This window comes from Cellulosimicrobium sp. E-16 (assembly GCF_049913115.1).
In the GTDB taxonomy this organism is placed as follows: domain Bacteria; phylum Actinomycetota; class Actinomycetes; order Actinomycetales; family Cellulomonadaceae; genus Cellulosimicrobium.
Window position 1 is genome coordinate 1,938,736 of record NZ_CP183974.1, and the last position, 454,729, is coordinate 2,393,464.

At 74.2% G+C, this 454,729-nt stretch carries 422 protein-coding genes, 7 tRNA genes, 3 rRNA genes, 3 pseudogenes and 3 riboswitches (2 of these 438 running past the window's edge); of the genes and pseudogenes, 285 read left to right on the forward strand and 150 right to left on the reverse strand.

Annotated features, from left to right (window positions below; translation table 11 throughout):
* The 4 genes from ACN9MS_RS08500 to ACN9MS_RS08515 all read left to right on the forward strand — a co-directional run.
* Positions 1-1,796, forward strand: the 3' portion of a protein-coding gene (locus tag ACN9MS_RS08500; RefSeq protein WP_426311523.1) for a polyribonucleotide nucleotidyltransferase. It extends 430 nt beyond the left edge of the window; only the last 1,796 of its 2,226 coding nucleotides appear in the window; the start codon falls outside the window, past its left edge; it ends in the stop codon at positions 1,794-1,796.
* A 1-nt stretch (position 1,797) separates the two neighbouring features.
* Entirely contained in the window at positions 1,798-3,129 is a 1,332-nt protein-coding gene (locus ACN9MS_RS08505; protein WP_426311524.1) for a M16 family metallopeptidase, read from the forward strand.
* Between the two features lie 238 nt (positions 3,130-3,367).
* Positions 3,368-4,090 carry a 4-hydroxy-tetrahydrodipicolinate reductase gene (gene dapB / locus ACN9MS_RS08510; RefSeq protein ID WP_426311864.1) on the forward strand — a complete coding sequence of 241 codons (723 nt, stop codon included), beginning with the start codon at positions 3,368-3,370 and terminating at the stop codon, positions 4,088-4,090.
* Positions 4,091-4,155: 65 nt separating this feature from the next.
* A complete protein-coding gene (locus ACN9MS_RS08515) occupies positions 4,156-4,608 on the forward strand; it encodes a hypothetical protein (RefSeq protein WP_426311865.1) in 453 nt (150 codons plus the stop codon).
* Positions 4,609-4,681: 73 nt separating this feature from the next.
* Here ACN9MS_RS08515 and ACN9MS_RS08520 read toward each other — a convergent pair whose 3' ends face one another.
* From ACN9MS_RS08520 to ACN9MS_RS08545, 6 genes are all read right to left on the reverse strand, one after another.
* Positions 4,682-5,140 (reverse strand): hypothetical protein, encoded by a 459-nt coding sequence (locus tag ACN9MS_RS08520; RefSeq protein ID WP_426311525.1) that lies wholly within the window; start codon positions 5,138-5,140, stop codon positions 4,682-4,684.
* 79 nt (positions 5,141-5,219) lie between these two features.
* Positions 5,220-5,729, reverse strand: a complete 510-nt coding sequence (locus ACN9MS_RS08525) for a GNAT family N-acetyltransferase (RefSeq protein ID WP_426311526.1) — start codon at positions 5,727-5,729, stop codon at positions 5,220-5,222.
* A 42-nt stretch (positions 5,730-5,771) separates the two neighbouring features.
* On the reverse strand, positions 5,772-6,092 hold the full coding sequence (locus ACN9MS_RS08530; protein ID WP_264031477.1) for an AzlD domain-containing protein: 321 nt from the start codon (positions 6,090-6,092) through the stop codon (positions 5,772-5,774).
* Positions 6,089-6,913, reverse strand: a complete 825-nt coding sequence (locus ACN9MS_RS08535; protein ID WP_426311527.1) for an AzlC family ABC transporter permease — start codon at positions 6,911-6,913, stop codon at positions 6,089-6,091. Before ACN9MS_RS08535 ends, ACN9MS_RS08530 begins: the two co-directional genes overlap by 4 nt.
* Positions 6,910-7,569, reverse strand: coding sequence for a TIGR00645 family protein (locus ACN9MS_RS08540; RefSeq protein WP_378232459.1), 660 nt, complete (start codon positions 7,567-7,569; stop codon positions 6,910-6,912). The genes ACN9MS_RS08535 and ACN9MS_RS08540 overlap by 4 nt, the downstream gene beginning before the upstream one ends.
* Positions 7,570-7,675: 106 nt before the next feature.
* Positions 7,676-9,160 carry an NAD-dependent succinate-semialdehyde dehydrogenase gene (locus ACN9MS_RS08545; RefSeq protein ID WP_426311528.1) on the reverse strand — a complete coding sequence of 495 codons (1,485 nt, stop codon included), beginning with the start codon at positions 9,158-9,160 and terminating at the stop codon, positions 7,676-7,678.
* 111 nt (positions 9,161-9,271) lie between these two features.
* Between ACN9MS_RS08545 and dapA the strand changes: the two genes are divergently transcribed.
* Positions 9,272-10,216: a 4-hydroxy-tetrahydrodipicolinate synthase gene (dapA, locus tag ACN9MS_RS08550; protein WP_426311529.1), complete on the forward strand. Its 945-nt coding sequence runs from the start codon at positions 9,272-9,274 to the stop codon at positions 10,214-10,216.
* A gap of 50 nt (positions 10,217-10,266) precedes the next feature.
* Positions 10,267-11,952, forward strand: coding sequence for a ribonuclease J (locus ACN9MS_RS08555; RefSeq protein ID WP_047234710.1), 1,686 nt, complete (start codon positions 10,267-10,269; stop codon positions 11,950-11,952).
* 121 nt (positions 11,953-12,073) lie between these two features.
* On the opposite strand, the gene ACN9MS_RS08560 is transcribed toward ACN9MS_RS08555, so the two are convergent.
* Positions 12,074-12,661, reverse strand: coding sequence for a TetR/AcrR family transcriptional regulator (locus ACN9MS_RS08560; protein ID WP_426311530.1), 588 nt, complete (start codon positions 12,659-12,661; stop codon positions 12,074-12,076).
* A gap of 109 nt (positions 12,662-12,770) precedes the next feature.
* Here ACN9MS_RS08560 and ACN9MS_RS08565 point away from each other — a divergent pair, with 109 nt between their 5' ends.
* Both ACN9MS_RS08565 and ACN9MS_RS08570 read left to right on the forward strand, forming a co-directional pair.
* On the forward strand, positions 12,771-13,181 hold the full coding sequence (locus ACN9MS_RS08565; RefSeq protein ID WP_426311531.1) for a hypothetical protein: 411 nt from the start codon (positions 12,771-12,773) through the stop codon (positions 13,179-13,181).
* A 79-nt stretch (positions 13,182-13,260) separates the two neighbouring features.
* Positions 13,261-13,626 (forward strand): Imm51 family immunity protein, encoded by a 366-nt coding sequence (locus tag ACN9MS_RS08570; RefSeq protein WP_426311532.1) that lies wholly within the window; start codon positions 13,261-13,263, stop codon positions 13,624-13,626.
* Between the two features lie 70 nt (positions 13,627-13,696).
* Here the strand turns inward: ACN9MS_RS08570 and ACN9MS_RS08575 are convergent, their stop codons facing one another.
* Positions 13,697-14,620, reverse strand: a complete 924-nt coding sequence (locus ACN9MS_RS08575) for an MBL fold metallo-hydrolase (protein WP_426311533.1) — start codon at positions 14,618-14,620, stop codon at positions 13,697-13,699.
* Positions 14,621-14,764: 144 nt separating this feature from the next.
* Between ACN9MS_RS08575 and ACN9MS_RS08580 the strand changes: the two genes are divergently transcribed.
* The 4 genes from ACN9MS_RS08580 to ACN9MS_RS08595 all read left to right on the forward strand — a co-directional run bounded on the left by ACN9MS_RS08580 (position 14,765) and on the right by ACN9MS_RS08595 (position 19,588).
* Entirely contained in the window at positions 14,765-17,599 is a 2,835-nt protein-coding gene (locus ACN9MS_RS08580) for a DNA translocase FtsK 4TM domain-containing protein (RefSeq protein WP_426311534.1), read from the forward strand.
* A 107-nt stretch (positions 17,600-17,706) separates the two neighbouring features.
* Entirely contained in the window at positions 17,707-18,336 is a 630-nt protein-coding gene (gene pgsA / locus ACN9MS_RS08585; RefSeq protein WP_426311535.1) for a CDP-diacylglycerol--glycerol-3-phosphate 3-phosphatidyltransferase, read from the forward strand.
* Between the two features lie 5 nt (positions 18,337-18,341).
* A complete protein-coding gene (locus ACN9MS_RS08590; RefSeq protein ID WP_426311536.1) occupies positions 18,342-18,887 on the forward strand; it encodes a CinA family protein in 546 nt (181 codons plus the stop codon).
* 359 nt (positions 18,888-19,246) lie between these two features.
* On the forward strand, positions 19,247-19,588 hold the full coding sequence (locus tag ACN9MS_RS08595) for a helix-turn-helix domain-containing protein (protein ID WP_047234712.1): 342 nt from the start codon (positions 19,247-19,249) through the stop codon (positions 19,586-19,588).
* A gap of 53 nt (positions 19,589-19,641) precedes the next feature.
* Here the strand turns inward: ACN9MS_RS08595 and ACN9MS_RS08600 are convergent, their stop codons facing one another.
* Together ACN9MS_RS08600 and ACN9MS_RS08605 are read right to left on the reverse strand one after the other, a co-directional pair.
* Positions 19,642-20,481 carry a DNA-formamidopyrimidine glycosylase family protein gene (locus tag ACN9MS_RS08600; protein WP_426311537.1) on the reverse strand — a complete coding sequence of 280 codons (840 nt, stop codon included), beginning with the start codon at positions 20,479-20,481 and terminating at the stop codon, positions 19,642-19,644.
* 65 nt (positions 20,482-20,546) lie between these two features.
* Complete coding sequence (locus ACN9MS_RS08605) at positions 20,547-25,670, reverse strand: Lhr family helicase (protein WP_426311538.1); 5,124 nt, start codon at positions 25,668-25,670, stop codon at positions 20,547-20,549.
* A 96-nt stretch (positions 25,671-25,766) separates the two neighbouring features.
* On the opposite strand from ACN9MS_RS08605, the gene ACN9MS_RS08610 reads away from it, so the two are divergent.
* The 5 genes from ACN9MS_RS08610 to ACN9MS_RS08630 all read left to right on the forward strand — a co-directional run bounded on the left by ACN9MS_RS08610 (position 25,767) and on the right by ACN9MS_RS08630 (position 31,013).
* Positions 25,767-26,000, forward strand: a complete 234-nt coding sequence (locus ACN9MS_RS08610; protein ID WP_378232473.1) for a DUF3046 domain-containing protein — start codon at positions 25,767-25,769, stop codon at positions 25,998-26,000.
* Positions 26,001-26,069: 69 nt separating this feature from the next.
* Positions 26,070-28,259, forward strand: coding sequence for an alkaline phosphatase family protein (locus ACN9MS_RS08615; RefSeq protein ID WP_426311539.1), 2,190 nt, complete (start codon positions 26,070-26,072; stop codon positions 28,257-28,259).
* On the forward strand, positions 28,256-29,059 hold the full coding sequence (locus ACN9MS_RS08620) for an MBL fold metallo-hydrolase (protein WP_426311540.1): 804 nt from the start codon (positions 28,256-28,258) through the stop codon (positions 29,057-29,059). Before ACN9MS_RS08615 ends, ACN9MS_RS08620 begins: the two co-directional genes overlap by 4 nt.
* Positions 29,060-29,268: 209 nt before the next feature.
* Positions 29,269-30,387: a recombinase RecA gene (gene recA / locus ACN9MS_RS08625; protein WP_426311541.1), complete on the forward strand. Its 1,119-nt coding sequence runs from the start codon at positions 29,269-29,271 to the stop codon at positions 30,385-30,387.
* Between the two features lie 104 nt (positions 30,388-30,491).
* Positions 30,492-31,013, forward strand: a complete 522-nt coding sequence (locus ACN9MS_RS08630) for a regulatory protein RecX (protein WP_426311542.1) — start codon at positions 30,492-30,494, stop codon at positions 31,011-31,013.
* A gap of 5 nt (positions 31,014-31,018) precedes the next feature.
* Here ACN9MS_RS08630 and ACN9MS_RS08635 read toward each other — a convergent pair whose 3' ends face one another.
* The 4 genes from ACN9MS_RS08635 to ACN9MS_RS08650 form a co-directional block, all read right to left on the reverse strand.
* On the reverse strand, positions 31,019-31,921 hold the full coding sequence (locus ACN9MS_RS08635) for an amino acid ABC transporter permease (protein ID WP_426311543.1): 903 nt from the start codon (positions 31,919-31,921) through the stop codon (positions 31,019-31,021).
* Positions 31,918-32,607 carry an amino acid ABC transporter permease gene (locus tag ACN9MS_RS08640; RefSeq protein WP_378214886.1) on the reverse strand — a complete coding sequence of 230 codons (690 nt, stop codon included), beginning with the start codon at positions 32,605-32,607 and terminating at the stop codon, positions 31,918-31,920. Before ACN9MS_RS08640 ends, ACN9MS_RS08635 begins: the two co-directional genes overlap by 4 nt.
* A 99-nt stretch (positions 32,608-32,706) precedes the next feature.
* Entirely contained in the window at positions 32,707-33,582 is an 876-nt protein-coding gene (locus ACN9MS_RS08645; protein WP_378232480.1) for a glutamate ABC transporter substrate-binding protein, read from the reverse strand.
* A gap of 103 nt (positions 33,583-33,685) precedes the next feature.
* The gene (locus ACN9MS_RS08650) at positions 33,686-34,504 is read right to left on the reverse strand and encodes an amino acid ABC transporter ATP-binding protein (protein ID WP_082141369.1); all 819 of its coding nucleotides are present in this window, start codon (positions 34,502-34,504) and stop codon (positions 33,686-33,688) included.
* A gap of 102 nt (positions 34,505-34,606) precedes the next feature.
* Between ACN9MS_RS08650 and miaB the strand changes: the two genes are divergently transcribed.
* Positions 34,607-36,277 (forward strand): tRNA (N6-isopentenyl adenosine(37)-C2)-methylthiotransferase MiaB, encoded by a 1,671-nt coding sequence (gene miaB / locus ACN9MS_RS08655; protein ID WP_426311544.1) that lies wholly within the window; start codon positions 34,607-34,609, stop codon positions 36,275-36,277.
* 50 nt (positions 36,278-36,327) lie between these two features.
* On the opposite strand, the gene ACN9MS_RS08660 is transcribed toward miaB, so the two are convergent.
* Positions 36,328-36,840 (reverse strand): YbjN domain-containing protein, encoded by a 513-nt coding sequence (locus ACN9MS_RS08660; protein WP_052877713.1) that lies wholly within the window; start codon positions 36,838-36,840, stop codon positions 36,328-36,330.
* Positions 36,837-37,433 carry a YbjN domain-containing protein gene (locus tag ACN9MS_RS08665; protein WP_378232484.1) on the reverse strand — a complete coding sequence of 199 codons (597 nt, stop codon included), beginning with the start codon at positions 37,431-37,433 and terminating at the stop codon, positions 36,837-36,839. Before ACN9MS_RS08665 ends, ACN9MS_RS08660 begins: the two co-directional genes overlap by 4 nt.
* 225 nt (positions 37,434-37,658) lie before the next feature.
* Between ACN9MS_RS08665 and ACN9MS_RS08670 the strand changes: the two genes are divergently transcribed.
* Positions 37,659-38,276, forward strand: coding sequence for a hypothetical protein (locus tag ACN9MS_RS08670; RefSeq protein WP_426311545.1), 618 nt, complete (start codon positions 37,659-37,661; stop codon positions 38,274-38,276).
* Here the strand turns inward: ACN9MS_RS08670 and ACN9MS_RS08675 are convergent.
* The 3 genes from ACN9MS_RS08675 to ACN9MS_RS08685 all read right to left on the reverse strand — a co-directional run bounded on the left by ACN9MS_RS08675 (position 38,266) and on the right by ACN9MS_RS08685 (position 42,791).
* A complete protein-coding gene (locus ACN9MS_RS08675; RefSeq protein ID WP_426311546.1) occupies positions 38,266-38,808 on the reverse strand; it encodes a hypothetical protein in 543 nt (180 codons plus the stop codon). The genes ACN9MS_RS08670 and ACN9MS_RS08675 overlap by 11 nt on opposite strands.
* Before the next feature lie 1,518 nt (positions 38,809-40,326).
* Entirely contained in the window at positions 40,327-42,294 is a 1,968-nt protein-coding gene (locus ACN9MS_RS08680) for an HSP90 family protein (protein ID WP_426311547.1), read from the reverse strand.
* On the reverse strand, positions 42,291-42,791 hold the full coding sequence (locus ACN9MS_RS08685) for a YbjN domain-containing protein (protein ID WP_426311548.1): 501 nt from the start codon (positions 42,789-42,791) through the stop codon (positions 42,291-42,293). The genes ACN9MS_RS08680 and ACN9MS_RS08685 overlap by 4 nt, the downstream gene beginning before the upstream one ends.
* Positions 42,792-42,923: 132 nt before the next feature.
* Here ACN9MS_RS08685 and miaA point away from each other — a divergent pair, with 132 nt between their 5' ends.
* Together miaA and dapF are read left to right on the forward strand one after the other, a co-directional pair.
* Complete coding sequence (gene miaA, locus ACN9MS_RS08690) at positions 42,924-43,979, forward strand: tRNA (adenosine(37)-N6)-dimethylallyltransferase MiaA (RefSeq protein WP_426311549.1); 1,056 nt, start codon at positions 42,924-42,926, stop codon at positions 43,977-43,979.
* Complete coding sequence (gene dapF / locus ACN9MS_RS08695; RefSeq protein ID WP_426311550.1) at positions 43,976-45,028, forward strand: diaminopimelate epimerase; 1,053 nt, start codon at positions 43,976-43,978, stop codon at positions 45,026-45,028. Before miaA ends, dapF begins: the two co-directional genes overlap by 4 nt.
* A 34-nt stretch (positions 45,029-45,062) precedes the next feature.
* On the opposite strand, the gene ACN9MS_RS08700 is transcribed toward dapF, so the two are convergent.
* On the reverse strand, positions 45,063-45,752 hold the full coding sequence (locus ACN9MS_RS08700; protein WP_426311551.1) for a class I SAM-dependent methyltransferase: 690 nt from the start codon (positions 45,750-45,752) through the stop codon (positions 45,063-45,065).
* 157 nt (positions 45,753-45,909) lie between these two features.
* On the opposite strand from ACN9MS_RS08700, the gene hflX reads away from it, so the two are divergent.
* The 3 genes from hflX to ACN9MS_RS08715 all read left to right on the forward strand — a co-directional run bounded on the left by hflX (position 45,910) and on the right by ACN9MS_RS08715 (position 50,763).
* Positions 45,910-47,457, forward strand: coding sequence for a GTPase HflX (gene hflX, locus ACN9MS_RS08705; protein WP_426311552.1), 1,548 nt, complete (start codon positions 45,910-45,912; stop codon positions 47,455-47,457).
* A 134-nt stretch (positions 47,458-47,591) separates the two neighbouring features.
* Positions 47,592-49,703, forward strand: a complete 2,112-nt coding sequence (locus ACN9MS_RS08710; protein ID WP_426311553.1) for an ATP-dependent DNA helicase — start codon at positions 47,592-47,594, stop codon at positions 49,701-49,703.
* A 49-nt stretch (positions 49,704-49,752) separates the two neighbouring features.
* Complete coding sequence (locus ACN9MS_RS08715; protein WP_426311554.1) at positions 49,753-50,763, forward strand: L-lactate dehydrogenase; 1,011 nt, start codon at positions 49,753-49,755, stop codon at positions 50,761-50,763.
* Positions 50,764-50,874: 111 nt separating this feature from the next.
* On the opposite strand, the gene lexA is transcribed toward ACN9MS_RS08715, so the two are convergent.
* Entirely contained in the window at positions 50,875-51,609 is a 735-nt protein-coding gene (gene lexA / locus ACN9MS_RS08720; RefSeq protein ID WP_426311555.1) for a transcriptional repressor LexA, read from the reverse strand.
* A gap of 332 nt (positions 51,610-51,941) precedes the next feature.
* Between lexA and ACN9MS_RS08725 the strand changes: the two genes are divergently transcribed.
* Positions 51,942-52,310 (forward strand): LysM peptidoglycan-binding domain-containing protein, encoded by a 369-nt coding sequence (locus tag ACN9MS_RS08725; RefSeq protein WP_426311556.1) that lies wholly within the window; start codon positions 51,942-51,944, stop codon positions 52,308-52,310.
* Between the two features lie 419 nt (positions 52,311-52,729).
* Positions 52,730-53,257 (forward strand): transcriptional regulator NrdR, encoded by a 528-nt coding sequence (gene nrdR, locus ACN9MS_RS08730; RefSeq protein WP_426311557.1) that lies wholly within the window; start codon positions 52,730-52,732, stop codon positions 53,255-53,257.
* A gap of 60 nt (positions 53,258-53,317) precedes the next feature.
* Here the strand turns inward: nrdR and ACN9MS_RS08735 are convergent, their stop codons facing one another.
* Positions 53,318-54,409 (reverse strand): aldo/keto reductase, encoded by a 1,092-nt coding sequence (locus ACN9MS_RS08735; protein WP_426311558.1) that lies wholly within the window; start codon positions 54,407-54,409, stop codon positions 53,318-53,320.
* A gap of 102 nt (positions 54,410-54,511) precedes the next feature.
* Here ACN9MS_RS08735 and ACN9MS_RS08740 point away from each other — a divergent pair, with 102 nt between their 5' ends.
* The gene (locus tag ACN9MS_RS08740; RefSeq protein WP_426311559.1) at positions 54,512-54,769 is read left to right on the forward strand and encodes a DUF5302 domain-containing protein; all 258 of its coding nucleotides are present in this window, start codon (positions 54,512-54,514) and stop codon (positions 54,767-54,769) included.
* A 58-nt stretch (positions 54,770-54,827) separates the two neighbouring features.
* Here the strand turns inward: ACN9MS_RS08740 and ACN9MS_RS08745 are convergent, their stop codons facing one another.
* The 3 genes from ACN9MS_RS08745 to ACN9MS_RS08755 form a co-directional block, all read right to left on the reverse strand.
* Positions 54,828-55,247, reverse strand: a complete 420-nt coding sequence (locus ACN9MS_RS08745) for a pyridoxamine 5'-phosphate oxidase family protein (RefSeq protein ID WP_426311560.1) — start codon at positions 55,245-55,247, stop codon at positions 54,828-54,830.
* Between the two features lie 118 nt (positions 55,248-55,365).
* Positions 55,366-56,565: a phosphoglycerate dehydrogenase gene (serA, locus tag ACN9MS_RS08750; RefSeq protein WP_426311561.1), complete on the reverse strand. Its 1,200-nt coding sequence runs from the start codon at positions 56,563-56,565 to the stop codon at positions 55,366-55,368.
* Between the two features lie 96 nt (positions 56,566-56,661).
* Positions 56,662-58,956 (reverse strand): HelD family protein, encoded by a 2,295-nt coding sequence (locus tag ACN9MS_RS08755; protein ID WP_426311562.1) that lies wholly within the window; start codon positions 58,954-58,956, stop codon positions 56,662-56,664.
* 181 nt (positions 58,957-59,137) lie between these two features.
* Here ACN9MS_RS08755 and ACN9MS_RS08760 point away from each other — a divergent pair, with 181 nt between their 5' ends.
* From ACN9MS_RS08760 to ACN9MS_RS08780, 5 genes are all read left to right on the forward strand, one after another.
* The gene (locus ACN9MS_RS08760) at positions 59,138-60,469 is read left to right on the forward strand and encodes a PP2C family protein-serine/threonine phosphatase (protein WP_426311563.1); all 1,332 of its coding nucleotides are present in this window, start codon (positions 59,138-59,140) and stop codon (positions 60,467-60,469) included.
* 8 nt (positions 60,470-60,477) lie between these two features.
* Positions 60,478-62,103 (forward strand): sensor histidine kinase, encoded by a 1,626-nt coding sequence (locus ACN9MS_RS08765; RefSeq protein WP_426311564.1) that lies wholly within the window; start codon positions 60,478-60,480, stop codon positions 62,101-62,103.
* Between the two features lie 51 nt (positions 62,104-62,154).
* The gene (locus ACN9MS_RS08770; RefSeq protein WP_047233762.1) at positions 62,155-62,595 is read left to right on the forward strand and encodes a response regulator; all 441 of its coding nucleotides are present in this window, start codon (positions 62,155-62,157) and stop codon (positions 62,593-62,595) included.
* Between the two features lie 150 nt (positions 62,596-62,745).
* On the forward strand, positions 62,746-63,672 hold the full coding sequence (locus ACN9MS_RS08775; protein WP_426311565.1) for a proteasome assembly chaperone family protein: 927 nt from the start codon (positions 62,746-62,748) through the stop codon (positions 63,670-63,672).
* A 320-nt stretch (positions 63,673-63,992) separates the two neighbouring features.
* Positions 63,993-64,196: a cold-shock protein gene (locus tag ACN9MS_RS08780; RefSeq protein ID WP_034655075.1), complete on the forward strand. Its 204-nt coding sequence runs from the start codon at positions 63,993-63,995 to the stop codon at positions 64,194-64,196.
* Between the two features lie 85 nt (positions 64,197-64,281).
* Here the strand turns inward: ACN9MS_RS08780 and ACN9MS_RS08785 are convergent, their stop codons facing one another.
* Complete coding sequence (locus ACN9MS_RS08785) at positions 64,282-65,241, reverse strand: spermidine synthase (RefSeq protein WP_426311566.1); 960 nt, start codon at positions 65,239-65,241, stop codon at positions 64,282-64,284.
* Between the two features lie 79 nt (positions 65,242-65,320).
* On the opposite strand from ACN9MS_RS08785, the gene ACN9MS_RS08790 reads away from it, so the two are divergent.
* The 3 genes from ACN9MS_RS08790 to ACN9MS_RS08800 are packed head-to-tail and all read left to right on the forward strand — an operon-like array spanning position 65,321 to position 67,493.
* The gene (locus tag ACN9MS_RS08790; protein ID WP_426311567.1) at positions 65,321-65,764 is read left to right on the forward strand and encodes an SAV_6107 family HEPN domain-containing protein; all 444 of its coding nucleotides are present in this window, start codon (positions 65,321-65,323) and stop codon (positions 65,762-65,764) included.
* 39 nt (positions 65,765-65,803) lie between these two features.
* The gene (locus tag ACN9MS_RS08795; protein ID WP_426311568.1) at positions 65,804-67,060 is read left to right on the forward strand and encodes a DNA polymerase IV; all 1,257 of its coding nucleotides are present in this window, start codon (positions 65,804-65,806) and stop codon (positions 67,058-67,060) included.
* Positions 67,061-67,097: 37 nt separating this feature from the next.
* Complete coding sequence (locus ACN9MS_RS08800; protein WP_047233786.1) at positions 67,098-67,493, forward strand: DUF3040 domain-containing protein; 396 nt, start codon at positions 67,098-67,100, stop codon at positions 67,491-67,493.
* Here ACN9MS_RS08800 and ACN9MS_RS08805 read toward each other — a convergent pair.
* The 3 genes from ACN9MS_RS08805 to ACN9MS_RS08815 are packed head-to-tail and all read right to left on the reverse strand — an operon-like array spanning position 67,441 to position 72,087.
* Positions 67,441-69,741 carry a transglutaminaseTgpA domain-containing protein gene (locus tag ACN9MS_RS08805; RefSeq protein WP_426311569.1) on the reverse strand — a complete coding sequence of 767 codons (2,301 nt, stop codon included), beginning with the start codon at positions 69,739-69,741 and terminating at the stop codon, positions 67,441-67,443. The genes ACN9MS_RS08800 and ACN9MS_RS08805 overlap by 53 nt on opposite strands.
* Positions 69,738-71,078 (reverse strand): DUF58 domain-containing protein, encoded by a 1,341-nt coding sequence (locus ACN9MS_RS08810; protein ID WP_378232514.1) that lies wholly within the window; start codon positions 71,076-71,078, stop codon positions 69,738-69,740. The genes ACN9MS_RS08805 and ACN9MS_RS08810 overlap by 4 nt, the downstream gene beginning before the upstream one ends.
* Position 71,079: 1 nt before the next feature.
* A complete protein-coding gene (locus tag ACN9MS_RS08815; protein WP_426311866.1) occupies positions 71,080-72,087 on the reverse strand; it encodes an AAA family ATPase in 1,008 nt (335 codons plus the stop codon).
* A 372-nt stretch (positions 72,088-72,459) separates the two neighbouring features.
* Between ACN9MS_RS08815 and mraZ the strand changes: the two genes are divergently transcribed.
* From mraZ to ACN9MS_RS08935, 24 genes are all read left to right on the forward strand, one after another.
* Positions 72,460-72,894 (forward strand): division/cell wall cluster transcriptional repressor MraZ, encoded by a 435-nt coding sequence (gene mraZ / locus ACN9MS_RS08820; RefSeq protein WP_031316739.1) that lies wholly within the window; start codon positions 72,460-72,462, stop codon positions 72,892-72,894.
* A 170-nt stretch (positions 72,895-73,064) separates the two neighbouring features.
* Complete coding sequence (gene rsmH / locus ACN9MS_RS08825) at positions 73,065-74,099, forward strand: 16S rRNA (cytosine(1402)-N(4))-methyltransferase RsmH (protein WP_426311570.1); 1,035 nt, start codon at positions 73,065-73,067, stop codon at positions 74,097-74,099.
* On the forward strand, positions 74,096-74,545 hold the full coding sequence (locus ACN9MS_RS08830; protein ID WP_378232516.1) for a hypothetical protein: 450 nt from the start codon (positions 74,096-74,098) through the stop codon (positions 74,543-74,545). The genes rsmH and ACN9MS_RS08830 overlap by 4 nt, the downstream gene beginning before the upstream one ends.
* A gap of 233 nt (positions 74,546-74,778) precedes the next feature.
* Entirely contained in the window at positions 74,779-76,548 is a 1,770-nt protein-coding gene (locus ACN9MS_RS08835) for a peptidoglycan D,D-transpeptidase FtsI family protein (RefSeq protein ID WP_426311571.1), read from the forward strand.
* A gap of 154 nt (positions 76,549-76,702) precedes the next feature.
* The gene (locus tag ACN9MS_RS08840; protein ID WP_426311572.1) at positions 76,703-78,370 is read left to right on the forward strand and encodes a UDP-N-acetylmuramoyl-L-alanyl-D-glutamate--2,6-diaminopimelate ligase; all 1,668 of its coding nucleotides are present in this window, start codon (positions 76,703-76,705) and stop codon (positions 78,368-78,370) included.
* Positions 78,367-79,815 carry a UDP-N-acetylmuramoyl-tripeptide--D-alanyl-D-alanine ligase gene (locus tag ACN9MS_RS08845; protein ID WP_426311573.1) on the forward strand — a complete coding sequence of 483 codons (1,449 nt, stop codon included), beginning with the start codon at positions 78,367-78,369 and terminating at the stop codon, positions 79,813-79,815. The genes ACN9MS_RS08840 and ACN9MS_RS08845 overlap by 4 nt, the downstream gene beginning before the upstream one ends.
* Positions 79,812-80,894, forward strand: a complete 1,083-nt coding sequence (mraY, locus tag ACN9MS_RS08850) for a phospho-N-acetylmuramoyl-pentapeptide-transferase (RefSeq protein ID WP_426311574.1) — start codon at positions 79,812-79,814, stop codon at positions 80,892-80,894. The genes ACN9MS_RS08845 and mraY overlap by 4 nt, the downstream gene beginning before the upstream one ends.
* The gene (gene murD, locus ACN9MS_RS08855) at positions 80,894-82,342 is read left to right on the forward strand and encodes a UDP-N-acetylmuramoyl-L-alanine--D-glutamate ligase (protein ID WP_426311575.1); all 1,449 of its coding nucleotides are present in this window, start codon (positions 80,894-80,896) and stop codon (positions 82,340-82,342) included. Before mraY ends, murD begins: the two co-directional genes overlap by 1 nt.
* A gap of 12 nt (positions 82,343-82,354) precedes the next feature.
* A complete protein-coding gene (locus ACN9MS_RS08860; protein ID WP_426311576.1) occupies positions 82,355-83,707 on the forward strand; it encodes an FtsW/RodA/SpoVE family cell cycle protein in 1,353 nt (450 codons plus the stop codon).
* A gap of 97 nt (positions 83,708-83,804) precedes the next feature.
* The gene (gene murG, locus ACN9MS_RS08865) at positions 83,805-84,956 is read left to right on the forward strand and encodes an undecaprenyldiphospho-muramoylpentapeptide beta-N-acetylglucosaminyltransferase (protein WP_426311577.1); all 1,152 of its coding nucleotides are present in this window, start codon (positions 83,805-83,807) and stop codon (positions 84,954-84,956) included.
* Complete coding sequence (gene murC / locus ACN9MS_RS08870) at positions 84,953-86,431, forward strand: UDP-N-acetylmuramate--L-alanine ligase (protein WP_426311578.1); 1,479 nt, start codon at positions 84,953-84,955, stop codon at positions 86,429-86,431. The genes murG and murC overlap by 4 nt, the downstream gene beginning before the upstream one ends.
* A 329-nt stretch (positions 86,432-86,760) precedes the next feature.
* Positions 86,761-87,486: a cell division protein FtsQ/DivIB gene (locus ACN9MS_RS08875; protein ID WP_426311579.1), complete on the forward strand. Its 726-nt coding sequence runs from the start codon at positions 86,761-86,763 to the stop codon at positions 87,484-87,486.
* Positions 87,487-87,647: 161 nt separating this feature from the next.
* Positions 87,648-88,991: a cell division protein FtsZ gene (gene ftsZ, locus ACN9MS_RS08880; RefSeq protein WP_426311580.1), complete on the forward strand. Its 1,344-nt coding sequence runs from the start codon at positions 87,648-87,650 to the stop codon at positions 88,989-88,991.
* Positions 88,992-89,018: 27 nt separating this feature from the next.
* Positions 89,019-89,831, forward strand: a complete 813-nt coding sequence (gene pgeF, locus ACN9MS_RS08885) for a peptidoglycan editing factor PgeF (RefSeq protein WP_426311581.1) — start codon at positions 89,019-89,021, stop codon at positions 89,829-89,831.
* A 140-nt stretch (positions 89,832-89,971) separates the two neighbouring features.
* Positions 89,972-90,457: a cell division protein SepF gene (locus ACN9MS_RS08890; protein WP_047234000.1), complete on the forward strand. Its 486-nt coding sequence runs from the start codon at positions 89,972-89,974 to the stop codon at positions 90,455-90,457.
* A 154-nt stretch (positions 90,458-90,611) separates the two neighbouring features.
* Positions 90,612-90,902, forward strand: coding sequence for a YggT family protein (locus ACN9MS_RS08895; protein WP_426311582.1), 291 nt, complete (start codon positions 90,612-90,614; stop codon positions 90,900-90,902).
* A 226-nt stretch (positions 90,903-91,128) separates the two neighbouring features.
* Positions 91,129-91,797: a DivIVA domain-containing protein gene (locus ACN9MS_RS08900; RefSeq protein ID WP_154798860.1), complete on the forward strand. Its 669-nt coding sequence runs from the start codon at positions 91,129-91,131 to the stop codon at positions 91,795-91,797.
* 135 nt (positions 91,798-91,932) lie between these two features.
* Complete coding sequence (locus ACN9MS_RS08905) at positions 91,933-92,394, forward strand: TraR/DksA family transcriptional regulator (protein ID WP_141389696.1); 462 nt, start codon at positions 91,933-91,935, stop codon at positions 92,392-92,394.
* A gap of 69 nt (positions 92,395-92,463) precedes the next feature.
* Positions 92,464-93,141: a signal peptidase II gene (locus ACN9MS_RS08910; protein WP_426311583.1), complete on the forward strand. Its 678-nt coding sequence runs from the start codon at positions 92,464-92,466 to the stop codon at positions 93,139-93,141.
* The gene (locus tag ACN9MS_RS08915; protein WP_426311584.1) at positions 93,138-94,070 is read left to right on the forward strand and encodes an RluA family pseudouridine synthase; all 933 of its coding nucleotides are present in this window, start codon (positions 93,138-93,140) and stop codon (positions 94,068-94,070) included. Before ACN9MS_RS08910 ends, ACN9MS_RS08915 begins: the two co-directional genes overlap by 4 nt.
* Positions 94,067-94,588, forward strand: a complete 522-nt coding sequence (locus ACN9MS_RS08920; RefSeq protein ID WP_426311585.1) for a GNAT family N-acetyltransferase — start codon at positions 94,067-94,069, stop codon at positions 94,586-94,588. The genes ACN9MS_RS08915 and ACN9MS_RS08920 overlap by 4 nt, the downstream gene beginning before the upstream one ends.
* Before the next feature lie 121 nt (positions 94,589-94,709).
* Positions 94,710-98,249, forward strand: a complete 3,540-nt coding sequence (gene dnaE, locus ACN9MS_RS08925) for a DNA polymerase III subunit alpha (protein WP_426311586.1) — start codon at positions 94,710-94,712, stop codon at positions 98,247-98,249.
* 5 nt (positions 98,250-98,254) lie between these two features.
* Positions 98,255-98,770: an NUDIX domain-containing protein gene (locus ACN9MS_RS08930; RefSeq protein WP_426311587.1), complete on the forward strand. Its 516-nt coding sequence runs from the start codon at positions 98,255-98,257 to the stop codon at positions 98,768-98,770.
* Positions 98,771-98,855: 85 nt separating this feature from the next.
* Positions 98,856-99,260 (forward strand): pyridoxamine 5'-phosphate oxidase family protein, encoded by a 405-nt coding sequence (locus tag ACN9MS_RS08935; protein ID WP_426311588.1) that lies wholly within the window; start codon positions 98,856-98,858, stop codon positions 99,258-99,260.
* A gap of 9 nt (positions 99,261-99,269) precedes the next feature.
* On the opposite strand, the gene ACN9MS_RS08940 is transcribed toward ACN9MS_RS08935, so the two are convergent.
* Positions 99,270-99,506, reverse strand: coding sequence for an RNA-binding S4 domain-containing protein (locus ACN9MS_RS08940; protein ID WP_426311589.1), 237 nt, complete (start codon positions 99,504-99,506; stop codon positions 99,270-99,272).
* Between the two features lie 119 nt (positions 99,507-99,625).
* On the opposite strand from ACN9MS_RS08940, the gene hisD reads away from it, so the two are divergent.
* Together hisD and ACN9MS_RS08950 are read left to right on the forward strand one after the other, a co-directional pair.
* Positions 99,626-100,951 carry a histidinol dehydrogenase gene (gene hisD, locus ACN9MS_RS08945; RefSeq protein ID WP_426311590.1) on the forward strand — a complete coding sequence of 442 codons (1,326 nt, stop codon included), beginning with the start codon at positions 99,626-99,628 and terminating at the stop codon, positions 100,949-100,951.
* Between the two features lie 5 nt (positions 100,952-100,956).
* A complete protein-coding gene (locus tag ACN9MS_RS08950; RefSeq protein ID WP_426311591.1) occupies positions 100,957-101,427 on the forward strand; it encodes a GNAT family N-acetyltransferase in 471 nt (156 codons plus the stop codon).
* 16 nt (positions 101,428-101,443) lie between these two features.
* Here the strand turns inward: ACN9MS_RS08950 and ACN9MS_RS08955 are convergent, their stop codons facing one another.
* The 3 genes from ACN9MS_RS08955 to ACN9MS_RS08965 all read right to left on the reverse strand — a co-directional run bounded on the left by ACN9MS_RS08955 (position 101,444) and on the right by ACN9MS_RS08965 (position 105,617).
* Positions 101,444-103,693 (reverse strand): RecQ family ATP-dependent DNA helicase, encoded by a 2,250-nt coding sequence (locus ACN9MS_RS08955; protein ID WP_426311867.1) that lies wholly within the window; start codon positions 103,691-103,693, stop codon positions 101,444-101,446.
* 342 nt (positions 103,694-104,035) lie between these two features.
* The gene (gene adhP, locus ACN9MS_RS08960; protein ID WP_426311592.1) at positions 104,036-105,067 is read right to left on the reverse strand and encodes an alcohol dehydrogenase AdhP; all 1,032 of its coding nucleotides are present in this window, start codon (positions 105,065-105,067) and stop codon (positions 104,036-104,038) included.
* A 118-nt stretch (positions 105,068-105,185) separates the two neighbouring features.
* Positions 105,186-105,617, reverse strand: a complete 432-nt coding sequence (locus ACN9MS_RS08965) for a hypothetical protein (protein WP_426311593.1) — start codon at positions 105,615-105,617, stop codon at positions 105,186-105,188.
* A gap of 146 nt (positions 105,618-105,763) precedes the next feature.
* Between ACN9MS_RS08965 and ACN9MS_RS08970 the strand changes: the two genes are divergently transcribed.
* The 7 genes from ACN9MS_RS08970 to ACN9MS_RS09000 all read left to right on the forward strand — a co-directional run bounded on the left by ACN9MS_RS08970 (position 105,764) and on the right by ACN9MS_RS09000 (position 110,964).
* A complete protein-coding gene (locus tag ACN9MS_RS08970; RefSeq protein ID WP_426311594.1) occupies positions 105,764-106,333 on the forward strand; it encodes a Rieske (2Fe-2S) protein in 570 nt (189 codons plus the stop codon).
* A 104-nt stretch (positions 106,334-106,437) separates the two neighbouring features.
* Positions 106,438-107,601, forward strand: coding sequence for a histidinol-phosphate transaminase (locus ACN9MS_RS08975; protein WP_426311595.1), 1,164 nt, complete (start codon positions 106,438-106,440; stop codon positions 107,599-107,601).
* Positions 107,598-108,197 (forward strand): imidazoleglycerol-phosphate dehydratase HisB, encoded by a 600-nt coding sequence (gene hisB, locus ACN9MS_RS08980; protein ID WP_074810064.1) that lies wholly within the window; start codon positions 107,598-107,600, stop codon positions 108,195-108,197. The genes ACN9MS_RS08975 and hisB overlap by 4 nt, the downstream gene beginning before the upstream one ends.
* Complete coding sequence (locus ACN9MS_RS08985) at positions 108,194-108,706, forward strand: hypothetical protein (protein WP_378232547.1); 513 nt, start codon at positions 108,194-108,196, stop codon at positions 108,704-108,706. Before hisB ends, ACN9MS_RS08985 begins: the two co-directional genes overlap by 4 nt.
* Positions 108,703-109,410, forward strand: a complete 708-nt coding sequence (gene hisH / locus ACN9MS_RS08990) for an imidazole glycerol phosphate synthase subunit HisH (RefSeq protein ID WP_426311596.1) — start codon at positions 108,703-108,705, stop codon at positions 109,408-109,410. Before ACN9MS_RS08985 ends, hisH begins: the two co-directional genes overlap by 4 nt.
* 85 nt (positions 109,411-109,495) lie before the next feature.
* A complete protein-coding gene (priA, locus tag ACN9MS_RS08995; RefSeq protein WP_378232549.1) occupies positions 109,496-110,227 on the forward strand; it encodes a bifunctional 1-(5-phosphoribosyl)-5-((5-phosphoribosylamino)methylideneamino)imidazole-4-carboxamide isomerase/phosphoribosylanthranilate isomerase PriA in 732 nt (243 codons plus the stop codon).
* The gene (locus tag ACN9MS_RS09000; protein ID WP_378232550.1) at positions 110,224-110,964 is read left to right on the forward strand and encodes an SseB family protein; all 741 of its coding nucleotides are present in this window, start codon (positions 110,224-110,226) and stop codon (positions 110,962-110,964) included. The genes priA and ACN9MS_RS09000 overlap by 4 nt, the downstream gene beginning before the upstream one ends.
* Positions 110,965-110,989: 25 nt before the next feature.
* Here the strand turns inward: ACN9MS_RS09000 and ACN9MS_RS09005 are convergent, their stop codons facing one another.
* The 6 genes from ACN9MS_RS09005 to ACN9MS_RS09030 form a co-directional block, all read right to left on the reverse strand.
* Positions 110,990-111,517 (reverse strand): hypothetical protein, encoded by a 528-nt coding sequence (locus tag ACN9MS_RS09005; RefSeq protein WP_426311597.1) that lies wholly within the window; start codon positions 111,515-111,517, stop codon positions 110,990-110,992.
* Positions 111,518-111,608: 91 nt separating this feature from the next.
* Complete coding sequence (locus tag ACN9MS_RS09010; protein ID WP_426311598.1) at positions 111,609-112,394, reverse strand: S1C family serine protease; 786 nt, start codon at positions 112,392-112,394, stop codon at positions 111,609-111,611.
* The gene (locus tag ACN9MS_RS09015; protein WP_426311599.1) at positions 112,391-112,873 is read right to left on the reverse strand and encodes a hypothetical protein; all 483 of its coding nucleotides are present in this window, start codon (positions 112,871-112,873) and stop codon (positions 112,391-112,393) included. Before ACN9MS_RS09015 ends, ACN9MS_RS09010 begins: the two co-directional genes overlap by 4 nt.
* A gap of 365 nt (positions 112,874-113,238) precedes the next feature.
* The gene (locus tag ACN9MS_RS09020; protein WP_371861946.1) at positions 113,239-113,610 is read right to left on the reverse strand and encodes a DUF1844 domain-containing protein; all 372 of its coding nucleotides are present in this window, start codon (positions 113,608-113,610) and stop codon (positions 113,239-113,241) included.
* A gap of 130 nt (positions 113,611-113,740) precedes the next feature.
* Positions 113,741-115,255, reverse strand: coding sequence for a catalase (locus ACN9MS_RS09025; protein ID WP_426311600.1), 1,515 nt, complete (start codon positions 115,253-115,255; stop codon positions 113,741-113,743).
* Positions 115,256-115,370: 115 nt separating this feature from the next.
* Positions 115,371-115,835 (reverse strand): Fur family transcriptional regulator, encoded by a 465-nt coding sequence (locus tag ACN9MS_RS09030; protein WP_426311601.1) that lies wholly within the window; start codon positions 115,833-115,835, stop codon positions 115,371-115,373.
* A 428-nt stretch (positions 115,836-116,263) separates the two neighbouring features.
* On the opposite strand from ACN9MS_RS09030, the gene infC reads away from it, so the two are divergent.
* The 10 genes from infC (at position 116,264) to thiD (ending at position 126,660) form a co-directional block, all read left to right on the forward strand.
* A complete protein-coding gene (gene infC, locus ACN9MS_RS09035; RefSeq protein WP_426311868.1) occupies positions 116,264-117,268 on the forward strand; it encodes a translation initiation factor IF-3 in 1,005 nt (334 codons plus the stop codon).
* 109 nt (positions 117,269-117,377) lie between these two features.
* Positions 117,378-117,572, forward strand: coding sequence for a 50S ribosomal protein L35 (gene rpmI / locus ACN9MS_RS09040; protein ID WP_047233980.1), 195 nt, complete (start codon positions 117,378-117,380; stop codon positions 117,570-117,572).
* Positions 117,573-117,639: 67 nt separating this feature from the next.
* Positions 117,640-118,026 carry a 50S ribosomal protein L20 gene (rplT, locus tag ACN9MS_RS09045; RefSeq protein ID WP_024840664.1) on the forward strand — a complete coding sequence of 129 codons (387 nt, stop codon included), beginning with the start codon at positions 117,640-117,642 and terminating at the stop codon, positions 118,024-118,026.
* A gap of 56 nt (positions 118,027-118,082) precedes the next feature.
* Positions 118,083-118,979 (forward strand): TrmH family RNA methyltransferase, encoded by an 897-nt coding sequence (locus ACN9MS_RS09050; protein WP_426311869.1) that lies wholly within the window; start codon positions 118,083-118,085, stop codon positions 118,977-118,979.
* Complete coding sequence (thpR, locus tag ACN9MS_RS09055) at positions 118,976-119,635, forward strand: RNA 2',3'-cyclic phosphodiesterase (RefSeq protein ID WP_426311602.1); 660 nt, start codon at positions 118,976-118,978, stop codon at positions 119,633-119,635. Before ACN9MS_RS09050 ends, thpR begins: the two co-directional genes overlap by 4 nt.
* Positions 119,636-119,982: 347 nt before the next feature.
* On the forward strand, positions 119,983-121,107 hold the full coding sequence (pheS, locus tag ACN9MS_RS09060; RefSeq protein WP_426311603.1) for a phenylalanine--tRNA ligase subunit alpha: 1,125 nt from the start codon (positions 119,983-119,985) through the stop codon (positions 121,105-121,107).
* Positions 121,107-123,728: a phenylalanine--tRNA ligase subunit beta gene (gene pheT, locus ACN9MS_RS09065; protein ID WP_426311604.1), complete on the forward strand. Its 2,622-nt coding sequence runs from the start codon at positions 121,107-121,109 to the stop codon at positions 123,726-123,728. Before pheS ends, pheT begins: the two co-directional genes overlap by 1 nt.
* Positions 123,725-124,600, forward strand: coding sequence for an SDR family oxidoreductase (locus ACN9MS_RS09070; RefSeq protein ID WP_426311605.1), 876 nt, complete (start codon positions 123,725-123,727; stop codon positions 124,598-124,600). The genes pheT and ACN9MS_RS09070 overlap by 4 nt, the downstream gene beginning before the upstream one ends.
* 246 nt (positions 124,601-124,846) lie before the next feature.
* Positions 124,847-125,521: a YceI family protein gene (locus ACN9MS_RS09075; RefSeq protein ID WP_426311606.1), complete on the forward strand. Its 675-nt coding sequence runs from the start codon at positions 124,847-124,849 to the stop codon at positions 125,519-125,521.
* Positions 125,522-125,604: 83 nt separating this feature from the next.
* A riboswitch (TPP riboswitch) is annotated at positions 125,605-125,699 on the forward strand.
* Positions 125,692-126,660, forward strand: coding sequence for a bifunctional hydroxymethylpyrimidine kinase/phosphomethylpyrimidine kinase (gene thiD / locus ACN9MS_RS09080; RefSeq protein WP_426311607.1), 969 nt, complete (start codon positions 125,692-125,694; stop codon positions 126,658-126,660). It overlaps the preceding riboswitch by 8 nt.
* Positions 126,661-126,694: 34 nt before the next feature.
* On the opposite strand, the gene ACN9MS_RS09085 is transcribed toward thiD, so the two are convergent.
* The 4 genes from ACN9MS_RS09085 to ACN9MS_RS09100 are packed head-to-tail and all read right to left on the reverse strand — an operon-like array spanning position 126,695 to position 129,446.
* Complete coding sequence (locus ACN9MS_RS09085) at positions 126,695-126,976, reverse strand: hypothetical protein (protein ID WP_426311608.1); 282 nt, start codon at positions 126,974-126,976, stop codon at positions 126,695-126,697.
* Positions 126,973-128,001, reverse strand: a complete 1,029-nt coding sequence (locus ACN9MS_RS09090) for a quinone oxidoreductase family protein (RefSeq protein ID WP_426311609.1) — start codon at positions 127,999-128,001, stop codon at positions 126,973-126,975. Before ACN9MS_RS09090 ends, ACN9MS_RS09085 begins: the two co-directional genes overlap by 4 nt.
* A 9-nt stretch (positions 128,002-128,010) precedes the next feature.
* The gene (locus tag ACN9MS_RS09095; RefSeq protein ID WP_426311610.1) at positions 128,011-128,739 is read right to left on the reverse strand and encodes an ATP-binding cassette domain-containing protein; all 729 of its coding nucleotides are present in this window, start codon (positions 128,737-128,739) and stop codon (positions 128,011-128,013) included.
* Positions 128,736-129,446: a FadR/GntR family transcriptional regulator gene (locus ACN9MS_RS09100; RefSeq protein WP_426311611.1), complete on the reverse strand. Its 711-nt coding sequence runs from the start codon at positions 129,444-129,446 to the stop codon at positions 128,736-128,738. The genes ACN9MS_RS09095 and ACN9MS_RS09100 overlap by 4 nt, the downstream gene beginning before the upstream one ends.
* 181 nt (positions 129,447-129,627) lie before the next feature.
* Here ACN9MS_RS09100 and ACN9MS_RS09105 point away from each other — a divergent pair, with 181 nt between their 5' ends.
* From ACN9MS_RS09105 to ACN9MS_RS09245, 29 genes are all read left to right on the forward strand, one after another.
* The gene (locus tag ACN9MS_RS09105) at positions 129,628-131,427 is read left to right on the forward strand and encodes a 2-isopropylmalate synthase (protein ID WP_426311612.1); all 1,800 of its coding nucleotides are present in this window, start codon (positions 129,628-129,630) and stop codon (positions 131,425-131,427) included.
* A gap of 319 nt (positions 131,428-131,746) precedes the next feature.
* Complete coding sequence (gene argC / locus ACN9MS_RS09110; RefSeq protein ID WP_426311613.1) at positions 131,747-132,841, forward strand: N-acetyl-gamma-glutamyl-phosphate reductase; 1,095 nt, start codon at positions 131,747-131,749, stop codon at positions 132,839-132,841.
* Positions 132,838-134,049, forward strand: a complete 1,212-nt coding sequence (gene argJ, locus ACN9MS_RS09115; protein ID WP_426311614.1) for a bifunctional glutamate N-acetyltransferase/amino-acid acetyltransferase ArgJ — start codon at positions 132,838-132,840, stop codon at positions 134,047-134,049. The genes argC and argJ overlap by 4 nt, the downstream gene beginning before the upstream one ends.
* Entirely contained in the window at positions 134,046-135,032 is a 987-nt protein-coding gene (argB, locus tag ACN9MS_RS09120; protein ID WP_426311615.1) for an acetylglutamate kinase, read from the forward strand. The genes argJ and argB overlap by 4 nt, the downstream gene beginning before the upstream one ends.
* A gap of 50 nt (positions 135,033-135,082) precedes the next feature.
* A complete protein-coding gene (locus ACN9MS_RS09125) occupies positions 135,083-136,393 on the forward strand; it encodes an acetylornithine transaminase (RefSeq protein ID WP_426311870.1) in 1,311 nt (436 codons plus the stop codon).
* A complete protein-coding gene (gene argF / locus ACN9MS_RS09130) occupies positions 136,393-137,328 on the forward strand; it encodes an ornithine carbamoyltransferase (protein WP_426311616.1) in 936 nt (311 codons plus the stop codon). Before ACN9MS_RS09125 ends, argF begins: the two co-directional genes overlap by 1 nt.
* Positions 137,325-137,861: an arginine repressor gene (locus ACN9MS_RS09135; RefSeq protein WP_043655538.1), complete on the forward strand. Its 537-nt coding sequence runs from the start codon at positions 137,325-137,327 to the stop codon at positions 137,859-137,861. The genes argF and ACN9MS_RS09135 overlap by 4 nt, the downstream gene beginning before the upstream one ends.
* An 86-nt stretch (positions 137,862-137,947) precedes the next feature.
* Positions 137,948-139,177: an argininosuccinate synthase gene (locus ACN9MS_RS09140; RefSeq protein ID WP_400557353.1), complete on the forward strand. Its 1,230-nt coding sequence runs from the start codon at positions 137,948-137,950 to the stop codon at positions 139,175-139,177.
* Positions 139,174-140,661: an argininosuccinate lyase gene (argH, locus tag ACN9MS_RS09145; RefSeq protein ID WP_426311617.1), complete on the forward strand. Its 1,488-nt coding sequence runs from the start codon at positions 139,174-139,176 to the stop codon at positions 140,659-140,661. The genes ACN9MS_RS09140 and argH overlap by 4 nt, the downstream gene beginning before the upstream one ends.
* 40 nt (positions 140,662-140,701) lie before the next feature.
* Positions 140,702-141,367 carry a uridine kinase family protein gene (locus ACN9MS_RS09150; protein WP_426311618.1) on the forward strand — a complete coding sequence of 222 codons (666 nt, stop codon included), beginning with the start codon at positions 140,702-140,704 and terminating at the stop codon, positions 141,365-141,367.
* 25 nt (positions 141,368-141,392) lie between these two features.
* The gene (locus tag ACN9MS_RS09155) at positions 141,393-142,088 is read left to right on the forward strand and encodes a DNA-3-methyladenine glycosylase (RefSeq protein WP_426311619.1); all 696 of its coding nucleotides are present in this window, start codon (positions 141,393-141,395) and stop codon (positions 142,086-142,088) included.
* Positions 142,089-142,263: 175 nt separating this feature from the next.
* On the forward strand, positions 142,264-143,535 hold the full coding sequence (tyrS, locus tag ACN9MS_RS09160) for a tyrosine--tRNA ligase (RefSeq protein ID WP_426311620.1): 1,272 nt from the start codon (positions 142,264-142,266) through the stop codon (positions 143,533-143,535).
* 679 nt (positions 143,536-144,214) lie between these two features.
* A 16S ribosomal RNA gene (locus ACN9MS_RS09165) occupies positions 144,215-145,736 on the forward strand.
* A 458-nt stretch (positions 145,737-146,194) separates the two neighbouring features.
* Positions 146,195-149,301 (forward strand): 23S ribosomal RNA (locus ACN9MS_RS09170).
* 95 nt (positions 149,302-149,396) lie between these two features.
* Positions 149,397-149,513 (forward strand): 5S ribosomal RNA (gene rrf / locus ACN9MS_RS09175).
* Together the 16S, 23S and 5S rRNA genes form the textbook arrangement of a ribosomal RNA operon.
* A gap of 972 nt (positions 149,514-150,485) precedes the next feature.
* On the forward strand, positions 150,486-151,298 hold the full coding sequence (locus ACN9MS_RS09180; protein ID WP_426311621.1) for a hypothetical protein: 813 nt from the start codon (positions 150,486-150,488) through the stop codon (positions 151,296-151,298).
* Positions 151,295-152,317, forward strand: coding sequence for an HAD-IIA family hydrolase (locus ACN9MS_RS09185; protein WP_426311622.1), 1,023 nt, complete (start codon positions 151,295-151,297; stop codon positions 152,315-152,317). Before ACN9MS_RS09180 ends, ACN9MS_RS09185 begins: the two co-directional genes overlap by 4 nt.
* Before the next feature lie 143 nt (positions 152,318-152,460).
* A complete protein-coding gene (locus ACN9MS_RS09190) occupies positions 152,461-152,700 on the forward strand; it encodes a hypothetical protein (RefSeq protein ID WP_426311623.1) in 240 nt (79 codons plus the stop codon).
* A gap of 2 nt (positions 152,701-152,702) precedes the next feature.
* Entirely contained in the window at positions 152,703-153,680 is a 978-nt protein-coding gene (locus ACN9MS_RS09195) for a TlyA family RNA methyltransferase (RefSeq protein WP_426311624.1), read from the forward strand.
* Entirely contained in the window at positions 153,677-154,663 is a 987-nt protein-coding gene (locus ACN9MS_RS09200) for an NAD kinase (RefSeq protein WP_426311625.1), read from the forward strand. Before ACN9MS_RS09195 ends, ACN9MS_RS09200 begins: the two co-directional genes overlap by 4 nt.
* 2 nt (positions 154,664-154,665) lie before the next feature.
* Complete coding sequence (gene recN, locus ACN9MS_RS09205) at positions 154,666-156,402, forward strand: DNA repair protein RecN (RefSeq protein WP_426311626.1); 1,737 nt, start codon at positions 154,666-154,668, stop codon at positions 156,400-156,402.
* Positions 156,403-156,408: 6 nt separating this feature from the next.
* Positions 156,409-157,596: a putative cytokinetic ring protein SteA gene (gene steA, locus ACN9MS_RS09210; RefSeq protein ID WP_426311627.1), complete on the forward strand. Its 1,188-nt coding sequence runs from the start codon at positions 156,409-156,411 to the stop codon at positions 157,594-157,596.
* A gap of 107 nt (positions 157,597-157,703) precedes the next feature.
* Entirely contained in the window at positions 157,704-158,798 is a 1,095-nt protein-coding gene (locus ACN9MS_RS09215; protein WP_426311628.1) for a copper transporter, read from the forward strand.
* A gap of 1 nt (position 158,799) precedes the next feature.
* Entirely contained in the window at positions 158,800-159,639 is an 840-nt protein-coding gene (locus tag ACN9MS_RS09220) for a hypothetical protein (RefSeq protein WP_426311629.1), read from the forward strand.
* Positions 159,636-161,279 carry a murein biosynthesis integral membrane protein MurJ gene (gene murJ, locus ACN9MS_RS09225; RefSeq protein ID WP_426311630.1) on the forward strand — a complete coding sequence of 548 codons (1,644 nt, stop codon included), beginning with the start codon at positions 159,636-159,638 and terminating at the stop codon, positions 161,277-161,279. The genes ACN9MS_RS09220 and murJ overlap by 4 nt, the downstream gene beginning before the upstream one ends.
* Positions 161,280-161,378: 99 nt before the next feature.
* Positions 161,379-163,052 carry a CTP synthase gene (locus ACN9MS_RS09230; protein WP_426311871.1) on the forward strand — a complete coding sequence of 558 codons (1,674 nt, stop codon included), beginning with the start codon at positions 161,379-161,381 and terminating at the stop codon, positions 163,050-163,052.
* The gene (locus tag ACN9MS_RS09235) at positions 163,053-163,709 is read left to right on the forward strand and encodes an NUDIX domain-containing protein (RefSeq protein ID WP_426311631.1); all 657 of its coding nucleotides are present in this window, start codon (positions 163,053-163,055) and stop codon (positions 163,707-163,709) included.
* Between the two features lie 48 nt (positions 163,710-163,757).
* A complete protein-coding gene (locus ACN9MS_RS09240; protein WP_426311632.1) occupies positions 163,758-164,645 on the forward strand; it encodes a formylglycine-generating enzyme family protein in 888 nt (295 codons plus the stop codon).
* An 11-nt stretch (positions 164,646-164,656) separates the two neighbouring features.
* Entirely contained in the window at positions 164,657-168,082 is a 3,426-nt protein-coding gene (locus tag ACN9MS_RS09245) for an AfsR/SARP family transcriptional regulator (RefSeq protein WP_426311633.1), read from the forward strand.
* Between the two features lie 119 nt (positions 168,083-168,201).
* On the opposite strand, the gene ACN9MS_RS09250 is transcribed toward ACN9MS_RS09245, so the two are convergent.
* Positions 168,202-169,074: an ABC transporter permease gene (locus ACN9MS_RS09250; protein WP_426311634.1), complete on the reverse strand. Its 873-nt coding sequence runs from the start codon at positions 169,072-169,074 to the stop codon at positions 168,202-168,204.
* The gene (locus ACN9MS_RS09255) at positions 169,071-170,132 is read right to left on the reverse strand and encodes an ATP-binding cassette domain-containing protein (RefSeq protein WP_426311635.1); all 1,062 of its coding nucleotides are present in this window, start codon (positions 170,130-170,132) and stop codon (positions 169,071-169,073) included. The genes ACN9MS_RS09250 and ACN9MS_RS09255 overlap by 4 nt, the downstream gene beginning before the upstream one ends.
* A gap of 692 nt (positions 170,133-170,824) precedes the next feature.
* On the opposite strand from ACN9MS_RS09255, the gene ACN9MS_RS09260 reads away from it, so the two are divergent.
* Positions 170,825-171,799 carry a patatin-like phospholipase family protein gene (locus ACN9MS_RS09260; protein WP_426311636.1) on the forward strand — a complete coding sequence of 325 codons (975 nt, stop codon included), beginning with the start codon at positions 170,825-170,827 and terminating at the stop codon, positions 171,797-171,799.
* Between the two features lie 52 nt (positions 171,800-171,851).
* On the opposite strand, the gene ACN9MS_RS09265 is transcribed toward ACN9MS_RS09260, so the two are convergent.
* The 3 genes from ACN9MS_RS09265 to ACN9MS_RS09275 form a co-directional block, all read right to left on the reverse strand.
* Entirely contained in the window at positions 171,852-172,817 is a 966-nt protein-coding gene (locus tag ACN9MS_RS09265; RefSeq protein ID WP_426311637.1) for a COX15/CtaA family protein, read from the reverse strand.
* A gap of 65 nt (positions 172,818-172,882) precedes the next feature.
* The gene (locus tag ACN9MS_RS09270; protein ID WP_426311638.1) at positions 172,883-173,695 is read right to left on the reverse strand and encodes an ABC transporter permease; all 813 of its coding nucleotides are present in this window, start codon (positions 173,693-173,695) and stop codon (positions 172,883-172,885) included.
* Positions 173,692-174,654 carry an ABC transporter ATP-binding protein gene (locus ACN9MS_RS09275; RefSeq protein WP_426311639.1) on the reverse strand — a complete coding sequence of 321 codons (963 nt, stop codon included), beginning with the start codon at positions 174,652-174,654 and terminating at the stop codon, positions 173,692-173,694. Before ACN9MS_RS09275 ends, ACN9MS_RS09270 begins: the two co-directional genes overlap by 4 nt.
* 233 nt (positions 174,655-174,887) lie before the next feature.
* Here ACN9MS_RS09275 and ACN9MS_RS09280 point away from each other — a divergent pair, with 233 nt between their 5' ends.
* The 15 genes from ACN9MS_RS09280 to ACN9MS_RS09350 all read left to right on the forward strand — a co-directional run bounded on the left by ACN9MS_RS09280 (position 174,888) and on the right by ACN9MS_RS09350 (position 190,048).
* On the forward strand, positions 174,888-175,724 hold the full coding sequence (locus ACN9MS_RS09280) for a helix-turn-helix transcriptional regulator (protein WP_426311640.1): 837 nt from the start codon (positions 174,888-174,890) through the stop codon (positions 175,722-175,724).
* A 102-nt stretch (positions 175,725-175,826) separates the two neighbouring features.
* Positions 175,827-177,287, forward strand: coding sequence for a Fe-S cluster assembly protein SufB (gene sufB, locus ACN9MS_RS09285; protein ID WP_378232780.1), 1,461 nt, complete (start codon positions 175,827-175,829; stop codon positions 177,285-177,287).
* A 1-nt stretch (position 177,288) separates the two neighbouring features.
* Positions 177,289-178,542 (forward strand): Fe-S cluster assembly protein SufD, encoded by a 1,254-nt coding sequence (gene sufD, locus ACN9MS_RS09290; RefSeq protein ID WP_426311641.1) that lies wholly within the window; start codon positions 177,289-177,291, stop codon positions 178,540-178,542.
* Positions 178,539-178,883, forward strand: a complete 345-nt coding sequence (locus ACN9MS_RS09295; protein ID WP_047234320.1) for a non-heme iron oxygenase ferredoxin subunit — start codon at positions 178,539-178,541, stop codon at positions 178,881-178,883. Before sufD ends, ACN9MS_RS09295 begins: the two co-directional genes overlap by 4 nt.
* A gap of 67 nt (positions 178,884-178,950) precedes the next feature.
* Positions 178,951-179,733, forward strand: coding sequence for a Fe-S cluster assembly ATPase SufC (gene sufC / locus ACN9MS_RS09300; protein ID WP_053370945.1), 783 nt, complete (start codon positions 178,951-178,953; stop codon positions 179,731-179,733).
* A gap of 29 nt (positions 179,734-179,762) precedes the next feature.
* Positions 179,763-181,058, forward strand: a complete 1,296-nt coding sequence (locus ACN9MS_RS09305) for a cysteine desulfurase (RefSeq protein ID WP_426311642.1) — start codon at positions 179,763-179,765, stop codon at positions 181,056-181,058.
* Positions 181,059-181,069: 11 nt separating this feature from the next.
* The gene (gene sufU, locus ACN9MS_RS09310) at positions 181,070-181,594 is read left to right on the forward strand and encodes a Fe-S cluster assembly sulfur transfer protein SufU (RefSeq protein WP_313663954.1); all 525 of its coding nucleotides are present in this window, start codon (positions 181,070-181,072) and stop codon (positions 181,592-181,594) included.
* Positions 181,591-181,944: a metal-sulfur cluster assembly factor gene (locus ACN9MS_RS09315; protein WP_313663953.1), complete on the forward strand. Its 354-nt coding sequence runs from the start codon at positions 181,591-181,593 to the stop codon at positions 181,942-181,944. Before sufU ends, ACN9MS_RS09315 begins: the two co-directional genes overlap by 4 nt.
* A 208-nt stretch (positions 181,945-182,152) precedes the next feature.
* On the forward strand, positions 182,153-183,604 hold the full coding sequence (locus tag ACN9MS_RS09320; RefSeq protein ID WP_426311643.1) for a helix-turn-helix domain-containing protein: 1,452 nt from the start codon (positions 182,153-182,155) through the stop codon (positions 183,602-183,604).
* 372 nt (positions 183,605-183,976) lie between these two features.
* Complete coding sequence (gene nirB, locus ACN9MS_RS09325; protein ID WP_426311872.1) at positions 183,977-186,532, forward strand: nitrite reductase large subunit NirB; 2,556 nt, start codon at positions 183,977-183,979, stop codon at positions 186,530-186,532.
* Positions 186,529-186,915, forward strand: coding sequence for a nitrite reductase (NAD(P)H) small subunit (locus ACN9MS_RS09330; RefSeq protein WP_426311644.1), 387 nt, complete (start codon positions 186,529-186,531; stop codon positions 186,913-186,915). Before nirB ends, ACN9MS_RS09330 begins: the two co-directional genes overlap by 4 nt.
* A gap of 149 nt (positions 186,916-187,064) precedes the next feature.
* On the forward strand, positions 187,065-188,294 hold the full coding sequence (locus tag ACN9MS_RS09335) for a glycosyltransferase (protein ID WP_426311645.1): 1,230 nt from the start codon (positions 187,065-187,067) through the stop codon (positions 188,292-188,294).
* Complete coding sequence (locus ACN9MS_RS09340; RefSeq protein ID WP_426311646.1) at positions 188,284-188,958, forward strand: lysophospholipid acyltransferase family protein; 675 nt, start codon at positions 188,284-188,286, stop codon at positions 188,956-188,958. Before ACN9MS_RS09335 ends, ACN9MS_RS09340 begins: the two co-directional genes overlap by 11 nt.
* 71 nt (positions 188,959-189,029) lie before the next feature.
* Complete coding sequence (locus ACN9MS_RS09345) at positions 189,030-189,737, forward strand: lysoplasmalogenase (protein WP_426311647.1); 708 nt, start codon at positions 189,030-189,032, stop codon at positions 189,735-189,737.
* A complete protein-coding gene (locus ACN9MS_RS09350; protein ID WP_426311648.1) occupies positions 189,722-190,048 on the forward strand; it encodes a hypothetical protein in 327 nt (108 codons plus the stop codon). Before ACN9MS_RS09345 ends, ACN9MS_RS09350 begins: the two co-directional genes overlap by 16 nt.
* A 3-nt stretch (positions 190,049-190,051) precedes the next feature.
* Here the strand turns inward: ACN9MS_RS09350 and ACN9MS_RS09355 are convergent, their stop codons facing one another.
* The 10 genes and pseudogenes from ACN9MS_RS09355 to ACN9MS_RS09400 all read right to left on the reverse strand — a co-directional run bounded on the left by ACN9MS_RS09355 (position 190,052) and on the right by ACN9MS_RS09400 (position 196,958).
* Positions 190,052-190,621 carry a DapH/DapD/GlmU-related protein gene (locus ACN9MS_RS09355; protein ID WP_426311649.1) on the reverse strand — a complete coding sequence of 190 codons (570 nt, stop codon included), beginning with the start codon at positions 190,619-190,621 and terminating at the stop codon, positions 190,052-190,054.
* 9 nt (positions 190,622-190,630) lie between these two features.
* On the reverse strand, positions 190,631-191,509 hold the full coding sequence (locus ACN9MS_RS09360) for a helix-turn-helix transcriptional regulator (RefSeq protein ID WP_154798818.1): 879 nt from the start codon (positions 191,507-191,509) through the stop codon (positions 190,631-190,633).
* 83 nt (positions 191,510-191,592) lie between these two features.
* On the reverse strand, positions 191,593-192,000 hold the full coding sequence (locus ACN9MS_RS09365) for a (R)-mandelonitrile lyase (RefSeq protein ID WP_426311650.1): 408 nt from the start codon (positions 191,998-192,000) through the stop codon (positions 191,593-191,595).
* Between the two features lie 25 nt (positions 192,001-192,025).
* Positions 192,026-192,496 (reverse strand): zinc-binding dehydrogenase, encoded by a 471-nt coding sequence (locus ACN9MS_RS09370; RefSeq protein WP_426311873.1) that lies wholly within the window; start codon positions 192,494-192,496, stop codon positions 192,026-192,028.
* Between the two features lie 12 nt (positions 192,497-192,508).
* Positions 192,509-192,616 (reverse strand): annotated as a pseudogene (locus ACN9MS_RS09375) (IMP dehydrogenase); the annotation flags it as partial.
* 105 nt (positions 192,617-192,721) lie between these two features.
* Positions 192,722-193,111, reverse strand: a pseudogene (locus ACN9MS_RS09380) (alcohol dehydrogenase catalytic domain-containing protein); the annotation flags it as partial.
* A 123-nt stretch (positions 193,112-193,234) separates the two neighbouring features.
* Positions 193,235-193,660 carry a type II toxin-antitoxin system VapC family toxin gene (locus tag ACN9MS_RS09385; RefSeq protein ID WP_426311651.1) on the reverse strand — a complete coding sequence of 142 codons (426 nt, stop codon included), beginning with the start codon at positions 193,658-193,660 and terminating at the stop codon, positions 193,235-193,237.
* Positions 193,657-193,884 carry a FitA-like ribbon-helix-helix domain-containing protein gene (locus tag ACN9MS_RS09390; RefSeq protein ID WP_426311652.1) on the reverse strand — a complete coding sequence of 76 codons (228 nt, stop codon included), beginning with the start codon at positions 193,882-193,884 and terminating at the stop codon, positions 193,657-193,659. Before ACN9MS_RS09390 ends, ACN9MS_RS09385 begins: the two co-directional genes overlap by 4 nt.
* 30 nt (positions 193,885-193,914) lie before the next feature.
* Positions 193,915-194,499, reverse strand: a complete 585-nt coding sequence (locus tag ACN9MS_RS09395; RefSeq protein WP_426311653.1) for an endonuclease V — start codon at positions 194,497-194,499, stop codon at positions 193,915-193,917.
* Between the two features lie 8 nt (positions 194,500-194,507).
* Positions 194,508-196,958 (reverse strand): DNA gyrase/topoisomerase IV subunit A, encoded by a 2,451-nt coding sequence (locus ACN9MS_RS09400; protein WP_426311654.1) that lies wholly within the window; start codon positions 196,956-196,958, stop codon positions 194,508-194,510.
* Between the two features lie 214 nt (positions 196,959-197,172).
* Here ACN9MS_RS09400 and ACN9MS_RS09405 point away from each other — a divergent pair, with 214 nt between their 5' ends.
* The 4 genes from ACN9MS_RS09405 to ACN9MS_RS09420 all read left to right on the forward strand — a co-directional run bounded on the left by ACN9MS_RS09405 (position 197,173) and on the right by ACN9MS_RS09420 (position 202,574).
* A complete protein-coding gene (locus tag ACN9MS_RS09405; protein WP_426311655.1) occupies positions 197,173-199,974 on the forward strand; it encodes a GNAT family N-acetyltransferase in 2,802 nt (933 codons plus the stop codon).
* A 71-nt stretch (positions 199,975-200,045) separates the two neighbouring features.
* A complete protein-coding gene (locus tag ACN9MS_RS09410) occupies positions 200,046-200,639 on the forward strand; it encodes a DUF5998 family protein (protein WP_047234333.1) in 594 nt (197 codons plus the stop codon).
* Positions 200,636-201,832: an alkaline phosphatase family protein gene (locus ACN9MS_RS09415; protein ID WP_426311656.1), complete on the forward strand. Its 1,197-nt coding sequence runs from the start codon at positions 200,636-200,638 to the stop codon at positions 201,830-201,832. The genes ACN9MS_RS09410 and ACN9MS_RS09415 overlap by 4 nt, the downstream gene beginning before the upstream one ends.
* A 100-nt stretch (positions 201,833-201,932) precedes the next feature.
* Positions 201,933-202,574 (forward strand): thymidine kinase, encoded by a 642-nt coding sequence (locus ACN9MS_RS09420; protein WP_426311657.1) that lies wholly within the window; start codon positions 201,933-201,935, stop codon positions 202,572-202,574.
* 42 nt (positions 202,575-202,616) lie between these two features.
* Here ACN9MS_RS09420 and sepH read toward each other — a convergent pair whose 3' ends face one another.
* Positions 202,617-203,759, reverse strand: coding sequence for a septation protein SepH (gene sepH, locus ACN9MS_RS09425; RefSeq protein ID WP_426311658.1), 1,143 nt, complete (start codon positions 203,757-203,759; stop codon positions 202,617-202,619).
* A 252-nt stretch (positions 203,760-204,011) separates the two neighbouring features.
* Between sepH and ACN9MS_RS09430 the strand changes: the two genes are divergently transcribed.
* The 3 genes from ACN9MS_RS09430 (at position 204,012) to ACN9MS_RS09440 (ending at position 206,142) form a co-directional block, all read left to right on the forward strand.
* Positions 204,012-204,665: a trimeric intracellular cation channel family protein gene (locus ACN9MS_RS09430; RefSeq protein ID WP_255318895.1), complete on the forward strand. Its 654-nt coding sequence runs from the start codon at positions 204,012-204,014 to the stop codon at positions 204,663-204,665.
* 3 nt (positions 204,666-204,668) lie between these two features.
* Positions 204,669-205,520 carry an inositol monophosphatase family protein gene (locus ACN9MS_RS09435; protein ID WP_426311659.1) on the forward strand — a complete coding sequence of 284 codons (852 nt, stop codon included), beginning with the start codon at positions 204,669-204,671 and terminating at the stop codon, positions 205,518-205,520.
* A gap of 322 nt (positions 205,521-205,842) precedes the next feature.
* Positions 205,843-206,142: a DUF4193 domain-containing protein gene (locus ACN9MS_RS09440; RefSeq protein ID WP_047234722.1), complete on the forward strand. Its 300-nt coding sequence runs from the start codon at positions 205,843-205,845 to the stop codon at positions 206,140-206,142.
* Between the two features lie 121 nt (positions 206,143-206,263).
* Here ACN9MS_RS09440 and ACN9MS_RS09445 read toward each other — a convergent pair whose 3' ends face one another.
* Positions 206,264-206,779 carry a DUF3093 domain-containing protein gene (locus tag ACN9MS_RS09445; RefSeq protein WP_426311660.1) on the reverse strand — a complete coding sequence of 172 codons (516 nt, stop codon included), beginning with the start codon at positions 206,777-206,779 and terminating at the stop codon, positions 206,264-206,266.
* A 76-nt stretch (positions 206,780-206,855) separates the two neighbouring features.
* Between ACN9MS_RS09445 and dut the strand changes: the two genes are divergently transcribed.
* The 4 genes from dut (at position 206,856) to ACN9MS_RS09465 (ending at position 209,653) form a co-directional block, all read left to right on the forward strand.
* Entirely contained in the window at positions 206,856-207,332 is a 477-nt protein-coding gene (gene dut, locus ACN9MS_RS09450; RefSeq protein WP_426311661.1) for a dUTP diphosphatase, read from the forward strand.
* A gap of 161 nt (positions 207,333-207,493) precedes the next feature.
* The gene (locus ACN9MS_RS09455) at positions 207,494-208,234 is read left to right on the forward strand and encodes a DUF3710 domain-containing protein (protein ID WP_426311662.1); all 741 of its coding nucleotides are present in this window, start codon (positions 207,494-207,496) and stop codon (positions 208,232-208,234) included.
* A 1-nt stretch (position 208,235) separates the two neighbouring features.
* A complete protein-coding gene (locus ACN9MS_RS09460) occupies positions 208,236-208,610 on the forward strand; it encodes an OB-fold nucleic acid binding domain-containing protein (RefSeq protein WP_087471902.1) in 375 nt (124 codons plus the stop codon).
* A 116-nt stretch (positions 208,611-208,726) separates the two neighbouring features.
* A complete protein-coding gene (locus tag ACN9MS_RS09465; RefSeq protein ID WP_426311663.1) occupies positions 208,727-209,653 on the forward strand; it encodes a DUF3159 domain-containing protein in 927 nt (308 codons plus the stop codon).
* A 26-nt stretch (positions 209,654-209,679) separates the two neighbouring features.
* On the opposite strand, the gene ACN9MS_RS09470 is transcribed toward ACN9MS_RS09465, so the two are convergent.
* Both ACN9MS_RS09470 and ACN9MS_RS09475 read right to left on the reverse strand, forming a co-directional pair.
* Entirely contained in the window at positions 209,680-210,408 is a 729-nt protein-coding gene (locus ACN9MS_RS09470; RefSeq protein WP_426311664.1) for a potassium channel family protein, read from the reverse strand.
* A complete protein-coding gene (locus ACN9MS_RS09475; protein ID WP_378232795.1) occupies positions 210,408-211,061 on the reverse strand; it encodes a potassium channel family protein in 654 nt (217 codons plus the stop codon). Before ACN9MS_RS09475 ends, ACN9MS_RS09470 begins: the two co-directional genes overlap by 1 nt.
* A 94-nt stretch (positions 211,062-211,155) precedes the next feature.
* Between ACN9MS_RS09475 and ACN9MS_RS09480 the strand changes: the two genes are divergently transcribed.
* From ACN9MS_RS09480 to ACN9MS_RS09500, 5 genes are all read left to right on the forward strand, one after another.
* Positions 211,156-213,159: an APC family permease gene (locus ACN9MS_RS09480; RefSeq protein WP_426311665.1), complete on the forward strand. Its 2,004-nt coding sequence runs from the start codon at positions 211,156-211,158 to the stop codon at positions 213,157-213,159.
* A gap of 113 nt (positions 213,160-213,272) precedes the next feature.
* On the forward strand, positions 213,273-214,664 hold the full coding sequence (locus ACN9MS_RS09485) for a class I SAM-dependent RNA methyltransferase (protein ID WP_426311666.1): 1,392 nt from the start codon (positions 213,273-213,275) through the stop codon (positions 214,662-214,664).
* A gap of 91 nt (positions 214,665-214,755) precedes the next feature.
* Positions 214,756-214,989, forward strand: coding sequence for a hypothetical protein (locus ACN9MS_RS09490; protein ID WP_426311667.1), 234 nt, complete (start codon positions 214,756-214,758; stop codon positions 214,987-214,989).
* A gap of 241 nt (positions 214,990-215,230) precedes the next feature.
* Complete coding sequence (gene acnA / locus ACN9MS_RS09495) at positions 215,231-217,984, forward strand: aconitate hydratase AcnA (RefSeq protein WP_426311668.1); 2,754 nt, start codon at positions 215,231-215,233, stop codon at positions 217,982-217,984.
* A 215-nt stretch (positions 217,985-218,199) separates the two neighbouring features.
* A complete protein-coding gene (locus ACN9MS_RS09500) occupies positions 218,200-218,661 on the forward strand; it encodes a DUF1801 domain-containing protein (protein WP_426311669.1) in 462 nt (153 codons plus the stop codon).
* 18 nt (positions 218,662-218,679) lie between these two features.
* Here ACN9MS_RS09500 and ACN9MS_RS09505 read toward each other — a convergent pair whose 3' ends face one another.
* Together ACN9MS_RS09505 and ACN9MS_RS09510 are read right to left on the reverse strand one after the other, a co-directional pair.
* Positions 218,680-219,279 carry an NUDIX hydrolase gene (locus ACN9MS_RS09505; RefSeq protein ID WP_426311670.1) on the reverse strand — a complete coding sequence of 200 codons (600 nt, stop codon included), beginning with the start codon at positions 219,277-219,279 and terminating at the stop codon, positions 218,680-218,682.
* Between the two features lie 105 nt (positions 219,280-219,384).
* Positions 219,385-220,836 carry a GuaB1 family IMP dehydrogenase-related protein gene (locus tag ACN9MS_RS09510; protein WP_426311671.1) on the reverse strand — a complete coding sequence of 484 codons (1,452 nt, stop codon included), beginning with the start codon at positions 220,834-220,836 and terminating at the stop codon, positions 219,385-219,387.
* A 203-nt stretch (positions 220,837-221,039) separates the two neighbouring features.
* Here ACN9MS_RS09510 and dxs point away from each other — a divergent pair, with 203 nt between their 5' ends.
* On the forward strand, positions 221,040-222,953 hold the full coding sequence (gene dxs, locus ACN9MS_RS09515; protein ID WP_426311672.1) for a 1-deoxy-D-xylulose-5-phosphate synthase: 1,914 nt from the start codon (positions 221,040-221,042) through the stop codon (positions 222,951-222,953).
* A gap of 106 nt (positions 222,954-223,059) precedes the next feature.
* Complete coding sequence (locus ACN9MS_RS09520) at positions 223,060-223,719, forward strand: HAD family hydrolase (protein ID WP_426311673.1); 660 nt, start codon at positions 223,060-223,062, stop codon at positions 223,717-223,719.
* Between the two features lie 52 nt (positions 223,720-223,771).
* Here ACN9MS_RS09520 and ACN9MS_RS09525 read toward each other — a convergent pair whose 3' ends face one another.
* On the reverse strand, positions 223,772-224,869 hold the full coding sequence (locus tag ACN9MS_RS09525; RefSeq protein WP_426311674.1) for a carboxylate-amine ligase: 1,098 nt from the start codon (positions 224,867-224,869) through the stop codon (positions 223,772-223,774).
* A gap of 376 nt (positions 224,870-225,245) precedes the next feature.
* Here ACN9MS_RS09525 and pflB point away from each other — a divergent pair, with 376 nt between their 5' ends.
* From pflB to ACN9MS_RS09550, 5 genes are all read left to right on the forward strand, one after another.
* The gene (gene pflB / locus ACN9MS_RS09530) at positions 225,246-227,558 is read left to right on the forward strand and encodes a formate C-acetyltransferase (RefSeq protein ID WP_426311675.1); all 2,313 of its coding nucleotides are present in this window, start codon (positions 225,246-225,248) and stop codon (positions 227,556-227,558) included.
* A 21-nt stretch (positions 227,559-227,579) separates the two neighbouring features.
* Complete coding sequence (gene pflA, locus ACN9MS_RS09535) at positions 227,580-228,581, forward strand: pyruvate formate-lyase-activating protein (RefSeq protein ID WP_426311676.1); 1,002 nt, start codon at positions 227,580-227,582, stop codon at positions 228,579-228,581.
* A 131-nt stretch (positions 228,582-228,712) separates the two neighbouring features.
* Positions 228,713-229,345 (forward strand): GrpB family protein, encoded by a 633-nt coding sequence (locus ACN9MS_RS09540; RefSeq protein ID WP_426311677.1) that lies wholly within the window; start codon positions 228,713-228,715, stop codon positions 229,343-229,345.
* Positions 229,342-231,561 carry a DEAD/DEAH box helicase gene (locus ACN9MS_RS09545; RefSeq protein WP_426311678.1) on the forward strand — a complete coding sequence of 740 codons (2,220 nt, stop codon included), beginning with the start codon at positions 229,342-229,344 and terminating at the stop codon, positions 231,559-231,561. The genes ACN9MS_RS09540 and ACN9MS_RS09545 overlap by 4 nt, the downstream gene beginning before the upstream one ends.
* 61 nt (positions 231,562-231,622) lie before the next feature.
* Positions 231,623-232,378, forward strand: a complete 756-nt coding sequence (locus ACN9MS_RS09550; RefSeq protein ID WP_426311679.1) for a PIG-L deacetylase family protein — start codon at positions 231,623-231,625, stop codon at positions 232,376-232,378.
* 1 nt (position 232,379) lies between these two features.
* On the opposite strand, the gene ACN9MS_RS09555 is transcribed toward ACN9MS_RS09550, so the two are convergent.
* The 6 genes from ACN9MS_RS09555 to ACN9MS_RS09580 form a co-directional block, all read right to left on the reverse strand.
* The gene (locus tag ACN9MS_RS09555) at positions 232,380-232,952 is read right to left on the reverse strand and encodes a hypothetical protein (protein ID WP_426311680.1); all 573 of its coding nucleotides are present in this window, start codon (positions 232,950-232,952) and stop codon (positions 232,380-232,382) included.
* 116 nt (positions 232,953-233,068) lie between these two features.
* The gene (locus ACN9MS_RS09560) at positions 233,069-235,237 is read right to left on the reverse strand and encodes a 3-hydroxyacyl-CoA dehydrogenase NAD-binding domain-containing protein (RefSeq protein ID WP_426311681.1); all 2,169 of its coding nucleotides are present in this window, start codon (positions 235,235-235,237) and stop codon (positions 233,069-233,071) included.
* Positions 235,238-235,239: 2 nt separating this feature from the next.
* Entirely contained in the window at positions 235,240-236,523 is a 1,284-nt protein-coding gene (locus ACN9MS_RS09565) for a thiolase family protein (RefSeq protein WP_426311682.1), read from the reverse strand.
* Between the two features lie 193 nt (positions 236,524-236,716).
* Positions 236,717-237,778: a lipid II:glycine glycyltransferase FemX gene (locus ACN9MS_RS09570; protein WP_426311683.1), complete on the reverse strand. Its 1,062-nt coding sequence runs from the start codon at positions 237,776-237,778 to the stop codon at positions 236,717-236,719.
* A gap of 21 nt (positions 237,779-237,799) precedes the next feature.
* On the reverse strand, positions 237,800-239,074 hold the full coding sequence (locus ACN9MS_RS09575; RefSeq protein WP_426311684.1) for an HRDC domain-containing protein: 1,275 nt from the start codon (positions 239,072-239,074) through the stop codon (positions 237,800-237,802).
* Entirely contained in the window at positions 239,071-239,694 is a 624-nt protein-coding gene (locus ACN9MS_RS09580; protein WP_426311685.1) for a DUF3000 domain-containing protein, read from the reverse strand. Before ACN9MS_RS09580 ends, ACN9MS_RS09575 begins: the two co-directional genes overlap by 4 nt.
* Positions 239,695-239,955: 261 nt before the next feature.
* Here ACN9MS_RS09580 and gndA point away from each other — a divergent pair, with 261 nt between their 5' ends.
* Both gndA and ACN9MS_RS09590 read left to right on the forward strand, forming a co-directional pair.
* Positions 239,956-241,392 (forward strand): NADP-dependent phosphogluconate dehydrogenase, encoded by a 1,437-nt coding sequence (gene gndA, locus ACN9MS_RS09585; RefSeq protein WP_087471924.1) that lies wholly within the window; start codon positions 239,956-239,958, stop codon positions 241,390-241,392.
* 193 nt (positions 241,393-241,585) lie between these two features.
* The gene (locus tag ACN9MS_RS09590; RefSeq protein WP_426311686.1) at positions 241,586-242,755 is read left to right on the forward strand and encodes a DegT/DnrJ/EryC1/StrS family aminotransferase; all 1,170 of its coding nucleotides are present in this window, start codon (positions 241,586-241,588) and stop codon (positions 242,753-242,755) included.
* Between the two features lie 102 nt (positions 242,756-242,857).
* On the opposite strand, the gene ACN9MS_RS09595 is transcribed toward ACN9MS_RS09590, so the two are convergent.
* From ACN9MS_RS09595 to ACN9MS_RS09605, 3 genes are read right to left on the reverse strand one after another with little or no spacing between them, the layout of a single operon-like run.
* Positions 242,858-244,090: a hypothetical protein gene (locus ACN9MS_RS09595; protein WP_426311687.1), complete on the reverse strand. Its 1,233-nt coding sequence runs from the start codon at positions 244,088-244,090 to the stop codon at positions 242,858-242,860.
* Positions 244,091-244,138: 48 nt separating this feature from the next.
* Positions 244,139-244,825 carry an HAD family hydrolase gene (locus ACN9MS_RS09600; RefSeq protein WP_426311688.1) on the reverse strand — a complete coding sequence of 229 codons (687 nt, stop codon included), beginning with the start codon at positions 244,823-244,825 and terminating at the stop codon, positions 244,139-244,141.
* Between the two features lie 5 nt (positions 244,826-244,830).
* The gene (locus ACN9MS_RS09605; RefSeq protein ID WP_426311689.1) at positions 244,831-245,418 is read right to left on the reverse strand and encodes a GNAT family N-acetyltransferase; all 588 of its coding nucleotides are present in this window, start codon (positions 245,416-245,418) and stop codon (positions 244,831-244,833) included.
* A gap of 72 nt (positions 245,419-245,490) precedes the next feature.
* Between ACN9MS_RS09605 and ACN9MS_RS09610 the strand changes: the two genes are divergently transcribed.
* Entirely contained in the window at positions 245,491-246,231 is a 741-nt protein-coding gene (locus ACN9MS_RS09610) for an aspartate/glutamate racemase family protein (RefSeq protein ID WP_426311690.1), read from the forward strand.
* 31 nt (positions 246,232-246,262) lie between these two features.
* On the opposite strand, the gene ACN9MS_RS09615 is transcribed toward ACN9MS_RS09610, so the two are convergent.
* Together ACN9MS_RS09615 and ACN9MS_RS09620 are read right to left on the reverse strand one after the other, a co-directional pair.
* Entirely contained in the window at positions 246,263-246,748 is a 486-nt protein-coding gene (locus tag ACN9MS_RS09615; protein ID WP_426311691.1) for a hypothetical protein, read from the reverse strand.
* Between the two features lie 5 nt (positions 246,749-246,753).
* Positions 246,754-247,635, reverse strand: a complete 882-nt coding sequence (locus tag ACN9MS_RS09620) for a dihydrofolate reductase family protein (RefSeq protein ID WP_426311692.1) — start codon at positions 247,633-247,635, stop codon at positions 246,754-246,756.
* A 37-nt stretch (positions 247,636-247,672) separates the two neighbouring features.
* Here ACN9MS_RS09620 and zapE point away from each other — a divergent pair, with 37 nt between their 5' ends.
* Complete coding sequence (gene zapE, locus ACN9MS_RS09625) at positions 247,673-248,800, forward strand: cell division protein ZapE (protein WP_426311693.1); 1,128 nt, start codon at positions 247,673-247,675, stop codon at positions 248,798-248,800.
* Positions 248,801-248,830: 30 nt separating this feature from the next.
* Here zapE and ACN9MS_RS09630 read toward each other — a convergent pair whose 3' ends face one another.
* The 4 genes from ACN9MS_RS09630 to glgX form a co-directional block, all read right to left on the reverse strand.
* The gene (locus ACN9MS_RS09630; RefSeq protein WP_426311694.1) at positions 248,831-249,763 is read right to left on the reverse strand and encodes a PPK2 family polyphosphate kinase; all 933 of its coding nucleotides are present in this window, start codon (positions 249,761-249,763) and stop codon (positions 248,831-248,833) included.
* A gap of 14 nt (positions 249,764-249,777) precedes the next feature.
* Positions 249,778-251,607 carry a malto-oligosyltrehalose trehalohydrolase gene (treZ, locus tag ACN9MS_RS09635; RefSeq protein WP_426311695.1) on the reverse strand — a complete coding sequence of 610 codons (1,830 nt, stop codon included), beginning with the start codon at positions 251,605-251,607 and terminating at the stop codon, positions 249,778-249,780.
* A gap of 77 nt (positions 251,608-251,684) precedes the next feature.
* Positions 251,685-254,339 carry a malto-oligosyltrehalose synthase gene (gene treY / locus ACN9MS_RS09640; RefSeq protein ID WP_426311696.1) on the reverse strand — a complete coding sequence of 885 codons (2,655 nt, stop codon included), beginning with the start codon at positions 254,337-254,339 and terminating at the stop codon, positions 251,685-251,687.
* Positions 254,336-256,531 (reverse strand): glycogen debranching protein GlgX, encoded by a 2,196-nt coding sequence (glgX, locus tag ACN9MS_RS09645; RefSeq protein WP_426311697.1) that lies wholly within the window; start codon positions 256,529-256,531, stop codon positions 254,336-254,338. The genes treY and glgX overlap by 4 nt, the downstream gene beginning before the upstream one ends.
* Before the next feature lie 207 nt (positions 256,532-256,738).
* Here glgX and ACN9MS_RS09650 point away from each other — a divergent pair, with 207 nt between their 5' ends.
* Positions 256,739-256,954, forward strand: coding sequence for a hypothetical protein (locus ACN9MS_RS09650; protein ID WP_087471935.1), 216 nt, complete (start codon positions 256,739-256,741; stop codon positions 256,952-256,954).
* Between the two features lie 3 nt (positions 256,955-256,957).
* Here ACN9MS_RS09650 and ACN9MS_RS09655 read toward each other — a convergent pair whose 3' ends face one another.
* The 9 genes from ACN9MS_RS09655 to ACN9MS_RS09695 form a co-directional block, all read right to left on the reverse strand.
* Positions 256,958-257,275 carry a hypothetical protein gene (locus tag ACN9MS_RS09655; protein WP_426311698.1) on the reverse strand — a complete coding sequence of 106 codons (318 nt, stop codon included), beginning with the start codon at positions 257,273-257,275 and terminating at the stop codon, positions 256,958-256,960.
* 75 nt (positions 257,276-257,350) lie between these two features.
* Positions 257,351-257,674 carry a DUF2277 domain-containing protein gene (locus ACN9MS_RS09660; RefSeq protein WP_378216815.1) on the reverse strand — a complete coding sequence of 108 codons (324 nt, stop codon included), beginning with the start codon at positions 257,672-257,674 and terminating at the stop codon, positions 257,351-257,353.
* 52 nt (positions 257,675-257,726) lie between these two features.
* The gene (locus ACN9MS_RS09665) at positions 257,727-258,617 is read right to left on the reverse strand and encodes a hypothetical protein (protein WP_426311699.1); all 891 of its coding nucleotides are present in this window, start codon (positions 258,615-258,617) and stop codon (positions 257,727-257,729) included.
* A 58-nt stretch (positions 258,618-258,675) separates the two neighbouring features.
* Positions 258,676-258,750, reverse strand: a tRNA-Val gene (locus ACN9MS_RS09670).
* A gap of 23 nt (positions 258,751-258,773) precedes the next feature.
* A tRNA-Cys gene (locus ACN9MS_RS09675) sits at positions 258,774-258,844 on the reverse strand.
* A 56-nt stretch (positions 258,845-258,900) separates the two neighbouring features.
* Positions 258,901-258,973: transfer RNA gene (locus ACN9MS_RS09680), tRNA-Gly, on the reverse strand.
* A 156-nt stretch (positions 258,974-259,129) separates the two neighbouring features.
* Positions 259,130-259,201 (reverse strand) — tRNA-Val (locus ACN9MS_RS09685).
* Positions 259,202-259,222: 21 nt separating this feature from the next.
* Positions 259,223-259,293: transfer RNA gene (locus ACN9MS_RS09690), tRNA-Cys, on the reverse strand.
* Between the two features lie 48 nt (positions 259,294-259,341).
* Positions 259,342-259,414: transfer RNA gene (locus ACN9MS_RS09695), tRNA-Gly, on the reverse strand.
* Positions 259,415-259,658: 244 nt separating this feature from the next.
* Between ACN9MS_RS09695 and ACN9MS_RS09700 the strand changes: the two genes are divergently transcribed.
* The 7 genes from ACN9MS_RS09700 (at position 259,659) to ACN9MS_RS09730 (ending at position 263,015) form a co-directional block, all read left to right on the forward strand.
* Entirely contained in the window at positions 259,659-260,693 is a 1,035-nt protein-coding gene (locus ACN9MS_RS09700) for a chorismate-binding protein (protein WP_426311874.1), read from the forward strand.
* Positions 260,690-261,610: an aminotransferase class IV gene (locus ACN9MS_RS09705; RefSeq protein WP_426311700.1), complete on the forward strand. Its 921-nt coding sequence runs from the start codon at positions 260,690-260,692 to the stop codon at positions 261,608-261,610. The genes ACN9MS_RS09700 and ACN9MS_RS09705 overlap by 4 nt, the downstream gene beginning before the upstream one ends.
* Before the next feature lie 54 nt (positions 261,611-261,664).
* A tRNA-Val gene (locus tag ACN9MS_RS09710) sits at positions 261,665-261,736 on the forward strand.
* Between the two features lie 318 nt (positions 261,737-262,054).
* Complete coding sequence (locus ACN9MS_RS09715) at positions 262,055-262,192, forward strand: hypothetical protein (RefSeq protein WP_426311701.1); 138 nt, start codon at positions 262,055-262,057, stop codon at positions 262,190-262,192.
* Positions 262,186-262,503: a hypothetical protein gene (locus ACN9MS_RS09720; RefSeq protein ID WP_426311702.1), complete on the forward strand. Its 318-nt coding sequence runs from the start codon at positions 262,186-262,188 to the stop codon at positions 262,501-262,503. Before ACN9MS_RS09715 ends, ACN9MS_RS09720 begins: the two co-directional genes overlap by 7 nt.
* Positions 262,504-262,536: 33 nt before the next feature.
* Complete coding sequence (locus tag ACN9MS_RS09725) at positions 262,537-262,737, forward strand: hypothetical protein (RefSeq protein WP_426311703.1); 201 nt, start codon at positions 262,537-262,539, stop codon at positions 262,735-262,737.
* A 20-nt stretch (positions 262,738-262,757) separates the two neighbouring features.
* The gene (locus ACN9MS_RS09730; protein ID WP_426311704.1) at positions 262,758-263,015 is read left to right on the forward strand and encodes a hypothetical protein; all 258 of its coding nucleotides are present in this window, start codon (positions 262,758-262,760) and stop codon (positions 263,013-263,015) included.
* 45 nt (positions 263,016-263,060) lie between these two features.
* On the opposite strand, the gene ACN9MS_RS09735 is transcribed toward ACN9MS_RS09730, so the two are convergent.
* The 3 genes from ACN9MS_RS09735 to ACN9MS_RS09745 all read right to left on the reverse strand — a co-directional run bounded on the left by ACN9MS_RS09735 (position 263,061) and on the right by ACN9MS_RS09745 (position 266,298).
* Positions 263,061-263,651 (reverse strand): NYN domain-containing protein, encoded by a 591-nt coding sequence (locus ACN9MS_RS09735; protein ID WP_426311705.1) that lies wholly within the window; start codon positions 263,649-263,651, stop codon positions 263,061-263,063.
* 641 nt (positions 263,652-264,292) lie between these two features.
* Positions 264,293-265,633 (reverse strand): NUMOD4 domain-containing protein, encoded by a 1,341-nt coding sequence (locus tag ACN9MS_RS09740; protein WP_426311706.1) that lies wholly within the window; start codon positions 265,631-265,633, stop codon positions 264,293-264,295.
* A gap of 320 nt (positions 265,634-265,953) precedes the next feature.
* Positions 265,954-266,298 (reverse strand): terminase, encoded by a 345-nt coding sequence (locus ACN9MS_RS09745; RefSeq protein ID WP_426311707.1) that lies wholly within the window; start codon positions 266,296-266,298, stop codon positions 265,954-265,956.
* A gap of 274 nt (positions 266,299-266,572) precedes the next feature.
* Here ACN9MS_RS09745 and ACN9MS_RS09750 point away from each other — a divergent pair, with 274 nt between their 5' ends.
* Entirely contained in the window at positions 266,573-267,103 is a 531-nt protein-coding gene (locus ACN9MS_RS09750; RefSeq protein WP_426311708.1) for a hypothetical protein, read from the forward strand.
* Positions 267,104-267,284: 181 nt separating this feature from the next.
* Here ACN9MS_RS09750 and ACN9MS_RS09755 read toward each other — a convergent pair whose 3' ends face one another.
* From ACN9MS_RS09755 to ACN9MS_RS09780, 6 genes are all read right to left on the reverse strand, one after another.
* Positions 267,285-267,476 (reverse strand): hypothetical protein, encoded by a 192-nt coding sequence (locus tag ACN9MS_RS09755; protein WP_426311709.1) that lies wholly within the window; start codon positions 267,474-267,476, stop codon positions 267,285-267,287.
* 25 nt (positions 267,477-267,501) lie between these two features.
* Positions 267,502-268,152: a hypothetical protein gene (locus ACN9MS_RS09760; protein ID WP_426311710.1), complete on the reverse strand. Its 651-nt coding sequence runs from the start codon at positions 268,150-268,152 to the stop codon at positions 267,502-267,504.
* Between the two features lie 339 nt (positions 268,153-268,491).
* Positions 268,492-269,598, reverse strand: coding sequence for an AAA family ATPase (locus ACN9MS_RS09765; RefSeq protein WP_426311711.1), 1,107 nt, complete (start codon positions 269,596-269,598; stop codon positions 268,492-268,494).
* Positions 269,595-270,029 carry a hypothetical protein gene (locus tag ACN9MS_RS09770; RefSeq protein WP_426311712.1) on the reverse strand — a complete coding sequence of 145 codons (435 nt, stop codon included), beginning with the start codon at positions 270,027-270,029 and terminating at the stop codon, positions 269,595-269,597. Before ACN9MS_RS09770 ends, ACN9MS_RS09765 begins: the two co-directional genes overlap by 4 nt.
* 322 nt (positions 270,030-270,351) lie before the next feature.
* Entirely contained in the window at positions 270,352-270,561 is a 210-nt protein-coding gene (locus ACN9MS_RS09775) for a helix-turn-helix domain-containing protein (protein WP_426311713.1), read from the reverse strand.
* 278 nt (positions 270,562-270,839) lie between these two features.
* A complete protein-coding gene (locus ACN9MS_RS09780) occupies positions 270,840-271,952 on the reverse strand; it encodes a tyrosine-type recombinase/integrase (protein WP_426311714.1) in 1,113 nt (370 codons plus the stop codon).
* 459 nt (positions 271,953-272,411) lie between these two features.
* On the opposite strand from ACN9MS_RS09780, the gene ACN9MS_RS09785 reads away from it, so the two are divergent.
* The 3 genes from ACN9MS_RS09785 (at position 272,412) to ACN9MS_RS09795 (ending at position 273,550) form a co-directional block, all read left to right on the forward strand.
* Positions 272,412-272,849, forward strand: a complete 438-nt coding sequence (locus ACN9MS_RS09785) for a TrmH family RNA methyltransferase (protein WP_426311715.1) — start codon at positions 272,412-272,414, stop codon at positions 272,847-272,849.
* Between the two features lie 80 nt (positions 272,850-272,929).
* Entirely contained in the window at positions 272,930-273,196 is a 267-nt protein-coding gene (locus tag ACN9MS_RS09790) for a helix-turn-helix domain-containing protein (RefSeq protein ID WP_426311716.1), read from the forward strand.
* 168 nt (positions 273,197-273,364) lie between these two features.
* A complete protein-coding gene (locus ACN9MS_RS09795) occupies positions 273,365-273,550 on the forward strand; it encodes a hypothetical protein (protein WP_426311717.1) in 186 nt (61 codons plus the stop codon).
* Between the two features lie 47 nt (positions 273,551-273,597).
* On the opposite strand, the gene ACN9MS_RS09800 is transcribed toward ACN9MS_RS09795, so the two are convergent.
* Positions 273,598-274,143, reverse strand: coding sequence for a low molecular weight phosphatase family protein (locus ACN9MS_RS09800; protein ID WP_426311718.1), 546 nt, complete (start codon positions 274,141-274,143; stop codon positions 273,598-273,600).
* A gap of 243 nt (positions 274,144-274,386) precedes the next feature.
* On the opposite strand from ACN9MS_RS09800, the gene ACN9MS_RS09805 reads away from it, so the two are divergent.
* From ACN9MS_RS09805 to ACN9MS_RS09845, 9 genes are all read left to right on the forward strand, one after another.
* Positions 274,387-276,147, forward strand: a complete 1,761-nt coding sequence (locus ACN9MS_RS09805; RefSeq protein ID WP_426311719.1) for a DUF4012 domain-containing protein — start codon at positions 274,387-274,389, stop codon at positions 276,145-276,147.
* Between the two features lie 91 nt (positions 276,148-276,238).
* A complete protein-coding gene (locus ACN9MS_RS09810; protein ID WP_426311720.1) occupies positions 276,239-276,796 on the forward strand; it encodes a peptidase in 558 nt (185 codons plus the stop codon).
* 183 nt (positions 276,797-276,979) lie between these two features.
* Positions 276,980-278,503, forward strand: coding sequence for a sugar transferase (locus ACN9MS_RS09815; protein WP_426311721.1), 1,524 nt, complete (start codon positions 276,980-276,982; stop codon positions 278,501-278,503).
* Positions 278,487-279,617 carry a glycosyltransferase gene (locus ACN9MS_RS09820; RefSeq protein ID WP_426311722.1) on the forward strand — a complete coding sequence of 377 codons (1,131 nt, stop codon included), beginning with the start codon at positions 278,487-278,489 and terminating at the stop codon, positions 279,615-279,617. The genes ACN9MS_RS09815 and ACN9MS_RS09820 overlap by 17 nt, the downstream gene beginning before the upstream one ends.
* Positions 279,614-280,717 (forward strand): glycosyltransferase family 4 protein, encoded by a 1,104-nt coding sequence (locus ACN9MS_RS09825; RefSeq protein ID WP_426311723.1) that lies wholly within the window; start codon positions 279,614-279,616, stop codon positions 280,715-280,717. Before ACN9MS_RS09820 ends, ACN9MS_RS09825 begins: the two co-directional genes overlap by 4 nt.
* Positions 280,714-281,655, forward strand: a complete 942-nt coding sequence (locus tag ACN9MS_RS09830) for a polysaccharide pyruvyl transferase family protein (RefSeq protein WP_426311724.1) — start codon at positions 280,714-280,716, stop codon at positions 281,653-281,655. Before ACN9MS_RS09825 ends, ACN9MS_RS09830 begins: the two co-directional genes overlap by 4 nt.
* Positions 281,652-281,996 carry a hypothetical protein gene (locus ACN9MS_RS09835; RefSeq protein WP_426311725.1) on the forward strand — a complete coding sequence of 115 codons (345 nt, stop codon included), beginning with the start codon at positions 281,652-281,654 and terminating at the stop codon, positions 281,994-281,996. The genes ACN9MS_RS09830 and ACN9MS_RS09835 overlap by 4 nt, the downstream gene beginning before the upstream one ends.
* The gene (locus ACN9MS_RS09840) at positions 281,993-283,219 is read left to right on the forward strand and encodes a hypothetical protein (protein WP_426311726.1); all 1,227 of its coding nucleotides are present in this window, start codon (positions 281,993-281,995) and stop codon (positions 283,217-283,219) included. Before ACN9MS_RS09835 ends, ACN9MS_RS09840 begins: the two co-directional genes overlap by 4 nt.
* Positions 283,220-283,471: 252 nt before the next feature.
* Complete coding sequence (locus ACN9MS_RS09845; RefSeq protein WP_426311727.1) at positions 283,472-284,863, forward strand: O-antigen ligase family protein; 1,392 nt, start codon at positions 283,472-283,474, stop codon at positions 284,861-284,863.
* On the opposite strand, the gene ACN9MS_RS09850 is transcribed toward ACN9MS_RS09845, so the two are convergent.
* Positions 284,829-285,962 carry a glycosyltransferase gene (locus tag ACN9MS_RS09850; protein WP_426311728.1) on the reverse strand — a complete coding sequence of 378 codons (1,134 nt, stop codon included), beginning with the start codon at positions 285,960-285,962 and terminating at the stop codon, positions 284,829-284,831. The two genes, ACN9MS_RS09845 and ACN9MS_RS09850, sit on opposite strands and share 35 nt — an antisense overlap.
* 1 nt (position 285,963) lies before the next feature.
* Positions 285,964-286,530, reverse strand: coding sequence for an acetyltransferase (locus tag ACN9MS_RS09855; RefSeq protein WP_426311729.1), 567 nt, complete (start codon positions 286,528-286,530; stop codon positions 285,964-285,966).
* A 43-nt stretch (positions 286,531-286,573) separates the two neighbouring features.
* Here ACN9MS_RS09855 and ACN9MS_RS09860 point away from each other — a divergent pair, with 43 nt between their 5' ends.
* From ACN9MS_RS09860 to ACN9MS_RS09900, 9 genes are all read left to right on the forward strand, one after another.
* Entirely contained in the window at positions 286,574-287,911 is a 1,338-nt protein-coding gene (locus ACN9MS_RS09860; protein ID WP_426311730.1) for a glycosyltransferase, read from the forward strand.
* A 39-nt stretch (positions 287,912-287,950) separates the two neighbouring features.
* Positions 287,951-288,979, forward strand: a complete 1,029-nt coding sequence (gmd, locus tag ACN9MS_RS09865) for a GDP-mannose 4,6-dehydratase (RefSeq protein WP_426311731.1) — start codon at positions 287,951-287,953, stop codon at positions 288,977-288,979.
* Entirely contained in the window at positions 288,976-289,965 is a 990-nt protein-coding gene (locus ACN9MS_RS09870) for a GDP-L-fucose synthase family protein (RefSeq protein ID WP_426311732.1), read from the forward strand. The genes gmd and ACN9MS_RS09870 overlap by 4 nt, the downstream gene beginning before the upstream one ends.
* A 109-nt stretch (positions 289,966-290,074) precedes the next feature.
* Complete coding sequence (locus ACN9MS_RS09875) at positions 290,075-291,646, forward strand: polysaccharide biosynthesis tyrosine autokinase (RefSeq protein ID WP_426311733.1); 1,572 nt, start codon at positions 290,075-290,077, stop codon at positions 291,644-291,646.
* 83 nt (positions 291,647-291,729) lie between these two features.
* Positions 291,730-293,046: a UDP-glucose dehydrogenase family protein gene (locus ACN9MS_RS09880; RefSeq protein ID WP_426311734.1), complete on the forward strand. Its 1,317-nt coding sequence runs from the start codon at positions 291,730-291,732 to the stop codon at positions 293,044-293,046.
* 52 nt (positions 293,047-293,098) lie between these two features.
* The gene (locus ACN9MS_RS09885; RefSeq protein WP_426311735.1) at positions 293,099-293,581 is read left to right on the forward strand and encodes a CAP domain-containing protein; all 483 of its coding nucleotides are present in this window, start codon (positions 293,099-293,101) and stop codon (positions 293,579-293,581) included.
* 63 nt (positions 293,582-293,644) lie between these two features.
* Positions 293,645-294,787 (forward strand): ABC transporter permease, encoded by a 1,143-nt coding sequence (locus ACN9MS_RS09890; RefSeq protein ID WP_426311736.1) that lies wholly within the window; start codon positions 293,645-293,647, stop codon positions 294,785-294,787.
* Positions 294,784-296,577 (forward strand): ATP-binding cassette domain-containing protein, encoded by a 1,794-nt coding sequence (locus ACN9MS_RS09895; RefSeq protein ID WP_426311737.1) that lies wholly within the window; start codon positions 294,784-294,786, stop codon positions 296,575-296,577. Before ACN9MS_RS09890 ends, ACN9MS_RS09895 begins: the two co-directional genes overlap by 4 nt.
* Positions 296,574-297,236, forward strand: a complete 663-nt coding sequence (locus tag ACN9MS_RS09900; protein ID WP_426311738.1) for a TetR family transcriptional regulator — start codon at positions 296,574-296,576, stop codon at positions 297,234-297,236. The genes ACN9MS_RS09895 and ACN9MS_RS09900 overlap by 4 nt, the downstream gene beginning before the upstream one ends.
* Positions 297,237-297,329: 93 nt before the next feature.
* Here ACN9MS_RS09900 and ACN9MS_RS09905 read toward each other — a convergent pair whose 3' ends face one another.
* Genes ACN9MS_RS09905 through ACN9MS_RS09915 form a run of 3 tightly spaced genes read right to left on the reverse strand, consistent with a single transcriptional unit; the run spans position 297,330 to position 299,255 of the window.
* Positions 297,330-298,418: a hypothetical protein gene (locus ACN9MS_RS09905; RefSeq protein ID WP_426311739.1), complete on the reverse strand. Its 1,089-nt coding sequence runs from the start codon at positions 298,416-298,418 to the stop codon at positions 297,330-297,332.
* The gene (locus ACN9MS_RS09910; protein WP_426311740.1) at positions 298,415-298,819 is read right to left on the reverse strand and encodes a hypothetical protein; all 405 of its coding nucleotides are present in this window, start codon (positions 298,817-298,819) and stop codon (positions 298,415-298,417) included. The genes ACN9MS_RS09905 and ACN9MS_RS09910 overlap by 4 nt, the downstream gene beginning before the upstream one ends.
* Complete coding sequence (locus ACN9MS_RS09915; RefSeq protein ID WP_426311741.1) at positions 298,812-299,255, reverse strand: hypothetical protein; 444 nt, start codon at positions 299,253-299,255, stop codon at positions 298,812-298,814. The genes ACN9MS_RS09910 and ACN9MS_RS09915 overlap by 8 nt, the downstream gene beginning before the upstream one ends.
* A gap of 169 nt (positions 299,256-299,424) precedes the next feature.
* On the opposite strand from ACN9MS_RS09915, the gene ACN9MS_RS09920 reads away from it, so the two are divergent.
* The 9 genes from ACN9MS_RS09920 to ACN9MS_RS09960 all read left to right on the forward strand — a co-directional run bounded on the left by ACN9MS_RS09920 (position 299,425) and on the right by ACN9MS_RS09960 (position 307,654).
* Positions 299,425-299,604 (forward strand): hypothetical protein, encoded by a 180-nt coding sequence (locus tag ACN9MS_RS09920; protein ID WP_141388065.1) that lies wholly within the window; start codon positions 299,425-299,427, stop codon positions 299,602-299,604.
* A gap of 131 nt (positions 299,605-299,735) precedes the next feature.
* Positions 299,736-301,763, forward strand: coding sequence for a threonine--tRNA ligase (gene thrS / locus ACN9MS_RS09925; RefSeq protein ID WP_426311742.1), 2,028 nt, complete (start codon positions 299,736-299,738; stop codon positions 301,761-301,763).
* 6 nt (positions 301,764-301,769) lie between these two features.
* On the forward strand, positions 301,770-302,420 hold the full coding sequence (locus tag ACN9MS_RS09930) for an HIT family protein (protein ID WP_426311743.1): 651 nt from the start codon (positions 301,770-301,772) through the stop codon (positions 302,418-302,420).
* The gene (gene pgsA / locus ACN9MS_RS09935; protein ID WP_426311744.1) at positions 302,420-303,082 is read left to right on the forward strand and encodes a phosphatidylinositol phosphate synthase; all 663 of its coding nucleotides are present in this window, start codon (positions 302,420-302,422) and stop codon (positions 303,080-303,082) included. Before ACN9MS_RS09930 ends, pgsA (ACN9MS_RS09935) begins: the two co-directional genes overlap by 1 nt.
* Complete coding sequence (locus tag ACN9MS_RS09940; RefSeq protein ID WP_426311745.1) at positions 303,082-304,056, forward strand: phosphatidylinositol mannoside acyltransferase; 975 nt, start codon at positions 303,082-303,084, stop codon at positions 304,054-304,056. The genes pgsA (ACN9MS_RS09935) and ACN9MS_RS09940 overlap by 1 nt, the downstream gene beginning before the upstream one ends.
* Before the next feature lie 2 nt (positions 304,057-304,058).
* Positions 304,059-305,264 carry a glycosyltransferase family 4 protein gene (locus ACN9MS_RS09945; protein WP_197088863.1) on the forward strand — a complete coding sequence of 402 codons (1,206 nt, stop codon included), beginning with the start codon at positions 304,059-304,061 and terminating at the stop codon, positions 305,262-305,264.
* On the forward strand, positions 305,261-305,911 hold the full coding sequence (locus tag ACN9MS_RS09950; protein ID WP_426311746.1) for a hypothetical protein: 651 nt from the start codon (positions 305,261-305,263) through the stop codon (positions 305,909-305,911). The genes ACN9MS_RS09945 and ACN9MS_RS09950 overlap by 4 nt, the downstream gene beginning before the upstream one ends.
* Positions 305,912-306,182: 271 nt before the next feature.
* Positions 306,183-307,031, forward strand: coding sequence for a pyridoxal 5'-phosphate synthase lyase subunit PdxS (gene pdxS, locus ACN9MS_RS09955; RefSeq protein WP_426311875.1), 849 nt, complete (start codon positions 306,183-306,185; stop codon positions 307,029-307,031).
* A gap of 59 nt (positions 307,032-307,090) precedes the next feature.
* Complete coding sequence (locus ACN9MS_RS09960) at positions 307,091-307,654, forward strand: NUDIX hydrolase (RefSeq protein ID WP_426311747.1); 564 nt, start codon at positions 307,091-307,093, stop codon at positions 307,652-307,654.
* A gap of 41 nt (positions 307,655-307,695) precedes the next feature.
* Here ACN9MS_RS09960 and ACN9MS_RS09965 read toward each other — a convergent pair whose 3' ends face one another.
* On the reverse strand, positions 307,696-308,385 hold the full coding sequence (locus ACN9MS_RS09965; RefSeq protein WP_426311748.1) for a hypothetical protein: 690 nt from the start codon (positions 308,383-308,385) through the stop codon (positions 307,696-307,698).
* Between the two features lie 63 nt (positions 308,386-308,448).
* Between ACN9MS_RS09965 and pdxT the strand changes: the two genes are divergently transcribed.
* From pdxT to ACN9MS_RS10020, 11 genes are all read left to right on the forward strand, one after another.
* Entirely contained in the window at positions 308,449-309,099 is a 651-nt protein-coding gene (gene pdxT / locus ACN9MS_RS09970) for a pyridoxal 5'-phosphate synthase glutaminase subunit PdxT (RefSeq protein ID WP_426311749.1), read from the forward strand.
* A 6-nt stretch (positions 309,100-309,105) separates the two neighbouring features.
* Positions 309,106-309,867, forward strand: coding sequence for a YebC/PmpR family DNA-binding transcriptional regulator (locus ACN9MS_RS09975; RefSeq protein ID WP_426311750.1), 762 nt, complete (start codon positions 309,106-309,108; stop codon positions 309,865-309,867).
* A 212-nt stretch (positions 309,868-310,079) separates the two neighbouring features.
* The gene (ruvC, locus tag ACN9MS_RS09980) at positions 310,080-310,649 is read left to right on the forward strand and encodes a crossover junction endodeoxyribonuclease RuvC (protein ID WP_378232665.1); all 570 of its coding nucleotides are present in this window, start codon (positions 310,080-310,082) and stop codon (positions 310,647-310,649) included.
* A 153-nt stretch (positions 310,650-310,802) separates the two neighbouring features.
* Entirely contained in the window at positions 310,803-311,441 is a 639-nt protein-coding gene (gene ruvA, locus ACN9MS_RS09985) for a Holliday junction branch migration protein RuvA (protein WP_426311751.1), read from the forward strand.
* Between the two features lie 2 nt (positions 311,442-311,443).
* Complete coding sequence (ruvB, locus tag ACN9MS_RS09990; RefSeq protein ID WP_064316064.1) at positions 311,444-312,520, forward strand: Holliday junction branch migration DNA helicase RuvB; 1,077 nt, start codon at positions 311,444-311,446, stop codon at positions 312,518-312,520.
* 186 nt (positions 312,521-312,706) lie between these two features.
* Complete coding sequence (gene yajC / locus ACN9MS_RS09995) at positions 312,707-313,159, forward strand: preprotein translocase subunit YajC (RefSeq protein WP_426311753.1); 453 nt, start codon at positions 312,707-312,709, stop codon at positions 313,157-313,159.
* An 81-nt stretch (positions 313,160-313,240) separates the two neighbouring features.
* Complete coding sequence (gene secD / locus ACN9MS_RS10000; protein ID WP_426311755.1) at positions 313,241-315,229, forward strand: protein translocase subunit SecD; 1,989 nt, start codon at positions 313,241-313,243, stop codon at positions 315,227-315,229.
* A complete protein-coding gene (gene secF / locus ACN9MS_RS10005) occupies positions 315,229-316,344 on the forward strand; it encodes a protein translocase subunit SecF (protein WP_426311756.1) in 1,116 nt (371 codons plus the stop codon). The genes secD and secF overlap by 1 nt, the downstream gene beginning before the upstream one ends.
* The gene (locus tag ACN9MS_RS10010) at positions 316,341-316,946 is read left to right on the forward strand and encodes an adenine phosphoribosyltransferase (protein ID WP_426311757.1); all 606 of its coding nucleotides are present in this window, start codon (positions 316,341-316,343) and stop codon (positions 316,944-316,946) included. The genes secF and ACN9MS_RS10010 overlap by 4 nt, the downstream gene beginning before the upstream one ends.
* Before the next feature lie 74 nt (positions 316,947-317,020).
* The gene (locus ACN9MS_RS10015) at positions 317,021-319,366 is read left to right on the forward strand and encodes a RelA/SpoT family protein (RefSeq protein ID WP_141388097.1); all 2,346 of its coding nucleotides are present in this window, start codon (positions 317,021-317,023) and stop codon (positions 319,364-319,366) included.
* Positions 319,367-319,456: 90 nt separating this feature from the next.
* Positions 319,457-320,563, forward strand: a complete 1,107-nt coding sequence (locus tag ACN9MS_RS10020) for an ATP-dependent DNA ligase (RefSeq protein WP_426311758.1) — start codon at positions 319,457-319,459, stop codon at positions 320,561-320,563.
* Between the two features lie 42 nt (positions 320,564-320,605).
* On the opposite strand, the gene ligD is transcribed toward ACN9MS_RS10020, so the two are convergent.
* The 4 genes from ligD to ACN9MS_RS10040 all read right to left on the reverse strand — a co-directional run bounded on the left by ligD (position 320,606) and on the right by ACN9MS_RS10040 (position 325,145).
* The gene (ligD, locus tag ACN9MS_RS10025) at positions 320,606-321,682 is read right to left on the reverse strand and encodes a non-homologous end-joining DNA ligase (protein ID WP_426311759.1); all 1,077 of its coding nucleotides are present in this window, start codon (positions 321,680-321,682) and stop codon (positions 320,606-320,608) included.
* 10 nt (positions 321,683-321,692) lie between these two features.
* Positions 321,693-322,331: a hypothetical protein gene (locus tag ACN9MS_RS10030; protein WP_426311760.1), complete on the reverse strand. Its 639-nt coding sequence runs from the start codon at positions 322,329-322,331 to the stop codon at positions 321,693-321,695.
* Between the two features lie 106 nt (positions 322,332-322,437).
* Entirely contained in the window at positions 322,438-324,390 is a 1,953-nt protein-coding gene (locus ACN9MS_RS10035; protein ID WP_426311762.1) for a DUF349 domain-containing protein, read from the reverse strand.
* The gene (locus tag ACN9MS_RS10040; protein WP_426311763.1) at positions 324,387-325,145 is read right to left on the reverse strand and encodes a peptidylprolyl isomerase; all 759 of its coding nucleotides are present in this window, start codon (positions 325,143-325,145) and stop codon (positions 324,387-324,389) included. The genes ACN9MS_RS10035 and ACN9MS_RS10040 overlap by 4 nt, the downstream gene beginning before the upstream one ends.
* 211 nt (positions 325,146-325,356) lie before the next feature.
* Between ACN9MS_RS10040 and ACN9MS_RS10045 the strand changes: the two genes are divergently transcribed.
* The 3 genes from ACN9MS_RS10045 (at position 325,357) to ACN9MS_RS10055 (ending at position 328,314) form a co-directional block, all read left to right on the forward strand.
* Positions 325,357-326,142, forward strand: a complete 786-nt coding sequence (locus ACN9MS_RS10045; RefSeq protein WP_426311764.1) for an MBL fold metallo-hydrolase — start codon at positions 325,357-325,359, stop codon at positions 326,140-326,142.
* A 73-nt stretch (positions 326,143-326,215) separates the two neighbouring features.
* The gene (gene hisS, locus ACN9MS_RS10050; RefSeq protein WP_426311765.1) at positions 326,216-327,604 is read left to right on the forward strand and encodes a histidine--tRNA ligase; all 1,389 of its coding nucleotides are present in this window, start codon (positions 326,216-326,218) and stop codon (positions 327,602-327,604) included.
* Between the two features lie 41 nt (positions 327,605-327,645).
* Positions 327,646-328,314 carry a M23 family metallopeptidase gene (locus tag ACN9MS_RS10055; RefSeq protein WP_426311766.1) on the forward strand — a complete coding sequence of 223 codons (669 nt, stop codon included), beginning with the start codon at positions 327,646-327,648 and terminating at the stop codon, positions 328,312-328,314.
* A 33-nt stretch (positions 328,315-328,347) separates the two neighbouring features.
* Here ACN9MS_RS10055 and ACN9MS_RS10060 read toward each other — a convergent pair whose 3' ends face one another.
* From ACN9MS_RS10060 to ACN9MS_RS10070, 3 genes are read right to left on the reverse strand one after another with little or no spacing between them, the layout of a single operon-like run.
* Entirely contained in the window at positions 328,348-329,136 is a 789-nt protein-coding gene (locus ACN9MS_RS10060) for an energy-coupling factor transporter transmembrane component T family protein (protein ID WP_426311767.1), read from the reverse strand.
* Positions 329,133-330,905, reverse strand: coding sequence for an ABC transporter ATP-binding protein (locus ACN9MS_RS10065; RefSeq protein ID WP_426311768.1), 1,773 nt, complete (start codon positions 330,903-330,905; stop codon positions 329,133-329,135). Before ACN9MS_RS10065 ends, ACN9MS_RS10060 begins: the two co-directional genes overlap by 4 nt.
* 46 nt (positions 330,906-330,951) lie before the next feature.
* Complete coding sequence (locus ACN9MS_RS10070) at positions 330,952-331,659, reverse strand: ECF transporter S component (RefSeq protein ID WP_426311769.1); 708 nt, start codon at positions 331,657-331,659, stop codon at positions 330,952-330,954.
* Between the two features lie 109 nt (positions 331,660-331,768).
* Positions 331,769-331,888, reverse strand: a riboswitch (TPP riboswitch).
* Positions 331,889-331,976: 88 nt separating this feature from the next.
* On the opposite strand from ACN9MS_RS10070, the gene ACN9MS_RS10075 reads away from it, so the two are divergent.
* Both ACN9MS_RS10075 and ACN9MS_RS10080 read left to right on the forward strand, forming a co-directional pair.
* Positions 331,977-332,417, forward strand: coding sequence for a hypothetical protein (locus ACN9MS_RS10075; protein WP_426311770.1), 441 nt, complete (start codon positions 331,977-331,979; stop codon positions 332,415-332,417).
* Positions 332,418-332,548: 131 nt separating this feature from the next.
* Positions 332,549-334,210 (forward strand): Rv2578c family radical SAM protein, encoded by a 1,662-nt coding sequence (locus ACN9MS_RS10080; RefSeq protein WP_426311771.1) that lies wholly within the window; start codon positions 332,549-332,551, stop codon positions 334,208-334,210.
* Between the two features lie 91 nt (positions 334,211-334,301).
* Here the strand turns inward: ACN9MS_RS10080 and ACN9MS_RS10085 are convergent, their stop codons facing one another.
* A complete protein-coding gene (locus ACN9MS_RS10085; protein ID WP_426311772.1) occupies positions 334,302-334,616 on the reverse strand; it encodes a hypothetical protein in 315 nt (104 codons plus the stop codon).
* 35 nt (positions 334,617-334,651) lie between these two features.
* Positions 334,652-335,125, reverse strand: coding sequence for a PPOX class F420-dependent oxidoreductase (locus ACN9MS_RS10090; RefSeq protein WP_426311773.1), 474 nt, complete (start codon positions 335,123-335,125; stop codon positions 334,652-334,654).
* Between the two features lie 226 nt (positions 335,126-335,351).
* Here ACN9MS_RS10090 and aspS point away from each other — a divergent pair, with 226 nt between their 5' ends.
* The 5 genes from aspS (at position 335,352) to ACN9MS_RS10115 (ending at position 342,010) form a co-directional block, all read left to right on the forward strand.
* Positions 335,352-337,142 carry an aspartate--tRNA ligase gene (aspS, locus tag ACN9MS_RS10095; RefSeq protein ID WP_426311774.1) on the forward strand — a complete coding sequence of 597 codons (1,791 nt, stop codon included), beginning with the start codon at positions 335,352-335,354 and terminating at the stop codon, positions 337,140-337,142.
* 110 nt (positions 337,143-337,252) lie between these two features.
* Positions 337,253-338,911: an ATP-binding protein gene (locus tag ACN9MS_RS10100; RefSeq protein ID WP_426311775.1), complete on the forward strand. Its 1,659-nt coding sequence runs from the start codon at positions 337,253-337,255 to the stop codon at positions 338,909-338,911.
* Positions 338,908-340,065, forward strand: a complete 1,158-nt coding sequence (locus tag ACN9MS_RS10105; RefSeq protein WP_426311776.1) for a hypothetical protein — start codon at positions 338,908-338,910, stop codon at positions 340,063-340,065. Before ACN9MS_RS10100 ends, ACN9MS_RS10105 begins: the two co-directional genes overlap by 4 nt.
* Before the next feature lie 101 nt (positions 340,066-340,166).
* Positions 340,167-341,627, forward strand: coding sequence for a glycosyltransferase family 2 protein (locus ACN9MS_RS10110; protein WP_426311777.1), 1,461 nt, complete (start codon positions 340,167-340,169; stop codon positions 341,625-341,627).
* Complete coding sequence (locus ACN9MS_RS10115; RefSeq protein ID WP_426311778.1) at positions 341,624-342,010, forward strand: hypothetical protein; 387 nt, start codon at positions 341,624-341,626, stop codon at positions 342,008-342,010. The genes ACN9MS_RS10110 and ACN9MS_RS10115 overlap by 4 nt, the downstream gene beginning before the upstream one ends.
* Here the strand turns inward: ACN9MS_RS10115 and ACN9MS_RS10120 are convergent.
* A complete protein-coding gene (locus ACN9MS_RS10120; RefSeq protein ID WP_426311779.1) occupies positions 341,986-342,741 on the reverse strand; it encodes a response regulator transcription factor in 756 nt (251 codons plus the stop codon). The two genes, ACN9MS_RS10115 and ACN9MS_RS10120, sit on opposite strands and share 25 nt — an antisense overlap.
* Before the next feature lie 78 nt (positions 342,742-342,819).
* A complete protein-coding gene (locus tag ACN9MS_RS10125) occupies positions 342,820-345,078 on the reverse strand; it encodes an MMPL family transporter (protein WP_426311780.1) in 2,259 nt (752 codons plus the stop codon).
* A 114-nt stretch (positions 345,079-345,192) separates the two neighbouring features.
* On the opposite strand from ACN9MS_RS10125, the gene ACN9MS_RS10130 reads away from it, so the two are divergent.
* The 8 genes from ACN9MS_RS10130 (at position 345,193) to ACN9MS_RS10165 (ending at position 353,810) form a co-directional block, all read left to right on the forward strand.
* The gene (locus tag ACN9MS_RS10130) at positions 345,193-346,665 is read left to right on the forward strand and encodes a replication-associated recombination protein A (protein WP_426311781.1); all 1,473 of its coding nucleotides are present in this window, start codon (positions 345,193-345,195) and stop codon (positions 346,663-346,665) included.
* Positions 346,666-346,861: 196 nt separating this feature from the next.
* Positions 346,862-347,488: a 30S ribosomal protein S4 gene (gene rpsD, locus ACN9MS_RS10135; protein ID WP_047234514.1), complete on the forward strand. Its 627-nt coding sequence runs from the start codon at positions 346,862-346,864 to the stop codon at positions 347,486-347,488.
* 249 nt (positions 347,489-347,737) lie between these two features.
* Complete coding sequence (locus ACN9MS_RS10140; RefSeq protein ID WP_378232630.1) at positions 347,738-348,133, forward strand: DUF948 domain-containing protein; 396 nt, start codon at positions 347,738-347,740, stop codon at positions 348,131-348,133.
* The gene (locus ACN9MS_RS10145; RefSeq protein WP_253049333.1) at positions 348,133-348,492 is read left to right on the forward strand and encodes a hypothetical protein; all 360 of its coding nucleotides are present in this window, start codon (positions 348,133-348,135) and stop codon (positions 348,490-348,492) included. Before ACN9MS_RS10140 ends, ACN9MS_RS10145 begins: the two co-directional genes overlap by 1 nt.
* 71 nt (positions 348,493-348,563) lie before the next feature.
* Positions 348,564-351,251: an alanine--tRNA ligase gene (alaS, locus tag ACN9MS_RS10150; RefSeq protein ID WP_426311782.1), complete on the forward strand. Its 2,688-nt coding sequence runs from the start codon at positions 348,564-348,566 to the stop codon at positions 351,249-351,251.
* A 14-nt stretch (positions 351,252-351,265) separates the two neighbouring features.
* Positions 351,266-351,784, forward strand: a complete 519-nt coding sequence (ruvX, locus tag ACN9MS_RS10155; RefSeq protein ID WP_426311876.1) for a Holliday junction resolvase RuvX — start codon at positions 351,266-351,268, stop codon at positions 351,782-351,784.
* Complete coding sequence (mltG, locus tag ACN9MS_RS10160; RefSeq protein WP_426311783.1) at positions 351,781-352,935, forward strand: endolytic transglycosylase MltG; 1,155 nt, start codon at positions 351,781-351,783, stop codon at positions 352,933-352,935. The genes ruvX and mltG overlap by 4 nt, the downstream gene beginning before the upstream one ends.
* Positions 352,932-353,810 carry a shikimate dehydrogenase gene (locus ACN9MS_RS10165; protein ID WP_426311784.1) on the forward strand — a complete coding sequence of 293 codons (879 nt, stop codon included), beginning with the start codon at positions 352,932-352,934 and terminating at the stop codon, positions 353,808-353,810. Before mltG ends, ACN9MS_RS10165 begins: the two co-directional genes overlap by 4 nt.
* A gap of 53 nt (positions 353,811-353,863) precedes the next feature.
* On the opposite strand, the gene ACN9MS_RS10170 is transcribed toward ACN9MS_RS10165, so the two are convergent.
* Entirely contained in the window at positions 353,864-354,559 is a 696-nt protein-coding gene (locus ACN9MS_RS10170; protein WP_426311785.1) for a prepilin peptidase, read from the reverse strand.
* Between the two features lie 178 nt (positions 354,560-354,737).
* Between ACN9MS_RS10170 and aroC the strand changes: the two genes are divergently transcribed.
* The 3 genes from aroC (at position 354,738) to aroB (ending at position 357,747) form a co-directional block, all read left to right on the forward strand.
* Positions 354,738-355,955: a chorismate synthase gene (aroC, locus tag ACN9MS_RS10175; protein ID WP_426311786.1), complete on the forward strand. Its 1,218-nt coding sequence runs from the start codon at positions 354,738-354,740 to the stop codon at positions 355,953-355,955.
* Positions 355,955-356,557, forward strand: coding sequence for a shikimate kinase (locus tag ACN9MS_RS10180; RefSeq protein WP_426311787.1), 603 nt, complete (start codon positions 355,955-355,957; stop codon positions 356,555-356,557). Before aroC ends, ACN9MS_RS10180 begins: the two co-directional genes overlap by 1 nt.
* A 65-nt stretch (positions 356,558-356,622) precedes the next feature.
* The gene (aroB, locus tag ACN9MS_RS10185) at positions 356,623-357,747 is read left to right on the forward strand and encodes a 3-dehydroquinate synthase (protein WP_426311877.1); all 1,125 of its coding nucleotides are present in this window, start codon (positions 356,623-356,625) and stop codon (positions 357,745-357,747) included.
* 40 nt (positions 357,748-357,787) lie between these two features.
* On the opposite strand, the gene ACN9MS_RS10190 is transcribed toward aroB, so the two are convergent.
* Together ACN9MS_RS10190 and ACN9MS_RS10195 are read right to left on the reverse strand one after the other, a co-directional pair.
* On the reverse strand, positions 357,788-358,573 hold the full coding sequence (locus ACN9MS_RS10190) for a glycerophosphodiester phosphodiesterase family protein (protein ID WP_426311788.1): 786 nt from the start codon (positions 358,571-358,573) through the stop codon (positions 357,788-357,790).
* On the reverse strand, positions 358,570-358,716 hold the full coding sequence (locus tag ACN9MS_RS10195; RefSeq protein WP_426308529.1) for a hypothetical protein: 147 nt from the start codon (positions 358,714-358,716) through the stop codon (positions 358,570-358,572). The genes ACN9MS_RS10190 and ACN9MS_RS10195 overlap by 4 nt, the downstream gene beginning before the upstream one ends.
* Before the next feature lie 119 nt (positions 358,717-358,835).
* Between ACN9MS_RS10195 and ACN9MS_RS10200 the strand changes: the two genes are divergently transcribed.
* The 25 genes from ACN9MS_RS10200 to ACN9MS_RS10320 all read left to right on the forward strand — a co-directional run bounded on the left by ACN9MS_RS10200 (position 358,836) and on the right by ACN9MS_RS10320 (position 384,375).
* Complete coding sequence (locus tag ACN9MS_RS10200; RefSeq protein WP_426308530.1) at positions 358,836-359,282, forward strand: type II 3-dehydroquinate dehydratase; 447 nt, start codon at positions 358,836-358,838, stop codon at positions 359,280-359,282.
* Positions 359,283-359,377: 95 nt separating this feature from the next.
* Complete coding sequence (locus tag ACN9MS_RS10205) at positions 359,378-360,028, forward strand: hypothetical protein (RefSeq protein WP_426308531.1); 651 nt, start codon at positions 359,378-359,380, stop codon at positions 360,026-360,028.
* Complete coding sequence (locus ACN9MS_RS10210) at positions 360,025-360,516, forward strand: hypothetical protein (protein ID WP_426308532.1); 492 nt, start codon at positions 360,025-360,027, stop codon at positions 360,514-360,516. Before ACN9MS_RS10205 ends, ACN9MS_RS10210 begins: the two co-directional genes overlap by 4 nt.
* A gap of 110 nt (positions 360,517-360,626) precedes the next feature.
* Positions 360,627-361,190: an elongation factor P gene (gene efp, locus ACN9MS_RS10215; protein ID WP_047234234.1), complete on the forward strand. Its 564-nt coding sequence runs from the start codon at positions 360,627-360,629 to the stop codon at positions 361,188-361,190.
* Between the two features lie 48 nt (positions 361,191-361,238).
* A complete protein-coding gene (nusB, locus tag ACN9MS_RS10220) occupies positions 361,239-361,658 on the forward strand; it encodes a transcription antitermination factor NusB (RefSeq protein ID WP_087472016.1) in 420 nt (139 codons plus the stop codon).
* A 185-nt stretch (positions 361,659-361,843) separates the two neighbouring features.
* Positions 361,844-362,506 (forward strand): bifunctional pyr operon transcriptional regulator/uracil phosphoribosyltransferase PyrR, encoded by a 663-nt coding sequence (pyrR, locus tag ACN9MS_RS10225; protein ID WP_426308533.1) that lies wholly within the window; start codon positions 361,844-361,846, stop codon positions 362,504-362,506.
* Positions 362,503-363,597 carry an aspartate carbamoyltransferase catalytic subunit gene (locus ACN9MS_RS10230; RefSeq protein WP_426308534.1) on the forward strand — a complete coding sequence of 365 codons (1,095 nt, stop codon included), beginning with the start codon at positions 362,503-362,505 and terminating at the stop codon, positions 363,595-363,597. The genes pyrR and ACN9MS_RS10230 overlap by 4 nt, the downstream gene beginning before the upstream one ends.
* The gene (locus ACN9MS_RS10235; protein WP_426308535.1) at positions 363,594-364,958 is read left to right on the forward strand and encodes a dihydroorotase; all 1,365 of its coding nucleotides are present in this window, start codon (positions 363,594-363,596) and stop codon (positions 364,956-364,958) included. Before ACN9MS_RS10230 ends, ACN9MS_RS10235 begins: the two co-directional genes overlap by 4 nt.
* Positions 364,955-365,659 carry a hypothetical protein gene (locus tag ACN9MS_RS10240; protein WP_426308536.1) on the forward strand — a complete coding sequence of 235 codons (705 nt, stop codon included), beginning with the start codon at positions 364,955-364,957 and terminating at the stop codon, positions 365,657-365,659. The genes ACN9MS_RS10235 and ACN9MS_RS10240 overlap by 4 nt, the downstream gene beginning before the upstream one ends.
* The gene (gene carA, locus ACN9MS_RS10245; RefSeq protein ID WP_426308537.1) at positions 365,656-366,915 is read left to right on the forward strand and encodes a glutamine-hydrolyzing carbamoyl-phosphate synthase small subunit; all 1,260 of its coding nucleotides are present in this window, start codon (positions 365,656-365,658) and stop codon (positions 366,913-366,915) included. Before ACN9MS_RS10240 ends, carA begins: the two co-directional genes overlap by 4 nt.
* A gap of 2 nt (positions 366,916-366,917) precedes the next feature.
* On the forward strand, positions 366,918-370,280 hold the full coding sequence (carB, locus tag ACN9MS_RS10250) for a carbamoyl-phosphate synthase large subunit (RefSeq protein ID WP_426308538.1): 3,363 nt from the start codon (positions 366,918-366,920) through the stop codon (positions 370,278-370,280).
* Entirely contained in the window at positions 370,277-371,146 is an 870-nt protein-coding gene (gene pyrF, locus ACN9MS_RS10255; protein ID WP_426308539.1) for an orotidine-5'-phosphate decarboxylase, read from the forward strand. The genes carB and pyrF overlap by 4 nt, the downstream gene beginning before the upstream one ends.
* 129 nt (positions 371,147-371,275) lie before the next feature.
* The gene (locus ACN9MS_RS10260; RefSeq protein ID WP_426308540.1) at positions 371,276-372,172 is read left to right on the forward strand and encodes a tyrosine-protein phosphatase; all 897 of its coding nucleotides are present in this window, start codon (positions 371,276-371,278) and stop codon (positions 372,170-372,172) included.
* A 222-nt stretch (positions 372,173-372,394) separates the two neighbouring features.
* Positions 372,395-372,706 (forward strand): integration host factor, actinobacterial type, encoded by a 312-nt coding sequence (gene mihF / locus ACN9MS_RS10265; RefSeq protein ID WP_021482878.1) that lies wholly within the window; start codon positions 372,395-372,397, stop codon positions 372,704-372,706.
* 61 nt (positions 372,707-372,767) lie between these two features.
* Complete coding sequence (gene gmk / locus ACN9MS_RS10270) at positions 372,768-373,430, forward strand: guanylate kinase (RefSeq protein WP_426308541.1); 663 nt, start codon at positions 372,768-372,770, stop codon at positions 373,428-373,430.
* A gap of 174 nt (positions 373,431-373,604) precedes the next feature.
* The gene (gene rpoZ / locus ACN9MS_RS10275) at positions 373,605-373,883 is read left to right on the forward strand and encodes a DNA-directed RNA polymerase subunit omega (protein ID WP_047234226.1); all 279 of its coding nucleotides are present in this window, start codon (positions 373,605-373,607) and stop codon (positions 373,881-373,883) included.
* Between the two features lie 107 nt (positions 373,884-373,990).
* Complete coding sequence (gene coaBC, locus ACN9MS_RS10280) at positions 373,991-375,277, forward strand: bifunctional phosphopantothenoylcysteine decarboxylase/phosphopantothenate--cysteine ligase CoaBC (protein ID WP_426308542.1); 1,287 nt, start codon at positions 373,991-373,993, stop codon at positions 375,275-375,277.
* A 63-nt stretch (positions 375,278-375,340) separates the two neighbouring features.
* Entirely contained in the window at positions 375,341-376,537 is a 1,197-nt protein-coding gene (gene metK / locus ACN9MS_RS10285; protein ID WP_426308543.1) for a methionine adenosyltransferase, read from the forward strand.
* 55 nt (positions 376,538-376,592) lie between these two features.
* The gene (locus ACN9MS_RS10290; protein ID WP_426308544.1) at positions 376,593-378,947 is read left to right on the forward strand and encodes a primosomal protein N'; all 2,355 of its coding nucleotides are present in this window, start codon (positions 376,593-376,595) and stop codon (positions 378,945-378,947) included.
* Positions 378,944-379,618, forward strand: a complete 675-nt coding sequence (locus ACN9MS_RS10295) for an HAD family hydrolase (RefSeq protein WP_426308545.1) — start codon at positions 378,944-378,946, stop codon at positions 379,616-379,618. Before ACN9MS_RS10290 ends, ACN9MS_RS10295 begins: the two co-directional genes overlap by 4 nt.
* Positions 379,615-379,998 (forward strand): hypothetical protein, encoded by a 384-nt coding sequence (locus tag ACN9MS_RS10300; protein ID WP_426308546.1) that lies wholly within the window; start codon positions 379,615-379,617, stop codon positions 379,996-379,998. The genes ACN9MS_RS10295 and ACN9MS_RS10300 overlap by 4 nt, the downstream gene beginning before the upstream one ends.
* 81 nt (positions 379,999-380,079) lie before the next feature.
* A complete protein-coding gene (gene fmt / locus ACN9MS_RS10305) occupies positions 380,080-381,033 on the forward strand; it encodes a methionyl-tRNA formyltransferase (RefSeq protein WP_426308547.1) in 954 nt (317 codons plus the stop codon).
* On the forward strand, positions 381,030-382,733 hold the full coding sequence (locus tag ACN9MS_RS10310; protein WP_426308548.1) for an RsmB/NOP family class I SAM-dependent RNA methyltransferase: 1,704 nt from the start codon (positions 381,030-381,032) through the stop codon (positions 382,731-382,733). Before fmt ends, ACN9MS_RS10310 begins: the two co-directional genes overlap by 4 nt.
* A gap of 131 nt (positions 382,734-382,864) precedes the next feature.
* Positions 382,865-383,092, forward strand: a complete 228-nt coding sequence (locus ACN9MS_RS10315; protein WP_237842640.1) for a helix-turn-helix domain-containing protein — start codon at positions 382,865-382,867, stop codon at positions 383,090-383,092.
* Positions 383,089-384,375 carry a type II toxin-antitoxin system HipA family toxin gene (locus ACN9MS_RS10320; RefSeq protein ID WP_426308549.1) on the forward strand — a complete coding sequence of 429 codons (1,287 nt, stop codon included), beginning with the start codon at positions 383,089-383,091 and terminating at the stop codon, positions 384,373-384,375. The genes ACN9MS_RS10315 and ACN9MS_RS10320 overlap by 4 nt, the downstream gene beginning before the upstream one ends.
* 106 nt (positions 384,376-384,481) lie before the next feature.
* On the opposite strand, the gene ACN9MS_RS10325 is transcribed toward ACN9MS_RS10320, so the two are convergent.
* Positions 384,482-385,081 (reverse strand): GNAT family N-acetyltransferase, encoded by a 600-nt coding sequence (locus tag ACN9MS_RS10325; protein ID WP_426308550.1) that lies wholly within the window; start codon positions 385,079-385,081, stop codon positions 384,482-384,484.
* A 54-nt stretch (positions 385,082-385,135) separates the two neighbouring features.
* Here ACN9MS_RS10325 and rpe point away from each other — a divergent pair, with 54 nt between their 5' ends.
* From rpe to ACN9MS_RS10370, 9 genes are all read left to right on the forward strand, one after another.
* Positions 385,136-385,804, forward strand: a complete 669-nt coding sequence (gene rpe / locus ACN9MS_RS10330; RefSeq protein WP_277515456.1) for a ribulose-phosphate 3-epimerase — start codon at positions 385,136-385,138, stop codon at positions 385,802-385,804.
* A gap of 216 nt (positions 385,805-386,020) precedes the next feature.
* Positions 386,021-386,144, forward strand: a riboswitch (FMN riboswitch).
* Between the two features lie 160 nt (positions 386,145-386,304).
* Positions 386,305-387,429, forward strand: a complete 1,125-nt coding sequence (gene ribD / locus ACN9MS_RS10335) for a bifunctional diaminohydroxyphosphoribosylaminopyrimidine deaminase/5-amino-6-(5-phosphoribosylamino)uracil reductase RibD (protein WP_426308551.1) — start codon at positions 386,305-386,307, stop codon at positions 387,427-387,429.
* A complete protein-coding gene (locus ACN9MS_RS10340; RefSeq protein ID WP_426308552.1) occupies positions 387,429-388,052 on the forward strand; it encodes a riboflavin synthase in 624 nt (207 codons plus the stop codon). Before ribD ends, ACN9MS_RS10340 begins: the two co-directional genes overlap by 1 nt.
* Positions 388,053-388,099: 47 nt before the next feature.
* On the forward strand, positions 388,100-389,461 hold the full coding sequence (gene ribB, locus ACN9MS_RS10345; RefSeq protein WP_426308553.1) for a 3,4-dihydroxy-2-butanone-4-phosphate synthase: 1,362 nt from the start codon (positions 388,100-388,102) through the stop codon (positions 389,459-389,461).
* A complete protein-coding gene (gene ribH / locus ACN9MS_RS10350; RefSeq protein ID WP_205204177.1) occupies positions 389,458-389,925 on the forward strand; it encodes a 6,7-dimethyl-8-ribityllumazine synthase in 468 nt (155 codons plus the stop codon). Before ribB ends, ribH begins: the two co-directional genes overlap by 4 nt.
* A gap of 251 nt (positions 389,926-390,176) precedes the next feature.
* The gene (locus tag ACN9MS_RS10355) at positions 390,177-391,205 is read left to right on the forward strand and encodes a Fic family protein (RefSeq protein WP_426308554.1); all 1,029 of its coding nucleotides are present in this window, start codon (positions 390,177-390,179) and stop codon (positions 391,203-391,205) included.
* Between the two features lie 62 nt (positions 391,206-391,267).
* A complete protein-coding gene (locus ACN9MS_RS10360) occupies positions 391,268-391,531 on the forward strand; it encodes a phosphoribosyl-ATP diphosphatase (protein ID WP_024839663.1) in 264 nt (87 codons plus the stop codon).
* A gap of 107 nt (positions 391,532-391,638) precedes the next feature.
* A complete protein-coding gene (gene hisG / locus ACN9MS_RS10365; protein WP_378218280.1) occupies positions 391,639-392,493 on the forward strand; it encodes an ATP phosphoribosyltransferase in 855 nt (284 codons plus the stop codon).
* Between the two features lie 60 nt (positions 392,494-392,553).
* Positions 392,554-393,048: a PH domain-containing protein gene (locus tag ACN9MS_RS10370; RefSeq protein ID WP_426308555.1), complete on the forward strand. Its 495-nt coding sequence runs from the start codon at positions 392,554-392,556 to the stop codon at positions 393,046-393,048.
* Between the two features lie 96 nt (positions 393,049-393,144).
* Here the strand turns inward: ACN9MS_RS10370 and ACN9MS_RS10375 are convergent, their stop codons facing one another.
* Positions 393,145-395,058: a DEAD/DEAH box helicase gene (locus ACN9MS_RS10375; RefSeq protein WP_426308556.1), complete on the reverse strand. Its 1,914-nt coding sequence runs from the start codon at positions 395,056-395,058 to the stop codon at positions 393,145-393,147.
* 399 nt (positions 395,059-395,457) lie between these two features.
* On the opposite strand from ACN9MS_RS10375, the gene ACN9MS_RS10380 reads away from it, so the two are divergent.
* The 11 genes from ACN9MS_RS10380 (at position 395,458) to ACN9MS_RS10430 (ending at position 406,308) form a co-directional block, all read left to right on the forward strand.
* Positions 395,458-396,075, forward strand: a complete 618-nt coding sequence (locus ACN9MS_RS10380) for a CDP-alcohol phosphatidyltransferase family protein (RefSeq protein WP_426311878.1) — start codon at positions 395,458-395,460, stop codon at positions 396,073-396,075.
* The gene (locus ACN9MS_RS10385; RefSeq protein ID WP_426308557.1) at positions 396,072-397,043 is read left to right on the forward strand and encodes a DUF881 domain-containing protein; all 972 of its coding nucleotides are present in this window, start codon (positions 396,072-396,074) and stop codon (positions 397,041-397,043) included. Before ACN9MS_RS10380 ends, ACN9MS_RS10385 begins: the two co-directional genes overlap by 4 nt.
* Positions 397,040-397,372 carry a small basic family protein gene (locus ACN9MS_RS10390; RefSeq protein WP_021483549.1) on the forward strand — a complete coding sequence of 111 codons (333 nt, stop codon included), beginning with the start codon at positions 397,040-397,042 and terminating at the stop codon, positions 397,370-397,372. Before ACN9MS_RS10385 ends, ACN9MS_RS10390 begins: the two co-directional genes overlap by 4 nt.
* 2 nt (positions 397,373-397,374) lie before the next feature.
* Positions 397,375-398,721, forward strand: a complete 1,347-nt coding sequence (locus tag ACN9MS_RS10395; RefSeq protein WP_426308558.1) for a DUF881 domain-containing protein — start codon at positions 397,375-397,377, stop codon at positions 398,719-398,721.
* A 176-nt stretch (positions 398,722-398,897) separates the two neighbouring features.
* The gene (locus tag ACN9MS_RS10400; RefSeq protein WP_047234767.1) at positions 398,898-399,380 is read left to right on the forward strand and encodes an FHA domain-containing protein; all 483 of its coding nucleotides are present in this window, start codon (positions 398,898-398,900) and stop codon (positions 399,378-399,380) included.
* On the forward strand, positions 399,377-400,138 hold the full coding sequence (locus ACN9MS_RS10405) for a MerR family transcriptional regulator (protein ID WP_378233173.1): 762 nt from the start codon (positions 399,377-399,379) through the stop codon (positions 400,136-400,138). Before ACN9MS_RS10400 ends, ACN9MS_RS10405 begins: the two co-directional genes overlap by 4 nt.
* Positions 400,139-400,227: 89 nt before the next feature.
* Positions 400,228-400,719 (forward strand): bifunctional nuclease family protein, encoded by a 492-nt coding sequence (locus tag ACN9MS_RS10410; RefSeq protein WP_021482354.1) that lies wholly within the window; start codon positions 400,228-400,230, stop codon positions 400,717-400,719.
* Positions 400,720-400,931: 212 nt separating this feature from the next.
* Positions 400,932-401,522: a MerR family transcriptional regulator gene (locus tag ACN9MS_RS10415; RefSeq protein ID WP_426308559.1), complete on the forward strand. Its 591-nt coding sequence runs from the start codon at positions 400,932-400,934 to the stop codon at positions 401,520-401,522.
* A 206-nt stretch (positions 401,523-401,728) separates the two neighbouring features.
* A complete protein-coding gene (locus ACN9MS_RS10420; RefSeq protein ID WP_426308560.1) occupies positions 401,729-405,127 on the forward strand; it encodes a pyruvate carboxylase in 3,399 nt (1,132 codons plus the stop codon).
* Between the two features lie 78 nt (positions 405,128-405,205).
* Positions 405,206-406,048, forward strand: coding sequence for an MBL fold metallo-hydrolase (locus ACN9MS_RS10425; RefSeq protein ID WP_426308561.1), 843 nt, complete (start codon positions 405,206-405,208; stop codon positions 406,046-406,048).
* On the forward strand, positions 406,045-406,308 hold the full coding sequence (locus ACN9MS_RS10430) for a DUF2510 domain-containing protein (RefSeq protein ID WP_426308562.1): 264 nt from the start codon (positions 406,045-406,047) through the stop codon (positions 406,306-406,308). The genes ACN9MS_RS10425 and ACN9MS_RS10430 overlap by 4 nt, the downstream gene beginning before the upstream one ends.
* Before the next feature lie 61 nt (positions 406,309-406,369).
* Here ACN9MS_RS10430 and ACN9MS_RS10435 read toward each other — a convergent pair whose 3' ends face one another.
* The 6 genes from ACN9MS_RS10435 to ACN9MS_RS10460 all read right to left on the reverse strand — a co-directional run bounded on the left by ACN9MS_RS10435 (position 406,370) and on the right by ACN9MS_RS10460 (position 412,188).
* A complete protein-coding gene (locus ACN9MS_RS10435; RefSeq protein WP_426308563.1) occupies positions 406,370-407,623 on the reverse strand; it encodes a phospholipase D-like domain-containing protein in 1,254 nt (417 codons plus the stop codon).
* 102 nt (positions 407,624-407,725) lie between these two features.
* Complete coding sequence (locus ACN9MS_RS10440; protein ID WP_426308564.1) at positions 407,726-407,995, reverse strand: DUF7218 family protein; 270 nt, start codon at positions 407,993-407,995, stop codon at positions 407,726-407,728.
* Between the two features lie 128 nt (positions 407,996-408,123).
* Positions 408,124-409,581, reverse strand: a complete 1,458-nt coding sequence (locus tag ACN9MS_RS10445) for a PQQ-binding-like beta-propeller repeat protein (RefSeq protein ID WP_426308565.1) — start codon at positions 409,579-409,581, stop codon at positions 408,124-408,126.
* 33 nt (positions 409,582-409,614) lie between these two features.
* Positions 409,615-410,676: a tyrosine-type recombinase/integrase gene (locus ACN9MS_RS10450; RefSeq protein ID WP_426308566.1), complete on the reverse strand. Its 1,062-nt coding sequence runs from the start codon at positions 410,674-410,676 to the stop codon at positions 409,615-409,617.
* A 112-nt stretch (positions 410,677-410,788) separates the two neighbouring features.
* Positions 410,789-411,493: a histidine phosphatase family protein gene (locus ACN9MS_RS10455; RefSeq protein WP_426308567.1), complete on the reverse strand. Its 705-nt coding sequence runs from the start codon at positions 411,491-411,493 to the stop codon at positions 410,789-410,791.
* A gap of 188 nt (positions 411,494-411,681) precedes the next feature.
* Positions 411,682-412,188 carry a hypothetical protein gene (locus tag ACN9MS_RS10460; protein ID WP_426308568.1) on the reverse strand — a complete coding sequence of 169 codons (507 nt, stop codon included), beginning with the start codon at positions 412,186-412,188 and terminating at the stop codon, positions 411,682-411,684.
* Between the two features lie 270 nt (positions 412,189-412,458).
* On the opposite strand from ACN9MS_RS10460, the gene ACN9MS_RS10465 reads away from it, so the two are divergent.
* Together ACN9MS_RS10465 and ACN9MS_RS10470 are read left to right on the forward strand one after the other, a co-directional pair.
* The gene (locus ACN9MS_RS10465; RefSeq protein WP_426308569.1) at positions 412,459-413,523 is read left to right on the forward strand and encodes a tyrosine-type recombinase/integrase; all 1,065 of its coding nucleotides are present in this window, start codon (positions 412,459-412,461) and stop codon (positions 413,521-413,523) included.
* Entirely contained in the window at positions 413,516-413,845 is a 330-nt protein-coding gene (locus ACN9MS_RS10470; protein WP_426308570.1) for a helix-turn-helix domain-containing protein, read from the forward strand. The genes ACN9MS_RS10465 and ACN9MS_RS10470 overlap by 8 nt, the downstream gene beginning before the upstream one ends.
* Before the next feature lie 492 nt (positions 413,846-414,337).
* Here the strand turns inward: ACN9MS_RS10470 and ACN9MS_RS10475 are convergent, their stop codons facing one another.
* From ACN9MS_RS10475 to ACN9MS_RS10485, 3 genes are all read right to left on the reverse strand, one after another.
* Positions 414,338-414,922, reverse strand: a complete 585-nt coding sequence (locus ACN9MS_RS10475) for a hypothetical protein (RefSeq protein WP_426308571.1) — start codon at positions 414,920-414,922, stop codon at positions 414,338-414,340.
* Positions 414,923-414,931: 9 nt separating this feature from the next.
* Entirely contained in the window at positions 414,932-415,531 is a 600-nt protein-coding gene (locus ACN9MS_RS10480) for a recombinase family protein (protein WP_426308572.1), read from the reverse strand.
* 557 nt (positions 415,532-416,088) lie between these two features.
* Positions 416,089-417,384: an IS30 family transposase gene (locus ACN9MS_RS10485; protein ID WP_426308573.1), complete on the reverse strand. Its 1,296-nt coding sequence runs from the start codon at positions 417,382-417,384 to the stop codon at positions 416,089-416,091.
* A gap of 182 nt (positions 417,385-417,566) precedes the next feature.
* Here ACN9MS_RS10485 and ACN9MS_RS10490 point away from each other — a divergent pair, with 182 nt between their 5' ends.
* On the forward strand, positions 417,567-418,154 hold the full coding sequence (locus ACN9MS_RS10490) for a recombinase family protein (protein ID WP_426308574.1): 588 nt from the start codon (positions 417,567-417,569) through the stop codon (positions 418,152-418,154).
* Positions 418,155-418,336: 182 nt separating this feature from the next.
* A complete protein-coding gene (locus tag ACN9MS_RS10495) occupies positions 418,337-418,759 on the forward strand; it encodes a hypothetical protein (protein WP_426308575.1) in 423 nt (140 codons plus the stop codon).
* A 46-nt stretch (positions 418,760-418,805) separates the two neighbouring features.
* Here the strand turns inward: ACN9MS_RS10495 and ACN9MS_RS10500 are convergent, their stop codons facing one another.
* Positions 418,806-419,330, reverse strand: a complete 525-nt coding sequence (locus ACN9MS_RS10500) for a putative immunity protein (protein WP_426308576.1) — start codon at positions 419,328-419,330, stop codon at positions 418,806-418,808.
* Positions 419,331-419,594: 264 nt separating this feature from the next.
* Here ACN9MS_RS10500 and ACN9MS_RS10505 point away from each other — a divergent pair, with 264 nt between their 5' ends.
* Positions 419,595-420,353, forward strand: a complete 759-nt coding sequence (locus ACN9MS_RS10505) for a DinB family protein (RefSeq protein ID WP_426308577.1) — start codon at positions 419,595-419,597, stop codon at positions 420,351-420,353.
* A gap of 23 nt (positions 420,354-420,376) precedes the next feature.
* Here ACN9MS_RS10505 and ACN9MS_RS10510 read toward each other — a convergent pair whose 3' ends face one another.
* Positions 420,377-420,853, reverse strand: coding sequence for a hypothetical protein (locus ACN9MS_RS10510; RefSeq protein ID WP_426308578.1), 477 nt, complete (start codon positions 420,851-420,853; stop codon positions 420,377-420,379).
* 12 nt (positions 420,854-420,865) lie between these two features.
* Positions 420,866-421,651, reverse strand: coding sequence for a class I SAM-dependent DNA methyltransferase (locus ACN9MS_RS10515; protein ID WP_426308579.1), 786 nt, complete (start codon positions 421,649-421,651; stop codon positions 420,866-420,868).
* A 101-nt stretch (positions 421,652-421,752) separates the two neighbouring features.
* On the opposite strand from ACN9MS_RS10515, the gene ACN9MS_RS10520 reads away from it, so the two are divergent.
* Positions 421,753-422,193 carry a pyridoxamine 5'-phosphate oxidase family protein gene (locus ACN9MS_RS10520; RefSeq protein WP_426308580.1) on the forward strand — a complete coding sequence of 147 codons (441 nt, stop codon included), beginning with the start codon at positions 421,753-421,755 and terminating at the stop codon, positions 422,191-422,193.
* Positions 422,194-422,220: 27 nt separating this feature from the next.
* On the opposite strand, the gene ACN9MS_RS10525 is transcribed toward ACN9MS_RS10520, so the two are convergent.
* From ACN9MS_RS10525 to ACN9MS_RS10535, 3 genes are all read right to left on the reverse strand, one after another.
* The gene (locus ACN9MS_RS10525) at positions 422,221-422,970 is read right to left on the reverse strand and encodes a hypothetical protein (protein ID WP_426308581.1); all 750 of its coding nucleotides are present in this window, start codon (positions 422,968-422,970) and stop codon (positions 422,221-422,223) included.
* A 151-nt stretch (positions 422,971-423,121) separates the two neighbouring features.
* Positions 423,122-423,760, reverse strand: a complete 639-nt coding sequence (locus tag ACN9MS_RS10530; protein WP_426308582.1) for an FMN reductase — start codon at positions 423,758-423,760, stop codon at positions 423,122-423,124.
* Between the two features lie 171 nt (positions 423,761-423,931).
* Positions 423,932-425,119, reverse strand: coding sequence for an LLM class flavin-dependent oxidoreductase (locus tag ACN9MS_RS10535; RefSeq protein ID WP_087472056.1), 1,188 nt, complete (start codon positions 425,117-425,119; stop codon positions 423,932-423,934).
* Between the two features lie 365 nt (positions 425,120-425,484).
* On the opposite strand from ACN9MS_RS10535, the gene ACN9MS_RS10540 reads away from it, so the two are divergent.
* On the forward strand, positions 425,485-425,829 hold the full coding sequence (locus tag ACN9MS_RS10540) for an RNA polymerase-binding protein RbpA (RefSeq protein ID WP_021483180.1): 345 nt from the start codon (positions 425,485-425,487) through the stop codon (positions 425,827-425,829).
* Between the two features lie 110 nt (positions 425,830-425,939).
* Entirely contained in the window at positions 425,940-426,743 is an 804-nt protein-coding gene (locus tag ACN9MS_RS10545) for an inositol monophosphatase family protein (RefSeq protein ID WP_426308583.1), read from the forward strand.
* 40 nt (positions 426,744-426,783) lie between these two features.
* Here ACN9MS_RS10545 and ACN9MS_RS10550 read toward each other — a convergent pair whose 3' ends face one another.
* The 10 genes from ACN9MS_RS10550 to ACN9MS_RS10595 form a co-directional block, all read right to left on the reverse strand.
* Positions 426,784-427,590, reverse strand: a complete 807-nt coding sequence (locus ACN9MS_RS10550; RefSeq protein ID WP_426308584.1) for a polyprenol monophosphomannose synthase — start codon at positions 427,588-427,590, stop codon at positions 426,784-426,786.
* Complete coding sequence (gene lnt / locus ACN9MS_RS10555; protein ID WP_426308585.1) at positions 427,587-429,329, reverse strand: apolipoprotein N-acyltransferase; 1,743 nt, start codon at positions 429,327-429,329, stop codon at positions 427,587-427,589. The genes ACN9MS_RS10550 and lnt overlap by 4 nt, the downstream gene beginning before the upstream one ends.
* A 276-nt stretch (positions 429,330-429,605) precedes the next feature.
* Positions 429,606-431,246 (reverse strand): amidohydrolase, encoded by a 1,641-nt coding sequence (locus ACN9MS_RS10560; protein WP_426308586.1) that lies wholly within the window; start codon positions 431,244-431,246, stop codon positions 429,606-429,608.
* 126 nt (positions 431,247-431,372) lie between these two features.
* Positions 431,373-434,363 carry a DEAD/DEAH box helicase gene (locus ACN9MS_RS10565; RefSeq protein WP_426308587.1) on the reverse strand — a complete coding sequence of 997 codons (2,991 nt, stop codon included), beginning with the start codon at positions 434,361-434,363 and terminating at the stop codon, positions 431,373-431,375.
* 117 nt (positions 434,364-434,480) lie between these two features.
* Positions 434,481-435,593, reverse strand: a complete 1,113-nt coding sequence (locus ACN9MS_RS10570; protein ID WP_426308588.1) for a diacylglycerol/lipid kinase family protein — start codon at positions 435,591-435,593, stop codon at positions 434,481-434,483.
* Between the two features lie 43 nt (positions 435,594-435,636).
* Positions 435,637-436,380, reverse strand: a complete 744-nt coding sequence (tatC, locus tag ACN9MS_RS10575) for a twin-arginine translocase subunit TatC (protein ID WP_053370848.1) — start codon at positions 436,378-436,380, stop codon at positions 435,637-435,639.
* 36 nt (positions 436,381-436,416) lie between these two features.
* Positions 436,417-436,683: a Sec-independent protein translocase subunit TatA gene (gene tatA / locus ACN9MS_RS10580; RefSeq protein ID WP_426308589.1), complete on the reverse strand. Its 267-nt coding sequence runs from the start codon at positions 436,681-436,683 to the stop codon at positions 436,417-436,419.
* 57 nt (positions 436,684-436,740) lie between these two features.
* Positions 436,741-437,067, reverse strand: coding sequence for a hypothetical protein (locus ACN9MS_RS10585; protein ID WP_426308590.1), 327 nt, complete (start codon positions 437,065-437,067; stop codon positions 436,741-436,743).
* Between the two features lie 10 nt (positions 437,068-437,077).
* Positions 437,078-438,091 carry a helix-turn-helix transcriptional regulator gene (locus ACN9MS_RS10590; RefSeq protein ID WP_426308591.1) on the reverse strand — a complete coding sequence of 338 codons (1,014 nt, stop codon included), beginning with the start codon at positions 438,089-438,091 and terminating at the stop codon, positions 437,078-437,080.
* On the reverse strand, positions 438,084-439,190 hold the full coding sequence (locus ACN9MS_RS10595) for a helix-turn-helix transcriptional regulator (protein WP_426308592.1): 1,107 nt from the start codon (positions 439,188-439,190) through the stop codon (positions 438,084-438,086). Before ACN9MS_RS10595 ends, ACN9MS_RS10590 begins: the two co-directional genes overlap by 8 nt.
* Before the next feature lie 35 nt (positions 439,191-439,225).
* Here ACN9MS_RS10595 and ACN9MS_RS10600 point away from each other — a divergent pair, with 35 nt between their 5' ends.
* The 10 genes from ACN9MS_RS10600 to ACN9MS_RS10645 all read left to right on the forward strand — a co-directional run bounded on the left by ACN9MS_RS10600 (position 439,226) and on the right by ACN9MS_RS10645 (position 448,989).
* Complete coding sequence (locus ACN9MS_RS10600; protein WP_426308593.1) at positions 439,226-440,395, forward strand: DUF3866 family protein; 1,170 nt, start codon at positions 439,226-439,228, stop codon at positions 440,393-440,395.
* On the forward strand, positions 440,392-441,198 hold the full coding sequence (locus ACN9MS_RS10605) for a DUF4129 domain-containing protein (RefSeq protein WP_426308594.1): 807 nt from the start codon (positions 440,392-440,394) through the stop codon (positions 441,196-441,198). The genes ACN9MS_RS10600 and ACN9MS_RS10605 overlap by 4 nt, the downstream gene beginning before the upstream one ends.
* Positions 441,195-441,749 carry a hypothetical protein gene (locus tag ACN9MS_RS10610; RefSeq protein WP_426308595.1) on the forward strand — a complete coding sequence of 185 codons (555 nt, stop codon included), beginning with the start codon at positions 441,195-441,197 and terminating at the stop codon, positions 441,747-441,749. The genes ACN9MS_RS10605 and ACN9MS_RS10610 overlap by 4 nt, the downstream gene beginning before the upstream one ends.
* Positions 441,746-442,753 (forward strand): AAA family ATPase, encoded by a 1,008-nt coding sequence (locus ACN9MS_RS10615; RefSeq protein ID WP_426308596.1) that lies wholly within the window; start codon positions 441,746-441,748, stop codon positions 442,751-442,753. The genes ACN9MS_RS10610 and ACN9MS_RS10615 overlap by 4 nt, the downstream gene beginning before the upstream one ends.
* Positions 442,750-444,105: a DUF58 domain-containing protein gene (locus tag ACN9MS_RS10620; RefSeq protein WP_426308597.1), complete on the forward strand. Its 1,356-nt coding sequence runs from the start codon at positions 442,750-442,752 to the stop codon at positions 444,103-444,105. The genes ACN9MS_RS10615 and ACN9MS_RS10620 overlap by 4 nt, the downstream gene beginning before the upstream one ends.
* Positions 444,102-444,656 carry a hypothetical protein gene (locus ACN9MS_RS10625; RefSeq protein WP_426308598.1) on the forward strand — a complete coding sequence of 185 codons (555 nt, stop codon included), beginning with the start codon at positions 444,102-444,104 and terminating at the stop codon, positions 444,654-444,656. Before ACN9MS_RS10620 ends, ACN9MS_RS10625 begins: the two co-directional genes overlap by 4 nt.
* A 103-nt stretch (positions 444,657-444,759) precedes the next feature.
* Entirely contained in the window at positions 444,760-445,338 is a 579-nt protein-coding gene (locus tag ACN9MS_RS10630) for a Dps family protein (protein ID WP_378233213.1), read from the forward strand.
* A 177-nt stretch (positions 445,339-445,515) separates the two neighbouring features.
* Positions 445,516-446,004, forward strand: a complete 489-nt coding sequence (locus ACN9MS_RS10635) for a VOC family protein (RefSeq protein WP_426308599.1) — start codon at positions 445,516-445,518, stop codon at positions 446,002-446,004.
* Between the two features lie 735 nt (positions 446,005-446,739).
* Positions 446,740-448,188 carry an argininosuccinate synthase gene (argG, locus tag ACN9MS_RS10640; RefSeq protein ID WP_426308600.1) on the forward strand — a complete coding sequence of 483 codons (1,449 nt, stop codon included), beginning with the start codon at positions 446,740-446,742 and terminating at the stop codon, positions 448,186-448,188.
* A gap of 144 nt (positions 448,189-448,332) precedes the next feature.
* Entirely contained in the window at positions 448,333-448,989 is a 657-nt protein-coding gene (locus ACN9MS_RS10645; RefSeq protein WP_426308601.1) for a YigZ family protein, read from the forward strand.
* 173 nt (positions 448,990-449,162) lie between these two features.
* Here the strand turns inward: ACN9MS_RS10645 and ACN9MS_RS10650 are convergent, their stop codons facing one another.
* Together ACN9MS_RS10650 and ACN9MS_RS10655 are read right to left on the reverse strand one after the other, a co-directional pair.
* A complete protein-coding gene (locus ACN9MS_RS10650) occupies positions 449,163-449,963 on the reverse strand; it encodes a hypothetical protein (RefSeq protein WP_426308602.1) in 801 nt (266 codons plus the stop codon).
* Positions 449,964-450,007: 44 nt separating this feature from the next.
* A complete protein-coding gene (locus ACN9MS_RS10655; protein WP_426308603.1) occupies positions 450,008-451,429 on the reverse strand; it encodes a UTP--glucose-1-phosphate uridylyltransferase in 1,422 nt (473 codons plus the stop codon).
* A gap of 94 nt (positions 451,430-451,523) precedes the next feature.
* Between ACN9MS_RS10655 and ACN9MS_RS10660 the strand changes: the two are divergent.
* Positions 451,524-453,061, forward strand: a pseudogene (locus ACN9MS_RS10660) (lipase maturation factor family protein).
* 37 nt (positions 453,062-453,098) lie between these two features.
* On the opposite strand, the gene ACN9MS_RS10665 reads toward ACN9MS_RS10660, so the two are convergent.
* Together ACN9MS_RS10665 and ACN9MS_RS10670 are read right to left on the reverse strand one after the other, a co-directional pair.
* Positions 453,099-453,719 carry an L-threonylcarbamoyladenylate synthase gene (locus tag ACN9MS_RS10665; RefSeq protein ID WP_426308604.1) on the reverse strand — a complete coding sequence of 207 codons (621 nt, stop codon included), beginning with the start codon at positions 453,717-453,719 and terminating at the stop codon, positions 453,099-453,101.
* Positions 453,720-453,785: 66 nt separating this feature from the next.
* A protein-coding gene (locus ACN9MS_RS10670; RefSeq protein ID WP_426308605.1) for a threonine ammonia-lyase crosses the window boundary here: on the reverse strand, positions 453,786-454,729 show its 3' portion. Its footprint extends 37 nt past the window's final position; only the last 944 of its 981 coding nucleotides appear in the window; the start codon falls outside the window, past its right edge; its stop codon occupies positions 453,786-453,788.

The following is a 454,729-nucleotide window of genomic DNA, read 5'->3' on the forward strand; positions in this document are numbered from 1 at the left end:
CGTCGACCCAGATCTCCGGCCTGCCGTTCTCCGGCCCGGTCGGCGCGGTCCGCATCGCGCTGGTCGACGGCCAGTGGGTCGCGTTCCCCAAGTACTCCGACAAGGAGCGCGCGGTCTTCGACATGGTCGTGGCCGGCCGCGTCGTCGGCGACGACGTCGCGATCGCGATGATCGAGGCCGAGGCGACCGACGGCGCCTGGGGCCTCGTCAAGGACGAGGGCGTGGCCGCCCCGACCGAGGAGGTCGTCGCGGAGGGCATCGAGGCGGCCAAGCCGTTCATCAAGGCGCTGTGCGACGCGCAGTCGGCGCTCGCGGCGCAGGCGGCGAAGCCCGTCAAGGAGTACCCGGTCTTCCTGGACTACCAGGACGACGCGTTCGCCGCGGTCGAGGCCGAGGTCGCGACGGACCTGCGCGAGGCGCTCGCCATCGCGGACAAGCAGGACCGTGAGAACCGTCTCGACGAGATCAAGAACGAGATGGTGGGCAAGCTCCAGGCCGGGTTCGACGGCCGCGAGAAGGAGCTCTCCGCCGCGTACCGCTCGCTCCAGAAGAAGCTCGTGCGCCAGCGCGTGCTCACCGACGGCGTGCGGATCGACGGCCGGGGCCTCGCGGACATCCGTACCCTGTCGGCCGAGGTCGAGGTGCTGCCGCGCGTGCACGGCTCCGCGCTCTTCGAGCGTGGCGAGACCCAGATCATGGGCGTCACGACGCTGAACATGCTCCGCATGGAGCAGCAGATCGACTCGCTCGGTCCGGAGACGCGCAAGCGCTACATGCACAACTACAACTTCCCGCCGTACTCGACCGGCGAGACCGGCCGTGTCGGCAGCCCGAAGCGCCGCGAGATCGGTCACGGCGCGCTCGCCGAGCGTGCGCTCGTGCCGGTGCTGCCGAGCCGCGAGGAGTTCCCCTACGCGATCCGCCAGGTGTCCGAGGCCCTCGGCTCCAACGGCTCGACGTCCATGGGCTCCGTGTGCGCCTCGACGCTCTCGCTCCTCAATGCGGGCGTGCCGCTGCGCGCCCCCGTCGCGGGCATCGCGATGGGCCTCATCTCCGACACGGTCGACGGTGAGACCCGTTACGCGGCGCTCACCGACATCCTCGGGGCCGAGGACGCGTTCGGCGACATGGACTTCAAGGTCGCCGGCACCCGCGAGTTCGTCACGGCCATCCAGCTCGACACCAAGCTCGACGGCATCCCCGCCTCGGTGCTCGCCGGTGCGCTGACCCAGGCGCGCGACGCGCGCCTGACGATCCTCGACGTGCTCGCCGAGGCCATCGACGTGCCCGACGAGATGTCCCCGAACGCCCCGCGCGTCATCTCCGTGAAGGTGCCGGTCGACAAGATCGGCGAGGTCATCGGCCCCAAGGGCAAGATGATCAACCAGATCCAGGAGGAGACGGGCGCGGACATCTCCATCGAGGACGACGGCACCGTGTACATCGGCGCCGTCGACGGCCCGTCGGCCGAGGCCGCCCGCGCGGCGATCAACGCGATCGCCAACCCGCACGTCCCGGAGATCGGCGAGCGCTTCGTCGGCACGGTCGTCAAGACGACGTCGTTCGGCGCGTTCATCTCGCTCTCCCCGGGCAAGGACGGTCTGCTGCACATCAGCCAGATCCGCAAGCTCGTGGGCGGCAAGCGCGTCGAGAACGTCGAGGACGTGCTGTCCATCGGCCAGAAGGTCCAGGTCGAGATCGGCGAGATCGACCCGCGCGGCAAGCTCTCGCTGCACGCCGTGGTCGAGGAGGAGGCTCCGGCCGACGCTCCCGCGACCGAGGGCGCGGACGCCTGACGTGCCCTGGGACCTCCCGCTCGTCCCGGCGGGTGACGCCGGGGCCGAGCTGACCGCCGGGCAGGACGGCGCGACGATCCGTCGGTCCGTCCTGCCCGGCGGGGTCCGCGTGCTCACCGAGTCCATGCCGGGCCTGCGCTCGGCGACGATGGGCGCGTGGGTCGGCGTCGGCTCGCGCGACGAGACCGACGGCCACTTCGGCTCGACGCACTTCCTCGAGCACCTGCTGTTCAAGGGCACCGCGCGCCGCTCGGCGATGGACATCGCCGAGGCGTTCGACGCCGTCGGCGGCGAGGCCAACGCCGCGACCGGCAAGGAGCACACGTGCTACTACGCGCGCGTGCTCGACGCCGACCTGCCCATGGCGGTCGACGTCATCGCCGACATGGTGACGTCGGCACGCCTGGACCCCGACGAGCTCGAGACCGAGCGCGGCGTGATCCTCGAAGAGCTCGCCATGAACGACGACGACCCCTCGGACGTCGTGCACGAGGAGTTCGCGTCCGCAGTGCTCGGCGGGCACGCGCTCGGCCGCCCCATCGGCGGCACCCCGGACACGATCAACGCGGTCCCGCGCGACGCCGTCTGGGAGCACTACCGCTGGCACTACCGCCCCGAGACGCTCGTCGTCGCGGCGGCGGGCGGCGTCGACCACGACACGCTGGTCGCCCAGGTGGGCCAGGCGCTGCACGACGGCGGATGGTCGCTCGACGCGGGCAGCGCGCCGCGCGCGCGGCGCGACCCGGCCGACCCCGCCCTCGCGGGCGTCGGGACGGCGGGCGTCGAGCTGTCGGTGCACCGGGCCGTGGAGCAGGCGAACGTCGTCATCGGCGGCACGGGCCTGTCCGCGACCGACGACCGCCGGTTCACGCTCTCCGTGCTCAGCGCGGTGCTGGGCGGCGGTATGAGCTCGCGCCTGTTCCAGGAGATCCGCGAGAAGCGCGGCCTCGCGTACTCGACGTACTCGTTCGCGTCCGGCCACGGTGGCATCGGCACCTTCGGCCTCTACGCCGGGTGCGCGCCGTCGAAGGTCGACGAGGTCACGGCCCTGCTCCACGCGGAGCTCGACCGCCTCTCGGACGACGGCATCACCGGCGCGGAGCTCGACCGCAGCATCGGTCAGCTCTCCGGCGGCATGGTGCTCGGGCTCGAGGACTCCGGCTCGCGCATGAGCCGGCTCGGCAAGGCCGAGCTCGTCTACGGCGAGCTCCTGAGCGTCGAGGAGTCGCTCGACGCGGTCCGCTCGGTCACGGCCGACGACGTGCAGAAGCTGGCCGGCGAGCTCGCCTCGCGGCCGCGGTCCGTCGTGCGCGTCGGACCGTTCGGCGCCTGACCCCGCCTCCCACGGCCTCTCGCGGCGGCCGTCCTCCTCGCGGAGGGCGGCCGCCGTCGTGCTGTGGGCAGACCCACTGCCCGGTGGGGCGGACGTGGCGCCGGTCGCCCCGCGCACCGGCGATAGGGTGACGGGCGTGAGCGAGCAGAGCATCCCCGCGCCCGATCCCGCCCCGACCGCCCCCGGCAGGGAGCCCGGTCGCCCGCTGCGGGTCGCCGTCCTGGGCGCCGCCGGGCGCATGGGCGCGACCGTCTGCGCCGCCGTCGACGGCGCGGCGGACCTCGAGCTCGTCGCGCGCCTCGACGCGGGCGACGAGGTCGCGGCCGCGACGCTCGGCGGCGCGGACGTCGCCGTCGACTTCACCGTCCCGTCCGCGACCGAGGCGAACGTCCACGCGCTGATCGACGCGGGCGTGCACGCCGTCGTCGGGACCACGGGCTGGACGGAGGAGAGCCGCGGGCGCGTCGTCGCGCACCTCGGCCGCGCCGCCGCGGCCGGCGTACCCGGGCTCGGCGTGCTCATCGCGCCCAACTTCGGCCTGTCCGCCGTCCTCGCGATGACGTTCGCCGCCAAGGCCGCGCGGTACTTCGAGTCGGCCGAGGTGATCGAGCTCCACCACCCGGACAAGGTCGACGCGCCGTCCGGCACCGCGCGGCACACCGCGGCGGCGATCGCCGCGGCACGCGCCGACGCGGGCGTCGCGCCGAGCCCCGACGCGACGGAGACCGGCTGGGAAGCGCGCGGAGCGGACGTCGACGGCGTGCGCGTGCACGCGGTGCGCCTGCGCGGCCTCGTCGCGCACGAGGAGATCCTGTTCGGCAACGCGGGCGAGCAGCTCGTCATCCGGCAGGACTCGTTCGACCGCGTCTCGTTCATGCCGGGCGTCCTGCTCGCCGTCCGCGAGGTCGTCGGCCGACCGGGGCTGACCGTCGGGCTCGAGAACGTGCTGGACCTGTCGTGAGCGCGCCCGACGGTCCCGTCCGCCCCGAGGACGACGGCCGCGGCGTCGGGGGGCGGGCGCGCGCCGTGCGTCCCTGGAAGGCGATCCTCGGCGCGGTCCTCGTCACGCTCCTGCTCGCGCTGTACGTGTGGCAGGTGGCCGGCCGCGCGGCCGCGCTCATCGGCACGGGCGAGCCGGTCGCGATGGTGATCGGTGCGGGCGTGCTCGTCCTGCCCCTGCTCGTGGTGGGCCTGGTCGGCCGTGAGTTCCTGCTCGCCGGCACCGTGCAGCGCATGGCCGACGACCTCGCCGCCCAGGGCCGGCTGCCGGTCGACGACCTCCCGCGCTCGCCCGGCGGGCGCATCGACCGGGACGCCGCCGACGTGGCGTTCGGCCCCTACCGCGACGCGGTCGACGCCGACCCCCAGAGCTGGGAGGCGTGGTACCACCTGGCGTTCGCGTACGACGCGGCGCGCGACCGCAGGCGTGCGCGCGAGGCGCTGCGCAAGGCCGCGTCGCTCTACCGTTCCCGTCGCTGACCGAGGTGCTCCACCCCGCACGACGTAGCTCGCCTCGAGGACGACCTCACGCCCGGTGGAACACCTCGGCCCGTCAGAGGCTGGTCCAGCAGTAGAGCCGGTGGCCCGCGTCGTCGGCGCGGACGCACAGCTCGGCGAGCCGTCGCAGCGCGTCGGCGAGGTCGGCGGGGTCCGACCCCTCGAGCTCCTCGGTGGCGGCCCAGCGGACCGCGACGGCGTCGAGGGCGTTCGGGGTCGTCGCGGCGAGCGCGGTCACGAGCTCGTCGGTGACCGCCACGACCCACGGCCCTTCGTCGCCGGCGGTCGCGACGAGCGAGCCGTGCCGGGGGTCGGTCTTGGCCTCGGCGTACGGTCTGTCGGTGAGCAGGCCCGCGAGCGTGCCCAGCACGACGAACGGGTCGATGCCCTTGAGCTCGACCGTGGGGAACACCGGCTGGTTCGTCAGCGGGTCGGGGCTGCTGGGGCCCGTACGCGCCGCGCTCCCGGCCTGCGCGTCGTCGGGTGCGGAGAAGTAGTCGGTGAGGATGCCCATGGCGGTCGATCCTCGCAGGTCACGCGTGCGAACGGGTCACGAGGGTGTCACGGCTGCGTGACGAACGGTCGCGCGAGACTCAGATCTCGGCAGCCCAGCGGCGTTCGACGACGTCGCGCACCCCGGTCGCGAGCGTCCGGGTCCGCCCGTCGGGCCCGAGCCCGGCCCCCGCGAGGAACGTCTCGCGCGCCGTGTCGCCGTCGAGCACCCACGTGACGACCTCCTCCGCGCCGTCCCGGCGCAGCCGGTCGACCGCGGCGGAGAGCAGTCGCGACCCGTGCCCGCCGCGCTGGTGCCGCGGCTCGACCTCGAGCGCGAGGACCTGCCCGGGCGCCACGGCGGCGAACCCGACGACGTCGGCGCCCACGCACGCGACGAGCACGCCGAACCCCGGTCCGGGCGGGGACGAGATCGCGGCGGCCCACTGCTCGCGCATCCGCACGGTGTCGAGCGCGTCGAGCACGTCCGCCCCGAGGATCTCCGCGTGGGACGAGCGCCAGGCCCCGACCTGGATCGCGGTCATCGCGACGTCGTCTCCGGGCACGGCGGGGCGGACGGAGACGTCGGCGGTCTCGCGGAAGAGGCTCACGGGGTCACCCTACGAGACGTGGGCCACGCCTCGGGCCGACGGTCAGCCCCAGCCCAGGGCGCGCAGGCCGGCGGCCGTGGCCGCGGCGAGGACCACGACGACGATGAACGGGGCGCGCAGCGCGAGGGCGACGGCCGCCACGCCGAGCGCGGGCAGGCGCGCGTCGACGACCAGGGCCTGACCGTCGCCGACCGTCTGCACCGCGACGAGCGCGGCGAGGAGCGCGGCGGTCACGAGCGCCGCCGTGCGCGCGACGCGCTCGTCGGCGAGCCAGTGCTCGGGCACGAGGTGCCCGGCGAGCTTGAGCGCGAAGCACACGGCGGACGCGACCAGCACGACGACCCAGACGGTCGCTGACGTCACGACGACTCCTTCCCGGGGTGCCCGTCGGCGGACGGTGCCGACGAACCGCTCGACGTGCCGCGCCGGCGCCGCGCGTCCACCTGCCCGATGACGATCGCGACGGCGGCCGCGGCGAGCACCGGGACGCCGCCCGGCGCGACCGGGATGAGCAGGACCGCGACGAGGACGGCCGCCGCCGCGGTGAGCTGCATCGCGCGCGCCGCGAGGCGGGGCCACAGGAGGGCCAGGAACGCGGCCGCCGCGGCGGCGTCGAGCCCCCACGCGCGCGGGTCGCCGAGCGCGTCGCCGGCGAGCGCCCCGACCAGCGTCATGGCGTTCCACAGCACGAAGATGCCGACGCCGGTCCACCAGAACCCCGCCCGGACGGCGCGGCGCGAGCGCTGGGCGGTCGCGACCGCGGTCGACTCGTCGATCGTGAACTGCGCCGCGACGACCTTGTGCCACGAGCGCAGCGCGAGCAGCGGGCCGAGCTGCGCCCCGTACAGGGCGTTGCGGACCCCGAGGAAGCCCGCGGTGGCGATCGCGGCGGTCGGCGCGCCACCCGCGCCGACCACGCCGATGAGCGCGAACTGCGACCCGCCCGAGAACATGAGCAGGCTCAGCGCCATGGTCTGCGCCACGTCGAGCCCTGCGACCACCGACAGCGCCCCGAACGAGATGCCGTACAGCCCCGTCGCGACGGACACCGAGACGGCCTGGCGGACCGCGGCGCGGACCTCGTCCTCGACCGCGTGCTCGACGGCGTCCTCCACCTCGGCGTCGAGCGACGCGGGGGCGTCGGGCTCGGCGTCGGGGCGCGGGACATCGTCGGGCCGGCTCATGCGTGCGGGTCGGCCGGGCCCTCGCCCGCCGCGGCGGCGTTGGCGGCGCGCTGGTGCGCGGTGAGGGACATGCGGTCGATCGCCGCGAGCGCGAGGGCCGAGACGACGAACGCGAGGTGGATGATCACCTGCCACATCATGACGTCGCCCGTGATCCGGCCCGTGGACGACTCGATGAAAGTGCGCAGCAGGTGGATCGAGGAGATCCCGATGATCGACATCGCGAGCTTGGTCTTGAGCACGTTCGCGTTGACGTGGCTCAGCCACTCGGGCTGGTCCGGGTGGCCGTCGAGCCGGATGCGCGACACGAACGTCTCGTAACCGCCGACGATGACCATGATGAGCAGGTTGGAGATCATGACGACGTCGACGAGCCCGAGGACGGCGAGCATGATCTCCTCGGCGCCGAACGCGTGCGAGACCATCTCGTGCGTCGCGGGGTCCTCGACAGTGTGCTCGCCGGTGAACCCGCCGACGATGAGGTGCCACAGCTCCTTGAGGAACTGCCAGACGTAGACGACCTGGGCCACGATGAGGCCGAAGTAGAGCGGTGCCTGGAGCCAGCGGGACGCGAAGATCATGTACCCGACGGTCGTGACGCGGGCGCTGGGCGAGGGGACGTTCGGGCTGATGGTCGACGCGGGCGACGAGGGCACGGGCGTGGGCTCTCCGGGAGTCGGTGGCAGGGGAGCGTCAGGCTACCAACGCCGGGTGACGGCCCGACGAGGCCGATCACGCCCGCAGCACCACGAGCGGCGGGCGTCAGAGCGCGACGTAGACCGTCTCGAGGTACTCCTCGAGGCCCGCCTCGCCGCCCTCGCGACCGAGGCCGGACTGCTTCACCCCGCCGAACGGTGCGCTCGCGTCGGACACCAGGCCGCGGTTGATGCCGATCATCCCGGCCTCGACCTCCTCGGACACGCGCACGGCGCGGTCGAGCGACGTGGTGTACGCGTAGGCGGCGAGCCCGTACTCGGTGGCGTTCGCGAGCGCGAGGCCCTCGTCGTCGTCGCCGAACGCGACCACGGGCGCCACGGGCCCGAAGATCTCCTCGGTGACGACGCGCGCGTCGGGGTCGACGCCGGACAGGACCGTCGGCCCGTAGAAGTACCCCGTGGTCCGCGGCCGGTCGGCGCCCGTGAGCACCTGGGCGCCGCCGTCGGACGCCGCGTCGACGAGCTCGGCGACCTTGTCCACGGCCTTCGCCTCGATGAGCGGGCCGACCTGCGTCCCGTCCTGCGCGCCCGGGCCGACGCGCAGGCCCTCGAACGCGGCGGCGAGCCGCTGGGCGAACTCGCGCGCGACGGCGTCGTGGACGAGGAAGCGGTTGGCGGCGACGCACGACTGGCCCGCGTTGCGCAGCTTCGCGACGAGCGCGCCCTCGACGGCGGCGTCGAGGTCGGCGTCGGCGAACACGAGGAACGGCGCGTTGCCGCCGAGCTCCATCGAGGTGCGCAGCACCTGGGGCGCGGACTTCTCGAGGAGCGTGCGCCCGACGGCCGTCGAGCCCGTGAACGACAGCTTGCGCAGGCGCTCGTCGGCGAGGAGGGGCCCGGTGACGTCCGCGGCGCGCGAGGACGGGACGACGTTGACGACGCCGGTCGGCAGCCCGCGGTCGGCGAGCTCGGACCGGATGACCTCGGCCACGAGCGCCGTCGTGAGCGGCGTGAGTCGCGCCGGCTTGATCACGACGGTGCAGCCGGCCGCGAGCGCCGGGCCGATCTTGCGCGTCGCCATCGCGATGGGGAAGTTCCACGGCGTGACGAGCAGGGCGGGGCCCACGGGCCGGCGGAAGACGAGCTGCCGGTTGCCCCCGGCCGGTGCCGTGCGGGCGAGGCCCTCGGCCCGCACCGCCTGCTCGGCGTACCAGCGCAGGAAGTCGGCGCCGTAGAGCACCTCGGCGCGCGCCTCCGCGAGCGGCTTGCCGCACTCGGCGGTGATGAGCGCGGCGACGTCGTCGGCCCGAGCGACGACCCGGTCGTAGACGGCGCGCAGCACCTCGCCGCGCTCCCGCGGGGGCGTCGCGCGCCACGCGGGCGCCGCCCGGTGCGCGGCGTCGAGGGCGCGCAGGGCGTCGGCGGGGCTCGCGTCGGCGACGTCGAAGAGCGACTCCTCGGTCGCCGGGTCCTCGACCTCGAACGTGCGACCGCCCTGGGCGGGGCCCCAGTGGCCGTCGACGAGCAACCCTGTGGGCACGTGCGCGACGAGCGCGGGGGAGAGGTTCGACGTCGAGGCGGGGCGGGACATGCTCCGAGTATCGCCCTCGGGGTCGCGGGGGCGCACCCGGGCGGTGGTCGGGCACGGCCCCGGGCCTGGACGGGCGCGGTGCGGGGACGCGCCGCACGGTAGTTTGTGCACATGGTCCTTCCCGCCACCCCCGCGCGCCCGTTCGGTGCCGTCCTCACCGCCATGGTCACCCCGATGACGCCCGACGGCGCCGTCGACCTCGCGGCGGCGGCCCGGCTCGCGAAGCGCCTGGTGGACGACGGGAACGACGGCCTGGTGCTGAGCGGCACGACGGGCGAGTCGCCCACGACGCACGCGCCGGAGAAGCTGGACCTCGTGCGCGTCGTCGTGGACGCGGTCGGCGACCGCGCGGCGGTCGTCGCCGGTGCCGGGTCCAACGACACCGACCACGCCCTGCGCATGGCGGAGCAGGCGGCCGAGGCAGGGGCCGACGGGCTCCTCGTCGTCTCGCCCTACTACTCGCGCCCCAGCCAGGAGGGCGTGTACCGGCACGTGACGGCGATCGCCGACGCGACCGACCTGCCCGTGATGCTGTACGACGTCCCCGGACGCACGGGCGTGCGGATCGCGCCCGCGACGTACGCGCGGCTCGCGGCGCACGACCGGGTCGTCGCGAGCAAGGACGCGACGGGCGACGTGTACGCCGCTGCCAAGCTCGCCGCCGCGACCGGTCTCGCGTTCTACAGCGGCGACGACGGCCTGCTGCTGCCGTTCCTCGCGCACGGCGCGGCCGGCATCGTCTCCGTCTCAGGGCACGCGGTGGCCGGGCCGTTCGCCGAGGTCGTGCGCCACTTCGACGCGGGCGACCACGCGGGCGCGCTCGAGGTCTTCCTCACCACGACGCCCGTCATCGACGCGCTCAACGGTGCGGGCTTCCAGGCCGTGATGGCCAAGGCCGCCGTCGAGCTGCTCGGCGTCACCGACAACCGCTTCCTGCGCCTGCCGAACGTCGCGGCGACCGAGGACGACGTCGCGCTCGTGCGCGACGCCCTGGTCGCCGCGGGCGTGCTCGCCGGCGCGACCACCGCGGCGGGCGCCGCCGCACCCACGAACTAGCGAGGGCAGGAGCCCTCGAAACCCCCGGCTCAGCCACGACAGGAGGCCCCGTGAGCCATCCCCACCCCGAACTCTCCCTGCCTCCCGAGCTCCCCACCGGAGGGCTGCGCATCGTCGCCCTCGGCGGGCTCGGGGAGGTCGGCCGCAACATGGCCGTCCTCGAGTACGACGGGCGTCTGCTCGTCATCGACTGCGGCGTCCTCTTCCCCGAGGACAACCAGCCCGGCGTCGACCTCATCCTCCCGGACTTCGACTACATCGCGGACCGGCTGGACGACATCGAGGCGATCGTCCTCACGCACGGCCACGAGGACCACATCGGGGCCGTCCCGTACCTGCTGCGCCTGCGCCGCGACATCCCGCTCGTCGGGTCGCAGCTCACGCTCGCGTTCGTCGAGGCGAAGCTCAAGGAGCACCGCATCTCGCCCGTGACCCTCGCGGTCAAGGAGGGGCAGGTCGAGCAGCTCGGCGTGTTCCGCTGCGAGTTCGTCGCGGTCAACCACTCGATCCCCGACGCGCTCGCGGTCGCCGTGACGACCGGCGCCGGGACCGTGCTGCACACGGGCGACTTCAAGATGGACCAGCTCCCGCTCGACGGGCGCATCACCGACCTGCGGGCGTTCGCACGCCTCGGCGAGCAGGGCGTCGACCTGTTCATGGTCGACTCGACCAACGCCGAGGTGCCCGGCTTCGTCACCCCCGAGGTCGAGATCGGCCCGGTGCTCGACAACGTCTTCGCCGCCTCCGAGAAGCGAATCATCGTCGCGTCGTTCTCCTCGCACGTGCACCGCGTGCAGCAGGTCCTCAACGCCGCGCACCACCACGGTCGCCGCGTCGCGCTCGTCGGGCGCTCGATGGTCCGCAACATGACCATCGCGGCCGAGCTCGGGTACCTCCACGTGCCCGAGGGCGTGCTCATCGACCTCAAGAAGGTCGACTCCCTGCGCGACGACGAGATCGTGCTCATGTGCACCGGTTCCCAGGGCGAGCCCATGGCGGCGCTGTCACGCATGGCCAACGGCGACCACAAGGTCCAGGTCGGCCACGGCGACACGGTGATCCTCGCGTCGTCGCTCATCCCGGGCAACGAGAACGCCGTCTTCCGGATCATCAACGGGCTCACGCGTCTCGGCGCGAGGGTCGTGCACGGCGGCAACGCCAAGGTGCACGTGTCCGGGCACGCGAGCGCGGGCGAGCTCCTCTACTGCTACAACGTGCTCAAGCCCAAGAACGTCATGCCCGTGCACGGCGAGGTCCGCCACCTCGTCGCCAACGGGGCGCTCGCGGTCCGCACGGGCGTGCCCGCCGACCGGGTCGTGCTCGCCGAGGACGGCGTCGTCGTCGACCTCGTCGACGGCAAGGCGTCGGTCGTCGGTGCGGTCCCGTGCGGCTACGTGTACGTCGACGGGTCGAGCGTCGGCGAGATCACCGACGCCGAGCTCAAGGACCGCCGCATCCTCGGCGAGGAGGGCTTCGTGTCCGTCTTCGCCGTCGTGGACTCCGCGACCGGCAAGGTGCTCGCCGGGCCGCAGATCCTCGCGCGCGGGTTCGCCGAGGACGACAAGGTGTTCCAGGACATCCAGCCGGAGGTCGTCAAGGCGCTCGAGGACGCGATCGCCGGCGGCGCGACCGACACGCACCAGCTCCAGCAGGTCATGCGCCGCGTCATCGGGCGGTGGGTCTCCAACCGCCTGCGGCGCCGCCCGATGATCGTCCCGGTGGTCGTCGAGGCCTGACGCGCGACGTCGGACGCGCCGGAGGCCCCCCTCGGGGCGTCGGCGGCGCGAGAGGTGAGAAGTGGCCCCTGCCGTCGGTCTGGCAGGGGCCACTTCTCCGTCTCGGGACCGGACTGACCCGCTACGTCCCGCTGCGCCGGACCAGCCCGGGGCCGACGGCGGCGAGCGTCGCGCCGTAGCGGGCGGCACGATCCGCGTCGCCGCCGGGGACGAGGCCCGCGAGCTCGAGCGAGACCAGGCCGTGCACGAGGCCCCACAGGCCGAGCGCGACGTCGTCGGCGGCCGTCGCGTCCGGCACGAGCCGTGCGACCGCGTCGCGCAGCACCTGGAACGTCGCCTCCTCGACGGCACGCGGGCGGTCCGCGCCGGGCCGGACCCCGCGCGCGAACATCACGGCGTAGAAGTGCGGGTCCGCGAGGGCGAACCCCCGGTAGGCGCCGCCGAGCGCGGCGAGGTCGGCACCCGGGTCGTCGGTCCGCTCGACGGCCGCCAGGTGGGCCGCGAACCGCCGGAAGCCCTCCGCCGACACGGCGGCCACGAGCTCGTCGCGGCTGCCGAAGAGCGCGTACACGGCCGACGGGCTCGTCCCCGCGGCCGTCGCCACCGAGCGGACCGTCACGGCACCCTCGCCGTGCTCGGAGATGGCGCGGGACGCCACGTCGAGCAGGCGGTCGCGCAGGGCGTCGTCGTGCAGTCGAGGTCGTGCCACGCGACGAGTCTAGAGGGCTTGACACGGGTTTGCGAACGCTGTTCTATAACAGTGTTCGTAAACCCGCGGCGTGCCGTGCGCCGAGTGTCCCGCCAGCTCAGGAGGTCCCGTGCTCGAGCTCACCGACGCCGCCCGCATCACCGCGGGCGTCGTCCTCCTCACGGTCGTCGGCATCGAGTCCGGCGGCGCGTTCCTCGTCAAGGTCGTCACGCGGCGCGTGCCGGCGACCGGCTTCCAGACGTCGTTCTTCCGTGCGGGACACGCCCACGCGGGCGTTCTCGTGATCCTGGGACTCCTGTGCCTGCTGCTCACGGAGGCCACCGACCTCGCCGGCTTCTGGCGGTGGCTCGCCGCCACCGGGGTGCTCGTCGCCGCGATCCTGCTGCCCGCCGGGTTCTTCCTCTCCGCCGTGGGCGCGGGGCGCGAGGCGCCGAACCGGGCCGTCGTGCTGCTCCCGGCCGGCGGCGTGGTCCTCGCGGCGGGCGTCGTGACGCTCTCGATCGGGCTCTTCCTCGGGTGACGACGGCACGGCCCGGGCTCGGTCGGCGTCCCCGGAGGTCCGCCGCGGCGTCGTGGGTGGTCGCCGCTACGGTTCCCGCATGACGAACGCCGAAGACTTCGCCCCGCTCGACCCCGTCCACCTCGTGACCCAGGCGCAGGGGTGGAGCATCATCTACTCGCCCGGCGGTCCGGAGTGGCACCAGCACAAGGGCGCCCTCGAGCGGCACGGCATCGAGGGTTCCGGGTACGACTTCTCCGGCGCGCTCCGGGCCACGCTGACCGACCACGAGCCGAGCGTCCTGGACGCGGTCGGGTTCGACCCCGAGGGCGGCATGGTGAGCGTCTACGGGTCGGACCTCGGCGCGCTGCACACCGCGGCACGGCACCTGCACCGCCTGGTCACCGACGAGCAGGCCCTCGACGCGGCGCTCGCCCGGTCCGTGGAGCTCGGGCTCGACGACTGAGCCCGGGCGGCCTGCGTCGGTCGCGCGCCGGGTCGCGGCTCGCACCGTCCGTGGGAGGGGCGGGGCGGCTTCAGCGCGAGCGCAGCGCCTCGAGCTGCGCGTCGTGCCACTCGGCGACGTAGCCCGCGAGCCGGCGGTCGTCGGGCACGGTCCCGCCGCGGAGAGCGGCGCCCAGCGCGTCGAGGTACGCACGGTCGGCCGCGAACCGTGCGGAGACCGCGGCACGGCCGACGGCGGGGCTCCCGTGACCCGGGACGAGCGCGTCCACGCCGCGCGCGGCGAGCTCGAGCGCGTCGAGCGCACCCCGGTAGACGGCGACGGGGTCGCGGGCGTCGGTGTCGACGAGCGGTACCTCGACGTCGGAGAGCATGTCGCCCGCCACGAGCACGCTCCCGTCCGGCGTGCGCACCACGAGCGCGGCATGGCCCGGCGCGTGGGCGTCGTGCTCGACGACGGTCACCGACCTCGGGCCGGTCGGTGCGGCGCCGGGCCAGGGGACACGGCGTGCGCCGCGGGGGAGCGGGGTCAGCGCGCCCACGAGCGCGGGGTCGTGGCCGGGCGCGGCGGCCTCGGTCGACGTGAGGACCGCGGTCCGCCGCCGCTGCGTCGCCTCGGCGGTGCGTTCCGTCGCCCAGCGGGGCGCGTCGCCGAGCCTGGGCGACCACAGCACGTGGTCCCAGTGCGGGTGCGTCGCGAACCCGGCGGTCACGCGCCAGCCGCGCGCCCGGACCGCGGCGGCGAGCCCCTCGACCTCGGCGACCGTCACGGCCGGGTCCACGACCAGCGCCCGGCCGTCCGGAGCGGTGACGACGGTCGACGTCGTCGTCCAGATCTCCGCCGTCGCGACCCAGACCCCGGGGACCACCTCGACGAGGTCGCGCTCTCGCGGCACGGTGGTGGCCCCGCGCGGGGCGACGGGGTCCGGGTCGGCTGGTGGTTCGCTCGGTCCACCGCTCGGTGCGTCGCTGCGCTCGACGTGCGTCGGGTCGTGCACGGTTCCTCCGGTCCTCGTCGCTCCCGGGTCGTCGATCAGGGGTCGTCGCCCGTGGGGTGGTGGGCCGCGCTGCTCCAGCCCGCCCGGGACACGCGCCGCCGGGTCCGCGTCCGTGTCGTCCCCCGCAGGTAGGTTAGGACCACTATGGCGACCCGCACGTCCCCTCAGGCACGTCGGACCGCGAGCAACCGCACGCCAGCGCCCCGCACCTCGGCGCGCGGCGGTTCGTCCTCGGCCCGCGGCACGTCGCGCTCCGGCACCGGTCGGGGGCGGTCCACGTCGGCCGGCACGCGCCGGCCCGCCCGGCGCCCGGCGTCGGGGCCGCCGTGGCCCGTCCGCGCGGTGCGGGCGGTCTGGCTCGGCGCCGCGCACGGCCTCGGGGCGCTCGTGCGCACCATCGGAAAGGGAGCAAGAGAGCTGGACCCGGCACACCGGCGCGACGGCGTCGCGTTCTTCCTCATCGCCCTCGCGGTCGTCGTCGCGGCCCGCGAGTGGTGGGGCATCCAGGGCACCTTCGGCCTGGTCGTCCACGGCGTCGTCGCCGGCACCTTCGGGCTCGCGGGCGTCGCGGTGCCCGTCCTGCTGCTCTGGCTCGCCGTGCGCATCATGCGCCATCCCGAGCGCGCCCAGGCGAACTCGCGCGTCGCCATCGGGCTCACCCTCATCGTCGTGTCGGTGTGCTCGCTCGTGCACATCTCCGAGGACCTCCCGGCGCCGCGCGACGGCTTCGAGGCGGTGCAGGACGCGGGCGGCATCGTCGGCTACCTCGCCGCGACGCCCGTGACCACCGGGCTCACGCCCTGGTTCGCCGTCCCCATCTTCCTGCTGCTCGGCTTCTTCGGGCTCCTCGTCGTCACCGCGACCCCGGTGCACCGGATCCCGAGCCGGCTGCGCGGCCTCTACGACGTGCTCACGGGCAACCACCGCGCTGACGACGAGGAGCTGGACGCCGACGGGCTCGCGCTCGCGGAGGGCGTCTCGCGCCACGACGGCACGGACGTGCCGGCGGGTCGTCGCCCGCGCAAGCCCCGGAAGACCAAGGCGCAGCGGGCGGCGGAGGCCGCCGAGATCGAGAAGCCCGAGGGCGGGTTCTCCGGCGACGAGGCGTTCGAGACGGCGGCGTTCCTCGACTACGAGGAGGACGCCCCTCGCGGCCGGGGCAAGAAGCGCCGCGGGGACGACCCGGCGCCCGGCACCGCGCCCACCGAGGCCGTGCCGGCCGTCGGGCAGGGCACCGCGCAGGACACCGCGGCCGCCGCGATGGGCGCCGTCGCGCCCGCCCCCGGCGACGGCGCGGGCAGCGTGCCGCCGCCCCCGCCCAGCAGCCCCCTGCCGCGCGGCGTGCAGCCGATGCTCGAGGGCGACACCGTCTACCTCCTGCCCAACGAGGACTCCCTCGTCAAGGGTGCGCCGCACAAGGTGCGCTCCGCCGCGAACGACCGCGTCGTCGAGGCGCTGACCCAGACGTTCGAGCAGTTCGAGGTCGACGCGAAGGTCACCGGCTTCACGCGCGGCCCGACGGTCACGCGCTACGAGGTCGAGGTCGGCCCCAAGGTCAAGGTCGAGCGCATCACGTCGCTCTCGAACAACATCGCCTACGCGGTGGCGAGCGCGGACGTGCGCATCCTCGCGCCGATCCCCGGCAAGTCGGCGATCGGCATCGAGATCCCCAACACCGACCGCGAGACGGTCGTGCTCGGCGACGTGCTCCGCTCGTCGGCCGCGCGCCGGACCGAGCACCCCATGGTCATGGGTGTGGGCAAGGACGTCGAGGGCGGCTACGTCGTCGCGAACCTCGCCAAGATGCCGCACATCCTCGTCGCGGGCGCGACGGGCGCCGGCAAGTCGAGCTTCATCAACTCCATGATCACGTCGATCCTCATGCGCTCGACGCCCGAGCAGGTGCGCCTGGTGCTCGTGGACCCCAAGCGCGTCGAGCTGACGATCTACGAGGGCATCCCGCACCTGATCACGCCGATCATCACCAACCCGAAGAAGGCCGCCGAGGCCCTCGACTGGGTCGTGCGGGAGATGGACGCCCGGTACGACGACCTCGCCGCGTTCGGGTACAAGCACATCGACGACTTCAACGCCGCCGTGCGCTCGGGCAAGGTCAAGCCGCTGCCGGGCTCCGAGCGCAAGATCGCGCCGTACCCCTACCTGCTCGTGGTCGTCGACGAGCTCGCGGACCTCATGATGGTCGCCCCGCGCGACGTCGAGGCGTCGATCCAGCGCATCACGCAGCTCGCGCGCGCCGCGGGCATCCACCTCGTGCTCGCGACGCAGCGACCGTCGGTCGACGTCGTCACCGGCCTCATCAAGGCCAACGTGCCGTCGCGGCTCGCGTTCGCGACCTCCTCGCTCGCGGACTCGCGCGTCGTGCTCGACCAGCCGGGCGCCGAGAAGCTCATCGGCCAGGGTGACGCGCTGTTCCTCCCGATGGGCGCCGCGAAGCCCATGCGCGTCCAGGGGGCGTGGGTCTCCGAGTCCGAGGTGCACTCCGTCGTCGAGCACGTCAAGGGCCAGCTCAAGCCGGTCTACCGCGAGGACGTCACGCAGACCGCGGCGAAGAAGCAGGTCGACGAGGACATCGGCGACGACCTCGACCTGCTTCTCCAGGCGACCGAGCTCGTCGTGACCTCGCAGTTCGGCTCGACGTCGATGCTCCAGCGCAAGCTGCGCGTCGGTTTCGCCAAGGCGGGTCGCCTCATGGACCTCCTCGAGTCGCGCGAGATCGTCGGGCCGTCCGAGGGGTCCAAGGCGCGCGAGGTGCTCGTGACGCCGGAGGAGCTGCCGTCGGCGCTCGCGCTGATCCGTGGCGAGCCGGCGCAGGACGTCTTCGACGGCCAGGCGCCCGCGCCCGCCGCGGCGCCGGGAGGCGGCGCGGGGCACGACTACGGCGAGGGCACCGAGGGGCACATGCCGCCGGTCGCGACGGACTACCACGACGGTGCCGACGTGGAGTCGGGCTGGCGCTGAGCGCGCACCGCGTGCCCACCGGACCCGCGCGGTACCGGCACGGCGTCGCGCGGCCGCGGCGGCGGACGAGGGTCGGGGCACCCCTGGGGACCCCCTAGGCTGGTCACGTGGTCACCGCCGTCCCCTCGCCGTGGAACTCCGCGAACCTCGTCACCATGGCGAGGATCCTGCTCGTCCCGTTCTTCGCGTGGGCGCTCCTCGTCGATGGCGGGGAGTCCGTCACCTGGCGGCTCGTCGCGACGGGCATCTTCGTGCTGGCCGCGACGTCGGACCGGCTCGACGGCTACCTGGCGCGCAAGTACGACCTCGTCACGGACCTCGGCAAGCTCTTGGACCCGATCGCGGACAAGCTGCTCGTCGGCACCGCGCTCGTCCTGCTCACGTGGCCGCTCGGCGAGCTGCCGTGGTGGGTGCCCGTGGTCGTGCTCGCGCGCGAGCTCGGCGTCACGCTCCTGCGGTTCGCGGTCCTCAAGTACGCGGTCATGCCCGCGTCGCGCGGCGGCAAGCTCAAGACGGTGCTCCAGACCGTCGCGATCACGCTCTTCCTCCTGCCCCTGTCGCACCTGCCGGGGTGGATCGGCGTCGTGGCCTGGGTCGTGCTCGCCGCGGCGATCCTCGTCACCGTCGTGACGGGGCTCGAGTACGCCTACCAGGGCTGGAGGCTGCGGCGCGACGCGATCCGCGCGGCCCGCCTCGCCGAGCGCGGAGCGACGCCGGACGGCGCGTCGGCATCGTGACCGGGGTGGCGCGCGACGCCGTGGGGGCGGGGGCCTCGGCCGCGCGACCGGACGTCGTCGGCCTCCTCGCGACGCTCGAGGCGCGGGGGTGGACGCTCGCGACGGCCGAGTCGCTCACCGGGGGACTGCTCTCCGCGACGATCGTCGACGTCCCCGGGGCCTCGCGCGTGCTCCGCGGCGCGGTCGTCGCCTACGCGACGGACGTCAAGCAGTCCGTGCTCGGGGTCGACGGCGGCCTCCTCGCCGCCCACGGTGCCGTCCACCCGGACGTCGCGCGACAGATGGCGGAACGGGTGCGGGAGGTGCTCGGTGCGGACGTCGGGGTCGCGACCACGGGCGTCGCGGGACCGGACCCGCAGGACGGCCAGCCACCGGGCACGGTGTTCGTCGCGGCGAGCGGTCCGCGCGGGACGCGCGTGCGGCGGCTGCACCTTGCCGGCGAGCGCGCGACCGTCCGCGCCGGGACGGTCGCGGCGGCGATCGACCTCGCCCGTGCGGTGGTCGACGGACCCGCCGCGGACGAGGGCAGGCCGGGTGAAATCGGCAGGTGATCTGCGGTCGCCCGGTCCGGGCGGACGCCCTCGCCGCTGCTGCGCGTGGAGAGGTCGTGAACGTGCCGCGGGGGGTTCGCCGGGCAGGCAGCCGCGGGAACAAGGCCCCACGTCGGGACGTTGCACAGCACGTGATCGCCAACAGGACCGTCAACCGACCGGTGGGCCGCACGGACAACGCGCCGACGGCCGGTCCGGCACGCCGCACCGGAGACGTGAGCGGACCGCGGGCGGGGTACGGTAGGACGACCCCGTCACGCGGGGCAGGGAACAGGAAGACCGGCACGAGCAGTTCGCGCACCCAGGTGGGGGCCTCACCGGCACCCGGGGGCGCACGGGACACGGAAGGGGGTCGCCAGATGATTGTTCTTCGACGAGAGATCGGGGACGTGCTGCGAGACGCTCGCCAGCGACAGGGGCGCACCCTGCGAGAGGTGTCCTCCGCCGCACGGGTCTCGCTGGGCTACCTCAGCGAGGTCGAGCGCGGTCAGAAGGAAGCGTCGTCGGAGCTCCTCGGCTCGATCTGCGAGGCGCTCGACATCCCGATGTCGTTGGTGCTGCGCGAGGTCAGCGACCGTGTCGCCGTCGCCGAGGGTCTGCTCATCCCGGACACCATCCCGGCCGACTTCGCGACCGCGGTGCTCGGACGGCAGAACCCCGAGGGCACGGCACGACGAGAGGACCTGCAGCCCGTCGGCTGACGGTCCACACCGGGGCCGCTCGGGGAGCGGGTGCGGGGCAGCGACGCCCGCGCTCACCCGCTCGCGGGCGGCGCCTGGCACGAGGGACACCAGAAGACCGGACGGTCGTACGGCGGCTCGTTCGCCGTGCCTTCGACGACAGGCGTGCCGCACACGTGGCACGCCTTTCGTGTGCGCCCGTGCACGTGGCGCACGACGCCTGCGCGCGGGTCGAACCCGTGCCGCACGGTGCGCTGCATGAGCGCGCGGGCGGTGAGGAGAACTCCCTCGAGGTCCTCGACGTCGCGCACGGGCGTCCACGGGTAGACGCGCTCGGCGAAGAGCGACTCGGCCGTGTAGATCGTGCCGATCCCCGCGACGAGGTGCTGGTCGAGAAGAGCCTCCGCGACGGGGACGCCGGTCGCGGCCCGCTCCGGCCGGTGCCGGGGGCCGCTCCCGCCCGTCGCGTCGTCGGCCCGCATGCGCGCGACCGCCTCGGGCAGGCCGGTCTCCGGGAAGTCGTCGCCGAGCACGTCAGGCCCGAGGGGCCCGACGATCACCGGCTCGTCCGCGGTGCGCAGCACGTGCAGCATGCCGATCCGGTTCCCGACCGCCGTCCACCACTCGTTCGCGAGCACCACGCGGACGTTCGGCTCGGCTCCGCGCGCGTCCCGCGCACCCGTGCGCGCGATGCGCCACGACCCCTCCATGCGCAGGTGGGTGTGCAGCGACCGGCCGTCGTCGAGGCGCGTGAAGAGGTGCTTGCCGTACGCCACGTTCTCGACGACCGTCCGGCCGGTCAGGACGACCTCGGCGGCGCTCGGCCAGCGCAGCTCCGCTCGCACGAGGATCCGGCCGGCGAGGGCCTCGTCGAGCCGCGCAGACACGAGGCGCAGGATGTCACCCTCGGGCACGGCCGCACCCCCCGGCGGTCGCGTGGGGACGGCGGCGCGCGCGTCCCGTGCCCTCCGCCGCCACCTCAGGCCGCCCGCAGCCCGCGCGGCGTCGCGCGGAACCCGGCGTCGAGGAGGGCGCGCACCGCGTCGTCGGCGGACGTGGCCGTCGTGCCCGCGCCGGCCAGCGCCTCGACGCCGTCCACCCGCTGCACGACGACCTTGCCGAGCCTCCCCGCGCGGACCGCCCGGACGAGCTCGGCGCTCGCCTCCGCGAGCCGCGGGCCGTCGACGAACGACAGGACGGACCGGCCCCCGCGCTCGACGTACAGCGCGAGGTCGCCGTCGCTCAGCACGACGACGGCCCCGGCCTTGCGCCCGGGGCGGTGGCCGCGCGACGTGTCGGTACCGGTCGTCGCGCGGTCCGACGGCGTTGCGCCGCCGCCGGCGTGCGACGCGACGGTCGTGGTGGTCGCCGCACCCGGCCCGACGGCGGACGGTCGCGACGGCCACGGCAGCGCCGCGCCGAACGGGTTGGCGGGGTCGGTCGCGGCGAGGAGGACGGCTCCCGGGCGCGGCCCGCCGCGCCCGCGCCGGGTGTCGCCGAGCACCGGGTTGCCGAGCACCGGGTCGCCGAGCATCGGGTCGCCAGGAACGGGGGCAGCACCGTCACCGGGTGCCCGGCTGAGCTCGCGGGCCGCGGCCGCCTCGAGGGCGCGCTCGCGGTCCTGCCCGTCCGTCCGGAGCTGGTCGACCGCGCCCGGGAGAGCGAACTGCGAGCCGCCGAGGTGCTCGACGAAGTACCCGCGCCGCGCGGCCCCGGTCGCCTCCAGCTCGCTGAGCACCCGGTACACCGCGCGGAACGATCCCGCCACGCCCTCGGCGGGCGCGACGGCGCGTGTGAGCACGCCGTGACGGTCGAGCAGGACGCGCGCGAGCGCGTGCGCCCGGCGGGTCGGGTCGGCCTCGCGCGCGGGCAGGGCCGACCAGCGGCCGGCGCCCCCGCGCAGGGTGGTGTCAGGGGAGACCGGGGGACGCAGCCCGGCGAACCGCCCGCGCCCGACCGGACGGGCACGGGCCGGCGCCCGGGGGGCGCGGTGCGCGCCGCCCCCGGCACCGAGCCGGGCACGCAGCGAGCCCAGGCCGTCGTTCGTCACGTGGCCGGACCACACGAGGTCCCACAGCGCCTCGAGCGTCGGGCCGACGTCGGCGCCTGCCCGCTCCGCGAGCCGCGGGAGGAAGTAGCCGCCCGAGCCGTCGAGCAGGTCGAGGAGGGTCGCGTGCAGCCCCGCCTCGGGCGCCGGTCCGGGGTCGGGAAGCGTGAGCGGCGCCCACTCCGCGAGATGCAGGCTGACGAGCCCGTCACCGCCACCGGACCCCGGGAGGGCCGCGTGGCCGCACCAGACGACCTCTCCGGTCGTCGTCAGCTCGTCGAGCATCATCGGGGTGTAGTCCGTGACGCGGGTCGGCAGGACGAGCGTCTCGAGGGCCGACGCGGGCACGGCCGCTCCCGAGAGCTGCTCGACGACCCGCAGCAGGCCGTCCGGCCCGCGCAGCGATCCCAGCCCCTGCCACCGCGGCAGGAAGACGCCGAGGGTCTCCGCGGGGACCGGCTCGACCGCCGCGCGCAGCGCCGCGAGCGAGCGGCGTCGCAGCACGCGCAGCACCTCCGCGTCGCACCAGTCGTCCCCGGTGCCGCCGATCGACTCGGGCCGCAGGCGTCCCCGGACGACGAGCCGTGCCGCCTCGAGCCGTTCGAGCGTCTGCGCCACGACGGCGACGCCGAGGCCGAGGCGGGTCGCGAGGTCGCTCGCGGTGAACGGGCCGTGCGTGCGCGCGTGGCGGCGCACGAGGTCGCCCAGCGGGTCGGGGACGGGCTCGGTGAACACCTCGGGGATGCCGACGGGCAGCGCGACGCCGAGCGCGTCGCGCAGGCGGCCGGCGTCCTCCACGACCGCCCACTGCTGCGCACGCTCGGGCGCGACTCCCGCCAGCCGCACGGGCATGATGCGGCGCGCGGCCTCGAGCTCGCGGAGCCAGTCGGCCGCGGCGTCGCGCACGTCCTCGCGCGTGCGGGCCGCGACCTCGGCGCCCGTGAGGGGCCCCAGCCGGCGCAGCACGTCCCACACGTCCTCGGCGTGCCGGGCCTGCCGCTCGGGCGCGAGCGCGCCGAGCTCGGCCTCGGTCCGCTCGATCTGCGCGGGGTCGAGCAGGTCGGCGAGCTGTGCCGCGACGCCGTCGCCGCCCAGCAGCTCCGCGAGGAGCGTCGGGTCGAGGGACAGCGCCGCGGCGCGCCGCTCGGCGAGCGGTGCGTCGCCGTCGTACAGGAACTGCGCCGTGTACCCGAAGAGGAGTGACTGCGCGAAGGGCGAGGGCGTGGGCGTCGTGACCTCGACGAGGCGCACGCGCCCCGCCGCGAGGTCGCGCATGAGGTCGGTGAGCGCCGCGACGTCGAAGTCGTCCTGCAGGCACTCGCGGGCCGCCTCGAGCACGATCGGGAACTCGGGGTACTCCGACGCGACCGACAGGAGCTGGGCCGAGCGCTGGCGCTGCTGCCACAGCGGCTGGCGCCGGTCCGGGCGGCGCCGGGGGAGCAGGAGGGCGCGCGCCGCCGCCTCGCGGAACCGCGACGCGAACATCACCGACCCGCCGAGCTCGTCGCGCACCGCGTCGAGCACGTCGTCCGGGTCGAGCAGCAGGTCCTCCACGCCGACCACGGGCGCGTCCCCGCCGAGCCCGCCCGAGCCGTCGGTCGCTCCCTCGAGCCACGAGTCGCCGGTGTCCGGGAGCCGCAGCACGATGCCGTCGTCGGCGTGCATCGCGGCGGCGTCGACCCCGTACCGCTCGCGCAGCCGCGCGGCGAGCACGAGCGCCCACGGTGCGTGGACCTTGGCCCCGTACGGCGAGTGCACGACGACGCGCCAGTCGCCGAGCTCGTCGCGGAACCGTTCGACGACGACCGTCCGGTCGTCGGGCACGCGCCCGGTCGCGTCGCGCTGCTCACGGAGGTACGCGAGGAGGTTGTCGCTCGCCCAGGCGTCGAGCCCGGCGGCGCGCAGCCGGTCGGCCGCGGCGTCGTGGTCGCCGGCAGCGAGCGCGTCGGTCTCGCGCACCCAGGCGCCGAGCGCCCGGCCGAGCTCGGCGGGGCGCCCGGGGGAGTCGCCCTTCCAGAAGGGCAGGCGCCCGGGGATGCCCGGCGCCGGCGTGACCAGCACGCGGTCCGGCGTGATGTCCTCGATGCGCCACGTGCTCGACCCGAGCGTGAACGTGTCGCCGACGCGGGACTCGTAGACCATCTCCTCGTCGAGCTCGCCGACGCGCTTGCCGCCGCGTGGGGCGCGCCCGCCCGCCGTGTCGGGATCGCCCGCCACACCTCCGGTCGCGGCGTCCGTGGCGAGGAAGACGCCGTACATCCCGCGGTCGGGGATGGTCCCGCCGCTCGTCGCCGCGAGCCGCAGCGCGCCCGGTCGTCCCGTGAGCCGGCCCGACGCGCGGTCCCACACGATGCGCGCGCGCAGCTCGCCGAAGTCCTCGCTCGGATACCGCCCCGCGAGCATGTCGAGCACCGCGTGCAGCGAGGCGTCGCCCAGGTGGGCGTAGGGCGCGCTGCGCCGCACCACGGTGGTGAGCTCCGCGACCGTCCACTCGTCGACCGCGACCATGGCCACGACCTGCTGCGCGAGCACGTCGAGCGGGTTCGCGAGCACGTGGAGCTCCTCGATGCCGCCGGTGCGCATGCGCTCGGCGACGACCGCGGAGGGCACGAGGTCACCCCGGTGCGTGGGGAACACGACGCCGTGCGACACGGCCCCCACCTGGTGCCCCGCGCGCCCGATGCGCTGGAGCCCGGAGGCGACCGACGGTGGGGCGCCGACCTGCACGACGAGGTCGACCGCGCCCATGTCGATGCCGAGCTCGAGGCTCGACGTCGCGACGACCGCGGGCAGGCGCCCGTCCTTGAGCTCGGTCTCCGTGCGCGTGCGCTCCGCGCGGCTCATGGAGCCGTGGTGCGCGCGCGCGATGACGGGCTCGACGCCGGAGCTCGCGCCCGACTGCGCCTGCACCTGCGCGGCGGTGATCGTGCCCGGGTCGAGGACGTCCTCGCCCTGGCGCTCCGCCCAGACCTCGTTCATGCGCGCCGTGAGTCGCTCGGCCCCGCGGCGGGAGTTCGTGAACACGAGGGTCGAGCGGTGGTCGGCGACGAGGTCGACGACCCGCTCCTCGACGTGCGGCCACACCGACGGGCGCTGCGGCCGGACGTCCGGCGCGCCGGTCGGGCGGGACGTCGCGGGTCCGGACAGGTCGCGCTCGCCCGGCGGCAGGGGCGGCAGCGCGCCCTCGTCCGCCACCCCGCGAGCCGCGCCCCGCCCCCCGGCCACCTCCGTGCCCGGGCGCGCGCCGGCGTCGGGCACCAGTGCGGCCGTGCCGAGGTCCGCGAGGTCGGGGACGGGCACCACGACGTCGACCTCGATGCGCTTGCTCGCGGGGGGCTGCACGACGACCACCTCGCGGCCCGCCTCCGCCTCCGGTCGGTGGCCGCCGAGGAACGTCGCGACGGCCTCGACGGGACGGACCGTCGCCGAGAGCCCGATGCGCTGCGCGGGCGGGCGGTCCTGCGCCTCGAGGAGGGCGTCGAGACGTTCGAGCGACACCGCGAGGTGCGCGCCGCGCTTGGTCCCCGCCACGGCGTGGATCTCGTCGACGATCACGGTCTCGACGCCCGCGAGCCCCGCGCGCGCCTGCGAGGTCAGCACGAGGAACAGCGACTCGGGCGTCGTGATGAGGATGTCCGGCGGGTGCGTCGCGAGGCGGCGGCGCTCGCTCGTGGGCGTGTCGCCCGTGCGGGTGCCGACGACGACGTCCGGCACCTCGAGCCCGAGCCGCACCGCCGCCTGGCGGATGCCTGCGAGCGGGGACCGCAGGTTGCGCTCGACGTCCGCGGCGAGCGCCTTGAGCGGCGAGACGTACACGACGCGGCAGCGCTGCTCGCGCGCGACCTCGCCGGCCGCGGGCGCGCTCATGATCCGGTCGAGCGACCAGAGGAACGCCGCGAGCGTCTTGCCCGACCCGGTCGGCGCCACGACGAGCGCGTGCCGGTCGCTCGACACCGCGTCCCACGCGCCGGCCTGCGCCGCGGTCGGGGCGTCGAACGCGCCCGAGAACCAGGCGCGCGTGGGCGCGGCGAAGCGCGCGAGCGGGTCCGTGGTCACGGGCCCATTCTCGCCGCGACCACCCACACGCGCCGCGCAGCGGTCGGGGCCGGGTGGGGGGACGGGACGGCCGTCCGTCCGTGGGAGGCTGGTCCCGTGCGCTACCGCGAGTTCTCCGAGCTGGTCGACGAGGTGTTCGGCGCGTCCCTGGGACGCGCCTACGTCCGCGAGCAGGTGCTGTCCGTGCTCGACGACCGGACCGCCGCCCAGGCGCTCGAGGACGGTGTCGAGCCACGCGTCGTCTGGCACGCCCTGTGCGACGCGCTCGATGTGCCCGACGCGCGGCGCTGGGGCCAGGACGACCACCGCCAGGCCCCGCCGCGCCGCTGACCCGGCCGGCGCCGGCCGACCAGGGACGGCCGAGGGGCGCGACGGGCCGCGCGCCGCGATGATGGCCGCATGAGCGCTCCCGCCCGAGGCCGTGCCACGGTCCGCGTGACCGCGGCCGACGTGCGCGGAGCCGTCTGGTCGCTCGTCTCGACGACCGTCGGCCTCGGGCTCGCGATCTGGTTCGTCCCCGGGGTCGAGGTCACCAACCCGTGGTCGCTCGTCCTCGCGGCGCTCGCGGTCGGGCTGGGCGACGTGCTCCTGCGCCCCGTGCTCCGGCGCCTGGCGCACCGGTTCGGCGTGGTCGGCGCGCTCGTGTCCGGCGTGGTGGCACAGCTCGCGGTCGCGTGGGCGGCGCTCACGTACCTGCCGGGTTTCCGGAGCGGCTCGTGGGTGGACGTGCTCGCGGTGCTCGTGCTCGCGGCCGTCCTCATGGCGCTCGGGCGCTGGGTGGTCGGGGCGAGCGACAACGAGTACGTGCTCGGCGACCTGCTCCGGCGGGCGCGCCGGCAGGCCGGCGTGCCGCGACGCGACGCGCGGACGGCGGGCGCGGCCGAGCGCCCGGCGGGCCTGCTCGTCGTCCTGCTCGACGGCGTCGCGCGCCCCACGCTCGACTACGCGCTCCAGGCAGGGCTCGCCCCGACGCTCGCGCGCTGGCTGGGCAGCGGGAGCCACCACCTCACGACGTGGTGGGCGCGCGTGCCCGCGACGACGCCCGCCTCCACGATCGGCCTCCTGCACGGCTCGACGGAGCACGTGCCCGCGTTCCGCTGGTGGTCGCGCGCGCTCGGGCGGCTCGTCGTGACCAACCGCCCCGCCGACGCGGCGGCCGTCGAGGCGCGCACGAGCGACGGCTCCGGGCTCCTCGCGGGCGGGGGAGTCGCCGTCTCCACGATGTTCTCCGGAGACGCGGCGACGAGCCTGCTCGTCATGAGCCGGGCGCGCGAGGGGCTCGGGCCCGGCCAGATGTTCGTGCACTTCTTCGCGAGCCCGTTCGTGCTCGTGCGCGCGGTCGTCGTCGCGCTCGGGGAGCTCCTCAAGGAGCTCTACCAGGGCTGGCAGCAGGCCGTGCGGGGCGTCGAGCCCCGGGTGTCGCGCCTCGGCTGGTACCCGGTGCTGCGCGCGGTGACGAACGTCGTGCTGCGCGACCTCAACACGACGCTCGTCGCGGAGCAGCTCGTGCGCGGGGCGCCGGTGGTGTGCGTCGACCTCGTCGACTACGACGAGATCGCCCACCACGCCGGGCCGCTGCGCCCTGAGTCGCTGCGCGCGCTGGAGGGCCTCGACCGGGTCGTCGGGCTCTGGGAGCAGGTCGCCGCCGTCGCGCCCCGCCGCTACGACGTCGTCGTGCTGTCCGACCACGGGCAGTCGCTCGGCTCCACGTTCGAGCAGGTCCAGGGCCGGTCCTTCCTCGACGAGGTCCGGCGCCTCATGGCCCCCGAGCCCGGCCCGCGCGCCGGGGCGCGCCGCGGCGAGGAGGACACCCGGGCCGAGGGACGCCGTCGGGCCACCTCTCCGGACAGCGAGGCGTGGGGCCCGGCCAACACCGCCCTCAACGCGCTGCGCCCCGGGGTGTCGGGCGAGGCCGACGGTGCTCGTGGGGGCCAGGGGCGCATGATGGTCGGTCCGGACCGGAGCGAGCTGCGCACCCGCGCCGCGGACGCCGCGCTGCCCGAGCTGCCCGAGGTCGCCGTCGTGGGGTCGGGCAACCTCGGCATGGTCTGGTTCCCGCGCGAGCCGCTCCGGCTCACGGGCGACGACGTCCGCGAGCGGTGGCCGGGGCTGCTCCCGGGTCTCGTCGCGAACCCGGCCGTCGGCGTCGTCGTCGAGCGCGGGGCGGGCGGGGAGGTGCGGGCGCACGGGCGCGGCGGCTCGCGCGACCTGCGGTCCGGGGAGGTTGTGGGTGACGACCCGCTCGCGGGCTACGGGTCGCGCGCCGCGGCGGACCTGCTGCGCGTGGCGGTGCTCGAGGACGCGGGCGACCTCGTGCTCGTCTCGCGCGTGGACGAGGTCGGGATGGTGCACGCGTTCGAAGGGCTGGTGGGGTCGCACGGCGGCCTCGGCGGGGCTCAGAACGAGGCCGTCCTGCTGCACCCCGCGCACCTCGGGCTGCCCGACGACGAGCTCGAGGACGTGGACGGCACGCCGATGCTCGTCGGCGCGGAGGCGGTGCACCGCCGGCTCGTCGCGTGGCTCGCCGACCTCGGCGTGCGACCGCCCGTCCCCGCCGAGGGAGCACCGGGGCGGGGGAACGGCCCGTGAGCGTGCGCGTGACGTGGCTCGGCCACTCGAGCGTCGTCCTCGACGTGCGGTCCGGACCCGCGGAGGCGCCGGCCGTGCGCCTCGTCACCGACCCGCTCCTGCACCGGCACGCGGGGATGCTGCGGCGGCGCGGGGAGCGGCCTGTCGCGGTGTGGCAGGGCAGCGACGCCGTGCTGCTGTCCCACCTGCACCACGACCACGCGGAGCTGCGCTCGCTGCGCCTCCTCGGCGACGTGCCCGTGCTCACGGCCCCCGCGAACGCGCGGTGGCTGCGCGCCAAGGGTCTGCGCGGGGTCGGTCTCGACGACGCGTGGCACGCGGTCGGGCCGGAGACGTCGGGGGTCGAGGTGCGCCTCGTGGCGGCGGTGCACGGACACCGGCCGATGCCGCACCGGCCCAACGCGGCGAACGGGCACCTCGTGCGGACGGACGGCCCGGGCGGGGTGCGGGTGTGGGCGGTCGGGGACACCGAGCACCACCCGGACATGGTCCACCTGCCGGCGCTGGCGGGCGGTCCGGTGGACGTCGCGCTCGTGCCGGTCGGCGGGTGGGGCCCGCGCCTGTCGGGCGGGCACCTCGGCCCCGCGCAGGCGGCACGGGTGTGCGCCGAGGTGGGCGTCGGCGTCGCGATCCCCGTGCACTGGGGCACGCTCCACGCACCGGGCGGGCGGCACCTCCCGCGCGGCTGGATGGACCACGCGGGGGCGGCGTTCGAGGCGGCCGCGCAGCGCGAGGCGCCGGGGACGCACGTCGTGGTCCTGCGCCCGGGGGAGTCGTGGTCGTCGTCCGACGACGCGTGAGCGGCGCGCGGGTGACACGCCGGGAGACGTTCCGGGATCGAACACGTGTTCGGCTAGAGTTGTGCACAGGGCCCGTCGCGGCGGGCCCAGGACGCCGGTCCGGCACGACGATCCACAGGCTCGAGGGGTCGCCGGCGCCGCGTGTCGGTGGCTGCCCGTAGCGTCGGGCCACAACGAACAGATGAACGTCGAACCGAAGGTGGACTGACATGCCCGCACCCGCAGACCGCGAGAAGGCGCTCGAGGCAGCCCTCGCCCAGATCGACCGGAGCTTCGGCAAGGGCTCCGTGATGCGCCTCGGCGAGGAGGGCCGCGCACCCGTCGAGGTCATCCCCACGGGTTCCATCGCGCTCGACATCGCGCTCGGCATCGGCGGCCTGCCGCGCGGGCGCGTCATCGAGGTGTACGGCCCGGAGTCCTCCGGCAAGACGACCGTCGCGCTGCACGCCGTCGCGAGCGCGCAGCGTGCGGGCGGCATCGCCGCGTTCATCGACGCCGAGCACGCTCTCGACCCGGAGTACGCCAAGAAGCTCGGCGTGGACACGGACGCGCTCCTGGTCTCCCAGCCGGACACCGGTGAGCAGGCGCTCGAGATCACGGACATGCTCATCCGCTCCGGCGCGCTCGACATCATCGTCATCGACTCCGTCGCGGCACTCGTGCCCAAGGCGGAGATCGAGGGCGAGATGGGCGACAGCCACGTCGGTCTCCAGGCCCGCCTCATGTCGCAGGCGCTGCGCAAGATCACGGGCGCGCTCAGCGCGTCCGGGACCACCGCGATCTTCATCAACCAGCTCCGCGAGAAGATCGGCGTGTTCTTCGGCTCGCCCGAGACGACGACCGGTGGCAAGGCGCTGAAGTTCTACGCCTCCGTCCGCCTGGACATCCGTCGCATCGAGACCCTCAAGGAAGGCACCGACGCGGTCGGCAACCGGACCCGCGTCAAGGTCGTCAAGAACAAGATGGCCCCGCCCTTCAAGCAGGCCGAGTTCGACATCCTCTACGGCGTCGGCATCTCGCGCGAGGGTGGCCTCATCGACATGGGCGTGGAGCACGGGTTCGTGCGCAAGTCCGGGTCGTGGTTCACCTACGGCGGCGACCAGCTCGGTCAGGGCAAGGAGAACGCGCGCTCGTTCCTGCGCGACAACCCGGACCTCGCCAACGAGCTGGAGAAGAAGATCAAGGAGAAGCTCGGCGTCGGGGCCAAGATCGATGCTCCGGCCGACCCGGCCGCGGGCGTGACGGTCCCGGCCGACGCCGCTCCGGCCGCGCCCGCCGCGACCAAGGCCCCGGCCGCGGCCGCCAAGGGGAAGAAGTCGCCGTTCTGATCGAGGAGCGGGACGGGGACGAGAGCATCGAGCCCTCTGACCCGCCGGAGGGGGTCGACGGGCGCCGCACCGGCCGCAAGGCCGGGCGGCGCCCGCGCCCGACCTTGCACGAGCTCGTGGAGCGCGGCGAGATCAGCGACGCCGACCTCGCCGAGCGCGCTCGGGAGACGGTGCTGCGCATCCTCACGGCCGCGCCGAAGAGCCGCGCGGAGCTCGCGCAGTCGCTCGCGCGCAAGGGCTACCCCGAGCACGTCGTGCTGCCGATCCTCGACCGGTTCGAGGAGGTCGGTCTCGTCGACGACGCGCAGTACGCCGAGATGATCGTCCGCACCCGGCACGCCGAGCGCGGGCTGTCACGCCGCGCGATCTCGACCGAGCTCCGGCGGCGCGGCATCGACGGCGAGGTCGGCGCCGTGGCGCTCGAGCAGGTCGACGACGACTCCGAGGCCGACGCTGCCCTGGAGCTCGCCCGCACGCGCCTCGCCCGCACGCGCGGCCTCGACCGCGAGGTGCGGGTGCGCCGGACCGTCGGGGCGCTCGCCCGCAAGGGCTACAGTCCGTCGCTGGCCTTCGAGATCGTCCAGCGCGAGCTCGACGCCGAGGCGGCGGGCACAGCGCTTGGCTGAGGGCGTCAGCGGGCGACGGAGACGGCGGGGGCGTCCTCGGTCGGCCCGCCCGCGACGACCGTGGGGTTCCCGATGCCCGGACCGGCGGCCGTCGCCCCCGCGGTGCGACCGCTGAGGAAGTGGGAGAGCCAGCGCGCCACGAGGGTCAGCAGCCAGTTGATGACGATGAAGATCACCGCGGCGAGCACGAGCGACTGCAGGATGTTGCCGTTGCCCACGCCGTAGAGCTGCGCGGCCCGCAGGAGCTCGTTGTACGTGATGATCTGCCCGAGCGCGGAGTCCTTGAGGACGACGACAAGCTGCGAGACGAGCGCAGGGAGCATCGCGATGAGCGCCTGGGGGAGCTGGACCGAGCGCAGCGTCTGACCCTGGGTGAGCCCGATCGCGAGCCCGGCCTCGCCCTGGCCCTTCGGGAGGTTCCCGACGCCGGAGCGCACGAGCTCGGCGATGACGGAGCCGTTGTAGAGCACGAGCGCGAAGACCACGGCGAGGAACGGGGCGTCGTCGACGTTGTTGAAGCCCAGGAGCAGCCAGAAGAAGATCATCATGAGCAGCACGGGCACGGCCCGGAAGAACTCGACGACGATCCCGCACACGGTCCGCACCGTGCGCAGGTGCGACAGCCGGCCGGTGCCGAACAGGAGCCCGAACGCGAGCGCGCCGACGATGCCGAACGCGGCGGCGCGCAGCGTGTTCTGCAGACCGGGGATGAAGTAGTACTGCCACGCGTCGGCGGTGAACAGCGACGACCACAGCTCGGGGGCGAGCTGGCCCTTGTTGCCGAGCGCCACGAGCACGAGCGCGGCGATCCCGAGGACGACGATCGCGCCGACGATGTTGCCCAGCAGGATCGCGCGGCGCGCGCGAGGGCCGGGGGCGTCGAAGAGGACGGACTGCTGGGTGCTCATCGGCGGACCGCCAGTCGGTTGGAGAGGGACGTGGTGAGCAGGCCGATGGGGATGACGAGGATGACGTAGCCGATCGCGAACGTCAGGAAGATCCCGTAGATGTAGTTCGAGTTGAACTCGATCATGGTCTTCATGAGGCTCGAGGTCTCGGTCGTCACGCTCGCCGCCGCCGCGACGGTGGAGTTCTTCAGCAGCGCGATCAGCGTGTTGCCAAGGGGCGCGACGGCGCCGCGGAACGCCTGCGGGAGGATGATGAGGCGCGCGGCCGGCAGGAACGACAGCCCGATCGCCCGCGCCGCCTCCGCCTGGCCGATCGGCACCGTGTTGACGCCCGACCGGATCGACTCGCACACGAACGCGGCGTGGTAGATCGCCAGGCCCACGACGGCGAGCCGGAAGAAGTTCGCCGCGAAGTCGGGGGCGAGCGTGACGTTGAGCTGTCCCCACAGGCCCAGCACCATGAACGTCATGATGATCGTGAGCGGGGTGTTGCGGAACACGTTGACGTACGCGGTCCCCGCCCAGCGCAGGCTCGGCACGGGGGAGATCCGCATGAGCGCGAGCGCCGTGCCGAGCACGAGCGAGAGGATCGCGGCCCAGAACGTCAGCTGGATGTTGACCCAGAACGCGCCGAGCACGTCGTACTCGCGGGCGAGCGCCCAGGTCTGCGACAGGTAGTCACCCACGTTTGGTGGTCCTCCGGGAGGGTACGTGCCGGGCCGGGTCGACGGCCCGGCGGCCGGGGGAGCGGCGCGCCGACGCGCGGCTCCCCCGACCGTGGACGGTCAGGCGCAGGGGTCGACCGTCGGCGGGTTCTCGCTGGCGTTCGGCGTGTACCCGGTGCCCTCGGTGTTCTTGGTGACGAACTCCTCCCAGGAGCCGTCCTCGATCATCTTCTCGATCGCGGCGTTGACGTCCTCGCAGACGTCGTTGTCCTGCGGGAGCCCGACGCCGTAGCGCTCGGTCGAGAACGGCGCCCCGACGACCTTGACCTTGCCGGCGTTGGCGGGCTGGGCGGCGAGGCCCGCGAGGATGATGTCGTCGGTCGTGACGGCGTCGACCTGGCCCGCGGTGAGCGCGGTGACGCACTCGGCGTACCCGGGGCGCTCGAGGAGCTGCACGCCCGCGGCGTACTCGTCCTTGATGCGCTGCGCGGACGTCGAGCCCGTGACGGAGCACAGGTTCTTGCCCTCGAGCGACTCCGGCCCGGTGATGTCCGTGTTGTCCTCGGCGACGAGCAGGTCCTGCCCGGCCACGAAGTACGGCCCGGCGAACGCGACCGTCTCCTTGCGCGTGTCGGTGATGGAGTAGGTCGCGAAGATCATGTCGACCTGACCGGTCTGGAGCATCGTCTCGCGCTGGGCGGACGGCGCCTCGACCCACTCGATCTGGTCCTCGCCGTAGCCGAGCTCGCCTGCCACGTAGGTGGCGACGTCGACGTCGAAGCCCGTGTAGGTGGAGCCGTCCTGGTAGCCGAGCCCCGGCTGGTCGAACTTGATGCCGATCTTGATCGAGCCCTCGGCGCCACCGCCCGTGTCGCCCGAGTCGGTGGCTCCGTCGGTCGCGGTGTCCTCGCCGCCGACCTCGCCGCCGCCGCACGCCGCGAGCGTGAGCGCGGTGAGAGCGGCCAGCACGGCAGCACCTGCGTGTCGTGTGCGCATCGTTCCTACCCTTCGTGAGTGGTGGCCGCCCGCCGAAGGTGTGCCTCGACGGTCGACCGGGTTCTGGGGCTGTCGGGCCGGGCCCGTAGGTGCCCGGCGGGCTTCAGTGGGTGAGGATCTTCGAGAGGAAGTCCTTGGCTCGGTCGCTCTTGGGCGCCGTGAAGAACTCCTCGGGGTGGGCCTCCTCGACGATCTGGCCGTCGGCCATGAAGACGACCCGGTTCGCGGCCTTGCGGGCGAAGCCCATCTCGTGCGTGACGACGATCATCGTCATGCCCTCCTTGGCGAGGGCGACCATGACGTCGAGGACCTCGTTGATCATCTCGGGGTCGAGCGCGGAGGTGGGCTCGTCGAAGAGCATGACCTTGGGCTGCATCGCGAGCGCGCGGGCGATGGCGACGCGCTGCTGCTGCCCGCCGGAGAGCTGGGCGGGCATCTTCTGCGCCTGGTTCATCACGCCGACACGGTCGAGCAGCGCGAGCGCGCGGTCCTTCGCGACCTTCCCCTTCTCGCGCCGCACCTTGACGGGGCCGAGCGTGACGTTGTCGAGGATCGTCTTGTGGGCGAAGAGGTTGAAGGACTGGAAGACCATGCCGACGTCGGAACGCAGCCGGGCGAGCTCCTTGCCCTCCTCGGGCAAGGGCTGCCCGTCGACGCGGATCTCCCCGGAGTCGATCGTCTCCAGCCGGTTGATCGCGCGGCACAGCGTCGACTTGCCGGAGCCTGACGGGCCGATGACGACGAGCACCTCGCCGCGCCGGACCGTGAGGTTGATGTCCCGCAGCACGTGCAGGTCCCCGAAGTGCTTGTTGACGTCGCGCAGCTCGACGAGCGGCTCACCGAGGACCTGCTCGGCGGGGAGGGGCTGAGCGTCCTGCGCGCTGCGCTGCGCGTCGGACGGCGAAGAGGTTTCGTCGGCCATTCCTGGACACTATGTCCCTTCTGTTGCACGGTGCCACCTCATCCGGCAACAGTCGGGCAACAGTTCAGTAACACGGCACCCGGCGCCGTACCCTGGACGGTGATGTCCACGATCGCCCCCGCCCCCGTCCCGGCCGCACTCGCACCCCGTGCCACCCCCGGTGCGCCGGTCGACGACGCGCACCCGCGCACCTACGTCGTCCGCACGCTCGGCTGCCAGATGAACGTCCACGACTCCGAGCACATGGCGGGGATGCTCGAGCAGGCGGGGTACACGCGCGCGAGCGCGGACGACGAGGCCGCGAACCGCGCCGACGTCGTCGTGATCAACACGTGCGCGGTGCGGGAGAACGCCGCGACGCGCCTCTACGGGAACCTCGGCCAGCTCGCCTCGGTCAAGGCGGCCCGGCCCGGCATGCAGATCGCCGTCGGCGGGTGCCTCGCCCAGAAGGACCGCGGCACGATCGTCGAGAAGGCGCCGTGGGTCGACGTCGTGTTCGGCACGCACAACCTCGACGCGCTGCCCGTGCTGCTCGAGCGCGCGCGCCACAACGAGGCGGCCCAGGTGGAGATCGCCGAGTCGCTCCAGGTCTTCCCCTCCACGCTCCCGACCAAGCGCGAGTCCGTCTTCGCCGGCTGGGTGTCGATCAGCGTCGGCTGCAACAACACGTGCACGTTCTGCATCGTGCCGCACCTGCGCGGCAAGGAGCGCGACCGCCGTCCGGGCGAGGTGCTCGCCGAGGTCGGGGCGCTCGTCGAGGCCGGAGCCATCGAGGTCACCCTGCTGGGGCAGAACGTCAACAGCTACGGCGTGGAGTTCGGCGACCGCGGCGCGTTCGCCAAGCTCCTGCGCGCGTGCGGGACGATCGACGGCCTCGAGCGCGTGCGCTTCACGTCGCCGCACCCCGCCGCGTTCACCGACGACGTCATCGCGGCCATGGCCGAGACGCCGAACGTCATGCCCCAGCTCCACATGCCGCTCCAGTCGGGCTCCGACCGGGTCCTGCGCGCCATGCGGCGCTCCTACCGCTCCGAGCGCTTCCTCGGCATCCTCGACCGCGTGCGTGCCGTCATGCCCGACGCCGCGATCACAACCGACATCATCGTCGGGTTCCCCGGCGAGACCGAGGAGGACTTCGCGGAGACGATGCGCGTCGTCGAGGCCTCCCGCTTCTCCTCGGCCTTCATGTTCCAGTACTCCCCCCGCCCCGGGACGCCCGCCGCGACGATGGACGGCCAGCTCCCCAAGGAGGTCGTGCAGGAGCGCTTCGAACGGCTCCAGGCGCTCCAGGAGCGCATCGCCGGCGAGGAGTCGGCCCGGCAGGTCGGCCGGACGATCGACGTCCTCGTGGGCGAGGGCGCGGGGCGCAAGGACGGCGCGACGCACCGTGTGACCGGCCGCGCCCCCGACAACCGCCTCGTGCACCTGGCGCTCCCCGCGGACGTCGTGGCCGGGGTGCCCGACGGCGCCGCGTCCGCCGCCGCGGGAGCGCCCGGGTCCGTCGACCCGCGCCTCGCGGACGACCTCGACGCCCGCCTGCCGCGGCCCGGCGACGTCGTCACGGTCGAGGTCACGCGCTCCGCGCCGCACCACCTCATCGCCGACTCGGCGCTCGCGGGCGGCACGTTCGCGGTGCGTCGCACCCGCTCCGGCGACGCGTGGGCGAAGCGCGAGCGCGCCCGCCTCGGCGGTGGCGACGACGACCACGGGCACGGGCACGGCGGCGCCCCGTCCGGCCCCGTCGTCCTGGGCCTCCCCACGCTCCGCGCCTGAACGGCGAGGTCGAAGAACGAGGGGTGGAGCCGAGCAGCCCCCCTGGGGCGTCAGTCGTCCAGGGTTCCCGGGGGCAGCTGCGCGCCGATGGCGTGGAAGAGCTGCACGGCGGTCCCGAGACCGCACGAGACGGTCTGCGCGAGCTGGTCGTCCGTCGCGCCGTGCTCGAGGTCCACGGAGACCTCGGCGTAGAGCGCGAGCCGACCCGCCTCCTCGCGGACGTAGACCTTGGGCCAGATGCGCTCGCGGTTCCAGTCGTTGACGGCCTGGAGGGTCACGAGCCGTGACTCGAGGGGGAGCGACGTCGACCAGCGGCCCCGGACCTGGAGGATCTCGGAACGGTCGCCGAGCAGCAGGAACCAGAACCGGTGCCCGTCCCACGTCCCGGTGATGTCGCCGTCGTCGTCCACGCGGAAGTGGTACCCGCGCCGCGTGAGGTGGTCGCCGATGCGCGCCATCGACAGCGCGCGCGGCAGCTCCTCCTCGCGCGGGAGCGAGTCGGGCGCCTTCGGGCGGCGGTTGCCGAACAGGCGCGTGAACCAGTTGGTGCGGGCCTGCGTCATGGCGCCTGCCTCGCGGGGTCGGGGTAGAACTCGTCGAGCGCGTCGAAGAACATCGACCCGGTGCTCAGCCCGCACTGGAGGAGCTGGTCGAGCTGGTCGTCCGTCACCCCGTGCTCGAGGTCCACGGTCACCTCGGTGAAGACCTGGATCATCCCGTTGTCGCGCACGCGCGTGTAGGTCTTGGGCCAGATCCGGTCCGCGTTCCACTCGTTGCAGAACTCGAGGATCTCCTCCAGCCGCTCGAGCGCGAGGTCGCGGTTCCACTGGCCCCGGACCTGGAGGATCTCGTCGCCGTGGCCGAAGAGCAGGAAGTAGAAGAGCCGACCGTGCCAGAGCCCGCCCACGTCGCCGTCGGAGTCGACGAAGTAGCTGTAGCCGCTGTCCGTGATCCACTCGACGACCCGGGAGAGCGCCAGGGGGGTGGGGGGACGCAGCACGTCGGTCGCGACCTGTCCCAGCTCTCGCGCCAGGAGGTCCTCGACCTGCGACTGGAGCTCGTCCCCGGCACGGCCGGGCGCCGCCCCGCCGTCCGGAGCCTCGCCGGGATCACCGTCCCGCCGGTCGTCGTCGTCCCGCGCCCCGAAGAACCTCACTCACCCACCGTACTCGCGCGCGCCCCCGGACGTCGCATCGCGGACCTCGTCCGTGGCCGCCCGTGACATCGCGCCCGGGTCGTGCAGGTCGCTGCGCGCGACGTCGGCACGGCACTGTCCCGCCGCATTGCCGCGTGCACTCGGTGTGGTGCCGTCGGCTCCTGCCGTCCGTCGCCGGCGTCCGGGATGACCCGACGTCCTGCCGACGACGGCTACGGTGGGCCCGTGACCGTCCGCGCCGTCGTCCTGCCCGGTACCCCGCTGCTCGTCCCCGGCGCCGCGGGCGACACCACGGTGCTCGGCGACACGCGCGCCGCGGCGCTCGCGGCGCTGGGCCGACTCGTGGACGGTGTCCGGCCCGCGCAGGGCGACGGGACCGCGCCCGTGGTCGTCGTCGCGCCGGGAGCCGCGCCGACGCGGGGTCCGGCGCGGGCGTCGCTCGCGGCGGCGGGCGTCGCGGACGCCTGGCTCGACACCACGTGGGCCGTCGCGACACGTCCGGGCTCGCGGGACTGCCCGGTGGCGGGGACGGCCGCGTCGGTGGGGCTCCTCGCGCTGGCCGGTGCGGGCTGGACGGGCCCCGTCGACGTCGTCGAGCTCGACGACGCCGACGCGCCCACCGCACACGCGCTCGGCGCGAGCCTCGCCCGGCAGGACGCGCGCCTCGTCGTCGTGCACGACCCGCGGAGCGCGGCGCCGGACGCGGTGCTCGCCGGGTTCGGCGCCGCGCCCGACGCCGGGCACCGTCACGTCGCGACGGGGGAGCACGAGCAGCGCCGCTACGAGGTGCGCTGGTACGACGTCGGCCCCGTCTCCCCGGCCGGGGGGTCCGTCAGCCGCTGAGCCCCGCGCCGACGGCCGCTGCGTCCTGCTCGCGACCGAGGCGACGCAGGGTCGCGACGAGCTCGTTCGCGACCAGCGTCCGTGCGTCGCGGTCGTGGACGATCGCGAAGCCCTCCATCGCGGACTCGAGGAGGTCGACGGCCTCCGCGTCGGCACCGGCCTCGCAGCGGGAGCGCCCCGCGAGCCAGAACGCGTGGGCCGCGTCCCCGACCTGCCCCGAGCGCGCGAACTCCTCCGCCACGGCCTCGGCGAGCGTGGCGGCCGCGTCGAGCTCTCCCGCGGTCGCCAGCAGGCGAGCTCGGGTGTCCCGCAGGTCGCGGCGCTCCTGCTCGTCGGCCGCCGCGTCCCGCTCGACGAGGTCGGCAGCACGCGGGACCTGCTCGGCGACGGCGGAACCCGCCGCGTCGAGGTCGTCCAGCGTGCGCTGGAGCTGCGCGAGCGCTCCGGTCACGTCGCCGCGCCCGGCCTCCAGCCGGGCGTACGCACGGACGACGGGGCCGACGAACCGGGGTGCGACCCCGCCCGCGCGCACCAGCGCGAGGGCGTGCGCGAACGCCGGGGCGGCGCCCTCGTCGTCTCCCTCGACCGCGGCGAGCCTGGGCCGCCTCGGCGAGCGCGAACCCGGCCCGGTCGAGGTGGCCCGCCGACTCCAGCAGCGCCGACGCGCGCCGCAGGAGCTGCGCCGCGCGCACCGGGTCCTCGTCCGCGACGTCGTCGGCGAGCCGGAGCAGCCCGTCGGCGTCGACGGGATCGGCCGTGACGTCCCCGGGGTGCTCGGTGCCGTGCTCGGTGCCGTGCTCACTATGGGAGGCCGCGCTGCCGAGGTCCGTGCCCGTCGCGCCGCCGGGGGGCGGCGGGGTCGCGCCGGCCGGCGAGGACGTCGCCGTGTCGTCCGCCGCGCCTGCGCCGCCCACGGCCGGGCCGGTCGGGGCTCCCGCCGGGGGCTCGGGCACGGCCGAGAGGACCGAGAGGTCGACGGGCAGCGAGCGCGACCCGTGGCTCCACGCGGCGCGCAGGCGCTCGGACGCGGCGGGCGTGCCGTTGCGGGCGTCGAACGCACCTGCGAGCTCGGCCGCCTCGCGGCGGGCCCAGTCGTCGAGCTCCGCGACCGTCGTCGCGGGCACGTCGCGCAGGGCGAGCGGCGCGTCCGCGTGCTCGGCCCGCAGTGCGCCTGTCGCGACGCTCACGCTCGTGAGGAAGCCGAGGCGGTCGCCCGGCGAGTCGGTCTCGGTGAGGAACGCCTGGTGCTCGCCGAGCAGGCGCAGCGCGCGCGACGCGTTGCCCGTGCGCGCGAGGAACTCGACGTGCCGGCCCTTCGGGCCCGTCATCGACACACCGGTGTCGAGGTGTCGCAGGCCGCGCCGGTGCGTGCGGGCGGCGGCCTCGGCGTCGCCGACCTCCACGTACGCGAGCTGGAGGTGGGAGAGCATGTCACCGGGCTCGGTGGCGCACGAGGGCGACCCCTGGAGCACCTGCTCGAGGAGCCGGATTCCCTCTTCGTGGCGCCCCGTCTCGAAGAGGTACGCGGCGCGGTCGCCCGGCTCGCACGCCTCGCACTGGGAGTACTCGTCCCGCGGGGTCGCGACCCACGCGCGATACGCGTCCTCGACGTCCGCGCCGCCCCGCTCGCGGGCCCACTCGAAGCGCTCCAGCTCGACGGCGTTCGTCCCGTTCCCCGCGAGCGCGTAGCGCCGCGCCATGTCGTCGAGCGTGCGCTCGATCTGCGCGGCGGGAACCGTGGGGAACTCCATGAGGTGCCCGACCATCCACTTGAACGACCAGAAGAGCGAGTGCGCGTCCTCGGCGTCGAAGTGCTCGGGGTGCTCGTCCCACCAGCGGAGCATCTTGGTGAACGGCAGGTAGGCCTTGCTGACCTCGCCGCCCCAGACGAACGACTCGACGAGGACGAAGAGCGCGTACGCGCGCGCCCCGTCCGGCCCCTCGGCCTCGACGCGCTCGACCTCGGCCGCGGCGGCCGTGGAGCGGGCGAGGCCGTAGGGCATGCGGCGGACGTCGTACAGCGCGGCGTTCACCTGGTCCACGGACCGGGTCATCGGGTCTCCTCGTCGGTGTTCTGGTCGGTGTGCTGGTCGGGACGGGAGGTCGCGAGGGCGCGGGCCAGCAGGAGCGACAGCGAGTCGTTCATGAGCGCGGCCTCGACGGGCTGGAGTGCCTTGCCCGACGCCAGCACCGCGGTCACGTACAGGGACCGGGCACCCGCGGCACGGACCTCCGCGTCGGGGCTCGCGAGCAGGTCGCGCACCGTGCCGTTCGCGTCGTTGAGGACCAGCCGACGGGGGCGGGCCGGGCCGCTGAGACCCGCGAGGATCTCGCCCCACAGGTCGTCCGTCTCGGCCACGCGCGCCGCCTCGCGCGCGTGGTCGCCGTCGCGGTCGTGCAGCAGCATCGCGGGCAGGGCGTCCGGCTCGTACCGGCGCAGCACCACGTCGCAGTCCTGCTCGGCGAGCGCGGCGTCGACCGACGCGAGCGCGTCCGCGACCTCGAGCTCGCGCAGCGGCTCGACCTCGGCGAGGACGTGCGCGACGTCGGTGGCGGAGACCGGCGACAGCCTCCACTGCGGGAACCGCGCCGCGACGCGCTCGAGCAGGTCTGCGTCGTAGACGTACCCGCCGTTGACGACCGCCAGGCCCTGGGCGGCCGCGACCGGGGCGATGCGGCGGAACTCCTCGACGCTCGAGGAGTAGAGCAGGCGGCCCTCCGGGTGAGCCTCCGCCAGGTCGGCGAGCGTCCCCGTCCCGGCGGTCGTCTCGAACGGCAGCACGCGCGCCGCGACGTCGAGCATCTCGTCGTCGGTGAGCGCGAGGGCCCGGACCGCGAGGTGGTGGGTCTCCAGGAACCGCCGCGCGAGGACGGTGTCCGCCGCGAGCGTCTCGAGCAGCCACCGGCGGACCTGCGCGCCGAGCGCGTCGCGGGTCGCGAGCAGGACCTCGTCCTCGTACAGGCCCTCGCGCGACGCGGTCGGACGCAGCACGGACGTGTCGAGGACGCACCGGACGAAGAACGCCCACGGGGGCAGCAGGTCGTCGACCGCGCTGCCGAGCAGCATGCGCTTGAGGTAGACCCGGTGCCGCGCCGTGGTCGTCGGCGCGACCGCGGCCGGGAGCACGTACGCCACGCCGGACAGGCCCGCGAGGGGCAGGTCGAGGTCGATCCGGGCGAGCGGGCGGAAGCCCAGCGTCCGCTCGGCGTAGCCCGTCAGGGCCGCGTCGCGCGCGGCGGGCGTCGGGTGCGCGGCCCGCCAGGGGAGCTCGTCGCCGCTCAGCCGGCGCAGCACGACTCGGGCGTCCGCCCCGTCCGCGGTCTCGCCGTCGAGACGAGTCTCGACGAGCAGCTCGACGGGCAGGAGCGAGCCGAAGTCCTGCGCGAGCGCGACCACCGTCTCCGGTGCGAGCCAGTGCTCGGTGTCCCGGCGCGGGCGCAGCCGCACGACGCTCCCCGGCTCCGCGGGCGCGTCCGGGTCGTCCGGGCCCAGCTCGACGAGCTCGTACCGCCCGTCCGCCCGGCCGCGCCAGCGGACCGGGGCCGCCCGTCCTCCCGAGGGCGACGGGCGGGCGGAGCGCGACACGAGCTCGATCTCGTCGGCGACCATGAACGCCGAGAGCAGCCCGATGCCGAACTGGCCCAGGAACTCCTCGCGCCCCGAGCCCAGCTCGACGTCGCGCTTGGAGCTGCGCCCGATGGTCGCGAGCAGCTCCTGCGCCTCGACGCGGGTCAGGCCGACGCCTGAGTCGTGCACCTCGAGACCGCCGTCCGGGAGCGGGCGCAGCAGGATACGGCTCGGGGCCTCCGGGCCCTCCAGGGCGACCCGCGCCGTGATCGCGTCGACCCCGTTCTGCAACAGCTCGCGCAGGTACACGCGCGGGCTGGAGTAGAGGTGCCGGGCGAGGAGGTCCACGACGCCCCGCAGGTCGACCTGGAACGCCGCCGTCGCCTCCCCGCCCGGGGCCGTGCCGTGCGGGTCGCCCCCGCCGTCGGTGCGCTCGTGCGCCGCGCTCACCGCGCCTCGACGTCGGCGGTGCCGTCGATGACCACGCCCTGCGCCGCCGTGTCGGGGAAGCGCTCGTCGAGCGCGTCGAAGAACTGGAGGCCCGTGAAGAGGCCGCACTCGACGAGCTGACCGAGCTGGTCGTCCGCCGCGCCGAACTCGAGGTCGGTCGCGACCTCGGTGTACACGGCGACCTGGTCGTCCTCGACCCGCGTGTAGACCTTGGGCCAGATCTTGTCGCGGTTGAACTCGTTGGCGACGAGCACGACCTGCGCCTCCGCCGTGGCGGGCAGCGTCCGGTTCCACCGGCCGCGGACCTGGAGGATCTCCTGCTTCTCGCCCATGAGGAAGAAGAAGAACACCTTGCCGTCCCAGTTGCCGCCGAGGTCCCCGTCGGAGTCGACGAAGTACTTCCAGTCGCGGCTCTTGAGGAACGCCTCGACCCGCTCGCGCGTCAGCGGCGCGTTCTGGCTCGTCGGGGCGGCGTCCGGCTTGGTGAAGAAACCCATGTGCTCGAGTCCTTTGTCGTCTGTACGTGGTCGGTGGAGGGCCCGCGAGCAGGCGGGCCGTCCACCGGACACACTACGCATCCCCGCCCACACGGCCCCGGCCCGGCGGGCCCGGCCGGTACCGTTGCGCGGGTGAAAACCGAGCACGACCCGACCGGCGCGCAGGACGGGGACGACCAGCACGACCGCCGCGTCGTCGTGGCCGTCGTGGGCCCGACCGCCACGGGCAAGTCGGACCTCGCCCTCGACCTGGCCGAGCGGTTGTCCGTCCCCGGGGTGCCGGCGGAGGTCGTCAACGCCGACGCCTACCAGCTCTACCGCGGCATGGACGTCGGCACCGCGAAGGTCCCCGTCGACGAGCGTCGCGGCGTGCGTCACCACCTGCTCGACGTGATCGACCCCGTCGAGGACGCGTCGGTCGCGCGCTACCAGGCCGAGGCCCGGCGCGTGCTCGACGAGATCGCCGCGCGCGGGGCGCGCGCCGTCGTCGTGGGAGGGTCCGGCCTGTACGTGCGCGCGCTCCTCGACGACATGCGGTTTCCCGGTACGGACCCCGCGGTGCGCGCGGTGCTCGAGGCACGCGCCGAGGCCGAGGGGACGCGCGTGCTGCACGACGAGCTGGCGCGGCGCGACCCCGCGGCCGCCGCGAGCATCGGCCCCGCCAACACGCGGCGGGTCGTCCGCGCGCTGGAGGTCATGGAGCTCACGGGCGAGCCCTTCACGGCGAACCTCCCGCGGCAGGCCTACGTGCGTCCGACCGTCCAGGTCGGTCTCGACTGCGACCGCGATGTCCTCGACGCGCGCGTGGCCGGACGCGTCGAGCGCATGTGGGCGCAGGGGCTCGTCGACGAGGTGCGCCGCGTGGAGGCGCAGGGCATGGGCCGGACGGCGCGCCGCGCCGTCGGGTACGCCGAGGTCCTGGCCGCGCTCCACGGCGAGACGACCGAGGACGCGGCGCGCGAGGCGGTCACCGCCAACACGCGACGCCTCGCCCGGAAGCAGATGGGCTGGTTCGGACGCGACCCGCGCGTGCACTGGCTCGACGCGCAGTCCCCGACCCGTGTCGAGGACGCGCTCGCGCTCGTGGCCCGGGGCGACGAGCGCGCGGACGCCGTCGCTCGGGGCGAGGTCCCCGAGCCGGACGAAGCGGACGGCGACGCCCCGGTGCGCCGTAGTCTGGGCTCATGACGCGCACCCGCTTCACCAAGGGACACGGGACCCGCAACGACTTCGTGCTGCTCGCGGACACGAAGGGCGAGCTCGACCTCACGCCGGAGCTCGTGCGCGCGCTCGCGGACCGCCGTGGCGGGATCGGTGGCGACGGCGTCATCCGCCTCGTGCCGACCGCGCTCGTGCCCGAGTCGCGCGAGGTCCTCGCCGAGGACCCCCACGCCATCTGGTTCATGGACTACCGCAACGCCGACGGATCGGTCGCCGAGATGTGCGGCAACGGCGTGCGCGTGTTCGCCGCGTTCGCCGAGCGACTCGGGCTCGTGAGCTTCGCGGGCGGGACCGAGGTGCCCGTCGGGACGCGCGCGGGCGTCAAGCGCGTGCGCAAGGAGGCCGACGGCTGGTTCGCGGTCGACATGGGCCGCTGGTTCCTGCCCGGCGGCCGTCCCGCGCTGCACGACGGCTACGACGCGACGGTGGTCGTGCGCGGCTGGGAGGTCCCGCGCCCCGCGCTGAGCGTCGACCTCGGCAACCCCCACACCGTGCTCGCCGTCGCGCGCGAGGACCTGCTCGACCGCGCCGACCTCACCGAGGCGCCCGTCGTCGAGCCGCACCCGGCGCACGGGACGAACGTCGAGCTCGTGGTGCCGCTCGGCGAGACGACGGCCGACGACGGCACGCTCGTCGGGCGCGTCCGCATGCGCGTCCACGAGCGCGGGGTCGGGGAGACGCCGTCGTGCGGCACCGGCGCGTGCGCCGCGGCGCTCGCGGTCCGCGTCTGGGGCGGCCCGGACGCGCCGGACACCTGGCTCGTCGACGTCCCGGGCGGGACCGTCCGCGTGAGGGCGCTCGAGGGAGACCGGGTCGAGCTCGCGGGGCCCGCCGAGCTCGTGTACGCGGGCGAGGTCGACCTCGCGTCGTTCCTGCCCGCCCCCTCCGTGACGGGGACCGAGGACGCCGACGACACGGTGCCCGAGAGCGACGACGGGTCGGAGAGCGCCCCACGCGTCGACACCGACGAGGTCGTCCCTGACGGGACGCCGGAGGCGGAGCGCACCGCGGTCTGACGGACGGCCGCCACGGGCGGTGCGGCGGTCCGGCTCAGCCCGGCGCCACGACCTCCAGGACCCGGAAGCCCTTCGCGCTCGCGGCGCGCTCGACGACCGCGCCCGGCAGGAGCGGCGGCAGCGCCTCGCCCAGCCAGCGCTGGAGCGAGTCCGACCCGAGGTTGCGCTGCACGACGAGGTGCGCGCTCGCGCCCCGCGCGAGGCGCGGGAGCCAGTGCAGCAGCATCGCGTGGAGGACGTCCTTGCCGACCCGGATCGGCGGGTTGGACCACAGCGCGGCGAACGCGACGTCGTCGGGAACGTCGTCGGGGACGACGGCACGGACGTTCGTCAGGCCCAGCCGCTCCGCGTTGCGACGCACGAGGTCGAGCGCGCGCTCGTTGACGTCGACGGCCCACACGGTCGCGTCGGGAGCCTCGAGCGCCATGGTCAGCGCGACGGGGCCCCAGCCGCAGCCGAGGTCGAGGACGTGCGCCGGGCCGCCGCCGGCCCGCGCCGTCACGACCTCGTCGAGCGACGGGGTGGTGCGGAGCAGGACCTGCGTGCCAAGGTCGAGGCGACCGGGGGAGAAGACGCCGGACGCGACCTCGACCTCCACGTCCCGGCCGGCCAGGCGCACGGAGATCGTGCGGCGCTCGGCGGCGGACGCCGGCTTCGCGGTGAAGTAGTGGTCGTGCGAGCCGTCCTGCGCGGGGTCGGCGGCGGGGTCCTGGTCCTCGGTCACGTCGGCCGATCCTACGCGGCAGGCTCCCGGACGACGGCGACCGGGCCCGTCCAGCCGGGCCTCACCCGCTTATCCGCTGGCCCCGGGACGATTTCCCGTGCCACGCTTGTTCTCCTACCACGGCGCAGGAGCGCCGCTCCCTGACGAAAGGCGGCACATGACCCAGAGCCCAGCGACTCCCACCCCGGCTCAGGACGAGCCGACCGGCGCGACGCGGGACATCGCGAGCGACGTCGTGGCGCGGGTGCTCGCTCGGGCCGGGACGGCGCGCGCCGAGGGCGGCACGGTCCACGCACGGCACGACGGCGAGCAGCTCGAGCTCGAGGAGCGCAGCGCGCTGCGCCGCGTCGTCGGTCTGTCGACCGAGCTCGAGGACGTCACCGAGGTCGAGTACCGGCAGCTGCGCCTCGAGAAGGTCGTGCTCGTCGGGCTGTGGAGCCCCGGCTCCGACCCGCGCGAGGACGGCGCGCCCTCGTCCGCGCAGGAGGCCGAGATCTCGCTGCGCGAGCTCGCGGCCCTCGCCGAGACGGCAGGCTCCCAGGTGCTCGACGGCGTGATCCAGCGCCGCGCGAAGCCCGACCCGGGCACGTACCTCGGCTCCGGCAAGGCGGCGGAGCTCGCCGACGTCGTCGCCGCCAGCGGCGCGGACACCGTCGTGATCGACGGCGAGCTCGCGCCCTCCCAGCGGCGTGCGCTCGAGGACATCGTCAAGGTCAAGGTGATCGACCGGACCGCGCTGATCCTCGACATCTTCGCCCAGCACGCGAAGTCCAGGGAGGGCAAGGCCCAGGTCGAGCTCGCCCAGCTCGAGTACCTCCTCCCGCGCCTGCGCGGGTGGGGCGAGTCGATGTCCCGGCAGGCCGGCGGTCAGGTCGGCGGCGCCGGCGCGGGCATGGGGTCGCGAGGTCCCGGTGAGACGAAGATCGAGCTGGACCGCCGCCGCATCCGCAACCGCATGGCGAAGCTGCGCCGCGAGATCCAGGCGATGGCCCCGGGCCGGGAGACCAAGCGCGCGTCGCGCAAGCGGCACGCGATCCCGTCCGTCGCGATCGCCGGGTACACGAACGCGGGCAAGTCGAGCCTGCTCAACGCCATCACGGGAGCGGGCGTGCTCGTCGAGAACGCGCTGTTCGCGACCCTCGACCCGACGGTGCGCCGCACGCGTACCGAGGACGGTCGCGTCTACACGCTCGCCGACACCGTCGGGTTCGTGCGGGCGTTGCCGCACCAGCTCGTCGAGGCGTTCCGCTCGACGCTCGAGGAGGTCGGCGACGCCGACCTGCTGCTCCACGTGGTGGACGCGTCGCACCCCGACCCTGAGGGCCAGATCGCGGCGGTCCGGCACGTCCTGGCCGACATCCCGGGCGTGGAGGACGTGCCCGAGGTGATCGTCCTCAACAAGGCGGACCTCGCGGACCCGGAGACGATCGCGCGGATCCGGCTGCGCGAGCGGCGCACGGTGGTGGTCTCGGCGCACACGGGCGAGGGGATCGAGCACCTGCGCGAGCTCATCGCGCACGAGCTGCCCCGTCCCGACGTCGAGATCGACGTCGTCGTGCCCTACCACCGTGGCGACCTCGTGCACCGCGTGCACACCGAGGGCGAGATCGACCACGAGGAGCACACGCCCGAGGGCACGCTCCTGCGCGGGCGCGTCGCCCAGGCGCTCGCGACCGAGCTCGTCGGGGCCTCGACCCAGGGCTGAGCGCGTCGCGCCGGGAGACCCGGCCCGGCGTCCTCCACGACCCCGCACGGCGCGCGCCGTGCGGGGTCGCGCCGTGCCCGGGCCGCCGTCCACAGGGCCGCCGCCCCGTGGGCGCCCGACCGTAGACTCGGCGGGTGCCCCCCTCCACACGACCCGCCCCCGACCGCGTCGACGCCGAGGGGCCGGGCACGACGGCCGGCACCTCGAGTGGTGACGTGCCCGACGTCGACGCGCTGCTCGACGTCGCCGTCACGCGCCTCGGCGGCGCGCGACGCGACGGCCAGCACGCGATGGCGCGCGCGGTCACCGAGGCGATCGAGGCGTCGGAGCACCTCGTCGTCCAGGCGGGCACGGGCACCGGAAAGTCGCTCGGGTACCTCGTGCCGGCCGTACGGCACGCCGTCGCGACCGACGAGCGGGTGATCGTCTCGACCGCGACCCTCGCGCTCCAGCGCCAGGTCATCACGCGCGACCTGCCGCTCGTCGCCGACGCGGTGGCCGACCGTCTCCCGCGCCCCGCGACCATCGCGCTCCTCAAGGGGTGGCACAACTACCTGTGCGTCCACAAGGTCGCGGGCGGGTACCCGGCCGACGAGCCGACGCTCTTCGACCTGCCGGGCGAGTCCGCGGGCGCCGCCGACCACCCCGCCGCGCGGGGCGGGACCAGCGCAGCCGCGCTGGGCGAGCAGGTCGTGCGTCTGCGGGAGTGGGCCGACGAGACGTCGACCGGTGACCGGGACGACTTGGTGCCCGGCGTGAGCGACAAGGCGTGGCGCCAGGTCTCCGTCACCGCGCTCGAGTGCCTCGGGCAGCGGTGCCCGATGCTCGCCGAGTGCTTCCCCGAGAAGGCGCGCGCGACGGCCCGCGAGGCCGACGTCGTCGTGACCAACCACGCGATGCTCGGCATCGCCGCGATGGGGTCGCCCGGCGTGCTGCCCGAGCACGACGTGCTCGTCGTCGACGAGGCGCACGAGCTCGCGGACCGCGTGACGGCGGCCGCGACGGTCGACCTGTCGGTGCCGGCGATCGAGAGCGCGGCGCGCCTCGCGCGCCGGCACGGCGGCGTCACGACGGACGCGCTCGACGCGGCGTCGGCGGCGTTCGGGACGGTCGTCGGTGCGCTGCCCGCCGAGCGGTTCCCGGACGGGCTGCCCGACGGCGCGCGGTCGGCCGTCGCGGCGGTGCGCGACGCCGCGCGCGAGGTCCTCTCGACCCTCAAGCCGGAGACCGGGGTGACCAAGCCCGCCCAGCCGGACTCCGGGCTGAAGATGGCCCAGTCGACCATGCTCCAGCTCTTCGAGGTCGCCGAGCGCATGGCCGCCGACCCGACCGGGCACGACGTGCTCTGGTGCTCGCGGCCCGGCGAGGGCGGCTGGTCGGCCGACCGGTTCGGCGAGGGCGCGAGCCGCCTGCACGCCGCCCCGCTGGGCGTCGCCGGCCTCATCCGCACGCACCTGCTCGCCGAGCGGACCGGGGTGTTCACGTCCGCGACGCTCGCGCTCGGAGGAAGCTTCGACGCCGTGGCGCGCACCTTCGGCCTCGGGAGCGATGGCGAGGGCGGTGACGCCGACGCGCCGCGGTGGGGCGGGCTCGACGTCGGCAGCCCGTTCGACTACGCGCGGCAGGGCATCCTCTACGTCGCCAAGCGCCTGCCCACGCCGGGCCGCGAGGCGTCCACGGAGCACCAGCTCGACGAGATCGCCGCGCTCGTGGAGGCCGCGGGCGGGCGCACGCTCGGCCTGTTCTCGTCACGCCGCGCCGCGGTCGCTGCGGCGGAGGCGATGCGCGAGCGGCTCGACGTGCCGATCCTGTGCCAGGGCGACGACCAGCTCCCGACGCTCGTGCGCGAGTTCGCCGACGACCCGGCGACGTGCCTGTTCGGCACCCTGTCGCTGTGGCAGGGAGTCGACGTCCCAGGGCCGTCGTGCCAGCTCGTGCTCATCGACCGCATCCCGTTCCCGCGCCCGGACGACCCGGTCAAGTCGGCTAGGGCCCGTGCGGTCGAGGCCGCGGGCGGCAACGGGTTCATGCAGGTCTCCGCGACGCACGCCGCGCTCCTGCTGGCGCAGGGCGCCGGTCGGCTCGTGCGGTCCACTGCGGACCGGGGCGTGGTCGCGGTCCTCGACCCGCGCCTCGTGACCGCGCGCTACGGCTCGTTCCTCGCGCGCTCGATGCCGGGGTTCTGGCAGACGACCGACCGCGACGTCGCTACCGCTGCGCTGCGGCGCCTCGCCGCCCTAGGCTGAGTCCTTTCCCGGAGCATCAGGGATCCCACCGAACTCTCACGGAGGCGAGATGACGACGAGCACGTCCCCGCACGGCACCGGCGACGCGACCGCGGGCGGTCCAGGAGGGGCCGCACGGACCACCAAGCTGGCGATCGTCGGCGCGGGTGCCGTCGGGTCGACGCTGGCGTACGCGGCCCTCATGCGCGGGGCCGCGCGCACGGTGGCGCTCCTGGACGTGAACCGGGCGAAGGTCGAGGCGGAGGTGCTCGACCTCCAGCACGGCATCCAGTTCATGCCGATGGCCCGGGTCGAGGGCTCGGACGACGTCGCGGTGTGCGCCGGGGCGGACGTGGTCGTCGTGACGGCCGGGGCGAAGCAGAAGCCGGGCCAGACGCGGCTCGACCTCGCCGAGGGCACGATCGGCCTCATGCGGACGATCCTGCCCGGGCTGGTGGAGGTCGCCCCGGACGCGGTCTACGTCATGGTGACCAACCCCGTCGACATCGTCACGTACGCGGCGCTCAAGTTCTCGGGGCTGCCGCCGACGCAGCTCTTCGGCAGCGGGACGGTGCTCGACTCGTCGCGCCTGCGCTTCCTCGTGGCCCAGCACTGCGGCGTCGCGGTGCAGAACGTCCACGCGTACATCGCGGGCGAGCACGGCGACAGCGAGATCCCGCTGTGGAGCTCGGCGACCATCGGCGGCGTGCCGCTCCTCGAGTGGCCCGGCCTCGGCGGGCGGGGGCCCTTGACGGGGGAGGTCCGTGACGACATCGCGCGCGAGGTGGTGCAGTCGGCCTACCGGATCATCGAGGGCAAGGGCGCGACCAACTACGCAGTCGGGCTCGCGGGCACGCGCATCATCGAGGCCGTGCTCGACGACGAGCACCGCATCCTGCCGGTCTCGACGCTCCTCGACGGCGCGTACGGGCTCGACGACGTGTGCCTCTCGCTTCCGACGCTGGTCGACCGCCGGGGCGCCGCCGAGCGGGTCGAGGTCCCGCTGGCCGACGCGGAGCTCGCCGGCCTGCGCTCGTCCGCCGAGTCGCTGCGCGCCGTCGCCCGCCGCTTCGGTCTCTGACCGACCGGGGCTCGTCGCGTCGGTCTCTGACCGACCGGGCCCGCGCACCGCGAGAGCCGGGTGGTCGACGACCACCCGGCTCTCGGCGTGCTGAGGGGAGGACCCTGTCGCTCAGAGGCTGCGCAGGACGGAGACGACGCGCCCGAGGACCTGGGCGTCGTCGCCCGGGATCGGGTCGTACGCGGCGTTGTGCGGCATGAGCCACACGTGGCCGTCCGCGCGACGCAGGGACTTCACCGTGGCCTCGCCGTCGATCATCGCCGCGACGATCTCGCCGTTCTCCGCGACCGGCTGGCGGCGCACGACGACCCAGTCTCCGTCGCAGATCGCGGCGTCGATCATCGAGTCGCCCTGGACCCGCAGGAGGAAGAGCTCGCCCTCGCCGACGAGCTGGCGGGGCAGCGGGAAGACGTCCTCGACGACCTGCTCCGCGAGGATCGGCCCGCCAGCGGCGATGCGTCCGACGACCGGGACGTACGACGGCGCGGGGTGCGCCTCGTCGTACGTGGGCTGGGGCGCGGCGCCCGCCGCCCCGAGCGGGGTCGCGCGGCGCGCGTCGTCCGGCTGGACGACCTCGATCGCGCGGGGACGGTTCGGGTCGCGGCGCAGGAAGCCCTTGCGCTCGAGCGTCGTGAGCTGGTGCTTCACGGACGACGGGCTCGTCAGGCCCACGGCCTCGCCGATCTCTCGCATGCTCGGCGGGTAGCCACGCTGCTCGACGCATGCGCGGATGGTCTCGAGCACGAGGCGCTGCCGCGGCGTGAGCCCGTCACCCCCTGCCGACCCGTCCGGGAGCTCGCGCACCTCGGCGAGCCCCCGTGCCCTGTCCGTGCCTCGTGCCGCCATGGTCGCTCCGCCTTCGTCCGTCGCGGCCGCCGACGCCTCCCGGCCTGCGGCCTCCCCTCCCCGGGACGTGCGCCCCGGGACCTCGGTCGTTCCTCCAGGTCCGAGCGGACATGTCCGGCGAACCGACCTGACCCCAGGCTAGGGGAGGTTGCGACACGAATCAAACACCTGTTCGAGCATGTCTCGACTCTGTCGGTCGTTCGTGATAGACCTTCGTACAGATGTTCTACGTACACGTGTTCGATCAACCTGGTCGGCGCGCAGACGAAGGGCTCGCGGCGTCCGATCGACCGGGGAAGGCGATCGGGCCCGCGAGCCGGGACGGAGCAGGCATGGATGCGATGGCGATCTCGACGATCGGGCCGCTCGGCCCCTCGGGCGGAGTTGCGGCGCCGGGGCGCGCGGGAGAGCGACCACTGCGGCTCACGCGGCGGGGTCGCGTGGTCCTCGTGCTCCTCGCGGCCGTGGTGCTGCTGCTCGCCGCGCGCGTGGGCGTCGCCGTCGCGAGTGGACCAGGTGAGCCTGTGGAGGTCCGGGTCCACGTCGTGGCCGCGGGGGAGACGCTGTGGGAGCTCGCGCAGGGCGTAGCGGCTCCGGGCGAGGATCTCCGGGACGTCGTGAGCGGGCTCGCCGAGCTCAACGGGCTCTCGTCGTCCGGCCTCCAGGCCGGGCAGAAGATCCTTCTCCCGGCATCGGCGTAGGAGCCGCGCCGTCCGTCGTCGTCGGCGGGCCCGACTCCGGTGTGGCGCAGGACACGGCAGGAAACCCTCGTGTGTCGGGGTGCAGGGGTTGCATCCCTGATTAGGCCCACCTAAGTTAGTCTCACCTCACAACGCCGGCTGGGGGGCTGGGCGGACGAGGCGAGGAGCACGCGGTCCACCGCGACTCCTGTGCACGTCGCCGCGCGTGAGGCGAGTCACGCGCGTGATGGGGACGGGGGCGTCCCGACGGGGGCGGTCGACCACGACCGCCCCCGTTCTGCTGTCCACGGGCGGCCTCCTGCGCGCGGTCGTCCCACCCTCCGCGGGCCCCGAGGTCGGAGGCGTGTTGCACCGCCCTGCCGCGACGGCATACGTTCGTCGCGCCGACCCGTCGGCGCGAACCCGCGGAGGAGCCTGCCATGCACTGCCCGTTCTGCCGCCACGCGGACTCCCGCGTCGTCGACTCGCGCACCTCGGACGACGGCGCGTCGATCCGTCGGCGTCGTCAGTGCCCCGAGTGCAACCGCCGCTTCACGACGATCGAGACCGCGAGCCTGTCCGTGGTCAAGCGCTCGGGCGTCACGGAGCCCTTCTCGCGCGAGAAGATCGTCAACGGCGTGCGCAAGGCCTGCCAGGGGCGCCCCGTCAACGAGGACGACCTCGCGGTGCTCGCGCAGCGCGTGGAGGAGACGATCCGGGCGAGCGGCAGCGCCGAGCTCGACGCGTACGAGATCGGGCTCGCGATCCTCGGGCCGCTGCGTGAGCTCGACGAGGTCGCCTACCTGCGCTTCGCGAGCGTCTACCAGGCGTTCGACTCGCTCGAGGACTTCGAGAGCGCGATCACCTCGCTCCGGGTCGAGCGCGAGGAGCGCGAGTCGGCGGCGCAGGCCGAGGGCACGGACGACGCCGCCGCGGACGCGAGCGAGGAGCCCGCGCCGCAGGCCTGAGGCGGCGACACCGCGCTCCGTCTTTCGTCCCCGCGTCGCCATCGGACCGCGCCTGCGGTGCTACAGGTCGCTGGACCGCGACGCCCAGATGTTGATGCCCGTGTCCGCGGGCAGCGCGTCGACGGCCGCGAGCTCCTCGGCGGAGAGACCTGGCGCGTCGAGCGCGGCGAGGTTCTCGTCGAGCTGGCGCGTCGAGCTCGCGCCGAGCAGGACCGAGGTGACGCGCTCGTCCCGCATCGCCCAGAGGATCGCCGTCGTGGCGAGGCTGCGTCCGTGGGCACGGGCGAGGCCGTCGAGCCGGCGCACGTGGTCGAGGTTCGCGTCCGAGAGGAACGCCGGGCGCAGCGGTCCGCCGCGGGCCGCTCGGGAGTCGTCCGGGACCCCGCGCAGGTACCGGTCGGTGAGCATCCCCTGGGCGAGCGGCGAGAAGGCCACGACGCCCAGGCCCTCGGCCCCGGCGACGTCGAGCACGGACGCGCCCGCGGGATCGTGCGGGTCGGGCTCCTCGACCCACCGGTTGAGCATCGAGTACGACACCTGGGTCACGACGAGGTCGACCCCGAGCCGCTCCGCGACACGCAGGGCCTCCCGGGTGCGGCGCGCCGAGTAGGAGGAGATGCCTGCGTACCGCGCGCGTCCCGAGCGGACCGCGGTGGCGAGCGCGCCGACGGTCTCCTCGAGCGGCGTCGTCGGGTCGAAGCGATGGGAGTAGAAGATGTCGACGTGGTCGAGCCCGAGCCTGCGCAGCGACGCGTCGAGGGAGGAGAGCAGGTACTTGCGGGAGCCGCCCTCGCCGTAAGGACCGGGCCCCATGCGGTAGCCGGCCTTGGTCGTCACGACGAGCTCGTCGCGGACCCGCCGCAGCTCGCGCGCGAGCAGGCGCCCCAGCGACTCCTCCGCCGCTCCGCCCGGTGGGCCGTAGTTGTTCGCGAGGTCGAGGTGGGTCACCCCGCGGTCGACCGCGTGCAGCACGATCTCGCGCTGGGTCGCCCGAGGGTCGGCGTCGCCGAAGTTCTGCCACAGCCCCAGCGAGACGGTCGGTAGCGCGAGCCCGGAACGACCGAGACGGCGGTGCGGCAGCGAGGCGCGGTCCGTGGGCGACGGCGGCGCGGCCGGTCGGGCGGCGGGAGCGGGGGAGGCGTCGGGCGGCACGGTGCCGACGCTACCCGACGCCGTCCGACGGCCGCCGGGGAGCCAGCGGGCCGGGGGACAAATCAGGTGGCGTCCGGCGACAGGGTGCGGGAGGCTGACGAGGTGCCCGCACCGTCGGGCCGACCGCAGTGCACGACCGAGTTCCCCACCGACGAGGAGACCGCCATGGCGTCCGACCAGCAGCGATCCGCTGCAGAGACCGCACCGACCGACGAGGCCAAGGCGAAGTTCCGGGAGGCGCTCGACCGGAAGAACGCGGCGCGCCACCGGACGGCCGACGGGGAGACCAACACCGGGTCGGTCCACGGCTCCGAGACCGTCGGCCCGGTCCAGCGCACGTTCCGCCGCAAGTCCGGCTGACCTGCGTCCCGTCGTCCGGTCGTCCCGCGCGGGGCGGCCGGACGACGCGTGTCCGGGGTCAGTCCTCCGAGCGGGCGAAGCGACGTCCCGTGAGCTCGCGGGCCTCGACCACGACCCACTCCTCGGTCGGCACGTCGACCGTGGGGACCAGCGGGTCCGCACCGTCCTGGACGGCGTCCACCTCGTGCTCGCTCCGGACCCGGTGGGCGGTCCCGCGGGCGACGACGCTCCATGCCCCGTCGTCGTCGACGTGGTCCCACTCGAGCGCGACGCGCTCGTTGGTCGCGAGGGTCGCGAGCTTGGTCCCCGGCACGGTGCGGAACGCGAGCGTGCGCTCGTGCGCCCGCACGGTGACGGGGTAGATGTCCGGCTCGCCCCGCACGCTCACGGCGAGGCGTGCGACGTGGGTCCCCTCCACGAGCTCCCACGACGCGTCGGCGTCGAGGATCTGCGGCCCGTCGTGCGTGTATCCGGTCATGCCTCATCGTGGCACCGACGCGGACGGGGCGCTCAGCGGCGAAGGTCACGCCGCCCGAGGACCTTCGCCGCGTGCGCCGGGCGACCGGCGCACGCGGCGAGATCGCTCGCGGTGGGCGTCAGTCCAGGACGCGCAGGGCGATCGTCTGCTCCATCGCCGCCAGCGCGTCGATCACGGCGGGCTCGACGCGCGAGCCGACGTCGGTGACGACGTAGCCGATCTCGCCACGGGTGGCGAGCAGCTGGCCCTCGATGTTCGTACCGTGCTCCGCGAGCGTCGCGTTGACGGCCGCGAGGACGCCCGGCGTGTTCCGGTGCAGGTGCGTGATGCGCGTGATCCCGGTGGTCTGCTCGAGCGCGAGGTTCGGCACGTTGACGCTGAGCGTCGTCGACCCCGTCGTGAGGTAGTCGCGCAGCTTGGCCGACACGAACTGGCCGATCGCCTCCTGCGCCTCCTCCGTCGAGCCGCCGATGTGCGGGGTGAGGATGACGTTCGGCAGGCCGCGCAGCTCGGAGTCGAACGCGTCGCCCTTGCGCTTGGGCTCGTGCGGAAACACGTCGACCGCCGCGCCGGCCACACGGCCCTCGACGATCGCCTCGCGCAGCGCGCCGTAGTCCACGACGAACCCGCGCGACAGGTTGAGGAAGATCGAGCCCTGGCGCATGCGGGCGAACTGCTTGGCGCCGAACAGCCCGGCGTTGCCCTGGCGGCCGTCGACGTGCAGCGTGACGACGTCCGCCTGCTCGAGCAGCTCGTCGAGCGTGTCCATGCGGCGCGCGTTGCCGAGCGCGAGCTTCTCCGCCGTGTCGTAGAAGACCACGGACATGCCGAGGTTCTCCGCCACGACCGAGAGCTGGGTGCCGATGTTGCCGTAGCCCACGATGCCGAGCGTGCGGCCCCGGACCTCGTGCGCGCCCTCCGCCGACTTGTCCCAGCGGCCCTCGTGCAGCGCGCGGTCGCGCTCGGTGAGGCGGCGCGTGAGCGCGATGATCTCGGCGAGCGCGAGCTCGACCACGGAGCGCGTGTTCTGGAACGGGGCGTTGAACACGGCGACGCCCTGCGTCGCGGCGGAGCGCAGGTCGATCTGGTTCGTGCCGATGCAGAACGCGCCGAGCGCCACCAGGTCGGGGGCGTTCTCGAGCACGTTCGCGGTGACGTTCGTCTTGGACCGGATGCCGAGCAGGTGGACCCCGTCGAGGGCCTCGATCAGCTCGGACTCGTCGAGGGCGCCGGTGCGGACGGTGACGTCGATCCCCGCCGCCTCGAGGTTCGAGGCAGCGAGAGGGTGCAGGTTTTCAAGGAGGAGGGCGCGTAGCACGCTCCCATGGTGCGCCCGGTCCGCGGTCCGGACCAAACGGGTCTTGACCTTCGGGACGAGGTGAACGTCCGACCCGCGCGGCCCGGACCCGCCGCGTCACGGGGCGACGCGCGCACCGCCGTCCGCGTCCGTGCTCACCGGGGTGGTCGTCTGGGCGCTCGTTCGCGTCTCGGCACCCGGTCCGGTGCCGGCGACGCCCGCGGGGAGCGCGCGAGCGTGCACCACGACCAGGCGCTGGGTCGGGCGGGTCATGGCGACGTAGAGGTCCGACGCGCCTGACGGGCCGGTCGCGATGTCGGAGGGCTCCACGAGCACGACGGCGTCGAACTCCAGCCCCTTCACCTGGACCGGGTCGAGCACCGCGACCGGGGCGTCCGGACCGGCGTCCTCGAGGCCGAGAGCGACGCCCAGCTCCGCGACGGCCGGCGCGGCGGCGACGACGGCGACGCGCCCCGACTCCGCGGCGACGAACTCCGCGCGGGCGGCCTCGGCCTCGGCCCGGACCAGGGCGGCGAGGTCGTCGGGCGCCGCCTCGACGACGCGCAGCGCGTCCTCCACGTCGCGCGCGGACGTCAGCGGCGAGACCGGCAGGCCGGCGGCGAGGGCTGCGCGGCGTGCGGCGTCGGCCACGGAGGCCGGGGTGCGGTAGTTGACGGTCAGCTCGGCGAGGCGCCACGCGTCGCGGAACACCGGGTCGAGCATGCCCTTCCACGAGCGCGCGCCCGCGAGCGACGACGTCTGCGCGACGTCGCCGACGACGGTGAACGAGCGCGTCGGGCACCGGCGCACGAGCATGCGCCACGCCATCGCCGAGAGCTCCTGCGCCTCGTCGACCACGACGTGACCGTACGTCCACGTGCGGTCCTGCGCGGCGCGCTCGGCGGTCGTGAGGCGCGGGCCGCTCGCGGAGAAGCGCTCGGCCAGCACGTCCGCGCCGACGATCCCGCCGCCGGCGCCCGACGACTCGAGCACCTGCCGCGCGTACTCCAGGTCCTGCGCGCGCTGCGCCGCGCGTGCGGCGGCCTCGGCCCGCTCGGCCTGGTCGTCCTCGCCGAGCAGCTCGGCGGCCTCGTCGAGGAGCGGGACGTCCGCAGGAGTCCACGGCGATCCCTTCGGCCGTTCCAGCAGGTGCCGGTCGGCCGGCGTGAGCTCGGGCGCCGCCTCGGCGAGCCGGTGCGGCTTGGTCCAGAGGTCCTCGACGAGGCGCTCCGGCGTGAGGGGCAGCCACGCGAGGTTGAGCGCGACGCGCACGTCGCGGTGGGAGCGCAGGTCCTCGAGGGCGAGCGCGCGGTCCTCGCCGACGAGCGGCTCGCCGAGCTGGCGGCCGTACTGGTCGACGAGCCGCGAGAGCATCTCGCGGACGAACGTCACGCGCGCGAGGTTGTGAGGCTTGTGGGTCCGCCGGGCCTTGGCGATCGCGTCGCGGACGTCGCGGCGCCGGATCAGCAGGTCGTGGCCGTCGAGGCGCACCGGGACGTCCGCCGCGGGCACGCGCTCGCGCGCGCGCACCGCGCGTCGCACCGCCCGGGCCATGACGGCCCGGCCCTTGACGCGGGCGACGCGGGGGTCCTCCGCGCCGTCGGCGACGACGCCGGGGAGGAGGTCGGCGATCGTCGTGCTGACGACCCCGGTCTCGCCGAGCGACGGCAGCACCTGGTCGATGTAGCGCAGGAACGAGTGGCTCGGACCGACGAGGAGGACGCCCGAGCGCTCCAGCACCCTCCGGTGCGCGTAGAGAAGGTACGCGGCGCGGTGCAGGGCGACGGCCGTCTTGCCCGTGCCCGGGCCGCCCTGGACGACGAGCGCGCCGGCCAGCCCGGACCGGATGATCGTGTCCTGCTCGGACTGGATCGTCGCGACGATGTCGCCCATGCGCCCGGTGCGGCCCGCCGCCATCGCGGCGAGGAGCGCGCCCTCGCCCGAGAGCGTCGTCCCGGTCACGGCCTCGGGCGCGTCCAGGTCCAGGAGCTCGTCCTCGAGGCCTGTCACGTCCCGCCCGCGCGTCACCAGGTGGCGCCGTCGGACGACGCCGTCGGGGTGGGCCGCCGTCGCGCGGTAGAACGACTGCGCCGCGGGCGCTCGCCAGTCGGTGAGGAGGCTCGTGTGCTCGGCGTCGGTCAGGCCGATGCGCCCGACGTAGCGGCGCGTGCCGTCGTCGAGGTCGAGCCGGCCGAACGCGAGCCGGTCCTCGACCGCGTCGAGCTGTGCGACGCGGTCCTCGTACAGCGTCGCGAACGCGTCGCGCTCGCTCCGGTTCTGCGGCGAGCCGGACGGTCCGGACCGACGGACGCCGTCGAGCCGCGCGCGGGCGGCGGCACGCAGCTCGTCGAGGCGCGCGTAGAGGGTGTCCACGACCTCCTGCTCGAGCCGGAGCTCGTCGTTGCGTCCCACGCTGTCCCTTCCCTCGGCCGGGCGTCGCGCCCGAGCACCCGCCCGTGACACGGCCGTCCATTATGGCCCACGGGCGCCCGGCCCCGGACCGGTCGTCGGCGCGTCCCGCACCCGTGACCGGGCCTGACGCGCGGCTGACGCTAGGATCGTGGGCCATGGCGACCAGAGGGGAGCGGGCGTCGTGACCGGGACCGACCGTCAGGTCCCCGCGCGACCCTCTGCGCGGGGCGACGAGGCCGGCGCGCGTGACCAGGCGCTGTCCGAGCGCGCGGTCCTCGCCCCGACGGACGAGCTGCGCATCCTCCTCGTCGAGGACGACGACGGGGACGCGGTCCTCGTCGAGGAGCTGCTGTCGGACGGCAACCTCACGGTCGAGCTCCACCGCGCCACGACGCTCGACGCCGCGCTCGAGATGCTCGTCTCGCGGCCCGTCGACTGCGTCCTGCTGGACCTCGGGCTGCCCGACTCCGTCGGGCTGTCGGCGGTCGAGCGCGTGCGGACCGGCACCCACCCGCCCGCCCTGGTGGTCCTCACCGGGCACTCGGGCATCGACCTCGGCGTCCAGGCCGTCGCGGCCGGCGCCGACGACTACCTGGTGAAGGGGGAGGTCGACGGCGACCTCCTGGGCCGGTCGGTGCGCTACGCCGTGCAGCGGCGCATGTCCGTCGAGCAGCAGCGCGCGCTGTACCGCAGCGAGGTACGGGCGGCCGAGACCGCTCGGCTGGAGCGCGCGCTCCTGCCCACGCCGCTCGTCCAGGACGACCGGCTCGACGTCATGGTGGGCTACGTCCCCGGCGGCAACGGGCTGCTCGGCGGAGACTTCTTCGACGCGGTCGAGCGCCCCGACGGGACGGTGCTGTGCGTCATCGGCGACGTCGCGGGCCACGGTCCCGACGAGGCCGCGCTGGGCGCGACGCTGCGCACGGCCTGGCGCACCATCGTGCTCTCCGACACCCAGCCGGAGGGCATCCTCCCGCTCCTGGAGCGCGTCCTGGTGCCCGAGCGCGCGCGCCCCGAGGTCTTCGTCACGCTCTGCCAGGTCGTGGTCTCCGCGGACCGCCGACGCGCGGAGGTCTACCTCGCGGGGCACCTCGCGCCGCTCCTGCTGCGCGACACCGCGACCGAGATCACGCCCACGGCGCGCGGCCGCGCGCTCGGGGTCCCCGTCCAGGGAGGGTGGACGTCGCAGTCCGTCGACCTCGGGGAGCGCTGGGCGCTCATGCTCTACACGGACGGGCTCGTCGAGGCGACGGTCGCCGGGCCGGGGACCTCGGCGGGGCCCCGCGCCCGCCCCGAGCGCGTCGGCGTCGACGGCCTGCGCAGTGCGGTCGACCGCGCGCTCGAGCAGGGCGTCGAGGGGGTCGTGGAGCGCGTCTTCCGCCGCGTGCGCGACCTGCACGGCGGCCCGCTGGCGGACGACGCCGCGCTCCTCGTGCTCGGCTGGGGCGGGGACGAGGGCACCCCCGGCGAGCGCACGGCGACCCTCGCGGACTCGGACGAGTGGGCCCGGTGACGCCGACGGTGAGCGAGACGACCGGCACGGGGCACGCGGGGCGCCGGCGCGCCCCCACCCTGCGCCGCCGGCTCGGGTGGGCGCTCGTCGTCGCGGGCGTGATCCTGCTCGGCGTGCTCGCGACGTCGGCCATCGCCCTCTCGCGCGTGCTGACCATCCAGGACGAGGTCACCGGGCCGTTCTTCGACGCGGTGACCGAGGCGGACGCCGCGTACGTGGGCCTGCTCGACGCCGAGGTGGCGGTGCGCGCGTACGTCGCGACCGGCGACGACACGGCGCTCGAGGCCTACACCCGAGCGGTCGGGACGGACGCCGAGGGCGTCGTCCCGGACCCCGCGCTCGTGGACCTGCTCGGGCTCGACGAGGAGCAGACGGCGACGCTCGCCCAGGCCGACGCGTCGGTGCGCACCTGGGTCACCGACTACGCCGAGCCCGCGATCGCGACCACCGAGGACGACGGCCCGGGGCGGGTGCGTGCCGTGGACCAGGCGCACGGGGCCGAGCTGTTCGCCGACGCACGGGCCGACACCGCCCGGTACGTCGACGCGATCCGCGCCGAGCGCGTCGAGCGGCTCGACACGCTCGACCGCTGGAGCCGGGCCCTCTTCGGGAGCGTCCTCGTCCTCGTCGGCTCGGCGCTCGCGGTCGGGATCATCCTCTGGGTGTGCCTCAAGCGCTGGGTCACCGAGCCGATGGCCGAGCTCGCGCACCGTGTGCGGCTCGTGAGCTCGGGGAGCCTCGACGAGCCGGTCGTGACCTCCGGCCCGGCGGAGATCGCGGACCTCGCCCAGGACGTCGAGCACATGCGCGTCGAGCTCGTGAACCAGGTCGCCGAGATCAAGGCGTCGCACGAGGACGCCGCCCGCTCGCACGAGCTCCTCGCGGAGCAGGCGCGCGAGCTCGAGCGGTCCAACCGCGACCTCGAGCAGTTCGCCTACGTCGCGTCCCACGACCTCCAGGAGCCGCTGCGCAAGGTCGCGAGCTTCACGCAGCTCCTCAAGAAGCGGTACGGCGGCGAGCTCGACGACCGCGCGGACCAGTACATCGACTTCGCGGTCGACGGCGCCAAGCGCATGCAGCGGCTCATCCAGGACCTGCTCGGCTTCTCGCGGGTCGGCCGGACGGGCAACGAGCGCGTCGACGTGGACCTCGAGCGGGAGCTCGAGGGCGTGCTCGAGGACCTGTCCGAGAAGATCGGGGAGACGGGGGCGAGCATCACGCACGACCCGCTGCCCGTCGTCGTCGGCGAGCGGGCGCTCCTGCACCAGCTCCTGGCCAACCTCGTCGGCAACGCGCTGAAGTTCCGCGACCCCGACCGGCCGCCGGTCGTGCACGTGGGCGTGCTCGCACGCGACACCCACTGGGAGATCTCCGTCGAGGACAACGGGATCGGGATCGACCCGCAGTACGCGGAGCGCGTGTTCGTCATCTTCCAGCGCCTGCACGCCAAGGACGTGTACGAGGGCACCGGGATCGGCCTCGCGCTGTGCAAGCGCATCGTCGAGTACCACGGTGGCCGGATCTGGATCGAGCCGCGCGAGGGCGGGACGACGATCCGCTTCACGCTCGCCCACGCGTACGTGCACGCGCAGGTCGGCTACGCTCGCTCCGACCACGACGGCGCGGAGCAGTGATCCCCGAGTGATCCCTGCCCGCGCGCGCCACGACGACGAGGAGAGCCCCGCATGAGCCACGGCAGCAAGCCGATCGACGTCCTCCTGGTGGAGGACGACCCCGGCGACGTGCTCATGACGCGCGAGGCGTTCGAGGACCACAAGGTCACCAACCGCCTCTCGGTGGTCTCCGACGGGGTGAGCGCGCTCCAGTTCCTGCGCAAGGAGGGCGAGCACGAGGGCGCCCCGACGCCGGACCTGATCCTGCTCGACCTCAACCTGCCCCGGATGGACGGGCGCGAGGTCCTCGCCGAGCTCAAGGCGGACGAGGCGCTGCGCAAGATCCCGGTCGTCGTGCTGACGACGTCGGAGGCCGAGGAGGACGTCGTGCGCAGCTACTCGCTGCACGCCAACGCCTACGTCACCAAGCCGGTCGACTTCGACCGCTTCATCGACGTGGTGCGCCAGATCGACGACTTCTTCGTCTCCGTGGTGCGGTTGCCCGGTCGCTGACCCGGCGCGGGCCCGGTCCGGCGACCCGCCGCCGGGCCCGAGCCATTCTCGCCGGGTCGGGAAGAACCGCGGGACGAGCCGTGTTGTCCTCGTCAGGCCCGTCGCGCGCCGTCGGCAGCGCACGGGCGAAGGACGTCACGAGGAGGATGCATGCTGGACCCTCGCGGGATCTACGAGCTCGACGAGCAGGCCGTGGCACGCCTGTGGCCCACGCCGCCCGAGCCGGGCGCGGGGCCCGTGCTGCTCCACGCCGTCGCGGGGTTCGTCGACGCGGGCAGCGCGGGCGAGGTCGCGGTCGACCACCTGCTGGGGATCGGCGAGGTCACCCGTGTGGTGACGTTCGACGTCGACCAGCTCCTGGACTACCGCTCCAAGCGCGCCACGATGACCTTCAGCACGGACCGCTGGTCCGACTACGACGAGCCGCACCTGGTGATCGACCACGTGCGCGACGCCGAGGGGACGGGGTTCCTGCTGCTGCACGGCGCCGAGCCCGACGTGCAGTGGGAGCGCGTGGTCGCGGCGGTGCGCGACGTCGTCGAGCGCCTGGGCGTGTCGCTCACGGTCGGCTTCCACGGCATCCCGATGGGGATCCCGCACACGCGGCCCCTGTCGGTCACCGCCCACGCGACGCGCCCGGAGCTGCTGGGGGAGCACACGTCGTGGTTCGGCACGGTGAAGGTCCCGGCCAGCCTGGCGGCCCTGCTGGAGCTGCGGCTCGGCCGGGCGGAGCACGACGCGCTCGGCGTCACCGTGCACGTGCCGCACTATCTGGCGCAGTCGTCGTACCCGCCGGCGGCGGTGGTCGCGCTCGAGCACGTGCAGCGCGTCACCGGTCTGGAGCTCGCGACGAGCGGGCTCGCGGAGGCGGTGCAGGACGCGAAGACCGAGGTCGAGCGGCAGGTGCGCGACTCCGAGGAGGTCGCCGCGGTGGTGCGCGCCCTCGAGGAGCAGTACGACGCGTTCGCGCGCTCCGTCGGGCGCACGAGCCTGCTCGCGGAGTCCGCGCCGATCCCGACGGCCGAGGAGCTCGGTGCCGAGTTCGAGCGCTTCCTCGCCCAGCAGTCGGGCGACTGAGCCGCGTCGACCCGGCTCGCCCCGGTCCGCGGACCGGGGTGGAATGTGCCGAAAAATCATCACGAGAGGTGGCGAGTTCCATGGCGGACCGGACGTGGTCCGTGCCACACTGTCACTCGTTGCAGTGACGTACTTGCGCACGACCCGGTGCAGGGCCGGTACGTGGGTCCGCCCGGCGGGGTGGTCCGGCGTCGGGCCTGTCGGCCGCACACGGCCGGGGCGCCGGCGAAGGACGTGGGACATGGCATTGCGGCGCACGGGGGTGGACGAAGGGTCCGCTCGCTGATGTCCCCGGATGGACAGAAGGTCAGAGGAAGAGCATGGCGCAGGGTTCTGTGAAGTGGTTCAACGCCGAGAAGGGCTACGGCTTCATCGCGCAGGACGGCGGCGGTGCCGACGTCTTCGTGCACTACTCGGCGATCGAGTCGAACGGGTACCGCACGCTCGACGAGGCGCAGCGGGTCGAGTTCGAGATCACCCAGGGGCCGAAGGGCCCGCAGGCGGAGAAGGTCCGTCCGCTCTGACGTCGACGACGTCTGGCGGCCGGGCCACCCGGTCGTCGCAGCAGTGCAGGAGCCGCGCCCCCTCGGGCGCGGCTCCTGTCGCGTCTCACGACCCGTCCGCCGCGGTGCCGCCGGTCCGCGCCTCCTCGGGGTCGTCGAGCACCGGCGCGGTGCCCACGAACGCGCGGAGCTCGTCGCCCGTGACGACGCGCGCCGGGACGGCGAGCGAGCGGACGGCACGCGCCAGCGTCGTGCTGGCCAGGCTCGGCGCACCCGACCCGGCACGGACCGCGGCCAGCACGACGTTGCCGTACCGCCGGCCCTTGAGCTGCGCGGGCTCCGCGATCGCCGCGACCCTGCCTTCCGCTGCGGACGTCTCCCCGAACGCGGCCGCGAGGGTCGCGGCCTCGCGGCGCGCCGTCGTGAGCGGCGGACGGTCGGCGCAGTTCACCAGGTAGACGCCGCCCGGGCGCAGGACGCGGTGCACCTCGACCGCCATGCCGAAGGTCGCGAGGTGGTCGGGCGTGCGGTCGCCGTCGAACACGTCGCGCACGACGACGTCGTACGAGGCGTCGGGCAGGCTCGCCACCGCGCGCCGTGCGTCGTCGGGACGCAGCCGAAGGCGCGGTGCCCGGGGCAGGTCGAACCACGTGCGCACCAGCTCGAGCAGGCGGGCGTCGAGGTCGACCCCGAGCTGGCTCGAGCCAGGCCGGTTGTGCTCGACCCAGCGGGGCAGGCTGCACCCCGCCGCGCCGAGGTGCAGCGCGCGCAGCGGCCCGGGCGAGAGCTCCTCCACGACGGCCGCCATCTGCTGCATGTACTCGAACGCGAGCGTCCCGGGGTCGTCGAGGTCGAGGTACGAGCTCGGGACGCCGTTGACGTAGAGCGTGACGGCCGACGGGAGGTCCGGGTCGCGCTCGACGTGCGCGGTCCCCGTCGACGTCGGCACGGGCCCGGTCGGGAGCTCCGGCACGACGGTCCCGCCGCGGCCCCCGCTGCCCCGCCGCCGGGACGGTGTGGGTGGTGCGGAGGACCCTGAGGAACGTCGGGTGGTGCGGCGAGCCATGTGCTCACCGTACGGGCTGGAGGGCGCCCGACGTTGACAGAATCGAACAGGTGTTCGATAGTGGAGGAGGAGGTGCGCGATGTCGAACGAAGCAGGCGCGAGGGGGACCGTCGCCGTCCCCGCCGAGGTCCGTCGGCTGCTGGAGCGCGCCGACGCGGAGCTCGTCTCGGCGGCGCTCGCGCAGGACGCGGGCGAGCGGTTCGTGCACGCCCATCTCGGTGCCCTGCGCGCCGCAGCGGCGGTCGTCGCGCTGCGTGCCCGGCCGGTGCGTCGCGGACGGGCCCGGTCGGTGTGGGACCAGCTCGCGGACGCCGAGGCGTCGCTCGCCGCGTGGTCCGGCTACTTCGCGAGCGGGGCGCGCGTCCGCGCCGCCGTCGACGCGGGTCGGTTCGACGCCGTGGACCCGCGCCGGGCCGACGAGCTCATGGCGTGCGCCGAGGACTTCCGCGACGAGGTCGCGATGCTCGTCGACCCGGATGCCGGGTTCGTCCGGCTCCCCGGTCTGCGGACGGTGGCGTCGTGACCCTGGCGTGCCCTGCGCCGAGCGCCCGGTGAGGCGGCGATGAGCCGCGGGCCGCGCGCGGTCGTCCGCCGTGACTGGGGTGACGACGAGGAGGGGTGCTCCATCCTCCACGTCGACATGGACGCGTTCTTCGCGTCCGTCGAGCTCGCCCGACGTCCCCAGCTCGTGGGGCGCCCGGTCATCGTCGGCGGCGCGGAACGAGGCGTCGTCCTCGCGGCGACCTACGAGGCGCGGGCCTTCGGCGTCCACTCGGCGATGCCGATGGTGACCGCGCGCCGGCTGTGCCCGCAGGCGATCGTCGTCCCGCCGGACCACACGCGCTACTACGAGGTCTCCCGCGCGGTCATGGCGGCGATCGGCGAGATCACCGCGCTCGTGGAGCAGGTGAGCGTCGACGAGGCCTTCCTCGACGTGAGCGGGGCGCGGCGGCGCCTCGGGCCTCCGACGCGGATCGCGGCCGAGCTCCGGCGTCGCGTGCGGGCCGAGCACGGCATCACCTGCTCGGTCGGGATCGCGACGAACAAGTTCGTCGCCAAGCTGGCCTCGACGCACGCCAAGCCCGACGGCGTCCTCCTCGTTCCGGCGGCCGCCACCGTCCCGTTCCTGCGCACGCTGCCCGTCGGCGCGCTGTGGGGCGTGGGGGAGCGGACCGAGAGCGCGCTCGCGCAGTGGGGCATCCGCACGGTCGCGGAGCTCGCCGACACGGACGTGGCGTCGCTCCAGACGGCGGTCGGCAAGGTCGCGGGAGCGCACCTGCACGACCTCGCGTGGGGGCGCGACCCCCGGCCGGTCCAGCCGGAGCGGTCGGAGCGGAGCATCGGTGCCGAGACGACGTTCGCACACGACCTGCGCGACCTCTCGGCGGTCCAGGCGCGCGTGCTCGAGCTCGCGGACCGGTGCGCCGGCCGGCTGCGCCACCAGGATCTCGTCGCGCGCACCGTGAGCGTGAAGGTCCGGACGAGCGACTTCCGCACGGTGACCCGCGCGCGGACCCTCGGCGCCCCGACGGACGTCGCCCGCGAGATCTACCTCGTGGCGCGCGAGCTCGTCGCGGGCGTCGACCTGCGAGGTCTCGCCGTCCGGCTCGTGGGGGTCCGCGCCGAGGGCCTCGAACCCCGTGCGGAGGCCGTCGTGCAGCCCACGCTCGAGGAAGCGGTCGAGGAGACGAGCGCGACACGGCGTCGGGTCGAGGAGGCCGTCGACGCGGTCCGAGGGCGGTTCGGGGTGAGATCCATCGCCATGGGGCCCGCGAGGGCCCGCTCGACTACCACCCCCGCGGATGTCGATCTATCCTGAGGGTGACACACGACCACCGTGGAGAAACGGGGTGCTCATGCCTCTGTCTGAGTACGAGCAGCGGGTCTTGGAGCAGATGGAGCGCGCGCTCACCTCGGACGACCCGCGGTTGGCGAACACGCTCCAGGCGCCACGACGACGTTCGGCGCTGCGCTATGTCCTGGCTGGAGTCGGCGTCGTCGGCGGCCTCCTCCTCCTCGTGCTGGGTGCTGCGCTCTCGCAGACCTGGCTCGGGGTGATCGGCTTCGTCCTCATGTTCGGGGGCGTCGTCCTGGTCTTCCAGTCTCCGCGCTCGTCGCGCAAGGGACCGGTGGGGACCGTCGAGGCGGACGGCACCGTCCGCCCGGCCGCGCCGAGCAAGCCGGCCCGCAAGCCGTTCCTCAGCCGACTGGAAGAGCGCTGGGACCGTCGGCGCGAGCAGGACGGTCGCTGAGCGACTCCTCGACAGCGTCGACCGCCGCGTCGACGAGCTCCTGGAGCCGGTCCGGGCGGGCGACCGTCCGCGGCTCCGGGGCGTAGCGCTCGGCCTCGAGCGCCGACGCCAGCCCGGCGACCGCCTCGGCGACGTCCTCGTCCCGCGGGTGCTGCCCGCGACGAGCATGCAGCGCCGCGACGACCGCCGCGGGGACGCGCCGGGGTGTCGTCGACGTCGGCCACCGGACCTCGAGCGCCCCGAGCCGGTCGGTGAGCTCGGCCCACGCGTCCTCGGCGTCCCGCAGGCTCTGCGTCTCGGACCGTCGACGCAGCGCGAGCCACAGCACCCCGCCGAGGGCGATCGCGACGAGGAGCGCGACGCCCACGACGAGCAGCCAGGGTGCGCCGTCGTCCTGAGCGCCGCCGATCGTCCCGCCCGTGCCGGGCGTGGTGGGCACGGGGCTCGCGGGCGCGGAGGGAGCCGCGGTCGTCGCGCCCGGCGTCGGTACGTTGCCCGGGTCTCCCGGGCCCCCCGGCGTCACGGCCACGGGTGTCGCCCACCGCGGGGTCGGGCCCGTCTGCTGGGCCGGGGTCGGCTCGAACCGTACCCAGCCCTGCCCGGGGAACCAGAGCTCCGGCCAGGCGTGGGAGTCGCGGCCCGTGACCTGGAAGCTCGAGTCGTCGACGCGTTCGCCGGGCAGGAACCCGACGCCGAGACGTGCGGGGATGCCGAGGGTCCGCGCCATCATCGTCATCGAGGTCGCGAACTGGACGCAGTAGCCCGTCCGGTCCTGGAGGAAGTCCCAGACGGCGTCGCCGGACTCGCCCGGCGGTACCTCGGTCGAGTAGGTGAACTGCGAGACGTCGCGGAAGTAGGTCTGCAGGGCGAGCGCCTGGTCGTAGCGCGTCGGCGCCCCGTCGACCACGGCGGCGGCCAGGTCACGGATGTCCTGCTCGTGCTCGGTCGCGGGCACGTCGAGGTAGTTGGGGTCGTCCGGGTCCGCGCCCGTCGCCCCGCGCAGCGACGCCGCGTCGAGCGGGCGGGAGAAGACCGCGAGCTCGTACGCGGTGCCCGCGCCGGTGGGCTGGTCCCCGAGCACCTCGTCGCGGACGTCGTCGTACGACCAGTCGCCGTCGATGTCCACGGAGCGGGGCTCGGTCGGGACGGGGAGCTTGGTGTCCCGCAGCGACTCGAGCGTGACGCGCACGGACGTGGGCTCCTCGACGCCGGCCGGGTCGGTGGGCCACAGCACCTGGTCCGCGCTCTCGATCGGGGTGCCGTCGCGGTCCGCGCCGCGCCGCCAGTTCGTGCCGTCGAAGCCCGTGAGGGTGAACACGCGCAGCGGACCGACCTCGTCCGCGTCGGTCCGGTAGCGCAGCACGACCTCACCCGAGCGCTCCGCGAGGTCGCGCCGCATGTCGAGGTCGTCGGAGAGCCGCACCGTCTGACCGGTCGAGGAGAACAGGCGCGACCACGACGCGGACGCGACCTCGGGGAGCGAGGCGCTCGCCGAGCCGAGGCCCAGGGCGACGACCGCGACGGCGACCGCCACGACGAGCGCGCCGGCGGCCCGCAGACCGCCGGTCGCACGGTCCTCCGCGCGGCGCGCGGACGTGCCGCGTCGCACGGGGCGGTGCGGGTTGTCGACCGCGAGGAGCAGGACGAGCGCGGCCACGGTCACGACGAACGCCAGGGGCGGGACCTCGCCCATGATCACGAGCCCCGGGATCCACAGGGCGAGGAGCGGCAGCGCGACCCCCGCGCTCAGGCGGAGCCCGCCCGCCATGAGGTCGGCGACGAGGAAGACGACGACCGCACCCCCGACCGCCAGGAGCGCGATCGGCAGGCTCGGGTCGATCGGGGCGACCTCCGCGAGCGTGAGGTCCCGCGCGGTGGAGAGCCGGGACAGGACCCGGTCGACGTTGGAGAGGCCGATGAGGAGGGAGAAGCGGTCGGTCGGGCCCCCGTAGAGCCCCAGCAGGGCCCAGAGGCCGACGACGAGACCCGCGAGCGAGGGGAGCAGCGCGGCCGGAGGCGCGAGGGCCTCGCCCCGCGCCGCGTGGCCCCGCTCGAGGGCGTAGCGCGAGATCCCTGTCACGAGCGCGAGGACCGCGACGGTGCGCACCGCGGTGCCGGTCCAACCACCCGGCCCGATGACGCTCCCGAGCGCGTAGGTCGACGCGACGACGGCGACGGCGACGAGCCCGCTCGTCGCGAGCACGCGGAAGCCGACGGGGGTCGAGGTGTCCGGTCGGGACGTGGTCATCGCGAGCCCTCCACGAGCAGGGTCCAGGCGTGCTCCAGGGACGCCGACGGGTCGACGAGCGCCGCGTGCCACCCGGTGGACCGCAGGGCGGCCACGGTCTCGAGCGCGTCGGCGTGCTCGGGCGCCCAGGGCCGTGCGCTCACCACGAGCGCGCGGTGCAGGCCGTCCCCGGCCATGGCCGCGACCGTGTGCCGTGCGACGGAGCCGAGCGGGCCGAGCACCGCGACGGTGATCTCGCCCGGGCGCCGGTCCCGCCGCAGCGCCTCGGAGGTCGCGACGACGGAGCGGTCGGCGTCGGCGACCACGTGGTGCCCGTGGAGGTCGACGGTGGCGTCCAGGAGGTCGGCCGGCCCCTCGCCCGAGCGGTTGACGCGGAAGCCCGTGCCCGACACGACCGGCGCGAGCGACGTCGGGACGAGGCGGACGGGGTGCCCGGCCTGGAGGAGGGACACACCGATCGACGCCGCGCACTCGACCGCCCACTCGCCGTCGGCGAGGGCGCGCGGGCTCGAGGCGGCGAGCTCCGGGTGGGGCAGGAGCCCGCGGTCCAGGAGGACGCTGACGGGCGGCAGGCCAGCGCTCTCGTCCGCGCGGACCATGAGCTGGCCGTGGCGGGCCGCGCTGGCCCAGTGCACGCGCCGCGGGTCGTCGCCGGCGACGTAGTCGCGCAGCACCGAGTCGTCGCTCGACGCGAGCCGGGCACCCGACGCGGAGCGCTCGTGCTCGCCGAACGCGCGCGACCCGCGGACGGGCAGCTCGACGGTGCGCGGCCACACCGCGACGGCGGTCGGGTCGCCGAGCTCCTGGGTCGCGCTGACCAGGCCGAAGAGGTCGACCCGCGTCGTGAGGAGCGGGCCGAGCGGCCACCGGCCGCGGCGGAGCGGTCGCAGGCGGTAGCGGACCGCGATGTGGTCGCCCACCGTCGCGACCTGTGCCCGCAGGGAGCCCTGGTCGCACAGCTCGTGCGCCGCCTGCTCGCTGATCCGCAGGCGGGCGAGCGTCGTGGCCGTGGACGACGTCGCCCGCGTGGCCGCGACCGTGAGGCGCGCCGTCGTGAACTGCCCGCGCACGGCGGGGTTCGGCTGGACGCGGCGCGTCACGTGCAGGGCGCCACGACCGCGGTCGATCCGGCGGACGGCCATCCAGCACCAGGCGGCGCCGACGGCGAGCGCCCCCGCGACGCCGAGCCCGACGAGGTCGGGCAGGCCGAGCGTCACGCCCAGGACGGCGAGCGCGGCACCGGCGACGAGCACCGCCGTGCCGCGGCGGGTCAGGCGCGCGCTGGCGAGGCTCCTGCCCCTGCCGCGGAGCCGCGCGAGGAACGACGGGGCGCGCACGTCAACGTCGCTCGGTCGCGTCCAGGGCGGGGATCGGCGTCTGCGCCACGATCGACGCGACGACGGCCTCGGCGTCCTGGCCCGAGAGCCGGGCCTCGGTCGTGATGACGAGCCGGTGCGCGAGCACGGGGACCGCGAGGTACTGCACGTCGTCGGGGAGCACGTGGTCGCGACCCGCCATGGCCGCGAGGGACTTCGCCGCGCGCAGGAGCTGGAGCGTCGTCCGGGGCGACGCCCCGAGACGCAGGCCGGGGTGCTCGCGCGTCGCCGTGACGAGGGCGAGCACGTACCTCTTGACGGCGGTCGACGCGTAGACGGCGCGCGCGACCCCGGCGAACCGCAGGACGGCCGCGCCGGTGGTCACGGGGCGGAGGTGGGCCAGCGGGTTGTCCGACTCCTGCCGGTCGAGCATCCGGAGCTCGGCGTCGACGTCGGGGTAGCCGACCGTCAGCCGCGCCATGAAGCGGTCGCGCTGCGCCTCCGGCAAGGGGTAGGTGCCCTCCATCTCGACGGGGTTCTGCGTCGCGACGACGAGGAAGGGGTTCGGCAGCGGGTGGGAGGTCCCGTCGACCGTCGTCTGCCCCTCCTCCATGCACTCGAGGAGCGCCGACTGCGTCTTGGGCGAGGCGCGGTTGATCTCGTCGCCGATGACGATGTTGGAGAAGACCGGGCCCGGACGGAACTCGAACTCGTGGTTCGCCGCACGGTAGATGTTGACGCCGGTGAGGTCGCTCGGCAGGAGGTCCGGCGTGAACTGGATGCGCCCGACCTTGCAGTCGATCGTGCGGGCCAGCGCCTTGGCGAGCGTCGTCTTGCCGACGCCTGGGACGTCCTCGATGAGGAGGTGGCCCTGGGCGAGGAGGACGGCGACGGTGACGGTCACGAGGTCGGGACGGCCCGTGACGACGGACTCGATGCCGGAGCGGATCCGGCCCGTGGTCTCGACCAGCTCGTCGAGGCCGGCGAGGGCGGCGCCCCCGGGCTCGTCGGAGGGCGCGACAGGGGCGATGTCGGGGAGCACGGAGACCTCCGTCGTCGGTGGCGCAGTGCCGCGGACCAGGGAGACCGCGGGTGGGAAGAGCCTAGTGGACCACCGGCTCTGCGCCGAGCGCCGGCGCGAGGGCCGGACGCCGCCCGGGCCGCCCGGCTGCTGCGCGCGCCCGCCCCCGGACCGGCGTCGCGACGCGCCATGGGGAGTGCTCCCCTCCACCGGGCTCCACCCCGCGTGACCTGCGGAGATCCTGCGAAGGCGGGTGAAAGCCCCGGGATTCACCGAGAGCGGTGGAGGGAAGTGGAGTACCGTGGAGGAGAAGGGAGCAGGAGGGGAGGTGCCAGGTGCATGTCCGGCTTCGTGGACGACGTGCTCGGCGGTTCCTCCGGCCTGCTCCTGGGCACCTTCACGCCACGTCTGGACGACAAGGGGAGGCTCATCCTCCCCGCGAAGTTCCGGTCGCGGCTCGCACCGGGTCTCGTCATGACGCGGGGGCAGGAGCGCTGTCTGTTCCTGCTGCCGATGGACGAGTTCCGGCGCATGTACGACCAGATCCGGCAGGCGCCGGTGACGAGCAAGCAGGCCCGGGACTACCTGCGCGTCTTCCTGTCGGGGGCGAGCGACGAGATCCCGGACAAGCAGGGACGCGTCTCGATCCCCGCGCCCTTGCGGGCGTACGCGGGGCTCGATCGCGACGTCGCCGTGATCGGTGCCGGCACGCGGGTCGAGATCTGGGACGCGCAGGCCTGGGAGACGTACCTCGCGGAGCAGGAGTCGGCGTACTCCGACACCGCGGAGGAGGTGTTCCCTGACCTGCGCTTCTAGAGCACGACCCACGGCTCCCGCACGGTGAGGCCTCCTCCCGCCCGGTCTGACGCACTTCCCCGGCGCCAGAAAGGACGCGGAGGGAGACCTGACCGTACGGGGACCGGCCGGACGAGGCGCACCACCGGACGGCACGGCCCGGCCACGACCAGCACGGAGAGGAGACGGACATGACGAGCACCCCCGACGACGCCGCCGAGCGGCACGTCCCGGTCCTCCTCCAGCGGTGCGTCGACCTCCTCGCCCCCGCGCTCGTGGAGCCCGGCGCCGTCCTCGTCGACTGCACGCTCGGCATGGGCGGGCACACCGAGGCCGTCCTGGAGCAGGTCCCGACGGCGCGCGTCGTCGGCATCGACCGTGACCCCGAGGCCATCGCCCGCGCGTCGCGCCGCCTCGAGCGGTTCGGCGACCGGTTCCGCGCGGTGCACGCCGTGTACGACGAGATCGACGAGGTCGTGACCGACGTCGTCGGCGGGCCGGTCCAGGGCGTGCTCATGGACCTCGGGGTGTCCTCGTTGCAGATCGACGAGGCCGACCGCGGGTTCTCCTACGCGCACGACGCGCCGCTCGACATGCGCATGGACCCGACGACCGGCCCGACCGCCGCCGACGTCCTCAACACCTACGACGAGCGCGCGCTCACCCGGATCCTGCGCGACTACGGCGAGGAGCGGTTCGCCCAGCGCGTCGCCCGCGCGATCGTCCGACGCCGCGAGCAGCGCCCGTGGGAGCGCAGCGCGGAGCTCGTCGAGGTCGTGCGCGGCGCGATCCCCGCAGCGACGCGCACGACGGGCGGGAACCCGGCCAAGCGGACGTTCCAGGCGCTGCGGATCGAGGTGAACGGGGAGCTCGAGGTCCTCGGGCGCGCCGTCCCGGCCGCCGTGGACGTGCTCGCCGTGGGCGGGCGCCTCGTCGTCGAGTCGTACCACTCGCTCGAGGACCGCATCGTCAAGCGCGTGCTGGCCGCGGGGGCGACGATCAGCGCGCCGCCCGGGCTGCCCGTCGTGCCGGAGGAGGACCAGCCCTACCTGCGGCTCCTCACCCGGGGCGCGGAGGAGGCGTCGGCCGTCGAGCGGGAGTCCAACCCGCGCTCGGCGTCCGTGCGGCTCCGCGCCGCCGAGCGCACCCGGCCCACGCCGCCGCACCGCCGCCCGACGCACCGACCGACCGACCGACCGCACGACCCGGGGGAGAGGACACGATGAGCGCACAGAGGTCGACCGCCGCCCGCCCGCTCCCGCGCACGGCGCGCCCGACGCCCGCCCCGCGCCCGTCGCTCACGGCGCTGCCGGGCGGCGCGTCCGAGCGCGCGCTCCGCTCACGTCTCGAGCTCGTCCGGGCGCCGCTCCAGGCGCGGTCCAAGATCCCGTTCCTCGTCGTCTGCATGTCGATCCTCGGTGCCGCGCTCCTGTGTGCTCTCCTGGTGAACACGACGATGGCGCGCAACTCCTACGAGATGTCGGAGCTGCGCCGGGAGGAGAGCCGCGTGGCCCAGGACACGCAGAGCCTGCAGGCGCAGGTCGACGCCCAGAAGACCTCGCTGCCGGACACCGCGGCCTCCCTCGGCATGGTCCCCGCAGAGGACCCGGCGATGGTCCGGCTGTCCGACGGCACGGTCCTCGGGGGTGCGCAGGAGGAGGCCGGGCAGTGACGGGTGAGACCGGAGCCGGACGCGACCGTCGGTCGCGACCCGCGGCGAGCACGCAGCGGTCCCGCACCGCCCCCACGGCCTCCCGGCCCTCGCCGGGAGGCCGTGGTGCTTCCGGCGACGGGCGCAGGACCGCGGGTACGAGCACGCGCGTCGCGGCGACCGCCCGCCCGTCGAGGACCACCGCCTCCCGGACGCCGCGGGACGGCGGCCGCCCGCCGGCCCGCCCCGCGCGGGTGCCGCGCGAGCCGGGCCGCCCCGAGCGGCGCCAGCGCTGGCTCATCGTCGTCGCCGGCGTGGTCACGGCGGTCTTCGTGGGCCAGCTCGTCAACGTCCAGGTGCTGCGCGGGCCGGCGCTCGCGGCGGACGCGCGCGACGACCGCACGCGCAGCTCGACCCTCCTGGCCCACCGTGGCGACATCACCGACGCCGACGGCGTGGTGCTCGCGACGTCCGTGGACCGGTACACGGTCGCGGCGGACCCGAAGACGATCGCCGAGTTCGAGCCCCGGAGCGCCGACCTCGTCGACGGGGAGCCGCTCGAGGAGGGTGGCGCCGTGGGCGTGGCCAAGCTGCTCGCCCCGATCCTCGGAAAGTCCTCCCCGGAGCTCGCCGCGCAGCTCAACGGGACGTCGCGGTACGTCGTCCTGGCCAAGGACGTCACGCCCGAGGTGCAGCGCCAGATCGCGGACCTCCAGCTCTCCGCCTACGTGCGCACCACCATGACGAGCGAGCGGACGTACCCGGCGGGCACGGTCGCGGGCAACCTCGTGGGGTTCGTCAACGAGGAGCAGGCGGGCGGCGGCGGCGTCGAGGCGTCCTACGACGACGTCCTCGCGGGCGTCTCCGGGTCGCGCGAGTGCGAGGCCGGGCTGGGCGGGCAGGTCATCCCGACCGGCCGGTGCGACGTCGTGGACGCGGTGCCCGGACGGAACGTGCAGCTCACGGTCTCGCGCGACGTGCAGTGGAAGGCGCAGGACTCGGTGGACCGCGCGGTGAGCGAGACCGGGGCGGAGTACGCGATCGCCGTGGTGCAGGACACGCGCACGGGCGCGATCCTCGCGCTCGCGGACTCGGGGACGGTGAACCCGAACGACCGCACCACGGACGCCGTCGCCCGGCCGAGCCGTGCCGTGTCGAACGTCTTCGACCCCGGGTCGACGGGCAAGGTCGTCACGATGGCCGCCGCGATCGAGGGCGGCTACGCGGACGCCGGCACCCAGTTCGAGGTCCCCGACCGCTACACCACGCCCAACGGGCAGACGTTCAAGGACTCGCACGACCACCCGGTGCAGCGACTCACCCTCGCCGGGGTCCTCGCCGAGTCCTCGAACACCGGGACCGTCCAGGTCGGGGAGAAGATCCCGAAGCAGGTGCGCTACGACTACTTGCACAAGTTCGGTTTCGGGCAGAAGTCCGGGCTCGGCCTGCCGGGCGAGTCCGCCGGGATCCTGCACCCCGCCGACGCGTGGGACGGGCGCACCGAGTACGCCGTGCTGTTCGGCCAGAGCGTGTCGGTGAACGCCATCCAGGCGACGAGCGTCTTCTCGACGATCGCCAACGGAGGCGTCCGGGCGACGCCGAGCATCGTCGCGGGCACGACGGACGAGCGCGGTGACCTCGTGCCCGCGGATCCCCCCGCACCGGTGCGTGTCGTCTCGCAGGAGACCGCGGACACGGTGCTGCACATGATGGAGTCGGTGGTCGAGGAGGGCACGGGGTCGAGCGCGGCGGTGCCCGGCTACCGCGTCGCGGGCAAGACCGGGACCGCGGAGGCCGCCGGGGACGACGGCCGGTTGTCGGGGATCATGGCGTCGTTCATCGGCGTGGCCCCCGCGGACGACCCCCGGTACACGGTGTCGGTGTTCCTCAAGAACCCCCACTCGTCGATCTACGGCGGCGTCGTCGCGGCGCCCGTGTTCAGCGAGATCATGGGTTTCACGCTCGAGCACGAGGGCGTGCAGCCGAGCACGGAGGCGTACGTGCCGCTCCCGACGACGTGGTGAACCTCACCCCGTCGGCCGACCTCGCGCCACGAGGCCGTCGCGTCGTCCGTGACGGTGACGGTGTCGGTGAAGGTCCGGTGAAGCGTGCACCGCTGCGGTGGCCGGGGCACGACGCCTTGCGAGGGTGGCGGCCCCGGCACGGTAGGTTCTACACGTGACATCCCCGATCGACCGCCTTCGTCCTGCCGCGACCACCCGTCGGTCGGTCGAGGACCTGGCAGCACGGTTCGGTCTCGACGTCCGCGCAGGTGGCGGGCCCGGCGGCTCGTCCGCACCGGGCGGCGTCGAGGTGTGGTCGGTCGCCTCCGACGACCGGACGGCGGACGCGGGCGACCTCTTCGTCGCCCTTCCCGGCGCCCGTGCGCACGGGGCGCGCTTCGCGCCCGCCGCGGTCGCGCGCGGGGCGCACGCCGTCCTCACGGACGAGCAGGGCGCGGCGCTCGTGGCCGAGGCGGGCGTCGAGGTCCCGGTGCTCGTCGCCGCGGATCCCCGCGCGCTGCTCGGCCCGGTGGCCGCGTGGGTCTACGGCAGCCCCGCACAGGACCTCACGACGTTCGGCGTGACCGGCACGAACGGCAAGACCACCACCACCTACCTGGTCGACCACGCGCTGCGAGCGCTCGGCTGGAAGGGCGGGCTCATCGGCACGGTCGAGATGCGGTCGGGCGACCGCGTCCTGCCGAGCCGGCTCACGACGCCCGAGGCCGCCGACCTCCAGGCGCTGCTCGCGGCGATGCGGGAGGACGCCGTGCGCACCCTCGCGATGGAGGTCTCGTCGCACGCGCTGGCGCTGCACCGGGTCGACGGGCTCGTGTTCGACGTCGTGGGCTTCACCAACCTCAGCCAGGACCACCTCGACTTCCACGGCGACCTCCAGGAGTACTTCGAGGCGAAGGCGCTCCTGTTCACGCCCGAGCACGCCCGCCGCGGCGTCGTCGTCGTCGACGACGCGTGGGGCGAGCGCATGGTCGCGACCGCGCGCATCCCCGTGGCGACGCTGCGCGTCGGCGCGCGGAGCCCGGAGGACCAGCAGCCCGACGCGGACTGGACCGTGCACGACGTCGATCCCTCGGCAGCGGGCGGCTCCGCGTTCACGCTGCGGCACCGCGACGGCCGGAGCGTGCGCACGACGACGGCCCTGCCGGGCGCGTTCAACGTCGCCAACGCGGCCCTCGCCCTCGCGCTCGTGCTCGAGGCGGGGACCGACGCGCGCGACGTGGAGGCGGCGCTCGAGGCGGCGGGCGGGCTCGCCCCGGCGGTACCCGGGCGCATGGAGCTCGTCTCGCGCCCGCCCCACCGCCCGCGCGTGGTCGTGGACTTCGCCCACAACCCGGACGCGCTGGCGCTCGCCCTCGACGCGCTGCGCCCCACGACGCCCGGCCGTCTGGTCGTCGTGTTCGGCGCCACGGGCGACCGCGACCGCGGCAAGCGGCCCACGATGGGCGGCGTCGCGGTCGAGGGGGCCGACGTCGTCGTCGTGACGGACGACGACCCGCACGGCGAGGACCCGGCCGCGATCCGCGCGGAGGTGCTGCCGGGCGCGCACGCCGCGCGCGAGGCGGCGGCTGCCGCGCCCGAGCCGCGCGACGTCGTCGTGCTCGAGGTGGCGCCGCGCGCCCGGGCGATCCGTGAGGCGATCGCCGCCGCCGGCCCCGAGGACACGGTGCTCGTCGCGGGCCGCGGCCACGAGGTGTGGCAGGAGATCGCCGGCGTCGACCACCCACTGGACGACCGTGTCGAGGCGCGCGCCGCGCTCGAGGAGCGGGACACGGCCCGCGCACCCCACGACACCCCCGACGACCTGAAGGAGCACCACGCATGATCGAGCTCACTGCGGCGCAGGTGGCCGCAGCGACCGGCGGACGGCTGTCCGCCGACCCGGAGGTGCGGGTCGGGGGGCCCGTCGTCGTCGACTCGCGCCGGGTCGCGCCGGGATCGCTCTTCGTCGCGCTGCCCGGCGAGCACGTCGACGGGCACGACTTCGCGGCCGGGGCCGTCGCCGCCGGCGCGACCCTGGTCCTCGCCGCGCGCGAGCTCGACGTGCCCTGCGTCGTCGTCGACGACGTGCAGACGGCGCTCGGCGAGCTCGCGCGCCACGTGCTCGCCACGCTGCGCGAGGGCGGCGACCTGCGCGTCGTGGGCGTCACGGGCTCGGTCGGCAAGACCACGACGAAGGACCTGCTCGGTCAGCTCCTGCGGCCCGAGGGCGCCACGGTCGTCCCGCGCGGCTCGTTCAACAACGAGATCGGGCTCCCGCTCACGGTGCTCGAGGCCGACGAGTCCACGCGGTTCCTCGTCCTGGAGATGGGCGCGAGCGGCGTCGGGCACCTCACGTACCTGACGCGGATCGCACCCCCCGACGTCTCGGTCGTCCTCGTCGTGGGCAGTGCCCACCTCGGGGAGTTCGGCGGCATCGAGGCCGTGGCCTGTGCCAAGTCCGAGCTCGTCGCGGGGCTCGCGCCGGGCGGGGTCGCGGTGCTCAACGCCGACGACCTCCGGGTCGCGGCGATGGCCGACGTCGCGCCGGGCGAGGTCGTGACGTTCGGGACGATCCCTGCGTCCGACGTGCGCGCGGAGGACCTCGGGATCGACCGCACCGGCCGTGCGTCCTTCACGCTGCGCGTGCGTCCGGGCGCTTCCGGGGACGCGCAGCCGACCGAGGAGACGCACGCGCGCGTGACCCTCGGCCTCGTGGGGGAGCACCACGTGACGAACGCCCTCGCCGCCGCGACGGCGGCGCTGCGCCTCGGCCTCGCGCTGCCGGACGTCGCCGCGCGGCTCTCCGACGCCCGCGCGCTCAGCCCGCACCGGATGCAGGTCACCGAGCGGCCCGACGGCGTGACGGTGATCGACGACTCGTACAACGCCAACCCCGACTCCATGCGGGCGGCGCTCAAGGCGCTGGCCGTGATGGCGGGTCGCGACCGGCGCTCCGTCGCCGTGCTCGGGGAGATGCTGGAGCTCGGCGAGGACTCGCGCGTCGCTCACGACGACCTCGGCCGGCTCGTGGTCCGATTGAACGTCAAGCTGCTCGTCGTGGTCGGCGAGGGCGCCGGCGGCATCCACGACGGCGCGACCCAGGAGGGGTCGTGGGGCGACGAGACCCGGTTCGTCCCGGACGTGGAGGCGGCGTCCGCGCTGCTGCGCGACGAGCTGCGGGAAGGGGACGTCGTGCTCGTGAAGGCCTCGAACGGGTCCGGGCTGTGGCGGCTCGGCGACGAGCTGGCCGCGGCCGGTGCGGACGCGCCGGGAGGTGACCGCGCATGATCGCGATCATCGTCGCGGCGGGCGTCTCCCTGCTCGTCGCCCTCTTCGGGACGCCGCTGTTCATCCGGTTCCTCGTCCACCGCAACTACGGGCAGTTCGTCCGCCAGGACGGCCCGACGGCGCACTTCACCAAGCGCGGGACGCCCACCATGGGCGGGGTCGTCATCATCGGCGCGACGCTGCTCGGCTGGGCGATGTCGTACGTCGTCTCGGGGCGGTTCCCGAGCGTGTCCTCCCTGCTCGTGCTGTTCCTCATGACCGGGCTCGGGATCGTCGGGTTCCTCGACGACTTCACGAAGATCCGCAAGCAGCGCAGCCTCGGGCTCACGGCGCGCGCCAAGATCGTCGGGCAGGGGGCCGTCGGCATCGCCTTCGCGGTGCTCGCGCTCCAGTTCCCCAACGAGCACAACCGGACGCCCGCGTCCACGCGCATCTCCTTCCTGCGCGACACGAACCTCGACCTCGCGTTCGCGGGCGCGACGGTCGGCCTGATCCTGTTCGTGATCTGGGCGAACTTCCTCATCACGGCGTGGTCGAACGCGGTGAACCTCACCGACGGCCTCGACGGCCTCGCGACGGGCGTCTCGCTCATCGTGTTCGGCTCGTACGTCCTCGTGGGCATCTGGCAGCTCAACCAGACGTGCCAGCGGCTCGCCTCGGCAGGCCCGAGCTGTTACGAGACGCGAGACCCGCAGGACCTCGCGATCGTGGCGGCGGCGATCGTCGGCGCGTGCTTCGGCTTCCTGTGGTGGAACGCGAGCCCGGCGAAGATCTTCATGGGCGACACCGGCTCGCTCGCCCTCGGCGGCGCGCTCGCCGGCCTGTCGATCCTCACCCGGACCGAGTTCCTCGCGCTGATCATCGGCGGCCTCTTCGTCATCATCGTGCTCTCCGACGTCATCCAGATCGGCTTCTTCAAGATGACCGGACGGCGCGTGTTCAAGATGGCCCCGCTGCACCACCACTTCGAGCTGTCGGGTTGGGGCGAGGTCACGATCGTCATCCGCTTCTGGCTCATCGCCGGGCTGTTCGCCGCGCTCGGCATCGGCATCTTCTACGCCGAGTGGGTGGTCGGCTAGTGGCACGCGACCGTCACGACCTCGCGGTCCCGCTCGAGGAGGCGCGCGTGGTCGTCGCCGGCCTGGGCGTCTCCGGCCGGGCCGCCGCCGCCGCCCTCGCGCCCCGGGCCGCCGCCGTCGTCACGCTCGACGACCGCGCCGAGGACGCCCACCTGCGCGACGCGGACGACGTCGACCTCGCGGCGACCGACCTCGTCGTCGTCTCGCCCGGCTGGCCGCCGTCCCACCCGCTGCTCGTCGCGGCGGGTGAGCGGGGCGTGCCGGTGTGGAGCGAGGTCGAGCTCGCGTGGCGGCTGCGCATGGACGGACCCTCCGGGCGCCCCGCGCCGTGGCTCGCCGTGACCGGGACGAACGGCAAGACGACGACCGTCGAGATGCTCGAGACGATCCTGCGGACCGCGGGGCTGCGCGTCGCGGCGGTGGGCAACGTCGGCACGCCGGTCGTCGAGGCTGCGCTCGATCCGACGCTCGACGTGCTCGCCGTGGAGCTCTCGAGCTTCCAGCTCCACTTCACGCACACGACGTCGCCCGAGGCGGGTGCGGTGCTCAACGTCGCCCCGGACCACCTCGACTGGCACGGCGGGATCGACGCGTACGCCGCGGACAAGGGCCGGGTCTTCGAGGACGCGCGGGCCGCGTGCGTCTACAACGCCGCGGACCGGCGGACGGAGGCGCTGGTGCGGGAGGCCGACGTGGTCGAGGGCGCGCGCGCCGTCGGCTTCACGCTCGGCGCCCCGGCCCGCGGCCAGCTCGGCGTCATCGAGGACGTGCTCGTGGACCGCGCGTTCCACGCTCCTGCGGACGCGCCCGACCGGCACACCCACGCCGCCGAGCTCGCGACGCTGGGCGACCTCGCCCACCTGGCCGGTGCCGACGGCGTCGTGCCCGCGCACGTGGTGGCCAACGCCCTCGCCGCGGCCGCCCTGGCCCGGGCGCACGGCGTGCCCGCCGTGGCCGTGCGCGACGGCCTGCGCGCCTTCCGGACGGGCTCGCACCGCATCGAGCAGGTCGCGTCGGTCGACGGCGTGGCCTACGTCGACGACTCCAAGGCGACGAACGCGCACGCGGCCTCCGCGTCGCTCGCGTCGTTCGCGCCCGGGACGGTCGTGTGGGTCGCGGGCGGTCTCGCCAAGGGTGCCTCGTTCGACGAGCTCGTCGCCGCGCGCGCCGACCGGTTGCGGGCCGTGGTGCTCATCGGCGTCGACGCGGAGCCGTTCTCGGCTGCGCTCGCCCGACACGCGCCCGATATCCCGGTCGTCCGCGTCGATCCTGGCGACACTGGGACCGTGATGCCCCGTGCCGTCGACTCCGCCCGCCGCCTCGCGCAGGCCGGCGACACCGTGCTGCTCGCCCCGGCCGGTGCGTCGATGGACCAGTTCCGCTCGTACGCCGCGCGTGGCGACGCGTTCGCCGACGCGGCGCGCGCGCTGCGCCCCGACCACGGGTAGGCCGGTCCGGCCATGACACAGACCGCGAACGGACGAGGGGCGCCGTCGGCGCGCACGACCCCTCGCACGGGCGCGGGCCGCACCGCGACGCGGGGCCGGACGAAGGCCCCGACGGGCCGCGAGGCGAGGCCGCGCACGACCACCGCTCCGACCGAGCGGCCCTGGCTCGGGCAGTGGAACAGCACCGTGACGAGCTACTACCTCCTCGTCGGCGCGACCGCGCTGCTGACGATCATCGGGCTCGTCATGGTGTTCTCGAGCTCGGCCGTCACCCAGATCGCGGCGGGCAAGTCACCGTTCGGCGCGTTCGTCGAGCAGGCGCGGTTCGCGCTCATGGGCCTCCCCGTCCTGCTGATCGCCACGCGCGTCCCCGTCCGCTGGTACAAGCGCCTGGCCTGGCCCGGCCTGGTCGTCGCCGTCGGCCTGCTCGCCGCCGTCGTGGTGTTCGGCGACGCGACCGGTGGCAACCAGAACTGGCTGCCGATCGGAGGGTTCCGGTTCCAGCCCTCCGAGCTCGCGAAGCTCGCGCTCGCGCTCTGGCTCGGGGTGGTCCTCGGCCGCAAGCAGCGGCTGCTCGGCGAGTGGCGGCACGTCCTCGTGCCCGCCGTGCCGGGGGCGCTCGCGGTCGTCGGCCTCGTCCTCGCCGGCCACGACCTCGGCACGGCGCTCGTCATCATGATGCTCGCGGCCGGTGCGTTCGTCGTGTCCGGGGCGAGCGCGCGCCTGCTCGGGCTGGGGGCGGCGGTCGCGGCGTTCGCCGTGGGCTACGGGTTGATCTACCTCCAGGAGGGCGGCGACCGTCTCGGCCGGATCGCGTCGGCGTACGGGGAGTGCACGGACCCGCTCGGCGAGTGCTACCAGTCCCTGCACGGGCAGTGGGCGCTGGGCACCGGGGGGCTGACGGGCGTGGGGCTCGGCGCGAGCCGGGAGAAGTGGCTGTACCTGCCCGAGGCGCACAACGACTTCATCTTCGCCGTGATCGGCGAGGAGCTCGGGCTCTTCGGGACGCTGCTCGTCCTCGGTCTGTTCGTGGTCCTCGGACTGGCGATGAGCAGGATCGTGCGACGCCACCCGGACCCGTTCGTCAAGATCGTCACGGCGGCCATCGGCTGCTGGATCGTCGGGCAGGCCTTCATCAACATCGGCGTCGTGATCGGGCTCCTGCCCGTGATCGGCGTCCCGCTGCCGCTCGTCTCCTCGGGAGGCACGGCGCTGGTGACGACCATGGCCGCCCTCGGCGTCGTGATCTCGTTCGCGCGCACCGAGCCCGGTGCGGCCGAGGCGCTGGCGGCACGGGGGAGCGTCGTGCGGCGCTCGCTCGCGGTCGTCGGCCGGGCGGCCCGGCCCCGGCGCCGGGCGCGATGACCCCGCCCGGGGACCGGGCGACGCCCGGCCCCGCGGCCCACAGCTTCAGACCACAGCCAGGACGCGGCACCCGCCGCAGGAAAGGACGACGAGGTACGTGACGACGATCGGTTCGGTGGTGCTCGCAGGCGGCGGGACGGCGGGGCACGTGAACCCGCTCCTGGCGGTGGCGGACGAGCTGCGGGCGCGTGAGCCCGGCGTGGTGGTGACCGCGCTCGGGGTCGCGGGCGGGCTGGAGGACGACCTCGTGCCCGCGCGCGGCTACCCGCTGCGGCACGTGCCGCGCGTCCCGCTCCCGCGACGGCCGAGCGCCGAGTGGGTGAACCTCCCGGGACGGCTCAAGTCGGCGGTCGACGCCGCGGGCGCCGTGATCGACGAGACGGGCGCACGCGTCGTCGTGGGCTTCGGCGGCTACGTGTCGACCCCCGCCTACCTCGCCGCGCGCCGTCGTGACGTCCCGGTGGTGATCCACGAGCAGAACGCGCGGCCCGGGCTCGCCAACCGGCTCGGCGCCCGGTGGGCCGCCCGCGTCGGCGTGACGTTCGAGGGCACGCCGCTCAAGGGCGGCGTGGTGACCGGCCTGCCGCTGCGTCGGGAGATCCAGGACCTCGTGGCCGCCCGTGCGGCCGACGCCGGGGCCGTGCGTGCGGACGCCGCGGCGCGGCTCGGGCTCGACCCGGGTCGGCGCACGCTCGTCGTCACGGGCGGGTCGCTCGGGGCGCAGAGCCTCAACGAGGCCGTCTCCGGGGCGGCCGACGTGCTCCTCGGCGCGGGTGCGCAGGTGCTCCACCTGACGGGCAGGGGCAAGGACGCCGCGGTCCGCGACGCGGCCGCGGCGGCCGTCGCCTCCCGTCCCGGTGCGCGGTACGACGTGCGCGAGTACCTCGCCGAGATGCAGCTCGCGCTCGCCGTCGCGGACCTGGTCGTGTGCCGCGCGGGCGCCGGGACCGTGGGCGAGCTCGCGGCCCTGGGCATCCCCGCCGTGTACGTCCCCCTGCCGATCGGCAACGGCGAGCAGCGGCTCAACGCCGGCCCGGTGGTCGCCGCGGGCGGCGGCCTGCTCGTCGACGACGCGCAGCTCGACGCGGCCTGGGTCGCGCGCGAGGTCCCGACGTTGCTCGGCGACCCGGGGCGCCTCGACGCGATGGCGCGCGCGGCCGCGGGCGCGGGGGTGCGCGACGGCGCGGCGCGCGTCGCCGACCTCGTCGCCGAGGCGGTCGCCGCCGGCCGGACCGGGGCGCGCTCGTGACGACCCGAGGTGCCGCCGCCCCGGTCCCGCTCGAGGAGCTCGGCACCGTCCACCTCGTCGGGGTCGGCGGCGCCGGCATGTCGGTGGTCGCGCGGCTCCTCGCCGCCCACGGCGTCCGGGTGCAGGGCTCGGACGCGCGCGAGAGCGAGACGCTCGGCGCGCTCCGGGCCGACGGCGTGCAGGTCTGGGCGGGCCACGACGCCGCCCACGTCGCGGACGCCGACACCGTGGTGGTCTCGAGCGCGGTCCGCGAGTCGAACCCGGAGCTCGCCGCCGCGCGTGCCGCGGGACTGCGCGTGCTGCACCGGTCGCAGGCGCTCGCGTCGCTCATGGTGCGCGGCCGCTCGGTCGCGGTCGCGGGCGCGCACGGCAAGACGACGACGTCCGCGATGATCGCGACGGTCCTGCGCGGTGCGGGACTCGACCCGTCGTTCGCGATCGGGGGCACGGTGCTCACCGCGGACGGTCCCGTCGCCGGGGGCCACCTCGGGTCGGACGTCCTCGTGGCCGAGGCGGACGAGTCCGACGGCTCGTTCCTCAACTACGCGCCCGACGTCGCCGTCGTGACGAACGTCGAGCCGGACCACCTCGACCACTACGGATCGCGCGCGGCGTTCGAGCAGGCGTTCGTCGACTTCGCGGCACGGATCGTCCCGGGCGGGACGCTCGTCGCGTGCGCAGACGACCCGGGGGCCCGGGCGCTCGCGGCCGCCCATGCCGAGGGCGGGGGCGCGGTCGTGACGTACGGCGTGTCCGTTGACGCGGACGTGCGCGTGTCGGACGTGCGTCCGACCGCCGACGACGGCCGTGCGGGTGTGCGGGCGTCGCTCACAGGGGCCGTCGGCACCGCGGCGCTCGACGGGCTGGAGCTCCGGCTGCGCGTCCCCGGCCACCACAACGCGCTCAACGCCACGGCCGCGGTCGCGACGGCGGTCGTGCTCGGCGTGGACGCGTCGGCAGCGGTCGCCGCAGCGCACGGCTTCCTCGGCACGGGGCGCCGGTTCGAGGCGCGCGGGGAGGCCGGCGGGGTGCGCGTCGTCGACGACTACGCGCACCACCCGACGGAGGTCGCGGCGCTGCTGGCCGCCGCGCGACCCGTCGCCGCGGGCGGCCGGGTGCTCGTGCTCTTCCAGCCGCACCTGTACTCGCGCACCGCGGCGTTCGCGCGCGAGTTCGCTGAGGCGCTGGGCGCCGCGGACGAGGTCGTGGTCACGGGGGTCTACGCGGCGCGGGAGGACCCCGACCCCGAGGTGGGCGCGCACACGATCACCGACCTGATGGAGGCCCCCGACGTCGTGGTGGCGGCCGTGGAGGACCGGGTCGAGGCCGCGCACCGCGTCGCGGACGCCGCGCGGCCGGGCGACCTCGTCCTCACGGTCGGCGCCGGCGACGTGACGGAGCTGGGGGCGGTCGTCCTCGCGCGGATCGCCGAGCGGGCCGCGGGCGCCGGGGCCTCCGGAGGGGGCGAGGCCTGATGCGCCCGCCGCCCCGGCCCCGACCCGCCGCACCCCGACCGGACCGGTCGGTCGCGGGGGAGCGCGCCGCGTGGCCGCCGGCCCCGGGGTCGTCGCGGTCAGGGGCGTCGACGCCGGGTCCCCGGGCCCCGGCCGAGGAGACGCCCACGCGACCGGTCCGGCGGGTGGCCGCGACCGGACGCGAGCTCGTGCCGTCGGCCGCCGAGCGTCCCGGAGCGGACCGGACGACGCGCCCGCGGAGCGGCGGGGGGCGGGGGAACGGCGGCACCAGGACGCCGACCGCGCCGCGCGGGACACCGACGGCTCCGGTCGGCGTCGTGTCGCACGGGATGACCGAGCGCCTGGCCGAGCGCGACGCGATGCGCAAGCACCGGGTGCGCACCCGCGTGCTGGGGTGGACGGCGGGCGTCCTGGTCGTGGCCGGGCTCGTGTGGGTCGCGTTCTTCTCCTCGGTGCTCGGGCTGGACCCGGAGGACGTGACGATCTCGGGGGAGGGCACGGTGATCGACCCGGCCCAGGTCGAGACCGCCGTCGCGGAGTCCGCCGGGGTGCCGCTGCCGCGGCTGGACACGGTTGCGCTGCGCGAGCGGGTCCTGGCCCTCAACGGCGTCCGCGACGTCGAGATCCGCCGTGCCTGGCCCACGGGGCTGAGCGTGCTGCTCGAGTCGCGCGAGCCCGTGGTCGCCGTCCCGGTGGACGGCGGGTTCGCGCTGCTCGACGCCGACGGCGTCCAGGTCCGGACCGACCCCGCTGTCCCCGAGGGTCTCCCGGAGATCGACGCCCCCCTCGACGAGCGCGGGGCGAAGGCGCTCGACGCGGCGCTCGTGCTCCTCAACGCCCTGCCGGCGGATCTCCACGCGCAGGTCGCCGAGGTCTCGGCCCCGACGCGCGACGCGGTCCGGATGACGCTCCGGGACGGCGTCGTGGTGGAGTGGGGGAGCTCGGAGGAGGCGGCGCTCAAGGTGCGCGTCCTCCAGACGCTGCGGGCGGTCCCGGAGAACGCGGGCGTCACGCTCTACGACGTCTCGGCGCCCACGATGCCGGTGACGCGATGAGCAGCACGGAGGCGCCGCGGACGGCGAATCCCGACACGCGCGAGGCGGTCGTTGATGATGGGCACGTCGACACCTACGGTCGACCCATGAACGACCTGACATAACTATAACCCTCTAGTTGAGGGTGAAGGTTCAGGGCTGACCGATCGAGAGGCATTGACGTGGCAACTCCGCAGAACTACCTAGCAGTGATCAAGGTGGTCGGCATCGGCGGTGGGGGCGTGAACGCCGTCAACCGGATGATCGAGGTCGGCCTCAAGGGCGTCGAGTTCATCGCCATCAACACGGACGCGCAGGCGCTCCTCATGTCGGACGCCGACGTCAAGCTCGACGTCGGCCGCGAGCTGACGCGTGGGCTGGGCGCCGGCGCGGACCCCGAGGTCGGCAAGAAGGCCGCCGAGGACCACGCCGAGGAGATCGAGGACGTGCTGCGCGGCGCGGACATGGTCTTCGTCACCGCGGGCGAGGGCGGCGGCACCGGCACGGGCGGCGCGCCCGTCGTCGCGCGGATCGCGCGCTCGCTCGGCGCGCTCACCGTCGGTGTCGTGACCCGGCCGTTCACCTTCGAGGGTCGTCGCCGCTCCGTCCAGGCGGACCAGGGCATCGAGAACCTCCGCAACGAGGTCGACACCCTCATCGTCATCCCCAACGACCGCCTCCTGTCGATGTCCGACCGCAACGTCAGCGCGCTCCAGGCGTTCCACCAGGCCGACCAGGTGCTGCTCTCCGGTGTGCAGGGCATCACGGACCTCATCACGACGCCGGGCCTCATCAACCTCGACTTCGCCGACGTGAAGTCGGTGATGCAGGGGGCCGGCAGCGCCCTCATGGGCATCGGCAACGCGCGCGGCGACGACCGCGCGGTCCAGGCCGCCGAGATGGCGATCTCGTCGCCGCTGCTGGAGGCCAGCATCGACGGCGCCCACGGCGTGCTCCTGTCGATCCAGGGCGGCTCCGACCTCGGGCTCTTCGAGATCAACGAGGCGGCGCGCCTGGTCCACGAGGCCGCCCACACGGAGGCGAACATCATCTTCGGAGCCGTGATCGACGACGCCCTGGGCGACGAGGTGCGCGTCACCGTCATCGCCGCGGGCTTCGACGGCGGGGCGCCGCAGGTCCGCGGCGACGCCCGCGCGCTCGGCCAGGTGGCCGGGGCGCAGCGCCCGGCGACGAGCGCGATCCCTGTCGTCCCGGCGGCGCGCCCGGTGCCGCCCGCACCGGCGCCGACGACGGGCGCGCACACGCTGCCCCGCCCCGTGGTGCCGATCCAGCCGGAGAGCGACGACGTGCCCGTCACCCTCGACGGCGGCTCGGGCCCGGTCCCGGTCCAGCCGACGCCCGCCCCGACGTTCACGGTGGTCGGCTCGGGCGACGCGGCGAACCAGAACGCCGACGCGGTGCCGGGCGGCCAGAACGCGGGCGTCGAGGTGCCGCCGCGGATCTTCGACGAGGAGCCCGCGCGCCGCAAGGTCGAGGAGCTCGACGTCCCCGACTTCCTCAAGTGACCCGGTGCTGACCCAGGGCCCGACCCGATGAGCACCCGACCCGCGTCCGACGGGAGGGGTGGTGTCCTCGACGCCGCCCCTCCCGTCGTGCTCGAGGTGGATCTCGGTCCCGGCGTGCGCGCCGGGTTCACGACCCGCACGGGTGGTGTCTCACCGGAACCGTGGGACTCGCTCAACCTCGGCCTCAACGTGACCGACGACGCGACGCGCGTCCGGAGCAACCGTGCGCGCGCCGCCCTGTGGCTCGGGGCCCCGGTCGCCTTCTCCTCCCAGGTGCACGGCACGGACGTCGTGCGGCTCGGCTCGCCGCCCCGGGACGCGGACGGTGCGCCCGTCGACTCGGTGGGCGAGGCCGACGCGATCGTCGCGACCGCACCGGGCGTGGGGCTCGGCGTGCTCGTGGCGGACTGCGTGCCTGTGCTCCTCGCGGACGCCGACGCGGGTGTCGTCGGGGTCGCGCACGCCGGCCGACGAGGGCTCGCGCACGGCGTCGTCCCCGCGGTCCTCGAGGCGATGCGCGCGGCGGGCGCCCGGACCGGGAACGTCCGGGCCGCCGTCGGGCCGAGCGCGTGCGGCCGGTGCTACGAGGTCCCCGCCACGATGCGCGACGACGTCGCGCTCGCGCGGCCGGCCACGCGGTCCACGACGTCGTGGGGGACCCCCGCGCTCGACCTGCCGGCGGGCGTGGTCGCCGACCTCGTCGCCGCCGGGGTCGAGGACGTCGTGCACGTCGACGCGTGCACGATCGAGGACGACCGGTTCTTCTCGCACCGGCGCGCCGCGCGCGCCGGGACGACGACCGGTCGCTTCGCCGGGCTGGTGACGTTCTCCGCCACGTGACCGTCCCGGTCTCGACCTCCGGGTGAGGTTGAGGGCCCCGGGCGTGTCGTCCGCGGATCGTCCGACGCCCTCGGTTAGCGTGAACGCACCGGTCCGACGGCCGGTGGACCGACGGATCGATCGAGGACGGAGCAAGGCCCATGGCGGGAGCGCTGCGCAAGACCATGCTGTATCTGGGCCTCGCTGATGATCGCGGCGAGGACGAGCAGGACGAGTACGTCGACGAGCTCGACGAGACGGGGGCGGACGTGTCGCACGACTACCAGGCCCAGGTGACGCCGCTGCACCGCGCGCTCGGACCGCGCGAGGTGCCGCAGACGAGCATGTCGGCCGCCGAGCTGCGCAGGATCACGACGGTGCACCCGCGCTCGTACAACGACGCGCGCGTGATCGGGGAGGCGTTCCGCGGTGGCACGCCCGTGATCATGAACCTGTCGGACATGGACGACGCGGACGCGAAGCGCCTGGTCGACTTCTCCGCGGGTCTGATCTTCGGGCTCCACGGCGCCATCGAGCGCGTCACCAACAAGGTGTTCCTGCTCTCGCCCGAGCACGTGGAGATCACCGGTGAGGAGCAGGCCGCCGCGCCGGCTCCCGGGCGCGCCGGGTTCTACAACCAGAGCTGACGACGTGCGGGGCGCGTCGCGCCCGCCGAGCACGCGCCCCGCGCACGGCAGGAGGGACGGACGTGGTGACACGTCCGTCCCTCTTCTGCTGTGCGCACGGGGAGGCGCGTGTCCCGTGCCCGGTCGCGGGACGTACGTCTGGCACAGTTGACCCGTGATCTGGGACCTCATCACAGGGATCGTCGGATTCCTGCTCTGGCTCTACCTGCTGCTGCTCATCGGTCGGCTCGTGTTCGACTGGGTGCAGTTCTTCGCGCGCGACTGGCGGCCACGAGGCGTCGTCCTCGTGATCGCCGAGGTGATCTACTCGGCGACCGACCCGCCCCTGCGTGCGCTGCGCCGTCTCATCCCGCCGCTCTCGCTGGGTCAGGTGCGCCTCGACCTGGCGTTCATCATCCTCTTCTTCGCGGTGACGATCGCTGCGCAGATCGTCTCGTCGCTCTGAGACGCACGTCACGCGCGCCGGGCGCGCGCCACGCCGACCGTGGTTCGCTACGTCCGGTTCGCCCCGACCGTGACCGGCCCGATGCCGGACCGTCACGTCATCCACACGGGCGCGCGGCGCGCGAACGCACGGCCGCTCCCGCCCCCCACGGGCAATCTCCGCTACTTTGGACTCTGGTGATCGCGAGGTCGCCCGGACCGACACGCAAACGCTATGAGGTGAACCGATGGCACTGCTCACTGCAGAGGACATCCTGAACAAGAAGTTCTCGGCGACGAAGTTCCGCGAGGGCTACGACGTCGAAGAGGTCGACGACTTCTTGGACGAGGTGGTGAGGACCCTCAACTCCGTGCAGGAGGAGAACGAGGACCTCAAGTCGAAGCTCGCTGCCGCGGAGCGTCGTATCGCCGAGCTCAGCCGGGCCGACGCGTCCAGCGCTGCGGTGCAGCCCGCCGTCGTCGAGACGCCCAAGGCGCCCGAGCCGGAGCCCGCTCCGGTCGCGCCGATCTCGCAGGCCGTCGTCGCGAAGAACGGCGCCGAGCCCGAGTCGGCGACCGGCATGCTCCAGCTCGCCCAGAAGCTGCACGACGACTACGTGCGCTCGGGCCAGGAGGAGGGCGACCGGCTCATCGCGGAGGCGAAGGAGGAGGGCACGCGCATCGTGCGCGAGGCCGAGGAGACCTCGCACCGCACGCTGTCGCAGCTCGAGCAGGAGCGCTCGCTCCTGGAGCGCAAGATCGACGAGCTCCGCATCTTCGAGCGCGACTACCGCACGCGCCTCAAGAGCTACCTCCAGAACCTGCTGGGCGACCTGGACAACCGGGGCAGCGCCCTCCCGCCGCGCAGCAACGTCGGCGGGGCGAGCCGCACGAGCGACCTCGCTCCCGGCATCTAGCACCTGCGTCGAACGTCCGGCAGCGGCCGGTACGCCTCGCACCTGCGTCTTTCCCGCCTCGGCGGACCGGCGTGGTGTGTTGTGCGTACCGGCCGCTGCGTCTACTCTCGCGTGACTCGAACTTGGAGGGGCGACATGACCAAGCTCACCACCGCGGCCCGAACGGCCGTGCGCGACCGATTCCCGAACCTCGCGAAGGACGTCAAGTCCTTCCCCGTGCGCGACGGGGAGGAGCCCTGGACCCTGCGGGAGGTCGAGGAGCTCGCCTCCGAGCTCCTCTCGGAGAAGGAGCGCCTGGAGGGGGAGCTCGCCTCCGCCGACGAGGAGCTCTCGAACCTGCTGCGACACTCCGGCGACGGGGCGGGCGACGACCAGGCCGACTCCGGCTCGAGCGCCCTGGAGCGGGAGCAGGAGCTGACCCTGGTCAACAACGTGCGCGACCTCCTCGCGCAGACGTCGCACGCCCTGGACCGCATCGCGGCGGGCACGTACGCGACGTGCGAGGAGACGGGACTGCCGATCGGCAAGGCGCGCCTCCAGGCGTTCCCGCGGGCCAACCTCTCCGTCGAGGCGAAGCAGCGCGCCGAGCGCCGCTGAGGTCCGTCCGACCGTCGGGCGGGCAGGGGGCGCGCCGAGGCCGGGGTCGACGTGGCAGACTTGCCGCCGATGTCCACCTCCGCGCGCCCCGAGCCCACCGAACCCGCTGACGCCGTCGCCGGCACCGATCCCGGCACCGCGTCCGGCACCGACACCAGCACGGCACGCCCCGGTCCGCGGCGCGTGCTGGTGGTCTGGACCGTCGTCCTCGCCGCCCTCGTCCTGGTGCTCGACCAGCTCACCAAGTGGTGGGCCGAGTCCAGCCTGACGCTCGGCGACGACACGATCCCGCTCCTGGGCTCCCTCCTGGGGCTCCGGCTCATCTACAACCCCGGTGCGGCGCTCTCGATCGCGACGGGGATGACCTGGCTCCTGACGATCGTCGTCGTCGCCGTGGTGGTCGTCATCGTGCGCATGGTGAGCCGGATCGGCTCGCGCGCCTGGGCGGTCGCGCTCGGGCTGCTGCTCGGCGGTGCGCTGGGGAACCTCGTGGACCGGTTCTTCCGCGAGCCCGGCTTCGCGCGCGGCCACGTGGTCGACTTCATCGCCTACGCGAACTGGTTCGTCGGCAACGTCGCGGACATCGCGATCGTCGCCGCCGCGGTGATGATCGCCGTGCTCTCGGTGCTCGGCATCGGGCTGGACGGGACGCGCCACGGGAGTGACGCGACTCCGGAGGCGGACGCCGAGCCAGCGGCCGAGCCTGGCCCGACGACAGCGCGCGCCGAGGGCGAGGAGGAGCGGTGAGCCTCCGCTCCCTCCCGGTCCCGGACGGTCTCGCCGGCGAGCGGGTCGACGCCGGCCTGTCCCGCCTCCTCGGCCTCTCCCGGACCCGCGCGGCGGAGCTCGCGGCGGGCGGTGCCGTCCGCCTCGACGGCCGGGAGGTCGGCAAGTCCGACCGGCTCGTCCCGGGGGCGTGGCTCGAGGTCGACGTGCCCGACGCCGCACCGGCGGCGGTCGAGGTCGTCGCCGAGCCCGTGCCAGGCATGGGCATCGTCTACGACGACGACGACGTCGTGGTCGTCGACAAGCCCGTCGGCGTGGCCGCGCACCCGTCGCCCGGCTGGACCGGCCCGACCGTCGTCGGCGCGCTCGCCGCGGCGGGCTACCGGATCTCCACGTCCGGCGCCGCCGAGCGCCAGGGCATCGTGCACCGCCTCGACGTCGGCACGTCGGGCCTCATGGTCGTCGCGAAGAGCGAGGTCGCGTACACGGCTCTCAAGCGCGCCTTCAAGGAGCGCACGGTCGAGAAGGTCTACCACGCGCTCGTCCAGGGACACCCGGAGCCGACGACCGGGACCATCGACGCGCCCATCGGGCGCCACCCGAGCGCCGACTGGAAGTTCGCGGTGACCGCGGAGGGCAAGCCCTCGGTCACGCACTACGAGGTCCTCGAGATGCTGCCCGCGGCCTCGCTCGTCGAGGTGCACCTCGAGACGGGGCGCACGCACCAGATCCGCGTCCACTTCTCGGCGCTGCGCCACCCGTGCGTCGGCGACCTCACCTACGGCGCCGACCCCGTGCTGGCCTCTCGCGTCTCCCTGACCCGCCAGTGGCTCCACGCCGTCCGCCTCGGGTTCGAGCACCCGACGACGGGGCAGTGGCTCGAGCTGACGAGCGAGTACCCCGAGGACCTCGCGCACGCGCTCGAGGTCCTGCGGGGGGCGTACGCGTGAGCGCCGCCGTCCCCGGTGCGGGCACGGGCCGGCTCGTCGTCGAGCGCGTGGTCGACGACGCCGGTCTCGCCGCCGCGCACGCGCTGCGGCTCGCCGTGTTCGTCGACGAGCAGGGCGTGCCCGTCGAGGAGGAGATCGACGACCTCGACACCGCGGCGACGACGACGCACGTCCTGGTGCGCGACCGCCGGCAGGACGGCGCGGTCGTCGGCACGGGACGCCTGCTCACGGACCCGGCGCACCCGGGCGAGGTCCACGTCGGCCGGGTGGCGGTGGCCGCGTCCGCGCGCGGCACGGGCGCGGGCGCCGCGGTGATGCGCGCCCTGGAGGAGATCGCGCTCGCCGAGCACGCGGCGTCGGGCCTCGACGGGCGCCGCGCGGTGCGCGTCCTGCTGTCCGCCCAGGTCCAGGCGATCGGGTTCTACGAGCGCCTCGGCTACGTGGTGTCCGGTCCCGTCTACCTCGACGCGGGGATCGACCACCGCGACGCCGCGAAGACCCTCACGACCGACGCCTGAGGCGCTCGCGGACGCGGACTCAGAGTCGCCTCCGGGCCGGCGACGACGACTGTGCGACGTGGCACACCGGAGACCGCCGAGGGTGCCTGGATGCGTGGGTGGGGCGACTTAGGATCGGTGCATGCCGACCGCCGCAGAGGACTTCGTCCACCTCCACGTCCACACCGAGTACTCGATGCTGGACGGCGCGGCGCGGATCGGGGACCTGTTCGACGAGGTCGAGCGGCTGGGCCAGAAGGCGATCGCGACGACGGACCACGGGTACGTGTTCGGGGCGTTCGAGTTCTGGTCCCGCGCGCAGGCCAAGGGCATCAAGCCGATCATCGGCGTCGAGGCGTACATCACGCCGGGCACGAGCCGGTTCGACCAGACGCGCGTGCGGTTCGGGCAGCAGGGGCAGGAGTCCGACGACGTCTCGGCGCGCGGTGCGTACACGCACATGACGCTCCTCGCCAAGGACAACGAGGGGCTGCACAACCTGTTCCGGGCGTCGTCGCTGGCCTCGCTGGACGGGCAGATGGGCAAGTGGCCCCGCATGGACCGCGACCTGCTCCAGACCTACGGCAAGGGCCTGATCGCGACGAGCGGCTGCCCGTCGGGGGAGATCCAGACGCGCCTGCGGCTCGGCCAGTGGGACGAGGCGGTCCGGACGGCGGGCGAGCTCCAGGACGTCTTCGGGCGCGAGAACTTCTACGTCGAGCTCATGGACCACGGTCTCGACATCGAGACCCGGGTCACGCAGGACCTGCTGCGGCTCGCGGAGACGATCGGCGCGCGGCTCGTCGCGACGAACGACCTGCACTACGTGCGCGAGGACGACGCGTCGAGCCAGGAGGCCCTGCTCGCGATCAACTCGGGCTCGACGCTCGACGACCCCGACCGGTTCAAGTTCGACGGGACCGGCTACTACGTGAAGTCGGCGGCGGAGATGCGTCGCGTTTTCGCGGAGCTGCCCGAGGCGTGCGACAACACGCTGCTCATCGCCGAGCAGTGCGAGGTGTCGTTCGACACGAAGGCGAACTACATGCCGCGGTTCCCCGTCCCCGACGGCGAGGACGAGACGAGCTGGTTCGTCAAGGAGATCGAGCGCGGGCTGCACCGCAGGTACCCGAACGGGATCCCCGACGCGTCGCGCAAGCAGGCGCAGTACGAGACCGAGGTCATCATCCAGATGGGCTTCCCGGGGTACTTCCTCGTGGTCGCCGACTTCATCAACTGGGCCAAGGAGCAGGGCATCCGCGTCGGGCCGGGCCGTGGCTCGGCGGCCGGGTCGATGGCCTCCTACCTCATGGGGATCACCGAGCTCGACCCGCTCGAGCACGGCCTGATCTTCGAGCGGTTCCTCAACCCCGAGCGCGTGTCGATGCCCGACGTCGACGTCGACTTCGACGAGCGTCGGCGCGGGGAGGTCATCCGGTACGTCACGGAGAAGTACGGGGACGACCGCGTCGCCCAGATCGTCACCTACGGCACGATCAAGGCCAAGCAGGCCCTCAAGGACTCGGCGCGCCTCCTGGGTTTCCCCTTCGCGATGGGCGAGAAGCTCACCAAGGCGATGCCCCCCGCCGTCATGGGCAAGGACATCCCGCTGTCCGGGATCTTCGACCCGAAGCACGATCGCTACCCCGAGGCGGCGGAGTTCCGCCAGCTCCACGACACGGACCCCGAGGCGCAGCGCGTCGTCGAGCTCGCGCGCGGCATCGAGGGCCTGAAGCGGCAGTGGGGCGTGCACGCCGCGGGCGTCATCATGTCGAGCGACCCGCTCATCGACATCATCCCGATCATGCGCCGCCCGCAGGACGGCGCCGTCATCACGCAGTTCGACTACCCGACGTCCGAGGGCCTCGGGCTCATCAAGATGGACTTCCTCGGGCTGCGCAACCTGACGATCCTCGACGACGCGCTCGAGAACATCGAGATGAACGGCAAGGACCCGATCGAGATCGAGTCGTTGACGCTCGACGACAAGGCGTCCTACGACCTCCTGGCGCGCGGCGACACGCTGGGGGTGTTCCAGCTCGACGGCGGGCCGATGCGCGCGCTGCTGCGCCAGATGAAGCCGGACAAGTTCGACGACCTCTCGGCCGTCATCGCGCTGTACCGCCCGGGCCCCATGGGCATGAACTCGCACACGAACTACGCGCTGCGCAAGAACGGCCTCCAGAAGATCGAGCCGATCCACCCGGAGCTCGAGCAGCCGCTCGCGGAGATCCTCGACGAGACCTACGGGCTCATCGTCTACCAGGAGCAGGTGCAGCGCGCCGCGCAGATCCTCGCCGGGTACTCGCTCGGCCAGGCCGACCTGCTGCGTCGTGCGATGGGCAAGAAGAAGAAGGAGATCCTCGACAAGGAGTTCGTGCCCTTCCAGGCCGGCTGCCGGGAGCGCGGGTACTCCGACGGCGCGATCCAGGCCGTCTGGGACACCCTGGTCCCGTTCGCGGGCTACGCGTTCAACAAGGCGCACTCGGCGGGGTACGGCCTGGTCGCGTACTGGACGGCGTTCCTCAAGGCGAACTACCCGACCGAGTACATGGCGGCGCTCCTCCAGAGCGTGCGGGACGACAAGGACAAGCTCGCCCTGTACCTCAACGAGTGCCGGCGCATGCACATCACGGTGCTCCCGCCCGACGTGAACGACTCGGCGGCGAAGTTCACGGCCGTGGGCAACGACATCCGCTTCGGCCTCACGGGCGTGCGCAACGTCGGCGCGAACGTCGTCGACGCGATCATCCGGACGCGCGAGGAGAAGGGCGCGTTCACGTCGTTCACCGACTTTCTCGACAAGGTGCCGGCGGTCGTCTGCAACAAGCGCACCATCGAGTCGCTCATCAAGGCGGGCGCGTTCGACTCGCTCGGCCAGGCGCGGCGCGCGCTGCTCGTCGTGCACGAGCAGGCCGTCGACTCGGTCATCAGCGTCAAGCGCAAGGAGGCGGAGGGGCAGTTCGACCTGTTCGCCGACTTCGGCGGGGGCGACGACGAGGACGGGCTGTCGTTCTCGGTCGACGTGCCGGACCTGCCGGACTGGGACAAGAAGCAGCGGCTCGCGTTCGAGCGCGAGATGCTCGGCCTCTACGTGTCCGACCACCCGCTCTCGGGGCTGGAGCACGTGCTCACGCGGGCGGCGGACACCGGCATCGCGAACCTGCTCGCCGACGAGGGGCGCCCGGACGGGTCGACCGTCGTGATCGCGGGCCTGGTGACGTCGCTCCAGCGCAAGATGAGCAAGAACGGCAACCCGTGGGCGGCGGTGACCATCGAGGACCTCGAGGGCGCCGTGGAGGTCATGTTCTTCGGGGAGACGTACCTCGCCTACTCCACGATCCTCGCCGAGGACCAGGTGGTCGTGCTGCGCGGTCGCGTCCGGCGTCGCGACGACACGATGCAGCTCCAGGCCATGGAGGTGTCGCTGCCGGACATCACCGTGGGCGCGGAGTCGCCGCTCGCCGTCAAGGTGTCCCACACGCGCTGCGTGGAGCCGATCATCGTCCGCCTGCGGGAGGTGCTGGCGACCCATCCCGGGTCGGCGGAGGTCCACGTCCAGGTGCTGGAGCCGGGCAAGACGACGATCGTGCGCGCGGGTGACGGGCTGCGCGTCGAGAAGTCTCCGGCGCTGTTCGGCGACCTCAAGGCCCTGCTCGGGCCGTCGTGCCTGGTCGGCTGACCCGGATGACGGAGGAGGTCGTCGGCGGTGCCGCCAGCGCGTCGTGGGACGACGGCTCGGCGTCGCACCGGTTCCGGGTCGTGCCCGCGGCGTACGTGCTGCTGCGTCGCGGCGACGAGGTGCTGCTCCAGCTCCGGCGGGGCACGGGCTACCGGGACGGGTTCTGGGCCGCTGCGGCGGCCGGGCACGTCGAGCCCGGGGAGTCGGTCGTGGCGGCCGCGGCGCGCGAGGCGCGCGAGGAGCTGGGCGTCGAGATCGCGCCCGCGCACCTGCGGCCCCTCACCGTGCTGCACCGTGGCGTGCCCGGAGGACCGGCGCTCGAGCAGCGCGCCGACTTCTTCTTCACGGCCGACGCCTGGGACGGCGACGCGGTGCTCCAGGAGCGGGACAAGGCGGCCGACCTGCGGTGGTTCGCGCTCGACGACCTTCCGGACCCTGTCGTCCCGCACGAGCTCCACGTCCTGCGGGCACTGCGAGAGGGCGCGGTGCCGCCGATCATGACCTTCGGGTTCGACACCTGACACCGGCGCCCGGCCGCGCACGCACCGGGCGTCCGGTGACCGGGCGCCCGCGGCGCCCGGCGACGGAACCCGTAGGCTCGACGCCGTGATCCGCCTGAACCCCGAACAGCTCGTCTTCGTCACCGAGCGCCACCTGGCGACGCTCACCACGCTCCGCGCCGACGGCACGCCGCACGTCGTCCCCGTCGCCTTCACGTGGGACGCCGGCGCGGGCGTGCTGCGCATCACGACCAACCGTGCCTCGGTCAAGGCCCGCAACGCGCGCCTCCCGGGGGCGGACGGCGGGGCGCCCCGTGCGGCGGTGTGCCAGGTCGAGGGCGGCCGGTGGATCACGCTCGAGGGCACGATCGAGGTCGTCGAGGACGCGGCCGAGGTGGCGGACGCCGTCGTGCGGTACGGCCGTCGCTACCGGGCGCTCTCCCCGAACCCCGAGCGTGTCGTGCTGCGGCTCACGCCCGACAAGGTCATGGCCTCGACCTACATGGCCTGAGGGGTCCGCTCAGGCGACGGTCGCGCTCTCGGTCCCCTGCGGGTGGTCGACCGAGACGACGTCGCCGCGGTGCAGCTGGCGACCGCGGCGCATGTCGACCTCGCCGTTGACGCGGACCTCGCCCTCGGTGACGAGCTCGCGGGCCTCGGCACCGGACTCGGCGAGGCCGGCGAGCTTGAGGAACTGCCCGAGGCGGATGACGTCGTCGGAGATCTCGACCGGGCGGGCGTCGTGAGGGGCGTTCATGCCGCCCATTCTCCCCGCCCCTGCGGGGTGGGCGCGACGCGGCGTGCCGGGACCCAAGCCGGCCGACCGGTGGGCGAAACGCCTCGTCGCGGGATCGCCCTGGCTCCTAGACTCGACCCATGATCACCCGCATCGATCTTCGAGGACGTTCCCTGTCCGCCCGCGAGCTCGTCGAGACCCTGCCGCGCGCAGAGCTCGGCGTCGAGGACGCGGCGCATCGGGTCGCCCCGATCGTCGAGGCGGTCCGCGCGCGCGGCGCGGAGGCGCTGCGCGAGTACGCCGAGCGGTTCGACGGCGTGCGGCCGGAGCACCTGCGCGTCCCCGGCGACGCGCTCGCCGACGCGCTCGCGCGCCTCGACCCGGACGTCCGGGCGGGACTGGAGGAGGCGATCCGTCGGGTGCGGCTGGTGCACGCCGCCCAGCGCCCGCAGGACTTCACGGTGGAGATCGGGCCCGGCGCGCAGGTCCGCCAGCGCTGGGTGCCCGTGCGCCGCGTCGGGCTCTACGCGCCCGGCGGCCTCGCGGTCTACCCGTCCTCCGTGGTGATGAACGTCGTCGCGGCCCAGGAGGCGGGCGTCCGCAGCCTCGCGGTCGCGTCGCCGCCCCAGAAGGAGAACGGCGGCCTGCCGCACCCGACGATCCTCGCGGCGTGCGCGCTGCTCGGGGTCGACGAGGTCTACGCGGTGGGCGGCGCGCAGGCCGTGGCGATGTTCGCGTACGGCGCGGCGGGCAGCGAGCCGCAGGACGGGGACGTGCTCTGCGAGCCGGTCGACGTCGTGACCGGACCAGGGAACGTCTACGTGGCCGCGGCGAAGCGGCTCGTCCGTGGCGTCGTCGGGATCGACGCCGAGGCGGGTCCCACGGAGATCGCGATCCTCGCCGACGGCACCGCCGACCCGGGGCACGTCGCGGCCGACCTCATCAGCCAGGCCGAGCACGACCCGCTCGCGGCGGCCGTCCTCGTCACGCCGTCCGTCGAGCTCGCCGCCGCGGTCGAGGCGCGCCTCGCGGACCTCGTGACGGCCACGAAGCACGCGGCACGCGTCGCGCAGTCGCTCGCCGGTCCGCAGTCCGCGATCGTGCTCGTGGACGATCTCGAGCAGGGTCTCCAGGTGGTCGACGCCTACGGCGCGGAGCACCTCGAGATCCAGGCGGAGGGTGCCGCGGCGCTCGCGGAGCGCGTGACGAGCGCGGGCGCGATCTTCGTCGGCCCGTGGTCGCCCGTCTCGCTCGGCGACTACATGGCCGGATCGAACCACGTGCTCCCGACCGGCGGCTGCGCGCACTTCTCGAGCGGTCTCGGGGTGCACAGCTACGTCAAGGCGGTCCAGGTCATCGAGTACGACCGCGAAGCCCTCGAGGAGCTGGCGGACCGGATCGTCGCCGTCGCGAACGACGAGGACCTCCCCGCGCACGGCGAGGCGGTGCGGGCGCGGTTCCTGTGACGGTCGTGCGCGAGGATCGTGCGCCGGTGCGGCGCGCGGTCTCGCGCGACGCCGACGACCTCGTCACCCTGCGCGTCCACCTCATGCGCGCGATGGGGGAGGCGGACGCCGACGACCGTGCCTGGCAGCACCGGGCGAGGGAGTGGTTCGCCTGGATGCTCGGCACCGACGACGTCGTGGCCTTCGTCGTCGACGGACCGGGTCAGGTCGTGGCATGCGCGCTCGCCGAGCTGCACCGGTCGGTGCCGTCGGCGCGGAACCCGCACGGCACGTCGGCGCACCTGTCGAACGTCTGCACGGTCCCCGGAGAGCGAGGTCAGGGCTACGCGCGTGCGTGCGTCGTCGCGGCCCTCGACTGGGCGCGCGCGAGCGGGGCCGACTCGGTCTCCCTGCACGCCACGGCCGACGGCGAGTCGCTGTACCGCGCGCTGGGCTTCGTCGACACGACGTACACGGAGCTGCGCCTCCGGTGGTGACTCGGCCCCCGCCGCCTCAGCGCACGCCGAGGACGAACGGGTGCACGGCTGCCGCGCCCGCCTGGCGTAGCAGGCGCGCCGCGACCGTGAGCGTCCAGCCCGACTCGGTGTAGTCGTCGACGAGGAGCACGCGCCGACCGGCCAGCCCGGCCCGTGCGGCGTCCGACAGCTCGAGCTGCAACCGGCCGGCGACGCCCGCGAGGCGTGTCGCGGAGTTCACGTCGTGCCGCCCCGGCTCCTCGCGCCCCGGGACGGGGCCGACGGCGCCGATGAGCGGCATGCCGAGATAGCTCGCGAGCCCGTTCGCGAGGTGGAAGGTGAGGCGCGGGCGGGTCGCGGAACGCACCGCGACGACACCGTCGACCAGCAGTCGCCGCTCCGGTCCGCTCGCCGCACCGTCCTCGCCGGCGTCCGTCGCAGGCTCGGTCTGCGCGGCGGTCTCGTACAGCTCCGGCCACTCGTCGAGCACCCGTGCGGCCGCGCGCCGGAGCGCGACGGGCGTGTCGCCGTCGGGCGTCGCGGGGGCGAAGAGCTCGCGCAGCGGGGCGGACCAGCCGAGCCCGTCGAGCCGCGCGACGGCACGCCCGGTCTCCGCGAGCTCGTTGGCGCCGAGACGACCGTGCAGGTCCAGCCCCAGGCGGTCCATGCCGCTCGGCCACTGGCGGCGCGCGACGACCTCGACCCCGGGACGGTCCATGTCGGCGCGCGCGGCGGCGACGGCCTCGGCGTCGGGCAGCGCGGGCAGCGTCACGCCGCCGCACGTGTCGCAGCGCCCGCACCGCCACCCGTCCTCGAGCTCCGGGTCGTCGAGCGCGGCGCGCAGGAACGCCATGCGGCACCCGTCCGTCGCCTCGTAGTCGAGCATCGCCTGCTGCTCGGCCGTGCGCGTCGCGTCGACCCGCTCGTAGCGCTCCGCGTCGTAGGTCCACGGCTCGCCCGTGGCCTCCCAGCCGCCCTTGACACGCCGGACGGCGCCGTCGACGTCGAGGACCTTGAGCATGCCCTCGAGGCGCGACCGCTTGAGGTCCACCTGCGTCTCGAGCTGCGCGACGGACTGCGTGCCGCCCGAGCCCAGCGCGTCGAGCGTCGTGCGGACCTGGGCCTGCGGCGGGAACGCGGTCGACGCGAACCACTCCCAGATGCGCCGGTCCTCCTCGCCGGGCAGCAGCACGACGACGGCGGAGTCGACGCCACGACCCGCGCGCCCGACCTGCTGGTAGTAGGCGATGGGGGAGCTCGGCGCGCCGAGGTGCACGACGAACGCGAGGTCGGGCTTGTCGAAGCCCATCCCGAGCGCCGAGGTCGCCACGAGCGCCTTCACCCGGTTCTCCTTGAGATCCTCCTCCAGGCGCTCGCGCTCGGCCGGGTCCGTCTGGCCCGTGTACGACGCGACGGCGAGACCTGCGGCGCGGAGCTGGCTCGCGACCTGCTCGGCCGCGGAGACGGTGAGGCAGTAGACGATGCCCGAGCCGTCGACGTCCTGGAGCGCCTCGACGAGCCACGCGACGCGCGTCGGCTGGTCGGGCAGCCGCAGGACGGCGAGGTGGAGCGACTCGCGGTCGAGCCCGCCGCGCAGCACGAGCACGTCCTCGTGCCCGGCCTCGCCGTCGGTGCCGCCGGCGGCGTGCGCCGCGGTCACCCCGAGCTGCTCGGCGACGTCCGCGGTCACGCGCGCGTTCGCCGTCGCGGTCGTCGCGAGCACGGGGATGCCGGGCGGCAGGTCGGCGAGCAGCGTGCGGATGCGCCGGTAGTCCGGACGGAAGTCGTGGCCCCAGTCCGAGATGCAGTGCGCCTCGTCGATGACGACGAGGCCGGCGTCGGCCGCGAGGCGAGGGAGCACCTCGTCGCGGAAGCCGGGGTTGTTGAGCCGCTCGGGCGAGCAGAGCAGCACGTCGACCTCACCGGCCGCGATCGCCCGGTGGACGTCGTCCCACTCCGTGACGTTGGCCGAGTTGATGGTCACGGCCTTGATCCCCGCCCGGGCCGCGGCCGAGATCTGGTCGCGCATGAGCGCGAGGAGCGGGGAGACGATGACGGTCGGCCCGGCACCGCGGTCGCGCAGCAGACGCGTGGCCACGAAGTACACCGCGGACTTGCCCCACCCGGTGCGCTGCACGACGAGCGCGCGGCGCCGGAACGCCACGAGGGCCTCGATCGCGCGCCACTGGTCCTCGCGCAGCGCCGCGTCGTCGCGCCCGACGAGCGCGCGCAGCGCGGTCTCGGCGTCCTCGCGCAGCGACTGCCCGTCGAGCAGGCCGCGCAGCATGGCGAGCTTGGCCCGCTTGGCGGCCTCCCCGCCGTCGGGCGCCGCGGCGGGGGCGCCACCGTCGACCGGGGTCGCGGCGCGCGGCGCGGCGACCGCGGGCTGCTCCGTCTCCGGCGCGGGCCCCGACGGCGCGCCTCCGGCCCACGGGTCGCCGGACGGGTCGGCGGGCTCGTCGAGCGGCGGCTCGTCGGCCGGGTCGAAGGGCAGGTCGGCGTACGGGTCGGTGGGGCTCACCCGCACGATCGTAGGCGCACCCGCCGACCCTCGGGTCGTCGTGCACAGGCCGCTGCCCGCGAACCCCGGGGCAGGGTCGCGGGCTGCGAGAGTCGAGGGCGCCGGGCGTCAGGAGCGCATGTCCATGACCACGCGCCCGTCGATCCTGCCCTCCTCCATCTCCGAGAAGATCGCGTTGATGTCGGCGAGCGGGCGCACCGTGTACGTCGGGCTGATCTTCCCGCGGGCGAAGAAGTCGAGCGCCTCCGCCATGTCCTTGCGCGTCCCGACGATCGACCCGCGCACGGTCAGCCCGAAGAGCACGGTCGTGAAGATGTCGAGGGGGAACTTCTCCGGCGGGAGCCCGACGAGCGAGACCGTGCCGCCGCGGCGCAGCGCACCCACGGCCTGGGGGAACGCGTGCGCGTTGACGGCGGTGACGAGCGCGCCGTGCACGCCGCCGCCCGTCTGCTCCTGGATCTCGGCCGCGGCGTCGGGCGACGTGGCGGCGTTGACCGTGACCTCCGCGCCGTGCTTGCGCGCCAGGGCGAGCTTCTCGTCGTCCACGTCCACCGCGGCGACGCGGCGGCCCATCGCGACCGCGTACTGCACCGCGATGTGCCCGAGGCCGCCGATCCCGGAGATCAGCACCCACTCACCGGGCTGCGTGTCGGTCACCTTGAGCCCCTTGTAGACGGTGACCCCGGCGCAGAGGATCGGGCCGACGGCGGACAGGTCGACCCCGTCCGGGACCACCGGGCAGTAGCGCGAGTCGACGAGCATGTACTGGCCGAACGAGCCGTCGACGGAGTAGCCGCCGTTCTTCTGGTTCGGGCACAGGGTCTCCCACCCCGTCTCGCAGTACTCGCACTCGCCGCACGCGCTCCACAGCCACGCGTTGCCGACCGTGTCGCCGACCTGGACGCGCGTCACCTGGTCACCGACGGCGACGACCGTGCCGACGCCCTCGTGGCCGGGCACGAACGGCGGTGCGGGCTTGACGGGCCAGTCGCCGTGCGCGGCGTGCAGGTCCGTGTGGCACACGCCGGTGTAGTCGACCTTGACGAGGGCCTCGTGCGGCCCGGGGGTGGGGACCTCGAGCTCGTCGACGCTCAGCGGGTCTGCGAAGGAGTGGACGACGGCGGCACGCATGGTGGGCATGACGATCACCTCGGTTGCTCGGGGAGAGTGGCGGCCGGACCGTGCCGGCGGTCCTGCCTCGTCCTCGACGCTACGCGCGCCGGGGAGGGTCGGCGCGGTGAGCGGCGGGATCGACGACTCAGGGCCGTGCGGCTCGTGACCTTCGCCTCTCCACGACGAGGGCGAGCGTCCCGGCGACCACGACGACCCACTCGCTCACCGCGGCGAGGACCTGCTGCGTCCCGCCGACGGTCTCGTTCACGCCGAAGAAGCCCACGGTCGTCGACAGGTAGAACGCGGCGAGGGTCAGCGCCCCGAAGCCGACCGCGCCGAGCAGCGGCAGCCAGTGTCGCCACACGAGGACGAGGAGGCCGAGGACGAGCCCCGCGACGGCGTTGAGCGCGAAGAGCGGGCCGACGACGTCGATGTCGCGGTACCCCTCGACGAACAGGACCAGGTGCACGTCGGCGGAGAGCAGCAGCCCGGCGGCGGTCAGCCCGCGCAGGACCCACGCACCGAGCGCGCGGCCCTCGCGCACGGGTGGTGTCGGCGGCACCGTGGTCTCGGACATCGTCGTCTCCTCCGCCTCGCGCGGTCGGGGCGCGTGCTCCCGTACCCCGGTGCTTCAATGGAACCGCCGACGGCGACATCCCGCGCGCCGGGCGGCCCGGGCGGGTCGAGGCCCGTCCGTCTACGCCCCGCGCAAGGAGGCCGGACATGGACGCACCGCACCCCGCCGTCTCCCCGGGCGATGCACCCGACACCCGCGGCGCCACGCCCAGCGCCCCCCTCGACGCCACCCGCACCCGGCGCCCCGGCCCGGTCCTGCGCGTCCCGCGCGGGGCGACGCCGACGCGGCGGGTCGTCCTCGCCGGGTCGGGAGCGGGCGCCGCGCTCGCGCTGCTCGCGGCGTGCGGCGGTGGCCCCGCGGGGACGCAGGACGACGGGACGACCGGCGGTGGGGGTTCCGGGGGCGACGGGCCCGACGTCGGTCCCGGTCAGGCGCTCGCGAGCGTCGACGACGTCCCGGTCGGCGGGGCGCTCGCGGTCACCGTGGACGGCGCCCCGCTGCTGGTCACGCAGCCCGAGGAGGGGACGTTCGCGGCCTTCAGCGCGATCTGCACCCACCAGGGGTGCACGGTCGCGCCCGGGGACGGCGAGCTCCTCTGCCCGTGCCACGCCTCCCGCTACGACCTCGCGACCGGCGCCGTGCTCGGCGGGCCCGCGCCGTCGCCCCTGCCCGAGGTGCCCGTGACGGTCGACGGCGGCGAGGTCACCTCGGCCTGACGCGGCGGCCCGGGCCCGAGCGCCCCGGGTGTGGCGTCAGGCGCCGCTGCCCGCGTGCCGGACGTCACCGACGCCGGTGCGCGCGCGGTTCGTAGACTGTCCGGGTGACCCCACCCTCCGTCGCGGGACGGCCCCTGCTCCCGCTGCGCCCCGAGCTCGCCGGCGTCGAGCCGTACGGCGCGCCGCAGCTCGACGTCCCGGTCCTGCTCAACGTCAACGAGAACCCGCACGCGCCGAGCGAGGCCGTCGTCGCGACGATCACGCAGGCCGTGCGCGACGCCGCCGCGGGCCTCAACCGCTACCCCGACCGCGACTTCCTCGGCCTGCGCGCCGACCTCGCGGCGTACCTCGGCACGGAGTCCGGCGTCGTGCTCGAGGCCGAGCAGCTCTGGGCCGCCAACGGGTCGAACGAGATCATGCTCCACGTGCTCCAGGCGTTCGGCGGCCCGGGACGCACCGCCGTCTCCTTCGCCCCGACGTACTCGATGTACCCGGAGTACGCGCGCGACACCCACACCGCGTGGGTCGTCGGGCGCCGCGCCGAGGACTTCACGCTCGACCCCGAGCACGCGCGCGAGGTGGTCGCGCGCGAGCAGCCCTCCGTCGTCCTGCTCGCGAGCCCCAACAACCCGACCGGCACCGCGCTGCCCGCCACGACCGTCGAGGCGGTCTGCGAGGCGGCGCTCGCGGTCCGGGTCCCGCTCCCCGACGGGCAGGAGGCGCCCGCCGTCGTGGTGGTCGACGAGGCGTACGGCGAGTTCCGCCGCGCCGGCACGCCCTCCGCGCTCGAGCTGCTCGACCGGTTCCCGAACCTCGCGGTGACGCGCACGATGTCCAAGGCGTTCGCGCTCGCGGGCGCCCGGGTGGGCTACCTCGCGGCGTCGCGCAACCTCGTCGACGCGCTCCGGGTCGTCCGCCTCCCGTACCACCTGTCGGCCGTGACCCAGGCCGTCGCGCGTGCGGCCCTCGCGCACTCGGGCGAGCTGCTCGCGCAGGTCTCGGAGCTGCGCGCGCGCCGCGACGAGACCGTCGCGTGGCTGCGCTCGCTCCGCCACGCGGACGGGCGCCCGCTCGACGTCGCCGACTCGGACGCCAACTTCGTCCTGTTCGGCACGTTCGAGGACCGGCACGCGGTCTGGTCGGCGATGTTGGAGCGGGGCGTGCTCATCCGGGAGACTGGTCCCGACGGCTGGCTGCGGGTGTCGATCGGCACCGGCGAGGAGATGCGGGCCTTCCGACAGGCCCTCGTGGAGGTGGCAGGACTGTGAAGCGCACCGCGCGCATCGAGCGCGCGACGTCCGAGTCGAGCGTGCTCGTCGAGCTCGACCTCGACGGGTCGGGGGTCACCGAGATCTCGACGACCGTCCCGTTCTACGACCACATGCTGACGGCGCTGGGCAAGCACTCGCTCATCGACCTCAAGGTGGTCGCGACGGGGGACACCCACATCGACGCGCACCACACGGTGGAGGACGTCGCGATCACGATCGGCGAGGCGCTGCGCGTCGCGCTCGGCGACAAGGTGGGCATCGGGCGCTTCGGCGACGCGACGGTCCCGCTCGACGAGGCGCTCGCGCTCGCCGTCGTCGACGTGTCCGGGCGCCCCTACCTCGTGCACTCGGGCGAGCCGGAGGGCCAGGAGTACCACCTCATCGGCGGACACTTCACGGGCTCCCTGACGCGCCACGTGCTCGAGTCGATCGCGCACCACGCGGGCATCTGCATCCACGTGCGCGTCCTCGCGGGCCGCGACCCGCACCACATCGTCGAGGCGCAGTTCAAGGCGCTCGCCCGCGCGCTGCGCGCCGCGGTGGCCCCCGACCCGCGCGTCGAGGGCGTCCCGTCCACGAAGGGGGCACTGTGAGCACGCACGGCGACGACGCGCTGGACGGCGTCGAGATCCCGGACGACCTCTCGTCCCTCACGGGTCCCGCGGCGCCCGACCTCGTCGCGCTCATCACGCAGATCGCCGGGGCCGAGCCCCTCGCCGCCGCGTGCTCGCTCGCGCAGGTCGAGGCGGACGTCGTGCCGACCGACGTGGGCGCCGTCGCGGTCCTGCGCGACACGGGCGGCGACGCCCCCGCGCACGCCGCCGCCGCGCTGACCACCCTGGTCAAGGGCGTCCCGCTCGTGCTCGTCGTGCGCAGCGGCGAGCAGCTCACCATGACGCGCTGGGCCGACGGCGCCGTGGGCGACCAGCTCGCCCCGGGCCTCGTGCTCGGCGGCGCGCCGGAGGCGCTCGAGGACCTGCTCACCGGCACGACGACGCTCGCCGACCTGGACGGCGTCGTCGCGAGCTCGTCCATCTCGCGCTGGAAGGCGATGCGCCTGCTCACGTCGGCCGCGCGCCGCGCTCGGAAGGACGGCGCATGACCGTGCCCACCGCTCCGGGCGTCTCCCCTCAGGCGGTCACGGAGCCGACGGCGTCGACTGCGCGCCGCCCGTCCGTCGTCGTGCTCGACTACGGCTTCGGCAATGTCCGGTCGGCCGTGCGCGCGCTCGAGCGCGTCGGCGCGGACGTCGAGCTCACCGCGGACCGCGCGCGCGCCCAGGACGCGGACGGCCTCGTCGTCCCGGGCGTCGGCGCGTTCGCCGCGGTCATGGCGGGCCTGCGCGGCGTCCGCGGCGACGAGCTCGTCGGACGCCGCCTCGCCGGCGGCCGCCCCGTGCTCGGCATCTGCGTGGGCATGCAGGTCATGTTCGACCAGGGCGACGAGCACGGCACCCTGACCGACGGGCTGGGGGAGTGGGCCGGCCTCGTGGATCGGCTCGAGGCGGACGTCGTGCCGCACATGGGCTGGGACACGGTGGACGTCCCCGAGGGCAGCGTCCTGTTCCGCGGCGTCGAGGATGAGCGCTTCTACTTCGTCCACTCCTACGCGGCCCGGTCCTTCACGACAGGCCAGGACCTGCCTGCGGACTCACCGATCCGGCGACCGCTCGTCACGTGGTCCGACCACGGCGGCCGGTTCGTCGCGGCCGTCGAGAACGGGCCGCTGTCCGCCACGCAGTTCCACCCCGAGAAGTCGGGCGACGCCGGCGCGACCCTGCTCGAGAACTGGGTCCGCTCGCTCTGACCGACCCGGACGCCGGGTCCCCGCACACCCGGCGCACACCCGCTGCGGCGCACGCGACGCGCCACCGACACCGATGGAGAACCCCGTGACCGACCGCCTCGTGCTGCTCCCCGCCGTCGACGTCGCCGACGGCCAGGCCGTCCGCCTCGTCCAGGGCGAGGCCGGCTCCGAGACCTCGTACGGCGACCCGCTCGCCGCCGCGCTCGACTGGCAGTCGGGCGGTGCGGAGTGGATCCACCTCGTGGACCTCGACGCCGCGTTCGGCCGAGGCTCCAACGCGGAGCTGCTCGCCGACGTCGTCGCGCGCCTCGACGTCCAGGTCGAGCTCTCCGGCGGGATCCGCGACGACGCGTCGCTCGAGCGCGCGCTCGCCACCGGCGCGCGGCGCGTCAACCTCGGCACCGCGGCGCTCGAGAACCCCGAGTGGACGGCCAAGGTCATCGCGGAGCACGGCGACGCGATCGCCGTCGGCCTCGACGTGCGCGGCACCACGCTGGCCGCGCGCGGGTGGACGCAGGAGGGCGGTGATCTCTGGGAGGTCCTCGACCGCCTCGAGGCGGCCGGGTGCGCGCGCTACGTCGTCACGGACGTGACCAAGGACGGCACGCTGCGCGGCCCGAACATCGACCTCCTGCGCGACGTCGCGGCGCGCACGGACGCGCCGGTCGTCGCGTCGGGCGGCATCTCGAGCCTCGCCGACCTCGAGGCGCTGCGCTCGCTCGTCCCGGCGGGCGTCGAGGGCGCGATCGTGGGCAAGGCCCTCTATGCGGGCGCGTTCACGCTGCCCCAGGCGCTCGACGTCGCGGGCCGGCCGTGACGGTGGGCCCGGACTCACCGGGGAAGGCGCTCCCGCCGTCGTCCGGGTTCGCGGGCGACGACGGGTCGGCCGACCCGGCGCTGGCCGCGCTGCTCGCCGCCTACGCCGCGGGGTCGGCCCCGCTGGCCGACGTCGTCGCGCGGCTCGGTGAGACGCGCGTGCTCGTCCCGATCCTCGCCGAGCTCGAGAGCGCGGGCGAGGGCGAGCACGGGCATACGGTCGACAAGGAGGCCTCCGCCGGGGTCGTCGCGATCGAGGCGCCGGACGGGCGCCGCGCGCTCCCGGTGTTCACGTCGGTCGCGGCGATGTCCGCGTGGCGCGCGAGCGCGCGCCCCGTCCCCGTCGACGCTCGTCGCGCGGCGCTGTCCGCCGTGAGCGAGGACTGGTCGCTGCTCGTCCTCGACCCGGGCGGCCCCGTGACGGCGCTCGTGCCGCGACCTGCCGTGTGGGCGCTCGCGCAGGGCAAGGAATGGTCGCCAGCGGTCGTCGACGGGACCGTCGTCCCCGAGGTGGTCGCGGCGGTCCAGGGCGCTCTCGCCGGGATCCCGCACGTCGCGCGGGTCTGGGCGGAGCCGGGACGGCGCGCTGAGGTGGCCGTCGTGCTGCGCATCGACGCAGGGCTGGACCGGGCGGGGCTCGACGCCGTGCTCGGTCAGGTCAACGCCGCGCTCGCGACGGACGCCGTCGTGTCGGAGCGCGTCGACGGGCTCGAGCTGCGCGTCGGCCGCGCCGACTGACCGGTCCCGCCGCGTGCCGGGTGGCTCAGCGGCGGCGCAGGCGGCTCAGACCCCACGCGAGCGCGGCCGAGAACGCGACGACCGCGCCGAGGGCCTGCCCGCCGAGGATCACGCGGTTGAGGTCGAGCGCGGGCTGCCAGCGCACGCCCTCGTCGTCGACGACGTAGACGCCCTTGGCGACGACGCGGACCCCGAAGCCGCCACCGCCGCCCGAGCCCTCGCCGCCCGCCTCGCCGCCGGCGTTGCCCGACCCGGGGTCGGACGAACCGCCTGCGTCGGGTGCCGTCGACGCCGGCTCTGCCTCCGGAGCGGGGGCCGCGGCCGCCCCGACGCGGCGGCGCCAGTCGGCGGCCCCCTTGCCGGAGAGCTCTCCCGCACCGGAACCCCAGCCCGAGCCGGTGCCGCCCCAGACGGTCGCGACGGGGATGACGAGCGTGCCGTCTCGCTCGTAGGACTCTCCGAAGACGCGACGCACGGTGAGCGTGTCGCGTGCTGCGTGGGTGATGTGCGCCGGGTCGACGGGGGGCGTGTCCGAGCTCGCGTGTGTGCTCATGGCAGGAAGGGTAGACCCGGGGTCAAGGGTGCGCGCGGGGGCGCCTCGGCGGATCGCGTCGGGGACCCGCGACCTGCCGCAGCAGGACCGGTCAGGCGTCGCACTCCGGGAGGGCGGTGAACGCCGACTCGTCGCCGAGCATCGTCTGGAGCGTGCTCACCGGGACGAGCAGCGACTTGTCGGTCGACGTCTTGGCGTAGACGACGCCGATCACCTCGCCGGCGTCGTTGAGCGCGGCGGACCCGGAGCTCCCCGGCTCGACCGGGGCGTCGGTGACGAGCACCTCGCCGAGGTTCTCGTGCAGCGGGTCCGTCGTCGTCCCGATGACGGAGCCCTGCGTCACCGTGAGCCGGCCGCCCTCGGGGTAGCCCACGACCGTCACCGGGTCGCCCGGCGCCGGGTCGGCCGCCGCGAGGGTCGGTGCCGACGGGAGGTCCTCCGACGTCCGGACGATCGCGAGGTCCGCGAGGCCGGCCACGCTCGCGGTCTGGGCCGCGATGTCGCGGCCGTCGTAGGTGAGGAGCTGCAACGAGCGCGACGAGTCGACCACGTGCTTGTTGGTGATGAGCGTGCGCGAGTCCACGGCGAACCCCGAGCCGGTCGACAGCCCGTCGCAGCGCACGTTGCGGATGCGCACGGCCATGCGTCGGACGGCGTCGAAGCCGTCGGGCGAGAGGTTCTCGGACCCCGCCGGGTCGTCGGGCGCGACGAGGGACGGGACGACCGAGTCCGGTACGGGCTCGGGGAGCTCCGGCAGGACGCCGCACGCCGCGAGCGGGCCGGCGAGCAGGGCCACGGAGACGAGCGGCGCGACGACGCGCCCCACGGTGCGCCGAGCCATGCCCTCGGCGGTCGGCCCGGTTCGGCGCCGCGTCATCCGGCGAGCTCCTGCTGGAGCTGGGCGTTCGCGTCCGTGGCCTCCTGGCACAGCAGGTCGACCTGGTCGGCGAACCGCTCCAGGTCGGCGGGGTCGTACGCGTCACGGTTGTTGAGGTAGCCGATGAGCTGTGTCTGCGCCGTCGTGCACTGGCCGAGCGCGGCCGCGACCTTGCCCGCCGCCTCGGAGACCCGGCTCTGGTAGTCGAGGTACTGCTGGGACGCCTCGTTCTCGTCGCCGAGCTGCGCCTTCTCGTTGGCGAGGTCGCTGATGCGGTCCTGCGCGGCGGTGAGCTGGGTGCGCGCGGACTCGAGCTCCGCGTTCGCGCCGTCGAGCTCGGTCTGGAGCCGGGCGACGTCCTCGCCCAGGCCCCGGGCCTCGCCCTCCCAGTCCGCGCTGGACTCCTGCCAGCGCGTCGTGGTGACCCACAGGTAGGCACCGACCCCCAGGGCGGCCGCGAGGAGGACGGACAGCACCACGATCGCCACCACGGCGCCGCGGCGGCGGCGCGGCGGCGCCGCCGTGCTCCCGACGGCGGACGGTACCTCGTCCGGTCCGGGTGCACCGGTGCCCGGAGCGCCCCCGCTCCGGGGGACGGTGGCCCCGGGGACCGCGCCCGCCCCGAAGGCGCCGGGCGCCGCGCTCGAGGCCGCGTTCGAGGCCGGCCCACGGGGCGCCGCGGAGGCCGGGGCGAACGACGGCGGTCCACCAGCCGACGAGGGTGCGCCCGGGACCGTGGGCGGCGTCGTCCCCCGCGGGACGCTCTCCGGCCGGGTCGGCGACGGCGGCGGACCCGGCGGCGGCTCGGAGGACGCGCCGTGCGGCGGCGGCACCGGGGGAGTGCTCAACTCACGGCGCCCGTGTACTTCTCGCCCGGCCCCTCGCCCGGGGCGTCGGGGTAGACCGACGCCTCGCGGAACGCGAGCTGGAGCGAGCGCAGCCCGTCGCGGAGCGACCGGGCGTGCTGGTTGCCGATGTCGGGAGCGCTGGCCGTCACGAGCGCGGCGAGAGCGTTGATGAGCTTGCGCGCCTCGTCGAGGTCCAGGTGGCCCTGCTCCTGCGCGTCCTCCGCCAGACCGCACTTGACGGCCGCGGCGCTCATGAGGTGGACGGCCGCGGACGTGATGACCTCCACGGCGGCGACGTCGGCGATGTCGCGCACGGCGTCGGCGGCGGGGTCGGGCACGGCGGCGTTCTCGGTACTCATGGCGACCATCTTTCCATCCGGCGGCGGGGGAGCACGCCCCCCGTGATGGACGTGCCGCGACGACGCCGGCCGCCGCCCCCGTAGGGGACGACGGCCGGCGAGGCGGGGTGGCGGCCCGTGACCGCCCCGGACCCGAGACTCAGACGCGCACGGGCTCCGCCGCGGTGCCGGGCTGGCCGCCCTCGACCGGGGCGCCTGTGGCGGCGAGCGCCTCGCGCAGCGCGCCGCCGAGGCTCGCGTCGACGTTCGTCCAGTACGCGATCGCCCGCTCGCGGATCTCGTCGCTGCGCACGGCGCCGACGTGCCCGGTGATCGTCGCGAGGAAGCGGTCCCGCGCGGCGTCGTCGAAGACCTCGCGGTAGAGGGTGCCGGCCTGGCCGAAGTCGTCGTCCTCCGGGTGCAGCGTCGCGGCGGTGCGCGTCAGCTCGCCGTCGGCCTCCCAGCCGGCCGACTCCGCGGCGCGGGCCGGGTCGGCGTGGGCGCCGCCCTGGCTGTTGGGCGCGTAGACCGGCGTGGTCGCCGAGGAGAACGAGTAGCGCATGGCGCCGTCCTTGGCGTACGAGTGGCCGCCCTCGCTCGCCGCGTGCGGAGCGTTCACCGGGAGCTGCGCGTGGTTGGTGCCCACGCGGTACCGGTGCGCGTCGGCGTAGGAGAAGATGCGCGCGAGCAGCATCTTGTCGGGGCTCGTCGCGATGCCCGGCACGAAGTTGCTCGGCGCGAACGTGGCCTGCTCGATCTCGGCGAAGTAGTTCTCGGGGTTGCGGTTGAGCTCCATCACGCCCACCTCGACCAGCGGGTAGTCGGCGTGCGGCCAGACCTTGGTCAGGTCGAACGGGTTGAACCGGTAGGCCTTCGCGTCCTCGTACGGCATGACCTGGACGGAGAGCGTCCAGCGCGGGAAGTCGCCCGCCGCGACGTGCTCGTACAGGTCGCGGATGTGGTGGTCGGAGTCCGACCCGGCGAGCTGCGACGCCTCGTCGGCGGAGAGGTTGTCGATGCCCTGCTGGGTCTTGAAGTGGTACTTGACCCAGAAGCGCTCGCCGGCCGCGTTGATCCACTGGTACGTGTGCGAGCCGAACCCGTCCATGTGGCGCCAGCTCGACGGCAGGCCGCGGTCGCCCATGAGCCAGGTGACCTGGTGCGCCGACTCGGGGGACAGGCTCCAGAAGTCCCACTGCATGTCGTTGTCGCGCAGGTTCGAGCCGGGCAGGCGCTTCTGCGAGCGGATGAAGTCGGGGAACTTGATGCCGTCGCGCAGGAAGAACACGGGCGTGTTGTTGCCGACGAGGTCGTAGTTGCCCTCGGTCGTGTAGAACTTCAGCGCGAAGCCGCGCGGGTCGCGCCACGTGTCGGGGGAGCCCTGCTCGCCGGCGACGGAGGAGAAGCGCGCGAGCATCTCGGTGGTCGTGCCGGGCTGGAAGAGCGCGGCGCGCGTGAAGGCGCTGACGTCGTTCGTCACGGTGAACGTCCCGAAGGCCCCGCCGCCCTTGGCGTGCACGACGCGCTCGGGGACGCGCTCCCGGTTGAACTGGGCGAGCTTCTCGACGAGATAGTGGTCGTGCAGGACGATCGGGCCGTCGGCGCCGACGGTCTGGGCGTGCGCGTCCGAGGCGACGGGTGCGCCGGCGTTCGTGGTGGTGAAGGGGGCGGTCATGGGTCTCCTTCCGTGGGCCGCGATCGCGACCCGTTGGGTGTTCACATACCGGGATCTTCGTGAGAAAACGGGCGCTCTCCAGGTGCGTGGGGCACGGGGAGCGGGGTAGGGGTGGTCAGTCCGCGCAGTCGGGGCAGAGGCCCCAGAACGTCACCTCGGCGGTGTCGATCTGGAACCCCGACGTGCTGGAGGGGGTCAGGCAGGGCGCGTGGCCGACCGTGCAGTCCACGTCGGCGACGGCGCCGCAGCCCCGGCAGACCACGTGGTGGTGGTTGTCGCCGAGGCGGCGCTCGTAGCGCGCCGGGTGGCCCGCGGGCTCGATCCTGCGGACCAGCCCCTTGCCGGTGAGCGTGTGCAGGACGTCGTAGACCGCCTGGACCGAGACGGAGCCGAGCGACGCGCGCGCCGCCCGCAGGACGTCGTCGGCGTCGGCGTGCTGCTGGAGCTCGACCGCGTCGAGCACGGCGAGCCGGGCCGCGGTGACGCGCAGGCCGTGCTCGCGCAGCTCGCCCTCGTGGCGGGCGCGTCGTGGCCCGTCGTCGAGGCTCGTCCCCACGCCGGGCGCCGCTCCTGTCGTCATGGCACCACTCTAACCACGTAGACTGGAAGAGTTCCAATGATGGAGGCGATCCGGAGTTCGGCTCCCGGCCGCGTGCGAGGCCCCGCCCCGCCTCTGCTATCCTTGATGGCTGACCGACTCGTGCGCGTCTCCTCGTCCGGTTTCCGGGCGGCGGGAGGGGTACGAGTGCGCAAGTGGATCTCATCCCACCCGGGTCTCGACCGCCGACGAACGTCGCGACAGAGGCCGGGTCCTGGTCCGGGACGCACCCTTCGGGGACGTCCCGACGTGGTCGTCGCCCGGTGCGACGGCCCGACCTGATGGCCTCCGCCCTGCGCTCAGGGACGGAGGCCTTCTTCGTCCCGGGTGGTCTACCGACGACTTCCTAGGAGCATCACATCAGCGAGCCTCGCATCAACGATCGGATCCGCGTCCCCGAGGTCCGACTCATCGGTCCCGGCGGGGAGCAGGTCGGCGTCGTCCGCACCGAGGTTGCCCTGAGCCTTGCCCAGGACGCGGACCTCGACCTCGTCGAGGTCGCCCCGGACGCCCGGCCCCCCGTCGCCAAGCTCATGGACTTCGGCAAGTTCAAGTACGAGTCCGACATGAAGGCGCGTGAGGCGCGGCGCAACCAGGCGAACACGGTCCTCAAGGAGATCCGCTTCCGCCTGAAGATCGACCCGCACGACTACGGCACCAAGAAGGGCCACGTCGAGCGCTTCCTCGCCGCCGGCGACAAGGTCAAGGTCATGATCATGTTCCGCGGGCGCGAGCAGTCCCGCCCCGAGATGGGTGTGCGTCTGCTCCAGCGCCTCGCGGACGACGTCGCGGAGCTCGGCTTCGTGGAGTCGATGCCGAAGCAGGACGGCCGCAACATGACCATGGTGCTCGGCCCGGTGAAGAAGAAGGCCGACGCCAAGAGCGAGCAGCGCAAGCGGGCGCAGGAGGCCGAGCCCCGGCTGACGAAGTCCGCCCAGCGCGCCGCGGCACGCACGGTCGACGGCCCGGAGGGCGAGGACGTCGACGCGCCCGAGATCGTCGAGGCCACCGAGGCTCCGGCCGTGGAGTCCACCCCGGCCTCCGCCGAGGCGGCCGTGCCGGTCGAGGTGCCGGTCGAGGAGGCACCCGTCGAGGCTCCGGTCGAGGAGGCGCCCGCGCCGAAGGCTGCTCCGGCGCCGAAGGCGGCACCCGCGCCGAAGGCCGCACCCGCGCCCAAGGCTGCCGCCCCGCGCTCGGCGCCCGCGCCGCGTCCGGCCACGGCACCGCGTCCCGCCACCCGACCGGCGGCGGACTCGAAGCCCGCCGCGCCGCGCCCGGCCACCCCCCGTCCGGCACCGGCGGCTCCGTCCGCGCCGGCGTCCAGCGCCAAGCCGGCGGCCCCCAAGCCTGCCGCGCCCAAGCCGAGCGCTCCGCGCCCGGCGCCCAAGCCGGCACCGCGAGGCAAGGCCGGCTGACGGCCGGCAGCACAGACCGACCCTGCTCGGGGTCCGGGCCCACCGGCCAGGACCCGAACACGTCGGCCGCCGCGAGGCGGCTGACCGGACACAAGGAGAGACGGCAGTCATGCCGAAGAACAAGACGCACTCGGGTGCCAAGAAGCGCTTCCGCATCACGGGTACCGGCAAGGTCATGCGCGAGCAGGCCAACGCTCGACACCTGCTCGAGCACAAGGCCACCAAGCGCAAGCGCCGCCTCGCCCAGGACCAGGTGGTCTCGCCCGCCGACGTCAAGACCATCAAGAAGCTGCTCGGCAAGTGACCCGGCAGGTGGCGGAACCCGCCACCGACCGGCTCACCCCTGAGCCCCGAACTGCAAGGAGCATCACGTGGCACGCGTGAAGCGGGCGGTCAACGCCCAGAAGAAGCGCCGTACGACCCTCGAGCGCGCCAGCGGCTACCGCGGCCAGCGCTCGCGCCTCTACCGCAAGGCGAAGGAGCAGGTCACCCACTCCCTCGTCTACTCGTACCGCGACCGCAAGGCGCGCAAGGGCGACTTCCGCAAGCTGTGGATCCAGCGCATCAACGCGGCGTCCCGCGCGCAGGGCCTGACGTACAACCGCCTCATCCAGGGCCTCAAGGCCGCGGGTGTCGAGGTCGACCGTCGCCTGCTCGCCGAGCTCGCGGTCAACGACGTGGCCGCGTTCAACGCGCTCGTCCAGGTCGCCAAGGACGCGCTCCCCGAGGACGTCAACGCGCCGAAGGCCGCAGCCTGACCAGCGCCCCTCGCGCCACGGACGCCCGGACGGCGCACGGCCCGCTCGACCCCACGCTGACGAACCCTCGCAGCGACCGGGTCAAGGCGGTCCGTGCGCTGGCCGGGCGTCCGGCGCGTTCCCGGCACGGACAGCTCCTCGTCGAGGGGCCGCAGGGCGTGCGCGAGGCCGTGCGGCTCGCGCCCGACCGGGTCCGCGACGTCTACGTGACGCCGGCGGCGGGCCAGCGCCACTCCGAGATCGTCGACGGCGCCCGGGCGGCCGGGCTGCACGTCCACGTCGTGACGGCCGAGGTGCTGACCGCGATGAGCGCCGACGCGCAGGGCGTCCTCGCCGTCGTCCGCGCGCACGAGCCGACGCTCGGGGATGTCGTGGCCACGCTCGCCGGCCCCGGCCGTGAGCGGCCCGCCCTCGTCGCGGTGCTGGCGACGGTGCGCGACCCGGGGAACGCCGGGACCGTGATCCGGGCCGCCGACGCGGCCGGCGCGGACGCGGTCGTGCTCGCGGGCGAGAGCGTGGACGTGCACAACCCCAAGGTCGTCCGCTCCACCGCGGGCTCGTTGTTCCACCTGCCCGTCGTCACGGGGGTGAGCCTCGCGGACGCGGTGGCCGCGCTGCGCGACGCCGGGCTCACCGTGCTCGCCGCCGACGGTGCGGGCGACCTGGACCTGGACGACCTGCTCGACGTGGCCGGTCCCGCGGGCGCGGGGAGCACCGCGGACGGGCGGCGCGCGGTCGACCTCGCGGCCCCCACCGCGTGGGTCTTCGGGAACGAGGCCTGGGGCCTGCCCGAGCAGGACCGGGCGCTCGCCGACGCGGTCGTGCGCGTCCCGATCCGTGGGCTCGCCGAGTCGCTCAACCTCGCGACCGCCGCGACGGTGTGCCTCTACGCCTCCAGCCGGGCGCACCGGCCAGTCCGGCGTCCGGCAGCGGGCGGAGGGGCCGGCGCGTGAGCCTGTTCGCCGCGCTCCGACCGAACGCCCCCGCGCTCGACCACCTCGCGCTCGCGCTCTCGGGTGCGCAGGCCCAGGAGGCGCGTCGGCCCGACGGCGCCCCGCTGGTGCGCTGGACCCCGCCCGAGCTCTGGCACGTGACCGTCTCGTTCTTCGGGTCGGTCCCGGACGGGTCGGTGCCCGACCTCGCTGCTGCGCTCGCCCCGGTCGCGCGCGAGACCCCGTCGCTGTCGTTGCGCCTGCGGGGCGCGGGCGTCTTCGACCGGCGCGTGCTGTGGGTCGGCGTCGGGGGCCCGGACGCCGACGCGCTCCCCGGTCTCAGCGTGGCCGTGGCCGGGGCCGCCGGCGAGGTCGGCGTGCGCGTCGACCGACGACCGCGGCAGCGCGCCCACCTGACCGTGGCGCGCGCCGCCGCCGGGGCCCGGCAGGCTCGACGTCGTGCGCACGCGCGACGCTCCGGGGGAGGCGGCGCGGACGACCTCACCACCGGCGACCCGCTCGCCGGTCCGGCCGCGGCGCTGTCCGTCTACGCGGGCCCCGACTGGACCGCGCACGAGCTCCTGCTGCTCGAGTCGACGTCCGGCGACGCGTCGGGCCGGCGGGTGTACTGCACGGTCGAGACCTTCCCGCTGGCGGGGGCGGCCGCGCGCGGCTGACGACCGCGGCGTGGGGAGGACGGCGAGAGCCGACCACCGGACGGGCAGCGCCCGGCACCCGCACGACGGCTGTGCGAGGATGGCGGCCATGAGCATGCACGATGGTCGTCGATTTCCCGGGCCCGTCACGGGCCCGCGCGACTGACGCGTGCACACCTCCCGCCCGAGGCGGGACGGACCGGGCCGGGACGGGCGCCCTAGAATGACCGCGACGCGCGCACGAGCGCGCGCCCGTGCGCGCCCCGTGCGCCGCGCCCCGCGAGGCGGCAGCCGTCCAGGCCACCCTTGAGGTTCCTGCCCTGGTCGTCGCCCGCTCCCGCAGTCCCGCCCTCGCCAGGAAGGCACGCATGTCCAGCCCTGACGCCGACGTCGTCACCCCCGTCACGGGGGACGGCGGCCCGGACACCCCGACCGCTCCCTCCCCGCTCGACGCCGACGCGCTCCAGCGCGCGCTCGACGCCGCCCTCGCCGCGATCGCCGGGGCCGGCGACCTCGACGCGCTCAAGCTCGTGCGTACCGAGCACACGGGGGACCGCAGCGCCCTCGCGCTCGCGAACCGCCAGATCGGCTCGCTCGCGCCCGCCGACAAGAAGACCGCCGGCCAGCTCCTCGGCCCGCTCCGCGGCCGCGTGAACCAGGCGCTCGCCGCGCGCCAGGCCGAGCTCGAGGCCGAGCGCGACGAGCGCGTGCTCGTCGAGGAGGCGGTGGACGTCACGCTCCCGGTCGACCGCGTGCCGTCGGGTGCGCGGCACCCGTTGGAGACGCTCCAGGAGCGCGTGGCCGACTTCTTCGTCGGCCTCGGCTGGGAGATCGCGGAGGGCCCCGAGGTCGAGGCGGAGTGGTTCAACTTCGACGCGCTGAACTTCGGCGTCGACCACCCGGCGCGGCAGATGCAGGACACGTTCTACGTGGCCGGTACCGGCGGCTCCGAGGGTGCTGCGGCGCCGTCGAACCTCGTGCTGCGCACCCACACGTCACCCGTGCAGGCGCGCTCGCTGCTCGAGCGCGGCGTGCCGCTGTACGTCGCGTGCCCGGGCAAGACGTTCCGCACCGACGCGCTCGACGCGACCCACACGCCCGTCTTCCACCAGGTCGAGGGCCTGGCGATCGACGAGGGCCTCACCATGGCGAACCTGCTGGGGACGCTCGACGCGTTCGCGCGCGCCATGTTCGGCCCCGAGGCGCGCACGCGCCTGCGCCCGAGCTACTTCCCGTTCACCGAGCCGAGCGCCGAGATGGACCTGTGGTTCCCGCAGAAGAAGGGCGGGCCCGGCTGGATCGAGTGGGGCGGCTGCGGCATGGTCAACCCGAACGTGCTGCGGGCTGTCGGCGTCGACCCCGACGTGTACTCGGGCTTCGCGTTCGGCATGGGCATCGAGCGCACGCTCATGCTGCGTCACGGGATCGCGGACATGCACGACATGGTGGAGGGCGACGCGCGCTTCTCCGCCCAGTTCGGAACGGAGATCTGATGCCCTACGTCGCCATCGACTGGCTGGGCGACCACGTCGAGCTGCCGGCGGGGCTCACCGCCGAGCGGCTCGCCGCCGACCTCGTCCGCGTCGGCCTGGAGGAGGAGGCGATCCACGGCGCGGCCGTGACGGGTCCCCTCGTCGTCGGGCGCGTCCTGGAGATGACGCCCGAGCCGCAGAAGAACGGCAAGACGATCAACTGGTGCCTGGTCGACGTCGGTCCGGAGCACAACGTCGCCGAGATCAAGGGCGTGGACGCCGCCGACCTGCCGGCGGGCGGTGCGCGCGGCATCGTGTGCGGCGCGCACAACTTCGCCCCGGGCGACCTCGTGGTCGTCGCGCTGCCGGGCTCCGTCCTGCCGGGACCGTTCGCCATCGCGAGCCGCAAGACGTACGGGCACGTGTCCGACGGCATGATCTGCTCGCAGCGCGAGCTCGGGCTCGGCGAGGACCACGACGGCATCATCGTGCTGCCGCGGCTCGGGTACGCGGCCGAGGACCTGACCCCGGGGCAGGACGCGGTCGCGCTGCTCGGGCTCGGCGACGAGGTGCTCGAGATCAACGTGACGCCCGACCGCGGGTACGCGTTCTCCTACCGCGGCGTCGCGCGCGAGTACTCGCACTCGACGGGTGCGCGCTTCACCGACCCCGGTCTGCCCGGCTCGCTGCCCGCGCCGCCCCCGGCCGCGACGCCCGACGGCTTCCCCGTCGAGGTCGACGACGCGACGCCGGTCCACGGCGTCGTCGGGTGCGACCGCTTCGTCACGCGCGTCGTGCGCGGGATCGACCCCGCCGCGCAGACGCCCGCGTGGATGCAGCGCCGCCTCACGGCGTCGGGCATGCGGCCGATCTCGCTCGCGGTCGACGTGACGAACTACGTCATGCTCGACCTCGGGCAGCCGCTGCACGCGTACGACCTCGAGAAGGTCGCGGCCCCCGTCGTAGTGCGGCGCGCCGCCCCGGGCGAGCGGCTCACGACGCTCGACGACGTGGACCGCGCGCTCGACCCGGAGGACCTGCTCATCACCGACAGCCCCGACGGCGCGCGCGGCGCGCGCGTGCTCGGGCTCGCGGGCGTCATGGGCGGCGCCTCGTCGGAGGTCGGGCCCGAGACGACGGCGGTGCTCGTCGAGGCCGCCCACTTCGACCCCGTGACGGTCGCGCGCACGTCGCGCCGCCACAAGCTGTCGAGCGAGGCCGCGAAGCGGTTCGAGCGCGGGGTAGACCCGCTGCTGCCCGCGGTCGCGGCGCAGCGCGTCGTCGACCTGCTCGTCGAGCTGGGCGGCGGGACCGCGGACCCGGCCGTCAGCGACCTCGACCGCGTGACCACGCCCACCCCGATCCGCCTGCCCGTCGGCGAGGCCGAGCGCCTCGTCGGCGTGCCGTACACGCTCGAGCAGGTCGTCGGGACGCTCGGGGCGATCGGCTGCACGGTCGACGCGGACGACGCGGACGCCACGGGCGTGCTCGTGGTCACCCCGCCGTCCTGGCGCCCCGACCTCACGGAGCCGGCCGAGCTCGTGGAGGAGGTCGCGCGCCTCGTCGGCTACGACGAGATCCCCTCCCTCCTGCCCGCCGCTCCCGGGGGCCGGGGTCTCACGCGCGAGCAGCGCGTGCGTCGGTCGGTCGCGCGCGCGCTCGCCGAGGACGGCTTCGTCGAGACGCTGAGCTACCCGTTCGTCGGCACCGCGGAGCTCGACGCGCTGCGCCTGCCCGCGGACGACGCGCGCCGCCGTGCGCTGCGCCTGCTCAACCCGCTCGCCGACGACCGCCCGCTGATGCGCGCGGACCTGCTGAGCACGCTGCTGGAGACCACGCGCCGCAACGTCGGTCGGGGGCTGGGCGACGTCGCGCTCTTCGAGATCGGCCTCGTCACGCACCCGCGGCCCGACGCGCCCGCCGCGCCCGCGCTGCCGGGCGGGGTCCGGCCGAGCGACGACGAGCTCGCGGCGATCGACGCCGCGCTGCCGTCGCAGCCGCGCCACGTGGCCGGCGTCCTCGTCGGGCGCCGTGAGCGTGCCGGCTGGTGGGGTCCGGGTCGCCCGGCCGACTGGACGGACGCGCTCGGCGCGGCCCGCCTCGTCGCCGAGCGCGTCGGGCTGCGGGTCGGCACGGACGTGCGCGTCGTGGCCGACACGGCCCGCGCGCCGTTCCACCCGGGACGCTGCGCGCGCCTCGAGCTCGCGGACGGGACCGTCGTCGGGCACGCGGGCGAGCTGCACCCCAAGGTCGTCGAGAACCTGGGGCTGCCCGCGCGCGCGGTCGCGTTCGAGGTCGACCTCACCGCGCTCGTGGCGGGCTCGTCCGACGCGCCGGTGCAGGCGACGCCCGTCTCGGGCTTCCCCGCGGCCAAGGAGGACCTCGCGTTCGTGGTGGACGCCGACGTGACCGCGCAGGCGCTGCGCGACGCGATCGTCGACGGTGCCGGCGACCTGGTCGAGGAGGTCGCGCTCTTCGACGTCTTCACCGGCGAGCAGGTCGGCGCCGGGCGCAAGTCGCTCGCGTTCTCGCTGCGGCTGCGCGCCGCGGACCGCACGCTCACCGCCGACGACGTCGCGCGCGTCCGCGAGGGTGCCGTGACCGTGGCGCGCGAGCGCGTCGGCGCGGAGCTGCGGGCGTGAGCGCGGAGAGCACGGTGGCCGTCGCTCCCGCGCGGACGGCGCTCGTCACCGGCGCGTCGCGCGGCATCGGCCGCGCGATCGCCGTCGGTCTCGCCGCGGCCGGCCTCGACGTCGCGCTCCTCGCGCGCGACGCCGACCGGCTCGCGGGCGTGGCCGGGGAGATCGCGACGCTCGGGAGCGGTGCCGGGCGTGCGGTCGTCGTGGCGGCGGACGTCACCGACGCCGAGGCCGTCGCGGCCGCCGTCGCCGCGGCGGAGTCCGCGCTCGGGGGCGTCGACCTCCTCGTCAACAACGCGGGTCGGGTCGACGCCGAGGTGCCGCTCTGGGAAGCCGACCCCGACGAGTGGTGGGCGATCGTCGAGACCAACGTGCGCGGCCCGTTCCTCCTCGCGCGCGCCGTGGTGCCGGGGATGCTCGCGCGCGGCGGGGGCCGCGTCGTCGACCTCAACAGCGGCGCGGGCTCGCACGACATGGACGGCGCGAGCGCGTACAACGCGAGCAAGACGGCGCTCCTGCGGCTGGGAGCGAACCTCCACCGGTCCGGCCATGCGCGCGGGCTGCGCACGTTCGAGGTCTCCCCGGGCGTGGTGCAGACCGACATGACCGCGTCGATGGCCATGCACGAGGGCCGCACCGAGTGGACCCCGGTCGAGCGCACGGTCGAGATGGTCGTCGCGATCGCCCGGGGCGAGCTCGACGCGTTCTCGGGCGCGTTCGTCCGCGTGACCCACGACACGCCGGAGTCGCTGCGTGCCGCGGCGGACGAGGCCGCGGGCCGCGGGGACTCGCTGCCGGGCCCCGACGCGCGCCGGTTGCGCGTGACGCGCTGGGGCGCGGACGACCCCATGCCGGGAGAGCTCCCGGCTCGCTGACGTCGCGGCGACCGCCCTGCCGCCACCTGCCGCGTCGCAGGACCGTAGCGCCGCCCGACCTGTCCGGTCGGGCGGCGCTCGTGCGTTCGGGGTGGTCCTCCGAGGGTCGCGGCCAGAAGAAGCGAGGGGGAGATCACCCGTTACCTAGTTGAAACTTCATCCACTCATCGGGGATGCTGTCCTGGACACCTGACCAGTACCGGGCGGACACCGACGTCGCGGCTCGACGACGCCTGGGAGCGACGGATGACGACGGCACGCCCTGTCCGGCAGTGGAACGGCCTCACCGTTCCCGAGGCCGGCACCTACGCCCTCGACGAGGCGCACAAGCGCATCGGGTTCACCGGGATGCACATGATGGTGTCGCCCGTCCGGGGAGAGTTCACCCGGGCGAGCGCGACGATCCTGGTGGGCGAGGACCCGATCGCGTCGGCCGTGTCGGCGAGCATCGAGACGGCGAGCCTCACGACCCACCACGAGGAGCGCGACGCGCACCTGCGCAGCCCCGACTTCCTCGACGTCGACGCCTACCCGACGATCGAGTTCCGCAGCACCTCGATCGACTGGCAGGGTGAGCAGCAGGACCAGATCCTCGCGTGGGCGCGGCTGCGGAACCGCTCGCCCGAGCGCGCCGAGCTCGCGCAGGAGCGCGTTCAGCCCCGGGCCGCACAGGCGGGGCGGTTCCTCGTCAACGGACTGCTCACCGTCCGCGGCGTCACCCACCGGACGGTGCTGTCGATGCAGTACGGGGGCGCGCGCCGCGACCCGTACGGCCGGGACATCTTCGGCTTCCACGCCGCCGCCGAGATCGACCGCGAGAGCTTCGGCCTCGTCTGGAACGTGCTCCTCGAGACCGGTGGGTTCCTCGTGGGCAAGAAGATCGGCCTCGAGATCGCGGGCGAGGCGATCCACCAGGCCTGAGGCGTCCTCCGGGACGGGTCGCGCGCGCAGGCCGGCGCGGCGCGAGACCGAGCGCGGGTGTCCGGCACGCAGGACGTAGCATGACGAGCGACACGGGGTGCCCCGACGAGGGGCTGAGATGAGACCCGTCGAACCTGCTCTGGCTCGTACCAGCGAAGGGATGTCCGGCGATGACGCTCGCCCTGCCCCAGCACGACCCCGCACCCCGGCGCGAGAGCGCCCTCCGGCTCGCGGCCGGCCGCACGCCCGCTCCGGTCGTCGGCACCGGCGCCCGGCCCTCGCGGCCGCGGGTCCTCTCGATCGCCGGGACCGACCCGACCGGGGGTGCGGGCATCCAGGCGGACCTCAAGTCCTTCGACGCGCACGGCGCCTACGGCATGGCCGTCACGACGGCGCTCGTCGCGCAGAACACGCACGGCGTGCGGTCCGTGCACGTCCCGGGCCCCGCGTTCCTGCGCGAGCAGCTCGACGCGGTGTCCGACGACGTCGAGATCGACGCCGTGAAGATCGGCATGGTCGCCGACGAGGCGAACGCGCGCGAGATCGGGGCGTGGCTCGACGCGCTCGCCGCGGCCCGGTCCGACGGCGGGCTCCCGCCGCCCTGGGTCGTGCTCGACCCCGTCATGGTCGCCACGTCGGGGCACCGCCTGCTCGACCCGGGCGCGGAGCAGGCCGTGCGCGACCTCGCAGCACGGGCCGACGTCGTGACGCCCAACCTCCCCGAGCTCGCCGTCCTCGCGGGACGCGACGTCGCGACGACGTGGGACGACGCGCTGGCCCAGGCCGCGTCCTACGCGGCGGCGAGCGGCGCCGTCGTGCTGCTCAAGGGCGGCCACCTCACCGGAGCGACGTCGCCGGACGCCCTCGTCGTGCCGGTCGGTCCGTCCCCGGACAGGGCGCCGACCGTCACGACGTTCGACGCGGAGCGCGTGGACACTCCCCACACGCACGGCACCGGGTGCTCGCTCTCCGCCGCGCTCGCTGCCCTGCGCCCCCAGCGCCAGAGCTGGGAGGACGCGGCGCGCGAGGCCAAGGAGTGGCTCACCGGCGCGCTGCGCGGCGGGGCGGCGCTGCGCGTCGGGACGGGCCGGGGGCCGGTCGACCACCTGCACGCCTCGTCGCCGGTCGTGCCGCGCTGACCCACGGGCCGGGCGCGAGCTGCGGTCACGTCGGTCAGGCGCGGGCCACGTCCTCCTCGGCCGTCGCGTAGACGCACTCGTAGCCCGGCGGGACCCAGCGCCACCGCGCGTCGACGTCACGGATCGCGACGCCGTCGGGGCGGTCGGCGACGCACGCGTCCGCCTGCTGGCGCAGCCCGACCGTCACCCAGTACACGGCGAGCGCCGCGGCGAGCAGGACGGCGAGGACGGTCACGGCGCGGCGCAGGGCGGGGGACGGCCCGCCGTCGGACCCGTCCTCCTCGCCCGGCCGCGCGGGAACCCAGTCCCAGCTCACGCCGCGCCCGCGACCGTGCCGGGCGGGGTGCCCGCCGCGTCGTCGGGGACGAGGAGAACCTTGCCCGTGGTCGCGCGGCCCTCTAGCGCTCGGTGCGCGTCGGCGGCGCCGGCGAGCGGGAACGTGGCGCCGACGCGCACGTGCAGCGTGCCGCCCGCGACCGCGCCGAGCACCTCGGTCGCGCGCTCGACGAGCTCGGCGCGCGTCGCCGTGTGGTCGGCGAGCTTGGGGCGCGTGAGGAAGAGCGACCCGCCCGCGTTGAGGCGCTGCGGGTCGAACGGCGGGACCTGACCTGAGGAGCCGCCGTAGAGCACGAGCGTGCCTCGGCGGCGCAACGACGCGAGCGAGGCGTCGAACGTGTCCTTGCCCACCGAGTCGTACACCGCCGCGACGCCCTCGCCGCCCGTGAGCCCGCGCACGACCTCGGGCAGCTCGGCGGTGAGGTCCGCGAACGCCGTGTACTGGATCGCGTGCTCGGCGCCCGCGCCGCGGGACAGCTCCGCTTTCTCGGGGGTCGACACGGTCGAGATCACGTGCGCGCCCCGCGCCACGAGCATCTGGGTCAGGAGCAGCCCGACGCCGCCCGCGCCCGCGTGCACGAGGACGCGGTCGCCCGGGTGGACCGGGTAGGACGACGTGCACAGGTAGTGCGCGGTGAGGCCCTGGAGCGCGACGGCGGTCGCGTCCTCGAGCGTGACGGCGTCGGGCACGTGGAGCGCCTGGGCGGCGTCCACGACGACGAGGCTGGCATACGATCCCGGCGCCTCGGTCCACACGACGCGGTCGCCGACGGCGAACCCGTCGACGCCCTCGCCCAGCTCGGCGACCACACCCGCGCCCTCGCTGCCGACGACGTGCGGGTACTCCATCGCGTACACGCCGGAGCGCTTGTACGTGTCGATGAAGTTCACGCCCGCCACGGCGGACCGGACGAGGAGCTGCCCGGGACCCGGTGACGGGTCGGGGAGCTCGGTGTGGTCGAGGACCTCGGGGCCGCCCGCCGCGCGGGCCACGATCGCGTGCATGGCCCCAGCCTAGGGTCGTGCGGGTGCCGTGGCCGCCGCCTGGGCAGCACCGGCGCCGGACGCCGCCCCGACGGCGGCCGCGTCGTCCCCGACGAGGCGCGGCGGACGCGCGTGCCCGGCCGTCGCGTGCCAGCGCCCGAACCGGCGCTCGACGTGCACCGGGTGGTCGAAGCAGCGCGTGACGTCATCCGTGACGAGCACGTCCGCCGCGGCTCCCGCGGCGACCACGCGGCCGTGCGCGAGCAGGAGCGCGGGGTCGGGCAGGAGGGCGCGCGCCACGAGCGCCCGCCCGCGCTCGCCCTGGGAGAGCGTCGGCCAGGGGTCGTGCGCGCGGTGCGCGAGACCGAGGTCGGCGACGAGGCCACGGGCGAGGGCGACCTCGTCCGTGGTCGGCTGCCAGCGCGGGCGCCAGTCGACGGTCCCCGTGAGGCCGGTCAGGGTCACCTCGAGCACGGTCAGCGGCGAGCGCAGGTCGTGGCGCGGGTCGACATGGCCGATGCGGCGGTGCAACGTCTGGATGTCCACGCGGCCCAGGCGCTCGCCGAGCACGTGGACCGTGCCCCGGGTCGGGTGGCGGCGCGCCCCGCAGAGCCCGAGGATCGTGCTCTTGCCCGCGCCGTTCGGTCCGAGCAGCGCCCAGTGCTCGCCTGCCCGGACGACGAGGTCGACGCCGTCGAGGATCGCCCGTCCCTCCCGCACCAGGTCGACGCCGCGCAGGGACAGGACCTCGGCGCTCACCGCTCGCCGCCGGTCGCGCCGGGGCCGCGCCCGGCGACCTTCGCGTGGACGGCCGCCAGGTGCTCGCGCGCCGCCGCAGACGCGCGGACGGCGTCGCGCTCGCGCACCGCGTCGAGGATCGCCTCGTGCGCGTCCTGGTCGTGCCGGTGCGTCTCGCCCGCGCGATCGAGGTCGACCATCGCGACCATCGCGCGACGCAGGCGTGGGACGAAGGTCGCGAACAGCTCGCCGAGCACGGCGTTGTGCGCGGCGTCGACGACCGCCCGGTGGAAGACGAGGTCTGCGTCCACGTACTCGGCGGCCGACGACGTCGCGGGGACCTGCCCGCGACGTGAGAGCGCGGTCGTCATCGCGCGGAGGTCCGCGGGGGTCCGGCGCGCGGCGGCGAGGCCTGCGGCCTCGGCCTCGAGCGCGGCGCGCACCTCCAGCACGTCGACGATCTCTCCGCGGCGCAGCACCTCGTCCCAGTCGTCCGCGGTGTCGGTCGACACGACGTACACGCCCGACCCCTGCCGGCTGTCGAGCACGCCACGGCCCGCGAGCTGGCGGATCGCCTCGCGGACGGTGGAGCGCCCGACGCCGAGCTCGGTCGCGAGCGCCTGCTCGCCGGGCAGCCGGTGGTCGAGAGGCCAGACGCCGGAGCGCACGCGGTCGAGCAGGAGCTCGGCCGCCTGGTCCGCGAGGGGGCGCCGGTGCAGCGCGGTCATGGAAACCTCTCAGGTTGTCTGAGGACTTGTCGGGCGCTAGCGTACCCGGCATGTCCTGGACGGCGCTCCTCCTTCGGCGCCACGGCGGGGTCTGACCGCACCGGCTCCCCGCCGTGGGGAACCGTCGCGCGCCGGTCGCCCACCGCCCCGCCTTCGCGCGGCGTGACCCGAAGGACAGACCATGACCGCTCCCACAGCCGCCGCGCGCACCCCCGACGTCTCGACCGATCCCTGGACCGACGCCTCGACCAGCCTCCCGACCGACGGGGGCGAGGGCGGGCCCGCCTGGAACCGCCAGCGCCCCTCGCGCATGCCCTCGTCCCGCTACGCCGACATCCATGCGCGGGTCGAGGTACCGGACCTGCCCGACCGCCGGTGGCCGTCGCGCCGGCTCACCCAGGCGCCGCTGTGGGTCCCCGTCGACCTGCGCGACGGCAACCAGGCGCTCGCGGAACCGATGGACCCCGCGCGCAAGCGCCGCTTCTTCGAGCTGCTCGTCGCCATGGGCTACACCGAGATCGAGGTGGGCTACCCGTCGGCGTCGCAGACCGACTTCGACTTCGTGCGCCTGCTCGCCGAGACCGACCTCGCGCCCGAGCACGTCACGGTCGTCGTGTTCACCGCGGCGCGGTCGGACCTCGTCGCGCGCACGTTCGAGGCCGTGCGGGGCCTGCGCAACCCCGTCGTCGTCCACGTGTACGCCGCGACCGCGCCCGTGTGGCGCGACGTCGTGCTCGGCCGTGACCGCGAGGACCTCGCGCGCCTCGTCACCGACGCCGGGACCGACGTGCTGCGCCACGCCGGCGACGACCCGCGCGTCCGCTTCGAGTTCTCGCCCGAGGTCTTCAACCTCACCGAGCCCGACTACGTGCTCGACGTGTGCGACCGCATGACGACGCTCTGGGACGCGACGCCCGGACGCCCCGTGATCCTCAACCTGCCCGCGACCGTCGAGGTCGCGACGCCCAACGTCTACGCCGACCAGATCGAGTACATGGACCGCCACCTCGCGCGTCGCGATGCCGTGATCCTCTCCGTCCACCCGCACAACGACCGGGGGACCGGCGTCGCGTGCGCCGAGCTCGCCGTCCTCGCCGGGGCGCAGCGCGTCGAGGGGTGCCTCTTCGGCAACGGCGAGCGCACGGGGAACGTCGACCTCGTGACCCTCGGCCTCAACCTGCACGCCCAGGGCGTCGACCCGATGGTCGACTTCTCCGACCTCGACGGGATCCGGGACGTCGTCGTCGCGTGCAACCGGATCGACGTGCACCCGCGCCACCCGTACGCGGGCGAGCTCGTCCACACCGCCTACTCCGGCACGCACCAGGACGCGATCCGCAAGGGCATGGAGCGCCACCGGGCCGACGCCGCGGCGTCGGGCCTCGACCCCGCGGTGGCGCCGTGGCGCGTGCCCTACCTGCCGGTCGACCCCGCCGACGTCGGGCGGTCGTACGAGGCGCTCGTCCGCGTGAACAGCCAGTCCGGCAAGGGCGGCGTCGCGTACGTGCTGCACTCCGTGCACGGCCTCGACCTGCCCCGCGGCCTCCAGGTCGACCTCGCGCGGCGCGTCCAGGAGCACGCCGACGCCACCGGCGCCGAGGTGACGCCCGCCGCGCTCCTTGCGCTGTTCGACGCGGCCTACGCGCGGCCCGGCGACGTCGAGCCCGTCTCCTGGACGAGCCGACGCGCCGACGACGGGACCGAGCGCCTCGACCTCGTGCTCACCGTCGACGGCGCGCAGGTCACCACGTCCGGGACCGGGGCCGGGGCGGTCGACGCCCTGGCCGACGCGCTCGCCCGCCTCGGCCGGCCCGTCGAGATCCTTGCTCTCACCCAGCAGTCCGTCGGCACCGGCCGCGACGCGACCGCGGTCACCTACCTCGAGCACCGCGGCCCCGACGGCGCCCCGCGCTGGACCGTCGGCCGCGACACCTCCGTCCTCGGCGCGAGCGTCCGCGCCGTCTGCGCGGCGACGGCCTGAGGTCATCGGCGCCTCGGCCCTCGTGCGACCCGTACGCGTGATGACCTCTCGACCGGACGGGACCGCCGGGCCGGTGCAGCGGGTCGTGCGGTGACGGGCAGGACGAGCGGTGGGGTCGGACCGTGTGCGAAGGACGTCAGAGGCGCACTCCTCGAACACCCGCCCGGAAGACCGAGGTGACGGTGCGCCAGTCCAAGCACACGGTCCGACCCCACCGCGGACCCGACCACGCGGGCAGGAGACCCGACCCGACCGCGGGCTCGACGACGCGTACCGTGGGGGGACCTCCGACCCGACCGTTGCATAAGTATGTATAGTGATGCATATGACGATCAGAGTCGCGGTCGCGGGTGCGTCCGGGTACGCGGGCGGGGAGACGCTCCGCCTGCTCGCCGGGCACCCGGAGGTGGAGATCGGCGCCGTCACGGCGCACAGCAACGCGGGGTCGCTCCTCGGTGAGCACCAGCCGCACCTGCGATCCCTCGCCGACCGCGTGCTGCTGCCGACGAGCGTCGAGCACCTCGTGGGGCACGACGTCGTCGTCCTCGCGCTGCCGCACGGCGCGTCGGGCGAGATCGCGGCGCAGCTCCCGGACGACGTGCTCGTGCTGGACCTGGGCGCGGACCACCGGCTGGAGTCCGCGGCGGACTGGGCGGCGTTCTACGGTTCGGAGCACGCGGGCACGTGGCCGTACGGGCTGCCGGAGCTCCTGCTCACGCACGAGCCGGGCGCGGCCGCGAGCGAGACGAAGCAGCGCGAGCGGCTCGCCGGGGTGCGCCGCATCGCGGTGCCGGGCTGCAACGTCTCGGCGGTCACGCTGGGCATCCAGCCGGGCATCGCGTCCGGGCTCGTCGAGGGCCGTGACCTCGTCGCGGTGCTCGCCAACGGCTACTCGGGCGCGGGCAAGTCGCTCAAGCCGCACCTGCTCGCGTCGGAGGCGCTCGGCTCGGCCCAGCCGTACGCCGTCGGCGGGTCGCACCGGCACATCCCGGAGATCGCGCAGAACCTGCGGGCTGCGGGCGCGCCGGAGGTGAGCATCTCGTTCACGCCGACGCTCGTGCCGATGTCGCGCGGGATCCTCGCCACGGTCACGGCGCGCCTGTCCGACGACGCCGCGCGCCTCGACCCTGCGGAGCTCGACGCGCGCGTCCGCCGGGCCTGGGAGGACGCGTACGTCGGCGAGCCGTTCGTCCGCGTGCTGCCCGTGGGGCAGTGGCCGACGACGGCGATGACGCTCGGCGCCAACACGGCGCTCGTCCAGGTCGCGGTCGACCACGCGGCCGGCCGCGTCGTCACCGTCACGGCGATCGACAACCTCGTCAAGGGCACCGCGGGCGCCGCGGTGCAGTCCATGAACATCGCGCTCGGCCTGCCGCAGACGACGGGCCTCACGACCGAGGGGGTCGCCCCGTGACCGTCACCACCCCGCAGGGCTTCCGGGCCGCCGGCGTCGCCGCCGGGCTCAAGTCCACGGGCGCCCGCGACGTCGCGCTCGTCGTCAACGACGGGCCGCTCGACGTCGCCGCGGCCGTCCTCACGACGAACCGCGTGTTCGCCGCGCCGGTCGCCTGGACGCGCCAGGCAGTGAGCGACGGGCGCGCGACGGCCGTCGTGCTCAACTCGGGCGGCGCGAACGCGTGCACGGGCCCGGAGGGCTTCGCCGACACGCACCGGACCGCTGAGCACGTCGGGGACGTGCTCGCGACCTCCGCCGGCGACGTGCTCGTCTGCTCGACGGGCCTCATCGGCGTGCGGCTGCCCCTGGAGAAGCTCCTCGCGGGCGTCGACGCTGCCGCGGCGGCGCTCGCGGACCAGGCCGCCACGGTCGACGGGGGCGGGGACGCCGCGCTCGCGATCATGACGACGGACACCGTGCCGAAGACGGTCGCGGTGGTCCGCGAGGTCGCGGACGCCACCGCGACGGACGGCGCCGCGACGTGGTCCGTGGGCGGCATGGCCAAGGGTGCGGGCATGCTCGCGCCGGGCCTCGCGACGATGCTGTGCGTGCTCACGACGGACGCCGTCGTCGACGCCGCGACGGCCGACGCCGCGCTGCGCGCCGCGACCCGCACGACCTTCGACCGCGTCGACTCTGACGGCTGCATGTCGACGAACGACACCGTGATCCTCCTGGCATCGGGCGCGTCCGGGGTCGAGGTGACGCTCGACGAGCTCACGGACGCCGTGACCGAGGCCAGCGCGTCGCTCGCGCGCCAGCTCGTGGCCGACGCCGAGGGCGCGAGCCACGACGTCGCCGTCACCGTGGTGAACGCGTCGAGCGAGGACGCCGCCGTCGCGGTCGCGCGCGCGGTGACGCGCTCCAACCTCTTCAAGGCCGCGATCTTCGGCAACGACCCGAACTGGGGGCGCATCGTGTCGGCCGTCGGGACGGTCCCCGAGGACGTCGCGCCGTTCGACGCGCTCCTGCTCGACGTGACGGTCAACGACGTCCAGGTCTGCCGGGCCGGGGGAGTGGGCGAGCCGCGCGAGCTCGTCGACCTCGCCGCCGAGCGCGAGGTGCGCGTCGAGATCGACCTGCACGCCGGCTCCGCGACCGCGACGGTCTGGACCAACGACCTCACGCACGACTACGTCCACGAGAACAGCGCGTACTCCTCATGAGCGACCCCACGACCCCGACGCCCCACCCGGACGACGCCGCGTTCGACACGCGCACCGACCTGCGCCCCGAGCAGAAGGCGGAGGTGCTCGTCGAGGCCCTGCCGTGGCTGGAGGAGTTCGCCGGCGCGCTCGTCGTCGTCAAGTACGGCGGCAACGCCATGGTCGACGACACGCTCAAGGCCGCGTTCGCCGAGGACATGGTGTTCCTGCGCCGGGTCGGGCTGCGCCCCGTCGTCGTGCACGGCGGGGGCCCGCAGATCTCGGCGATGCTCGACCGGCTCGGCATCGAGTCCGAGTTCCGCGGCGGCCTGCGCGTCACGACGCCCGACGCGATGGACGTCGTGCGCATGGTGCTCACGGGCCAGGTGTCGCGCGAGCTCGTCGGCCTGATCAACGCGCACGGCCCGTACGCCGTCGGTCTCTCGGGCGAGGACGGCGGCCTGCTCCAGGCCCAGCGCCGGCACGCGACCGTGGACGGCGAGCTGGTCGACGTCGGGCTCGTCGGCGACGTCGTCGAGGTGCACCCGTCCGCGGTCCAGGACCTGCTCGACGCCGGCCGCATCCCCGTCGTCTCGACGATCGCGCCCGACCTCGACGACCCGACCCAGGTGCTCAACGTCAACGCGGACACCGCCGCCGCGGCGCTCGCGGTCGCGCTCGGCGCGAAGAAGCTCGTCGTGCTGACCGACGTCGAGGGCCTGTACACGTCCTGGCCGGACAAGGACTCGCTCGTCGCGCAGATCACGCGCTCCGAGCTCGCGACGCTCCTGCCGTCCCTGTCCGCGGGCATGGTCCCCAAGATGGAGGCGTGCCTGCGCGCGGTCGAGGGCGGCGTGCCCGCGGCGACCGTGATCGACGGTCGCGTGCCGCACTCGACGCTGCTCGAGGTCTTCACCACCCAGGGCAACGGGACCATGGTCGTCCCCGACCCCGCGGGCGCGCCGGCGCCCGAGCCCGTCACGACCGCCGGAGGAGCCGCGTGAACGCCCTCGACCACCCGACGGGCGCACCCGCGCCCGCACCGACGACCACCGTGACGGCCCCGGCCGACGGCTCCGTCGCGCAGTGGACCGACCGCTACACCCACGCGGTCATGGACACGTTCGGCCCGCCGCAGCGCGTCCTGGTGCGCGGCGAGGGCGCGTACGTGTGGGACGCCGACGGGAAGCGGTACCTCGACCTGCTCGCGGGCATCGCGGTCAACGCGCTCGGCCACGCCCACCCGACGCTCACGGCCGCCGTCTCGGCCCAGCTCGGCACGCTCGGGCACGTCTCGAACTTCTTCGGCACCCCGACGCAGATCGCGCTCGCGGAGCGCCTGCTCGCGCTCGCGGAGGCGCCCGAGGGGTCGCGCGTGTTCTTCACGAACTCGGGCACGGAGGCCAACGAGGCGGCGTTCAAGATGGCGCGCCGGACGGGCCGCACGCGGGTCCTCGCGCTCCAGGGCGGCTTCCACGGGCGGACCATGGGCGCGCTCGCGCTGACGTCGAAGGCCGCGTACCGCGAGCCGTTCGAGCCGCTCCCGGGCGGCGTCGAGTTCGTCGCGTTCGACGACGTCGCCGCGCTCGAGGAGGCGTTCTCGCCCGCCGCGGTGGCGGCCCGCGGCGAGGTCGCCGCGCTCGTCGTCGAGCCCGTGCAGGGCGAGGCGGGCGTGCGCTCGCTCTCGCCGGGCTACCTCGTCGCCGCGCGCGAGCTCACGGCGCGCCACGGCGCGCTGCTCGTGCTCGACGAGGTGCAGACCGGCGTCGGGCGGACCGGCTCGTGGTTCGCGTACCAGCAGCCCGAGGTGGGGGGCGGCGTCGTGCCCGACGTCGTCACGCTCGCCAAGGGCCTCGGCGGCGGGTTCCCCGTGGGCGCGGTGGTCGCGTACGGCGAGCGCGCCGCGACGCTGCTCGGCCGCGGCCAGCACGGCACGACGTTCGGCGGCAACCCCGTGGCGGCCGCGGCGGCGCTCGCGACGCTCGGCGTCATCGAGCGCGACGGCCTGCTCGAGAACGTCCGGACCGTCGGCGGGCTCCTGCGCGACGGGATCTCCGCGGCGGGCAACCCGCTCGTCGCCGGGGTGCGCGGACGCGGTCTCCTGCTCGCCGTCCAGCTCACCCGGCCCGTGGCGGCCGACGTCGCGCGCGCGGCGCTCGACGCCGGGTTCGTCGTCAACGCCGTCGCGCCCGACGCGATCCGCCTCGCGCCGCCCCTGATCCTCACGCCCGACCAGGCGCGCGACGTCGTCGCGTTCTTCGCGTCGGTCACCGTCCCCGAGGACCCGGCCGCCGCGGCGGCCGGTACCGCGAGCACCGCACCCACGACCGAACCCACGACCGACCCGACGACGAGGAGCTCCTGATGGCCCCCCGGCACTTCCTGCGCGACGACGACCTCACGCCCGCCGAGCAGCGCCAGGTCCTCGAGATCGGCCTCGCGTTCCGCGACGACCGCACGTTCCGCCAGCCGCTCGCCGGCCCGCAGGGCGTGGCCGTGCTGTTCGACAAGCCGACGCTGCGCACCCAGCTCTCGTTCGCGACGGGCATCGCCGAGCTCGGCGGCTTCCCGGTCGTCGTCGACGGCCGGCTCGCCCAGGTCGGCGTGCGCGAGTCGGTCGCGGACGTCACGCGCGTGCTCGACCGGCAGGCGTCGGCGATCGTGTGGCGCACGTTCGGCCAGGACCGTCTCGAGGAGATGGCGGCGATCAGCGGCGTGCCGGTCGTCAACGCCCTGACCGACGACTTCCACCCCTGCCAGATCCTCGCGGACCTCCTCACGGTCGCCCAGCTGCGCGGCGGCACGGGGGCGCTGGCGGGCCAGACGCTGGCGTACGTCGGCGACGGCGCGAACAACATGGCGCACTCCTACCTGCTCGGCGGCGCGACCGCCGGACTGCACGTGCGGGTCGGCACGCCGGACGGCTACCCGCCGCACCCCGTCTTCGTGGCCGACGCCGAGCGGATCGCCGCCGAGACCGGCGGCTCCGTGCTCGTCACGTCCGACCCGGTCGAGGCCGTCGCGGGTGCCGACGTCGTCGCGACCGACACGTGGGTGTCGATGGGGGACGAGGCCGAGGCCGAGCAGCGCGCGCTCCCGTTCGTGCCCTACCAGGTGAACGACGACCTCCTCGCGCACGCGAAGGACGACGTGATCGTGCTGCACTGCCTGCCGGCCTACCGCGGCAAGGAGATCACCGCCGAGGTGATCGACGGCCCGCGCTCGGCGGTGTGGGACGAGGCGGAGAACCGCCTGCACGCGCAGAAGGCGCTGCTCACGTTCCTCCTGGAGCGGTCGTGACCGAGGCACGCACGGCGACGACCAAGACGGCGCGCCACGCGCGCATCGCCGAGATCGTGCGCCGCACCGAGATCCACTCGCAGGCCGAGCTCGCGCGCGAGCTCGAGCGCGAGGGGCTGTCGGTGACGCAGGCGACGCTGTCGCGCGACCTCATCGAGCTGCGCGCCGAGAAGGTGCGCGGCGCCTCGGGCGCGCTCGTGTACGCCGTGCCGGGGGAGGGCGGGGACCGCAGCGTGCAGACCGCGGAGTCGCCCGAGTACCTCGCGGCCCGGCTCGCGCGCCTGTGCTCGGAGATGCTCGTGTCCGCCGAGGCGTCCGCGAACCTCGTCGTGCTGCGCACGCCCCCCGGGGCCGCGAACTACCTCGCGTCGGCGATCGACCACTCCGTGCTCCCGCACGTGCTCGGGTGCATCGCGGGCGACGACACGATCCTCGTCATCGCGCGCGACCCCGACGGCGGCGCGGACCTCGCCCGGCGCTTCCTCGAGCTCTCCGGACCCCACGGAGGGCCCGTCCCCGGCACGCCGGACTGACCGCCGTCGGACCACGCCCCGCGCGGCGGACCGCCCTGCGAGACTGGACCCCGGATCCCACCCGCACGTCACAGAAAGAGACCGTCATGACTGAACGCGTCGTGCTCGCCTACTCGGGCGGCCTGGACACGTCGGTGGCCATCGGCTGGATCGCCGAGGCCACGGGCGCCGAGGTCGTCGCCGTCGCGGTCGACGTCGGCCAGGGCGGGGAGGACCTCGAGGTCATCCGGCAGCGCGCCCTGGACTGCGGCGCCGTCGAGGCGTACGTCGCGGACGCGCGCGACGAGTTCGCGGCCGAGTACTGCATGCCCGCGCTGCGCGCGAACGGCCTCTACCTCGACCGGTACCCGCTGGTCTCGGCGATCTCGCGCCCGGTCATCGTCAAGCACCTCGTGCGCGCCGCGCGCCAGTTCGGCGCGACGACCGTCGCGCACGGCTGCACCGGCAAGGGCAACGACCAGGTCCGCTTCGAGGTCGCGACGACGTCGCTCGCGCCCGAGCTCAAGACCATCGCCCCCGTGCGCGACCTCGCGCTGACGCGCGAGAAGGCCATCGAGTACGCGGAGAAGCACTCCCTGCCCATCGCGACGACCAAGCACAACCCGTTCTCGATCGACCAGAACGTGTGGGGCCGCGCGGTCGAGACCGGCTTCCTCGAGGACATCTGGAACGCCCCGACCAAGGACGTCTACAACTACACCGACGACCCGACGTTCCCGCCGGTCGCGGACGAGGTCGTCGTCACGTTCGAGCAGGGCGTCCCGGTCGCGCTCGACGGCGTCGCGGTGACGCCGTTGCAGGCGATCCAGGAGATGAACCGGCGCGCGGGCGCGCAGGGCGTCGGGCGCATCGACATCGTCGAGGACCGCCTCGTCGGCATCAAGTCGCGCGAGGTCTACGAGGCGCCGGGCGCGATCGCGCTCATCGCCGCGCACCAGGAGCTCGAGAACGTCACCCTGGAGCGCGAGCAGGCCCGCTTCAAGCGCGGCGTCGAGCAGCGCTGGACCGAGCTCGTGTACGACGGCATGTGGTTCAGCCCGCTCAAGCGCTCGCTCGACGTGTTCATCGACGACACGCAGCGGTACGTCTCGGGCGACGTGCGCCTCGTGCTGCACGGCGGGCGCGCGACCGTCACGGGCCGCCGCTCGGAGGCGAGCCTGTACGACTTCAACCTCGCGACGTACGACGAGGGCGACTCGTTCGACCAGTCGCAGGCCAAGGGATTCATCGAGATCTACGGTCTCACCGCGAAGCTCGCCGCCGCGCGCGACGAGAAGTTCGGCAACGGTGTGGACCTCGGGGCAGGAGCACTGTGAGCACGCACGACCAGCAGGGACCGGATTCGACCACGTCCGTCGAGGGCGGCGCGGCGGCAGCGGAGGCCACCGACGGGGGAGGGCGCGTGAGCCTGTGGGGCGGCCGCTTCGCCGGCGGTCCTGCCGACGCGCTCGCCGCGCTCAGCAAGTCGACGCACTTCGACTGGCGTCTCGCGGGTCAGGACGTCGCGGGCTCGAAGGCCCACGCGAAGGTCCTGCACTCCGCCGGCCTGCTCGACGACGACGAGCTCGACGGCATGCTCGCCGCGCTCGAGCGGCTGCGCGAGGACGTCGCGTCGGGCGCGTTCGTCGCGGCCGACGACGACGAGGACGTGCACACCGCGCTCGAGCGCGGGCTCATCGAGCGGGCCGGTCCCGAGCTCGGCGGCAAGCTGCGCGCGGGCCGGTCGCGCAACGACCAGATCGCGACGCTCACGCGCATGTACCTGCGCGACGAGGCGCGCACGATCGCGGGCCTCGTGCTCGACGTCGTCGACGCGCTGATCGAGCAGGCCGCCGCCCACCCCGGCGCCGCGATGCCCGGGCGCACGCACCTCCAGCACGCGCAGCCGGTGCTCCTCGCGCACCACCTGCTCGCCCACGCATGGCCGCTGCTGCGCGACGTCGACCGGTTCATCGACTGGGACGTGCGGGCCGCACGCTCGCCGTACGGGTCGGGGGCGCTCGCGGGCTCGTCGCTGGGTCTCGACCCGGCGGCCGTCGCCGCCGAGCTCGGGTTCGACGGCCCGGTCGAGAACTCGATCGACGGCACCGCGTCGCGCGACGTCGTCGCGGAGTTCGCGTTCGTCGCGGCGATGCTGGGCGTCGACCTCTCGCGGCTCGCGGAGGAGGTCATCCTCTGGGCGACCAAGGAGTTCGGCTTCGTGCGCCTGCACGACTCCTACTCCACGGGGTCGAGCATCATGCCGCAGAAGAAGAACCCCGACGTCGCCGAGCTCGCGCGCGGCAAGGCGGGGCGCCTCATCGGCGACCTCTCGGGCCTGCTCGCCACGTTCAAGGGCCTGCCGCTCGCGTACAACCGCGACCTCCAGGAGGACAAGGAGCCGGTGTTCGACCAGGTCGACACGCTCGAGGTGCTCCTGCCCGCGTTCTCCGGCATGGTCGCGACGCTCGAGTTCGACACCGATCGCATGGCGTCGCTCGCCCCGCAGGGCTTCTCGCTCGCGACCGACGTCGCCGAGTGGCTCGTGCGCGAGGGCGTGCCGTTCCGCGTCGCGCACGAGGTCGCGGGCGCGTGCGTGCGCGTGTGCGAGGAGCGCGGCATCGAGCTGTGGGACCTCTCCGACGACGACCTCGCGTCGATCTCCGAGCACCTCACGCCGGGCGTGCGCGACGTGCTGAGCGTCGAGGGCTCGCTCGCGTCGCGCGACGCCGTGGGCGGCACGGCCCCCGTCCGGGTCGCCGAGCAGCTCGACGCGGCGAAGGAGCGCTCGGCCGAGTACCGCTTCTGGGCGCAGGGCTGACGACCCTCGTGCTGACGGTGCCCGCGCCGGGGGTGCGCGCGTGAGCGTCGAGCAGCACGTCCTCGCGGACCTCGTGCGACGCGTGCGCGACGCCGTCCCGCGGCTCGGCCCGTCGCCCCGCCCGGGCGACGGGCCCGCGGGCGGCACCGCGACGCCGTCGGGCACCCGGCTCGTGGTGGTCGACGGGCCGGCGGGCTCGGGCAAGACGACGCTCGCCGCCCAGCTCGGCGAGGCGCTGCCCGCGCAGGTGCTCCACATGGACGACCTGTACGAGGGCTGGCGCGGGCTCGAACCGGCGTGGGGCCGTCTCGCGGAGTGGGTCCTCACCCCTCTCGCGACGGGTCGCGCGGGGCGGTACCGCCGGTTCGACTGGGCGCTCGACCGCTTCGCCGAGTGGCACGATGTCGCCCCGGCGCCCTTCCTGGTCGTCGAGGGCTGCGGAGCCGGTCGCCGCGAGGCGGACGGAGTCGCCGCGCTGCGCGTGTGGGTCGAGGCCCCGGACGACGTGCGGCTGCGCCGGGGACTCGACCGGGACGGCGAGGACCAGCGCGAGCACTGGCTCGCCTGGATGGCCGACGAGCGCGAGCACTACGCGCGCAACGCCTCGCGCGAGCGGGCCGACGTCGTCCTGGACGGCTGGGGGAACGTCGTGCGGGCCAGCGAGCCGCCGTCGCGCCGGGGCTCGCGTGACGGTGGCGAGGCGTAGATTGCCCACGACGGAAGGTGGTGCGATGTCGACGGACGCCGTGACGCAGACGACGGGGAGCGGGGAGTCACGCGCCGTCGGACCGTGGGACGTCCCGGCCCGGGCGTGGTACGCGCGTGACGTCCACGAGGTCGCCCGCGACCTGCTCGGGTCGTTCCTCACCCGACGCAGCGACGACGGCGACGTCACCCTGCGGATCACCGAGGTCGAGGCGTACGACGGCGAGCGCGACCCGGGCTCGCACGCGTTCCGCGGCCGCACGGAGCGCAACCGCGCGATGTTCGGCGAGCCCGGCCGACTGTACGTGTACCGGCACTTGGGCCTGCACCACTGCGTCAACGTGGTCTGCGGGCCGGTCGGCCGCGCGTCCGCCGTCCTGCTGCGCGCAGGTGAGGTGACCGACGGCGTCGACCTCGCGCGGTCGCGGCGGCTCGCCGCCGGGCGGTGCGACTCCGACCGCCAGATCGCCCGGGGTCCCGCGCGCCTCGCAGTCGCGCTCGACCTCGACCTGCGCCAGTACGGTGCCGAGCTGACGGACCCCGAGGGCGAGCTCGTGCTGCACCGTGGGACCGCCACGACGCTGCGCCCGGCGATCGCGACGGGCCCGCGAGTCGGCGTCTCCGGCGACGGGGGAGACGGAGGCCTGTACCCGTGGCGCTCGTGGCTCGCGGGAGACCCGACGGTCTCGGCCTACCGCCGCGTGAGCGCCAGGGCGCGATGAGTCGTGCCGCCGGGCCGTGGGGTGCGGCCGCGACGGCGTCACGGCCCGCCGGACGTTCCCGGCCGTCCCGTGGGCGGTGGCCGACGGCGGCCGCGCGGCACGGCAGACTAGGACCCGCCTCCCGCACGGGCGGCGAAGCACGTGCCCGGACCGGGCACTCGACGAAGGAGCAGAAGTGAGCGACGTTCTCGACGAGCTGCAATGGCGAGGCCTGGTGGCGCAGTCCACCGACGAGGCCGCGCTGCGCGCCGCGCTGGCCGAGGGCCCGATCACGTATTACTGCGGCTTCGACCCGACGGCGCCGAGCCTGCACCACGGCCACCTCGTGCAGCTCGTCGTGCTGCGTCACCTCCAGCTCGCGGGCCACCGCGCCGTGGCGCTCGTGGGCGGGGCGACGGGCATGATCGGCGACCCGCGCCAGTCGGGCGAGCGGGTGCTCAACACCAAGGAGACCGTCGCGGAGTGGACCGAGCGGCTGAAGTCGCAGGTGTCGCGGTTCCTCGACTTCGAGGGTGACAACCCCGCCCGGCTCGTGAACAACCTCGACTGGATCTCCGAGCTGTCGGCGATCGACTTCCTGCGGGACGTCGGCAAGCACTACCGGCTCGGCACGATGCTCGCGAAGGACACGGTCGCGCGGCGTCTGCGCTCGGAGGAGGGCATCAGCTTCACCGAGTTCAGCTACCAGATCCTCCAGGGGATCGACTTCCTCGAGCTGTACCGCCGGCACGGCGTGTCCCTCCAGACGGGGGGCAACGACCAGTGGGGCAACCTGCTGTCGGGCGTCGAGCTCATCCGCAAGACCGAGGGTGCGGCCGTGCACGTGCTCACCACGCCGCTCATCACCAAGGCCGACGGCACCAAGTTCGGCAAGACGGAGGGCGGGGCGGTCTGGCTCGCGCCCGACATGATGAGCCCGTACGCCTTCTACCAGTACTGGCTCAACGCCGCGGACGAGGACGTGGTGGGCTGGCTGAAGATCTTCACCTTCCGTACGCGCGAGGAGATCGCCGAGCTCGAGGCCGCGGTGCGCGAGCGGCCGGGTGCGCGCGAGGCGCAGCGCGCCCTCGCCTCGGACGTCACGACGCTCGTCCACGGCGCGGAGGCGACCGCATCCGTGATCGCCGCGAGCCAGGCGCTCTTCGGCCGTGGCGAGCTGGCCGGCCTCGACGCCGGCACACTGGGCGCCGCGGTCGCCGAGCTGCCGCGCACGACGGCGCAGGTGGGCGACGCGGTCGTCGACCTGTTCGCGGCGTCGGGCCTCGTCGCCTCGAAGGCGGCCGCGCGTCGCGCGGTGGCCGAGGGCGGGGCGTACGTCAACAACGTCAAGGTGACGAGCGAGGACGCCGTCCTCACGACGGACGACCTGTTGCACGGGCGGTTCGCCCTCTTGCGCCGGGGGAAGAAGACGCTCGGGGTCGCGCTCGCCGACGGCGCCGCTGGCTGAGAGGCCACGTCGCCCCGAGGACGAAGGGGTCGGACCGCGTCGAGCGGTCCGGCCCCTTCCTCGTCTCGTCGCTGCGCACCGACGACGCGGCCGCGGATCCCGCTCCGCACGACGCGCCGGACGGCACTACCGAGCGGGCACGGGGGTGCGCAACGCACGGATTTGGCAGCCGGACGGCGCGCGTGTAGTGTTCTCGACGTTCGCCCGGCAGGGAGGAACGGACACCGGGTCTCGATCGCACGAGACGGTGGCTGGTCCCCCGGGCGGTCCCCCTCGAGAAAGACACGGAGCCTCGCGCGCCGTGACATGATCGGGGCCGCTGGTTCCCCGGCTCCATCCGCTCGGATCACCGAGTTGGAGGGGGCGCTGAGGATCTGGTAGGTTAGAGAAGTTGCCCCAAGCGAGGTTCTGCCCGGTCGGGTGGTGCTGAGTTGGTGTGTGTCGGTTGTTTGAGAACTCAACAGTGTGCTTGTTAGTCAATGCCAATTTTTTGTCCCTGTGGCATGGCTGATCTTCTCTACCCGTCGGGTAGGGTGGTTGGTTGTGTCTGGGATTCCTTTGGTTGATTTCGGAAGATGATGTCATCTTTCGTGTTGATGCCAGTTTTGTGAACCCTGTTGGGGTTCGCTTCGTATGGATTGTTCACTGCTGGGTTTGTCCTGGTGGTGGGCGTTGTTCATTTACGGAGAGTTTGATCCTGGCTCAGGACGAACGCTGGCGGCGTGCTTAACACATGCAAGTCGAACGATGATGCCCAGCTTGCTGGGTGGATTAGTGGCGAACGGGTGAGTAACACGTGAGTAACCTGCCCCTGACTTCGGGATAACTCCGGGAAACCGGGGCTAATACCGGATATGAGCCGCCTTCGCATGGGGGTGGTTGGAAAGTTTTTCGGTCAGGGATGGGCTCGCGGCCTATCAGCTTGTTGGTGGGGTGATGGCCTACCAAGGCGACGACGGGTAGCCGGCCTGAGAGGGCGACCGGCCACACTGGGACTGAGACACGGCCCAGACTCCTACGGGAGGCAGCAGTGGGGAATATTGCACAATGGGCGAAAGCCTGATGCAGCGACGCCGCGTGAGGGATGAAGGCCTTCGGGTTGTAAACCTCTTTCAGCAGGGAAGAAGCGCAAGTGACGGTACCTGCAGAAGAAGCGCCGGCTAACTACGTGCCAGCAGCCGCGGTAATACGTAGGGCGCAAGCGTTGTCCGGAATTATTGGGCGTAAAGAGCTCGTAGGCGGTTTGTCGCGTCTGGTGTGAAAACTCGAGGCTCAACCTCGAGCTTGCATCGGGTACGGGCAGACTAGAGTGCGGTAGGGGAGACTGGAATTCCTGGTGTAGCGGTGGAATGCGCAGATATCAGGAGGAACACCGATGGCGAAGGCAGGTCTCTGGGCCGCAACTGACGCTGAGGAGCGAAAGCATGGGGAGCGAACAGGATTAGATACCCTGGTAGTCCATGCCGTAAACGTTGGGCACTAGGTGTGGGGCTCATTCCACGAGTTCCGTGCCGCAGCAAACGCATTAAGTGCCCCGCCTGGGGAGTACGGCCGCAAGGCTAAAACTCAAAGGAATTGACGGGGGCCCGCACAAGCGGCGGAGCATGCGGATTAATTCGATGCAACGCGAAGAACCTTACCAAGGCTTGACATGCACGGGAAGCCACCAGAGATGGTGGTCTCTTTGGACACTCGTGCACAGGTGGTGCATGGTTGTCGTCAGCTCGTGTCGTGAGATGTTGGGTTAAGTCCCGCAACGAGCGCAACCCTCGTCCCATGTTGCCAGCGGGTTATGCCGGGGACTCATGGGAGACTGCCGGGGTCAACTCGGAGGAAGGTGGGGATGACGTCAAATCATCATGCCCCTTATGTCTTGGGCTTCACGCATGCTACAATGGCCGGTACAAAGGGCTGCGATACCGTAAGGTGGAGCGAATCCCAAAAAGCCGGTCTCAGTTCGGATTGGGGTCTGCAACTCGACCCCATGAAGTCGGAGTCGCTAGTAATCGCAGATCAGCAACGCTGCGGTGAATACGTTCCCGGGCCTTGTACACACCGCCCGTCAAGTCACGAAAGTCGGTAACACCCGAAGCCCATGGCCCAACCGTTCGCGGGGGGAGTGGTCGAAGGTGGGACTGGCGATTGGGACTAAGTCGTAACAAGGTAGCCGTACCGGAAGGTGCGGCTGGATCACCTCCTTTCTAAGGAGCTACCAACGCTCGCCTCGCCGGCTTTGCTGGTGGGTGGGTCGTTCAGGTGCCACGCCATCGCCGTACGTGTGGTGGGTGGTTGCTCATGGGTGGAACATTGACGAAAGAGTCTTCTGGTCTTGCTGGTGTCAGTACCTGCCGGCCTGCCTGGTCCTTCGGGGTCGGGTGGGTGGTGGTGGAACATCACGGGTGAGGGTGGGGGGCTTGTCGAGCACACTGTTGGGTCCTCAGGTCACCGGCCACCGGTTGGTGGGGTGCCTGGTACGGGCCGGTCTCCGGACCTCGAACCGCGTCGTCTGCTTCTTCGGGAGCTGATGGGGTAGGCGGGTCCTGGTGGGGGTCGGGGTCGTTGGTTGTTTGAGAACTGCACAGTGGACGCGAGCATCTTTGTAAAGATCAAGACACACCTTCGGGTGTGGTTCTTGGTTCTCTGCAGTTTTGTTGTTTTTGTTGAAGTTTTTAAGGGCACAGGGTGGATGCCTTGGCACTAGGAGCCGAAGAAGGACGTTGTAGCCTGCGATAAGCCTCGGGGAGCTGGCAAACGAGCTGTGATCCGAGGGTTTCCGAATGGGGGAACCCCGCACGAGTCATGTCGTGTGACCCGCACCTGAATATATAGGGTGTGTGGAGGGAACGTCGGGAAGTGAAACATCTCAGTACCGACAGGAAGAGATATTCCGTGAGTAGTGGCGAGCGAAAGCGGATGAGGCCAAACCGGGCGCGTGTTAAAGCTGTCAGGCGTTGCGTGTTCGGGGTTGTGGGACCCTTCTGGTGGATCTGACAGTCCGCCGGGGAGTCAGAAAGTCGTGTCATAGTCGAACCGCATTGAAAGGCGGACCACAGACGGTGCGAGTCCGGTAGACGAAATGGTGCGGCCTCCCGAAGGGGATCCCAAGTAGCACGGGGCCCGAGAAATCTCGTGTGAATCTGGCAAGACCACTTGCTAAGCCTAAATACTACCTAGTGACCGATAGCGGACCAGTACCGTGAGGGAAAGGTGAAAAGTACCCCGGGAGGGGAGTGAAATAGTACCTGAAACCGTGTGCCTACAATCCGTTGGAGCCTCCTTGGTTGGGGTGACAGCGTGCCTTTTGAAGAATGAGCCTGCGAGTTAGTGCTCAGTGGCGAGGTTAACCCGTGTGGGGAAGCCGTAGCGAAAGCGAGTCCGAATAGGGCGCCCATAGTCGCTGGGTCTAGACCCGAAGCGAAGTGATCTAGCCATGGGCAGGTTGAAGCGCGGGTAAGACCGCGTGGAGGACCGAACCCACCAGGGTTGAAAACCTGGGGGATGACCTGTGGTTAGGGGTGAAAGGCCAATCAAACTTCGTGATAGCTGGTTCTCCCCGAAATGCATTTAGGTGCAGCGTCACGTGTTTCTTGCCGGAGGTAGAGCTACTGGATGGCCGATGGGCCCTACAAGGTTACTGACGTCAGCCAAACTCCGAATGCCGTTAAGTGGAAGCGTGGCAGTGAGACTGCGGGGGATAAGCTCCGTAGTCGAGAGGGAAACAGCCCAGACCACCGGCTAAGGCCCCTAAGCGTGTGCTAAGTGGGAAAGGATGTGGAGTTGCACAGACAACCAGGAGGTTGGCTTAGAAGCAGCCACCCTTGAAAGAGTGCGTAATAGCTCACTGGTCAAGTGATTCCGCGCCGACAATGTAGCGGGGCTCAAGTACACCGCCGAAGCCGTGGCATCTGCGCTCAACTCAGGCCTTCGTGGTCCAGAGGCGCAGGTGGGTAGGGGAGCGTCGTGTGGGCAGTGAAGCCGCGGGGGAACCCAGTGGTGGAGCCCACACGAGTGAGAATGCAGGCATGAGTAGCGAAAGACGGGTGAGAAACCCGTCCGCCGAATGACCAAGGGTTCCAGGGCCAGGTTAATCCGCCCTGGGTAAGTCGGGACCTAAGGCGAGGCCGACAGGCGTAGTCGATGGACAAGGAGTTGATATTCTCCTACCGGCGAAGAACCGCCCATACCGAGCCCGGTGATGCTGACCGCCCAAACCTGTCCACCGGCCCTTCGGGGCCACCGGACAGGGGCGCGCGGGACCCGAACCGGTAGTAGGTAAGCGTATTAACAGGGGTGACGCAGGAAGGTAGCCCGGCGTGGCGATGGTAGACCACGTCCAAGGCTGTAGGCCGTCTGGTAGGCAAATCCGCCAGACATGAGGCTGAGAGCTGACGGTGAGCGCACAAGCGCGAACTGGGTGATCCTATGCTGCCAAGAAAAGCCTCGGCGCGAGGTTCTAGCCGCCCGTACCCCAAACCGACTCAGGTGGTCAGGTAGAGAATACTAAGGCGATCGAGAGAATCGTGGTTAAGGAACTCGGCAAAATGCCCCCGTAACTTCGGGAGAAGGGGGGCCCGAAGCGTGAACCGACTTGCTCGGGGAGCGTGGACGGCCGCAGAGACCAGGGAGAAGCGACTGTTTACTAAAAACACAGGTCCGTGCGAAGTCGCAAGACGATGTATACGGACTGACGCCTGCCCGGTGCTGGAAGGTTAAGAGGACGGGTCAACCCCTCGGGGTGAAGCTCAGAATTTAAGCCCCAGTAAACGGCGGTGGTAACTATAACCATCCTAAGGTAGCGAAATTCCTTGTCGGGTAAGTTCCGACCTGCACGAATGGCGTAACGACTTCTCCGCTGTCTCAACCGCGAACTCGGCGAAATTGCACTACGAGTAAAGATGCTCGTTACGCGCAGCAGGACGGAAAGACCCCGGGACCTTTACTATAGCTTGGTATTGGTGTTCGGTGCGGCTTGTGTAGGATAGGTGGGAGACTGTGAAACCCGTACGCCAGTGCGGGTGGAGTCAACGTTGAAATACCACTCTGGCCGCTTCGGATGTCTAACCTCGGTCCGTGATCCGGACCAGGGACAGTGCCTGGTGGGTAGTTTAACTGGGGCGGTTGCCTCCTAAAATGTAACGGAGGCGCTCAAAGGTTCCCTCAGCCTGGTTGGCAATCAGGTGTCGAGTGCAAGTGCACAAGGGAGCTTGACTGTGAGACTGACAGGTCGAGCAGGGACGAAAGTCGGAACTAGTGATCCGGCGGTGGCTTGTGGAAGCGCCGTCGCTCAACGGATAAAAGGTACCCCGGGGATAACAGGCTGATCTTGCCCAAGAGTCCATATCGACGGCATGGTTTGGCACCTCGATGTCGGCTCGTCGCATCCTGGGGCTGGAGTAGGTCCCAAGGGTTGGGCTGTTCGCCCATTAAAGCGGTACGCGAGCTGGGTTTAGAACGTCGTGAGACAGTTCGGTCCCTATCCGCTGCGCGCGCAGGAAACTTGAGAAGGGCTGTCCCTAGTACGAGAGGACCGGGACGGACGAACCTCTGGTGTGCCAGTTGTTCCGCCAGGAGCACCGCTGGTTGGCTACGTTCGGAAGGGATAACCGCTGAAAGCATCTAAGCGGGAAGCCTGCTTCAAGATGAGGTTTCCATACCCTACGGGGTGAGAGGCACCCAGCAGAACACTGGGTCGATAGGCCGGACGTGGAAGCGGGGACGAAAGACCCGTGCAGCTGACCGGTACTAATCAGCCGACAACTTCAACACCAACAATCTTTTGCTACGCGTCCACTGTGCGGTTCCCGAACCACCAACACCACACCCCCCACGGGGTGCCCCAGTGTTGGACAGGTTCACAGAGTTACGGCGGTCACAGCGAAGGGGAAACGCCCGGTCCCATACCGAACCCGGAAGCTAAGCCCTTCAGCGCCGATGGTACTGCCCTGGAGACGGGGTGGGAGAGTAGGACGCCGCCGGACAACCCTTCACCGAAGGCCCACCCCACACGGGGTGGGCCTTCGGCATTTCCGGACCGTCACGCGGACGGCCCTCGTCGGGACCGCTGCGGGGACGTCGTGCCGCAGGACTCCCCGCCCCGTTCCGTCCCGTGTGACGTCGGAGCCGACGTGGGAAGATGGCCTGCGCAAACTTCACAACGAGAGGTAACCCTGGTGAACGACACCTCCCACGAGTCCGAGTCGGACCGCCCGTCGTCGGGCGGCGACCGTGGTGGACGCCGCGACCGCGACGGTCGACAGGGCCCTTCCCGCGACGCGCGGGGTGCCGGCCGCGGCCAGTCCGGCGGCTCGACCTCGGGGGACGGCGACCGTCGTCGCAACAGCGGGGACGCCGCCCGCCGCGGCTCGGGTGACTACCGCGGGCGCCAGGACGGCGGCGACCGGGGTCGCCCCGGTGGTGCTCGCGAACGCTCCGAGGGCGCTCGTCCGGACCGTGACGGTGCCCCAGGTCGTGACCGTCGTGCCGGCGACCGGCCGGACCGTGACCGTCGCGAGGGCGATCGTCGGGACGAGGCACGTCGTGACGGGGGACGTCCGGACGAGCGGCGTCCGTGGAGCTCGCGCGGCGAGGGCTCGGGTTCGTCCCGCCGCGAGAACGGCGCGGGGCGGGACGACCGTCCCGGGCGTCGTGACGACCGGTCACCGGCTCGTGACGGGCGGGGCGCGTCCGGGTCGCGCGGTGCCGGGTACCAGCGGCCGACGCGTGCGGGGGAGGGCGAACGTGGTCGGTACGACCGCGACTCCGCCGACCGTCGTCGGGACGGGTCTGGTCCTCGTGACGACCGGCGCCGGGACGGCTCCGGTCCCCGCGACGACCGTCGGGGCGCGGATCGCCGGGGGCATGCTCCGCGTGCCGGGGCGGGCCGCGAGCGGGACGGCTTCGACCGTCGCCCGGAGCCGCGCCACCCTGCGGGGCCGGCGATCCCGGACGAGGTGCAGATCTCTCAGCTCGACCGCGCGGCGCGAGGGCGGCTGCGGACGCTGAGCAAGGAGACGGCCGAGGTCGTCGGGCGTCACCTCGTCATGGCGGGGCGTCTCATCGACTCCGACCCGGAGCTCGCGTACGAGCACGCGCAGGCGGCCGTGCGCCGCGCCGGCCGGGTCGACGTGGCACGCGAGGCGGCCGGCCTGACCGCGTACGCGACCGGCCGGTACGCCGAGGCGCTCCGGGAGCTGCGCACGGTGCGGCGCCTCAACGGGTCGTCCGAGCACCTGCCGATCATGGCGGACTGCGAGCGCGGTCTCGGCCGGCCGGAGCGCGCGCTCGCCCTCGCGGCGTCGGAGGAGGCCGCGACCCTCGACGACGTCGGGCGCACCGAGCTCGCGATCGTCGTGAGCGGCGCGCGCGTCGACCTCGGCGAGCTGGACGCGGCCCTCGCCGCGCTCGAGCAGGTGCCCGCGATCGGGACGCGAGGCGAGCTCGGGGCTCGGGTCCTGCAGGCGCGCGCGGCGGTGCTCGAGGTCGCGGGTCGGACCGAGGAGGCGGCCGAGATCCTCGCGGGGATCGACGCGAGCCTGCTCGCGGCGGTGCTCGGCGAGGACGACGACGTCGTGGTCTACGACCTGACGGACGAGGTCGACGAGGACGGCGGCTCGGTCGCCGCGCCCCGGGACGCGGAGGCCGCGCAGGTCGCCGACGACGCGGCTTCGGACGACGCGACGACCGAGCCGCAGGACGAGGAGCCGAGCGCGGGGCACGACGAGGCGGAACCGGCCTCCGAGCCGTCGGACGAGGCCGGCCGGTGAGCGCCGGGCTGCTCGGGAGCGACGTCGCGCTGGCCGACCGGTACGACCTCGCGCTCGTCGACCTCGACGGGGTGGCGTACCGCGGGCACGAGCCGATCGAGCACGCGGCGGAGGGCCTGACGACGGCGCGCTCGCGTGGGCTGCGGCTCGTGTTCGTCACGAACAACGCGTCCCGCGAGCCCGGGTCGGTGGCCGAGCAGCTCACGGGCCTCGACATCCCCACGTCGGCGGACGAGGTCATGACGGCCGCGCAGGCGGCGGCCGCGCTGCTGCGGACCCGCCTCGAGCCGGGCGCGCGCGTCCTCGTGGTCGGCGGGGCCGGTCTCGTGACGGCCGTCCACGACGCCGGCTTCGGCCTCGTGGAGTCCGCGGACGAGGACCCCGACGCCGTGGCGCAGGGCTTCGCGCCCGAGCTGGGCTGGGCGCAGCTCGCCGAGGCCGCCTACGCGGTCCAGCGGGGCGCGTGGCACGTCGCGAGCAACCTCGACCTGTCGCTGCCGACCGCGCGCGGATTCGCGCCGGGCAACGGGTCCCTGGTCGGTGCGGTGCGCGCCGCGACGGGCGTGGAGCCCGACAGCGCGGGCAAGCCGTCGCCGACCATGTACCGGCTCGCGATCGAGCGCGCGGGCGCCGAGGCGCCGCTCGTCGTCGGGGACCGGCTCGACACGGACCTCGCCGGCGCCCGTGCGGGCGGCTACCCCGGGCTGCACGTCCTCACGGGCGTGAGCACGGCGCGGGACACGATCCTGGCGGAGCCGCACCTGCGCCCGCACTACGTGGGCGCCGACCTGCGCAGCCTCCTCGAGCCCCACCCGGTACCCGTGCGCACGGACGCCGGCTGGTGGTCCTGCGGCGACAGCGCGGCCCGCGTCGACGACGGAGCGCTGCGCCTGGACGTGCGCGGGACCGCGACGGTCGACACGGTCCGGGCGGCGGCGGCGGCGTCCTGGGCGTCGGCCGACGCGGGGCTTCCCGTGGACCCGTCGACGGTCCCCGAGCTGCCCGTCGGGACCCACTGATCCCGGCCGTCGTGCGACGCGACGCGTCGCGTCTCGCGTGCCGCCGGACGCGCCCGCGCGTGGGACGCAACCGGTAGCGTGGTCCGGGATGCCCGGTCAGGCCCGGGCGACGTTCGTGGAGCCCGACAGACAGGAGGCAGGACATGACGGACGGTCCGCTGCGCCCGGTTCCCGGCCCGCCTCCTGGCGGACGGCCGGAGCGTTCGGCGAACGGCCGGGACGGCGAGGAGCAGTCCCCGGCCGGCGACCTGCTCGACAACCCGCTCGACGCCGCGCTCGGACGGCTCGACGGGCTGGAGGGGCTCGCCACCGCCGACCACGTGGGGGTGCTGGAGGCCGTGCACGACGCGCTGGTCGCCGAGCTCGCCCGCACGGAGGACTGAGCGTGGCGGAGCGCACCGGTGCCCGCCTCGACGGCGAGCTCGTCCGGCGCGGGCTCGCGAGGTCGCGCCGCCAGGCCGCCGAGCTCGTGGCCGCGGGCCGGGTGACGCGCGGCGGGGCCGTCGTGAGCAAGCCGTCGACCGCCGTCGGGCCGGAGGACCTGCTCGCGGTGGTGCCGGACCCGGAGGACCCCGGCTACGCCTCGCGTGCCGCGTTCAAGCTCGCCGGCGTTCTCGACGCGCTGGACGCGCTCGACCCCGCCGGCGCGCCGCCACGGCCCCCCGCCGTCGACGGAGCGCGGTGCCTCGACCTCGGGGCGTCGACCGGAGGCTTCACGGACGTCCTGCTGCGCCGGGGTGCGCGCGAGGTCGTGGCGGTCGACGTCGGGCACGACCAGCTCGTGCCCGCCCTGCGCGCCGACCCGCGGGTCCGGGTGCACGAGGGGCTCAACGTCCGCGACCTGGCGCCCGAGCACGTCGGCGCCGTGCCCGACCTCGTCGTCGGCGACCTGTCGTTCATCTCGCTCGCGATGGTGCTGCCCGCCGTCGCGGGCGTCGTGGGCCCGGGCTCCGACCTGCTCCTGCTCGTCAAGCCGCAGTTCGAGGTCGGCCGGGAGCGTCTCGGGAGCGGCGGGGTCGTGCGCGACCCCGCCCTCCACGTCGAGGTCGTCGCCGCGGTCGCGCGGCACGCGGCGGTCGCGGGGCTGCGCCCGCTCGCCGTCGTGCCGAGCCCGCTGCCCGGACCGAGCGGGAACCGCGAGTACTTCTGGTGGCTGCGGGCCGGCGACCCCGGCCGCGCCGACGGCGCCGCGCTCGAGGACTCCGCGCTGGAGGACGCCGCGGCCGCGGCGGTGGCGTGGAGTCCCGCGCCCGACGGCGGCCCGCCGCCCGTCGTGCTCGTCGCCCGGGCGGTGGTGGACGGGCCGAGCCCGACGCCCGACGCCGCGACGCCCGACCGACCCCTGACTGGAGGAGCACCGTGACGCGACGCGTGCTGATCGTGACCCACGGCGGCCGCCCCGAGGCGGTCGTCGCGCTGCACGAGGCGGTGACCGAGCTCGAGCGCGCCGGGTTCACCGTGACGCTGCACGACGACGACCTCGCGGAGAGGTTCGGCGACCACATGGCGCGCACGCGTGCGCGCGAGGGCGTCGCGGAGTCCGAGGTCGTCATGGTCCTCGGCGGCGACGGCACGATCCTGCGTGCCGCCGAGCTCACGCACGGGACCGGGGTGCCGCTGCTCGGCGTCAACCTCGGGCACGTGGGGTTCCTCGCCGAGAGCGAGCGCGAGGACCTGCGCGCGGCCGTGGGGCGGCTCGCGGCGTACGACTACACGGTCGAGGAACGGACGATCGTCGAGGTGCGTGCCTACCTGCCCGGCGAGCCCGAGCCGCTCGTGGGGTGGGCGCTCAACGAGGCGACGGTCGAGAAGGCGCAGCGGGAGCGCATGATCGAGGTCGTGCTCGGGGTCGACGGCCGCCCGCTCTCGTCGTTCGGGTGCGACGGCGTCGTGACGGCGACCGCGACCGGCTCGACGGCGCACGCGTTCTCGGCGGGCGGGCCGGTGATGTGGCCGGACGTCGACGCGGTGCTCGTCGTCCCGCTCGCGGCCCACGCACTCTTCGCCCGACCGCTCGTCGTGGGCCCGCGCTCGACGATCACGGTCGACGTGCTCGCCGACTCGGCGTCGTCGGGCGTGCTCACGTGCGACGGCCGTCGGCGCATCGACCTGCCCAACGGGTCGCGGGTCGAGGTCCGGCGCTCCGACACGCCCCTGCGCCTCGCGCGGCTCAGCACGGCGCCGTTCACCGACCGGCTGGTGTCCAAGTTCTCGCTCCCCGTGGTGGGGTGGCGCGAGCGCGCGGCGAGCGTGGCCGCGACGGCAGGCACGGCGGCGGAGCGCGCCGCGGCGGCGGAGGCACACAGGGCGCCGGGGGACCAGGACGTCACGGACGAGGAGGAGTGAGCGTGCTCGAGGAGATCGCGATCGAGAACCTCGGCGTCATCCGGTCGGCCCGTGTCCCCGTCGGGGCGGGCCTGACCGTGATCACGGGCGAGACGGGCGCGGGCAAGACCATGGTGCTCACCGGGCTCGGTCTGCTCATGGGTGGCAAGGCGGACCCGGCGACGGTGCGCCCGGGTGCGTCGAGCGCCGTCGTCGAGGGGCGTGTGCGCGTCACCGACCGGCCGGCGGTCGCGCAGCGGGTGGACGACGCGGGCGGCCAGGTGGACGACGACGGCACGGTCGTCATCCTGCGCACGGTCGCGGCGGAGGGACGCTCGCGCGCGCACCTCGGCGGTCGCAGCGTCCCGCAGGGCGTGCTCGCGGAGATCGCCGACGACCTCGTGACGGTCCACGGGCAGTCCGACCAGCTCCGGCTGCGGACCGCGAGCCGGCAGCGCGTCGCGCTCGACGCGTTCGCCGGGCCGTCGCACGCGGAGCTGCTGGTGCAGTACCGCGACGCGTGGGCCGAGCGGTCGGCGCTCCAGGCGGAGATCGACGACATCGAGACGCGGGCGGGCGAGCGGGCCCGGGAGGCGGAGCTGCTGCGCCTCGGGCTCGCGGAGGTCGAGCGGGTCGCCCCGCAGCCGGGCGAGGACGTCGAGCTGACGGCCCTGGTAGCGCGCCTGGGCAACGTCGAGGAGCTGCGGGTCGCGGCCCAGCTCGCGCACGACGCCGTGGCCGGCGACGAGGCCGCGGAGCCGCAGGAGAACGCTGTCGTCTCGGTCGACCGGGCGCGGCGCGCGCTCGAGTCGGTGGCCGGGACGGACCCGGAGCTCGCGCGGCTCGCCGAGCGGCTCGCGGAGGTGGGTTACGTGCTCGCCGACGTCGCCACGGAGATCTCGGGCTACGTCGAGGACCTCGCGGCCGACCCCGCCGGGCTCGAGAGCGCGCACGCGCGCCTCGCCGAGCTCGGGACGCTCACGCGCAGCTACGGCGAGTCGGTCGACGACGTGCTCGCCTGGGCGAGCGACGCCGGGCTGCGGCTCCTCGACCTGGACGACGGCGGCGAGCGGCTCCACGCGTCGATCGCGCGCCGCGACGAGCTCGACGCCGAGCTGGACCGCCTCGGGACGGCGATCACGGCCTCGCGCGAGCGCGCCGCGGCCGAGCTCGCGACCGCGGTGACCGACGAGCTGCGCGGGCTGGCCATGGGCGGCGCGAGCCTCGTGGTCGACGTCGAGCGGGCCGAGGAGCCCGGCCCGTGGGGCGTCGACGTGGTGACCTTCTCGCTCGTCGCGCACGCGGGTGCGCCGGCCCGGCCGCTCGGCAAGGGTGCGTCGGGCGGTGAGCTCTCGCGCGTCATGCTCGCGATCGAGGTGGCGCTCGCGACCGCGGCGGTCGACGGCACCGGGCAGGTGCTCCCGACGTTCGTCTTCGACGAGGTCGACGCGGGCGTCGGCGGCAAGGCGGCGGTCGAGGTCGGCCGCCGGCTCGCGTCGCTCGCCACGCGCGCCCAGGTGGTCGTCGTGACCCACCTGGCCCAGGTCGCGGCGTTCGCCGACGTCCAGCTCGTCGTGACCAAGTCGTCCGGCGCCGGTTCCGACGACGCGGCCGCCGCTGTCACGGTCACGGGTGTGCGCGAGGTCACGGGGGACGAGCGCGTCCGCGAGCTCGCGCGGATGCTCTCCGGCCAGGAGGACTCCGACGCGGCCCGCCGTCACGCGGTGGAGCTTCTGGAGTCGTCGGTCGTGGGACGATAGGGCACGATGAGACTCACTCTGCGCAAAGCCTCCCTGCCGGAGGCCGGGACCGGCACGCTCGGCCCGGCCAAGGTCGACGCGCGCACCAAGGCGCTCACGAAGCGGCTCCAGCCGGGGGACGTCGCGGTGATCGACCACGTCGACATCGACCGCGTCGCCGCCGACGCCCTCGTCGCTGCCAAGCCGTCCGCCGTCCTCAACGCCGCCAAGTCGGTCTCGGGGCGCTACCCGAACCTGGGCCCCGACGTCCTCGTCGAGGCAGGGATCGTGCTCGTGGACGACCTCGGCCCGGCGATCATGGCCGTCCCCGACGGCCGGGAGCTGCGGCTCGACGGCGGCAAGGTCTACCTGGGCGACGACCTCGTGGCGGAGGGCGTCCTCCAGAGCGAGGAGACGGTCGCCCGCAGCCTCGAGGAGGCGCGCGCCAACCTCTCGGTCGAGATCGAGTCGTTCGCCGAGAACACGATGAACTACCTGCGGCGCGAGCGCGACCTGCTGCTCGACGGCGTCGGCGTCCCGGACATCCGCACGCCGATCGACGGTCGGCAGGTGCTCATCGTGGTGCGCGGCTACCACTACCGCGAGGACCTCGCGACGCTGCGTCCCTACATCACGGAGTACCGGCCGGTCCTCATCGGCGTGGACGGCGGCGCGGACGCGATCCTCGACGCCGGCTGGAAGCCGGACATGATCGTCGGCGACATGGACTCGGTGTCCGACCGCGCACTGAGCAGCGGCGCCGAGGTCGTGGTGCACGCGTACCGCGACGGCAAGGCGCCGGGGCTGGAGCGCGTCCAGGAGCTCGGCGTCGAGCCGGTCGTGTTCCCGGCGACGGGCACGAGCGAGGACATCGCGATGCTCCTCGCCGACGACAAGGGCGCCGAGGTCATCGTCGCCGTCGGGACGCACGCCACCCTCGTCGAGTTCCTCGACAAGGGCCGCGCGGGGATGGCGAGCACGTTCCTCACCCGGCTGCGCGTCGGCGGCAAGCTCGTCGACGCGAAGGGCGTCTCCCGCCTGTACCGGCACCGGATCTCCAACCTCCAGCTCTGGCTCCTGTCGATCGCGGGGCTCCTCGCCGTCGTCGCGGCGCTGTGGTCGACGGCGGCGGGCCAGACGTTCTTCGGGATCGTGGGCGCCCGGTTCGACGACCTCTGGTCGTGGATCGGGTCGCTCTTCGCGGGCGGCGGCTGACCCCGACCGGGCCGTCGTCGCCGTCGGCCCGCGCGGCGGTCGCTCCCGACCGCGCTCCCTGACCTTGCCAGCACGCAGCAGCTCGAACCGAAGGACACCACCGCACAGTGATCGACTTCAGGTACCACATCGTCTCGTTGATCTCGGTATTCCTGGCCCTGGCCGTCGGGATCATCCTCGGCGCCGGTCCGCTCCAGGGCGCCATCGGCGACCAGCTCACCGGGCAGGTGGAGCAGCTGCGCACCGAGCGCAACGACCTCCGCGACCAGCTCGACGAGGCGAACGTGACGCTCGGCGACAGCTCGCGGTACATCGAGGCGGCGGGGCCGCAGCTCGTGGCCGGGTCGCTCCAGGACCGTCGCGTCGCCGTGGTCGACCTGGACGGGGCGGACAACGAGCGGGACGACGCGATCGCGGAGCAGCTCGAGACGGCCGGCGCTTCCGTCGTCGGCCACGTCCGGCTGACCGACTCGTGGACGAGCCAGGACGAGGAGAGCGCGCGCCAGACGGTGGCCGAGGGCCTCGGGGAGAAGCTGGGCGAGGTCCCGCAGGACGCGACGCCCGAGCAGCGGCTCGCCCGCGCGCTCTCGCTCTCGCTCACCGGTGCCGCCCCGACGAGCTCCGAGGAGCGCAGCCCGGAAGCCGTCGAGCTCGAGGCGCTCCTGGAGCGTTTCGCGCTCGTGGACATCGTGTCCGAGCAGACCCTCCCGGCGGACGTCGTCCTGCTGCTGAGCGGTCCGGCACCCGAGCAGGCCGCCCCGGCGGCGGAGGGCGAGGAGGCGCCCGCGCCGGACACGTACGTCGTCGACATCGAGGTGCAGGTCGCCGTCGCCGCGCAGGAGGTCGCCGAGGCGGCGCTCGTCGCCGGGCCGACGGCCGTGAGCGGCGACGTCGTCTCGACCATCCGGGCGAACGACGACCTCGCCGCGTCGCTCTCCACCGTGAGCGGGATCGAGGCGGAGCCGGGCCGGATCAACGTCCCGCTCGCCCTCGCAGCGCGCATCGCGGACCAGGTCGGGCAGTTCGGGTTCGAGGAGAGCGCGACGGCGGTCCTCCCGCCGGCCGTCGAGCTCCCGCCGGTGACGCGCACGACGTCGTCCGACGCGGGCGCCCAGGACGCCGCGGCGGGCGACACCGCGGGCGGTACCGCGAACGACGGTGCCACCGAGGTCGAGCAGACCGCCGGCGCGGGGGAGGGCTGACGTGGCGCGCGCGCTGCGCACCCTCGCCGCGGCCGGGGTCGCCGCCGTCGTGACCGCGACGGCGCGGCGCGCGGCCGGGTCGCGCCCACCGGGCGGCGCGGAGCGCTGGACACGCACCAACCACCGCGGCGAGCCGATCAGCCTGCTCGAGGGCCCGGCGGTCGCGGTCGGCCTCGTCGCCGGGACGCTCACGGCGGGGGGCGACGCCCGGACGCGCGGCGCGGTCGCCCTCGCGACGGCGAGCGCGGGTGCGTTCGGACTCGTCGACGACCTCGCGGAGGACACCTCCACCCGGACCAAGGGCCTGCGCGGCCACCTCGGCGCGCTCGCCGAGGGCCGCGTGACGACGGGCGCGATGAAGATCCTCGGGATCAGCGGCGTCTCGCTCGTCGCGGCGGCGATCGGGACGCGTCGCACGGGCGGGGCGTTCGGCCACCTCGTGGACGTCGGCGTGAACGGTGCGCTCGTGGCCGGCACGGCCAACCTGCTCAACCTCCTGGACCTGCGCCCGGGCCGTGCGCTCAAGGCCGCCGGAGTGGCGTCCCTGCCGTTCCTCGGCACCTCCGCGGCCCCGACGACGGGCGCGGTCCTCGGCGCGGCAGCCGCCGCGGCGCCCGGCGACCTGGGCGAGCGCGACATGCTCGGCGACTGCGGCGCGAACGCGCTCGGCGCCGCGCTCGGCTCGCAGGTCGCGTTCGCGGCGCCCCGCTCGGTGCGCTGGCTCGCGCTCGCGGGCGTCGTGGGCCTGACCCTCGCGAGCGAGAAGGTCAGCTTCTCGAAGGTCATCGAGGGCAACGACGTGCTGCGGCGCGTGGACTCGTGGGGCCGGCGCCCGGCGTGAGCGCGCGGGCGGGGCGGCTGCGCGCCGCCACGGGCACCCTGGCGGGCGCCGCCGCGATGATCACGCTCGTGACGATCGCGAGCCGGCTCGTCGGCTTCGCGCGGTCGCTCGTCCAGTCTGCGGCGGTCGGCACCGAGGGCGTCGGGTCGGCGTACACCGCGGCGAACCTCCTGCCGAACGTCCTCTTCGAGGTCGCGGCGGGAGGGGCGCTCGCCGGGTCGGTCGTGCCGCTGCTCGCCGGGCCCATCGCCCGGCGCGCGGGCGCCGACGTCTCGCGCATCGCCTCGGCGCTGCTCGGGTGGACGCTCGTCGCGCTCGTCCCGCTCGGGGGTCTGCTCGCGCTCCTCGCACAGCCGATCGCCGGCCTCCTCATGCGCGAGCATCCCGAGCTCGTCGACGTCACGGCGACCTTCGTGCGCGTGTTCGCCCTCCAGGTGCCGCTCTACGGGCTCGCGGTCGTGCTCGGGAGCGTCCTGCAGGCGCACAAGCGCTTCTTCTGGCAGGCGTTCTCGCCGCTCCTGTCGAGCCTCGCGGTCATCGCGGTCTTCCTCGTGTTCGCAGGGCTCGCCGACGGCAACCAGAACGACGTCGCCGCGCTCTCGGGCGAGGCCATCGCCTGGCTCGGCTGGGGCACGACGGCGGGCGTGGCGGTCCTCGCGCTGCCGCTCGTCCTCCCGGTGCACCGGCTGGGCGTGCGGCTGCGGCCCACCCTGCGCTTCCCCGGCGGCGAAGGAGCGCGCGCCCGCAACCTCGCGTTCGCGGGGATCGGGGCGCTCGTCGCGCAGCAGCTCTCGGTCCTCGCGATCCTGGGCGCGTCCTACCGGTTCGGGCCTGAGCAGACCTTCCCGACGTACTGGTACGCGCAGCAGGTGTACCTGCTGCCCTACGCGGTGCTGGCGTTCCCGCTCGCGACGAGTGCCTTCCCGCGCCTCGCCGAGCACGTCGCGCACGCGCGCCACGACGCCTACCGGCGCCTCCTTGCCACCACGACGCGCACGCTGGTCGTCGTGGCCGGCCTGGGCGCCGCGGCGCTGATCGCCGCGTCCGCCGCCGTCGAGGCGGTGTTCGCCCAGATCGCCACGGGCTCGGTCGCGGGCCTCGGGGGCGCGGTCGCCGGCATGGCCGTCGGCATCGTCGGCTTCTCGCTGATCCTGCACCTCTCGCGTGCGCTGTACACGATCGACCACCAGCGCGTCGCGGTGGTCGCGACCGCCGCGGGGTGGCTCGTGGTGGCCGCGACCGCCTACGTCCTGCCGGCCGTCACCGGCGTCCGCGACCAGGCAGGGGTGCTGCTCCAGCTCGGGCTCGCGACCACGGTCGGGATGTCGGTCGCGGGAGCCGGGCTCCTCGTCGCGACGCGACGGTACGCCGGTCCGGAGGCGACGCACGGCGTGCCGAGGACCCTCGTCGTCGTCGCGGTGGGCGTCGCCCTCGGTGCCCTGGCCGGCTCGGCGGTCTCCGGCGCGCTCCTGCCCGACGGCGTGGGCTGGCTGCCCGCGATCGGGGTCGGGGTGCTCGCCGCGGTCGTGGCGGGGGTGGTCGTCGTCGGGGTGTCGCTCGCGGGGGACCGCGCGGCCCTGCTCGGCGTCCTGCGTCGTGGGCGGACGAGCGGTGCACCCGACGACGACCCGACCCGGTAGCCGTCGGGCGGCGCCCGCCCGGGACGTGGCGCGTCGCACTGCCCGGTCCGCGTGCCGTCGTCGGGCACGCTGTTAGGATGGAGTTCCGTGGCAGACCTCCTGAACCGGCCCTCCTCCCGCCTCAACGCCTCGGGCGCACGCACCGAGCACCGCACCGCGCACGTCTTCGTCACCGGCGGCGTCGCCTCCTCGCTCGGCAAGGGCCTCACGGCATCCAGCCTCGGTCGTCTGCTCCGCTCGCGCGGCCTGCGCGTCACCATGCAGAAGCTCGACCCGTACCTCAACGTCGATCCCGGGACGATGAACCCGTTCCAGCACGGCGAGGTGTTCGTCACCGAGGACGGTGCCGAGACGGACCTCGACATCGGCCACTACGAGCGCTTCCTCGACGTCGACCTCGAGGCGACCGCGAACGTCACGACCGGCCAGGTCTACTCCCAGGTCATCGCGCGCGAGCGGCGCGGCGAGTACCTCGGCGACACGGTCCAGGTCATCCCGCACATCACCGACGAGATCAAGTCGCGCATGCGCGCCCAGGCCGGTGAGGACGTCGACGTCATCATCACCGAGATCGGCGGCACCGTCGGCGACATCGAGTCGCAGCCGTTCCTCGAGGCCGCGCGCCAGGTGCGCCACGAGCTCGGCCGCGACGACGTCTTCTTCCTCCACGTCTCGCTCGTGCCGTACATCGGCCCGTCGGGCGAGCTCAAGACGAAGCCGACGCAGCACTCCGTCGCAGCCCTGCGCTCCATCGGTATCCAGCCCGACGCGATCGTGCTCCGCGCGGACCGCGTGGTCCCCGAGCCGGTCAAGCGCAAGATCGCGCTCATGTGCGACGTCGACAACGAGGCCGTCGTCAACGCGGTCGACGCGCCGAGCATCTACGACATCCCGCGCGTGCTGCACTCCGAGGGCCTCGACGCGTACGTCGTGCGCCGCCTCGGCCTGCCGTTCCACGACGTCGACTGGGACGGCTGGAGCCAGCTCCTCGAGCGCGTGCACCAGCCCGCTCACCGCGTCGAGGTCGCGCTCGTCGGCAAGTACATCGACCTCCCGGACGCCTACCTCTCCGTCACGGAGGCGCTGCGCGCCGGCGGGTTCGCGAACGACGCGAAGGTCACGATCCGCTGGGTCGCCTCCGACGAGTGCCAGACCCCGGCCGGCGCGGACGACGCCCTGCACGGCGTGGACGCCGTCCTCGTGCCCGGCGGGTTCGGCGTGCGCGGCATCGAGGGCAAGCTCGGTGCGCTGCGCTGGGCGCGCGAGAACAAGGTCCCGACGCTCGGGATCTGCCTCGGACTCCAGTCGATGGTCATCGAGTACGCGCGCAACGTGCTCGGGATCGACGACGCGTCGTCGACCGAGTTCGACCCCGGCACCTCCCACCCCGTCATCGCGACGATGGAGGAGCAGCTCGCGATCGTCGGCGGCGACGGGGACCTCGGCGGCACGATGCGCCTCGGGTCGTACGAGGCGGCGCTCGCGCCGGGCTCGGTCGTCGCCAAGGCCTACGGCTCGGAGCGCGTCTCGGAGCGTCACCGCCACCGTTACGAGGTGAACAACACCTACCGCAAGCAGCTCGAGGAGGCGGGGCTCGTGATCAGCGGGACGTCGCCCGACTCGTCGCTCGTCGAGTTCGTCGAGCTCCCCGCGGACGTGCACCCGTACTACGTGAGCACGCAGGCGCACCCGGAGTTCAAGTCGCGCCCGACGCGCTCGCACCCGCTGTTCACCGGCCTCATCGGCGCCGCGCTCGAGAACCAGGCGGACTGAGTGGGCACCGAGGCAGGCGCTCCGTCGCCCGCGGAGCTCCCCACGGTCGACGCGCTCGCGCCGCGCCCGGTCGCGGAGACGTCGGTCGTGCACCACGGTCGCGTCTTCGACCTCCGCTCCGACGTCGTCGAGCTCGACGACGGGCAGGTCACGCGGGAGTACCTCGACCACCCGGGCGCCGTCGCGATCGTCGCGCTGGACGACGACGAGCGCGTGCTCCTGCTGCGCCAGTACCGTCACCCCGTCCGGCGCGAGCTGTGGGAGGTGCCGGCGGGCCTCCTCGACGTCGTCGGGGAGGACGGGCGGCTCGCCGCGGCCCGCGAGCTGGCGGAGGAGTCCGACCTCCAGGCCGCGCGCTGGGACGTCCTCGTCGACTACTTCACGACGCCGGGCGGCTCCAACGAGGCGCTGCGGGTCTTCCTCGCCCGCGACCTGTCGCCCGTCCCCGACGACGAGCGGTTCGAGCGCGAGGCCGAGGAGCTCGACATGGAGCTGCGGTGGGTGCCGCTCGACGAGGCGCTGCGCGGCGTCCTCGCGGGCGAGCTGCACAACCCCTCTGCGGTCGTCGGGATCCTGGCCGCCGCCGCGTCCCGCGCGGACGGCTGGGCGTCGCTGCGTCCGGCCGACGCGCCGTGGCCGGAGCGCCGCGGCGGCTGACGGTCCGGGCCACGTGTCGGTGCACCGGTTCGGGTAGCGTCCGTGGGCGTGGGCTCACCACTTCCCGACCTCGTCCCCGTCCCGCTCGGGCGGCTCGACGTCGTGGATGCGCGCACCCGGGAGTCACGCTCCGTCATCCTGGAGCCGTTCTACGTCGGTCGCACCCCGGTGACCGTCGGGCAGCACCGGGCCGTCCTCGACGCCGACCCGCTCCGGTCTCCGGGCGAGCCGTCGGCCAGAGGGCGGTCACGCGGCACGAGCGCGGAGCAGTACCGGACGTGCACGGAGCCGGACGACGTCCCCGTGCACGGGGTGACGTGGTTCGAGGCGGTGCTCTGGTGCAACGCGGCATCCCGGGTGGCGGGCCTGGACCCCGCGTACCGGGTCGCGGGTCGGGTCGTGCGCTGGGACGTGCGGTCCGCGGGGTACCGGCTCGCGACCGAGGCCGAGTGGGAGCACGCCTGCCGCGGCGGGACGCCGGGCCCGCGCTACGGCCCGATCAGCGACGTCGCCTGGACCGCGGACGACGACGTCGACGGTCCACGCCCCGTCGCCACGCGGCTCCCGAACGCGTTCGGACTCCACGACACGCTCGGCAACGTCTGGGAGTGGTGCTGGGACTACGCCGACACCGCGCGCTACGGCGAGTACCGGAGCCTGCGCGGCGGTGGCTGGGCGGACCGGCCCTGGAGCGTGCGCGCGGGGGTGCGTCGTGGCAGCGCGCCCGACGCGCGGATCGAGGACGTCGGGCTCCGGGTCGCGCAGGGTGCCGTGGGCGAGCCGGGCGTCCTCGCCGCCCAGGGCTGGTCGGACGCGGCGGACCGGGCCCGGGCGCGGGTCCCGGGCCTCCTGCCGCTCGGGTGGACGCCGCTGGCGTTCCCGTCCGCCGCCCCTGACGCCGACGAGGCCGACGACGCCGTCGGTGCCGGGGACTAGGGTCTGACGACGTGCCCGCACCCGACGCCCCGACCCCACCGGAGGACGTGCCCGTCCGCGTCCTCGGACCGGTGCGGGTCCCCGGACCCGACGGCGCGCCCGTCGCCCCGCGCGGGTCGCGGGCGGCTGCGTTCGTCGTCGCGCTCGCGCTCGCCGGCGGCCGGACGCTGGGCGTGGCGACGCTGGTCGAGGACCTGTGGGGGCTCGACGCGCCGCAGGACCCGCGCGCCGCGCTCCAGAACCTCGTCTCGCGGCTCCGGCGGGACGCTGCGCCGGGGACCGTCCTCTCGCGCGCGGGCGGATACGCCCTCGGTGTGCCGAGCGACCTCGACCGCGCTCGTCGTGCGCTCGCCGACGCCCGGTCGGGTGCACGTCCCGGTGCGGGGCGCCACGCGGAGGGCGACGCGGAGACCGTCGCCGGCCTGCAGGCTGCGCTCGCGCTGTGGCACCACGAGGACCCGGGCACCGACGTGCCTGGTCCGGTGGGTCACGCGCTGCGCGTGGAGGCGGCGCGGCTGCACGACGGGCTCACGGTCGCGCTGCGGTCGGCCGCGGCCGCCGCCGGGGACCAGGAGACCGTCGTCGCGCTCGCGACCGCGGCGCTCGAACGCGACGAGACCGACGAGGACGCAGCACGCGACCTCATGACGGTTCTCGCGGCGGCGGGCCGGGAGCGCGAGGCGCTCGCCGCGTACGCGCGCGTCCGTCACGCGCTCGTCCGCGAGCTCGGCGCGGACCCGGCCCCGGACCTCCAGAGGCTCGCCGCCGAGCTGCTCGACCGCGCGCCCGGTGCGGGCGACCCGGCACGCGCGTCCGCACCGGCCGACGACCCGGGCGCGCCGGCCGCGGCCTCGGACGCCGCTGCGGCTCCCGGGACGGAATCGGCCACCGGCGTCACCGGTGCGCGCGCGACCCAGGTCCGTGGCGTGCGCGTGGCGCCCGACGTGCTCGTCGGGCGGGACGACGACGTCGAGCGCGTGCGGGACGCGCTCGCCCGGTCCCGGCTCGTCACCGTGCTGGGGCCGGGCGGGCTCGGCAAGACGCGCCTCGCGCAGGAGGTCGCGCGGCGTGCGGCCGAGACCGGGTCGGTCGACCTCGTGGTCGTCGTCGAGCTCGCGGGCGTGCGGTCCGACGAGGACGTCGTCGTGGCGCTCGCGGACGGGCTGGGGATCTCGCCGCCCGCGCGCACGGGCCGGCTCGCCGACCGCCTGGCGGCGCCGGAGCTGCGCGAGCAGGTGCTCGACCGGGTACGGGGGCGCGACGCCCTGCTCGTCCTCGACAACTGCGAGCACGTCCTCGACGGCGCCTCACGGTGGACGGCGGACCTGCTCGGCGTCGCACCGCACCTGACCGTCCTCACGACGAGCCGGTCGCCCCTGCGCCTCGCGGCCGAGCACGTGTACCCCCTCGACGCGCTGGGGGCGGACGGCGGCACCGGACCCGCCGTCCGCCTCTTCGTCGAGCGCGCCCGTGCCGTCCGGCCCGGCGCGAGCCTGCCGCCCGACGTCGTCGCCCGGCTGTGCGAGCGTCTCGACGGCCTCCCGCTCGCGATCGAGCTCGCCGCGGCGCGCGTGCGCACGATGAGCGTCGAGGACGTCGAGCGGCACCTCGACGAGCGCTTCGCGCTCCTGCGCTCGGGCGACCGGCTCGCCCCCGACCGGCACCGCACGCTCGAGGCCGTGATCGAGTGGAGCTGGAACCTCCTGGCCGGGCCCGAGCGGGACCTGCTGTGCCGCGCAGCCGTGTTCCCGGACGGCTTCTCGGCCGAGGCGGCGCAGGCCGTGGCGGGCGACGCGCCTCCGGGAGGACTGCTCGGCACCCCCGCGTGGGGGACCCTCGACGCGCTCGACGGGCTCGTCGCCCAGTCGCTCCTGCGGGTCACCGAGGAGGACGGGGTCGTGCGCTACCGGATGCTCGAGACCGTGCGGGAGTTCGGCGCGCTGCGGCTGCAGGACGCGGGCACGACCGCGGTGGCGCGCGAGGCGGTGCAGCGGTGGGCCGCCGCGCTCGCGGGACGCTGCGCGGACGCGCTCGTCGGTGGCGACCAGGCCGCCGCGGCGACCGACCTTCGGCGCGAGCAGGAGAACCTCCTCTTCGCGCTGCGCGAGGCGGTCCAGGACGAGCGACCCGCCGTCGTCGTGCGGGTGTTCGCGGCGCTCATGGGCTCCTGGCTCCTGCTCGGCATCGAGGACCAGGCCGCCGGGCTCGTGGAGGTCGTGCTCGACTCGGTCGTCGGGTGGGAGGTCCCGCCCGAGGACGTCCAGCCCGCGGCGCTCGCGCTCGCCGCGGTCGCCGGGGCCGGGGCGTTCGCGCGCCCCGAGCTCACCGCCCGCGCGCTGGGGCGGCTGCGCCGGCTCCTGCGCCGTCCCGACGTCGGGCCACGCACCCGGGCGTTCGCCCGGCTCCTGACGGTGCGCAGCACCGAGGAGATGGAGACGACGCTCGCGAGCCTGCGGGCCGACGACGACGCGTTCGTGGCGATGCTGGCCGAGTTCACGACGGCGCAGATGGCGGAGAACGAGGGTCGACTCGCCGAGGCCCGCTCGTGGGGCGCGCTCGCGCACGAGCGGGCGGTCGCCCGGGACGACGTCGCGGCGCGTGCCACGACGGCGATGTTCCTCGCCTCGTGCGCGAGCGAGGCGGGCGACGCCGCGGACGTCGGGCGCTGGGCGGGGGCCGCGCGCGACCACCTGCGGGCGCTCGGCGCGACGGCGACGCTGCAACAGCTCGACTGGGTGGAGATGTCGGCCGCGGTGACGCTCGGCGAGACGGAACGTGCCGAGCGCCTGCTCGCGGCGTTCGACGGCACGGTGGGCGTCGCGGGCTTTGGGGGTGCCGACGTCCCGCCCGACGTGCGGTCCGTCGTCGCGATGGGGCGGGCTGAGGTCGCGGCGATGCACGGTGACGACGCAGCCGCCCTCGCGCACTACGGCGAGGCAGCCGCCTCGTTCGACGACGAGGCGCGCTGGTCGCCCTGGTACGTGCTCCTCGTCTCGTCGTGGCTCGTGCGCCTCGCGACCGCGGGGTCGGCGCTGGCCCCGGCCGTCGCCGAGGAGCTGCGGGCGCTCGTCCTCGGGATGCACCGGGCGCGCCCGCACTTCGTGGACTACCCGGTCGTCGGGACGTCGTTCCTCGCGCTCGGGGTCGGGTCCGTGCTGGGTGGCGGCAGTTCCCGCGCCGGAGGCTCGGACGACGTCGCCGAGCGCGGCGCCCTGCTCGTCGCGCTCGCGGAACGGATGGGCTCGCGGCAGGACCAGCCCTCGCTGCGCCACGAGAACGCCTGGGCGCAGGTGACCGGCGTCGTCGGTGCGGCGGTCGCGGAGCGTGCCCGGGCCGAGGCTCGCGACCTGGACCGGGGCGACCTCGCGCGCCGAGGCTTCGCGCTCCTCGACGAGGCCGAGGCCGAGGTCGGCAGGGACGGCTCCCACGACGCCTGACGGACGGCGACGGGGCCGGCACCCGGAGAGGTGCCGACCCCGTGCTGAGGACGTTCGTCCGTCGCCGTGCGGCTCGGAGGCGGCTCGGAGGCGCTTGGGAGTCCCGGCTGGTCGTGCGGTCAGGCCTTGCGCATGTACGCGCGCACGGTGAGCGGCGCGAAGACCGCGACGATGACCGCGGCACCGACGAGCGAGATCGCGGCGTCGGAGCCGAGCGTCCCGGTGTTCGCCAGCTCGCGGACCGCGGTGACGAGGTGAGACACCGGGTTGACGTTGACGAAGCCCTGCAGCCAGCCCGGCATCGTGTCCGGCTGGACGAACGCGTTCGACAGGAACGTCAGCGGGAAGAGCACGATCATCGAGATGCCCTGCACGCTCGACGCGGTCCGGGCGACCACACCGAAGAACGCGAAGATCCAGCTCACGGCCCACGAGCACACGATGACGAGCAGACCCGCGAGCGCGACGGCACCGAGCCCGCCGTCGGGCCGGTAGCCCATGAGGTAGCCCATCGCGAAGGTGAGCGTGGTCGCGATGAGATAGCGGACCGTGTCCGCGAGGAGCGCGCCCGACAGCGGGGCGATGCGCGCGATGGGCAGCGACCGGAAGCGGTCGAACACGCCCTTGTCCATGTCCTCGCGCAGCTGCGTGCCCGTGACGACCGACGTCGTGATGACGGTCTGCACGAGGATGCCCGGGATGATGATCGGCAGGTAGCTCGTGACGTCGCCCGCGATCGCCCCGCCGAAGATGTACGTGAACATCAGCGTGAAGAGGATCGGCTGGAGCGTCACGTCGAAGAGCTGCTCGGGCGTGCGCTTGATCTTCAGCAGCCCGCGGTACGCCATGGTCAGCGTGTGGTCGGCCGTCGCGCGCAGCGACGTGCGGTCGGACAGCGCGCGGTCGGCGCCCGCCTGGATGCGGGGCCGGGCCGCGAGCGTCGCGTCGGGCCGGCCAGGAGTCGTGGTCGTCGTGGTCGTCGCCGTGCTCATCGCAGTGCCGCCTCTCGCGTCGCGGCCGCGCGGTCGTCGCGCGCGCCGGGGGTGTCGTCGGTGGGCCGCGGGTCGGTGTCGTCCTGCGCCGCGCCGCCACCGGCAGCGGCGTCGGACGACTCGGCGCCGTGGCCCGTCAGCGTGAGGAAGACCTCGTCGAGGCTCGGCTTGTCCATGCTCAGCGAGCCGACCTCGATCCGGGCCTCGCGCAGCCGCACGAGGAGGTCCGTCACGACGTCCGGCCCGGGGACCGGGACGGTGAGCCGGCGCGCCTCGGGGGAGACCGTCGCGGCCAGACCCAGCGAGCGCTCGACGATCTCGAGCGCCGGCGCCACGTCGGCGGCGTGGACCAGGGCGAGCTGCAGCGACTGGTCGCCGACGGCGTCCTTGAGGTCGTCCGCCGTGCCCTCGGCCACCACGCGCCCGCGGTCGATGACCGCGATCCGGTCCGCGAGCTGGTCCGCCTCGTCCAGGTACTGCGTCGTGAGCAGCACGGTCGACCCGCTCGCGACGAGGTCGCGGATCGTCGACCACATCTGGGCGCGCGTGCGCGGGTCCAGACCGGTCGTCGGCTCGTCGAGGAAGATGAGCGGCGGCTGCGCGATGAGGCTCGCCGCGAGGTCCAGACGGCGGCGCATGCCGCCCGAGAAGTTCTTCAGCGGGCGGGACGCCGCGTCCGTGAGGCCGAACGCCTCCAGCAGCTCGACGGCCTTGCGCCGGGCCTGCGTGCGCGAGAGCCCGAGCAGCCGCGCGAAGATCACGAGGTTCTCCGTCGCGCTGAGCGTCTCGTCGACCGAGGCGTACTGCCCCGTCACGCCGATGAGCTGGCGCACCTTGTGCGGGTGCGCGACGACGTCGTGCCCGAACACGCGGGCCTCGCCGGCGTCTGGGCGCAGGAGCGTCGCGAGCATGCTGATGGTCGTGGTCTTCCCGGCACCGTTGGGCCCGAGGACCCCGTAGACGGTGCCGGTGCGCACGGTGAGGTCCACGCCGTCGACGGCGCGGTTCTCGCCGAAGACCTTCACGAGGCCGTGGGCCTCGATCGCGGGGGTGGTCATGTGTCCTCCTGGTCGGTGGGTTCACCACCAGGCTGGGCGTGCCTCCTCGCACCGCGCTGTCAGCGGAGCACCACCCGCTGTCACGCCGCTGTCACGCCAGGAAGAACCCCGGTTGGCCGAGGTAGAGCCGTGGTTACCGTGCGCGACGGCGTGTGGTCGGGTGGGGTGGTCGGGGTGGGTGGTGGTGCCGCGTCTACCATCCGCGCCGCTCGTTCCTCGCGTCGCTCCCGCCAGGCCCGCCACGACGCGGCACCACCACCCACCCCGCCCGGCTTCGACTCGCCCTGGTCCGTGTTCGCCCGGGTGACTGCCCGCGGCGTCGGCCCGCCTGTGCCGTGCTGGCCCACGGGTGGGCCTGACCGTCGGGGCGACCCACCCATCGTCGGGCACGGCCTGGGCTCTTCCTCGGCAGACCACGGCTCTACCTCGGCAGACCACGGCTCTGCTTCGGCAGGTGCGGTTCGTGCCACGCGGGCCCGTGACCCGACCGCCAACGTCCTCCCGACGGCCGCAAAGGCCGTGTGCCGGGGCGGTCCTGCGTGCTAGCGTCGGGGCCGATCGTGCACCGAGCCGAGGAGGTGAGTCCCGTGAACGCTGTGTCCGTACCGGGCGCTCCCTCGCTGCCCACGATCGCGCGACGGCCGTAGTCGTCGTCGGGAGCGCTCGCCGCACCATCGCGAGAGGCGACTCCCATGCGCACCACCACATCCTCTTCTGTACCGGACAACTCGCCCGCGGGTTCCTCGGTCCCTGATCCCACGGCCTCCAGCCCCGTCCCGACGACGGGCGAGCGTGCCCTCGTGCTCGGGGGCGGCGGGTCCACCGGCAACGCGTGGCTGATCGGCGTCGTCGCCGGTCTGTCCGACGCCGGGCTGGACGTGTCCACGACGGCCGACCTGACCGTCGGGACGTCAGCCGGGTCGACGGCGGCGGCCCAGCTCGCCGGTGCGACGCCCGCGGAGCTGTACGCCGCCGCTCTCGTCGCGCCGACACGCCCGCAGGCGGGGCCGGGCGGCCCGAACGCGGGAGGGGACCGCACACGGCAGGCGGCGGACCAGATGGCGCGGACGGCCGCGATCGTCGCCGGTGCCCGGGACGCAGCGGACATGCGGCGCCAGCTCGGGGAGGCGGCGCTCGCGCTGCCCGGGTCGTCGGACGAGACGGTGCAGTCCCGGTGGCGGGCCACCGTCGCCGCGCGCCTGCCGAACCCGTCCTGGCCCCAGCGGGCCGTCCTCCTCACCGCCGTCGACGCGCGGACCGGTGAGCCCGTCGTCTTCGACCGGCACAGCGGGGTCGACCTGGTCGACGCCGTCGCGGCGAGCTGCGCGAGCGGGTTCGCCTACCGGGTCGGGGACGAGCGGTACCTCGACGGCGGATACCGCCGCAACGAGAACGCGGACCTCGCGGCGGGGCACCGGCGGGTGCTGGTGCTGTCGCCCTTCGGCGGCAGGACGCGGGCGCCGCTGGAGTGGGGCCTGCAGCTCTCGGCCCAGGTCGACGAGCTGCGGGAACGGGAGAGCGAGGTCGAGGTGATCGTCCCGGGGCCTGCAGCCGACCACCTGTTCGGCCCGCAGGCCATGGACCTGTCGCTCCGGCCGGCGGCGGCCGAGGCCGGGTACGAGCGCGGCACCGCGCTCGCGGAGCGCGTCGCCGCGCTCTGGCGCTGACGTGCGCTGACTGGCGGTGGCCCGGGCCGCTCGGGCCCGGGCCACCGCTCGCTCAGGCGCGCGTGCGGGTCGTCAGGACGACGCGCGTGGAACCGGCGACGAGGAGCGCCGAGCCGAGCATGTGCAGCCCCACGAGGAGCGCGGGCAGCCCCGTGAAGTACTGGACGTACCCGATCAGTCCCTGGCCCAGGGTGATCGCGAGCAGGATCCAGGCCGCACGGCGCACCTGCTGCGGCCCGCGTCGGACGCTCACGAGGTAGGCGACGAGCACGGCGACGAAGACCCAGACGGCCCACGCGTGGACCTTGCTCATGAGCGCCGGGTCGACGGCCAGGCGGTACCCGACCTCCTCGTCGCCGCTGTGCGGGCCCGCCCCCGTGACGATGACGCCGAGGACGACGATCAGCGCCGTCAGCCCGTACAGCGTCCACGCGAGCGCGCGCGAGCGCGACGCGACCGTGGGGACGGGTGGCGCGTCGCCCTCCCCGGACCGGTGGAGGAGGAGCAGCGAGACGGAGACGAGCGCGGCCGAGACGACGAAGTGCAGGGACACCCACCCCGGGTGCAGGTGCAGCAGGACGATCACGCCGCCGATGACCGCCTGCGCGGCGACGCCGAGCAGCGGGACGGCGCCGAGGAGCCGGTAGGACAGGACGCGCGAGCGGTCGGTCCACACGAGGACGAGGGCGGCGATCGCGATGACGCTCAGCACCCCGGTGAGCGTGCGGTTCCCGTACTCGATGAACTGGTGATACGTCGTCTCGGGGTGGAACTTCGCGGCGAACTGGCCAGGCTCGCACTGCGGCCAGGTCGAGCAGCCGAGCCCCGAACCCGTGAGCCGGACAGCACCGCCCGTGACGATGATGCCGATCTGCGCCACGAGGTTCGCGACGAGCACAGGCCGCGTCCAGCGGCGCAGCGGCGCGAGCCGGTCCGGGCGGGCGGCGCCGCCGCCGGAGGCGGCGCCCGCGGGGCTGTCGGCGGGAGCGGGGTCGAGCGCGGGGGGCGGAGTGCTCACGGTCCCACGGTATCGGGACGACCGCGCAGCCCCGGAATCCTGCGGGTGTGAGATGTGCCCGCGGCTCAGGTCCAGCGGAAGAGCTTGCCCGCGCCCCAGCCGAGCGCGGCGGTCCACCCCAGCAGCACGACGACCGAGAACGGCGGCACGGAGCCGTCGAGCAGGGCGCCGCGCATCGCCTCGCCGAGCGCGCCCGACGGCAGCAGGAGCGCGACGTGCTCGAGCGGGCCGGGGAGCTGGTCGGCCGGGACGAGGACGCCGCCGCCGACGGTGAGCAGCACGAGCACGAGGTTCGCCACCGCGAGCACGCCTTCGGCGCGCAGCGTCCCGGCGAGCAGCATCGCGAGCGACGTGAACGCCGCGGTCCCGAGCAGCACGGCGAGCAGGGCCGCGGGGATCCCCGCGGGGTCGGGCTGCCAGCCGAGCGCGAGCGCGACGCCCGTGATCACGACGACCTGCACGACCTCCACCGCGAGGACGCCGAGCACCTTGCCCGCGAGGAGACCGCCGCGGCCCAGGGGAGTGGTCGACATGAGGCGGAGCACGCCGTTGCGGCGGTCGAACGCGGTCGCGATCGCCTGCGACGTGAACGCCGTCGACATCACGGCGAGCGCGAGGACGCCGGGCGTCACGAAGTCGACGCGCGTCGCGCCGCCCGTGTCGAGGTCGACGAACGACGTGAGCACCAGCCCGAGCAGGAGCATGACGGGCAGGATGATCGTCACGAGGAGCTGCTCGCCGTTGCGCAGGATCATGCGCGTCTCGAACGCCGTCTGGGCCACCACGCGCCGCCACGCCGGCGCGGCGAGCTCGGCGGACCGGGCTTGGCTCTGGCTCGGGGCCTCCGGCGTGGTCGGCGTCGTCGGGGTCGCGCTCATCGCAGGTGCCGTCCCGTGAGGTCGAGGAACACGTCCTCGAGCGTGCGGCGGCCCACCGTGACGCGCGCGGCGAGGACGCCGCGCGCGGCGAGCCACGTCGTCAGCGCCACGAGCGTCGCGGGGTCGGCGGGCCCGGTGAGGGTGTACGAGCCGGGCTGCGGCTCGGCGACGGCCCACGCGCCCGGTGCGGCGCCGTCGGGCGCTCCCGCCCCGGCGAGCGCGTCACGCAGACTGCCGAGGTCGAGCGCCGGCGTCGCCTCGAAGCGGACGGTGCGGTCCGCCTCGCCGTCGGCCCCGGTCTCGAGCAGGTCGCGGGTCGCGCCCGCGGCGATGACCTTGCCGTGGTCGACGACGTACACGCGGTCGGCCAGGTCCTCGGCCTCGTCCATGAGGTGCGTCGTGAGGACGATCCCCACGCCCTCCCCGCGCAGCTCGCGCACGAGCTCCCACACGGCGTGCCGGCTCTGCGGGTCCATGCCCGCGCTCGGCTCGTCGAGGAAGACGACCTCCGGCCGACCGACGATCGCGGCGGCGAGCGCGAGCCGCTGCCGCTGCCCGCCGGACAGCCGTCGGACGGTCGTCCGTGCGAAGCTCTCCAGCCCCAGGCGCTCGGTGAGCTCGCCGACGTCGCGGGGCCGCGCGTACATCGACGCGACGTGCCGCAGCATCTCCAGGGCGCGCACGCCCGTCGGGAGCCCGCCGTCCTGGAGCATGACGCCGACGCGCGGGCGCAGGTCGCGCGCGTCGGTCAGGGGGTCGAGACCGAGGACCTCGACGCGCCCGGCGTCGGGGGAGCGCAGGCCCTCGCAGCACTCGACCGTCGTGGTCTTGCCGGCGCCGTTGGGGCCGAGCACCGCGGTGATCGCGCCGCGCTCGGCGGTGAGGGACACGCCGTCGACGACGGCACGACCGTCGTAGCGCTTGACGAGGTCGTGCACGAGCACGGCGGGGGCGGGCACCCGGCCGATTCTAGGGGGCGGTTCCGCCGCTCAGGGCCGGCGCCCGGCCCGGACCGCACGGGTGTCGCGTACGCCACATCTCGACACCTCTGGGGGTGGTCTGAGGGTCGCCTTGCTTGCGTTCGGGCAATTAGGGAACAACCATGTTGTCTATATCGGTTCCAGATCTGTCACCCCGTGTCAGGCCGCGCCACACGTACGCGCGCCCACGGGACGCACCACGGGAGGTGAGCATGGCTGCACGATCCGTCCGACCGGACGCGCTGCGCCCTGCCGCCCCCGCAGCCGGGCAGACCGCTCTGCCCGCCGCCGTTCCGGCAGCCGACGCCGACCGCCGCACGCGCGAGCGCGTGCTCGAGCTCGTCGCGTCCGCGGGCCCCGTGAGCGCCGCCGACCTCGCCGCCACGCTCGGGCTCACGCCCGCCGCCGTCCGCCGCCACCTCGCCCTCCTCGAGGAGGACGACCTCGTCGCCGTGCACGATGCCGGGCACCCCACCGGGATGCGCGGCCGCCCCGCGCGGCGGTACGTGACGACGTCGGCCGGGCAGGGCGAGCTGAGCGGCACCTACGCCGACCTCGCGACCCAGGCGCTGCGGTACCTGCGCGACGTCGCCGGGCCCGACGCCGTCGAGCGCTTCGCGCAGGACCGCCTCGCCGAGCTCGCCGACCGTTACGAGGGCCGGCTCGACGCGGACGACGTCGAGGGCCGCGCCGCCCAGCTCGCCGCGGCGCTCGCGGACGACGGGTACGCGGCGAGCGTGCGCCCCGTCCCCGGCACCTCGGCGGTGCAGCTGTGCCAGGGCCACTGCCCGGTGCAGCACGTCGCGGAGGAGTTCCCGCAGCTCTGCGAGGCGGAGGCGCAGGTCTTCGCCAAGCTCCTCGGCTCGCACGTGCAGCGGCTCTCGACGCTCGCGACGGGCGCGCACGCGTGCACGACCAACGTCCCGGTGGGCCTTCCGGTCCCCGCACCGCGGGCGGCCCGGCCGCTCCGAGACCACGACGGCCATGCTCACGCAGGCCATGACCACGACGTCCGGGCGCGCGGTCGCCCGACGTCGGGCGAGACCTGACCCGAGGGGCGCACCGCCGCCCCGAGGCACGCACGACACCCCCCGCACGAACCTTGTACCGACTGCCCCCGCCCGCACACGACGGACAGTGGAAGGACGACCATGAGCGCTCCCACCCAGGACGCCACCGGCACGGCCCAGCCGACCGGTGAGAAGCAGACCGACGACGAGATCATCGCCTCGATCGGTGCCTACGGATACGGCTGGCACGACAGCGACGCCGCCGGCGAGGCCGCGCAGCGCGGTCTGTCCGAGGACGTCGTGCGCAACATCTCGGCGCTGAAGAACGAGCCCGAGTGGATGCTCAAGACGCGGCTCAAGGCCCTGCGCCTCTTCGACAAGAAGCCCATGCCGAACTGGGGCTCCGACCTCACGGGCATCGACTTCGACAACATCAAGTACTTCGTGCGCTCCACGGAGAAGCAGGCCGCCTCGTGGGACGACCTGCCCGAGGACATCAAGGAGACGTACGACAAGCTCGGCATCCCCGAGGCGGAGAAGCAGCGCCTCGTCGCGGGCGTCGCGGCCCAGTACGAGTCCGAGGTGGTCTACCACCAGATCAACGAGGAGCTCGAGCGCCAGGGCGTCATCTTCCTCGACACGGACACCGCGCTGCGCGAGCACCCGGAGCTCTTCCAGGAGTACTTCGGCACCGTCATCCCGTCGGGCGACAACAAGTTCGCCGCGCTCAACTCCGCCGTGTGGTCGGGCGGGTCGTTCGTCTACGTGCCGCCGGGCGTGCACGTCGAGATCCCGCTCCAGGCCTACTTCCGCATCAACACGGAGAACATGGGCCAGTTCGAGCGGACGCTGATCATCGCGGACGAGGGCTCGTACGTGCACTACGTCGAGGGCTGCACCGCGCCGATCTACTCGTCCGACTCGCTGCACTCCGCAGTCGTCGAGATCATCGTCAAGAAGAACGCGCGCGTGCGCTACACGACCATCCAGAACTGGTCGAACAACGTCTACAACCTCGTGACCAAGCGGGCGACCGCGGCCGAGGGCGCGACGATGGAGTGGGTCGACGGCAACATCGGCTCCAAGGTCACCATGAAGTACCCGGCGATCTACCTGCTCGGCGAGCACGCGCGCGGCGAGACGCTCTCGATCGCGTTCGCGGGCGAGGGCCAGCACCAGGACGCCGGCGCCAAGATGGTCCACGCGGCGCCGCACACGTCGTCGTCCATCGTGTCGAAGTCGGTCGCGCGCGGCGGTGGCCGTACGTCCTACCGCGGCCTGGTCCAGGTCCTCGAGGGCGCCTCGCACTCGGCCTCGACCGTGCTGTGCGACGCGCTGCTCGTCGACCAGATCTCCCGGTCCGACACCTACCCGTACGTCGACGTCCGCGAGGACGACGTGTCCATGGGGCACGAGGCGACGGTCTCGCGGGTGAGCGAGGACCAGCTGTTCTACCTCATGTCCCGAGGCATGGAGGAGACCGAGGCGATGGCCATGATCGTGCGCGGGTTCGTCGAGCCCATCGCGCGCGAGCTGCCCATGGAGTACGCGCTCGAGCTCAACCGCCTCATCGAGCTGCAGATGGAAGGGTCCGTCGGCTGATATGACCACCACCACCATTCCCGAAGAGGCCGGTCTGACCACCGACCACTCGCGCGCGCAGGCCGACGGGGCGCACTCCCACCGCGTCGTGCCCCAGGGCTCGCGCGCCGAGCGGCTCACGTCGTTCGACCTCGCCGACATCCCCGTGCCCTCCGGGCGCGAGGAGGAGTGGCGCTTCTCGCCCGTCGCGCGCCTCGCGCCCCTGTTCGACGAGAAGCTCGTCGGGCAGAGCGGCGGCGGCGACGTGCGCGTCACGGTCGTCGAGGCCCCCGAGGTCGAGGTCGCGATCGTCGGTCGCGACGACGAGCGGCTAGGCACCGCCGGCAAGCCGGGCGACCGCACCGCCGTCACGGCGTGGAACGCGTTCGAGCAGGCCACGGTCGTCACGGTGCCCAAGGAGGTCGTCGCGTCCGACGTGACGTCCGTGCGCGTCGAGGGCCACGGCTCCACGCCGACCGCGAGCCACGTGCTCGTGCGCGCCGAGCGCCACTCGGAGGCCGTCGTCGTGCTCGACCACGTCGGGACCGCGACGCTCAACGAGACGGTCGAGATCGTCGTCGAGGACGGCGCGCACCTCACCGTCGTGTCCGTCCAGGACTGGGCCGACGGCGCCGTGCACGCGTCGTCGCACCGCGCCCGCATCGGGCGCGACGCGCGGCTCAAGCACGTGGTCGTGACGCTCGGCGGCGACGTCGTGCGCATCACCCCCGACGCGACGTTCACGGCCGAGGGCGGCGACGTCGAGATGGTCGGGCTCTACTTCGCGGACGCGGACCAGCACCAGGAGCACCGCCTGTTCGTCGACCACGCGGTGCCGCGCTGCAAGTCGCGCGTCACGTACAAGGGCGCGCTGCAGGGCGAGGGCGCGCACGCGGTGTGGGTCGGCGACGTGCTGATCCAGGCCGAGGCCGAGGGCACGGACACCTACGAGCTCAACCGCAACCTCGTCCTCACGGACGGCGCGCGCGCGGACTCGGTGCCGAACCTCGAGATCGAGACGGGCGAGATCGAGGGCGCGGGTCACGCGTCCGCGACCGGCCGGTTCGACGACGAGCAGCTCTTCTACCTCCAGGCCCGCGGCATCCCGGAGGCCGAGGCGCGCCGCCTCGTCGTCCGCGGCTTCTTCGCGGAGCTCATCCAGGAGATCGGCGTCGCGTCGGTCGAGGAGCGCCTGCTCGAGGCGATCGAGCGCGAGCTGAGCAAGTCCATGTCGATCATCGACGGGAGCGCCGAGCCCGCCGAGGCGACGGCGTGACCGCACAGCCCGCCTGCACGACGTCCGACCTCGGCCCGGAGGAGGCGCTCCGCGTCGAGCTCCCGGCCGAGGACGGGCGGGTCGTCGAGGTCGCCGTCATCCGTGACGGCGACGGCGACTGGCACGCGATCTCGGACATCTGCTCCCACGGGGCGGTGTCCCTGTCGGACGGCGAGGTCGAGGGCTGCTTCGTCGAGTGCTGGCTGCACGGCTCGCAGTTCGACGTGCGGACCGGCATGCCGACCGCGCTGCCCGCGATGCGGCCCGTGCCCGTGTACCCGGTGACGGTCGACGGCGAGCAGGTGCTCGTCGACGTCGACCGCGTCGTCGCTCCCACCTGACCCACATCCTGAACCGGCGCGCCGCGCGCGCCCCACGGCTCACCAGAACCTCTTGGAGAAGAAGCACATGTCCACTCTCGAGATCCGCGACCTGCACGTCAGCGTCGACACCAAGGAAGGGCCGAAGCCGATCCTGCGCGGCGTCGACCTGACGATCGCCAGCGGCGAGGTCCACGCCATCATGGGCCCGAACGGCTCGGGCAAGTCCACGCTCGCCTACTCGATCGCCGGCCACCCCAAGTACCAGGTCACCGGCGGCACCGTGACGCTCGACGGCGAGGACGTCCTCGCGATGAGCGTCGACGAGCGCGCCCGCGCGGGCCTGTTCCTCGCCATGCAGTACCCGGTCGAGGTCCCCGGCGTCTCCGTGTCGAACTTCCTGCGCACCGCGAAGACCGCGATCGACGGCGAGGCCCCCGCGCTGCGCCACTGGGTCAAGGACGTCAAGGGCGCCATGGAGCGCCTGCGCATGGACGACTCCTTCGCCGAGCGCTCGGTCAACGAGGGCTTCTCCGGCGGCGAGAAGAAGCGCCACGAGATCCTCCAGATGGAGCTCCTCAAGCCGAAGTTCGCCGTCCTCGACGAGACCGACTCGGGCCTCGACGTCGACGCGCTGCGCATCGTCTCCGAGGGCGTCAACCGCGTCCACGGCGCGACCGACGCCGGCATCCTGCTCATCACGCACTACACGCGCATCCTGCGCTACATCAAGCCGGACTTCGTCCACGTCTTCGTCGACGGCAAGGTCGCCGAGGAGGGTGGCTCGGAGCTGGCCGACCGCCTGGAGGAGGAGGGCTACGACCGCTACCTCCCGGGCGCCGTCGAGTCCGCCTCGGCCGCCTCGGCCTGAGCGGTCGCACCACCCCTGAGGAGACGACCATGACGACCACCGCGCACAGCTCCCCCCTGACGGCGACCGAGCTCGCCGCCGTGCGGGCGGACTTCCCGCTGCTCGAGCGCACCGTGCGCGGTGGTCGTCCGCTCGTCTACCTCGACTCCGCGGCGACGTCGCAGAAGCCGCAGGTCGTCCTCGACACCGAGGTCGACTTCTACGAGGAGCGCAACGCGGCCGTGCACCGCGGCGCGCACCAGCTCGCCGAGGAGGCGACCGAGGCGTTCGAGGACGCCCGCGCGGACGTCGCGGCGTTCGTCGGGGCGCGCCCGGGCGAGATCGTCTGGACGTCCGGCGCGACGGCCGCGATCAACCTCGTCGCGTACGGGATCTCGAACGCGACGCTCGGCCGCGGGGGAGAGGCGGCCCGCCGCTTCGCGCTCGCGCCGGGCGACGAGATCGTCATCACCGAGGCCGAGCACCACGCGAACATCGTGCCGTGGCAGGAGCTCGCGGCCCGCACCGGTGCCGTCCTGCGCTGGTTCGAGGTGGACGACGACGGGCGCGTGCGCGTCGAGGACGCGGCGACGGTCATCACCGAGCGCACGCGGATCGTGGCGTTCGCGCACGTGTCGAACGTGACGGGCGCGATCACGCCCGTCGAGCCGATCGTGACCCGGGCGCGCGAGGTCGGGGCGCTCACCGTGCTCGACGCGTGCCAGTCCGTGCCGCACCTGCCCGTGGACCTGCCCGCGCTCGGCGTCGACTTCGCCGCGTTCTCGGCGCACAAGATGCTCGGCCCCACGGGCGTCGGCGTGCTGTACGGGCGGCGCGAGCTGCTCGAGGCGCTGCCGCCCGTGACGACCGGCGGGTCGATGATCGAGGTCGTCACGATGACCGAGTCGTCGTACATGGCGCCGCCGCAGCGGTTCGAGGCGGGCACGCAGGCCGTCGCGCAGGTCGTCGGGTTCGGCGCCGCGGCGAAGTACCTGCACGAGCTCGGCATGGAGGGCGTCGCGGCGCACGAGCACGAGCTGGCCGCCGAGCTGCTGCGCATCGGGGAGATGCCGGGCGTGCGGATCATCGGGCCGCGCGAGCCCGAGGACCGGCTCGCGGTCGTGTCGTTCGTCGTGGACGGCGTGCACGCGCACGACGTCGGCCAGGTGCTCGACGACGCCGGCATCGCCGTGCGCGTCGGTCACCACTGCGCCCAGCCCTTGCACCGCCGCTTCGGGATCGCCGCCACTGCGCGCGCGTCCGCGTCGGTGTACACCACGCGCGAGGACGTCGACGCGTTCCGGGAAGCATTGGCCGGGGTGCGCGCGTTCTTCTCGGTGGACTGAGAGAGGACCCGATGAGCTCGATCGAGCAGATGTACCAGCAGGTCATCCTCGACCACGCGAAGACCCCGCACGGCCGGGGCCTGGTCGAGGTGGCGGACGGCGCGGCGAGCGGCCAGTCGCACCAGGTGAACCCCACGTGCGGCGACGAGGTGACGCTGCGCGTCGAGCTCGCCGGCGACACGATCGGCCGCGTGAGCTGGGAGGGACAGGGCTGCAGCATCTCGCAGGCGTCCCTGTCCGTGCTCACCGACCTCGTGTCGGGGCGGCCCGTGACCGAGGCCGAGCACCTGGGCGAGGTCTTCCGCGAGCTCATGGGCTCGCGCGGCAAGGGCCTCGACGAGGCCGCGGAGGACGAGCTGGGCGACGCCACGGTGTTCACGGGCGTCTCGCAGTACCCTGCTCGCATCAAGTGCGCCCTGCTCGGCTGGGCCGCGCTGCGCGACTCGCTCGTCACCTCGGGCGCGCTGAGCGCCCACACCGCAGCAGCTTCCGACGCGGCGCTCGCCGCGCGGGGAACGACGGAGGAGAACCGATGACCACCGAGACCGGCGCACCCGCAGGCGGTGTCGCCCCCAGCCCGCCGAACGTCGCCGACGTCGAGGAGGCGATGCGCGACGTCATCGACCCCGAGCTCGGCATCAACGTCGTCGACCTCGGCCTCGTCTACGGCATCCAGATCGACCAGAACAACCACGCCGTCATCGACATGACCCTCACGTCCGCGGCCTGCCCGCTGACCGACGTCATCGAGGACCAGTCCGCGCAGGCCCTCGAGGGCCTCGTCGACGGCTTCCGCGTCAACTGGGTCTGGATGCCGCCGTGGGGCCCGGAGAAGATCACCGACGACGGCAAGGACCAGCTCCGCGCGCTGGGGTTCAACGTCTGACGATCCACCCGTCCGTCCACGACGCCGCGTCCCCTCGGGGGCGCGGCGTCGTGCTGTCTCCGGCCGTACGACCCGCAGGGTGCGGCCCGCGGACGTGCCGCTCCGGACCTCCGCTGCTCACGATCCGATTGCGATCCTTCCGGTGCGTTGACGAGGACTGTCCTGAGTGTTGGGATATGTGCGCCCACACCACTTTTCGGAGGATGACGTGACACAGCAGGACCAGACCGGCGCGGGCGGTTCCCCGCGGCAGGTGCGCTATCGCGGCCGGCACCTCCCGATGGTCGCGGTGGTCATCGCGGCGACCATCGCCACCGCGCTGGCGTACAGCGGCATGGTCCTGTTCGGTCTCGAGGTGGCGCACATGTCGCCGCTCGAGGCGTACGGGCTCGCGGGCTTCCTCGAGATCAGCCTCGTCGCCGTGGCGCTCATGGCGCGCAACGCGGCGCTGGAGGGTCGCCCGTACGGCGTCCTCCTCGCGCTCACCTGGGTGCTCTCGGGCACGTCCGGTCTGTTCGCGGCGCTGCACGAGATCGCCGTCCCGACGGCGAGCACACCGTACATGGTGGTGTTCCGGTTCGTGCCGCCGCTGGTGGCCGCGCTCATGTGGCACCTCGCCCTCGTGGGGGAGCGGCACATGGTGACGGGTCACACGCTCGAGGAGCGTCGTCGTGAGCTGCGCGTCCACGGCTACGTCTCGGCCCTGGAGCAGTGGCGCGACGCGCGCGCGGACAGCGCCGGCTCGTCCGGGGACCTGCGCAAGGTCCGCGCCGCGCACGAGCGGCAGCGTGCCGCCCGCGACGCCGCACTCAAGCTGCTCACCGTCGAGGACTTCGAGCGCCGCATGCAGGTCTGGGTCGACCGCCTGGAGGCCGCGGAGCGCCACGGCAACCGACTCGACCTCATCGGGGCGAGCTCGGTGAAGCGCGGCACCGCCCGCGGGTCGGCCGAGGCCGCCGGGCCGACCGAGGCGACGGCAGTCGTCGTGGCCCGGACCGCCACGCCGGCCGCGACGCTCGTCGAGACGCACCGCCAGGAGACCCTCGCGCTGGAGTCCGCGCGCGACCCCGAGGTCCGCACGGAGACCCCGGCGCCCGTCGAGCGGGCCCGGGACGTTCCGGTCGCCGAGCCGCGCCAGGAGAGCCCGGCCGCCGTCGCACCGGCCGAGGCGCCCGCCGTCGAGCGGGACGTGGAGCCGGAGACGGAGCCGGAGATCGAGGCTGCGCGCGAGGCGAACGACGAGAAGCCCTACGTGCCCGAGACGGCGTTCGAGGCGCTCCCCGACCTCGAGGCGCGGGTGAAGGAGCTGTTCGGGCGTCCGCTCCCCTGGGACCAGCCGGCCCCCGAGGAGGACAGCGCGGCTCCGGTCGTGGAGCCCCCCGCGGTGACGGGTCACACGCGGCGCGTCGAGGTCTTCGACCTCGTAGGCGGCACGAACGGCGCGCAGCCCGCGGCGACGGAGGCCGACGACGCGTCGCTCGGCGAGGACCCGACCGCGGAGCGCGACCGCCGCATCGTCGAGCTCGCCCGCCAGGGCATGAACCAGCGCGAGATCGCCCAGAAGGTCTCGGCGTCGCGGTCCACAGTGAGCCGCGTCGTGCGTCGCTACGAGGACCAGCGGCCCGTGGCCGACGACGACCGCGAGCTCGCGAACGTCTGACGCGCGTCGCCACGCGCGGCGCCTCGCGCGCCGTCGGGCCATGACGGCCGATCCCCGTCGATCCGCCAGCCGACGCCGCGTCCCCGCCCCGGGGGCGCGGCGTCCTGCTGTCCGCACCGCGCCGGGGCGTGCACGTGATGGCCTTCGATGGGGGTACTGAGGACCTTGGTCCCAGACGGCTGATGTGGTCAGACCACCTCCCCTAGGGTCGGGAGCAGGGCACCGGCCGCACGCGGACCGGGGCCTCGACGCAGCCCCCGCCTCTCGAAAGTGCTCCCCGTGGCCTCCCTCTCTCACCCCTCGTCGGACGCGCTCGCTCCCGCCGCCGGCGGTCCCCTGGACGGCGACCGGATCGTCGTCGTCGGCGCCGGCATGACGGCGCACCGCCTGGTCGCAGGCCTGCGCTCGCGCGACCCCGAGGGCGGCTGGTCGCTCACGGTGATCGGCGACGAGCCGCACGAGCCGTACGACCGCGTGCACCTGTCGGAGTGGTTCGACGCGCGCGACGCGCAGGCACTCGCGCTGGACCGCGGCGTGTGGGACGACCCGCGCGTCACGCTCGTCACCGGCGACGCGGTCGCGTCGCTCGACCGCACGGCGAGCGTCGTGACGACGCGCTCGGGGCGCCAGGTCCACTACGACCGTGCGGTGCTCGCGACGGGCTCGTGGGCATGGACCCCGCGTGCGGAGGGCACGGATCTGCCGGGCCTGTTCACGTACCGCACGCTGGACGACGTCGAGCGGCTCGCCGAGTGGGTCCGCCTGCGCGAGCGGGCGCTGGGCCGGGCGGTGCGCGGCGTCGTCGTGGGCGGCGGCGTGCTGGGTCTCGAGGCGGCCGCCGCGCTCCAGCGCCTGGGCGCCGAGGCCACGGTCGTGGAGTTCGCCGACCGGCTCATGAGCGTCCAGCTCGACCAGGGCGGCGGCGAGATGCTGCGCCTGCTCGTCGAGGACCTCGGGGTGACGGTCCGCACGGGGGCGGGCGCCCACCGGTTCCTGCCCGCGGGCGACGGGTCCGTGGGCTCGGTCGAGCTCACCGACGGCTCCGCGCTGCCGACGGACGTCGTCATCTTCTCCGTGGGCATCCGGCCGCGGGACCGCGTGGCGCGCGAGGCGGGCCTTGCGATCGGCGAGCGCGGCGGCGTCGTCGTCGGCGAGGCGTGCCAGACCTCCGACCCGGGCGTGTGGGCGATCGGCGAGTGCGCGTCGGTCGACGGCGTGTGCGCGGGTCTGGTCGCTCCGGGCAACGACATGGCGGACGTCGTCGTCGACCGCTTCCTGGGCGGCGAGCGCGTGCACCGCCGAGCCGACGACGGCACCAAGCTCAAGGGCGTCGGCGTCGAGGCGGCGTCGTTCGGCGACGTCAACGCGGTGAGCGCGGGTGCGCTGGAGGTGTCGTTCGTCGACCCGATCCACCGCCGGTACCGCAAGCTCGTGCTCTCGGACGACGCGACGACGCTGCTCGGCGGCGTGTTCGTCGGCGACATCGAGCTCTACTCCGCGCTCCGGCCGCTGCTGGGCCGCCCGCTCGGCGCCGACCCCGCCGCCGTCATCGCGCCCGACGGCGAAGGGCTGGCCGACACCGAGCTGCCCGACGAGGCCGTCGTGTGCTCGTGCAACAACGTCGACGCCGGGACGGTCCGCTCGGCGGTCACCGAGCACGGCTGCCGGACGATCGGGCAGGTCAAGGACTGCACGACGGCGGGCACGGTGTGCGGGTCGTGCGTCCCGGCGCTCACCAAGCTGCTGAACTCGGAGCTGTCCCGGGCGGGCGTCACGGTCTCGGACGCGCTGTGCGAGCACTTCGCGATGTCCCGCGCCGCGCTGTACCGGCTCGTCCGCGAGGAGGGGCTGCGCACGTTCACCGAGGTCGTCGCGGCGCACGGGACCGGGCGCGGCTGCGCGGTCTGCCGCCCGACGGTCGCCTCGATCCTCTCGACGCTGCGCCGCGGGCACGTGCTCGATGGCGAGCACGCCGCGCTGCAGGACACCAACGACCATGTCATGGCGAACCTCCAGAAGAACGGCACGTACTCGGTGATCCCGCGGATGCCCGGGGGAGAGGTGCGTGCCGACCAGCTCCTGGAGTTCGCGAAGGTCGCCGACGACTTCGGGCTCTACGTGCGCGTGACCGGGGGCCAGCGGCTGGCCATGTTCGGCGCGCGGCTCGACCAGCTCCCGGAGATCTGGCGGCGTCTGACCGCCGTCGGCTTCGAGTCCGGGCACGCGTACGGGAAGTCGCTGCGCACGGTGAAGACGTGCGTCGGTCGCACGTGGTGCCGGTTCGGCGTGCAGGACTCGTCGGCGATGGCGGTCCGGCTCGAGCTGCGCTACCGCGGACTGCGCTCGCCGCACAAGATCAAGTTCGGCGTCTCGGGCTGCGCGCGTGAGTGCGCCGAGGCGCGCGGCAAGGACGTCGGCATCATCGCCACGCACAAGGGCTGGAACCTCTACGTCGGCGGGAACGGCGGCGCGCAGCCCGCGCACGCCCAGCTCCTCGCCGAGGACCTCGACGACGAGACCCTGGTCCGCTACGTCGACCGGTTCCTCATGCTCTACGTCCAGGAGGCCGACCGCCTGCAGCGCACGGCGCCGTGGGTCGCGGAGCGCGCGGGCGGGCTGGACGAGCTGCGGCGCGTCGTCGTCGAGGACTCGCTCGGGATCGCGGACCAGCTCGAGGCCGCGATGGCCGAGCACGTGCGCGACTACGAGGACGAGTGGGGCGCGACGCTCGCCGACCCGGCCAAGCTGCGCAAGTTCACGCCGTTCGTCAACGCGCCCGAGGCGGTCGACAGCGACCTCGCGTTCGTCCCCGAGCGCGGCCAGGTCCGGCCCGCCGACGAGGGCGACACCGTCGCCTACCCCGACCCGCGTGCCGCGCGCGACGTCGCGCTGGTGGCGGCCCGTGCCGAGCTGGAGGACGCCCGATGAGCACGTTCGTCGACATCTGCGCGCTCGACGACCTCGACCCCGAGCGCGGAGCCGGCGCGCTCCTGGGCGACACCCAGGTCGCGGTCTTCCGGCTCGCCGACGGCACCGTGCGCGCCGTCCAGCAGCGGGACCCGTACTCGGGTGCCAACGTCATGTCGCGCGGCCTCGTCGGCACGCACCGCGTGACCGGCGACGACGGCGTGGAGCGCGACGTCGACACGGTCACCACCCCCATGCTCAAGCAGGTGTGGGACGTCGACACCGGCGCGGTGCTCGACGCCGGGGGCAAGGACCACAGGCCGCTGGCGGTCTTCGCGGCACAGGTACGCGACGGTCGCGTCCTGGTCGCCGGCACGCCAGCGGAGCGCGCACCCGCACCCTGACCACCCGATGCCCGTGCTCGCCTGGTGAACCGGTGCTGGCGGCACGACACCTGCCCGCGGTCCGGCGTCGGGCACCGGCGATCCGCTAGCCTGACGGCATCCCGTCAGCAGGCGCGGACCCCGCGCCGCGCGTCGTAAGGGAGCCGTGGGTGCGCGTCCTGCTCGTCATCGACCAGTTCGAGGATCCCACCAACGGGACCACGATCTCCGCCCGGCGCTTCGCCGTCGCCCTGCGCGAGCGCGGCCACGAGGTGCGCGTCGCGTGCTGCCGAGGCGCGGCCCGCCCGGGTGACGCCGACTCCGAGACCTCCACGGACGACGTCGTGCACTACCGGCTCGAACCGCTCGGCGTCCCGGGCTTCGACCGGGTCATCGCGGGCCAGGGCTGGGTCCTCGCCAAGCCCGACGACGGCGTGCTGCGCGACGCCCTAGGCTGGGCCGACGTCGCGCACGTCATGTCGCCGTTCTGGCTCGGCTCCCGGGCCAAGCGGCTCGCGGACGCGCTCGGCGTCCCGTCCACCGCCGCGTTCCACGTGCAGCCGGAGAACGTCACGTACAGCCTCGGCGTGGGGCGGGTCGGGCCGCTCAACGACCTCGTGTACGCGGTGTTCCGGCCGTTCTACGACCGGTTCGGGCACGTCCACTGCCCCAGCCGGTTCATCGCCGGGGAGCTGCGCGACCACGGCTACCGGGCGGCCCTGCACGTGGTGTCCAACGGCGTCGACCCGGGGTTCGTCCCGCGCACGCTGCCGAAGAGCGCCGACCTTGCCGGCCGGTTCGTCATCACCATGACGGGACGGCTGTCGCGCGAGAAGCGGCAGGACGTTCTCCTCGACGCCGTCGGCAAGTCCCGGCACGCCGACCGCATCCAGGTCGTGCTCGCCGGCCGCGGGCCGCTCGCCGAGCGGTACGCCCAGCGGGGCGCGACGCTGCCGCACCCGCCGCGGATCGGCTTCCTCACCCAGGGCGAGCTCCGGGACGTGCTCGCGACGAGCGACCTCTACGTGCACGCCGCCGACGCGGAGATCGAGGCGCTCGGCTGCCTCGAGGCCGTCGCGACCGGCCTCGTCCCGGTGATCTCCGACTCCCGCGCCTCGGCGACCGGGCAGTTCGCGCTCGACGAGCGCAGCCTCTTCCGCGCCGGGGACGCCGCAGACCTCGCGCGCGCGATCGACTACTGGATCGAGCACGACGAGGAGAGGGCCCGCATGGGGCCGGCCTATGCGAAGGTCGGCCGAGAGCACGCGCTCGACGTGTGCGTCCCGCACATCGAGGACATGCTGCGCCAGGCGGTCGTCGAGGGAGGCGGCTCGGCGGACCCCGCGCCCGTCGACCAGGACGACGCCGACCGGGCGCCGGGGCGCTCGCATGAGCACTGACGGCGCCCGGACGCCCGCGTCGCCGCGACTCTGGAGCCGCTTCGACGCGGCCTTCTTCGACGTCGCGATGGCCGTGGTGCGGTGGTACGGGTGCGCCGTCCACGGGCTGCGGGTCACAGGCCGCGAGCACCTCGCCGGTGAGCGCGGTGGGGTCGTCACCGTCGCCAACCACGTGCACTACCTGGACGGCCCGTGGGTCGCCGGACAGTTCCGCGGTCGGCGCGCCGCCGTCGTCTCCCAGCCCTCGAACTTCCACCTGCCCGTGGCGGGCGTCCTGGTCAGCCACCTGCTCGCCGTCCCGCTGCCCCGCGGGCCGGGAGAGCTCGCCGCGTTCGAGGCGCGGCTGCGCCGGACCGTCGACGCCGGCCAGGGCGTCCACTTCTTCCCCGAGGGCGAGCTGGCCATGTACGACACGACGTTGCGGCCGTTCCGGCGCGGCGCGTTCGTGTACGCCTGCCGGCTGGGCGTGCCCGTCGTGCCGATGGTCTTCACCTACGGCCGACGGCCCTGGTGGCGTCCGCGGCCGCCGATCCGGCTGACGATCCTGCCGGCGGAGCATCCCGGCGGCGCAGCTCCCGCCGACATCGTCGAGCTCCTCGCGCGCTGCCGGGCGGTGATGGAGTCGGTCGCCGCAGGGGCTGGTGACGACGCGATCCGGAGGTGACGACGTCCGGGCCTACAATCGCTCGTCCCGGCAACGACGCCGGCAGCACCACCGAAGGAGTCCCGACACCCATGCTCGCCGCGTGGGGCGCGCTCGCCCTGCTCACCCTCGTCCACCTCGCCGCGCAGCTCACGGGCGCCTCGGCGCTCGCCGACACGTCGCAGTGGTTCCTCATGCCCCTCCTCGCGGCCTGCCTGTGGCTCGCCACACGACGGCGCGACGGCGTCGGCTCGGGCCGGCGCTCGCGGCTGGTCATCCTCACCCTCGTCGCGCTGGGCTTCTCGTGGCTCGGTGACACCGCCCCCGACCTCGCGGACGGCGACACGGCGTTCCTCGTCATGGTCGGGTTCTTCCTCTGCGCCCAGGTGACGTACACGCTCGCGTTCTGGCCGTACCGCGCGGCGTCGGTGCTGCGCCGTCCGCTCGCCCTCGCGCCGTACCTGCTCGCGTTCCTCGTCCTCGTCGCGGCGTGCGCCCCGGGCGCCGGGTCGCTCCTCGTCCCGGTGTTCGTCTACGGCGCGTGCCTCGTGCTGATGGCCGTGACGGCGACGGGTGTCGACCGCCTCGCGGCGGTCGGCGGTGCGGTGTTCCTCGTGTCCGACGCGCTCATCGCGCTGGACGCGTTCGCGCCCTGGTACGCCCTGCCCGCCCACGGCTTCTGGGTGATGCTCACCTACGTCGTCGGGCAGGTGCTCCTCGTCCTCGGCGTGCTCCGGCGGGAGCGTGCCGCAGCGGTGCCCGTCGAGGAGAAGGGCGGCGCCGCGTGGGCGTCGACGTGACGCTTGCGCGGATCGTTCAGGAGGGGACGAGCCCGCGACGTCGTTCGACGACGTCGATCGCCGCGGTGCTCGACGACGGCGACGTGCTGGCCCGCCTCCTTCCCGCCAGCGGGTTGCCGATGCTCGCGCGTGTCGACCCCTACGGTGACGTCGTCCTCAGCGGCTCAGACATGGAGCAGCTCCTCGACGAGTTGCACGTCCTGAGGTCCAGATCGGATCGGTCCGAAGCCGTCGTCATCGACAAGGTCGTCGCGCTCGCCGAACGGTGTCGTGGAGAACCTGGGTGGGAGTTGCGGTTCGAGGGCGACTGACCCTCAGGCGTCGAGCGAGCGGACGACGTGCGCGGGCGTGCCGACGACGACGGTGCGGGCGGGGACGTCCCGGGTGACGACGGAGCCGGCCCCGACGACGGCGTCGTCCCCGATGGTCACCCCGGGGAGGACGGTCACGTTCGCGCCGAGCCACACGTTGCGGCCGAGGACGACGCGCGCGGGGTGCAGGTCGGCGCGTCGGGCGGGGTCGAGGTCGTGGTTGAGCGTCGTGAGGACGGCGTTGTGACCGATGAGGCAGCCGTCCCCGACGACGATGCCGCCCTGGTCCTGGAACCGGCAGCCGGAGTTGATGAAGACGTCCCGGCCGAGGGTGAGGTTCTTGCCGAAGTCGGCCGTGAAGGGCGGGAAGAGGTTCACGGACTCGTGCACGGGCCTGCCCGTCAGCTCCGCGAGCAGCTCGCGGACGCGCTCGGGCGAGCGGTAGGCGCCGTTGAGCTCGCCGGCGATGCGCAGCGCCTCCTGGCTCGTGCGGTGCATGACGGTGTGCAGCGGCGATCCGCCGAGGATCGTCCGACCGGCGTCGAGCTCGGCCAGCAGGTCGTCCAGGTCCATGGGTTCCTCTCAGTCGGTGCGGGACGGCGCGGCGGCCGCGGCCTCGGTGGCCGCCCACGACGCGAGCAGGCGCAGCGACTCCTCGGTCGGGGAGCCCGGCGTCGCGGTGTACACGGTCATGCCGAGCCCGGGGTCGCCGTGGAGCTCGAGCGTCTGGTAGTGCAGCTCGAGGTCCCCGACGACGGGGTGGCGGAACGTCTTCTGCCCGGCGTAGTGCCGCCGCACGTCGTGGGACGCCCACAGCTCGCGGAACCGCTCGCTGCGCGTCGACAGCTCGCCTACGAGCGCCTGGAGGCGCCGGTCGTGCGGGCTGCGGCCGGCCTCGCGACGCAGGATCGTGACGTTCGTCCAGGCCGCGCGGTCCCAGTCGGGGTAGAAGTCGTGCGACGCGGGGTCGAGGAAGATGTGCCGCGAGAAGTTGGCCGGGCCCGCGGAGCCCGCGACCATCGGCGCGTACATCGCGTACCCGAGCGCGTTCGCGGCGACGAGGTCCATGCGGTTGTTCTGGATGAACGCGGGCGCCGTGGTGATCGCGTCGAGCAGGTACTGCAGCTCGGGGCGCACCGGCGTGTCGCCGTGGCCGCGCTGCGGGCGGGCGCCGACGGGGTTCGCGGTGCGTGCGAGGTCGAGCAGGTGCTCGCGCTCGGCGGCGTCGAGCAGCAGGGCGCGCGCGACGGACTCGAGCACGACGTCGGACACGCCCCGCAGGTTCCCGCGCTCGAGCCGGGTGTAGTAGTCCACGCTCACGCCCGCGAGCCGGGCGACCTCGTCGCGCCGCAGGCCCTCGACCCGGCGGCGGCCGCCGAACGTCTCGATGCCGGCCTGCTCGGGCGTCACCCGGGCACGGCGGCTCATGAGGAACTCGCGCACCTCGGATCGGTTGTCCATGGCCTCCACGTCTTTCACGGTACGTCGGGACGACGGCGGGTCGCGCGGGCGGGAGGGTCTCGCGCCCCGCCCGCGCGGTCACGTCAGCCCGGGTACTCCTCGGGCGTGAGGAGGTCGCCCCACGTCGTCTCCGGCTCGTCGGCGTCCGGTCCGGGCGCCTCCCACAGCGCGAGGTGGCAGAGGAAGCTCTCGCCCCTCGCGCCGTGCCAGTGCCACTCGCCCGGAGGCGTGTAGACGGTGTCGCCCGGCCGGAGCTCGACGACCTCCTCGCCCCGCGACTGCACGTAGCCGAACCCCTCGGTGACGTGCAGGGTCTGCCCGACGGCGTGCCGGTGCCACGCGGTGTGCGCCCCGGGGGCGAAGCGCACGAGGTTCAGGCGCGACCGGGACGGCTCCGTGCCCGCGTAGTAGGCGTTGAACCAGACGTCGCCGGTGAACCACGCGGCGGGTCCCTTCACGGTCGGCGTCGTCGGCTGCCTCTCGGTGCTCATGTCTCTCCTCCTGTCAGGGTGCGGCTCAGAACGCGACGATCGTCTTGAGGGACTCGCGGCGGTCCATCGCGGCGTAGCCCTCGGCGATGTCGTCGATCGCGACGGTCTTGTCGAACACCCGGCCGGGGTCGATCTCGCCGCGGAGCACCTGCGGGATCGCGTCCTCGAGGTACGCGCGGACGGGCGCGGGCCCGCCGGTGAGGGTGATGTTGCGGCCGAACAGCGAGCCGAAGCCGACCGGCGCGTCCTCGTACTGCGGCACGCCGACGCGGCTGATGACGCCGCCCGCGCGGACGACGCCGTAGGACTGCTCGTAGGCGGGCATGTGCCCGACGGCCTCCAGCACGACGTGGCTGCCCAGGCCGTCCGTGAGGTCGAGGACCCGCTGGATCCCCTCGGCGCCCCGCTCGGCGACGACGTCGGTCGCGCCCCACTCGCGCCCGAGGTCGGTCCGCGACGTGTGGCGGCCCATGAGGATGATCCGTTCGGCGCCCATCTGCCGTGCGGCGAGCACGGCGGACAGCCCGACCGCGCCGTCGCCGATCACGGTGACGGTCGTCCGCGCGGACACGCGCGCCATGTGCGCGGCGTGGTAGCCGGTGAGGTACACGTCCGAGAGGGTGAGCAGCGACGGGAGGAGCGGGCTCGTCTCGTCGACGTCCGGCACGGCGACAAGGCTGCCGTCCGCGAGCGGGATGCGCGCGAGCTCGGCCTGCTGCCCGCCCACATCACCGGGGTTGCCGTAGAAGCCGCCGTGGGGGCAGGCGGTCTGGAAGCCGTCGCGACACACGGGGCAGGTGTTGTCCGACCACGCGAACGGCGCGATGACGAGGTCGCCCGGGCGGACCGTGGTGACGGCGGACCCGGTCTCCTCGACGACGCCCAGCAGCTCGTGGCCGATCGGGACGCCCTGGTCGGTGTGCGCCATGGAGCGGTACGGGTGCAGGTCGGAGCCGCAGACGCACGCGCGCACCGTGCGCACGATCGCGTCGGTCGGCTCGACGATGGTCGGGTCGGGACGGGTCTCGACGCGGACGTCGCCCGCGCCGTAGATGACGGTGGCCTTCAAGGAGTTCTCCGTTGCCGATCGGGGATCTGGTGCGATCACCATTCGACACCGTTCGTACGACCTCCTGAGAGTCCCGCTCCAACAGGGTTCTGGCAGTACCTGGTTCGGGATCGGTGACGAGGATCCCGAGCGGCGCCTCGCCGCGGCCCGGATGTCGGACAGGCCTCAGCGCCAGGTCGTCGGATCCCACGGGTTGACGGTCTCGACCTCGAGCGGAGCGAAGTGCCTGACGTTGCGTGTGGCGACCACCGCTCCCCGGGACCGTGCGGTCGCGGCGATGACGACGTCGTCGAGAGGGGCGTGCTCGGGCACGCGGAAGGTGGCGAGGATGCGTGCCGCGGCGAGATCGAAGGGCGCGACGCGCTCCGCGAAGGCGGGGAGGACGTTCTCCTCGAACCATCGGCGCAGGAGCGTGCCCTGAACGGCATCCTCCCGTTCCTTGGCGGCGATCCCGCGCTCGATCTCGGCGATCGTCAGCGCAGCGACGTACTGGTCGCGGACCGGGATCGAGGACGCCCAACGCTCGACGGTGGGATGGCGTCCACGAACGCGCAGTGCCGACACGACGTTGGTGTCGAGGAGGTACCTCACAGGTCGACGTCGCGCGACGTCAGGCCGACGCGCTGCGGCTCGAACTCGATGTCAGCGCCCTCGTCCGTCCCGAGCAGGTCGACCATGGTCACCGGGTCGTGGGCAAGCGCCGTCGTGAGCAGGCTCCGGGCCTCGGCCTCCACTGAACGGTGGTGCTGCTTCGCGCGTGCGCGCAGGGCAGCCTTGGTGCCGTCAGGGAGATTGCGGATGAGGACCTGTTCCATGGGTTCACCTCCGATATCAATAACACGATATCACCCGCGGTCGACACGCTCGACGAGATGCGGTGGGCTATCGGGGACCGAGCGCGCGATCCGGTCGACGCGTCGCAGCGGGTCAGGGATGCGCCCGCCACCGGGGAGGTCCGTGACCAGTCGTGCCGCGGAGCCCAGGTTGATACCTGCCGCCGTGACGTGCAGCGGACGGGCACTCGTGCCTCGCAGGACCACGGCGGCGTGCGTCGCGGACCGGAACGGCGTCTTGGCGACACCGACGACCGCCGGAACGGTGCCCGACCGCACCACGTGCGCGCCCAGACCCGGTGTGCCGTCCGGGTCGAGCGTCACGTAGCCGTCGATGATCAGCAGGTCGAGAGCGGGTACCTGCGTGAGCACCGCGAGGAGCGGCGGGAGCTCGCGCTCGAAGAACCGTCCGGACACGTAGGGCTCGACGGTCGGGACCCAGACCGTCCGCTCGTCCAGGACGTCCCGGAAGGTAGGGTCTGCCGCGAGCACCACGGCGGCGTTCGCTCCGCCGTCCGGCGGGTAGTGGACGTCCACCGCGGCCGAGAGGCCGAGACCGGGGTCAGGGTGGCCCGATCGTGTCGCTGGGGTGTCCACCGCGGGACTCAGCCCACCGCCGTGACGGGCGAGGCGAGCGGTGTCCCCGAGCCGTCGCGGCGCTGGTCGACCTCGGGCAGGTCGACGGGCTGGCCGCCGGAACCGGTCGCACGCGCGGGCCCCTGCCCGACCCACGCGAGGATCAGCGCGTCCTCGCCCTTGAGGAACCGCTGCGCCCGGACGCCGCCGGTGCCGCGACCCTTGCCGGGGTAGAGCTCGTACGGCGTGACCTTGCCGGCCCCGGTCTGGGTGCCCGCGAGGGCGCCCGAGGACCCGGCGACGGTGACGACGACCCCGAGGTCGCGCACGTCGGCCGGCACGACGCCGAAGAACGCGACGCGGTGGCCGTCCGCGAGCCGGATCCCGGCCATGCCGCCGGCCGCGCGGCCCTGGGGTCGCACGGCCGACGCGTCGAAGTGCAGGAGCGACGCGTCGGAGCTGACGAACACGACCTCGTCCGCGTCGGTCGCGGGCGCCGCGCCGACGACGGTGTCGCCGCCCTTGAGGCTGACGACCTCCCAGTCGTCGCGGTTGTTCGGCACGTCGCCCGGGGTGACGCGCTTCACGACGCCCTGCGCGGTGCCGAGCGCGAGCGGGGGAGCGTCCGCGTCGAGGGACGCGATCGTCACCGCCTCCTCACCCGGCTCGAGCCCGACGACCTCGCTGAGCGGCACGCCGCCCGACAGGCTCGGCGCGCTGTCGGTCGGCGGCAGCGCGGGCAGGTCGAGCACGGACACGCGGACCATGCGCCCGCGGCTCGTCACCAGGCCGACCTCGCCGCGCGCCGTCGTGCGCACGACGGCGCGCAGCACGTCGTGGGCCGCGCGGGGCCCGGTGCGCGCGGGCTCGGTCTCGTCGCTCGTGCGGGCCAGCAGGCCCGTCGCGGAGAAGAGCGCCCAGCAGGGCGTGTCCGCGACCTCGAGGGGCACGGCCGCGGTCGTGGTCGGTGCGGCGCCTGCCGACTCCAGGAGGATCGTGCGGCGCGGCGTCCCGTACGTCTTGGCGACGTCGGCCATCTCGCCCGACACCACCGACCGCAGCTTCGCGTCGCTGCCGAGGATCTCCTGCAGCGCCTCGATCTCGCGGCGCAGGGTCTCCTGCTCCTTCTCGAGCTCGATGCGGGAGAACTTGGTGAGGCGGCGCAGCTGGAGCTCGAGGATGTACTCCGCCTGCGGCTCGGACAGGTCGAACACGGTCTGGAGGCGTCCGCGGGCGGTCGCGGTGTCGTCGGACGAGCGGATCACCTGGATCACCTCGTCGATGTCGACGATGGCGATGAGGAGGCCGTCCACGAGGTGCAGCCGCTCGGACCGCTTGCGCAGCCGGTAGGCCGATCGCCGCCGGACCACGTCGATCCGGTGGTTCACCCACACCGTGAGCATCTCGCGCAGGCCGAGCGTGCGCGGCTGACCGTCGACGAGCGCGACGTTGTTCATGCCGAACGAGTCCTCGAGCGGCGTGAACTTGTAGAGCTGCTCGAGCACCGCCTCGGGGTTGAAGCCCGTCTTCACCTCGACGACGATCCGCAGCCCGTGCTCGCGGTCCGTGAGGTCGGTCGCGGCCGTGATGCCCTGGATCTTCTTCGTCTTGACGCCCTCGGCGATCTTCTCGATCACCTTCTCCGGGCCGACGAGGTAGGGCAGCTCGGTGATGACGATGCCCTTGCGGCGCGGCGTGAGGTTCTCCACCCGCGCGGTCGCGCGCGTGCGGAACGTGCCGCGGCCGGTGCGGTAGGCGTCGCGGACGCCGTCGAGGCCGACGATCTTGCCGCCCGTCGGCAGGTCCGGGCCGGGCACGAACCGCATGAGCGCCTCGAGGTCGGCGTCCGGGTGCGCGACGAGGTGGCGCGCCGCGGCGACGACCTCGACGAGGTTGTGCGGTGCCATGTTGGTCGCCATGCCGACCGCGATGCCCGACGCCCCGTTGACCAGCAGGTTCGGGATGGCCGCCGGCAGCACCTCGGGCTGCTGGAGCTTGTTGTCGTAGTTCGGGACGAAGTCCACGACGTCCTCGTCGAGCCCGGCCGTCATCGCGAGCGACGGGGGAGCGAGGCGCGCCTCGGTGTAGCGGGAGGCGGCGGGTCCGTCGTCGAGCGTGCCGAAGTTGCCGTGCCCGTCGACGAGCGGGAGCCGCAGCGAGAAGTCCTGCGAGAGGCGCACGAGCGCGTCGTAGATCGCCGCGTCGCCGTGCGGGTGCAGCTTGCCCATGACCTCGCCGACGACGCGCGCCGACTTCACGTGCGCGCGGTCGGGGCGCAGTCCCATGTCGGCCATCATGTAGAGGATGCGGCGCTGCACGGGCTTGAGGCCGTCGCGCGCGTCGGGCAGGGCGCGGGAGTAGATGACGGAGTAGGCGTACTCGAGGAACGACGTCTCCATCTCCGCCTGGACGTCGACGTCGACGATCTTCTCGTTCACCTCGGCCGGGTCGAGCGAGGGGGTCGAGGACTTGCGCGCCATGGGCCTGCGGGCTCCTGCCGTTCGGTGCGCCGCGAGGGCGCGGGATCTGTGCCGGCGTGCGCCGGCGGTGACGTGCTGCGGTTGCGTGCCGCACGCGAGGGTACGCCAACCGTCCGACACGCCGGGTCGCGATGCTGTCCAGGGACCATTGTCCTCCCCGGTCGGGCCGGGGTGGCGCAGGCGCACCGCGCTGCGGACCGCATAGCCTGAGGACGTGAGCGGCGGCGCAGCCGGGCAGGGCCCGGACCGGTACCCGGTGGAGTGGGAGGCGGACGTCGTCCTGCGCGACGGGACGACGACGCACGTGCGCCCCATCCGCCCCGAGGACGCCGACGCGTTGCAACGGTTCCACGTGGGCCAGTCCGAGCGCTCGACCTACCTGCGCTTCTTCGCCCCCATGGAGCGGCTCTCGGAGCGCGACCTGGAGCGGTTCACGCGCGTGGACCACGTCGACCGCGTCGCGCTCGTCGCGGTCCGCCCGCGCGACGGCGCGGACGCCGGGACGCCGGACGCGAGGGCACGTGAGGCGCAGGAGGACATCATCGGCGTCGCGCGCTTCGACCGCACGGGCACGAGCGAGGCCGAGGTCGCCTTCAACATCGCCGACTCGGCCCAGGGCCGGGGACTGGGGTCCGTGCTGCTCGAGCACGTCGCCGCGGCGGCGCGCGAGCGCGGCGTGCGGCGCTTCACCGCCGAGGTCCTGCCGCAGAACGGCAAGATGCTCGCCGTCTTCCGCGAGGCCGGGTACGACGTGCGCCAGCAGATGGACGACGGGTTCGTCCAGGTGAGCGTCGACCTCGACCCCACGGAACGGTCGCGGGCCGTCATGGCCGACCGCGAGCACCGCGCGGAGGCGCGGAGCATGCAGGGGCTGCTCGGTGCGACGAGCGTCGTGCTCGTGGGACCCGGCGTGCCGCCGGGCGACGGGCCGGACCATGACGGCGCGCCCCTCGATCGCGTCCTCGCGCACCGCGCCCTGGCCGCGCTCGTGCGCAGCCCCGACGTGACCGTCCACGTGGTGGGAGCCGGCGCGGACGTGCCCGACGGCGGGGCGGCGCCCCGCACGCACGCGACCCTCGCCGACGTGCCCGGCCTCGTGGACCTCGCGGTCGTCGCCCTGCCGCCCCCGGAGGCGATCGACGCGGTCCGCCAGCTCGCACGCCTCGAGGTGCGCGGCGTCGTCGTGCTCTCCGCGGGGTTCGCCGAGACCGGACCCGAGGGGCTCGCGCTCCAGCGCGAGCTCCTGCGCGTCGCGCACACGGCAGGCCTGCGCGTCGTCGGTCCCGCGAGCTACGGCCTGCTGCGCACGGGCGAGGCCCGCGAGCGACCCGCGATCGCGGCGACGCTCGCCGAGGACCTCCCGCTCCCCGGCGTCGTGGGCCTGTTCAGCCAGTCGGCGCCCATGGCCGTCACGCTGCTCGCGACGACGGCGCGGCGCGGGCTGGGCGTGTCGTCGTTCCTGTCCGCGGGCCACCGCGCGGACGTGTCGGGCAACGACCTCATGCAGTACTGGCAGGACGACGCCGCGACGCAGGTGGTCTGCCTGTACCTCGAGTCGATCGGCAACCCGCGCAAGTTCTCGCGCATCGCGCGGCGCCTCGCGTCGGTCAAGCCCGTCGTGGTCGTCACGGCCGGGCGCTCGGGCCAGGTCGTGCCGCCGGGCCACGCCGTGCGCTCGACGCGCGCGCCGCGGCGCACGCTCGAGGAGATGCTGCGCCAGTCGGGCGTGATCCGGGCCGAGAACACGCACCACATGATCGACATCGCCCAGCTCCTCGCGCACCAGCCGCTCCCGCGCGGGCGCCGCGTCGGCATCCTCGCCAGCTCGGCGTCGCTCGCCGCGCTCGTCGCGGAGGCGTCGTCGTCGGCGGGCCTCGTCGTCGCGCGGTCGGACTTCCTGCCCGAGGACGCGTCGTCGGACGAGCTCGCCGCCACGGTCGACGCGCTCTACGCGCCCGACGCGTGCGACGTCGTCGTGGTGGTCCAGGTCCCCGTGGTGCACCCGCGCCGCGAGGACGTCTCCCGCGCCGTGGCGCTCGCGGCGGCCCGGACGGGCCGCACGACCGTCGCGAGCATGCTCGGGCTCCACGGCCTCACCGACGAGCTCGCGGCCCCGGCCCCGGACGTGCCCGACGGCGGGGCGCCCGACGCCCTGCTGCGGGTCCCCGCCTACTCGACCCCCGAGGACGCCGTCGCGGCGCTCGGCGCCGTCGTGCGCTACGCCCGCTGGCGCGAGGCGGACCACGGGGCGCCGGTGCGCCCCGCGGGCGTCGACGCGGGCCGCGCCCGCGCCCTCGTCGAGGGCGCCCTGGCGGGCAGGGACGCCGTCGACCTCGACCCCGCGACGACCGCCGACCTGCTCGCGTGCTACGGCGTGCGCCTGTGGCCCGCGCGCTGGGTCCGCACCGCCGACGAGGCGGTCGAGGCGGCGCGCGAGGTCGGCTGGCCCGTGGCGCTCAAGAGCACGGCGGCCGGGCTGCGCCACCGCGCCGACCTCGGCGGCGTGCGCCTCGACATCGCGGACGAGACGGAGCTGCGCTCCGACGTCGCGCAGATGCGCGAGGCGCTCGCGGCCGTGCTGCCGGGCGCGGCCGACCAGCCGCTCGAGGTGCAGGCGATGGCCGACGCGGGCGTCGCGTGCGTGGTCCGTTCGACGGAGGACCAGCTCTTCGGCCCCGTCGTGTCGTTCGGCCTCGCGGGCGACGCGGTCGACCTCCTCGGCGACGTCGCGTACGGGGTGCCGCCGCTCACCGACGTCGACGTCGCGGCGATGGTGCGCTCGGTGCGCGCCGCCCCGCGGCTCTTCGGGTACATGGGCACGCACGTCGTGGCCACCGCTGCGCTCGAGGACGTCCTGGCGCGGGTGTCGGTGCTCGCGGACGACCTGCCCGAGGTGCGCAGCCTCGAGCTGTACCCCGTCGTCGTCTCCGAGCACGAGGCGGCCGTCCTCAGCGCGCGCGTCACGCTCGCCGACGCCCAGCGGGCCGACGCGCTGCGCCGCGCCCTGCCCGGCTGACGCCCGCTCGTGCGTCCACAGACCACGAGGGCGGGTGGCCGCGGCCGGTCGCCGGATGGGAGAATGCGCGGGTGCCCTCTGCAACCTCGAACGCCTGGACCGACCTGACGACCCAGCTCCACCGCGCCGGCTACTACCCGGAGCTCGTCGCGGACGTCCTCGACCTCGCGGTCGCGGGGGAGGAGATCGTCTCGCACCTCGTCCTCCCGGAGACGACGTTCGACGCGTCGGAGGTGCGGCGCCACCTCACGGTGCTCGTGCTGACCCCCACGCGGCTCGTCACCGCGCACGTCGACGACCACCCCGCCGACAGCGAGAACCCGTCCGCGTCCGCCGCAGCGACGACCGAGTCGGTGCCGCTGGCCGAGGTGCGGTCCGTCTCGCTCACGCACGTCGTGGCCGAGCCGCACGAGCACCGCGCGGGCACCGCGCCGCTCGAGGTGACGCTCGCCCTCGGCTGGGGCGCGGTCTCGCGCGTCGACCTCGAGCCCGCGGGCTGCGCGGACCCGAGCTGCGACGCGGACCACGGGCTCACGGGGCAGATCACGCCGGACGACGTCGTCGTCCGCGTGAGCGCCGAGGCGGAGGGCCGCGACGCCGTGCGCGCCGCTGTCGACTTCGCGCGCGCCCTCTCGCGCGCCACCGCGAGGCACAGCGCCCGGTGAGCGAGGCACGCACGGACGAGGCCCCTGCGGCCCCGGCGCTCCCGGAAGGCTTCCTCGCGCCCGACCTCGGGCTCGGCGGTCTCGCTGCCGTGCTCCCGGGGGCCGCGGGCGTGCTCGGCGTCCGCTTCTCGACCGCGACGGGGATCGGGAGCGAGGCGGCGCGCGCGGCCCTCGACCTGCCGCGCGCCGAGCGCGTGTGCGTCGTCCTCGTCGACGGGCTGGGGCACGTCAACCTCGCGGAGCGCGCCGGGCACGCGCCGTTCCTGCGCTCGCTCCTGCCCGACGCGCGGGCGCTCACCTCGACGTTCCCCAGCACGACGGCCGCCGCGATCGGCGCGTTCGGCACCGGCACGGCGCCCGGCCGCACCGGGATGCTCGGGTACACGCAGCGCAACCCCGCGACGGGCGGGCTCGCCAACATGGTGTCGTGGGAGGGCGCCCAGCCACCCGCGGAGCTCCAGCGCGAGACGCCCGTGCTCGAGCGGCTCGCCGCGGCGGAGGTCGCCGTGGCCTCGACGGGACCGGCGCGGTTCGCCGGGTCCGGCATGACGGTCGCGGCCCTGCGCGGCGGGTCGTACGCCGCGGCCGAGGGCCTCGGGGCGCGCGTCGACGCCGCGGTGCGGGCCCTGTCCCGTCCGGGTCTCGTCTACCTGTACTGGGGCGAGGTGGACAAGGCGGGCCACCACCACGGGAGCACGTCCTGGCAGTGGGGCGACGAGCTCGAGTCCCTCGACCGCGAGCTCGCCCGGCTCGCCCGCTCGGTCCCGCGGGGCACGCTCGTGCTCGTCACCGCGGACCACGGCATGGTCGACGTCGACCCGGCGCTGCGCCGCGACGTCGCCACGGACCCGGTGCTCGCGCGGGGCGTCGCCCTCGTCGGCGGCGAGCCGCGCGCGGTGCACGTCTACACGGAGCCGGGCGAGACGACCGCCGTCGCCGCGCGCTGGCGCGACGTCCTGGGCGACGACGCGCTCGTCCTGGAGCGCGACGAGGTGCTCGCGCGCGGCCTGCTCGGGCCCGACCCGCGCGCGGAGGCGGTCGCCGCCGCCGGCGACGTGATCGTCGCGCTGCGCGGGCGGGCGACCGTCGTCGACTCGCGCACCCAGACGCCCGCGTCGCTCGCGCTCGTCGGCGTGCACGGCTCGCTCACCGAGCGCGAGATGCGCGTCCCGCTGCTCGTCGCCGGGACCTGACCACCCGCGACGCCCGGCGCCGCACCGTGCCACGCCGCGTCCCGCCCGCGACCCCGCACCGACCGACCGCGCACCGACCGACCTCGCGAAGGAACGCCCGATGGCCGAGCTCGTCTTCTTCTCCGGGACCATGGACTGCGGCAAGTCCACCCTCGCCCTCCAGCTCGACCACAACCACGCCGCGCGCGGCCGACGCGGGCTGATCTTCTCCCGCAACGACCGGGCGGGGACCGACAAGCTCTCGTCCCGGCTCGGGCTGGAGGTCGTGGCGCGCGAGGTCCGGGACGACACCGACTTCTGGACGCTCGTCACGGCCGAGCCGGACCCGGTCGACTACCTCGTCTGCGACGAGGCGCAGTTCTACTCCCCGGCGCAGGTGGAACAGCTCGCGCGGCTCGTCGACGAGACGGAGATGGACGTCTTCGCGTTCGGTATCACCGCCGACTTCCGCACCCGGCTCTTCCCTGGCTCGGCCCGCCTCATCGAGCTCGCCGACCGGGTCGAGGTGCTCCAGGTCGAGTCGCTGTGCTGGTGCGGCCGGCGCGCGACGCACAACGCGCGCACGGTCGACGGGAGCATGGTCGTCGAGGGCGACCAGGTCGTCGTCGGGGACGTCGGGGCGGGCTCGGGCGAGGTCGGCTACGAGGTGCTGTGCCGCCGCCACCACATGCGCCGCATGACGACGGCCCTCGCGCGCCGCCAGGCGGCGTCCGACGGCCTGCCGCTCGACCTGCCGCGCTGAGCCGGCGCCTGTGGCCGGCGTTCCCGGTCGGCGCGGGGTCGCCTACTCCGGGCGTGCCCCGAACACGATCTCGTCCCAGCTCGGGACCTTCGCCCGCGAGCGGTTCTTTCCCTTGCGCGCCTCGCGCGTCGCCTGGGGGCGCGCCGCAGGTGGCGGGGCGTCCCCGTCTCCGTGGGCGGGGACGCCGACCGAGCGATCGTCGGGCGAGGGACGGTCGCCCGCGCCCTCCTCCGGCTCCGGGCCCGCTCCGTCCCGGCCGCCCTCGGACGCCGGCTCCGGCAGGCGCACCGCGTCGAGCGGACGGATCGTCGGGAGGTGGACGACGGTCGCCCCGGCAGACGTGGCCGCGTCGTCCCGAGAGCCGTCCTGCGACCCGTCCCGGTCCGGACCGGCACCGACCTGCGGGCCGAACCCCTCGAACGGCTCCTGCCCGTCGACCTCGACCGGCCCCGCCGGGGCCTTGCGCGGGCGCACGCCCCGGCGCTGGCTCAGGTCGTCGAGGAGCTCGGCCGTCCCGTCGTCGGCGGGCGGACCCGCCGGCGGAGCGGCACGGAGCCCCCGACCGCGCCCCGTCGCGTCGACGTCGAACACTGCGACGGCCCCGGGCGTCGGGTCGCGCGGGGCGTCCGTCCCCGAGAGCCAGCGGGCCTCGTCGTCGAGCGCCTGGAGCGCGCGCGTCGCCGCGTCGTACTCCCAGCGGGCGGTCCGGCTGCCCGTCCCGACCTCGAAGGCCGCCGTCACGACCCACGACGCCCCGGGCTGGCGCGCGGCGCTCCACTCCACAGTGTCGGGCTCGACGTTGCGCGCGGCGAGCCGCTGCGCGACGAGCTCCCCGACGGTCGGCGAGTCCTCGTCGTGCCCCTGGCGGGAGGCGCGGACCCGGTCGACGACGTACTCCTGCTCCGCGACCACCGGGCCCGCGAAGCGGCGCACGTTCTCGACGCCGAGGCCCGCGGCCTCGGCGACCGTCTCCACGGACTCCCCGGCGCGCAGCCGGGCCTGGATCTCGCGCGGCGCGAGGTTGCGCTCGCCCTCCGCGCGCAGGTGCTCCAGGTGCGGGCGGTCGCGTCGCACGGCCGCCCGCAGCGACTCGGTGATCGGCAGCGTGAACTGCGTGCCGCCCGTCGCGCGCAGGACGAGGTGCTCCCCGTCCTCGTGCAGTCTCACCAGCTCCAGCTCGTCCATGGACCCTCCCGTGTCGCCGCGCCCGGTGGCGCTCGCGGTGCCGCTCCAGATGGCTGCCCGGTCGCTCGCCCAGCCGCCCGGTGCCGGGCCGCGAGCCGGTCTCCCGGGCTCGGCGGACCGCGACGCCCGCGTCACCGCTCCCTCGAGGGTGCCATCGTCCCACCCGCGAGCCGCGCAGCACGCGCGGTGTGCCGCGGACTCGGCGCGCGCTCGTCCGCGCCCCGGGGGCGGGCGGCTGGGATGATGCCGGGTGTGATCCTCGACCTCGTGCCCGGCGACGCCCTCGAGCTCGGCGGCGTGTTCTTCGCGGCGCTCTCGGGCGGGCTCGCCGCCGTGCGCAAGCGGTTCGACCTCGTGGGCGTCCTGGTGCTCGCCTGGGTCGCGGGCCTCGGCGGCGGTCTGCTGCGCGACGTCCTCATCGGCGCGATCCCCCCGGTCGGGATCTCCGACTGGCGCCTCGTCGCCGTCGCGGTGCTCGCGGGCGTCGTGACCTTCTTCTGGCACCCGCGCCTCGAGCGGCTCCGGCGGAGCATCATCGTCCTCGACGCGGGCGCGCTCGCGCTCTTCGTCCTCTCCGGCACGATGAAGGGCCTCGACTACGGCGTGGGCCCGCTCGCGGCGATCTTCGCGGGCGTCATCACGGGCGTCGGCGGCGGCATCCTGCGCGACCTGCTGACCAACGAGGCGCCGCTGCTGTTCCAGGACAAGCAGCTCTACGCGATCCCGGCGCTCGCGGGCGCCGCGCTGACGGCCGGGCTCGCGGAGGCCGGCGCGCTCGGCCTGCTGTCGCAGGCGGCGGTCCTCGCGCTCGTGTTCGGCTTCCGCCTCCTCTCCCTGCGCCTCGGCTGGTCCGCACCCGGTCCGTGGGAGGGTCGCACCGCACGCCGCGGGTCGGGCAGGATGTGAGCCGTGCGCCTCTTCATCGACGACCCCCGACAGCCCGACGACGTGACCGTGGCCGACCTGCGCGACCTCGCGGAGCGTCTCGCCCGCGAGGCGGGCGACCTCGTCCGCTCCGGTCGCCCCGACCGCGTCGAGGTGGCCGCCACCAAGTCGACGGCCACGGACGTCGTGACGCGCATGGACGCCGACTCCGAGGCGCTCCTGCGACGCGGCATCGCGGCGGCGCGACCGGACGACGCGATCCTCGGCGAGGAGGAGGGCGCCTCGTCCGGCACGTCCGGCATCACGTGGGTCATCGACCCCGTCGACGGCACGGTCAACTACCTCTACGGGATCGCGTCGTACGCGGTGTCCGTCGCCGCCGTGGTGGGCCCGCCGGACCCCCTCGAGTGGACCGTCCTCGCCGGCGCGGTGCACTCCGTCGTCGACGGGCGCACGTGGACCGCGGGCCTCGGGGCCGGGGCGACGGTGGACGGCCGACCGGTCCGCGTGAACGCCGAGACGGACCTGGGGCAGTGCCTCGTGGGCACGGGGTTCGGGTACGACGCGGAGCGCCGCCGCGCGCAGGCGCGCGTCCTGGTCGACGTGCTGCCCCAGGTCCGGGACATCCGTCGCCTCGGCTCGGCGGCGATCGACCTGTGCCTCGTCGCCTCGGGCGAGCTCGACCTCTACTACGAGCGCGGCCTCAACCCCTGGGACATGGCTGCGGGCGCCCTCGTGGCGCACGAGGCGGGAGCCCGCGTCACGGGCCTGCGGGGCCGCGCCGCGGACCGCGAGATGACCGTCGCGGGGCCGCCCGAGGCGGTCGCCCGGCTCGTCGGGATCCTCGAGGACGTGGACGCCGACTCGGACTCCTGAGCGCGTCCGGGCGGGCTGGGAGCGTTCCCGCCCGGCCGGTCCGGACGACCCCGCGTTCGCCCGTGACGAACGACACCGGGCGGGCAGGGGGTCACAGGGTGCATCCCTCCCGGAAATGGTGCAGAATCCGGTGGCCCGCCGGGAACAATTCCGGTGCGCCGTGCATTGATCAGCGTGCAACGCCTCGACGACCTCGGGGCACGACACGTCACGGGGTGCCCCCGCGCCCCGCACCCGTGCCGCCCGGCACGACCGGCCATCGCCGGTGGTTCCGGACGGGCACTGTCGCGATCGACGAATACTCCGGAGAGTGACCCCACAGATGGCAACAGACTACGACGCCCCCCGCAAGAGTGAAGAGGAGCTCAGCGAGGACTCGCTCCAGGAGCTCCAGGCTCGTCGCTCCGACAAGAGCTCGGGCGTCGTTGACGAGGACGAGACCGAGGCGGCGGAAGGTTTCGAGCTGCCCGGTGCCGACCTGTCCGGCGAGGAGCTCTCCGTCCGGGTCCTGCCTCGTCAGGCCGACGAGTTCACGTGCTCGAGCTGCTTCCTCGTGCACCACCGCAGCCAGCTCGCGTACGAGAAGAACGGGCAGCAGATCTGCTCGGAGTGCGCCGCCTGACCTGCACGACGCACGAAGGCCGCCGCCCCTGCCCCGGGGCGGCGGCCTTCGTCGTTCGCGGTGCTCGCGGGGTGGGCTCGTCGAGCCGCACCCGGCGGGCCGTCCCCTCAGGTCGCGCCCGTCAGGACGCGTGCGCGGCCCGGATCGCGTCGGCGAGGCGCTGCGGGTGCCGCGTGGAGACGAGCCAGTACGGCGTCGGGTCCTGCGGGTCGTCGAGCACGACGTGCACGCCGGTACGGGCCCACGCGCGCAGGCACACGTAGGCGCGGGCGTCGAGGCGCGGGCCGAGCTGGACGCGCATCGCCTCCGCGTCGAGGGTCGTGACCTGGCCGAGCAGCGATGCGGGGACGTGCGCGCGACCGGCACGGAGCTCGCCGTCCGCCACCGCGACGACCGGCGAGGTCCACCAGAGACCGGCGACGCCCGCCACCGCGGCGAGCCCGCCCACGCCGAGCGCGATGGCGTGGCTCGCGGGCCACAGCGCGATCCCGAGGACCAGGGCGAACCCGAGGGCCGCGGCCCAGCCGCCGACACCCGGGACTAGGCGCTCGCGGTACGGCGTCGCGCCTCCGGCACCGGGCGCCGAGGCGGATCCCGGGGTCGAGGAGGACGTGCTGCGGTCGGCGGGGTCCGTCATGGGTCCATCATCCCAGCAGTCGGGGCGTCGCCCGACGTGCTCGCCGGGCCCGCCCGCGACCACTAGGCTCTGCCGGGTGCCGAACCACCACCAGCCCGAGACCGGGGACGTCGACGTCCTCATCACGCTCCTCGACGACGTGCCCCTGCCGTCCTACGCCCACCCGGGCGACGCCGGTGCCGACCTCGTGACGACGGTCGACGTCGAGCTGGCGCCGGGGGAGCGCGTCGTGGTCCCGACCGGGGTCTCGATCGCGCTGCCCGACGGCTACGCGGCGTTCGTGCACCCGCGCTCCGGTCTCGCCGCGAAGCACGGCCTCACGGTCGTCAACGCGCCGGGCACCGTCGACGCCGGCTACCGCGGCGAGATCAAGGTGACGCTGCTCAACACCGACGCCCGCGAGGCCGTCGTCCTGCGGCGTGGCGACCGGGTCGCGCAGCTCGTCGTGCAGAAGGTCGAGCGTGCGCGCTTCGTGCAGGCCGAGCGTCTGCCCGGGTCGCACCGCGGCGAGGGCGGCTTCGGGTCGAGCGGCGGGTGGTCCGCGGCGACCTGACCGGTCGCGGACGGGCGGTCGGTGCGAGAGCCGCGTGCCCGTCGTCGCGCAGCGAACGTCGCACCACGACCGTCGCTGCGCGGGCTAGTGTGGAAGCAGTGCGGGGCGAGCGCCCCGTGAGGAGTCCCGGCCGAGGGCCGGGCAGGTGAAGGAGTTCCTCCGTGGGTCTGTTCCGTCGCTCCAGGTCGTCCGAGCCGACCGAGTCGCCCGAGCCGTCGGGCACGACGTCCGCGCCGGTCGACGACGGCGCGCCCGTCGAGGCGGCGAGCGAGGAGAAGCCCGCCCGCGGCCCGTACGACTCCTCCCAGGTGCCCGAGCGCGGGCCCCGCCTCGACCTGGGTGCCGTGTGGCTGCCCGGCGTCCCCGGCATGGAGCTGCGCATGGAGGTCGACAAGAAGACCCAGCGCATCACCGGCGTCGCGTGCGCCGTCGCGGGCTCCGGGCTCCAGGTGCAGGCGTTCGCCGCGCCTCGCACGGACGGCATCTGGGACGAGATCCGCGGGGAGATCGCCGCGTCGGTGACCAAGCAGGGCGGCACGGTCGACGACCTCCCCGGCCCGTTCGGCCGCGAGCTGCTCGCCCGCATCCCCGCGCAGACGCCGGACGGGCGTCCCGGCGTGCGGCCCGCCCGTTTCGTGGGCGTCGACGGTCCGCGCTGGTTCCTCCGCGGCGTGCTCACCGGCAAGGCGGCGGTCGACCCGGCCGAGGCACGGCTGCTCGAGTCGGTGTTCGCCAACATCGTCGTCGTGCGGGACCAGAGCCCGCGCCCGCCGCGCGACCTCCTCGCCCTGCACCTGCCGGGCAAGGGCCCGGCCGCCACGGCACCGGCGCCCGCCGGCGCCCCCGAGACGCCCTCGTTCGACCCGCTGACCCGTGGGCCGGAGATCACGGAGATCCGCTGACATGGCCCCCACGCTGCGGGACGCCTGGCGCACCGCCCTCGCCTCCCAGGAGGAGCTCGCCGCCGACGAGGAGCGCTCCGAGGCGGCACGGCAGAAGGGCTGCCGCGCCGTGTCCGAGCTGCCCAACCGCCGTCGGGCCAAGATCTCCGGCGTCCTGAGGTCCGTGGTGCTGCGTCCGCGCGAGGGCGTCCCGACGGTCGAGGTCGAGCTGTTCGACGGCTCCGGCGTCGTGGACCTCGTGTGGCTCGGCCGGAGGCGCATCGCGGGGATCGAGCCCGGTCGCCGCGCCCTCGTCGAAGGTCTGGTGTGCGACGTCGACGGGCGTCGCACCATCTTCAACCCGCGCTACGAGCTCCTCGCCAAGCCGGGGGAGTGACCTCGCGCCCGCCGACGCGCGGCGGTGCCGTACGATCCTGCGGACGTGCAGAGGCCGACCCGGGCCACGCGCCCGACCGTAGCCGACCGACCCCGAGCCACCGAGGACGCCACGAGATGACGAGCAGCAGCGACGCGAGCGGCGGCCCCGCGGACGGGCGTCCCGGCCCCGTGGATGCCCCGGAGGGCCTCGCGCACGACGCCGACGTCGCGGAGACGGTCGCCGACGACGTCGCCGCGCCCGAGGACGGCCGCGCCCGCGGGGTGCGGGCGCTCGCCGGCCAGGACTTCTCCGTGGCGGACGCGATCGGGGGCGTGCGCGGGCTCGTGGAGTCCGTCGCGCCGGGTCTCGTCTTCGTCGTCGTCTACGTCGCCACGACCAACCTGCAGTGGGCGCTCGTGACGTCGGTCGCGGCCGCGCTCGTCGCCGTCGCCGCGCGCCTGATCCAGCGCACCCCCGTGACCCAGGCGTTCGGCGGCCTGCTGGGCGTCGGCATCGGCGTGATCTGGGCGTGGCGCTCGGGCGAGGCGCAGGACTACTTTGCCTGGGGGCTGTGGACCAACGCGGCCTACCTCGTCGCGCTCCTCGTCTCGGTCCTGGCCCGCTGGCCGCTCGTCGGCCTCGTGGTCGAGGGCTTCCGCAGCGGTTTCGGTGCGGGTGCCGCGTCGGGGTCGGCCGGGACGACGGCGGACGCGATCGACGCCGCGGACGCCTCGGCCGAGCGGCCCGCAGCGGCCGCGACGCCCGCCGGCACCGCCGTCGACGCGGACGCCGCCGAGCCGGGCGCGTTCGCCCGCTGGGCCCGTACCTGGCGGTCCGACCGTGCACTGGTGCGCCGGTACACCGCCGCGACGTGGCTCTGGATCGGGTTGTTCGCCGTCCGCCTCGCGGTCCAGGTCCCGCTCTACCTCGACGGCGACGTCGGCTGGCTGGGCACCGCACGCCTCGTCATGGGCATCCCGCTGTGGGCGCTCGTCCTGTGGCTCACGTGGATCCTGGTGCGTCGGCCCCACGCCGCGGCGCCCTCACAGCCGACGGCGTAGGCCCGGCGGGCGCGGGGACGAGCCCGTCAGAGGACGCCCTCGCCCGCCTCGGGCGCCTCGACGGGCGCGTCCGGTGCGGTCGGCTCCGCCTCCGGCTCGCCCGCGAGCAGCCGGCCGAGGGCACCCTCGTCGGCCTCGTCGCCCGTGACGAGCAGGAGCTCGTCCCCGACCTCGAGCGTGTCGTCCTGGCTGGGCGCGATCGGGCGCGCGCCGCGGACGATCGCCGCGAGCACGGTGTCCGGCGGCCAGCTCACCTCGCCGACGCGGTGGCCGACGAGCGGCGACGTCGGCGGCAGGGTGACCTCGAGGATGTCCGCGCCGGACTGGTGGAACGTGAAGATGCGGACGAGGTCGCCGACGGCGACGGCCTCCTCGACCATGGCGGTCATGATCCGCGGCGTGGACACGGCGACGTCCACGCCCCACGACTCGTCGAACATCCACTCGTTCTTCGGGTTGTTCACGCGCGCGACCGTGCGGGGCACCCCGAACTCGGTCTTGGCGAGCAGCGACACGACGAGGTTCACCTTGTCGTCACCCGTCGCGGCGACGATGACGTCGCACTCGTCGACCTTGGCCTCGGCGAGCGTCGAGAGCTCGCACGCGTCGGCGAGCAGCCAGTCCGCCTCGGCCACCTGGGCGACCCGCATGGCTGCCGGCTGCTTGTCGATGAGCATGACCTCGTGGTCGTGACTGAGGAGCTCGCGAGCGATCGAGCGGCCGACCGAACCTGCTCCCGCGATGACGACGCGCATCACTCGGCCTCGACCTTCGGTGCGTGGGTGAGCCTGCGTTCGACGACGGCGGCCTGCTCGTCGTCCATGAGCACGTGCAGCACGTCGTTCTCCTGGAGGACGGTGCGGTCGGTGACGAGGACCCCGTCGCCGAAGCGGCTGACGAACGCCACGCGCGCGCCCGTGGCGTCCTCGATGGCGCGGACGGTGCGCCCGACCCAGTCCGGGTGGAAGTCGACCTGCGCGAGCCGCACGCGGCCGGACGGGTCGCGGTACTCGTCGGTCGCCCCGAACGGGAGCATGCGGCGCAGCACCTGGTCCGCGGTCCAGCGCACGGTCGCGACCGTGGGGATGCCGAGGCGCTGGTAGATCTCCGCGCGCTGGGGGTCGTAGATGCGGGCCACGACCTTCTCCACGCCGAACGTCTCCCGCACGACGCGCGCGGAGAGGATGTTCGAGTTGTCGCCGTCGGAGACCGCGGCGAACGCGTACGCCTCCTCGATGCCGGCCTGCACGAGCGTGTCGCGGTCGAAGCCGACGCCGGTCACCTTCTTCCCGGTGAACTCGGCCGGGAGGCGCCGGAACGCGTCGGGGTTCTGGTCGACGACGGCGACCGAGTGGCCGCTCGACTCGAGCGACTGGGCGAGCGTCGCGCCGACGCGGCCGCAGCCCATGATGACGAAGTGCACGCACCGAACGCTACCGCTCGCCAGGCCGGTGGGCGCGCACCAGCGCGACCGGGCGCCGTCGGGCATAGCATGAGGCCTCGTGTCGGAGATCGCTGATGCCGCCAAGCGGCTGCTGCTCGGGCGGCCTGTCCGCAGCGAGCACCTGGGGCACACGCTGCTCCCCAAGCGTGTGGCCCTGCCCGTGTTCGCGTCCGACGCGCTGTCGTCGGTCGCGTACGCCCCGGACGAGATCCTCCTGACGCTCGCGCTCGCGGGCCTCAGCGCGACGATGATCTCGCCGTGGGTGGGCCTCGCCGTCGTGGTCGTGCTGCTGACGGTCGTCGCGTCGTACCGCCAGAACGTGCGCGCCTACCCGTCGGGCGGCGGCGACTACGAGGTCGCCACGGTCAACCTCGGCCCGTCCGCGGGCGTCGGCGTGGCGTCGGCGCTCATGGTCGACTACGTGCTCACGGTCGCGGTCTCGATCTCCTCGGGGGCGCAGTACGCGGCCAGTGCTATCCCGGCGCTGCGCGACCACGAGGCGGCGTTCGCGATCGGGCTCGTCGTCGTGCTCACCCTCGTCAACCTGCGCGGGGTCAAGGAGTCCGGGACGTTCTTCGCGATCCCGGTCTACCTCTTCATGCTCGCCATCGGCACGACGGCGGTCGTCGGGTTCTTCCAGTACGTCACCGGCAACCTGGGCGCGGCCGAGAGCGCCGAGTTCGAGCTCACGGCGCAGAGCGGGTTCGACCAGGGTCTCATCGGCATCGCGGGCGCCTTCCTCGTGGCCCGCGCGTTCGCCTCCGGGTGCGCCGCCCTCACCGGCGTCGAGGCCATCAGCAACGGCGTCCCGGCATTCCGCAAGCCCAAGTCGCGCAACGCCGCCACGACGCTCGCCCTGCTGGGCGGCATCTCGGCCGTGATGATGATGTCGATCCTCTTCCTCGCGCGCGCGACGGGCGTGCACTACGCCGAGGACCCGCACACCCAGCTCTCGCTGAACGGGGAGCCGCTGCCCGTGGACTACGTGCAGCACCCGGTGATCGGGCAGCTCGCCGAGACCGTGTTCAGCGGGGCGCCGGTGCTCTTCTACGTGGTGTCCGCGGTGACGGGGCTCATCCTCGTGCTCGCGGCGAACACGGCGTTCAACGGCTTCCCGGTGCTCGGCTCGATCCTCGCGAAGGACGGCTACCTGCCGCGCCAGCTCCACACGCGGGGCGACCGGCTCGCGTTCTCCAACGGCATCGTCACGCTGGCCGTCGCGGCGATCGTGCTCATCTGGGCGTTCGACGCGGAGGTCACGCGTCTCATCCAGCTCTACATCGTGGGCGTCTTCGTGTCGTTCACGCTGTCCCAGCTCGGCATGGTGCGGCACTGGACGCGGGCGCTGCGCACGGAGCACCAGCCCCGCGAGCGGTCGCGCATGCGGCGCTCGCGCGTGGTCAACGCGGTGGGCCTGGCGATGACCGGCACGGTGCTCGTCATCGTCCTCATCACGAAGTTCACGCACGGTGCCTGGATCGCGATCCTCGCGATGGCGCTCGTCTTCGTGCTCATGAAGTCGATCCGCAAGCACTACGACAGGGTGCGGGACGAGCTCGCGCTCGGCGACGAGGCCGTGGCGGCACGCGCCCTGCCCAGCCGCGTGCACGCGATCGTCCTCGTGTCCAAGATCCACCGGCCGACGATGCGGGCGCTCGCGTACGCGCGGGCGTCGCGCCCGTCCGTCCTGGAGGCGGTCACCGTCGGCGTGGACTCCGAGGACGTCGAGGACCTCATGCGGCAGTGGGAGGCGCTCGACCTCCCCGTCCCGCTGCGCGTGCTGGACTCGCCCTTCCGCGAGATCACGCGCCCGGTGCTGTCGTACGTGCGCTCGGTCCGCCGCGAGTCCCCGCGCGACCTCGTGGTGGTCTACATCCCCGAGTACGTCGTGGGCCACTGGTGGGAGCAGCTCCTGCACAACCAGAGCGCGCTGCGGCTCAAGGGTCGCCTGCTCTTCACCCCGGGCGTCGTCGTGGCGTCGGTGCCGTGGCAGCTCTCGTCCACCGAGGGCCAGACCGGCCTCGAGGGCGAGGGCTTCCGCCAGCGCTTCACGGGCTACTGACCGGGACTGCTCCCGACGTCGTGGGCGTGGGTCGGGCCCGGCTCCCGCGTCGGGAACCGGCCGTTTCCTCGCTCACAGCGGGTGGGTCGGGCCGCGTCCGGGATACTGGGGGCATGCCGTCCTCCTCGCGTGGTCCCGCCGTGCCCTCCGACCGACCGTCCGACCCCTTCGCGGACCGTCGCGCCGCGCGCGGCGGCGGGCGCCGTACGACCCGCCGCCAGGGTGGCCGCGCGACACGTCAGTCGGCCCGCGTCGACCCTCGACCTGAGGTCGAGGTCGAGCTCGAGGTCGGCCCGGTGGCTCACGGCGGCCACTGCGTGGCGCGGTACGACGGGCGGGTCGTCTTCGTCCGCCACACCCTGCCCGGCGAGCGGGTGCGCGCCCGCGTCACGGAGGGTGGCGAAGCCGCGAAGTTCTGGCGCGCCGACGCCGTCGAGATCCTCGAGGCGTCGCCTGACCGGGTCCCGTCGGTGTGGCCGGAGGCCGGTCCGGGGGGCGTCGGCGGCGGCGAGCTCGCGCACGTCGCGCTCGACGCGCAGCGTCGCTGGAAGCGGGACGTGCTGGCCGAGCAGCTGCGTCGGCTCGGGAAGGTCGACCTCGACGAGCTTGACCCTCAGGTAGAGGTCGAAGGTATGCCCGGCGACGACGAGCGGGGCGGGCTCGGCTACCGGACGCGCGTGGACCTCGTCGCCGACGGCACGGGCCGCGCGGGCATGCACCGCTTCCGGTCCCACGACGTCGTCGCGCTGGACGGCATGCCGCTCGCCACCGAGGACGTCGCGGAGCTCGCGGCGCGCGAGAAGGTCTTCACGCGCACGTGGCGGCCGGGCACGCGGATCGAGCTCGTCGCGCCCGTCGGCTCGGCGCCGGTCCTCCTCGTGGACGGCGAGCCGTGGCGGTCGGGCTCGCCCGACACGCGCCCCAACGCGCGCCGGAGCGTGACCGAGCGCGTCGTCCTGGGTGACCAGCAGCACGAGTACCGCGTCGCGGCGGGCGGGTTCTGGCAGGTGCACCGCGAGGCGCCGGCCACGCTGACGCGCGCGGTGCTCGACGGCGTGGGCGACGTCGACGGCGCGCGCGTGCTCGACCTCTACTCCGGCGCCGGGCTCTTCACCTCGCCCTTGGCGGCGGCCGTCGGGGCGGCGGGTTCCGTGGTCGCCGTCGAGGGCGACGAGCGGGCGGTGCGCGACGCGCGCCGCAACGCCCACGGGCTCGACCGGGTGGAGCTGTACCACGGCCCCGTCGAGCAGGTGCTCGCCGCCGACCCGACCGGCGCGGACGTCGTCGTGCTCGACCCGCCGCGCGTCGGCGCCGGCCGCGCCGTGGTCGAGGCGATCGCGTCCCGCCGGCCCGCCCGGGTCGTGTACGTCGCGTGCGACCCCGCCGCGCTCGCGCGCGACGTCTCCTACCTCGCCGATCACGGCTACGGGCTCACGTCCCTGCGCGCGTTCGACCTCTTCCCGATGACGCACCACGTCGAGGCGGTCGCCGTCCTCACGCGTTGACGCCGCCGGGCGGGCTCGGCCCTGCGCGAACCCGGGTGCGCCACGGCGCGTGCCGGGAGGACGATGGGGAAGACATCGGACGAGCGGGACGGTGAGCGACGTGACGAGCGCGAGCGGGTCGACGACGGTAGCTGCTGCGGCGGGGGACCCGGCCGCCCATGCCTCGGACGACGTCCGGGACATCGTGGGCGTGGGCGTCCTGATGCCGAACGGGCGGCTCGCGGGGCGGAGCTTCGCGTCGCGCGCCGAGGCGGAGGCGTGGGCCCGGCCCGACGAGGGCGAGCAGGTCGTCGAGCTCAACCTGCTGTGCGACTGCGACCTCTGAGCCGGGATCCGTGAGGGACGCCCGAGCTCGGGCGGGCGCAGCGCCCCATATATCTTGACGTCAAGATATATGGGGTATGCTGGTCGCGGTGCAGGTCGCAGCGGGTCGTGGACGAGCCGCCGACCACCGCCAGGGCGGTCCTCCGGACCCGGCCTGAGCGGCGCGCCGGCCCGGCGTAGGCTGGGCGAAGCCCCCTGAACCATGGCATCCGTGCCACCGTCTCGCCACGAAGGAGCTACGAGTGAGCAGCGTCGACACGTTCGGGTCGAAGGGAACGCTGGAGGTCGGTGAGAACTCGTACGAGATCTTCCGCCTGTCCGCCGTCGAGGGTGTCGAGCGCCTCCCGTACAGCCTGAAGATCCTCGCCGAGAACCTCCTGCGCACGGAGGACGGCGCCAACATCACCGCGGACCACGTCCGCGCGCTCGCGTCCTGGGACCCGGAAGCGCAGCCCGACACCGAGATCCAGTTCACGCCCGCGCGCGTGATCATGCAGGACTTCACCGGTGTGCCGTGCGTCGTCGACCTCGCCACCATGCGCGAGGCCGTCGCCGAGCTCGGCGGGGACCCGTCGCGCATCAACCCGCTCGCGCCGGCCGAGATGGTCATCGACCACTCGGTGCAGATCGACGTCGCGGGCCGCGCGGACGCGTTCGAGCGCAACGTCGAGTTCGAGTACCAGCGCAACCACGAGCGCTACCAGTTCCTGCGCTGGGGTCAGACGGCGTTCGACGACTTCAAGGTCGTCCCCCCGGGCACCGGCATCGTGCACCAGGTCAACATCGAGTTCCTGGCGCGCACGATCATGACGCGTGAGGTGGGTGGCACCCTGCGCGCGTACCCCGACACGTGCGTCGGTACCGACTCGCACACGACGATGGTCAACGGCCTCGGCGTGCTGGGCTGGGGCGTCGGCGGCATCGAGGCCGAGGCGGCCATGCTCGGCCAGCCCGTGTCGATGCTCATCCCGCGCGTCGTCGGCTTCAAGCTCAACGGCTCGATCCCCGCGGGCGTCACCGCGACCGACGTCGTGCTCACCATCACCCAGATGCTGCGCCAGCACGGCGTCGTCGGGAAGTTCGTCGAGTTCTACGGCGCGGGCGTGGCCCAGGTGCCGCTCGCGAACCGCGCGACTATCGGCAACATGAGCCCCGAGTTCGGCTCGACGGCCGCGATCTTCCCGATCGACGGCGTGACGATCGACTACCTGCGCCTCACCGGCCGCAGCGACGAGCAGCTCGCGCTCGTCGAGGCGTACGCCAAGGAGCAGGGCCTGTGGCTCGACCCGGAGTCGGACAGCTACGTCGAGCCGGTCTTCTCGGAGTACCTCGAGCTCGACCTCTCGACGGTGGTCCCGTCGATCGCCGGTCCCAAGCGCCCGCAGGACCGCATCGAGCTGTCGAACGCCAAGTCGGCGTTCGAGCGCGACCTGCCGACCTACGCGCCCGAGGTCCGCGACCTCGTCGACGAGGCGGAGAAGGAGTCGTTCCCGGCGTCCGACTCGCCCGCGATCACGCCCAACGGCCGCAAGACCGTGAGCGTGACGGACACGGACGGCACGACGTTCGACCTGTTCCACGGCGCCGTCGCGATCGCGTCGATCACGAGCTGCACCAACACCTCGAACCCGTCGGTCATGCTCGCCGCCGCGCTCCTTGCGAAGAAGGCGGTCGAGAAGGGCCTCGCGGCCAAGCCGTGGGTCAAGACCTCGATGGCCCCGGGCTCGCAGGTCGTGACGAACTACTACGAGAAGGCCGGCCTGTGGCCGTACCTCGAGAAGCTCGGCTTCCACCTCGTCGGCTACGGCTGCGCGACGTGCATCGGCAACTCGGGCCCGCTCGACGAGAAGATCTCCGAGGCGGTCAACGAGCACGACCTCGCCGTCGTGTCGGTCCTGTCCGGCAACCGCAACTTCGAGGGCCGCATCAACCCCGACGTGAAGATGAACTACCTCGCGTCCCCGCCGCTGGTCATCGCGTACGCGCTCGCGGGCACCATGGAGTTCGACTTCGACCACGACCCGCTGGGCCGTGACGAGGCGGGCCACCCGATCTTCCTGCGCGACATCTGGCCGACGCCGGACGAGGTCCAGGCGACGATCGACGCGTCGATCGACCGCGACATGTTCACCAAGGACTACGCGGACGTCTTCACCGGCGACGACCGGTGGCGCGCGCTCGAGACGCCCGAGGGCGACACGTTCGCGTGGGACACCGAGTCGACCTACGTGCGCAAGCCCCCGTACTTCGAGGGCATGCAGGCCGAGCCGGCACCCGTGGCGGACATCTCCGGCGCGCGCGTCCTCGCCAAGCTGGGCGACTCGGTCACGACCGACCACATCAGCCCCGCGGGCGCCATCAAGGTGGACTCGCCGGCCGGCAAGTACCTCGCCGAGCACGGCGTCGCGCGTCGCGACTTCAACTCCTACGGCTCGCGCCGCGGGAACCACGAGGTCATGATCCGCGGCACGTTCGCGAACATCCGCCTGCGCAACCAGCTCCTCGAGAACGTCGAGGGTGGCTACACCTTCAACTTCGTCACGGGCGCGCAGGACACGATCTACGACGCCGCGCAGGACTACGCCGCGCAGGGCACGCCGCTCGTCATCCTGGGCGGCAAGGAGTACGGCTCCGGCTCGTCGCGCGACTGGGCCGCCAAGGGCACGGCGCTCCTGGGTGTCAAGGCCGTCATCACCGAGAGCTTCGAGCGCATCCACCGCTCGAACCTCATCGGCATGGGCGTCCTGCCGCTGCAGTTCCCGGCCGGTGAGAACGCCGCGTCGCTCGGGCTCGCGGGCACCGAGACCTTCGACATCGCCGGCATCACGGCGCTGAACGACGGGTCCACGCCGTCGACGGTGAAGGTCACCGCGACCAAGCCCGACGGCACGAGCGTCGAGTTCGACGCGGTCGTGCGCATCGACACCCCCGGCGAGGCGGACTACTACCGCAACGGCGGCATCCTCCAGTACGTGCTGCGCTCCCTGGTGGCGTGAGCCACCGCTAGCGCTGCGGGCCTGCCCGACGGCGCAGACGCACCCCGGCGGGGCGCTCACCTCTCGAGGTGGGCGCCCCGCCGTCGTCCCCGGGCGGTCCGGAGGGCGACCGCGGCGAGCCCGGCACGTCTTGCCGAGACCGGCGGTCGTGGCTGCCGGACCTGCGCGGGAGTGCCGACCTCGCGCGCCGGAGCCGTGCCGCGAGAGACTGGGGCATGGCGAGCGAGAACACGACCCAGCCCACGGACGCCGACGTCGAGGCGTACCTCGCGGCGGTGGAGCACCCCGTCCGGCGCCGCGACGCGCACCGTCTCGTCGAGCTCCTGTCCCGCGTCACGGGGGAGCCGCCGCGGATGTGGGGCTCGTCGATCGTCGGGTTCGGCACGTACCACTACCGCTACGCGAGCGGCCGCGAGGGCGACATGGCCGCGGCGGGCTTCTCGCCGCGCAAGGCGGCGACGACCGTGTACCTCATGGACGGGGTCGACGCCCACGCCGCGCTGCTGGACCGCCTGGGCCCGCACACCGTCGGCAAGGGCTGCGTCTACGTGAAGGACCTCGACGCCGTCGACCTCGGCGTCCTGGAGGAGGTCGTGCGCCGTTCCTACGCGACCCTCACGGGCGACCCCGAGTTCGGCCGCCGGCTCTCCGGCCCGTCGGCGGGGGAGCCCACCTGACCCGGCCGCGCCGTCGGGTCAGAGCGGGGCGTCGAGCGTGCGGGTCCGGTCCCAGGGCTCCGTCCAGCCGAGCCGGTCGAACAGCGCGTCGAGGATCCCGCCCGTGAACCCCCAGACGAGGTGCTCGCGCCCGTCCGCCTCGACGAGGAATCCCGGGCTCTTGTGCACGCGGCGTTCGCGCCGGACCGCGACGGTGCGACGCCGTGCGGGGTCGAGGAGGTCCGCGACGGGGACCCGGAACACGTGCGCGGACTCGGCCGCGTCGACCGCGCGGACGGGCGTGGGGCGCGACCACCACGCGAGGACGGGGGTCACGAGATGGTTGCTCACCGGCACGGGCAGCTCCCCGAGCGTCCCGAGCACGTCGACGCCGTCAGGCTCGAGCCCCGTCTCCTCCTCGGCCTCGCGCAGCGCGGCGCCGACCGGGCCGCCGTCCTCGGGCTCGAGCCGCCCTCCGGGGAAGGCGACCTGGCCGGGGTGGTGGCCGAGCGTCGCGGCGCGCGCGAGGAGGAGCACGTCGAGGTCGCGCGGCACCGAGGCTGCGGCGTGCTCGGCGGGAATCCGGTCGAGCGCGCCGAACAGCAGGAGCACGGCGGCGCCGCGGGCGTCGTCGCGCACGGCGCCGACGGCGTGGCGCCACGGCTCGGGCCAGGCGCCGCCGTCGCGCGCGAGCGCGGCGAGCCTGCTCGCGCGCGGGACCGCGGGGGCCCTGCGGTGCCGTGGTCACCAGCTCACCGGGAGCGGGCGGCCCTCCTCGTAGCCCGCGGCGGACTGGATGCCCACGACGGCGCGGTCGGCGAACTCCGCGAGGCTGGACGCCCCGGCGTAGGTCGCGGAGCTGCGCAGCCCCGACGTGATCTGGTCGAGGAGGTCCTCGACGCCCGGGCGCTGCGGGTCGAGGAACATGCGCCCCGAGCTGATGCCCTCCTCGTAGAGCGCCTTGCGCGCGCGGTCGAACGGCGAGCCGCCCGCGGTCCGTGCGGCCACGGCGCGCGCGGACGCCATGCCGAAGCTCTCCTTGTAGAGCCGGCCGGTGCCGTCGTCGTGCAGGTCGCCGGGGGACTCGTACGTGCCGGCGAACCACGAGCCGATCATCACCTGCGAGGCACCCGCGGCGAGCGCGAGGGCGACGTCGCGCGGGTGGCGCACGCCGCCGTCGGCCCAGACGTGCTTGCCGAGCTCGCGCGCCGCGGCGGCGCACTCGAGGACGGCGGAGAACTGCGGGCGCCCGACGGCGGTCATCATGCGCGTCGTGCACATCGCGCCCGGGCCGACGCCCACCTTGACGATGTCGGCACCCGCGGCGACGAGGTCGCGCACGCCGTCCGCCGTGACGACGTTGCCCGCGACGACGGGGACGTCCGGACCGACCGAGCGCACGGCGTCGAGCGCCTGGAGCATCTTGGCCTGGTGCCCGTGCGCCGTGTCCACGACGAGCACGTCGACGCCGGCCGCCAGGAGCTCCTTGGCCTTGGCGGCGACGTCGCCATTGATCCCGACCGCGGCGCCGACGCGGAGTCGCCCCTGGACGTCGAGCGCGGGCGGGTAGACGGACGAGCGCAGCGCGCCCTTGCGCGTGAGGACGCCGACGAGCGCGCCGCCGCGCGTCACGGGCGCGACCTTGAGGCGCGCGGTGTGGAGCTGGTCGTGGGCCGCCTCCAGCCCGGCGCGGCCGCCGTCGAGGACGGACGCGTCGAGGACCAGCGGGTCCGTGGTCATGACCTGGTGGACCTGGGTGAAGCGGTCGACGTCGGCGCAGTCGGCCTCCGTGACCACGCCGACGGGCCGCCCGTCGTCCACGACGACCGCGGCGCCGTGCGAGCGCTTGCCGATGAGGGTGAGGGCCGTGTGGACGGTGTCGTGCGGGCCGACGACCACCGGCGTCTCGATGACGGGGTCCTTGGACTTCACGTCGGCGACGACGTCGGCGACGACGTCGGTCGGCACGTCCTGCGGGATGATCGCGACGCCGCCACGGCGCGAGACCGTCTCCGCCATGCGACGGCCCGCGACGGCCGTCATGTTCGCGACGACGACGGGGATCGTGGTGCCCGTCCCGTCCGCGGAGGAGAGGTCGACGTCGAAGCGCGAGGTGACCTCCGAGCGCGACGGGACGAGGAAGACGTCGCCGTAGGTGAGGTCGGTCGCGGGGGACTGTCCGGGCAGGAAGCGCATACCCCCATCCTACGAGGTCGTGGCCCTCCGTTGTCCGCAGAGCGGAAGTGACCTTCCACGGACGGCCGGTCCGTGCGTCCGACGCTGGAGTGTGCGTCAATGGCGTGAAGGTCCCGTCGCCCTGCGCACCGCGGCGCAGGTCACCCGCCCGGACCGCCTAGAGTTGGGTGGCTGGTCGCACGGGAACGGAACGGAGCATCTGCATGAGCCTGCTTGGCACGATCACCTCGCCCGAGGACGTGCAACGGCTGACCCTCGAGCAGACGCAGGAGCTCGCCGGCGAGATCCGTGCGTTCCTCGTCGACTCCGTCTCCCGCACCGGGGGACATCTCGGCCCGAACCTCGGGGTCGTCGAGCTCACGATCGCCATGCACCGCGTCTTCTCGTCGCCGACGGACACGTTCGTGTTCGACACGGGGCACCAGTCCTACGTGCACAAGCTCCTCACGGGGCGCCAGGACTTCTCGGCGCTGCGCAAGCAGGGCGGCATGTCCGGCTACCCGTCGCGCGCCGAGTCCGACCACGACGTCGTCGAGAACTCGCACGCGTCGACCGCGCTCTCGTGGGGCGACGGCATCGCGAAGGCGAACGTCGTGCGGGGTCTCACCGACCGCCACGTCGTCGCGGTCATCGGCGACGGTGCCCTCACCGGCGGCATGGCCTGGGAGGCGCTGAACAACATCGCCGAGTCCCAGGACCGTCGCCTCGTCGTCGTGGTCAACGACAACGGCCGCTCCTACTCGCCCACGATCGGCGGGCTCGCGCACCACCTGTCGACGCTGCGCACCACGCACGGCTACGAGAGCTTCCTCCAGTGGGGCAAGCGGACCCTCAACCGGTCCGGCGCTCCGGGTCGGTTCGCGTACGAGTGGCTCCACGGCCTGAAGAAGGGCCTCAAGGACGTCGTCGCCCCGCAGGGGATGTTCGAGGACCTCGGCATCAAGTACGTCGGCCCCGTCGACGGCCACGACGTCGAGGCCATGGAGCACGCGCTGCGCCGGGCCAAGGCGTACGGGGCGCCCGTGATCGTGCACGCGATCACCGAGAAGGGCCGCGGGTACACGCCCGCCGAGCAGGACGTCGCCGACCGCTTCCACGCCGTCGGGAAGATCCACCCCGAGACCGGGCTCCCGGTCGCGCCGTCGCGCTTCGGCTGGACGAGCGTCTTCGCGGACGAGATCGTGCAGATCGGGCGCCGCCGGTCCGACGTCGTCGCGATCACCGCGGCGATGCTCGAGCCCGTGGGCCTCAAGCCGTTCGCGCAGGCGTTCCCCGAGCGCACGTTCGACGTCGGCATCGCCGAGCAGCACGCGGCCACCTCCGCGGCGGGCATGGCGTTCGCGGGGCTGCACCCCGTCGTCGCCGTGTACGCGACGTTCCTCAACCGCGCGTTCGACCAGGTCCTCATGGACGTCGCCCTGCACAAGGCCGGGGTGACGTTCGTCCTCGACCGCGCGGGCATCACGGGCGACGACGGCGCGAGCCACAACGGCATGTGGGACATGGCGATGCTGCGCATCGTGCCCGGCCTGCGGCTCGCCGCGCCGCGCGACGAGGAGACGCTGCGGACGGCGCTGCGCGAGGCCGTGGACGTCGACGACGCGCCGACCGTCGTGCGCTACCCCAAGGGGGCGCTCGGGGACCCGCTCCCCGCCGTCGACACCGTGGACGGCGTGGACCTGCTCGCGGTGCCGGGCGAGGCGCCGACGACCGCTCCGCAGGGCACGACCCCCCGCGCTCGGGTCCTGCTCGTCGGTCCTGGGTCCATGGCGCGGGTCGCGCTCGACGCGGCGGAGTCGCTCACGGCCCACGGGGTCGACGTCACGGTCGCGTCCCCGACGTGGGTCCTGCCGATGCCGAGCGCGCTGGTCAAGCTCGCGGGCGAGCACGATCTCGTCGTGAGCGTCGAGGACGGCGTCGCGGACGGCGGCGTGGGCGCGCTGCTCGCGCAGCGCTCGCTCGAGGCCGGCGTGCGCACGCCCGTGCACGCGCTCGGGCTGCCCGCCCAGTTCCTCGACCACGCGACCCGGGACCAGGTCGCGTCGGCCAACCGGCTCACGGCGGCCGACGTCGCGCGCGACGCGCTGGACGCGCTGGCGGCCCTCGCGCGCGGCTGAGCGCGCGCCGTCGGTCCGCTCGGCCCCGCGGACGGCCGCCCGAGCACCGCTCTCCCGGCGTGGACACCGCAGCGACGTCCGGGTGTGTCGCGCTAGGGTCCCGCGCGTGATCTGGCTCCTGGACCTCGACAACACGCTCGTCGGTCGCGACGACGCGTTCGCCGCCTGGGCGGCCGACGCCGTCGCGCGCGCCGGGCGCGACGCCTCCGACCTCGCGGCGATCGTTGCGGCCGACCAGGGTGGCCACGCGCCCAAGCGCGACGTGGCCCGCGTCATCGTCGACCGGCTCGGGCTGGGCGGCGAGGCGGACCTGGACGCCGTGGTGACCCGCTTCCGTCACGGCATCCTCGAGCACGTGCGCGCCTACGCCGGCGTGCTCGATGCCCTCGACGCGCTGCGCGCCCGCGGCGACCGGGTCGTCGTCGTCACGAACGGCACGTCCGCCCAGCAGCGCGGCAAGGTCGCCCGCTGTGCGGTCGAGGCGCACGTCGACGCGGTCGTCGTCTCCGACGAGGAGGGCGTCGCCAAGCCCGACCCGCGGCTGCTGGAGATCGCGCTCGACCGCGTCGGGGCGCACGACGCCGACCGCGCCGGCGTCTGGATGGTCGGCGACGCCGCCCACCTCGACGTCGCGGCGGGTCGTGCGGCCGGCGTGCGCACGGCGTGGGTCTCGCACGGCCAGGTCTGGGCGGGCGGCGACGCGCCCGAGGTCGTCGCGACCACGACCCTCGAGGCGCTCGCGGTCTGCGCCGCGGTCACCGTCTGAGGCACACCGGCCGGGGTCGCCGCGCACAGCGCCCCGGCCTCCTCGGGGTCGATCAGGAGTGCGTGACCTTCACGGCCTCCTCGACCACGGCGCGCAGGTCCCCGCCCGACGCGGCGTGCCACGTGCGCTGGCGCTGGGCACCGTTCCCGCCGGACCAGAGGCGTCCGAGGAGCTCCGTCACGGCGTCGAGGTCGCCCGCGTCGACGAGCGCGTCACGGACGTGCGCGACGAGCAGCCCGACGACGTCGTGCGCCGGGGCCGGGCGCCACGTGAGCGGCGAGACGAGGTCCTCCTCGAGGCCCGAGCGCCCGGCGCGCCACGACGCGGTCCGCAGGATCTCGGGGCGGAGCTCCGGGGGCGCGACGCCGTCCGCGGCCTCGCGTGCCGCGGTCTCGACGAGGCCACGGCTGAGGGCCGCGAGGAGCGTCGCCGTGTCGGGGTCGAGGCACACGTCGGCGACTCGGATCTCGACCGTCGGGTAGCGCGACGACAGCCGGGCGTCGAAGTAGACCATGTTCTCGTCGAGGATCGTGCCGGTCGCGACGAGGGTGTCGACCGCGTCGCGGTACGCCTCGGGCGAGCCGAACGCCCGGGTCGGGCCCGACGTCGGCCAGCGGGACCAGACCTGGGACCGGAAGCTCGCGTACCCGCTGTCCTGGCCCTGCCAGAACGGGGAGTTGGTGCTCAGCGCGAGGAGCGTGGAGAGCCACGGCCCGATGCGGTCGAGGACCGCGACGCCCTCGGTGTCGTCCGCGACGGCGACGTGCACGTGGCACCCGCTCGTGAGCTGCTCGCGCGCCGTGAGCCCGAACGCGGCGCGGGCCTCGAGATAGCGCAGGCGGGAGACGGTGGTGCCCTCGAAGGGCAGGGGCGAGGTGGAGAGCGCGGCGACCCGGGCGCCGACGCGGTCCGCGGCCTCCTGAGCACGCCGACGGCCCTCGCGGATCTCGGTCGCGAGGTCGTCGAGCTCGCGCCGCGGGTGGGTCGCGGTCTCGAGCTGCTCCTCCATGAACTCCGACTCGAGCGAGCCGGTCCCGCCGCCCTTCTCGTCGGTGCCCGACGCCTCCAGGGCCTCCGCGGCCCGGGCGACCGGGTGGCCGTCGTCGCCGACGAGCAGGAACTCTTCCTCGACCCCTACGGTGCGCTTCACCCGGGCAGTCTCACACGGAAGCCGCGAGCACGTCGGGCGGGCGTGTGACGTGCGTCCGTGTCGTGCGTCACGGGCGGGCGCTGCCGCGGTCACCGACAGGCCCGCGGGCTTGTGAAGGTCATCACAAGGGGTGGTCGTGACGAGCTGCGAGGGGCGTGGAAACCGCGAGATCTCGCGGTTCGTGCGGGGTCCCGTCCGGCTCGGGACCTAGGTCCCCGGACACCTCGAAACTCCTCCGCGAGGAGCGCCGTGAACCTAGCCTGGAGGTGGCGAAGGAGCCCGTCGACCTCGACCGAGGGCCTCCACCCGGGGCCCGGGGAGACCGGCGGGTCCGGCCGGCGCGCGGACCCGCGCGTCAGGCACGAGGGAGGTCCAGATGACCAGCGTTTCCGAGGCACCCGGCACGACGAGCGGCGGCCGTGCGGTGGAGGGCAGCGTCGACCCGCAGCACGACACCGCGCACGTCCCCGCGTGGGAGGGCTTCACCGACGGCCCGTGGCGCGACACGGTCGACGTGCGCGACTTCATCCAGCGCAACTACCGCCCGTACACGGGCGACGCGTCGTTCCTCGCCGGACCCACGGAGCGCACGACGGGGATCTGGAGCACGCTGTCGGCCATGTTCCCGGAGGAGCGGGAGATGGGGATCTACGACGTCGACACCCACACGCCCGCCGGGATCACGGCGCACGCGCCCGGCTACATCGACAAGGCCCACGAGGTGATCGTCGGCCTCCAGACCGACGCGCCCCTGAAGCGCGCGATCATGCCCAACGGCGGCTGGCGCATGGTCGAGGGTGCCCTGGAGACCTACGGCTACGAGGTCGACGAGACCCTGAAGAAGGTCTTCACCGAGTACCGCAAGACGCACAACCAGGGCGTGTTCGACGTCTACCCGCCGAACGTGCGCGCGGCCCGCAGCTCGCACATCATCACGGGCCTCCCCGACGCCTACGGCCGCGGCCGGATCATCGGCGACTACCGCCGCGTCGCGCTCTACGGCGTCGACGCGCTGATCGCCGCGAAGAAGCTCGACAAGCTCGGGCTCGACACGCAGCCGTTCAGCGAGAAGGTCGTGCGCGAGCGCGAGGAGCACGCCGAGCAGATCCGCGCGCTCGGCGAGCTCAAGGAGATGGCGGCCGAGTACGGCTACGACATCTCCGGCCCGGCGACGTCGGCGCGCGAGGCCGTGCAGTGGCTCTACTTCGCCTACCTCGCCGCGGTGAAGGAGCAGAACGGCGCCGCGATGTCGCTCGGGCGCACGTCGACGTTCCTCGACGTGTTCATCGACCGCGACCTCGAGGCCGGGCGCATCACGGAGTCCGAGGCCCAGGAGATCATCGACGACTTCGTCATCAAGCTGCGCATCGTGCGCTTCCTGCGCACGCCCGAGTACGACGCGCTGTTCTCCGGCGACCCGACCTGGGTCACCGAGACCATCGGTGGCATGGGCGAGGACGGGCGGCCGCTCGTCACCAAGAACTCGTTCCGCTTCCTCCAGACGCTCTACAACCTCGGCCCGGCCCCCGAGCCGAACATGACGGTGTTCTGGAGCCCGGAGCTGCCGCAGGGGTTCAAGGACTACTGCGCACAGGTCTCGATCGACACGTCGGCCGTCCAGTACGAGTCGGACGAGCTCATCCGGGCAGCCTGGGGCGACGACGCGGCGATCGCGTGCTGCGTGTCCCCGATGCGGGTCGGCAAGCAGATGCAGTTCTTCGGCGCACGCGTGAACCTCGCCAAGACGCTGCTCTACGCGATCAACGGCGGGCGCGACGAGATCTCCGGCAAGCAGGTCTCGCCGGTGGCGGCCCCGGTCGAGGGCGACGTGCTCGACTTCGACGACGTCATGGCGAAGTTCGACGCGACCATGGACTGGCTGGCCGAGACCTACGTCGAGGCGCTCAACTGCATCCACTGGTCGCACGACAAGTACGCGTACGAGCGCATCGAGATGGCGCTGCACGACAAGGACGTGCTGCGGACCATGGCGTGCGGCATCGCGGGACTGTCGGTCGCGGCGGACTCGCTCTCGGCGATCAAGCACGCGAAGGTCTCCGTCGTCCGTGACGAGCGCGGCCTCGTCGTCGACTACGTGACCGAGGGCGAGTACCCGACGTTCGGCAACGACGACGACCGGGCCGACGCGATCGCCGTCGACCTCGTCGAGCGGTTCATGGCGAAGGTGCGCACGCACCCGACGTACCGTGACGCGGTGCCCACGCAGTCGGTCCTGACCATCACGTCGAACGTCGTGTACGGCAAGGCGACGGGCAACACGCCCGACGGCCGCCGGGCCGGCGAGCCGTTCGCCCCGGGTGCCAACCCGATGAACGGGCGCGACACGCACGGCATGCTCGCCTCGGCGCTCTCGGTGGCCAAGCTGCCGTACGACGAGGCGCAGGACGGCATCTCGCTGACCAACACGGTGGTGCCGAGCGGCCTCGGGCGCACCAAGGAGGAGCAGGTCACCAACCTCGCCGGCCTCCTGGACGCCTACATCGGGTCCGAGGGATACCACATGAACGTCAACGTGCTGAACCGCGAGACGCTCCTGGACGCCATGGACCACCCGGAGAACTACCCGCAGCTGACGATCCGCGTGTCCGGGTACGCGGTGAACTTCGTCCGCCTCACGCGCGAGCAGCAGCTCGACGTGCTCTCGCGCACCTTCCACGGCGCGCTCTGAACGAGCGCTGAGGAGCCAGTCATGACCGTCACCCTTCCCGGCCCCACTGCCCGCCGACCTGGCGCGGCGCGCGGGTGCGGCGTCGCCGGGGGCACCCTGCCCGACGACGCCACGCGCCTCGATGTCCCGGGCGCGCCGACGACGACGGGCGAGCCCGCGGCGCCGGGCACCCCGGTGGGCCACGCCCGCCGGGCGGGCGCGGGCCTGGACGGGCTGACGGTCGCGGACGTGGACCGGGCCGACAAGCTCGCGGCGATGCGCGCGGGCGAGCTCGGCTCGGTCCACTCCTGGGAGCTCGTCACCGCCGTGGACGGGCCGGGGACCCGGCTCACGGTGTTCCTCAACGGGTGCCCGCTGCGGTGCCTGTACTGCCACAACCCCGACACGTTCGCCATGAAGGACGGCAGGCCCGTCACGGCGGACGAGCTCCTGGGGCGCGTCAAGCGCTACCTGCCGGTGTTCCGGGCCACGCACGGGGGTCTCACGCTCTCCGGCGGCGAGGTGCTCATGCAGCCCGCGTTCGCCGCGCGCGTCCTGCGGGGCGCGAAGGCGATGGGCGTGCACACCGCGCTCGACACGTCGGGCTTCCTCGGCGCGAACGCGACCGACGCCATGCTCGACGACGCGGACCTCGTGCTGCTCGACGTGAAGTCGGGCGACCCCGACACCTACAAGAAGGTGACGAGCCGCGACCTCGAGCCGACCCTGAGGTTCGGGCGGCGTATCGCCGAGCGCGGCCTCACCGGCCACGCGCCCGAGGTCTGGGTGCGCTTCGTCCTCGTCCCGGGCCTCACCGACGACGTGGACAACGTGGAGAAGGTCGCGGAGTACGCGGCCTCGCTCAACGCGACCCGGCCCGGCACGGTGACGCGCGTCGAGGTGCTGCCCTTCCACCAGATGGGCCGCGACAAGTGGGACGCCCTCGGTCGCACCTACGAGCTCGACGACACGCCCGCGCCGCCCCCGGAGCTCACGGAGCGCGTGCGCGACCAGTTCCGCGCCCATGGCCTGACGACGTACTGACCTGACGAGCACCGACGAGCGCTCGCTCGGCGAGACGTGAGAAGTGGCCCCGGACCGACCTGGTCCTGGGGCCACTTCTCATGTCTCGCGGGGACGGTGCACCGAGCGGGGGCAGGTCGTAGGGTGCGGGGGTGCCCGCAGCGACCGTCGACGCCCACGACCCTCGATGGACCGAGACCGGCGCGCGGTGGACCGACCGCGTCGCCGGCGCCCTGGCCGACCTCGCGAGCCGTGACGGCGCCGACCCGGTCGTGGTGGAGCACATCGGGTCGACAGCGGTCCCCGGGCTCGCCGCGAAGCCGATCATCGACCTCCAGGTGCGCACGACGCCCCTGCCCTCGGAAGCGGCGCCGGCGGGGGCGCTCGGGCCGCTCGGGTTCTCGATCGAGCGCGGGGCGCGCCCGGACTCCCCGGGCGTGTACCGGGACAACCCGCGCCCGGGCGCCGACCCGGACCCGGAGAAGTACCGCAAGCGGCTGCTCACCCGCCCCGGCGTCGGCGCCGAGCCGCCCGTGATCCTGCACGTCCGACGCCTCGACTCACCCTTCGCCGCGTACGTTGTCGCGTTCCGCGACTGGCTGCGCGAGGACCCCGCCGAGGCCGCGGCCTACGAGGCGACGAAGCGGAGCCTCGCCGCGCGCCACGCGGACGCCGACGACTACGACGACTACACGCGCGACAAGACGGCGTTCCTCGACGCAGCCCAGGCCCGGATGGAGCGCTGGCTCGCCGATCGCGACGTCTCGGACACCGGTCTCGGATGAGCCTTCCTGTCCCACGGCCCGACGTCGCCACGGCGCGGACCGTCGTCGCGGAGGCGGACGCCCTCGCCACGCTGCTCGCGGGGCTCGCGGCGGCCCCGGCGGAGGCGCGTGAGCAGGTGCGCTCGGCGTTCGGCGACAGCCGCGAGGAGAAGGTCCTCGCCCGGCTCGACACCGTGGACGTCGAATCGCTGCGCGACGTGACGCGCGAGCGCCTGCGGCTCGGGGCGCTTGCGGACAAGGGCGTGCGCACGGTGGGCGAGGTCGCGCGCCTTGGGCGGACCGGGCTCGAGAAGCTGCCCGAGATCGGCCCGCAGACCGCGACGCACCTGCTCGCCGCGGCCGAGCAGGTCGCGCGCGCGGTGCGGGAGAGCCTGCGCTTCCGGATCGACCTCACGCCGACGGACCCGGTCGCGACCGCGCTCGTCCAGGCGCTGCTCACGCTCGACCAGGCTGACGCCGCCGTCGCCCGGTACGGCGACCAGGTGCGCGCCGCGCTCGCGGAGCACGACCGCGTGCACGACGACGCGCTCGTCGCCGCGAGCGGGCCGCGCCGGCTCCTCGCGTGGGGCGAGCGGCGCCGTCGGGCGTTCGCGGCGGTGGCGACGCTCGCCGGGGTCGCGGAGCGGGCCCGGTTGACGGGGCTGGCCGAGGAAGCCCGTCGTGTCACCACGCTCGTTACCGAGCCCGCCCGCCCCTACGAGGCCTGGGCAGACTTCCGACACCGGTCCGCCGCGTACTACGCGCTGCTCGACGGCGTCGCCCCCACCGGTCGTGACGTCGCCGCGGCGGAGGGGCACCTCCCCGCGGAGCTCGTCGACCGCGTGCAGACCCAGGCGCTCGACGAGTCGCTGCTGCGGGTGTCGCTGCGCGGGTACCAGGCGTTCGGTGCACGCTTCGCGCTCGCGCAGCGCCGCGTCGTGCTCGGGGACGAGATGGGGCTCGGCAAGACCGTGCAGGCGATCGCCGTCGTCGCGCACCTCGTCGCGCGCGGCGCGACGCACGCGCTCGTCGTGTGCCCCGCGAGCGTCCTGGAGAACTGGGTGCGCGAGCTGCGCGCGCACGCGGACCTCCCGGTGCGCGCCGTCCACGGCGAGGACCGCGACGAGGCCGCCGAGGCGTGGCGAGCGACCGGCGGCGTCGCGGTCGTGACGTTCGCGGGCCTGCGCCGTGCCGGGACCGAGGCGTTCGCGACGGCCGCGGCCGCCGGTCCTGCCGTGCTCGTCGTGGACGAGGCGCACTACGTGAAGAACCCGCTCGCGAAGCGATCGGTGGCCGTCGCGGCTCTGGCGCGCGCGATCGAGCACGTGCTGCTCCTCACCGGCACCCCCATGGAGAACCGGGTCGAGGAGTTCCGCACCCTGCTGGGCTACCTCCAGCCGGAGCTCGCCGCCCGCCTCGACGCGGCCCACGGCGCGGCGGGCCCCGACGCGTTCCGGCACGCCGTCGCGCCCGCCTACCTGCGGCGCAACGCCGAGGACGTGCTCGAGGAGCTGCCCGAGCTCGTGCAGGTGGACGAGTGGGAGCGGCTCGGGGCGGTCGACGGCGCGGCGTACCGCGAGGCGGTCGCGGCCGGGTCGTTCATGGCGATGCGCCGCGCGGCGTTCGCCGTCGACCACCCGGAGGACTCGGCGAAGCTGCGTCGGCTCGTCGAGATCGCGCGCGAGGCGGCCGAGAACGGGCGCAAGGTCGTGGTGTTCTCGTACTTCCGGGACGTCGTCGACGTCGTCGTGCGCGCGCTCGGCAGCCTCGCCCTCGCGCCGCTGACCGGCTCGGTCCCGGCGCGGACGCGCCAGACCATCGTCGACGACTTCACGGCGGCCGAGACGCCGCGCGTGCTCGTGAGCCAGATCGACGTCGGGGGAGTGGGCCTCAACCTCCAGGCCGCCTCCGTGGTGGTCCTGTGCGAGCCCCAGACCAAGCCCACGACCGAGGCGCAGGCGGTCGCCCGTGCCCACCGCATGGGTCAGGTCGAGACGGTCCAGGTGCACCGCCTGCTCACGGTCGACAGCGTCGACGAGCACCTCGTGCGCCTGCTCGGGACGAAGGCCCGGCTGTTCGACGCGTACGCGCGCCGCAGCGCGCTCGCGGAGGAGGTCGCGGGCGCGGTCGACGTGTCCGAGGCGTCGCTCGCGCGCGCCGTGGTCGACGCCGAGCGGGCCCGGTTGTTCGTCGACCCGGCGGTGACGTCGGTCGAGGATGCGCCCGTGGAGCACTGACGCAGTCCCGGCCCTGCGCCGTCGTCGCGCTCGGTGCCGTGCTGCGGCATAGCGTGGCGTCATGACCGCGACAGACGCCCTGCCCCCGCTCACCCCGCTGCCCGAGGACTGGTCCACGGCGCTCGCCGTCGTCGCCCATCCCGACGACATGGAGTTCGGCGCCGCCGCGGCCGTCGCGCGATGGACGGGCCAGGGCAAGCGGGTCGTGTACTGCATGGTGACGAGCGGCGAGGCCGGAATCGACGGCATGGACCCCGACGAGGCGCGGCGCGTGCGCGAGGCGGAGGAGATCGAGTCCGGGCGGATCGTCGGCGTCGAGGAGGTCGAGTTCCTCGGGCTGCCGGACGGCGTGCTCGAGTACGGGCTACCGCTGCGACGGGCGATCGCCGGGGCGATCCGGCGCCACCGGCCGGACGTCGTGATCACCGGGAACTACCGCGAGACGTTCCCCGGCGGGATGCTCAACCAGGCGGACCACATCGCGACGGGACGCGCCGTCGTGGACGCCGTGCGCGACGCGGGGAACCGGTGGGTGTTCCGCGAGCAGGTCGAGACGGACGGCGTCGAACCCTGGGGCGGCGTGCGCCAGGTCTGGGTCGCGGCCTCGCCCGACGCCGCGCACGGCGTCGACGTCAGCGCGACCTTCGACGCGGGCGTCGCGTCCCTCCGCGCGCACGCCGCCTACCTCGACGGCCTCGGCTGGGCGGACTTCGACCCGGCCGCGTTCCTCGCTTCCATGAGCGCGCCCACGGGCGCTCGCATGGCCGTCACGCACGCGGTCGCGTTCGAGGTCCTGCGCATGGGCTGGGAGGACTGACTCAGGCGGGGTCGGGCTGTTCCTCGACCTCGACGACCTTCAGCTCGGGCGTGAACCCGAACAGCGCGCCGTCGCGCGACCCGACCCACCACTTCCCGCACATCGCGGTCGCGGACTGCTCGGTGCCCTCGTCCCACCACGACGCCTGGAGCGTCGCCGTCGTGCGGTAGTCCGCGGCGGTCAGCTCGCCACGCTCGGGCCGAGGCTCCAGCGGGTGCTGCGCCGAGACGGGGGTGCAGCTCTCGGGCAGCGCGCCGAGGTCGGCCGTCATCGTGAGGATCCGCTCGTCACCGGTCGTGCGGACCACCTCCCGTACGTCGGTGGCGGAGTCGGGGACCCAGTCGGGGAGCACGGCATCGGCCTTGCCGGCCTTCCCGGTCGCGAACTCGTAGGTCTTGGTGTGGCCCGCGCGGTTCTCGGCGACCGCCTCACCGATGCTGCCGCACGCGGACAGGAGGAGCGCGGCACCGGCGGCGAGCGTGAGGGCGCCGAGCATCCGGCGCTCGGTCGTGCCGCGTGCGGTCGTGGTCAGGGGGAGGTCGGTCGGAGGCTGGGCGGGGGTGCGGTTCGTCATGCCCACGACGCTACGGAGCGCGCGACGGCGACGGATCGGGCCGCGAGCGGAACCTCCGCGTGGTCGTCGTACGACCACGGGAGGGCGCTCGCGGCCCGGTGTCCGACCCCGGTCGGTCAGGCGCGCGAAGCCGCCGGGACGTTCGCGACGCCGTCGGGCAGGAACCGGTGGCCCAGGACCTTCTCGCTGTACCCAGCGCGGTCCAGGTACGGCGTGATACCGCCGAGGTGGAAGCCCCACCCCGCGCCGAGGATCATGCAGAGGTCGATCTGGGACGGGCTCGCGACGACGCCCTCGTCGAGCATGAGCCCGATCTCCTGCGTGAGCGCGGTGAGCACGGAGTCGAGGACGCCGGCCTCGTCCAGCGCCCCCGCACCGCCCGCCTCGCCGGTTCCGAAGACCCGCTGGATCGCCGGGTCGACGGGCTTGGGCAGGCCCTTCGGCGCGTCGAGGACGACGGGGATCTGCTCGTCGACGATGCGCTGGAGGCCGGGGGACTCGGGGAACCGCTCGCCCAGGTCCTCGCGCAGCGACGTGAGGACGTGCAGGCCCACGGCCGGGCCGACGAGGTCGAACAGCGCGAACGGCGGCATCGGCAGGCCGAGCGGCGCGACGGCGCGGTCCGCGACCTCGACCGGCGTGCCGCTCTCGACCGCCTCGACGATCTTGCCCATGAGCAGGATGAGCAGGCGGTTGACGACGAACCCGGGGCGGTCGGCGACGAGGACGGCCGTCTTGCGGAGCTTCTTCGTCATGGCGAACGCCGTGGCGAGCGCGGCGTCGTCCGTCTTGGCCGCCTGGATGATCTCGACGAGCGGCATCTGGGCGACCGGGTTGAAGAAGTGCATCCCGACGACGCGCTCGGGGTGCTGCAGGTCGGCCGCCATCTCCGTGATCGACAGCGCGGACGTGTTGGTCAGCAGCACGGCGTCGGGCGAGAGGACGCCCTCGAGCTCGGCGAAGACCTTCTTCTTGAGCCCCAGGATCTCCGTGACCGCCTCGATGACGACGTCGCAGCCCGCGAAGTCGCCGAGCTCGGTCGTGCCGTGGACCGAGCCGACGATGCGCGCGCCGGTGTCCGCGGACATGCGGCCCGAGCCGACGAGCTTCTCGACCGTCGCGCGCACGTAGCCGAGACCCTTGTCGACGCGCTCCTGGTCGAGGTCGCGCATGACGACCGGCACCTGGAGGCGCTGGGCGAACAGCAGCGCGATCTGTGCCGCCATGAGCCCGGCGCCGACGATCCCGACGCGGGTGACCGGGCGGGCGAGCTTCGCGTCGGGCGCGCCCTGCGGCCGCTTGCCCTTCGAGACGAGCTGGAACGCGTAGACGCTCGCGCGCATCTCGTCGCTCATGATGAGGTCCGCGAGGGCCTCGTCCTCGGCGGCGAACGCCTCCTCGCGCGACGCGGTGCGCGCGGCGGCGACCAGGTCGAGCGCGCGGTACGGGGCGGGGCGGGAGCCCGCGACCACGGCGTCGAGGCGCTGGCGCGTGCCCGCGACGACGGCGTCCCACACGGGCTGCGGGTCGAGCTCGCGACGCTCGACGACGATCTCGCCGCGCAGCACGGCCTCGGCCCAGCGCAGCGACGACTCGAGGAAGTCGGGGGCCTCGAAGAACGCGTCGACGAGCCCGATCTCGTACGCCTCCTTGGCCTTGAACGGCTTGTTCGCGGCCGGGCGGGCGAGGATGACGTCCATCGCCTTCTCGACGCCCAGCAGGCGCGGCACGAGGTAGGCGCCGCCCCAGCCCGGGACCAGGCCCAGGCCGACCTCGGGCAGCGCGAGCGCGCCGGCGTCGGAGGCGACGGTGCGGTACGTGCAGTTGAGCGCCACCTCGAGGCCGCCGCCGAGAGCGACGCCGTTGACGAACGCGAACGTCGGCACGCCCATGTCCTGGAGCAGCGTGTAGGCGGCGTGACCGGCCCGCCCGAGGGCGAGCGCGTCGTCGCGGACCTGGACGGCCGCGGCCTGCGTGAGGTCCGCGCCGGCGGCGAGGAAGTACGGCTTGCCCGTGATCGCGACGGCGACGATCTCGCCGTCCGCCGCCCGGCGGCGCAGCGCCTCGAGAGCCGTGTGCAGCTCGGCGAGGCCCTCGGGGCCGAGCGTCGTCGGCTTGGTGTGGTCGAGCCCGTTGTCGAGCGTGAGCAGGGCGAGCGTGCCCGTCCCGCCGGGGAGCGCGACGTCGCGCACGAGCGAGTGCGTGACGCGCTCGCCGCGCGAGGTCTCCTTCGTGGCGCCCTGCTCGGCGGGGGCGGAGGTCTGGGTGTCGGTGGGTGCGCTCATCGTCAGTTCTCCGCGGTCTCGAGGGTGTGGCCGGAGTAGTCGGCGTGGTGCGGGTTCTCCCAGAGGACGGTGCCGCCCATGCCGAGGCCGACGCACATGGTCGTCAGGCCGTAGCGCACCTCGGGGTGCTGCTCGAACTGGCGCGCGAGCTGCGTCATGAGGCGCACGCCCGACGAGGCGAGCGGGTGGCCCATGGCGATCGCGCCGCCGTACTGGTTGACGCGCTCGTCGTCGTCGGCGATGCCGAAGTGGTCGAGGAACGCGAGCACCTGCACCGCGAACGCCTCGTTGATCTCGAACAGGCCGATGTCGTCGATCGTCAGGCCCGCGGACGCGAGCGCGCGCTCGGTCGCGGGGACGGGGCCGATGCCCATGACCTCGGGGTCGACGCCCGCGTACGCGTACGCGACGAGGCGCATGCGCGCCGGCAGGCCGAGCTCGTCGGCGACCTCGCCGGCGGCGAGCAGGCACGCCGTCGCTCCGTCGGTCAGCGGCGAGGCGTTGCCCGCGGTGACCTTCCCGCCGGGGCGGAACGGGGTCTTGAGGTCGCGGATCGAGTCGACCGTGGTACCGGGGCGGGGCAGCTCGTCGGCCGTGGCCAAGCCCCAGCCGAGCTCGGTCGACCGCGTCGCGACCGGTACGAGGTCGGGGGAGATGTCGCCGTTCGCGAGGGCCTTGGCGTACTTGGCCTGGCTCGCGACGGCGTACGCGTCGGCGCGCTCCTTGGTGAGGTGCGGATACCGGTCGTGCAGGTTCTCGGCCGTCGCGCCCATGACGAGCGCGGACGAGTCGACGAGGCGCTCGGCGACGAACCGCGGGTTCGGGTCCGACCCCTCGCCCATCGGGTGGTGGCCCATGTGCTCGACGCCGCCCGCGACCACGACGTCCTGGGCGCCCACGGCGACGTTCGCCGCGGTGGTCGTGACCGCGGTCATCGCGCCCGCGCACATGCGGTCGATCGCGAAGCCGGGCACCGACTTGGGCAGGCCCGCGAGGACGGCCACGCTGCGGCCGAGCGTGAGGCCCTGGTCGCCGGTCTGCGTCGTCGCGGCGAGCGCGAGCTCGTCGATGCGCTCGGCGGGCAGCTCGGGGCGACGGCGCAGGAGCTCGCGGATCGTCTTCACGGCGAGGTCGTCCGCGCGCGTCTCGGCGTAGATCCCGTCGGGGCGCGCCTTGCCGAACGGGCTGCGCACGCCCTCGACGAAGACGACGTCGCGGACGGGGCGGCGGCGCGCGGCCTGGGTGGGTGCCGAGGTGGGAGAGGGGGCCTCGTTGGCCACGGTCATGGCATCTCCATCCGATGCAGATGGTCGGGACGGCGGTGTCCGGGAGCGGCACCGCTCGGGGGTCGTACGTGCGATACACGCTACCGCGAGTATCGGTAAAGCACGAGACCGATGCTACGACATGAAGAGACCCGGTATCGCATCGGGCGATACCGGGTCTCTCGGAGTGGCGAGGGAAGCCCCAGAGCGTCGGTCAGCGGCTCCCGCGGAGCTTGCGCACGACCTTCTTCGCGGTCGGCAGGCCCTTGTTCCACGCCGAGTACCACATCGAGAACGGCACGTCGACGCTGTGCACGAGCTCGTCGTCGTGCTGGGCGAAGCTGCGCTTGAACTCGCTGATCCCGTCGTTGAGCAGACCGTTCATGTCGTAGCGCACGAGGCCCGCGTCCTGGGCGAGCGTGATCGCGTGCCACTTCACGGGCGCGTTCGCGCGCAGCTTGCGCCCCGCGTCGTTGATCCCGCCGTAGAGCTCGAACGACGTCGTCGCGGACGACACGCACCACACGAAGGACACCGGCGCGCCCTCGGAGAACGCGGCGACGAGCACCGAGTGCTCGCCGAGCTCGCGGTGGATCGCGAGGTAGTACTCGTCGTCGTGGAGCGCGAAGCCCGCGCGCTCGGCCGTCTCGTGGTAGACGTCCAGGACCTGGCGCACCTCCGCCTCGTCCGTCACGCGGCGCACCTCGAGGCCCGTGCGGGCGGCCTTGCGGATGTCGTACCGCGTCGTCTTGCCCATGGCCTTCGTCAGCTCGTCCTGCGACTTCGTCAGGTCGAGGATCAGGGTCACCGGGTAGAGGATCGGGTTCGCCGCGGGCCGGGCGTCCGGGAGCGCGAGGTGGGTCCCGACCGGCCAGTCGGGCTCGATCGTGATGCCCACGCCACCGACGGTCGACTTGCACCACGCGACGACCGCCCGGGTCACGGCGTCGCGCGTCGCGTCGTCGCCCACACCCGGTCCGGACCCCCACGTGCCTGGTCCCGTGCCCGACGGCCCGGCCGGCGCGATCACCGGACCGCGCGGCACGTGGCACAGCGCCTTGAACTGCGCCGGGAGCGAGCGCACGAGCACCTGTGCCAGGCCGCGGACGCGTCCGTCGGCGTCCACCGCCTCCACGCGGTGCGGGGTCCATGCTCCCGTGGCCTTGACCTCGCCCCAGCCCCAGAGCTGGAGGGGGTGGCCGCCGAGCTCGTTCACCCGGGCGTCCCAGGAGGCGCGGTCGGTGACTGTCCGGATCGTCAGGTTCGCGTCGTGCACGCGGACGACCCTACCCGTTCGCTACGCCCGGTCGATGCTCGCGAACGCCTCCGCGAGGGGCTCGGCGACGAGCGCCACCTGCCAGTCGCGCGCACCGCGCCCGTGCAGGAACGCGGCGATCCCCGCCGCGTCGAGCGGGTCCGGCGGCGTCCAGCACAGGCGCCGCAGCGCGTCGGGCTGGAGCACGTTCTCCACGGGGACCGCGAACCGCTCCGAGATCCCCTGGACGACGCCGCGCGCGGCCTCCAGGCGGGCAGCGGCACCGGGGTCACGGTCGGCCCACGCGCGCGGCGGCGGCGGGGCGTCGGTGCGCGGCCCGCGCGTCGTCGGGAGGGCGCTCGCGGGCAGCGCGAGCGCGGCGTCGATCGCGCGCTGCCAGTACGCGGCCCGGCGACGCGTGCCCTTGCCCGCGAACGGGGGAAGCTCGACGAGCTGGCCGGCCGTGCGGGGCAGCGCCTCCGCCGCGGCGACGATCGCCCGGTCGGGCAGCACCCGGCCCGGAGCGATGTCCCGCGCGCGGGCGGTCGCGTCGCGGGCCTCCCACAGGCTCCGCACGACCGCCAGGCGGCGCGGGTCGCGCAGCGTGTGCGTGCCGGACGTCCGCCGCCACGGCTCGGGACGCGGTGCGGGCGGACCGGCGGTCCGCACCGCCTCGAACTCCTCCGCCGCCCACCCGGTCTTGCCCGCCTCGTCGAGCCGCTCGCCGAGCGCACGACGCAGCGGGACGAGCACCTCGACGTCGAGCGCCGCGTACCGCAGCCAGTCGTCGGGGAGCGGGCGGGTCGACCAGTCGACCGCCGAGTGCTCCTTCGCGAGCCCCAGGCCGAGCACGTCCGCGACGACGGCCGCGAGGCCCACGCGCTCCATGCCGAGCAGCCGCGCCGCGAGCTCGGTGTCGAACACGCTCGCCGGGACCACGCCGTGCTCGGCGAGGCCCGGCAGGTCCTGCGACGCGGCGTGCAGCACCCACTCGGCCTCGCCGACGGCCTCGCGCAGCGGCGACAGGTCGGGCACCGCGACGGGGTCGACGAGCGCCGTCCCCGCGCCCTCGCGGCGGACCTGGACGAGGTACGTGCGCTGACCGTAGCGGTAGCCCGACGCGCGCTCCGCGTCGGCGGCGACCGGGCCGCTCGCGGCGGCGAACGCGTCGACGACGCGCGCGAAGGCCGCCGGGGTGTCGACGACGTGGCCGAGCCCGTCGGACGGCTCGGTGAGCGGCGTGACGACGGTCTGCGGCGTGCCGGTCTCGGGCGTCGGGTCGAGCGGCGGGGGTGCGGGTGCTGCGGTCGAGCTCATGGGCCCACGGTATTGCGTCGGGCGGGGGGTCGAGCACCGAGCGGCGTCACGCCGTCGGGCAGGGGCGGCAGCCCGGCGGCCGTGCACAGCAGCTGCGCCCAGGCCGCGAGGTGGTCACCGAGGTCGGCCGCACCGGCGCTCCCCGCGGGCACCGGGGTCCACGACGCGCGCATCTCCAGCTCGACGTCGTTGTGCTTCCCGGCGAGCGCGCCGAAGCTCTGCGACAGGACGCGCGTCACCGTGCCACCCTCCGCGCGGACGGCCGCGCCGGTGTCGTGGAGCGCGTCTTCGAGCCACGTCCACGCGACCTCGGCGAGCATCTCCTCCGACGCCATCTCCGGCTCGAGCGTGGCGCGCACCATCGTCACCACGCGGAAGGTCCCCTGCCAGGCCTCCTGGCCGTCGGGGTCGTGGAGCACGATGAACCGCCCCGACGCGAGGTCGGGGTCCTCGGAGCGCGCGGCCTCCACCTCGCCCGTGAGCGCGACCGACCACGGCGCGATCCGACGGGGGGCGGGGACCTCGCGCAGCGTCACCTCGGGTCGCAGCCGCCGCGCGCCGAGAGCGTCGAGGGCGGCACGGAACGCCGGGGGAGCGTCGGTCCCGTGAGCAGTGATCACCCTCGGCACACTACGAGCCGACGGGACGAACCGGACGCGCGCCGCGCGGGTGTCATCGAATCGTGATCCCGACTTCGTCAAGAACGCTTCCGGTGACCGGATCGTGGCCGCTCGGGAGCGGTGCGGCGCACGAGGACTAGGCTGGCCGCGTATCCACCACCGGTGCACCCGGCCGCGCTCCCGCCCGGCCCGGTCCGGTTCCGCGCCCTCCCCGCGCGGCCGTCGTGCGCCGGGACCGACCCTCGAGGAGCAGGGAAGCAGATGTCAGCACGCGCACAGATCGGTGTGACCGGACTCGCCGTCATGGGTCGCAACCTGGCCCGCAACTTCGCCCGGCACGGCTACACGGTCGCGGTGCACAACCGCTCGTACGCCAAGACCGAGTCCCTGATCGCCGAGGCGGGCAGCGAGGGCGACTTCGTCCCGTCCGAGTCGATGGCCGACTTCGTCGCGTCGCTCGAGCGCCCGCGCAAGGTCGTCATCATGGTCAAGGCCGGCGCGGCGACCGACGCCGTCATCGACGAGCTCGTGCCGCTGCTGGAGGAGGGCGACATCGTCGTCGACGCCGGCAACGCGCACTTCCCCGACACGATCCGTCGGGAGAAGGCGCTCGCGGCCCAGGGCCTGCACTTCGTCGGCACCGGGGTCTCGGGCGGCGAGGAGGGCGCGCTCAACGGCCCGTCGATCATGCCCGGCGGCACGCGCGAGTCGTACCAGAGCCTCGGCCCGATCCTCGAGGACATCTCGGCGAAGGTCGACGGCGTGCCGTGCTGCACCTACGTCGGGCCCGACGGTGCCGGCCACTTCGTCAAGATGGTGCACAACGGCATCGAGTACGCCGACATGCAGCTCATCGCCGAGGCGTACGACCTGCTCAAGCAGGGGCTCGGCGCGTCCGCGCAGGAGATCGGCGAGATCTTCGCGCAGTGGAACACGGGCGACCTCGAGTCGTTCCTCATCGAGATCACCGCCGACGTGCTCCAGCACGTGGACGCGGAGACCGGCAAGGCGTTCGTCGACGTCGTGCTCGACCAGGCGGAGCAGAAGGGCACCGGCCGCTGGACGGTCCAGAACGGCCTCGACCTCGGCGTGCCGATCACGGGTATCGCCGAGGCGACGTTCGCCCGCGCGCTGTCCGGCTCGGTCCCGCAGCGCGAGGCGGGCCGTGCGGCGCTGCCCGCCGACGCCGCGGCGTGGGACGTGCAGGACCGCGACGCGTTCGTCGAGGACGTGCGCCTCGCGCTCTACGCGTCCAAGGTCGTCGCGTACTCGCAGGGCTTCGACCAGATCGCGGCGGCGTCCGCCGAGTACGGCTGGGACATCGACCGCGGCGCGATGGCCCGCATCTGGCGTGGTGGCTGCATCATCCGCGCGCGCTTCCTCAACCGCATCACCGAGGCCTACGAGCGCGACGCGCAGCTCCCGCTGCTCCTCGCGGACGAGTACTTCACCGGCGCGGTGGGCAACGGCCTCGCGGCCTGGCGCCGCGTGGTCTCGCAGGCCGCGCTGAACGGCGTCCCCACGCCGGCGTTCTCCTCGTCGCTCGCGTACTACGACGGCGTCCGCGCCGAGCGTCTGCCCGCCGCGCTCATCCAGGCGCAGCGCGACTTCTTCGGCGCGCACACCTACCGCCGCGTCGACAAGGCGGGCACGTTCCACACCGAGTGGTCGGGCGACCGGACCGAGTCCGACGCCTGACGGCTCACCACCGCACGCCCCGACGGCGGTCGTCGCGCTCCGGCGCGGCGGCCGCCGTCGGCGCGTGCGGCCCACGTCCGGGCCCCACCGCGCCCCGGGGGTGGGGCTGTCGGACGTCGGGTCCCGCCGACGTGGCAGGCTAGGCCCGGCGCCCCTCACGGGCCCCACCCCGACACCGACGACACGGAGAACGATGAGCCGCCACGCCCAGGACGCGACCGCGACGAGGATGCTCGCCGACCGGACGGGTACCGACCCGGCCGACTGGTTCCTCGTCTTCAAGGCCCGCTACGGGATGGAGGTCGTGTTCCGGGCGCTCGCCGAGGCGCGCGGGGCGGGCGACGTGGTCACCCAGGTGTTCACGTGCTCGACGGCGGTCGACCCGGTCCTCGTCGCCGGGCTGCGGCCGGTCTACGCCGAGGTCTCCCCGGCGACGGTCGCGATCGACCCCGACCGGCTCGCCGTCGGGCCGGCCACGCGCGCCGTCGTGCTCCAGAACACGTTCGGCATCGTCGACGACGCGACCGCGCTCCGGCTGCGTGCCGCGGCTCGCTCCGTCGGCGCGCTCCTCGTGGAGGACAGCGCGCACTGCGTCACGCGCCTCGCGCGCGACACCGACGGGTCGCCCGCCGCGGACGTGTCGTTCCACTCGTTCGGCGTCGAGAAGATGCTCCCCACGCGGTTCGGTGGCGCCGTGTGGGTGAACCCCGCGCTCGAGCCCGCGCTGCGCGCCGCGATCGTCTCCGCGCTCGACGCGCTGCCGGTCGTGGGGGCACGGCTCGACCTCGCCGCGCGCAGCTTCCGCACGCAGGTCCGCGTGCTCAACCGCCTCCCCGGCGGGGCGGCGGGCAAGGTCCGCGGCGCGCTGACCGCCGTCGGCGCGTACGAGCCGGCGATCGCTCCCGTCGAGAACCGGGGCGGGCTCGCGCACCCGCCGCAGCGGCCGTCGGCGTGGGTCACCGACCGGATGGTCGACGCGCTGCGGTCGAGCGGTGACGTCGAGGCGCGCCGCGCGGACACGGTCGCGGAGTACGTGCGCGGCCTGTCCGACGTCGTCGAGGTGCCGGCGGGCATCGGCGAGCGCGCGCCGCTGGTCCGGTTCCCGTTCTTCGCTCCGGACGCCGCGACCGCCGACCGGCTCGTGCGGGAGCTCACGGCCGCCGGGTTCTACGTCGGCAAGTGGTACCGGCCCGCGCTGTTCCCCGGCCCGGACGACCCGGCGGTGTACGGGTACACGCCGGGAGACCCGGCGCTGGCGACGACCGAGGACCTCGTGGCGCGCGTCGTCAACCTGCCGACCACGGTCGGGGTCGCGACGGCGCGCCGGATCGTCGAGGCGGTGCGGTCCGCGCTGAGCTCCTGAGCCCCCCGACCAGGCGATCCCTGACGGCCGAACAGGCGGTCCGCGTCCGTCAGCGATCCGGGACGGACCGAGACCGCCTGGTCGGCGCCCGATCGGCCGGGGTCACGCCGAGGGGCGCGAGCGCGCGAACTTCACGTAGTCGAGCGTGTGGCGCAGGTCGACGCGCCACACGTCGACCCGGCGGCGCAGGCTCCTGTCGGGCGCGTAGCGCAGCGTGTGCCAGACCCCGTGCTTGCGGGCCTTCTTCACGCGGTGGCGCAGCGACACCGGGACGAGCGCCCGGACGACCGGGTAGGGCACGTTGACCCACAGCCGCGCCTCCGACGTGACCTGCTCGGGCAGCTCGCGCCCGTGCACCAGGTCCTCGACGTAGCAGCGCGCGAGGTTGCCGCCGGCGGCCATCGTGTAGAAGCTCGCCGCGCCCTGGCGCAGGTTGACCTCGAGGATCTTGCTCGTGCCGGTGCGGCGGTCGTACATGACGTCGAGGTTCGCGGCGCCCACGTAGCCGAGGCTGTCGAGCAGGTGCCGGACCGACTCGGTGAGCTTGTCGTCCTTCATCGTCACGACGGCGTTGTAGTTGCCCACGAGCTTCGGGTCGTACTCACCGAGCACGATCTGGGCGGCGGAGAGGAACCGCAGCCGGCCGTGCCGGTCGGAGTACGTGTTGACCACGCGCATGACCGACTCGTCGCCCGCGAGGTACTCCTGCACGATGAGGTCGTCGGTGTAGCCCGCGGCGTAGATGCGGCGTGCGACGTCGCGCAGCTCCGCCGCGTCCTGGACGAGGTACACCTTCTTCTTGCCCTCGAACCGCAGGCGCGGGTAGGTGTCGGTGTCGGCCGGCTTGAGGATGAGCGGGTACGGGAAGGGGAGGTCCTCCCCGAAGCCGGGGGCGTCGACGTCGGCCGCCGTGGCGATCACCGTCTCCGGGTGCGGCACGCCCAGCTCCGCGCACGTGCGCGCGAAGTCCGTCTTGTTCATGAGGCGCGCGGCCAGCTCCTCGCCGACGAGCGGGATGACGTAGAGGTCCTCGAGCTCCGCCCGGTGGGCGATGACGACGTTCGTGTAGAACTCGATGTTCGCGATGAGCAGGCGCTTGCGGCCCGGGAACTCCTCCGCGAGCTCGCGCAGGACCGCGACGATGCGCTCGGGGTCGTCGAAGTCGCGGTAGGTACGCACGTCGACGATGCGGGAGTCCGCCGTCTCCCGCAGGGGGAAGCGGCCCAGGGCCAGCGTGCGGACGCCGTACGCCTCGTGCAACGACCTCGCGATGTTGTAGGTGTTGAGGTTGGTCCCCAGGACGATGGGGAGGAACTCGGCGTTGCCGTACGTCATCGCGGAGGGTCGTCCGTTTCTCTGTGTGGTCGGCGGGCGTCCGCCATCCTACGGGCCGGGTTCGGCGGCGCCCCGGTCGACGCCCTCGCCCCCGGCGTCCTCGTCCGTGGGGTCCTGACCGGCGCGGACGGCGACGCCGTGCCCGGCCAGCACGCGCACGAGCTCGTCGTGGCCCCGCGAGACGTCCCAGTGCACCCCGACCATGCCCGCGGCGCGCGCGCCCTCGACGTTGCGCGCGGTGTCGTCGACGAAGAGCACCTCGCCCGGGTCCGTGCCCATCCGCCGTGCGGCCTCGAGGAAGAACCGCGGGTCCGGCTTGGCGAGCCCGAGCTCGCACGAGTACCAGCTCGTGTCGAACTCGGCGTCGTAGCCGAGGGCCGTGCGCATGAATGGCACGCGGCGGCTCTCCTGGTTGGTGCCGAGGTGCACGCCGTAGCCGCTCGCGCGCAGCGCGCGCACGAGCTCGAACGACGCGTCGACGACCTCGAGCGCGTCGAACCAGATCGCGCGGTACACGTCCTCCGCGGGCTCCGCCACGCCGTACCGTTCCAGACCCGCGGCGAGCACGGGGAGGTAGTCGCCGTCGCCCACGAGCATGGGCAGCTCCTCGCTCCAGGTCTCGAGCAGGAACTCCCGGGTCCGGTCCCCGAGGTAGCGCTCGACCGCCGCGTACCAGCCCTCGGGGATGTGCTGGAGCACGCCGTCGGCGTCGAACAGGACGTGGCGCAGTGTCATGGCCGTCACCCTAGCGACGGCCCGGGCGCGATCCACGCGTGGGTGTGCATGTCGTGCCACCCGTCCGCGTGAAGCACGGCCGAGCGCCGGACGCCCTCCGGGGCGTACCCCGCGGAGACCGCGGCACGGCACGACGCCGCGTTGTCGACCGAGTGCTCGAGCCAGAGGCGGTGGAAGCCGGACTCGAAGGCCCATTGCGTCGCCGTGCGCAGCGCCCGCGGCGCGACCCCTCGCCCCCGGGCCTCGGGCACCGTCCAGTAGGCGACCTCGGCGCTCCCGTCGTGCAGCGACACGTCGCGCAGCGCCACGCGCCCGCGGAGCGTGCCCTCCTGGCCGACGACGGCCCACGAGGCACCGTCCCCCTCGCCCCAGCGCGCCGCCCACCCGAGCACGACGTCGCGCGCCTCGTCGTCGGACGCTAGCGAGCGGACGTGCCACCGCCGGACCGCCGGGTCGTCGTACACGGCGCGCAGCGCGGGGGCGTCGTCGCCGGTCCACGGGCGCAGCCGCAGCCCGTCGCCCGTGTCGAGCACGGGCTGGGGCGTCGCGAAGACGCGCGGGTCGACCGCCGGGCCGGCGAGCATCGGAGCCATCGTCCCAGCATGCCGGGATGGGCGCGGCGGCCGAGGCGGTGTCCGGGACGTGGGCCGCCGTAGGATCCACAGGTGACGTCGCGACCGGACCAGGACCACGCCCAGCCCCTCGTCGGAGTGCTCGGAGGTGTCGGCCCCCTCGCCACGGCGTACTTCCTCCAGCTCCTCGTCGAGCTCACGGAGGCGGAGCGCGACCAGGACCACGTGGACGCCGTCGTGCTCAACCACGCGACCATCCCCGACCGCACGGCGTTCATCCTCGGCCGCTCGGACGCCGACCCCGGCCCGGTGCTGGCGCGCGACGCGCAGCGGCTCGAGCGCTTCGGGGCGGACTTCCTCGTGATGCCGTGCAACACCGCGCACTACTTCACGCAGCAGGTGCTCGACGCCATCAGCGTCCCCTTCGTCTCCATCATCGACACGACGGTCGACGCGGCCCGGTCCCGGGTCGGCGACCTGCGCGCGGTGGGGCTGCTCGCGACGGCGGGGACCGCGGCCTCGGGCGTCTACCAGGACGCGTTCGCGCGCCACGGTGTCGACGCGCTCGTCCCGGACGACGCCGACCAGACCCTCGTGTCGCAGATCATCTACGAGCAGGTCAAGGCCGGCCGGCCGGTCGACATCGAGACGTTCCGTGCCGTCGCGGGCCGGCTCGTCGAGCGGGGCGCCCAGGCGATCGTGCTGGGCTGCACGGAGCTGTCGGTCGTCGCCGTCGACCACGACCTGCTCGCCGACCCGCTCTACCTCGACTCGACCGACCAGCTCGCCCGCGCGACCATCCGTCGCGCGGGGCACCGCGTCCGCGGGGAGTGACCGGGGCGCTCGTGCGGCACGCAGGGACGCGTCAGCCGAGCTCGCTCGTGCCCGAGTAGAGGTGCAGCACGGGGACGTGGAGCTCCTCGCGCGCGCGGGACGCCCAGTCGGTGTGGAACGTGTCCTCGACCGCGTGCGGGTACGTCACGACGACGATCTCGCGCGCGCCGCCGGACGCCACGGCCGTGCGCAGCGCCGGCAGCGGGTCGTCGTCGACGACGGCCCCGTCCGCCTCGCGGCCCGCCGCGCGGAGCTCGGCCACGCTGCGCTCGAGCTGCTCGCTCGCCTCCGCCTTGGCCGTGGCGGGCGAGGGCTCGCGACCGAGGACCTCGTCCCACGCCTCCTTGAGCTCGCCCACGCTCAGGTGGTCGATGATCCCGGAGATCACGTTGCGCTCCGTGTCGGCAGGCACCAGGACCCGGTAGGCGAGCTGCTCGTCCTGGTGCAGCGACAGGATGTGCTGCACGTCGGCCGGGTTCAGCGTGTCTTCGGTCAGGACGAGGATCGTGTCGGTCACGCGCGTCAGCCTAGCGGGAGGAGCCAGCGCGCGGCGGTCGTACCGGCCGGCGACCCGGGCCGGTCGTCGGGGCTGTGCAGCAGGTGGGCGAGACGTGCTCCCCGGGGCGGGAGCGCCGTCGTGCCCGACGCCGCCGTCCCGGCCACGATCCGGCCGGGTCCGCGCCCCACGACGGTCGGCGTCGTGGTGACGCACAGCTCGTCGACGAGGTCGGCCGAGAGCAGGTCGCCCAGGAGCGTGGGGCCGCCCTCCGCGAGCACGCGGACCAGCCCGCGGTCGGCGAGCGCGGCGAGCCCGGCCGCCAGGTCCACGGCGGCGCCTGGTTCCCCGCCGTCTGCGGCCCCGACGGCGTCCTGCCCGACGACGAGCACGCGGTCCGGGGGCACGTCCGCCCGCGCCGTGGCGGCCCCGGCCGGTGCGGTGAGCACGTAGGGCGGTCGCTCGCCCCGCCTCAGCGCCTCGGGCACGCGCCCGCTGCGCGTCACGATCGCGAGCTCGAGCGGGGTGTCGTGCAGGTGCCGCAGGCCGCGCGGCCGGTCGAGCGCGGTGTAGCCCTCGGCGCGGGCGGTCCCCGCGCCGACGAGCACGACGTCGGCGAGCGCGCGCAGGACCCGGAAGACGCGCCAGTCCGCGTCGTCGTTGATCGACCCGGACCGGTGGTCCGGGCCCCAGGCCGCGCCGTCGACGCTCGCGACCATGTTGGCGCGCACGACGTGGGCCCCGCGCGTCGGCGGCCCGTACGCGTAGAGGGCTGCGAGTCGCTCCTCCCGGGCGTCCGGGGGAAGGTGCTCCGGGTCCGGCAGGAGGACGTCGAGCGCGGGAAGGTCCGTGCGGCCGACGCCCGGCGCTTCGGTCGGCTCGTCGGGCGGGGCCGTGGTGGAGGTCACACCGGTCAGGCTAACGGCAGGCGTAGGCTGGATCCTCGTGACTTCGCCCGTCGCCGGTGGCGCCTCGGCCCCGGCCGCCCTCCCCGGCACCTCCCACGCGTCGACCTCCGGCGCGGCCACCGGTGCGACCGCGCGCCCCCGCACCCTCGTCGACGTCCGCCCGGCCGTCCCACCCACGCGCCTGCTGGCCGACCTCGTGCCTCCGCGCCACTTCGCCGACGCGCGCTTCTCGACGTACCGCGCGAACCCCGCCTACCCGAGCCAGGCGCGCACCGTCGCGCGGCTCGAGGAGGTCGCTGCCGCCGTCGTGAAGCCCGCACGCAAGGGCCTGTTCGGCGCCCGCAAGCAGACCGCTCCCGCGGTGTACATGGACGGCGGGTTCGGCGTCGGCAAGACCCACCTCCTCACGTCCCTCGCGCACGCCGTGGGTCTCGACGTGAGCGCCTACGGCACGTTCGTCGAGTACACGAACCTCGTGGGCGCCCTCGGCTTCCAGGCCACCGTCGAAGCGCTGGCCACGAAGAAGCTCGTGTGCATCGACGAGTTCGAGCTCGACGACCCGGGCGACACCGTGCTCATGTCCCGGCTCCTGCGCGAGCTCGCCGACCGCGGGGTCGCGCTCGCCGCGACGTCGAACACGCTGCCCGAGGCGCTCGGCGAGGGCCGCTTCGCCGCCGAGGACTTCCTGCGCGAGATCCAGGCGCTCGCGGCCCGGTTCGAGGTGCTGCGCGTCGACGGCGAGGACTACCGCCACCGCGCGGTCGTCACCGACTCCGCCCCGCTGCCCGAGGCCGACGTGCGGGCCGCCGTCGTCGGCCGTCCCGGGGCCACGCTGGACGCGTTCGACGACCTGCTCGCCCACCTGTCCCAGGTGCACCCGAGCCGCTACCGTGCGCTGCTCGACGGCGTCGAGGTCGTCGCGCTCACCGGCGTGCACACCGTGACCGAGCAGTCCGCCGCGCTGCGCCTCGTGGTCCTCGTCGACCGCCTCTACGACCGCGACGTCCCCGTGCTGCTCGCCGGGTCCGGCGAGTACACCGGCGAGCGGAGCCTCTTCACCGCGGAGATGCTGCGCGGCGGGTACCGCAAGAAGTACTACCGCGCGCTCTCGCGTCTCGGCGCGCTCGCCGAGGACGGTCGCGCGGTCGCGCGCGCGTCGGCCTGACGGCCGCCCCGAGCGGCACGGGGCCGCGGCTCACGTCGCGGCGAGGCGCTTCTTCTCGACCTCGATGTCGAAGTCGGCCGGGGGCCAGCCGAGGTCGAGGCGACGCAGCGCGTCGAGGAGCAGCTCGCTCACCGCGAGGCGTGCGAACCACTTGCGGTCGGCCGGGACCACGTGCCAGGGCGCGGCCTCGGTGCTCGTCCGGTCGAGGACGGCCTGGTACGCCTCCTGGTACGCGGGCCACTTCTGGCGCGAGTCGACGTCGTTCGGGTTGTACTTCCAGAACTTGTCCGGGCGCTCCAGGCGCTCCATGAGCCGAGCCCGCTGCTCCTCGTAGGAGACGAGCAGCGCGACCTTGACGATCGTGGTCCCGGACGCGACGACCTTCTCCTCGAACCGGTTGATCTCGTCGTACCGCGCCTCCCAGACGTCGGGGGCCACGAGACCGTCGACGCGCGCGACCAGCACGTCCTCGTAGTGGGAGCGGTCGAAGACGCCGATGTACCCGGGCTCGGGCAGGGCGCGGCGGATGCGCCACAGGTAGTGGTGCTTGCGCTCCTCGGGCGTCGGGACCCCGAACGAGCGGTGCGCGACGCCCTGCGGGTCGACGAGGCCGACGACGTGCCGCACGATGCCACCCTTGCCCGCGGTGTCCATGCCCTGGAGCACGAGCAGCACGGAGCGCGAGCCGCCCGACCGTCCCTCGGCGAACAGGCGTTCCTGAAGCTCGGAGAGCTCGTCCGCGTGCCGCGCGACGAGCGCCTGGCCGGCGGCCTTGTCGCCCGCGAAGCCCGGCGTCGAGCCACGGTCGAACGTGGCGAGGTCGAACCCGGCGCGCACGCGCAGCGACTCTGTGGGGGCGACCTCCCAGTCGGCGCTGAGCGCTGCCGACGCCGATCCGGACTCCGAGCCTGCCCGTGAGTCCTTGCCATGCTTCTTCTTCGACCTCTTCTTCGTCGTCGACATGGGCGTGAGCGTAGTCACACCCAGGCCAGGACGGCGACCGAACGCGCGGGGAGGTCGACCCCGTGCCGGTGCACGCTCGTCGCCGGGTCCCACGCGGCGAGCACGCGCGGGGTCCCGCCGAGCGCGAGCCGGAGCCGCCGGGGCGCGTCGCCGAGGTTCACCGCGACCGCGACCGTCCCGCGGTCCACGACGAACGCCGGCCCGCCGTGCGGCGCCGACGCCGTCGCCGGCTCCTCGCTCGAGCCGTCGTCGTCCACGCCCCCGGGGCCGTGGACGCGCACGCGCGAGAGGTCGCCCGAGCGGACGTCGGGCCGCGACCGCAGCGCGACCAGCGCGCGGTACCAGGCGAGCAGCCGCGCGTGCTCGCCCCGGTCGCGCTCGTCCCAGTCGAGGACGCTCGCGTCGCGGGTCTCCCGCGCCTGCGGGTCGGGGACGGGCGCGCCGTCGGTCCACCCGTGGTCGGCGAACTCGGCGGCCCGGCCACGCCGGACCGCCTCGGCGAGCTCCGGCTCGGCGTGGTCGGTGAAGAACTGCCACGGCGTCGACGCGCCCCACTCCTCGCCCATGAAGAGCAGCGGCGTGAACGGGGAGACCAGCACGAGCGCGGCGGCCGCGGCGAGCCCGCCGCCGTCGAGCGTGGCCGACGGCCGGTCCCCGAAGGCACGGTTGCCGACCTGGTCGTGGTTCTGCGCGCTCACGACGAACGCGTGCCCGTCGGTCCCCGCGGGCAGCGGGTGGCCCCACGTGCGGCCACGGAAGGTGGAGAACGTGCCGTCGTGCACGAACACGCCCGTGAGGGCCTTGCGCAGCACGGCGACCGAGCCGAAGTCGACGTAGTAGCCCTGCCGCTCGCCCGTGAGGAGCGCGTGCACGGCGTGGTGGACGTCGTCCGCCCACTGGGCGCGCATGCCGCGCCCGCCCTGCTCGACGCCCGTGACCGTGGCCGGGTCGTTCTCGTCCGACTCCGCCACGAGGGTGAGCGGCCGCCCGAGCTCCTGCTCGACCCGGTCGACCCGCCGCGCGAGCTCGGCCAGCAGGTGCGTGGGGGAGTCGTCGACGAGCGCGTGCACGGCGTCGAGGCGCAGCGCGTCGACGTGGAACTCGACGAACCACCGCTCGGCGTTGTCGATGACCCACTCGCGCACCTCGCGGCTGCCCGGGCGGTCGAGGTTCACCGCCGAGCCCCAGGGGGTCTCGTGCGCGTCGGTGAAGTACGGGCCGAACTCCGGCAGGTAGTTCCCGGACGGGCCGAGGTGGTTGTAGACGACGTCGAGCACGACGGCGAGCCCGCGCGCGTGCGCGGTGTCCACGAACCGCTGGAGCGCGCGCGGTCCACCGTACGGCTCGTGCACCGCGTACGGGTGCACGCCGTCGTAGCCCCAGCCGCGCTCGCCGCCGAACGCCGCGACCGGCAGGAGCTCGACCGCGCCGACGCCCAGCTCGACGAGGTGGTCGAGCCGGTCGATCGCGGCGTCGAGCGTGCCCTGCGGCGTGAACGTGCCCACGTGCAGCTCGTAGAGCACCTCGCCCCGCACGTCCCGGCCCGCCCACGCGTCGTCGGTCCACGCGAACGCTGCGTCGAACGTGCGGCTCGGACCGTGCACGCCGTAGGGCTGCCACGGGCTGCGGGGGTCGGGCCGGCCCGGTCCGCCGTCGACCGCGTACCCGTAGTCCGTGCCCCACGGCAGCTCGTGGTCGTAGCCCCACCAGCCGGGCACGTGCGCGCCGACGAGGCGCAGGGGGAGGCGCTCCGCACCCTCGAACGTCCCGGAGCCGGGCTCGGGCAGGAGGAGCTCGACGCTGCGCGCCGTCGGCGCCCAGACGACGGGTCGCGGGCCGGGCACGGCGAGCAGGGGGGTCGACCGGGGCGCAGGGACGCGGGGCGCGGGTCCACCAGGCGTCGGGGTCGTCGGGTCGGCCGTCACGGCGCGCCCCCCGCAGGCGGGGCCTCGTCCGTGCTCGCGTCGACGGCGCTCACGGCGTCGCCGCGGTCGACGAGGAGCGCGACCGGGAGGTCGGCGAGCAGGTCGGCCACGCGGACCGTGCCGGACGGGTGCTCCCGCCCGGTGAGCACGTCGACCCACGCCCCCGTGCCCTGGGGGAGCGCGACGACGTGGTCGCGCCACCCGCCGAGCCGGTCGACCGTGCCCGCGAGCCGCGTCGCGACGGTCACCACGCGCGCGACGGACGCGGCGTCCGCGTCGGCGGCCGTGCGCGGGCCACGCGGGGTCGTGCGCGCGAACGCGAGCGCGCACGGCGTCGACGACGCGACGGGGGCGTACCCCGCGCCCTCGCCCACGAACGCGTCGGCGAGGGCGCGGCGCAGCCGCAGCGCGCGTGCCGTGACGAGCAGCTTCTCGTCGGTGAGCGTGCGCGCGGGCGCCCCGCCGTCGAGCCGCGCCAGTCGCTCCGTCAGCGCCTCGACGTCGACCGGGCGGCGGTTGTCCGGGTCCACGAGGGTCGGCGCGTAGGACTCCGCGCCCTGGTACACGTCCGCGACGCCGGGAGCCGTGAGCCGGACGAGCGTGATCCCGAGGCTCGCGGCGCGCAGCTCCTCGAGGTGCTCCCGGGACCACCGGGCGAAGGCGCGGGTCACGGCCGGGTCGCCGAGCGCGCGGCGCGCGAGGTCGGCCACGGCGTCCTCGTAGGCGACGTCCGGGCTCGTCCACGACGTCGCGACCTTGGCCTCGCGCAGAGCCTTGCGCAGGTAGTCGACGAGGCGGTCGGGCGCGATCGCCTCGTCCGGCGCGCCGTGGGCCGGGTCGGTCCCGGGGCCGACGCCGGGCAGCCACGTGCCCGCCACGGTCTGCCACAGGAGGTTCTCGGCGAGGCCGTCTACGAGCACGCCGCGGTAGGGGGCCGTCGCGGCGCGGACCTCCTCGACGAGGCGCGACCACCCGCCCGCGTCCTCGGACAGCACACCGAGCGCCGCACGTGTGTCCTCGCCGCGCTTGGTGTCGTGCGTGGACCCCGCCGTGAGGGCGTGCGGGGTGAGCGCGGCGAACCGCTGCGCGAACGCGTGCCAGTCGTGCACGCCGAGGCTGAACCGGTCCGGCTCGCCCCCGACCTCGCACAGGCTCACGAGCTCGGTCCACCGGTAGAACGCCGTGTCCTCCACGCCCTTCGCCGTCACGGCGCCGCACACCTGCTGGAACCTCACGACGAGCTCGTCGCGGCGCGGCTCGCGCCGGCGTCCCGCGCTGCCGACCTCCCGGCCCAGCACGAGGTCCACCACGACGTCGAGCGTCTCCGCGCGCTGCGGGTCGAGGCGCGCCCGCGCGCGGTCGGCCGCCTCCTCGACCGCGCGGACCGCCTCGTGCCGGGGCGGCGTGCCCGGGACGACGTAGGCCCGGTACCGGTCGAACGCGACGAGCAGCTCGCGCAGGCACTGGTGCAGGCCGCGCCACGTGTGGTCGCGCAGCCGCGGGTCGTCGTGGCAGACGGCGGCCGCCAGGTCGGTCAGCCGGTGCACCTCCGCGTACAGCGGTCCCGCGACGACCTCGCGCTTCGCCACCTCGACGAGCGCGCCCAGGCCGCCCGGTGTCGCGCCCGTGAGGCGCGTCATCACCGCGTCCAGACCCGAGCGGCCGCCCGGGTCCACGAAGAGCTGCTGGAGCCGCCACGCGACGTCGTACCCCGTGGTCCCGACCGTCGCCCAGTCCGGCGGCACCTGCTCCTCGCCCGCGAGGATCTTCTCCACGACGACCCACGCGCCGTCCGTGCGGTCCGCGAGCCGCTGCAGGTACTGCGCCGGGTCCGCGAGGCCGTCCGGGTGGTCGATGCGCAGCCCGTCGACCGTACCGTCGGCGACGAGCCCGAGCACGAGCGCGTGCGTCGCGTCGAAGACCTCCTCGTCCTCGACCCGGACGGCGACGAGCGACCCGACGTCGAAGAACCGCCGGTAGTTGAGCTCCTCGTCGCCGACGCGCCAGTACGCGAGGCGGTAGTGCTGGCGCTCCACCAGCTCGGTGAGCGGCAGGTCCTCCGTGCCCAACCGCACGGGAAAGACGTGGTCGTAGTACCGGAGCACGCGCCGGGGCTCCGGCGACCCGGGGATCGCGACCTCGTCGACCGTGATCTCACCCGCCGCGAGCACGTCGCCCAGGCGCGCGCCGAGCACCGGCATGAGGACCGCGCCCTCGCCCGCGGACCAGTCGACGTCGAACCACCGGGCGTAGGGCGAGTCGGGGCCCTCCTCGAGCACGGACCACAGCGCGCGGTTGTGCCACGCAGGGGTCGGGACCGCCATGTGGTTCGGCACGACGTCGAGCACGATGCCCAGGCCCGCCGCGCGGGCGCTCGCGGCCAGGCGATCGAGCCCTTCGCGGCCGCCGAGCTCGTCGCTGACGCGAGAGTGGTCGACGACGTCGTACCCGTGCGTCGAGCCGGGCGCGGCCTGGAGCACGGGGGAGAGGTAGAGGTGGGTGACCCCGAGCGACGCGAGGTAGGGCACCTGGCGCGCGGCGTCGTCGAACGTGAGGTCGGGGCCGAGCTGGAGCCGGTACGTGGAGACCGGGACGCGGGGCGGCGCGCCGTGCTCGCCGGTCGCGCCGAGGCCGGGGGTGGCGGCCGTCATCGCAGCGGCGGGCGGGTCAGGACGATGACGCTGCGGCCCGTCACGGAGACCGTGTCGCCCGGGTGCAGGGAGTCCCCGACGTCCACCGTGCCGTCGGTGTCCAGCACGACGTCCCAGCCCTCCCCGTACGCCGCGGGCGGCACGGTGAACTCGAGGGCGTCCGAGTGGGCGTTGAGCAGCAGGAGGAACGAGTCGTCGACGATCGGCTCGCCGCGCCGGTCCTGCTCGGGGATCGCGTCGCCGTTGAGGAACACCATGACCGTGCGCGCGTACGCGTGGTCCCAGTCCTGCTGGTCCATGCGCGACCCGGTGATGTCCAGCCACTCGATGTCGGGCAGCTCGTCGTCGGCCGTCCCGGAGCCGCCTCGGCCCAGGAAGAAGCGGCGCCGGTGCAGCACCGGGTGGTCGCGGCGCAGCCACACGACCCGGCGGGCGAAGTCGAGGAGTGCGGCCCGCTCGTCGTCGAGGCCCTCCTCGCCGCCCCAGTCCATCCACGTGATCTCGTTGTCCTGGCAGTAGCCGTTGTTGTTGCCGCCCTGCGTGCGCGCGATCTCGTCGCCGTGCGCGAGCATCGGCACGCCCTGGGAGAGCAGCAGCGTGGCGAGGAAGTTGCGGCGCTGGCGCGCGCGGAGCGCCCGCACCTCGGGGTCGTCCGTCGGCCCCTCGACCCCGCAGTTCCAGGACCGGTTGTGGCTCTCGCCGTCGTGGTTGTCCTCGCCGTTGGCCTCGTTGTGCTTCTCGTCGTAGGACACGAGGTCGTTCAGCGTGAAGCCGTCGTGCGCCGTGACGAAGTTGATCGACGCGATGGGCTTGCGGCCGCTGTGCTCGTAGAGGTCGGAGGAGCCCGTGAGCCGGCTCGCGAGCTCGGGCAGGGTCGAGGGCTCGCCGCGCCAGAAGTCGCGCACGGTGTCCCGGTACTGCCCGTTCCACTCGGTCCACAGCGGCGGGAAGCCGCCCACCTGGTAGCCGCCGTCGCCGAGGTCCCACGGCTCGGCGATGAGCTTCACCTGGGAGATCACCGGGTCCTGCTGGACGATGTCGAAGAACGCCGAGAGGCGGTCGACCTCGTGGAACTGCCGGGCCAGGGTCGCGGCGAGGTCGAAGCGGAACCCGTCCACGTGCATCTCGGTCACCCAGTAGCGCAGCGAGTCCATAATGAGCTGGAGCACGTGCGGCGAGCGCATGAGCAGGGAGTTGCCCGTGCCGGTCGTGTCGAAGTAGTGCGCCTCGTCGCCGTCGACCAGCCTGTAGTACGCCTTGTTGTCGATGCCGCGGAAGCTCAGCGTCGGGCCGAGGTGGTTGCCCTCGGCGGTGTGGTTGTAGACGACGTCGAGGATGACCTCGATGCCGGCCTCGTGAAGCGCCTTGACCATGGTCTTGAACTCCATGACCTGCTGCCCGCGCGTCCCGTACGCCGCGTAGCCGTTGTGGGGCGCGAAGAACCCGACGGTGTTGTAGCCCCAGTAGTTCGACAGCCCCTTCTCGACGAGCGTGGGGTCGTTGACGAACTGGTGCACCGGCATGAGCTCGACCGCCGTGACGCCGAGCGTCACGAGGTGCTCGATCACGGAGGGGTGCGCCATGCCGGCGTACGTGCCGCGCAGCTCGTCGGGCACGTCCGGGTGGAGCATCGTCATGCCCTTGACGTGCGCCTCGTAGATCACGCTGTCGTGGTAGTCCCGGTTCGGCGGGCGGTCGTGCCCCCAGTCGAAGTAGGGATTGATGACGACCGAGACCATCGTGTGGCCGGCGGAGTCGTCGTCGTTGAGCGGGGGAGCGGTCGCGGTCGCGTCCTCGGCGTCCTCGCCCTCGGTGGCCTCGTCCGCCGGCACCGCGTCACCGCCGTCGGCGAAGCGGTAGGAGAACAGGGACTCGTCGCCGTCCACCCGGCCCTCGATCGCCTTCGCGTACGGGTCCAGGAGCAGCTTGGCCGGGTTGCAGCGGTGACCGTTGGCCGGGTCGTACGGGCCGTGCACGCGGTAGCCGTAGCGCGTGCCGGGGCCCTTCCCGGGCAGGTAGACGTGCCAGACGTGCGCGTCCACCTCCTCGAGGTCGACGCGCGTCTCGGTGCCGTCGTCGCCGAGGAGGCAGAGCTCGACGCGCTCCGCGACCTCGGAGAACAGGGCGAAGTTCGTCCCGGTCCCGTCATAGGTGGCGCCCAACGGGTAGGGGTGGCCTGGCCAGGTCTGCATGCCCCTGAGGATTCCACGCACCCCGGGTCGCTGTCGTCGCAGGAGGCACCCGACTGCGAGTGACAGCGGACACTGCGGTTAAATAGTGTGCCAAGCACGTCTGGTTCCCACGGTGCGGCGCGCGGTCGTCTCGCCTCCTCCCGCACCGACGACGGCGCGCCGCGGACGGTCGTGCATGGCGGCGTGGGACCTGGTAGACCCGTGCCTATGAGCACCCACGCAGACCACCGCGACGACCTCAACGAGTCCGACGTCGCCTCCGCACGACTGTCCCCCCGCCGCGAGGAGGAGGGGGAGGCCGTCGGTGACGTGCTGACCGGAGGGGACGCGACCAAGGCCCCGCAGTCGCTGTCGGAGAACGAGCGCCGGCCGATCGACGGCGCGTCGTCGGGCACGTCCTGGGACGACCCCGACGAGCTCTGAGCGTCAGTCCACGCGCGGCAGCCGGTCGGCGTCGACCGGGATGAGCCGGGGCATCCCTGCCGGAGCCACGGTGCTCAGCGCGAGATAGCGCGCCTCGGCGCGATGGAGGCGGATGTGCTCGTCGACGGTCCAGTCCGGGCCGTTCGTCAGCGACATGCCGCACGAGCAGTCGATCGTCACCCGACCCGTCCCGTCCTCGCGGACCTGCCCGATGGTCACGTGCGCGGACCGCGCGTCCGCCTTCGCGCGACGCATGCTGGCGCTGACGGGTTCGGGGCGCGTGGCCTCCGGCGGCGGGGTCGGGGCGGGTGCGGCACTCACAGAGCCCGAGCCTAGACGGCGTCGCCGAGGTTCCGCGCACGCGGCAGGCTCCGACCGGTGGCACAGCGGGCCGTCTCAGTGGGTATGGGCGATCCCCAGGGCGTGCGCCCGCTCGTGCTCGAGCTCGGCGGCCTCGCGCGCGGCGATGCGGGCCCGGACCTCCTCGCGCCGGAGCGGCGGGACGGTCGTCGGCGGGTTGCGGCGCTCCGGCAGCTCGTCGAGCAGCCGGGCGACGATGGCCGTGACCTCGTCGACCGCCCGCTCGAACGGCTCCTCGGTCGCGGCGCTCGTGCGCTGGATCCCGGTCACCTTCCGGACGAACTGGCGTGCGGCCGCCTCGATCTCCTCGTCCGTGGCGGGGGGCTCGAGGCCGCGCAGGGTCGTGATGTTCCGGCACATGCCCTCGACGCTACGTGCGTGCGCGGGTCGCCACAAGGGCGGTCCGGCCTCGTCAGGCGAAGCGTGCCGAGACGGCGAGCGTCTCGCCGACGTCGACGCGGACGTCCGCGAGGCGGACGCCCGGGGGGAGGTCGGACACGAGGTCGACCTGGCGGCCCTCGACCTTCGCGAGCTCGCCGCGCGCCGCGACGAGCAGCGCCGCGACGACGGGGTTGCGGCTCGACAGCTCGAGGTCCCGGACGGCGAGCACCATCTGCGCGTCGACCTCGGCGGTCGCCGTCGCGCGCACGCTCGCGGAGAGGATGCCCTTGCGGACCCGGGCGAACGCGCGGAGCGTGACGCTGCGGGGTCCCGCCGACTCGAGCGCGACGTCGAGCGACGCGAGCGTGAGGCCGAGGTTCTGGAGCTCCGTCGCGACGAGGCGCCGGGCGGTCTCGACGACGGCGTCGCGCGGCGCCGCGACCCGGACGTGGCCGGTGAGGGGCGCGGCGTCGTCGGGTTCGAGGCCCTCGACCCCCAGCCCGCCGGTGGTGTCCTCGACCCAGCGGAAACGCAGACCCTCGGCCTCGGCCGCCACGTCCACCGGGACGTCCTCCACCAGGAGCGGGTGCGCGTCGACGCGCACCCGGCGCAGGACAGCGTCCTCGCGCGAGCGCACGTCCTCGACGTCGGAGGTCGCGGGGCCGGCCGCGGTCGCGCCCGTCGGCGTGCCCTGGGACGCGCTGCCGACGCGCACGTGCACGCCGGTCAGGTCGACGTCGAGCCGCGCGACGTCCGTACCGTCGAGGTCGGCGTCGATCCGGGCCCGCTCGGCGCCCTGGACGGTCGGTCCGAGCGCGTCGAGCAGGACGGGGCGCAGGCGGGCGAGGAGATCCGAGGCGGTGGTGGGACGCGGGGCACGGCCGAGGGCGAGCACGTCGTGGGCGGGGCGCAGGTCGGGCATGGGCCGAGGGTAGTGGACGACGAAGGCCGCCCCGGGGGAACCGGGACGGCCTTCGTGCTGGTGGGCGATACTGGGATCGAACCAGTGACCTCTTCCGTGTCAGGGAAGCGCGCTACCGCTGCGCCAATCGCCCGGGGTGATGCTGCACTGCATGCGAGGTGGAGATGGGATTCGAACCCACGTATACGGCTTTGCAGGCCGCTGCCTCGCCTCTCGGCCACTCCACCTTGAGACGCGTCCTCTCTCACGCTCCCGCAGGAGCAGGCCAGAGAGTGGGCCTCCGAGCGGATGACGGGACTCGAACCCGCGACCCTCACCTTGGCAAGGTGATGCTCTACCAACTGAGCCACATCCGCGCGGCCGGTTCGTGGGGCTCCTGAGAGCCTTCGTGATCCGGCGCGAAGCACATACTAGCCGACTTCTCGCTCGGACCGTGCATCCGGTCCGGGTGATGGTCGGCACGCGAGAGGCCGCTCCGGACGGTGCCGGGGCGGCCTCTCGCGTCGTGCTCGTGGGCGATACTGGGATCGAACCAGTGACCTCTTCCGTGTCAGGGAAGCGCGCTACCGCTGCGCCAATCGCCCAGAAAGGGTGGTGCTGCTGCGAGGTGGAGATGGGATTCGAACCCACGTATACGGCTTTGCAGGCCGCTGCCTCGCCTCTCGGCCACTCCACCGCGACCTGCCCTCCGCCGCCGCGAGAGCGGACGGAGAGTGGGCCTCCGAGCGGATGACGGGATTCGAACCCGCGACCCTCACCTTGGCAAGGTGATGCTCTACCAACTGAGCCACATCCGCGCGGCCGGACGGGTGAGAGCTTCGAGGAATCGCTTCCTGTCAGCCCCCGGCGTTCCGGCGCGTCCCAGACATTAGTCCACGTTCGCGCCCGGAGTCCAACCGGCGTCGTCCCGTGCGCGTCGGGTGCGCGCCCGGGCTCGTCCGGGTGCGTGCCCGTGCTCGGTAGCGTGGTCCTGTGCCAGGACCTGGGAGAACGTCGTCGAGGCCGGGGCTCGCGCGCTTCGCCGGCCGCGCTGCCACCGGTGTGGTGGAGGTCGTCGACCTGTGGCGCGAGCCGGAGCGGCTCGCCGACGAGGGCCCGTGGTTCGTCGTGGCGGACTTCGACGCCCCGTCTCGCGGCGGCCGAGCGCGCGCCTGGCGGTTCGCGGAGCGCGTCGACCCGGCGGTGCTCGCGCAGGAGGAGGGCGGGAGGGACACGTGGGGCGGGCCCGCGCCGTCCGACTGGGCGAGCTCGATGGACCGGGCGGCCTACGAGGCCGCGGTCGCGCGCGTGCGCGACGAGGTCCGCGAGGGCGAGGTCTACCAGGCCAACGTCTGCCGCGTGCTGTCCGCCCCGCTCGTCGCCCCGGACGGCGGCGAGCCGGACGCCGCGGCCCTCGGGCGCCGTCTGGCGCGGGGGAACCCGGCACCCTATGCGGGCGTCCTGCACGTCCCCGCGAGCTCCGGCGTCGACCCCGTCTGGGTCGTGACCGCGTCCCCCGAGCTCTACCTCCGCGTCGCGGGCGGGGCGGTGACGTCGGGCCCGATCAAGGGCACCGCGCGGACCGCTGACGGGCTCACCGCCAAGGATCGCGCCGAGAACGTCATGATCACCGACCTCGTGCGCAACGACCTCCAGCGCGTGTGCGACCCGGGGACGGTCGAGGTCACGGACCTGCTCGCGGTCGAGCCCCACCCCGGTCTCGTGCACCTCGTGAGCACGGTCACCGGCCGCCTGCGCCCCGGGTTGCGCGGCACGGGGGCGCTGTGGCCGGCGCTGCTCGACGCGACGTTCCCGCCCGCGTCCGTGTCCGGCGCCCCGAAGTCGTCCGCGCTCCGGATCATCGACGCGCTCGAGCCCGTGCCGCGCGGTCCCTACTGCGGGGCGATCGGCTGGGTCGACGGCGACGAGGCGGCGCTCGCCGTCGGGATCCGGACCTTCTGGTGGTCCGACGGCGTGCTCCGGTTCGGCACGGGGGCCGGGATCACGTGGGGGAGCGACCCCGTGCGCGAGTGGGAGGAGACCGAGCTCAAGGCGCGACGCCTCGTCGGCCTCGCCTCCGGCACACTGGAGCCATGAGCACTTCTGCGGCTACGACGCCGACGTCCGACCGTCCGTCCGAGAACCTCGTGATCTGGGCCGACGGGCGACTGGTCCGTCCGGGCGAAGAGGCCCTGAGCGCCGTGGACCACGGCCTGACGGTCGGGGACGGCGTGTTCGAGACGTGCGCCGTGTTCGACGGTCAGGCGTTCGCCCTCACCCGGCACCTGCGCCGGCTCGCGCGGTCCGCCGCTGGCCTCGGGCTCGACGCGCCGGACGAGCAGCGCGTGCTCGACGGCGTCACGGCCGTGCTCGCGGAGGCCGACGCCCGGACACGGGCCGGGGCAGGCGGCGTCGGGCGCCTGCGCATCACCGTGACCGCCGGTGTCGGCCCGCTCGGGTCCGGCCGGACGCCCGGCGCGCAGACGGTCGTCGTCGCCGCGGGCCCCGCGACCATCAGCCCCACCGGGCGGGCCGTGCGCTCACCCTGGACGCGCAACGAGCGATCGGCCGTCGCCGGGCTGAAGACGACGTCGTACGCCGAGAACGTCGTCGCGCTCGCCGACGCCGTCGCGAAGGGGGGCGACGAGGCGCTCCTGGCGAACACCGCAGGCGACCTGTGCGAGGGCACGGGGGCGAACGTCTTCGTCGAGCGCGGGGGCGAGCTCGTCACCCCGCTCCTGGCGTCCGGCTGCCTCGCCGGCATCACGCGCGAGCTGTTGCTGGAGTGGGCCGCGGAGGACGGGCTGCCGGTGCGCGAGGCCCGCCCCGGAGAGCTGCCGTTCGCGGTGCTCGACGAGGTGACCGCGGGGGAGGCCGCACTGCTCCTCACCGGCTCGGTCCGCAACGTCCAGCCCGTGACCTGGCTCGACGGCGTCGACGTGGCGGCCGGAGACCTTTCGGTCGCCGCGCGCGAGCTCTTCGAGCGGCGCCGTCGCGAGCGCCTCGACCCCTGATCGGGGCCGGTTTTTCGATCCGGTCCGTTTCAGGCTAGTATCGACCTCGCACTCGGGCGATTGGCGCAGTGGTAGCGCGCTTCGTTCACACCGAAGAGGTCACTGGTTCGAACCCAGTATCGCCCACGAGTATCACCGCAGGTGAGAGGCGCTTTCCCGCAAGGGGAGGCGCCTCTCGTGCGTGATACGTGCGGAACCGAGGATCAGTAGCCACGAACACTGGGCGCGAGGGCTGTCACAGACGACAAAACGCCCCGCCCGGTGCTGGAACACCGAACGGGGCCGGCCATCACCTAGTAGGAGGCAACGGCCATGAGCAACGCTACTGCGCGCCCGACGGAAGAGAGCGGGAGCAACGAGGTTCGTGACATCGACACCCACGTTGGGCGAGTCATCGCCACGAGACTCCGCGAGATGGGCGTGAGCCAGCGGCACACTTCCGCAGTGCTCGGAATCCCTCGCTCCACGTTCAACGACCACCTGACCGGCCGCTCCTCGATGTACGTCGAGGAGCTCGCTGCGGTGCTCGACTTCACGGGGATGACGGCCCGTGAAGCGTTCGGTGGCGAGCAGTCGTGCTGACCCTCATCGCGAACGATCCGAGCCCGTCAGACGGTCGGTTCTACGACTTCGAGCATGCCTACCTTTCGGGGCTGACCGACGGCGCCGAGCGCGAGCGGCAGAACTTCGCGTCGCTCATGACTGAGGATCAGGTGGAAGTACTCCGAGCCATGGGATTCGCGGCCGACGTCCCTGCCGTTCAGTTGGGCGTCGAGACCGAGGACAGCATGATCGCGATCGTGATCCGCCGTCGCGCGATTGAACTCCTCGAGCTCGCCGAGACGGTCGACCTAGAGCGCCGGCGTCGCGCGATCCACGCAAAGGAGGTCTAGCCGGTGCAGCGGGTCGTAATAGGGTCCGGGTGCATGGCGACGTACGAGATCCAGGCAGTCAGCTTCGACATCCCCGGCGCCGCCCTGGCGACCGGGCTCAGTGAGACCACGCTCCGTGACGCCGTCCGCAAGGGCGACCTCGCGGCGCACTACTCGGGGACGAAGCCGGTCATCGAGAGGGAGGAACTGCGGGCGTTCATCCTGGCTCTGCCGTCGGAGCGGCCGAGGCGCTGACTGGGCCTAGAATCGAACGCATGTTCGAAGATACGGGTCGGCCGCTCAACTGTGAGCAGCCGGCCCGTGTCCCGCTCAAGCCCCAAGGGGACCGGCCCGTCATCGTCCGCACCCTGTGGCGCGACCGGGAAGAGTTCGTCCCCGGTCGGGCGATCCGGTGGACCGCAGAGCACGTCATGGTGTGCTGGCTCACCGACCCGGCAGAAGTCCGGTCCGAGATGTGCTGCTGGTTCCGCGCCGACGACGTGTCTTCCTCTCTGCCGAAGAGACGGCAGTGAGATCGCGCCCAGGCAGGCAGTGCGCGACACGCGCCGGTAGTTCGTTCAAGTGCGATATTCGCGAGTATCGCGGACGGCCTCGAAGTCGGCTGCATCGAGTTCGTGATGCCACAACTTCGGTAGTCGCAGTCTCGAAGATCCGTCCCAGCCTGCCACCTCGACGTGTCCCATCTTGTATTCCCGAACCATCTCGATCGGGGGTAGGAGGTCCGTGTCACGAGAGAAGACGATGAAGACGTCGTAGGAGCTTTCGTACGCAAGTCGGATCAGGTCGATGGCGAGTTTGACATCGATACCCTTCTCGCGAGGCGACTCAGCACAAGTTGCCTCACCGTAGTCCCGCGGATACCAAAGTGGTCTTCGGATGACATCGACCTTTGGATCGCTGATCCATGCGCTGAACTGCTGGTCGTTCACCGAGGCAAGCGTTGGCTGTTTGCGAGCGTCGGGTCGCCCTCGGTAGACACGAACGTGGGCGACTTCGCCACCGGGTGCCCTCTTCTCCACAACCTTCTGAGCAAGCATGGATGGATCTAGCAGGCACTCGTGCAGTGGAGAGAACGCATCGCAGTACCGCTCATGCCCGGAGGCGTGCGCGTTCTGGTAGTCGATGAGGACAGCGACCTGCGGCTTCATCGCGCAGCCCGACAACAAAAAAGCCCCGCCAGTCCTCTGGAACAGAGGAGGGCGGGGAGCAATACGAACATGTTAGGCACTCGGCACCCCCGCAGTCAAACTGTGGGACCCAAGCGTGCCCTAGATCACGCGAGTTGTCAGCCCCCGACCCGCGTGAAAGGCGAGTCGGGGGCTTCGTCTTCAGGCAGGGGCCATCGGCCCCCAGCCGGGCGGGCGGCGGATACCACGCCCCGGCACGCTCCGAGTGCGCGAGGTCGAGCGCAGAAGCGAGCTCACGAGCGACGTGCCCCCGAAGACCACGGTGAGGGCGGGTAGGAACTCCTCCGTCTCACCGTCCAGTGGCACCCCGAAGTAGGACGAGCCCGGGCGGTCCCACGTCACCTCGAGCGCCGACCCGTCGTCGGAGCTGGCAACCCAGGCATGGTGCGCCTTCACGCCCTCGAAGAGGGCGACACCCTCCACGTAGTACCAGCCCAGGTTGTGAGCCGCGAAATGCGACGCGTTGTAGAAGCACCGCCCCGGCAACCCGCGTCCCACGCGAAGTGAGGGAACTCGAACCTCCCGGTACTCGCGTCCGTCGCGGCGCAGGACCCCACACTCTCCCGTCGAGACATCAACCGACCAGTGGACGCTAGTTAGCCTCACGCTGCCGCCTGCCTCGCCCGCTGGGCACGCTTAGCCACCGTCGCCTCAGCAAGCTTGCACGGACCGCAGCGGCGAGGGACCGGACCCTTAGGTGCAAGCTCGAACTGCCCACCGCACGCCTCACACGTGGCGTCGGGTCGAGGAGTGCGGCGTTGCGCCATGTACTCCCGGTGAATGCGGTTCCGCTCCGCCCGGGCACAGTCAGGGCATCGCAGGAACGCGCGACCGAGCCCGGGATGCTGCGGGACCGACACGCCACACCCCACGCACGCCGTCTCCGGGAGCTTCATCTCGCCGGTCTTCGCGCGGTGGCGACGATCCTTCGCGACAGCCTCAACGGCCCGGCACGGCTCACAGCGGGCCGGCATCCCACCCGGGCCAGACTTCACGATCTCGGTGGCGCAATCGCGGCACGCTGCCCGACGCTCAGCAGGCTTCCGCTCACCGCGATGACGCTCGCGGTACTTCTCAGCCTGCAAGCGCCGAGCCTCACGGTTGCAGTCGTCACACCGCCGCTTCTGCCCACCCACCGGGGAGAGTGCGAGCGTTACCCCACAATCCTCACAGAGACCCGTTGCCTCACGGAGAGTCATCCCGCGACTCTCCTTGTAGCGCTTCATCGCACGACGATCCGCCTCGCGCCGGGCCAACTGCGCGCACAAGAAGCACCGTGAAGGCGTCCGTCCGTGACCGTTCAAAGGCGGCAAGTCGCGACCACAGTCCCTGCACGAGACCAGGCGCACAGTCTCAAGCTCCGTCGGAGTGAAGTCCTGAGCACCGTTCGCCACCGCGCACTCGGTGCACCACATCGGCCGGGGACCGTGCTTCTCCCACCAGAACTCGTGACCGCAATCCGTGCACTCCACCGTGTTCAACCCGGCAGGCAACGGTCCCGACAGACCCAGGCGTCGGCAATCAGGGCAGAACCTCTCGCCCCACTCGCCGAGCCACAGGTCGGCGTAGTTGTGTCCGTTCGGGCAGCGGGTAGATGCACCCGCCGCCTCCTCGCGTCGCGCCCTTGCCTCATGATCCGCAGTGACGTCATCCCGGGTTCCGTACGCCAGGTTCTCGAGGCGGTCGTCAGTCGTGACCCCGTTCAGACGCCGCACCTCCGCCCCCAACGGCCTCGGGCCAAGGAAGGCCAACGCCACCAGAGACCCAACCCGCCGGCACCGACGACGCCCCTCAAGCCGAAGCCCCAGCGTCTGGAACCCGCACGGCCCCATCGACGGCTTCATCACATGGGCCTCACCGGACCGCAGAGACCGCACACGGCCATCGTTGCTTGCTTCGTACCCGTCAGCGCCCGGGATCGGACGCCACTCAATCTGTTCCACAGCATGCTCCTACGAGAAAGGCCCGCACGACGGCGGGCCTGGCATGGAGAGGCGCGGACGACCGGCCTCCGGGGGTATGTGGTTGCGTCAGAGACGCTGGCGACGATCCGGAAGGGCAGGGCGAAGGCCAACCCTCACCTGCTCCGCCCGCGCCCCCTGCAACGCATCCACAGGGGTCAACAGGTCGCGGTGGGACAGTGCGAAGTCGAACCGCTCACGACGCCACACCGCGAACGCCTCCTCGAGCGTGCCGCCCCAATCGAGCCGGTCAAAAGACCGGATCTCCCTAGGCACGGGATCATCCGTGCGAGGCCGGCGCCTCAAGACGCACGACCCATCGGATACACGCCCCGCACCCGGCGAGCCGACGGCAAGTTGTCGTCCTCGAGCCCCGGCACGGACAGGGTCGCCAGTAGGCGAGCGAGAGCCAGCTGCTGCTGACGAACCTCAGCGATCCCCGGGTGCAGACGCTTGCCCTGGCTCGAGGAGATCATCACGCCGTTACGCGCGACCTCGTCCCGCAGTTCGGCGATGCGGTCACGCACACGAGCCGCCTCATCCAGCAACGCAAGCTCATGCTCCGCCAGCTCGAAATCACCAGACACCGCGGCCCACAGCCGCTTCCCCGCAGCACCCAAGCCGCGAGGAGTCGTTGGCTTCTCCATAGTCGTCCTTCCATCTAGGCAGTCGGGGCTCTCTGCGGCCCGTGAAGGCACGCGAAACAGCCCGAGTTACAGGCACTTCAAGACGCCCTGAACGGCCCCACAGCGGCCATATGACGGCCTTCCCGGGGCATGCAAGGGCTCATCGTTTAAGAGCTCGGGGAGGTAGCGCAGCACCTGATCTTGCGACTGATGGCCCCGGGGCAGGGGGGTGGTGCCACCCGCTCTTCGGCCACCGAGGATCGCTCGTGTCGGACCCTGCCTGTACCTTCCGGCCATGGATCTTGACGGGGTTGGTTCGGTCGCCGCTGCCGTGGTTGCTGCTGTTGCGTTGTTCGTTGCGTTCCGCGCTCGTGGCGACTCGCGGCGTTCGGCGGACGCGTCGGATCGTTCGGCTGATGCTTCGGATCGCAGTGCTGTTGCTGCTGAGCGAGCAGCCGAGATCACGGACCTTGAAGCGCGGCGTCGTGTCGAGCGATCGGATGTGGCTTGGGAGCGCGTCGAGGTTCCCGAAGAACCTGGTCTGGTTCGCTTCCAGAATGTCGGCACTCACGCTGCGTTCGACGTGACCGTCGTCCTGACGATCAACGACGAGAGGGTCACCTTGAGCCCAGGCGAGGTCCCCCCTGGCGCGTACTTTGAGCACGACGCCAGGGGGGCCTACTGGGAAGCGGAACGGGAGAGGGACCGGAAGGATGCCGAGTTCGCGGGGTCTGGGATCCTTGCCGTCTTCTCGACACGCTTCGACGTTGGTGCCCGCATCAGCTGGCAGTCGGAGTTGGGCAACCCGGGGATCGTGACCCTCTAGGTCCCGAGGTGTCGATGTAGCTCCCACCTGGTGAGAGTCCAGACCACGTTCAGCGTCGTCCAACCGCATGTGCATTCGGCCCAGGCTTGGCTGCCTCGGCTTCGTATCGGTGACGGGATCGCACGCATGGTGACTGTGTGATCACCGCTTCCGAAGGTGGCTGCTCGTCGAGGGTTCCGGTTCACGCAGCCTCGTCGGGCCGCGGAACTGGGATGCCGTTGACTGAGACGAGGCGCCCGAACTTGTCGTAGAGGTGGACGGGCAGGTTGTCGTCGATGGGGTGGCCGTTGTGGTCGACCTTGGGTCGCAGTGCCTGCTTGGCTGCGATGGATCGTTCGATGCGGGCCTGGGTGCCGAGGTTCTCGTCGTTCATGGGTTCTCTCCTTGTGGTCGTGTGGTCAGCCCGCAATGCGGGTGAGTGCGTGGATGATCTGCTCTGCTGGTGTGGCGGGGACTCCCTGGCCGCCCATGTTGTTGGCGAGGTGCGGCACGAGGTCTCCGACGGACAGGGCAGCGGTGGTGTCGTAGGGCAGTCCTTCGGTGATCCACTCTTCGAGTGCTGCAGCTTCGGTCGCTGCGGTGATCGCGGCGAGGAGCGGTGCTGCGGCTTCGGCGATCTTGGTGCGGGCGGCCTGGGTCGCGGCGGCGTACTTCGGGTCTTCCCTGAGGGCGTCCTTGATGAGGTAGACCTCGTTGAACACGACGTTCACTGCCTCGGACATGGCTGCCTCGGTTGCACGGGCGGCTTCCTTCGCGGCGTTGAGCCCGTCGACGTGGGTGGAGCTGATGGGCTTGCCGTGTCGTGCGGCATCGGCGTTGGCTCGGGCGTCGGCGCGCTGTGCTTCCTCGAGCTTGGCGACCCAGTTGTCGCGGTAGTCGGCCAGGGTCTTCTGGGCTTCGGAGAGTCGCCCGGAGATCTCGTCGTACTCCGTGAGAAGTTTGACGAGCTTGGTGGGGAGCATGGTGAGCGGCGGCCGGTTGCAGGGCAGCCAGGGCGGCCCCTGGACTCCGGTGCGACGGACGCGGGTGGTGGTCGTGGTGCTGGTCATCGGTGGTTCTCCTTGGGGATGTGGAACGTGTAGCCGGCGAGGCGTTGGGTTGGGCTGCGGTGGAGTCCGCAGCCGGGTGCGCGGTGTTGTGGTCCGGCCCCTACGAGCGGGTGGACGTGCTGCTTGTCGCAGTAGGGGCATTGGATGACGGCGAACATTGCTGCGTGCCGTACGACGGTCGCTGTGGGTGGGGTCATGGGGTGTCTCCTTGGGTGGCGGCCTCGGTGAAGAGGTCGCAGTGGCAGGGGCCGTCCTGGGGTTGCCAGGCGCGGCAGTGGTCGTCGGGGATCCATGAGCGGCCGTGGATGCGGTAGGCGTGCCCGCAGGCGCAGAGGCGATTCATGCCGCCACCTCGCAGAGGGGGTGGACCGTTCCGCTTGTCGGATCGATCGGTTCTCCGCACTGCTGACACACGGTGTAGGAACCGTAGGAAGTGTGGGAATCGACGTGGCTTCCTACGCTTCCCACACTTCCTACAGGGGTGGTGGGGCCGTACAGACCGCGCGACATCCGGGTGATTCGCCCGGCCCGCTGGGCACGAATCAGGTAGGTCCCGGCGTCCTTCTCGGTGACCCCGACGTGGTTCGCCACATCGACGGCGCGCACACCCTCCGGATGCTCAGCGACGAACGCGACTATCTCCGCCGAGCGGTCGCCAAGACCGGCAGACACCTTGAGGCCGAGTGCTGCCTGCGCCGCCTCGCCGAGCGACTTGCCGGCGAGCATCCAATGCCCGTCATCCGACGTCATGGCGTACTCGTTCTCGCGAACGTCGCGCCCGGTGACCCGGAGCACGGCCTCGGTCTCGTTGCGCGAGCGGGCGAGCGAGACAGTGAAGTCAGCCGAACCGTTGAGCCCCTGAGTGCCCGAAGTGGAGTCCATCCAGTCAGCGCCCTCAGCCTTTCGGGTGTGGTGCACCACGAGGAGAGTCGAGCCGGGGTGGCTATCCGTAAGCCGCTTCAAACCGGATCCGATCCGGTAGTCGCGCGAGTAGGCGGACTCTCCGGGCGTGCTCGGTGGCATGACCTTCCCGAGCGTGTCGAGGATGACCAACGGGTCATCGTCGCCGTGTGCGTCGAGCCATGCCCCGATCAGATCGATGACGGAGGCCCCGGGCATGGCTGTGACGCTGTGCAGGTTCGCCGGGATCGGAGCGCCGTCGAGGAGCTTGCGGGAGCGTTCCTGTAGGCGCCGGTCACCATCCTCGAGTGCGAGGTACAGCACGGGTCGGGCGCGTCCGGTGCTGACCGCTCCGAACGCTTCTGAGCCGCACGCGACCGCGAGGCCGAGGTGAAGAGCCAGCCAGGACTTGCCGAGCTTCGGAGGTCCCGTGAGAAGTCCGAAACCTTCGGGGATGATCCCGGGGACCGTCCATGCGAGCTCGGGGAAGGTTTGCGCGTCGAGCCAGTCGCCCGTGCGGACGAGACTGAGGAGGTCGCTGCTCATGCGGCCACCTCCGTCACGGGCTCGAGGAAGCGCGACGCGGGGGCACCAGCGAGCCAGAGCGCATCCCAGCCCGCGACGAGACGCGTCCGTACGGGAGGCTTCTCGGGCTTGGGGATCTCTTCACCGCGGCGGCGCGCGTTGAGCACGTACAGCGGTTCGAGGCGGTGCAGATCAGTGCCGGTGGCTTCGCGGATGGCGTCGAGGATGGGACGGCCCGCGGTCGCGAGCTCGGTCTCTACCTCAAGACGTCCCGACGGGATGCCCGCGTCAAAGCCGACGACGTATCCTGCATCCCAGCCGCGGTGATACCCGACGGCGTCACCAGTGACGAATCCATGCTGCCAAGCACGGATCTCACGCGGTAGAATTCGGTTAGGCCTGCCAGCCACGGACGCCGCCCCTGTAGGGCGGCTTTCGTTTTCGGTCTGCATCAGGATGCGCCTCCTGAAATGAGAACGTTGTAGGTCGCTGCTTCGCCAGTGCTGTCCGTGTACCCGAGAGGGCGTCCATGCTCCCGATCTGCGTTTACGATCGCGTGAAGAGCGGACTGCTTCCACTCTTCGAGTTGAGCGAGAGCCGCGGCGACAGGCTCCGGCGTAGAAATGGCCCGCTTGGCAACCTTGCGGGCGCGGGCAACAGATGTTCCACGGCTGTTCACGAGCCAGATGGTGAGTTGTTCGGCCGTGAGGGCGCGCGAGGACTCTGGCTGTCCCGTCTCATGGTTCCCGGGCTTGGTGGGTGGGGTGGCCGATCTCAAGCCGCTGCCCCCCGGAAGTGTGTCGGGATGGGGCGCAGCATGGCTGCATCTGCTTCGGCGAGATCGATGCGGATCTGGCGTCCCACACGGTAGGCGGGGACCGTGCCGTCGGCGATGCGTCGCCGGATGGTCTTGGGGTGAACGTCGTAGCGCTCAGCAACGTCTTCGATGCTGGCGAGGATCCGTGGTGAGGGCTGGCTCTTCATGGTGTGTGCTCCCGGAAAATGCGAACGCCGAGCAGACGACATGCCAGGCATTTCCTGGCTATCGCGCTCGGCGTCTTCCGTTCCGGAATACGTGCGGCCTGTGTCAGGCCGTCCCGTTCGCCCTACTCACTGGGATCGCTGTGCAGCTCACCGTTCCGTGTCGGATCGGTGCCCAGCCCCTCGGGCTAGCAAACACTCGGTTGTTCTGTTGTGTCTACCACTGTACACAGCAGTCCGCGCAATGTGCAAGGACACTTTGTGCAACGCGAGCGGGGGGCCTATTCCCCTCGGGCAATTCGTGAAAGAGCCTCTGCAATCTCGGCATCACGGCCGCGAGCAACGTGCTGGTAGCGCAACGCAGCGGCGGGGGAAGAGTGCCCTAGGCGGCCCATGAGTTCTGCCAGTGTGGCGCCGGTCTGTGCGGCCAGGACGGCACCTGTATGCCGAAGGTCGTGCCATCGGAGATCTTCGCGACCGGCCGCGGCCCTGGCGGGGTAGTACGCGCGGTAGAGCGTCGACGTGGCGAGGTTGCTGATGCCGTCATCGGCTGGGAACAGCAACGAGTCACAGCCAGCGCCTGTGTGGTCCCTGAGATGGGCGTCAACGATGGGGAGGAGATGAGGCGGCACCGCGACGTCGCGAATGCCTGCGGTGGTCTTGGGGGTGCCGATCACCACTTGTCCCTTGACGCGCGTGACACCGCGGCGGACTCGGACGACACCGTGCTTGAGGTCGATGTCCTTCCGGCGGAGCTCGGCCAGCTCGCCAAAGCGCATGCCGCACCAGGATGCGAGGAGCACCATGAGGCGTAGGCGATCTGGCATCGCGGCGACGATGGCCTCAAGTTCGGTGAGGGATGCCGGCTTTATCTTCACTGCACGCTTGGCCGCACCTGCGCCTCGGATCGTGCACGGGTTCGAGGGGATGATCTCGTCGGTCACTGCCGTGCCCAGGATGGTCCTCAAGAGTCCGTAGGCGTGGGCCCGGTACGTCGGGCGGGCGGTGCCAGCGTCGGTGTACCAGCGGCGCACCGCGGCGGGCGTGAGGTGCTTCAGCGCGACGTCCTCGAACGTGGGGAGGAGCAGCGAGTCGAGAATTGCCTGGTAGTGCTGACGCGTGCGTGGTTTAAGCGGACGGTCCTCGAGCCAGCGGTACGCGTACTCGCCGAACGTGACGGGCTTGACGAGTGCTTCGCTGGGCGGCACCCAGAGGTCCATGGAGATCTTGCGACGCTCCGCCGCAAGCCACGCCTCGGCGTCGAGGGAGGTGTCGAACGTGTGCGGTGCGTTGTAGATCAGGCCGTCGGGAGCGGTGTAGTTCGCCTGCCACCGCTTCGAGGGGAGCTGGCGCAGTCCGCCGAACGACCGCTTGCGACGCGACTTGGGGGGCACCTGGCTTCTCCTTCGTGCAGGATACGTGCAGAACAGGAGTCTATCGGTGACCCCTTGTGTCCACCAGTGTCCCGCGCTACTGTGTAGATAACTCCCAGGTCACAGCGTGTTCAGCCTGGTGAACAACAGAATCCCAAGCGCCCGGTGTCACTGGTTCGAACCCAGTATCGCCCACCGAGAGCGAGGCCCGGAACCGCACGGTTCCGGGCCTTCGTCGTGTCCGAGGCGATGGACCGCGCTGTCCGGGGTCGCCGCTCGCGCGATAGTCTGACGACCCGCACGACGACGCACCGTCGTCGTCCGACGATGGCCCGGCGCCGCCGCTGAAAGGCGCCCCACCATGAACGACAACTCCTGGGGAGCTCCCGCGCCGCGCCGATGAGCGGTGCCAAGTCGAAGCCGCGCGAGCTGCGTCGCGCCCGTCGGTCGTCCCGGCACGGTTGCTGGGGACACCTGGTCGTGGCTCCGTTGTGGGTCGCGTACGACGCCAACCTCGGCACGCTCCTGCGCACGTGCGACGCCGTGGGTGCGTGCCTCGCCGTGCCGAGCACCCCGCACTACCGGCGGGCGCTCGCCGTCGGCGACACCCTCAAGGGGCGCCGGCCCTGCCTCCACTGGGTCGCGCCGTCGAAGGAGGTGTGGCTCGACGCCGAGCGCGCCGCCGGGAAGCGGCTCGTCGCGGTCGAGCTCGCCGAGGGTGCGACGCCGCTGCCGCGGCTCCTTCCCGCGCGGGAACCCACGGTGCTGCTGCTCGGGCACGAGCACCACGGCGTGCCCGACGAGGTCCTGGCCGACGTCGACGAGTGCGTCGAGATCCCCATGGCCGGCTGGGGGGCGAGCCTCAACGTCGCCGTCGCGGGAAGCCTCGTGCTGTACCGGCTCGCGGGACTGGGGTGAGGTCCGGGCTGCCGCCTGGCAGGCCTGCATCCGCCGCTCGCCCGATGCGAGCGACCGCGGACGCTCATAGGGTTCCGAGCATGTCGAGCAGGGGGTCGTACGTCCTGGCGTCCGTGTCACGCACGGTGCGCACCGTCGAGCTGGTTGCCGCCTCGGGGGCGATACGCCTGGCTGAGCTGGCGTCGTGTCTCGGCGTGAGTCGCCCCGGGGCGTTCCGGATCGCGCAGACCCTGGTCGCACACCGGTGGCTCGTGCAGGGCGCCGACCGTCGCTACCGGATCGGGCCCGCCGCACGAGCGGTCTTCGAGGGGCGGGCGCAGGACCCGGGGGGCTCTCCCGGCGGCTGAGAGGAGTCGTCGTCTCGCCATGTGAGCGATGCCCTCGGGCGGCACCGGGTGAAGGTTCGCGACAAATCACCCGCGGTTTCGGGGCAAAAGGCTGATACGGGGCGTAACGGACACATCTGGACAGATGTCCAGTCTGCGAGCGGTCGGGCCGCCGGGCACGCTGCTCGCATGTTCTGGGTGACGCTCGGCTGGGTGCTGGTCGTCCTCGGTGCAGCGACCGCGATCGTCCCCGTGCAGCGTGCTCGCCGGCGTGGGACGAGTGGTGCCGAGGGTCTCGCCATCGGGTGCGGCGGGGGCCTCGCGCTCTGGGGAGCGGTCGTGGTGATCGTCGGCGCGGTGCTCGAGCGACCGTGACGGCAGCCGGTCCTCCTCCTTGTGCAGGGGGCAGGGAGGCGGACCGGTCACCGCCGCAGGGCGGCGACGAGCCGCTCGGCGTCGACCTCGATGCGGTCGAGCACCCTGCGGAAGACGTCGTCCGCCCGCCCGTAGGGGTCCTCGACGTCCGGCGCGTCGCGGTCCAGGTCGAGGCTCGCGCGGGCGCGCGGTGCGGCAGCGACGACCTCGGCGAGCCGCACGGCGTCCTCGGACCGGGCCGCGCCAGGTCCGAGCCGCTCCGCGATCGGCACGAGCTCGGTGAAGAGGAACGACCGCCGGAGCGCCGAGGGTGCGAGCTCCAGGACCGCGGCACGGTGCCCTCGCGTCATCGCGAGGACGACGTCCGCAGACGTCACCAGGTCCTCGGCGAGCGGGCGGGCGACGAAGCCCGACCCGTCGAGACCGCGCTCCGCCAGGAGGCGGGCCATGCCCGGTGCGACGGGCGCACCCACCACGGCACCCGTCCCGGCGCTCGAGACGACGACCGAGTCGTCCAGCGCCGAGCCCAGCACGAGCTCTGCCGCGGGCGAGCGACAGATGTTCCCGGTGCAGACGACGAGGACCGACAGCACGCTCCAACCTCCTTGCGACCGTGGGTCTGGGTAATGTAGCGCGAGCGGCGGCCCGCACCGGAGCCGTCGCACCGGGGGCGAGTCGCAGGGGGCGGCATGGTGCACGACGGATGGGGTCCACGCTGGTCAGGGGGAGCGACGCTGGTCGCGCCGCCCCAACGAACCGGGCCCGGCCACGATGGTCCCGGGGCGCGGACGCCGCGCCGACGACCGGCGTCGCGACGCCTGCGCAGACGCCTCGCCGTGGTCACCGGCGTCGTTCTCGTCGCGGTGCTGGCGTGGTGCGCCTGGCTGGTCACGGACGTCCTGCGGGCGCGCGCCGCGCTCGAGGAGGTGGCCGCGACCCTTCCCGAGCTCCAGGAGCAGGTGCGAACGGGTCAGGACGCCGGTGCAGCGATCGAGGACGTCCGACGCGCCGCCGGCGTCGCGGCGTCCGCGACGCACGGGCCGCACTGGACGGTCGCCCACGCGCTGCCGTTCGTCGGCGACGACGCACGCGCCCTCGGCGAGGTCACCGGCGCGGTGGAGCGGGTCGCCCAGGACGCCCTGCCCCGCCTCGCCGACGCGGTCGCCGTCGCGTCCCCGTCAGCCCTCGCGCCGTCCGGAGGAACGGTCGACCTGGGGCCGCTCAGCCGCGCGCGCGACGACGTCGTCGCGGCCGACCGGGCCGTGACGGCGTCGTTCGAGACCGTCGCGGGGATCGACACGTCGGCCCTGGTCGGGCCCTTGGCCTCCGCCGTCGACGACCTGCGCGAGCAGCTCGGCGGCGTCGCGTCCCAGACGGCCACGGCCGCGCGTGCGGTCCAGCTCGTCCCGCCGATGCTGGGCGCCGCGGACGCGCGCGACTACCTCGTGCTGGTCCAGAACAATGCCGAGCCGCGCGCGACCGGCGGGATCGCCGGGTCGGTGCTCCACCTGCGGGCCGACTCGGGAGCGGTCGAGCTCGTCGACGTCCGCCCGGGCAGCGCGCTCGGTCCGTTCCCGGAGAGCGTGGTCGACCTGAGCGGCCCCGAGGCCGCGCTGTTCGGCGACGACCTCGGCAGGTACATGCTCAACGTGACGTCGACCCCCGACTTCCCGCGCGCTGCGCGCGTGGCGCGCGAGGCCTGGCTGCGAGAGACCGGCCAGGAGGTCGACGGGGTCGTCGCGGTCGACCCTGTCGCCCTCGCGAGCGTGCTCGGCGCGGTCGGGCCTGTCGAGGTCGCGACGCCGGACGGCGCGACGCTCCGGCTCACGGCGGACGACGCGGCGGGCTACCTGCTCAACGGCGTCTACGTCGACCACGCGGACCCCGCGGAGCAGGACGCCGTGCTCGCGCTGGTCGCTCGGCAGGTGCTCGGCAGGCTGACCGAGGGGTCCGCCGACGCGGCGCCCCTCGTCGCGGCGCTGGCCGGATCGGCGCAGGACGGTCGACTGCTCGTGTGGTCCGCGCAGGCCGCGGAGCAGGAGCTCCTCGCCGGCACGGTCCTCTCCGGCGAGCTCGTAGGCCGTCGCGCCGGCCCCGCGGGCGGCCCGTCGTCGCCCGTCGTCGGCGTCTACCTCAACGCGACGACCGCGTCCAAGAGCGGCTACTACCTCGACTCGAGCGTGGCCCTCGATGACGCGACCTGCCGGCCCGACGGCTCGCAAGCCTTCACCCTGCGGGTCACGCTCGCCTCCACGCTCACGGAGGTCGAGGCGGCACGGCTGCCCGAGTACGTGCTCGGCGTGGGAGGGGACGGCACGATCCGGACCAACCTGCTCGTCTACGCGCCGGAGGGCGGCGGGATCCGTGGCGCGTCCTCGGGGGACGCGGGGCACGGGCTCTTCGCCCAGGTGCACGACGGGCTCGTCGTCGGAGCGCGGTCCGTGGCGCTCGCGCCGGGGGAGTCGGTGACGTACGAGTACGAGGTCGTGAGCGGCAAGAACCAGCGCGGGAGTGTTTCCGTGAGGAAAACTCCTGGTGCCAGGGACGAGACGACCGCGCTCCCGGCTATCGGGTGCGGCGCAGGTGTGTTCTCCTGAGGGAGCACGGCGGGGGCACGTGCGAAGGACGGGGTCGACGACGCCGTCCGCACCGCCCCCGCACGAGTCCACGAACGCAGGGGGCCTTGACATGAAGCTTCGACGCGCAGCGACCACGCTGCTCCTCGCCGCGGCGCTCGCCGCGGCACCGGCCGTGGCGACCGCCTACGAGGCGGACGAGTACGAGGTCGGCGTCTCCACGACCACGCCCGTCGTCGGCGAGACGTTCACCGTGACGGTCGGCGGCCCGGCGGGCAACCCGACGATCACGCTGACGATCTCGTCGCCCGACGTCCCGGACGGTGCCATCTCGATCGCCGGGACCAAGGCGCTGACCAAGAACACCACCGACGGGTTCGCGTCGTTCTCGGTGACGCTCTCCGAGCCGGGGACGTACTCGCTCGTCGCGACCGACGCGAACGGCACGGTGCTCTCCAGCCAGCAGATCGTCGCCGTCCCCGCCTCCGACAGCGCGGGTTCGGGCGCCGACTCGGCGGACGGCGCCGCTGACGGGAGCTCGGGCGGGCTCGCCGAGACCGGGTCCGACGACGTGATGCTGCTCGGCGGTGCGGCGCTGCTCGTCGCGGGCGGCGCGGCGGTCGTCCTGGTCGCGCGCAGCCGGCGCCGGTCCGCGGGGACCAAGGGCTGAGGGCTGCCCGCCCTCGGGCGGACCTTCGCCCACCGGTCGCCACGCGACCGACCGTCGCCGCGACGATGACGTCCGGTCCGCGACGGTGAGACCCGGCAGGCCGCCCGACGGCGGCGCGCGCGGCCCACGGAGCCGCGCCGTCTTCCGCGGGCGTCCGCCACCATGGACGTCGCAGGGGGCACCATGACGTTGGAGAAGGATCAGGAGATCGACGCCGTCGACGTCGGCGGCAGGGGACGGCAGGCCGACGCGCCGTCGTTCGACACCGGTCAGCTCGTCCGCATCGCGCTCGGCGCCTACCGGCGCCCGGGCTGGAAGACGCGGCTCGCGCGGCGCGTCGCCGCCGTCGACGCGCTGGCCGTGGGCGCCGCCGTCGCGACGGCGTACCTCGTCCGGTTCGACGGGATCGACGGGACCGTGCTGGACCTCCAGTACGGCGCCATCTCGGTCGCGCTGCTCACGGTCTGGTGGTGCGCGCTGCGGGCGGCGTTCTCGCGCGACAGCCGCAGCCTGGGTTCGGGTGCACCCGAGTACGCACGCGTCGTCAACACGACGGTCGCCGTGTTCGGCGTGGTCGCGATCGCCGCCTACCTCGTCCGGTACGACCTGGCCCGGGGATACGTCGCGATCGCACTGCCCGTCGGGCTGGTCCTGCTCCTGGTGGGCCGCTGGGCCGTCCGGCGACGGCTGGTCCGCCTGCGGCAGCGTGGCCGTTGCCGGTCCCGGACGATCGTCGTCGGCGGGCGCGACGGAGCCGCCCACCTCGTCGGGCGGCTGCGCGAGGCGGCGGACAGCGGCTACCAGGTCGTGGGTGCGTGCGTGCCCGGGGGTGCCGTCGAGCCGCACGAGACGGTGGCGGGCGTCCCGGTCGTCGGCGAGGTGGGGGACACCGCCCGCCTCGTCGAGCCGCTGCGGGCCGACACCGTGATGGTCACCGGGTCTGACCTCGTGACGCCCCGGACCGTCAAGCGGCTCGCGTGGGACCTCGAGCCCTGGGGAGCCGACCTCGTCCTCGCGCCCGCGCTGACCGACGTCGCGGGTCCGCGCATCCGGACCAGGCCCGTCGCCGGGCTGCCGCTCCTGCACGTCGAGGCGCCCGGGTACTCGGGCCCGCAGCACGTGCTGAAGCGCGCGTTCGACGTGGTCGGCGCGCTCGGGCTGCTCGTCCTCTTCTCGGTCCCGCTCCTCGTGACGGCGCTCGCGGTGCGCCTGACGAGCCGCGGTCCGGTCCTGTTCGCGCAGGAGCGCGTGGGGCTGCGTGGCGAGCCGTTCACGGTCCTCAAGTTCCGCTCGATGGTCGTCGACGCGGAGTCACGGCTCGAGGACGTCCTCGGCGCGGGCAACGTGGGCGTGTTCTACAAGCCCCGGCAGGATCCGCGGGTGACCCGCGTGGGTGCGTTCATCCGTCGCTACTCGATCGACGAGCTCCCGCAGCTCCTCAACGTGCTCGGCGGCTCCATGAGCCTCGTCGGGCCGCGCCCGCAGGTCGCGCTCGAGGTCGACCAGTACGACGACGAGATCGGCCGGCGGCTGCTCGTCAAGCCCGGCCTGACGGGACTGTGGCAGGTCTCCGGCCGCAACAACCTCACCCTCGAGGAGAGCGTGCGGCTCGACCTCTACTACGTCGAGAACTGGACCGTGACCGGGGACCTCCTCATCCTGCTGCGGACGCTGCGAGCGGTGGTGGGGCGTGACGGTGCGTACTAGGCCGAGGGTCGCGATCACCCAGCCCTACGTCCCGGCCTACCGGGAGCGTCTGTTCGGCCTGGTCGTGGAGGGGCTCGGCGAGCACGGGATCGACGCGCACGTCTTCTACGGGGGCGACCCCGAGCAGATGCGGCGCCGACGCGGTCGAGGCGACATGGTCGAGGCGCCCTGGGCCACCGAGGTGCCGGTACGCGTGGTGCGCGTGGGACCAGGGGGACGGCACCTGGTCCGTCGCGCGGTCCCGCGGGAGTGGCGCGACGCGGTGCTCGTCACGGAGATGCAGGCGGGCAACCTCGACGCGCTGGTGGCGGCGCTGCGGGGGAGGCCGTTCGTGACGTGGGGCCACGGTGCCTCCTACACCGCGGACGAGGTGACCGTCGCAGGGCGCTGGGAGGCCTGGCTGAACCGCCGCGCGCGGCACGTCCTGACGTATACCGAGGCAGGACGTCGTCACGTCCTGGCGACCGCACGGATCCCGGCGGACCGCGTCACGTCGTTCGGCAACAGCACCGACACGCGCACGCTGCGGCGAGAGCGTGCCGCCCTCGACGAGAGCGAGCTGGCGGCCTACCGCGACGCCGTCGGGCTGCCGCGGGACGCCCGCGCCGCGCTCCTGCTGGGGGCGCTCAACGAGCACAAGCTGCCGGACCTCGTCGTCGGGACCGCGCGCGAGGTGCTCCGCCGGGACCCGTGCGCCTGGCTCCTCGTCGCGGGCGACGGACCCGCCCGGCCGGTCTTCGAGGACCTGGCCGCCGAGACGGGTCGCGTCGCGATGCTGGGGCAGGTCGACGCGCGGGGGACCGCGCGTGCCGCCGCGGTGTCGCGGCTGCTCCTGAACCCCGGGCGGGTCGGGCTCGTCGCGGTCGACGCCCTCGCGCTCGGGCTGCCCCTCCTGACCAGCGACGCAGGCCGGCACGCTCCGGAGATCGAGTACCTCACCGAGGGTTCCGACCTCTTCACCGTGCCCGGGACGCCGTCCGAGCTCGCCGCAGCGTGGCTGCGCCTCGCCGCGACGGACCGTCCGGCGGGGAGCTCGATCGACGTGCCGTCGACGGAGGCGGCCGCCGAACGGATCGTGCGGTCGGTGCACGAGGTCGTGAAGGAGGCGGCATGAGGGTCGTCCACTACTACGCGCGGTTCCTGGCGCACCCGTCCGGCGTGACCGACTCCGTCGAGAACTGGGTGCGCCAGGCGCGCCGTGCGGGGTGGGAGTCGGTGGTGCTGTGCGCGGGCGTGCCGGCACCGCGCGAGGTACCGGCGGACCTGCGGGGGAGCGTGCGCACCGTCACCCATGTCGGGCGCGGACGCACGAGCTGGGTGCCGACGTCCCTGGCCCGCGAGGTGCGGCCGGGGGACGTCGTCTACCTGCACGAGGGCTGGGTCGTGAGCAACGTCGTCGCGGCACGCAGCGCCCGGGCGCGCGGCGCTGTCGTGGTGCTCATGCCTCACGGCGTGTACGAGCCGGGCATCACGACGCGCCTGCGCGACGTCGCGGGCGCCCGGCGGGCCATGGAGGCGTCCGTCGTGCGGCGCGTCGACTGGCTCCACGTGTTCTACCCGTCCGAGCGCCGCCTCGCGGACGACGTCGCACGCGGGCGGACCGCGCCCGCGCTCGTGCTGCCCAACGGCGCGCCGGCGCCCGAGGAGGTCCCTCGCTGGGTCGGCGCGGGCGACTACTTCCTCTGGATGGGCCGCTACGACCCCGACCACAAGGGGATCGACAACCTGCTGCGCCGCTGGTCCGAGCTCCCTTCGCCGCGTCCGCGCCTCGTGCTCGCGGGACCCGACTTCCGGGGCGGGCGCGCGCGGACCGCCCGCCTGGTCCACGAGCTCGGCCTCGACGGATCGGTGGAGCTGCGCGGCAACGCGCGCGGAGAAGAGAAGTGGCTGCTCATCACGGGCTGCCGCGCCTACCTGCACCCCTCGCGCTGGGAGTCGTGCAGCATCACGTTGCTCGAGATGCTCGCCGCCGGGGTCCCGACCGTCGTCTCATCGACGATCCACGCGGCGGAGCCGCTGCGGTCCGCGGGGGCAGCCGTCGTCGCCGACTTCGCCCGCGCCGCCGGTCTGCTGCGGCCGCTCGACGAGGTCGACGGGAACCGCGCCCTCGGTCGACGCGCCCGGGAGTGGACGGAGGGCTCCGCCACCTGGGAGCGGGTGGGCGCGGAGTACCGCGACTGGCTGAGCAGGCTCGAGGAAGGAGCAGTCCGATGATCGTGGTGGTGGACCCGGGGGTGGCGTCGACGAACGTCGGCGACCGGATCATCTCCGAGGCCGTCGACGCGGAGCTCGTCGCGCCGCTGCGCGAGCGGGGCCTCGACGTGGAGCTCGTGCCGATGCACGGTCGGCTCACCCCGACCCATCGCGCCGCCCTGCGGGACGCCCGGTCGGTGGTCGTGTGCGGCACGAACCTGCTCTCCGACCACATGCGCTTCCGCCGCGCGTGGCACTGGCCCGTCGACGACGTCGACCTGTGCCGGGGGCGGCTGACCTTCCTCGGCGTCGGCTGGTGGCAGTACCAGCGCGCGGGGATCGACCCGGTCTCGGCGGCGTGGCTGCGGTCGCTGGCCGGGGACGTGCCCTGGGCCGTGCGCGACGAGTACTCGCTGGCGAAGCTGCGGCGCGCGCGCGTGCCCGCTGTGCACACGAGCTGCCCGACGCTGTGGGGCGTGGAGAAGCAGACGCTCCCGTCCGACGAGCGGCGCGTGGTCGTGACGTTCACCGACTACAGCCAGGACCCGCTGGCTGACCGGAGGCTCGTGCGGGCGCTCGCCGAACGCTTCGACGAGCTGCTCTTCTGGCCGCAGGGTCCCGGCGACCGGGAGTACGTCGACGGTCTCCGGGCCGGCACGGGCACGATGCTCGGTCCGCGCCTCGAGGACCTCGACGCGGTGCTCGACGCACCGGGGACGGCGTACGTGGGGCTCCGGCTCCACGGCGGCATCCGGGCGATGCAGCGGGGCGTCCCCACGCTCGTGCTGTCGATCGACAACCGCGCGCGGGAGATCGCGCGGTCGGTCGGCCTGCGAGCGCCCTCGCGCCACGCGGCACGGCTCTACCGGGAGGACCTGCGCTCGGGCGAGGTGGTCCGCATCGACGTCCCGCGGGACACCGTCGACTCCTGGCGCCGCCGATGGGGGATCGAGCGATGACGCGCGGACGACCGGAGGCGACGGCCGTGCTCGCCGGGCCGGGGCGGAGCGTCGCGGACTCCGACAGAGAGGCCGACTTCGTGCTCGTCACCGACGAGCGGGCGTGGCACGAGGCGGCCCGAGCCGGACTGGACCCCGTGGCCACGCACCTGCGGTTCAGTGTCACGGACCGCCGATCCGACGCCGCGGCCCGCCTCGGGCGGTTCGTCATGCCCTGGCGCTGGCGCCGGACCATCCTCAACGCGGGCATCGGGGTCGTGTACTGGAGGCGGGGCGCCCCGCTGGCTCCCCGGGTGGGCGCGCTGCTCGCCGGAAGCCGGGTCGTGAGGCTCGACGCATGACGCCTCCTGACGTTCTGCGGCGGTCGCTCGCGGTCCCGGCGGCGGCGCTGACCCGGCCGCTCGTCCTCTCGCAGGCCGCGGCCAGCGCGGCGGGTGCGGCCGTCGTCCTCCTGGGTGCCTGGCACATGGAGCCGGGCGAGTTCGCGAGCTTCAGCCTGGCCCTCCTCGTGCTGAACGTCGGGACCGGCCTGGTGCGGAGCGGGCTCTTCCAGCCCGCGCTCATCGAGCGCAGGACGGACCCTTACGCCGTCGTCCCGGTCCGCTACGTCGCCGTCGCTGCGGGGACGGTGGCCGTGCTCGTCGGAGTGGTGGACCTCGCCGTGACCGTGCTCGGCGCGGGCGGGGCGACGCTGCTGGGGGTCCTCAGCGTCGCGCCGGTCGTCCAGGACTGGCTGCGGTTCCGCTGCATCGGCCAGGGATGCAACGGGGCTGTCGCTCTCTCGGACGGGATCCGTCTCCTGCTCGTGCCCGCCGTCCTCCTCGTCGCCGGCACGGCGCACCCGCTCGTCGCCTTCTACGCGGTGTGGTGCGCGGGCTACGCGATCGCGGCGGTCCCGCTCGCGCTGGCGGCACGCCGCGTGCCCCGCTTCTCGCGGTACTCGGTGTACGGGACGCGGGCTCGCTCCCAGGCGTGGGAGTTCCTCGTCGCCCAGCTCGCCACGACGGTGCCGCTCCTCGTGCTCGGCGCGCTCTCCGTGAGCGCGAGCGTCGGCGCCTTCCGGCTGAGCCAGACGCTCTACGGTCCCGTGAACGTGCTCTTCGCGGCCGTCGCGCTGAACCTGCTCTCGGACGCGGTCGGCGAGACGGACCGGCCAGACGACGCCGCGCTCGTCCGGCGCGCACGGCGCCTCGGCCTGCTGTCCGCGGGCGGGGCGACCGCGCTCGGTGCCGTGCTCGTGCTCGTCGCCGCGACAGGTGCGGTCCACCCGTCCGGCATCGAGCGAGGGGAGCTCGTCGTCGCGCTCGCGGCGGTCGGCTGCTTCGCTGCCTGCGGTGGGCTCGTGGGACCGCATCTCGTCGTCATGAGGATCTTCAAGGCGCAGTCCGTCGTGACGCGTGCACGGGTCGGCATGGTCGCGGTGACCTGGTGCGGGTTCGTCGCCGGATATCTGGCCGGGGGGCCATTTCTGAGCCTCGCGCTGGGGTTCTTCTTCGGAGGTGTCGGCTATGTCGCCTTCTTCCTTCCGGCGGCGGCGCGGACCTATCACGCGGAGATCGCGTGACGGGAGGGGGCGGTGCAATCCTGGTCATCGCGGAGCGCGTCTTTCTTTCCGGCACGGAGATGGCGCACGGAGCGCGTTTCGTCCTCGGGCGCCCGAGCGTGCTGCACACGGATCGGGGGCGGAGCGAACAGTCCGCCGCCACGCAGCACCAGGGTCGGGGCGTGCCGCAGCCGCGCCGCCGGCCGAGCGACGGGCCGCCCGTCCGGAGACGTGGAGACGGGCAGGTGATGATGAGTGCATGACCATCCTCAGGTGATCGAGAGGCCGGCAGGGCTCCTCCGGCCACGGACGCGCCGCCTCGCCCGCCGCCCCGCGGGCCGGAGCCCGGGCCCGGCGACGAGACCTCCCCGCGACCTCGCGGCCGTCCCCGAGGGGCGTGGAGGGTCGCGCGACCCCGTGCTGGCGCTCGCGCGGGCCCTCCTGTACGGCGGTCTCGTCCTCGTGTCGCTCATGGTGCTGCGGGTGGGCGGCGGCATCACGGCAGGAGACGTCGTCCTCCTGGCGAGCCTCGCGCTGTGCCTCGCGGCCGTGGGCCGACCGCCGACGCCGCACCCGTACGGCGCCTGGGCGCTGCCCGCTGCGCTGCTGCTGGTCGTCGGGGGCTGTCTCGCGGCCGCGGGCTCGCCCGCGCCGGCAGAGAGCCTCGTGAGCCTCGTGCGCGTGCTCTACGTCGCGCTGGCGCTCCCGTGGCAGCTCGCGGTCCTCCTCGACGACGAGCGACGGCTGCGGCGCGGCCTGCTCTCGTTCGGCGTCGGCGCGGCCCTGTGCGCCCTGGGCGCGCTCGTGCAGTTCGCGCTCGGCCCCGGCGCGATCCCCGGCGGGGTCGTCACGACGGCGGGCCGCTACACAGGGTTCACCGGCCACGTGAGCGACACCGGTGCCATCGCGTCGCTCGCGGTCGTCATCGGCCTGTCCGGGCTGACGCGCGGCCTGGGAAGGCTCCAGCGGCTCCTGCTCGTGGGCGTGGCCGTCTCGGGCATCGTCGGTCTCGTGCTCAGCGGCAGCGTGAGCGGGATGCTGGCGGCCGTGCTCGGTAGCGCCGCCCTGCTGCTCCTGCGCGGCATCCCGGTCGGGCGGGTCGCCGTCGCCGCCGTCGTCGCCGGGGCGGCGCTCTGGTTCGCGGGCGGGGTGCTCGGAGAGACGCAAGGTGCGCTGCGACCGGCGGAGCGCGTTAAGCAGGTGCTCGGGCTCTCAGGCGGTGACGCGTCGCTCAACACGTCGGCGTCCCGGTGGGACACCATCGTCCTGGGGTGGCGCGGCTTCCTGCAGGACCCGATCAGCGGGGCCGGTCTCGACGCCCGGTCCTCGCTCGTGGTCGACACGCTGGGCGTGCACAGCCTGCCGGTCGCGGCGCTCTACCAGGGCGGGATCGTCTTCGCGGCAGGGCTGCTGGGATGTCTCGTGGCGGCGGTGGTGCGCGCCGCGCGGACCGTGCCCCGCACGGGGCTCCAGGCCCGCGTCTACGCGGTGGGTGTCACGGCGCTCGCGTTCAGCGCGACGGCGCCGAGCCTGTACAACCGCTACCTCTGGGTGCCGGTCGCGCTGGTCGCCGCGGCGGTCGCGCTGGGACCGGGGCGCGATGCGGCCGGGGCCTCCGGGGCGGCGGGGCTCACCGCGCGTAGGCGTGCTCCAGCGCGTCCGTGACCGCGTCCATCGAGTAGTCCGTCCGGACGAGGTCGCGCGCGCGGAGGCCCGCGTCCTGCGCGCGACGAGGGCTGCCGAGGAATCGTGCCATCGCCGCCGTGAGGTCGTCGACGTCCTCGCCCACGACCTCGCCCGCCCCGGCGCGCGAGACCGGTGCCGCGAGCCCGCACGTGCGCGTCACGACGACCGGTACCCCGCACGACATCGCCTCGAGGACGCTCATGGGGAAGGGCTCGTCGACGGACGGCAGGACGTAGAGCGACGCGCGCGCGAGCCGGTCCGTCGTCCGCTCGGGCGGCAGCGCCCCCTCCCAGGCGACCCGCGCGCGGACGTCCGCCGGGAGCGCCGCGATCCGCTCGCGCACCGCGGAGCCCTCGCCCTCGTCCGGGCCGACGAGCCGGAACCGGGCCTCGGGGAACCGCGGCGCGAGACGGGCGGCGGCGTCGACGAAGGCGAGAGGCCGCTTGCGGGGGTGCAGGCGGGCGAGGAACAGCACCTCGGGGTGGTGGTCGTGCGACGGCGGCTCGCCCTGCCCGCGCACCGGCACGCCGTTGACGAGCCGCTGGACGCTGACCCGCGGGCCGAACAGCGTGCGGAGGCCGGCCTCCTCGACGGGGGTGAGGGCGAAGCTCCTCGACGCGCGCGCCACGACGCGACGCGTGAGGAGCGCGTCGAGAGGCGCCGCGAGCGGGTGCGCCGACGGCATGACCATGCCGTGCGTCTGCGTGACGAAGGGCTTGCCCGACCGACCCCAGGCGACCGCCGCGGGCAGGGTGACGAGGTCGCGGGCCAGATGGACGTGCGCGACGTCGGCGCGCGATCCGTGGGCCCGGATCCACCGCACCATCGAGGGTGCGGCCAGCCCCGCGAACCCCGTACCCGGAGCGGCCCGCACTGCGGGGAACGTCACGACGGGCACGCCGTCCCACGTCGTCGGGAGCTCGTCGAAGCCCGCCGCCGCCGCGACGAGGAGCGCGTCGTGACCTCGCGCGCGCAGCGCCCGGACCTGGTTCGTCGCGACGCGGACGGGACCCCCGTACGCGCCGTCGGGGGTGAGGAGCGTGGCGACGTGCAGCACGCGCAGGCGACGGACGGGCATCTCAGAAGCGCGTCCGGTCCGAGAGCGTCCGCCCGTCCCAGACGCCTCCGTCGGGCACGTCGCCGCGGACGACCGACCCGGGCGTGACGAGCGCCGAGCGCCCGAGCCGCGACCCGCCGAGGACGACGCACCGTGCCGTGACCCACGCCCCGGGGCCGACGTGCACGGGGGCCGTCACGAGCCCCATGTCGCTGCGGTGCCGGTGGCTCCCCGTGGTGACGAACGTGTCCTGCGAGAGCACGGCGTCGTGCCCGATCCAGACGTGGTCCTGGTTGTGGATCCACACCCCTTCGCCGATCCAACAATTTGCCTCGACATGAAGCTTCCATGGGAAGCGGACGCGTGTGCGCGGGCGGAAGACGACACCGTCGCCGATGTCGGCGCCGAAGGCGCGCAGCACGGCGACGCGTACGCGCGAGCTGATCTGCCAGGGGTTCGACACGAAGAGCAGCTCGGCGGCACCCCACAGGTAGACGAGTGCGCTCGGGCGCCCCCAGGACTCCTTTTCCCCGGGGGCGTCGGCGAGCGGGACGACGCGGATTTCCCGGTGCATTTCCTGCGATGCCATCTGCCCCCCAGCGAATCGGCCCGAACGTCGTTATCGTACGTGCGTGAGCACCTCGGGAATGCGCATCCTGGTGATCGGCGCCAACTACGCCCCTGAACCTACCGGAAATGCGCCCTATACGTCGGCGCTGAGCCGCGCCCTGGCCGCGCGCGGGGCGCGGGTGAGCGTCCTCACGACCTATCCGCACTACCCGGAGTGGCGTGTCCGCGAGGGATACCGCGGGTGGTCGCGCCGGGAGCGGGTCGACGGCGTCGACGTGCTCCGCCTGCGGCACTACGTGCCGCGGTCGCCCACGTCCGTGCGCCGCCTCCTCGCCGAGCTGAGCTTCGGGGTGCGGTCCGCGACGACGCGCTGGCCCGACGCCGACGTCGTGCTGCTCGTCTCGCCCTCGCTCTTCGCGGCGGCCGTCGCGATGCTCCGGCTCCGCGCCGGGCACGCGCGCGGCACGTCGCGGCCCGGCGCACCGGGCATCGTGCTCTGGACCCAGGATCTCTACTCGCTCGGGGTCGAGGAGACCGGGGCGGCCTCAGGCCGCGCTGCCCGCGTCGTCGGTGCCGTCGAGCGCTTCGTCGCGCGCGGGGCCGACGCCGTGGTGGCGATCCACGAGCGGTTCGCGCGTCGTCTGCGCGAGTCGCTCGGGGTCGACGCCGCCGCGCTGCGCGTCGTGCGGAACTGGACGCACCTCGCCCACGACGCGGTGCTCCCGGACCGCGCGGCGGTACGCGCCGCCCATGGGTGGCACGACGACGAGACCGTCGTGCTGCACGCGGGCAACCAGGGGGTGAAGCAGGGCCTCGAGAACGTGGTGGAGGCGGCACGCCTGGCCGACGCGCAGGGCACGCGGGTGCGGTTCGTGCTCCTGGGGGACGGGAGCCGTCGCGCCGCGCTCGAGGCGGCCGGGAGCGGGGTGCGCCGCCTGCAGTTCGTCGACTCCCTGCCCGACGCGGAGTTCCGCGCCGCGCTCGAGGCCTCCGACGTGCTGCTCGTCAACGAGCTCGCCGGGCTCGCCGAGATGTCCGTGCCGAGCAAGCTCACGTCCTACTTCCACGCGGCCCGGCCCGTGCTCGCGGCGACGTCCGAGCGGTCGACGACGGCGGCCGAGCTGCGCGCGTCCGGCGGTGGTGTCCGCGTCGACCCTCAGGACCCGCAGGCGCTCCTCGACGCGGCGCAGTCGCTCGCGGCCGACCCGGTGCGGCGCGACCGTCTGGGCACGGCGGGCCGCCGCTACCGCGACGAGACGCTCTCGGAGCGTGCTGCCGTCGACGCGTTCGCGGCGGTCCTCGAGGAGCACGCCCGGGGCACGCACGGGACGTCACGTGCGCGCACCGAGCCGCCGGCGACCGCCGGCGTCGCGCGCGCGACGGACGTCGCGCGCCCGTAGCCACCGAACGCAGCAGCGCTGCACCAGACAGGGGGAAGCATGAAGAAGGCACTGATCTCGGGGATCACCGGGCAGGACGGCTCGTACCTCGCGGAGCTGCTGCTCCGCAAGGGCTACGAGGTCCACGGGCTGATCCGCCGCGCCTCGACGTTCAACACGGCGCGCATCGACCACCTCTACCAGGACCCGCACGAGGAGGACGCGCGCCTGTTCCTGCACTACGCCGACCTCTCCGACGGTGCACGCCTCGTGACGCTCATCGCGCAGATCCGCCCGGACGAGGTGTACAACCTCGCGGCGCAGTCGCACGTGCGCGTCTCGTTCGACGAGCCCGAGCACACGGCGGACACGACGGGGACGGGAGCGATCCGCCTGCTCGAGGCGGTGCGCCTCGCGGGCGTGGACACGCGGTACTACCAGGCGTCGTCGTCGGAGCTGTACGGGTCGACGCCCCCGCCGCAGGACGAGACCACACCGTTCCACCCGCGGTCCCCGTACGCGGCCGCCAAGCTCTACGCGTACTGGATCACGAAGAACTACCGCGAGGCGTACGACATGTTCGCGGTCAACGGGATCCTCTTCAACCACGAGTCCCCGCGCCGCGGCGAGACCTTCGTGACGCGCAAGATCACGCGGGCCGTCGCGGCGATCCGGGCGGGCCGGCAGGAGCACCTGTACCTGGGCAACCTCGACGCGGTCCGCGACTGGGGGTACGCCGCCGAGTACGTCGAGGGCATGTGGCGCATGCTCCAGGCCGACCGGCCGGACGACTACGTGCTCGCGACGGGGACCGGGCTCACGGTGCGCGACTTCCTGGAGGAGGCGTTCACGCACGCCGGGCTGCGGTGGCAGGACCACGTGCGGTTCGACGAGCGCTACCTGCGCCCGAGCGAGGTCGACGCGCTCGTCGGCGACCCGAGCAAGGCGCACGCCGACCTCGGCTGGAAGCCGACCGTCGGTGGTCGCGAGCTCGCGCGCATCATGGTGGACGCAGACGTCGAAGCCCTCGGCCACGCCGGGTCGCCGTGGATCGACCGGGTCGCGCTCGCCACGTGGGAGGCCGCGTGACGTCGCCCGACGAGCGCGACCTCGTCCGCCACGAGCCGGCCCCGCTCGACCGGGACGCCGTCTTCTACGTCGCTGGCCACCGCGGTCTGGTCGGCTCGGCGATCTGGCGCCGCCTGGAGCGGGCGGGCTTCACCCGTCTCGTCGGGCGGACCTCCACCGAGCTCGACCTCACGGACCGCGACGCCGTGCACGACTTCTTCCGCGCGCACCGTCCGCGCTACGTCGTCCTCGCGGCGGCGAAGGTCGGCGGGATCATGGCGAACGCCGCGTACCCCGTCGACTTCCTCAGCGAGAACGTGCGCATCCAGGTGAACGTCCTCGACGCGGCGCGGACGGTCGAGGTCGAGCGCCTGCTGTTCCTGGGCTCGTCGTGCATCTACCCGCGGCTCGCGCCGCAGCCGATCGCCGAGGACGCGCTGCTGACCGGGCCCCTCGAGCCGACCAACGACGCCTACGCGATCGCGAAGATCACCGGGATCCTGCACGTCCAGGCGGTCCGCCGCCAGGACGGGCTGCCGTGGATCTCGGCCATGCCGACGAACCTCTACGGGCCCGGTGACAACTTCTCGCCGACCGGGTCGCACGTGCTGCCCGCGCTGATCCGGCGCTACGACGAGGCGGTACGGACCGGCGCCCGGGAGGTGACGAACTGGGGGACGGGGTCGCCCCGGCGCGAGCTCCTGCACAGCGACGACATGGCCGACGCGTGCCTGCACCTGCTCGAGCACTACGACGGACCGGTGCACGTCAACGTGGGCACGGGGCAGGACGTCACGATCCGCGAGATCGCCGAGACGGTCGCCGACGTCGTCGGGTACGCCGGCGCGACGCGCTGGGACACCTCGAGGCCCGACGGCACGCCGCAGAAGCTGCTCGACGTGTCCAGGCTGCGCGCGAGCGGCTGGGAGGCGCGGACCGGGCTGCGCGAAGGTCTCGAGCGCACGGTGGCGTGGTACCGCGAGCAGGCCGGGCAGGTCCGCGGATGAGCGCGGGACGGGCGGTGGCGCCCAGGGTCGCGACGTGCGGTGGCCTGTGCGAGATTGAGGCGGTCGCGGGTCGGCGCTCAGGGGGAGCGCGCCGGTGAGGGGGACGACGATGGAGCTGAGGGACTATCTGGTCCTGCTGCGCAAGCGGTGGGTCACGATCGCGGTCGCGGCGGGGCTCGGGCTGGCGCTCGCGGGCGCGTACTCGCTGCTGACGACGCCGACGTACTCCACGCGGTCCCAGGTGTACGTGTCGGTGCAGGGCTCCGACTCCACCACGGACCTCCTGCAGGGGTCGAACTTCACCGTGCGCCAGGTCAAGTCGTACATCGAGCTCGTGACGAGCCCGCGGGTCCTGGACCCGGTGGTCGAGGAGCTGGGCCTCGCGGACGACGCCGCCTCGCTCGCGCAGCGCGTCCGCGCCGACTCCCCGCTCGACACGGCGCTCATCAACGTCACCGCGACGGACGAGTCGCCGCAGCTCGCGGCCGAGATCGCGAACGCGACGGCCCGGTCGCTCGCGTCGGTCGTGGGGGAGCTCGAGACCCCGACGGGGGGCGGGGACTCGCCGGTGCAGATCAGCACCGTCCGCGCGGCGTCGGTGCCGACCTCCGCCGCGTCGCCGAACCTCCGGCTGAACCTGGCGCTCGGGCTGGTCGTCGGCCTCGCGCTCGGCGTCGCGGTGGCGGTGGTGCGCGAGCTCCTGGACACGCGCCTCCGGTCGACGGCCGACGTCGAGGACGTGACGGACGCGCCCGTGCTCGGCGTCATCGGGTACGAGGAGGACGCCCCGCAGCACCCGCTCATCGTCCAGGAGTCGCCGAAGGCGATCAGGGCCGAGTCGTTCCGCCGGCTGCGCACCAACCTGCAGTTCCTCGAGCTCGGACCTGCCGCACGCACGTACGTCATGACGTCGGCCCTGCCGGGCGAGGGCAAGACGACGACGAGCATCAACCTGGCGATCACCCTCGCGGACGCGGGCCAGCGCGTGGTCCTCCTCGACGCGGACCTCCGCCGACCCTCCGTCGCGCGGTACATGGGGATCGAGGGCTCGGTCGGGCTCACCACGGTCCTCATCGGCAAGGTCGGGGTCGAGGACGCGGTGCAGCCGTGGGGCAACGGCAACCTCGACGTGATCGCGGCGGGGCAGGTGCCGCCGAACCCGAGCGAGCTGCTCGGTGCCGCCCCGATGGCCGACCTGCTCGACCGGCTCCGGGCGGAGTACGACGCGATCGTGATCGACACCCCTCCGTTGCTCCCGGTCACCGATGCGGCGATCCTCGCGAGGGCCGTGGGGGGCGCGATCCTCGTCGTCGGGGCGGGGACCGTGCACCGCAACCAGCTCGAGACCGCCCTCTCGGCGCTCGGCACGGTCGGCGTGCGGATGCTCGGGGTGGTCGTGAACCGGGTACCCCTGAAGGGCCCGGGCGCGCACGAGTACGGGTACTACGAGTACGTGGCGGAGACCGGCCCGCCCACCCGGTCGGGACGTCTCGCCGACCGCAAGGGGCGGGCGCACCAGCACGCGCGTCGGGCCACGCCCGCGCCGGGAGGTGCCGGGACGCCGGGGAGCGAGGGCCCTCCGCCCCCGCCGCCTCCGGTCGGGGACCGGGGGTTCCCGGCCGCAGTGCCGTCCGGCCCCGCCCGGTCGTTCGACGACGTCGTGGTGCCGCGCAAGAAGTAGGACAGCGGTCGGTCGGTGCCCCGCAGCGGTCGGCCACGACCGCGCCGACAGGGTGACGACCGACGTTCGAGCAGGGGGAGCACATGAGGATCTCGGTGATCGGTTGCGGCTACCTGGGGGCGGTGCACGCGGCGTGCATGGCGACGCTGGGCCACGACGTGGTCGGGGTGGACGTCGACGCACGGAAGGTCGGCGCGCTGCGCGACGGGCGGGCGCCGTTCTATGAGCCGGGACTCGACGGGCTGCTCGCGGAGGCGACCGCCTCCGGACGGCTCGTGTTCACGACCGACACCGCCGCGGCGGCCGACGCCGCGGTCCACTTCGTGTGCGTGGGGACGCCGCAGCGCGCCGACTCGTACGCCGCCGACCTGTCGTCCGTCGACGCGGCGTTCCGGGCGCTCGTGCCGCACCTCGCCGCGGACGCGGTCGTGGTGGGCAAGTCGACCGTCCCCGTGGGCACGGCCGCGCGGCTCGCGGACGAGCTCGCCGCCGACCGTCCCACCGCGACCCTCGTCTGGAACCCCGAGTTCCTGCGCGAGGGGTTCGCCGTCCGGGATACGCTGCGGCCGGACCGGCTCGTCTACGGCGTGCCCGACGACGCGGCAGGCGCTCGCGCCGTCGACGTGCTCGACGCGGTCTACGCCGCGGCTCTCGGCGACGGCACACCCCGGCTCGTGGTCGACCGGGCGACGGCCGAGCTGGTCAAGGTCGCGGCGAACTCCTTCCTCGCGACGAAGATCTCGTTCATCAACGCGATGGCGGAGCTGTGCGAGGTCGCCGGGGGAGACGTGACGCTCCTCGCCGACGCGATCGGTCTCGACGAGCGGATCGGACGGCAGTTCCTCAACGCCGGGCTCGGGTTCGGCGGCGGGTGCCTCCCGAAGGACATCCGTGCGTTCATGGCCCGCGCCGAGGAGCTGCACGCCGACCCCGCCGTGAGCTTCCTGCGGGAGGTCGACTCGATCAACCTGCGCCGGCGGGAGCGCATGGTCGACCTCACGGTCGGCGTCCTCGACGGTCGCCCGCTGGCGGGGGCGCGGATCGCGGTGCTGGGCGCGGCGTTCAAGCCGGACAGCGACGACGTCCGCGACTCGCCCGCGCTCGACGTCGCGGAGCGCCTGCACCGTCGGAGCGCGCGCGTCGTCGTCACCGACCCGCGCGCGCTGGCGAACGCGCGCGCCAAGTCCCCGTTCCTGGGCTTCGCCGAGACGGTCGAGGAGGCGGTGGACGGCGTGGACGCCGTGCTGGTGCTCACGGAGTGGCAGGAGTACCGGGAGCTGGAGCCGGGCAAGCTCTCCGGTCTCGTGGCGGCGCCGCGCGTCGTCGACGGCCGGAACGCGCTCGACGCGGCCGCGTGGCGCGACGCGGGCTGGACCTACCGTGCGCTCGGCCGACGGTGAACGGCGCTCCGCAGGCACGGACCGACGCAGGCCCGGAGCGACGGGGCTCGTGATGACGGCGGCGGCGCTCGGAGGCGTACTCCTCGCGGCGTGCGCACCAGGCGGTGACGGCGGCGATCCGACCCCGGACGACCCCTCGTCGACCGCGCAGCGCCTCGGGCCCGCGCAGTACGCCGACCGGTTGCTCGCCGAGACGCAGGTGGTCCGCGACGCGGAGGGGCTGCCCCGGCTGGAGGAGAGCGACTGTGCGACCGAGGCGGCGCTCTCCCGTGCCACGGCGCTCGTGGGAGCCCCGCTCGAGCACGCGCCGCTCGACGACGTCGTCACCGCGTGCCGGCCGGCCGGCGGCACGGCGGCGGAGAACCTCAGCCGCGCCGCCGCCGCGCCGGAGGCCGTCGTCGACGCGTGGATGGCGTCCCACGGTCACCGCGCGAACCTCCTGGACCCCGCGCTGACGTCCGTGGGTGTCGTGTGCGTCGCGGACACCTCGGAGGGCGCCGGAGGCGTCGTCTGCGCGCAGGTCTTCCTCGGCTGACGACGGCGCCCTTGACCCGTCAGGTCGAGCGACCTAGCGTCTCTTTCAACAGAGGATGAATTCGTGCCGCGCGACGTCGCGCGGCAAGCCCAGGAGGTCGTCGTGCGCGCGATGGTCGTCAAGGAGTTCCGTGAGCTGCGCCGGGATCGGCGCACCGTCGCGATGCTCGTCGGGATGCCGCTGCTGCTGCTCGTCGTGTTCGGGTTCGCGGCGAACTTCACGGTCGACACGCTGACCGTCACGGCCGTCGGGCCGGGCGCCGAGCAGGCGGTCGACGCGATCGAGGCGAACCCTGCCGCCGCGGACGCGCTCGACGTCGTGAGCGTGGACCCCGCAGGCACGGACGCCGACGCACGCGCGGCGCTGCGCGACGACCGCAGCGACGTCGCGGTCGTCGCGCCGGCGCCGGGGGAGGACCGGCCCACCGTCTACATCGACGGGTCCAACCTCTTCGCCGCGCAGTCGGCGAAGGTGCTCGTCGCCTCCCTCGGGGACGCGGTGGACTCTGAGGTCCTCTTCAACCCGGACCTCGACACCTCGTGGGTGATGGTGCCGGCGCTGATCGGCCTCATCCTCACGTTCATCGGCACGATCATCACGTCGATCGGGCTCGTCAAGGAGCGCGAGGCGGGGACGTTCGAGCAGCTCGCGGTGATGCCGCTCGGCCCGGCGGCGGTGATCCTCGGGAAGATCACGCCCTACTTCCTGCTGGCGTGCCTGGACATGGTCGCCGTGACGCTGCTCGGCATGTGGATCTTCGACGTGCCGTTCGCGGGCCCCGTCGGACCGTTCGTCGTGGGCGCGGCCCTGTTCCTCTTCGTCGTCCTCGGCATCGGCGCGCTCATCTCGACCGTGTCGCAGACCACCGGGCAGGCGGTGCAGGTCGCGCTCATGACGATGCTCCCGCAGGTCCTGCTCTCGGGCATGATCTTCCCGCTCGACGCCATGGCGGCCGGGGTGCGCTGGATCGGGTACCTCCTGCCCCTGACGTGGTTCACCGAGGTCTCCCAGGGCGTCATGGTCCGCGGGGCGTCGTGGTCCGCGCTCTGGCTGCCGCTCGTGGTGCTCGCCGTGATGGCCGTGGTCGTGTTCGGGCTGGCCGTCCTGCGGCTCTCGCGCGAGCTCTCGCCCGCGCGGGAGCGCCGCCGGCACCGCCCCGCCGCGCCCGAGGCCGTGACGCCCGCGCCGAGCGGAGCGGTCCGGTGACCTGGTGCGTGCGCGGTCTCGACGTCGTCTTCCGCACCGGGCACGGGCACGTGGTGCGCGCCCTGGCGGGCGTGGACCTCGACCTCCCGCACGGGCAGGTCACCTCCGTCGTGGGCGGCGACGGGGCGGGCAAGACCACGCTCGTGCGCGCGCTGCTCGGGCAGGTGCCGGTCTCCGGCGGCGCCGTGGACGCCCCGACCCGCGACCGGGTCGGCTACCAGCCGTCGTCGAGCGGCGTCTGGCCGGCGCTGACCGTCGCGGAGAACGTCGAGCTCGTCGGCGACGCATACCGCATGCCGGCATCGCGGCGGGAACGGCGCGCGCACGAGCTGCTCGAGCGGGCGGGGCTCGCCGAGGCGCGCGACCGCCTCGGGTCGCAGCTCTCCGGGGGGATGCGGCAGAAGCTCGGCGTGTGCCTCGCCATGCTGCACGAGCCCGACGTCCTGCTCCTCGACGAGCCGAGCACCGGGGTGGATCCCGTGAGTCGCGTCGAGCTGTGGCGGCTCGTCGCCGAGTCGGCGGCGTCCGGCGCGGCGGTCCTCGTCACGACGACCTACCTCGACGAGGCCGAGCGGGCCGCCGACGTCGTCGTGCTCGACGCGGGCACGGTCCTGGCCGCGGGGACGCCCGACGACGTGCGCGCCGCCGCGCCCGGGCGGATCACCATCACCTCCGCCCCGCCCGCGGGCGGGGACGGGCGGACGTGGCGCCGCGGCCCGACGTTCCACACCTGGTGGCCCGACGACGCGCCGAGGCCCTCCGCGGGCACCGCGGACGTCGACCTGGAGGACGCCGTCGTGGCCCTCACGCTCGGTCGCGGCGCGCCCGGCGCCGACGACACCGACGGCGAACGGGCGAGCCCGGCGACACCCCGCGTGGACCGGCCGGCGGGAGGCGCGGCCGCGCCGGACGCGCCGCTCGTGCGGGTCGAGGGCGCCGAGCGGAGGTTCGGGGACGTCGTGGCCGTCGACGACGTCTCGCTCGTCGTGCGCCCCGGCGAGGTGGTGGGCCTGCTCGGCGCGAACGGCGCGGGCAAGACGACGCTCCTGCGCATGATCCTCGGCCTCGACCGGCTCGACGGCGGGCGGGTCGAGGTGCTCGGTGCACCACCGGACCGCGCGGGCCGCCGGTCCGTCGGCTACGTCCCGCAGGGCCTCGGGCTCTCCGGCGACCTGAGCGTCGAGGAGAACGTCGAGTTCGTGGCGGCCGTGTACGGGGTACGGGACGTGCCCGCGCTCCCGCCGGCGCTCGCGGCCGTCCGCCGTCGGCCCGTCGCGGAGATCGGGCTGGGGCGTCGGCGCCGGCTCGCGTTCCACTGCGCCCTGCTGCACGCGCCGCGTCTTCTCGTCCTCGACGAGCCGACGTCCGGCGTCGACCCGCTCGCGCGGGCGCGGGCGTGGGACGCGATCCACGCGCAGGCCGACGCGGGCGTCGGCGTCCTCGTGACGACGCACTACCTCCAGGAGGCCGAGCAGTGCGACCGCCTGCACGTCCTGTCGCGCGGCCGCTCCGTGGCGTCGGGCACGGTCGCCGACGTCGTGGGCGGCCGCGAGGCGGTCGTCGTGCGCTCCCGGGACTGGCAGGCGGCGTTCGCGGCGCTCGACGCCGCGGGCCTGCCCGTGATGCTCGACGGCCGCGCGGCGCGCGTGGCGGGGACGCCGCCCGCGACGGTCCGGGACGCGGTCGCGGCGGCGGGCGTCGCCGCGACGTGCGACGTCGTTCCCGCCACGCTCGAGGAGACCATGGTGCTCGTGGACCGCGCGTCCGCGACCCCGGCCGGTGCGGCGTGAGCGGGCGGCGGGGGCGACGCCCGGGCCGCTCGGACACGCGCTCCGACATCCTGTCGGCGGCGCGGGACGCGTTCGCGGAGCACGGCTACGACCGCGCGACGGTCCGCGACATCGCGGGCCGGGCGGGAGTCGACGCGGCCATGGTGCACCACTGGTTCGGGTCGAAGGAACGGCTCTTCCAGGCTGCCGTGGACGTGCCCTTCGACCCGCAGGAGCTCCTCCTCGACGGCGCGCCCGACGACGCGGCGCGCCTGGGCGAGCACGTCGTCCGCACGCTCCTGCGTGCCTGGGACTCGCCGCGGGGGCGGGTCGCGCTCGCGCTCCTGCGCTCGGCGACGAGCTCCGAGCGCGCCGCGCGGATGCTGCGCGAGTTCGTGCTGGCTCGGGTCGTGCGGCCCACGGTGGCGCGGAGCGAACCGGACCCGCACCGGGCCGCGTGGCGGGGCGCGCTCATGGCGAGCCAGCTCGCCGGGCTGGTCGTCGCGCGGTACGTGCTCCGGGTCGAGCCGCTCGCGGGGGCTCCCGCGGAGACCGTGGTCGGGGCGGTCGGTCCGACGATCCAGGGCTACCTCACCGGTCCGCTCCCGGGAGCCGTGACCGAGGACGCACGCAGCGGCGGAAACGTTGAGATTTCAACTGAGAGGCATGTTGCGCCGTAGGTCGTCTGTCTGTAGGTTGAGCCCCGCCGGCCGAGGCTCGGCGCGGGGCCAAGCGCGCAGGGGGAGCTTGGCGTCGAGCCACGGCGGCCCGTCTCAGACGCCCGCGAGGACGCGGGTCGTCCCCTCCCGGTTCGTCCGGTCGCGCAGGGCGCGCCCCAGCCGGCGCAGCGCGTCGTCGTCCGCGAGGAGGGCGGACCAGTCGTCAGGGTCGAGGCTCGGCGCGTCGCCCCGGGTCTTGCGGATCGCGGCGACCTGGAGCTGGTAGGCGAGGATCACCTCGCGCGGGCTCCCCGGGACGGCGATCCGCACGTGGTCCACGTCGTCGCGGCGCGAGTGGAGGGCGAGCGTGGTGAGGCCGTCGAAGATCTCGATGGTCCGGTGGTACTCGTCCACGGCGGCGCTCGACCCGCGCAGACCGCCGTCGCCCACGACCGCCCGGAGGAACGTGTGGAGGTGCCCGAGGTCGCGGCGGCGCTCGCGCGCGAAGGCGGCGGACGACGCGAGCTGGCCCACGATGCCGACGGTGAGAAGGACCGTCGCGACGAGCACGAGGTACCGGGTCCGCAGGCCGAGGACCAGGTACGGCTCGGTGCTGCCCGGCTCGTGCTGCACCATCGCCACGAAGCTCACGACGGCCCACACGACGGCGACGACGGCGCCCGCCCCGGCCACGTCCATGCCCCAGCGCAGCCGGAGCGGCCGTCGCGAGCGGGTGCGCAGGCAGGAGACGGCGAAGGTCGCGGTCGCCGTCACGAACGTCCCGTAGTAGAGCGCCCAGTAGCCCCACATGAGAGGGCGGTCGTGGACCTGCGCGTCGAGGTCGTGGGTCGTCCAGGGGCCGCTCGCCGCGGCGAGCACCACCATGGCGGCCCCGACGCCCGTGGCCGCGAGCGCCACGTGCCGGGTGCGCGGTGCCCGGCCGGTGGTGGCGCTGTACGCCCACACGCCGACGAAGAGGCAGCCGGTGACGAGCGCGACGTGCTTGGCGACCTCGTGGGTCCCGGCGGCGGCGTGCTCCTTGAGGAGGTCGGCCACGACGGGCACGCGCAGCGCGTTCGCGACCGCGACGAAGCCCAGACCGAGGGGGAGGGTCGCGTCGGAGCGGGTGCGGGCGCGCACGCCGGTCCATACGGCCGCGATGGCGAAGAGCACCACCACGAGGAGGCCGAGGGCGTGGTTCACCGGTAGAGCTCCAGGGACGTGAGCCGGGTCGCCGAGCTGCCGTGGGACGCGATCGAGATCATGAGCTCGCTCGCGAGGCGCTCGACGCGCAGCTCGTCGGGGTCCTCGTACCCGTCGCGGCACGCGCCGACGCGGGGCGCGCCCGCCGTGGCGGCCGCGTCGAGGACGTGGACGAGCTCGTGCGCGACGACGTGGTCGCGGTGCGGCCCGGCCAGGGTCTGGCGGGCGTCGACGAGGACGAGGTCGCGCTCGGGGAAGGCGAGCCAGAGCCCGGTCACGCCGGGGCCGAGGTCGCCCTCGACGACCTCGAGAGGCCGGCCGCGCACCGCCGCGACCAGGCGGCACGCCTCCTCGATGCTGCGGGCGCGGTCCAGGCCCGCGGTGCGCAGCAGGTCATCCACGGTCGTCGTCCGGGACGGGCGGGGTCACGGGAGGAAGGTGCTCCAGGCGTCGCACGCGGTCGACGATCTCGATGATCGCCCGGACGTTCTCGGGCGACAGGCCCTGGGCGCGCAGCGCGAACTGCTCGACGCCCTCGTCGGCGAGCGCGGCCCGGAGCCGGTCGTCGGGGTCCTCCTCGGGGTCGACGAGGCTGCCCGTGCTCACGTGGAAGAACGCGGCGATGCCCTCGACGACGCGCAGGCTGGGCGAGGAGCGGTGCCCGCCGCGGAGCGCGCTGAGGTAGGCCTCGTTGATCGAGTACCCGCGTTCCGTCATCCACTGGGCGGCCTCGCGGTTGGTCACGGGTCGCCCGCCGCGCCCGCGTGCGAAGAGCTCGTTGAGCCGGCGGCGGAAGACCCGCGCCGTCCGCTCGCCGGGTGCCACGTCGTCGTCCATGGCGACGATTGTGACAGGCCGCGGCCCGTGGCGGCACGGCTGGCACGGGCGCACGACGGTGCGGCTCGCGTCGCGTGGCGCCTCGGGCGCGGGTAGCGTTCCGGACGGGCGCGGGAACGGTCCGGCGCCCGGCGCGGGACGCGCGCAGACCATCCTCGAGGGAGCCGACATGAGCGAGCAGACACCGAAGGACGAGGGGGGCCTCGGCGACCTTCTCGGCAAGGCGAAGGAGTTCCTCACCGACGACCGCATCGACGACGTCGCGGAGAAGATCAAGTCCGTCGCGCCCGACTCGGTCGACCAGCACGTCGACACCCTGGCCGAGAAGGCCAAGGAGGCCAACGACTGACCTGCGGGTCGGTACGATCGAGGGGCGCCGTCCACGACGGCGCCCTTCGTGCTGTCGGGCAGTGCCCGCCGGCCGCAGGACTCGACCGGGCGCGCGCCGCGCGCCTCCCGCCAGCAGATCGGAGCACGGACGTGTCTGACGTCGTCTCGTCACCCCTCACCATCACCCTCGACGCCGAGGAGACCACGGTGACGACGGGCACGACGGGCACGGACCTGTTCGCCGCCCGTCGCGACGTCGTCGTGATCCGCGTCAACGGCGTCCTCAAGGACCTCGACACGCCGGTCGCCGACGGCGACGTGGTCGAGGGTGTGACCATCGACTCGCCCGACGGCCTCGCGGTGCTGCGGCACTCGGCCGCGCACGTGCTCGCGCAGGCCGTCCAGCAGGTCAACCCGGACGCGAAGCTTGGCATCGGCCCGCCCATCACGGACGGGTTCTACTACGACTTCGACGTCGAGACGCCGTTCACGCCCGAGGACCTCAAGGCCCTCGACAAGGCGATGTCCCGGATCATCCGGGAGGGTCAGACCTTCCGCCGCCGGGTCGTGACGGAGGACGAGGCGCGCGCCGAGCTGGCCCACGAGCCGTACAAGCTCGAGCTCATCGGGCTCAAGGGCGGCGCGGCCGACGACACCGAGGGTGCGAGCGTCGAGGTCGGCGGCGGCGAGCTGACGATCTACGACAACGTGCGCGGCGCCGGGCGCGAGAGCGAGACGGTGGTCTGGAAGGACCTGTGCCGTGGCCCGCACCTGCCCAGCACGCGCCTGATCGGCAACGGCTACCAGCTCATGCGCTCGGCGGCCGCCTACTGGCGCGGCAGCGAGAAGAACCCCCAGCTCCAGCGCATCTACGGCACGGCGTGGCCGACGAAGGACGAGCTCAAGGCCTACCTCGACCGCCTCGCGGAGGCTGAGCGCCGCGACCACCGCCGACTCGGCAACGAGCTCGACCTGTTCTCCTTCCCGGAAGAGATCGGCTCGGGCCTGCCCGTGTTCCACCCCAACGGCGCGACGATTCGCATGGAGATGGAGGAGTACTCGCGCAAGCGGCACGTGGAGGCGGGCTACTCGTTCGTCAGCACGCCGCACATCACCAAGGCGAACCTCTTCCAGACGTCGCGCCACCTCGACTGGTACGCGGACGGCATGTACCCGCCCATGCACCTGGACGAGGAGCTCGACGACGAGGGCAACGTCAAGCGCGCCGGCCAGGACTACTACCTCAAGCCGATGAACTGCCCGATGCACAACCTCGTGTTCAACTCCCGGGGCCGCTCGTACCGGGAGCTGCCGCTGCGGTTGTTCGAGTTCGGCACGGTGTACCGGTACGAGAAGTCGGGCGTCGTGCACGGCCTGACCCGGGCGCGCGGCTTCACGCAGGACGACGCGCACATCTACTGCACGCGCGAGCAGATGAAGGACGAGCTGTCCTCGACGCTCACGTTCGTCCTCGACCTCCTGCGCGACTACGGTCTCGAGGACTTCTACCTCGAGCTGTCGACGCGGGACCCGGAGAAGTCGGTCGGGGACGACGCCACGTGGGAGGAGGCGACCGAGATCCTGCGCCAGGTCGCGACGGAGTCGGGCCTCGAGCTCGTCGCCGACCCGGGCGGCGCGGCGTTCTACGGCCCGAAGATCTCGGTCCAGGCGAAGGACGCGATCGGGCGCACGTGGCAGCTCTCGACGATCCAGCTCGACTTCTTCGAGCCGGAGCTGTTCGAGCTCGAGTACACGGCGTCCGACGGCACGCGCCAGCGCCCGGTGATGATCCACCGCGCGCTGTTCGGCTCGATCGAGCGGTTCTTCGGGATCCTCGTCGAGCACTACGCGGGCGCGTTCCCGGCCTGGCTCGCTCCCGTCCAGGTCGTCGCCGTTCCCGTCGCCGAGCCGTTCAACGACTACGTGGCCGACGTCGTCGCGCAGCTCAAGGCCCAGGGGATCCGCGCGGAGGTCGACTACTCCGACGACCGGTTCGGCAAGAAGATCCGCAACGCGAGCACGCGCAAGGTGCCGTTCGTCCTCATCGCGGGCGGCGAGGACGCCGAGGCCGGCGCCGTGTCGTTCCGGTACCGCGACGGCCGTCAGGACAACGGCGTGCCCGTCGCCGAGGCGGTCGAGCGCATCGTCACCGCCGTCCGCGACCGCGTCCAGGTCTGACGGCGCGTGAGCGACGAGCGCACGGGGTCGCCCGGCGCGGCCGACGCGGCCGCGCCGGGCGGAGCCCCCGACCCCGACCACAGGGCGACCGTCGAGCTCCCGGACACCCACCCGCGGTTCGACGACGGCCTCGACCGGCTCTGGACGCCGCACCGCATGGTGTACATCGGCGGGCAGGACAAGCCCGCGGACGACTCGCGCGGTCAGTGCCCGTTCTGCCGCATCCCGGACCGGTCGGACGAGGACGGGCTGATCGTCGCGCGCGGCGAGGCCGCGTACGCCGTGCTCAACCTCTACCCGTACAACCCGGGCCACCTCATGGTCGTGCCCTACCGCCACGTGTCCGACTACACGGACCTCACCGAGGCGGAGACGGTCGAGGTCGCGCACCTCACGCAGACCGCGATGCGGGTCGTGCGTGCGGTGTCGGCGCCCGACGGGTTCAACCTCGGCATGAACCAGGGCGCGGTCGCCGGGGCCGGCATCGCCGCGCACCTGCACCAGCACGTGGTGCCGCGCTGGTCGGGCGACGCGAACTTCCTGCCGATCGTCGCGCAGACCAAGGCCGTGCCCGAGCTGCTCGCGGACACGCGTGCGCGGCTCGCCGCGGCGTGGCCGTCCGCCCGACCCGACGTCCCCGCGGAGGGAACCGCCTGATGTTCGGACGCCTGCGCGCGCTCACGACCCGCCTGTTCACCCCGCTCGCCGCGCTGCTGCTCCGCCTCGGCGTGAGCCCGGACGCGGTGACCGTCGCCGGGACCCTCGGTGTCGTCGTCGGCGCCCTGTGGCTCTTCCCGACGGGCCACCTGTTCGCCGGGGTCATGGTCGTCATGGTCTGCGCCTTCGCCGACGTGCTCGACGGCGTCATGGCGCGCCGCGCGGGCCGGTCGGGGCCCTGGGGCGCGTTCCTCGACTCGACGCTCGACCGGCTCGCCGACGCCGCCGTGTTCGTGGGCCTCACACTGTGGTTCGTGCGGGCCGACGACCCGCGACTGACGCCCGACCTCACCGCCTGGGGGACCGGCGTCGCGCTCGCGTGCCTCGCGCTCGGCGCGGTCGTCCCGTACGCGCGGGCCCGCGCCGAGAGCGTCGGCATGACGGCGCAGGTCGGGATCGCCGAGCGCGCCGACCGGCTCGTCGCCGCGCTCGTCGCCGCCGGGATCGTGGGGCTGGGCGTGCCGCCCGTCGTGCTCGTCGTCGTGCTGGGGCTGCTCGCCCTCGCGAGCGCCGTCACGGTCGTGCAGCGCGTGGCCACCGTGCGTCGCCAGGCGCTCGCGCTCGTGACCACGCGCCCCGAGGAGAAGGAGGACGGTCGCTGATGGCTCTCGACGCCGGCAAGGCGTTCACGTTCGCCTGGCGCAACGCGCGCAAGGTCCCCGAACCGGTCCTGCGCGGTCTGTTCGGCGCGATCGCCGACGTGACCTGGCTCCTGCACGGCGGGGGAGTGCGCCAGCTCGAGCGCAACCTCGCGCGCGTGCGCCCGGAGCTCACGCCGCGTGCGCTGCGTCGCCTGTCGCGCGCCGGGATGCGCTCGTACATGCGCTACTACCGCGAGGCGTTCACCCTGCCCGCCTGGACCCCGGAGCGGGTCCGCGCCCGGGTGCGGGTCGTGGGTCTCGACAACCTCGCGACGCACCTCGGCGGCGACCGGAGCCCGGTGCTCGCGCTCTCGCACCAGGGCAACTGGGACCTGGCGGGCGCGTACGCGACCCCGAACATCGCGCCCGTGCTCACCGTCGCGGAGCGGCTGAAGCCCGACGAGCTGTTCGAGGAGTTCCTCGCGTTCCGGAACTCGATCGGGCTGGAGATCCTCGCGCTCGGTGACGGCGACGTCTTCCGCGACCTCGTCCGCGGTGCGAGCAGGCCGGGCAAGATCATCCCGCTGCTCGCCGACCGCGACCTCACCCACCGCGGCGTGGAGGTCGACCTCTTCGGCCACCGCGCGCGCGTCGCGGCGGGGCCTGCGGCGCTCGCCGTGAGCACCGGGACGCCGCTGGTCCCGGCCGGGATCTACTACGAGCGGCTACGGGGCGCACGACGCCGCGCGGCGGGCTCGCCGTGGGGCCTCGTCATCCGCTTCTTCCCGCGCGTGGAGATCGCGCGGGACGTCCCGCGCTCGGAGCAGGTCGCGCGCGCGACCCAGGGCTGGGTGGACGCGCTGAGCGTCGTGATCCGCGAGCACCCCGAGGACTGGCACATGCTCCAGAAGGTCTTCGTCGACGACCTCGACCCCGCGCGCTACGCCCGGACCCGGGCCGCCGCGGGCGAGCCGGACGCGGAGCGCGCCGCATGAGCCTGCGCGTGGGCATCGTGTGCCCCTACTCGTTCGACGCCCCGGGCGGGGTCCAGTTCCACGTGCGCGACCTCGCCGAGGCGCTCATGGCCCAGGGCCACGAGGTCTCCGTGCTCGCCCCCGCCGACGACGACACCCCGGTGCCGGACTACCTGACGCCCGCCGGGGGCGCGGTCCCGGTCCGGTACAACGGGTCTGTCGCGCGCGTGACGTTCGGCCCGCGCACCGCGGGCCGGGTCCGACGCTGGCTCGAGGCGGGCCGGTTCGACGTGCTCCACATCCACGAGCCCGTGAACCCGTCGCTGAGCATGGTCGCGCTGTGGATCGCCCAGGGCCCGATCGTCGGGACGTTCCACACCTCCATCGTGCGCTCGCGCGCGCTCCAGGTCGCCTACCCGCTCGTCCGGCAGAGCCTGGAGAAGATCGACGCCCGCATCGCCGTCTCGGAGGACGCGCGGCGCACGCTCGTCGACCACCTCGGTGGGGACGCCGTCGTCATCCCCAACGGGGTGTACGTCGACACGTTCGAGTCCGCGCCCGCGAACCCCGCGTGGCAGGGCACGCCCGACGCGCCGACCATCGGCTTCCTCGGCCGCCTGGACGAACCGCGCAAGGGCCTGCCCGTGCTCGCCGCGGCGATCCCGGCGATCCTCGCGAAGGTCCCCGGCGCACGGTTCCTCGTCGCGGGCCGCGGCGACGACGGCCGCGAGGCCGCGATCGAGGCCCTGGGGGAGCACGCCGCGTCCGTCGAGTTCCTCGGGGGCGTGAGCGACGAGGACAAGGCGAGCATGCTCGCGTCCGTCGACCTCTACATCGCCCCGCAGACCGGGGGCGAGAGCTTCGGCATCGTGCTCGTCGAGGCGATGAGCGCCGGCGCGTGCGTGGTCGCGAGCGACCTCGGCGCGTTCCGGCGCGTGCTCGACGACGGCGCGGCCGGGGCGCTGTTCGCGGTGGGCGACCCGGACGCGCTCGCCGCCGCCGTGCTCGACGTGCTCGCCGACCCGCCGCGGCGCGACGCCTACCGCGCTCGGGCGAGCGAGTTCGTCCGGCGCTTCGACTGGTCCGCCGTGACCGCCCAGGTGCTCGCCGTCTACGAGACCGTGCTCGCGGCGTCCGAGGCGGTCATCCCGGTCCACGAGGACCCGCGCTCGCGGCGGGGCGGACGCCTCCTGGGCCGGGCGCGCGACGACGAGGGAGGCCGCCCGTGACCTGGTCCGAGATCACCGTCCTCGTCCTCGTGGTCGCGGCGCTGGTGGCGTGGCTCCTGTGGGTCGCCGCGTCGCGGCTCGACCGCCTGCACCGCAAGGTCATGGCCTCGCGGCTGGCGCTCGACGCGCAGCTCGTGCGCCGGGCGTCGGCCGCCGTCGACCTGGCTGCCTCCGGCGAGCTCGACCCGGCCAGCTCGATCCTCGTCGCCGAGGCGGCGCACGCCGTCCTCGACGACGACGACGACACGAGCCGGCTCGCCGACCAGGTGCCCGGCCTGGCGACGGCCGAGGGCCCGCGACCCCGGCGGCTCCTGGGCGGCATGGCCGAGTCGCGCGCCCTCGCCGAGAGCGACCTCACGGCCACGCTGCGCTCGGCCCTCGAGGACGCCGACGACGTCGCCGAGCTCCGGTCCGGTCCTTCCGGCGACGAGCTCCTCGGCTCGCTCTCCGCCGCCTGGTACCGCGCGCAGCTCGCGCGCCGGTTCCACAACGAGGCCGTCGCCCAGGCGCAGCGCGTGCGGCGCAAGTGGTGGGTGCGGCTGTTCCACCTCGCCGGGCACGCGCCGATGCCCGCGACGGTCGAGCTCGACGACGCCGCGCCCGACGTCCTCGTGCGCCCCGCCGCGTCGGCGGGCACGCCGGACTGACCCCTCCGCGGACCGCCGGCGGCGCCCTGCGCGCGGGCTCGGGGTCGGGGTCGGATGGACGCCCCGGCGATAGGATGGGAGCGCGTGGGAGCATGTGCCGTCGAGCCTGTTCGACGGCGTCCGTGCGCGTGCGCGCGACGTTCCCCTGACCTGAAGGTGTGAGGTACCGGTGACCAACGTGGCCGACCAGAACGTCCCTGCCGAGAGCGCCCCGGGCGCCGCGACCGCGGAGGGCGCCGGCGCCGTCGGCACCGCCAAGGTCAAGCGCGGGATGGCCGAGATGCTCAAGGGCGGCGTCATCATGGACGTCGTCACGCCCGAGCAGGCGAAGATCGCCGAGGACGCCGGCGCGGTCGCGGTCATGGCCCTCGAGCGCGTGCCAGCGGACATCCGCGCGCAGGGCGGTGTCTCGCGCATGTCCGACCCCGACATGATCGACGGCATCATCGAGGCCGTCTCGATCCCGGTCATGGCGAAGGCCCGCATCGGCCACTTCGTCGAGGCGCAGGTGCTCCAGTCGCTCGGCGTGGACTACGTCGACGAGTCCGAGGTGCTCACGCCGGCGGACTACGCCCACCACATCGACAAGTGGCAGTTCACCGTCCCGTTCGTGTGCGGGGCGACGAACCTCGGCGAGGCGCTGCGTCGCATCACCGAGGGCGCGGCGATGATCCGCTCGAAGGGCGAGGCCGGCACGGGCGACGTCTCCAACGCGACGACGCACATGCGCACGATCCGCGCCGAGATCCGCCGCCTCACCTCGCTCCCGGAGGACGAGCTGTTCGTCGCGGCCAAGGAGCTCCAGGCGCCGTACGAGCTCGTCAAGGAGGTCGCCGCGACGGGCAAGCTGCCCGTCGTCATGTTCACCGCAGGCGGCATCGCGACGCCGGCCGACGCCGCGATGATGATGCAGCTCGGTGCCGAGGGCGTGTTCGTCGGCTCGGGCATCTTCAAGTCCGGCAACCCGGAGCAGCGCGCCGCCGCGATCGTCAAGGCGACGACGTTCTACGACGACCCCGACGTGATCGCGAAGGTCTCGCGCGGCCTGGGCGAGGCGATGGTCGGCATCAACGTCGACGAGCCGGCGCGGTCGATCCAGTTCGCCGAGCGCGGCTGGTGACAGAGCGTCCCTCGGCACAGCCGTCCGTCGTCGTGCCGGCGACGGACGGCTGAGCCGTCGTGGCCGAGGCCGCCGGAGCGCCCTCGTCCCTGGGGCCCGACTGGGTGCTCGGGGACGACGGGCTCTACTTCCGCCGGGGCGCGCGCGTCCTGCTCCTGGACGACGCCGACCGGATCCTCCTGGCCCGCGGGCACGACGTCGACCAGCCCGACCGCTCGTGGTGGTTCACCATCGGCGGAGGCGTCGACCCCGGTGAGAGCGACCGCGACGCCGCGCTGCGCGAGGTCCGCGAGGAGACCGGGATCCGGCTCGACCCGGGCGCGCTCGTCGGGCCGGTCTACACGCGCAGCGCGATCTTCGACTTCTACCGCCAGCACTGCCGCCAGGACGAGGTGCTCTACCTCGCGCGCGTCACCGGCGAGACCCGTGCCGACGAGCTGAGCCGCGACGGGTGGACCGACGTCGAGCACGACGTCGTCGACGAGATGCGCTGGTGGTCGATCGACGACCTGCGCGGCGTCGAGATCGAGGTCTTCCCCGAGGGCCTGCCGGACCTCGTCGCCCCCCTGCTGGGCGGGTGGGACGGCGTGACGCACCACCTGGGGATCGCGCGCGAGGACTGAGCCCTTCGCGGAGGGCCCCTCCGCGGAGGGAGACGCGACCGCTACGGCCGGCGCGCGACGACGCGCCACACGACGCCGCCGACGAGCAGCCCCAGGCCCACGAGCACCCCGCCGATCGCGACGAACCACAGCAGGATCGTGCCGCCGACGGTCGCGAAGAACTCGCCGAACCTCCATCCCTCCGTGACGACGAACGTCGTCCCGGGCGAGGCGTCTCCCTGCGCGACGGACACCGTGCAGGTCTGGGCCGACGGCGAGGTCACCTCGGCCACGGTCGTCGCCTCGTGCGACCCGAAGCCGGAGCTCCCCGAGACGGAGGGCCCGCGCACGTCGAGATCGCCCTCCGGGCACGAGACGGTGACGTCGTCGGTGTCGAAGCCCTCGGCGCCGATCGGCACGACCGCCCACACGCTGTACGGCTGACCGCCCGACAACGCGATCTCCGCCTCGCCCGGGACGGCACCGGAGGCGAGGGCGGCCGAGCCCGGGGCACCGGTGCCGTCGACCACGCCCGTGGGCAGCGCCCGCACGAAGGTCGTGACGCCGAGGACGCCCGCGACGAGAGCGACCACGAGCAGGACCGCGCCGACCACGATCAGGACCGTCGCGCCGCGCGTGCTCCGCGGCGGACGAGGCGGGAGGCCGGGGTACGGGGTCGAGGGGCCGGGGTACCCGGACGGCGGCCGGCCAGGGTAGGGCGGTGTGGGTCCGGGGCCGGGCGGAGTGGTCACGACAGCGAGGCTAGCAACGGCCCGGGACGGGGTGCGGCGCGGACGGACGTATCATTCCCGTTCGTGACGATCACGATCGGAGTCCTGGCCCTGCAGGGCGACGTGCGCGAGCACCGCGTCGCGCTCGAGGCCGCCGGCGCCCGCACGGTCGGCGTACGGCGTCCTGAGGAGCTCGCCGCGGTCGACGGGCTGGTGCTCCCCGGGGGCGAGTCGACGACCATCGACAAGCTCCTGCGCATCTTCGAGCTCGACGAGCCGCTGCGCGCCCGCATCGCCGAGGGCCTTCCGGTCTACGGCTCGTGCGCGGGCATGATCCTGCTGGCCGACCGCATCCTCGGCGGTACCGCGGACCAGCGGACCCTCGGCGGGCTCGACGTGACGGTCCGGCGCAACGCGTTCGGCCGCCAGGTCGACTCGTTCGAGACGGACCTCGCCTTCGCCGGCCTGGGCCCGCGGGAGAGCCGTGCGGAGGGCGACGGCGGCGCCGGCACGGTGCACGCGGTGTTCATCCGCGCGCCCTGGGTCGAGGAGGTCGGCCCCGGCGTCGAGGTGCTCGCCCGCATCCCCGAGCAGGAGGCGCCCGGCATCCCCGGCGCCGCCGCCGGTAGGATCGTCGCAGTCCAGCAGGGATCGCTGCTCGCCACCTCGTTCCACCCGGAGATCTCCGGGGACGCGCGCGTGCACGAGCTGTTCGTCAGAATCGCGAAGGGGTAGGAACGCATGTCAGGGCATTCCAAGTGGGCCACGACCAAGCACAAGAAGGCGGCCATCGACGCCAAGCGCGGCAAGCTCTTCGCGAAGCTCATCAAGAACATCGAGGTCGCGGCGCGCACGGGCGGCGGTGACCCCGCGGGCAACCCGACGCTGTTCGACGCCATCCAGAAGGCGAAGAAGTCGTCGGTCCCCAACGACAACATCGACCGCGCCGTCAAGCGCGGGTCCGGCACGGGCGCCGACGCCGTCGACTACCAGACGATCATGTACGAGGGCTACGGCGCCAACGGCATCGCCGTCCTCGTCGAGTGCCTCACCGACAACAAGAACCGTGCGGCTTCCGAGGTGCGCCTCGCGTTCAGCCGCAACGGCGGGAACCTCGCCGACCCCGGTTCGGTGTCCTACCTCTTCTCGCGCAAGGGCCTCGTCGTCGTGCCGAAGGCGGAGGGCGTGACCGAGGACGACGTCATGCTCGCCGCGCTCGAGGCGGGCGCCGAGGAGGTCACGGACCAGGGCGAGGTCATCGAGGTGCTGTGCGAGGCGAGCGACCTCGTCGCCGTGCGCACCGCGATCCAGGAGGCGGGCCTCGAGTACGACTCCGCCGACTCGATCTGGCACCCGTCGATGGAGGTCGAGGTCGACGCCGACGGGGCGCGCAAGATCCTGCGCCTCATCGACGCGCTCGAGGACAGCGACGACGTGCAGAACGTCTACGCGAACTTCGACGCGTCGGACGAGGTCATGGCGGAGCTCGAGAACGACGACTGAACGCCGGCGTCACCCGAGGTGGCCGGTGTGGTCGCCCTGGGTGCGGGGTGGGTGGGATGCGCGCGGTCTACCATCCGCCGCTCGTTCCTCGCGGCTCCCGCCAGGCCCGCCACGACCGCGCGCATCCCACCCACCCCGCCGGCGTCGGCTCACCTCTGCGCGTGCCCGCGGGGCGTCGCGGCTTCGTCGGCGGGTCGTGGGAGGGTAGCGGCGTGCGCGTTCTCGGAGTGGATCCTGGGCTGACCCGGTGCGGTGTCGGGGTGGTGGACTCCGCGCGGGGGCGGCGGGCCGAGCTCGTGGCCGTGGGCGTGATCCGGACGGATCCCGACCTCAGCGTGGACCTGCGGCTCCTGCGGATCTCCGAGCGTCTGGACGCGTGGTTCGACGAGCACGTGCCGGACGTCGTCGCGGTGGAGCGCGTCTTCGCCCAGCACAACGTCGGGACCGTGATGGGCACGGCCCAGGCCGCGGGTCTTGCGATGGTCGGCGCGGCGAGGCGGGGTGTCCCCGTCGCGCTGCACACGCCGTCCGAGGTCAAGGCCGCGGTCACCGGGAGCGGGCGCGCGGGCAAGGAGCAGGTCCAGCGCATGGTCGCGAGCATCCTGGGGCTCGCGGAGCCGCCGAAGCCCGCGGACGCCGCCGACGCGCTCGCCCTCGCCATCTGCCACCTGTGGCGGCCGTCGGGTGCGCTCCAGGGTGGCGAGCGGCACGAGCTGACCCCGGCGCAGCGCGCCTGGGCCGCGGCGGAGCACGCGGCGAAGGGCCGGCGGGCACCGCGCTGACGGCTCCCGTGTCGGTCGGCCGGGGCGTGGGCGCACCTTGCTAGAGTGACCGCGGTCGTACGGGTGTTCGACGCACTCCTCGGCGCGGCCGAGGTCGTCGGGCCGGCGGACCATCGGACCAGGTCGGCGCTGCCGACCGGGAGAGGAGCCTGGGTGATCGCGTCGCTGAGCGGAGTCGTGGCGAGCGTCCAGCTCGACCGCACCGTGCTCGAGGTCGGGGGAGTGGGCTACCTCGTGCACGCCACGCCGGCCACGCTCGCCGGCCTGCGCGTCGGCGAGGACGCCCGGCTCGCGACGAGCCTCGTGGTCCGCGAGGACTCCTTCACCCTGTACGGGTTCGCCGACGACGACGAGCGCAGCGTCTTCGAGACCGTCCAGACGGTCAGCGGCGTCGGGCCGCGGCTCGCGCTCGCGATGCTCGCCGTGCACACGCCCGACGCCCTGCGCCGTGCCGTGTCCGGCGCCGACATCGCGGCCCTCGTCCGCGTCCCCGGCATCGGGAACAAGGGCGCGCAGCGGATCGCGCTCGAGCTGGGCGACAAGCTCGGGCCGCCCACGGGTGCCGACGCCCCCGGGGCCGGCGCGACCGCCGTCGGGACCGGGCCGCGTCAGGTCGACGACCGACGCGACCAGGTGGTCGAGGCGCTCGTGGGGCTCGGCTGGAACCTCAAGGCCGCGGACGACGCCGTCTCCACGGTGCTCGCGGAGGCCGGCGTCGACGTCGTCGAGGCGCCCGACGTGGCCGGCGCGCTGCGCGCCGCGCTGCGCGTCCTCGGCGGGCCGAGGGGCTGACCATGGCGAACTTCGACCAGGTGGGCGTGGACGGGTTCGGCGGGGACGGGACGTTCTCGTCCGAGCGGATCGTCGCTGCGGGTGCCGACGACCTCGAGCGCGCCGCCGAGGCTGCGCTGCGCCCGCGCCGGCTCGAGGAGTTCGTCGGTCAGGCGGTCGTGCGCGACCAGCTCTCGCTCGTGCTCCAGGCCGCGCTCGCCCGCGGCAGCTCGCCGGACCACGTGCTCCTGTCCGGTCCGCCCGGGCTCGGCAAGACGACGCTCGCCATGATCATCGCTGCCGAGCTCGGGACGTCGCTGCGCGTGACGTCCGGCCCGGCGATCCAGCACGCGGGCGACCTGGCGGCCGTGCTCTCCTCGCTCGAGGAGGGCGAGGTCCTCTTCATCGACGAGATCCACCGCCTCGCGCGGCCGGCGGAGGAGCTCCTCTACATGGCGATGGAGGACTTCCGGGTCGACGTCGTCGTGGGCAAGGGCGCGGGCGCGAGCGCGATCCCGCTCTCGTTGCCCCCGTTCACGGCGGTCGGCGCGACGACGCGCGCGGGACTGCTGCCCGCGCCCCTGCGCGACCGGTTCGGCTTCACCGGGCACCTCGACTTCTACTCGAGCGACGAGCTCGAGCGCGTGCTCTCCCGGTCCGCCGGGCTGCTCGGCGTGGCGCTCGACCCCGACGCCGCGCGCGAGATCGCCGGCCGCTCGCGCGGCACGCCGCGCATCGCCAACCGTCTCCTGCGGCGCGTGCGCGACTGGGCGCAGGTCCGCGGCGACGGGAGCATGGACCTCGCGGCCGCGCGGGCGGCGCTCGAGGTCTACGAGGTCGACCCCATCGGCCTCGACCGCCTCGACCGGGCGGTCCTCACCGCGCTGTGCACGCGCTTCAACGGCGGGCCGGTGGGGCTGACGACGCTCGCCGTGACGGTCGGCGAGGAGGCGGAGACGGTCGAGACGGTCGCCGAGCCGTACCTCGTGCGCGAGGGACTGATCGGGCGGACGCCCCGGGGACGCGTCGCGACGCCGGCCGCGTGGGCGCACCTCGGTCTCACCCCGCCGCGCGAGGGCGGCACCCTGTTCGACGCCTGACGGCCGATCCGTCGCGGGCCCCGCGACGGGCCCCGTGACGGCGGTCACAGGCGCTCCGAACGTGGTCCTAGAATGGTCGGGACCCGAGCGGGCGGAACTCCGCGGCGAGACGGCTCGTTGGTGAACCGTGCGCGCACGCCTAGACTGCGCGCAGATCCCGCACAGAACAGGACACGAGACTCCGTCATGGATATCAGCTTCATCCTCATCCTCGCCCTCGCGGCGGGTGCGATGTTCCTCATGACCAGCCGCACCCGCAAGCAGCAGCGCGAGGCCCAGAACTTCCGGGCGACCCTCGCCCCCGGGCAGGAGGTGATGACGGGTTCGGGCATGTTCGGCACGATCGTCGACGTCGACGACGAGGCCGACGTCATCACGATCGAGTCCACGCCGGGCAACCAGTCGCGGTGGCTGCGAGCGGCCATCGCGAAGCTCGTCGACCCGCCGGTGGAGGCAGAGGAGCCCGAGGCGGACGAGACGTCGGAGCCTGCGGCCGTCTACGGCAGCGCGAGCACCGACCCCAGCACGTCGAAGGGGGACGTCGACGACCTCGTCGTCCCCGACGACCTGTCCGGTCTGACCGACGACGGGTCGGAGAAGGACCGCGGGCGCCGGGACGACGGCACCGACACCAAGTGACCTTATGCCGGTCGCTGCCGCGACCGGTCTGACGCGGTGGGCCGCGAGGCCCACCGCACACGCACGAGAAGAGACGGACAGTTGGCCACCAGCAGCACACGAGCGAGGCCCGTACGGACCCTCGTCACCCTGGGAATCCTCATCGTCGTCCTCTTCGGGTCCCTCTTCGCGGGCACGAAGCTCGACCCGAAGACCGAGGACAACCCGGGCGGGGCGAGCCTGACCCCGGGCCTCGCGCTCGATCTCGAGGGTGGCACGCAGATCATCCTGCAGCCCGTCACCACCGACGGCTCGCAGCCGACGGCCGAGGACATCAACCAGGCGATCAACGTCATCCGCCAGCGCATCGACGCGCAAGGCGTGTCCGAGGCCGAGATCACGAGCCAGGGTCAGAACAACATCGTCGTCGGGATCCCCGGGCAGCCGTCCCAGGAGACGATCGACCTCGTCAGCACGTCCGCGCAGATGCGCTTCCGGCCCGTGCTCGCGGTGGGGATGCCGACCGCGACCCCGGCCGACGAGGCGACCGACGAGGCCGCGGGCGACGACGCCGCGGCCGAGGACGCACCGGACGCGACGGAGTCGGCGGACGCTGCCGAGTCCGACGCGACCTCCGAGGAGACGGGCGACCCGGCCGCCGACGAGGCGACGGAAGCGCCCGCGGACGACGCCACCACCGACCCGGCCGAGGAGGCGACCCGACCGGAGAACCCGAGCGACCTCGCCCAGATCACGCCCGAGCTGCAGGAGCAGTTCGACGCGCTCGACTGCACGCTCCCCGAGAACCTCGTCGGCGGCGACAGCGGTCCGACGGACTCCGCGTTCGTCGCGTGCGCCGACGACGGCTCGGCCAAGTACATCCTCGGCCCCGTCGAGATCGAGGGCACGGACATCTCGAACGCCAACTCCGGCCTGCGGGTCGGCCAGAACGGCGTCGTCACGAACGAGTGGGTCGTCAACATCGAGTTCGACGGCGAGGGAACCCAGGCGTTCCGCGACGTCACGACCCGTCTCACGTCGCTCCCGGCCCCCCAGAACCAGTTCGCGATGGTGCTCGACGGCCTGGTCATCTCGGCGCCGGTGTCGCAGGTCGCGATCCCGGACGGCAAGGCCGAGATCTCCGGCAGCTTCACGCGCGACAGCGCCGCGACGCTGGCCAACCAGCTCAACTTCGGCTCGCTGCCCCTCACGTTCGAGGTGCAGAGCCAGGAGCAGATCTCCGCGACGCTCGGCTCCGAGCAGCTCGAGAAGGGCCTCCTCGCCGGCGCGATCGGCATGCTCCTCGTCGTCATCTACTCGCTCTTCCAGTACCGGACGCTGGGGCTCGTGACCGTCGCGTCGCTCGGCATCGCCGCCGTCATCACGTTCGGCGTCATCTCGGTCCTGTCCTGGACGATCGGGTACCGGCTGTCCCTCGCCGGCGTCGCGGGACTCATCGTGGCGATCGGTATCACCGCGGACTCGTTCATCGTGTACTTCGAACGCATCCGCGACGAGCTGCGCGACGGACGGACGCTGAACTCGGCGGTCGAGAAGGGCTGGCAGCGCGCGCGTCGCACGATCCTCGCGTCGGACGCCGTGAACTTCGTCGCCGCGATCGTCCTGTACTACCTGGCGGTCGGTGGCGTGCGTGGCTTCGCCTTCACGCTCGGTCTGACGACGCTCGTCGACCTCGTCGTGGTGTTCCTCTTCACGCACCCGCTGATGCAGCTGCTCGCCCGGACCAAGTTCTTCGCCAACGGGCACCCGGCCTCGGGGCTCGACCCCCGGCGCCTGGGCGTGCGGACCGCGCGCTATGCGGGTCGCGGTCGCGTCGTCGGTGCGACGTCGACGGAGGCCGCGCCGGTGGCGGGCGTGGAGCCCGAGGACGCGCCGGTGACCGACGCCCCCGAGCCCACGCGTGCGGCGCCGGTACGGGAGACCGTCGGCGCCGGCGTGGGCCGCGCGGACGGGCCGCGCATGACCATCGCCGAACGCCGGGCGGCCGAGCGACGCGCCGCCGCGGCGTCCGGCGACGACGGGTCCCCTTCCGCTGACGCGGCGGGCGACGAGAACGAGGAGAAGCACTGATGGCCAGCGGTTTCGCCCAGTGGGGCAACGACCTGTACACGGGCCGCCGGTCCTACGCCATCGTCGCGAAGCGACGCGGCTACTTCCTGGTGGCGATCGTCCTGGTCGTCCTCTCGCTCGGGGTCATCGGCATCCGCATGGCGGGTGGCGGCCTCAACCTCGGGATCGAGTTCCGCGGCGGGTCCGAGTTCACGGTCTCCGGCGTGTCCGACACGTCGCAGCAGCCGGCGCTCGACGCCGTCGCGGCGGTGGCGCCCGAGGAGGTCCCGCGCGTCACCTCGGTGGGCTCCAGCACGGTCAGGATCCAGACCGCCGAGCTCAGCAACGAGCAGGTGGAGCAGGTCGCCACGGGGCTCGCCGACGCCTACGGCGTGGCGACGGGCGAGGTGACGAGCTCCTACATCGGCCCGACGTGGGGCAAGGACGTCTCCCAGAAGGCGGTCGTCGGCCTCGTCGTCTTCCTGCTGCTCGTGAGCCTGGTCATGACGATCTACTTCCGGAACTGGCGCATGGCGCTCGCCGCGGTCATCGCGCTGTTCCACGACCTGGTCGTCACGGTCGGCATCTACGCGCTCATCGGCTGGGAGATCACCCCGGCGACCGTGATCGGGCTCCTGACGATCCTCGCGTACTCGATCTACGACACGGTCGTGGTGTTCGACAAGGTGCGGGAGAACACCGCGGGCGTCCTCGACCAGACGCGGAGCACCTACGCCGAGCGGGCGAACCTCGCGATCAACCAGACGCTCGTGCGCTCGATCAACACCTCGATCGTCGCGCTGCTCCCGGTCGCGGGCATCCTCTTCATCGGTGCGTTCCTCCTCGGTGCCGGCACGCTGCGCGACATCGCGCTCGCGCTGTTCGTCGGCATGGCCGTCGGCGCGTACTCGTCGGTCTACCTCGCCACCCCCCTCGAGGTCGCCCTGCGCGAGCGCGAGAAGCCGATCCGGGACCACACGGCGAAGGTGCTCGCGCTGCGTGCCGAGCGCGTCGAGGCGGCGGGCGACGACGAGGACGCCGCGCTCGCGGCAGCCGGCGTCGGGGCGGGTCGCCAGCTCCAGCCGGGCGAGCACCTGGGCAACAAGGCGCAGCCGCGCCGCCGTCGGCCGCGATGACCGGCGCGAGCCACACGCCGACCGGCGAGGTGGACGGCCTGCGGGCCGTCGGCCTCGCCGGTCTCGGCGCGCAGCGGGCGTCCCGCGTGCTCGAGCTCGTCCGTGCCGTGCCCGACTACCCCGGGCCCGGCATCACGTTCCGCGACATCACCGGGCTCCTCGCCGACGGCGAGGCCTTCGGTCACGTCGTCGAGGCGCTCGGGGACGTGGCGCGCGCGGCGGGCGGCATCGACCTCGTCGCGGGCATGGAGGCGCGGGGCTTCCTGATCGGCGCGCCGCTCGCGACGCACCTGGGCGTCGGCTTCGTGCCGCTGCGCAAGGCGGGCAAGCTGCCGCCGCCCACGGACGCCGTGACGTACGACCTCGAGTACGGCACCGCGACGATCGAGCTGCGCTCGGGAACACTGCCGACCGGTGCGCGTGTTCTCGTGGTGGACGACGTGCTCGCGACCGGGGGCACGGCGGCCGCGGGCGCCGAGCTCGTCGAGCGCGGGGGAGGCGTCGTCGTCGGCCTCGCGTTCCTCATGGAGCTCGAGGGCCTGGGTGGTCGCGAGCGGCTCGCGGGCCGCGACGTGACCACGCTCGTCCACGTCGAGTCGTAGGATTGCCACTCCGGTCGTCTCGGCTGGTCGTCGACACGGTGTCGGCGATCGCCGGCCTGCGAAGGGAGGCGCGCATGAGCGAGAACACCCGGACGTCGCGCGCCCCGGAGAAGGCGGGCGCGCAGCCGACCCCGGGGCAGGGCGGTTCCGGCGGACGCGGGGTGCGGTCGCGCCTCGTGCGCTTCGGCGCCCGGCCGAACGCCGGCAGCCCGGCGCTCGAGCCCGTGCTCCAGGCCGTCCGCACCAACCATCCCCGGACCGACCTGACGGTCATCGAGCGCGCCTACGAGACCGCGGAGCGCGCGCACCGGGGGCAGCTGCGCAAGAGCGGCGACCCGTACATCACGCACCCCGTCGCCGTCGCGACGATCCTCGCCGAGCTCGGCTTCGACGGGTCGACGCTCGCCGCCGCGCTGCTGCACGACACGGTGGAGGACACCGACTACTCCCTCGCGCAGCTCACCGAGGAGTACGGCGAGGAGATCGCCATGCTCGTCGACGGCGTGACCAAGCTCGACAAGGTGACGTACGGGGACGCGGCGCAGGCCGAGACGGTGCGCAAGATGGTCGTCGCCATGGCGCGCGACATCCGCGTGCTGGTCATCAAGCTCGCCGACCGGCTGCACAACGCGCGCACCTGGAAGTACGTCTCGTCGTCGTCGGCGGGCCGCAAGGCGCGCGAGACGCTCGAGATCTACGCGCCCCTCGCGCACCGCCTCGGCATGAACACGATCAAGTGGGAGCTCGAGGACCTCTCGTTCCAGGCCCTGTACCCCAAGGTCTACGACGAGATCGTGCACCTCGTGGCCGAGCGGGCTCCCGCACGCGAGGAGTACCTCGCGGTCGTGCGCGAGCAGGTCACGGCGGACCTGCGCAGCGCGAAGATCAAGGCGACGGTGACCGGTCGGCCCAAGCACTACTACTCGATCTACCAGAAGATGATCGTGCGCGGGCACGACTTCGCGGAGATCTACGACCTCGTCGGTGCGCGCGTCCTCGTGGACAGCGTCCGGGACTGCTACGCGGCGCTCGGCGCGCTGCACGCGCGGTGGAACCCCGTGCCCGGGCGGTTCAAGGACTACATCGCGATGCCGAAGTTCAACATGTACCAGTCGCTGCACACGACGGTCATCGGGCCCGGCGGCAAGCCCGTCGAGATCCAGATCCGCACGCACGAGATGCACCGGCGCGCGGAGTACGGCGTCGCGGCGCACTGGAAGTACAAGGAGACCGCCAAGTCGGGCGGGAAGACCGCGAAGGACGACACCGCGGCGAACGACATGCGGTGGCTGCGCCAGCTCGTCGACTGGCAGCGCGAGACGGCGGACCCCGCGGAGTTCCTCGACTCGCTGCGGTTCGAGATCGGCGGCGCCGAGGTCTACGTCTTCACGCCCAAGGGCGACGTCATGGCGCTGCCCGCGGGGTCCACCCCGGTCGACTTCGCCTACGCGGTGCACACCGAGGTCGGGCACCGGACCATGGGCGCGCGCGTCAACGGGCGCCTCGTGCCGCTCGACTCGACGCTCGAGAACGGCGACTCGGTCGACGTCCTCACCTCGAAGTCCGAGAACGCGGGACCGAGCCGGGACTGGCTCGCGTTCGTCAAGAGCCCCCGCGCGCGCAACAAGATCCGGCAGTGGTTCTCCAAGGAGCGCCGCGAGGAGGCCGTCGAGCACGGCAAGGACGCGATCGCCAAGGCGATGCGCAAGCAGAACCTGCCGATCCAGCGCCTGCTGTCGCACGAGTCGCTCGTCGCGCTCGCCAACGAGCTCCGCTTCGCCGACGTCACGGCGCTGTACGCCGCGATCGGCGAGGGGCAGGTGTCGGCGGCGAACGTCGTCTCCAAGCTCGTCCAGGCGATGGGCGGCGAGGAGGGAACGGTCGAGGACGTCGCGGAGACCGCGCGCCCCGGGCACACCGCGCGCCGCGTGCGCACGGGCGACCCCGGCGTCATGGTCAAGGGCGTCGACGACATCTGGGTCAAGCTGGCCAAGTGCTGCACCCCCGTCCCCGGCGACGAGATCATCGGCTTCATCACGCGCGGCCAGGGCGTGAGCGTCCACCGCGCGGACTGCGCGAACGTCGTCGGGCTGCGCAACCAGCCCGAGCGCATCGTCGACGTCTCGTGGACCACGGGCAGCAACGCGATGTTCCTCGTCCAGATCCAGGTCGAGGCGCTCGACCGGGCGCGCCTGCTCTCCGACGTCACGCGCGTCCTGTCGGACAACCACGTGAACATCCTCTCGGCCACCGTGTCGACGTCGAACGACCGCGTCGCGATGTCCCGCTTCGTCTTCGAGATGGCGGAGCCGGCGCACCTCGCGCAGGTGCTCAGCGCGGTCCGCAAGGTCGACGGCGTGTTCGACGTCTACCGCATCACGGGGACGAAGGCCGCCGAGGCGACGCAGCTCCCGGCCTGACCGGCTGCGCTCGCGGCACGCGGGCGACGACGGTCGGTGCCCCGGACGTGTCGTCGTGCCGCACGCCGCGGCCGGTGGCAGCATCGGCACATGGACCTGCCCGTCATGCCTCCCGTGCTGCCCATGCTCGCGAAGTCCGTGCCCGACGTGCCCGAGCCCGACGCCGTGGACGGCGGGTACGTCTACGAGCCCAAGTGGGACGGGTTCCGCGCAATCGTGTACCGCGACGGCGACGAGGTGCGGCTCGACAGCCGCAACGCACGCCCGATGGAGCGCTACTTCCCGGAGCTCGTCGAGGCGGTGCGCGAGGCCTTGCCGCCCCGTTGCGTGGTCGACGGCGAGATCGTCGTCGCCCGGGACGGGCGCCTCGAGTTCGAGGTGCTCCAGCAGCGGATCCACCCCGCCGACTCGCGGGTGCGTCTGCTCGCCGAGCAGACGCCTGCCGCGCTGGTCGTGTTCGACGTGCTCGCGCTCGGTGACGACGACCTCACGGGCGAGCCGCTCGCGCGACGCCACGAGGTGCTGGACTCGCTCGGGCTCGACGGCCCCGCGGTGCACGCCACCCCCCGCACCCGCGACGTCGCGGTCGCGCGCGAGTGGTTCGACACCTTCGAAGGTGCGGGGCTGGACGGCGTCGTCGCGAAGCCGCTCGACGGGACCTACCAGCCGAACAAGCGCGCGATGCTCAAGATCAAGCACGGGCGCGAGGCGGACGTCGTGCTCGCCGGGTACCGCCTGCACAAGACGTCGACGCCCGCGAAGCCGCTGCTCGGGTCGCTCCTGCTCGGGCTGTACGACGACGGCGGCCAGCTCCAGTTCGTGGGAGTCGCCGCGTCGTTCCCGGCGGCGCGCCGGGCGGCGCTCGTCGCCGAGCTGGCGCCGCTCGTCGTCGAGCCGGGCACGCCGGAGGCCGACGCGCACCCCTGGTCCGGCTGGGAGAACCCCGCCGGTGAGCGGATGCCGGGAGCGGTGTCGCGGTGGAGCTCGGGCAAGGACCTGTCGTTCACGCCGCTGCGCGTCGAGCGCGTGCTCGAGGTGGCGTACGACCACATGGAGGGCACGCGGTTCCGGCACACGGCGCAGTTCCGGCACTGGCGCGACGACCGCGACCCGTCGTCGTGCACCTACGACCAGCTCGAGGAGCCTGTGCGCTACGACCTCACCGACATCCTGCCGGGCGCTCCCGGCGTCGTCTGACGCGCGGGTCGTGCTGCGGCCGGGCGCCGACCGGGCGCGCAGCTAAGCGCGGGGCCGGTCGCGGTCCTTGCTCGGCTGCACACGCTTGGGCTCGCCCGGCATCTTCGGGTACTCCGGGGGATAGGGCAGGTCGCCCAGCCCGTGCTCGGCCTCGTCGCGCCGGGACAGCTCCAGGGCGGGCTCGAGCGATGCGCCCGGGTCGTCACGGTCGGCGCGCAGCGGCGCGAAGAGGTCGCCGACCTCGGCGAAGCGCGCAGGCATCGACAGCACGTCGAAGTCGTCCGGGTGGACGTCACCGAGCTCCTCCCAGCGCAGGGGAGCGGACACCGTCGCGCGCTGGTTGGAGCGGATCGAGTACGCCGAGGCGATGGTGCGGTCGCGCGCCATCTGGTTGTAGTCGACGAAGATCTTGGCGCCGCGCTCCTCCTTCCACCACTTGGTGGTGACCTGCTCGGGGAGGCGGCGCTCGAGCTCGCGCCCGATCGCGATCGTCGCGCGGCGAGCCGCGACGAAGTCCCACTCGGGCGTGATCGGCACGAAGACGTGGATGCCGCGCCCGCCCGACGTCTTCGGGTACCCGGGCAGTCCCAGCTCGTCGAGCACCTCGCGCAGGTGCGGCGCGACGCGCACGGCGTCGTCGAAGTCGGTCCCGGGCTGGGGGTCGAGGTCGATGCGGAGCTGGTCCACGGCCTCGACGTCCTCGCCCCGGACGGGCCACGGGTGGAACGTCAGGGTCCCCAGGTTCGCGGCCCACGCGACGACGGCGAGCTCGGTCGGGCACACCTCGTCGGCGGTCCGCCCGCTCGGGAAGGCGATGCGTGCGGTGCGCACGTAGTCGGGCGCGCCCCTGGGGATGCGCTTCTGGTAGAACGCGTCGCCGGTGTTGTCGGTGCGGGTGCTCATCCGCGCCCCCTCGAACACGCCCTTGGGCCAGCGTTCGAGCGTGGTCGGGCGGTCGACCAGGGCGCCGAGGATCCCGTCCCCGACGCTGAGGAAGTACTGCACGACGTCGAGCTTGGTCACCCCTCGCGCGGGGAAGACGACGCGGTCCGGGCTCGTGACGCGCACGGTCCGGCCCCGGACGTCGAGCTCCACGGGAGGTGTCGTGGCTGCGGCCATGCCGACCAACCTAGACCGGGTCGTCCTCCCCGGCGAGCAGGAGCGCGAGGGTGCGCCGCGCTCGCGGCCGCCCGGACCACCGGTGGCGCAGCTCGAGCGACCGGGCCGCGAGCCGGGGCTCGAGCCCGCACACGTCGCGCAGCCGGCGGAGGATCCTCAACGCCTCGTCGGGCTCGCACCGCGTCGCGACGTCGAGGGCGGTCCGCACGACCGACGTCACCAGCACCCCCGCGACCAGGGTCCGGTCGTCGCGCAGCACGTGCGACTGGCGCGGCGCCCGGCCCGCGAGCGGTGCGGGACGGTGCCGACCGGGCGGGTACACGACGTCGAGCGCGCGCGGCGCGGGCGAGCCGCACAGCACCCAGGCCGCGGCGCTCCCGGCGAGGACGGTCCCCTGCGGGACCAGGTCGCGGACCGCGAGCGCACGGAGGGTCGGCGTGTCCGGAACGAGCGCCGGTGCGGCGACGTCGCCCCAGAGGCGACGGAGCGCCCCCGACCGCACGAGGTCCTGGAAGGCGGCGTGCCCACCGACGTGCGCCGGCACGACGAGCAGTCCCACGTCCGTGTCGCGAGGTGCGAGCAGCCGCGTCAGGGTCGCGGCGGGTGCGGGTGCGGGTGCGGGTGCGGCGGTGCGGGGGGCGGGCAGCATGCGCACACCGTGCACCATCGGCCCGGGGACGCGGAAGGGGCCGGCGCTCGCCTGTGGACGAGCGCCGGCCCCACCGGGCGCGAGCAGATGGTGCCGGACGGCAGCGTCAGCCGCGCGAGTCCTCCGCCGCACGCACGACCTGCTCGAGCCAGGCACGACGCGCCGTCAGCGCGGTCTCGAGGTCCTTGACCGCGCGCGCGTCGCCGCGGCCCTGCGCGGCCGCGAGGTCCGCCTCGAGCCCCTCGATCGCGGACTCGAGCTGCGCCGCGGCACCCTCGGCGCGCGCACGCGTCTCGGGGTTGGTCCGCGTCCACTGCGCCTGCTCGGCGTCGCGGACGGCGTTCTCGACGGCGCGCAGGCGGCCCTCGACGCGCTGCAGGTCGCCGCGGGGCACGCGGCCGGCCTCCTCCCAGCGCTCCTGGAGGTCGCGCAGCGCGGCCTTCGCCGCACCGAGGTCCTTGACCGGGACGAGCTTCTCCGCCTCGGCCAGCAGCGCCTCCTTGACCTCCAGGTTCGCGGCGTACTCGGCGTCGGTCGCCGAGTTCACCGCGTCACGGGCCTGGAAGAACGTGTCCTGCGCGGCGCGGAACCGGGCCCACAGCGCGTCGTCGTCCTTGCGGCTCGCACGACCGGCGGCCTTCCACCGCGCCATGAGGTCGCGGTACGCACCCGCCGTCGGTCCCCAGTCGGTGCTGGACGACAGCGCCTCGGCCTCGGCGACGAGCTTCTCCTTGGCCGTCTTGGCGGAGGCGTTGCGCTGCTCGAGCTCGGCGAAGTAGTGCCGACGCTCGCGGTCGAACGCGGTCCGGGCGTGGCTGAACCGCTTCCAGAGCGCCTCCTCGCTCGCCCGGTCGATGCGCGGTCCGGAGCGCTGCGCCTCCTTCCAGCGGTCGAGCAGGCCGCGGAGCTCCTCGCCGGCGGGCCGCCACTGCATGCGGCTCGGGTCGGTCGCGGCGATCTTCTCGGCCGCCTCGATGATCTCGGTCCGGGCCTCGAGAGCGGCCGCCTTGGCGGCGGCGCGCTCCGCCTCGAGCTGGCCGCGGCGCTCGGCCGCGGCGCCGCGCAGCGACTCGACCTGCGCGCGCAGGCCGTCGAGGTCGCCGACCGCGGACGGCTCGGCGGTCTCCTCGGTGAGCCGGGCGATCGTCTGGTCGATCTCCTTGACCGACAGGTCGGTGCTCGTCAGGCGCGCCTCGAAGAGCGCGACCTTCGCCTGGAGGTCGAGGTAACGCCGCACGTACAGCGCGAGAGCCTCCTCGGCGTCGACACCGGGGAACTGGCCCACGGAGCGCTCGCCCGCGCTCTCGCGGACGTACACGGTGCCGTCCTCGTCGACGCGACCGAACTCGGCCGCGGCCTTCGCGGCCGCCGAGTCGTCGGCGAGCGCCGGGACTGCGGGCACCTCGGGCACGGACGCCGGAGCGGCCGGGGCGCCTGCCGCCGCCGGAGCGGGCTTGCGCGGCGGGTGAGGCACGGCGGAGGGCTTGGGGCGGGGGCCCGGTCGCGGAGCGGCGGGCTTCGGCGCAGCCGCGGTCTCGGCGACGGCCTCCTCGGCGACGGCCTCCTCGGCGACGGCCTCCTCGGCGGTGGCCTCCTCGGTGGCGGCCTCCTCGGTGGCGGCCTCGGTCTCGGCGACGGCGTCGGCCGTGGGTGCCGGGTCTTCGGTCGCGGACGTCTCGGAGTCCTGCGCCTCGGCGGTGGTCGCCTCGGTCGGCTCCGCCGACGCGTCGTCGGCCACCGGCTCGCTCACGGGCTCGGCGACGTCCGGAACGGTCTCCTCCGGGCTCGTCGCGGCGTCCGTCGCCGTCTCGTCCGTCGCCTGCTCGGCCGGGACGTCGGGCTGCAGCTCGGCGGCGGGCTCGTCCGCAGGCTGCTCGTCCGCGGGCTGCTCGTCAGCGGGGGCCGGGTTCTCGGTCGCGTCGGCGGCGTCGTCGGCCGCATCGGTGACGGCCGGGGCGTCCGTCGGCTCCACGTCTGTCGCGTCGACCCGTCCGGTCTCGCTCGCCTCCGCGGGCTCCGGTGCCGGTGCGCTCGCCTGGTCCTTGGCGGGATCGCTCACTGGGTCTCAACTCCTTCGATGGTGACCGGGGTGGCGGGGGACCCGTCGCCGGATCCGTCCTGCGTCCCCGCGTCAGCGACTGCCTGGACGACGTCCAGGCCGGACGTGATGGTGCCGAACACCGTGTAACCACCCGCCGCGTCGGACGGGATGGTCGAGTCCTCGTAGACGAGGAAGAACTGGGAGCCCATCGACTCGGCGTTCCCGCCCTGGCGCGCCATGGCGACGGTCCCCGCGGGGTAGACGTCGTCGGACGGGGGGTTCTCGATGGGGCCGAACGAGTAGCCCGGGTCGCCGGTTCCCGTGCCGGTCGGGTCGCCGCACTGGAGCACGTAGATGCCCGACGTGGTGAGGCGGTGGCACGAGGTGCCGTCGAAGTACCCGGACTCGGCGAGGGACACGAAGCTCGCGACGGCCTGCGGCGCGGCAGCGCCGTCGAGCGTGAGCGTGAGGTCGCCCGCGCTCGTGGTGAGCGTCGACGTCCAGTCGCGCCCCTCGGCGGCGGACGCGGGAGGCAGCGTGTGCTCGCCGGAGGCCGAGGGCGCCGTCCCGTCGCCGTCCCCGCCCGCGTCGGTGCCCGGCGCCTGGGTGGCGGACAGCGCCCACCACACGGCGACGCCGATCACCACGAGCGCCGCGACGACGCCGACGATCGACCAGGTCCGCTGGCGCTTCGCGCGGAGCTGGGCCACGTGCTGGTCCCACTTCTCCTCACGACGGCGCGCCTGCTCGCGCTCGCGACTCTTCGTCGACACCCCAGCTCCTTCGTCCGGCGCCGTCGTGGCGCGCACGGTCGACCCCGGTGCGGCCGTGGTCGGTAGGGGACAGTCTAGGCACCGAGCGCCCTGGTGGCGGGTGGATTTGCCGTGCGCAGGTCACGGTCCGGTATCGACCGGCCGGGTGCCCCGCAGGTCCCGAGCCCGCGGACGGTGACCCGGCGACGCCCCGCGGGCTACCCTCGGGCGCGTGGACCGACCCTCCGGCACGACACCCCCACCCTCGCCCGACGACGCGGCGGGCGCCCCCGCGGCGGTGCTGCACGTCGTCGTCGCGCCCGTCTTCGGGACCAACTGCACGGTCGTGAGCGTGCCGAGCGGCGACTGCGTGGTGGTCGATGCGGGCGCCGGGACCGCCGACGACGTCGCCGCCCACGTCGCGTCGGCCGGCCTCGTGCCGCGGGCCGTGCTCGCGACCCACGGGCACGTGGACCACACCTGGGACGCGGCGGCGCTCGCGGACCGGTTCGGCGTGCCCGTCGTCCTGCACGTCGCTGACGCGTACCGGCTCGCCGACCCGTTCGGCAGCCTCGAGCACGGCTCGCCCACCGGCGAGCGGGGCGAGCGCTCGCTCGTCTCCGGTCCGCTCGGTGCGGCGCTGGCCGCGGCCGGTGCCCGTCCGGGGGACTACCGCGAGCCCGCGCGGGTGGAGACGTTCGACCTCGCCGCGGGCGAGGAGGGGGAGCTGCGCTGGGGCGACCTCGTGCTGCGCGCGGTCGGCGCACCGGGCCACACCGAGGGATCGACCCTCTACCTCGTGGGCGAGCCGGGCGCGGGGATCGTGCTCAGCGGCGACGTGCTCTTCGCGGGGTCCGTCGGTCGCACCGACCTGCCGGGCGGGGACGGCGCGACGATGGCGCGCACGCTGCGCGACGTCGTCGCGCGCCTCGCCCCCGCCTGGGACGTGCTGCCCGGCCACGGCCCCTCGACGACGCTCGCGCGCGAGCTCGCGACCAACCCGTTCCTCGCGGGCTGACACGCCCCCCGCGTTGCGTCCGTCGGGCGGGACGATGCGGACCTCCGTGCCGGCGTCTGGGAAGATCTGACCCATGGCCAGGCCCACACCCCTCTCCGGTTTCCCCGAATGGCTCCCCGACGGACGGATCGTCGAGCAGCACGTCCTCGACACCCTGCGCCGGGCGTTCGAGCTGCACGGGTTCGGCGGGATCGAGACGCGCGCGGTCGAGCCGCTCGACCAGCTCCTGCGCAAGGGCGAGACGTCCAAGGAGGTGTACGTCCTGCGCCGGCTCCAGGAGGAGGCCGGCGAGGCGGAGGCCGCGAGCAGGGGTGACAAGCAGCTCGGCCTGCACTTCGACCTCACCGTCCCCTTCGCGCGCTACGTGCTCGAGAACGCCGGTCACCTCGCCTTCCCCTTCAAGCGCTACCAGATCCAGAAGGTCTGGCGTGGTGAGCGCCCCCAGGACGGACGGTTCCGCGAGTTCATCCAGGCGGACATCGACGTCGTCGGCGCGGGCGAGCTGCCCTACCACTACGAGGTCGAGCTGCCGCTCGTCATGGCGGAGGCGCTCGGCGCGCTGCGCGACATCGGCGTCCCCGAGGTGCGCGTCCTGGTGAACAACCGCCGCGTCGCCGAGGGCTTCTACCGCGGCCTGGGGATCGACGCCGTGGACGAGGTGCTGCGCCAGATCGACAAGCTCGACAAGATCGGCCCCGAGAAGGTGTCGGGGCTCCTCGTCTCGGAGGCGGGCACCACGACCGAGCAGGCCGAGGCCTGCCTCGCCCTCGCCGCGATCAGCGGGAGCGACACGGGCGTCGTCGACCGCGTGCGAGCGCTCGCGGCCGAGCACGGCGTCGAGCACGAGCTCCTCGAGACCGGGCTCGGCGAGCTCGGCGCCCTGATCGAGGCGGCGAGCGTGCGTGCCCCGGGCGTCGTCGTCGCCGACCTCAAGATCGCGCGCGGCCTCGACTACTACACGGGCTCCGTCTACGAGACCGTGCTCGTGGGCCACGAGCAGCTCGGGTCGATCTGCTCGGGCGGCCGCTACGACACGCTCGCGTCCGACGGCGCGAACACGTACCCCGGCGTCGGCCTGTCGATCGGCGTGTCCCGCCTGGTCTCGCGCCTGCTGTCCGCGGGCCTGGTCCGGGCGACGCGCTCCGTGCCGAGCGCCGTCGTCGTCGCGGTGACGAGCGAGGAGACGCGCGGCGCGTCCGACGCGGTCGCCACCGCCCTGCGGTCACGGGGCGTCCCGGTCGAGGTCGCGCCCGCCGCGGCGAAGTTCGGCAAGCAGATCCGCTACGCCGACCGTCGCGGGATCCCGTTCGTCTGGTTCCCGGGGCGTGTCGAGGAGGACGGGACGCGGTCGCCGGACCAGGTCAAGGACATCCGCTCGGGCGAGCAGGTGGACGCCGACCCCGCGACGTGGGAGCCGCCGGCCGAGGACCGCTTCCCGCGCGTCGTGCCGGCGGCCGGCTGACCGACCGGCGACCGCGCCCGCCGGACGCGAGGGAGGCGAACGTGACCGGACCGGTCGAGCTCGCGCTTCCCTTCGCGGGCACGTGGCTCGTGCAGAACAGCCCCGCACGTCGCGTCCCGAGCCACGGGACGCACCTGTTCGCGACGACGTACGCGATCGACTTCGTCGCGGTCCGCGGCCGCCGCACCGCGGACGTGCGCGACTGGCGCACCGCTCTCGGCACCGAGCCGCCGGAGCGGTTCCTCGCGTTCGACCTGCCCGTCCTCGCCCCCGCCCCGGGCACCGTCGTCGCGGTGCACGACGGCGAGCCCGACCACGAGGCCCGGCGCTCGCCGTCCGCGCTGCTCGGGTACGCGCTGACGCAGGCGTCCCGGGCGCGCGCGGGCGGCGCGGCGCTCGCGGGCAACCACGTGGTGCTCGCGCTCGACGCGCCGGACGCCTTCGTGGTCCTCGCCCACCTGCGCCGGGGGTCGGTCGCGGTGCGCCCCGGCCGACGGGTGACGACCGGGGACCTCGTGGGCCGGTGCGGTAACTCGGGGAACTCGACGCAGCCGCACATGCACGTGCAGGCCATGGACGGCCCCGACGCGCACGTCGCGCGCGGCGTGCCGCTCGCGTTCCGCGCCTTCCGGGAGCGCGGCCGCGACGGCCGGACCGGCGCGGTCGCGCTCGGCGTCCCGGCCGAGGGAGCGGTGGTCGAGCCCGCCTGAGGACGCGCTGTCCGGGGCCGCCCGCCGCGGGCCTCAGGCCGTGAGCGCGCCGATCCCCGTGACCCACCCCGCCAGCACCCCGATCGCGACGAGCGCCCCGGCGAGGGCGAGCACCGCGCCCGCCGCGACGACGTCGGGCACGCCCAGGGGCACGGGGCGCGACGTCGTCCGGGGACCGGAGCCCAGGCCGCGCGACTCGAGCGCGACCGTCAGCCGCTCGGACCGGCGCACCGCCCCGACGAGGAGGGCGAAGGCCGCCGCGCCCAGCGACCGCGGGGAGCGGGGGAGCCGGCCGGGACGTCGTCGCGGGTCGCGCACCGCCTGGGCGCAGCGGATCGTGTGCCAGGCGTCGGGAAGCTCGACGAGGAGCCGGTGCGCGGCGAGCACCGCGAACGTCCAGGTCGCCGGGAGGCGGGCGTGCTGGTGCAGGCTCGTCATGAGACGCACGGGGTCGGTCGCGAGGACGAGCACGAGCGACAGCGCCCCGACGAACAGCGTGCGCAGCGCGAGCGCGGTACCGATCGTGAGGCCGTCCGCGCCGACGGTGAGCGGCCCGAGCTCGACGGTGTCGCCGCCCGGCCGGGTGACGACGTTGACGACGAGGAGGCTCGTCGCGAAGACCACGAACGGGACGTGGGTCAGCGCGAGCGTGCGCACCGGCACACGGCCGAGCGCGAGCAGGGCCGCGACCGTCAGCAGCCAGGCCGTCGCGGGGGTGACCGGGTCGGTGACCAGCAGCGCGCCGGTGGACAGGAGGAGCACGGTGGCGAGCTTCACCGTCGGGTTCCAGCGTTCGAGGACGGACGGAGAGCGTGCGGTCACGGGGCCACCTCCGCAGGGAGGAGAGTCCCGGGCTCCGGGACGCCCGCCACACCGGCTGTCGGGACGGCGCCGCGCGCTGCGTCGCAACGGGCGTCGAGGGCGCGCACGAGCGTGCCCGGGTCGACGCCGCGCGCACGACCGGTCCGTGCCCACCAGTCGAGCAGCGGGGGGCGGCGCAGGCCCGCGAGCGCGCACAGCGCGTCGTCGGCCAGGACCGCGGACGGCTCCGCGACCGTGGCGAGCGCGCCGTCCGCGACCACGGCGACCCGGTCCGCGATCGCCGCGACGAGCGAGAGGTCGTGCGAGACGAGGACCACCGCGCCGCCCGCGTCCGCCCGTTCGCGGAGCACGCGGGCGGCCGCGGCGGCCTGGGCCCGGTCCAGGCCGAACGTCGGCTCGTCCGCGAGGAGGACCGGCGGGTCGAGCACGGTCGCCGTCGCGAGGGACAGACGCCGCTGCTCGCCGCCCGAGAGCCGGTACGGGTTCGCGTCGGCGAGGTGTGCGAGCCCGAACGCGTCGAGCGTCCGCTCGACGCGAGCCTCCAGGTCGGCGAGGCGGGCCAGTCGTGCCGACCACGCGACCTCCTCGCGCACGGTGCGGGCGACGAGCTGGTGCTCGGGGTCCTGGAACACCATCGCGACGGGCTCGTCCGTCGCGGTCACGACGTCGCCCGTGGTGCGCTCGAGCCCGGCCAGGCCGCGCAGGAGCGTCGACTTGCCGCCCCCGTTGGGCCCGACGACCGCGAGCACCTCGCCCACGTGGACGTCGAGGTCGACGTCGCGCACGACGGGGTGCCCGCCCCGGCGGGCGCGCCCGGCGGTGAGGCCGCCCCGGTGGACGGCGAGCCCGCGCGCCCGGAGCGCGACCGGACGCTCCGAGCCCGTCGGGGGTGGGGACGACGCCCGCGCGAGACCGACCAGCCACTCGTCGGTCGCCGGGGAGCCGAGCGGACCTGGGGCGCCCGCCTGCTCCAGGCGGACAGCGAGCGGCAGCCAGCACCCCAGGTCGGCGAGGTCGCGCGCGTGCTCGCGCAGGACGCGGTGCGTGGGGCCGTGCGCGACGACGCGGCCCTCGCGGCCCAGCACCAGGGTGGCGCCGGGCAGCACCCCCAGGTCGTCCAGGCGGTGCTCGACGAGCACGACGGAGCGATGAGGAAGCCTGGCCGGCGACGTCTCGCCGTCGGGCCCGGGTGTCCGGGCGAGGCCGGCGACGAGCGCCCCGACCTCGTGGGCGGCAGCGGGGTCCAGGAGCGCGGTGGGCTCGTCGAGGACGACGAGCTCCGGATCGGCGACGAGCGCGGCGGCGACCGCGACGCGCTGCGCCTCACCGCCCGACAGGGCGTGGGTCGGGCGGTCGCGCAGGTGCGCGGCGCCGACGGCGGCGAGCGCGGCGGTCGCACGGTCGTCCATGGTGCGGGGGTCGGCGCCGCGGTTCTCGAGCGCGAACCGCAGCTCCTCGTCCACGGGCGCCAGGCAGAGCTGGTCGCCGGGCCGCTGCTGGACCAGGCCCACGCGGGCGGCGAGCACGGGCGGCGGCACCTCGCGCGGGTCGAGCCCGGCGACGCGCAGCCCGCCCGCGACGGTGCCCGGGAGCGTGTGCGGGACGACGCCGACGAGCGCACGCAGGAGGGTCGACTTCCCGCAGCCGGACGGGCCGAGGACGAGGAGGCTCGTCCCGGCCGGGACCGTGACGTCGACGGCGTCGAGCACCCGGGCGCCGTGGTGCCCGAGGTGCACGGTCACGGCGTCGGCTGTGACGGCGTCGGCCATGGCGGGGTCCCGAGGGGCGGCCTCGGGTGTGTCGGGGGCGGCGCGCTCAGCCACGGCGGGCCGCGCCGATCGCGAAGGCGTCGAGGGCGCCGGTGCGCGCGAGCGCGTCGCCCAGGAGGCGGGCTGCGAGGCCGCACAGGACGACGCACGACACGACCTGGACGCCCAGCCGGAGCATCGCGTAGTCCTGCCCGAGCCAGCCGAAGCGCACGGCGTTGAACGCGAACGTGACGAGCGCGGCGCTCACGCCGGACGCGACGAACACCCACCAGCCGAACCGGCGGTAGCGCGTGAGCGCGAACGGCAGCTCGGCGCCGAGGCCCTGGACGAGGCCCACGACGAGCAGGAGCGGCCCGGCGGGGGAGGCGAGGAAGACGACCTCGACGAGCGCGGCGAGGGTCTCGGCCAGGATGCCGACCCCCGGCTTGCGCACGACGTACGTGGCCAGCGGGCCGACGACGATCCACGCGCCCGCGAGGACGTTCGCGGCGAGGTCCGCGAGCGGGCCCATCGCGAGCTGCAAGGGGGCCCAGAGCTGCACGAACGCCCAGTACACGAACCCGAAGACGACGCCGAGCACGGCGATCAGCACCGTCTCGTGCAGGGTCAGGCCCCGCCGACGCGCGGCACGCGGGGGCGTCGTCGGGAGCGCGTGGCCTGCGGTCCCGGTGGTCGGGTCGTCGGTCGTCCCGACGACAGCGCCAGGGGCGGCGCCCGGGGTCGTCTGCTGCGGGGTGGTGCGGGGCTCGGCCATGCGGTTCCCTCCGTCGGGCCCCCGGGGCGAGGGGTGCACGACGGCGCGTCACCGCCTCGGCCCGCGCGCACGGCCGGGCGCGGGGCGCGCGGGCACGAGCGCGCAGGGGACGGTGACGTCGGCCCTGCTCCCTTCGCTGGTACGAACCAGATCAGGTTCCACGGGTCTGCAGGGGGGACGGGTGTCCGGCCTGCACTCTCAGCGCTCGTGCGCTCCCCGGGGGCGTTCGGGCCCGACCCTAGGGCCTCCGTGCGCTCTCGACAATCCCGGCGTCTCAGCCCGCGGGACGGCGTGGCGGGGCGTGAGAGCGTGGCGGCATGACGAGGGACAACGACCCCGCCGCGGTCGCGGAGCTGGACCGTCTCGACGAGGCGGTCCGGGCCGCGCCCGCCGGAGACACGACGGCGCAGATCGCGCTGTGGCGGCAGGCGACGCGGCTCGAGACCTGGTTCTTCATCGCGCGGGGACCCGAGGACCGGCCCCGCCCCTACGCCGTGGGCGCGGCACAGGGCCCGATGGTCTGCCTCTACAGCAGCGCCGACCGGGCGCGGGAGGCCGCGGTCGCGCTGGGCGTCGTCGGCGAGGGCGCAGGGGTACCGCTGCTCGGGGTGCCGGTGCCGGACGCGATCGACTACGTCGCGTCGTTCGGCGCGGCCGGCGTCGTGGGCGTGACGCTCGACCACCCGCGGATCGGCCACCACGTCCCGCTCGCGAACCTGGGCCTGCTCATGGCGTGGGCTGCGGAGGACGCGCCGTGACGGCGCCGTGACAGCACGGAGCGGGTAGCGGACAGGCCGGTGCGGCCCCGTGTGAGGCGGTGGACCTCGCGGGGAGCGCGCCACGTCCGAGCGACCTTGACACGCAATCGAACACCTGTTCGAATGCTCTCGTGCGGTGGGACGGACAGGCGATCGGCGCGGACGACGGAGCGCTCCCGGGGTTGGAGCGTGTCGGCCTCGTGCGCAGCGTGCGCACGCCGGAGTTCGCCGGCATCACCTTCCACGAGGTGACCGCCAAGAGCGCGTTGTCCAAGGTGCCGGCCATGTCGCGCATGCCGTTCCGCTGGACGGTCAACCCGTACCGGGGGTGCAGCCACGCGTGCTCCTACTGCCTGGCTCCCACCACGCCGGTGCTCCTGGCCGACGGCACCCAGTGCCCGATCGGCGAGCTGCGCGTCGGCGACGAGATCATGGGGACTGCGCCGCACGGCGCCTACCGGCGGTACGTGCGCACGCGTGTGCTCGACCGCTGGACCACCCGCAAGCGCGCCTACCGCGTGACGCTCGCCGACGGCACACGGCTCGTCGCGAGCGGCGACCACCGGTTCCTCACGGAACGCGGCTGGCGCCACGTCGTCGGCGGCGCGGGCCGCCGCGCCCACCTCGCCCTCGGCGACGTGCTCGTCGGCCCGGGCGCCGCGGCGCTCGCGGACGGCGCGGTCGCGCTCGAGGGGCGCGACGTGACCGGCGGCGACGCGCTGCGCGTGGACTCCCTCGAGGCCCTCGACGGTCCGGGAGAGGAGACCGACCTCGTCGACATCACGACCGGCACGCGCGACTTCGTCGCGGCGGGGGTCGTGAGCCACAACTGCTTCGCGCGGCCCACGCACGAGTACCTGGACCTGGACGCGGGCGAGGACTTCGACCGTGAGGTCGTGGTCAAGGTCAACGTCGACGACGTGCTGCGCGCCGAGCTCGCTCGGCGGTCGTGGGGCCGCGAGGCGGTCGCGCTCGGGACCAACACCGACCCCTACCAGCGGGCCGAGGGCCGCTACCGGCTCATGCCCGGCATCATCGACGCCCTCGCCGGGTCCGGCACGCCGCTGTCCGTCCTCACCAAGGGGACGCTCCTGCGCCGCGACCTGCCGCTGCTCTCCGACGCCGCCTTGCGCGTCGAGGTCGGGATCGGCGTCTCGCTCGCTCTGCTGGACCCGGCGCTCCAGGCGAGCGTCGAGCCCGGCACGCCGTCGCCCCGCGCCCGGCTCGACCTGATCCGGGCCGTCCGCGAGGCAGGGCTGCCGTGCGGCGTCATGGTCGCGCCCGTCCTGCCCTGGCTGACCGACTCGACCCGAGCGCTCACCGACCTGCTCGACGCGGTGAGGGACGCCGGTGCGACGGGCGTCACCGTCCTGCCCCTGCACCTCAAGCCCGGCACGCGCGAGTGGTACATGGGCTGGCTCGCGCGCGAGCACCCGCAGCTCGTGCCCGGGTACGAGCGCGTCTACGCGCGCGGCACGTACGCCTCGAAGGCCTACCGGTCATGGCTGTGGGACCGCGTGCGCCCGATGCTCGAGGCGCGCGGCTTCGCCGTCTCCGGGCACCGCGGGCCCGCGGGCGTCGAGGGGCGGTACCGCCGGGGCGAGCTCGGCGGCCTCGGCGACCGTCACCACGACCCGGGGCCGCCGACGGACGGCGCCTACCCGACCGGGAGCCTCGCCGGGTTGCCTCCGGAACCCGACGGGCGCAGTCACGACGGCGCCCTCGCGGGGATGCCGGTCGACGGCGGGGGCCTGGACGTGGTCGGCGGGGGAGTGGAGCAGGTCCTGTTCTGACCGGGTGACACATGGTCGGGCCGACGCCGACCTGGTCGATGCGAGCCCGGCGAAGCCCCGCCAGCGGTCCCCGTCGCGTCTGGCGGGCGAGTCAGGTGGACGTGTCGCGATCCGGCACGTCTACGACCCGGACGATGTCCGTGCGTGCCACGACCCGGTCCCGGACGTCGGCCAGCGCCACGCGGGCGGGGTCGGTCATGTACGCGGCGAGCGCGTCGTCGTCGGGCATCTCGATCACCTGGACCTCGGTCGGCAGCGTCGCGTCCTGGCCGGGCAGCGCCCGCACGCGCGACAGCAGCCGGCCACCGTGGACCGGCACCAGCGCGAGGACGTCGTCCTCGTACCGGCTCAGCAGATCGGCACTGCCCTCGGTGGGCCACAGCAGGACGCACAGCGTGATCGGCATGGTCGGCACGCTACGCCGTCGCGCCGCCGGGACCGTCAGCCGTCCGCGAGGCGCGCGGGGAAGCCGCCCGTCGCGACCGGGCCCCAGCGCGTGATCGTCAGGCGCACGAGCGACTTGCCCTGCGCGACCATGGCCTCGCGGTACTCGTCCCAGTCCGGGTGCTCGCCGCTGATGGAGCGGTAGTAGTCGACGAGCGGCTCGACCGAGTCCGGCAGGTCGATCACCTCGGCCTCACCGTCGACCTGCACCCACGGGTCGGAGAAGCTCTCGCCCAGCGAGAGCAGCGACGCGCGCGGGTCGCGGCGCACGTTGACCGCCTTCGCGCGCTCCGGGTACGTCGACACGACGACCCGGCCCGCGTCGTCGACCCCGTACGTCACCGGGCTGAGCTGGGGCCGGCCGTCGGCGCGGGTCGTGACGAGCACGCCGTCGTGCCGGGAGCGCAGGAACTGCTCGAGCTCGTCGCGCTCGACGCGCCGGTTCGTCGCGATGTGCGTGCCACGGGTCACCCCTCACTCGTGCGGGCGGCGGGCCGGTCGGCGAACGCCGGTGCCGCTCGCCCGGGCGCGGGTTCCGGGCGCGCGTCCGGACACGCGACGCGGTCGACGCCCTGCCGGCACGGCGGCACCGCCACGGTATCCGGTCGAGCCGCCCGCCCGCCCGCACTAGACTCGTCCGGACGCGCGACCGCCCCCGGGAGCGCGACCCCCACCGCCCACCTGGAAGGAACCCTCCGTGCTGCGCACCCGAACGGCCGGCTCACTGCGGGCCGAGCACACCGGTCAGACCGTCACCCTCACGGGCTGGGTCGACCGTCGGCGCGATCACGGCGGCGTCGCCTTCATCGACCTGCGCGACGCTTCCGGGATCGCCCAGGTCGTCATCCGTGACGAGGCCGTCGCGCACCCGCTGCGCAACGAGTTCGTCCTCCAGGTGACCGGCGAGGTCTCGCGCCGCCCCGACGGCAACGAGAACCCGTCCCTGCCGACGGGCGAGATCGAGGTCGTCGCGAGCGACGTCGTCGTGCTCAACACGTCCGAGGCGCTGCCGTTCCAGGTCTCCACGGCGCTCGCGGACACCGAGACGATCGGCGAGGAGGCGCGCCTCAAGCACCGCTACCTCGACCTGCGCCGGCCCGCGCCCGCGCACGCGCTGCGCCTGCGCGCCAAGGTCAACCAGGCCGCGCGCCGCGTGCTCGACGCCGAGGAGTTCGTCGAGATCGAGACGCCGACGCTCACGCGCTCGACGCCCGAGGGCGCGCGCGACTTCCTCGTGCCCGCGCGCCTCGCGCCCGGCTCCTGGTACGCGCTGCCGCAGTCGCCGCAGCTCTTCAAGCAGCTGCTCATGGTCGCGGGCATGGAGCGCTACTACCAGATCGCGCGCTGCTACCGCGACGAGGACTTCCGCGCCGACCGCCAGCCCGAGTTCACGCAGCTCGACGTCGAGATGAGCTTCGTCGAGCAGGACGACGTCATCGCTCTCGCGGAGAAGATCCTCGTCGCGCTGTGGGAGCTGATCGGGTACACGATCCCGACGCCGATCCCGCGCATGACGTTCCACGACGCCATGCGCCTCTACGGGTCGGACAAGCCCGACCTGCGCTTCGGCAACCCGCTCGTCGAGCTCACGGACTACTTCACGGACACGCCGTTCCGCGTGTTCCAGGCGGAGTACGTGGGCGCCGTCGTCATGGCGGGCGGGGCCTCGCAGCCTCGCCGCCAGTTCGACGCGTGGCAGGAGTGGGCCAAGCAGCGCGGCGCTCGCGGGCTCGCGTACGTCACGTTCCAGGAGGACGGGACGCTCGCCGGTCCGGTCGCCAAGAACCTGTCCGACGCCGAGCGCGAGGGTCTGCGCGACGCGACCGGCGCGCAGCCGGGCGACGCGGTGTTCTTCGCCGCGGGCAAGACGTCGGACTCGCGCGCGCTGCTCGGCGCCGCGCGCCAGGAGATCGCGAAGCGCACGGGTGCCATCGACGAGGACGCCTGGGCGTTCGTCTGGATCGTCGACGCGCCGCTGTTCAAGCCGACGGGCGAGGACGATGACGTCGACCTCGGTCACTCGGCCTGGACCGCCGTGCACCACGCGTTCACGTCGCCCACGCCCGACTGGGTCGACACGTTCGAGCAGAACCCGGGCGAGGCGCTCGCCTACGCGTACGACATCGTCTGCAACGGCAACGAGATCGGCGGCGGCTCGATCCGTATCCACCGCCGCGACGTGCAGGAGCGCGTGTTCGACGTCATGGGCATCGGGTCCGAGGAGGCGCAGGAGAAGTTCGGCTTCCTCCTGGACGCGTTCAAGTTCGGCGCGCCGCCGCACGGCGGGATCGCGTTCGGCTGGGACCGCATCGTCGCGCTGCTGACGAAGTCGGACTCGATCCGCGACGTCATCGCGTTCCCGAAGTCGGGCGGCGGGTTCGACCCGCTCACGCAGGCCCCCGCGCCGATCACGCCCGAGCAGCGCAAGGAGGCCGGCGTCGACGCGAAGCCCGCCGCGCCGCACGACGACGCCGAGGGCGAGGCGTAGCCCGCTCCCAGCACGCCGCGCAGGGCGCCTCACCCGTTCCGGGCGAGGCGCCCTGCGCCGTCCCCGCGCGAGGACGGGCGACCGTCCGGCGGCGTCGCTAGTCTCGGCGCATGCACGCAGGGGGGATGGCGGGGGGCTCTTCGCGCTCGGATGGACGCCCCGTCGGCGCGCTCTTCGTCGTGAACCTGCCGTTCGTCGCGACGTCCGGTCTCGCGACGGTGGCGCTGACGGTGTACGACCGCACCGTCGTGCTCTCGACCCCCTTCGTCCTGGCGGTGGTGGTGCTCGCCGGGACGGTCGCCCTCACGCTCCTCGTGCCGTGGCAACGGCTTCCGCCGCGGTGCGAGCTGGCCGTCGCGGTGCTTGACCTCCTGGTCACCGGCCTGTTCGTCGGAGCGGGGGCCCCGCTCACGCTCCTCGCCGTGTTCCCCGTGCTCTGGCTGGCGCAGCGCCACGGGCGAACCGGCGTCGCGCTCGGCGTCGTCGGCGGGTTCGCGGTCGCCTGGATACCGTCCGCGCTCACCCTGCCGGCGATGACGAGCAGCCAGGCGGCGCGGGTCGTCCTCGTCCCGGTGGTCCTCACGGCGGTCGCGCTGTCCGTCGGCGCCATCCAGCGACGCTCGGACGCGCGCAGCCTCCTCCTGCAGCGTCAGGGGCGGCTCCTGCGCAGCGCCGCGGACGACCTCAGCGCCGAGCGGAGGCTCCTCGAGGCGGTCGTGGGCACGGTCGGGGTGGGCATCGTCCTGCTCGACGAGCACGGGACGGTGGTGCTCGCGAACCGGCTGGTCGTCGAGGCCACGGACGGCGCCCTCCATGCAGGCGCCACCCGGGCGGCCCTGCCCGACGTCCGGCCGACGACGCTCGACGGCGAGGCGATCGTCCCCGGGGCGCTCGACCGCGCGATCGCCGGTGAGGAGGTCCGCGGCCAGGTCGGCTGGTGGCCGCTGCCCACCGGCCGCCGGGCGCTGCGCGTCTCGGTCGTCCAGCTCCAGGGGCACCAGACCGGCGGCTCCGGGAGGCTGGCGGTCGTCACGTTCGAGGACCTCACCGAACAGGTCTCCGCGCTCGACCTCAAGGAGGACTTCGTGGCCGCGGCCTCGCACGAGCTGCGCACCCCGCTGACCTCGATCGTCGGGCACCTCGAGCTCGCGGTCGACGACCCCGCGTTCCCGGACGTCGTGCGTGAACGCCTCGTCGTGGCCGAGCGCAACGCGGACCGCCTCCTGGTGCTCGTCGACGACCTGCTCACCGCGGCCTCCACCCGAGCCGGCGAGCTCGTGGTCGAGCGCGCCCCGGTCGACCTCGGCGCCGTGGTGCTGGACGCGGTACGTGCGATCGGTCCGATCGCGAGCGGTGCGAAGGTGTCCGTGGACGCCGGCCCAGGTCTGACCGGCGAGCACGCCGCACCCGCCGTCGTCGGCGACCGGGCGCGGCTGCGCCAGGTGGTCGACAACCTTCTCTCGAACGCCGTGAAGTACTCGGACGCGGGCGGGTGCGTCCGGGTCGCCGTCGAGCCCGTCGGCCGCGAGCTCGTGCTCACCGTCGCGGACGACGGCCTCGGGATCGACGAGGCCGACCTCGGCCATGTCTTCACCCGGTTCTACCGCGCGGGCGCCGTGCGGAACGGGCCGCGCCACGGGACAGGGCTCGGCCTGCACATCTCGCAGCAGATCGTGCAGTCCCACGGCGGGTCGATCGAGCTGCTGAGCGCACCGGGGCGCGGGACGACCGCGCGGGTCCGCCTCCCGGTCGTGGGAAACCCGTCGTGACGGGCCTGGACCCGACGACGGTGCTCGTCGTGTCGCCGGTCGTCATCGTGGTCGTGGGCAGCCTCTTCGTCCTCGAGATGTGGCGACGGGACCGGACCGACGTCGTCGACCGGTGCTGGACGCTGACCTTCGTCGCCGCCGTCGTCACGACGTTCGCCTACCTCGCGGCGAGCAGCCCTGCCCTGTGGTGGGCCGTACCGCTCGGGAACGCCGCGTTCGTGGTGTCCCTCGGATCGATCTGGTCCGGTGCTCGCGCGCGATTGGGGCACGACCCGGCGCTCGGCGTCGTCGGGGCCTCCGCGGCCCTCGTGGCGCTGGCCGCGATCGTCGCCGGTCCCGACGCCGGACCGTGGGCCGGCGCGCTCGCCTACCTCGTGGGGGTCGCGGCCTGGTCCGTGCTCGCGGCGGTCGCCCTGCTCGGCCCGGGGAGCGCCGGCGCGCGCGAGGCCCGGGCGCTCGGGGCCGCGTGCGCCGTGGCCGGCTCGTACTACGCGGTGCGCGCCGTGGTGTACGCGGTGGGCGGCCCGACGTCGGAGCCGTTCGTCCGCTGGTTCGGCACGGCGACGACGACCCTCGTCAACCTCGTGCTCATCGTCGTCGGCGCGTTCGCGATGATCGCGCTGCGCACCCGTGAGACGGCGGAGCTGGGGGACGCCCTGTTCGACCCGAGCAGCGGCGCCCGGACGCGTGCTGGTCTGGAGCGAGCGGTGGCGGAGCGTGCAGCGGAGCACGGAGGAGCGGGTCGATGGGAGCTGGTCGTCGTCGCCCTGGAGCTCCGTGACGTCCGGGCGCTCCGCGACGCCTACGGTCCACCGGGGCCGGAGCGGGCGCGGCGGCACCTCGCGGACGTCGCGCTCGAGACCGCTCCCGTCGGTGCGCTCGTCGCGACCGACGGCCGGGCGCCCGGCGTCGTCGTCGTGCTCGCGGAGGACGACGAGGTCGTCCGCGGACTGTGGCTCCGCGCGCTGCGCGGGCGGCTCGTGGACCGGCCGTTCGCGCTGGGCGGCGAGGTGCTCGGGCTCGACGTGGGCGAGGGCGTGGCGTCCGGCGCGGCGGCGGAGCTCTGGGCGACCGTGGAGCGTGCCCGGACAACCGCGCGGGGGAGCAGGGACAGGGCTGCGCAGCACGGTGACGACGTCGCCCGGGGATCTTGAGCAGACCTTGAGGTTCCCCTGCGCGGAGCCCGAGCCCCCGACGCGGGTCGCCCCGCAGGATCGATCTCGTTGAATCCGTAACTACCTCGACGGGGGCCCTCATGACCGCACTGCTCATCGACACCGCACCGACCGCCGTCCCCTCGGCCGTGCCCTTCGGCACGGAGCTCGACCGCTACGAGTTCACGGCGGACGAGATCGTCGTCCACGAGCCTGCGCGGCGCTCGACGATCGGGGCCGTCATCCCGGCGTACAACGAGGCCGGGACCATCAAGGCGGTGCTCAAGGGGCTGCTGCGCCAGACACGCCTGCCCGACGTCGTCCACGTCGTCGTGAACAACACGAGCGACAGGACGTTCGCGAAGGCGTCCAAGCTCGCCGGCGAGCACCGCGTCGTCCGTCGCGGCGTCGAGCAGACGACGCGCGTCTACGTGCACGACCTGGGGGCGCTCGCGGACAAGAAGGTCGGCGCCCTCAACTACGGCTTCCGCCTGGTGCGCGGCGCGGACTACTTCCTGGGCGTCGACGGAGACACGGTGCTCGCCAAGGACGCCGTCGAGCGGCTCGAGGCGGAGATGTCGTCCGACCCGCGCATCGGCGGGATCTCCGCGATCTACACCGTCGACAACGTGACGCCGCGCGGCCCGCTCCGCCGGTTCCTGCTCACGGGCCAGCGCGCCCAGTTCGCGGCGTTCAACATGCAGAACCTCCTGCGCGGGCGGAACATGGCCGTGCTGGGCGGCCAGGCGTCGCTGTTCCGGATGTCGGCCCTGGAGGCCGTGATGCTCGCGCACCACCAGCGCGACCCGTGGGTCTCGGACTCCGAGGTCGAGGACTCGCTGCTCAGCCTCCAGATCAAGTCGCTCGGATACTCGACCAAGATCTCCGCCACGGCCCGTGCCACGGTCGGCGGCATGACGACGCTCCGCGCCCTCGACGGCCAGCAGGTGAAGTGGAACTACGGGGCGATCGACCTCATGTGGCCCGGGCAGCGCGGCGACACGCGCGGTCAGCCCTTCCACCCGAACCTGCGCCTGCGGTGGATGGAGAACGTCGGCATGCTCGTCAACGCGACGACGCGGATCCTCTTCGGCCTGCTCCTCGCCGGCGCCCTGAGCATCCACGCGTTCGAGTTCTCGCCGATCTGGCTCGTGCCGCCGGTGGTCGCGATGGCGCTCAACGTGCGCATCGCGGCGTCGATGCGGGACCGCACCTGGCGCGACGTGCTGTTCGCGGCGACCCTCGTCCCCGCCGAGCTCTACATGTGGATCCGCGTCGGGCACTTCGTGCGGGCGTGGTCGAAGTTCCTCTCCCGGTCCCGCACGGACAACTGGGCGGCGCAGGCCAAGGCGGAGCGCGGCAGCGGCTGGGCCTACCTCAGCCCGCTGGTCGTCGCTCTGGTCGGTCTCGCTGCCGTCGCCTGGATGTGGACGACGCTCCCGCTGGACGCGCGGTCCGTGGTCCTCGCCGTCGGCTGGCCCGTCCTCGGGGTCGTCACCGTCGTGCAGACGCTGTTCATGCTCCGGCGCCTCGTGCGGCGTCACCACGGCCTGCGCGCGTGAGCGCGCTGCGCACGGCGTGGACGTCGATGGCTGCGGAGCTCGACGGTGACACCGAGGCCGTCCGGCGCTTCTACGCGACGTACCTCTCGCTCGTCGGGCCGCGCGTGGACGCCGTGGCCCGTGCCGTGGACCGCGGTGACGACCGCGGGGCTCGCACCGTCCTGCTCGCGCTGCGCTGCACGTCCGTCATGGCGGGTGCAGAGGACCTCGCCGCGGCGGCCGACCGGATGCTGGCGCTGCCGGTCGCCGCACCGCCGCAGGTCGCCTCGCAGGCGCTCCGCGCGCTGGACGACGCGGCGAGCGGGACACGGACCCGTGTCGCGAGGCTCCTGGCGTCGCCCCCGGAGACCCGCGCCGCTCAGGCCGGCGGGTCGAACCGGTAGCCCACGCCCCGCACCGTGCGGAACCACCGGGGGGCGGCCGGGTCGTCCCCGAGCTTCTTGCGGAGGTTCGCGACGTGGACCTCCACGCTGCGGCGGTCGGCGTCGGTGACGAACGTCCCCGCGTCGTACTCGTCGCCCCACAGGACCCGCACGAGGTCGTTCTTGCTCACGACGCGGCCCGCGGCCTCGACGAGCGCGACGACCAGGTCGTACTCGCTCCGCGTGAGTTGGACCCCGGCGCCGTCCACGGTGAGGGTGCGGCGCGGCACGTCCAGGTGGAGCCCGCTCGCGCCGAGGGCCCCGGGCCGCGTGCCCGGGCTGCCGCTCGCGGGAGGAGCGACCGTGCCGGGGGGCTCGCGTCGCGGGCGGCGCAGCAGCGCCTCGACCCGGGCCCGCAGCTCGCGCGGACGGAACGGCTTCGTCTGGTAGTCGTCCGCGCCGACCTCGAGCCCCATCAGGGTGTCGATCTCGTCCGCGCGGGCGGTCAGCATGACGACGTACGTGTCGGAGAACTGCCGGATCCGCCGGCAGACCTCGAACCCGTCGATGTCCGGCAGGCTGAGGTCGAGCGTCGTGACGACGGGGTCGGTCCGCCGCACGAGCTCGACGCCCTCGACCCCGGTCCCGGCCGCCGTCGTGGTGAAACCGGCCTGGCCGAGGACCGTCTGCAGCAGGTCGCGGATGTCCGCATCGTCCTCCACGATCACCGCGGTGCGGGCCTCGTCCGTCATGCGTCCCCCTCGCGACGACCGGTCCTTGCCGTTGTCACGGTAGCTGGCGGCGGGGCCGCTCGCAGGGACGCGTGCCCGTCAGTGCGTGATCGCGAGCTTGCGGTGCACCCAGCGCAGCGGGCGGGGCGCCCACCAGTTGAAGCGGCCGAGCAGCGTCATGGTCGCGGGGACCAGGAGCAGGCGGACGATCGTCGCGTCGATGAGCACGGCGACGGCGAGCGCGAACCCGACCTCCTTGATGACGAGGAGGTCGCCGAACACGAAGCCCGCGAAGACGACGATGATGATCGCCGCCGCGGACGTGATGATCCGGCCGGAGCGCTGGAGCCCCAGGCGCACCGCCTCGTCGTTGGGGTGCCCGGCGTCGTAGAGCTCCTTGACGCGCGCGAGCAGGAACACCTCGTAGTCCATGGCGAGGCCGAACGCGAACGCGACGACGAGCGCGACCACGTACGTCTCGATCCCCCCGACCGAGGAGAAGTCGAGCAGGCCCTCCAGGTGCCCGTCCTGGAACACCCAGACGAGCACGCCGAGCGAGGCCGCGAGCGAGAGCGCGTTCGTGAGGAGCGCCTTGACCGGCACCACGACAGAGCCCGTCATGAGGAACAGCAGCACGAGCGTCGCGCCGACGACGATGCCGACGGCCCACCACACGCGCTCACCGAGCGCGTCGAGGAAGTCGACCTGCCCGGCCGCCTGCCCGGTGACCCACACGTCGAAGGCGCTGTCGGTCGCCCGCACCTCGCGCACGACCGACACCGCCTCCGGCCCGCCGGCGTCGTCCGCGTCGACGTGCACGCCGACGACGGCATAGTCGCCGAGCGGTGCCGCGGGGTCGACGCTCGCGACGCCGTCCAGCCCGGCGACCTCGTCGGCCCACGCCTGCGCCTCCTCGACGCTCGCGTCGACCACGGCCACCGCCTGGGCGCTCTCGCTCGACGGGTACTGCGCGGCGAGCTCGTCGACGAACTCGCGCTGCGGGGAGCCCTGGGGGAGCAGCTCGATGCCGGAGTTGCGCATGTGGAGGCCGAGGACGGGCAGCGCGAGGACGACGAGCACGACGACCGTCGTGAGCAGCACCCACACGGGGTGGCGCTGCACGCGCGCCGTGAGGCGGGAGAACGCACCCTCGTCGGACTGCACGTCCGCCGTCCGGGCGAGCACGCGGCGCAGGCCGGGGATCCGGCCGAGGAGGCCGGGCTTTGCGAGGCGGCGGCCCGAGAACGCGAGCAGCGCGGGCACGAGCGTGAGCGCCGTCGCCACGGCGACGAGGACGACCCCGAGACCGCCCGCGCCGACGGACCGCAGGATGTCCGGGCGGAACACCATGAGCCCGGCGATCGAGATCGCGACGACGAGGGCCGAGAACGCGACGGTGCGGCCTGCCGTCTCCATCGTCCGGATCAGCGCCGCGTGGACCACGCCGTCCCCGCGCCGTCGCCGCAGCGCAGGGTCGTCGCCGGCCTCGATGAGCCGGTGCAGCTCCTCCCGGAACCGCGACACGACGAGCAGCCCGTAGTCGATCGAGAGCCCCAGCCCGAGCAGGGTGACGACGTTGACCACGGACGCGTCGACGTCGAGCACGTACGTGAGGCCCAGCAGCACGCCCAGGCCCGTCCCGATGGACGCGAAGGCCCCCGCCATCGGCATCGCGGCGGCGAGGAACCCGCCGAAGACGAGCACCATGATGAGCAGCGCGACCGGCAGCGCGACCTTCTCGCCCGTCGTCAGGTCCTCCTCGACCTGCCCCGTGATGGCGTCGACGATGAGCGCGTTCGAGCCCACGAGGCCGGTCGCGTCCCCGGCCGCGTCCGGCGCGGCCTCCGCGAGGACGCCGGGCACCGCCTCGAGCTGCTCGACGACGCGGTCGGCCACGGCGTCCGTGCGCTCGGCGTCGAGGTCGGTGCGCAGCGTCACCACGGTGAGGAACCCGTCCCCGTCGCTCGCGACGAGCGACTGCGCGGCCGGGTCCTCGACCCCACCGGGGATCACGTACGGGTTGATGACCGTGTCCACGCCCTCGATCGCCACGAGGTCCGCGTTCACCGCGGTCATGGCCTCCACGACCTGCGCGTCCGCGGGGTCGACCTCGCTCACCAGCAGCGTGATCTCCGGACCGCCCTCGTCGTTCTCGGCGAGGATCTCGGTCGCGCGCTCGCTGTCCGAGCCGGGGATGGACGGCGCCCCCGTGGTCACCCGGTCGAACACGCTCTCGCCGTGCACGCCGAACAGCGCGAGCGCGAACCCGAGCCCGGTGAGGACGACCCACACGACGACCGTGAGGCGGGGATGACGGGCGACACGACGACCGAGGCTCGAGAACACGAGCGCCAGCATCCCATCCGCCCGCGCCGCGTGTCAGATCCCTCGCGACGCTGTGGACGACGTTCACCCGACCTCCCCACACCGGCGACGTCCGGGAGCGTGGGCGGCGGTGCGTAGGCTCGGGGCATGTCCACCGGTGATCTGTTCGGCGGCGACCTCTTCGGTGCCGCCACCTCCGGCGTGCAGGGCACGCCGCGACCCGGACCGGGGGCCCCGCTCGCCGTGCGCATGCGTCCCGCCGCCCTCGACGAGGTCGCGGGCCAGGCGCACCTGCTCGTGCCCGGCTCGCCCCTACGGCGGCTCATCGAGTCGGACGCGTCCGGCGGCCGGGCCGCGCCCGGCTCGGTCATCCTCTGGGGCCCGCCCGGAACGGGCAAGACGACCCTCGCGTACCTCATCGCGACCGCGTCCGGCCGGCGCTTCGTCGAGCTGTCCGCCGTCACCGCCGGGGTCAAGGACGTGCGCTCCGTCGTGGAGGACGCACGCCGCCGCCTCGCGACCGGCGGCGACGAGACCGTCCTGTTCATCGACGAGGTGCACCGCTTCTCCAAGTCCCAGCAGGACGCGCTCCTGCCGAGCGTCGAGAACCGCTGGGTCACGCTCGTCGCGGCGACCACCGAGAACCCGAGCTTCTCCGTGAACTCGCCGCTGCTCTCCCGCTCGCTGCTGCTCACGCTCCAGCCGCTGGGGGACGACGACGTCCGCGCCCTCGTGCGCCGCGCCGTCGCCGACGACCGGGGGCTCGGCGGCCTCGTCGCGCTCACCGACGAGGCGGAGAGCCACCTGGTGCGCCTCGCGGGCGGTGACGCGCGCAAGGCGCTCACCGTGCTCGAGGCCGCGGCCGGCGCCGCGCTCTCGGACGCCCCGGTCCCGGTCCCCGCAGCGGCGTCGGAGGACGCGACCGCCGACGCGGACGGCGAGCCCGGGACGGCCCGTGCGTCGTCCGGGCCCGTGAGCGTGGACCTCGACGCCGTCGAGCGCGCCGTCGACGTCGCCGCCGTGCGCTACGACCGCGACGGCGACCAGCACTACGACGTCGTGTCCGCGTTCATCAAGTCGATGCGCGGCTCCGACGTCGACGCCTCCCTGCACTACCTCGCGCGCATGATCGCGGCGGGGGAGGACCCGCGCTTCATCGCCCGCCGCATCGTCATCGCCGCCGCGGAGGACGTCGGCATGGCCGACCCGTCCGCGCTCCAGACCGCCGTCGCGGCCGCCCAGGCCGTCCAGCTCATCGGCATGCCCGAGGGACGGATCGTCCTCGCGGAGGCCGTCGTGCACCTCGCGACCGCGCCCAAGTCCAACGCCGCGTACCTCGGGATCGACGCGGCGCTCGCGGACGTGCGCGCAGGGAAAGCCGGGTCCGTCCCGTCGCACCTGCGCGACGCGCACTACCCGGGCGCGAAGCAGCTCGGGCACGGCACCGGGTACCGGTACGCGCACGACGCGCCCCACGGCGTCGCGGCGCAGCAGTACCTGCCCGACACGCTCGTCGGGTCGCGGTACTACACGCCGACCGACCGCGGGTACGAGCGCCAGGTCTCCGACCGCCTCGGGCGGATCCGGGACATCCTCGCCCAGGACGAGCCAGCGCGCTGACCTGCCGGGGATCGGCGCCCCGCGCGTGTGCGGTAGACTTCTCAGGTTGCCTTCACGGCGACCACCTGGGACCTCGGCCCCGACCCCGTCTCTCCTCGGAGAGGCACGCGGTCCATCGGCTGGTCCCGCACCCGGACCCGACTCCTCGGGACCAGGTGTGACGTCAGTACACACACGACAGGAATGAGATACCGCTGTGACGTCTGTCAAGCGCTCGCGCCGCCAGGTCCGCCTGAGCCGCGCCCTGGGCATCGCCCTCACCCCGAAGGCCGTCAAGCACTTCGAGAAGCGCCCGTACCCCCCGGGTGAGCACGGCCGCGCCCGCCGCCGCACCGAGTCGGACTACGCGGTCCGTCTCCGCGAGAAGCAGCGTCTGCGCGCCCAGTACATGCTCCGCGAGAAGCAGCTCGCGCGTGCGTACGAGGAGGCCCGCAAGGACAAGGGTCTGACCGGTGAGGCGCTCGTCGAGAACCTCGAGACCCGCCTCGACGCGCTCGTGCTGCGCGCCGGCTTCGCCCGCACCATCCTGCAGGCGCGCCAGGCGGTCACGCACCGCCACATCCTCGTCGACGGCAAGATCGTGGACCGCCCGTCGTTCCGCGTGAAGCCCGGCCAGACCCTCCAGGTCAAGCCGAAGAGCCAGGCGACGACGCCGTTCCAGGTCGCCGCCGCGGGCGCGCACCGCGACGTCCTCCCGGCCGTCCCGGGCTACCTGGACGTCCAGCTCGAGAAGCTGAGCGCGATCCTCACGCGTCGCCCGAAGCGCGCCGAGGTCCCCGTGCAGTGCGAGGTCCAGCTCGTCGTCGAGTACTACGCTCGCTGACCCTCGCTCCGGACGCCTCGCTCACCGCTTCGTCGGCGAGCGAGGCGTTCGTGCGTCCGGACCGGTGCGCACGCCGCACCGCAGCGACGCCGTCGTCGTGTCGTGCCCGACGGCGGTCCCCGCCCTGGTGCGGGTAGTGTTTCGCGGAGTCGTGGGCACCTCCGCGAGGACCCCGCGACGAGGTGGACCGTCCCGCGCACGACGCGCGACGTCCGCGCACAAGGCACCGTGACTGGCACTGGAGGAAGAATGTCCCTGGGAGACGTGGCCGGCCTCATCGCAGCCATCGCGTTCGTGCTGCTCGTCGGCCTGCTCGCGGTGCCGCTCCTCAAGCTCGGCCGCGTGCTCGACGAGGCGCGCGCGAGCATCAAGGAGGTCACGGACCACTCGGTCCCGATCCTCGACGAGGCCGCGACGACCGTCGCCACGACCAACAGCCAGCTCGTCAAGGTCGACACGATCACGACGTCGGCAGCCCAGGTGAGCGAGAACGTCTCTGCGCTCACGGGTCTGTACGCGGCGACGTTCGGCGCCCCGCTGGTCAAGGTCGCCGCGTTCACCTACGGCGTGCGCCAGGCCGCCGCCCGCTCGTTCGGCGGGCGCCGCTCGTCGGACGGCGCCGGACCTGCCGGGGGGTCGCGCTGATGCGCCGCGTCTTCTGGATCGGCGTCGGGGTCGCCATCACGGTCGTGGTCGTCGTCCGCGGCAAGAAGATCCTCGCGCGGTACGCGCCCGCGTCGCTCGTGGACCAGGCGACGGAGCAGGTCAACGGCCTGGGGGAGAAGGTCGTGGAGATCGCCCGGGACTTCCGCACCGAGTTCACGCTCGCGCGCGACGCGCGCGAGCAGGAGCTCATGGCGGCGCTCCTCGCCGAGGGCCAGGAGGACCCGGACGTCGTCCGAGCGCGCCGCGCGGCCGGCCGCCACACGCGCCCGGCCGCGGGAGACCCCAGCCCGTTCGACGACACGGACGACGTCGAGGACCTCCTCGGTTACTCCTTCTAGGACGCGCGGCCCGGCCGCCGCGACCCACAGCACGCACCCCGCACGACCCACCGACTGCCCCGAAGGACATCATGCGCACCGCCGAGATCCGCAAGCGCTGGCTCGACTACTTCGCCGACCGCGACCACACCGTCGTGCCCTCGGCGTCGCTCGTCTCCCCGGACCCGTCCACGCTCTTCACCATCGCGGGCATGGTCCCGTTCATCCCGTACATGACGGGTGAGCAGACCCCGCCGTGGGACCGTGCGACGAGCGTCCAGAAGTGCGTGCGCACGCTCGACATCGACGAGGTCGGCAAGACGACCCGCCACGGCACGTTCTTCCAGATGAACGGCAACTTCTCCTTCGGGGACTACTTCAAGGAAGGCGCGATCACCTACGCCTGGGACCTCGTCACGGGCTCGCGCGAGGAGGGCAAGTACGGGTTCGACCCGGAGACGGTCTGGGTGACCGTCTACCACGACGACGACGAGGCGCGGCAGCTCTGGAAGCGCATCGCCGGCCTGCCCGACGAGCGCATCCAGGCGCGCGGCAAGAAGGACAACTACTGGTCCACGGGCCAGCCCGGCCCTGCCGGCCCGTGCTCGGAGATCTACATCGACCGCGGCCCGGAGTTCGGTCAGGAGGGTGGCCCGGTCGTCGACGAGGACCGCTACCTCGAGATCTGGAACCTCGTGTTTATGCAGTACGCGATCGACGACGTGAGGTCGAAGGAGGAGTTCCGGATCGTCTCGGAGCTCGCGCGCAAGAACATCGACACGGGCATGGGCCTGGAGCGCGTCGCGTACCTGCTCCAGGGCAAGGACAACCTCTACGAGATCGACGAGGTCTTCCCCGTCATCGCGGCCGCCGAGGCGCTCTCGGGTCGGCGTTACGGCGCGAACCGGGAGGACGACGTCCGCATGCGCGTCGTGGCCGACCACGTCCGCTCGGCCCTCATGATCATGAGCGACGGCGTGCGCCCCTCGAACGAGGGCCGCGGCTACGTGCTGCGCCGCCTGCTGCGCCGCTCCGTGCGCGCGATGCGCCTGCTCGGCGTCGAGGACCGCGCGATGCCCGCGCTGCTCCCGGTGAGCCGTGACGCGATGGCCCCGTCGTACCCGGAGGTCGCGACCGACTTCGAGCGCATCTCGAACGTCGCCTACACCGAGGAGGACGCGTTCCGGCGCACCCTCACCTCGGGGACGACGATCCTCGACACGGCCGTCACCAAGGCCAAGGCCGCCGCGGGGACGGGCGGGGTGCCGCTGCTCGGCGGTGACCAGGCGTTCGCCCTGCACGACACGTACGGCTTCCCGATCGACCTCACGCTCGAGATGGCCGCCGAGCAGGGCGTCCAGGTCGACGAGAAGGCGTTCCGCGCGCTCATGACCGAGCAGCGCCAGCGCGCCCGTGCCGACGCGCTCGCCAAGCGCTCGGGCGGCGTGGACACCGCCGCCTACGAGTCGCTCGCGGGCGAGCTCTCGGCGCCGGTGGAGTTCCTCGGGTACACGGAGTCCTCGGCCGCCGTGCGCGTGGCCGGGCTGCTCGTCGACGGCGTGCCCGCGCCCGCCGCGACCGCGCCGGCCGACGTCGAGGTCGTGCTCGACCGCACGCCGTTCTACGCCGAGGCCGGCGGCCAGCTCGCCGACCACGGCACGATCGTCCTCGACGGCGGCGCGACCATCGAGGTCGACGACGTGCAGCGCCCGATCAAGGGCCTGTCCGTGCACCGCGGCCGCCTCGTCGAGGGGACCGCGGCGCTCGGCGACCCGGGCACCGCGACGATCGACCGCGACCGCCGCAAGGCGATCAGCCGTGCTCACTCGGCGACCCACATGATCCACAAGGCGCTCCAGGAGTCGCTCGGCAAGGAGTCGACCCAGGCCGGGTCGGAGAACGCGCCGAGCCGGATCCGCTTCGACTTCCGTCGCTCGTCGGCCGTGCCCGCGGGCGCGCTGTCGGAGATCGAGGAGCGGGTCAACACCCAGCTCCAGGAGAACCTCGAGGTCACGGACCAGCTCATGCCGATCACCGAGGCGCGGGCGCTCGGCGCCATGGCGCTGTTCGGCGAGAAGTACGGCGACGTCGTGCGCGTGGTGTCGATCGGCGGCGACTGGTCGCGCGAGCTGTGCGCCGGGACGCACGTGCAGCAGACGGGCCAGCTCGGCCTCGTGACGCTGCTCGGCGAGTCGTCGATCGGCTCGGGCGTCCGCCGCGTCGACGCGCTCGTCGGTGACGGCGCGTACGGGTTCCAGGCCAAGGAGCACGCGCTCGTGGGTCAGCTCACGGGTCTGCTCAACGTGCGGACCGAGGAGCTGCCGGACCGCGTGAGCTCGCTCGTGTCGCGCCTGCGCGACGCCGAGAAGGAGCTCGCGCAGCTCCGGCAGGGCCAGCTCCTCGCGGTGGCCGGCACGCTCGCCGCGGGCGCGGAGCTCGCGGGCGGCACGCGCGTCGTCGTGCACGATGCTGGCGAGGTCGCCTCCGCGGACGACCTCCGCGCGCTCGCGCTCGACGTGCGCGGCCGCCTCGGCGAGTCGGAGCCCGCTGTCGTCGCCGTCGGCGGCGTCGCGAAGGGCCGCCCGCAGGTGGTCGTCGTGACCAACGCGTCGGCCCGTGCCGCAGGCCTGCGTGCCGGCGTGCTCGCCAAGGCCGCCGCCCAGACGCTGGGCGGCGGTGGCGGCGGCAAGGACGACATGGCCCAGGGCGGGGGCACGGACGCGTCCGCGCTGCCCGCCGCCCTCCAGGGCGTGCGTGACGGCGCCGCGGTCGCCGCGTGACAGGCGTCCCTCCGCTGCCCGGTGACGACGAGCGTGCCCCCCTCGCTCGGGGGGCGCGCCTCGCCGTCGACGTCGGCAGCGTGCGTGTGGGGCTCGCGGCGAGCGACCCCGACGGGCTCGTGGCGACCCCGGTCGAGACGCTCGCACGCGACACGCGCGCCGGCGCTGCCGTCCCTTCGGACATCGCGCGGATCGCGGCCGAGGCCGAGGAGCGCGGGGCCCGCGTGGTCTACGTGGGCCTCCCTCGTCACCTCTCCGGGAGCGAGGGTGCCGCCGCCCAGGGTGCGCGGGCGTACGCTGGACGGGTGGCACGCGTCGTCGCACCGGTGCCGGTGCACCTCGTCGACGAGCGGATGTCGACCGTCAGCGCCCACCAGGCGCTGCACGCGTCGGGGCGCGCCGGCAAGAAGCACCGCAGCGTCGTCGACCAGGCCGCCGCCGTTATCATTCTGCAATCCGCTCTCGACGCCGAGCGGGGCGCGGGGGTGCGCGCCGGAGAACCTGTAGACCCGACAGGAGACCACCGACCGTGACCGACCTGTTCGAACGGCCCGCCGTCCAGGGCGAGCAGCAGCCCGCGCGCTCGTCGCGCTCGGAGCAGCGCGCCCGCCGGGCGGCGAAGAAGCGACGCCAGCGCCGGCGCCGTCGCGCCCTCGTGGTGCTGCTCGTCTCCCTCCTCGTGGTGGGTGGCGCGGGGTACCTGCTGCTCAACAACGCCTCCGACCTCTTCGGGTTCGACAACCCGCTCGAGGCCAAGGACTACGAGGGCCCGGGAACCGACCCCGTCGACGTCACGATCGAGCCGGGCTCGACCGGCCGCGACATGGGCGCGGTGCTCACCGAGGCGGGCGTCGTCGCCAGCTCGGCGGCCTTCGCGAAGGCGTTCGACGAGAACCCGAACGCGGGGAAGATCCAGCCGGGCACCCACACCCTGCTCCTCGGCATGCCGGCCAAGGACGCCGTCGCGCGCCTCGTCGCGAACGACTCGCGCGTCGAGACCAAGATCACGATCCCCGAGGGCTTCACGGTCAAGCAGATCCTCGAGCGCTCGTCGTCGGTCACCGGTATCCCGGTCGCGGACTTCGAGGCGGCGATGGCTGACACCGCCGCCACCGGCCTGCCGGCCGAGGCCAACGGCAACTACGAGGGCTGGCTGTACCCCACGACGTACGTCCTCGAGCCGGGAGACGTCAACGCCACGGGCATCATCCAGGGCATGGTCAGCCAGACCACGAGCGAGCTCGCCGACCTCGGCGTCCCTCCGGAGCGGTTCCAGGAGGTGCTCACGATGGCGTCGATCGTCGAGTGGGAGGGCAAGAACGCGGAGCAGCGCGGGATGGTCGCGCGCGTGATCTACAACCGCATCGAGGACGGCATGCCACTCGGCATGGACGCGATCGACGTCTACGGGCTCGGCAAGCCGGCCGACCAGATCACGACCGAGGAGTTCCAGAACCCCGACCTGCCCTACGCGTCACGCGTCCACCAGGGCCTGCCCCCGACGCCGATCGGCAGCCCGAGCCGCGAGAGCGTGGAGGCGGTCATGAACGCCCCCGCCGGCCCGTGGCTCTGGTACGTCACGGTCAACCTGGAGACGGGCGAGACGAAGTTCACCGACAAGTACGCGGAGTTCGAGCAGTTCAAGCAGGAGTACCGGCAGTGGCTCGCGGAGAACGACGGGTGAGCGCGAGACGCGCGCCGCGACGGGCGGCCGTCCTCGGCCACCCCGTCGCCCACTCGCTCTCCCCGGTGCTCCACCGCGCCGCGTACGAGGCGCTCGGTCTCGACGGCTGGACGTACGAGGCGATCGACACGACCGAGGAGCAGCTCCCGGCGCTGGTCAACGGTCTCGACGCGTCGTGGGCGGGCCTCAGCCTGACCATGCCGCTCAAGCACGCGGTGATCCCGCTGCTCGACCACGTCGACCCGCTCGCGAACGTCGTCGGCGCCGTGAACACGCTCGTCGTGCAGCCCACGGGCGGCCGGCGGCCGACGTTCGTCGGGACGAACACCGACGTGCACGGGCTCGTCGCCGCGCTCCGGGAAGGCCTGGGGGAGCGGGACGCGCGGACGGCCGTCGTGCTCGGCGCGGGGGCGACCGCCGCGTCCACGATGGCCGCGCTCGCCGAGCTCGGCTGCACCGCGCCGACGGTCATGGTGCGCTCGCTCGGGCGCACCGGCACGCTCCAGCGTGCGGCGCACCGCATGGGCGTCGAGCCGCGTCTCGAGATCCTCGACGCGTCGTCCCCGGCTCTGGTCGATCGCCTCGGCCAGGCCGACGCGGTCGTCGCGACGCTTCCGTCGGGCGCGGCCGACCCGGTGGCCGAGGCCCTGGCACAGGCGGCCGCGCCCGTCGCAGGCGTGCTGCTCGACGTCGTGTACGACCCCCGGCCCACGGCGCTCTCGGCGGCCTGGGCCGCGGCGGGAGGCGTCGTCGTGGGCGGCGAGCGCATGCTCCTGCACCAGGCAGCCGAGCAGGTGCGCCTCATGACGGGCAAGGTGGCCCCGCTCGCCGCGATGGACCAGGCGCTCGGGGCTGCCCTCGGCATCGCGGCCTGACGGCTGACCGGGAGACCGTAGGCCAGGGCAATCCGGCGCGTCGGGACCCGCCGTCAGGCGACGGCGTACGCCCGAAGTGCCGCGTCGCCGAGCACGGCGGCGGCCCCTGCCCCGACGACCATGAACGGGCCGAAGGGGACTGCGGTGCCCCGGCGCGCGCGGCGCGTGACGACGAGCGCGAGCGCCCACACGCCGCCGAGCACGAACGGCAGGACGAGGCCGGCGACGAGCTCGCCCCAGCCGAGCCAGGCGAGCGGCGTGGCGAGCATCCCCGCGAGCTTCACGTCGCCGAAGCCGAGCCCGGGCGGGTACGCGATCCGCAGCGCGGCGTAGGCCCCGAAGCCCAGGAAGCCGCCGGCGAGAGCGCGGCCGAGGGCGGCGCCGTCACCGGTGCCGACCGCGGCGACGCCGAGCAGGAGCACGGCGCCGAACCATGTCGGCAGGACCATCACGTCGGGCAGCCGGTGCGTGCGCGCGTCGACCACGGCGACGAGCGCTCCCGCCGTGGCCACGAGCACGAGGGCCGGCGTCGCCCACGACGGACCCGACCACCACGCCGTGCCGGTCGCGGCGAGCCCCGCGAGAACGGCCCCGCGCGGCCCGGAGAGCCGCAGCTCCCGGACCAGGTCGTCGCCCCGGCGTCGCGCCCAAGGGCGCTCGTCGTCGCCCACCACCCGTTCGGCCGCCACCGGGGCGGCGACCCGCGCCACCGTACCGTCCGTCGTCGTCCCGTCCCCCTGCTGGACCATGCGTGGCACCGTAGCGCGCCCGCCTCCGCGCGCGCCGCCGTCGTCCACAGCGCGCCGGACCGCGCGTCCGCCTCCCTGATCCCGGTGTCCCGGCACGCCCGGGTCGCCGTCCGCGCCCGCCGGTCCGTAGTGCGGGCGCCCGCCGGGACGTGGGCGCCGACGTGGGAGGATGGCGATCATGCTGCGTTGGTTGACATCGGGTGAGTCGCACGGTGAGGCGCTGGTCGGGATCCTCGACGGGCTGCCCGCGGGCGTCGAGCTCACGACGGACGACGTGAAGGCCGCGCTCGCGCGCCGTCGCCTCGGGTACGGGCGCGGCTCGCGCCAGAAGTTCGAGCAGGACGTGCTGCGCGTGCTGGGCGGGCTGCGTCACGGCGTGACCCAGGGCGGCCCGCTCGCGCTGGAGATCGCGAACTCCGAGTGGCCCAAGTGGGTCGACGTCATGTCGTCCGACCCGGTGCCGCCCGAGGCGCTCCAGGTCGACGCCGGCACGGGTGACGTGCGCGAGATCGCGCGCAACCGTCCCCTCACGCGCCCGCGCCCCGGCCACGCCGACCTCGTGGGCATGCGCAAGTACGGGTTCGACGATGCCCGGCCCGTGCTGGAGCGGGCGTCGGCGCGCGAGACGGCGACACGCGTCGCCCTCGGCGCCGCGGCGGCGAAGTTCCTCGAGCAGGCGCTGGGCGTCCAGCTCGTGTCGCACGTCGTGGGCATCGGCCCCGTCGAGGTGCCCGAGGACGCTGCGGTGCCCGGGCCCGACGACGTCGCCGCGCTCGACGCCGACCCGGTGCGCTGCTTCGACGCCGCGGCGTCCGCCGCGATGGTCGCCGAGATCGACGAGTGCCAGAAGGCGGGCGACACGCTCGGCGGCGTCGTCGAGGTGCTCGCCTACGGCGTCCCGTCGGGCCTCGGCACCTACGCGCAGAGCGACCGGCGCCTGGACGCGCGGCTCGCCGCGGTGCTCATGGGCATCCAGGCCATCAAGGGCGTCGAGGTCGGCGACGGCTTCCACACCGCGCGCCGCCGCGGGTCCGCCGCGCACGACGAGATCGAGCGCGGCGCGGACGGCCGGATCCACCGCCTGAGCAACCGCGCAGGCGGCGTCGAGGGCGGGATGTCGAACGGCGAGGTCGTGCGCGTGCGCGCCGCGATGAAGCCCATCTCGACGGTGCCGCGCGCGCTCGCGACGGTCGACGTCGTGACGGGTGAGGTCGCCAAAGCCCAGCACCAGCGCTCCGACGTGTGCGCCGTCCCGCCGGCGGCGGTCGTCGCCGAGGCGATGGTCGCGCTCGTGCTCGCGGAGCAGGCGCTCGAGAAGTTCGGCGGCGACTCCGTCGCGGAGGTCCGCCGCAACGCCGAGGCCTACCTCGCCGCGATCCCGGAGCTCCAGCGCTGATGACGCCCGTCCCCCCGGGCACGCGCCCGGTCGTCGTCCTCGTCGGCCCGCCCGGCAGCGGCAAGTCGACGGTCTCGCGGCACCTCGCCGACCTGCTGGGTCTCGCGCAGCGCGACACCGACTCCGACGTCGAGTCCGCGGCGGGCAAGCCGGTCGCCGACATCTTCGTCGACCACGGCGAACCGCACTTCCGCGAGCTCGAGCGCGAGGCCGTGACGACCGCGCTCGCCACCCACGACGGCGTGCTCGCCCTCGGCGGCGGCGCCGTCCTCGACGAGCACACCCAGACCGCCCTCGCGGCCTACGTCGCGGCGGGCGGCACCGTCGTGTTCCTCGACGTGAGCCTCGCCCACGCGGCCCCGCGCGTCGGGCTCAACCAGTCCCGCCCGCTGCTCCTGGGCAACCCCCGCGCGCGGTGGGCCGCGCTCATGGAGGCGCGACGCCCCGTCTACGAGCGGGTCGCGACGCTGCACGTCGTCACCGACGCGCGCACCCCCGCGCAGGTCGCCCACGAGATCCGGGCACACCTCGCGGACAGCGCGGCGGACCGTGCCGCGGCGCCCGCCCCCGCTGACACCCCGGCCGAACAGGAGAACGCGTGAGCGACACGACCCCCACCCCGGACACCGAGCCCGTCGCCGGGCCGACCGACGAGCGCCCCGCGCCGATGCGCGTGCGGGTCGCCGGGGACCAGCCGTACGACGTCGTCGTGGGCCGGCACCTGCTCGGCGAGCTCCCCACCATGCTCGGCGACCGGGTGCGCCGCGTGCTCGTGGTCCACCCCGCGGCCCTCGCCGCGACGGCCGAGGTCGTCCACGAGGACCTCAAGGCGTCGGGCTACGAGACGTACGTCGCGGAGGTCCCCGACGCGGAGGAGGCCAAGACCGCGCAGGTCGCGGCGTTCCTGTGGGGCGTGCTCGGCCAGCTGGACTTCACGCGCACGGACGCGGTCGTCACGGTCGGCGGCGGCGCGACGACCGACCTGGGCGGGTTCGTCGCGGCCACCTGGCTGCGCGGCATCCGCGTGGTGCACGTGCCGACCACGCTGCTCGCGATGGTCGACGCGGCGGTCGGCGGCAAGACGGGCATCAACACCGCCGAGGGCAAGAACCTCGTCGGGTCGTTCCACCCGCCCGCGGGCGTGCTGTGCGACCTCGCCGCGCTCGAGTCCCTCGGGCGCTGGGACTTCGTCGCCGGCATGGCGGAGGTCGTCAAGACGGGCTTCATCGCCGACGAGCGCATCCTCGAGCTCGTCGAGGAGCACGCGGACGCGCTGAGCGCCTGGGGCACGCGCCCGACCACGGGCGAGACCTGGGCCGTCGTCGCCGAGCTCGTCGAGCGCTCGATCGCGGTCAAGGCACGCGTCGTGGGGGAGGACCTCAAGGAGGCGGGCCTGCGCGAGATCCTCAACTACGGGCACACGCTGGGCCACGCGGTCGAGCTCACGGAGCGCTACCAGTGGCGCCACGGCGCCGCGGTGTCCGTCGGCATGGTGTTCGCGGCCGAGCTGTCGCGCCTCGCCGGGAAGCTCGACGACGCCGTCGTCGAGCGACACCGCGCGATCCTCGGCTCGCTCGGCCTGCCGCTCACGTACCGCGGCGACCGTTGGGAGCAGCTCCTGTCCGCCATGCGGCGCGACAAGAAGTCGCGCGGCGACCTCCTGCGGTTCGTCGTGCTCGACGACGTCGCGCGGCCCACCCGCCTCGAGGGCCCGGACCCGACGCTCCTCGCGGCGGCCTACGCCGAGATCGCGGCCGACGCGCCGGTAGGACGCGGCCCCGTCGCGCTCTGAAGCGCCGCGTCCGCGCCCCGGCCGGCGCGGGCCGGTCCGGTCACGCCCACAGCCCCCGCGCGCGGAGCACGTCGCGCAGCAGGTCGGCGCGGTCGGTGACGATCCCGTCGACCCCGAGGTCGAGCAGCCGGTGCATCGTCGCGCGGTCGTTCACCGTCCACGCGTGCACCGCGACACCCGCCCGGTGCGCGGCCCGGACGAACCCCGAGTCGACGACGCGCACCCAGCCCCCGCGCACGGGGACCTGCAGGCAGTCCACCGACCGGGCCGCGCGGCGGGCCAGCGCGTCTGCCCGCGCTCGGCCGGCGAGGAGCATGCCGACCACCGCCCCGCGCGCGCCCGAGACCGTGACGGGACGCGACAGCCGCGCCACCGTCGCCTCCCGGCGCGAGGCCGCGAACGACGCGACGCACACGCGGTCGTGCGCACGTGTGCGCTCGATCGCCCGGGCGACCGGCCCGGCGGCCGCCGCCGACTTCACGTCGACGTTCACCCGCAGGTCCGGCCACGTGCCCAGCACGTCCTCGAGCGACGGCACCGGCTCCGTCCCGCCGATCCGCGCCGCGCGCACGGTGCGCCACGGGAGGTCGGCCACGAGTCCGTGCGCGTCCGTCGTGCGGTCCAGCGACGCGTCGTGGAGCGCGACGGCCACGCCGTCCGACGTCGCGTGGGCGTCCGTCTCGACGTACCGCAGCCCGAGGTCGCGAGCGGCGGCGAACGCCGCCATCGAGTTCTCCAGGCCCTCGCGGGAGAACCCGCGGTGCGCGAGCGCGACGAACGGCGCCTCCAGGTAGCCGCTGCCGGCACTGCTCGTCGTGGCGCTCACGCCGGCCTCCGGGCGGCGCGGTCGACGAGCCCGCTGACGCCGGCGATGCCGCCCGGGCGCCGCACCGGAAGCCCGAGCGGCTGCCGCCCCTCGGTAGGCACGTGCCGGACCCGGCGGGCGCGGGGGACGGCGGAGAGGCTCACCCGGCCAGCGTGCACGACGGGGACGCCCGACGCTCGTCGAGCCGTGCCCGCCCCGTGGTCCGGTCACGGGGAGAGCCCGCGCGGCACGGACGGAGCCGGCGCCGCTAGGCTCGGGCGCCATGGAACGCGTGCTGGTCCTCAACGGACCCAACCTCGGCCGGCTCGGTGTGCGCGAGCCGGAGATCTACGGCTCGGCGTCGATGGCGGACCTCCAGGAGTCCGCCCTCGCGTGGGGTAACGCGCTCGACCTCACGGTCGACGTGCGGCAGACCGACGACGAGTCCGAGCTCGTGGGCTGGCTCCACGAGGCCGTCGACGCCCGCGCCCACGTGGTGCTCAACCCGGCCGCGTTCACGCACTACTCCTACGCGGTGCGCGACGCCGCGGCGCAGGTCACGACCTCCGGCCTCCTGCTCGTCGAGGTGCACCTGAGCAACCCCGCGGCGCGCGAGGCGTTCCGCAGCCACTCCGTGGTCGGGGCGGTTGCGACCGGCACGATCGCGGGATTCGGGTTCGACTCGTACCGGCTCGCGCTCGAGGCGCTCGCGGCTCGACTGCGCGGCTGACCGGCCGTCTGCGCACGCGGCTGCTGCCCCCTTGATCGCCTTTCATCAAGCCCTCATGCTTGATGTGCTCCTCTCAAGGGTTTACCCTGGATCGCATGTTCGTCCTCACCGTCGACCAGCGGGGGAGCACCGGTCACCGCGACCGCGTGCCCGAGGTGCTCGCGCGCCTCGAGGTGCTCCTGGCTGGTCGGCCCGGGCTCGTGGTCCCGTTCGACCGGACGGTGGGCGACGAGGTGCAGGGCGTGCTCGACGACGCCGGCACCGTGGTCGAGGTCGTGCTGGACCTGCTGCGCGACGGCGGCTGGAGCGTCGGGGTCGGCGCGGGAGCCGTCGACGAGCCGCTGCCCGCGGTCTCGCGCGAGGCGTCGGGGGAGGCGTTCGTGCGGGCGCGCGAGGCGGTCGAGCAGGCCAAGTCGCGCGCGGCCACCGCGCCCGTCGCCGTCCGCGGCGAGCCGCCGTCGCGCGCCGCCGAGGTCGAGGCGCTCCTGCGCCTGCTCGCCGCGGTCGTGGACCGGCGGACCGCGCCGGGGTGGGAGGCGGTCGACACGCTCGCGCGTGTGGGCGGCACCCAGAAGGATGTGGCCCGAGCGCTCGGGGTGTCCGAGCAGGCGGTCAGCCAGCGGCTGCGCGTCGCTCTGTGGCCCGAGGAGGCGGCAGTGCGGCCGGTGGTGGCGAGGCTGCTGGACGAGCTCGGGGCGAGCCGTCGGCGTGAGCCGGCGGAAGATCTGCGGGAGGGCGGAAGATGACGGACCCGGTGTCGGTCGTGCTGGTCGTGCTGGTGTGGGTCGTCGCGCTCGTCGCGAGCGTGCTCGGCGGGGGGCCCGTGACGCAGTGGGTGCTGCGCGCCGCGGCACGTTCCGGCGACCCGGCCCGTGCGGGCTCCGGTCGTGCGGGGCGCACGAGGGCTCGGGCTGCTGCGACGGACCCGGCCGCGGTCCCCGTCCCCCCGCCACCGCCCCCCGCGACCGGGCCCATCGGCACCGAGGCCGTGAAGGCGCTGCGCGGCGGCACGTGGATCGGGATCCTCGAGCGGTTCGCGATCACCGGCTGCCTGCTCGCCGGCGAACCCGGCGGGATCGCCTTCGTCGTGGCGATCAAGGGCCTCGGGCGCTACCCGGAGCTGCGCGAGCACCCCGTCGCGTCCGAGCGGTTCGTCATCGGAACCCTTGCCTCGATGTGCTGGGCGGCGACCGTGGGCGTCGTGGCGAACGCGGTCCTCGTCGCGCTCCGGTAAGATCGTCAAGGCCCATTTCCGCATCCCGTCCTCGAGGACCCTGTCGTGCCGTCCCGGCACGCGGCTCCGCGTGGGGCGGAGACCGCAGACCCTCCGACAGGAAGACGAACGTGGCGACCACCAACGACATCAAGAACGGCACCGTGCTGCGACTCGACGGCCAGCTGTGGACCGTGATCGAGTTCCAGCACGTCAAGCCCGGCAAGGGTGGCGCGTTCGTCCGCACCAAGATCAAGAACGTCATGACGGGCAAGACGATCGACAAGACGTTCAACGCCGGCCTCAAGATCGAGACGGCCAACGTCGACCGCCGCGACTTCCAGTACCTGTACCAGGACGGCGCGGACTACGTGTTCATGGACACCTCGACGTACGACCAGATCACGGTCTCGCCCGAGATCGTGGGCGACGCCAAGGACTACATGCTCGAGAACCAGAACGTGCTCATCGCGTCCAACGACGGTCAGCCGCTCTACATCGAGCTCCCGGCCTCGGTCGTCCTCGAGATCACGTACACCGAGCCCGGCCTCCAGGGCGACCGCTCCACGGGAGGCACCAAGCCGGCGACGCTCGAGACGGGCGCGCAGATCCAGGTCCCGCTCTTCCTCGAGCAGGGCACCAAGGTCAAGGTCGACACGCGCGACGGCTCGTACCTCGGCCGCGTGAACGACTGACCAGGTACCCGCAGAGCCGCCGAGAGCAACGAGAGACAGCCGATCACCATGGCCGCACGCACCAAGGCGCGCAAGCGCGCGCTCGACGTCCTCTTCGAGGCGGAGCAGCGTCAGGTGGACCCGACGACCCTCCTCGCGGAGCGCGTCGCCGACCCCGGCACCGCGCAGACCGCCCTGCCGCAGTACGCGGTCGACATCGTCGAGGGCGTGCTCGCGCACCGCGACCGCATCGACGAGCTGATCGAGACGTACTCCCACGGGTGGACGCTCGAGCGGATGCCGGCGGTCGACCGGGCCCTGCTGCGCATCGGCGGGTGGGAGATCCTCTTCAACGACGACGTCCCGGACGTCGTCGCGATCGACGAGGCCGTCGACCTCGCGCGCTCCCTGTCGACCGACGACTCGCCGTCGTTCGTCAACGGGCTGCTCGCACGCATCGTCGAGATGAAGCCGACGATCACGGCCTGAGCGCTCCACGGCCCCGCAGCGGGCCGGCACGACCCCTCGACGCGGCGTCGGTCACGGGTGTGACCGACGCCGCGTCTTATCCGGCGGGACGCGTACCCGCCGCCGGGACGCGCGGCGGTAGGGTGGGTGACCGTCAGACATCCTTTAAGGCCCGTCCCGTGAGGCGGGGAAGGAGGTCGCCGGACATGAGCTCTGGCGCTGCTGTGCCCACACCATCCCCATCGACCCCGGAGACGACGCCCGAGGCCGGGACCGTCGTCCTGACGGCCGCCGACATCTCCCGCGCGCTGACGCGCATCGCCCACGAGATCGTGGAGCGCAACAAGGGGGCCCACGACCTCGTCCTCCTCGGGATCCCGACGCGCGGCGTCCCGCTCGCGACGCGGCTCGCCGAGCGCCTCGCCGCGATCGAGGGGTCGCCCGCCGACGGCGCACCCGACCCCCACGCGATCGTCGGCGAGCTCGACGTGACGATGTACCGCGACGACCTCCACCGGCACCCGACGCGCACCATCGGCGCGACGCGCCTGCCCGCGTCGGGCATCGACGGCAAGGTCGTGGTCCTCGTCGACGACGTCCTGTACTCCGGGCGCACCATCCGCGCCGCGCTCGACGCGATCAGCGACCTCGGCCGCCCGCGCGCCGTGCAGCTCGCCGCGCTCGTCGACCGCGGCCACCGCGAGCTGCCGATCCGCCCCGACTTCGTGGGCAAGAACCTGCCGACCTCGACGTCCGAGCGCGTCAGCGTGCGCCTCGCCGAGGTCGACGGCGTGCCCGCGGACGCGGACGCCCCGGCGGACGCGGTCGTCATCCGCTCGGCCGCCGCCGGGACGGAGGCCGGCGCATGAGGCACCTGCTGTCCACCCAGGACCTCGCGCGCACCGACGCCGTGCGCATCCTCGACACGGCGGCGCAGATGGCCGCGACGCAGGCACGCGAGATCAAGAAGCTCCCCACGCTGCGCGGCCGCACGGTCGTCAACCTCTTCTACGAGGACTCGACGCGTACCCGCATCTCCTTCGAGACGGCCGCCAAGCGCTTGTCGGCGGACGTCATCAACTTCTCCGCCAAGGGCTCGAGCGTGTCCAAGGGCGAGTCGCTCAAGGACACCGCGCTGACCCTCCAGGCGATGGGCGCGGACGCGGTCGTCGTCCGGCACCAGGCCTCCGGGGCCCCGCACCTGCTCGCCCACGCGGGCTGGCTCGACGCCGCGGTCCTCAACGCGGGGGACGGCACGCACCAGCACCCGACGCAGGCGCTGCTCGACGCGTACACGCTGCGCCGCCACCTCTCCGGGACGGGGCTCACCGCCCCCGGCGCGAGCGGGCCGGACGACGCGGCCGCGCGCGGCGCGGGCCTCGATGGGCGGCACGTGGCGATCGTCGGCGACGTGCTGCACTCGCGCGTCGCGCGCTCGAACGTGCACCTGCTGCACACGCTCGGCGCGCGCGTGACGCTCGTCGCGCCGCCCACGCTCCTGCCGGTCGGCGTCCAGACGTGGCCGTGCGAGGTCTCCTACGACCTCGACGGGGCCCTCGCGGGCGACACCGCGAACGGCGGCCCCGACGCCGTGATGATGCTGCGCGTGCAGCGCGAGCGCATGAGCGGCTCGGGCGCCGGCGGGGGAGCGTTCTTCCCCAACCCGCTCGAGTACAGCCGCAAGTACGGGCTCGACGCGCGGCGCCTCGGCCTCCTGGCCGAGCACGCGATCGTCATGCACCCCGGCCCGATGAACCGCGGGCTCGAGATCTCCGCGCAGGCGGCGGACTCGCCCCGCGCGGTGATCGTCGAGCAGGTCGCGAACGGCGTCGCCGTGCGCATGGCCGTGCTCTACCTCCTCCTCGCGGGCAGCGACGAGACCGACGCCGCCCCGGCGGCGGCCGCGCCGCTGTCGCCCGCCCAGCCCGTCCCCGCCGTCGAAAGGGTCCCCGCCTCGTGAGCAGCGCCGCAACCACCACGTACGTCCTGCGCGGCGCGCGCCCGCTGGGCGGCGAACCCGTCGACCTCGTCCTCTCCGGCGGCGTCATCGCCGAGATCGCGCCGGTCGGCGCCGCGCGCGCCGGGTCCGGGGACGGCGAGACCGTCGTCGTCGACGCGACCGGCCTCGTGGCGCTCCCCGGCCTGGTCGACCTGCACACCCACCTGCGCGAGCCGGGCCGCGAGGACGCCGAGACGATCGAGTCCGGCACGCGTGCCGCCGCGGCGGGCGGGTTCACGGCCGTCCACGCCATGGCCAACACGACGCCCGTCGCGGACACGGCCGGTGTCGTCGAGCAAGTGTGGCGCCTCGGTCGCGACGCCGGCTGGGTCGACGTGCACCCGGTCGGGGCGGTCTCCGTCGGGCTCGCGGGCCAGCAGCTCGCGGAGCTCGGGGCCATGGCCGACTCGGCGGCGCGCGTGCGCGTGTTCTCGGACGACGGCAAGTGCGTCGACGACCCGATCCTCATGCGCCGGGCGCTCGAGTACGTCAAGGCGTTCGACGGCGTCGTCGCCCAGCACGCGCAGGAGCCGCGCCTCACCGAGGGCGCCCAGATGAACGAGGGCGTCGTCTCGGCCGAGCTGGGCCTCGCGGGGTGGCCGGCGGTCGCCGAGGAGGCGATCATCGCGCGCGACGTGCTCCTCGCGGAGCACGTGGGCTCGCGCCTGCACGTGTGCCACCTGTCGACCGCGGGCTCGGTCGAGATCGTGCGCTGGGCCAAGGGCCGCGGCATCGACGTGACCGCCGAGGTCACGCCCCACCACCTCGTCCTCACCGACGACCTCGCGCGCGGATACGACCCGACCTTCAAGGTCAACCCGCCGCTGCGCACCGCCGCGGACGTCGAGGCGGTGCGCGAAGGCCTCGCGGACGGGACGATCGACATCGTCGCGACCGACCACGCGCCGCACGCGCGCGAGGACAAGGACTGCGAGTGGGCCGCGGCCGCGTTCGGCATGACGGGCCTCGAGACGGCGCTGAGCGTCGTGCAGCAGACCATGGTCGACACCGGACGCATGACGTGGGCCGACGTCGCGCGCGTGCTGTCCGGCGCGCCCGCGCGCATCGGTCGGATCGACACCGGCGAGCGCGCCCAGGGGCGTCCGCTCGAGGTCGGCGAGCCCGCGAACGTCACGCTCGTGGACCCGGCCGCGCGCCGCGTCGTCGACGGCGGGGGACAGGTCACGGCGAGCACCAACACCCCGTTCCAGGGCCGCGAGCTGCCCGGCGCCGTCGTCGCGACGTTCCTGCGCGGGCGCGCCACGGTGCTCGACGGCACCCCCGTCCCGGCGGGTGCCGGCACGCAGGGGGTGCGGGCGTGAACCTGCCTCAGCCCGTCGCGGTCGGTATCTGGGTCGTCCTCGGCGTCGTCCTCCTGACGCTCGTCCTCGTCGGCCGCCGCCGCCTCGTGCGCCGGTCGGCCGGCGTCGTCCCGACGCCCCCGGCGGTGCCCGCCGAGGCGGCGCGGGGCGCCGTGGTGCTCGGTCCGCTCGACGCGCTCTACGTGTCCAGCACGCTCGCGGGCGACTGGCTCGCCCGCGTCGGAGCCCACGGGCTCGGCGACCGGTCCCAGGCCCAGGTCACCGTGCACGACGGCGGACTGTACGTCGCGCGCAGCGGCGCCCCGGACGTGTGGGTGCCCGCCGCGGCGGTCGGGGGCGCGGCCCTCACGCCCGGCATGGCCGGCAAGTTCGTCGGCAAGGAGGCCATCGTCGTCGTGACGTGGACCGTGCCCGCCAAGCCCGTCCCGGCTGACGCGCCCGAGGCTCCGGCGAACCCTGAGGTCCGGCTCGACACCGGCCTCCTGCCCCGCCACGACCACGACGTCGCACGCCTCCTGGAGGCCGTCCAGGGTCTCGCCGGACGAGCAGCCGCCGACCGCGGAGAACCCGCCGACGACGGCTCGTACGAGCGACGACCCGGGGCGCCGAGCGGCGCCGCCCCCGCAGACCCCGCAGGCCCGGCGCCGACGCGCGAGAGCGCGACACCCGGCACCGACGAGAACGACGAGGAAGCACCGTGACCGCCTCAGTGAACACAGCGACCACCCAGGTCTCCGCCACCGCACCGCCCGCCGACCGGGCCCTGATCGTCCTCGAGGACGGCACCGTGCAGACCGGGCGCGCGTACGGCGCGCGCGGCACCACGGTCGGCGAGATCGTCTTCAACACCGGCATGACCGGCTACCAGGAGACGCTCACCGACCCCTCCTACCACCGCCAGATCGTCGTCATGACGGCCCCCCACATCGGGAACACGGGAGTCAACGACGAGGACCCCGAGTCCGGCAAGATCTGGGTCGCCGGGTACGTCGTGCGCGACGCCGCCCGCCGGGCCTCGAGCTGGCGCGCGCAGCGCACCCTGGACGAGGAGCTCGCCGCGCAGGGGATCGTCGGCATCAGCGACGTCGACACGCGCGCTCTGACGCGCCACCTGCGCGAGCTCGGCGTGATGCGCGCCGGCATCTTCTCGGGCGACGCGCTCGTGCGCGACGGCTACCCGCGCACCGTCGAGGACCTCGTCGCCGAGGTGCAGGCCGCGCCCGCGATGGCTGGCGCCGACCTCGCGCGCGAGGTGAGCACCGACGAGGCGTACGTCGTCGAGCCCTTCGAGGGCACGACGCCCGACGGCGCGCCCGTCGCGACGGTCGTCGCCGTCGACCTCGGCATCAAGTCCATGACGCCGCAGCGCCTCGCCCAGCGCGGCGTGCGCGTGCACGTGGTCCCGGCCGCCTCGACGATCGAGGACGTCGAGGCCTTCGCGCCCGACGGCGTGTTCTTCTCCAACGGCCCCGGCGACCCCGGGGCGGCGACGCACGAGGTCGAGCTGCTGCGCGCCGTCCTGGACCGCGGCACCCCGTTCTTCGGCATCTGCTTCGGCAACCAGATCCTCGGGCGCGCCCTCGGCTACGGCACGTACAAGCTCGCGTACGGCCACCGCGGCATCAACCAGCCCGTCATGGACCGCCGCACCGGCAAGGTCGAGGTGACCGCGCACAACCACGGGTTCGCCGTGGACGCGCCGCTCGACGGCGAGTCCGTCGCCCCGCACGACGGCGGCCGCTACGGGCGCGTCGTCGTGTCCCACGTCGGGCTCAACGACCAGGTGGTCGAGGGGCTCGAGTGCCTCGACCTGCCCGCCTTCTCCGTCCAGTACCACCCCGAGGCCGCGGCCGGCCCCCACGACGCCGCGTACCTCTTCGACCGCTTCGTCGAGCTCATGGCGTCCCGACGCGCCCAGAGCTCCGCAGCTGCCGACCAGAACACCAAGGAGAGCTGACCGTGCCTCGCAGAACCGACATCTCCAGCGTCCTGGTCATCGGGTCCGGCCCGATCGTCATCGGCCAGGCGTGCGAGTTCGACTACTCCGGTACCCAGGCGTGCCGCGTGCTCAAGGAGGAGGGCCTGCGGGTCGTCCTCGTGAACTCGAACCCGGCCACGATCATGACCGACCCCGAGTTCGCCGACGCGACGTACGTCGAGCCGATCACGACCGAGGTGCTCACCTCGATCATCGCCAAGGAGCGCCCTGACGCGCTCCTGCCCACGCTCGGCGGGCAGACCGCGCTCAACGCGGCGATCGCGCTCGACGAGGCGGGCGTCCTCGCCGAGTACGGGGTCGAGCTCATCGGCGCGAACATCGAGGCGATCCAGAAGGGCGAGGACCGCCAGCAGTTCAAGGACGTCGTCGAGAAGTGCGGCGGCGAGTCGGCTCGCTCGGTCATTGTGCACACGGTCGACGAGGCGATCGCGGCCGCGGGCGACCTCGGCTACCCGATGGTCGTGCGCCCGTCCTTCACGATGGGCGGCCTCGGCTCGGGTTTCGCGTACGACGAGGAGGAGCTGCGCCGCATCGTCGGGCAGGGCCTGCACTACTCCCCGGTGACGGAGGTGCTCCTCGAGGAGTCGATCCTCGGCTGGAAGGAGTACGAGCTCGAGCTCATGCGCGACAAGCACGACAACGTCGTGGTCGTGTGCTCCATCGAGAACGTCGACCCCGTCGGCGTGCACACGGGCGACTCGATCACGGTCGCGCCGTCGCTGACGCTCACGGACCGCGAGTACCAGAAGCTGCGCGACATCGGCATCGCCGTCATCCGCGAGGTCGGGGTCGACACGGGCGGCTGCAACATCCAGTTCGCCGTCGACCCGGACACGGGCCGCGTCATCGTCATCGAGATGAACCCCCGCGTCTCGCGCTCGTCCGCGCTCGCGTCCAAGGCGACCGGGTTCCCCATCGCCAAGATCGCCGCGAAGCTCGCCGTCGGCTACACGCTCGACGAGATCCCCAACGACATCACGCAGGTCACCCCGGCCTCGTTCGAGCCCACGCTCGACTACGTCGTCGTCAAGGTGCCGCGCTTCGCGTTCGAGAAGTTCCCGGCCGCCGACCCGACGCTGACGACGACCATGAAGTCCGTCGGCGAGGCCATGGCGCTCGGGCGCAACTTCACCGAGGCGCTCGGCAAGGCGCTGCGCTCGATCGACAAGGGCGGCTCGGTGTTCCACTGGGACGGCGAGCCCGTCTCGGGCGCGGACCTCGACGAGCTCCTCGTGCGCATCGCGCGCCCCACGGAGAACCGCATCATCGGCGTCCAGCAGGCGCTGCGCGCCGGCGCGAGCGTCGAGCAGGTGTTCGAGGCCACCAAGATCGACCCGTGGTACCTCGACCAGATCCAGCTGGTCAACGAGGTCGCGGCGGCCGTCGCCGACGCGCCCGCGCTCACGGAGGACGTGCTGCGCGAGGCGAAGAAGCACGGTCTGTCCGACGCGCAGGTCGCGCGCCTGCGCGGCATGGGTCCGGCGGGCGAGGCGACGGTGCGCGAGGTCCGCTACGCGCTCGGCGTCCGGCCCGTCTACAAGACGGTCGACACGTGCGCGGCCGAGTTCGCCGCCCGCACGCCGTACCACTACTCGTCGTACGACCTGGAGACCGAGGTCGCCCCGCGCGAGCGCGAGGCCGTGATCATCCTCGGCTCGGGCCCGAACCGCATCGGCCAGGGCATCGAGTTCGACTACTCGTGCGTGCACGCGGCCCTCACGCTGCGCGAGCGCTACGAGACGGTCATGGTCAACTGCAACCCGGAGACGGTCTCGACCGACTACGACACGTCCGACCGCCTGTACTTCGAGCCGCTGACGTTCGAGGACGTGCTCGAGGTCTACCAGGCCGAGCTCGCCGCCGGGCCGGTCAAGGGCATCATCGTCCAGCTCGGCGGGCAGACGCCGCTCGCGCTCGCGCAGCGCCTCGCCGACGCGGGCCTGCCGATCCTCGGCACGAGCCCCGAGGCGATCGACGCCGCGGAGGACCGCGGCGAGTTCGGCCGCGTGCTCGTCGAGGCGGGCCTGCCCGCCCCGGCGTTCGGCACGGCGCGCTCGCTCGACGAGGCGAAGGACGTCGCGGCCGGCATCGGGTACCCGGTGCTCGTGCGCCCGTCCTACGTGCTCGGCGGGCGCGGCATGGAGATCGTCTACTCCGCCGAGCAGCTCACGGGCTACGTCGAGCGCGCGCTCGTCGCGGCCGCCGCCGAGGACCGCACGGCCGGGACGCTGCCCGCGCCGCTGCTCATCGACCGCTTCCTCGACGACGCGATGGAGATCGACGTCGACGCGCTCTACGACGGCACCGAGCTCTTCCTCGGCGGCGTGATGGAGCACATCGAGGAGGCGGGCATCCACTCCGGCGACTCGGCGTGCGTCCTGCCGCCCGTGTCGCTCTCGGAGCAGGAGATCGAGCGCATCCGCCGCTCGACCGAGGCCATCGCGAAGGGCGTCGGGGTGCGCGGCCTCCTCAACGTCCAGTACGCGCTCGTCTCCGACGTGCTGTACGTCCTTGAGGCCAACCCGCGCGCGTCGCGCACGGTGCCGTTCGTCTCCAAGGCGACGGGCACGTCCCTCGCGAAGGCCGCGGCGCGCGTCATGACGGGCGAGTCGATCGCCGAGCTGCGGGCGGCGGGCGTCCTGCCCGCCGAGGGCGACGGCGGCACCCTGCCGCTCGACGCGCCGATCGCGGTCAAGGAGGCGGTCCTGCCCTTCAAGCGCTTCCGCACCGCGGACGGCGTCGTCGTGGACACGGTGCTCGGCCCGGAGATGCGCTCGACGGGCGAGGTCATGGGCTTCGACCGCGACTTCCCGCACGCGTTCGCCAAGTCGCAGGCTGCCGCGTTCGGCGGGCTGCCGACGTCGGGCCGCGTGTTCGTCTCCGTCGCCGACCGCGACAAGCGCTCGATCGTCTTCCCGGTCAAGCGTCTCGCGGAGCTCGGCTTCGAGATCCTCGCGACGGACGGCACGTCGAGCGTGCTGCGCCGCAACGGCATCGCGTCGCGCGTGGTGCGCAAGTTCTCCGCGGGCCGCGGCGCCGACGGCGAGCCGACGATCGTCGACCTCATCACGGCCGGCGAGGTGGACATGGTCATCAACACCCCGTCCGGCCAGGGCGCGCGGGCCGACGGCTACGAGATCCGTGCGGCGACGACGGCGGCCGACAAGCCGATCGCGACGACGGTCGACCAGCTCGCCGCGGCGGTGCAGGGCATCGAGGCGGTCCTGGCGGGACCGTTCGCGGTGGCCAGCCTCCAGGAGCACATGGCGGGCGAGGGCCTGACCGCGGGAGTCGTCCTCCCGGCCGAGCGGGTCGGCGCGTGAGCGCGGGATTCGGCGCGCGCCTCGCGGCCGCTCTGGACGACCACGGTCCCCTGTGCGTGGGCATCGACCCGCACCCGGGACTGCTCGCGGACTGGGGCCTGACCGACGACGCCTCCGGGCTGCGCGAGTTCGGGCTGCGGGTCGTCGAGGCGGTCGGCGGGCGCGTGGCGGCGGTGAAGCCGCAGTCGGCGTTCTTCGAGCGGCACGGGTCGCGCGGCGTGGCGGCGCTCGAGGAGGTCCTCGCGGCGGCCCGTGCGGCGGGCACGCTCGCGGTCATGGACGCCAAGCGCGGCGACATCGGCTCGACCATGGCCGCCTACGCCGACGCGTACCTGCGCGACGGCTCCCCGCTGGCGGCGGACGCGCTGACGGTCTCGCCGTACCTCGGCTTCGGCTCGCTCCAGCCCGCGGTCGACGCCGCGCTGGAGACCGGCCGCGGGCTGTTCGTGCTCTGCCTCACCTCGAACCCCGAGGGGGCGGAGGTGCAGCACGCGCGCCGCGGCGCGGGCGCCGGCGTGGAGTCGGTCGCGGCGCACGTGGCGCGCGAGGCCGCGCGGGTCAACGAGCCCGTGGTGGCGTCGGGCGACGCGCTGGGCCCGGTCGGCCTCGTCGTCGGCGCGACCATCGCCGACGCCGCGGCCCGCACCGGCACGGACCTCGCGGCGGTGCGCGGACCGCTCCTGGCCCCCGGCGTGGGTGCGCAGGGCGCTGGAGCGGCCGAGCTCGCGGCCGTGTTCGGGGACGCACGCCACCAGGTGCTCGCGTCCTCCTCGCGCGGCGTCCTGCGCGCGGGGCCGGACGTCGACGCGCTGCGCGCCGCGGCGCGCGCGGCCACGGACGAGGCGGCACAGGCCCTGCGCGGCTGAGGCACCCGCCCGGGCGACGGGGCCGGCACCTACGGGTGCCGGCCCCGTCGCCGTCCTGTCGCAGGTCATGGGCGTCGTCGTCGTGTCGGGACCGCCCTCGCCGCCGTCGTGCCGTGCGAGACTGCGCCCATGACCTCCCACGACACCTCCCGCGACGCGGACCCGAACGCCTCCGGCACGCCCACGGAGGCGGCGGCCGCCGCCCCCGCACCCGACGGCGGAGCGGTGCCGGGCGCGCTGGACGTCCCGGGCACGTGGAACGCGCGCGACGTCGGAGGCCGGGCGGTCCCGGCCGGTCACGACGAGCCCCTGCGCACCGGCGTGCTGCTGCGGACGGCGAGCCTGTCGCGCCTGACCCCGGCGGGCCAGGCGGCGCTCTCCGACCTGGGGGTGACGACGGTGCTGGACCTGCGCGGTGACGACGAGCTCGAGCGCGACGGGGCGGACGCGGTGCCGGGCGGCGTCCGGGTGCTGCGCCGCGGCATGGACCCCGCGCGGGGCCTCCAGGCCGGGGGCGGCGACGGCGGGGGAGCGTCGGCCGACCCCGCGGCGCTGATCGCCGGCCTGCTGGCGGCGGACGACCCGACGGCGGTCGCCCGCCGGATGATGCACGGCGTGTACGCGACGTTCGTCCAGGACCCGGGCATCCGCGCGACGGTCGGGCGCGTGCTCGGCGAGGTCGCGTCGTCGGAGGGGGCGGCGGTCGTGCACTGCTCCGCGGGCAAGGACCGCACGGGATGGGTGGTCGCCCTCGCCCAGTACGTCGCGGGCGTCGGGGAGGAGGACCGCCTGGCGGAGTACCTCGCGAGCCGCTCGGCCGTGGGGGGCCTCGCCGCGCTCGTGCCGCCCATCCCGGGCCTGTCCCCGGACGCCCTGGCCCCGGTCCTCACGGTGGAGCCGGAGTACCTCGAGGGCGCGTGGGAGCTCGCCGCCCGCGAGCACGGGAGCGTGGACGGCTACCTCGTCGCGTGCGGGGTGACGACGGCCGTGCGCGACGCGCTCGTCGCGCGACTCGTGGCGTCCTGAGCGTCACGCTCGGTCGCCTCACGGCGCCCCTCGCCGCGCCGACGGCGCGCGACGCGCCCTGCCCAGTCGTTGCCCGATCGGTCGAGGCTCGCTACTTTCGAGGGGTCGGCTCCGTGCGTCGGCGCAGGTCGCCCGGGTGATTCACCCGATTAGGGCTCCTCGTCGGGGCACGCCGGGACGACTGTGTGGGCCCATCCGCCTGACGACGAGTAGGTGACTTGCGTGGCACTTCCACCCCTGACCCCAGAACAGCGCGCGGCGGCGCTCGAGAAGGCCGCAGAGGCCCGACGCGTGCGCGCCGAGGTGAAGAACAGGCTCAAGTACTCCCAGGGCTCCCTGAAGGAGGTCATCGAGCGCGGGCAGACGGACGACATGATCGGCAAGCTCAAGGTGGTCTCGTTGCTGGAGTCCCTGCCCGGCGTGGGTAAGGTGAAGGCTCGGGCGATCATGGAGGAGATCGGGATCGCCGAGACACGTCGTGTCCGCGGCCTCGGTCCTCACCAGTCCGCGGCCCTCATCGAGAGGTTTGGCTGACATTTCCGCGCACCCGTCCGAGCCGACGCCGTCCGTCCCCGCCGAGGGGGCGACGGCGCCGGTGGTCTCACCCAGCCCTGCCCGTCTGACCGTCCTGGCCGGACCGACCGCCGTCGGGAAGGGGACGGTGTCGGCCGACATCCGCGCCCGGTACCCGGAGGTGTGGCTGTCCGTGTCGGCGACGACGCGCGACCCGCGGCCGGGCGAGGTGGACGGGGTGCACTACCTGTTCGTCGGGACGGACGAGTTCGCCCGCATGGTCGCGGAGCGCGAGCTGCTCGAGTGGGCGGTGGTGCACGGTCGCAACAGCTACGGCACGCCTCGGCGCGCGGTCGAGGAGAAGCTCGCCGCGGGCGTGCCGGCGCTCCTGGAGATCGACCTCCAGGGCGCGCGCCAGGTCCGCGCGTCGATGCCCGAGGCGCGGTTCGTGTTCCTCGCCCCGCCGAGCTGGGACGAGCTGGTGCGCCGGCTCGTGGGCCGCGGCACGGAGGACGCGGAGGAGCGCGAGCGACGGCTCACGACGGCGCGGGTCGAGCTCGCGGCGGAGTCGGAGTTCGACCACGTCATCGTCAACGACGAGGTGCACCGCGCGACGGACGAGCTCGTGCGCGTCATGGGGCTCGAGCCCCGGCCCGTCGAGGGCGGGACGGGCGACCCCGCGCGAGCGGCGGATCCCGCGCCGTCCGGGCCCACGGAGCAGCGCACCGAACGGCACAGCGAGTAGACTGTCCTGCGGTGCCCGCGCGCGGGCCCGCTCCCCGGTGGGCCGCAGGCCCGGTCCGCGGACCCGGCGACTGCTCGGGGCCGCGCCCGCCCGGCCCCGGAGGAGCGGTCGGCGCGCCGCCGCCATCGACCAGCTGTAGCCGCGCTACAGACCCTTGAACCCACGGAGCGAACTGTGTCCGGAACCGTCGCCGCCCCCGAGGGCATCACCGACCCGCCGATCGACGACCTGCTGGAGCACGTCGACTCGAAGTACGCGCTCGTCATCTACTCGGCCAAGCGTGCGCGCCAGATCAACGCGTACTACTCGCAGCTCAGCGAGGGTCTGCTGGAGAACGTCGGGCCGCTGCTCGAGACGCGCAACCAGGAGAAGCCGCTGTCGATCGCGATGCGGGAGATCAACGCGGGCCTGCTGACGATCGAGGCCGAGCCCGACGAGGCCGACGAGGCCTGAGCCCGTACGCCGCGCACCTCCGCAGGAGGGCGCGGCGTTCGTGCGTCCACGGCCGTCCACCCCCCCCGGTGGGCGCGGAGAAGAGCGGGACCGGCGGGAGGAGCGACATGCGGATCGTGCTCGGGGTGAGCGGCGGGGTCGCGGCGTACAAGGCCGTGCTGCTGCTGCGGCTGCTGCGCGAGCAGGGTCATCGGGTGCGCGTGGTCCCCACGGCGTCGGCCCTGCGGTTCGTGGGCGCGCCGACGTGGGAGGCGCTCTCGGGCGAGCCGGCGACGGACCAGGTGTTCGAGGACGTCGAGCACGTGCCGCACGTCGCGCTGGGCCAGGGTGCGGACCTCGTCGTCGTGGCGCCCGCGACCGCGGACCTGCTCGCGCGGGCGGCCTCGGGCCGGGCGGACGACCTGCTCACCTCGACGCTGCTCACCGCGCGCTGCCCGGTCGTGATGGCGCCCGCGATGCACACCGAGATGTGGGAGCACCCGGCCACGCGCGCGAACGTGGCGACGCTGCGCGAGCGCGGCGTGCACGTGATCGAGCCGGCGTCGGGCCGCCTGACGGGCGCCGACACGGGCCCGGGCCGCCTGCCCGAGCCGGACGAGATCGCGCGCGTCGCGCTGGCCGTCGCGGAGGGCTCCGGCGACGGCCCCCGCGTCGAGGACGCCGCTGCGGGGCGCGACCTCGCGGGCCGACGGGTCGTGGTGTCCGCGGGCGGCACGCGCGAGCCGATCGACCCGGTCCGCTTCATCGGCAACCGGTCCAGCGGGCGGCAGGGGGTCGAGCTGGCGCGGTCGGCGCGGGCGCGGGGCGCCCACGTGACGCTCGTCGCGGCGAACCTCGCCCCGGACGTCGCCGCGCTCGTGCAGGGCGCCGACCTGGACGACGTGGTCGCGGTCGAGACGACGGCCCAGCTGCGCGAGGCGGTGCGCGCAGCGGCGGCCTCGGCGGACGTCGTCGTGATGGCCGCGGCGGTCGCGGACTTCCGACCGGCGCACGCGCCCGGGGCGAAGATCAAGAAGGTGCCGGGCCGCGGTCCCGAGCCGATCGCGCTCGTCGAGAACCCGGACGTGCTCGCCGAGCTCGCGCACGACCGGCTGCGCGCGGGCCAGGTCGTGGTGGGCTTCGCGGCCGAGACGGGGGACGCGGACGGCTCGGTGCTCGACCACGGTCGGGCGAAGGCGCGCCGCAAGGGCGCGGACCTGCTCGTCGTGAACGCGGTGGGCGAAGGGCTCGGGTTCGGGGTCGACGCGAACGACGTGACCGTCGTCGACGGGGCCGGCGAGATCGTCGCGACGGCGGGCGGCACCAAGCGCGCGGTGGCGGACGCCCTGTGGGACGTCGTCGCGGGCCGGGTGGCCGCCGGGTCCCTGGACGGCGGGGTCTCACGGGCCGAGTGACCCGCGTCTCGTCTCGCCTACCGGATGCCCGCGCCCACGCCTCGGGACAGTAGGCTGTGCGGCATGGCTGATCTGCGTCTGTTCACGTCCGAGTCCGTCACCGAGGGGCACCCGGACAAGGTGTGCGACCAGATCTCCGACTCCATCCTCGACGCGCTCCTGGCGCAGGACCCGACGTCCCGCGTGGCGGTCGAGACGATGGTCACCACGGGCCTCGTCCACGTCGCGGGCGAGGTGACCACCGACGCGTACGTCGAGATCCCGCAGATCGTGCGCGACGTCGTGCGCCGCATCGGGTACACGTCGTCCGCGATCGGGTTCGACGCCGACTCGTGCGGCATCTCCGTGTCGATCGGGCAGCAGTCGCCCGACATCGCGCAGGGCGTCGACAAGAGCCTCGAGGGGCGCGACGACCAGCGCGACCACGACCCCCTCGACGCGCAGGGCGCGGGCGACCAGGGCCTGATGTTCGGGTACGCGAGCGACGACACCCCGAGCCTGATGCCGCTGCCGGTCTGGCTCGCGCACCGTCTCGCGGAGCGCCTCGCGCTCGTGCGCCGCGACGGGACGGTGCCGGGGCTGCGCCCGGACGGCAAGACGCAGGTCACCATCGGGTACGACGGCGACCGTGCGGTCACGCTCGACACGGTCGTCCTGTCGACGCAGCACGACCCGGACGTGCGCCAGGACGCGCTGCACCGGCTCGTCGCGGACGACGTCGTCGCACCGGTCCTGGAGGCCGCGGGAGTGGACCTCGACACGCGCGAGACGCGCCTGTTCGTCAACCCGACGGGCACGTTCGTCGTCGGCGGGCCGCAGGGCGACGCCGGCCTCACCGGGCGCAAGATCATCGTGGACACCTACGGCGGCATGGCTCGCCACGGCGGCGGCGCGTTCTCCGGCAAGGACCCGTCGAAGGTGGACCGCTCCGCCGCGTACGCGACGCGCTGGGTCGCGAAGAACGTCGTCGCCGCGGGTCTCGCGCGCCGCTGCGAGGTGCAGGTCGCGTACGCGATCGGCAAGGCGCACCCCGTGGGCCTGTACGTCGAGACGTTCGGCACCGAGAAGGTGCCGGTCGAGCGCATCACGGCCGCGATCCGCGAGGTGTTCGACCTGCGTCCCGCGGCGATCATCCGCGACCTGGACCTGCTGCGCCCCATCTACGCCGCGACGGCCGCGTACGGGCACTTCGGGCGCGAGCTGGAGCAGTTCACGTGGGAGCGCACGGACCGCGTCGCGGACCTGCAGTCCCAGGTGTGACGAGCCCGGCGGGGCCTCGCCCGGGCGTGACGGCGGCGCGTGGTTCGATGACGTCGTGAGCGAGCCCGAGGACACGTCGCAGGCGGTGCAGGACACCCTGCCGGGTGTCTCCGTGGCCCCCGCTCCGCGGCGCCCCGCCGCGGCACCGTCCCAGGAGGTCGCCGCGCACCTGCCCGTCGCGCGCCTCGCGCTCGACCTGGCGCCCCCGCACCTGGACCGCGCGTTCGACTACCTCGTGCCCGCGGCGATGTCCGACGACGCGCAGCCTGGCGTCCGGGTCAAGGTGCGGTTCGCGGGCCGTGACGTCGACGGGTACGTCCTGGCGCGGACCGAGCGGTCCGACCACGACGGCCGTCTGCTCCCGCTGCGCCGTGTCGTCTCGCCCGAGCCGGTGCTCTCGCCCGCCGTCGCGCGGCTCGCGCGCTCGGTCGCCGACCACTACGCGGGCACACTGTCGGACGTGCTCCGCCTCGCCGTCCCCCCGCGGCACGCGCGCGCCGAGCAGGCGCTCGCGGCCGCCGTCGCCGCGGCACCCGAGAACGACGCCACCGGGGGCACGGCGGCGGTGGGCGGGGTCGGGGCCGGTGAGGCGCCCGTCGCGGCGCCCCAGGCCGCAGGGTCCGGGGCGGCGTCCGGCGGCTCCGTGTGGTCCCCGTACCGTGCCGGCGCGGCGTTCCTCGCGCACGTCGCGGGCGGGGGTGCCCCGCGGGCCGTGTGGACCGCGCTGCCCGGCCTCGCGCCGCCCGCCCCTCCTGACCCGGGGTCGGGGCCGGTCGAGCGCGGGCGTGGCGCCGGGGGGGCGCGACGGGGTGCGGACCCCCTGCCCGTGACGCACTGGGCCGCCGCGGTCGCGGAGGCGGTGCGCGCCGCGCGGTCGGGCGGCCGGGGGGCGCTCGTCGTCGTGCCGGACGCGCGCGACGTCGACCAGGTGTGCGCCGCCCTGGACGCCGCGGGCCTGCCCGCGTGGGACGCGGCGACCGGCGGCGAGGTGGTGCGCCTGACCGCGGACGAGGGCCCCGCCCCCCGGTACCGCGGGTTCCTCGCGGTGCTGCACGGGCGGGCGCGCGTCGTCGTGGGGACCCGGGCGGCGGCGTTCGCCCCGGTCGCGGACCTCGGCCTCGTGGTGTGCTGGAACGACGGCGAGGACACGCTCGCCGAGCCGCGGGCGCCCTACCCGCACGCGCGCGAGGTGCTCGCGCTGCGCAGCGACCAGGAGGGGGCCGCGTTCCTCCTCGGGTCGCACGGCCGCACGGTCGCGGCGCAGGCGCTCGTCGCGCGGGGCTGGGCGCACGACCTGGCCGCGCCGCGCGACGTCGTGCGGGCGCGGGCGCCGCGCGTGCGGGCCCTGACGTCGGTGGAGCTCGCGGCCGAGGGGCCGGGCGCCGCGGCCCGCATCCCGACCGCGGCGTGGCGCGCGGCACGCTCCGCGCTCGAGCAGGGTCCGGTGCTGGTGCAGGTGCCCCGTTCCGGGTACGTGCCCGTCGTCGCGTGCGGGCGCTGCCGCACCCCGGCGCGCTGCACGGTGTGCCACGGCCCGCTCGCGCTGTCGGGAGCGGGCGCCACGCCGCAGTGCGCGTGGTGCGGGGCGCTTGCGGGCGGCTGGTCGTGCGCGGAGTGCCACTGGACGGGCCTGCGGTCGGTGCGGGTCGGTTCGCAGCGCACGGCGGAGGAGCTGGGGCGCGCGTTCGCGGGCGTTCCGGTGCAGGTGTCCGGCGCTGCCGCCGCGGGCGGGGTGCTGGGCGCGGTGTCGTCCCGTCCGGCGCTCGTCGTGGCGACGCCGGGCGCGGAGCCGGTCGCCGAGGGCGGGTACGCGGCCGCGCTCCTGCTCGACGCGGCCGTGAGCACCGCGCACGTCGGGCTCGACGTCGCACAGGACGCGCTCGCGCGCTGGCTCGCCGCGGCGGCGCTCGTGCGTCCGGCGACGGCGGGCGGGCAGGTGCTGCTCGTCGGCGACGCCGCCCCGGCTCCGACGAACGCGCTCGTGCGCTGGGACCCGGCGCTCCTCGCGGACCGCGAGCTCGACGAGCGGGCCGAGCTGTCGTTGCCGCCCGCCGTGCGGGTGGCGGCGGTGACGGGGGACCGCCCGGCGGTCGCGGCGCTGCTGGGGCGGGTCGAGCTGGCGCGGCCCGATGCCGTCCTCGGACCAGTGGAGGTTCCCGCACCTCCGCCGCGCGGGCGTGCGCCCGGCACGGGGCCGGGACCTTTGCCGGGCACGGCGAAGGGCGCTGGGGCCGGAGACGGCGCAGGGCCGGGGCTGCTGGACGCCCCACCGGTGCGCGCCGTCGTGCGCGTGCCCGTGCGCGACGGCCGGCGGCTCGCGCGCGAGCTCGCCGCGTCGCTCGCGGTGCGCTCGGCGCGGCGCGAGCCGGGTAGCGTGCGGGTGGAGCTCGACCCGAAGGAGATCTTGTGACGCACCACGCCGCGACGGCCGACGGCACCCCTGGAGGTGCCCCTGCGCGCGCGATCGACGCCGTCCTGTACGACTTCGGCAACGTCCTGGTCGGCTGGGACCCGTACGGCGCCTACGCGGGGCTGGACCGTGAGGTCGTCGACGCGTTCTTCGCGGACGTCGACTTCCGCGTCCTCAACCACGAGCGCGACGCGGGGGCCACGTGGGCGGACGCGCGCGCCGCCGTCGAGGCCTCCCACCCGCACCACGTGGCGCTCCTGGACCGCTACGTCGCGGAGTTCCCCGCGACGCTCACCGGGCCCGTGGAGGGCTCGGAGGAGCTCGTGCGCGAGCTGCGGGACCTCGGGCTGCGCCTGTACGGCCTGACCAACTGGTCCGCGGAGCTCTACCCGCACGCGGCGCCCGCCGCGCCCGCGACGACGCTCATGGACGACGTGCTCGTCTCCGGGCGCGAGGGCCTGGCCAAGCCGGACCCCGCGATCTTCGCGCTCGCGGTCGAGCGCTTCGGCCTCGACCCGGCGCGCACGCTCTTCACCGACGACAGCGCCGCGAACATCGACGCCGCCGCCCGGCTCGGACTGCGCACCCACCTCTTCGACGGCACCCCCGGCCTGCGCGCCGCCCTGCGCGACCTTGGCGTGCCCGTGGCGCGGAGCCGCGAGGCGTCATGACCGCCGACAGGCGCGAGGCCGCCTCGCGCCACCTGACCCCGCGCGAGCGGGACGTGCTCGTCCGGATGGTCCAGGAGGGGGTGCGCGGCGAGCCCGTCCCGCCGAGCCAGGACGCCGAGGACCGCCGCCGCTGGCTCGAGCAGGTCGACGCGACGCGCGTCGTCGGGACGTGCGGGTGCGGCGCGTGCCCGACGATCGACCTCGGCGTCCCGGAGGTGCGGGCCACCTCCGCGGCGCCGCGCGTCGTGCTGGAGGCGGGGGTCGACCGTGCCCTCGTGCTGCTCTTCGTGGATGCGGACGTGCTGAGCTACCTGGAGCTCGCGCCGCTCGACGGCACGCGGTTCCCCGAGTTCCCGAACGCGGCCGATCTGCGGTTCTGACGGTCGCGTCCGAGGTGGCGGGCCACGCGGACGGCCCGGCCGAGGGCCGGCCGTCGGACCGGGCGACCTAGAATCGGGCCCATGCGCCTGCTGTTCGCCGGGACCCCGGATACCGCGGTCCCGTCCCTCGACGCCCTCCTCGACTCCCGCCACGACGTCGTCGCCGTCCTCACGCGCGCCGACGCGCCGTCGGGCCGGGGACGGCGCCTGACGCCGAGCCCCGTCCGCGTGCGCGCCGAGGAGGCCGGGATCCCCGTGATCACCGACCGCCCCCGCGGCGAGGACTTCCTCGCGCGCCTGGCCGAGCTCGACGTCGACGCGGCGCCCGTCGTCGCGTACGGGGAGATCCTGCGCCCCGACGTGCTCGCCGTGCCGCGCCACGGGTGGGTCAACCTGCACTTCTCCGTCCTGCCGGCCTGGCGCGGTGCCGCGCCCGTGCAGCGCGCGATCATCGCCGGGGACGAGGTCACCGGCGCCACGACGTTCCTCATCGAGCAGGGCCTGGACTCCGGCCCCACGCTCGGCACGACGACCGAGACCATCCGTCCGCGGGACACCGCCGGGGACCTCCTGGGCCGCCTCGCCGTGTCCGGCGCGGGGCTGCTCGTCGCGACGCTCGACGCGCTCGAGGACGGGACCCTGCGCCCGCAGCCCCAGCCCGCCGACGGCGTCTCCCACGCCGCGAAGCTCACGCCCGCCGACGCGGAGGTGCGGTGGGACCACCCGGCGCTCGCCGTCGACCGTCTCGTGCGCGGCTGCACCCCCGCGCCGGGCTCCTGGACCACGGTCGCCGGTCCCGACGGCGCGCCCGCGCGCCTCGGGCTCGGCCCGGTGACGCCGCGCCCCGACGTCACCGACCTCGCCCCGGGGCACGTGCGGGCCGGGAAGAAGGAGGTGCTCGTCGGCACCGCGACGCACGCCGTCCAGCTCGGGGACGTCGCGCCCGTCGGCAAGAAGCAGATGCCCGCCGCCGACTGGGCCCGCGGGGCCCGCCTTCCCGAGGATCTCGTTCTCGGTGCGGAGGTCGTCCGATGAGCGGCGGCACGCCCGCGGACCGCGACCGCGAGGACGCGGACCGCCGGTCGTCGACCCCCGGGTCGAACGCACGTTCGAACAGCTCGGCGAGCGGGTCCCGGCGTGAGGGGCGCGAATCGAACGCGCGTTCGAATGCTCCAGGAGTGACCCGCGGCAACGGCTCGAACACCCGTTCGAACGCCGCGGACGGCGGCCGGGACCGCCGCGACGACGAGCGCCGCGACGCCCGCGGCCGTCAGCGCGGCGCCGCCCGCTCCCGCGGCGAGACGTCCCGCAGCTCGAACGCGCCCTCCCAGCGCCGCAAGGGCACCGACCCGGCCCGCGCCGTCGCGTTCGACGTCCTGCGCCAGGTCGACGGCTCCGACGCCTACGCCAACCTCGTCCTGCCACCCCTCCTGCGCGAGCGCGGCATCCGCGGCCGCGACGCCGGGTTCGCCACCGAGCTCGCCTACGGCACCCTGCGCCTGCGCGGTCGCTACGACGCCGTCCTCGCGCTGTGCCTCGACCGACCCCTCGATCGCCTCGACCCGCCCGTGCTCGACGTCCTGCGGCTCGGCACCCACCAGCTCCTCGGCATGCGCGTGCCCCAGCACGCCGCCGTGTCGGAGACGGTCGGACTGGCCCGGGAGCGCACCGGCGCCGGCAGCGCCCAGCTCGTCAACGCCGTCCTGCGCCGCGTCGCGCGCACCACCCTCGACGACTGGCTCACCGCGATCGCCGACGACGCCCCCGACGACCTCGCGGCGCTCGCGGCCACCCAGAGCCACCCGGTCTGGATCGCCCGCGCCCTGCGCGACGCCCTCGCCGGTAACGGACGCCCCGTCGCCGAGCTCGACGCGCTCCTCGCTGCCGACAACGACGCCCCGCGCGTCACGCTCGTCGCCCGCCCCGGCCTCGCCGACCCCGACGAGCTGGCCGACGGCGACGACCGCGTCACGCCCTCCCGGTGGGCCCCCACCGCGCTGCGCCTCGAGGGCGGCGACCCCGCCGCGTTCGGCGCCGTGCGCGACGGCCGCGCCGGCGTCCAGGACGAGGGCAGCCAGCTCGTCGCCCTCGCCCTCGCCGCGGCACCGCTCGCCGGGACCGACGACGCCCGCTGGCTCGACCTGTGCGCCGGCCCCGGGGGCAAGGCCGCGCTCCTCGCGGCGCTCGCGGCCGAGCGGGGCGCGCGCCTCGTCGCCAACGAGGTCCAGCCGCACCGCGCGCGCCTCGTCGAGAAGGCCCTCGCCGCCGTCCCGGCCGACGCCGTGGAGGCCGTGCGCACGGGCGACGGGCGCGCCGTCGGGCAGGACGAGCCGGGCGCCTACGACCGGGTGCTCCTCGACGCCCCCTGCACGGGCCTGGGGGCGCTGCGCCGCCGGCCCGAGTCCCGCTGGCGGCGCACGCCCGCCGACCTCGCGACCCTCACCGGGCTCCAGCGCGAGCTCCTCGACTCCGCGCTCGACGCCGTGCGGCCCGGGGGAGTGGTCGGCTACGTCACGTGCTCGCCCCACCTCGCCGAGACCCAGGTCGTCGTCGCCGACGTGCTGCGCCGCCGCGACGACGTCGAGCTCCTCGACGCCCCGGCGGTCGTGCGCGACGTCGTGCGCCCCGAGGCGCGCGACACGATCGAGCTCGGCGACCGCCAGGACGTCCAGCTCTGGCCGCACGTCCACGGCACCGACGCGATGCACCTGACGCTCCTGCGCCGGACGGTGTGAGAGGGCGGCCCTCGGGGGGCGTCGGCATATCTCGACATGCTGGGCGTGTCGGAGTAACCTGACGTCGACGCGTGTCGGGGAATCCTGACGCCGCAGCACGAGCCCCGCGCACCGACGGCAGGAGAGCGAGCATGGCCGACACCTGGACCACCCCCCGAAGCCCCCGCGACCTCGGCGCCTACCTCAGCCGCGTCCGCCGGACCCGCGGGCTCACGCAGGCCCAGGTCGCCGACGAGCTCGGCATCACCCGCCAGTACCTCTCCGAGCTCGAGAACGGCGTCGAGAACCTCTGGGTCCAACGACTCTTCGAGCTCCTCGACACCCTCGACGTCGACCTGCGACTCCAGGAACGCCCATGACCACCGTCACCGCCTGGCTCTACGGCACCCCCGTCGCGACCCTCGCACCCGCCAGCACGCGCACCACCGACGGCACCCCCCGCGTCACCCTCACCTGGACCACCGACGCCCTCGACCGCTGGGGACACGACGCCCGTGTCCTGTCCCACCTGCTCCCCATCACCCCGCCCGACGAGCCCTCGCCCCACCCCGCGCGCGTCGCCGCCTGGCTCGACGGACTCCTCCCCGAAGGCCGCACCCGCGACGCCATGGCCATCGACGCCGGCATCGACCCCGACGACGCCCTCGCCTTCCTCGTCCACTACGGCCACGACACCGCCGGCGCCGTCCTCCTCGCGCCCGAAGGGCAGCCCCTTCCCACCCCCGGCACCCCCGAACGACTCGACGACGCCGCCGTCGCGCGCCTCCTGCGCGCCGCCGTCGCCCGCAGCGGGGGAGAAGGACGCACCGACCACCTCACCAGCTCCCTGCCCGGCATGGAACCCAAGATCACCCTCCTCCACGACGAGCACGGCTGGGCCCGCCCGCACGGCACCGCACCCACCACCCACATCCTCAAGGTCGCCCGCCCCTCCGACTCACCCACCGCCGACCTCGTCAACACCGAAGCAGCCGCCCTCGACCTCGCCCGCCGCACCGGCCTCACCACGATCGACGCCCACGTCACCGAGCTCGACGGCGAACGCGCCATCGTCGTCACCCGCTACGACCGCGTCCCCGACCCCACCGAACCCACCGGCACCGCACGCCTCCACCAGGAGGACGCCGCACAGGCCCTCGGCATCAACACCCGCGACCCCGAACGCAAGTTCCAGCACGGACGCCGCTTCCCCTCCCTCGCCGCCATCGCCCGCACCCTCCGCGACGACGGCACCCGCCCCGACCCCCTCCTCGCCCTCACCACCTTCAACCTCGCCATCGGCAACACCGACGCCCACGCCAAGAACATCTCCGTCCTGCGCCACGCCGACGGCACCGTGCGGCTCGCCCCCGCCTACGACGTCTCCATGCACCTCCACCACGACCACGCCTCGCGCGTCTTCGCCATGGACGTCGCCGGAGAACGCGACATGGACCGCCTCACCGCCGAGCACCTCGTCGCCGAAGGGACGACCTGGGGACTGCCCCGACGCCGCGCCCAGCGCGCCGTCGCCCAGACCCTCGACGGACTCCTCGCGGCGCTCGCGGACGTCGACCGCGACGCCCACCCCGGCGTCAGCCGCCACGCCTGGCGCACGGTCGAGCAGCGCACGACCGACCTCCGCCGCGGCCTCGTCGTCTGAGCCTCGCCGCAGGGAGAGAACCCTGGTCAGTGCTCCGCCTCGCCCTGGTCGTCGCACACCCCAGGCGACCGCCCGCGGTGCCAGGCTCGTTCTCGCCCCGCCCGGCTCAGAGGGAGCGCTGGAGGAGGATCGTGTCGACCCAGCGGCCGTGCTTGAGGCCGACGGCGGTGAGGCGGCCCGTCTCGACGAAGCCGAACCGGCGGTGCAGGGGGAGCGAGCCTGCCGCCTCGGGCACGTCGGCGACGACCGAGACGACCTGGCGGACCCCGGCGACGGCGCACGCGTCCAGGAGCGCACTCAGCAGGGTGGTGCCGATCCCGCGACCGGCGTGGGCCGGGTCGAGGTAGATCGTGTCCTCAGCGGTGTGCCGGTAGGCGGGCTTCGGCCGCCACGCGGACGCGTAGGCGTAGCCCACGACCAGCGGGCCTCCTGCGGTTCCGGGTTCCGTCGGGACGTCGACCTCCGCGACGAGGAACGGCAGGCCGCGCGCGGTGACGTCGTCGAGCTTGCGCCGCCACGCCGGGACGTCCCAGACCTCCTCCTCGAACGTCACGCACGTGTCGCGGACGAACGGGGCGGCGATCTCGGCGACACGCCCGAGGTCGCCCGCGGTGGCGGGTCGCACCGTCACGGCCTGGTGCTCCCGGGTCGACGCGGCCGGTGCGGCCGGCGGGGTGGTCGGGCCGGGGGAGGGGAGGGGGCTCACGGGACGAGCCTACGAGCGCGGGCGACCGGCGTGACGCGCCCTAGGCTGGGGCCCATGGCAGCCCTCATCGCACCGAGCATCCTGTCCGCCGACTTCGCGAACCTCGAGCGCGACCTGAACGCCATCTCGACCGCGGACTACGCGCACGTCGACGTGATGGACAACCACTTCGTGCCGAACCTCACGCTCGGGCTGCCGGTCTTCGAACGTCTGGCGCAGGTGTCACCGGTCCCGATCGACGCCCACCTCATGATCGAGGACCCGGACCGCTGGGCGCCGGCGTACGCGGAGGCGGGGGCGGCGTCCGTGACGTTCCACGCCGAGGCCGCTGCTGCCCCTGTGCGGCTCGCTCGCGAGCTCCGGCGCCTGGGTGCCCGCGCGGGCCTCGCGCTGCGCCCTGCGACGCCTGTGGAGCCCTTCCTGGACCTCCTGGCGGAGGTGGACATGATCCTCGTCATGACGGTCGAGCCGGGCTTCGGCGGGCAGTCGTTCATCGACGGGACGCTCCCCAAGATCCGACGGGCGCGCGAGGCCGTGAGCGAGTCGGGCCTGGACGTGTGGATCCAGGTCGACGGGGGAGTGTCACGCTCGACGATCGAGCGGGCGGCCGACGCGGGGGCGAACGTCTTCGTCGCGGGGTCGGCGGTGTACGGGGCGGAGAGCGTGCCGGGCGAGATCCAGGCGTTGCGCGAGCTCGCGGAGGCGTCGGCGCACGCCCACTGACGCCCGACCCGGGAGGGAGCCCGAGCAGAGGGCTCCCTCTCTCGTCCCGATATAAATAGTGTGCCAAGCACCCATTACAACCCCACCCACCCGAAACAGCTCACCAACCAGCACGGAACAAGGGGGTGGCCCGGTTCACGTTCGCTCGACGGGCGGACGGATCGGTCCCGAGGAATGCGCGAGTAGCATGCTCGGTTGAAAGCAGCAGTACGCACGAACGTGCTCCGGGGTCGGTGCAATTCCGAGCCGGCGGTGACAGTCCGCGACCCGCGCCCACGCGCGGTTGACCTGGTGGAACTCCAGGACCGACGGTGACAGTCCGGATGGGAGGAAGCACGTGCGGCGCGGCCACGCCCAGAGCGTGGTGCTCCGGCGACCCGTCGGTGCACCCGTTCGCGACGGCGACGGCCTCGCCGTGGTGAGCGACGCCGTCGGGCCGGTCCAGGCCTGACCCCGCCGCCCGCCCTCACCCCGGAGCGCTCGTGCCCGGGAGGAGGACGATGGGCGAGCACCCCCGCACCCTGACGATCGACGCCTCGATGGCGCGCGCGCTCGAGCTCGCGGCTCGCGGGCCCGCGTACGGGCCCAACCCCCGGGTCGGCTGCGTGCTCCTGGGCCCCACCCCAGGCGGTCGGCCGGAGCCCGACGGCGCCTCGCCGGATTCTCTGGACCCGCACCCGCGGCCCGTCCTCGCCGAGGGATACCACCGTGGTGCGGGCACGCCGCACGCGGAGGCCGCGGCCCTCGCGGACGCCCGGGAGCGCGGCGTCGACGTCGCCGGCGCGACCGCCGTCGTCACGCTCGAGCCGTGCGCCCACACGGGCCGCACCGGGCCGTGCGCGGACGCGCTCGTCGCCGCCGGGGTCGCCGAGGTCGTGCACGCCGTGGCCGACCCCAACCCCGTGGCGACGGGCGGCGCCCACCGCCTGCGCGCGGCCGGGGTGCGGGTCGTGCGCGGTCTGCGCGCCGCCGAGGGCGAGGAGCTCCTCCGCGTGTGGCTCACGTCCGTGCGCCGCGGGACGCCGTACGTGACGCTCAAGACCGCGACGACGCTCGACGGCTACGTCGCCGCCGAGGACGGGACGAGCCGCTGGATCACCGGACCCGCCGCACGCGAGCACGCGCACCGCGTGCGGGCCGAGGTCGACGCGATCCTCGTCGGTACGGGCACTCTCCTGACCGACGACCCGGCGCTCACGGCGCGCGTCCCTGTCCACGACGCCGCGAGCGCCGACCGGCTCGCGGAGCACCAGCCGCTGCGGGTCGTCGTCGGGCTGCGGGGGATCCCGCCGTCGGCGCGGGTGCGTGGCGAGGGCGGCGAGCTGGTGCACCTGCTGACGCGCGACGTCGGTGAGGTGCTGCAGAGGCTCGGGGAGCGTGAGGTGCGGCACGTGCTCGTGGAGGGCGGTCCGACGCTGGCGACGGCGTTCCTCGCGGCGGGCGCGGTGGACGAGCTGCACGCGTACGTGGCCCCGGTGCTGCTGGGGAGCGGTCGGCGGGTCGTAGACGGGCTGGGCGTGGCGACGATCGCCGACGCGCACCGGTTCCGCACGGTGGAGGTGAGGCGCGTCGGCGACGACGCGCTGGTGGTGTCCAGGAAGAGCACGGAAGGGCGGGACGGCTGATGTTCACGGGGATCGTGGAGGAGATCGGGGAGGTCCGGGACATCGGGTTCCCGGGCGGTGAGGGGGAGGACGCGGTGCTCAGGGTCGAGGGGCCGCTCGCCACCTCGGACGCGGCGCTGGGCGACTCGATCGCCGTGAACGGCGTGTGCCTGACGGTCGCGAGCCTCGGGGGTGACGGGTCGTTCACGGCGGACGTGATGCCGGAGTCGTTGCGTCGCACTGCGCTGGGTGACCTCGTGGCGGGGTCGCCGGTGAACCTGGAGCGGGCCGTCCGGGCGGACGCGCGGCTGGGCGGTCACGTGGTGCAGGGGCACGTGGACGGCGTCGGCACGCTCGTGAGCCGCGACCCGGGCGAGCGCTGGGACGACCTGGTGATCTCGGCGCCCGCGGGCTTGACGCGGTACGTCGCGGAGAAGGGCTCGATCGCGGTGAGCGGGGTGTCGCTGACGGTGACGCACGTGGACGACGAGACGTTCGGCGTCTCCCTCATCCCGACGACGCTCGAGGCGACGATCCTCGGTGGCCTGGTGCCGGGCGACCGGGTGAATCTCGAGGTGGACGTGCTCGCGAAGTATGTCGAGCGCCTGCTCCTGTCCGGCGTCGTCCCCGGGAGCGCGTCGTGACGGGCGCGGGGTCCGCGAGCGCCGCCGTGCCGCAAGGGCCGGGGGGTGTGCGCCTGGGGTCGGTCGAGGAGGCGCTGGCGGAGATCCGGGCGGGGCGGCCGGTACTGGTGGCGGACTCTCCGGACCGGGAGAACGAGGCGGACGTGGTGTTCGCGGCGCAGGGGGTGTCGGCGGAGTGGGTGGCGTGGACGATCCGGCACTCGTCGGGGTACCTGTGCGCGCCGATGCCGGCGGCGCGGGCGGACGCGCTGGAGCTGCCGTTGATGGTGCCGCACAGCCAGGATCCGCGGCGCACGGCGTACACGGTGACGGTGGACGCGGCGACGGGGGTGACGACGGGGATCTCGGCGGAGGACCGGGCGCGGACGTTGCGGGTGCTGGCGGACCCGGCGTCGGGTCCGGTGGACCTGATCCGGCCGGGGCACGTGCTGCCGTTGCGTGCGGTGCCGGGGGGTGTGCTGCACCGGGCGGGGCACACGGAGGCGGCGGTGGACCTGGTGCGCCTGGCGGGGATGGGCGAGGTCGGGGGGATCGCGGAGCTGGTGCACGACGACGGGACGATGATGCGTCTGGGGGACGCGGCGGCCCTCGCGGAGCGTGACGGGCTGGTGCTGATCACGATCGCGGACCTGGTGGCGTGGCGGCGGGTGCACGACCCTGCGCCTGCGGTGGCCGCGGAGGTGCCGGATCGGGAGGCGTTGGCGCGGCGGGTGCACCGCACCGCCTCGGCGGATCTCCCGACGGCGCACGGCCGGTTCCGGGTGGTGGGGTACCGGGACCTGCGCACGGGGGCGGAGCACGTCGCTCTCGTTCCTGCGGTCGCCCCGGCTGGCTCGGCAGACCGCGGTGAGGTCGGCGCGGAGGCCGCGAGCGCCGCCGGGCGGGAGGTGGTGCCGGTGGTGCGGGTGCACTCGGAGTGCTTGACGGGTGACGCGTTCGGGTCGTTGCGCTGCGACTGCGGTCCGCAGCTACAGGCGGCGATGGAGCGGGTCGCGGCGGAGGGTGGTGCGGTGGTGTACCTGCGGGGGCACGAGGGGCGCGGCATCGGGCTGCTGGCGAAGATCGGGGCGTACGAGCTGCAGGACGCGGGCCTGGACACGGTGCAGGCGAACCTGGAGCTGGGGTGGCCGGTGGACCGTCGGGAGTACGGGGCGGCGGCGGCGATCCTGGCGGACCTGGGGCTGTCGCGGGTGCGGTTGCTGACGAACAACCCGGCGAAGGTGACGGGCCTGGTGGCCTCGGGCATCGAGGTCGAGGGGACGGAGCGGATCGAGGTGGGTCACGGGGAGCACAACCGGGCGTACCTGGTGACGAAGAAGGTGGCGATGGGTCATCTGCTGGACACGGTGGCGGTCCCGGAGGGGGCGGTCGAGGTGGAGTCGGACGAGTCGAAGGAGGACGAGGGATGAGCGGGGCAGGTGCGCCGACGTTGAGCGTGGACGGGTCGGGGCTGCGGGTGACGGTGGTCGCGGCGAGCTGGCACACGGAGGTGATGGACGGGTTGCTGGCGGGGGCGCGGCGGGCCTTGGCGGCGGCGAACGTGTCGCACGTGAGCGTGGTGCGGGTGCCGGGGTCGTTCGAGCTGCCGGTGGCGGCGGCGCGGGCGGTGGAGCACGGCGCGGACGCGGTGGTGGCGCTGGGGGTGGTGATCCGTGGGGGGACGCCGCACTTCGAGTACGTGTGCCAGGCCGCGACGTCGGGACTGACGGACGTGAGCGTGCGCACGGGCGTGCCGGTGGGGTTCGGGGTGCTGACGTGCGACGACGAGCAGCAGGCGCTGGACCGTGCGGGCCTGGAGGGGTCGCGCGAGGACAAGGGTGCGGAGGCTGCGGAGGCGGCGGTCGCGACGGTGGTGGCGCTGCGGGATCTGTAAGACCTTCCTGGACTTGTCCTCGTCTTGGTCCGGTTTGTGATGTGTAAGGTGGCCTTGTGAGTGACATGGTCCAGGTTGCGGATCTGCGGGGGGCCGAGCCCGACTGGCCGGTGCACTCGCAGGTCGAGCGACCGTGGCGGTCGCAGACGCGCGGTCCGCGCGAGGACCGGCTCGTCTCCCGGGTGACGGCGAGCGTGCCGCCTCTCGTCGCCGTTCAGGCCTATCGGCCGACGGCGCGGGAGGCGGCGCTCGTGGAGCGCGCCGCAGTCGAGATCACGCGGCTCGACGCGGTCCACGGGCCGCGGATCGCGACGTTCGCGACCTTCCTGCTCCGCACCGAGGCCGTCGCGTCGTCACGCATCGAACGGCACGACGCGAGCCTGGCGGACCTCGCCAAGGCGTCGATCGGGATGCGCTCGGGCCGTGACGCGCAGCTGACGGTGGCGGCCGCCCGCGCGGTCTCACGACTCGTGGACGCCGCGGGGTCGGGGCAGATCCGGCTCGAGGACGTCCTGGCTGCCCACGCGGTCCTGCTGCGTGAGGACCCGGTCGACGGGCCCACGGCGGGCAGGCTCCGCACGGTGCAGAACTGGATCGGCGGGTCGGACTACTCTCCGCGGGGTGCGGTGCACGTGCCGCCGCCGCCCGAGCTCGTGCCGGACCTCATGGACGACCTGCTCGCGTTCGCGAACCGCGACGACCTGCCCGCAGTGGCACAGGCCGCGCTCGTGCACGCGCACTTCGAGTCCGTCCACCCGTTCCCCGACGGGAACGGGCGCGTCGGGCGGGCGCTCATCGGCGCGGTGTGGCGGCGACGTGGCCTCACCCCGACCCTGGTCGTGCCCGTGGCGTCGGCGATGCTCGCCGACACCGAGGAGTACTTCGCACGGGTCAACGCCTACCGCGACGGGTACGCGTCCCAGTTCGTCTGCTACCTCGCCGACGCCTCGGTGCGCGCGGCACGCGAGGCGCGCGCGTCCGCCGAGAACCTCGCGAGGCTGCCGCAGGCATGGCGCGCCGAGGTGCGCCCGCGAGCCGGTTCGGCCGCCGCGGCACTGCTCGACGCGCTGCTCGACCAGCCGGTCCTCGACGCCGACCTCGCCGGACGGGTCACGCGAGCGTCGTCGACAGCCACCTACGAGGCGCTCCGCAGGCTCACGGACCTCGGCATCCTCACGCGGCTCAACGAGTCCGTGCGCAACGGCGTCTGGGGGGCGACCGAGGTCCTCGGCGAGGTCGACGACCTGACAAGGCGTCTACGCGAGTCCTCCGGGCGGTAGGCCGGTGCCCGCTGGGCGGACCGCGCCCCGGCCCCGCCCGGGCGGCGGATACCCTGGGGCGCGTGAAGACGTTCGAGTCCCTGTTCGCGGAGCTGTCCGAGAAGGCCACGACGCGACCTGCCGGTTCCGGCACGGTCGCGGAGCTGGACGCCGGCGTGCACGCGATCGGGAAGAAGGTGGTCGAGGAGGCCGCCGAGGTGTGGATGGCCGCCGAGTACGAGGGCGACGTGAAGACGGCGGAGGAGATCTCCCAGCTCCTCTACCACCTGCAGGTCCTCATGCTGGCGAAGGGTCTGAGCCTGCAGGACGTGTACGAGCATCTGTGAGCGGCCGTGCCGGTGAGCGTCCCCGCTCCCGGCCGCGAGCGCCGCTCGCCCCCTCGCTCGTCCCTGTTCCCCGCGTCCTGCCCGATCCCCTGAACGAAGGTCCTGTCATGCTGCGTATCGCCGTCCCCAACAAGGGGTCCCTGTCCGAGCCCGCCGTCGAGATGCTGCGCGAGGCGGGGTACCGCCAGCGTCGTGACTCGCGCGAGCTCGTGCTGGCCGACCCGGACAACGACGTCGAGTTCTTCTTCCTGCGACCGCGCGACATCGCGGTGTACGTGGGGTCGGGCACGGTGGACGTGGGGATCACGGGCCGGGACCTGCTGCTGGACTCGGGTGCGGACGCGGTGGAGCACATGCAGCTCGGCTTCGGCGGGTCGACGTTCCGGTACGCGGCCCCGGCGGGCGCGGTGACGTCGCTGGAGCAGGTGCAGGGGCTGCGCGTGGCCACGTCGTACGAGGTGCTGGTCGAGGGGCACCTGCGCTCGCACGGCGTGGAGGCCACGGTCGTGCACCTGGACGGCGCGGTGGAGTCGGCGGTGCAGCTCGGGGTGGCGGACGTGGTCGCGGACGTGGTCTCGACGGGGACGACGCTGCGGGGCGCGGGCCTGGAGGTGTTCGGCGACCCGATCCTCGTGTCGGAGGCGGTGCTGATCCGTCCGCGCGCGGTCGCGGAGGCGGACGTGCCGGCGGGTGTGGAGGTGCTGAGCCGGCGTCTTCAGGGCGTGCTCACGGCCCGCCAGTACGTCCTGATGGACTACGACGTGCCGGTGTCGCTCGTGGAGCGGGCGGTCGCGATCACGCCGGGCCTGGAGTCGCCGACGGTGTCGCCGCTGCACGACCGCGACTGGGCGGCGGTGCGGGCGATGGTGCGGCGCGACCAGACGAACCAGGTCATGGACGCCCTGTACGACGTGGGGGCGCGCGCGATCCTCGTGACGCGGATCCACGCGTCCCGCCTCTGACGTCCGCTCCACCCCGGGACCGGCGCCGTGTGCGTCGAGCGGGTGTGAGACGGTGGCGGCATGAGCACCGAACCGTTCCCTGATCCTGGCCTGCCGGGGGAGCGCCACGACGACCCGTACCGGCCGTTCCGGCCCCGGTTCGGGCTCGTGTCGGCGTGGGCGACCGGTGTCGTGGTGGTCGGCGGGTGCGTCGTCGTCGGGCTGTCCGCGACGGGACCGCTCGGCACGTCCTGGGTGAACCGGCTGTCCCTGGCGGCGTTCGCGCTGTTCGCGGCGTGGCTGCTGTGGCGCCTCGGGGGCGTGCACGCCGTCCCGACGCGTGTGGGCCTGCGGGTGCGCAACGTCATCTACACGCGCGAGCTCGAGTGGGCGCAGGTCGTGTCGGTCCGGTTCGGCTCCGGCGACGCGTGGGTGCGCCTGGACCTCGCAGACGGGTCGACGCTCGCCGTCATGGGGATCCAGCGTGCCGACGGCGCCCGCGGGGACGCGGAGGCGCGTCGCCTCGCGGCCCTGGTCCAGGCGCACGGCGAGGCGCGCGAGGAACCGCGCACCTGACGCGCGACAGCACAGGGCGGAACGCGAACGGCCCCGGATCCAGCGGATCCGGGGCCGTTCGTCTACACGCGTCGCCTCGCGGCGGACGCCGGAGCGTCAGTACGCGGTGCGGTGGCGGGGCTTGCGCTCGCCCCGGTCGTCGGCACGGTCGAAGCGGTCGCGACGCTCGTCGCGACGGCCCGACGGGCCGTGCCCGCCGCGCGGGCCGCGCGACGCGGGCGCGCCCTCGTCCAGGCGGATGCGCAGCGCCTTCCCAGCGACCCGGGCACGGGAGATGCGGTCCATGGTCTCCGCGTCGAGCGGGGCGGAGATGTCCACGAGGGAGAAGGACGGGAAGATGTCGATCTTGCCGACGTCCGACCCGGCCAGGCCGGCCTCGTTCGTCAGCGCGCCGACGATCCCGCCGGGCATCACGCCGTCCTTGTGGCCCACGGACAGGCGGTAACGGGTACCGACGGCGTCACGGCGGATGCCACGCGTACCGTCGCCCTCGCGACGGCCCGACGCGCGCTCACCGCGCGGACGCTCGCCAGTGCGCTCGGTGCGGCGCGCCTTCGCCTGCTCGCGCGCCGCGGCACGCTCGGCCTCGAACCGCTCCTGCTCCTCGCGGGCCCGGGGCCCGTCGTCGCCGACCGCGAGCGCCGCCATGGCCGCCGCGAGGTCGACCGGGTCGACGTCGTGCTCGGCGAGGAACGTGCGCACCATGTCGGCGTACATGGACAGGCGGCCTGCCTCCTGGCGTGCGGGGACCTGGCCGAGCAGGGCCCGCACCTTGTGCGCGGACACGTCCGCGGGGGAGGGGATCTCGATCTCCTCGAGCGGGGTGCGGGTGGTGCGCTCGATGGCGCGCAGGCGACCGCGCTCGTGCGGGGTGACGAAGCTCAGGGCCTCACCGGTGCGCCCGGCGCGGCCGGTGCGGCCGATGCGGTGCACGTACGCCTCGGGCTCGCCCGGCAGGTCGAAGTTCACGACGAGGCCGATGCGGTCCACGTCGAGGCCGCGCGCGGCGACGTCGGTCGCGACGAGGACGTCGAGCGCGCCGGAGCGCAGGCGCTCCACGATCCGCTCGCGTTCCTTCTGCGCGACGTCGCCCGAGATCGTGGCGGCGGAGATGCCGCGCTCGACGAGCGCGGACCCGACCTCCTCCGCGGCGCCGCGCGTGCGGGTGAACACGATCGCGGCCTCGGCGTCGGACGTGGCGAGGACGCGCACGAGCGAGCCGGTCTTGTGCCGGAACGGCACGACGGCGTACGTCTGGCGCACGCTCGTCACGGTGGAGGACTGGCGCGCCACGGCGATCTCGACCGGGTCGGTGAGGTGCTCGTTCGCGACCCGGCGGATCGGGGCGGGCATCGTCGCGGAGAAGAGCGCGACCTGACGCTCGCGCGGTGCGCGGGAGAAGATCGTGTCGACGTCCTCCGCGAAGCCCATGCGCAGCATCTCGTCGGCCTCGTCCAGCACGAGGAAGCGCACGTCGTCGAGCACGAGGGTGCCGCGCTCGATGTGGTCGATGACGCGCCCGGGCGTGCCGACGACGACCTGCGCGCCCGCCGCGAGCGCCCGCTGCTGCGGCTGGTAGGGCGAGCCGCCGTACACGGCGACGACGTCGACCTTGGGCAGGTGGGTCGCGAACGACTCGACGGCGTCGGCGACCTGCATCGCGAGCTCGCGCGTCGGGGTCAGGACGACGGCCTGCACGCGGCGCAGGGACGGGTCGATCGCGGCGAGCAGCGGGAGGCCGAACGCGGCGGTCTTGCCGGTGCCGGTCTGCGCGACGCCGGTGATGTCGCGCCCGGCGAGGAGCGCCGGGATGGCCTCGGCCTGGATCGCGGACGGGGTGACGAAGCCGAGGTCGGAGACGGCGCGCTCGAGAGGAGCGGGCAGGCCGAGGTCGGCGAACACGGGCCCGGCGGGCGCGGTCGTCTCGGGACGGGTCTGGTCCGCGCGCTCGGGGGCGGCGTCGGCGGACTGGTCGAGGGCGTGCGAGGGCGCGAGGACGTCAGCAGTCATGAAGGGGTGAGGACCGTTCGTTTCGGGGTGTGGAGTGGCGTGCGGTCACCAGGACGGTTCTCGCAGGTCGCACTCCCGAACACACCAGGCCGGCCACCAGGACGATCAGGGATGATCGAGGGGACGGCCGCTCTCACGGACACACGCGGGACGAGCGACGAACTCCAGAGGTGTGCCCATCCTACCGGAGAGCGCGGTCGGTGAGCGGGCCGGACCCGGTGACGTCCCTCACCGCGTCCCGCGTCCCGCGGACGGTCAGGGCGGACGAAACGGGTGATTTCCGCCCGCGGCGGGCGCCGCGCCGCGAAATGAAGGTCCGGGTGCGGGGGCCCGGTACGTAGGATGGTCCGCGCGCGGCAGGTCGCCGCGACGGCGCGACGTGAGCACGGGGCGGTGGGTGTGTCAGCAGGGCAGCAGGTCAGCTCCCGCGTCCTGACCGTCCCGAACGTCATCAGCCTCCTGCGGCTGCTCCTCGTGCCGGTGTTCGCGGTCCTCATCGTGCGCGGCGACGACGTGTGGGCGCTCGTCGTGCTCGCGGTGTCGGGGGCGTCGGACTGGCTCGACGGAGTCCTCGCGCGGCGCCTGGACCAGGTGAGCCGCCTCGGGCAGATGCTCGACCCGGCCGCGGACCGGCTCTTCATCCTCGTCACCCTCCTCGGTCTCGCGTGGCGCGACGTCGTGCCGCTGTGGCTCGTCGTGGTCGTCGTCGGGCGCGACCTGCTCCTCGCCGCGCTGCTGCCGCTGCTGGCGCGCCACGGGTACGGACCCCTCCCGGTGAGCTTCGCGGGCAAGGCCGGGACGTTCGCGCTGCTGTACGCGTTCCCGCTCCTGCTGCTGGCCGAGATGCCGGGGTGGCTGGGCGACGTCGCCGCGGTCACGGGCTGGGCGTTCACCTGGTGGGGCGTCGGCCTGTACTGGCTCGCGGGCGCCCAGTACGTGCTGCAGACGCGCGCGCTCGTCGTGCGCGACAAGGCCGCCACCGACGAGACCGGCACGACGACGCAGGAGGCGCCGTGAGCGAGAACCGCCCGGACCCGGTCGGCGCCGCGCGCCGCGCGCCCGTCGACGCGTCGATGACGCTCCTCAACGAGGTCATGCACCGCCCGCTCGACCCGGGCTACGCGGACGCCGCGGCGCGCCGCGCCGCGGGGCAGTCGCCGCACCGGGGCCGCACGGGCACGGTGACCCTCGTCGCCCTCGCGGTCGCCCTCGGTGTCGTCACCACGGCGGCCGCGGTCGAGCTGCGCGCCCCGCAGCCGGGCGTCATCGCGGCGCGCGAGACCCTGGAGCAGGAGATCCTCGACCGGCAGCGCGCCGCCGAGGAGCTCACGGCCCGCGGGGCGGAGCTGTCCGCCGAGATCGAGCAGCTCCAGGGCGCGGCGCTCAGCGGCGCGAGCGCGGACGTGCTCCAGGGCCTCCAGGAGGAGGGCGCGCTGACCGGCACGCAGGCGGTCGAGGGACAGGGCGTCGTCGTCACGCTCGACGACACCAGCGGCGGCCTCTCGTCCGACACCGTGGACGCGAACTCGCTCGTGCACGACTCCGACCTCCAGCGCGTCGTCAACGCGCTCTGGGCCGGCGGCGCGGAGGCGGTCGCGATCAACGACCAGCGCCTCACCGGGCTGTCGGCCATCCGCTCCGCCGGGGACGCGGTGCTCGTCGACCTGCAGCCCCTCGTCGGCCCCTACCGGGTCGAGGCGATCGGCGACCCGGACACGCTGCGCACCTCGCTCCTGCGCTCGGGCACGTCGGACTACCTGCAGATCCTCGGAACCCAGTACGGCATCCGGTCGAGCGTGACGACGCAGAGCCGCCTCGACCTGCCTGGCCGGTCCGCGCCCTCGCTGTTCTTCGCGCAGGCCCCGGCGGCGACCGTAGACTCCGACACGCCCGCCGGGAGCACCGACGGCACGACGGACGGCACGACCGACGGGTCCGGGACGGGCTCGGGACCGCACGAGACAGGGCAGGAGATCGTCGAATGATCGCAGTCGTCGGACTGGTGGTGGGCATCGTCGCGGGCCTCGTCCTGCAACCCACCGTGCCGGTGTCGCTGCAGCCCTACCTGCCCATCGCCGTCGTGGCCGCGCTCGACGCCCTGTTCGGGGGTCTGCGGGCCCGCCTCGACGGGCTGTTCGACGACAAGGTCTTCCTCGTGTCGTTCCTGTCGAACGTCGTCGTCGCCGCCCTCATCGTCTTCCTCGGCGACCAGCTCGGCGTCGGGAGCCAGCTCTCCACGGCCGTCGTCGTCGTGCTCGGCATCCGCATCTTCTCCAACGCCGCCGCCATCCGGCGCCACATCTTCAAGGCGTGAGCGTGACCCGCGACCCCCAGGACCCCCGCGACCCGGGCGCCGACGACGTGACGTCGGACGCCGCCGCCCCGGACGACGCCCCCGTCACCACCGACGAGACCATCGGCGACGTCGAGACCGCCCTGCCGGACCCCGCCGACGTCGGGGACCCCGCGGACGTCGGGGACGCGACCGAGCCCGAGACCCAGGGGAAGACCGCCGGTCCGCACGCGACCGGCGCCGACGACCGCGATCCCGCGGTCGAGCCGGCACCCGAGCGCGGCGTCGACCCCGAGGCGCCGGAGGACACGGGCGACGGCGCCGACGTCCGTGATGACGACGAGCCGCCCGCGGCCGACACCACCTCCGTCGGCGAGGAGCCGGACGACGACGCAGCGGGGGCCGGTCCGCGCGACGGCGACCACGGCGACGAGGACACGGACGCCCCGGACGATCCGGCGGGCGACGGCCTCGTACCGGACGACGACCCGCAGCACGCCGCGCCGCACGGTGACGACGACGCGGCCACCGCGGACGCGACCGGGACGGACGCCTCGGCGCCAGCGGAGCCTTCCGCGACGTCGGAGCCCCCCGCGACGACGGGGACGATCGGCGCCGTGGGCCGCCACGGCTCCCCGACACGACCGGAGCCGCGCGGGCTGCGCGGGCTCGGCCGCGCGCTGCGCCCCCGCGCGTCCCGGTCCCAGATCGTCGTCGGCGTGCTGTGCGCGCTGCTCGGCTTCGCGCTCGTGGTCCAGGTGAGCCAGACGCAGGAGGACCAGCTCTCCTCCCTGCGCCAGAGCGACCTCGTGCGCCTCCTCGACGACGTGACCCAGCGTTCCGGCGAGCTCGAGGACCAGGTCTCCTCGCTCGAGTCGACGCGGGACGAGCTCCAGTCGGGGTCCGGTCGCGAACGGGCCGCCCTCGAGCTCGCCGAGCAGCAGGCGGAGACGCTCGGCATCCTGTCCGGCCGGCTCCCCGCCGAGGGCCCGGGCGTCGAGATCGAGGTCGTCGAGGGCACGGAGGCGCTCGACGCGTTCGCGCTCTTCAACGTGCTCGAGGAGCTGCGCAACGCGGGCGCGGAGGCGATGGAGGTCAACGGGGTCCGCCTCGTGGCGAGCAGCTACTTCGAGGACTCCGCCGAGGGCGTCGTGGTCGACGGGCAGACGATCACCTCGCCGTACCGGTGGAACGTCATCGGCGACCCGTCGACGCTCGAGACGGCCCTCGAGATCCCCGGCGGCGCGATGGCGTCGCTGCGCGCGGACGGGGCGCGCACGACGATCACCCAGCAGGACCGGGTCGAGGTCACCGCGACCGTCGAGCCCGGGTCGCCGCAGTACGCGACCCCGGTCCCGGCCGACGAGTGACTGCGGCTTCCCGCATCCCCGCAGGCCGGGGTAGGTTGGGACGACCGTGGGTCGCGCGCACCGCGTGACCTGCGGGTGTAGTAGTTTTCGAGCACTGTTCCGCACGGCGGGGCCACGGCCCCGCGGTGCGGTGTTCCGAGGTCGAGCACGACGTGCGTGAGCCCCGAGGAGGCGAGATGAGTGTCCCAGGCGGTCCTGAGGTGCCGAACCGGGCGGGTAGCGACACGACGGTCAGCTTCGGCCGGATCGAGGCCCCGATCGAGGAGGGCGTGCAGCCCGGTGGCCTGAGCCCCGAGGAGCACGCCGCGGTCGCGGCGCTGCCGCGCCACTCCGCCCTGCTGATCATGCAGCGCGGTCCCGGGCAGGGGTCCCGCTTCCTCCTCGACGCCGAGCGCACCGTCGCCGGCCGGTCGGAGCGCGCGGACATCTTCCTCGACGACGTCACCGTCTCGCGCAAGCACGCCGAGTTCGTGCGCGAGGGCGAGCACTTCCTCGTGCGCGACGTCGGGTCGCTCAACGGGACGTACGTGAACCGCAGCCGGATCGACGCCGTCGCGCTCTCGACGGGCGACGAGGTGCAGATCGGCAAGTACCGGCTCACGTTCCACGCCAGCCCGCACGCGGGGGCACCGGCGGGCGGCACGGCCCCCCGGTCGTGAACGCCTCGACGGGCGCCGCGCACGCCACGGCCCCCGAGCCCGCCGACGGTGCGGAGCCGTGGCCCCAGGGCATCTCGCGTCGCGCGACCATGCGCATCTCCGACGTGCTGCGCGCGCTGCGGGCGGAGTTCCCGAACGTCAGCCACTCCAAGCTGCGCTTCCTCGAGGAGCAAGGGCTCATCGAGCCCGTGCGCACCGCGTCGGGCTACCGCCAGTACAGCCCCGCGGACGTCGAACGGCTGCGGTTCGTGCTCGTCGAGCAGCGCGACCGCTACCTCCCGCTCAAGGTCATCAAGGAGCGCCTCGCCGCGCTCGACGCGGGCGCCGACGTCGAGGCCCTCGCCCCGCGCCTGGCGACGACCGACGGCGAGCCCGGCTCGGCGGCCGTGCGCCAGCGCTACACGCTCGACGCGCTCGTGTCCGCGGCGGGGGTGGAGCGGGACCTCGTCGAGGGACTCATCGAGGCCGGCGTGCTGCGCCAGGCGCCGGGAGGCCAGCTCGACGCACGCTCGCTCGACGTGGTCGTGCTCGCCGCCGGGCTCTCGGAGTACGGCATCGAGCCGCGCCACCTGCGATCCCTGCGCACCGCCGCCGACCGGCACGTGAGCCTCGTGCACCAGGTCGTCTCGCCGTGGCGCGGGCAGCAGAGCGCGTCCGCGCGCGCCCACGCCGGCACCGTGGCCTCGGAGGTCGGGGAGCTCTGCGCGCAGCTGCACACCGTGTTCGTGCGCCAGGGGATCGACGACCTCACGCGCTGAGGTGCCCGTCCGCCCGCCTCCCGCGAGGCACCCGCACGGTCCCGTCCCCACCCCCTGCCGGATGCCGGGGGGAGACGTACCGTGGAGGGGTGAGCGACGACGTCCCGATGGTCCCGGTCGAGGTGCTCGGGGTCCGTCAGCAGCAGCGCGACCAGGAGATCGTGGTGCTGCTGCTCGACGACGCGTCCGAGCTCGTGGTGCCGATCGTCATCGGACCGCGGGAGGCGAGCGCGATCGCGATGGCGCAGGCGGGCCTGCCGACGCCCCGGCCCATGACCCACGACCTGCTCCGGGACCTGCTCGACGCGGTCGGGGTGCGCCTGGAGCGGGCGGAGATCGTCGCGCTCGACGGCGGCATCTTCTTCGCCGAGCTGGTCCTGAGCAACGGGGTGCGGCTCGACTCGCGCGCGTCGGACGCGATCGCGGTCGCGGTGCGCACCGGCAGCCCGGTGCTGTGCTCGGCCGAGGTCGTCGCGACGGCGGGGGTCGAGGTCGTCGACGTCGCGCAGCAGGAGGAGGTCGAGAAGTTCCGCGACTTCCTGGACCACGTCCAGCCGGAGGACTTCTCGGTGGACGAGTAGGGGGCGTCCGCACCGCCGAGGCCGACCGTCGAGCGCGGGTCGAGGCTTGCGGGCACAACGGACAACACGGACGTTCGACCTCAGGTCGAGGGTTGGGTGGCCGGATCGCCGGACGCACGGGCGCGACACGCCCGTGCGCTCGGGTCGTCGGTCGTTGACGACCCCCGACGGCGCCCATAGCGTGGTCGTGGACATCACCCCAGGAGGCGACAGTGAACAGCAGCGGTGAGGCGAGCGTCGGTGCCGGCGCCACGGTTCCGCACGGTGCGCAGGGCCTCCTCTTCGGGGAGGACATCACCGAGCAGGACACGACGACCGGCTACCGCGGCCCGACCGCGTGCCGTGCCGCGGGCATCACGTACCGGCAGCTCGACTACTGGGCCCGCACCGGGCTCGTCGAGCCGACCGTGCGCCCCGCGTCGGGGTCGGGCTCGCACCGGCTGTACAGCTTCCGGGACATCCTCGTCCTCAAGGTCGTCAAGCGCCTCCTCGACACCGGGGTCTCGCTCCAGCAGATCCGTACGGCCGTCGAGCACCTGCGCGAGCGCGGCGTCGACGACCTCGCGCAGATCACCCTCATGAGCGACGGCGCGAGCGTGTACGAGTGCACGTCGCCCGACGAGGTCGTGGACCTCGTCCAGGGCGGCCAGGGCGTGTTCGGCATCGCGGTCGGCCGGGTGTGGCGCGAGGTCGAGGGCACGCTCGCAGAGCTCCCCACCGAGTCGCTCGACGACGAGGACGGCGCGGCGACGAGCCCGCAGGACGAGCTCGCGCAGCGCCGACGGGCCCGCTCCGCCGGCTGAGGCCGCGAGCGCCGCCGACCCGGGCGGACGGGCGGTCTCGTGCCTGCCTGGGGACGCCCGGTCGACGCGTCACGGCACCTCCCACCCTGTGGAGCACGTCACAGCCGGTGCGACGGCCTGCCCGGCGAGGCCGTGGGAGGATCGCCCGGTACGCGGCGCGTCACGCCCTCCCCGGCGGCGCCGCACGGTCGACGGATGGAGTGCCGGTGTTCTCGAAGGTCCTGGTCGCCAACCGCGCGGAGATCGCCGTCAGGGCGTTCCGCGCCGCCTACGAGCTGGGGGCCCGCACCGTCGCGGTGTTCCCGCAGGAGGACCGCAACTCCGAGCACCGGCTCAAGGCCGACGAGGCGTACCTCATCGGGGAGCCCGGCCACCCGGTGCGCGCGTACCTCGACATCGAGGAGATCGTGCGCGTCGCGCGCGAGGCGGGTGCCGACGCCGTCTACCCGGGCTACGGGTTCCTCTCGGAGAACCCCGACCTGGCGCGCGCGTGCGCGGACGCCGGGCTGACGTTCGTCGGTCCGCCGCCGGAGGTGCTCGAGCTCGCGGGCAACAAGGTGCGCGCGCTGAAGGCCGCCCGCGAGGCCGGGCTGCCGGTGCTGGCGTCGAGCGAGCCGTCGTCGGACGTCGACGCGCTCGTCGCGGCGGCGGACGCGATCGGGTTCCCCGTGTTCGTCAAGGCCGTGGCGGGTGGAGGCGGGCGTGGCATGCGCCGCGTGGACGCGCGCGAGGACCTGCCCGAGTCGCTGGCCGCCGCGATGCGCGAGGCCGACGGCGCGTTCGGGGACCCGACCGTCTTCCTCGAGCAGGCGGTGCTGCGCCCGCGGCACATCGAGGTGCAGATCCTCGCCGACGGCGCCGGGAACGTCGTGCACCTGTACGAGCGGGACTGCTCGCTGCAGCGGCGCCACCAGAAGGTCATCGAGATCGCGCCCGCGCCGAACCTCGACCCGGAGATCCGGGACGCGCTGTGCGCGGACGCGGTGCGGTTCGCCCGGCACATCGGGTACCAGAACGCGGGCACGGTCGAGTTCCTGGTGGACACCGTCGGTGAGCGGGCCGGGCAGCACGTGTTCATCGAGATGAACCCGCGCATCCAGGTCGAGCACACCGTGACCGAGGAGGTCACCGACGTCGACCTCGTGTCCGCGCAGATGCGTATCGCGTCGGGCGAGACGCTGGAGGACCTGGGTATCCGGCAGGAGGACGTGCGCGTCAACGGCGCCGCCCTGCAGACCCGCATCACGACCGAGGACCCGGCGAACGGGTTCCGCCCGGACACGGGCCGCATCATCGCCTACCGCTCGCCGGGCGGGGCGGGCGTGCGCCTCGACGGCGCGACGGCGACCGCCGGTTCCGTCGTCTCTGGCCACTTCGACTCGATGCTCGTCAAGCTCACGTGCCGCGGCCGCGACTTCCCGACGGCGGTCCGCCGCGCCCGGCGCGCGCTCGCCGAGTTCCGCATCCGCGGCATCCGCACCAACATCCCGTTCCTGCAGGCCGTGCTCGCGGACCCCGAGTTCGTCGCCGGGAACGTGGCGACGTCGTTCATCGACGAGCGGCCCGAGCTGCTGGCCGCGCGCGAGAGCGCCGACCGGGGAACGCGCCTGCTCGCGTACGTGGGGGACACGACCGTCAACCGCCCGCACGGCGAGCCGCGGCGCACCACCGACCCCGCGACGAAGCTGCCCGCGCTCGACCTGTCGGTCACGCCCCCGCCCGGCACGCGCCAGCAGCTCCTCGAGCTCGGCCCCGAGGGCTTCGCGCGCGCCCTGCGCGGCGAGCAGCGCCTGCGCGTCACCGACACCACGTTCCGCGACGCCCACCAGTCGCTGCTCGCGACGCGCGTCCGCACGCACGACCTGGCCGCCGTCGCCCCCTACGTCGCGCGGGCCACCCCGCAGCTGTGGTCCGTCGAGGCGTGGGGCGGGGCGACGTACGACGTCGCGCTGCGCTTCCTCGGCGAGGACCCGTGGGAGCGGCTCGCGACGCTGCGCGAGGCGATGCCGAACCTCGCGATCCAGATGCTGCTGCGCGGGCGCAACACGGTCGGGTACACGCCGTACCCGACGCGCGTCACCGAGGCGTTCGTCGAGGAGGCCGCCGCGACGGGCATCGACGTGTTCCGGATCTTCGACGCGCTCAACGACGTCGACCAGATGCGTCCCGCGATCGAGGCCGTGCGCGCCACCGGCACGACGGTCGCCGAGGTCGCGTTGTGCTACACGGGCAACCTGCTGGACCCGGCCGAGGAGCTGTACACGCTCGACTACTACCTGCGCCTCGCGGACCGCATCGTCGACGCCGGCGCGCACGTGCTCGCCATCAAGGACATGGCCGGGCTGCTGCGGCCCGCCGCCGCGACGCGCCTCGTGACCGCGCTGCGCGAGCGCTTCGACCTGCCGGTGCACCTGCACACGCACGACACGTCGGGCGGGCAGATGGCGACGCTGCTCGCCGCGGCGGCCGCGGGCGTGGACGCGGTCGATGCCGCGAGCGCCGCCATGGCGGGCACCACGAGCCAGCCGCCGCTGTCCGCGCTCGTCGCGGGCCTGGAGCACACCGAGCGCGACACGGGCCTGTCGCTGTCGGCGGTCGCGGACCTGGAGCCGTACTGGGAGGCGGTGCGCCGCGTCTACGCGCCGTTCGAGTCGGGTCTGCCCGGGCCGACGGGGCGGGTGTACGAGCACGAGATCCCGGGCGGGCAGCTGTCGAACCTGCGTCAGCAGGCGATCGCGCTGGGCCTGGGCGACAAGTTCGAGCAGATCGAGGCCATGTACGCGGCGGCGGACCGCATCCTGGGGCGCCTGGTGAAGGTGACGCCGTCGTCGAAGGTCGTGGGCGACCTCGCGCTGCACCTCGTGGCGGCGGGCGCCGACCCGGCCGAGTTCGCGGCCGACCCGCAGGCGTTCGACATCCCGGACTCGGTGGTCGGGTTCCTCGGCGGTGAGCTCGGCGACCCGCCCGGGGGCTGGCCGGAGCCGTTCCGCTCGCGCGCCCTCGCCGGTCGTGCCGCGCGCGGTGGCGTGACGCCGCTCTCCCCGGAGGACGAGGCCGAGCTCGCGCAGCCCGGGGAGGTGCGCCGTCGGCGGCTGAACCACCTGCTGTTCGCGGGGCCGACCAAGGAGTTCGAGCAGGTGCGCCAGGCGTACGGGGACGTGTCCGTCCTCGACACCCCGACGTACCTGTACGGGCTCGAGCCGGGCCAGGAGGTCGCGGTCGGGCTCGGCAAGGGCGTGCGCCTGCTCGTCGGGCTCGAGGCGATCGGCACGCCCGACGAGCGGGGCATGCGCATGGTCATGTTCACCCTCAACGGCCAGCTGCGCCCGATCCAGGTGCGCGACCGGGCGGTCGACGTCGACGCGCGCACGGCCGAGAAGGCGGACCCCACGCAGCCGGGGCAGGTCGCGGCGCCGTTCGCGGGCGCGGTGACGCCGGTCGTCGTCGTCGGGGACGCCGTCGAGGCCGGGCAGACGGTCGCCACGGTCGAGGCGATGAAGATGGAGGCCGCGATCACCACCCCGGTCGCGGGCACGGTCCAGCGGGTCGCGATCGGCGCGGTGCAGCAGCTCGAGGGCGGCGACCTGGTCCTCGTCGTGGGCTGAGCGGTAGGCACCCCAGGGTCGGGGTGGCAGCCTGAGGCGACGGTCGTCGCGCCGGGCAGGGCGAGCGGAGGAGGATCCATGCGAGTCACGTTCCACGGCCACGCGTGCGTCACGGTGCGGCACGGCGGGCAGGTCGTCGCGATCGACCCGGGCACCTTCAGCGACGCGGCGGGCGCCCTGCGAGACGCCGACACCGTGCTGGTCACCCACCAGCACCCTGACCACGTCGACGCGCCCGCGCTCGGTGCCGCTCTCGCGGCCCGGCCCGGGCTCACGGTCTGGGCGCCCGAGGCGGTGGTCACGGCGCTGCGTCCCTCCCTGCCGGAGGACACCTCCGCGCGCGTGCACGTCGTCGTCCCCGGCGACGGTCTCGACCTCGGCGGTCTGGAGGTGGTGGTCGGCGGTGGGCAGCACGCGGTGATCCACCGCGACGTGCCCCGGATCGCGAACGTCACCTATCTCGTCCGCGGTGACGGTGCGACGCTCCTGCACCCCGGCGACTCGTTCGACGCGCCCGACGGCGACGCGCTCGGAGGCGAGCGGCTCGACGTGCTCCTCGCGCCGGTGGCCGCACCCTGGCTCAAGCTCGCCGAGACGATCGACTTCGTGCGCGGGGTCGACCCGCGCGTCGTCGTCCCCGTGCACGACGCACTGCTCTCGGCGGTGGGGCACGGCATGGTCGACCGTCTCCTCGGGGAGCAGCGCACCGGCGGGACGTACGCGTACCGACCGCTCACCCCCGGTGAGGCGCTCGACGTCGCCGCGGGGAGCCTGGACGGGGTCGGTGACGCCGCGGCCCGCGCCCTGCGGGACGAGCACCCGGAGTACGGCGAGGTGGCCCTGCTCGAGGCCGACGAGACCGTGCCCCCGCGCCCCGAGGAGGAGGCGGCCGACGCCGCCCGCTCCGAGGCCGGCCGGTGACCGCCGCCCCGCCGCCGGGCTGGTACCCGGACCCGTGGGGCGTGCGGGCGGAGCGCTGGTTCGACGGGCGCGCGTGGACGCCGCACGCCCGGGACCGTCCCGCGGGCCCCGGCGGCCGGCCCCGGATGCACCCCGGCGCGATCGTGGCGATCGTGCTCGGCGTGGTCCTCGCGCTGGCGGTCGTCGCGGCCGTCGTGGTCTTCTTCGTCCTCATGGTGCAGGGCGTGATCTGCGGCGAGGCGCCCCACTACTGCGACTGACGCGGCGCGGCACCCACGATCGCTGTCGCCCTCGCCGCAGGCCCCGTGCGGGGCCTGCACGTCACAGCAAGGGCCGCAGGGGGGTGAGGACGACCTCGCTGAGCTTGGCCGCCAGCGAGCGGGAGTCCCACTCGGCGAGCGTGAGCTCCCGCGAGTTCGACAGGTCGACGTCGAACACCTTCTCCATCTGCTCGGCCACCCCGGGGTCGGTGATCTCGAGGTTCACCTCGTAGTTGCCCGTCAGGGAGAGCCGGTCGATGTTGGCCGTCCCGATCGTCGTCCACGCGCCGTCGATGGTCGCGGTCTTGGCGTGCACCATCGCGTCCCGGTACAGGTGGATGCGCACCCCGCCCTTGAGCAGCGCCGTGTACAGGCCGCGCGACAGCCAGTCCGCGAGCACGTGGTTGGAGCGCTCAGGCACCAGGACGCGCACGTCGACCCCGCGCGCTGCGGCCGCGAGGAGCGCCGCGAGGATCTCCCGGTCCGGGATGAAGTACGCCTGCGTGATGAAGACGTGCGAGCTCGCGCGGTCGATGGCGTCGAGGTAGATGCCGCGGATCGGGAAGACGAGGTGCGCGGGCGCGTTGCGCGCGGCCCGCAGGCGCGGTTCCCAGTGCACCGACCCCGGGTCGGCGAGCAGCGGCTGGCCGGGCTTCCGGTTGGCGTTCCAGAAGTCGACGAACGCGTTGCGCAGCTCCCACGCGCTCGGGCCCACGAGGCGGATGTGCGTGTCCCGCCACTGCGTCGCGTACAGGGCGCCGATGTTGTACCCGCCCACGAACGCGATCTCGTCGTCGACCACGAGGATCTTGCGGTGGTCGCGACCCGACTTGCGCACGTTGAGCATGAGCACGCCCGGGCGGAACACGGGGTAGCGGATGACGTGGATCGGGTCCGGCAGGTCGAAGAACGCCTGCGGGACGACGAGGTTCGCGAACCCGTCGTAGACGACGAACACCTCGACGCCGCGCGCGCTCGCCTCGACCAGCGCCTGCTTGAACTCCTCGCCGAGCGCGTCGGCCTTCCAGATGTACGTCTCGAGCAGGATGCGGCGCTGCGCCCCGCGGATCGCGCCGAGCATCTCCCGGTAGACGTCCTCGCCGTACGTGAAGACGGTCGTCGTGGTGCCCGCGACCTCGACGTCGGCGGGGGAGGAGCGCGGGAACGACGCCTCGGTCGTGTTGCGGCGCTTGCGGATCGCGTCGGCGGTGACGAGCACGCCCGCGACCGTGATCGGCGCCGCGACGGCGACCACGAGCGCGCGGGAGAGCAGACGGCGGGCGGTGCGCAGGGCGGAGTCGGCGGACAGGTGCACGGACTCACCGTAGCGGGCGCGTCCCCGGGCGCGAGCGCAGGACGAGCGCGCCGCGGGTGAGATCCCGCACCTCCGCCGACTCCGGGTCTCCGGACGCCCGGGTCAGTGCGAGCGCAGGGCCTTGATCAGCTCGGCCTTGCGCATCGAGGAGCGGCCCTCGATGCCGATCTCCGCGGCACGCTTGCGCAGCTTCTCGACCGTCCAGTCGTCGTAGTCGCCGGCCTTGCCGCCCTTGCGTCCGACGCTCTGGCGGGACGAGCCCGCGGCGGCGTTCGCGATGCGCGCGGCCTTCTCCTTCGAGTCGCCCTCGTCACGCAGCTTCTCGTACAGCTCGGGGTCCTTCACGCTCGGTCCGGGGTCGCGCTTCGGCACGGCGTCCTCCCTCGTCTCGTGCCGGCCACCGCGGCGCGTGGCCGGTCTCCCGCCAGGCTCGCCCCGCCGTCGCCCGCTCGCACGGGGACCTCAACCGACCACCCCACCTCGGCACCTCGCTCGGCACCTCAGCCGAGCACCGTGACGCGCGACGAGATCGGGTCCACGTGCACGACCCGCCCCGCCACCGCGGCGAAGCCGCGCGGGTCCGCGTCGTACCCGGCCTGCCAGCGTTCGACCCCGTCGTCGAGCGACAGCCCGACGAGGAGCGCGCGCCGCGGGGTGTCCGGGTCGGGCACGACCACGGAGAGCGTCGCGCCGTCGGTGAACGCGGCCGTCACGCCGCGCGCGAGATCCGGCCCGGCGCCGGAGTCGTCCGCGGACGTGCCCGGGACGGACCGCGGCCACGACCACACCCGCTCGCCCGTGCGGGCGTCCAGGGCGACGAGCGCGCTGCCGGTGGCGAAGACCGCGCGGTCGTCCGCGAGCGCCACGGCCTGCACGACGGACAGGTCGGCGCGCCACAGCTCGCGCGGTGCGTCGGCGGTCCGGCCGGACGTGAGCGCGCGCACCCCGCCCGGGGTCGTGACGAGCCAGGTGGCCGCGTCACGGCCCGGCCCGGCGAGCGGGACGAGCAGGCGTCCGGCGACGGCGGCGTGGACGGTCCCGTCCGGGGCGAGGAGCTGCGTGGAATCGGCGCGGTCCGGGGGCCGGACGGTCGTGCGCCAGAACGTACCGTCCGCTCGGGGCGCGACGGCCGTCGTGATCGCGTCGCCGCGGGCGTCCAGACGGGTCCCGCCGAGGGTGAGGACGGCGCTGAGGCGGCAGCCGCGCACGACGAGCAGGTCGTCCTCGACGGTGACGGCGGTCTGGCCGGCGACCTGGGGCCGGCACATCGCGGTGCGCTCCGCGTCGTCGGGCTGGACGTCCTGCTGCCAGCGCACCTGCGCGGTGCGGGCGTCCTGGAGCGCGAGGTGGACGACGCCGCCCGTGCGCGACCAGCGCAGGACCGTGCCGTCGGGTGCGGGGACCGCGCGCCCGAGGCCGTCGCCGAGGGGCACCGGGTCCGTCGTCGGGCCGCCCGGGCCGACGAGGTGGGCGACGGGAGCGAGCGCGGGGCCGGTCAGGCACGTGACGACGGCGGGTCGCGGAGCCGGGGCCGACGTCTCGCCGACGGCGGGCCCGCACCAGGCCGTCGGGTCGAGGCCTCGCCATCGCCGCGCGCCGGACGCGACGTCGTACCCCTCCACGCCGGCGCCGGTGACCGCGGCGAGGACCACTCCGTCGCCGACCACGGCGAGCCGCGGCGCGGCGGCGTCCGTCTCCCACGCCGGCTCGGGAGGGACCGCGAGAGAGACCACGGCCCCGGGCAGGGCGAGGCGTCCCCGCTCCGCGGTGCTCGTGCGCCACGTCCCGACGGCGACGAGGGCGAGGACGAGCACCAGGAGGGGCACGACGACGCGCAGGAGCAGCGCACGTCGTCGGGCCGGTGCCGCGGGCCCGTGGGCCCCCTCCGCGGGTGCGCCGCGCCCGGCCGGTGCGGGCTCGTCGTCCGGGACGAGCTCCACCCGGTGGAGCGAGGCCATACCGGTGACGCTACGCGCCCCGCGGGGCGGGCGTCAGGTCTCGGCCGGCTCGAGCGCCGCGGAGAGCGGGTGGGCGCGGATGGCGGCGGCGAGCTCGCCCTCGATCCGGTCGAGGTACACGCCCGTGGTCGCGATGGACGCGTGCCCGAGGAGCTCGGCCACGACCTTCACGTCCCACCCCTCGGCGGCCAGCAGGGTCGCGGTCGTGTGGCGCAGGGCGTGGGGCGTGGCCTCGCGCCGGTACTGCGCGGGCATGCGCGCGACGCAGCGCCGTAGGAGACCGCGGACCGCCTGCGCGTCGATGCGTCGGCCGCGCCAGGACAGCAGGAGCGCGCGCCGCGCGTCCGGGTCGTCGGGGCGGCGCGCGAGGAGCGCGGGGCGCAGGCGTTCCAGGTACTCGTCGAGCGCGGCCGCGAGCGGGGGAGAGAGCGTCACCGTGCGGACGTGCCCGCCCTTGCCCTGGATGCGCCAGCGCGTCTGGTCGGGCTCGCGGGAGAAGTCGTCGAGGTTCGCGCGCTCGAGCTCGGAGACGCGGGGGCCGAGGACGAGCAGGAGCGCGACGACGAGCCGGTCGCGGACCTGGAGGTCCTGGTCGCGGCGTCCCACGGCCGGGTCTCCCGGCGCCCGTGCGGCAGAGACCTCGAGCAGCGACGCCGCGGAGCCCGCGGACAGCGCCGTGCGCGCGACCCGCAGGCCGTCGCGCAGGCGGGCCGGGGGAGAGGCCCACTGCATCGGGTCGGCCTGGACCCAGCCCTCGCGCGCCGCGTGGGAGAAGAAGCGCGTGACCGACTGGCGGAAACGGTTGACCGTCGCGGCGGAACGGCCCGAGCTCCCCTCCTTGCGTGACGCGTCCGCGTACCGGCCGTCGGGAGTGGTCTGGTAGCGCAGGAGGACGTCGTCGACGTCCTCGCCGGCGACGTCGTCCAGCACCCGGGCCGGCCCGGCGAGCCGCGCGAACTCCGCCACGTCCCGCTCGTAGCTGCGTCGCGTCGTCGGCGACAGGACGCCGCGCAGGGTCTGCGCGGCGACGGACGCGAGGTAGCGGTCGGCCGCCTCGGCGACGGTGATCCGCTCGAGGCGGGGCGGGGCGACCATGAGCGGGCCTCCTTGAGGGTGCGGTCGCCGTCAGCCTAGGCCGTGCCACCGACAACGACGCGACCGCACGGCGCCCTGACCTGCGTCGACGCCCGGGCCCGGGGGTGACGGCTCAGTGCCCTTCGCGGAGGTGCGCGACGTCCCCGACGTCCAGCACCCCGCGGTTGTGGAAGAACCCGTCCTCGCGCAGCGTCGTGATGCTCCCGGAGGCGACCGGGAACGCGACGTGCCCCGCGGCCCCGACCGGCATCCCGATCCATGCCGCGACGACGAACGTCGCCGCGAACCCGTGCGTGACGACCACCTGGTGGTCCACGGCGCGGCGGAGCAGGTCCGTCGTCGCCGCGTACACCCGCAGCGCGACCTCGAGCCTCGTCTCCGCGCCGGCGACGCCCACGTCGTGCCGCAGGCGGTCGCCCACCGCCGGCGGCGGGACGAACCGCGCGTCGAGCCAGGCCTGCGGACGCCCGCCCGCGTCGCCGTAGGAGGCCTCGCGCAGCCGGGCGTCCAGCCGTGGTGCGACGCCGAGCGCCTCGCCGATCGCGGTCGCGGTACGGCGCGTGCGCAGGAGGTCGGACGTGACGACGTCGACCACGGCGTCGCGCGGGACCCGGGCGCGCAGCGCCGCGGCGACCAGGGCCGCCTGCTGTGCGCCGCGCGTGGTGAGGTCGGAGTCGTGGACGCCGCCGACCAGGCCCTCGACGTGGTGCGTCGCCTCGGGATGCGTCACGACGTGCACCGTGCGCTCGCGCGCGCCGACGACGTCGGGCAGGGGCGGGGGAGGGAAGGGCGTCCGGGGACCGTCGACGTCGGGCACGAGCCCCAGACTGGCACACGCGTGGGGTGCCGGGAGACCGGGACGCGGGTGCGGGGCGCGAGCGTGGGGGAGCGACGCTCGGGGGGACTGGCCCGGGTTGGTCCGGGCGGACGGTACCGACGACGGCGCACCCGGCGGCCCCGCTGCGGTCACGAGGGGCGACGACGGTGCGTCACCACGCTGTTGACCTAAACACAATGGTTTGCGCCGTATGTCCGATTCTGGGCATCGTAGCCCAGCGTGCGATCCCGCACCAGCCGTCGGCCGCCGGGCCGGACCGCCGAGGTGGTTTGCGTGGCCGACGGCTCGAGCTCGCCTCGCGACGCGTCGACGCCACGAGGCCTGGCCTGCGGCGCCCGCGCGGGGGACACCGAGCGCCAGGCCCGCACGACGACGGTCGCCGCGCCGGCGGCGACGCCGACGACCACGAACGCGACCAGGGTCAGCACGAGCACCGGGACCCAGGCCAGCGTCGCGAGCATCGTCGCGACGACCCGTCGAGGCCGACGTCCGTCCGGAGCGAGCTCGGCGAACGGCGACGCCTGGGCGAACGTCCCGGAGACCGTTCCTGACGACGTCCGGGACGGCGCGAACGCCGCCAGGCCCGCGAACAGCCGTGGGCCGTCGCGCCGGTCTGTGCTGCGGGCAGCGGATCGGCGCGTGTCGAGCCGGGGTGCGTACGTCGTCGTGCTCATGACCAAGGGGAGCGCGCGACGGCCCTCCGTGATGCGCCGGAGCGGCTTCGTCGACGACGAAATGACATAATGTACATTATCGGCGTAAAATCAGTGCGAGTTGCATTTGATGCAAGAGCTCGCACCTGGATGCGATGACGGCGTCGCTGCAGGTCAGCAGTGCATTCCCTCCGTCGCGGGCGCGCTAGCACCGACCGACTCTTGCCGCCTCGCCGCAGGTCGCTCTAGGTGTCGTGCATCAGATGCACGATTCCTCGGAAGGATGGGCGTGTGCTCGAGACTCCCGGGTCGGTTCCGATGCGGTTCACAGGCGCGACGAACGTCCCTCTCCTGCGCGCTGAGCTGCAGGTGTTCGAGGCGATGCTGGCCGGGTGGCGCAACCAGATGCTGGCGCGAGGCCTGACGGTCGCGACGATCAAGAGTCGCAACCGGGTAGTAGAACGCTTCCAGGAGTTCACCAACGACTTTCCGTGGTCCTGGCAGGCTTCAGACTTGGACGAGTACTTCGCCGAGCGCCGCTCCGGCGGTCGGACGCTGGCGCTAACCACCTTGCGTGCGGAGTCGAACGCGATCGCGATGTTCTGCTCGTTCATTTGCGACGGCCGCTACGGCTGGGTGACGTTGTGCGAGCAGCGTTTCGGCGACCTGCCGTCTCAGATTGTCTTTGAGTGGAACACCCCGCGGCACAAGACCGACGACGCCGTCACACCGGGAAGACGCGCCTTTGTGATCGACGAGCTGCAGCGCTTCTTCGACACCGTCGACGACTTTGTCGACGCCCATCACCACGCCCGGTCCAAAACGTGGCTGACGGCGATGCGCGACGTGACCGACTTCGGCCCGAACCCTTACGTGCCGGACTACGGGCGCTTCGGAGCGCTGACCGTGCGCTGGGCCAAAGGAATGGCCGGAACCGGGCCCCGCAGGCGCACAGTGCTGACCACTCCGCAGTTCGACTGGGTCACCAGCGTGCTCGAGACGTGGCACTCCCCCGGCAGCCGCGGCCAGTTCGCCACCGCCGCCCGCTCCAACGCGCTGTGGCCGTCCGAACGCGGCGACCGCATCACGATGAGCGGCCTGGCTCGCTCGTTCGCGCGGTTCCGCGACCTCGCGGGCCTTCCGGAGGAACTCAGCCTGCACGCGCTGCGACACTCCTACGTGACCCACCTGATCGAGGCTGGCTATGACCCGCTGTTCGTCCAGCAGCAGGTCGGCCATTCGTACTCGTCAACCACGGCGCTTTACACCTCGGTCTCGTCGGACTACAAGCAGAAGGTCGTTCAGCGGATGATCGCCCAGCGACTGCGCACCGGGACCGGAGAACCAGATGAATGAGATCAAGCGCCTCGGCTACACGTGGCACCTGCGGCAGATCATGGCCCAGCACAATCTCTGGAAGTCGACCGAGCTACGCCCCCTCCTACGCGACCGCGGCATCAATCTGTCCGACACGCAGATCTACCGTCTGGTGACGGGCACACCGGAACGGATCTCCCTAAGCGTCCTCGTCGCGCTCTGCGACATCTTCGGATGCTCCCCCGCCGACCTCATCGAGCCGAGGGTCGAGCTGCGCGCCGCGAAGACCGCGAACGCACCGCGGCTCCCCCCCTCGACGGCGACACCACGACACCCGTTGCTCACCGCATCCGACTCGTGAAGGGTGATGATGGCCCGCCCACGCAAGCCTGAGGATCCAGAAACGTACCCCACGCCCTGCGCCCGGTGCGGCGGCCACTACCCGCTTAGCGTTACCTGGCCCGACGGGCGCCTCTGCACCTCGTGCCGGATGAAGGCCATGCGCACGACCGGGACCTGCGCCTGCGGGCACGAGGGCGTCCTGCCAGGCCGCATCGACGGGATCCCCGCTTGCCGCGCGTGTTCCGGAGTGCGCGTCAACATCGACTGCCGACGCTGCGGCGCCGAGACCGAGCTCTACCGCAACCAGATGTGCCAGCGGTGCGTCCTGGCCGAACTCGTCGATGCGGCGTTCGCCGACCCCCGAACAGGCAGGATATCGGCCCAGCTCCGGCCCGTGGCCGACGCGATCATGTCGATGGAACGGGCGAACTCAGGGCTCACCTGGATTCGCCAGAAGCACGTTCACTCCATGCTTCGCGAGGTCGCCGCGACCAGCCCCGTGACACACGCGTCAATGGACCGCCTCGACCCCGGTCGCACTCGCGACTACATCCGAGGCCTGCTCGTTGAGCACGGAGTCCTCGAGCCGCGCGACGAGCTCATCGCCCGCTTCACCGAGTGGGCCGACGACGCCGAGGACCGGATCGCCGACGCCGAGCATCGCGCGATCGTCCATCGCTATATTCGCTGGAAGCATCTGCGGCACATGCGTGCAGGCTCCCCCATCAAAAACGGCACGTTCCTGCGCGCCAAGCAGGTGACGACGGTCGCGATCGAGTTCTGCAACTGGCTCATTGCCGATGGAAAGACGCTGGCATCTGTCACGCAGGGCGATCTCGACACCTGGCTGGCAGAAGGCGCAACGACACGGCCCGTGGGCGGGCTCGAGGACAGAGATCCGGGACGCGAGCCCGTCGATCACCGACGCGGGGGCTGGGATCCTGGCGGACTGCAGCGCGGTTCGGACCTCGTCTTCCGAGTGTCCGGCGTGCTGGTGCGCGATGGTGTTGAGCCGGTCTTCGACGGTGGCGGGCGGGCCCTCGTTGATCCAGCGATCGACCTCATCCAGCGGCTTCGGCCTATGACGTCTCCACATGGATCGAGGCTAGGCCTCGCCCGAGCGTGCTGCCGGAGGTCGAGCGCGTCCGACGGCGCGGTACACGGTTGCGCGGGAGACGCCGAACAGCTCGGCGATCTCGGCCGAGGTGTGGTTGCCGGCGTGGTGCAGGTCGACGAGGTGTCGTTCCTGGGCGGGGGTGAGCTTGGGCTTGCGGCCCTTGAGCTTGCCCTTGGCCTTCGCGATCGCCATGCCTTCACGGGTTCGGGCGCGGATGAGGTCGGCCTCGAACTCGGCGACCATCGCGAGGACGTTGAGCAGGAGCCGGCCGACGGGGTCGTTCGGGTCGTGAACCGCGGCCCCGATCTGGAGGCGAACGCCGTAGGTGGTGAGCTCGTCGACGATGTCGCGGGCGTCGCGGATCGAGCGGGCGAGGCGGTCGAGCTTGGTCACGACGAGCGTGTCCCCGGACCGGGTCGCGGCCAGGGCCTCGCGGAGCCCGGGCCGGTCGCGGTGCGTGCCGGTCACACCCTGGTCGACGTAGACGCGGCGCGGGTCGACGCCCATCGTCTCGAGCGCTTGGCGTTGGGCGGTGAGGTCTTGCTCGGCAGTCGAGCAGCGGGCGTACCCGATGAGCGTCGCGGTCATGGCCGCGAGTGTCGCAGATAAGCGACCTTCACCGGGCACATTTGCGGGCGGGTCTACCGAGATGGTCCGGACCGAGGCGCTGGCTCACGGCTCGGCTGTGTGCAGGGTGTCTCGGTAGGGGATCGGCTATAGGGCACGCACCTAGGGCAAAATGGCCTGCACTATCGAGATGTGACGGGTCGCTTTCGGAGGTGCGCAGTGAGTGGACGCCGGCGGCACCCTCCGCTGATCGTTGTCGCGTCGGCGCTCGTGCTCCTCAGCTCGTGCGCCCCTGCGTCGCCAGAGGCGGCACCACCCGAGGACAGCGCGGGTGGGGACTCGATCGCCGTAGACCGCTTCCTGACCGAGGACTCGGACCTTGCACCACCTCCGGAGGGCAGGACCAACGCGGTGCTCGAGACATCCAGCGCGCCACCTCTGCTGACCGTAACGATGTGGGGAAGTTCAAGCTGCGTGGACGTCCCCGTCGACATCGTGTGGAAGGACTCGTCGACGCTGTCCGTCTCGATGGGCCCGAGCGGCTCGCGTGAGTGCACTGCCGATCTCACGGCCGTGAGTCAGGTGATTGAGGTGCCGACAGACCACCCTGCTACCGATGTCACCACCGTGGAGGTAGACGCTGAGCCGGTCCGCTTCGTACGTGCCGGCTGATGTGCACCGGGCTTTCTAGCGTTCGTCGCCGGACGCTGAACGCGCTTTGCTCGCGCGGCCACTGCGGCTGCTGCGAACTCGTCTGCGGGCGCCGACCAGCCGAGCACGCGACGTGGACGTTCGTTGAGCCGTGTTTGGATCCGTTCGAGTTCGTCGTCGGTCGTAGCGGTCAGGTTGGTGCGCCGTGGGAGGTACTGGCGTAGGAGGCGGTTGGTGTTCTCGTTGGTGCCGCGTTGCCATGGGCTGCGGGGGTCGCAGAAGTAGACCGGGGCGTCGATGAGTGCGCTGAGGAAGGCGTGGTCGGCCATCTCGCGGCCGCGGTCCCAGGTCAGGGACTTGCACATGCCGGGTGGGACGTTGAACAGGGCACGCGCGACGGCGATGCTGACGTCCTTGGCCTTGATCCCGTCGGGCAGCGGCACGATCTTCAGGTAGCGGGTGGTGCGCTCGACGAGGGTCGCGACGGCGCTCGGCCGTGTGCCCATCACGAGGTCGCCTTCCCAGTGACCGGGCTCGATCCGGTCGGCCACGGTGGCGGGGCGGTGGTGGATGGAGACCATGTCGCGCAGGTGCCCGCGCCCGTGCGAGCGCTTCACGAGCCGGGGCCGGCGCATCGTGCGACCGGACCGCAGCCGCTGGTAGGTGGCCCTCGGCAGGTTCCGCGACGCCGGCAGGTACACCGCGCGGTAGATCGTCTCGTGCGAGACCCACATGCCGGGCTCGTCGGGATGCTCGCGTCGCAGCCACGCCGCGATTTGCTGCGGAGACCAGTCCAGCTCGAGCCGCGAAAGCACCGTCGCCCGCAGCCGCTGGTCGCTCGCCAGTCGTGGCACTCGTGGGCGCCTGGCTTCGACCCGGGCGCGCTCGTCTGCCCGCGTCGCCCGGTAGCCGGCGCGGCCCCCGTTGCGGGCGATCTCGCGCGAAACCGTCGACGCAGACCGCCCCAACCCTTCGGCGATCACCCTGGCAGAAAGACCAGCGACGATCCCGCGCGAGATCTCCTCCCGCTCACCTGGGCTCAGGTGCCGCGCTGACCGTCGCGGCAACGCGGGTCGCACCCCGCCATGACGGAGAAGGTACCTGCGCACGTGATGCTCCTGGAGGCCGGCCCGATCGGCGATCCGCCGGAGAGACTCGCCTTCGCCCCATGCCTGCCACACGACGTCTTGCACCGCTGCAGGCAGCGACGTCACGACACTCATCCCAACCTCCACGACCACGCATCATCCACCTTCGTGGTGCATCGATCGGTTGAGACCGCCACCGTTTTCCGTACACCGCGGCGGCCGGCGCGACACGCCGAGCGAACATGTCGCAGAACTAGTGTCCGAAAACCCCTGGTGCCGCGGAACACGACCCGGGGGTTTTCGCTACCGTCAACGCCATGGCACACACCTACGGCTACGCCCGGGTCTCCACGACGGCGCAAAACCTCGACGCCCAGGTCGACGCGCTCACCGACGCCGGCGGCGTCGACGAGCGCGACGTCGTCGTGGAGAAGGCTTCGGGCACCCGCGAGGACCGCCCCGAGCTCGGCCGGCTTCTCGCCGGGCTGCGCGACGGGGACACGCTCGTCGTGACGAAGCTCGACCGGCTCGGCCGATCGGCCGCGCACGTCGCGCGTCTGGTGCGCGACCTCGACGACCGCGGCGTCACGCTCCGGTCTCTTACGGAGACGATCGACACCTCGAGCGCGACTGGGCGGCTCATGGTCCACGTCCTGGCTGCGGTCGCGCAGATGGAGGCCGACCTCGCGCGAGAGCGAACGCTTGACGGTCTCGCGGCCGCCCGTGCCCGCGGTCGGGTCGGTGGCCGCCCGAGTGTCATGACCCCGGACCGTGTCGCGGCCGCGCGGGTCGCTCTCGCCGGCGGACAGTCCCGCGCCGCGGTCGCCCGAGCGCTCGGCGTCTCGCGAGACACCCTGTACCGACACCTGGGAACTGTTACAGCCCCCAACGAACTACCGCTCTGATCGGGCGTCGAGGGCAGAAGGACCGTTCGCTGGCCTCGGCCGCCCCGTGGCGGGACGGGCAGCTCGCACCTCTCGAGCACGCACGCCTACCAGCTCGCAGAAGGGGTTGGACGGCTCTCTCTCGGCGTCTTCCACGAGCGGCTCTCGGGCCGTCACGGGTCCTCGGGTGTCTACTGGCTGCCATGGGATCCGTCGCCCTCGAACCGTCCACCCGGTGCGCGATCGACGCCGTGACGGCGTTGCGCCTCGTGCAGGACGACGTCGCCCTCGGTGCGCGTCGCCCGCTCGTCGGCCCCGCGGTCCTGCGCAGCCACGCGCTGTCGATGCTCTACCGCGACGTGCGCCGCGGCGTGCTCGACGAGAAGTCCGCGCGCGCCCGCCTGGAAGGCGTCGCGACGCTGAAGATCCGGCTGCTCGGCGACCGCGTCTCACGGGCCACGGCGTGGCGGATCGCCCGTGAGCTCGACGCGGACGACACGGCGGTCGCCGAGTACGTGGCGGTGGCCGTGCTCCAGGCCGACGTCCTCGTCGCCGGCGACGGGGAGGTCGCTGCCGCGGCGGAGGGCCGCATCCCCCTCGCCACGTACGACGACCTCCTGCGCTGAAGCCTGGGGCATCCGACCGGTCCCCGTTCCGGCGACCGGCCCGGCCTCAGTCGTCGAACACGTCCCAGCAGATCGCGCTCCGGCGCCGCTGGTCGTCGAGGACGAGCTCGCGCAGCTCCGCCGGGATGCGCTCGCGCTGCCAGTCCCGCTCCGCGAGGCGTGCGGCCTCCGCGTCCTCGCCCCGCGCCGCGGCGTCCGCGGCGACAGCCCGGATCGCGTACGCGGCCGCGCCGAGGTCGTGGGCGGCGACGTGCGCGACCGCCACCGCCTGCCCGGCCGCGAGCGCCGCGTACTTGACGGGTGCGGGCTGGTCGCGCCCGGCGGCGTTGGCGACGAAGGCGGTGCTGTGGGCGGTCTTCATGGGGACCTCGCCGCGGATCCAGGCGCGGGCGACGTCGAGGGCGTCGCGGGGTCGGGTGTCGTCGGGTCGGGCGTCCTCGAAGAGGGGCAGGACGTGCTCGGCGCACTCGACGGCCCACCGGGCGAGCAGCCGGTGGTGGTCGTCGGTGAGGGTGCCGCCGCGGCGGACGGTGATGAGTCGGGGGTCGCGTTCGGCCGGCAGGATCGGCATGGTCCGATGCTCCCCCGGGCCGGCGCCGCGGACCAGCTGTCACCGGCGCGGCGATGTCGGGACAGCACGGTCGGGGGCTCCGTGGTCGGGTCGTCGTCTGGTGGGCGTGGGTGGCGCGGCGTACGGTGCGTTCGTCGTCCCCGTTCGTCGAGGTGCATGCCTCTCCCCCCGCCCGGCTGCCCGTGCGTGGCGCCGTCGCCACGCAGGTGCCTCTCCCCCGGCTGGTCGGGTCCTCGGGCGGGTCGTATCCACGAGGAGGCGCTCATGGCCCGGTTCACCCGTTCCGACGACCTGCGCGGCGCGACGTTCGACGGGGCTGACCTGCACGGGGCGCGGTTCGTGGAGTCCGACCTGTCCGGCGTGGTCATGCGGGGCGTGCAGGTGGAGGGGGCCGACATCGACGCGCCCTGGCTCGCGGACGGCGACGCGACCTTCCGCGTGAACGGGGTCGACGTGACGGGCTTCGTGGAGGCGGAGCTGGACCGCCGGTTCCCGGGGCGGGAGCTGCGTCGGGCCGGCGACCCGGAGGGGCTGCGTGCGGCGTGGGCGGCGCTGGAGTCGACGTGGGCGGCGACGCTCGCCCGGGCGGCGGCCCTGCCCGCGAGCGCCGTGGACGTGTCGGTGGACGGCGAGTGGTCGTTCGCGCAGACGTTGCGGCACCTGGTGCTGGCGACGGACGCGTGGTTGGGGCGTGCTGTGCTGGAGGTGGAGCAGCCGTTCCACCCGTTGGGGCAGGCGGGCCCGCAGGCGGCCGAGGACGGGCTGGACCTGTCGCTGTTCGTGACGGGGACGCCGTCGTACGCGGACGTGCTGGAGGCGCGCGCTGGCCGGGTGGCGATGGTGAGGGACTTCCTGGCCGGCGTGACGTCGGAGGAGCTGGCGGTGGTGCGGCGCAACCCGTGGTCGCCGCAGTACCCGGAGACGACGTTGTCGTGCGTGCACGTGATCCTGGAGGAGGAGTGGGAGCACCACCGCTTCGCGGTGCGTGACCTGAGCGCGATCGAGGCGTCGTCGGGCGCGTGAGCGGGGCGGTGGCGCGCCTGCGGTCAGGGGGTCCGTGAGACCGTGGCGGCGAGGTTGGGTGTCACGCGGGTGAGGTCGGTGTCGGTGGGGAGGCCGTCGGGGACGAGCACCGCGGTGACTCGTGTCCCGTCCGGGGCGAGGAGGCTGAGCGGGAGGTCGGAGTCGTCGAGGTCGGTGACGAGGCCGCAGGTGGCGGCCCCCGCGTCGTCCTGCGGGATGTCACCTTCGACGACGGAGACGAGGCAGACGACGTCCTGCCCGTCGCGGCTGCCCGACCCGGCGTAGAACGTGACCCCGTCGAGCTCGCCCAGGCGTCGCGCCGAGCCGGGGTCCATCTCGTCGGGCGTCATCGTGTCGACGAGGGCGTCGTCGGGGGTGGGCGCGTCGGCGAGGCGGGTGACGAGGTCCTGGGGTGTCACGGTCCCGGAGCAGGCGGTGAGGGCGACGAGCGCGGCGCCGACGAGGACGGCGGGTCGGGTGCGGCGGCGGGACAGGTCCATCGAGGATGCCTATCACGTAGGGCGGGACGGTCGGGGTGGGCGCCGGTACACGGACACGTGGGAGCGGGACTCGGCGGTGAACGGCTCCCCCGCCCATCCGGCGTGCCGGGTCTCGAGCTCGAGGCCGGCGAGGCGGGCCATGAGGTCGAGCTCGGCGGGCCAGACGTACCGGTGGGGCGTGCGTCCCACCGTGGCGCGGCCGTCGTCGTCGAACCGGACGTGGTGGGACACGATGCGCTGGTGCAGGACGTCGTAGGTGTCGACGCCGAGGTAGCCGGGCTCGTCGCGCCACACGGTCGCGGTGCGCCCGGGCGGCAGGGCGCGCAGCTCGGGGACCCAGAGCTCCACGACGAACCGGCCCCCGGGGGCCAGGTGGCGGGCGGCGTTGCGGAAGCACTCGACCTGGGCGTCCTGGGTGAGCAGGTTCGCGATCGTGTTGAACACCAGGTAGACGAGCGCGTGCTCCCCCGGCACCCGGGCGGTGGCCATGTCCCCGACGACGACGGGCAGCGTCGTCGCGTCGGCCTTCTGGCGCAGCCGGGCGACCATGTGCCGGGAGATCTCGATGCCGGTGACGGGCACGCCGCGCGCGGCGAGCGGGATCGCGACGCGGCCGGTGCCGACGGCGAGCTCGACCACGCTCCCCCGGCCCGCGAGCGCCGCGAGCCGGTCGACGGCGGGGTCGAGGACGTCGGGGGCGAACATGCCCTCGCCGGGGGTGTCGTACCGCGCGGCAGCGGCGGCGTCCCAGAGGCGTTCCTGGTCGGTGCCGGCGAGGTCGGTGCGGGGTTCCGTCATCGTGCGACGGTGTCAGGCGGCGTCCGTGGCGGTCCAGGGATTTCGTGTCGCCGGGTCCTCGGTGTGGCCGGCCCGACGGTGCCGGACGCTACGGTGGCGGCATGGATCGTGAGACGTTCGTCGGCTATGTCCGTTCGCAGGGTTGGGGTGTCGTGGCGTCCCTCGGCGAGGACGGCGGGCCGCAGGCCGCGTTCCTCGCGGTGGCGGCGACGGGCGCGGGCGAGCTGGTGTTCGACGCGCGCGCGACGTCGCGCAAGGTGGCGAACCTGGCCCGGGACCCGCGCGTCGCGGTGACCGTGGGTGGCGCGGACGGGACGACCCTGCAGTGCGAGGGCGCGGCGGACGTCCCGGTCGGTGCGGACCGGGAGCGTTGCGCCGCGGCGTACGTGGCGGCGTTCCCGCAGTTCGCCGCGTCGCTGGCCGACGACGGCATCGTGCTGCTGCGGGTCGTGCTCGCGTGGGCGCGGTACGGGGACTTCCGCGACGGCCGGTCTGTCATGGCGGAGGTCGACGTGACCGGGTGGGGTCCGAGGAGCGACTGACGCCCGCCCGCCCCCGGGTCGGGACCGTCAGCCGAGCAGCGCCTGCTTCGCGCGCGCGAACTCGGTGTCGGTGAGGTCGCCGGCGCGGTGCAGGGCGGCGAGCCGTTCGAGGCGGGCGACGAGCGCCGCTCCCCCGTCGCCCGTGGTGGCGCTCGCGGCGGGTGTGCCGCGCCCGACGACGCGCCACAGGGCGCGGGCGAACACGCCGGGGCGTCGGGCGGTGCCCGCCTGGTCGGGCTGGAGGCGCGGCACGCGCGGCGAGGGGACGGTCCGGTCGTCGACGACGACGCTCCCGGGTCGCGTGTCCGCGAGCGAGCGCGCGAACCGGGCGAAGCGGGCGGACGACCCGTCGAGCAGGACGGCGCGGGTCGACCGCGACCCGGGGTGCTCGTCGCGCCAGGTCACGACGACGGTCGGCCCGTCCCCGGTGACGGTCACGACGGGTCGACCGGCGGGCTCGAGCACGGTGTCGTCGCCGCGGACGAGGCGCAGCCGTGCGCCGTCCCACACGAGCCGGCCGCCCGCGACGTGGAACATGGCCGGGTAGCGGGGGGCGGCGGCGAAGCGCGACGTGTCGGGCGCCCGGCCGGGGACCGTCACGACGCCGACGGGTCGCCGACGGGGCGGGGTCGGGGGGCGGGGGTCGTCCGCGTGCGTGGCGAGCGCCTCGACGACCGGGACCGCGACCGTGACGGGGGCGACGGTCTCGACGCCGGTCGCTGAGGCGGGTCCTGCCGGGTGCGCCTCGGTGTGGCCCTCGGTCGCGCTGGTGCTCATGGTGCTCCCCCGTCGTCGTCGGTCCCCCGATCCTGCCGCGCGACACCCTCCGAGAGCAACCCCTCGGGTGGTGTCGTCGCAGGTCAGGGAGACGTGAGCGCGCCCCCGGCCGGGAGCACCGGTGACCGGGGGCGCGCAGTCAGGGCGCGGGTCAGAGCCCGCCGAGGAGCGCCGTGAAGTCGGGCGTGGTCGCGAACGGGTCGGCGGGGCCGGTGTTCTTGCGCAGGGCGACCTTCTCCGCGAGCTCGCGTCCCGCGCGCGCGATCCGGGCGGGCAGCCCGCCGCCGGCGTCCGCCTCGGCGGACGCCCAGTCGTCGGTCGCGGCGAACACGGACGTCGTGGCGACGTCGGCCCGCAGGTAGGTGAACAGCGGCCGCAGGGAGTACTCGAGCGCGAGCGAGTGGCGGGCGGTACCGCCGGTCGCGCCGAGCAGCACGGGCGTGCCGGTGAGCGAGTCCTTGTCGAGGATGTCGACGAACGACTTGAGCAGCCCCGAGTACGTGGTGGTGAACAGCGGGGTGGTCACGACGATCCCGTCGGCGGCGGTGAGGCGCTCGAGGACCCCGGCGAGCTCGCCCGTGGGGAACCCGGTGAGCATGGCGTCGACGACGGCGTGCGCGTGGTCGCGCAGCTCGACGGTCTCGACCTCGGCGCTCACGCCGAGCCCCTGGAGCTCGCGCACGGTGGCCTCGCCGAGCCGGTCGGCGAGCAGGCGCGTGGAGGACGGCTTGGACAGCCCGGCGGACACCACGACGAGGCGGCGGTCCGGGGCGGGGGTGCTGGCGGTCATGCGGTGCTCCTGGGGTGTGGCGGGTCGTGCGGGGGCCGGCCCGTCACCGGGCCGGGTGGTGCGGGGTGCCCGACGGCGGCAGGTCGAGCGGGTGCGCGGGGCACCCCTCGACCGTACGCCGTCGGGCGACCGGTCCCGCGGCCGGTGGGATCGGCCGCGGGACGGCGCGGGTCACAGCCCGAACGCGGCGCCGGCCTTCGCCGGCTCCTGGTCGTCCTCGGCGGTGCGCCCGGTCCAACGGTCCTCGGTGCCGCCGACGTGCGCGGCGCCCTCGGTCCCGGCGGCGCGGGCCGCGGCGACGCGCTCGGCGTGGCTCGGCGGGTTCGCCGGCACGTGCGCGGGCCGCGCGGCCTCCATCTCCTTGCGGAGCACGGGCACGACCTCGCCCGCGAGGAGGTCGATCTGCTCGAGCACCGTCTTGAGCGGCAGTCCGGCGTGGTCCATGAGGAACAGCTGACGCTGGTAGTCGCCCACGTGCTCGCGCATCGCGGCGTACCGGTCGATCACCTGCTGCGGGGAGCCGACCGTGAGCGGCGTCTCGCGCGTGAAGTCCTCCATCGACGGGCCGTGCCCGTACACGGGCGCGTTGTCGAAGTAGGGGCGGAACTCGTCCCACGCCTTCTGGGAGTCCTTGCGCAGGAACACCTGGCCGCCGAGGCCGACGATCGCGGTGTCCGCGGGGCCGTGGCCGTGGTGCTCCCAGCGCTGACGGTAGAACTGCACCATCTGCTTCGTGTGGCTGATGGGCCAGAAGATGTTGTTGTGGAAGAACCCGTCGCCGTAGTAGGCCGCCTGCTCGGCGATCTCGGGGCTGCGGATCGACCCGTGCCACACGAACGGCGGCACGCCGTCCAGCGGGCGCGGCGTGGAGGTGAAGCCCTGGAGCGGGGTGCGGAACTTGCCCTCCCAGTCCACGACGTCCTCGGTCCACAGGCGCCGCAGCAGCGCGTAGTTCTCGATCGCGAGCGGGATGCCGTTGCGGATGTCCTGCCCGAACCACGGGTACACCGGGCCGGTGTTGCCGCGCCCCATCATGAGGTCCATGCGCCCGTCGGAGATGACCTGGAGCATCGCGTACTCCTCCGCGAGGCGCACCGGGTCGTTCGTCGTGATGAGGGTCGTGGACGTCGACAGGACGATGTTCTTCGTCACACCGGCGAGGTAGCCGAGCATGGTCGTCGGCGAGGACGGGACGAACGGCGGGTTGTGGTGCTCGCCCGTGGCGAAGACGTCCAGGCCCGCCTCGTCCGCGTGCTTCGCGATGGTCAGCATCGCGCGCACGCGCTCGGTGTCGTCGGGGGTCCGGCCCGTCGTGGGGTCCGTCGTGACGTCGCCGACGGTGAAGATGCCGAACTGCATGGTGTGCTCCCGTGAGTCCTAGGTCGATGCGTTTGCATGTACATGCCGCTCAACCCGGCACCCCCCGGGTTTGTTCCCGGGCACTTCCGGTGCCGGTGTGAGCGTGCGCACGTCCGGGCGGCGGCGGCCGTGACGAGTTGCGTCGGGCATCGAAACCCGGGAGCCTGGGACCGCGACGCGCCGAGGCGGACCGGCTCGACGCCGTGGGGACCGCCAGGCCGTGGACACCCCGCGACGTTCACCGGACCTTCACGACGCGTCGGAACACCGACCGACGGTGAGGCGTTGCCTCTCGTAGACCGGGCCGCTGCCCGCACCCCACCGGGCGCGCCCACCCACCCCCGAAGACCCCTCAGGAGGACACCATGGCCGACCGTTCGCTGCGCGGGATGAGCATCGGTGCGAAGAGCATGGAGTCGGACGAGGGCGTCGACTTCGCCCCCCGCTTCCAGGCGCACTACGACTGCCCCAACGGGCACACCATCATCCTGCCGTTCTCGACCGACGCCGAGGTCCCCCCGGTGTGGGAGTGCCGCTGCGGCGCCGAGGCGCTGCTGCGCGACGCGGAGCGCCCCGAGCCCAAGGCCGGCAAGCCCGCCCGCACCCACTGGGACATGCTCCTCGAGCGCCGCACCATCTCCGAGCTCGAGGAGCTGCTCGACGAGCGCCTCGGCCTCCTGCGCGCCGGCAAGCTGCGCCGCAGCGCCTGACGCCCACGGTCGCCCGACGACCGGAGAGGCCCGGACCCCAGGTGGGGTCCGGGCCTCTCGCGCGTCACCGGCGGAGCGCCGCACCGACCGCGCCCCGCTACGCTCGCCCCGTGCTCACCCCCGCGACCCCCGACGTCGAGGTGGCCGTCGCCGCGGCGTCGGCCGCGGCCGACGTCCTGCGCGCGCAGCACGGGACGGACCTGGAACGGTTCGCCAAGCCCGACGGCGACCTCGCGACCAGCGCCGACCTCGCCGCCGAGCGCGCGGTGCTCGACGTGCTGCGCGCCGCGCGACCGCACGACGCCGTCACCGGCGAGGAGTCGGGAGGGTCGGGAGCTCACGACGCACCACGACGCTGGCTCGTCGACCCGCTGTGCGGCACGCTGAACTACGCCGTGGGCACCACCGCCGTCGCCGTGAACGTCGCCCTGCAGGTGCGCGGCCGCACCACCGTCGCCGCCGTGGCCGACCCGTTCGCGCACGAGGTGCTGTGGTGCGACGGCGACCGCGCGGCCCGGCGCACGGCCGAGGGCGACGGCCCGCTCGTGCCGACCCTGGGGCCGGGCCTGGTCGACCTCAACCTCGACCCGCCCTTCCCGCGCGCCCCGGCGTTCCGCACCGCGCGCCTGCTGACCGGCACCGCGTTCACGGCACGGTTCCGCCCGCGCGTCGGCTCCACGACGCTGGCCCTCGCCTGGGTCGCCGCCGGGCGTCGAGCCGCCTACGTCACCGACGGCGACCTGGAGGGCAGCGTGCACTTCGCCGCCGGCATCGCGCTGTGCGTCGCCGCGGGCTGCACGGTGAGCGACCTCGACGGCCGGCCCGTGCACTCCGGCGCGGGCGGTCTCGTCGCGGCCGCGGACGCGACCACCCACGCCGCGCTCCTCCGGGCGGTCCGCGACCAGCAGGCCTGACCCCGGGCGTGGCGCGTGACGGTGCGCGACCGCGCCGGCCTCAGGCCCGGCTCCCCCGGCCCCGCACGGCGGCGGCGAGCTGGGCGGCGCGCCGCCGCGCACCCCACACCGTGACCTTCCACAGCGCCTCGGTGACGATCGCGCGGCTCATCTTCGACCGGCCGGCCGTGCGCTCGACGAACGTGATCGGCACCTCGACCACCCGCCCGCCGGTGCGCGCGACCCGCCAGGCCATGTCCACCTGGAAGCAGTAGCCGTGCGACTCCACGCTCGCGAGGTCGACGGCGCGCAGCGCGTCGGCGCGGTACGCGCGGAAGCCCGCCGTCGCGTCCCCCAGGCCCAGCCCGAGCGCGACGCGCACGTACCCGTTCCCCGCCCGGGAGAGCACCTCGCGGTGCCACGGCCAGTTCTCCACCCGTCCGCCCGGGACCCAGCGCGACCCGATGACGAGGTCCGCGCCCGCACCGTCCCCGGACTCGCCCGCCGGGGCGAGCGCCGCGAGCAGGGACGGCAGCTGCTCGGGCTGGTGCGAGCCGTCGGCGTCCATCTCGACCAGGACGTCGTACCCGGCGTCCAGGCCCCAGCCGAAGCCCGCGACGTACGCGGCGCCCAGGCCCTCCTTGCCCGCCCGGTGCAGCACGTGCACGCCCGGGTCCGCGGCGGCCGCGGCGTCGGCGAGGTCACCCGTCCCGTCCGGGCTCGCGTCGTCCACGACGAGGACGTCCGCGTCGGGCACCGCGGCGCGCAGGCGGGCGAGCGTGCCCGGCAGGGTCAGCGCCTCGTCGTACGTGGGCACGACGACGAGCACGCGGCCCGGCGCGGCGGGCTCCCCGGGGCGCTCGCTCACCGCGCGTCGTCCCGGGTCGTGACCGCGGCGGGCGTCGCGAACGCCCGGTCCGCGCGGCGCTCGCGGACGACGCTCCCGACCCCCGCCGCGAGGAGGCCGAGGGCGAGGAGCTCGACGACGCGCCCGGGCCAGTCCCCCGCCTGCACGGCCGGGGTCAGGCTCGTGCGCAGCGGCAGGTCGGCGACCAGCTGGTCGGCGGTGAACAGCTCGGTGCTCTGCAGGAGGCTGCCGTCGGGGGCGATGACGCCGCTCACGCCGACGGTCGAGACCTGCACGGTCGCGCGCCCGGTCGACACGGCGCGCAGCCGCGACATGGCGAGCTGCTGCGTGGACTCGGCGGTGTACCCGAAGGAGGCGTTGTTGGTCTGCACGACGAGCACCTCGGCGCCCGCGTCCACGGCGTCGTTCACCAGGCCGTCGTAGGCGACCTCGAAGCAGATGACGACGCCGAGCGGCACGGTGCGGCCGAGGCGCTCGGACGCGAGGTCCACGACGCCGGTCTCGGTGCCGGGGATCATGTCGATGCTCACGCGGTCGACCTGGTCGGAGAAGATCCGCAGCAGGGACCGCAGCGGGATGTACTCGCCGAACGGGGCGGGGTGCTGCTTGGCGTACCGGTCCACGACGCCCGCGCCGGGCTCCCACAGCAGCGACACGTTGTACCGGCCGCCGGTCTCGGGGTACTCCTGGGCGCCGACGAGGATCGGGGCGCCGACCTCGCGCGCGGCGTCGTCGATGGCGCGCGCGACGTCGGGCGCGGTCTGCGGGTCGAGGTCGGACCCGTTCTCGGGCCACAGCACGACGTCGAGGTCGCCGGGCTCCACCTGGTCGAGCAGCGCGACGGTCCACTGCAGGTGGTTGTTGAGCACCTCGGCCCGGTTCGCGAACGACCCGAGGCCCGGCTCGCCCACGTTGCCCTGCACGGCCCCGACGGCGAGCGTGCCCGCGTCGGCGCGCGTGTCGAGCGGCACGAGCAGGGGCGCCGCGACGAGAGCCCCGGCCACGGCGACCGGGACGACGGCGCCCGTCACGACGTCGCGACGGTGCGCCAGCGCGAGCACGGCGACCGCGAGCAGCGACCCGGCGAGCGCGACGAGCAGGGACACGAGGACCTCGCCCCCGAGCCACGCGGCGCGCCCGAGCGGGGAGTCCGCCTGGGAGAACGCGAGCCGGCCCCAGGGGAAGCCCCCGAACGGGACCTCGGTGCGCGCCTGCTCGACGCCGACGAACAGCAGCGCGAACCCGACGGCCTGCGCCCACGCGCTCCCTGCCAGCCACGGCCAGCGCCGCGCCCACACCCACGCGGCGCCGAGCACGGCGACGAAGCACGCCTCCATGACGGACAGCGCGACCCACGGCACGGTCTCGGTCGCGTAGTTGGCCCACCACAGGTGCGGCAGGAAGAACGCCAGACCCCACACGAGACCGACGAGGAAGCCCCACCGCGCGCCGTCGCGGCGCAGCGCCCAGAACAGCGCGGCGACGCCGACGAAGGCGAGGGGCCACCACCCGCGGTCGGGGAACGCCGCGTCGGTGACCAGGCCGCCCGCGAGGGCAAGGAGCAGCGTGAGCGGCCGCGACGGCGTCCCGGCCAGGGTGCGCCCGTCCGCCGTGCCGGGGACGTCGGGACCGGTCTCCGCGGGTCCGGTCGCGGGTGCCGCGGAGTCCGGGGCGGAGGCGTCCGGTCCTGCGGGGTGGGATCGCCCGGCCGGGGCGGCGGTGGGCTCGGGGGCGTGCACGGGTGCACCCTACGCCACGCACCTGCGCGGACCGGGGTCCGCGGCGGCGGCCGCGCGGGTGAACGCGGCGGTGGGTGTGTGCGGGCCCGCGCGCCCTTCGGCCCGTACGCCGCCGCCACCGGCGGAGCACGTTTTCTACTGAGCGCGCGGGCCCGGCCAGGTACCCGGCGCGGCACGACGAGGGGTCGTCGTCGGTGGCTGAACCCCCTGCGGCCGCGGGGGCCGGAACACCCTGTCGAACCTACTCCGGCTCAGGGCCCTGTCAAGCGGTAGCGGTCAGACGAACGTGTCGAAGAGGGGGACGCCGTCGCGCACGGTCTGCAGGCACCGGGGCCGCGGCACGTCGGGGCCGAGCTCCGGCAGCAGCGGCTGCCCGGCGCGCGCGTCCGTGCTCCACGACGACGTGGTGCGCCCGAGCGCGCCCTGCACGACCAGGTGCTCGCCCCGCCACACCGCCAGGTGCGCGGGCGCACCGACGCGCAGCTGCCCGGCACCCGTGTGGTCCAGGCCCGCGATGCGCCACCCGCCGCGCGTGTGCGCGCGGAACGCGGCCCGCGCCGAGATCTGCTGGTCCGGGTCCACGTGCGACATCGCCGCGAGCACGCCCGCCCACGGGTCGAGCCGCGTCACCGGCGCGTCCGACCCGAACGCGAGCGGGACGCCCGCGCCCGCGAGGTCCGCGAACGGGCTCAGGCCCTCCGCCCGGGTCGCGCCCACGCGCGCCGCGTACATGCCCTGCGGGCCGCCCCACGCCGCGTCGAACCCCGGCTGGATGCTCAGGCTCACGCCGAACAGCAGCAGGGACGCCAGCGCCGACGCGTCCACGAACAGCGCGTGCTCCACCCGGTGCCGCGCCGCGCGCACCGCGCCCTGGCCGTGGACCTCCGCGGCGACCTTCAGCCCGAGGACGAGCTCGTCCATCGCGCGGTCCCCGATGACGTGGAAACCGCCCTGCGTGCCCGCCGCACCGACCGCGGACAGGTGGTTCGCGATCTGCTCCGCGCTCAGGTAGAGGCTCCCGCGGTCGGTGCGGTCCGGGCCGTCCTGGTAGGGCAGCCGCATCGCCGCGGTGCGCGACCCGATCGACCCGTCCACGTTGAGGTCGCCCGCGATGCCCGCCAGGCCCGGCACGTCCGCGAGGAGCTCGCGCGCGTCGTCGACCGTGGCGCACAGCTCGCCCCGGTACCCGACGACGTGCGCCAGCCCCGAGGACGCCTCGCCCGTGAGCGCGAGCAGCTCGCGCAGCCCGGCGCGCGTGTCGATGTGCGGTGCGCTCATCTCGTGCACCGACACGATCCCCTGCTCCGCCGCCGCACGCAGCGCCGCCCGGTACAGGTCGGTGCGCCGCGCCGGCGACACGTCCCGCGCCACGTCCCGGGCGACGTGGTGCGCCTCCCCGGTGACCCAGCCGGACTCGTCCCACCCGGGACGCTCCTCCAGGGCGCAGCGCCGCGCGAGGGTCGTGGAGACCACGGCCGAGTGCACGTCGACGCGCGCCGCGTACACCGCGCGCCCGCCCGCGGCCGCGTCGAGCTCGTCGCGCGTCGGGGGGCGGCCCTCGGGCCAGGACCGCTCGTCCCACCCGAACGCGAGCACGACGTCGTCGTCCCCGACGACCGCGGCGGCCTTCGCGACCGCCTCGAGCGCGGCGGCGAGGGTCGTCACGCCGGCGCTCGCGGACAGGTCGACGCCCGCGAGGGCGAGCCCGACCTCGAACAGGTGGACGTGCGCGTCGACGAAACCGGGCGCGACGAGCGCGCCGTCGAGGTCGATCACGCGGTCGGCGCGGGCGGCGAGCCCGTCGGCCGTGTCGTCGGCGCCGATCCAGGCGATCACGCCGTCGTCGACGAGGAGTGCTTCCGCGAACGGGTCGGCCGGGGAGTGGATCACGCCGCCGCGGTACAGGATTGAGGCCACAATCCTTCACGATACCGCCACAACCGCCCGAACCTCACCCTCCCGGCGCTGCGTCCACGCAGGTGGGACCGGGTGTCGTGCACGTCACCCGCCACGCTCGGCTCCCACGGGCCCTGCGCGGTCGGGTCAGACGCTCGAGTACGCGACGACGCCGCGGCGCAGCTTCTCGATCGCCTGGTGCGCGGTGCGCCGCACCGCGGGCGTGGGCGCGGCGGTCGCGACCTGATCGAGGACGTCGATCACCTGCTTGCACCAGCGCACGAAGTCGCCGGCCGCGATCTCCGAGCCGCGCAGCACGGCGTCGAGGCTGCGGCCCACGGCCCACCGGTGCACGGCGGTGACGAGGCCCTCGTCGAGGGCGCCGGTCGCGTCGATGTCGTGCGCCTCCTCGAGGTCGTCCACCTCGGACCACACGCGCGTGGTCGCCTCGAGCGCGCGGGCGAGCTTCCCGTGGGGGCCGCCGGGGACGTCGGGCTCGCCGTGGTCCTCGCGCCGCCCCGCGTACACGCACGTGGACACCACCGCCGCGAGGGCGGGGGCGTCGAGGTCCTCCCACACGCCGCGGCGCAGGCACTCGGCCAGCAGCAGGTCGTTCTCCGCGTACAGGCGCCGCAGCCACTGCCCGTCGCGCGTGACGCGCAGCCCGGCCCGGTCCGCGGCCCGTCCGCCCGCGCTGCCGGAGCCGTCCCCGTCGTCACGGGGCCCGCCCGCGGGCTCCTCCGCGTCCAGGGCGTCCTCCAGCGGGGCGACCGGGTCGTCCGCGACGTCGCCCGGGGCGAGGTAGCCGAGCGTGAGCAGGACGTCGCAGATGCGGTCGAACACGCGCGCGATGGAACCGGTGCGGCCCTCGACGCGGCGCACGAGCTGGTCGTGCTCCTTCTTGAGCCGTGCCCACCGCTCGGCCCAGCGCGCGTGGTCGTCGCGGTCGGGGCAGTCGTGGCACGGGTGGACGCGCAGCTGCGCGCGCAGGCGCGACAGCTCGGCGTCGTCCGCGGCGGCGGACCGGGCGCGGGTGGTGCGCCCGGGGCGCGCGCCGGGCTCGTCGAGCGCCCCGAGGGCGTTGCGCAGCGTGGACGCGAGGTCGCGCCGCTGCGCCGGGACGCGCGGGTTGAACGACTTGGGCACCCGGACCTTCGCGACGGTGCGGATGCCGCCGGGCGCGTCGGCGACGGTGAGCCTCTTCACCTGCCGGTCCTGGGTGAGCACGGTGGGGCGCGGCCCGTCGAACCCGGCGCCCTCCCCCGGGTCGAGCACGACGACGTAGCCCGCGCGCCGCCCCGACGGCACCTCGACCACGTCCCCGGGACGCAGCCGCTCGAACGCCGCCACGACCTCCGCGCGGCGCGACCGGCTCGCGGCGCGCGACAGGTCGCCCTCGCGGGCGGTGATGCGCCGCCGCAGCGCCGCGTACTGCGCGAAGTCGCCGCGGTCGCACGTCATGGCCTGGGCGTACCCGTCGAGGGCCTCGGCGTGCGCCTGCGCCTGCTTCGCGAGCCCGACGACGCCGCGGTCCGCCTGGAACTGGGCGAACGACGTCTCCAGCACCTCGCGCGCCCGGTCCCGCCCGACCTGCGCGACGAGGTTGACCGCCATGTTGTACGTGGGCCGGAAGCTGGAGCGCAGCGGGTACAGGCGCTTGGACGCCAGGCCCGCGAGGTGCACGGGGTCGAGGCCCGCGTGGTCGACGACGACGGCGTGCCCCTCGACGTCGATGCCGCGCCGACCCGCGCGCCCCGTGAGCTGGGTGTACTCCCCCGGCGTGACGTCCACGTGCGCGGTCCCGTCCCACTTGACGAGCTTCTCCAGCGCGACGGACCGCGCGGGCATGTTGATGCCGAGCGCGAGCGTCTCGGTCGCGAACACCACCTTGACGAGGCCGCGGCTGAACAGCTCCTCGACCGTCTCCTTGAACACGGGCAGCATCCCGGCGTGGTGCGCCGCGATCCCGCGCGCGAGCGACTCGGTCCACGTCCAGTACCCGAGCACGTCCAGGTCCTCGGCGGGGATAGTCTCGGTGCGCTCCTCGGCGACGCGCCGGATCTCCGCCTCCTCCGCGGGCGAGGTGAGGCGCAGCCCCGCGGCCAGGCACTGCTGCACGGCGCCCTCGCACCCGGCGCGGGAGAAGATGAAGTAGATCGCGGGCAGCAGCCCGTCGGCGTCGAGGGCGTCCACGACGGCGAACCGCGCCGGGGTGCGCCGCGCCCCCAGGGCGCGGTCGGTGCCCGGGCGGCGCCCGCCCCGCCCCCGGTACCCGCGGTCACCGGGACCGCGGCGCCCACCCGGACCCGACGCGCTCGTGCGCGGGGCCGCGCGGAACGCGGCCAGCAGGTCGGGGCTGATCGGGGGGTTCACGCCCGGGTCCGTCGGGTCCACGTGCCCCGCGTACAGGTCGAGCAGGTCCGCGCCGAGCGCCCGCCCGCCGCCCGCGTGCGCGACCCCGGTCGCCGGGTTCGCCGACGCGACGAGCACGTGCTGCCACAGCGGCACGGGCCGGCGCTCGCTGACGACGACCGTCGTGTCGCCCCGCACCATCTCTAGCCAGTCCCCGAACTCCTCCGCGTTCGACACGGTCGCGGACAGGGACACGAGCTGCACGTCGTCCGGCAGGTGGATGATGACCTCCTCCCACACCGGCCCGCGGAACCGGTCGGCGAGGTAGTGCACCTCGTCCATGACGACGAACGCGAGGCCCTCCAGCGTGCGCGAGCCCGCGTACAGCATGTTGCGCAGCACCTCGGTCGTCATCACGACGACGGGCGCCTCCCCGTTGATCGTCGTGTCGCCGGTGAGCAGGCCCACCGAGTCCGCGCCGTAGCGGCGCACGAGGTCGCCGTACTTCTGGTTGGACAGCGCCTTGATCGGGGTGGTGTAGAACGCCTTGCGCCCGCCGTCGAGGGCCAGGTGGACGGCGAACTCGCCCACGACCGTCTTGCCCGCGCCCGTGGGGGCCGCCACGAGCACGCCACGGCCCTCCTCGAGCGCCTCGCACGCGCGCTCCTGGAAGTCGTCGAGGGGGAAGTCGAGGACCTGCCGGAACTCCGCGAGCCGGGTGCGGGACGCCGCCTGGCGGGCCCGGGACGCGGCGTAACGGGCGGCGGGCGATTCAGCGGCCGTCATGGTGCCAGCCTACGGTCCGGCGCCGACGTCGCCGGTCGGTGCGCGGGGTTCGGCGCGGCGGGCCGCCGGCACGCGACCGGCGCGCCGTCCACGATCGGTCGGTCGGTCGGCGGACGGTCAGCGCGCGGCCGGGCCCGCCGCGGCGTCCAGGACGTGCAGCGCGCCCGGGACCACGTCGACCCGCAGCGGCAGGGGACCGAGGTGCTCCCCGTCGGCGAACGCGTGCGGCGGGGCCGCGCCCGCCTCGGTCGCCGCGACCGTCACCGACGTCGCGCGCAGCGTCCCCACCCCGGGGTTCGCCAGGTGCCGCCCCGCGTACATGCCGGGGAAGATGCGCGCCGCGCCCCAGCGCCCGAACGGACCCGCGACGACGACGTCGAGCAGGCCGTCGTCGAGCGCCGCGCCCGGCGCGATCCGGATGCCGCCGCCGATGCGCGGCCCGTTCGCGACTGACACGAGCGCGCCCGGCGACTCCCACACCACGGTCCGCCCGCCCTGCGCGTCGGGGACGTCGGGGCTCGTCCCGAGGGCGGCGCCGTCGAGCAGGAGGGGCGCCCCGGCGAGCAGGTCGGGCAGCTCGTCCCCCGCCGGCACGCCGCGCAGCATGACCCGGTACCCGTACGGGCGGTACCGCGTGATCTCCGTGAGGGCCGAGCGCGCGTACCGCGACCGCCCGCGCGGCCACGTGGCCGCGTTCGCGTGGGCGTTGACGGCCGCGTCGACGCCCGCGGACAGCACGCCCGCGTACCAGCGGGGCGCCACCAGGTGCTCGCCCGTGACGCGGGCGGCGTCGACCGCGCGCACGGACGGCAGCGCGCTCGCCGGGGACACGGTGCTCTCGGCGGTGCCGAGAGCGGCGAGGAGGGCGTCCACGCACCGGTCCGCGCGGGTCGTGGGCAGCCCGAGGCCGTGCGCGAAGTCGTTGCCCGTCCCGACCGCGACGATGCCGAGCGGGACGCCGGTCCCGGCGGTCGCGTTGACGCCGAGGTGCACCATGCCGTCCCCGCCGACGACGACGAGCGCGTCCACCCCGGGCCGTGCTCCCGCGCCGTCGCCAACCGGACCGCGCACGGCGGCGTCGGCGGACTCCTGGGCGAGGGGCAGGCTCGGGGCGCTGAGGTCGACGACGTCGTGCCCGGCCGCGCGCAGCGCCTCGGCGGTGCGCGCGCCCGCGGTGCGACCGCGCCCGCGCCCCGCCGTCGGGTTGACGACGAGCGCGACCGTGCTCATGCGCGGCCCCCGCGCCCGGTGGGGCGCGGCCGGGGCGTGGCGCTCACAGAGCCAGCCGTGCGGCGTCGCGCTTGTCGACGCGCCGGTCGTGGAGGTAGCTGATGCCGAGCGCGGCGAAGTAGAGCCCGCAGATGGGCAGCGCCACGAAGATCATCGTCAGGGCGTCGGGCGTCGGGGTCATGACGGCGGCGAACACGAACGCGACGAGCACCGCCCAGCGCCAGCCCTTGGCCATCGCGGACGCGCGCAGGAGCCCGGCGGCGTTGAGCGCGACGAGCACCACGGGCAGCACGAACGCGAGACCGAACGCCAGCACGAGGCGCATGACGAAGCTCAGGTAGCCCTGCGCGTCGGCGAGGTTGGTCGCACCGTCGGGCACGAACCCGGCGAGGATGTCGACCGCGTGGGGCAGGACCCACCACGCGAGGTACGCGCCGCCGAGGAACAGCGGGACGGACCCGCCGAGGAACGCGAACGCGTACCGCTTCTCCCGGGTCGTCAGACCCGGGGTGATGAACGCCCACAGCTGGTACAGCCACCACGGGCACGTCACGATGACGCCGAGGAAGAGGGAGACCTTGACCTTCATGTCGAGCGCGGAGGCCAGGCCCGAGAAGTTCAGGCTGATGACCTTGCCCTGCTCCTCCGCCGCCTTGAGCAGCGGCGCCTGCAGCGCCTCGAGCAGCGGCTCGTAGAGGAACCATCCGACGATCGCGCCGACCACGAGGCCGCACGCGGCGAGGAAGAGACGCTTGCGCAGCTCCAGGAGGTGCTCGCGGAGCGGCATCCGCCCCTCGGGGTCACGGGAGGTACGTGACACCGACTATCCCTTCGAGGTGTCGCCCGGTTCGGGCGACGTGGTCCCTCCGGTCACGGTCGGCGCGGAGGTACCGGTCGACGGGGTCGTCGTGCCCGTGCCACCCGCCGCGGGCGGCGGGGTGTCGTCCTCGCGCAGGTCCTTGACCTCGCTCTTGAAGATCTTCAGCGACTGGCCCACGCTCTTGGCCAGGTCCGGGAGCCGGCGCGCGCCGAACAGGAGCAGGATGACGACGACCAGCACGATGATGTGCCAGGGCTTGAGCATGCCCATGGGCTAACTCCTCCTCGAGGCGAACGGCGCTACGCGAGCGAGTCTACGCGGTGAACCCTACGCGTTGAACCGGCGCCAGCGGGACCAGACCTGCTCGTCGCGCCGCCGCCGCAGCACGCGCCGCTCCGCCCGCTCGGCGCGCAGCAGGTCCACGCGCTCCTGGAGCACGACCGGGTCGTCGAACAGGGTCGGCGCGGTCGACGGCTGCGCCTCCTCCAGGGCCCGCGACAGCTCGTCCGCCCGCGCGCTCATGTCCGCCGCGACCTGCGAGGCGCGCGACAGCTCGCGCCCCAGCCCCTTCACCGACCGCCACAGGCGCCGTGCGAGGAAGAACGCGCCGACGAGCGTGCCCACGACGAGCAGCGTCCAGACCCAGAACCACATGCCGCCCACCCTAGCCAGCGGTCCGCTCGCCGGACGCCGCGTCGCCCGCACCGGCGTCGGGCCCGCCCGGCAGGTGCGCGTACGCGGACAGGGCGGCGCTCGCGGCGTCGCGCACGTCGCGCGCGACCGACGCGGGCTCGACGGCGAGCACGTGCCGCGCCCGCTCGGTGAGGAGCTGGCGCAGCCACACCGGGTTGGTGACGCGCAGGCGCACCTCGAACGCGCCGTCGGGCAGGTTGCGCACGGACTCGACGGGGACCTGCTCGGCGACGGCGCGCGCGGGGCTGGCGAACGTGATCGTCGCGAGCGGCGCGTCGCCGGTGGGGGTGAAGTCGACGTCGGGGTCGACGTCGTGCCCCTCGACGGGCTGGTCCAGCTCGGTGGCGGCGAGGATGCGGTCGACGCGGAACGTGCGGCGCCCGCGGGCGCGGTGGCACCACGCGAGCAGGTAGGCGTGCTCGTCCTGCGTGTGCAGGGACACGGGGTCGACCTCGCGCTCGGACTCCTCGTCCGCGGCCGTCACGTACCGGATCCGCAGGCGGTGGCCCGCGACGAGCGCGCTCGTGATCGCCGCGACCACGCGCGGGTCGCCCTCGGGGGCGAGCTGCACGTCGAGCGCTGCCGCCGCCTCGCCCGTCGCGTCGGTGAGCTTGCGCAGCACCGACTCGACGACGCCCGCACGCTCCGGGTCGGCCTGCACCGCCGCGGTCTCCCGCATGGCGCGCAGCGCCGCGACGAGCGCGACCGCCTCACGCGTGCCGAGCCGCAGGGGCCGGGTCATGCCGCGCGCCTCCGTGAGCCGCACGACGCCGCGCTCGATCGAGTCGGCGTCGAAGTCGATGAGGTCGTCCGGCCAGTACCCGGGCGTGCCGGACACCCACAGGGCGTCGACGTCGTCCAGGACCTGGCGCTCGCTGACGCCGAAGTGCCGGGCGAGCTCGCCCACCGGCACCGGCCCCGCCCCGTCCAGGTACGCGACGATGCCCAGCAGGCGCACCAGCCGGTCGTCCGCGCGCTCAGCCACGCCCCGTCACCTCCGTCGACCCCTCACCCGTGCCCGTGCCCGCGTCGGCCCCGGCGTCCTGCGTGGAGCCCAACCCCGCCGCGTCCCGCAGCCGCCGCACGACCGCCGCCCGCAGGTCCGGCGGCCCGAGCACCAGCACCGCGTCCCCGTACCCCACGACCTCGTCCGCCAGCGCGTACCGCACGTCGTACGCGACCTCGAGCACATCACGACCCGCGCCGTCGCCCGCCCGCGCGTCCGGCACCGACCCCACGACCGTGCCGCGCGCCCGCAGCGCGCCCGCCCGCTCCGGCACGACCGCCAGGCGCGCGACCCCGCCCGCGTCACGCGTGCCCAGCGCCGCGTCCACGTCCACGTGCGCCGGCACCTCGAACGCGTCGCGCGGGCCCGTCGCCCGCACCCGGCCCTCGACGCGGCTCAGCCGGTACGACCGCGGCGCCCCGCGGTCCAGGTCGAACCCGACCAGGTACCAGCCGCCGCGCCGCGCCGCGATCCGCCACGGCTGCGCGCGCCGCGCCCGCACCTCCCCCGTGCTCGCCGCCCGGTACGTGAACGACACCGCGCGCCGCGCCGAGATCGCGTCCATGAGGGTTGCGTACGCGTCGCCCACCGGACGCACCTGCGGCGCCAGGCCCGCGACGACGTCCATCGCGGTCTCCCCCGCGCCCGCCGCGCGCAGCTTCGTCAACGCCCGCGAGATGTCCGTCCGCAGCGTCTTGTCCTGCCAGAACTGCGTCGCCAGCGCGAGCACCCCCAGCTCCGCCGGCGTGAGGTCCACCGCAGGCAGCGCGTACGCGTCCTGGTCGATCCGGTACCCCACCTCGTCCGCGTGCCCGCCCGCGTCCACCGTGACGATCGGGATCCCCAGGTCACGCAGCGTGTCCTTGTCGCGCTCGAACATGCGTTCGAACGCGTCTGGAGAGGGCGCGTCGCCGTACCCCGCCACGCTGATGCGGATCTGCTGCTTCGTCATCGACGCGTTCGTGTTCACCAGCGCGATCACCAGGTTCAGCAGACGCGCCGCCGGGTTCGTCGGCGACGACCCCGACGACGAGGACGCGGGATCGGGCGCGACGGAGGGAGGCGTGGGCTCGGACATCGGCACCACGCTAGTCGCTCGGTAGGGTGTGCCGCGTGATCACGTGGCGGACCGCGACCGTGGTGTCGCACGCGAAGGCCTGGACCGGCGCCCAGGAGCTGCACGTGCGGCTCCACGACCCCCTCCCCGGGCGGGACGACGACCCCGACGCCACCGTGCGCGCCCTCGCCTACACCCAGCTCGTCGGCACCCCCGACCCCGGCGACCACGTGCTCCTCAACGTCTCCGCCCTCGCACGCGGCCTCGGCACCGGCGGGTACGCCCTCGTCGTCGGGCCCGCCCGGCCCGGCACCCCCCTCCCGCCCGACCCCGCACCCGGACCCGGCCACCTCGTCAAGGCCCGCTACACCCCCCTCCAGGCCCTCGTCCTCGGCGTCGACGAGCAGGAGTCCCCCCACCACGACACCCTCCGTGACGCCGACGACCTCGACGCCACCCCCGTCGTCGTCGCCGACCTCCACTCCGCCCTGCCCGCCGTCGTCGCCGGCGCCCGGCACGCCGCGGCGCTCGCGGGCCGCCCCGCACCCCGCGTCGCCTACGTCATGACCGACGGCGGCGCCCTGCCCGCCGCGTTCTCCCGCACCGTCGCCACCCTGCGCGACACCGGCTGGATCGACACCTGCCTCACCGTCGGGCAGGCGTTCGGCGGCGACCTCGAGGCCGTCACCGTGCACACCGGCCTCCTCGCCGCGCGCCACGTCACCGGCGCCGACCTCGTCGTCGTCGCCCAAGGACCCGGCAACCTCGGCACCGGCACCCGCTGGGGCTTCTCCGGCGTCGCCGCCGGCGAGGCCCTCAACGCTGTCGCCGCCCTGGGTGGCCGACCCGTCGCGTCCCTGCGCGTCTCCGGCGCCGACGCCCGCGACCGCCACCTCGGCGTCTCCCACCACTCCCTCACCGCCTACGGCCGCGTCGCCCTCGCCGCCAGCGACGTCCCCGTCCCCGTCCCCACGCCCGACGTCGAAGCGCTCCCCGCGTGGGGCGCCGACCTCACCCGCCGCGTCGCCCAGCAGTCCGCGACCCTCGCCGCCCCCACCGGGCGCCACCACCTCGTCGACGTCCCCGCCGGCCCCGCCCTCCTCGACGCCCTCCACGACGTCCCCGTCCGGCTCTCCACCATGGGCCGCGGCCTCGACGCCGACCCCGCCGCGTTCGTCGCCGCCGCCGTCGCCGGCGTCCACGCCGAGTCGCTGCGACCCGCATGACCGCACCGCAGGGGGAGAACCACCGCCGGCCCGGGCCGGGTCGCTTCGCCGCCGTCGCCGCGTTGGCGCTCGCGGCGGTGCTCGCCGCGGCCGTCGGCGCACCGTGGGGCTGGCAGACGCCGGGCTGGTTCGACGACGTCGCGCAGGACCCGGTCGCGCCCCCGCCCGACACCGCCACGATCCGCGACACGAGCACCGGGCCGGACGATCTCCGGAACCTGGCCGACACGGGCGGCATGTCGTTCGACGCATACCTGCTCGTGTTCCTGGGCGTGGTCGTGCTCGTGGTCCTCGTCGTGCTCGCGCGCCGCTACCTCCCGGCCCTGCTCGCGCGACGTCGCCGACGGGAGATCCTCGTCACGGCACCCGGCGACGTCTCCGTCCACGCCGCGGAGGACCCGGTCGTGCCGGAGCTGCGGGACGCCGTCGAGCGGGCCCACGACGACCTGCGCGCGCCGGACGCCGACCCGCACGACGCCGTCGTCGCCGCGTGGGTCGCGCTCGAGCGTGCCGCGGAGCGGGCGGGCACCCGGCGAGACCCCGCACAGACCCCGACGGAGTTCACGAGCGCCGTCCTGGCCAGCACCCGGGTGGACGCGGACGCCGTCGCGACGCTCCGCGGCCTGTACCACCGGGCCCGGTTCGGCGAGACGCCGCTCGGCGTGCACGACCTGGAGGCGGCACGCGCCGCGCTCGCCCGCATCGGGGCGGACCTCGCGACGCGGGCCGGACGCCCCGCGGACGGGACAACCGACCCGGCCGCGCCCCACGACCGCCCGCTCTACGACGAGGCGCGGCCGTGAGGGCGCGCGAGCGATGGGGTCGCCTGCGCCCGGGAGACCGGCACGCCCTGCTCGCGGCCGCCGCCGTCGTGGGGATCGGCGTGGTCCTCGTGCTGCTCGGGTCCTCGCCCGCGCACGCCCTCATGCTCACGACCCTCGGCGTCGCGGGCGTCGTGCTGTGGCACCGCACCGGCTACGCCGGGGACACCGTGTGGCCGCGCGTCCCCGACGTGCGGCGCGACGGCAACCGGCGCGACGTGTCCGACCTCGGCTGGTCGGTCCTGGGCCGCGACGGACGGGTCACGGTCACCGCCGCCCGACGGGTGCGGCACCTCACGGAACGTCGCCTCGCCCACCACGGGATCGACGACCTCGCCGACCCCGGCGCCGCGACCCACCTGGCACGGCTCCTCGGCCCTCGTGCCGCCCGCACCGTCCACGACCTCGTCACCGACGGGCGCCTCCCGACGCCCGCAGAGCTCGACACCTGGCTCGCGGCGCTCGACCGTCTCGACCAGGCCCTCACCACCCACGCCACCCCGGACCGCCCCGACGGAGGGACACCCCGATGACCGCCGACCCCGCCGCCAGCACCGCCGCGCAGCCCGCGACCCTCGACGTGCCGGCCGTCGCCGCGCACGGCCGCGCCGTCCTCGACGAGGTCGCGACGGCCGTCGTCGGCGCCCGCGAACCCCTCACGCTCGCGCTCGCCACCGTGCTCGCCGGAGGGCACGTGCTCTTCGAGGACGTCCCCGGGCTCGGCAAGACCCTCGCCGCCCGCAGCCTCGCCCGCGCGCTCGGCCTCGACTTCACACGCCTCCAGTGCACCCCCGACCTCCTGCCCTCCGACGTCACCGGGTCCTCCGTGTACGACCCCGCGACCCGGACCTTCGAGTTCCGGCCCGGGCCCGTCTTCACGGGGCTGCTGCTCGCCGACGAGATCAACCGCACCGCACCCAAGACGCAGTCCGCGCTGCTCGAGTCCATGGCCGAGCGCCAGGTCACCGTCGAGGGCGCCACCCACGTGCTGCCCCGCCCCTTCCACGTCGTCGCGACGTCCAACCCCGTCGAGCACGAAGGCACCTACCCGCTGCCCGAGGCACAGCTCGACCGCTTCATGGTGCGCCTGTCCGTCGGGTACCCCGCGCGCGACGAGGAGCGCGAGGTCCTCACCCGCCGCATCACCCGCCGGCACGACGACCCCGTCGTCCACCAGGTCGTCGACCACGACACCGTCCTCGCCATGCAGGCCGCCGTCGAGCAGGTCGACGTCCACCCCGACGTCATCGCCTACTGCGTCGACCTCGCCGCCGCCACCCGCACCCACCGCGACCTCGAGGTCGGCGCGTCCCCCCGCGGGTCCCAGAACCTCGCCCTCCTCGCCCGCGGCGTCGCCGTGCTCGACGGGCGCGACGTCGTCCTGCCCGAGGACGTCAAGCGCGTCGCCGTCCCCGTGCTCGCCCACCGCCTCACCCTCACCCCCGGGGCATGGGCCGCCGACCTCCGACCCGAGACCGTCGTCGCCGGCATCCTCCAGACCGTCCCCGGCCCCGCCACCGTCGGCGCTCGCGGATGAGCACCCCCGCGGCGGAGCGCGACACGGACGCGCCCCGCTGGCGCACGACCGTCCACCTCGCCGCGGGCGTCCTCCTGGGCACGACCCTCCTCGCCCTCGGCGTCCTCTTCCGCCGCCCCGACGCCGCACTCCTCGGTCTCGCGCCGCTGCTCGGCGCCGTCTGGGGCTGGACCCACCGTCCCGACGGACCGGTCACCGTGCGGGTCGTCCTCGACACCGACGCCCCGGCCGGGACCCTCGCCGCCCGCACCGTCGCCGACGTCCCACCCGGCGTCGAGCTCCTGCGGCTGCGCGCCCTCGCCCCCGGCGGCCTCGTCACCGAACGCCTGGTCCGCACCACGGCCGGAACCCACGAGCTCGCCTGGCACGCACCCTCCGCCCGCACCGGCGTCACCGACACCCTCCGCGTCGACTACGCCGCGTACGGGCCCGACGGGGTCGAGGAGCAGGTCGCCCGCGTCGCCCGCGGCCCGCGCCGCCTCGTCCTGCCCCGCCCGACCCCGCTCGGACGCCTGCCCCTCTCCTCCCGCCTGCGCGGACTCTCCGGCCCCCACACCTCCCGGCGCCCCGGCGACGGCACCGAGCTGCGCGACGTCGACGCCTTCCGCCCCGGCGACCGGCTACGCCGCATCGACTGGCGCGCCACCGCCCGCCGCTCCCCCACTCTCGACACCCTCTACGTCCGCCGGACCTTCGGGACCGCCGAGGCGACCGTCGTGCTCGTCGTCGACTCCCGCGACGACGTCGCCCCCGACCTCTCCACCTGGAGCGGCGTCGGCGCCCAGCGCCCCGACGAGGCCACGTCCCTCGACCTCGCCCGCCACGCCGCCGCGTCCATCGCCCAGGCCGTCCTCGCCGATGGCGACCGCGTCGCCCTCGACGACCTCGGCCGCCTCGCCCGACCCGTCCGTCCCGGCGGCGGACGACGCCACCTGCGCCGCATCCTCCACGGCCTCGCCCTCGCCCGACCCGTCGGCGACCCCTCCGCCCGCCACCGCCCGCCCCAGGTCCCCGCCGGCGCCGCCGTCTACCTCTTCTCGACCCTGCTCGACGACGAGGCTCCCCGCCTCGCCCGCCAGTGGCACGACACCGGACACGTCGTGGTCGTCGTCGACGTCCTCCCACCCGTCTCCGTCGCCGAGGTCGACGACCACGTCGCGACCGCCTGGACCGTCACGCGCCACGAGCGCGCGGACCGCGTCCACGACCTGCGAGAGCGCGGGATCGTCGTCGCACGCTGGTACGACGGCACGCCCGGCGCCGACGGCGCGCGCGGGACGCTCGAGCTCGCGGCACGACGCCTCGACCGGCAAGGACCCGGTCGCCCGACCCCTGCCGGGAGCACCCGATGAGGCGACCCGCCCGACGCGAGGTCGTCACCGCCGGACCACGCCCCCGCCTCCAGGTCGAGACCGCGCGCACCTTCCCCGGGTGGGGCCCGCGCGTCCTCCTCCTCGCCCTCGCCACCGCCTTCGCCGGAGCCGCGCTCCAGACGACCGGGCTCGCACCGTCGTTCGTCTGGGGTGCCGCGCTCGGCCTCGGGGCCGTCACCGCCTACCTGCCCGCACCGCCGGTGCCCCACCTGCTCGTGCTCCTCGGCGGGCTCGTCATGCTCGCGGACGGGAACGCGCCCTTCGACCCCGTCGTGCTCGCCCTCCTCCCGCTGGGTCACCTCGTCCTGCGCACCGCCTGGTGGTCGGACCACGTGCCCCCCGAGGCGCGCGCGGAGCTGCGCGCCGTCGTGCCCGACCTCCGCAGGGTCGTCGTGCTCCAGGCCGTGCTCCTCGTGGTGGCGCTCGCCGTGCAGGCGATCACCGCGGGAGACGTCTCGTCGGCGGTCGCCAGCGCACTCGGCGGGATCGCGGTGCTGGGCCTCGTGCTGCTCGTCTCGCCGCGGGACTGACGTCGCGCTGCGAGCGGCCGGGGACCGCCCGACGATGGCGGGACGGCGCCCGACGCCGTCCCGCCGTCACCGCGGCGACCGCACCCGACCCGAGGAGGCACCCATGGCCGCTCGCTCCGACCTGCCGAAGTACACCGTCCCGTCGCTCACCCCCGAGGAAGGGGCGAAGGTCGCCGGGATCCTCCAGGAGCGCCTGCACGCGCTCAACGATCTTCAGCTCACGCTCAAGCACATCCACTGGAACGTCGTCGGACCCCACTTCATCGCGGTGCACGAGATGATCGACCCGCAGGTCGACGCCGTCCGCGCGATGGTCGACGCCGTCGCGGAGCGCATCGCGACGCTGGGTGTCTCCCCGCAGGGCACGCCCGGCGCGCTGGTCGCCGAGCGGAGCTGGGAGGACTACTCGCTCGGCCGCGCCTCGACCATCGCCCACCTGGGGGCCCTCGACGAGGTGTACGTCGGGGTCATCACGGCGCACCGCGAGGCCGCGACCGCGACCGAGGAGCTCGACGACGTGACCAACGACCTGCTCATCGGGCACCTGCACGACCTCGAGCTGTTCCACTGGTTCGTCCGCGCGCACCTCGAGTCGACCGGTGGTGACCTCTCCACCGACGGCGCGCGCACCGAGACCGGTGCCGCGCGCAAGGCCGAGCAGGCGGCGGCTCGCCAGCCCTGACGCCCGCTCCCCCGCCGGACCGCTTCTCCGCAGCACAGAGCCGGCCGCACGCCACGGTCTACCCGACGTGGCGTGCGGCCGGCTTCTCCGTGCTGTGTGGCGAGCCGTGTACGGCAGCGGGGGTGTTTGGGAGCGCTTGGCACACTATTTTTTGAGGAGGTGACATAGGGTCGCCGGATGAGCGACAACTCTCCTCGACGGCCCGTCGTCCGCCAGCTCCGCCTCGTCGTGGAGGCGGACGACTATGACGCCGCCCTCACGTTCTACCGCGACGTCCTGGGCCTCCCCGAGCGCATCGCGTACGCCGACGGCGAGGACGACCGGGTGGCGATCCTCGACGTCGGGCACGCGACGCTCGAGATCGCGAACCCCGCGCACAAGCGGGCGATCGACGACGTGGAGGTCGGGCGCCAGGTCGCGGGCCACCTGCGGGTCGCGTTCGAGGTCGACGACGCCCGGGTCGCCACCGACCGCGCGGTAGGTGGCGGGGCGGAGCTCGTCGCTCCCCCGACCCGCACCCCCTGGGGCTCGCTCAACTCACGGCTCGACGCCCCCGCCGGCCTCCACGTCACCCTGTTCCAGGAGCTCGGCGGCGAGGAAGGCGTCCCGCCCGGAGTCGTCTCCGAGCCCGGGACCGGCGACGATCCCGCTCCCGACGGGCGCTGACGCCTCGACCCACGCCCGCCGGACCTGCTCGAAGCGGGTCGGCAACGGCGCCCGCACAGCGCCGTATCGGGCATTCGTCCGGTGCACGAACCGCCGCCACGAGAGCACGAGCCCTTGCTTGGTGATGGGCAGGCCGCTGGAGACCGTGACGCCGTTGTCGTGCGTATGGTGCACCGTGAGCAGCAGCGCACGCGGCACCGACCCCTCGAGGTCCGCGGCGAGCACCTCCCGCACAGCCATCCAGCGCCGCAGCACGACGACGACGCTCGCGCTGAGCACGTGCTCGCGGACCGTGCGGTGCTTGCCGTGCGTGAGGACGACCCTCCCCTCCCCCGTCCGCGCCGTCGCCGGGCCGAGGTCGATCGCCTCGGCCGTGCACCGCAGGAGGTCGCCGTAGCGGGCGCCCGTCGCGCGCGTGAGCCCCGCGATCACGGCGAGTCGCACCGTCTCCGGCTTCGCCGACTCCACCATCGCCTCGGTGGCGAGCGTCCGCCACACCCACTCGGCCTCGTCCAGCGAGACCGTCGGTCGGGGATAGCGAGACGGCGTCGCCGCGGGACTCGCGCCCGTCTCGTCGGGGCCGTCGTCAGGTGGGACGGTGGCGTCGGTGGTCACGGGCGCAAACCTACCTGCTTGGCACACTATTACCAGTTCGGACGCGCCGCGAGGGACTCGCGGAGACATGGTGCATCGCGCGAGATTGAATACCTATGCAGATTGACGCATACTTTGAGCATGTCCAAGGTTCTCACCTCCCTCCCCGTCGGCGAGCGCGTCGGGATCGCGTTCTCCGGCGGCCTCGACACGTCCGTCGCCGTCGCCTGGATGCGCGACAAGGGCGCCGTGCCCTGCACCTACACCGCCGACATCGGCCAGTACGACGAGCCCGACATCGCGTCGGTGCCGGGGCGCGCGACCGCGTACGGCGCCGAGGTCGCGCGCCTCGTCGACTGCCGCGCGGCACTCGTCGAGGAGGGCCTCGCTGCCCTGGCGTGCGGTGCGTTCCACATCCGCTCCGGCGGGCGCGCGTACTTCAACACCACTCCCCTGGGCCGCGCCGTCACCGGCACCCTGCTGGTGCGCGCGATGCACGAGGACGACGTGCAGATCTGGGGCGACGGGTCCACGTTCAAGGGCAACGACATCGAGCGGTTCTACCGCTACGGCCTGCTCGCGAACCCGGCCCTGCGCATCTACAAGCCGTGGCTCGACGCCGACTTCGTCACCGAGCTCGGGGGCCGCAAGGAGATGTCGGAGTGGCTGCTCGCCCACGACCTCCCCTACCGCGACAGCACCGAGAAGGCGTACTCCACGGACGCGAACATCTGGGGCGCGACGCACGAGGCGAAGACGCTGGAGCACCTCGACACCGGCATCGAGACCGTCGACCCCATCATGGGCGTGCGGTTCTGGGACCCGTCGGTCGAGATCGCGACCGAGGACGTGACGATCGGCTTCGTCCAGGGCCGTCCCGTCACGATCAACGGGCACGAGTTCGAGTCCGCCGTCGACCTGGTGAACGAGGCCAACGCGATCGGCGGCCGCCACGGTCTCGGCATGTCGGACCAGATCGAGAACCGCATCATCGAGGCCAAGAGCCGCGGTATCTACGAGGCACCCGGCATGGCGCTCCTGCACGCGGCGTACGAGCGCCTCGTCAACGCGATCCACAACGAGGACACCCTCGCGCAGTACCACACCGAGGGCCGCCGCCTGGGCCGCCTCATGTACGAGGGTCGCTGGCTCGACCCGCAGGCGCTCATGATCCGCGAGTCGCTCCAGCGCTGGGTCAGCACCGCCGTCACGGGCGAGGTCACGCTGCGCCTGCGCCGCGGCGAGGACTACTCGATCCTCGACACGACCGGCCCGGCGTTCAGCTACCACCCGGACAAGCTCTCGATGGAGCGCACCGAGGACTCCGCGTTCGGCCCCATGGACCGGATCGGCCAGCTCACCATGCGCAACCTCGACATCGCCGACTCGCGCGCCAAGCTCGAGCAGTACGCCGGCATCGGGATCGTCGGGACCACGCACGCCGCGCTCATCGGCGCGACCCAGGGCGCCGCGACGGAGCTCATCGGCGCCATGCCCGAGGGCGGCGCCGAGGTGATCGCGTCACGCGGCATGGCCGAGGGCGACGACGCGCTCCTCGACCGGGCCGCCATGGAGTCGGGCACGGACTGACCCGACCCGGGCCAGCGCAGCGAGACGGCGACGCACGACCGCGGAGACCGGTTCTCCGTGGTCGTGCGTCGCCCTTCCGGCGGCAGGTCGCCCTCTCGCGGGCGGGCGGGCGTGGCGCCTGCCGTGCGCGGATAGGCTCGCGGGATGAGCACGGGCACCGGTGAGCTGTGGGGGACGATCGCCGGACCCGTCGACCGCGAGCTCGTCGTCAAGAAGTCCCGCTTCCTCGCGCACCTCTCCCCCGTCGCGTCCGTCGAAGACGCGGACGCCGTGATCGCCCGACTCCGCAAGGAGCACTGGGACGCGCGCCACCACTGCGTCGCCCTCGTCGTCGGCGCCCACGCCGACCAGCAGCGCTCCACCGACGACGGCGAGCCGTCCGGCACCGCGGGCGTCCCGATGCTCGAGGTGCTGCGGCACCGCCAGGTCACCGACGTCGTCGCCGTCGTCACGCGCTACTTCGGCGGCGTGCTGCTCGGCACGGGCGGTCTCGTGCGTGCGTACTCGTCCGCGGTGAGCGAGGCGCTCGACGTCGCGCGCCCGGTGCGCCGCGCGGTGCTCACCGAGGTGCGCGTCGACGTCCCACACGCAGACGCCGGCCGCCTCCACGGCATCCTGCGGGACTGGGCCGCCCAGCACGACGGCACCCTCGACGACGTCACGTACGGCAGCGAGGCGGAGTTCACCGTCCTCGTCCCGCCCGTCGAGCTCGGCCGGTTCACCGCCGACCTCGCCGCCGCCTCGTCCGGCACCCTCACGGCCCACCCCGGCCCCGACCGCGTCGTCGACCTCCACACCTGAGCACACGACCTGCCGAGGTGGAGCCCCGATCCGTACACATAGACGCCTGGTCGGTCGAGGTAGAGGTCTGGTCACGGTGCCCGACGGCGCACGGCCGCGTGGGGTGGTCGTGGTGGGTGGCGCTGCACCTGTTATCCGCCGCCCGCCTGCGAAGCTGCCCGCCCCGCGCTGGTCTACACGACAGCGCGCCAGCTGCTGACGATCGCCTCGGTGGGACGACCCCAGTCGTCGTCGATCCAGAGACAGTCGGCGAACGCGTCGGCAGGGGCCGGTGCGACTCCTTGACGCTGAGCGAACGCGATCACCGTGGCCAGCTCGCTGAGCGACCACCGGCTCTCGATCCGACCGAAGAGTCCGCCGTAGGTGATCTCGATGAGAGAGACGATGACCGACCTGAGCTCCACCGGATCGATGCCGGATGCTTCGAGCGAGCGGAGCAGCGGCGCAGGTAGCGACCCGGACGAACCCAGTCGCGTCAGGGGATCCGCCTCGTGCCACGCGTCGAACGTCTCGGAGGTGACGAGCGCGTACTGCCACAGGTGCTCCTCGAGCGCGTCGAACTCGGAGGCGGACAACCCGACTGAAGCTCGCCAGCGACGAAAGGTCACGAGCCCCGCCGCCTGGCGGGCTCGGACAGAGAGGTCGGAGTACACCGCCGGAGGCGCCCAGGTCAGGTTCTCTCGGCCGATCGCGTAGACGGTGTCATCCTCACCGATCCCCCAGGGTGACAAGTCCACAGCGTTGACCCTGCCCTGGGCGTCGAGTCCGGGGTACTGCGTACGAGGTCGGCAGGCGAGGTCGACAGCGATCGGGAATCTCCCATCACGACGGACGACCCCAGTCGAGTCGACGACCGCCGACTTCTCGACGAGGCGGTGCGTGCGGCCCTCGACATCGTCGAGCTCGACCTCGACCAGCCCTGGCTGCGGCACGTCGGTCAGCCACCGCGTGACACGAGCGCCCAGGAGAATCATGACGGCATCCTCCCAGGTTGGGCCGTGTTCACTCTCGCTCGGCGTCAGTCGCTGACCCCGTCCGGTCCGACCACGGCGCCGTCGGGGACGCGCGAGGAGCCGCCCGGGTCGGCGAGCTCGGCGTCGCCGGTGACGGTGACGCCCGAGCCGAAGGTCCAGTCCCCGCGGACGGTGAGCGACCGCGCCGCGCGCAGGGACGGGGTGCCGTCGTCGAACCGGGCGTCGAACGCGGCGATGGTCTTGTAGTACGCGGTGTCGAGGTCGACGAGCGGCGCGTCGGTGCGGGCGACGAACCGGTAGCGGTCGTCGAGGTCGTAGACGTCGGAGCGCAGGACGAGGAGGTCGTTCGTCGTCTTGACGGGCAGGAACCGGTCGCGGCCCACCTCGATGGCGACGGCGCCGTCGAACACCTCGACGGCGGCGCCCATGGCGGACTCGATCTGGACGACCTCGGGCGAGGTCGGGTCGGTCGGGTCGACGGTCTTGGTGTTCTTGATGAGCGGGAGCTCGAGCACGCCGCCGGTGCGGTCGAGCTCGGCCGCGAGCGCCTCGAGGTCGAACCAGAGGTTGTTGGTGTTGAAGTACCGGTGCCGGCCGATGTCTGCGGCGGCGTCCTGGTCGTCCTGCGGCGTCTGTGCGGTCTCGCGCAGCACGAGGCGGTCGTCGCTGCGGCGCACGACGAGGTGGCCGCCCTTGCGGTCGGCGGGGGTGCGGCGGGCGACCTCGGCGGCGAAGGGGGCGCCGCTGGCGGCGAACCAGCCGGCCATGGTGGCGTCGGGGGCGGCGCCGAGGTTGTCGGAGTTGGAGACGCTGGCGTACCGGTAGCCGGCGTCGAGCAGCGCGCGGAGGGCGCCGGAGGCGTAGAGGGCGGTGTACAGGTCGCCGTGGCCGGGCGGGCACCACTCGAGCTCGGGGTCGGCGGGCCAGTCGACGGGCGTGAGGTCGCTCGCGAGGAGCTTGGGCTCGCGGTTCTGCAGGAAGTCGAGCGGGAGGTCGCCGACCGCGAGGTCGTCGTGCGGGGCGAGCGCGCTGAGGGTGTCGTCCTGGGTGCGGAACGAGTTCATGAGGAGCAGGGGCAGGGGTGCTCCGGTGGCGTGCCGGGCGGCGCGGACCTGGGCGACGATGACGTCGAGGAAGGTGAGGGGGCCGCTGTCGGGGCGCTGCGGGTCGGCGTCGCGCACGGTGAGGAGGGACTTGGCGCGGTCCATGCCCATGGAGGTCCCAAGTCCGCCGTTGAGCTTGATGATCGCGGTGCGCTGGAGGGCGTCGCGCGCGGCGGCGTCGGGGACGTCGAGCGTGTCGCGGTGGGTGACGTCGGTGAGTGGCTCGACGTCCGCCTCGGGGATCATGCCGGTCGCGCCGGACTCGAGGAGCCGGTAGAAGCGGGTGAAGACGTCGATGGCGGCGGGGGCGACTCCGGCGTCGCGCATGCGGTCGGTGGACTGGGTGAGGCCCTGGCTGCTCATGCCCCGATCGTAGGGGCGGGGACCTGCTCGGGGCAGGGCGGCGGTTGACCGCCGCGCTCGGGTGAGACGCGGGTCACACGCCTACCGTGGAGGGATGGCGGACGGGTGGCCCGGCCGCGTCGAGACGTGGTTGGGGTCGTGGTTCTGGGCACCGGACTACGACGTGGCACGTGAGGTGCTCCAGCGGGGCACGGCGGCGGTGCTCGTGATGGCGTTCGTCGTGGTGGTGCGGCAGTGGCGGCCGCTGCTGGGCGAGCGCGGGCTGCTGCCGGTGACGGCGTTCGTGGCCCGCACGTCGTGGCGGGACGGGCCGAGCGTGCTGCGGCGGTGGTGCCCGGACCGGTTCGTGGTGGCGATGGCGTGGTGCGGCGTCGTGCTCGCGGGGCTGCTCGTGGTGGGGGTGCCGCAGCGGGGCCCGTGGTGGGTGACGACCCTCGCGTTCCTGCTGCTGTGGGCGGCGTACCTGTCGGTGGTGAACGTGGGGCAGCGGTTCTACGGGTTCGGCTGGGAGTCGCTGCTGTGCGAGGTGACGTTCCTCGTGGGCTGGCTGGGGTCGTCGGGCGGGGGCGTCGCTCCCCCGGTGCTGGTGCTGCTGGCGGCCCGGTGGTGCCTGTTCCGGGTCGAGCTGGGCGCAGGGCTCATCAAGATCGCGGCGACCGGGCCTGGCGGGACCTGACGGCGCTGTACTACCACCACGAGACGCAGCCGCTGCCCGGGCCGTTCTCGTGGCACGCGCACCACCTGCCGCGGTGGTGGCACCTGGTGGAGGTGGCGGGCAACCACGTGACGCAGCTCGTGGTGCCGTTCGCGCTGTTCGCCCCGCAGCCGGTGGCGAGCGTGGCGGGGGGCGTCGTGGTGCTCACGCAGGCGTGGCTGCTCGTGACGGGGAACTTCGCGTGGCTGAACTGGCTGACGGTCGTGCTCGGGCTGGGGGTGGTGAGCGACGGCGCGTGGGCGGCGGTGGGGTCGTGGCTGGTGCCGGCGCTCGGGGGCGGTGGGCGGGTTCCCGACGGCGGGACGGACCTGGGCGGCCCGGCCGCCCTGGTCGTGGCGGTGCTGGGGGTGTCGGCGCTGCTGCTCGTGCTGAGCGTGCGCCCGGCGCGCAACCTGGTCGCGCGTCGGCAGCTCATGAACGCGAGCTTCGAGCCGTTCCGGCTCGTCAACGCGTACGGGGCGTTCGGGTCGGTGTCGCGGCGGCGGGACGAGGTCGTGATCGAGGGGTCGACAGCCCGTTCCCCCGGGCCGGACGACTGGGTCGAGTACGCGTTCCCCGGCAAGCCCGGCGACGTGGGGCGGCGCCCGCCGCAGGTCGCGCCGTACCACCTGCGGCTCGACTGGCAGATGTGGTTCCTCGCGCTCGGGTCGCCGGGGACGCGGTGGTTCGAGGTGCTCCTCCTGCGACTCCTGGAGGCCGACCCCCCGACACTGCGCCTGCTCGCGACGGACCCGTTCGCGGACGATCCCGCCGGCCCGGCCCCGCGGTGGGTGCGGGCCCGCGTCTTCCGCTACCGGTACACGACGCGCGACGAGCGGCGGCGCTCGGGTGACTGGTGGGTGCGCGAGGAGCGCGGCACGCTCGTCGACCCGGTCGGCCTCGCGCGCCTGCGCCACCTTCTCGGCGCGGGCGCCTGACGCCGGACCGTGCTCGCTCCGGGTCCCCGCCAGCGCCCTACTCGAAGCGGGAGGGGTCACCCGCGCCCACGCGGACGACCTCGGGGGCGCCGTCGGAGAAGTCCACGACCGTCGTCGGCTCGCTGCCCCGCTCGCCGCCGTCCACGACGGCGTCGACGACGTGGTCGAGCTCCTCCTTGATCGCCCACCCGTCGGTGAGCGCCTCCGCCGACCCCGGAAGGATGAGGGAGCTCGACAGGATGGGCTCGCCGAGCGCGGCGACGATGGCCTGCGCGACCGTGTCGTCGGGGATGCGCACGCCGACGGTCTTCTTCTTGGGGTGGGCGAGGCGCCGCGGGACCTCAGACGTCGCGCGCAGGATGAACGTGTACGGGCCGGGCGTGGCGGCCTTGATGGAGCGGAACGCGGAGTTGTCGACCATGACGAAGTGGCCGAGCTGCGCGAAGTCCGCGCACACGAGCGTGAAGTGGTGCCGGTCGTCGAGGTGCCGGATCCGGCGGATGCGGTCGGCCCCCTCCCGGTCGTCCATGCGGCACCCGAGCGCGTAGCCGGAGTCGGTCGGGTAGGCGACGAGCCCACCGTCCTCGAGGAGGGCGACGACCTGCGCGATCGCGCGCGGCTGCGGGTTGTCGGGGTGGACGTCGAGGTAGCGGGCCATGGCTCCGAGCCTAGGCCCGGCCCTGCGGGTGACCGGCGCTCGTGCCCGGCGTGCCGCCGACCCCGGTTACGCAGGCAGGTGCGCCGCCAGCCGCCGCAGCTCCGCCGGGCTCGCGTTGCCCCCCGAGCACACGACACCGACCCGACGGCCGGCGAACCGCTCCGGGTCGGCGAGCACGGCCGCGAGCGCCGCGGCGCCCGCGCCCTCGGCGACGGTGTGCGCGGCGGTGAGGTACAGCGCGGCGGCCCGGTCGATCGCGTCGTCGTCGACGAGGACGAAGTCGGCGAGGTGCGCGCGCAGCATCGCCTGGGTGAGCGCGAAGCCGGTGCCGGTGGCCAGCCCCTCGGCCCGCGAGGCGTTCGGCCGCGCGAGGAGGTCCCCGGCGCGCCAGGAGTCGTGCGCGGCGGGCGAGGCGGCGGACTGCACGGCGACGACCTCGAGGTCGGGGGCGAGCGCGCGGGCGACGAGGCACGCGGCCGCGGCGCCGCTGCCCCCGCCCACCGGGACCACGAGCACGTCGAGGTCGGGCGCGCGTTCCAGCAGCTCGAGGTACGCGGTCGCGACGCCGGCGACGAGGAGCGGCTCGTTCGCGGCGCTGACGAGTCGGGACCCGTCGTCGGCCGCGAGCGCCGTGGCGTGCTCGCGGGCGTCGTCGAACGTGGCGCCGGCGAGGACGAGGTGGGCGCCGAGGTCGCGGACGGCGTCGGCCTTGGTGGGGTTGGGGTCGGTGGGCATGACGATGATGCAGGGGGTGGCGGTGGTGCGGGCGGCGTAGGCGACGGCCTGGGCGTGGTTGCCGGTGGAGAAGGCGGTGACGCCGCGGGCACGCTCGTCGGGCGCGAGGCGCTGGAGGAGGTTGAGGGCGCCGCGGACCTTGAACGCGCCGGTGGGCTGGAGGTTCTCGTGCTTGACGACGAGGTTCGCCCCGGTGGCGCGGTCGAGCGCGGCGTAGGTGCGCGCGGGCGTGGGGTCGAGGTGCGCGGCGAGGAGGCGGCGGGCGTCGAGGACGT

What these genes read in the sequence shown, in the direction of transcription:
- dapB (WP_426311864.1), top strand. Translation starts at nt 3,368, where the DNA reads ATGGGCGCGACCGTCTGCGCCGCCGTCGACGGCGCGGCGGACCTCGAG.
- ACN9MS_RS08520 (WP_426311525.1), bottom strand. Translation starts at nt 5,140, where the DNA reads ATGGGCATCCTCACCGACTACTTCTCCGCACCCGACGACGCGCAGGCC.
- ACN9MS_RS08535 (WP_426311527.1), bottom strand. Translation starts at nt 6,913, where the DNA reads ATGAGCCGGCCCGACGATGTCCCGCGCCCCGACGCCGAGCCCGACGCC.
- ACN9MS_RS08545 (WP_426311528.1), bottom strand. Translation starts at nt 9,160, where the DNA reads ATGTCCCGCCCCGCCTCGACGTCGAACCTCTCCCCCGCGCTCGTCGCG.
- dapA (WP_426311529.1), top strand. Translation starts at nt 9,272, where the DNA reads ATGGTCCTTCCCGCCACCCCCGCGCGCCCGTTCGGTGCCGTCCTCACC.
- ACN9MS_RS08570 (WP_426311532.1), top strand. Translation starts at nt 13,261, where the DNA reads ATGACGAACGCCGAAGACTTCGCCCCGCTCGACCCCGTCCACCTCGTG.
- ACN9MS_RS08580 (WP_426311534.1), top strand. Translation starts at nt 14,765, where the DNA reads ATGGCGACCCGCACGTCCCCTCAGGCACGTCGGACCGCGAGCAACCGC.
- ACN9MS_RS08595 (WP_047234712.1), top strand. Translation starts at nt 19,247, where the DNA reads ATGATTGTTCTTCGACGAGAGATCGGGGACGTGCTGCGAGACGCTCGC.
- ACN9MS_RS08615 (WP_426311539.1), top strand. Translation starts at nt 26,070, where the DNA reads ATGAGCGCTCCCGCCCGAGGCCGTGCCACGGTCCGCGTGACCGCGGCC.
- recA (WP_426311541.1), top strand. Translation starts at nt 29,269, where the DNA reads ATGCCCGCACCCGCAGACCGCGAGAAGGCGCTCGAGGCAGCCCTCGCC.
- ACN9MS_RS08635 (WP_426311543.1), bottom strand. Translation starts at nt 31,921, where the DNA reads ATGAGCACCCAGCAGTCCGTCCTCTTCGACGCCCCCGGCCCTCGCGCG.
- ACN9MS_RS08645 (WP_378232480.1), bottom strand. Translation starts at nt 33,582, where the DNA reads ATGCGCACACGACACGCAGGTGCTGCCGTGCTGGCCGCTCTCACCGCG.
- ACN9MS_RS08650 (WP_082141369.1), bottom strand. Translation starts at nt 34,504, where the DNA reads ATGGCCGACGAAACCTCTTCGCCGTCCGACGCGCAGCGCAGCGCGCAG.
- miaB (WP_426311544.1), top strand. Translation starts at nt 34,607, where the DNA reads ATGTCCACGATCGCCCCCGCCCCCGTCCCGGCCGCACTCGCACCCCGT.
- ACN9MS_RS08660 (WP_052877713.1), bottom strand. Translation starts at nt 36,840, where the DNA reads ATGACGCAGGCCCGCACCAACTGGTTCACGCGCCTGTTCGGCAACCGC.
- ACN9MS_RS08685 (WP_426311548.1), bottom strand. Translation starts at nt 42,791, where the DNA reads ATGGGTTTCTTCACCAAGCCGGACGCCGCCCCGACGAGCCAGAACGCG.
- dapF (WP_426311550.1), top strand. Translation starts at nt 43,976, where the DNA reads ATGACGCGCACCCGCTTCACCAAGGGACACGGGACCCGCAACGACTTC.
- hflX (WP_426311552.1), top strand. Translation starts at nt 45,910, where the DNA reads ATGACCCAGAGCCCAGCGACTCCCACCCCGGCTCAGGACGAGCCGACC.
- ACN9MS_RS08715 (WP_426311554.1), top strand. Translation starts at nt 49,753, where the DNA reads ATGACGACGAGCACGTCCCCGCACGGCACCGGCGACGCGACCGCGGGC.
- lexA (WP_426311555.1), bottom strand. Translation starts at nt 51,609, where the DNA reads ATGGCGGCACGAGGCACGGACAGGGCACGGGGGCTCGCCGAGGTGCGC.
- ACN9MS_RS08725 (WP_426311556.1), top strand. Translation starts at nt 51,942, where the DNA reads ATGGATGCGATGGCGATCTCGACGATCGGGCCGCTCGGCCCCTCGGGC.
- nrdR (WP_426311557.1), top strand. Translation starts at nt 52,730, where the DNA reads ATGCACTGCCCGTTCTGCCGCCACGCGGACTCCCGCGTCGTCGACTCG.
- ACN9MS_RS08745 (WP_426311560.1), bottom strand. Translation starts at nt 55,247, where the DNA reads ATGACCGGATACACGCACGACGGGCCGCAGATCCTCGACGCCGACGCG.
- ACN9MS_RS08770 (WP_047233762.1), top strand. Translation starts at nt 62,155, where the DNA reads ATGAGCCACGGCAGCAAGCCGATCGACGTCCTCCTGGTGGAGGACGAC.
- ACN9MS_RS08775 (WP_426311565.1), top strand. Translation starts at nt 62,746, where the DNA reads ATGCTGGACCCTCGCGGGATCTACGAGCTCGACGAGCAGGCCGTGGCA.
- ACN9MS_RS08780 (WP_034655075.1), top strand. Translation starts at nt 63,993, where the DNA reads ATGGCGCAGGGTTCTGTGAAGTGGTTCAACGCCGAGAAGGGCTACGGC.
- ACN9MS_RS08785 (WP_426311566.1), bottom strand. Translation starts at nt 65,241, where the DNA reads ATGGCTCGCCGCACCACCCGACGTTCCTCAGGGTCCTCCGCACCACCC.
- ACN9MS_RS08790 (WP_426311567.1), top strand. Translation starts at nt 65,321, where the DNA reads ATGTCGAACGAAGCAGGCGCGAGGGGGACCGTCGCCGTCCCCGCCGAG.
- ACN9MS_RS08795 (WP_426311568.1), top strand. Translation starts at nt 65,804, where the DNA reads ATGAGCCGCGGGCCGCGCGCGGTCGTCCGCCGTGACTGGGGTGACGAC.
- ACN9MS_RS08800 (WP_047233786.1), top strand. Translation starts at nt 67,098, where the DNA reads ATGCCTCTGTCTGAGTACGAGCAGCGGGTCTTGGAGCAGATGGAGCGC.
- ACN9MS_RS08805 (WP_426311569.1), bottom strand. Translation starts at nt 69,741, where the DNA reads ATGACCACGTCCCGACCGGACACCTCGACCCCCGTCGGCTTCCGCGTG.
- rsmH (WP_426311570.1), top strand. Translation starts at nt 73,065, where the DNA reads ATGACGAGCACCCCCGACGACGCCGCCGAGCGGCACGTCCCGGTCCTC.
- ACN9MS_RS08830 (WP_378232516.1), top strand. Translation starts at nt 74,096, where the DNA reads ATGAGCGCACAGAGGTCGACCGCCGCCCGCCCGCTCCCGCGCACGGCG.
- ACN9MS_RS08845 (WP_426311573.1), top strand. Translation starts at nt 78,367, where the DNA reads ATGATCGAGCTCACTGCGGCGCAGGTGGCCGCAGCGACCGGCGGACGG.
- mraY (WP_426311574.1), top strand. Translation starts at nt 79,812, where the DNA reads ATGATCGCGATCATCGTCGCGGCGGGCGTCTCCCTGCTCGTCGCCCTC.
- ACN9MS_RS08860 (WP_426311576.1), top strand. Translation starts at nt 82,355, where the DNA reads ATGACACAGACCGCGAACGGACGAGGGGCGCCGTCGGCGCGCACGACC.
- ACN9MS_RS08875 (WP_426311579.1), top strand. Translation starts at nt 86,761, where the DNA reads ATGACCGAGCGCCTGGCCGAGCGCGACGCGATGCGCAAGCACCGGGTG.
- pgeF (WP_426311581.1), top strand. Translation starts at nt 89,019, where the DNA reads ATGAGCACCCGACCCGCGTCCGACGGGAGGGGTGGTGTCCTCGACGCC.
- ACN9MS_RS08890 (WP_047234000.1), top strand. Translation starts at nt 89,972, where the DNA reads ATGGCGGGAGCGCTGCGCAAGACCATGCTGTATCTGGGCCTCGCTGAT.
- ACN9MS_RS08900 (WP_154798860.1), top strand. Translation starts at nt 91,129, where the DNA reads ATGGCACTGCTCACTGCAGAGGACATCCTGAACAAGAAGTTCTCGGCG.
- ACN9MS_RS08905 (WP_141389696.1), top strand. Translation starts at nt 91,933, where the DNA reads ATGACCAAGCTCACCACCGCGGCCCGAACGGCCGTGCGCGACCGATTC.
- ACN9MS_RS08910 (WP_426311583.1), top strand. Translation starts at nt 92,464, where the DNA reads ATGTCCACCTCCGCGCGCCCCGAGCCCACCGAACCCGCTGACGCCGTC.
- dnaE (WP_426311586.1), top strand. Translation starts at nt 94,710, where the DNA reads ATGCCGACCGCCGCAGAGGACTTCGTCCACCTCCACGTCCACACCGAG.
- ACN9MS_RS08930 (WP_426311587.1), top strand. Translation starts at nt 98,255, where the DNA reads ATGACGGAGGAGGTCGTCGGCGGTGCCGCCAGCGCGTCGTGGGACGAC.
- ACN9MS_RS08940 (WP_426311589.1), bottom strand. Translation starts at nt 99,506, where the DNA reads ATGAACGCCCCTCACGACGCCCGCCCGGTCGAGATCTCCGACGACGTC.
- hisD (WP_426311590.1), top strand. Translation starts at nt 99,626, where the DNA reads ATGATCACCCGCATCGATCTTCGAGGACGTTCCCTGTCCGCCCGCGAG.
- ACN9MS_RS08955 (WP_426311867.1), bottom strand. Translation starts at nt 103,693, where the DNA reads ATGCTGCGCGGCCTGCTCGACGGGCAGTCGCTGCGCGAGGACGCCGAG.
- adhP (WP_426311592.1), bottom strand. Translation starts at nt 105,067, where the DNA reads ATGCCCACCATGCGTGCCGCCGTCGTCCACTCCTTCGCAGACCCGCTG.
- ACN9MS_RS08965 (WP_426311593.1), bottom strand. Translation starts at nt 105,617, where the DNA reads ATGTCCGAGACCACGGTGCCGCCGACACCACCCGTGCGCGAGGGCCGC.
- ACN9MS_RS08970 (WP_426311594.1), top strand. Translation starts at nt 105,764, where the DNA reads ATGGACGCACCGCACCCCGCCGTCTCCCCGGGCGATGCACCCGACACC.
- hisH (WP_426311596.1), top strand. Translation starts at nt 108,703, where the DNA reads ATGACCGTGCCCACCGCTCCGGGCGTCTCCCCTCAGGCGGTCACGGAG.
- ACN9MS_RS09005 (WP_426311597.1), bottom strand. Translation starts at nt 111,517, where the DNA reads ATGAGCACACACGCGAGCTCGGACACGCCCCCCGTCGACCCGGCGCAC.
- ACN9MS_RS09010 (WP_426311598.1), bottom strand. Translation starts at nt 112,394, where the DNA reads ATGACGCGGCGCCGAACCGGGCCGACCGCCGAGGGCATGGCTCGGCGC.
- ACN9MS_RS09020 (WP_371861946.1), bottom strand. Translation starts at nt 113,610, where the DNA reads ATGGTCGCCATGAGTACCGAGAACGCCGCCGTGCCCGACCCCGCCGCC.
- ACN9MS_RS09025 (WP_426311600.1), bottom strand. Translation starts at nt 115,255, where the DNA reads ATGACCGCCCCCTTCACCACCACGAACGCCGGCGCACCCGTCGCCTCG.
- ACN9MS_RS09030 (WP_426311601.1), bottom strand. Translation starts at nt 115,835, where the DNA reads ATGACGACAGGAGCGGCGCCCGGCGTGGGGACGAGCCTCGACGACGGG.
- rpmI (WP_047233980.1), top strand. Translation starts at nt 117,378, where the DNA reads ATGCCGAAGAACAAGACGCACTCGGGTGCCAAGAAGCGCTTCCGCATC.
- pheS (WP_426311603.1), top strand. Translation starts at nt 119,983, where the DNA reads ATGTCCAGCCCTGACGCCGACGTCGTCACCCCCGTCACGGGGGACGGC.
- pheT (WP_426311604.1), top strand. Translation starts at nt 121,107, where the DNA reads ATGCCCTACGTCGCCATCGACTGGCTGGGCGACCACGTCGAGCTGCCG.
- ACN9MS_RS09075 (WP_426311606.1), top strand. Translation starts at nt 124,847, where the DNA reads ATGACGACGGCACGCCCTGTCCGGCAGTGGAACGGCCTCACCGTTCCC.
- thiD (WP_426311607.1), top strand. Translation starts at nt 125,692, where the DNA reads ATGACGCTCGCCCTGCCCCAGCACGACCCCGCACCCCGGCGCGAGAGC.
- ACN9MS_RS09090 (WP_426311609.1), bottom strand. Translation starts at nt 128,001, where the DNA reads ATGCACGCGATCGTGGCCCGCGCGGCGGGCGGCCCCGAGGTCCTCGAC.
- ACN9MS_RS09100 (WP_426311611.1), bottom strand. Translation starts at nt 129,446, where the DNA reads ATGACCGCGCTGCACCGGCGCCCCCTCGCGGACCAGGCGGCCGAGCTC.
- ACN9MS_RS09105 (WP_426311612.1), top strand. Translation starts at nt 129,628, where the DNA reads ATGACCGCTCCCACAGCCGCCGCGCGCACCCCCGACGTCTCGACCGAT.
- argC (WP_426311613.1), top strand. Translation starts at nt 131,747, where the DNA reads ATGCATATGACGATCAGAGTCGCGGTCGCGGGTGCGTCCGGGTACGCG.
- argB (WP_426311615.1), top strand. Translation starts at nt 134,046, where the DNA reads ATGAGCGACCCCACGACCCCGACGCCCCACCCGGACGACGCCGCGTTC.
- argF (WP_426311616.1), top strand. Translation starts at nt 136,393, where the DNA reads ATGGCCCCCCGGCACTTCCTGCGCGACGACGACCTCACGCCCGCCGAG.
- ACN9MS_RS09140 (WP_400557353.1), top strand. Translation starts at nt 137,948, where the DNA reads ATGACTGAACGCGTCGTGCTCGCCTACTCGGGCGGCCTGGACACGTCG.
- ACN9MS_RS09155 (WP_426311619.1), top strand. Translation starts at nt 141,393, where the DNA reads ATGTCGACGGACGCCGTGACGCAGACGACGGGGAGCGGGGAGTCACGC.
- ACN9MS_RS09190 (WP_426311623.1), top strand. Translation starts at nt 152,461, where the DNA reads ATGACGGACGGTCCGCTGCGCCCGGTTCCCGGCCCGCCTCCTGGCGGA.
- steA (WP_426311627.1), top strand. Translation starts at nt 156,409, where the DNA reads ATGAGACTCACTCTGCGCAAAGCCTCCCTGCCGGAGGCCGGGACCGGC.
- ACN9MS_RS09250 (WP_426311634.1), bottom strand. Translation starts at nt 169,074, where the DNA reads ATGAGCACGGCGACGACCACGACGACCACGACTCCTGGCCGGCCCGAC.
- ACN9MS_RS09255 (WP_426311635.1), bottom strand. Translation starts at nt 170,132, where the DNA reads ATGACCACCCCCGCGATCGAGGCCCACGGCCTCGTGAAGGTCTTCGGC.
- ACN9MS_RS09260 (WP_426311636.1), top strand. Translation starts at nt 170,825, where the DNA reads ATGCGCACCACCACATCCTCTTCTGTACCGGACAACTCGCCCGCGGGT.
- ACN9MS_RS09270 (WP_426311638.1), bottom strand. Translation starts at nt 173,695, where the DNA reads ATGAGCGCGACCCCGACGACGCCGACCACGCCGGAGGCCCCGAGCCAG.
- ACN9MS_RS09280 (WP_426311640.1), top strand. Translation starts at nt 174,888, where the DNA reads ATGGCTGCACGATCCGTCCGACCGGACGCGCTGCGCCCTGCCGCCCCC.
- sufB (WP_378232780.1), top strand. Translation starts at nt 175,827, where the DNA reads ATGAGCGCTCCCACCCAGGACGCCACCGGCACGGCCCAGCCGACCGGT.
- sufD (WP_426311641.1), top strand. Translation starts at nt 177,289, where the DNA reads ATGACCACCACCACCATTCCCGAAGAGGCCGGTCTGACCACCGACCAC.
- sufC (WP_053370945.1), top strand. Translation starts at nt 178,951, where the DNA reads ATGTCCACTCTCGAGATCCGCGACCTGCACGTCAGCGTCGACACCAAG.
- ACN9MS_RS09305 (WP_426311642.1), top strand. Translation starts at nt 179,763, where the DNA reads ATGACGACCACCGCGCACAGCTCCCCCCTGACGGCGACCGAGCTCGCC.
- sufU (WP_313663954.1), top strand. Translation starts at nt 181,070, where the DNA reads ATGAGCTCGATCGAGCAGATGTACCAGCAGGTCATCCTCGACCACGCG.
- ACN9MS_RS09315 (WP_313663953.1), top strand. Translation starts at nt 181,591, where the DNA reads ATGACCACCGAGACCGGCGCACCCGCAGGCGGTGTCGCCCCCAGCCCG.
- nirB (WP_426311872.1), top strand. Translation starts at nt 183,977, where the DNA reads ATGACGGCGCACCGCCTGGTCGCAGGCCTGCGCTCGCGCGACCCCGAG.
- ACN9MS_RS09330 (WP_426311644.1), top strand. Translation starts at nt 186,529, where the DNA reads ATGAGCACGTTCGTCGACATCTGCGCGCTCGACGACCTCGACCCCGAG.
- ACN9MS_RS09340 (WP_426311646.1), top strand. Translation starts at nt 188,284, where the DNA reads ATGAGCACTGACGGCGCCCGGACGCCCGCGTCGCCGCGACTCTGGAGC.
- ACN9MS_RS09345 (WP_426311647.1), top strand. Translation starts at nt 189,030, where the DNA reads ATGCTCGCCGCGTGGGGCGCGCTCGCCCTGCTCACCCTCGTCCACCTC.
- ACN9MS_RS09355 (WP_426311649.1), bottom strand. Translation starts at nt 190,621, where the DNA reads ATGGACCTGGACGACCTGCTGGCCGAGCTCGACGCCGGTCGGACGATC.
- ACN9MS_RS09360 (WP_154798818.1), bottom strand. Translation starts at nt 191,509, where the DNA reads ATGGACAACCGATCCGAGGTGCGCGAGTTCCTCATGAGCCGCCGTGCC.
- ACN9MS_RS09365 (WP_426311650.1), bottom strand. Translation starts at nt 192,000, where the DNA reads ATGAGCACCGAGAGGCAGCCGACGACGCCGACCGTGAAGGGACCCGCC.
- ACN9MS_RS09370 (WP_426311873.1), bottom strand. Translation starts at nt 192,496, where the DNA reads ATGGGCGCCGAACGGATCATCCTCATGGGCCGCCACACGTCGCGGACC.
- ACN9MS_RS09390 (WP_426311652.1), bottom strand. Translation starts at nt 193,884, where the DNA reads ATGGAACAGGTCCTCATCCGCAATCTCCCTGACGGCACCAAGGCTGCC.
- ACN9MS_RS09400 (WP_426311654.1), bottom strand. Translation starts at nt 196,958, where the DNA reads ATGGCGCGCAAGTCCTCGACCCCCTCGCTCGACCCGGCCGAGGTGAAC.
- ACN9MS_RS09420 (WP_426311657.1), top strand. Translation starts at nt 201,933, where the DNA reads ATGGCCGAGCTCGTCTTCTTCTCCGGGACCATGGACTGCGGCAAGTCC.
- sepH (WP_426311658.1), bottom strand. Translation starts at nt 203,759, where the DNA reads ATGGACGAGCTGGAGCTGGTGAGACTGCACGAGGACGGGGAGCACCTC.
- ACN9MS_RS09440 (WP_047234722.1), top strand. Translation starts at nt 205,843, where the DNA reads ATGGCAACAGACTACGACGCCCCCCGCAAGAGTGAAGAGGAGCTCAGC.
- ACN9MS_RS09445 (WP_426311660.1), bottom strand. Translation starts at nt 206,779, where the DNA reads ATGACGGACCCCGCCGACCGCAGCACGTCCTCCTCGACCCCGGGATCC.
- ACN9MS_RS09460 (WP_087471902.1), top strand. Translation starts at nt 208,236, where the DNA reads ATGGCCCCCACGCTGCGGGACGCCTGGCGCACCGCCCTCGCCTCCCAG.
- ACN9MS_RS09465 (WP_426311663.1), top strand. Translation starts at nt 208,727, where the DNA reads ATGACGAGCAGCAGCGACGCGAGCGGCGGCCCCGCGGACGGGCGTCCC.
- ACN9MS_RS09470 (WP_426311664.1), bottom strand. Translation starts at nt 210,408, where the DNA reads ATGCGCGTCGTCATCGCGGGAGCAGGTTCGGTCGGCCGCTCGATCGCT.
- ACN9MS_RS09475 (WP_378232795.1), bottom strand. Translation starts at nt 211,061, where the DNA reads ATGGGCTGCGGCCGCGTCGGCGCGACGCTCGCCCAGTCGCTCGAGTCG.
- ACN9MS_RS09485 (WP_426311666.1), top strand. Translation starts at nt 213,273, where the DNA reads ATGCCGTCCTCCTCGCGTGGTCCCGCCGTGCCCTCCGACCGACCGTCC.
- ACN9MS_RS09500 (WP_426311669.1), top strand. Translation starts at nt 218,200, where the DNA reads ATGGCGAGCGAGAACACGACCCAGCCCACGGACGCCGACGTCGAGGCG.
- ACN9MS_RS09510 (WP_426311671.1), bottom strand. Translation starts at nt 220,836, where the DNA reads ATGCGCTTCCTGCCCGGACAGTCCCCCGCGACCGACCTCACCTACGGC.
- dxs (WP_426311672.1), top strand. Translation starts at nt 221,040, where the DNA reads ATGAGCCTGCTTGGCACGATCACCTCGCCCGAGGACGTGCAACGGCTG.
- pflB (WP_426311675.1), top strand. Translation starts at nt 225,246, where the DNA reads ATGACCAGCGTTTCCGAGGCACCCGGCACGACGAGCGGCGGCCGTGCG.
- pflA (WP_426311676.1), top strand. Translation starts at nt 227,580, where the DNA reads ATGACCGTCACCCTTCCCGGCCCCACTGCCCGCCGACCTGGCGCGGCG.
- ACN9MS_RS09545 (WP_426311678.1), top strand. Translation starts at nt 229,342, where the DNA reads ATGAGCCTTCCTGTCCCACGGCCCGACGTCGCCACGGCGCGGACCGTC.
- ACN9MS_RS09550 (WP_426311679.1), top strand. Translation starts at nt 231,623, where the DNA reads ATGACCGCGACAGACGCCCTGCCCCCGCTCACCCCGCTGCCCGAGGAC.
- ACN9MS_RS09555 (WP_426311680.1), bottom strand. Translation starts at nt 232,952, where the DNA reads ATGACGAACCGCACCCCCGCCCAGCCTCCGACCGACCTCCCCCTGACC.
- ACN9MS_RS09560 (WP_426311681.1), bottom strand. Translation starts at nt 235,237, where the DNA reads ATGAGCGCACCCACCGACACCCAGACCTCCGCCCCCGCCGAGCAGGGC.
- ACN9MS_RS09565 (WP_426311682.1), bottom strand. Translation starts at nt 236,523, where the DNA reads ATGACCGTGGCCAACGAGGCCCCCTCTCCCACCTCGGCACCCACCCAG.
- ACN9MS_RS09575 (WP_426311684.1), bottom strand. Translation starts at nt 239,074, where the DNA reads ATGAGCTCGACCGCAGCACCCGCACCCCCGCCGCTCGACCCGACGCCC.
- gndA (WP_087471924.1), top strand. Translation starts at nt 239,956, where the DNA reads ATGTCAGCACGCGCACAGATCGGTGTGACCGGACTCGCCGTCATGGGT.
- ACN9MS_RS09590 (WP_426311686.1), top strand. Translation starts at nt 241,586, where the DNA reads ATGAGCCGCCACGCCCAGGACGCGACCGCGACGAGGATGCTCGCCGAC.
- ACN9MS_RS09595 (WP_426311687.1), bottom strand. Translation starts at nt 244,090, where the DNA reads ATGACGTACGGCAACGCCGAGTTCCTCCCCATCGTCCTGGGGACCAAC.
- ACN9MS_RS09600 (WP_426311688.1), bottom strand. Translation starts at nt 244,825, where the DNA reads ATGACACTGCGCCACGTCCTGTTCGACGCCGACGGCGTGCTCCAGCAC.
- ACN9MS_RS09605 (WP_426311689.1), bottom strand. Translation starts at nt 245,418, where the DNA reads ATGGCTCCGATGCTCGCCGGCCCGGCGGTCGACCCGCGCGTCTTCGCG.
- ACN9MS_RS09630 (WP_426311694.1), bottom strand. Translation starts at nt 249,763, where the DNA reads ATGTCGACGACGAAGAAGAGGTCGAAGAAGAAGCATGGCAAGGACTCA.
- treY (WP_426311696.1), bottom strand. Translation starts at nt 254,339, where the DNA reads ATGACGGCCGCCACCCCCGGCCTCGGCGCGACCGGCGAGCACGGCGCG.
- glgX (WP_426311697.1), bottom strand. Translation starts at nt 256,531, where the DNA reads ATGCAGACCTGGCCAGGCCACCCCTACCCGTTGGGCGCCACCTATGAC.
- ACN9MS_RS09650 (WP_087471935.1), top strand. Translation starts at nt 256,739, where the DNA reads ATGAGCACCCACGCAGACCACCGCGACGACCTCAACGAGTCCGACGTC.
- ACN9MS_RS09660 (WP_378216815.1), bottom strand. Translation starts at nt 257,674, where the DNA reads ATGTGCCGGAACATCACGACCCTGCGCGGCCTCGAGCCCCCCGCCACG.
- ACN9MS_RS09665 (WP_426311699.1), bottom strand. Translation starts at nt 258,617, where the DNA reads ATGCCCGACCTGCGCCCCGCCCACGACGTGCTCGCCCTCGGCCGTGCC.
- ACN9MS_RS09705 (WP_426311700.1), top strand. Translation starts at nt 260,690, where the DNA reads ATGAGCACTTCTGCGGCTACGACGCCGACGTCCGACCGTCCGTCCGAG.
- ACN9MS_RS09725 (WP_426311703.1), top strand. Translation starts at nt 262,537, where the DNA reads ATGGCGACGTACGAGATCCAGGCAGTCAGCTTCGACATCCCCGGCGCC.
- ACN9MS_RS09730 (WP_426311704.1), top strand. Translation starts at nt 262,758, where the DNA reads ATGTTCGAAGATACGGGTCGGCCGCTCAACTGTGAGCAGCCGGCCCGT.
- ACN9MS_RS09735 (WP_426311705.1), bottom strand. Translation starts at nt 263,651, where the DNA reads ATGAAGCCGCAGGTCGCTGTCCTCATCGACTACCAGAACGCGCACGCC.
- ACN9MS_RS09745 (WP_426311707.1), bottom strand. Translation starts at nt 266,298, where the DNA reads ATGGAGAAGCCAACGACTCCTCGCGGCTTGGGTGCTGCGGGGAAGCGG.
- ACN9MS_RS09750 (WP_426311708.1), top strand. Translation starts at nt 266,573, where the DNA reads ATGGATCTTGACGGGGTTGGTTCGGTCGCCGCTGCCGTGGTTGCTGCT.
- ACN9MS_RS09755 (WP_426311709.1), bottom strand. Translation starts at nt 267,476, where the DNA reads ATGAACGACGAGAACCTCGGCACCCAGGCCCGCATCGAACGATCCATC.
- ACN9MS_RS09760 (WP_426311710.1), bottom strand. Translation starts at nt 268,152, where the DNA reads ATGACCAGCACCACGACCACCACCCGCGTCCGTCGCACCGGAGTCCAG.
- ACN9MS_RS09765 (WP_426311711.1), bottom strand. Translation starts at nt 269,598, where the DNA reads ATGAGCAGCGACCTCCTCAGTCTCGTCCGCACGGGCGACTGGCTCGAC.
- ACN9MS_RS09770 (WP_426311712.1), bottom strand. Translation starts at nt 270,029, where the DNA reads ATGCAGACCGAAAACGAAAGCCGCCCTACAGGGGCGGCGTCCGTGGCT.
- ACN9MS_RS09775 (WP_426311713.1), bottom strand. Translation starts at nt 270,561, where the DNA reads ATGAAGAGCCAGCCCTCACCACGGATCCTCGCCAGCATCGAAGACGTT.
- ACN9MS_RS09790 (WP_426311716.1), top strand. Translation starts at nt 272,930, where the DNA reads ATGTCGAGCAGGGGGTCGTACGTCCTGGCGTCCGTGTCACGCACGGTG.
- ACN9MS_RS09795 (WP_426311717.1), top strand. Translation starts at nt 273,365, where the DNA reads ATGTTCTGGGTGACGCTCGGCTGGGTGCTGGTCGTCCTCGGTGCAGCG.
- ACN9MS_RS09810 (WP_426311720.1), top strand. Translation starts at nt 276,239, where the DNA reads ATGAAGCTTCGACGCGCAGCGACCACGCTGCTCCTCGCCGCGGCGCTC.
- ACN9MS_RS09815 (WP_426311721.1), top strand. Translation starts at nt 276,980, where the DNA reads ATGACGTTGGAGAAGGATCAGGAGATCGACGCCGTCGACGTCGGCGGC.
- ACN9MS_RS09825 (WP_426311723.1), top strand. Translation starts at nt 279,614, where the DNA reads ATGAGGGTCGTCCACTACTACGCGCGGTTCCTGGCGCACCCGTCCGGC.
- ACN9MS_RS09830 (WP_426311724.1), top strand. Translation starts at nt 280,714, where the DNA reads ATGATCGTGGTGGTGGACCCGGGGGTGGCGTCGACGAACGTCGGCGAC.
- ACN9MS_RS09835 (WP_426311725.1), top strand. Translation starts at nt 281,652, where the DNA reads ATGACGCGCGGACGACCGGAGGCGACGGCCGTGCTCGCCGGGCCGGGG.
- ACN9MS_RS09840 (WP_426311726.1), top strand. Translation starts at nt 281,993, where the DNA reads ATGACGCCTCCTGACGTTCTGCGGCGGTCGCTCGCGGTCCCGGCGGCG.
- ACN9MS_RS09850 (WP_426311728.1), bottom strand. Translation starts at nt 285,962, where the DNA reads ATGCCCGTCCGTCGCCTGCGCGTGCTGCACGTCGCCACGCTCCTCACC.
- ACN9MS_RS09855 (WP_426311729.1), bottom strand. Translation starts at nt 286,530, where the DNA reads ATGGCATCGCAGGAAATGCACCGGGAAATCCGCGTCGTCCCGCTCGCC.
- gmd (WP_426311731.1), top strand. Translation starts at nt 287,951, where the DNA reads ATGAAGAAGGCACTGATCTCGGGGATCACCGGGCAGGACGGCTCGTAC.
- ACN9MS_RS09875 (WP_426311733.1), top strand. Translation starts at nt 290,075, where the DNA reads ATGGAGCTGAGGGACTATCTGGTCCTGCTGCGCAAGCGGTGGGTCACG.
- ACN9MS_RS09880 (WP_426311734.1), top strand. Translation starts at nt 291,730, where the DNA reads ATGAGGATCTCGGTGATCGGTTGCGGCTACCTGGGGGCGGTGCACGCG.
- ACN9MS_RS09885 (WP_426311735.1), top strand. Translation starts at nt 293,099, where the DNA reads ATGACGGCGGCGGCGCTCGGAGGCGTACTCCTCGCGGCGTGCGCACCA.
- ACN9MS_RS09915 (WP_426311741.1), bottom strand. Translation starts at nt 299,255, where the DNA reads ATGGACGACGACGTGGCACCCGGCGAGCGGACGGCGCGGGTCTTCCGC.
- ACN9MS_RS09920 (WP_141388065.1), top strand. Translation starts at nt 299,425, where the DNA reads ATGAGCGAGCAGACACCGAAGGACGAGGGGGGCCTCGGCGACCTTCTC.
- pgsA (WP_426311744.1), top strand. Translation starts at nt 302,420, where the DNA reads ATGTTCGGACGCCTGCGCGCGCTCACGACCCGCCTGTTCACCCCGCTC.
- ACN9MS_RS09940 (WP_426311745.1), top strand. Translation starts at nt 303,082, where the DNA reads ATGGCTCTCGACGCCGGCAAGGCGTTCACGTTCGCCTGGCGCAACGCG.
- pdxS (WP_426311875.1), top strand. Translation starts at nt 306,183, where the DNA reads ATGGCCGAGATGCTCAAGGGCGGCGTCATCATGGACGTCGTCACGCCC.
- ACN9MS_RS09975 (WP_426311750.1), top strand. Translation starts at nt 309,106, where the DNA reads ATGTCAGGGCATTCCAAGTGGGCCACGACCAAGCACAAGAAGGCGGCC.
- ruvB (WP_064316064.1), top strand. Translation starts at nt 311,444, where the DNA reads ATGGCGAACTTCGACCAGGTGGGCGTGGACGGGTTCGGCGGGGACGGG.
- yajC (WP_426311753.1), top strand. Translation starts at nt 312,707, where the DNA reads ATGGATATCAGCTTCATCCTCATCCTCGCCCTCGCGGCGGGTGCGATG.
- secF (WP_426311756.1), top strand. Translation starts at nt 315,229, where the DNA reads ATGGCCAGCGGTTTCGCCCAGTGGGGCAACGACCTGTACACGGGCCGC.
- ACN9MS_RS10010 (WP_426311757.1), top strand. Translation starts at nt 316,341, where the DNA reads ATGACCGGCGCGAGCCACACGCCGACCGGCGAGGTGGACGGCCTGCGG.
- ACN9MS_RS10015 (WP_141388097.1), top strand. Translation starts at nt 317,021, where the DNA reads ATGAGCGAGAACACCCGGACGTCGCGCGCCCCGGAGAAGGCGGGCGCG.
- ACN9MS_RS10020 (WP_426311758.1), top strand. Translation starts at nt 319,457, where the DNA reads ATGGACCTGCCCGTCATGCCTCCCGTGCTGCCCATGCTCGCGAAGTCC.
- ligD (WP_426311759.1), bottom strand. Translation starts at nt 321,682, where the DNA reads ATGGCCGCAGCCACGACACCTCCCGTGGAGCTCGACGTCCGGGGCCGG.
- ACN9MS_RS10030 (WP_426311760.1), bottom strand. Translation starts at nt 322,331, where the DNA reads ATGCTGCCCGCCCCCCGCACCGCCGCACCCGCACCCGCACCCGCACCC.
- hisS (WP_426311765.1), top strand. Translation starts at nt 326,216, where the DNA reads ATGGCCAGGCCCACACCCCTCTCCGGTTTCCCCGAATGGCTCCCCGAC.
- ACN9MS_RS10065 (WP_426311768.1), bottom strand. Translation starts at nt 330,905, where the DNA reads ATGGCCGACGCCGTCACAGCCGACGCCGTGACCGTGCACCTCGGGCAC.
- ACN9MS_RS10070 (WP_426311769.1), bottom strand. Translation starts at nt 331,659, where the DNA reads ATGGCCGAGCCCCGCACCACCCCGCAGCAGACGACCCCGGGCGCCGCC.
- ACN9MS_RS10075 (WP_426311770.1), top strand. Translation starts at nt 331,977, where the DNA reads ATGACGAGGGACAACGACCCCGCCGCGGTCGCGGAGCTGGACCGTCTC.
- ACN9MS_RS10085 (WP_426311772.1), bottom strand. Translation starts at nt 334,616, where the DNA reads ATGCCGATCACGCTGTGCGTCCTGCTGTGGCCCACCGAGGGCAGTGCC.
- ACN9MS_RS10100 (WP_426311775.1), top strand. Translation starts at nt 337,253, where the DNA reads ATGCACGCAGGGGGGATGGCGGGGGGCTCTTCGCGCTCGGATGGACGC.
- ACN9MS_RS10110 (WP_426311777.1), top strand. Translation starts at nt 340,167, where the DNA reads ATGACCGCACTGCTCATCGACACCGCACCGACCGCCGTCCCCTCGGCC.
- ACN9MS_RS10120 (WP_426311779.1), bottom strand. Translation starts at nt 342,741, where the DNA reads ATGACGGACGAGGCCCGCACCGCGGTGATCGTGGAGGACGATGCGGAC.
- ACN9MS_RS10125 (WP_426311780.1), bottom strand. Translation starts at nt 345,078, where the DNA reads ATGCTGGCGCTCGTGTTCTCGAGCCTCGGTCGTCGTGTCGCCCGTCAT.
- ACN9MS_RS10130 (WP_426311781.1), top strand. Translation starts at nt 345,193, where the DNA reads ATGTCCACCGGTGATCTGTTCGGCGGCGACCTCTTCGGTGCCGCCACC.
- ACN9MS_RS10140 (WP_378232630.1), top strand. Translation starts at nt 347,738, where the DNA reads ATGTCCCTGGGAGACGTGGCCGGCCTCATCGCAGCCATCGCGTTCGTG.
- ACN9MS_RS10145 (WP_253049333.1), top strand. Translation starts at nt 348,133, where the DNA reads ATGCGCCGCGTCTTCTGGATCGGCGTCGGGGTCGCCATCACGGTCGTG.
- alaS (WP_426311782.1), top strand. Translation starts at nt 348,564, where the DNA reads ATGCGCACCGCCGAGATCCGCAAGCGCTGGCTCGACTACTTCGCCGAC.
- ACN9MS_RS10170 (WP_426311785.1), bottom strand. Translation starts at nt 354,559, where the DNA reads ATGGTCCAGCAGGGGGACGGGACGACGACGGACGGTACGGTGGCGCGG.
- aroC (WP_426311786.1), top strand. Translation starts at nt 354,738, where the DNA reads ATGCTGCGTTGGTTGACATCGGGTGAGTCGCACGGTGAGGCGCTGGTC.
- ACN9MS_RS10180 (WP_426311787.1), top strand. Translation starts at nt 355,955, where the DNA reads ATGACGCCCGTCCCCCCGGGCACGCGCCCGGTCGTCGTCCTCGTCGGC.
- aroB (WP_426311877.1), top strand. Translation starts at nt 356,623, where the DNA reads ATGCGCGTGCGGGTCGCCGGGGACCAGCCGTACGACGTCGTCGTGGGC.
- ACN9MS_RS10200 (WP_426308530.1), top strand. Translation starts at nt 358,836, where the DNA reads ATGGAACGCGTGCTGGTCCTCAACGGACCCAACCTCGGCCGGCTCGGT.
- ACN9MS_RS10205 (WP_426308531.1), top strand. Translation starts at nt 359,378, where the DNA reads ATGTTCGTCCTCACCGTCGACCAGCGGGGGAGCACCGGTCACCGCGAC.
- ACN9MS_RS10210 (WP_426308532.1), top strand. Translation starts at nt 360,025, where the DNA reads ATGACGGACCCGGTGTCGGTCGTGCTGGTCGTGCTGGTGTGGGTCGTC.
- nusB (WP_087472016.1), top strand. Translation starts at nt 361,239, where the DNA reads ATGGCCGCACGCACCAAGGCGCGCAAGCGCGCGCTCGACGTCCTCTTC.
- pyrR (WP_426308533.1), top strand. Translation starts at nt 361,844, where the DNA reads ATGAGCTCTGGCGCTGCTGTGCCCACACCATCCCCATCGACCCCGGAG.
- ACN9MS_RS10230 (WP_426308534.1), top strand. Translation starts at nt 362,503, where the DNA reads ATGAGGCACCTGCTGTCCACCCAGGACCTCGCGCGCACCGACGCCGTG.
- ACN9MS_RS10260 (WP_426308540.1), top strand. Translation starts at nt 371,276, where the DNA reads ATGACCTCCCACGACACCTCCCGCGACGCGGACCCGAACGCCTCCGGC.
- coaBC (WP_426308542.1), top strand. Translation starts at nt 373,991, where the DNA reads ATGCGGATCGTGCTCGGGGTGAGCGGCGGGGTCGCGGCGTACAAGGCC.
- metK (WP_426308543.1), top strand. Translation starts at nt 375,341, where the DNA reads ATGGCTGATCTGCGTCTGTTCACGTCCGAGTCCGTCACCGAGGGGCAC.
- ACN9MS_RS10300 (WP_426308546.1), top strand. Translation starts at nt 379,615, where the DNA reads ATGACCGCCGACAGGCGCGAGGCCGCCTCGCGCCACCTGACCCCGCGC.
- fmt (WP_426308547.1), top strand. Translation starts at nt 380,080, where the DNA reads ATGCGCCTGCTGTTCGCCGGGACCCCGGATACCGCGGTCCCGTCCCTC.
- ACN9MS_RS10310 (WP_426308548.1), top strand. Translation starts at nt 381,030, where the DNA reads ATGAGCGGCGGCACGCCCGCGGACCGCGACCGCGAGGACGCGGACCGC.
- ACN9MS_RS10315 (WP_237842640.1), top strand. Translation starts at nt 382,865, where the DNA reads ATGGCCGACACCTGGACCACCCCCCGAAGCCCCCGCGACCTCGGCGCC.
- ACN9MS_RS10320 (WP_426308549.1), top strand. Translation starts at nt 383,089, where the DNA reads ATGACCACCGTCACCGCCTGGCTCTACGGCACCCCCGTCGCGACCCTC.
- rpe (WP_277515456.1), top strand. Translation starts at nt 385,136, where the DNA reads ATGGCAGCCCTCATCGCACCGAGCATCCTGTCCGCCGACTTCGCGAAC.
- ribD (WP_426308551.1), top strand. Translation starts at nt 386,305, where the DNA reads ATGGGCGAGCACCCCCGCACCCTGACGATCGACGCCTCGATGGCGCGC.
- ACN9MS_RS10340 (WP_426308552.1), top strand. Translation starts at nt 387,429, where the DNA reads ATGTTCACGGGGATCGTGGAGGAGATCGGGGAGGTCCGGGACATCGGG.
- ribH (WP_205204177.1), top strand. Translation starts at nt 389,458, where the DNA reads ATGAGCGGGGCAGGTGCGCCGACGTTGAGCGTGGACGGGTCGGGGCTG.
- hisG (WP_378218280.1), top strand. Translation starts at nt 391,639, where the DNA reads ATGCTGCGTATCGCCGTCCCCAACAAGGGGTCCCTGTCCGAGCCCGCC.
- ACN9MS_RS10370 (WP_426308555.1), top strand. Translation starts at nt 392,554, where the DNA reads ATGAGCACCGAACCGTTCCCTGATCCTGGCCTGCCGGGGGAGCGCCAC.
- ACN9MS_RS10375 (WP_426308556.1), bottom strand. Translation starts at nt 395,058, where the DNA reads ATGACTGCTGACGTCCTCGCGCCCTCGCACGCCCTCGACCAGTCCGCC.
- ACN9MS_RS10390 (WP_021483549.1), top strand. Translation starts at nt 397,040, where the DNA reads ATGATCGCAGTCGTCGGACTGGTGGTGGGCATCGTCGCGGGCCTCGTC.
- ACN9MS_RS10400 (WP_047234767.1), top strand. Translation starts at nt 398,898, where the DNA reads ATGAGTGTCCCAGGCGGTCCTGAGGTGCCGAACCGGGCGGGTAGCGAC.
- ACN9MS_RS10425 (WP_426308561.1), top strand. Translation starts at nt 405,206, where the DNA reads ATGCGAGTCACGTTCCACGGCCACGCGTGCGTCACGGTGCGGCACGGC.
- ACN9MS_RS10445 (WP_426308565.1), bottom strand. Translation starts at nt 409,581, where the DNA reads ATGGCCTCGCTCCACCGGGTGGAGCTCGTCCCGGACGACGAGCCCGCA.
- ACN9MS_RS10450 (WP_426308566.1), bottom strand. Translation starts at nt 410,676, where the DNA reads ATGGTCGCCCCGCCCCGCCTCGAGCGGATCACCGTCGCCGAGGCGGCC.
- ACN9MS_RS10460 (WP_426308568.1), bottom strand. Translation starts at nt 412,188, where the DNA reads ATGAGCACGACGACGTACGCACCCCGGCTCGACACGCGCCGATCCGCT.
- ACN9MS_RS10470 (WP_426308570.1), top strand. Translation starts at nt 413,516, where the DNA reads ATGAATGAGATCAAGCGCCTCGGCTACACGTGGCACCTGCGGCAGATC.
- ACN9MS_RS10475 (WP_426308571.1), bottom strand. Translation starts at nt 414,922, where the DNA reads ATGTGGAGACGTCATAGGCCGAAGCCGCTGGATGAGGTCGATCGCTGG.
- ACN9MS_RS10480 (WP_426308572.1), bottom strand. Translation starts at nt 415,531, where the DNA reads ATGACCGCGACGCTCATCGGGTACGCCCGCTGCTCGACTGCCGAGCAA.
- ACN9MS_RS10485 (WP_426308573.1), bottom strand. Translation starts at nt 417,384, where the DNA reads ATGAGTGTCGTGACGTCGCTGCCTGCAGCGGTGCAAGACGTCGTGTGG.
- ACN9MS_RS10490 (WP_426308574.1), top strand. Translation starts at nt 417,567, where the DNA reads ATGGCACACACCTACGGCTACGCCCGGGTCTCCACGACGGCGCAAAAC.
- ACN9MS_RS10495 (WP_426308575.1), top strand. Translation starts at nt 418,337, where the DNA reads ATGGGATCCGTCGCCCTCGAACCGTCCACCCGGTGCGCGATCGACGCC.
- ACN9MS_RS10500 (WP_426308576.1), bottom strand. Translation starts at nt 419,330, where the DNA reads ATGCCGATCCTGCCGGCCGAACGCGACCCCCGACTCATCACCGTCCGC.
- ACN9MS_RS10505 (WP_426308577.1), top strand. Translation starts at nt 419,595, where the DNA reads ATGGCCCGGTTCACCCGTTCCGACGACCTGCGCGGCGCGACGTTCGAC.
- ACN9MS_RS10510 (WP_426308578.1), bottom strand. Translation starts at nt 420,853, where the DNA reads ATGGACCTGTCCCGCCGCCGCACCCGACCCGCCGTCCTCGTCGGCGCC.
- ACN9MS_RS10515 (WP_426308579.1), bottom strand. Translation starts at nt 421,651, where the DNA reads ATGACGGAACCCCGCACCGACCTCGCCGGCACCGACCAGGAACGCCTC.
- ACN9MS_RS10520 (WP_426308580.1), top strand. Translation starts at nt 421,753, where the DNA reads ATGGATCGTGAGACGTTCGTCGGCTATGTCCGTTCGCAGGGTTGGGGT.
- ACN9MS_RS10525 (WP_426308581.1), bottom strand. Translation starts at nt 422,970, where the DNA reads ATGAGCACCAGCGCGACCGAGGGCCACACCGAGGCGCACCCGGCAGGA.
- ACN9MS_RS10530 (WP_426308582.1), bottom strand. Translation starts at nt 423,760, where the DNA reads ATGACCGCCAGCACCCCCGCCCCGGACCGCCGCCTCGTCGTGGTGTCC.
- ACN9MS_RS10535 (WP_087472056.1), bottom strand. Translation starts at nt 425,119, where the DNA reads ATGCAGTTCGGCATCTTCACCGTCGGCGACGTCACGACGGACCCCACG.
- ACN9MS_RS10540 (WP_021483180.1), top strand. Translation starts at nt 425,485, where the DNA reads ATGGCCGACCGTTCGCTGCGCGGGATGAGCATCGGTGCGAAGAGCATG.
- ACN9MS_RS10565 (WP_426308587.1), bottom strand. Translation starts at nt 434,363, where the DNA reads ATGACGGCCGCTGAATCGCCCGCCGCCCGTTACGCCGCGTCCCGGGCC.
- ACN9MS_RS10570 (WP_426308588.1), bottom strand. Translation starts at nt 435,593, where the DNA reads ATGAGCACGGTCGCGCTCGTCGTCAACCCGACGGCGGGGCGCGGGCGC.
- tatC (WP_053370848.1), bottom strand. Translation starts at nt 436,380, where the DNA reads ATGCCGCTCCGCGAGCACCTCCTGGAGCTGCGCAAGCGTCTCTTCCTC.
- tatA (WP_426308589.1), bottom strand. Translation starts at nt 436,683, where the DNA reads ATGGGCATGCTCAAGCCCTGGCACATCATCGTGCTGGTCGTCGTCATC.
- ACN9MS_RS10585 (WP_426308590.1), bottom strand. Translation starts at nt 437,067, where the DNA reads ATGTGGTTCTGGGTCTGGACGCTGCTCGTCGTGGGCACGCTCGTCGGC.
- ACN9MS_RS10595 (WP_426308592.1), bottom strand. Translation starts at nt 439,190, where the DNA reads ATGTCCGAGCCCACGCCTCCCTCCGTCGCGCCCGATCCCGCGTCCTCG.
- ACN9MS_RS10605 (WP_426308594.1), top strand. Translation starts at nt 440,392, where the DNA reads ATGACCGCACCGCAGGGGGAGAACCACCGCCGGCCCGGGCCGGGTCGC.
- ACN9MS_RS10615 (WP_426308596.1), top strand. Translation starts at nt 441,746, where the DNA reads ATGACCGCCGACCCCGCCGCCAGCACCGCCGCGCAGCCCGCGACCCTC.
- ACN9MS_RS10620 (WP_426308597.1), top strand. Translation starts at nt 442,750, where the DNA reads ATGAGCACCCCCGCGGCGGAGCGCGACACGGACGCGCCCCGCTGGCGC.
- ACN9MS_RS10625 (WP_426308598.1), top strand. Translation starts at nt 444,102, where the DNA reads ATGAGGCGACCCGCCCGACGCGAGGTCGTCACCGCCGGACCACGCCCC.
- ACN9MS_RS10630 (WP_378233213.1), top strand. Translation starts at nt 444,760, where the DNA reads ATGGCCGCTCGCTCCGACCTGCCGAAGTACACCGTCCCGTCGCTCACC.
- ACN9MS_RS10635 (WP_426308599.1), top strand. Translation starts at nt 445,516, where the DNA reads ATGAGCGACAACTCTCCTCGACGGCCCGTCGTCCGCCAGCTCCGCCTC.
- argG (WP_426308600.1), top strand. Translation starts at nt 446,740, where the DNA reads ATGTCCAAGGTTCTCACCTCCCTCCCCGTCGGCGAGCGCGTCGGGATC.
- ACN9MS_RS10645 (WP_426308601.1), top strand. Translation starts at nt 448,333, where the DNA reads ATGAGCACGGGCACCGGTGAGCTGTGGGGGACGATCGCCGGACCCGTC.
- ACN9MS_RS10650 (WP_426308602.1), bottom strand. Translation starts at nt 449,963, where the DNA reads ATGATTCTCCTGGGCGCTCGTGTCACGCGGTGGCTGACCGACGTGCCG.
- ACN9MS_RS10655 (WP_426308603.1), bottom strand. Translation starts at nt 451,429, where the DNA reads ATGAGCAGCCAGGGCCTCACCCAGTCCACCGACCGCATGCGCGACGCC.
- ACN9MS_RS10665 (WP_426308604.1), bottom strand. Translation starts at nt 453,719, where the DNA reads ATGGCCCGCTACCTCGACGTCCACCCCGACAACCCGCAGCCGCGCGCG.